At 71.1% G+C, this 456,921-nt stretch carries 386 protein-coding genes, 1 tRNA gene, 3 rRNA genes, 10 pseudogenes and 1 riboswitch (2 of these 401 running past the window's edge); of the genes and pseudogenes, 164 read left to right on the top strand and 236 right to left on the bottom strand.

Features of this window, described 5'->3' with window-relative positions:
* A protein-coding gene (locus tag ACSYGN_RS33300) for an aldo/keto reductase (protein ID WP_460402267.1) crosses the window boundary here: on the bottom strand, positions 1–576 show its 5' portion. The gene continues 396 nt to the left of window position 1, outside the view; only the first 576 of its 972 coding nucleotides appear in the window; it begins with the start codon at positions 574–576; its stop codon lies beyond the left edge, outside the window.
* Positions 577–709: 133 nt separating this feature from the next.
* On the bottom strand, positions 710–2,140 hold the full coding sequence (gene argH / locus ACSYGN_RS33295; RefSeq protein WP_460402265.1) for an argininosuccinate lyase: 1,431 nt from the start codon (positions 2,138–2,140) through the stop codon (positions 710–712).
* A gap of 254 nt (positions 2,141–2,394) precedes the next feature.
* On the opposite strand from argH, the gene ACSYGN_RS33290 reads away from it, so the two are divergent.
* The 3 genes from ACSYGN_RS33290 to ACSYGN_RS33280 all read left to right on the top strand — a co-directional run bounded on the left by ACSYGN_RS33290 (position 2,395) and on the right by ACSYGN_RS33280 (position 4,736).
* Positions 2,395–3,276, top strand: coding sequence for a hypothetical protein (locus ACSYGN_RS33290; RefSeq protein ID WP_460402263.1), 882 nt, complete (start codon positions 2,395–2,397; stop codon positions 3,274–3,276).
* Positions 3,277–3,401: 125 nt separating this feature from the next.
* The gene (locus tag ACSYGN_RS33285) at positions 3,402–3,989 is read left to right on the top strand and encodes a pyridoxamine 5'-phosphate oxidase family protein (protein WP_460402261.1); all 588 of its coding nucleotides are present in this window, start codon (positions 3,402–3,404) and stop codon (positions 3,987–3,989) included.
* Positions 3,990–3,992: 3 nt separating this feature from the next.
* Positions 3,993–4,736: a L,D-transpeptidase family protein gene (locus ACSYGN_RS33280; RefSeq protein WP_460402259.1), complete on the top strand. Its 744-nt coding sequence runs from the start codon at positions 3,993–3,995 to the stop codon at positions 4,734–4,736.
* 157 nt (positions 4,737–4,893) lie between these two features.
* Here ACSYGN_RS33280 and ACSYGN_RS33275 read toward each other — a convergent pair whose 3' ends face one another.
* Together ACSYGN_RS33275 and ACSYGN_RS33270 are read right to left on the bottom strand one after the other, a co-directional pair.
* Entirely contained in the window at positions 4,894–6,390 is a 1,497-nt protein-coding gene (locus ACSYGN_RS33275) for a sensor histidine kinase (protein WP_460402257.1), read from the bottom strand.
* A 38-nt stretch (positions 6,391–6,428) separates the two neighbouring features.
* Positions 6,429–7,169: a response regulator transcription factor gene (locus ACSYGN_RS33270; protein WP_460402255.1), complete on the bottom strand. Its 741-nt coding sequence runs from the start codon at positions 7,167–7,169 to the stop codon at positions 6,429–6,431.
* Between the two features lie 532 nt (positions 7,170–7,701).
* On the opposite strand from ACSYGN_RS33270, the gene ACSYGN_RS33265 reads away from it, so the two are divergent.
* From ACSYGN_RS33265 to ACSYGN_RS33245, 5 genes are all read left to right on the top strand, one after another.
* Positions 7,702–9,054 carry a ferredoxin reductase family protein gene (locus ACSYGN_RS33265; RefSeq protein WP_460402253.1) on the top strand — a complete coding sequence of 451 codons (1,353 nt, stop codon included), beginning with the start codon at positions 7,702–7,704 and terminating at the stop codon, positions 9,052–9,054.
* A 7-nt stretch (positions 9,055–9,061) separates the two neighbouring features.
* Complete coding sequence (locus tag ACSYGN_RS33260) at positions 9,062–9,568, top strand: FMN-binding protein (RefSeq protein ID WP_460402251.1); 507 nt, start codon at positions 9,062–9,064, stop codon at positions 9,566–9,568.
* A 98-nt stretch (positions 9,569–9,666) separates the two neighbouring features.
* Positions 9,667–11,049 (top strand): ferredoxin reductase family protein, encoded by a 1,383-nt coding sequence (locus ACSYGN_RS33255; RefSeq protein WP_460402249.1) that lies wholly within the window; start codon positions 9,667–9,669, stop codon positions 11,047–11,049.
* A gap of 25 nt (positions 11,050–11,074) precedes the next feature.
* Positions 11,075–12,190 carry an FMN-binding protein gene (locus tag ACSYGN_RS33250; RefSeq protein WP_460402247.1) on the top strand — a complete coding sequence of 372 codons (1,116 nt, stop codon included), beginning with the start codon at positions 11,075–11,077 and terminating at the stop codon, positions 12,188–12,190.
* Entirely contained in the window at positions 12,183–12,983 is an 801-nt protein-coding gene (locus ACSYGN_RS33245) for an FAD:protein FMN transferase (protein ID WP_460402245.1), read from the top strand. The genes ACSYGN_RS33250 and ACSYGN_RS33245 overlap by 8 nt, the downstream gene beginning before the upstream one ends.
* A gap of 341 nt (positions 12,984–13,324) precedes the next feature.
* Here the strand turns inward: ACSYGN_RS33245 and ACSYGN_RS33240 are convergent, their stop codons facing one another.
* From ACSYGN_RS33240 to argC, 5 genes are all read right to left on the bottom strand, one after another.
* Entirely contained in the window at positions 13,325–13,867 is a 543-nt protein-coding gene (locus tag ACSYGN_RS33240; RefSeq protein WP_460402243.1) for an arginine repressor, read from the bottom strand.
* Positions 13,868–13,874: 7 nt separating this feature from the next.
* On the bottom strand, positions 13,875–15,089 hold the full coding sequence (locus ACSYGN_RS33235; RefSeq protein WP_460402241.1) for an acetylornithine transaminase: 1,215 nt from the start codon (positions 15,087–15,089) through the stop codon (positions 13,875–13,877).
* Entirely contained in the window at positions 15,086–16,048 is a 963-nt protein-coding gene (gene argB / locus ACSYGN_RS33230; RefSeq protein WP_460402239.1) for an acetylglutamate kinase, read from the bottom strand. Before argB ends, ACSYGN_RS33235 begins: the two co-directional genes overlap by 4 nt.
* A 162-nt stretch (positions 16,049–16,210) precedes the next feature.
* Entirely contained in the window at positions 16,211–17,362 is a 1,152-nt protein-coding gene (gene argJ / locus ACSYGN_RS33225) for a bifunctional glutamate N-acetyltransferase/amino-acid acetyltransferase ArgJ (RefSeq protein WP_460402237.1), read from the bottom strand.
* 73 nt (positions 17,363–17,435) lie between these two features.
* Positions 17,436–18,464, bottom strand: a complete 1,029-nt coding sequence (argC, locus tag ACSYGN_RS33220) for an N-acetyl-gamma-glutamyl-phosphate reductase (RefSeq protein ID WP_460402235.1) — start codon at positions 18,462–18,464, stop codon at positions 17,436–17,438.
* Between the two features lie 187 nt (positions 18,465–18,651).
* Here argC and ACSYGN_RS33215 point away from each other — a divergent pair, with 187 nt between their 5' ends.
* Both ACSYGN_RS33215 and ACSYGN_RS33210 read left to right on the top strand, forming a co-directional pair.
* Positions 18,652–18,843 carry a hypothetical protein gene (locus ACSYGN_RS33215; RefSeq protein WP_460402233.1) on the top strand — a complete coding sequence of 64 codons (192 nt, stop codon included), beginning with the start codon at positions 18,652–18,654 and terminating at the stop codon, positions 18,841–18,843.
* 167 nt (positions 18,844–19,010) lie between these two features.
* Positions 19,011–19,418 (top strand): carboxymuconolactone decarboxylase family protein, encoded by a 408-nt coding sequence (locus ACSYGN_RS33210; RefSeq protein ID WP_460402231.1) that lies wholly within the window; start codon positions 19,011–19,013, stop codon positions 19,416–19,418.
* Positions 19,419–19,486: 68 nt separating this feature from the next.
* Here ACSYGN_RS33210 and ACSYGN_RS33205 read toward each other — a convergent pair whose 3' ends face one another.
* Positions 19,487–22,006 (bottom strand): alpha-L-arabinofuranosidase C-terminal domain-containing protein, encoded by a 2,520-nt coding sequence (locus ACSYGN_RS33205; RefSeq protein ID WP_460402229.1) that lies wholly within the window; start codon positions 22,004–22,006, stop codon positions 19,487–19,489.
* Between the two features lie 207 nt (positions 22,007–22,213).
* On the opposite strand from ACSYGN_RS33205, the gene ACSYGN_RS33200 reads away from it, so the two are divergent.
* Positions 22,214–22,522: a hypothetical protein gene (locus tag ACSYGN_RS33200; protein WP_460402227.1), complete on the top strand. Its 309-nt coding sequence runs from the start codon at positions 22,214–22,216 to the stop codon at positions 22,520–22,522.
* On the top strand, positions 22,519–22,992 hold the full coding sequence (locus tag ACSYGN_RS33195) for a DUF6314 family protein (RefSeq protein ID WP_460402225.1): 474 nt from the start codon (positions 22,519–22,521) through the stop codon (positions 22,990–22,992). Before ACSYGN_RS33200 ends, ACSYGN_RS33195 begins: the two co-directional genes overlap by 4 nt.
* A gap of 22 nt (positions 22,993–23,014) precedes the next feature.
* On the opposite strand, the gene ACSYGN_RS33190 is transcribed toward ACSYGN_RS33195, so the two are convergent.
* Together ACSYGN_RS33190 and ACSYGN_RS33185 are read right to left on the bottom strand one after the other, a co-directional pair.
* A complete protein-coding gene (locus ACSYGN_RS33190) occupies positions 23,015–23,608 on the bottom strand; it encodes a histidine phosphatase family protein (RefSeq protein WP_460402223.1) in 594 nt (197 codons plus the stop codon).
* 103 nt (positions 23,609–23,711) lie between these two features.
* On the bottom strand, positions 23,712–24,206 hold the full coding sequence (locus tag ACSYGN_RS33185; RefSeq protein WP_460402221.1) for a GNAT family N-acetyltransferase: 495 nt from the start codon (positions 24,204–24,206) through the stop codon (positions 23,712–23,714).
* 44 nt (positions 24,207–24,250) lie between these two features.
* On the opposite strand from ACSYGN_RS33185, the pseudogene ACSYGN_RS33180 reads away from it, so the two are divergent.
* From ACSYGN_RS33180 to ACSYGN_RS33165, 4 genes and pseudogenes are all read left to right on the top strand, one after another.
* Positions 24,251–24,391: pseudogene (locus ACSYGN_RS33180) on the top strand (EamA family transporter); the annotation flags it as partial.
* Positions 24,392–24,489: 98 nt separating this feature from the next.
* Positions 24,490–24,693 carry a DUF1918 domain-containing protein gene (locus ACSYGN_RS33175; protein ID WP_460402219.1) on the top strand — a complete coding sequence of 68 codons (204 nt, stop codon included), beginning with the start codon at positions 24,490–24,492 and terminating at the stop codon, positions 24,691–24,693.
* Between the two features lie 465 nt (positions 24,694–25,158).
* Entirely contained in the window at positions 25,159–26,019 is an 861-nt protein-coding gene (locus ACSYGN_RS33170) for a 3-hydroxybutyryl-CoA dehydrogenase (RefSeq protein ID WP_460402217.1), read from the top strand.
* Between the two features lie 200 nt (positions 26,020–26,219).
* Positions 26,220–26,477, top strand: coding sequence for a hypothetical protein (locus ACSYGN_RS33165; protein ID WP_460402215.1), 258 nt, complete (start codon positions 26,220–26,222; stop codon positions 26,475–26,477).
* Positions 26,478–26,517: 40 nt separating this feature from the next.
* Here ACSYGN_RS33165 and ACSYGN_RS33160 read toward each other — a convergent pair whose 3' ends face one another.
* The 10 genes from ACSYGN_RS33160 to infC form a co-directional block, all read right to left on the bottom strand.
* Positions 26,518–27,075: an NUDIX domain-containing protein gene (locus tag ACSYGN_RS33160; RefSeq protein ID WP_460402213.1), complete on the bottom strand. Its 558-nt coding sequence runs from the start codon at positions 27,073–27,075 to the stop codon at positions 26,518–26,520.
* A gap of 168 nt (positions 27,076–27,243) precedes the next feature.
* The gene (locus ACSYGN_RS33155; protein ID WP_460402211.1) at positions 27,244–28,584 is read right to left on the bottom strand and encodes a transcriptional regulator; all 1,341 of its coding nucleotides are present in this window, start codon (positions 28,582–28,584) and stop codon (positions 27,244–27,246) included.
* 257 nt (positions 28,585–28,841) lie between these two features.
* Positions 28,842–29,909, bottom strand: coding sequence for a PP2C family protein-serine/threonine phosphatase (locus ACSYGN_RS33150; RefSeq protein ID WP_460402209.1), 1,068 nt, complete (start codon positions 29,907–29,909; stop codon positions 28,842–28,844).
* 559 nt (positions 29,910–30,468) lie between these two features.
* Positions 30,469–32,985, bottom strand: coding sequence for a phenylalanine--tRNA ligase subunit beta (gene pheT, locus ACSYGN_RS33145; protein WP_460402207.1), 2,517 nt, complete (start codon positions 32,983–32,985; stop codon positions 30,469–30,471).
* Positions 32,985–34,130, bottom strand: coding sequence for a phenylalanine--tRNA ligase subunit alpha (gene pheS, locus ACSYGN_RS33140; RefSeq protein ID WP_460402205.1), 1,146 nt, complete (start codon positions 34,128–34,130; stop codon positions 32,985–32,987). Before pheS ends, pheT begins: the two co-directional genes overlap by 1 nt.
* A gap of 146 nt (positions 34,131–34,276) precedes the next feature.
* Entirely contained in the window at positions 34,277–35,452 is a 1,176-nt protein-coding gene (locus ACSYGN_RS33135; protein ID WP_460402203.1) for a sensor histidine kinase, read from the bottom strand.
* Between the two features lie 289 nt (positions 35,453–35,741).
* On the bottom strand, positions 35,742–36,602 hold the full coding sequence (locus ACSYGN_RS33130; protein ID WP_460402201.1) for a TrmH family RNA methyltransferase: 861 nt from the start codon (positions 36,600–36,602) through the stop codon (positions 35,742–35,744).
* 490 nt (positions 36,603–37,092) lie between these two features.
* The gene (rplT, locus tag ACSYGN_RS33125; protein WP_311699166.1) at positions 37,093–37,476 is read right to left on the bottom strand and encodes a 50S ribosomal protein L20; all 384 of its coding nucleotides are present in this window, start codon (positions 37,474–37,476) and stop codon (positions 37,093–37,095) included.
* A gap of 113 nt (positions 37,477–37,589) precedes the next feature.
* Positions 37,590–37,784, bottom strand: coding sequence for a 50S ribosomal protein L35 (gene rpmI / locus ACSYGN_RS33120; RefSeq protein ID WP_055470308.1), 195 nt, complete (start codon positions 37,782–37,784; stop codon positions 37,590–37,592).
* A 112-nt stretch (positions 37,785–37,896) separates the two neighbouring features.
* The gene (infC, locus tag ACSYGN_RS33115; protein WP_460403889.1) at positions 37,897–38,568 is read right to left on the bottom strand and encodes a translation initiation factor IF-3; all 672 of its coding nucleotides are present in this window, start codon (positions 38,566–38,568) and stop codon (positions 37,897–37,899) included.
* 434 nt (positions 38,569–39,002) lie between these two features.
* Between infC and ACSYGN_RS33110 the strand changes: the two genes are divergently transcribed.
* Positions 39,003–39,446: a DUF1844 domain-containing protein gene (locus ACSYGN_RS33110; protein WP_460402198.1), complete on the top strand. Its 444-nt coding sequence runs from the start codon at positions 39,003–39,005 to the stop codon at positions 39,444–39,446.
* 92 nt (positions 39,447–39,538) lie between these two features.
* Here the strand turns inward: ACSYGN_RS33110 and ACSYGN_RS33105 are convergent, their stop codons facing one another.
* Entirely contained in the window at positions 39,539–40,285 is a 747-nt protein-coding gene (locus ACSYGN_RS33105) for an SseB family protein (RefSeq protein WP_460402196.1), read from the bottom strand.
* A gap of 149 nt (positions 40,286–40,434) precedes the next feature.
* Here ACSYGN_RS33105 and ACSYGN_RS33100 point away from each other — a divergent pair, with 149 nt between their 5' ends.
* Positions 40,435–41,469: a serine hydrolase gene (locus tag ACSYGN_RS33100; RefSeq protein WP_460402194.1), complete on the top strand. Its 1,035-nt coding sequence runs from the start codon at positions 40,435–40,437 to the stop codon at positions 41,467–41,469.
* A 51-nt stretch (positions 41,470–41,520) separates the two neighbouring features.
* Here ACSYGN_RS33100 and mycP read toward each other — a convergent pair whose 3' ends face one another.
* Both mycP and ACSYGN_RS33090 read right to left on the bottom strand, forming a co-directional pair.
* On the bottom strand, positions 41,521–42,699 hold the full coding sequence (mycP, locus tag ACSYGN_RS33095) for a type VII secretion-associated serine protease mycosin (protein ID WP_460402192.1): 1,179 nt from the start codon (positions 42,697–42,699) through the stop codon (positions 41,521–41,523).
* Positions 42,696–43,697: a hypothetical protein gene (locus ACSYGN_RS33090; RefSeq protein ID WP_460402190.1), complete on the bottom strand. Its 1,002-nt coding sequence runs from the start codon at positions 43,695–43,697 to the stop codon at positions 42,696–42,698. The genes mycP and ACSYGN_RS33090 overlap by 4 nt, the downstream gene beginning before the upstream one ends.
* A 1,820-nt stretch (positions 43,698–45,517) precedes the next feature.
* Between ACSYGN_RS33090 and ACSYGN_RS33085 the strand changes: the two genes are divergently transcribed.
* Complete coding sequence (locus tag ACSYGN_RS33085) at positions 45,518–46,723, top strand: amino acid deaminase/aldolase (protein ID WP_460402188.1); 1,206 nt, start codon at positions 45,518–45,520, stop codon at positions 46,721–46,723.
* A gap of 156 nt (positions 46,724–46,879) precedes the next feature.
* On the opposite strand, the gene ACSYGN_RS33080 is transcribed toward ACSYGN_RS33085, so the two are convergent.
* The 3 genes from ACSYGN_RS33080 to ACSYGN_RS33070 form a co-directional block, all read right to left on the bottom strand.
* Entirely contained in the window at positions 46,880–47,686 is an 807-nt protein-coding gene (locus tag ACSYGN_RS33080; protein WP_460403887.1) for a 3-oxoacyl-ACP reductase, read from the bottom strand.
* Between the two features lie 38 nt (positions 47,687–47,724).
* Positions 47,725–49,089 (bottom strand): aldehyde dehydrogenase family protein, encoded by a 1,365-nt coding sequence (locus ACSYGN_RS33075; protein ID WP_460402186.1) that lies wholly within the window; start codon positions 49,087–49,089, stop codon positions 47,725–47,727.
* A 116-nt stretch (positions 49,090–49,205) separates the two neighbouring features.
* A complete protein-coding gene (locus tag ACSYGN_RS33070) occupies positions 49,206–50,570 on the bottom strand; it encodes a glutamine synthetase family protein (RefSeq protein WP_460402184.1) in 1,365 nt (454 codons plus the stop codon).
* A gap of 86 nt (positions 50,571–50,656) precedes the next feature.
* Here ACSYGN_RS33070 and ACSYGN_RS33065 point away from each other — a divergent pair, with 86 nt between their 5' ends.
* Together ACSYGN_RS33065 and ACSYGN_RS33060 are read left to right on the top strand one after the other, a co-directional pair.
* On the top strand, positions 50,657–51,403 hold the full coding sequence (locus tag ACSYGN_RS33065) for a FadR/GntR family transcriptional regulator (RefSeq protein WP_460402182.1): 747 nt from the start codon (positions 50,657–50,659) through the stop codon (positions 51,401–51,403).
* A 152-nt stretch (positions 51,404–51,555) separates the two neighbouring features.
* Positions 51,556–52,254: a gamma-glutamyl-gamma-aminobutyrate hydrolase family protein gene (locus ACSYGN_RS33060; RefSeq protein ID WP_460402180.1), complete on the top strand. Its 699-nt coding sequence runs from the start codon at positions 51,556–51,558 to the stop codon at positions 52,252–52,254.
* A gap of 413 nt (positions 52,255–52,667) precedes the next feature.
* Here ACSYGN_RS33060 and ACSYGN_RS33055 read toward each other — a convergent pair whose 3' ends face one another.
* Positions 52,668–53,597, bottom strand: coding sequence for a LysR family transcriptional regulator (locus tag ACSYGN_RS33055; RefSeq protein WP_460402178.1), 930 nt, complete (start codon positions 53,595–53,597; stop codon positions 52,668–52,670).
* 70 nt (positions 53,598–53,667) lie between these two features.
* On the opposite strand from ACSYGN_RS33055, the gene ACSYGN_RS33050 reads away from it, so the two are divergent.
* On the top strand, positions 53,668–54,831 hold the full coding sequence (locus ACSYGN_RS33050) for a TDT family transporter (RefSeq protein ID WP_460402176.1): 1,164 nt from the start codon (positions 53,668–53,670) through the stop codon (positions 54,829–54,831).
* Here ACSYGN_RS33050 and ACSYGN_RS33045 read toward each other — a convergent pair.
* From ACSYGN_RS33045 to ACSYGN_RS33035, 3 genes and pseudogenes are all read right to left on the bottom strand, one after another.
* A pseudogene (locus ACSYGN_RS33045) lies at positions 54,743–55,306 on the bottom strand (helical backbone metal receptor); the annotation flags it as partial. The gene ACSYGN_RS33050 and the pseudogene ACSYGN_RS33045 overlap by 89 nt on opposite strands.
* Positions 55,307–55,588: 282 nt before the next feature.
* A pseudogene (locus tag ACSYGN_RS33040) lies at positions 55,589–55,744 on the bottom strand (helical backbone metal receptor); the annotation flags it as partial.
* A 25-nt stretch (positions 55,745–55,769) separates the two neighbouring features.
* A complete protein-coding gene (locus tag ACSYGN_RS33035) occupies positions 55,770–56,339 on the bottom strand; it encodes a helix-turn-helix domain-containing protein (protein ID WP_460402174.1) in 570 nt (189 codons plus the stop codon).
* A gap of 625 nt (positions 56,340–56,964) precedes the next feature.
* Between ACSYGN_RS33035 and ACSYGN_RS33030 the strand changes: the two genes are divergently transcribed.
* A complete protein-coding gene (locus tag ACSYGN_RS33030; RefSeq protein ID WP_460403885.1) occupies positions 56,965–57,897 on the top strand; it encodes a 5'-3' exonuclease in 933 nt (310 codons plus the stop codon).
* Between the two features lie 322 nt (positions 57,898–58,219).
* On the top strand, positions 58,220–59,095 hold the full coding sequence (locus tag ACSYGN_RS33025) for a siderophore-interacting protein (protein WP_460402172.1): 876 nt from the start codon (positions 58,220–58,222) through the stop codon (positions 59,093–59,095).
* A gap of 96 nt (positions 59,096–59,191) precedes the next feature.
* On the opposite strand, the gene ACSYGN_RS33020 is transcribed toward ACSYGN_RS33025, so the two are convergent.
* The 3 genes from ACSYGN_RS33020 to ACSYGN_RS33010 all read right to left on the bottom strand — a co-directional run bounded on the left by ACSYGN_RS33020 (position 59,192) and on the right by ACSYGN_RS33010 (position 61,842).
* Positions 59,192–59,968: an ABC transporter permease gene (locus tag ACSYGN_RS33020; protein WP_460402170.1), complete on the bottom strand. Its 777-nt coding sequence runs from the start codon at positions 59,966–59,968 to the stop codon at positions 59,192–59,194.
* Positions 59,965–61,020, bottom strand: a complete 1,056-nt coding sequence (locus ACSYGN_RS33015; RefSeq protein ID WP_460402168.1) for an ATP-binding cassette domain-containing protein — start codon at positions 61,018–61,020, stop codon at positions 59,965–59,967. The genes ACSYGN_RS33020 and ACSYGN_RS33015 overlap by 4 nt, the downstream gene beginning before the upstream one ends.
* Before the next feature lie 207 nt (positions 61,021–61,227).
* Positions 61,228–61,842, bottom strand: a complete 615-nt coding sequence (locus ACSYGN_RS33010) for a PadR family transcriptional regulator (protein WP_460403883.1) — start codon at positions 61,840–61,842, stop codon at positions 61,228–61,230.
* Between the two features lie 261 nt (positions 61,843–62,103).
* Here ACSYGN_RS33010 and ACSYGN_RS33005 point away from each other — a divergent pair, with 261 nt between their 5' ends.
* Entirely contained in the window at positions 62,104–63,057 is a 954-nt protein-coding gene (locus tag ACSYGN_RS33005) for an RluA family pseudouridine synthase (protein WP_460402166.1), read from the top strand.
* Between the two features lie 71 nt (positions 63,058–63,128).
* On the opposite strand, the gene ACSYGN_RS33000 is transcribed toward ACSYGN_RS33005, so the two are convergent.
* The 16 genes from ACSYGN_RS33000 to ACSYGN_RS32925 form a co-directional block, all read right to left on the bottom strand.
* Positions 63,129–64,658 (bottom strand): cytochrome P450, encoded by a 1,530-nt coding sequence (locus tag ACSYGN_RS33000; protein ID WP_460402164.1) that lies wholly within the window; start codon positions 64,656–64,658, stop codon positions 63,129–63,131.
* A gap of 81 nt (positions 64,659–64,739) precedes the next feature.
* On the bottom strand, positions 64,740–65,360 hold the full coding sequence (locus tag ACSYGN_RS32995; protein ID WP_460402162.1) for a GTP-binding protein: 621 nt from the start codon (positions 65,358–65,360) through the stop codon (positions 64,740–64,742).
* 64 nt (positions 65,361–65,424) lie between these two features.
* Positions 65,425–65,826, bottom strand: coding sequence for a DUF742 domain-containing protein (locus ACSYGN_RS32990; RefSeq protein WP_460402160.1), 402 nt, complete (start codon positions 65,824–65,826; stop codon positions 65,425–65,427).
* On the bottom strand, positions 65,823–66,230 hold the full coding sequence (locus tag ACSYGN_RS32985) for a roadblock/LC7 domain-containing protein (RefSeq protein ID WP_460402158.1): 408 nt from the start codon (positions 66,228–66,230) through the stop codon (positions 65,823–65,825). The genes ACSYGN_RS32990 and ACSYGN_RS32985 overlap by 4 nt, the downstream gene beginning before the upstream one ends.
* A complete protein-coding gene (locus ACSYGN_RS32980) occupies positions 66,227–67,756 on the bottom strand; it encodes a sensor histidine kinase (RefSeq protein WP_460402156.1) in 1,530 nt (509 codons plus the stop codon). Before ACSYGN_RS32980 ends, ACSYGN_RS32985 begins: the two co-directional genes overlap by 4 nt.
* Positions 67,757–68,216: 460 nt before the next feature.
* A complete protein-coding gene (locus tag ACSYGN_RS32975; RefSeq protein ID WP_460402154.1) occupies positions 68,217–71,072 on the bottom strand; it encodes a DEAD/DEAH box helicase in 2,856 nt (951 codons plus the stop codon).
* A gap of 83 nt (positions 71,073–71,155) precedes the next feature.
* Complete coding sequence (gene tatC, locus ACSYGN_RS32970; RefSeq protein WP_460402152.1) at positions 71,156–72,106, bottom strand: twin-arginine translocase subunit TatC; 951 nt, start codon at positions 72,104–72,106, stop codon at positions 71,156–71,158.
* 47 nt (positions 72,107–72,153) lie between these two features.
* The gene (tatA, locus tag ACSYGN_RS32965) at positions 72,154–72,438 is read right to left on the bottom strand and encodes a Sec-independent protein translocase subunit TatA (RefSeq protein ID WP_460402150.1); all 285 of its coding nucleotides are present in this window, start codon (positions 72,436–72,438) and stop codon (positions 72,154–72,156) included.
* A 258-nt stretch (positions 72,439–72,696) separates the two neighbouring features.
* Complete coding sequence (locus ACSYGN_RS32960) at positions 72,697–72,891, bottom strand: hypothetical protein (RefSeq protein ID WP_460402148.1); 195 nt, start codon at positions 72,889–72,891, stop codon at positions 72,697–72,699.
* 31 nt (positions 72,892–72,922) lie between these two features.
* Positions 72,923–73,252, bottom strand: coding sequence for a hypothetical protein (locus ACSYGN_RS32955; protein ID WP_460402146.1), 330 nt, complete (start codon positions 73,250–73,252; stop codon positions 72,923–72,925).
* A complete protein-coding gene (locus tag ACSYGN_RS32950; protein ID WP_460402144.1) occupies positions 73,249–74,316 on the bottom strand; it encodes a helix-turn-helix transcriptional regulator in 1,068 nt (355 codons plus the stop codon). The genes ACSYGN_RS32955 and ACSYGN_RS32950 overlap by 4 nt, the downstream gene beginning before the upstream one ends.
* 22 nt (positions 74,317–74,338) lie before the next feature.
* Complete coding sequence (locus ACSYGN_RS32945; RefSeq protein WP_460402142.1) at positions 74,339–75,316, bottom strand: helix-turn-helix transcriptional regulator; 978 nt, start codon at positions 75,314–75,316, stop codon at positions 74,339–74,341.
* Positions 75,317–75,451: 135 nt separating this feature from the next.
* Positions 75,452–75,823: an FKBP-type peptidyl-prolyl cis-trans isomerase gene (locus tag ACSYGN_RS32940; RefSeq protein WP_460402140.1), complete on the bottom strand. Its 372-nt coding sequence runs from the start codon at positions 75,821–75,823 to the stop codon at positions 75,452–75,454.
* A gap of 61 nt (positions 75,824–75,884) precedes the next feature.
* Positions 75,885–76,883 (bottom strand): FKBP-type peptidyl-prolyl cis-trans isomerase, encoded by a 999-nt coding sequence (locus tag ACSYGN_RS32935; protein WP_460402138.1) that lies wholly within the window; start codon positions 76,881–76,883, stop codon positions 75,885–75,887.
* Between the two features lie 125 nt (positions 76,884–77,008).
* Positions 77,009–78,370, bottom strand: a complete 1,362-nt coding sequence (pafA, locus tag ACSYGN_RS32930) for a Pup--protein ligase (RefSeq protein ID WP_460402136.1) — start codon at positions 78,368–78,370, stop codon at positions 77,009–77,011.
* Between the two features lie 9 nt (positions 78,371–78,379).
* On the bottom strand, positions 78,380–79,639 hold the full coding sequence (locus ACSYGN_RS32925) for an MFS transporter (RefSeq protein ID WP_460402134.1): 1,260 nt from the start codon (positions 79,637–79,639) through the stop codon (positions 78,380–78,382).
* Between the two features lie 121 nt (positions 79,640–79,760).
* On the opposite strand from ACSYGN_RS32925, the gene ACSYGN_RS32920 reads away from it, so the two are divergent.
* Positions 79,761–80,780: a LacI family DNA-binding transcriptional regulator gene (locus ACSYGN_RS32920; protein ID WP_460402132.1), complete on the top strand. Its 1,020-nt coding sequence runs from the start codon at positions 79,761–79,763 to the stop codon at positions 80,778–80,780.
* A gap of 98 nt (positions 80,781–80,878) precedes the next feature.
* Here ACSYGN_RS32920 and prcA read toward each other — a convergent pair whose 3' ends face one another.
* From prcA to arc, 6 genes are all read right to left on the bottom strand, one after another.
* Positions 80,879–81,640 (bottom strand): proteasome subunit alpha, encoded by a 762-nt coding sequence (gene prcA, locus ACSYGN_RS32915; RefSeq protein WP_460402130.1) that lies wholly within the window; start codon positions 81,638–81,640, stop codon positions 80,879–80,881.
* 61 nt (positions 81,641–81,701) lie between these two features.
* Entirely contained in the window at positions 81,702–82,547 is an 846-nt protein-coding gene (gene prcB / locus ACSYGN_RS32910; RefSeq protein WP_460402128.1) for a proteasome subunit beta, read from the bottom strand.
* The gene (locus ACSYGN_RS32905; RefSeq protein ID WP_460402126.1) at positions 82,499–83,104 is read right to left on the bottom strand and encodes an endonuclease domain-containing protein; all 606 of its coding nucleotides are present in this window, start codon (positions 83,102–83,104) and stop codon (positions 82,499–82,501) included. Before ACSYGN_RS32905 ends, prcB begins: the two co-directional genes overlap by 49 nt.
* 50 nt (positions 83,105–83,154) lie before the next feature.
* Positions 83,155–83,373: a ubiquitin-like protein Pup gene (locus ACSYGN_RS32900; RefSeq protein ID WP_460402124.1), complete on the bottom strand. Its 219-nt coding sequence runs from the start codon at positions 83,371–83,373 to the stop codon at positions 83,155–83,157.
* Between the two features lie 190 nt (positions 83,374–83,563).
* Entirely contained in the window at positions 83,564–85,075 is a 1,512-nt protein-coding gene (dop, locus tag ACSYGN_RS32895; RefSeq protein WP_460402122.1) for a depupylase/deamidase Dop, read from the bottom strand.
* 233 nt (positions 85,076–85,308) lie between these two features.
* On the bottom strand, positions 85,309–87,075 hold the full coding sequence (gene arc, locus ACSYGN_RS32890) for a proteasome ATPase (protein WP_460402120.1): 1,767 nt from the start codon (positions 87,073–87,075) through the stop codon (positions 85,309–85,311).
* A 247-nt stretch (positions 87,076–87,322) separates the two neighbouring features.
* Between arc and ACSYGN_RS32885 the strand changes: the two genes are divergently transcribed.
* Positions 87,323–87,628 (top strand): ferredoxin, encoded by a 306-nt coding sequence (locus ACSYGN_RS32885; protein WP_460402118.1) that lies wholly within the window; start codon positions 87,323–87,325, stop codon positions 87,626–87,628.
* A 96-nt stretch (positions 87,629–87,724) separates the two neighbouring features.
* Here ACSYGN_RS32885 and ACSYGN_RS32880 read toward each other — a convergent pair whose 3' ends face one another.
* The 3 genes from ACSYGN_RS32880 to ACSYGN_RS32870 all read right to left on the bottom strand — a co-directional run bounded on the left by ACSYGN_RS32880 (position 87,725) and on the right by ACSYGN_RS32870 (position 91,138).
* Positions 87,725–88,300 (bottom strand): hypothetical protein, encoded by a 576-nt coding sequence (locus tag ACSYGN_RS32880; RefSeq protein WP_460402116.1) that lies wholly within the window; start codon positions 88,298–88,300, stop codon positions 87,725–87,727.
* Positions 88,301–88,579: 279 nt separating this feature from the next.
* Positions 88,580–89,482, bottom strand: coding sequence for a tRNA (adenine-N1)-methyltransferase (locus tag ACSYGN_RS32875; RefSeq protein WP_460402114.1), 903 nt, complete (start codon positions 89,480–89,482; stop codon positions 88,580–88,582).
* A gap of 63 nt (positions 89,483–89,545) precedes the next feature.
* Positions 89,546–91,138: a site-2 protease family protein gene (locus tag ACSYGN_RS32870; RefSeq protein WP_460402112.1), complete on the bottom strand. Its 1,593-nt coding sequence runs from the start codon at positions 91,136–91,138 to the stop codon at positions 89,546–89,548.
* Positions 91,139–91,538: 400 nt separating this feature from the next.
* On the opposite strand from ACSYGN_RS32870, the gene ACSYGN_RS32865 reads away from it, so the two are divergent.
* Positions 91,539–92,345: a RecB family exonuclease gene (locus tag ACSYGN_RS32865; RefSeq protein ID WP_460403881.1), complete on the top strand. Its 807-nt coding sequence runs from the start codon at positions 91,539–91,541 to the stop codon at positions 92,343–92,345.
* A 15-nt stretch (positions 92,346–92,360) separates the two neighbouring features.
* A complete protein-coding gene (locus tag ACSYGN_RS32860; protein ID WP_358866141.1) occupies positions 92,361–93,032 on the top strand; it encodes a response regulator transcription factor in 672 nt (223 codons plus the stop codon).
* A gap of 198 nt (positions 93,033–93,230) precedes the next feature.
* Here ACSYGN_RS32860 and ACSYGN_RS32855 read toward each other — a convergent pair whose 3' ends face one another.
* The 3 genes from ACSYGN_RS32855 to metH all read right to left on the bottom strand — a co-directional run bounded on the left by ACSYGN_RS32855 (position 93,231) and on the right by metH (position 100,019).
* Entirely contained in the window at positions 93,231–94,835 is a 1,605-nt protein-coding gene (locus tag ACSYGN_RS32855) for an ABC transporter substrate-binding protein (protein WP_460402109.1), read from the bottom strand.
* A 687-nt stretch (positions 94,836–95,522) separates the two neighbouring features.
* Positions 95,523–96,275, bottom strand: coding sequence for an HAD family hydrolase (locus tag ACSYGN_RS32850; protein WP_460402107.1), 753 nt, complete (start codon positions 96,273–96,275; stop codon positions 95,523–95,525).
* Between the two features lie 219 nt (positions 96,276–96,494).
* Positions 96,495–100,019, bottom strand: coding sequence for a methionine synthase (gene metH, locus ACSYGN_RS32845; protein ID WP_460402105.1), 3,525 nt, complete (start codon positions 100,017–100,019; stop codon positions 96,495–96,497).
* Positions 100,020–100,363: 344 nt separating this feature from the next.
* Here metH and ACSYGN_RS32840 point away from each other — a divergent pair, with 344 nt between their 5' ends.
* The 7 genes from ACSYGN_RS32840 (at position 100,364) to ACSYGN_RS32810 (ending at position 108,109) form a co-directional block, all read left to right on the top strand.
* Positions 100,364–101,128, top strand: coding sequence for an IclR family transcriptional regulator (locus ACSYGN_RS32840; RefSeq protein WP_460402103.1), 765 nt, complete (start codon positions 100,364–100,366; stop codon positions 101,126–101,128).
* Between the two features lie 19 nt (positions 101,129–101,147).
* Positions 101,148–101,306, top strand: a complete 159-nt coding sequence (locus ACSYGN_RS32835) for a hypothetical protein (RefSeq protein ID WP_460402101.1) — start codon at positions 101,148–101,150, stop codon at positions 101,304–101,306.
* Between the two features lie 608 nt (positions 101,307–101,914).
* The gene (locus ACSYGN_RS32830) at positions 101,915–102,709 is read left to right on the top strand and encodes an MIP/aquaporin family protein (RefSeq protein ID WP_460402099.1); all 795 of its coding nucleotides are present in this window, start codon (positions 101,915–101,917) and stop codon (positions 102,707–102,709) included.
* A gap of 84 nt (positions 102,710–102,793) precedes the next feature.
* Positions 102,794–104,353 carry a glycerol kinase GlpK gene (gene glpK, locus ACSYGN_RS32825; RefSeq protein ID WP_460402097.1) on the top strand — a complete coding sequence of 520 codons (1,560 nt, stop codon included), beginning with the start codon at positions 102,794–102,796 and terminating at the stop codon, positions 104,351–104,353.
* Positions 104,354–104,362: 9 nt separating this feature from the next.
* Positions 104,363–105,979 carry a glycerol-3-phosphate dehydrogenase/oxidase gene (locus tag ACSYGN_RS32820; RefSeq protein WP_460402095.1) on the top strand — a complete coding sequence of 539 codons (1,617 nt, stop codon included), beginning with the start codon at positions 104,363–104,365 and terminating at the stop codon, positions 105,977–105,979.
* 298 nt (positions 105,980–106,277) lie between these two features.
* Positions 106,278–106,949, top strand: a complete 672-nt coding sequence (locus ACSYGN_RS32815; protein WP_460402093.1) for a FadR/GntR family transcriptional regulator — start codon at positions 106,278–106,280, stop codon at positions 106,947–106,949.
* 173 nt (positions 106,950–107,122) lie between these two features.
* Positions 107,123–108,109, top strand: coding sequence for a PAC2 family protein (locus tag ACSYGN_RS32810; protein ID WP_460402091.1), 987 nt, complete (start codon positions 107,123–107,125; stop codon positions 108,107–108,109).
* Between the two features lie 102 nt (positions 108,110–108,211).
* Here the strand turns inward: ACSYGN_RS32810 and mshC are convergent, their stop codons facing one another.
* From mshC to ACSYGN_RS32790, 4 genes are all read right to left on the bottom strand, one after another.
* Positions 108,212–109,441, bottom strand: a complete 1,230-nt coding sequence (gene mshC, locus ACSYGN_RS32805) for a cysteine--1-D-myo-inosityl 2-amino-2-deoxy-alpha-D-glucopyranoside ligase (RefSeq protein WP_460402089.1) — start codon at positions 109,439–109,441, stop codon at positions 108,212–108,214.
* Between the two features lie 208 nt (positions 109,442–109,649).
* On the bottom strand, positions 109,650–110,480 hold the full coding sequence (locus tag ACSYGN_RS32800) for an SCO1664 family protein (protein WP_460402087.1): 831 nt from the start codon (positions 110,478–110,480) through the stop codon (positions 109,650–109,652).
* Positions 110,444–111,034 carry a DUF3090 domain-containing protein gene (locus ACSYGN_RS32795; protein ID WP_460402085.1) on the bottom strand — a complete coding sequence of 197 codons (591 nt, stop codon included), beginning with the start codon at positions 111,032–111,034 and terminating at the stop codon, positions 110,444–110,446. Before ACSYGN_RS32795 ends, ACSYGN_RS32800 begins: the two co-directional genes overlap by 37 nt.
* Positions 111,035–111,122: 88 nt before the next feature.
* Positions 111,123–111,809: a histidine phosphatase family protein gene (locus tag ACSYGN_RS32790; RefSeq protein ID WP_460402083.1), complete on the bottom strand. Its 687-nt coding sequence runs from the start codon at positions 111,807–111,809 to the stop codon at positions 111,123–111,125.
* Positions 111,810–111,898: 89 nt separating this feature from the next.
* Here ACSYGN_RS32790 and corA point away from each other — a divergent pair, with 89 nt between their 5' ends.
* Positions 111,899–112,894 carry a magnesium/cobalt transporter CorA gene (gene corA, locus ACSYGN_RS32785; RefSeq protein ID WP_460402081.1) on the top strand — a complete coding sequence of 332 codons (996 nt, stop codon included), beginning with the start codon at positions 111,899–111,901 and terminating at the stop codon, positions 112,892–112,894.
* Positions 112,895–112,933: 39 nt separating this feature from the next.
* Here corA and ACSYGN_RS32780 read toward each other — a convergent pair whose 3' ends face one another.
* Positions 112,934–113,722, bottom strand: a complete 789-nt coding sequence (locus ACSYGN_RS32780) for a ferritin-like domain-containing protein (RefSeq protein ID WP_460402079.1) — start codon at positions 113,720–113,722, stop codon at positions 112,934–112,936.
* Positions 113,723–114,023: 301 nt separating this feature from the next.
* Positions 114,024–115,079 carry an LLM class F420-dependent oxidoreductase gene (locus ACSYGN_RS32775; RefSeq protein WP_460402077.1) on the bottom strand — a complete coding sequence of 352 codons (1,056 nt, stop codon included), beginning with the start codon at positions 115,077–115,079 and terminating at the stop codon, positions 114,024–114,026.
* Positions 115,080–115,300: 221 nt separating this feature from the next.
* On the opposite strand from ACSYGN_RS32775, the gene ACSYGN_RS32770 reads away from it, so the two are divergent.
* Positions 115,301–116,284 carry an aldo/keto reductase gene (locus ACSYGN_RS32770; protein WP_460402075.1) on the top strand — a complete coding sequence of 328 codons (984 nt, stop codon included), beginning with the start codon at positions 115,301–115,303 and terminating at the stop codon, positions 116,282–116,284.
* Positions 116,281–118,911, top strand: a complete 2,631-nt coding sequence (locus ACSYGN_RS32765; RefSeq protein ID WP_460402073.1) for a helix-hairpin-helix domain-containing protein — start codon at positions 116,281–116,283, stop codon at positions 118,909–118,911. Before ACSYGN_RS32770 ends, ACSYGN_RS32765 begins: the two co-directional genes overlap by 4 nt.
* Positions 118,912–119,369: 458 nt before the next feature.
* Here ACSYGN_RS32765 and ACSYGN_RS32760 read toward each other — a convergent pair whose 3' ends face one another.
* Positions 119,370–120,071 carry a hypothetical protein gene (locus tag ACSYGN_RS32760; RefSeq protein WP_460402071.1) on the bottom strand — a complete coding sequence of 234 codons (702 nt, stop codon included), beginning with the start codon at positions 120,069–120,071 and terminating at the stop codon, positions 119,370–119,372.
* Positions 120,072–120,118: 47 nt separating this feature from the next.
* Between ACSYGN_RS32760 and ACSYGN_RS32755 the strand changes: the two genes are divergently transcribed.
* Positions 120,119–120,307: a DUF5703 family protein gene (locus tag ACSYGN_RS32755; RefSeq protein WP_007380901.1), complete on the top strand. Its 189-nt coding sequence runs from the start codon at positions 120,119–120,121 to the stop codon at positions 120,305–120,307.
* Positions 120,308–120,379: 72 nt separating this feature from the next.
* On the opposite strand, the gene ACSYGN_RS32750 is transcribed toward ACSYGN_RS32755, so the two are convergent.
* The 3 genes from ACSYGN_RS32750 to ACSYGN_RS32740 form a co-directional block, all read right to left on the bottom strand.
* Complete coding sequence (locus ACSYGN_RS32750; protein WP_460402069.1) at positions 120,380–121,270, bottom strand: chaplin; 891 nt, start codon at positions 121,268–121,270, stop codon at positions 120,380–120,382.
* Positions 121,271–121,460: 190 nt separating this feature from the next.
* On the bottom strand, positions 121,461–121,694 hold the full coding sequence (chpH, locus tag ACSYGN_RS32745) for a chaplin ChpH (RefSeq protein WP_460402067.1): 234 nt from the start codon (positions 121,692–121,694) through the stop codon (positions 121,461–121,463).
* Positions 121,695–121,867: 173 nt separating this feature from the next.
* The gene (locus ACSYGN_RS32740; protein WP_460402065.1) at positions 121,868–123,193 is read right to left on the bottom strand and encodes a M20/M25/M40 family metallo-hydrolase; all 1,326 of its coding nucleotides are present in this window, start codon (positions 123,191–123,193) and stop codon (positions 121,868–121,870) included.
* Positions 123,194–123,393: 200 nt separating this feature from the next.
* On the opposite strand from ACSYGN_RS32740, the gene ACSYGN_RS32735 reads away from it, so the two are divergent.
* Positions 123,394–123,478 (top strand) — tRNA-Leu (locus ACSYGN_RS32735).
* Positions 123,479–123,772: 294 nt separating this feature from the next.
* On the opposite strand, the gene ACSYGN_RS32730 is transcribed toward ACSYGN_RS32735, so the two are convergent.
* Together ACSYGN_RS32730 and ACSYGN_RS32725 are read right to left on the bottom strand one after the other, a co-directional pair.
* Positions 123,773–124,369: a hypothetical protein gene (locus ACSYGN_RS32730; RefSeq protein WP_460402063.1), complete on the bottom strand. Its 597-nt coding sequence runs from the start codon at positions 124,367–124,369 to the stop codon at positions 123,773–123,775.
* A 211-nt stretch (positions 124,370–124,580) separates the two neighbouring features.
* A complete protein-coding gene (locus tag ACSYGN_RS32725) occupies positions 124,581–128,786 on the bottom strand; it encodes a discoidin domain-containing protein (protein WP_460402061.1) in 4,206 nt (1,401 codons plus the stop codon).
* Positions 128,787–129,329: 543 nt separating this feature from the next.
* Between ACSYGN_RS32725 and ACSYGN_RS32720 the strand changes: the two genes are divergently transcribed.
* The 3 genes from ACSYGN_RS32720 (at position 129,330) to ACSYGN_RS32710 (ending at position 135,382) form a co-directional block, all read left to right on the top strand.
* Entirely contained in the window at positions 129,330–133,199 is a 3,870-nt protein-coding gene (locus ACSYGN_RS32720; protein ID WP_460402059.1) for a Pls/PosA family non-ribosomal peptide synthetase, read from the top strand.
* A 77-nt stretch (positions 133,200–133,276) separates the two neighbouring features.
* On the top strand, positions 133,277–134,695 hold the full coding sequence (locus ACSYGN_RS32715; RefSeq protein WP_460402057.1) for a M1 family metallopeptidase: 1,419 nt from the start codon (positions 133,277–133,279) through the stop codon (positions 134,693–134,695).
* A gap of 273 nt (positions 134,696–134,968) precedes the next feature.
* Complete coding sequence (locus tag ACSYGN_RS32710; RefSeq protein WP_460402055.1) at positions 134,969–135,382, top strand: YchJ family protein; 414 nt, start codon at positions 134,969–134,971, stop codon at positions 135,380–135,382.
* An 81-nt stretch (positions 135,383–135,463) separates the two neighbouring features.
* Here ACSYGN_RS32710 and ACSYGN_RS32705 read toward each other — a convergent pair whose 3' ends face one another.
* Positions 135,464–136,165, bottom strand: a complete 702-nt coding sequence (locus tag ACSYGN_RS32705) for a FadR/GntR family transcriptional regulator (RefSeq protein WP_460402053.1) — start codon at positions 136,163–136,165, stop codon at positions 135,464–135,466.
* Between the two features lie 130 nt (positions 136,166–136,295).
* Between ACSYGN_RS32705 and ACSYGN_RS32700 the strand changes: the two genes are divergently transcribed.
* Both ACSYGN_RS32700 and ACSYGN_RS32695 read left to right on the top strand, forming a co-directional pair.
* Positions 136,296–136,817, top strand: coding sequence for a gluconokinase (locus ACSYGN_RS32700; protein ID WP_460402051.1), 522 nt, complete (start codon positions 136,296–136,298; stop codon positions 136,815–136,817).
* Positions 136,818–136,900: 83 nt separating this feature from the next.
* The gene (locus ACSYGN_RS32695) at positions 136,901–138,298 is read left to right on the top strand and encodes a GntT/GntP/DsdX family permease (protein WP_460402049.1); all 1,398 of its coding nucleotides are present in this window, start codon (positions 136,901–136,903) and stop codon (positions 138,296–138,298) included.
* Between the two features lie 101 nt (positions 138,299–138,399).
* Here the strand turns inward: ACSYGN_RS32695 and ACSYGN_RS32690 are convergent, their stop codons facing one another.
* The 3 genes from ACSYGN_RS32690 to ACSYGN_RS32680 form a co-directional block, all read right to left on the bottom strand.
* Positions 138,400–139,044 (bottom strand): cytochrome b/b6 domain-containing protein, encoded by a 645-nt coding sequence (locus tag ACSYGN_RS32690; RefSeq protein WP_460402047.1) that lies wholly within the window; start codon positions 139,042–139,044, stop codon positions 138,400–138,402.
* Positions 139,028–139,717 carry a molybdopterin-dependent oxidoreductase gene (locus tag ACSYGN_RS32685; RefSeq protein ID WP_460403879.1) on the bottom strand — a complete coding sequence of 230 codons (690 nt, stop codon included), beginning with the start codon at positions 139,715–139,717 and terminating at the stop codon, positions 139,028–139,030. Before ACSYGN_RS32685 ends, ACSYGN_RS32690 begins: the two co-directional genes overlap by 17 nt.
* Before the next feature lie 533 nt (positions 139,718–140,250).
* The gene (locus ACSYGN_RS32680) at positions 140,251–141,297 is read right to left on the bottom strand and encodes a hypothetical protein (protein WP_460402045.1); all 1,047 of its coding nucleotides are present in this window, start codon (positions 141,295–141,297) and stop codon (positions 140,251–140,253) included.
* A 486-nt stretch (positions 141,298–141,783) separates the two neighbouring features.
* Between ACSYGN_RS32680 and ACSYGN_RS32675 the strand changes: the two genes are divergently transcribed.
* The 6 genes from ACSYGN_RS32675 (at position 141,784) to ACSYGN_RS32650 (ending at position 146,547) form a co-directional block, all read left to right on the top strand.
* On the top strand, positions 141,784–142,680 hold the full coding sequence (locus tag ACSYGN_RS32675; RefSeq protein ID WP_460402043.1) for a DMT family transporter: 897 nt from the start codon (positions 141,784–141,786) through the stop codon (positions 142,678–142,680).
* A gap of 266 nt (positions 142,681–142,946) precedes the next feature.
* Positions 142,947–143,462, top strand: a complete 516-nt coding sequence (locus tag ACSYGN_RS32670) for an NUDIX hydrolase (protein WP_460402042.1) — start codon at positions 142,947–142,949, stop codon at positions 143,460–143,462.
* A gap of 22 nt (positions 143,463–143,484) precedes the next feature.
* The gene (locus ACSYGN_RS32665; RefSeq protein WP_460402041.1) at positions 143,485–143,877 is read left to right on the top strand and encodes a YidH family protein; all 393 of its coding nucleotides are present in this window, start codon (positions 143,485–143,487) and stop codon (positions 143,875–143,877) included.
* The gene (locus ACSYGN_RS32660; protein ID WP_460402039.1) at positions 143,874–144,200 is read left to right on the top strand and encodes a DUF202 domain-containing protein; all 327 of its coding nucleotides are present in this window, start codon (positions 143,874–143,876) and stop codon (positions 144,198–144,200) included. The genes ACSYGN_RS32665 and ACSYGN_RS32660 overlap by 4 nt, the downstream gene beginning before the upstream one ends.
* A 103-nt stretch (positions 144,201–144,303) precedes the next feature.
* Positions 144,304–145,326: a phosphotransferase family protein gene (locus ACSYGN_RS32655; protein ID WP_460402037.1), complete on the top strand. Its 1,023-nt coding sequence runs from the start codon at positions 144,304–144,306 to the stop codon at positions 145,324–145,326.
* Positions 145,327–145,332: 6 nt separating this feature from the next.
* Positions 145,333–146,547, top strand: coding sequence for an acyl-CoA dehydrogenase family protein (locus ACSYGN_RS32650; RefSeq protein WP_460402035.1), 1,215 nt, complete (start codon positions 145,333–145,335; stop codon positions 146,545–146,547).
* A gap of 265 nt (positions 146,548–146,812) precedes the next feature.
* Here the strand turns inward: ACSYGN_RS32650 and ACSYGN_RS32645 are convergent, their stop codons facing one another.
* Positions 146,813–147,406: a TetR/AcrR family transcriptional regulator gene (locus ACSYGN_RS32645; protein WP_460403877.1), complete on the bottom strand. Its 594-nt coding sequence runs from the start codon at positions 147,404–147,406 to the stop codon at positions 146,813–146,815.
* 194 nt (positions 147,407–147,600) lie between these two features.
* Positions 147,601–148,374, bottom strand: a complete 774-nt coding sequence (locus ACSYGN_RS32640) for an SDR family oxidoreductase (RefSeq protein WP_460402033.1) — start codon at positions 148,372–148,374, stop codon at positions 147,601–147,603.
* Between the two features lie 176 nt (positions 148,375–148,550).
* Here ACSYGN_RS32640 and ACSYGN_RS32635 point away from each other — a divergent pair, with 176 nt between their 5' ends.
* Positions 148,551–149,810, top strand: a complete 1,260-nt coding sequence (locus ACSYGN_RS32635) for an exo-beta-N-acetylmuramidase NamZ family protein (protein WP_460402031.1) — start codon at positions 148,551–148,553, stop codon at positions 149,808–149,810.
* Positions 149,811–149,905: 95 nt separating this feature from the next.
* Here the strand turns inward: ACSYGN_RS32635 and ACSYGN_RS32630 are convergent, their stop codons facing one another.
* Positions 149,906–152,698 (bottom strand): penicillin acylase family protein, encoded by a 2,793-nt coding sequence (locus ACSYGN_RS32630; RefSeq protein ID WP_460402029.1) that lies wholly within the window; start codon positions 152,696–152,698, stop codon positions 149,906–149,908.
* A 247-nt stretch (positions 152,699–152,945) separates the two neighbouring features.
* Here ACSYGN_RS32630 and ACSYGN_RS32625 point away from each other — a divergent pair, with 247 nt between their 5' ends.
* Positions 152,946–153,548, top strand: coding sequence for a hypothetical protein (locus ACSYGN_RS32625; protein WP_460402027.1), 603 nt, complete (start codon positions 152,946–152,948; stop codon positions 153,546–153,548).
* 311 nt (positions 153,549–153,859) lie between these two features.
* Here ACSYGN_RS32625 and ACSYGN_RS32620 read toward each other — a convergent pair whose 3' ends face one another.
* Positions 153,860–154,168 carry a hypothetical protein gene (locus ACSYGN_RS32620; protein ID WP_460402025.1) on the bottom strand — a complete coding sequence of 103 codons (309 nt, stop codon included), beginning with the start codon at positions 154,166–154,168 and terminating at the stop codon, positions 153,860–153,862.
* A gap of 66 nt (positions 154,169–154,234) precedes the next feature.
* Between ACSYGN_RS32620 and ACSYGN_RS32615 the strand changes: the two genes are divergently transcribed.
* Complete coding sequence (locus tag ACSYGN_RS32615; RefSeq protein ID WP_460402023.1) at positions 154,235–155,008, top strand: glycosyltransferase family 2 protein; 774 nt, start codon at positions 154,235–154,237, stop codon at positions 155,006–155,008.
* A gap of 254 nt (positions 155,009–155,262) precedes the next feature.
* Here the strand turns inward: ACSYGN_RS32615 and soxR are convergent, their stop codons facing one another.
* Positions 155,263–155,745 carry a redox-sensitive transcriptional activator SoxR gene (soxR, locus tag ACSYGN_RS32610; protein ID WP_460402021.1) on the bottom strand — a complete coding sequence of 161 codons (483 nt, stop codon included), beginning with the start codon at positions 155,743–155,745 and terminating at the stop codon, positions 155,263–155,265.
* A complete protein-coding gene (locus ACSYGN_RS32605) occupies positions 155,640–156,488 on the bottom strand; it encodes a zinc ribbon domain-containing protein (RefSeq protein WP_460403875.1) in 849 nt (282 codons plus the stop codon). The genes soxR and ACSYGN_RS32605 overlap by 106 nt, the downstream gene beginning before the upstream one ends.
* A gap of 652 nt (positions 156,489–157,140) precedes the next feature.
* Here ACSYGN_RS32605 and ACSYGN_RS32600 point away from each other — a divergent pair.
* Positions 157,141–157,602, top strand: a complete 462-nt coding sequence (locus tag ACSYGN_RS32600; protein WP_460402019.1) for a MaoC family dehydratase — start codon at positions 157,141–157,143, stop codon at positions 157,600–157,602.
* A 47-nt stretch (positions 157,603–157,649) separates the two neighbouring features.
* Here the strand turns inward: ACSYGN_RS32600 and ACSYGN_RS32595 are convergent, their stop codons facing one another.
* The 3 genes from ACSYGN_RS32595 to ACSYGN_RS32585 all read right to left on the bottom strand — a co-directional run bounded on the left by ACSYGN_RS32595 (position 157,650) and on the right by ACSYGN_RS32585 (position 159,996).
* On the bottom strand, positions 157,650–158,297 hold the full coding sequence (locus ACSYGN_RS32595; protein WP_460402017.1) for a TetR/AcrR family transcriptional regulator: 648 nt from the start codon (positions 158,295–158,297) through the stop codon (positions 157,650–157,652).
* A gap of 151 nt (positions 158,298–158,448) precedes the next feature.
* Positions 158,449–158,736 carry a YiaA/YiaB family inner membrane protein gene (locus ACSYGN_RS32590; protein ID WP_460402015.1) on the bottom strand — a complete coding sequence of 96 codons (288 nt, stop codon included), beginning with the start codon at positions 158,734–158,736 and terminating at the stop codon, positions 158,449–158,451.
* A 105-nt stretch (positions 158,737–158,841) separates the two neighbouring features.
* Positions 158,842–159,996 carry an acyl-CoA dehydrogenase family protein gene (locus ACSYGN_RS32585; protein WP_460402013.1) on the bottom strand — a complete coding sequence of 385 codons (1,155 nt, stop codon included), beginning with the start codon at positions 159,994–159,996 and terminating at the stop codon, positions 158,842–158,844.
* Positions 159,997–160,063: 67 nt separating this feature from the next.
* Between ACSYGN_RS32585 and ACSYGN_RS32580 the strand changes: the two genes are divergently transcribed.
* A complete protein-coding gene (locus tag ACSYGN_RS32580; RefSeq protein WP_460402011.1) occupies positions 160,064–160,705 on the top strand; it encodes a TetR/AcrR family transcriptional regulator in 642 nt (213 codons plus the stop codon).
* A gap of 77 nt (positions 160,706–160,782) precedes the next feature.
* Here the strand turns inward: ACSYGN_RS32580 and ACSYGN_RS32575 are convergent, their stop codons facing one another.
* The 4 genes from ACSYGN_RS32575 to ACSYGN_RS32560 all read right to left on the bottom strand — a co-directional run bounded on the left by ACSYGN_RS32575 (position 160,783) and on the right by ACSYGN_RS32560 (position 166,220).
* Entirely contained in the window at positions 160,783–162,141 is a 1,359-nt protein-coding gene (locus ACSYGN_RS32575; RefSeq protein ID WP_460402009.1) for an ABC transporter ATP-binding protein, read from the bottom strand.
* Between the two features lie 195 nt (positions 162,142–162,336).
* The gene (locus ACSYGN_RS32570) at positions 162,337–164,613 is read right to left on the bottom strand and encodes a molybdopterin oxidoreductase family protein (protein WP_460402007.1); all 2,277 of its coding nucleotides are present in this window, start codon (positions 164,611–164,613) and stop codon (positions 162,337–162,339) included.
* Between the two features lie 279 nt (positions 164,614–164,892).
* Positions 164,893–165,534, bottom strand: a complete 642-nt coding sequence (locus ACSYGN_RS32565) for a TetR family transcriptional regulator (RefSeq protein WP_460402005.1) — start codon at positions 165,532–165,534, stop codon at positions 164,893–164,895.
* Between the two features lie 71 nt (positions 165,535–165,605).
* Positions 165,606–166,220, bottom strand: coding sequence for a hypothetical protein (locus tag ACSYGN_RS32560; protein WP_460402003.1), 615 nt, complete (start codon positions 166,218–166,220; stop codon positions 165,606–165,608).
* Between the two features lie 246 nt (positions 166,221–166,466).
* On the opposite strand from ACSYGN_RS32560, the gene hmgA reads away from it, so the two are divergent.
* The 4 genes from hmgA (at position 166,467) to ACSYGN_RS32540 (ending at position 171,212) form a co-directional block, all read left to right on the top strand.
* Positions 166,467–167,804 carry a homogentisate 1,2-dioxygenase gene (gene hmgA, locus ACSYGN_RS32555; protein WP_460402001.1) on the top strand — a complete coding sequence of 446 codons (1,338 nt, stop codon included), beginning with the start codon at positions 166,467–166,469 and terminating at the stop codon, positions 167,802–167,804.
* 28 nt (positions 167,805–167,832) lie between these two features.
* A complete protein-coding gene (locus tag ACSYGN_RS32550; RefSeq protein ID WP_460401999.1) occupies positions 167,833–168,582 on the top strand; it encodes a GntR family transcriptional regulator in 750 nt (249 codons plus the stop codon).
* Positions 168,583–168,628: 46 nt separating this feature from the next.
* A complete protein-coding gene (locus ACSYGN_RS32545) occupies positions 168,629–169,828 on the top strand; it encodes a type ISP restriction/modification enzyme (RefSeq protein WP_460401997.1) in 1,200 nt (399 codons plus the stop codon).
* Between the two features lie 187 nt (positions 169,829–170,015).
* A complete protein-coding gene (locus ACSYGN_RS32540) occupies positions 170,016–171,212 on the top strand; it encodes a CaiB/BaiF CoA transferase family protein (RefSeq protein WP_460401995.1) in 1,197 nt (398 codons plus the stop codon).
* A gap of 49 nt (positions 171,213–171,261) precedes the next feature.
* Here the strand turns inward: ACSYGN_RS32540 and ACSYGN_RS32535 are convergent, their stop codons facing one another.
* The 3 genes from ACSYGN_RS32535 to ACSYGN_RS32525 all read right to left on the bottom strand — a co-directional run bounded on the left by ACSYGN_RS32535 (position 171,262) and on the right by ACSYGN_RS32525 (position 173,007).
* Positions 171,262–171,531 carry a hypothetical protein gene (locus tag ACSYGN_RS32535; protein ID WP_460401993.1) on the bottom strand — a complete coding sequence of 90 codons (270 nt, stop codon included), beginning with the start codon at positions 171,529–171,531 and terminating at the stop codon, positions 171,262–171,264.
* A 115-nt stretch (positions 171,532–171,646) separates the two neighbouring features.
* A complete protein-coding gene (locus ACSYGN_RS32530) occupies positions 171,647–172,468 on the bottom strand; it encodes an anti-sigma factor (protein WP_460401991.1) in 822 nt (273 codons plus the stop codon).
* Positions 172,465–173,007: a sigma-70 family RNA polymerase sigma factor gene (locus tag ACSYGN_RS32525; RefSeq protein WP_460401989.1), complete on the bottom strand. Its 543-nt coding sequence runs from the start codon at positions 173,005–173,007 to the stop codon at positions 172,465–172,467. Before ACSYGN_RS32525 ends, ACSYGN_RS32530 begins: the two co-directional genes overlap by 4 nt.
* Positions 173,008–173,230: 223 nt before the next feature.
* Here ACSYGN_RS32525 and ACSYGN_RS32520 point away from each other — a divergent pair, with 223 nt between their 5' ends.
* The 4 genes from ACSYGN_RS32520 to ACSYGN_RS32505 all read left to right on the top strand — a co-directional run bounded on the left by ACSYGN_RS32520 (position 173,231) and on the right by ACSYGN_RS32505 (position 179,776).
* Positions 173,231–174,766, top strand: coding sequence for a DUF4331 domain-containing protein (locus ACSYGN_RS32520; RefSeq protein WP_460401987.1), 1,536 nt, complete (start codon positions 173,231–173,233; stop codon positions 174,764–174,766).
* Between the two features lie 184 nt (positions 174,767–174,950).
* The gene (locus tag ACSYGN_RS32515) at positions 174,951–176,435 is read left to right on the top strand and encodes a tetratricopeptide repeat protein (protein ID WP_460401985.1); all 1,485 of its coding nucleotides are present in this window, start codon (positions 174,951–174,953) and stop codon (positions 176,433–176,435) included.
* Positions 176,432–178,108 carry an urease accessory protein UreH domain-containing protein gene (locus tag ACSYGN_RS32510; RefSeq protein ID WP_460401983.1) on the top strand — a complete coding sequence of 559 codons (1,677 nt, stop codon included), beginning with the start codon at positions 176,432–176,434 and terminating at the stop codon, positions 178,106–178,108. The genes ACSYGN_RS32515 and ACSYGN_RS32510 overlap by 4 nt, the downstream gene beginning before the upstream one ends.
* Positions 178,109–178,153: 45 nt before the next feature.
* Positions 178,154–179,776 (top strand): serine/threonine-protein kinase, encoded by a 1,623-nt coding sequence (locus ACSYGN_RS32505; protein ID WP_460401981.1) that lies wholly within the window; start codon positions 178,154–178,156, stop codon positions 179,774–179,776.
* Between the two features lie 99 nt (positions 179,777–179,875).
* On the opposite strand, the gene ACSYGN_RS32500 is transcribed toward ACSYGN_RS32505, so the two are convergent.
* Positions 179,876–180,670 (bottom strand): SGNH/GDSL hydrolase family protein, encoded by a 795-nt coding sequence (locus tag ACSYGN_RS32500; RefSeq protein ID WP_460401979.1) that lies wholly within the window; start codon positions 180,668–180,670, stop codon positions 179,876–179,878.
* Positions 180,671–180,934: 264 nt separating this feature from the next.
* On the opposite strand from ACSYGN_RS32500, the gene ACSYGN_RS32495 reads away from it, so the two are divergent.
* The 5 genes from ACSYGN_RS32495 (at position 180,935) to ACSYGN_RS32475 (ending at position 188,306) form a co-directional block, all read left to right on the top strand.
* Positions 180,935–181,375 carry a hypothetical protein gene (locus ACSYGN_RS32495; RefSeq protein WP_460401977.1) on the top strand — a complete coding sequence of 147 codons (441 nt, stop codon included), beginning with the start codon at positions 180,935–180,937 and terminating at the stop codon, positions 181,373–181,375.
* Between the two features lie 366 nt (positions 181,376–181,741).
* The gene (locus ACSYGN_RS32490; protein WP_460401975.1) at positions 181,742–182,560 is read left to right on the top strand and encodes a glycosyltransferase family 2 protein; all 819 of its coding nucleotides are present in this window, start codon (positions 181,742–181,744) and stop codon (positions 182,558–182,560) included.
* Complete coding sequence (locus ACSYGN_RS32485) at positions 182,557–183,612, top strand: glycosyltransferase family 2 protein (RefSeq protein WP_460401973.1); 1,056 nt, start codon at positions 182,557–182,559, stop codon at positions 183,610–183,612. The genes ACSYGN_RS32490 and ACSYGN_RS32485 overlap by 4 nt, the downstream gene beginning before the upstream one ends.
* Positions 183,605–184,405, top strand: coding sequence for a polysaccharide deacetylase family protein (locus ACSYGN_RS32480; RefSeq protein WP_460401971.1), 801 nt, complete (start codon positions 183,605–183,607; stop codon positions 184,403–184,405). The genes ACSYGN_RS32485 and ACSYGN_RS32480 overlap by 8 nt, the downstream gene beginning before the upstream one ends.
* Entirely contained in the window at positions 184,398–188,306 is a 3,909-nt protein-coding gene (locus ACSYGN_RS32475) for a lipopolysaccharide biosynthesis protein (protein WP_460401969.1), read from the top strand. The genes ACSYGN_RS32480 and ACSYGN_RS32475 overlap by 8 nt, the downstream gene beginning before the upstream one ends.
* Positions 188,307–188,338: 32 nt before the next feature.
* On the opposite strand, the gene ACSYGN_RS32470 is transcribed toward ACSYGN_RS32475, so the two are convergent.
* Entirely contained in the window at positions 188,339–189,757 is a 1,419-nt protein-coding gene (locus ACSYGN_RS32470) for a xylan 1,4-beta-xylosidase (RefSeq protein ID WP_460401967.1), read from the bottom strand.
* Positions 189,758–189,920: 163 nt separating this feature from the next.
* Between ACSYGN_RS32470 and ACSYGN_RS32465 the strand changes: the two genes are divergently transcribed.
* Positions 189,921–191,015, top strand: coding sequence for a DUF5925 domain-containing protein (locus ACSYGN_RS32465; RefSeq protein WP_460401965.1), 1,095 nt, complete (start codon positions 189,921–189,923; stop codon positions 191,013–191,015).
* Positions 191,016–191,101: 86 nt separating this feature from the next.
* Positions 191,102–191,890: a DUF72 domain-containing protein gene (locus ACSYGN_RS32460; protein ID WP_460401963.1), complete on the top strand. Its 789-nt coding sequence runs from the start codon at positions 191,102–191,104 to the stop codon at positions 191,888–191,890.
* 44 nt (positions 191,891–191,934) lie between these two features.
* Here the strand turns inward: ACSYGN_RS32460 and ACSYGN_RS32455 are convergent, their stop codons facing one another.
* Complete coding sequence (locus ACSYGN_RS32455; RefSeq protein ID WP_460401961.1) at positions 191,935–192,303, bottom strand: GntR family transcriptional regulator; 369 nt, start codon at positions 192,301–192,303, stop codon at positions 191,935–191,937.
* A 71-nt stretch (positions 192,304–192,374) separates the two neighbouring features.
* Here ACSYGN_RS32455 and ACSYGN_RS32450 point away from each other — a divergent pair, with 71 nt between their 5' ends.
* Both ACSYGN_RS32450 and ACSYGN_RS32445 read left to right on the top strand, forming a co-directional pair.
* A complete protein-coding gene (locus tag ACSYGN_RS32450) occupies positions 192,375–193,304 on the top strand; it encodes a GNAT family N-acetyltransferase (protein WP_460401959.1) in 930 nt (309 codons plus the stop codon).
* Positions 193,285–193,788 carry a ribonuclease FAU-1 family protein gene (locus ACSYGN_RS32445; protein ID WP_460401957.1) on the top strand — a complete coding sequence of 168 codons (504 nt, stop codon included), beginning with the start codon at positions 193,285–193,287 and terminating at the stop codon, positions 193,786–193,788. The genes ACSYGN_RS32450 and ACSYGN_RS32445 overlap by 20 nt, the downstream gene beginning before the upstream one ends.
* 51 nt (positions 193,789–193,839) lie before the next feature.
* Here ACSYGN_RS32445 and ACSYGN_RS32440 read toward each other — a convergent pair whose 3' ends face one another.
* Positions 193,840–194,478, bottom strand: coding sequence for a class I SAM-dependent methyltransferase (locus ACSYGN_RS32440; protein ID WP_460401955.1), 639 nt, complete (start codon positions 194,476–194,478; stop codon positions 193,840–193,842).
* Positions 194,479–194,627: 149 nt separating this feature from the next.
* On the opposite strand from ACSYGN_RS32440, the gene ACSYGN_RS32435 reads away from it, so the two are divergent.
* Together ACSYGN_RS32435 and ACSYGN_RS32430 are read left to right on the top strand one after the other, a co-directional pair.
* Positions 194,628–194,762 (top strand): hypothetical protein, encoded by a 135-nt coding sequence (locus tag ACSYGN_RS32435; protein ID WP_460401953.1) that lies wholly within the window; start codon positions 194,628–194,630, stop codon positions 194,760–194,762.
* A gap of 262 nt (positions 194,763–195,024) precedes the next feature.
* Positions 195,025–195,918, top strand: a complete 894-nt coding sequence (locus ACSYGN_RS32430) for a lytic polysaccharide monooxygenase auxiliary activity family 9 protein (protein WP_460401951.1) — start codon at positions 195,025–195,027, stop codon at positions 195,916–195,918.
* A 58-nt stretch (positions 195,919–195,976) separates the two neighbouring features.
* Here ACSYGN_RS32430 and ACSYGN_RS32425 read toward each other — a convergent pair whose 3' ends face one another.
* From ACSYGN_RS32425 to ACSYGN_RS32395, 7 genes are all read right to left on the bottom strand, one after another.
* A complete protein-coding gene (locus ACSYGN_RS32425; protein WP_460401949.1) occupies positions 195,977–196,858 on the bottom strand; it encodes an esterase/lipase family protein in 882 nt (293 codons plus the stop codon).
* A 241-nt stretch (positions 196,859–197,099) separates the two neighbouring features.
* Positions 197,100–198,074, bottom strand: coding sequence for a DNA polymerase Y family protein (locus ACSYGN_RS32420; RefSeq protein WP_460401947.1), 975 nt, complete (start codon positions 198,072–198,074; stop codon positions 197,100–197,102).
* Positions 198,071–201,790, bottom strand: coding sequence for a DNA polymerase III subunit alpha (locus tag ACSYGN_RS32415; RefSeq protein WP_460401945.1), 3,720 nt, complete (start codon positions 201,788–201,790; stop codon positions 198,071–198,073). Before ACSYGN_RS32415 ends, ACSYGN_RS32420 begins: the two co-directional genes overlap by 4 nt.
* A 318-nt stretch (positions 201,791–202,108) precedes the next feature.
* The gene (gene adhE, locus ACSYGN_RS32410) at positions 202,109–204,709 is read right to left on the bottom strand and encodes a bifunctional acetaldehyde-CoA/alcohol dehydrogenase (protein ID WP_460401943.1); all 2,601 of its coding nucleotides are present in this window, start codon (positions 204,707–204,709) and stop codon (positions 202,109–202,111) included.
* Between the two features lie 474 nt (positions 204,710–205,183).
* Positions 205,184–206,122: a slipin family protein gene (locus ACSYGN_RS32405; RefSeq protein ID WP_460401941.1), complete on the bottom strand. Its 939-nt coding sequence runs from the start codon at positions 206,120–206,122 to the stop codon at positions 205,184–205,186.
* Between the two features lie 169 nt (positions 206,123–206,291).
* Entirely contained in the window at positions 206,292–207,191 is a 900-nt protein-coding gene (locus ACSYGN_RS32400) for a S1 family peptidase (RefSeq protein ID WP_460401939.1), read from the bottom strand.
* Between the two features lie 340 nt (positions 207,192–207,531).
* Positions 207,532–208,785 (bottom strand): DUF5685 family protein, encoded by a 1,254-nt coding sequence (locus tag ACSYGN_RS32395; RefSeq protein WP_460401937.1) that lies wholly within the window; start codon positions 208,783–208,785, stop codon positions 207,532–207,534.
* A gap of 312 nt (positions 208,786–209,097) precedes the next feature.
* Here ACSYGN_RS32395 and ACSYGN_RS32390 point away from each other — a divergent pair, with 312 nt between their 5' ends.
* Positions 209,098–209,541, top strand: a complete 444-nt coding sequence (locus ACSYGN_RS32390) for a cell division protein SepF (protein ID WP_460401935.1) — start codon at positions 209,098–209,100, stop codon at positions 209,539–209,541.
* A gap of 91 nt (positions 209,542–209,632) precedes the next feature.
* Here the strand turns inward: ACSYGN_RS32390 and ACSYGN_RS32385 are convergent, their stop codons facing one another.
* A complete protein-coding gene (locus tag ACSYGN_RS32385; protein WP_460401933.1) occupies positions 209,633–211,294 on the bottom strand; it encodes an MFS transporter in 1,662 nt (553 codons plus the stop codon).
* 259 nt (positions 211,295–211,553) lie between these two features.
* Between ACSYGN_RS32385 and ACSYGN_RS32380 the strand changes: the two genes are divergently transcribed.
* Positions 211,554–212,774, top strand: a complete 1,221-nt coding sequence (locus tag ACSYGN_RS32380) for a hypothetical protein (protein WP_460401931.1) — start codon at positions 211,554–211,556, stop codon at positions 212,772–212,774.
* A 238-nt stretch (positions 212,775–213,012) separates the two neighbouring features.
* Positions 213,013–214,092, top strand: a complete 1,080-nt coding sequence (locus tag ACSYGN_RS32375; protein ID WP_460401929.1) for a phosphatase PAP2 family protein — start codon at positions 213,013–213,015, stop codon at positions 214,090–214,092.
* A 177-nt stretch (positions 214,093–214,269) separates the two neighbouring features.
* Here the strand turns inward: ACSYGN_RS32375 and ACSYGN_RS32370 are convergent, their stop codons facing one another.
* The 3 genes from ACSYGN_RS32370 to ACSYGN_RS32360 all read right to left on the bottom strand — a co-directional run bounded on the left by ACSYGN_RS32370 (position 214,270) and on the right by ACSYGN_RS32360 (position 216,693).
* Positions 214,270–214,485 (bottom strand): I78 family peptidase inhibitor, encoded by a 216-nt coding sequence (locus ACSYGN_RS32370; RefSeq protein WP_460401927.1) that lies wholly within the window; start codon positions 214,483–214,485, stop codon positions 214,270–214,272.
* A gap of 347 nt (positions 214,486–214,832) precedes the next feature.
* Positions 214,833–216,131, bottom strand: coding sequence for an ABC transporter substrate-binding protein (locus ACSYGN_RS32365; RefSeq protein WP_460401925.1), 1,299 nt, complete (start codon positions 216,129–216,131; stop codon positions 214,833–214,835).
* Positions 216,100–216,693 (bottom strand): hypothetical protein, encoded by a 594-nt coding sequence (locus ACSYGN_RS32360; RefSeq protein WP_460401923.1) that lies wholly within the window; start codon positions 216,691–216,693, stop codon positions 216,100–216,102. Before ACSYGN_RS32360 ends, ACSYGN_RS32365 begins: the two co-directional genes overlap by 32 nt.
* A 167-nt stretch (positions 216,694–216,860) precedes the next feature.
* On the opposite strand from ACSYGN_RS32360, the gene ACSYGN_RS32355 reads away from it, so the two are divergent.
* From ACSYGN_RS32355 to ACSYGN_RS32340, 4 genes are read left to right on the top strand one after another with little or no spacing between them, the layout of a single operon-like run.
* Positions 216,861–217,379 (top strand): hypothetical protein, encoded by a 519-nt coding sequence (locus ACSYGN_RS32355; RefSeq protein WP_460401921.1) that lies wholly within the window; start codon positions 216,861–216,863, stop codon positions 217,377–217,379.
* Entirely contained in the window at positions 217,379–219,961 is a 2,583-nt protein-coding gene (locus tag ACSYGN_RS32350; protein WP_460401919.1) for an ABC transporter permease subunit, read from the top strand. The genes ACSYGN_RS32355 and ACSYGN_RS32350 overlap by 1 nt, the downstream gene beginning before the upstream one ends.
* Positions 219,958–220,125: a hypothetical protein gene (locus tag ACSYGN_RS32345; protein ID WP_460401917.1), complete on the top strand. Its 168-nt coding sequence runs from the start codon at positions 219,958–219,960 to the stop codon at positions 220,123–220,125. The genes ACSYGN_RS32350 and ACSYGN_RS32345 overlap by 4 nt, the downstream gene beginning before the upstream one ends.
* Positions 220,122–220,805, top strand: coding sequence for an ATP-binding cassette domain-containing protein (locus ACSYGN_RS32340; protein ID WP_460401915.1), 684 nt, complete (start codon positions 220,122–220,124; stop codon positions 220,803–220,805). Before ACSYGN_RS32345 ends, ACSYGN_RS32340 begins: the two co-directional genes overlap by 4 nt.
* A gap of 60 nt (positions 220,806–220,865) precedes the next feature.
* Here ACSYGN_RS32340 and ACSYGN_RS32335 read toward each other — a convergent pair whose 3' ends face one another.
* Positions 220,866–221,576: a transglycosylase family protein gene (locus ACSYGN_RS32335; protein WP_460401913.1), complete on the bottom strand. Its 711-nt coding sequence runs from the start codon at positions 221,574–221,576 to the stop codon at positions 220,866–220,868.
* A gap of 537 nt (positions 221,577–222,113) precedes the next feature.
* Between ACSYGN_RS32335 and ACSYGN_RS32330 the strand changes: the two genes are divergently transcribed.
* Both ACSYGN_RS32330 and ACSYGN_RS32325 read left to right on the top strand, forming a co-directional pair.
* Entirely contained in the window at positions 222,114–222,902 is a 789-nt protein-coding gene (locus ACSYGN_RS32330; protein ID WP_460401911.1) for a hypothetical protein, read from the top strand.
* Between the two features lie 316 nt (positions 222,903–223,218).
* Positions 223,219–223,668 (top strand): hypothetical protein, encoded by a 450-nt coding sequence (locus ACSYGN_RS32325; protein WP_460401909.1) that lies wholly within the window; start codon positions 223,219–223,221, stop codon positions 223,666–223,668.
* A gap of 134 nt (positions 223,669–223,802) precedes the next feature.
* Here ACSYGN_RS32325 and der read toward each other — a convergent pair whose 3' ends face one another.
* The 16 genes and pseudogenes from der to ACSYGN_RS32245 all read right to left on the bottom strand — a co-directional run bounded on the left by der (position 223,803) and on the right by ACSYGN_RS32245 (position 243,059).
* On the bottom strand, positions 223,803–225,278 hold the full coding sequence (gene der / locus ACSYGN_RS32320) for a ribosome biogenesis GTPase Der (protein WP_460401907.1): 1,476 nt from the start codon (positions 225,276–225,278) through the stop codon (positions 223,803–223,805).
* Positions 225,279–225,364: 86 nt separating this feature from the next.
* Positions 225,365–226,102 carry a lysophospholipid acyltransferase family protein gene (locus ACSYGN_RS32315; protein ID WP_460401905.1) on the bottom strand — a complete coding sequence of 246 codons (738 nt, stop codon included), beginning with the start codon at positions 226,100–226,102 and terminating at the stop codon, positions 225,365–225,367.
* Complete coding sequence (gene cmk, locus ACSYGN_RS32310; protein ID WP_460401903.1) at positions 226,060–226,746, bottom strand: (d)CMP kinase; 687 nt, start codon at positions 226,744–226,746, stop codon at positions 226,060–226,062. Before cmk ends, ACSYGN_RS32315 begins: the two co-directional genes overlap by 43 nt.
* Before the next feature lie 376 nt (positions 226,747–227,122).
* On the bottom strand, positions 227,123–228,208 hold the full coding sequence (locus ACSYGN_RS32305; RefSeq protein ID WP_460401901.1) for a prephenate dehydrogenase: 1,086 nt from the start codon (positions 228,206–228,208) through the stop codon (positions 227,123–227,125).
* Entirely contained in the window at positions 228,205–228,567 is a 363-nt protein-coding gene (aroH, locus tag ACSYGN_RS32300; RefSeq protein WP_460401899.1) for a chorismate mutase, read from the bottom strand. The genes ACSYGN_RS32305 and aroH overlap by 4 nt, the downstream gene beginning before the upstream one ends.
* Positions 228,568–229,196: 629 nt before the next feature.
* Positions 229,197–230,219, bottom strand: a pseudogene (locus ACSYGN_RS32295) (ADP-ribosylglycohydrolase family protein).
* The gene (locus ACSYGN_RS32290) at positions 230,216–230,956 is read right to left on the bottom strand and encodes an NUDIX hydrolase (protein ID WP_460401897.1); all 741 of its coding nucleotides are present in this window, start codon (positions 230,954–230,956) and stop codon (positions 230,216–230,218) included. The pseudogene ACSYGN_RS32295 and the gene ACSYGN_RS32290 overlap by 4 nt, the downstream one beginning before the upstream one ends.
* A 230-nt stretch (positions 230,957–231,186) precedes the next feature.
* Positions 231,187–232,269, bottom strand: coding sequence for a pseudouridine synthase (locus tag ACSYGN_RS32285; protein WP_460401895.1), 1,083 nt, complete (start codon positions 232,267–232,269; stop codon positions 231,187–231,189).
* Entirely contained in the window at positions 232,269–232,988 is a 720-nt protein-coding gene (scpB, locus tag ACSYGN_RS32280; RefSeq protein ID WP_460401893.1) for an SMC-Scp complex subunit ScpB, read from the bottom strand. Before scpB ends, ACSYGN_RS32285 begins: the two co-directional genes overlap by 1 nt.
* Positions 232,985–234,352 (bottom strand): segregation and condensation protein A, encoded by a 1,368-nt coding sequence (locus ACSYGN_RS32275; RefSeq protein WP_460401891.1) that lies wholly within the window; start codon positions 234,350–234,352, stop codon positions 232,985–232,987. Before ACSYGN_RS32275 ends, scpB begins: the two co-directional genes overlap by 4 nt.
* Positions 234,353–234,565: 213 nt before the next feature.
* Complete coding sequence (locus ACSYGN_RS32270; protein ID WP_460401889.1) at positions 234,566–235,144, bottom strand: hypothetical protein; 579 nt, start codon at positions 235,142–235,144, stop codon at positions 234,566–234,568.
* Entirely contained in the window at positions 235,129–236,121 is a 993-nt protein-coding gene (locus tag ACSYGN_RS32265) for a ParA family protein (protein WP_460403873.1), read from the bottom strand. The genes ACSYGN_RS32270 and ACSYGN_RS32265 overlap by 16 nt, the downstream gene beginning before the upstream one ends.
* A gap of 587 nt (positions 236,122–236,708) precedes the next feature.
* Positions 236,709–237,833 (bottom strand): alanine dehydrogenase, encoded by a 1,125-nt coding sequence (gene ald, locus ACSYGN_RS32260; protein ID WP_460401887.1) that lies wholly within the window; start codon positions 237,831–237,833, stop codon positions 236,709–236,711.
* Positions 237,834–237,967: 134 nt separating this feature from the next.
* On the bottom strand, positions 237,968–240,223 hold the full coding sequence (locus ACSYGN_RS32255) for an AAA family ATPase (protein WP_460401885.1): 2,256 nt from the start codon (positions 240,221–240,223) through the stop codon (positions 237,968–237,970).
* A gap of 418 nt (positions 240,224–240,641) precedes the next feature.
* Positions 240,642–241,268 (bottom strand): NUDIX domain-containing protein, encoded by a 627-nt coding sequence (locus ACSYGN_RS32250; protein ID WP_460401883.1) that lies wholly within the window; start codon positions 241,266–241,268, stop codon positions 240,642–240,644.
* An 81-nt stretch (positions 241,269–241,349) separates the two neighbouring features.
* Entirely contained in the window at positions 241,350–243,059 is a 1,710-nt protein-coding gene (locus tag ACSYGN_RS32245; protein ID WP_460401881.1) for a CTP synthase, read from the bottom strand.
* A gap of 507 nt (positions 243,060–243,566) precedes the next feature.
* Between ACSYGN_RS32245 and ACSYGN_RS32240 the strand changes: the two genes are divergently transcribed.
* Entirely contained in the window at positions 243,567–245,369 is a 1,803-nt protein-coding gene (locus tag ACSYGN_RS32240; RefSeq protein ID WP_460403871.1) for a glycoside hydrolase family 15 protein, read from the top strand.
* Positions 245,370–245,795: 426 nt separating this feature from the next.
* Entirely contained in the window at positions 245,796–247,457 is a 1,662-nt protein-coding gene (locus tag ACSYGN_RS32235) for a PucR family transcriptional regulator (RefSeq protein WP_460401879.1), read from the top strand.
* A gap of 203 nt (positions 247,458–247,660) precedes the next feature.
* Here ACSYGN_RS32235 and ACSYGN_RS32230 read toward each other — a convergent pair whose 3' ends face one another.
* From ACSYGN_RS32230 to ACSYGN_RS32215, 4 genes are all read right to left on the bottom strand, one after another.
* Positions 247,661–248,806: a glycosyltransferase family 4 protein gene (locus ACSYGN_RS32230; RefSeq protein ID WP_460401877.1), complete on the bottom strand. Its 1,146-nt coding sequence runs from the start codon at positions 248,804–248,806 to the stop codon at positions 247,661–247,663.
* Positions 248,807–249,347: 541 nt separating this feature from the next.
* Positions 249,348–250,136 (bottom strand): hypothetical protein, encoded by a 789-nt coding sequence (locus tag ACSYGN_RS32225; RefSeq protein ID WP_460401875.1) that lies wholly within the window; start codon positions 250,134–250,136, stop codon positions 249,348–249,350.
* 33 nt (positions 250,137–250,169) lie between these two features.
* The gene (locus ACSYGN_RS32220) at positions 250,170–251,489 is read right to left on the bottom strand and encodes an alpha-amylase family protein (RefSeq protein WP_460401873.1); all 1,320 of its coding nucleotides are present in this window, start codon (positions 251,487–251,489) and stop codon (positions 250,170–250,172) included.
* A 12-nt stretch (positions 251,490–251,501) separates the two neighbouring features.
* Positions 251,502–252,062: a MarR family winged helix-turn-helix transcriptional regulator gene (locus tag ACSYGN_RS32215; protein ID WP_460401871.1), complete on the bottom strand. Its 561-nt coding sequence runs from the start codon at positions 252,060–252,062 to the stop codon at positions 251,502–251,504.
* Positions 252,063–252,149: 87 nt separating this feature from the next.
* On the opposite strand from ACSYGN_RS32215, the gene ACSYGN_RS32210 reads away from it, so the two are divergent.
* A complete protein-coding gene (locus ACSYGN_RS32210; RefSeq protein WP_460401869.1) occupies positions 252,150–253,724 on the top strand; it encodes an FUSC family protein in 1,575 nt (524 codons plus the stop codon).
* A 213-nt stretch (positions 253,725–253,937) separates the two neighbouring features.
* On the opposite strand, the gene recN is transcribed toward ACSYGN_RS32210, so the two are convergent.
* From recN to ACSYGN_RS32190, 4 genes are all read right to left on the bottom strand, one after another.
* Entirely contained in the window at positions 253,938–255,680 is a 1,743-nt protein-coding gene (gene recN, locus ACSYGN_RS32205; RefSeq protein ID WP_460401867.1) for a DNA repair protein RecN, read from the bottom strand.
* Between the two features lie 205 nt (positions 255,681–255,885).
* A complete protein-coding gene (locus tag ACSYGN_RS32200; RefSeq protein ID WP_460401865.1) occupies positions 255,886–256,806 on the bottom strand; it encodes an NAD kinase in 921 nt (306 codons plus the stop codon).
* Positions 256,803–257,618: a TlyA family RNA methyltransferase gene (locus tag ACSYGN_RS32195; RefSeq protein ID WP_460401863.1), complete on the bottom strand. Its 816-nt coding sequence runs from the start codon at positions 257,616–257,618 to the stop codon at positions 256,803–256,805. The genes ACSYGN_RS32200 and ACSYGN_RS32195 overlap by 4 nt, the downstream gene beginning before the upstream one ends.
* Positions 257,619–257,709: 91 nt before the next feature.
* Complete coding sequence (locus ACSYGN_RS32190) at positions 257,710–258,000, bottom strand: hypothetical protein (protein ID WP_460401861.1); 291 nt, start codon at positions 257,998–258,000, stop codon at positions 257,710–257,712.
* Between the two features lie 42 nt (positions 258,001–258,042).
* Between ACSYGN_RS32190 and ACSYGN_RS32185 the strand changes: the two genes are divergently transcribed.
* Positions 258,043–258,390, top strand: a complete 348-nt coding sequence (locus ACSYGN_RS32185) for a sterol-binding protein (RefSeq protein ID WP_460401859.1) — start codon at positions 258,043–258,045, stop codon at positions 258,388–258,390.
* On the opposite strand, the gene ACSYGN_RS32180 is transcribed toward ACSYGN_RS32185, so the two are convergent.
* From ACSYGN_RS32180 to ACSYGN_RS32165, 4 genes are all read right to left on the bottom strand, one after another.
* Entirely contained in the window at positions 258,374–259,294 is a 921-nt protein-coding gene (locus ACSYGN_RS32180; RefSeq protein WP_460403869.1) for an ABC transporter ATP-binding protein, read from the bottom strand. The two genes, ACSYGN_RS32185 and ACSYGN_RS32180, sit on opposite strands and share 17 nt — an antisense overlap.
* A gap of 37 nt (positions 259,295–259,331) precedes the next feature.
* The gene (locus tag ACSYGN_RS32175; protein WP_460401857.1) at positions 259,332–260,444 is read right to left on the bottom strand and encodes a FecCD family ABC transporter permease; all 1,113 of its coding nucleotides are present in this window, start codon (positions 260,442–260,444) and stop codon (positions 259,332–259,334) included.
* Positions 260,441–261,484, bottom strand: a complete 1,044-nt coding sequence (locus tag ACSYGN_RS32170) for a FecCD family ABC transporter permease (protein ID WP_460401855.1) — start codon at positions 261,482–261,484, stop codon at positions 260,441–260,443. Before ACSYGN_RS32170 ends, ACSYGN_RS32175 begins: the two co-directional genes overlap by 4 nt.
* Before the next feature lie 332 nt (positions 261,485–261,816).
* Positions 261,817–262,854 carry an HAD hydrolase-like protein gene (locus tag ACSYGN_RS32165; RefSeq protein WP_460403867.1) on the bottom strand — a complete coding sequence of 346 codons (1,038 nt, stop codon included), beginning with the start codon at positions 262,852–262,854 and terminating at the stop codon, positions 261,817–261,819.
* 116 nt (positions 262,855–262,970) lie between these two features.
* On the opposite strand from ACSYGN_RS32165, the gene ACSYGN_RS32160 reads away from it, so the two are divergent.
* Positions 262,971–264,263: a DUF1015 family protein gene (locus ACSYGN_RS32160; protein WP_460401853.1), complete on the top strand. Its 1,293-nt coding sequence runs from the start codon at positions 262,971–262,973 to the stop codon at positions 264,261–264,263.
* A 79-nt stretch (positions 264,264–264,342) separates the two neighbouring features.
* Here the strand turns inward: ACSYGN_RS32160 and ACSYGN_RS32155 are convergent, their stop codons facing one another.
* Positions 264,343–265,221, bottom strand: coding sequence for a hypothetical protein (locus ACSYGN_RS32155; RefSeq protein WP_460403865.1), 879 nt, complete (start codon positions 265,219–265,221; stop codon positions 264,343–264,345).
* A 153-nt stretch (positions 265,222–265,374) separates the two neighbouring features.
* Between ACSYGN_RS32155 and ACSYGN_RS32150 the strand changes: the two genes are divergently transcribed.
* Entirely contained in the window at positions 265,375–266,538 is a 1,164-nt protein-coding gene (locus tag ACSYGN_RS32150) for a hypothetical protein (RefSeq protein ID WP_460403967.1), read from the top strand.
* A gap of 30 nt (positions 266,539–266,568) precedes the next feature.
* On the opposite strand, the gene rrf is transcribed toward ACSYGN_RS32150, so the two are convergent.
* From rrf to ACSYGN_RS32130, 4 genes and pseudogenes are all read right to left on the bottom strand, one after another.
* Positions 266,569–266,685 (bottom strand): 5S ribosomal RNA (gene rrf, locus ACSYGN_RS32145).
* 114 nt (positions 266,686–266,799) lie between these two features.
* Positions 266,800–269,919 (bottom strand): 23S ribosomal RNA (locus ACSYGN_RS32140).
* Between the two features lie 294 nt (positions 269,920–270,213).
* Positions 270,214–271,739: ribosomal RNA gene (locus tag ACSYGN_RS32135) — 16S ribosomal RNA — on the bottom strand.
* Together the 16S, 23S and 5S rRNA genes form the textbook arrangement of a ribosomal RNA operon.
* Before the next feature lie 506 nt (positions 271,740–272,245).
* Positions 272,246–272,641, bottom strand: a pseudogene (locus ACSYGN_RS32130) (DNA-3-methyladenine glycosylase); the annotation flags it as partial.
* Positions 272,642–272,709: 68 nt separating this feature from the next.
* On the opposite strand from ACSYGN_RS32130, the gene ACSYGN_RS32125 reads away from it, so the two are divergent.
* Positions 272,710–274,176 (top strand): recombinase family protein, encoded by a 1,467-nt coding sequence (locus ACSYGN_RS32125; RefSeq protein WP_460401851.1) that lies wholly within the window; start codon positions 272,710–272,712, stop codon positions 274,174–274,176.
* Positions 274,177–274,527: 351 nt separating this feature from the next.
* On the opposite strand, the pseudogene ACSYGN_RS32120 reads toward ACSYGN_RS32125, so the two are convergent.
* Positions 274,528–274,889, bottom strand: a pseudogene (locus tag ACSYGN_RS32120) (GNAT family N-acetyltransferase); the annotation flags it as partial.
* Between the two features lie 5 nt (positions 274,890–274,894).
* Here ACSYGN_RS32120 and ACSYGN_RS32115 point away from each other — a divergent pair.
* Positions 274,895–275,098: pseudogene (locus tag ACSYGN_RS32115) on the top strand (hypothetical protein); the annotation flags it as partial.
* A 144-nt stretch (positions 275,099–275,242) separates the two neighbouring features.
* On the opposite strand, the gene ACSYGN_RS32110 reads toward ACSYGN_RS32115, so the two are convergent.
* Complete coding sequence (locus tag ACSYGN_RS32110; RefSeq protein WP_460401849.1) at positions 275,243–275,854, bottom strand: DNA-3-methyladenine glycosylase; 612 nt, start codon at positions 275,852–275,854, stop codon at positions 275,243–275,245.
* Between the two features lie 14 nt (positions 275,855–275,868).
* Positions 275,869–276,126: pseudogene (locus tag ACSYGN_RS32105) on the bottom strand (DNA-3-methyladenine glycosylase); the annotation flags it as partial.
* Positions 276,127–276,263: 137 nt separating this feature from the next.
* On the opposite strand from ACSYGN_RS32105, the gene ACSYGN_RS32100 reads away from it, so the two are divergent.
* From ACSYGN_RS32100 to ACSYGN_RS32090, 3 genes are all read left to right on the top strand, one after another.
* Entirely contained in the window at positions 276,264–277,046 is a 783-nt protein-coding gene (locus ACSYGN_RS32100) for a sporulation protein (RefSeq protein WP_460401847.1), read from the top strand.
* Positions 277,047–277,112: 66 nt separating this feature from the next.
* Positions 277,113–277,652, top strand: a complete 540-nt coding sequence (locus ACSYGN_RS32095) for a YbhB/YbcL family Raf kinase inhibitor-like protein (protein WP_460401845.1) — start codon at positions 277,113–277,115, stop codon at positions 277,650–277,652.
* Between the two features lie 182 nt (positions 277,653–277,834).
* A complete protein-coding gene (locus tag ACSYGN_RS32090) occupies positions 277,835–278,344 on the top strand; it encodes an HNH endonuclease (RefSeq protein ID WP_460401843.1) in 510 nt (169 codons plus the stop codon).
* Positions 278,345–278,685: 341 nt separating this feature from the next.
* Here the strand turns inward: ACSYGN_RS32090 and ACSYGN_RS32085 are convergent, their stop codons facing one another.
* The 3 genes from ACSYGN_RS32085 to ACSYGN_RS32075 all read right to left on the bottom strand — a co-directional run bounded on the left by ACSYGN_RS32085 (position 278,686) and on the right by ACSYGN_RS32075 (position 281,102).
* Positions 278,686–279,615, bottom strand: coding sequence for an SPFH domain-containing protein (locus ACSYGN_RS32085; protein WP_460401841.1), 930 nt, complete (start codon positions 279,613–279,615; stop codon positions 278,686–278,688).
* Positions 279,616–279,823: 208 nt separating this feature from the next.
* Positions 279,824–280,255, bottom strand: a complete 432-nt coding sequence (locus ACSYGN_RS32080; protein ID WP_460401839.1) for an NfeD family protein — start codon at positions 280,253–280,255, stop codon at positions 279,824–279,826.
* Positions 280,256–280,304: 49 nt separating this feature from the next.
* The gene (locus ACSYGN_RS32075) at positions 280,305–281,102 is read right to left on the bottom strand and encodes an ABC transporter ATP-binding protein (RefSeq protein WP_460401837.1); all 798 of its coding nucleotides are present in this window, start codon (positions 281,100–281,102) and stop codon (positions 280,305–280,307) included.
* Positions 281,103–281,253: 151 nt separating this feature from the next.
* On the opposite strand from ACSYGN_RS32075, the gene ACSYGN_RS32070 reads away from it, so the two are divergent.
* Complete coding sequence (locus tag ACSYGN_RS32070) at positions 281,254–282,042, top strand: hypothetical protein (protein ID WP_460401835.1); 789 nt, start codon at positions 281,254–281,256, stop codon at positions 282,040–282,042.
* Between the two features lie 126 nt (positions 282,043–282,168).
* On the opposite strand, the gene ACSYGN_RS32065 is transcribed toward ACSYGN_RS32070, so the two are convergent.
* On the bottom strand, positions 282,169–282,408 hold the full coding sequence (locus ACSYGN_RS32065; RefSeq protein ID WP_460401833.1) for a chaplin: 240 nt from the start codon (positions 282,406–282,408) through the stop codon (positions 282,169–282,171).
* 358 nt (positions 282,409–282,766) lie between these two features.
* Here ACSYGN_RS32065 and ACSYGN_RS32060 point away from each other — a divergent pair.
* Positions 282,767–283,752 (top strand): annotated as a pseudogene (locus ACSYGN_RS32060) (IS5 family transposase).
* 93 nt (positions 283,753–283,845) lie between these two features.
* Here the strand turns inward: ACSYGN_RS32060 and ACSYGN_RS32055 are convergent.
* Entirely contained in the window at positions 283,846–284,487 is a 642-nt protein-coding gene (locus tag ACSYGN_RS32055; protein ID WP_460401831.1) for a response regulator, read from the bottom strand.
* On the bottom strand, positions 284,480–285,643 hold the full coding sequence (locus ACSYGN_RS32050) for a GAF domain-containing sensor histidine kinase (RefSeq protein ID WP_460401829.1): 1,164 nt from the start codon (positions 285,641–285,643) through the stop codon (positions 284,480–284,482). The genes ACSYGN_RS32055 and ACSYGN_RS32050 overlap by 8 nt, the downstream gene beginning before the upstream one ends.
* Before the next feature lie 493 nt (positions 285,644–286,136).
* On the opposite strand from ACSYGN_RS32050, the gene ACSYGN_RS32045 reads away from it, so the two are divergent.
* Positions 286,137–287,030, top strand: a complete 894-nt coding sequence (locus tag ACSYGN_RS32045) for a transglycosylase SLT domain-containing protein (protein ID WP_460401827.1) — start codon at positions 286,137–286,139, stop codon at positions 287,028–287,030.
* Positions 287,031–287,147: 117 nt separating this feature from the next.
* Here the strand turns inward: ACSYGN_RS32045 and ACSYGN_RS32040 are convergent, their stop codons facing one another.
* Positions 287,148–289,766: an FHA domain-containing protein gene (locus tag ACSYGN_RS32040; protein WP_460401825.1), complete on the bottom strand. Its 2,619-nt coding sequence runs from the start codon at positions 289,764–289,766 to the stop codon at positions 287,148–287,150.
* Between the two features lie 268 nt (positions 289,767–290,034).
* On the opposite strand from ACSYGN_RS32040, the gene ACSYGN_RS32035 reads away from it, so the two are divergent.
* Together ACSYGN_RS32035 and serB are read left to right on the top strand one after the other, a co-directional pair.
* Complete coding sequence (locus tag ACSYGN_RS32035) at positions 290,035–292,095, top strand: streptophobe family protein (protein WP_460401823.1); 2,061 nt, start codon at positions 290,035–290,037, stop codon at positions 292,093–292,095.
* A gap of 197 nt (positions 292,096–292,292) precedes the next feature.
* A complete protein-coding gene (gene serB, locus ACSYGN_RS32030; RefSeq protein ID WP_460401821.1) occupies positions 292,293–293,501 on the top strand; it encodes a phosphoserine phosphatase SerB in 1,209 nt (402 codons plus the stop codon).
* A 386-nt stretch (positions 293,502–293,887) separates the two neighbouring features.
* Here the strand turns inward: serB and ACSYGN_RS32025 are convergent, their stop codons facing one another.
* The 7 genes from ACSYGN_RS32025 to ACSYGN_RS31995 all read right to left on the bottom strand — a co-directional run bounded on the left by ACSYGN_RS32025 (position 293,888) and on the right by ACSYGN_RS31995 (position 297,866).
* Positions 293,888–294,406, bottom strand: a complete 519-nt coding sequence (locus tag ACSYGN_RS32025) for a SixA phosphatase family protein (protein ID WP_460401819.1) — start codon at positions 294,404–294,406, stop codon at positions 293,888–293,890.
* Positions 294,407–294,557: 151 nt separating this feature from the next.
* A complete protein-coding gene (locus tag ACSYGN_RS32020; RefSeq protein WP_460401817.1) occupies positions 294,558–294,767 on the bottom strand; it encodes a hypothetical protein in 210 nt (69 codons plus the stop codon).
* A gap of 177 nt (positions 294,768–294,944) precedes the next feature.
* Complete coding sequence (locus tag ACSYGN_RS32015; protein ID WP_460401815.1) at positions 294,945–295,061, bottom strand: SGM_5486 family transporter-associated protein; 117 nt, start codon at positions 295,059–295,061, stop codon at positions 294,945–294,947.
* Between the two features lie 112 nt (positions 295,062–295,173).
* Positions 295,174–295,566 (bottom strand): hypothetical protein, encoded by a 393-nt coding sequence (locus tag ACSYGN_RS32010; protein ID WP_460401813.1) that lies wholly within the window; start codon positions 295,564–295,566, stop codon positions 295,174–295,176.
* A 206-nt stretch (positions 295,567–295,772) separates the two neighbouring features.
* On the bottom strand, positions 295,773–296,540 hold the full coding sequence (gene fabI, locus ACSYGN_RS32005; protein WP_460401811.1) for an enoyl-ACP reductase FabI: 768 nt from the start codon (positions 296,538–296,540) through the stop codon (positions 295,773–295,775).
* Positions 296,541–296,545: 5 nt separating this feature from the next.
* Positions 296,546–297,250, bottom strand: a complete 705-nt coding sequence (gene fabG, locus ACSYGN_RS32000) for a 3-oxoacyl-[acyl-carrier-protein] reductase (protein ID WP_460401809.1) — start codon at positions 297,248–297,250, stop codon at positions 296,546–296,548.
* 169 nt (positions 297,251–297,419) lie between these two features.
* Positions 297,420–297,866 (bottom strand): ATP-binding protein, encoded by a 447-nt coding sequence (locus tag ACSYGN_RS31995; RefSeq protein ID WP_460401807.1) that lies wholly within the window; start codon positions 297,864–297,866, stop codon positions 297,420–297,422.
* A gap of 168 nt (positions 297,867–298,034) precedes the next feature.
* Here ACSYGN_RS31995 and ACSYGN_RS31990 point away from each other — a divergent pair, with 168 nt between their 5' ends.
* The 5 genes from ACSYGN_RS31990 to tyrS all read left to right on the top strand — a co-directional run bounded on the left by ACSYGN_RS31990 (position 298,035) and on the right by tyrS (position 303,413).
* Complete coding sequence (locus tag ACSYGN_RS31990) at positions 298,035–298,883, top strand: helix-turn-helix domain-containing protein (RefSeq protein ID WP_460401805.1); 849 nt, start codon at positions 298,035–298,037, stop codon at positions 298,881–298,883.
* Complete coding sequence (locus ACSYGN_RS31985; RefSeq protein WP_460401803.1) at positions 298,880–299,065, top strand: DUF397 domain-containing protein; 186 nt, start codon at positions 298,880–298,882, stop codon at positions 299,063–299,065. Before ACSYGN_RS31990 ends, ACSYGN_RS31985 begins: the two co-directional genes overlap by 4 nt.
* A 90-nt stretch (positions 299,066–299,155) precedes the next feature.
* Positions 299,156–300,679, top strand: a complete 1,524-nt coding sequence (locus tag ACSYGN_RS31980) for a TldD/PmbA family protein (protein ID WP_460401801.1) — start codon at positions 299,156–299,158, stop codon at positions 300,677–300,679.
* Positions 300,676–302,079, top strand: a complete 1,404-nt coding sequence (locus tag ACSYGN_RS31975) for a metallopeptidase TldD-related protein (RefSeq protein WP_460401799.1) — start codon at positions 300,676–300,678, stop codon at positions 302,077–302,079. The genes ACSYGN_RS31980 and ACSYGN_RS31975 overlap by 4 nt, the downstream gene beginning before the upstream one ends.
* A gap of 65 nt (positions 302,080–302,144) precedes the next feature.
* Positions 302,145–303,413 (top strand): tyrosine--tRNA ligase, encoded by a 1,269-nt coding sequence (gene tyrS / locus ACSYGN_RS31970; RefSeq protein WP_460401797.1) that lies wholly within the window; start codon positions 302,145–302,147, stop codon positions 303,411–303,413.
* Between the two features lie 326 nt (positions 303,414–303,739).
* Here tyrS and ACSYGN_RS31965 read toward each other — a convergent pair whose 3' ends face one another.
* Positions 303,740–304,021: a GlsB/YeaQ/YmgE family stress response membrane protein gene (locus ACSYGN_RS31965; RefSeq protein WP_460401793.1), complete on the bottom strand. Its 282-nt coding sequence runs from the start codon at positions 304,019–304,021 to the stop codon at positions 303,740–303,742.
* 261 nt (positions 304,022–304,282) lie between these two features.
* Here ACSYGN_RS31965 and ACSYGN_RS31960 point away from each other — a divergent pair, with 261 nt between their 5' ends.
* Both ACSYGN_RS31960 and ACSYGN_RS31955 read left to right on the top strand, forming a co-directional pair.
* Complete coding sequence (locus ACSYGN_RS31960) at positions 304,283–304,714, top strand: DUF3099 domain-containing protein (protein ID WP_460401791.1); 432 nt, start codon at positions 304,283–304,285, stop codon at positions 304,712–304,714.
* Between the two features lie 216 nt (positions 304,715–304,930).
* Complete coding sequence (locus tag ACSYGN_RS31955; protein ID WP_460401789.1) at positions 304,931–305,161, top strand: hypothetical protein; 231 nt, start codon at positions 304,931–304,933, stop codon at positions 305,159–305,161.
* A 216-nt stretch (positions 305,162–305,377) separates the two neighbouring features.
* Here the strand turns inward: ACSYGN_RS31955 and moaA are convergent, their stop codons facing one another.
* The 3 genes from moaA to ACSYGN_RS31940 form a co-directional block, all read right to left on the bottom strand.
* A complete protein-coding gene (gene moaA / locus ACSYGN_RS31950) occupies positions 305,378–306,367 on the bottom strand; it encodes a GTP 3',8-cyclase MoaA (protein WP_460401787.1) in 990 nt (329 codons plus the stop codon).
* Positions 306,368–306,606: 239 nt separating this feature from the next.
* Complete coding sequence (locus ACSYGN_RS31945; RefSeq protein ID WP_460401785.1) at positions 306,607–308,226, bottom strand: solute symporter family protein; 1,620 nt, start codon at positions 308,224–308,226, stop codon at positions 306,607–306,609.
* The gene (locus tag ACSYGN_RS31940) at positions 308,223–308,579 is read right to left on the bottom strand and encodes a DUF485 domain-containing protein (protein ID WP_460401783.1); all 357 of its coding nucleotides are present in this window, start codon (positions 308,577–308,579) and stop codon (positions 308,223–308,225) included. Before ACSYGN_RS31940 ends, ACSYGN_RS31945 begins: the two co-directional genes overlap by 4 nt.
* Before the next feature lie 345 nt (positions 308,580–308,924).
* Here ACSYGN_RS31940 and ACSYGN_RS31935 point away from each other — a divergent pair, with 345 nt between their 5' ends.
* Complete coding sequence (locus tag ACSYGN_RS31935) at positions 308,925–310,472, top strand: S8 family peptidase (protein WP_460401781.1); 1,548 nt, start codon at positions 308,925–308,927, stop codon at positions 310,470–310,472.
* Between the two features lie 123 nt (positions 310,473–310,595).
* On the opposite strand, the gene ACSYGN_RS31930 is transcribed toward ACSYGN_RS31935, so the two are convergent.
* Positions 310,596–311,255 (bottom strand): VIT1/CCC1 transporter family protein, encoded by a 660-nt coding sequence (locus ACSYGN_RS31930; RefSeq protein ID WP_460403863.1) that lies wholly within the window; start codon positions 311,253–311,255, stop codon positions 310,596–310,598.
* A gap of 314 nt (positions 311,256–311,569) precedes the next feature.
* Here ACSYGN_RS31930 and ACSYGN_RS31925 point away from each other — a divergent pair, with 314 nt between their 5' ends.
* From ACSYGN_RS31925 to ACSYGN_RS31905, 5 genes are all read left to right on the top strand, one after another.
* Positions 311,570–312,637, top strand: coding sequence for a DEDDh family exonuclease (locus tag ACSYGN_RS31925; protein WP_460401779.1), 1,068 nt, complete (start codon positions 311,570–311,572; stop codon positions 312,635–312,637).
* A gap of 113 nt (positions 312,638–312,750) precedes the next feature.
* A complete protein-coding gene (locus ACSYGN_RS31920; protein WP_460401777.1) occupies positions 312,751–312,984 on the top strand; it encodes a hypothetical protein in 234 nt (77 codons plus the stop codon).
* An 81-nt stretch (positions 312,985–313,065) separates the two neighbouring features.
* Positions 313,066–313,860, top strand: coding sequence for an SURF1 family cytochrome oxidase biogenesis protein (locus ACSYGN_RS31915; RefSeq protein ID WP_460401775.1), 795 nt, complete (start codon positions 313,066–313,068; stop codon positions 313,858–313,860).
* Between the two features lie 90 nt (positions 313,861–313,950).
* Positions 313,951–315,771 carry a glycoside hydrolase family 15 protein gene (locus ACSYGN_RS31910; protein ID WP_460401773.1) on the top strand — a complete coding sequence of 607 codons (1,821 nt, stop codon included), beginning with the start codon at positions 313,951–313,953 and terminating at the stop codon, positions 315,769–315,771.
* Positions 315,772–315,775: 4 nt separating this feature from the next.
* Complete coding sequence (locus ACSYGN_RS31905) at positions 315,776–316,531, top strand: SDR family oxidoreductase (RefSeq protein WP_460401771.1); 756 nt, start codon at positions 315,776–315,778, stop codon at positions 316,529–316,531.
* Between the two features lie 595 nt (positions 316,532–317,126).
* Here the strand turns inward: ACSYGN_RS31905 and amaP are convergent.
* The 5 genes from amaP to ACSYGN_RS31880 are packed head-to-tail and all read right to left on the bottom strand — an operon-like array spanning position 317,127 to position 319,435.
* Positions 317,127–317,705, bottom strand: a complete 579-nt coding sequence (amaP, locus tag ACSYGN_RS31900) for an alkaline shock response membrane anchor protein AmaP (RefSeq protein WP_460401769.1) — start codon at positions 317,703–317,705, stop codon at positions 317,127–317,129.
* Between the two features lie 5 nt (positions 317,706–317,710).
* Positions 317,711–318,352 (bottom strand): DUF6286 domain-containing protein, encoded by a 642-nt coding sequence (locus ACSYGN_RS31895; protein WP_460401767.1) that lies wholly within the window; start codon positions 318,350–318,352, stop codon positions 317,711–317,713.
* On the bottom strand, positions 318,349–318,732 hold the full coding sequence (locus ACSYGN_RS31890) for an Asp23/Gls24 family envelope stress response protein (protein WP_460401765.1): 384 nt from the start codon (positions 318,730–318,732) through the stop codon (positions 318,349–318,351). Before ACSYGN_RS31890 ends, ACSYGN_RS31895 begins: the two co-directional genes overlap by 4 nt.
* A complete protein-coding gene (locus ACSYGN_RS31885) occupies positions 318,729–318,914 on the bottom strand; it encodes a hypothetical protein (RefSeq protein ID WP_460401763.1) in 186 nt (61 codons plus the stop codon). Before ACSYGN_RS31885 ends, ACSYGN_RS31890 begins: the two co-directional genes overlap by 4 nt.
* Positions 318,915–318,940: 26 nt before the next feature.
* Positions 318,941–319,435, bottom strand: coding sequence for an Asp23/Gls24 family envelope stress response protein (locus tag ACSYGN_RS31880; protein ID WP_460401761.1), 495 nt, complete (start codon positions 319,433–319,435; stop codon positions 318,941–318,943).
* An 86-nt stretch (positions 319,436–319,521) separates the two neighbouring features.
* Here ACSYGN_RS31880 and ACSYGN_RS31875 point away from each other — a divergent pair, with 86 nt between their 5' ends.
* Positions 319,522–320,316, top strand: coding sequence for a nucleopolyhedrovirus P10 family protein (locus tag ACSYGN_RS31875; RefSeq protein ID WP_460401759.1), 795 nt, complete (start codon positions 319,522–319,524; stop codon positions 320,314–320,316).
* Positions 320,317–320,626: 310 nt separating this feature from the next.
* Here ACSYGN_RS31875 and ACSYGN_RS31870 read toward each other — a convergent pair whose 3' ends face one another.
* From ACSYGN_RS31870 to ACSYGN_RS31860, 3 genes are all read right to left on the bottom strand, one after another.
* Positions 320,627–321,430 (bottom strand): enoyl-CoA hydratase/isomerase family protein, encoded by an 804-nt coding sequence (locus ACSYGN_RS31870; protein ID WP_460401757.1) that lies wholly within the window; start codon positions 321,428–321,430, stop codon positions 320,627–320,629.
* A gap of 146 nt (positions 321,431–321,576) precedes the next feature.
* Positions 321,577–321,798 carry a helix-turn-helix domain-containing protein gene (locus ACSYGN_RS31865; protein WP_018518904.1) on the bottom strand — a complete coding sequence of 74 codons (222 nt, stop codon included), beginning with the start codon at positions 321,796–321,798 and terminating at the stop codon, positions 321,577–321,579.
* A 490-nt stretch (positions 321,799–322,288) separates the two neighbouring features.
* Positions 322,289–323,887, bottom strand: a complete 1,599-nt coding sequence (locus ACSYGN_RS31860; RefSeq protein ID WP_460401755.1) for an ABC-F family ATP-binding cassette domain-containing protein — start codon at positions 323,885–323,887, stop codon at positions 322,289–322,291.
* A gap of 278 nt (positions 323,888–324,165) precedes the next feature.
* Between ACSYGN_RS31860 and ACSYGN_RS31855 the strand changes: the two genes are divergently transcribed.
* On the top strand, positions 324,166–324,588 hold the full coding sequence (locus ACSYGN_RS31855) for a VOC family protein (RefSeq protein ID WP_460401753.1): 423 nt from the start codon (positions 324,166–324,168) through the stop codon (positions 324,586–324,588).
* Between the two features lie 46 nt (positions 324,589–324,634).
* Here the strand turns inward: ACSYGN_RS31855 and ACSYGN_RS31850 are convergent, their stop codons facing one another.
* From ACSYGN_RS31850 to ACSYGN_RS31840, 3 genes are all read right to left on the bottom strand, one after another.
* A complete protein-coding gene (locus tag ACSYGN_RS31850; RefSeq protein WP_460401751.1) occupies positions 324,635–326,077 on the bottom strand; it encodes a hypothetical protein in 1,443 nt (480 codons plus the stop codon).
* Between the two features lie 335 nt (positions 326,078–326,412).
* Positions 326,413–327,522: an alpha/beta hydrolase gene (locus ACSYGN_RS31845; RefSeq protein WP_460401749.1), complete on the bottom strand. Its 1,110-nt coding sequence runs from the start codon at positions 327,520–327,522 to the stop codon at positions 326,413–326,415.
* A gap of 115 nt (positions 327,523–327,637) precedes the next feature.
* Positions 327,638–328,348: a class II aldolase/adducin family protein gene (locus ACSYGN_RS31840; protein WP_460401747.1), complete on the bottom strand. Its 711-nt coding sequence runs from the start codon at positions 328,346–328,348 to the stop codon at positions 327,638–327,640.
* A gap of 220 nt (positions 328,349–328,568) precedes the next feature.
* Between ACSYGN_RS31840 and ACSYGN_RS31835 the strand changes: the two genes are divergently transcribed.
* From ACSYGN_RS31835 to cobI, 9 genes are all read left to right on the top strand, one after another.
* A complete protein-coding gene (locus tag ACSYGN_RS31835) occupies positions 328,569–329,909 on the top strand; it encodes an inorganic phosphate transporter (RefSeq protein ID WP_460401745.1) in 1,341 nt (446 codons plus the stop codon).
* 38 nt (positions 329,910–329,947) lie between these two features.
* Positions 329,948–330,175 (top strand): hypothetical protein, encoded by a 228-nt coding sequence (locus ACSYGN_RS31830; RefSeq protein ID WP_460401743.1) that lies wholly within the window; start codon positions 329,948–329,950, stop codon positions 330,173–330,175.
* A gap of 151 nt (positions 330,176–330,326) precedes the next feature.
* Positions 330,327–330,467, top strand: a riboswitch (cobalamin riboswitch).
* Positions 330,468–330,622: 155 nt separating this feature from the next.
* Entirely contained in the window at positions 330,623–331,666 is a 1,044-nt protein-coding gene (locus ACSYGN_RS31825; protein WP_460401741.1) for a cobalamin biosynthesis protein, read from the top strand.
* Complete coding sequence (locus ACSYGN_RS31820) at positions 331,663–333,195, top strand: cobyric acid synthase (protein ID WP_460401739.1); 1,533 nt, start codon at positions 331,663–331,665, stop codon at positions 333,193–333,195. The genes ACSYGN_RS31825 and ACSYGN_RS31820 overlap by 4 nt, the downstream gene beginning before the upstream one ends.
* Positions 333,192–336,848, top strand: a complete 3,657-nt coding sequence (cobN, locus tag ACSYGN_RS31815) for a cobaltochelatase subunit CobN (protein WP_460401737.1) — start codon at positions 333,192–333,194, stop codon at positions 336,846–336,848. Before ACSYGN_RS31820 ends, cobN begins: the two co-directional genes overlap by 4 nt.
* A complete protein-coding gene (locus tag ACSYGN_RS31810) occupies positions 336,845–338,872 on the top strand; it encodes a putative cobaltochelatase (RefSeq protein ID WP_460401735.1) in 2,028 nt (675 codons plus the stop codon). The genes cobN and ACSYGN_RS31810 overlap by 4 nt, the downstream gene beginning before the upstream one ends.
* On the top strand, positions 338,872–339,480 hold the full coding sequence (gene cobO / locus ACSYGN_RS31805) for a cob(I)yrinic acid a,c-diamide adenosyltransferase (RefSeq protein WP_460401733.1): 609 nt from the start codon (positions 338,872–338,874) through the stop codon (positions 339,478–339,480). Before ACSYGN_RS31810 ends, cobO begins: the two co-directional genes overlap by 1 nt.
* Entirely contained in the window at positions 339,474–340,907 is a 1,434-nt protein-coding gene (locus ACSYGN_RS31800) for a cobyrinate a,c-diamide synthase (RefSeq protein WP_460401731.1), read from the top strand. The genes cobO and ACSYGN_RS31800 overlap by 7 nt, the downstream gene beginning before the upstream one ends.
* The gene (gene cobI / locus ACSYGN_RS31795) at positions 340,904–341,635 is read left to right on the top strand and encodes a precorrin-2 C(20)-methyltransferase (protein WP_460401728.1); all 732 of its coding nucleotides are present in this window, start codon (positions 340,904–340,906) and stop codon (positions 341,633–341,635) included. The genes ACSYGN_RS31800 and cobI overlap by 4 nt, the downstream gene beginning before the upstream one ends.
* Positions 341,636–341,655: 20 nt before the next feature.
* Here cobI and ACSYGN_RS31790 read toward each other — a convergent pair whose 3' ends face one another.
* Complete coding sequence (locus ACSYGN_RS31790; RefSeq protein WP_460401726.1) at positions 341,656–342,423, bottom strand: ZIP family metal transporter; 768 nt, start codon at positions 342,421–342,423, stop codon at positions 341,656–341,658.
* Positions 342,424–342,646: 223 nt separating this feature from the next.
* Here ACSYGN_RS31790 and cobM point away from each other — a divergent pair, with 223 nt between their 5' ends.
* From cobM to cobC, 6 genes are read left to right on the top strand one after another with little or no spacing between them, the layout of a single operon-like run.
* Positions 342,647–343,465, top strand: a complete 819-nt coding sequence (gene cobM, locus ACSYGN_RS31785; RefSeq protein WP_460401724.1) for a precorrin-4 C(11)-methyltransferase — start codon at positions 342,647–342,649, stop codon at positions 343,463–343,465.
* Between the two features lie 14 nt (positions 343,466–343,479).
* A complete protein-coding gene (cbiE, locus tag ACSYGN_RS31780; protein ID WP_460403861.1) occupies positions 343,480–344,826 on the top strand; it encodes a precorrin-6y C5,15-methyltransferase (decarboxylating) subunit CbiE in 1,347 nt (448 codons plus the stop codon).
* Positions 344,823–346,505 (top strand): precorrin-3B C(17)-methyltransferase, encoded by a 1,683-nt coding sequence (gene cobJ / locus ACSYGN_RS31775; protein WP_460401722.1) that lies wholly within the window; start codon positions 344,823–344,825, stop codon positions 346,503–346,505. The genes cbiE and cobJ overlap by 4 nt, the downstream gene beginning before the upstream one ends.
* A gap of 23 nt (positions 346,506–346,528) precedes the next feature.
* Complete coding sequence (locus ACSYGN_RS31770; RefSeq protein ID WP_460401720.1) at positions 346,529–347,137, top strand: precorrin-8X methylmutase; 609 nt, start codon at positions 346,529–346,531, stop codon at positions 347,135–347,137.
* Positions 347,134–348,096, top strand: a complete 963-nt coding sequence (locus tag ACSYGN_RS31765; protein ID WP_460401718.1) for a sirohydrochlorin chelatase — start codon at positions 347,134–347,136, stop codon at positions 348,094–348,096. The genes ACSYGN_RS31770 and ACSYGN_RS31765 overlap by 4 nt, the downstream gene beginning before the upstream one ends.
* The gene (gene cobC / locus ACSYGN_RS31760) at positions 348,086–349,165 is read left to right on the top strand and encodes an Rv2231c family pyridoxal phosphate-dependent protein CobC (protein WP_460401716.1); all 1,080 of its coding nucleotides are present in this window, start codon (positions 348,086–348,088) and stop codon (positions 349,163–349,165) included. Before ACSYGN_RS31765 ends, cobC begins: the two co-directional genes overlap by 11 nt.
* A 143-nt stretch (positions 349,166–349,308) precedes the next feature.
* Here the strand turns inward: cobC and ACSYGN_RS31755 are convergent, their stop codons facing one another.
* From ACSYGN_RS31755 to ACSYGN_RS31735, 5 genes are all read right to left on the bottom strand, one after another.
* Positions 349,309–350,412, bottom strand: coding sequence for an amidohydrolase family protein (locus ACSYGN_RS31755; RefSeq protein WP_460401714.1), 1,104 nt, complete (start codon positions 350,410–350,412; stop codon positions 349,309–349,311).
* 403 nt (positions 350,413–350,815) lie between these two features.
* Positions 350,816–351,874: an aminotransferase class V-fold PLP-dependent enzyme gene (locus ACSYGN_RS31750; protein WP_460401712.1), complete on the bottom strand. Its 1,059-nt coding sequence runs from the start codon at positions 351,872–351,874 to the stop codon at positions 350,816–350,818.
* 139 nt (positions 351,875–352,013) lie between these two features.
* Positions 352,014–352,742: a DsbA family oxidoreductase gene (locus tag ACSYGN_RS31745; RefSeq protein ID WP_460401710.1), complete on the bottom strand. Its 729-nt coding sequence runs from the start codon at positions 352,740–352,742 to the stop codon at positions 352,014–352,016.
* 252 nt (positions 352,743–352,994) lie between these two features.
* Positions 352,995–353,603 carry a DUF1349 domain-containing protein gene (locus ACSYGN_RS31740; RefSeq protein ID WP_460401708.1) on the bottom strand — a complete coding sequence of 203 codons (609 nt, stop codon included), beginning with the start codon at positions 353,601–353,603 and terminating at the stop codon, positions 352,995–352,997.
* A 56-nt stretch (positions 353,604–353,659) separates the two neighbouring features.
* Positions 353,660–355,189, bottom strand: coding sequence for an aldehyde dehydrogenase (NADP(+)) (locus ACSYGN_RS31735; RefSeq protein WP_460401706.1), 1,530 nt, complete (start codon positions 355,187–355,189; stop codon positions 353,660–353,662).
* Positions 355,190–355,399: 210 nt separating this feature from the next.
* Here ACSYGN_RS31735 and ACSYGN_RS31730 point away from each other — a divergent pair, with 210 nt between their 5' ends.
* Positions 355,400–356,173, top strand: a complete 774-nt coding sequence (locus tag ACSYGN_RS31730; RefSeq protein WP_460401704.1) for an IclR family transcriptional regulator — start codon at positions 355,400–355,402, stop codon at positions 356,171–356,173.
* A gap of 112 nt (positions 356,174–356,285) precedes the next feature.
* Positions 356,286–357,740: a penicillin-binding transpeptidase domain-containing protein gene (locus ACSYGN_RS31725; RefSeq protein ID WP_460403859.1), complete on the top strand. Its 1,455-nt coding sequence runs from the start codon at positions 356,286–356,288 to the stop codon at positions 357,738–357,740.
* A gap of 109 nt (positions 357,741–357,849) precedes the next feature.
* Here ACSYGN_RS31725 and ACSYGN_RS31720 read toward each other — a convergent pair whose 3' ends face one another.
* On the bottom strand, positions 357,850–359,301 hold the full coding sequence (locus ACSYGN_RS31720; RefSeq protein ID WP_460401702.1) for an NCS2 family permease: 1,452 nt from the start codon (positions 359,299–359,301) through the stop codon (positions 357,850–357,852).
* Positions 359,302–359,733: 432 nt separating this feature from the next.
* On the opposite strand from ACSYGN_RS31720, the gene ACSYGN_RS31715 reads away from it, so the two are divergent.
* From ACSYGN_RS31715 to ACSYGN_RS31705, 3 genes are all read left to right on the top strand, one after another.
* Positions 359,734–360,303 carry a SigE family RNA polymerase sigma factor gene (locus ACSYGN_RS31715; protein ID WP_460401700.1) on the top strand — a complete coding sequence of 190 codons (570 nt, stop codon included), beginning with the start codon at positions 359,734–359,736 and terminating at the stop codon, positions 360,301–360,303.
* Positions 360,300–361,166 (top strand): hypothetical protein, encoded by an 867-nt coding sequence (locus tag ACSYGN_RS31710; RefSeq protein ID WP_460401698.1) that lies wholly within the window; start codon positions 360,300–360,302, stop codon positions 361,164–361,166. The genes ACSYGN_RS31715 and ACSYGN_RS31710 overlap by 4 nt, the downstream gene beginning before the upstream one ends.
* A gap of 95 nt (positions 361,167–361,261) precedes the next feature.
* Positions 361,262–362,092, top strand: coding sequence for a pectate lyase (locus tag ACSYGN_RS31705; RefSeq protein ID WP_460401696.1), 831 nt, complete (start codon positions 361,262–361,264; stop codon positions 362,090–362,092).
* 143 nt (positions 362,093–362,235) lie between these two features.
* Here ACSYGN_RS31705 and ACSYGN_RS31700 read toward each other — a convergent pair whose 3' ends face one another.
* From ACSYGN_RS31700 to ACSYGN_RS31665, 8 genes and pseudogenes are all read right to left on the bottom strand, one after another.
* Positions 362,236–363,390: a right-handed parallel beta-helix repeat-containing protein gene (locus ACSYGN_RS31700; protein ID WP_460401694.1), complete on the bottom strand. Its 1,155-nt coding sequence runs from the start codon at positions 363,388–363,390 to the stop codon at positions 362,236–362,238.
* A gap of 110 nt (positions 363,391–363,500) precedes the next feature.
* Entirely contained in the window at positions 363,501–364,298 is a 798-nt protein-coding gene (locus ACSYGN_RS31695) for an HAD family acid phosphatase (RefSeq protein ID WP_460401692.1), read from the bottom strand.
* 246 nt (positions 364,299–364,544) lie between these two features.
* On the bottom strand, positions 364,545–366,296 hold the full coding sequence (araD, locus tag ACSYGN_RS31690) for an L-arabinonate dehydratase (protein WP_460401690.1): 1,752 nt from the start codon (positions 366,294–366,296) through the stop codon (positions 364,545–364,547).
* Positions 366,293–367,204 (bottom strand): dihydrodipicolinate synthase family protein, encoded by a 912-nt coding sequence (locus tag ACSYGN_RS31685; protein WP_460401688.1) that lies wholly within the window; start codon positions 367,202–367,204, stop codon positions 366,293–366,295. The genes araD and ACSYGN_RS31685 overlap by 4 nt, the downstream gene beginning before the upstream one ends.
* Entirely contained in the window at positions 367,201–367,944 is a 744-nt protein-coding gene (locus tag ACSYGN_RS31680) for a GntR family transcriptional regulator (protein ID WP_460401686.1), read from the bottom strand. The genes ACSYGN_RS31685 and ACSYGN_RS31680 overlap by 4 nt, the downstream gene beginning before the upstream one ends.
* Positions 367,945–368,143: 199 nt before the next feature.
* Positions 368,144–368,752: a TIGR03086 family metal-binding protein gene (locus ACSYGN_RS31675; protein ID WP_460401684.1), complete on the bottom strand. Its 609-nt coding sequence runs from the start codon at positions 368,750–368,752 to the stop codon at positions 368,144–368,146.
* Between the two features lie 143 nt (positions 368,753–368,895).
* A pseudogene (locus ACSYGN_RS31670) lies at positions 368,896–370,060 on the bottom strand (hypothetical protein).
* On the bottom strand, positions 370,057–370,998 hold the full coding sequence (locus tag ACSYGN_RS31665) for a 5-dehydro-4-deoxyglucarate dehydratase (RefSeq protein WP_460401682.1): 942 nt from the start codon (positions 370,996–370,998) through the stop codon (positions 370,057–370,059). The pseudogene ACSYGN_RS31670 and the gene ACSYGN_RS31665 overlap by 4 nt, the downstream one beginning before the upstream one ends.
* A gap of 389 nt (positions 370,999–371,387) precedes the next feature.
* Between ACSYGN_RS31665 and ACSYGN_RS31660 the strand changes: the two genes are divergently transcribed.
* Together ACSYGN_RS31660 and ACSYGN_RS31655 are read left to right on the top strand one after the other, a co-directional pair.
* Positions 371,388–372,197 (top strand): NAD-dependent epimerase/dehydratase family protein, encoded by an 810-nt coding sequence (locus tag ACSYGN_RS31660; RefSeq protein ID WP_460401680.1) that lies wholly within the window; start codon positions 371,388–371,390, stop codon positions 372,195–372,197.
* Between the two features lie 215 nt (positions 372,198–372,412).
* Entirely contained in the window at positions 372,413–373,609 is a 1,197-nt protein-coding gene (locus ACSYGN_RS31655; RefSeq protein WP_460403857.1) for a TerD family protein, read from the top strand.
* A gap of 92 nt (positions 373,610–373,701) precedes the next feature.
* Here ACSYGN_RS31655 and ACSYGN_RS31650 read toward each other — a convergent pair whose 3' ends face one another.
* Positions 373,702–375,144, bottom strand: coding sequence for an alkaline phosphatase PhoX (locus tag ACSYGN_RS31650; protein ID WP_460401678.1), 1,443 nt, complete (start codon positions 375,142–375,144; stop codon positions 373,702–373,704).
* Between the two features lie 234 nt (positions 375,145–375,378).
* The gene (locus ACSYGN_RS31645) at positions 375,379–376,842 is read right to left on the bottom strand and encodes a hypothetical protein (protein WP_460401676.1); all 1,464 of its coding nucleotides are present in this window, start codon (positions 376,840–376,842) and stop codon (positions 375,379–375,381) included.
* A 622-nt stretch (positions 376,843–377,464) separates the two neighbouring features.
* Between ACSYGN_RS31645 and ACSYGN_RS31640 the strand changes: the two genes are divergently transcribed.
* Positions 377,465–379,291 (top strand): endonuclease/exonuclease/phosphatase family protein, encoded by a 1,827-nt coding sequence (locus tag ACSYGN_RS31640; protein ID WP_460401674.1) that lies wholly within the window; start codon positions 377,465–377,467, stop codon positions 379,289–379,291.
* Between the two features lie 52 nt (positions 379,292–379,343).
* On the opposite strand, the gene ACSYGN_RS31635 is transcribed toward ACSYGN_RS31640, so the two are convergent.
* Positions 379,344–379,994: a hypothetical protein gene (locus ACSYGN_RS31635; protein ID WP_460401672.1), complete on the bottom strand. Its 651-nt coding sequence runs from the start codon at positions 379,992–379,994 to the stop codon at positions 379,344–379,346.
* Positions 379,994–380,137, bottom strand: coding sequence for a hypothetical protein (locus tag ACSYGN_RS31630; RefSeq protein ID WP_460401670.1), 144 nt, complete (start codon positions 380,135–380,137; stop codon positions 379,994–379,996). The genes ACSYGN_RS31635 and ACSYGN_RS31630 overlap by 1 nt, the downstream gene beginning before the upstream one ends.
* 177 nt (positions 380,138–380,314) lie before the next feature.
* On the opposite strand from ACSYGN_RS31630, the gene dapA reads away from it, so the two are divergent.
* Positions 380,315–381,250, top strand: a complete 936-nt coding sequence (dapA, locus tag ACSYGN_RS31625) for a 4-hydroxy-tetrahydrodipicolinate synthase (RefSeq protein WP_460403855.1) — start codon at positions 380,315–380,317, stop codon at positions 381,248–381,250.
* A 22-nt stretch (positions 381,251–381,272) separates the two neighbouring features.
* Here the strand turns inward: dapA and dapD are convergent, their stop codons facing one another.
* The 3 genes from dapD to ACSYGN_RS31610 form a co-directional block, all read right to left on the bottom strand.
* The gene (gene dapD / locus ACSYGN_RS31620; protein WP_460401668.1) at positions 381,273–382,262 is read right to left on the bottom strand and encodes a 2,3,4,5-tetrahydropyridine-2,6-dicarboxylate N-succinyltransferase; all 990 of its coding nucleotides are present in this window, start codon (positions 382,260–382,262) and stop codon (positions 381,273–381,275) included.
* Positions 382,263–382,376: 114 nt separating this feature from the next.
* Complete coding sequence (locus ACSYGN_RS31615; RefSeq protein ID WP_460401666.1) at positions 382,377–382,697, bottom strand: DMT family transporter; 321 nt, start codon at positions 382,695–382,697, stop codon at positions 382,377–382,379.
* Positions 382,698–382,718: 21 nt separating this feature from the next.
* On the bottom strand, positions 382,719–383,732 hold the full coding sequence (locus ACSYGN_RS31610) for a sulfotransferase family protein (RefSeq protein WP_460401664.1): 1,014 nt from the start codon (positions 383,730–383,732) through the stop codon (positions 382,719–382,721).
* Between the two features lie 219 nt (positions 383,733–383,951).
* Here ACSYGN_RS31610 and ACSYGN_RS31605 point away from each other — a divergent pair, with 219 nt between their 5' ends.
* Positions 383,952–384,830: an AbfB domain-containing protein gene (locus tag ACSYGN_RS31605; RefSeq protein WP_460401662.1), complete on the top strand. Its 879-nt coding sequence runs from the start codon at positions 383,952–383,954 to the stop codon at positions 384,828–384,830.
* A 78-nt stretch (positions 384,831–384,908) separates the two neighbouring features.
* Here the strand turns inward: ACSYGN_RS31605 and ACSYGN_RS31600 are convergent, their stop codons facing one another.
* The 8 genes from ACSYGN_RS31600 to ACSYGN_RS31565 are packed head-to-tail and all read right to left on the bottom strand — an operon-like array spanning position 384,909 to position 391,500.
* Positions 384,909–385,238, bottom strand: a complete 330-nt coding sequence (locus ACSYGN_RS31600) for a metal-sulfur cluster assembly factor (protein ID WP_460401660.1) — start codon at positions 385,236–385,238, stop codon at positions 384,909–384,911.
* Positions 385,235–385,702: a Fe-S cluster assembly sulfur transfer protein SufU gene (gene sufU, locus ACSYGN_RS31595; RefSeq protein ID WP_460401658.1), complete on the bottom strand. Its 468-nt coding sequence runs from the start codon at positions 385,700–385,702 to the stop codon at positions 385,235–385,237. The genes ACSYGN_RS31600 and sufU overlap by 4 nt, the downstream gene beginning before the upstream one ends.
* A gap of 16 nt (positions 385,703–385,718) precedes the next feature.
* Positions 385,719–386,975 carry a cysteine desulfurase gene (locus ACSYGN_RS31590; protein ID WP_460401656.1) on the bottom strand — a complete coding sequence of 419 codons (1,257 nt, stop codon included), beginning with the start codon at positions 386,973–386,975 and terminating at the stop codon, positions 385,719–385,721.
* Positions 386,972–387,736 carry a Fe-S cluster assembly ATPase SufC gene (gene sufC, locus ACSYGN_RS31585; RefSeq protein WP_460401654.1) on the bottom strand — a complete coding sequence of 255 codons (765 nt, stop codon included), beginning with the start codon at positions 387,734–387,736 and terminating at the stop codon, positions 386,972–386,974. Before sufC ends, ACSYGN_RS31590 begins: the two co-directional genes overlap by 4 nt.
* A 7-nt stretch (positions 387,737–387,743) precedes the next feature.
* Positions 387,744–388,079, bottom strand: a complete 336-nt coding sequence (locus ACSYGN_RS31580; protein WP_460401652.1) for a non-heme iron oxygenase ferredoxin subunit — start codon at positions 388,077–388,079, stop codon at positions 387,744–387,746.
* On the bottom strand, positions 388,076–389,260 hold the full coding sequence (gene sufD / locus ACSYGN_RS31575; RefSeq protein WP_460401650.1) for a Fe-S cluster assembly protein SufD: 1,185 nt from the start codon (positions 389,258–389,260) through the stop codon (positions 388,076–388,078). Before sufD ends, ACSYGN_RS31580 begins: the two co-directional genes overlap by 4 nt.
* 54 nt (positions 389,261–389,314) lie before the next feature.
* Positions 389,315–390,736 carry a Fe-S cluster assembly protein SufB gene (gene sufB / locus ACSYGN_RS31570; RefSeq protein ID WP_460401648.1) on the bottom strand — a complete coding sequence of 474 codons (1,422 nt, stop codon included), beginning with the start codon at positions 390,734–390,736 and terminating at the stop codon, positions 389,315–389,317.
* Positions 390,733–391,500: a helix-turn-helix transcriptional regulator gene (locus ACSYGN_RS31565; RefSeq protein ID WP_460401646.1), complete on the bottom strand. Its 768-nt coding sequence runs from the start codon at positions 391,498–391,500 to the stop codon at positions 390,733–390,735. The genes sufB and ACSYGN_RS31565 overlap by 4 nt, the downstream gene beginning before the upstream one ends.
* A gap of 265 nt (positions 391,501–391,765) precedes the next feature.
* Here ACSYGN_RS31565 and ACSYGN_RS31560 point away from each other — a divergent pair, with 265 nt between their 5' ends.
* From ACSYGN_RS31560 to ACSYGN_RS31550, 3 genes are all read left to right on the top strand, one after another.
* Positions 391,766–392,674 (top strand): ABC transporter ATP-binding protein, encoded by a 909-nt coding sequence (locus tag ACSYGN_RS31560; protein WP_460403853.1) that lies wholly within the window; start codon positions 391,766–391,768, stop codon positions 392,672–392,674.
* Positions 392,675–393,088: 414 nt separating this feature from the next.
* Positions 393,089–393,859: an ABC transporter permease gene (locus ACSYGN_RS31555; RefSeq protein ID WP_460401644.1), complete on the top strand. Its 771-nt coding sequence runs from the start codon at positions 393,089–393,091 to the stop codon at positions 393,857–393,859.
* Positions 393,860–393,914: 55 nt separating this feature from the next.
* On the top strand, positions 393,915–394,916 hold the full coding sequence (locus ACSYGN_RS31550; RefSeq protein ID WP_460401642.1) for a COX15/CtaA family protein: 1,002 nt from the start codon (positions 393,915–393,917) through the stop codon (positions 394,914–394,916).
* Positions 394,917–395,118: 202 nt separating this feature from the next.
* Here ACSYGN_RS31550 and ACSYGN_RS31545 read toward each other — a convergent pair whose 3' ends face one another.
* The 3 genes from ACSYGN_RS31545 to ACSYGN_RS31535 all read right to left on the bottom strand — a co-directional run bounded on the left by ACSYGN_RS31545 (position 395,119) and on the right by ACSYGN_RS31535 (position 398,000).
* A complete protein-coding gene (locus tag ACSYGN_RS31545; protein ID WP_460401640.1) occupies positions 395,119–396,237 on the bottom strand; it encodes an amidohydrolase in 1,119 nt (372 codons plus the stop codon).
* A gap of 305 nt (positions 396,238–396,542) precedes the next feature.
* Positions 396,543–396,908 carry a hypothetical protein gene (locus ACSYGN_RS31540; RefSeq protein ID WP_460401638.1) on the bottom strand — a complete coding sequence of 122 codons (366 nt, stop codon included), beginning with the start codon at positions 396,906–396,908 and terminating at the stop codon, positions 396,543–396,545.
* Between the two features lie 141 nt (positions 396,909–397,049).
* Positions 397,050–398,000: a heme o synthase gene (locus tag ACSYGN_RS31535; RefSeq protein WP_460401636.1), complete on the bottom strand. Its 951-nt coding sequence runs from the start codon at positions 397,998–398,000 to the stop codon at positions 397,050–397,052.
* 396 nt (positions 398,001–398,396) lie between these two features.
* Between ACSYGN_RS31535 and tkt the strand changes: the two genes are divergently transcribed.
* The 5 genes from tkt to pgl are packed head-to-tail and all read left to right on the top strand — an operon-like array spanning position 398,397 to position 405,139.
* Entirely contained in the window at positions 398,397–400,484 is a 2,088-nt protein-coding gene (gene tkt / locus ACSYGN_RS31530; protein WP_460401634.1) for a transketolase, read from the top strand.
* A gap of 33 nt (positions 400,485–400,517) precedes the next feature.
* Positions 400,518–401,636 carry a transaldolase gene (tal, locus tag ACSYGN_RS31525; protein WP_460401632.1) on the top strand — a complete coding sequence of 373 codons (1,119 nt, stop codon included), beginning with the start codon at positions 400,518–400,520 and terminating at the stop codon, positions 401,634–401,636.
* A 4-nt stretch (positions 401,637–401,640) separates the two neighbouring features.
* Positions 401,641–403,179 carry a glucose-6-phosphate dehydrogenase gene (gene zwf / locus ACSYGN_RS31520; protein WP_460401630.1) on the top strand — a complete coding sequence of 513 codons (1,539 nt, stop codon included), beginning with the start codon at positions 401,641–401,643 and terminating at the stop codon, positions 403,177–403,179.
* A complete protein-coding gene (gene opcA / locus ACSYGN_RS31515; protein ID WP_460401628.1) occupies positions 403,176–404,360 on the top strand; it encodes a glucose-6-phosphate dehydrogenase assembly protein OpcA in 1,185 nt (394 codons plus the stop codon). Before zwf ends, opcA begins: the two co-directional genes overlap by 4 nt.
* Positions 404,357–405,139 (top strand): 6-phosphogluconolactonase, encoded by a 783-nt coding sequence (pgl, locus tag ACSYGN_RS31510; protein ID WP_460401626.1) that lies wholly within the window; start codon positions 404,357–404,359, stop codon positions 405,137–405,139. Before opcA ends, pgl begins: the two co-directional genes overlap by 4 nt.
* Positions 405,140–405,267: 128 nt before the next feature.
* Here the strand turns inward: pgl and ACSYGN_RS31505 are convergent, their stop codons facing one another.
* From ACSYGN_RS31505 to ACSYGN_RS31485, 5 genes are all read right to left on the bottom strand, one after another.
* A complete protein-coding gene (locus tag ACSYGN_RS31505; RefSeq protein WP_460401624.1) occupies positions 405,268–406,107 on the bottom strand; it encodes a carbohydrate ABC transporter permease in 840 nt (279 codons plus the stop codon).
* Complete coding sequence (locus ACSYGN_RS31500) at positions 406,104–407,465, bottom strand: ABC transporter permease (protein WP_460401622.1); 1,362 nt, start codon at positions 407,463–407,465, stop codon at positions 406,104–406,106. The genes ACSYGN_RS31505 and ACSYGN_RS31500 overlap by 4 nt, the downstream gene beginning before the upstream one ends.
* A gap of 6 nt (positions 407,466–407,471) precedes the next feature.
* Positions 407,472–408,800, bottom strand: a complete 1,329-nt coding sequence (locus ACSYGN_RS31495) for an ABC transporter substrate-binding protein (protein WP_460401620.1) — start codon at positions 408,798–408,800, stop codon at positions 407,472–407,474.
* A 75-nt stretch (positions 408,801–408,875) separates the two neighbouring features.
* Positions 408,876–410,507, bottom strand: coding sequence for a glycoside hydrolase family 13 protein (locus ACSYGN_RS31490; protein WP_460403851.1), 1,632 nt, complete (start codon positions 410,505–410,507; stop codon positions 408,876–408,878).
* A 217-nt stretch (positions 410,508–410,724) separates the two neighbouring features.
* On the bottom strand, positions 410,725–411,996 hold the full coding sequence (locus tag ACSYGN_RS31485) for an ABC transporter substrate-binding protein (protein ID WP_460401618.1): 1,272 nt from the start codon (positions 411,994–411,996) through the stop codon (positions 410,725–410,727).
* Between the two features lie 123 nt (positions 411,997–412,119).
* Here ACSYGN_RS31485 and ACSYGN_RS31480 point away from each other — a divergent pair, with 123 nt between their 5' ends.
* From ACSYGN_RS31480 to ACSYGN_RS31470, 3 genes are all read left to right on the top strand, one after another.
* Positions 412,120–412,635 carry a PadR family transcriptional regulator gene (locus ACSYGN_RS31480; RefSeq protein WP_460401616.1) on the top strand — a complete coding sequence of 172 codons (516 nt, stop codon included), beginning with the start codon at positions 412,120–412,122 and terminating at the stop codon, positions 412,633–412,635.
* The gene (locus ACSYGN_RS31475) at positions 412,632–413,381 is read left to right on the top strand and encodes an ABC transporter ATP-binding protein (protein ID WP_460401614.1); all 750 of its coding nucleotides are present in this window, start codon (positions 412,632–412,634) and stop codon (positions 413,379–413,381) included. Before ACSYGN_RS31480 ends, ACSYGN_RS31475 begins: the two co-directional genes overlap by 4 nt.
* A 121-nt stretch (positions 413,382–413,502) precedes the next feature.
* The gene (locus tag ACSYGN_RS31470; protein WP_460401612.1) at positions 413,503–415,797 is read left to right on the top strand and encodes an ABC transporter permease; all 2,295 of its coding nucleotides are present in this window, start codon (positions 413,503–413,505) and stop codon (positions 415,795–415,797) included.
* A gap of 266 nt (positions 415,798–416,063) precedes the next feature.
* Here ACSYGN_RS31470 and pgi read toward each other — a convergent pair whose 3' ends face one another.
* From pgi to uvrC, 11 genes are all read right to left on the bottom strand, one after another.
* Positions 416,064–417,716 (bottom strand): glucose-6-phosphate isomerase, encoded by a 1,653-nt coding sequence (gene pgi / locus ACSYGN_RS31465; protein ID WP_460401610.1) that lies wholly within the window; start codon positions 417,714–417,716, stop codon positions 416,064–416,066.
* Between the two features lie 452 nt (positions 417,717–418,168).
* Positions 418,169–418,504, bottom strand: coding sequence for an RNA polymerase-binding protein RbpA (locus ACSYGN_RS31460; RefSeq protein ID WP_003976875.1), 336 nt, complete (start codon positions 418,502–418,504; stop codon positions 418,169–418,171).
* Between the two features lie 210 nt (positions 418,505–418,714).
* Complete coding sequence (gene secG, locus ACSYGN_RS31455) at positions 418,715–418,945, bottom strand: preprotein translocase subunit SecG (protein ID WP_460403849.1); 231 nt, start codon at positions 418,943–418,945, stop codon at positions 418,715–418,717.
* A 113-nt stretch (positions 418,946–419,058) separates the two neighbouring features.
* Positions 419,059–419,835, bottom strand: a complete 777-nt coding sequence (gene tpiA / locus ACSYGN_RS31450; RefSeq protein ID WP_460401608.1) for a triose-phosphate isomerase — start codon at positions 419,833–419,835, stop codon at positions 419,059–419,061.
* Positions 419,836–419,840: 5 nt separating this feature from the next.
* Positions 419,841–421,052 (bottom strand): phosphoglycerate kinase, encoded by a 1,212-nt coding sequence (locus tag ACSYGN_RS31445; protein ID WP_460401606.1) that lies wholly within the window; start codon positions 421,050–421,052, stop codon positions 419,841–419,843.
* Positions 421,053–421,287: 235 nt separating this feature from the next.
* The gene (gap, locus tag ACSYGN_RS31440) at positions 421,288–422,295 is read right to left on the bottom strand and encodes a type I glyceraldehyde-3-phosphate dehydrogenase (RefSeq protein ID WP_460401604.1); all 1,008 of its coding nucleotides are present in this window, start codon (positions 422,293–422,295) and stop codon (positions 421,288–421,290) included.
* Positions 422,296–422,598: 303 nt separating this feature from the next.
* Positions 422,599–425,550 carry a M14 family metallopeptidase gene (locus ACSYGN_RS31435; protein ID WP_460401602.1) on the bottom strand — a complete coding sequence of 984 codons (2,952 nt, stop codon included), beginning with the start codon at positions 425,548–425,550 and terminating at the stop codon, positions 422,599–422,601.
* Between the two features lie 340 nt (positions 425,551–425,890).
* Positions 425,891–426,880, bottom strand: a complete 990-nt coding sequence (whiA, locus tag ACSYGN_RS31430; protein WP_460401600.1) for a DNA-binding protein WhiA — start codon at positions 426,878–426,880, stop codon at positions 425,891–425,893.
* A complete protein-coding gene (locus ACSYGN_RS31425) occupies positions 426,871–427,968 on the bottom strand; it encodes a gluconeogenesis factor YvcK family protein (RefSeq protein ID WP_460401598.1) in 1,098 nt (365 codons plus the stop codon). The genes whiA and ACSYGN_RS31425 overlap by 10 nt, the downstream gene beginning before the upstream one ends.
* The gene (rapZ, locus tag ACSYGN_RS31420) at positions 427,965–428,966 is read right to left on the bottom strand and encodes an RNase adapter RapZ (protein ID WP_460401596.1); all 1,002 of its coding nucleotides are present in this window, start codon (positions 428,964–428,966) and stop codon (positions 427,965–427,967) included. Before rapZ ends, ACSYGN_RS31425 begins: the two co-directional genes overlap by 4 nt.
* Positions 428,963–431,086: an excinuclease ABC subunit UvrC gene (gene uvrC / locus ACSYGN_RS31415; RefSeq protein WP_460401594.1), complete on the bottom strand. Its 2,124-nt coding sequence runs from the start codon at positions 431,084–431,086 to the stop codon at positions 428,963–428,965. The genes rapZ and uvrC overlap by 4 nt, the downstream gene beginning before the upstream one ends.
* 458 nt (positions 431,087–431,544) lie before the next feature.
* Here uvrC and ACSYGN_RS31410 point away from each other — a divergent pair, with 458 nt between their 5' ends.
* Entirely contained in the window at positions 431,545–432,495 is a 951-nt protein-coding gene (locus ACSYGN_RS31410; protein ID WP_460401592.1) for a hypothetical protein, read from the top strand.
* Between the two features lie 180 nt (positions 432,496–432,675).
* Here ACSYGN_RS31410 and ACSYGN_RS31405 read toward each other — a convergent pair whose 3' ends face one another.
* On the bottom strand, positions 432,676–433,098 hold the full coding sequence (locus tag ACSYGN_RS31405) for a Rieske (2Fe-2S) protein (RefSeq protein WP_460401590.1): 423 nt from the start codon (positions 433,096–433,098) through the stop codon (positions 432,676–432,678).
* A 256-nt stretch (positions 433,099–433,354) separates the two neighbouring features.
* Here ACSYGN_RS31405 and ACSYGN_RS31400 point away from each other — a divergent pair, with 256 nt between their 5' ends.
* Both ACSYGN_RS31400 and ACSYGN_RS31395 read left to right on the top strand, forming a co-directional pair.
* Positions 433,355–434,491, top strand: a complete 1,137-nt coding sequence (locus tag ACSYGN_RS31400) for a LacI family DNA-binding transcriptional regulator (protein ID WP_460401588.1) — start codon at positions 433,355–433,357, stop codon at positions 434,489–434,491.
* Positions 434,488–435,399, top strand: coding sequence for a carbohydrate kinase family protein (locus ACSYGN_RS31395; protein ID WP_460401586.1), 912 nt, complete (start codon positions 434,488–434,490; stop codon positions 435,397–435,399). Before ACSYGN_RS31400 ends, ACSYGN_RS31395 begins: the two co-directional genes overlap by 4 nt.
* A 97-nt stretch (positions 435,400–435,496) precedes the next feature.
* Here the strand turns inward: ACSYGN_RS31395 and uvrA are convergent, their stop codons facing one another.
* A complete protein-coding gene (gene uvrA, locus ACSYGN_RS31390; RefSeq protein WP_460401584.1) occupies positions 435,497–438,430 on the bottom strand; it encodes an excinuclease ABC subunit UvrA in 2,934 nt (977 codons plus the stop codon).
* Positions 438,431–438,653: 223 nt separating this feature from the next.
* Here uvrA and ACSYGN_RS31385 point away from each other — a divergent pair, with 223 nt between their 5' ends.
* Both ACSYGN_RS31385 and ACSYGN_RS31380 read left to right on the top strand, forming a co-directional pair.
* On the top strand, positions 438,654–439,340 hold the full coding sequence (locus ACSYGN_RS31385; protein ID WP_460401582.1) for a maleylpyruvate isomerase family mycothiol-dependent enzyme: 687 nt from the start codon (positions 438,654–438,656) through the stop codon (positions 439,338–439,340).
* Positions 439,341–439,350: 10 nt separating this feature from the next.
* Complete coding sequence (locus ACSYGN_RS31380) at positions 439,351–440,007, top strand: MBL fold metallo-hydrolase (RefSeq protein ID WP_460401580.1); 657 nt, start codon at positions 439,351–439,353, stop codon at positions 440,005–440,007.
* 242 nt (positions 440,008–440,249) lie between these two features.
* Here the strand turns inward: ACSYGN_RS31380 and aroQ are convergent, their stop codons facing one another.
* Complete coding sequence (gene aroQ / locus ACSYGN_RS31375; RefSeq protein ID WP_460401578.1) at positions 440,250–440,723, bottom strand: type II 3-dehydroquinate dehydratase; 474 nt, start codon at positions 440,721–440,723, stop codon at positions 440,250–440,252.
* Positions 440,724–440,953: 230 nt separating this feature from the next.
* Between aroQ and ACSYGN_RS31370 the strand changes: the two genes are divergently transcribed.
* On the top strand, positions 440,954–442,225 hold the full coding sequence (locus ACSYGN_RS31370; protein ID WP_460403847.1) for an MFS transporter: 1,272 nt from the start codon (positions 440,954–440,956) through the stop codon (positions 442,223–442,225).
* 102 nt (positions 442,226–442,327) lie between these two features.
* On the opposite strand, the gene ACSYGN_RS31365 is transcribed toward ACSYGN_RS31370, so the two are convergent.
* From ACSYGN_RS31365 to ACSYGN_RS31345, 5 genes are all read right to left on the bottom strand, one after another.
* Positions 442,328–443,338, bottom strand: a complete 1,011-nt coding sequence (locus ACSYGN_RS31365; protein WP_460401576.1) for a TerC family protein — start codon at positions 443,336–443,338, stop codon at positions 442,328–442,330.
* Positions 443,339–443,514: 176 nt separating this feature from the next.
* On the bottom strand, positions 443,515–445,530 hold the full coding sequence (locus tag ACSYGN_RS31360) for a TerD family protein (RefSeq protein ID WP_460401574.1): 2,016 nt from the start codon (positions 445,528–445,530) through the stop codon (positions 443,515–443,517).
* Between the two features lie 271 nt (positions 445,531–445,801).
* Complete coding sequence (locus ACSYGN_RS31355) at positions 445,802–446,380, bottom strand: TerD family protein (RefSeq protein WP_460401572.1); 579 nt, start codon at positions 446,378–446,380, stop codon at positions 445,802–445,804.
* A 160-nt stretch (positions 446,381–446,540) separates the two neighbouring features.
* Entirely contained in the window at positions 446,541–448,694 is a 2,154-nt protein-coding gene (gene uvrB / locus ACSYGN_RS31350) for an excinuclease ABC subunit UvrB (RefSeq protein WP_460401570.1), read from the bottom strand.
* A gap of 40 nt (positions 448,695–448,734) precedes the next feature.
* Complete coding sequence (locus ACSYGN_RS31345) at positions 448,735–449,610, bottom strand: MHYT domain-containing protein (protein ID WP_460401568.1); 876 nt, start codon at positions 449,608–449,610, stop codon at positions 448,735–448,737.
* Between the two features lie 300 nt (positions 449,611–449,910).
* Between ACSYGN_RS31345 and ACSYGN_RS31340 the strand changes: the two genes are divergently transcribed.
* The 3 genes from ACSYGN_RS31340 to fdhA all read left to right on the top strand — a co-directional run bounded on the left by ACSYGN_RS31340 (position 449,911) and on the right by fdhA (position 452,785).
* Positions 449,911–450,786 (top strand): glycerophosphodiester phosphodiesterase, encoded by an 876-nt coding sequence (locus tag ACSYGN_RS31340; RefSeq protein ID WP_460401566.1) that lies wholly within the window; start codon positions 449,911–449,913, stop codon positions 450,784–450,786.
* A gap of 48 nt (positions 450,787–450,834) precedes the next feature.
* Positions 450,835–451,401: a methylated-DNA--[protein]-cysteine S-methyltransferase gene (locus ACSYGN_RS31335; protein WP_460401564.1), complete on the top strand. Its 567-nt coding sequence runs from the start codon at positions 450,835–450,837 to the stop codon at positions 451,399–451,401.
* Between the two features lie 157 nt (positions 451,402–451,558).
* Complete coding sequence (gene fdhA, locus ACSYGN_RS31330) at positions 451,559–452,785, top strand: formaldehyde dehydrogenase, glutathione-independent (RefSeq protein ID WP_460401562.1); 1,227 nt, start codon at positions 451,559–451,561, stop codon at positions 452,783–452,785.
* 74 nt (positions 452,786–452,859) lie between these two features.
* Here the strand turns inward: fdhA and ACSYGN_RS31325 are convergent, their stop codons facing one another.
* Entirely contained in the window at positions 452,860–453,351 is a 492-nt protein-coding gene (locus tag ACSYGN_RS31325) for a VOC family protein (protein WP_460401560.1), read from the bottom strand.
* A 100-nt stretch (positions 453,352–453,451) separates the two neighbouring features.
* Between ACSYGN_RS31325 and ACSYGN_RS31320 the strand changes: the two genes are divergently transcribed.
* Both ACSYGN_RS31320 and ACSYGN_RS31315 read left to right on the top strand, forming a co-directional pair.
* Complete coding sequence (locus tag ACSYGN_RS31320; RefSeq protein ID WP_460401558.1) at positions 453,452–454,360, top strand: pseudouridine-5'-phosphate glycosidase; 909 nt, start codon at positions 453,452–453,454, stop codon at positions 454,358–454,360.
* Entirely contained in the window at positions 454,357–455,274 is a 918-nt protein-coding gene (locus ACSYGN_RS31315) for a carbohydrate kinase family protein (RefSeq protein ID WP_460401556.1), read from the top strand. The genes ACSYGN_RS31320 and ACSYGN_RS31315 overlap by 4 nt, the downstream gene beginning before the upstream one ends.
* Positions 455,275–455,383: 109 nt before the next feature.
* Here the strand turns inward: ACSYGN_RS31315 and ACSYGN_RS31310 are convergent, their stop codons facing one another.
* Positions 455,384–456,178, bottom strand: a complete 795-nt coding sequence (locus ACSYGN_RS31310) for a methyltransferase (protein ID WP_460401554.1) — start codon at positions 456,176–456,178, stop codon at positions 455,384–455,386.
* Between the two features lie 300 nt (positions 456,179–456,478).
* On the opposite strand from ACSYGN_RS31310, the gene ACSYGN_RS31305 reads away from it, so the two are divergent.
* Positions 456,479–456,921: the start of a magnesium and cobalt transport protein CorA gene (locus ACSYGN_RS31305; RefSeq protein ID WP_460401552.1), read on the top strand. It continues 685 nt past the right edge of the window; 443 of the gene's 1,128 nt are visible here — the first part of the coding sequence; its start codon is at positions 456,479–456,481; its stop codon lies off the right edge, out of view.

The raw sequence follows: 456,921 nt of genomic DNA, 5'->3' as shown, positions 1-456,921 counted from the left end.
GACGGTCAGCTCCAGGGCGCTGCGGATGGTGTCGGCCTGGGCGGGGCCGCTGGTGGAGAAGCCGACGGTGACGCCCTGTTCGGCGGCCTCCGCCAGCCTGGCGTGCAGCTCCTTGTCGGTGAGGGCGGGGCTGTCGGGGGTCAGGGAGTGGATCTGGTAGAGGTCGAGGCGGGCGCCGAGCAGGGCGTCGGTCTCGGCGCGCTGGCGCTCGTAGGTGGCGAGGCTGTGGTCCTTGACCTCGTGTGTCTCGGCGTCGGCGGACCAGCCCGCGGTGTAGGTGTAGCCCCACTTGCTTCCGATGACGACGTCGTCGGCCTCGGGGCGGGTGTGCAGCCAGTCGGCGAGGAACTCCTCGGAGCGGCCGTAGGAGCGGGCGACGTCGAAGTAGCGCACGCCCTGGGCATAGGCGGCGTCGAGGAGATCGTGGGTGCGCTCGCGCAGGGCGCCGACGCTGCGGTCGGGCGGCAGGTCCCGGTCCCGGCCGAGGTTGATGTAGCCGGGACGGCCGACGGCGGCGAGACCGAGGCCGATATGGCCGGTGGCGGTCGTCACTGAGGCCAGACGGACGAGGGGCATCACGGGGCTCCGTTCGTTCTGCTCCGGTACGGCTTCGCCACCAACGTAACCCGTGCTCAGGGCCCGACGGCCAGGGGCGGTGCCGTACGGATGCCGTCACCGCCCCGGTCGGCCGCTTCTCAGGCCGTACGCGTCACTTGCGGGCGCCGGCCCAGTCGTGCTGGGCGGCCACGTCCGCCTTGATCTCGGTGAGCTGGACGGCGACCGCGCTGGGCGCCGTACCACCGCGGGCGGAGCGGGAGGCGAGGGCACCGGGGACGTTCAGGACAGAGCGCACCTCGGGGGTGAGATGGACGCTGATCTTGGCGAACTGCTCGTCGGTGAGTTCGTCGAGCTCCTTCCCCTCGGCCTCGGCGGCCTTCACGCACTCGCCCGCGACCTCGTGCGCGACACGGAACGGCACGCCCTGCTTGACCAGCCACTCGGCGATGTCGGTGGCGAGGGAGAAACCGGCCGGGGCCAGTTGCTCCATGCGCTCGCGGTGCACGGTGAGCGTGGCGATCATGCCGGTGAAGGCGGGGAGCAGGACCTCCAGCTGGTCGCAGGAGTCGAAGACCGGCTCCTTGTCCTCCTGGAGGTCGCGGTTGTAGGCGAGCGGCAGGGCCTTCAGCGTGGCCATCAGACCGGTCAGATTGCCGATGAGGCGGCCGGACTTGCCGCGCGCCAGCTCGGCGATGTCCGGGTTCTTCTTCTGCGGCATGATCGACGAGCCGGTGGAGAACGCGTCGTGCAGGGTCACGAAGGAGAACTCCTTCGTGTTCCAGATGATGATCTCCTCGGCGATCCGTGAGAGGTCGACGCCGATCATCGCCGTGATGAAGGCGAACTCGGCGACGAAGTCGCGCGAGGCCGTGCCGTCGATGGAGTTGCCGACGCTGCCGCGCTCGAAGCCGAGGTCCGCGGCGACCGCCTCTGGGTCCAGGCCCAGGGAGGAACCGGCCAGGGCGCCGGAGCCGTACGGGGAGACCGCGGTCCGCTCGTCCCACTGGCGCAGCCGCTCGGCGTCCCGGGACAGGGCCTGGGCGTGGGCCAGCACATGGTGGGCGAAGAGCACCGGCTGGGCGTGCTGGAGGTGGGTGCGGCCCGGCATGGCGACGTCCGGGTGGGCCTCGGCGAGGCCGATCAGCGCGTCTTGGAGCTCGGCGATCAGACCGCCGACGATCCGGGCGTGGTCGCGCAGATACATCCGGAAGAGGGTGGCGATCTGGTCGTTGCGGGAACGGCCCGCGCGCAGCTTGCCGCCGAGGTCGGGGCCGAGGAGTTCCAGGACGCCGCGTTCGAGGGCGGTGTGCACGTCCTCGTCGGCGATGGTGCCGGTGAACGCGCCGGAGGCGACGTCGGCCTCCAGCCGGTCGAGCCCGCCGAGCATCCGGGTCAGCTCGTCCTCGGTGAGCAGTCCCGCCTTGTGCAGCACCCGGGCGTGGGCGCGCGAGCCGGCGATGTCGTAGGGCGCGAGACGCCAGTCGAAGTGGACGGACGCGGACAGCTTGGCCAGGGCCTCGGCGGGACCGTCGGCGAAACGGCCGCCCCAGAGCCGTACGTCACCACCGCTGTTGCTGCTCACCTGTGCCGCTCCTCACCCTGTCCGCACCTGTCCGGTGCCGCACTGCACTAAACCGGGATTGACCTGCATGAGTATGCAGAGGTCTGCATGATTCGTCAATTCGAGAGGCCCGTCGGGTGTCACCGGGCCGCCGTCTCGTCGTGCACACAACCAATCTGAAACGTCCTTGAACAACTGCAACCGCTTTCCCGTACTCCCCACCGAACCACGGCGCCGGTTCTGTCGATCACCCCTGACCCTAGTGAGGCTTCCGCATGTCCAGGGCACTTCCGAAGTACAACAAGCGTCGCGTCGTGATGATCGGCGGCGCCGCCGCCGTGGTGCTCTCCGGCGCGGTGATCGCCGGTTCCGCCCTCGCCGGGGAGTCGTCCAAGACCGGTGCCGCCGCCCGGAACGCCCGCACCCTGGCGGACCCCGGCACGATCACCTGCCCCGATGTGGCGTCGAAGCTGCCCGCGATCCCGGCCTCCGCGCAGGCCGAGGTCACCCGCAACCTCACCCTGCTCAACACCCAGATCCAGGAAGCCAACACCCGCCTGAAGAACACCGTCGGCCAAGGCGGACCCAACTTCGTCAACAACGCCATCCTCGGCCCCCTCAAGGACAAGCGGATCTCCACCATCGACCGCATCGCCATCTCCATCGGCCGCACCTCCACCAAGCCCACCGGCCTGGACTCCCTGGCCGCCTGCACGCTCAACTCCGGCGGCACCGCTGCCGGCAGCGGCAGCACGGGCACCAGCACGGCCACAGCCACGGCGACGCCCAGCGCGACGGCCACCCAGCAGGCGGGTAGCAACACGGGCAGCAACACCGGCAGCGGCTCGACCGCGGCGAGCGCCGTCGGCACCATCACCTGCCCCGACGTGGCGTCGAAGCTGCCCGCGATCCCGGCCTCCGCGCAGGCCGAGGTCACCCGCAACCTCACCCTGCTCAACACCCAGATCCAGGAAGCCAACACCCGCCTCAAGAACACCGTGGGCCAAGGCGGACCCAACTTCGTCAACAACGCCATCCTCGGCCCCCTCAAGGACAAGCGGATCTCCACCATCGACCGCATCGCCATCTCCATCGGCCGCACCTCCACCAAGCCCACCGGCCTGGACTCCCTGGCCGCCTGCACGCTCACCAAGTGACGTGACAGGCAGCCGCGGCCGCCCCGCTCGAGCGCCGGCCGGGGCGGCCGCGGTGGATGCCGTAGCCAGCGCTCGCCGCAAAAGCTCTTAGACAGCCGAACGAAAGCCGCCGATAATCCGGTGACATGGGAAAGACCTACGAACGCATCGAGGGCAGACTCCGTACGTTCATCGAGTCGCAGCCCCTCTTCTTCACCGCGACCGCCCCGCTGTCCGGCGACGGCACCGTCAACCTCTCCCCCAAGGGCCTGCGCGGCTCCTTCACCGTGCTGGACGAACACACCGTGGCCTACCTGGATTTCGCCGGGTCGAACGCCGAGACGATCGCCCATCTGCGGGAGAACGGGCGGATCACCCTGATGTGGTGCGCCTTCGAGGGCCCGCCGAACATCGTGCGCGTCCACGGCCGGGGCGAGCCGGTCTTCCGCGACGACCCGCGCTTCCCGGAGCTCCTCAGCCGCTTCCCCGGCATCGACCCCGCCCAGCACGGCCTGCGGGCCGTCATCGTCGTCATGGCCGAACTCGTCCGGGACACCTGCGGGTACGCGGTGCCCTTCATGACGTACGACGAGGACCGCGACCTGCACGGCAAGCGGTTCGCGCGCGAGGACGACGCCTCGCTCAGCGAGTACTTCACCAAGAAGGAGCACGTGGCGACGAGCCTGGACGGACTACCCGGGCTGCCGTTGCCGCTGCCTCCGTCTAGCTTCTGAAGCATGCAACCCGGTGCCCCACGTCCCGCTGCCCTTGCCGCCCTTGCCTCCCTGTCCCTGCTCACGCTCGCCGCGGCGCCCGCGGGCGGGTCACCGGGCGCACCGCGGGGCGGGCCGCCGCTTCCGCTGCCCGCCCTGCTCGCGGACACCGGCGGCGGCAGCCAGCTGATCACCGCCGAGGCGTCCGGGACGCGCGCCAGGACCGGCACCGTCACCTGGTGGGACCTGCGCGACGGCCGCTGGACGCGGGCCGGCTCCGCCGCGGCGCGGTTCGGGGCGAACGGCCTCGTCGAGGGCGACTCGCGCGCCCAGGGCACGAACACCACACCGACCGGGCTGTACGGCCTTCCGTTCGCCTTCGGCATCGAGGCGCCGCCGCCCGGCACCGCCCACCTCTACCGGCGGGTCCACCAGAACTCCTGGTGGTGCCAGGACAACGGCTCCCGCTCCTACAACCGCTGGAGGGAGCCCCGCCCCTCCGACTGCCGGGCCTCCGAGGCGGAGCACCTCGTCACCTATCCGGCGCAGTACGCGCACGCGCTGGTCATCGGCTTCAACTACGACCACCCGGTGCGCGGCCGGGGCGCGGGGATCTTCCTGCACGTCAACGGGCGCGGGGCGACGGCCGGTTGTGTGTCGGTGCCGAAGACGGCGATGCGCCGCATCCTGGCGTGGGCCGACCCGGCACGCGCCCCGCACATCGCCATCGGCACGAGGGGCGGGGCGACGGCGATCCTCCGGTACTGAGTGCTCCGCGGGAAGTGCCGCGATGGGCTGTCGGCCGTCGATCGTCTGCGGGTCCGTTGTGGCTGGTCGCGCAGTTCCCCGCGCCCCTGGGGAGTTGCCGAACCGCAGTCGACTTCGCCGGGGCCGCTCAGCGCCTACGAGGCGCCCACCAGCACCCCTAGGAGCTTGGCCCCGTGTCGGCCACCGGCAGCCGTACCGTGAACGTCGTCGAGCCCGGCTTGCTCTCCAGGCCCACGCTGCCGCCGTGGGCCTCCGTCACCGCCGCCACGATCGACAGGCCGAGGCCCGCGCCGCCGCCGGACGCCTCCGTGCGGCGGCGGTCGGCACGGGTGAAGCGCTCGAACACGCCGGGCTGCACGTCCTCCGGGACGCCGGGCCCGTCGTCGTGCACGGTGAGGGCGACGGTCCTGCCCTCGATCTCCAGAGCCGCCGTCACCGTGGTCCCGGCGGGCGTGTGCAGCCGGGCGTTGGCCAGCAGGTTGGCCAGCACCTGCTGGAGGCGGTGCGCGTCGCCGGTGACGGTCACCGGCTCCTCGGCCAGCTCCAGCGCCCAGCGGTGCCCGGGGCCCGCGGCGCGCGCGTCGGTCACCGCGTCCAGGACGAGCCGGGTGAGGTCGACGGGGAGGCGTTCCAGGGGGCGCCCGGCGTCGAGTCGGGCCAGCAGCAGCATCTCGTCGACCATCTCACCCATCCGGGCGGACTCGGCGGCGATGCGCTCCAGGGCCCGGTTCACCTTGGGCGGCACCTGGCCGGGGTGCAGCAGGGCGAGTTCGGCGTGGCCGCGCACCGAGGCGACAGGGGTGCGCAGCTCGTGGCTGGCGTCGGCGGCGAAGCGGCGCAGCCGTTCCTCGGAGGCGTGCCGTTTGGTCAGCGCGTCCTCGACATGCCCGAGCATCCGGTTGAAGGCGCCCGCCACCTGCCCCACCTCGGTGCGGGGGTCGGCCCCGGGGGCGCGGGAGGGCAGCGCGACCTCGCCGCTGGCCAGCGGAAGTTCGCTGACCCGGGTGGCGGTCGCCGCGACCCGCTGGAGCGGGCGCAGGGACAGCCGTACCCACAGGGCGCCCGCGACGCCGGTGATGGCGAGGGCGGCGCCGAAGACGATCGCGGCGACCAGCAGCAGGCGGTGCACGGCGGCCTCGACCGGTTCGAGGGGCAGACCGGTGATCAGGACGTCGCCGTCGCGGCCCTGGGTGGCCATGACTCGGTAGGAGTCCAGGCTGGAGAGTTCCACGCTGTGGCCCCGGCCGTCGGCGGGGACGGCGACGAGCTGTCTGCGGTCCCGCTCGGTGAGGGGCACGTTGCGCAGATACGCCGAGTCGCGTCCGGAGGGCACGACGGCCGCGTGGGTGACGGTGTCGCCGACCACCCGGGCGCCGAAGGTGCCCGTGCCCTGGCGGCGGGTGTCGCCGTGCTCGTCGCCGTCGTGGTCGTTGCGCGGCTGCTTGTGCTCCAGGCTGGCCGGGAGCCGGGTACCGACCTCGGTCAGCTGCTGGTCGAGCCGGCTGGTGAGGAACCCGCCGAGTTCCAGCACCGCGGCCCCGCCGACCGCGGCGCAGCTGATGGCGAGCAGCACGACGAGCCCGGCGATCAGTCTGGCCCGCAGGGTGCGCGGCCGGGGCAGCTTCGACGCCCCGCTCGCGACGGCCCCGGGCACCTTCCGTATGCGGCGTCCGACGGCCCGTGCCGCCGCCTTCACCGGCTCACCGGCTTGAGCACGTATCCCGCTCCGCGCACCGTGTGGATCATGGGTTCGCGGCCCGCGTCCACCTTCTTGCGCAGATAGGAGATGTACAGCTCCACGACATGGGCCTGGCCGCCGAAGTCGTAGGACCACACCCGGTCGAGGATCTGCGCCTTGCTGAGCACGCGCCGCGGGTTGCGCATCAGGAAGCGCAGGAGTTCGAACTCGGTGGGCGACAGCTCGATCAGCTCGCTGCCGCGGGTGACCTCGCGGGCCTCCTCGTCCATGACGAGGTCGCCCACGACCATCCGCGGGCCCTCCTCCTGCTGCCGTGCCATGCCGGCGCGGCGCAGCAGCCCGCGCAGCCGGGCGACGACCTCCTCCAGGCTGAAGGGTTTGGTGACGTAGTCGTCGCCGCCCGCGGTGATGCCGGCGATGCGGTCCTCCACGGCGTCGCGGGCCGTGAGGAAGAGCACGCACACATCGGGCTTCACGGAGTGCAGGGTGCGCAGCACGGCGAAGCCGTCGGTGTCGGGGAGCATCACGTCGAGGACGACGGCGTCGGGGAGCAGCTCGCGCGCCTCGGCGAGGGCGGCGGCGCCGTCGCCCGCCGTGCGGACCTCCCAGCCCTCGTAGCGCAGGGCGCCGGAGAGGACCTCGGCGAGGTCGGGGTCGTCGTCGACGACGAGGACGCGCAGGGCGGAGCCGTCGGGGCGGGTGAGGGCGGGTCTTCCGGAGCGGGTGGTGTTCATGGCCCTACCAGGATGCTCCCTCGCGCGCCGACGAAGCGTCTCGGAACGCTCTGAGTTCCCTCTGAGTCCTCTGGGGCCGGTCCGTCCGCGGGGGCCGGTCCGTCCGCGGGTGCGAGTCCGGCATGGGCGCCGGATCGGCGCGCGGCGTCCGGTGCGGTGGCTCGGGACGTGGCGGACGGCCGACGTACCGGGAGGTACCCGGGTGATCCGGCGACCCAGCGAAAGGTCGTGCAGGCGTCGCGTGCCCCCTGGAATGTCACTGGAATGTCACGACAGGCCTGGGGCCGGGCCCCGGCTCAGAGAAACCTCAGAAGCGGCGTCCGGTGCGGTGACTCGGGAGGCCGCGGACGACCGGCGTACCGAGACGTACCCGGGTGATCCGGCGACGCGACGAAAGGCCGTGCAGGCGTCGCGCGCCCCCTGGAATGTCACTGGAATGTCACGACAGGCCCGAGGCCCGACCCCGGCTCAGAGAAACCTCAGAAGTAGCGGCGCCACAGTTGCAGACCTGACCGAGGAAAGGACCCAGCCCATGACCGCCGTGTACGAGCGGAGGACGGCACCACCTGTGACAACCGGGCCCCGCAGCTCCCCCGCGGTCCCGCTGCTCGCCGTGCTGTGGGCGGGCGCGGCGGCCGTGGTCGGTATGTGGTGGGTGAACACCGATTCGGTGGTCGGGGCGGCCGGCTGGCTGACCGGGGCCGGGCGGATGGCCGGTCTGCTGACCGGATACGCCTGCGCGGTGCTGGTGGGTCTGATGGCCCGGGTGCCGCTGCTGGAACGGCGGATAGGCTCCGACCGGGTGGCGCGCTGGCACGCGATGGCGGGCCGCTACACGATCTGTCTGCTGGTCGCGCATGTCACGCTGATCCTCCTCGGGTACGCCGCCCAGGACCACGCCACCCTGTGGCACGAGACCGTGACGGTGGTCACCGACTATCCGGAGATGCTCAAGACCACGATCGGCACGATCATCCTGTTCGCGGTCGGCATCACGTCCATGCGGGCCGCGCGCCGCAAGCTCAGCTACGAGTTCTGGTACTACGTCCATCTCCTCACCTACGCCGCGGTCTTCCTGGCCTTCAGCCACCAGCTCGTCCTGGGCAACGACTTCAACGGCCACCCCGTCGCCACCGCCGCCTGGTACGCGCTGTACCTCGGCGTCGCCGCCCTGGTCCTGTGGTACCGGATCCTCACCCCGGTGCGGCTGAACCTGCGTCACCGGCTGCAGGTGGAGTCGGTCCACAAGGAGTCGCCGGGTGTGTACTCGGTCGTGATGCGGGGCCGGCATCTGGACGAGATGGGCGCGGAGTCCGGGCAGTTCTTCCGCTGGCGGTTCCTCAGCCAGGGCCTGGCCTGGACGTCGACGCCGTACTCGCTGTCCGCGCCGCCCCGCAAGGATCTGCTGCGCGTCACCGTCAAGGCGCTCGGCGACCACAGCGCCGCCGTGTCGCTGCTGCGGCCGGGCACCCGCGTGTGGGCGGAGGGCCCGTACGGCGCGATGACCGCCGACCGGCAGAGCTCGTACAAGTCGCTGCTGATCGCCGCCGGTGTCGGTATCTCCCCGATGCGGGCGCTGTTCGAGACGCTGCCGGGCGAGGTCACCCTGCTCTACCGGGCGCACAGCGCCGCGGACCTGGCGCTGGGCGCGGAGCTGGAGGCCGTCGCGCGCTGGCGCGGGGCGAAGGTGATGTACGCCCTGAACGACGGACGCGGCAAGCGCCCCGATCTGTCCGGCAGGTCGCTGCTGGCGACCTTCCCCGATCTGGCCGAGCACGACGTGTACATCTGCGGTCCGCACGCCTTCGCCCAGAACCTGTACGAGGCGCTGCACGCCGCGGGCGTGCCGGACCGCTGTATCCACCACGAGTCGTTCGAGCTGTGAGGCTGTTGTGCACGCGTTGAAGAAGAACCGCACCCTGCGCCGTGTCGTGCTGGCGAGCGCCGCCACCGTGTCCGGCATGGTGATGCTGCTGTCGCTGAAGCCGCACGCCAGTGAGGGCATAGCCGTCGGCTCCTCGTCGTCGTCCGCGCCGCAGAGCAGTTCGTCGGCGGCCCCCGACCCGTCCAACAGTTCGGGAAGCTCCAGCGGCAGCTCCAGCGGCAGCTCGTCGACCAGCGGCAGCAAGAAATACACCGGTGACACGGTGCAGACCCGCTGGGGCCCGGTCCAGGTCCGGATCACCGTGAAGAGCGGCAAGATCACCGACGTGACCGCGCTGTCCTACCCCTCGGACAACCCGCGCGACCAGGAGATCAACTCCTACGCCATCCCCCAGTTGCGCAGCGAGGCGCTCAGCGCGCAGAGCGCGAACATCGACAATGTGTCAGGGGCGACGTACACCAGCGACGGCTACAAGCAGTCCCTCCAGTCGGCACTGGACTCGGCGGGCCTGTGAGCAAGGGGAGTTGACAGCGGAAGGCGGCGCGGGGCGCTGAACGCTCGGCGGGCACGGCACGTATCTGTGGGCCAAGGGCCGAGTCCCACGGAGGAACCGTGACCACCACGCTCGCAGGCGGCCGTGCCGCCCGCCGCCAGACGATGCGCCGCATCCGCCCGCGCCGCTCCCCGGCCGTCCCGCTGCTGCTCGCCGTATGGGCGGGCGCGGCGGCCGTGCTGTGGCTGTGGTGGCACAACACCCCATCCATCGCGGACACCAGCGGGAAGATCCTCAACGCGGGCCGGATCACCGGTCTGCTGGCGGGCTATCTGATGGCGCTGGTCGTGCTCCAGATGGCCCGGGTGCCCGCGCTGGAGCGGCGGGTGGGCTCCGACCGGGTGGCCCGCTGGCACGCGATGAGCGGCCGCTACACGCTCAGCCTGATCGTCGCGCACGTCTTCCTCACCATGTGGGGCTATGCGCTCCAGGCGGGCAAGTCGCTCTCGGACATCGTCCAGCAGACGATCGACTCGATCAACCAGCTGCCGGACATGGGCAAGGCGGCCGTCGGCACCGGCCTGTTCGTCCTCATCGGGCTGACCTCGGTCGGTGTGGTGCGCCGCAGGATGCCGTACGACACCTGGTACCACGTGCATCTGATGACCTACGCGGCGGTGTTCCTGACGTTCTGGCACCAGATCACCACCGGTAACGACTTCGCCGTGGAACCCATGGCGAAGACCTTCTGGTACGGCCTGTACGGCGCCGTCACCCTGCTGGTGATCTGGTACCGCATCTTCACCCCGATCCGGCTGAACCTGCGTCACCGGATGCATGTCGAGGCGGTCATCGAGGAGACCCCCGGCATCGTGTCGGTGCTCATCGGGGGCCGCAAGCTGCACCGGATGGGCGCCGAGGCGGGGCAGTTCTTCCGCTGGCGGTTCCTCGCCCCGGGGATGCGCTTCAGCTCCCACCCGTACTCACTCTCGGCCGCGCCCCGCCCGGACATGCTGCGCATCACGGTCAAGGCGATCGGCGACCACAGCAGCCGGCTGCGCGAGCTGCGTCCCGGTACCCGGGTGTGGGCCGAGGGCCCCTACGGCGCGATGACCGCGTCCCGCCGCAGCCGCGGCAAGGTGCTGCTGGTCGCGGGCGGTGTCGGCATCACACCGATGCGGGCGCTGTTCGAGACGCTGCCCGGCTCCGCCGGTGACCTGACCCTGCTCTACCGGGCCAACAGCACCCAGGATCTGGCCCTGTGGGACGAGCTGGCGGCCATCGCCAAGGAGCGCGGGGCCCGGCTGATGTACGCGGTCAACAGCCCGGACGGTGAACGCCCGGACATCTCCGCGGAGAACCTCCAGCGCAAGATCCCCGAGATCGAGCGCCACGACGTCTTCATGTGCGGGCCGGCCGGTTTCGCGCAGTCGGTCTACGAAGCACTGCGCGGCGCGGGGGTTCCCGCCCGCCGCATCCATCACGAGTCGTTCGAGATGTGAGCGACGGGACAGGAGCCCAGGAACGATGAGGAAGAGCCACCCCATCCGGCGGGTCGTACTGGCCGGCGCCGCGACCGTCTCCGGCGTCGTGCTGCTGCTGTCGCTGAAGCCGGCGACGGACCCGGCGTCCGCCGCCGCGGCAGGCGGTGCGGCCTCCGCCTCGGCGGCGGGGCAGGAGTCGCCGCAGGGCGGCACCTCGGCCGGTACCGGCGCGTTCACCGGCGATGCGGCCCAGACCCAGTACGGCCCGGTACAGGTCCGCCTCACCGCGGCGAACGGGAAGATCACCAAGGCGGAGGCCGTCCAGGCCCCCAAGGGCGGGACCAGCGACCAGAAGACCGCGCTCTCGGTGCCCAAGCTCAACCAGGAGACGGTCACGGCACAGAGCGCGTCCATCGACTCCGTGTCCGGGGCGACGTACACCAGCGCGGGGTACAAGAAGTCTTTGCAGTCGGCGCTGGACAAGATGAAGAAGGCGAGCGCGTCTGCCGGTTCGTCCGCGGGTTCATCGGGGTCATCGGGGTCGGCTCAGGCCAGGACGGTGACCGGGCAGGTGGCGCAGACCGAGTACGGGCCGGTGCAGGTCCGGATCACGGTGGCGAACGGGAAGATCACCAAGGCGGAGGCGGTCCAGGCGCCCAAGGGCGGACTCAGCGACCAGAAGACCGCGCTGGCGGTGCCCAAGCTCAACCAGGAGGCGGTGGCGGCGGGAAGTGCGGCCATCGACTCGGTGTCAGGGGCCACGTACACCAGCGGGGGGTACAAGAAGTCGTTGCAGTCGGCGCTGGACCAGGTGAAGACCGGCGGGGGGTCTGGTTCTTCCGCTTCATCCGGCTCATCCGGCTCGTCCGGTGGGGCGGCGCAGACGGCGAAGACGGTCACCGGGCAGGTGGCGCAGACGCAGTACGGGCCGGTGCAGGTCCGGATCACCGTCGTCAACGGGAAGATCACCAAGGCCGAGGCGGTCCAGGCACCCAAGGGCGGACTCAGCGACCAGAAGACCGCGCTGTCGGTACCCAAGCTCAACCAGGAAGCGGTGGCGGCGGGCAGCGCTACCATCGACTCCGTGTCAGGCGCGACGTACACCAGCAGCGGTTACAAGCAGTCCCTCCAGTCGGCACTGGATCAGGCCGGTGGCTGACCCCGTGGCGGAATCGCAGGATGCGCCGGTCGCGCTGCGGCACGCCGAGGAGGTCATGGGCACGGTCTTCTCCTTCGACGTGCGCGGCGGAGAGCCCGGGGCCGTACGGGAAGCGCTGGCCGAGGCGGTGGCCGGGCTGCACCGGGTCAACGAGGTGTTCAGCACCTATCGCGACGGCAGTCAGATCTCCCGTCTCGCGCGCGGTGAGCTGACCCTGGAGGAGTGCGATCCCGAGGTCGCCGAGGTGTTCGAGCTGGCGGCGGAGGCGGAGCGGACGAGCGACGGCTGGTTCAGCACGCGCTACCGGGGCACCCCGGACCCGACCGGCATCGTGAAGGGCTGGGCCGCGGAGCGTGCGGCCCGGCTGATCGCCGCGGTGGGGGTGGCCGGGGTGAGTGTGAACGGCGGCGGCGATGTGCAGATGATCGGCGCGCCGGAGCCGCATCGGCCGTGGCGGGTGGGGATCTCCGATCCCCTGCGCCCGGGCGGTCTTGCGGCGGTGATCTCGGCGGCGGGGGTGGACGAGCTGGCGGTCGCCACGTCCGGTACGGCGGAGCGGGGTGCGCACATCGTGGATCCCCGGACGGGGAAATCCGCGGTGACGGATCTGGTGGCGGTGACCGTGGTGGGGCCGCGGCTGACGTTCGTCGACTGCTGGGCGACGGCTGCGTTCGCGATGGGGTCGCGGGAGGGGCTGACCTGGCTGGAGTCCCTGCCGGGGGTGGAGGCACTGCTGATCACCGCGGGCGACGAGGTGCGGTGTACGGGAGGTTTGGCGGCGCGGCTGGGGTGACCTGGTGCGGGTCGGGGGGCGGAGACGCTTACCGGCGCTGCCAGGGTGCCGCCTGCGCCCACCCGTGCCTCCCCCAAGCTCTTCGAGCAGGGGGGGACCCCCGCAGCGGCACGACTGCCCGCAGGCTGGGTCGGCACGACTGCCGCGCAGGCTGGGGCGGGCGGTGACTGCAGCTCCGCAGGGGCGCGGGGAACTGCGCGACCAGCCACGACGCCCCCGCAGCCGAAGAACCGGCACCAGCCACCCCAAGGGGCGCGGGGAACTGCGCGACCAGCCACGACGTGCCCGCACCCGGCGACGGACAGGGCAGGCGCACCCGGCAACGCGCAGCGAGCCGCAGGCTAATGGCCGTTCTGGGCCAGGCGGAGGAGGTGGTCCGCCAGAGCCTGCCCGCCCTCGGGGTCCCGCGAGATCAGCAGCAACGTATCGTCACCGGCGATCGTCCCCAGGATGTCCTGAAGCTCCGCCTGGTCGATCGACGAGGCGAGGAACTGGGCCGCACCGGGCGGCGTCCGCAGGACGACGAGGTTCGCGGAGGCCTCGGCGGAGATCAGCAGCTCCTGCGACAGCCGCCGCATCCGCTCCTCCTTCGCCGACTCCCCCAGCGGAGCGCGAGGCGTGCGGAACCCGCCCTCACTGGGCACCGCGTAGATCAGGTCACCGTCGTTGTCACGGATCTTCACGGCGTTCAGCTCGTCGAGGTCCCGGGACAGCGTCGCCTGCGTGACATGCAGCCCGTCGTCGGCGAGCAGCTTCGCCAGCTGGCTCTGCGAGCGCACCGGCTGCCGGTTGAGGATGTCCACGATCCGCCCGTGGCGGGCGGTACGGGTCTGCGGCACCGGCCCGCCGACTCCTGCGTGCCCCTGGTCCTGCGCCTGGCTCATCGTCGTCTCATCTCTCCGGATCATCCGTCCCGTCGGCCTCGTCGAGGATGCCTGGCAGCGCTGCGAGGAACGCGTCCACCTCCGCGTCCCCGATGTTCAGCGGCGGCATCAGCCGTACGACGTCGGGGGCGGGCGCGTTCACCAGGAACCCGGCCTCCTGGGCCGCCTGCTGCACCCGCGGTGCATACGGCCCGGTGAGCACGATACCTAGGAGCAGGCCCGCACCCCGGACATGACCGATCATAGGATGACCCAGCGACTCGACGCCCTCGCGGAGTTTTTCGCTCTGCCGCTTGACGTTGTCGAGCAGTCCCTCGCCCGCGATGGTGTCCAGCACCGCAAGTCCGGCGGCGCAGGCGACGGGGTTTCCGCCGAAGGTCGTCCCGTGCTGGCCGGGCTTCAGCAGCTCGGCGGCCCGGCCGAAGGCGACGGTCGCGCCGAGCGGCAGGCCGCCGCCAAGTCCCTTGGCCAGGGTGACGACATCGGGCAGTACACCGTCATGGGCCTGGTACTCGAACCAGTGCCCGGTGCGGCCGACGCCGGTCTGCACCTCGTCGAGCACGAGCAGCGCCCCGGTGGCGGCGGTGATGGCGCGGGCCGCCTTGAGATAGCCGGGCGGCGGGACGACGACACCGTTCTCGCCCTGGATCGGCTCGATGATCACAAGGGCGGTGTCCTCGGTCACGGCGGCGGCCAGCGCCTGCGCGTCGCCGTAGGGGACGTGAGTGACATCACCCGGCAGCGGGTGGAAGCCGTCCTGTTTTCCGGGCTGGCCGGTGAGCGCGAGGGCGCCCATCGTACGGCCGTGGAAGCCGCCCTCGGTGGCGACCATGTGCGGCCGCCCGGTCAGCCGGCCGATCTTGAAGGCGCCCTCGTTGGCCTCGGCGCCGGAGTTGCAGAAGAAGACCCTGCCGTCCCGGCCGAAGAGCTGGAGGAGCCGTTCGGCGAGGGCGACGGGCGGCTCGGCGACGTACAGGTTGGAGACATGGCCGAGGGATGAGATCTGCCGGGTCACCGCCTCGACGACGGCCGGGTGGCCGTGGCCGAGGGCGTTGACCGCGATACCGCCGACGAAATCGGTGTACTCCGTGCCGTCGGCGTCCCACAGCCGGGCGCCCGCGCCGCGCACCAGGGGCAGCCGGGGGGTGCCGTAGTTGTTCATCAGCGCGCCCTGCCACCGCTGGGTGAGCGCCGCGTTCCCGGACCCCGTCGTCCCGGTCATTCCGTATCCCCCTCGTTCTCGTCGGTCTCGTCGGTCTCGTCGGTCTCGTCGGGCACGACCATGGTGCCGATGCCCTCGTCGGTGAAGATCTCCAGCAGGATCGAGTGCTGCACCCGGCCGTCGATGACCCGGGCGGTCTGCACCCCGCCCCGGACGGCGTGCAGACAGCCCTCCATCTTCGGGACCATGCCGGAGGACAGGTCCGGCAGCAGTTTCTCCAGCTGGGCGGCGGTGAGGCGGCTGATCACCTCGTCGGAGTCCGGCCAGTCCTCGTAGAGGCCCTCCACGTCGGTGAGGACCATGAGGGTCTCGGCACCCAGCGCCGCAGCGAGTGCCGCAGCAGCCGTATCAGCATTGACGTTGTAGACATGTCCGTCGTCCTCGCTGCGTGCGATCGACGAGACGACCGGGATGCGGCCGTCGGCCAGCAGTGCCTCGATCGCGCCGGTGTCGATGGCGGTGATCTCGCCGACGCGGCCGATGTCGACCGGTTCGCCGTCGATCTCGGGCAGATGGCGGGTTGCGGAGATGGTGTGCGCGTCCTCACCGGTGAGGCCGACGGCGAGCGGGCCGTGCCGGTTGAGCAGCCCGACCAGTTCGCGCTGCACCTGCCCGGCCAGCACCATCCGTACGACGTCCATGGCGTCCTCGGTGGTGACCCTGAGGCCCGCCTTGAACTCGCTGACGATGCCGTGCCGGTCGAGGGCGGCGCTGATCTGGGGGCCGCCGCCGTGCACGACGACGGGCCTGAGCCCGGCGTGGTGCAGGAACACCACGTCCTGCGCGAACGCGGCCTTCAGCTCCTCGTCGACCATGGCGTTGCCGCCGAACTTGATGACGACGGTCTTCCCATTGTGCCGGACCAGCCAGGGCAGCGCCTCGATGAGGATCTGCGCCTTGGGGAGCGCGGTGTGCTTGCGGGTCGGGAACTTTCGCTCTTCTGAGTGATTGACCGTCATAGCCGACTTTCGGAAGAATTTCGGATCAGCCGCCGGGCGGGCGGTGTTGGCCTGCGGAGGCGATGTAAGACTCATCCCGGACTCGTCCGGGGCGAGCGGTCGCCGATGAAACAGGAACCCTCGTCGGCGACGGCGAGGACCCGCGACAACCAAGCGGGCACGTCAAGACGAGTACGCGCTGTTCTCGTGGACATATTCGGCCGTGAGGTCGTTGGTCCAGATCGTCGCAGACTCATTGCCTGCCGCGAGGTCCGCCAAGATGTGGACCTCGCGGTAGCGCATGTCGACCTTCTCTCGGTCCTCGCCCACGCCGCCGTTCTTGCACACCCAGACGCCGTTGATGGCGACGCCCAGCCGGTCGGGCTCGAAGGCGGCCTGTGTGGTGCCGATGGCGGACAGGACACGGCCCCAGTTGGGGTCCTCGCCGTGGACGGCGCACTTGAGGAGGTTGTTGCGGGCGATGGAGCGGCCCACCTCGACAGCGTCGTCCTCGGTCGCGGCGTTGATCACCTCGACCTTGATGTCCTTGCTGGCGCCCTCGGCGTCCCGGATGAGCTGCTGGCCGAGGTCGTCGCAGACGGCGCGCACGGCCTCCGCGAACTCGGCGTAGTCGGGGGTGATTTCGGAGGCGCCGGAGGCGAGCAGCAGCACGGTGTCGTTGGTGGACATGCAGCCGTCGGAGTCGACGCGGTCGAAGGTGGTGCGGGTGGCCTCGCGCAGCGCCCGGTCGAGTACGGCGCTGTCGGCGTCGGCGTCGGTGGTGAGGACGACGAGCATGGTGGCGAGGCCGGGGGCGAGCATGCCCGCGCCCTTGGCCATGCCGCCGACCGTCCAGCCGTCCCCGGTCACGACGCTCGTCTTGTGCACGGTGTCGGTGGTCTTGATGGCGATGGCGGCCTTCTCGCCTCCGTACTCGGAGAGTTGGGCGGCGGCGGTCTCGATTCCCGGCAGCAGCTTGTCCATCGGGAGCAGCACGCCGATGAGCCCGGTGGAGCAGACGGCGACCTCGCTGGCGCCCGTGCCGAGGACGTCGGCGGCCTTCTCGGCGGTGGCGTGGGCGTCCTGGAAGCCCTTGGGACCCGTACAGGCGTTGGCCCCGCCGGAGTTGAGGACGACCGCGGACAACTCACCGGTCTTGAGGACCTGTTCGGACCACAGCACGGGGGCGGCCTTGACTCGGTTGGAGGTGAAGACGCCCGCGGCGGCGCGGCGCGGCCCGGTGTTGACCACGAGGGCCAGGTCGGGGTTGCCGTTCTCCTTGATCCCGGCGGCGATACCCGCCGCCGTGAATCCCTTGGCTGCCGTGACGCTCACTGCTTCTCCTTGTTCGTCCGGGCCCCCGGCGCTCCGGCCGCCCATGTCTCGTACACCGCCGGTGCCGCGCCGCTCACGGCGCGAGCCCGACGGCGGACAGGCCGGTGGTCTCGTCGAGGCCCAGGGCGATGTTCATGCTCTGGACGGCACCGCCCGCAGTGCCCTTGGTCAGGTTGTCGATGGCGCTGATCGCGATGATGCGGTGCGTCGCGGCGTCCAGCGCGACCTGCACCTGAACTGCGTTGGAACCCTGGACGGACGCCGTGGCGGGCCACTGCCCCTCGGGGAGCAGATGCACGAACGGCTCGTCGGCGTACGCCTTCTCGTAGACGGCCCGGACGGCGTCCGCGGTCGTACCCGGCTGCGCCTTGGCGCTGCAGGTGGCGAGGATGCCGCGGGGCATCGGGGCGAGGGTCGGCGTGAAGGACACGGCGACGGGCCCGCCCGCGGCGGCACTGAGGTTCTGGATCATCTCGGGGGTGTGCCGGTGGCCGCCGCCGACGCCGTACGGCGACATGGACCCCATGACCTCGCTGCCGAGCAGATGCGGTTTGGGCGCCTTGCCCGCGCCGGAGGTGCCGGAGGCGGCGACGATCACCGCCTCCGGTTCGGCGAGGCCCGCCCGGTACGCCGGGAACAGGGCGAGGGAGACTGCGGTCGGGTAGCAACCGGGCACCGCGATGCGCTTGGACCCCTCCAGCGCGGCGCGGGCGCCCGGCAGTTCGGGAAGGCCGTAGGGCCAGGTACCGGCGTGCGGGGAGCCGTAGAAGCGCTCCCAGTCGGCCGGGTCCTTCAGCCGGAAGTCGGCGCCCATGTCGACGACGAGGACGTCGGGTCCGAGCTGTTCGGCGACGGCGGCAGACTGCCCGTGGGGCAGGGCGAGGAACACCACGTCGTGCCCGGCGAGCACCTCGGCGGTGGTCGCCTCCAGCTCCCGTCCGGCCAGCGGCAGCAGATGCGGCTGGAGCGCGCCGAGCCGCTGTCCGGCGTTGGAGTTCCCGGTGAGGGCGCCGATCTCGACGTCGGGGTGCGTCAGGAGCAGGCGCAGCAGTTCACCGCCCGCATACCCGCTCGCTCCGGCCACCGCCGCACGTACCACCATGGATCTCCTCCTCCTGGATGGCATGACTATACGTTTCGCTGCACGTTTATGCAATCGTGCGTGCAGCTCGCGGAGGCAGCACCCAGACCGGACGTGGTCCGTGAAGCTGCCTCTGACGAGAGACGAGAGACCTGTCGGCCTGAGACGATCAGCAGGATCGAACGGATGAACACAAAGGTGGGGGAACATGATCGTTCTGCTGCTCGGCGTCCTGGCGCTCGTTGTCGGCGGGTGCGTGTGTGTGGTGTGGGCGGAGCGCGGCGGGCCGCGCTGGGTCCGTGCCGTTGCGGCCGTGACACTCGCCGCAGGTGAGGCGGTGCGCCGCTCCGAGAGGAACAGGCGTCGGGGACGGGACAGGAGCACCGGTGACGACGGCTAGGAGCTGACAACCCGGACCAACGGCCGAGCACGAACCGCGGGTCCTGGAGCGCGCATGCGGGGTGGTGCGGGTTGACCTGGAGTGCACTCCAGCCTCTAGCGTCGGCAGAGATCCCCACCCTACGAACGGCTGCCGCGAATACGGCGGGCGGGAACGGACGGTTCGTGATGAGTGAGAGCACCACCCGTGAGGAGCGCTTCGCCCGGGGGCTGGAGGTGCTGAAGAGTGTCAGCGGTGAGGCGGGGCAGCGGGCCGTCGAGTCGCTGGCGGACATCAGCCCGGAGCTGGGGCACCAGATAGTGGCCTACGGCTTCGGGGAGATATACGCCCGGCCCGGGCTCGCGCCGCGCGACCGGCAATTGGTGACCCTGGGCATGCTGACCGCGCTGGGCGGCTGCGAGGCGCAGCTCGAGGTGCATGTCGGCGGGGCGCTGAGCGTGGGGCTCACGCCGGGGCAGATCGTCGAGGCGCTGCTCCAGTCGGCCGCGTACTGCGGTTTCCCCCGGGCTCTGAACGCGACCGCGGTGGCCCGGAAGGTGTTCGCCGAGCGCGGGCTGCTGCCGGTGGAGCAGTAGCCCGCGCCGTCGGACGGCGGGAGATCCGAGGACCGGCCGTCGGACGGCGGATCCTCGGATCGATCCGGCTACCTCTGCCTGATCCTCAGGAACGTGACGGAGTTCGCCGGGAACGTGTAGGTGAAGTGGTCGGCGACTCCTTCGAGGACGGAGGTGACGGGGGTGACGGACGTGGTGGTCTCGGTGTTGACCGCGTCCGGTGCCGCCGTCAGCGTCGTCACCCGGGCCCGGGAGGCCACGCGGGCACCGCCCAGGTCGACGGCGGTACGGGCTGCCGAGTCCTGGGCGTTGACGACCTTGACGACGAGGTCACCGGTCTTCGCGTCCCGGGTGACGACCTGCCGGAAGGGCTCGGCGGGACGGTCGTCGGTGAAGCTGCCCCACTGGGTGCCGTCGAGATAGAGGGTGGCCTGGCGGCCGCGCACCTTGACGTCGATGTCGTAGGTGCGGCCGGTCTCGATCGACCCGGCCTTGGAGACCAGCGTCGACTTGCCGCCGTCCACGGCCTGTTCGACGGCGGACTGGGTGTTGTTCCAGCCGCCCAGGTTCCACCAGTAGTAGTTGCCGGTGTCCTTGACACCGAACGCGATCAGGAAGCCTTCCTTCCCTGACTTCTTGGTCGCCTTCGCATGCAGGTCGTAGTTCTGCCAGGCGGTGTCGCCGGCGGAGACCATGGTGTTCTCGGCGGCGGTGTCGCTCTGGACGTACTGGCCGTCCTGGACGCTCCAGCTCCCGGTGCCGGTGTGCGTCCACTGTGCCGGGTCACCGGAGAAGTCGTCGGTGAGCAGCGAGGTTCCGTCGGCGGCGGTGACCTGTACGTCGTCGTAGGCGGCGCTGGTGTTCCAGGTGGACAGGCCGACGGCACCGGTGATCGGGCCGGTCACGGAGGGGGTGCCGGTGGCCGTGGAGGGGACGACACGGGTGCCGGTGTTGTTCATGAACAGCTTCTGGACCTCGTAGTTCGCCGAGCCCCACGAGGCGTGGTTGTTGAACCAGACCAGGTCGGGACGCCACTGCACATAGTCCTCGTTGGCGAACAGCGGTGCATAGGAGGCGAGTTGTACGACGTCCGCGTTGCGTTCCAGGCCCGTCATGTACGCCGCCTCGGCGAGGGCGTTCTTGAAGGTGTTGCCCTGGGAGGCGTACTCGCCGAGGAAGACCTTGGGGCCGGTGCGGTCGTAGCTGTCGTAGCGGTCGTTGTTCTGGAGGAACCAGCGGGTGCTGTTGTAGTAGTGCTCGTCGACCATGTCGACCTTGGCGTCCCGGTTGAGCTGCCAGGCGGTGTCGAACGTCGAACCGGTGTCGTCCGGGCCGGAGTTGGAGATCACCGTCACGTTGGGGTACTTCGCCTGGATGGCGGCGCGGAACTGCTCGAAGCGGGCGAAGAACTCCTTGGGCAGGTTCTCCTCGTTGCCGACCTCGATATGGGTGAGGTGGAAGGGCCTGGGGTGGCCCATCTCGGCGCGCTTGTGGCCCCAGGTGGAGGTGACCGGGCCGTTGGCGAACTCGATGAGGTCGAGGGTGTCCTGGATGTGCCGCTTGAGCAGGGCGTCGTCGTCGACCGCCTTGTTCTGGCCGCAGCCGGTCACCAGCGCCGGGACGACGGGCAGCGGCATGGCGCCGATGTCCTCGGCGAGGCGGAAGTACTCGTAGTAGCCGAGGCCGTAACTCTGGTTGTAGCCCCAGAAGTTGGAGTTGGTGGCCCGGGTCTCGACGGGGCCGATGGTGTCCTTCCACTGGTACGACCGCTTGCGCTGCCAGCCGGACGTCTCGCTGTAGTCCTGCATGGAGCCGGTGTTGACCAGGCAGCCGCCGGGGAAGCGCACGAAGCCGGGGTGCAGGGCGGCGATCTTCTCGGCGAGGTCCTTGTGCAGGCCGTTGGACTCGTGCCGGTAGGTGTCGCGCGGGAACAGGGACACCATGTCGAGCGCGGCCGGGGCCGAGGAGGCGACGGTCAGCCGACCCTTGGCGGAGGTGCGTGTCGCGGTGAACGACGCCTTGTACTTGGCCCATCCGCCGCGCACGGCCACCTGCCGTACGGCGGCGAGCGTGCCGTCGGTGTCCTGGAGGCTCACGGTGAGCGCGGCGCCGTCCGTGGCCCTCGCCCACACCGAGAAGTCGTACGTCTTGCCCTGCTCGACCGCGATCCCGGTGTTGTAACCGGTGTTGGTGACCGATGAATCCGCGCTCAGGGAGAGGTAGTTGCGGTTGCGGGCGTTCAGGCGGCCGGAGTCGTTCGTGACATCGGCGGTTCCGGTGACCGTCCAGGCGGTCAGCGGGGTGTACGCCTTGTTGTCGTCGGTGGAGTACTCGAAGGACCGGTTCTGCACCAGTTCGGCGTACAGACCGCCGTCGGCGGCGCGGTTGATGTCCTCGAAGAAGACGCCGTACATCGATCTGGAGATCTTCGCGCCTGTGGTGGTGGGGTCGACGGTGATCGAGTAGTCGGTCACGTCGGCGGCGGCGGTCGCCGTGACCGGTTCGGCGGCGTGAGCGGGGTTCAAGGGGGCCTGGACGACGGTCGCTGCCAGCAGGAAAGCGCTTGCTCCGAGGGCAGGTCGTAGGCGGGTGCGGGTGGTGCGTGGCATGGATACTCCGCGGCTCTGGATGATCGGTTTCGATGCCCGGGCGAGGTGATCGCGGGCTTCGCCGGGGTCGTACGGGATCGTTCCAGTCGTCCGTTCGAGATCTCGGACGACGATCAGCACTTCGAACAACGGCAAGATAGAGTTGAGACATGGCCGCGTCAATGGGACGGGCGTGAACCAGGCATCTGGGATGCGTAAGCTCGGCCCATGGATGCGCTGTTGCCGTACCTGGTCGTGTTCGGCTCGTGGGCCGTCGTCCTGCGTGCCCTCACCCTGCTGGCGCGCTGGATACGCCGGCGGGGCTCGGGCGGCGGAGGGGTGAGCGCCGCGCTGGCCGCGTACGAGGAGGCGTTCCGCGCCACCAGCCATCAGTCGCACTACGAGATCCAGGCTCAGGCCGACCGCAAGGTGCCCACCGGGTCACCCGACCGGCTGCGGCCCGGGCGGGGGCGGGAACGGGCCGGGCGGGAACGGCTCGGGCGGGGGCTGGAACGTCCCGGACAGGAGCGGGAATGAGCGGTGCGGCCCGCTACTGGCCCGTGGCGGACGTCCTGGCGCACCTGGCGGGGCGCTGGCACGTGGAGCGCTCCGTACGGGATCTGGCGAGCGACGACGAGGGGCGTTTCGAGGGGACCACGGTCTTCAGCGCCCTCCCAGGGGGCGGGCTGCTGCACGAGGAGTCCGGGAGTTTCACCTGGCAGGGCGTGACACGGCCCGCCGAGCGCACCCTGCGGTTCCTGCCGGGCACCGCGCTGGGCACGGCCGACGTCCGGTTCGCCGACGGGCGGCCCTTCCACGGCCTGGACCTGACCACGGGACGGTACGTCGCCGACCATCCCTGCGCCGCCGACCTCTACCGGGGCGAGTTCACCGTCCGGGACCGCGACCACTGGCGGACGGTGTGGCGGGTCGGCGGCCCCGCGAAGGACCTCGTCCTCACAACGGACTACACACGCGCCACGACGAGTCCTTGGACCCGGTTGTGACCGGCGAGCGCACCCGCGCCGCTCACATCCGCACGGTCCGGCCCGGCGCACCGTCGAGGTGCAGGAACCAGCGGCCCGCGAACCCGGCGACGGTCGTCGCCGCCAGGGGGCGCACATCGATGCTCCAGTACGTCGACGGCGGCGCCTTCAGCGCGTACACCAGCGCGGCACGGATCACGGAGGGCTCGGCGACGGCGACGATGCAACCGCCGTCCTCGATCGGCCGGGTGTCGAGCCAGCCGCCCACCCGGGAGATGAACGTCAGCAGCGACTCACCGCCGTGCGGTGTGGAGCGCGGATCGGCGAGCCAGGCGTCCACCATGGCCGGTTCACGGGCCATCGCCTCACCGAGAGTGAGCCCGCGCCAGCGGCCCATGTCGCAGTCGCGCAGCGCGAGTTGCACGAGCGGGGCGTAGCCGAGTGCGTCGCCGGTGGCACGGCTGCGCGGGGTCGGCGAGCAGTAGCGCAGTTCGGCGGCGGCGAGCGGCAGCAGATCCCGGGCGACACGCTGCACCTCGTCCCAGCCAGCCTGGTCGAGCGGCCGATCGTCGTCGAAGCGCTCGGCGAGCGGCGGCGAGCTGCGGGCGGCCGCGACGAACGTGACCCGAAGTGACATGCCGCGATGGTGAGCCGCGGCAGTGCACAGGTCAAGGGCCTCCGGTGTGAGGTCACCCAGGGTGCGCGGGATCTCACCGCACGGGCAGGCCATGACGGACAAGTCACTCGAAAAGGAGCGCCATCCAGCGCTCGGGGCGGGCGAGCGGCGCGAAGCCGAGCTTCTCGTAGACGCCGTGGGCGTCATCGGTGGCGAGCATGATGCGCCGCAGCCCGTCCGGACGCAGATATTCGCGTACGGCTCCGACGAGCGCCGTGCCGATGCCCTTGCCGCGCGCGGCCGGGTCGACGTACACGTCGCACAGCCAGGCGAAGGTGGTCCGGTCGGTCACCACCCGGGCATAGGCCAACTGGTCCCCCGAAACCAGCTCGTACACCCCGAAGTTGAGCGACCCTGCGATGGCCCGGTCCTGCTTCTCGCGGGGCCGGCCGATCGCCCAGTACGCGTCGGTGGACAGCCAGCGGTGGACGCGCTCGGCGTCGATGCGGGCGGGGTCGGCGGAGATCTCGTAGCCGTCGGCGAGGGCAGGTGCGGGGACGGCGGAGGCCGGGGTGTCCGGGGTGTCCCGGGTATCGGGGGTGCCGGGGGTGTTGTCCATGGCGGGATCCTCACCGCCCGGGCCCGGAGCTGTCGAGCGGTTTCCGCAGCAGTCGGTTGCAGTCGTCCCAGCCGCTGCTCACACTGGTGTGGTCGGTGCTGCTGCTGGGCGAGCACCTGACGGTGGCCGCCCCGCCGACGGCCGCGGCGATGCTCGTGCGCGTCGCGGTGACGCGGCGGGCGTGAGACCGAGTGGGCCCTCTGGCCCTCTTACGGCCGTGCCGAGCGCCGTAGACTCGGGGCCACGGACCGCTGCTCCCGCACTCGGTGAGGAGGCCGTTCAGATGCGTGCAACCGTGGGCGACCAGCTTGTGCAGCACGGCAGGGTGGTCGGCCAACACGACAAGGTCGCCGAGATCGTCGAAGTGATGGGCGAGTCGGGCACTCCCCCGTACCGCGTCCGGTTCGAGGACGGCCATGAGGCCGTGTGCTCCCCCGGCCCCGACTCCGAGATCCGCCACCACAAGGAACTGCGCCAACAGCACTGATCCACGCCTGACGTCCTAGTGCCGTGGCAGGCAACGTTCGCCCGTGAAGGAGCGGCGTCCGGTGCGTGCTCTCGGCGTGCCGGGTGCAAGCCCTCGTACTGGACGTACTTGGGCTTGTGTCCGGTGCGGCGAGAGTGCGTGCCGGGCGTCGCGACGGGGCGAACGTTGCCTGTCGCGGCACCAGGTTCAGCGCGACGTCGTCGCCGGCCGCCACCGACGGTGGCCGGCGTCGACGCATGTCCTGGTGCCTGTCGTCGCGTGTACCGCCGTGGCCCCGTCACGCCCGCTCGTGTCCTGCTCCCCTGCCCGGACACCCTTCACCCCGCCCGATCGATCATCGATACTACGGGGTAACCTGCTCGTCCGGAGCAGGGCGCCGCACCACGGAGCACCTGTTCCCGCCGTAGATCAGGCACGCGGGTGTGCCGCCCCGGAGGCGGTCCGCACGGAACCGAGAGGGACGATGTGACCGACATCGAGCGCGTCGGAGTCGTGGGCTGCGGCCAGATGGGGGCCGGCATCGCCGAGGTCGCCGCCCGCGCCGGCCTGGACGTCAAGGTCGCCGAGACCACCGGTGAGGCCCTGGAGATCGGCCGGACCAGGCTGCTGGGCTCGCTGGCCAAGGCCGCCGAGCGCGGCAAGATCACCGAGGAGGAGCAGGCGTCCACACAGGCGCGGCTGACGTTCACCACCGACCTCGGCGAGTTCGCCGACCGCGATCTGGTGATCGAGGCCGTCGTGGAGAACGAGCAGGTCAAGACCGAGATCTTCCAGGTGCTCGACCAGGTGGTGACCCGCACTGACGCCATCCTCGCCTCCAACACCTCCTCCATCCCGCTGGTGAAGCTGGCGGTCGCCACCTCACGGCCGGACCATGTCATCGGCATCCACTTCTTCAACCCGGCCCCGGTGCAGCAGCTCGTCGAGCTGATCCCGGCGCTCACCACCTCCGAGGCCACCACCGGGCGGGCCCAGATGTTCGCCGAGAAGCTGCTGGGCAAGCACGCCATCCGCGCCCAGGACCGCTCCGGCTTCGTGGTCAACGCGCTGCTGATCCCCTATCTGCTCTCCGCGATCCGGATGTTCGAGTCGGGCATCGCCAGCCGCGAGGACATCGACAACGGCATGGAACTCGGCTGCGCCCACCCGATGGGCCCGCTGAAGCTGTCCGACCTGATCGGGCTGGACACGGTCGCCTCGGTGGCAAGGAGCATGTACGACGAGTTCAAGGAGCCGCTCTACGCCGCTCCCCCGCTGCTCCAGCGGATGGTGGACGCCGGACGCCTCGGCCGCAAGACGGGCTCCGGCTTCTACACGTACGCCTGACCCCGCCGCCGTCCCCTGCCCCCTTTGCCGTCCGTCCGGGTCCGGCACCGCCACGCGGTGCCGGACCCGCGGTATTCACACTCCGTGTGCACGCTGGGCCCGCATATGCCCGGCGCACACCCTCCCCACGCGCCCACCAGGGGGGTTGACTCACCATGTGCATGCAAGGGATGTGAGACGACTACGGAAAGGAGCGGAATGTGACCGCCGATCCCGAGCATCCCGTCGTTCATGGAGAAGTCGCGGAGTTACGACGCCGCCTCGACGTGGCCTACGCCCGTGTCGAAGGCGGACTCGCACTGCTCAGCCACCGCACCGAGGCGACCGCCAAGGAGCTGGACGAGCTGAGCAGCAGGATCGTCACGCTGGAGCACTCGCGCTGGCCGCTGCCCTCGATCGCGGCCCTCACGGCGCTGGGCGCACTGGCCGTGACCGTCTGGCAGGCCCTCGGCCGTTAGGCCCTCTCGGCCTCGGGCGTGTCAGACAGGGCCCAGAAGTTCAGGTCCCGGTCCGGGGCACGGTGTCCTGGCCGAGCCTGAGGTGGTGCAGCAGCAGTAACGCCGCCGCCATGTTGGCGGCCGGGACCTCGCCGCGGGCGACCATGTCGGGGACGAGCTTGAGCGGGACCCACTCACGGCGGTCCGACTCGAAGTCGTCCACGGGGTGTCCGACGTAGTCGCCCTCGTCCGACCAGTAGATGTGGTGCCGCGCGTCGGTGAGACCGTTGGAAGGCTCCACGGTCATCAGATGCCGCAGGGTTCCCGGCCGCCAGCCGGTCTCCTCCTCCAGCTCCCGGGCGGCCGCGGCGGCGATGTCCTCGCCGTCCTCGACGACGCCCGCCGCGAGTTCCCAGCCCCAGCTGTCGGTGATGAAGCGATGGCGCCACAGCAGCAGGACCTCGTTGGCCTCGTTCACCACCGTGGCCACGGCGACCGGCCGCATCCGGATCAGGAAGTGGTCGAGATGTCGGCCGTCCGGCAGCTCGACATCGGCGAGATTGACGCTGAACCAGCGATTCGCGTACACGGTTTGCTCGTTCTTTTTCGTCCACTGCACGGTTCTGCCACCTTCCGACGGGTAAGTGGCAATATCGCAGCAGCGGCTGAGAGGCAGCAGGCGTGACGGCGGGCGCACGGCGGTCCGGGTGCGGCGCGCGGCAGGGCGCCCTGAGCGCCGTTCCGGCACCTCCTGGAACCCCGCGGCCGCCCCCGCCCTCCGCGGCCTCTACAGCGGTACGCGCAGCGCGCCGTCGATGAGCTCGGCGGCCTCCGAGGTGCCCGCGCCGCCGCTGCGCACCAGGTGGTCGCGCACCGCGCGGAGTCGGTCCCGCAGCCGCTGCGACTCCATCCCGCGGGCCGCCTCGGCCATCAGCACCGCGGTGGCCACGGCCTTGTCGGCGTTGCCCTGCCGCAGCTCGACGGTGCTGAGCATGGCCAGCCGGTGCACCCGCCCCCGGTCGTGGGCCGGGTTGTCCACGGCCGCGGCGGCGTGCTCCTCCGCGGCCGCCAGCTCGCCGAGGCTGAGCAGCGCCTCCGCCACCTGGACGTTGACCAGGCCCGGCTGGACATAGCCGGTCTCGTCGGGTTCGTGGCCGCGCATGATGCGTTCGGCGGCCTCCTCGGCACGCCGGATGCAGGACAGGGCGCTGGTGCCGTCGCCGAGGTGGGCGTACGCCTTGGCCTGCATGGCGTAGAGGTCGGAGGCAAGGGCTGGGGTGATGTGTCTGCCCGCGGCGCGCAGCGCGGCCTCGGCGAAGGCGACGGCCTGCCGGAACTCCCGCATGAACAGCGACTGGTTGACCAGCAGGGCGATCACATAGGCGCCGAGTCCCCGGTCCCCGCTGGCCTTTGCGAGTCTGAGCGCCTGGTGGAAGTAGCGCTGGGCGAGGCCGTGCGCGTCGGAGTCATAGGCACAGATCCCGGCGATGGCGACCAATCCGCCGGTGGCGCGGTGCAGTTGACGGCCCGTCGCATCGGTGTAGCCGCCGCGCAGCAGCGGGGCGGCCTCGGCGTTCAGGAAGCCGACGATCCGGCCGCGGGTCGCCACCCCGCCGGCCTTGCGGTACATCTGCTCGTAGTGGGTGCGGGCGGCGCGCAGCATGTCGAGGTCGGCGGGGGTGACGCGGTGGCGTCCGCCGCGGGAGACATCGACGTCCTCGGGCGGGTTCTCCCACTCCCACACCGGCATCACGGCGGGCGTGCCGGTGACGGCGGGGGCGCCGAGGATGTGCGGGCGCTGCTGTTCGTCGGAGCGCCACAGGGCGGTGGCCCGCTCGACGAAGCCGGACAGCGAGGTGCTGTGCGGGACGGCGGGTTCGCCGGGGACACCGAGGCCGATGTCGTCGAGGGTGACGGGCCGGTGCAGCCGCGTGGCAAGCACTTCGCAGATCAGGTCGGGCACCTGGCCGCGGGGCCGCTGTCCCTTCAGCCACCGTGCGACGGCGGTGTGTTCGTAGCGCAGCGCGAGCCCGCGCGCCCTTCCCGCCTGGTTGACGTGGGCGGCGAGTCCCGCGTGCGAGATACCCGCCTCGTCCAGGATCGCGTCCAGCAGAGTGTTGGGCTGCATCTGTGGCCCCCCGGTGACCTCGGTGCGTCAGAAGACTAGTGCGTCCGGGTTCACACGGGGTGTGAACGGAGTGCGCCAATCCGCAGGGTGTGCGCACTGTCGCGGAGAGTTTCCACCCGGTTGACTGAAACACCTCGAAAGAGAAGGCCGGGCCGCCGGCTCCCCCTCGTACAGTGCGGCGGCCCGTGCCCGCGCCGTCCGCCCGGCCGCCTGCCCGACCCGCGGCGGGCGGACGGCGCACCGCCGCGCCCCAGGGATCACGTGCCGCGATGTGCCCGGTGACCGGCGGGTTCACCGGTCGGCGGGAGCGGCAGTCCGGGGGTGCGGCTATGGTCCCGGTGCAGGACGAGCAGGGCGGCGTCGTCGGCGGGGCTGGTGCCGGTGTGGCGCAGCAGCCGGGTGAACACCGTGCGCAGGACGGACTGCGGGGAGAGCGGTCCGGTGCTCACGGCCGCGGTGAGGGCGGCGGGGAGCGGAAAGAACCGGCCATGAGCGTCCCGGGCGTCCTCGACACCGTCCGTGTGCAGGAACAGTGCCTCGCCGGGCAGCAGATGCGGGCACTTGACGGCGGTCAGGTCGGCGGGCAGCGGGAACAGGCCGAGCGGAGGCAGGGGTTCGGCCTCGGTGAGCGGTTCGACGCGGTGCTCCGCGAGCAGATACGGCCAGGGGTGACCGCAGTTGAGGGCGCGGGTCTCGCCGTCGCGGCGGATCTCCAGGAGCAGGACGGTGACGAAGTCCTCGACCCCGGCGGAGACTTCGGCCTGTGCTGCGCAGGTCGTCTCTCCGGCCGTCTCTGCGGTCGTCTCACCGGTCGCGGGGGCCTCGGCGCGGGCGCGTCCGCCGAGGTGGCGTTCCAGCGCGCGGTCCAACCTGCGCAGTACGCCGCCGAGTTCGGGCTCGTCGTGGGCGGCCTCGCGGAAGCTGCCGAGAACGGCGGCGACCGTGCCGAGAGCGGCGAGCCCGTGGCCCCGGACGTCGCCCATCACGACGCGCACCCCGTACTCGGTGCCGATCGCCTCGTAGAGATCGCCGCCGACGGACGCCCCGCGCTCGGCGGACAGCCGGGCGGTGGCGAAGCTCAGCCCGTCGATGCCGGCGGGCAGCGGCGGCAGCAGCGCGCTCTGCGCGGCACCCGCGACACGGTGGATCTGCCGCAGTTCACGCTGCATCCCGCGATGGGTGCGCACGATCAGGACGCTGCCTACGGCGAAGAAGACCGCGCTGGTGAGCAGGCGGGCGCAGAACAGATGCCGCTGGGAGAGCGGGCTGGTGAGCTTGTAGGTGAGCGCGGTCGCGGCCCACAGCGTGGGCAGTCCGAGCGTCACCGCACGGCACAGCGGACGGCGGTGGGCACCGCGGGACGACGCCGCACCGGACGCGGCCGTACCGGAAGCCGCCGTACCGGACAGGGCCCCACCGGGCGAGAACCTGCCGGACGAGGACCTGCCGGGCCACGACCTGCCTGACGAAGATCTGCCGGGCCACGACCTGCCTGACGAGGACCTGCCGGACGTCGACCGATCGCCCGGGGTCCCGCCGGACGTCGACCGATCGCCCGGGGTCCCGCCGGACGAGGTCATGGCAGACAACACCCTGACGGTGAGAGTTCTGCGGGTTCGGGCTCTGCGGGGATTCCCAGCCCTGATGCGGATCATGCCGTTGGCCCCCCATGTAGGCCCGGACAGCCGAGACGAGCCCCGAGAGGCCGGTCCGATTCTGTCGATCCAGACCACCCGAAGGAGGGGTGATCGGCGCTTCTCACCCGAAGGAGTGATTCGTCCCCGGTCACGCGCATTTATGCAGGTGAGAAGCGGAGAGGGCCGGTCCGGGCCGCCCGTGCGGAATACGGGGGCTCGGACCGGCCCTCTTCCGGGCCGGGCGGGATCACGCGCCGCGCAGCACCGCTCCCGTGCGCTCACCGGCGAGGGCGACCGCGGCATCGCGGGCCGCTGTCGCCTCATCGACCTTCAGAGTGCGGTCGGCGGCGCGGAAGCGCAGCGCGTAGGCCAGCGACTTCCTGCCGTCGCCGAGTTGCTCGGCGTTGACGTACACGTCGAACAGGCGGATGGACTCCAGGAGTTCACCGGCACCCTCGCGCAGCGCGGCCTCGACGTCCGCGTGCGGCACGGTGTCGTCGACGACCAGGGCGACGTCCTGGGTGGCCATCGGGAAGGAGGAGATCCCCGGCGCCTGGGGAACCCCGTCGCCGACCTGCTCCAGGGCGTCCAGGTCCAGCTCCATCGCGCAGGTGCGCGCGGGCAGGCCCAGGGCCTTCAGGACGCGCGGGTGCAGCTCGCCCGCGTGGCCCACGATCCGCTCGCCGTCGCCGGTGGCGACGGCCAGTTCGGCGCAGCGGCCGGGGTGCCAGGGCCCGTACTGGCCCTTGCGGACGACGAGTTCGGCCCCGGCCTCGCGGGCGACGGTGCGCGCCGCCTCGACGGCGTCGGCCCAGTCGCCCGGGCGGCCCTTGCCCCACCAGCCGGCCTGCTCGCGGGCGCCCGCGAGGACGACGGCGACATGGCGCGGCTGCTCGGGCAGCGCGGCGTTCAGCTCGGCGAGTTCCTCATCGGTGGGACGCCGGTCGACGGGCAGGTTCGCGGCGACCGTGCGCTCCTCGCGCGGCAGGAAGACCAGACCGGTCTCGAAGAGCGCGAGGTCGTGGGTGCCGCGGCCGTCGTTGCGGCGCAGCGCGCCGAGCAGGCCCGGCAGCAGCGTCGTACGCAGCGCGGGCTCCTCGTCGTTCAGCGGGTTGACCAGCTTGACGACGCGGCGGGCCGGGTCGTCGGCCGCCAGGCCGAGCTGGTCGAAGACCTGCTCGCCGAGGAACGGGTAGGTCGGCGCCTCGACATAGCCCGCTCCGGCGAGGGCGCGGCCGACGCGGCGGTGCAGCCGCTGGCGGTGGGTGAGTCCGCGGCCCGAGGGGGGCTTGGGCAGCGTGGCGGGCAGGTTCTCGTAGCCCTCCAGGCGGATGACCTCTTCGGCCAGGTCGTTGGGTTCGACGAGGTCGGGCCGCCAGGACGGCACGGTGACGGTCAGTTCGTCCTGCCCGTACACGTCGCAGCCGATCTCCTGGAGCCGCCGTACGACGGTCTCACGGCCGTAGACGACGCCCGCGACCTTGTCGGGGTGGTCGGCGGCGGCCTTGAGGGTGTGTGGCGCGGACGGCGTGACGATCTCGGTGACGCCCGCGTCGGCGGTGCCGCCCGCGAGGAGGACGAGCAGGTCGACGGTGCGCTGGGCGGCAGCGGAGGCGGCCTGCGGGTCGACGCCCCGCTCGAAGCGGCGGGACGCCTCGGAGGACAGCTTGTGGCGGCGAGCCGTGCGCGCGACGGACACGGCGTCGAAGTGCGCGGCCTCGACGACGACCTCGGTGGTCGCCGTCTCCGTGTCCTCGTGATCGGCGATCTCGGTGTCGGCGCCGCCCATCACCCCGGCGAGGCCGATGGGGCCCCGGTCGTCGGTGATGACAAGGTCCTCGGCGTGCAGCCCCCGCTCGGTGCCGTCGAGGGTGACGAGCTTCTCGCCCTCGGCCGCGCGGCGCACCCCGATGGTGCCCTGGACCAGGTTGCGGTCGTAGGCGTGCAGTGGCTGGCCGAGCTCCATCATCACGTAGTTGGTGATGTCGACGGCGAGCGAGATCGGACGCATGCCGACCTTCTGGAGGCGGCGCTGGAGCCAGATCGGGGAGCGTGCCTCGGGGTCGAGGCCGGTGACGGTGCGGGCGGTGAAGCGGTCGCAGCCGAGCGGCTCGGACACCTGGACGGGGTGGCCGAAGGCGTTCGGCACGGGTACGTCGATCAGCGCGGGGTCGCGCAGCGGCAGACCGTAGGCGATGGCGGTCTCGCGGGCGACGCCGCGGATGGACAGGCAGTCGCCGCGGTTGGCGGTGACGGCGATGTCGAGGACCTCGTCGACCAGTTCCAGCAGCTCGATCGCGTTCCTGCCGACCTCGGTCTCGGGCGGCAGCACGATGATGCCGTGCGTGCCGTCGTCGCCCATGCCCAGCTCGTCGGTGGAGCAGATCATGCCGTGGGAGGTCTTGCCGTAGGTCTTGCGCGCGGCGATCGCGAAGCCGCCGGGCAGCACCGCGCCGGGCAGTACGACGACGACCTTGTCGCCCGCGACGAAGTTGCGGGCGCCGCAGACGATCTCCTGGGGCTCACCGGTGCCGTTGGCCGTGCCGACGTCGACGGTGCAGAAGCGGATCGGCTTCTTGAAGCCCTCCAGTTCCTCGACGGTCAGCACCTGGCCCACCACCAGCGGGCCCTTGAGGTCGGCGCCGAGATGCTCGACGGTCTCGACCTCCAGGCCGGCCGAAATCAGCTTGGCCTGCACGTCACGCCCGGTCTGAGTCGCCGGCAGGTCGACGTACTCCCGCAGCCAGGAAAGCGGGACCCGCATCAGATCTCCATCCCGAACGGCCGGGTGAACCGGACGTCACCTTCGACCATGTCTCGCATGTCCTCGACGTTGTGGCGGAACATCAGCATCCGCTCGATGCCGAACCCGAAGGCGAAGCCGCTGTACTTCTCCGGGTCGACACCGCAGGCGGTCAGCACCCGCGGGTTGACCATGCCGCAGCCGCCGAGTTCGATCCAGCCCTCGGAGGAGCAGGTGCGGCAGGGCCGGTCGGGGTTGCCGACGGACTCGCCGCGGCAGACGTAGCACACCATGTCCATCTCGGCGGACGGCTCGGTGAACGGGAAGAAGTTGGGCCGCAGCCGGGTCTTCATGCCCTCGCCGAACAGCGACTGGACCATGTGGTCGAGGGTGCCCTTGAGGTCGGCCATGGTCAGGCCCTCGTCCACGGCGAGCAGTTCGACCTGGTGGAAGACCGGGGTGTGGGTGGCGTCCAGCTCGTCGGTGCGGTACACGCGGCCGGGACAGATGACGTAGACCGGCAGCTCGCGCTCCAGCAGGGAGCGGATCTGCACGGGCGAGGTGTGGGTGCGCAGCACGACACCGGAGCCGGAGTCGGCCGAGCCGGAGCCCGAGGCGCCGGCGGACGGGCCCTCGACGAAGAAGGTGTCCGCCTCCCCGCGCGCAGGGTGGTCGGGGCCGATGTTGAGGGCGTCGAAGTTGAACCACTCGGCCTCGACCTGCGGGCCCTCGGCGACCTCGTAGCCCATGGCCACGAAGACGTCCTCGATGCGCTCCGACAGAGTGGTCAGGGGGTGGCGGGCGCCGGCCGGTACGCGGTCGTACGGCAGGGTGACGTCCACCGACTCCTCGACCAGGACGCGGGCATCGCGCTCGGCCTCCAGCTCGGCCTGGCGGGCGGCGAGGCCCTTGTTGACGGCTCCGCGGGCCTGGCCGACGCGTTTGCCCGCGTCCGCCTTGGCATGCGGGGGCAGGGCGCCGATCTCGCGGTTGGCGAGGGCCAGCGGGGAGGTCCCGCCGGTATGGGCGACCTTGGCCTCCTGGAGCGCGTCGAGGGAGTCCGCGGCGGCGAAGGCGGCGAGCGCCTCGTCCCGCATGCGCTCGATCTCTTCCGGTTTCAACGCCTCGACCTCGACAGGGTCGTACGACTTATTCGGTGCCGACATCTCTTCCCGTGCTTCCGATTGGCTGGCTGAAGGTCCCCGTGACCGGCTCAAGGGTCTGTCGTCGGTCTGTCGTCCTCGGGAGACACAAAGGTGCCAAAGGCCGAGTCTAACGGGGTGGAGGTGAGCGAACGCGCCCGTGGGTCCGCTCAGGCCAGGTGGGCCGGGGTCGCCACGGGCAACGTAAATCGGAACTCTGCGCCCCCGCCGGGAGCGCGGCCGACCGTGATCACGCCGCCGTGGGCCTCGACGATACCCTTGACGATATAGAGCCCGAGGCCCGTGCCACCGCGTTTGCTGCCCCGCCAGAAGCGGGTGAAGACGCGGTTCATGGACTCCTCCGGGATGCCGGCGCCCTCGTCGCTCACCGTGACCGACGTGGCGGTGTTCTCGCCGTCCTCCCCTTCGCGGGGGGACTCGGCGGGCGTGACGTCAATGGTGACGGTTCCCTCGCCGTGACGCACCGCATTTTCCAGGAGGTTGCTCAGCACCTGGTCGATCTTGTCCGGGTCGGCCCACAGCGGCGGCAGCGGCTGCTCGATGCGCAGCAGGAAGCGGTCGGCGGGCTGGCCCGCGGCGACGTACGCCTGGATGTGCCGTCCGACGGCGGCGCCCATGTCGACGAGCTGGCGGCGCACCTCCAGCCGCCCGGAGTCTATGCGGGATATGTCCAGCAGCTCGGCGATGAGCCGGGTGACGCGGTTGGCATCGGCGTCGACGGTCTCCAGCATCAGCCGCTTCTGGTCGTCGGTGAACCGTTCCCACTTGGCAAGTAGCGTCGCCGTGAAGCCCTTGACGGAGGTCAGCGGGGAGCGCAGTTCATGGGCGACGGTGGCGATCAGTTCGGCGTGGCTGCGTTCGGTGCGGCGGCGGGCCTCGGTGTCGCGCAGCGAGACGACGACGCGGTGCACGGGTCCGGTGGGCCGGGTCCTGACGTAGCGGACGGACACCAGGACCTCGCGGCCGCCGGGCAGCAGCAGATTGCGCTCGGGCTGACGCACCCGGATGGCGAGGCCGCCGTAGGGGTCGGTGAGCTGCCACCAGCGGCGGCCCTCCAGGTCCTCGAGGGGCAGCGCCTTCTCCAGCCGCTGTCCGAGGGCTTCCTGGGCGGTCAGCGTGGTGATGCGTTCGGCGGCGGTGTTGAAGCAGATCACCCGCCCGTGCTCGTCGGCGACGACCAGCCCGTCGGGCAGGTCGTCGGGGCCGATGCCGAGCCCGACGGGGTCGGCGCCACGTCCGGCCGGATCGGCGCCGGACTGCCGGCCGGGCACCGCCGGGCGCGGCACGTCCCGTGCCCCCGACGCACTGCTCGTGCCCACACCCATCCCCGTACCCAGCCCTTCCTATGAGGGTCCCGGGCAGGTCACCCTACTAGGGCCTGTCGGCAAATTCCCGTCGTCCGCCCGAAGGGCGGGCCCTGCGGCGTCTGGTGCGTGCGATCGCAAGGCGCCGGAGCGCCCTCGCGGGGGTCCCCCTGCTCGAGCGAAGCCGAGAGCTTGGGGGAGGAGCCACGTGGGCGATTCGGCAACGCCGCCGGGGGTACCCCCTGCTCGCAGAGCTTGGGGGAGTGCGTGCCAGACGCCGCCGGGCAGACGGGAATTTGCCGACAGGCCCTTAGTTTCCGGTGACGGAGCGGCACCCTCCGGGGGCGCGCTGTGCACGGGCCGATGCGTAGAGACATACGGCGGCGGCCGTCGCGAGGTTCAGGCTCTCGGCCTTCCCGTGGATCGGGACGCGCACCACGGCGTCCGTGAGGGCGCGGGTCTCCTCCGGCAGGCCCCATGCCTCGTTGCCGAACACCCACGCGGTGGGGCCGCCCATGGTGCCCTTGTCGAGTTCCGCGTCGAGATCGCGGTCCCCGGCGCCGTCGGCGGCGAGGACCCGCACCCCGGCGTCCCGCAGCCCGGCCACGGCCCGCTCCACAGGCACGCCGACGGCGACGGGCAGATGGAACAGCGAGCCGACGGAGGCGCGGACGGCCTTGGGGTTGTAGAGGTCGACGGACGCGTCGGTGAGGATCACGGCGTCGGCGCCGGCGGCGTCCGCGCAGCGCAGCACGGTTCCCGCGTTGCCGGGGTCGCGGACATGGGCGAGGACGGCGACCAGCCGGGGCCGGGCCGCCAGCACCTCCTCGAAGGGGGTGTCGACGAACCGGCACACCCCGACGAGCCCCTGCGGGGTGACGGTGGTCGAGATGTCGGCGACAACCTCCTCGGGGGCGAGATGCACCCGGGCGTCCGCGGCACGCGCGGCGGCGACGATGTCGGCGTACCGCTCCATGGCCTCGGCGGTGGCGAACAGCTCGACGAGCACCGGCCGTCCACCGCTACGGTGCACAGCGGCCTCCCGCACGGCCTGCGGCCCCTCCGCGAGGAACAGCCGGTCCCTGCCCCGGAAGTTCCGCCTGGCAAGCCGCCGCGCGGCGGCAACCCGGCCGGACCGGGGAGAAATCGGCTCGGGGCTGACGGAGGGCATCTTCCTCACCTTCGGGAAATCTCAATAAACAGCACGTTCCAGGCTCCGGGACCGCACCTCGGCCTGGGCAGCGGAACGCACGGCACCTTCCAGCCTGCGCAACCGCAACCCCCCAGGGGCGCGGGGAACTGCGCGACCAGCCACAACGCACCCGCAGCCGCGCACAGACCCGCACCTCGCCCCGGGCGGCGACCCCACGGCACCTTCCAGCCCGCAGGACCACAACCCCCCAGGGGCGCGGGGAACTGCGCGACCAGCCACAACGCACCCGCAGCCGCGCACAGACCCGCACCTCGCCCCGGGCGGCGACCCCACGGCACCTTCCAGCCCGCAGGACCACAACCCCCCAGGGGCGCGGGGAACTGCGCGACCAGCCACAACGCACCCGCAGCCGCGCACAGACCCGCGCAGGCACAGGCGGCAACAACAGGACCCGCAAGCTCAAGCCTGCGGGTCCTAGAGGTCACGTCGGCCTAAAGCCAGCGCAGCGTCACGCGGCCTTGGGCGCGTTCACGTCCGCCGGAAGCGCCTTCTGGGCGACCTCGACAAGCGTGGCGAACGCACTCGCGTCGTTGACGGCGAGCTCCGCGAGGATCTTGCGGTCGACCTCGACGTTCGCGGCCTTGAGACCCTGGATGAAGCGGTTGTACGTGATGCCGTTGGCGCGGGCAGCGGCGTTGATGCGCTGGATCCACAGCTGGCGGAAGTCACCCTTGCGCTTCTTGCGGTCGTTGTAGTTGTAGACCAGCGAGTGGGTGACCTGCTCCTTGGCCTTGCGGTACAGACGCGAACGCTGACCGCGGTAGCCGGAGGCCTGCTCGAGGATCGCCCGGCGCTTCTTGTGGGCGTTGACTGCCCGCTTGACGCGTGCCACTTTTTACTCCTTGTAGCGGGGCCGCGGTGGGACTCACGCGGCCCGGAATCGAATGGGTCCCGGTCCAGACGTACGGCGCCAGGTGATCGGTGCGATCGGGCGGCGCCGCTCCGTCACTTGCCGAGAAGCTTCTTGATCTTCTTGGCGTCGGCCGGAGCCATCTCGGCGTTGCCGGTGAGGCGACGCGTCAGGCGGGACGACTTGTGCTCGAGCAGGTGGCGCTTGCCTGCGCGCTCACGGAGCACCTTGCCGGAACCGGTGACCTTGAAGCGCTTGCTGGCACCGCTGTGCGACTTGTTCTTCGGCATAGCGCCGTTCTCTCCTCGTCGGTGGCGCTCCGGTGCCCGGTCGCGAAAAACCGGGCACGGTGGAACGTCGCTCTTGTTTCGGTTACATCCTGAGGACTGATGTCCTCCGGGGTCACGCCTCAGCAGGAGCCTCGGCAGGGGCCTCGACGTCCACATCGCTGTCGGTGACGTCAGTGTCGGTCTCCGCGGCGTTCTGCGAGCGGCCCGGGTGGGCCTTCGCCTCGGCCTTGCGGGCCTCCTGCGCCTGGCGGGCCTCGGCCATCGCCTCGGTCTTCTTCTTGTGCGGACCGAGGACCATGATCATGTTGCGGCCGTCCTGCTTCGGGTTCGACTCCACGAAACCGAGGTCCTGGACGTCCTCCGCGAGCCGCTGCAGCAGCCGGTAGCCCAGCTCGGGCCGGGACTGCTCGCGACCACGGAACATGATCGTGATCTTGACCTTGTCGCCCTGCTTGAGGAACCGGACGACGTGACCCTTCTTGGTGTCATAGTCGTGCGGGTCGATCTTCGGCCGGAGCTTCATCTCCTTGATGACCGTGTGCGCCTGGTTCTTGCGCGCCTCACGGGCCTTCATGGCCGACTCGTACTTGAACTTCCCGTAGTCCATGAGCTTGCACACGGGCGGACGGGCGTTCGCCGCCACCTCGACGAGGTCGAGGTCGTACTCCTGGGCAAGCTCCAGTGCCTTCGCGAGCGGCACGATGCCGACCTGCTCGCCACTGGGACCGACAAGTCGCACCTCGGGAACGCGAATCCGGTCGTTGATGCGGGGCTCGGCGCTGATGGATCCTCCTCGGTTAGCACCACGCGGCGGCCTGGCCGACTGCCGCGTTCACGTCTGATTCAGACAGACCTAACCGCGCCGAAGCAGAAAAAATGCCCCGGACGATCACATGCGGGGCTCCAAGCACTACCGGAACACCGCCACAATGATCGCGGGGCGCACTATCGGACGGCTCCATCGTCCGTACGGAACGATGGTCGCCGCCTGACCGGATGACCCGCCGTCCCGGAGGGCGGTCGGGTGGGAGTTCGGAGCCTCCACTTGTGGGCCGAGCGCCGCACTTCTCATGGGCGTCCGGCCGGTCGTCACACAAGGTTAGCAGCAACCTCGCGTCAGGGCGAACGGGAGGTGTCCGGGCCCGTTCCCCGCCCGGCGGACCGGCCGGGGAAGCCCTCGGTGTGGGAGCCCGCGGGGCTGCGCCTAGGGTGTGGGGCATGAGTGACACCGCAGCTGAGACCACCCCCGCCGAGGAGCCCCTCGGCACCGCCGCCGACACCACCTCCGGCGGCCCGGCCGGCACCGTCCCGGGCAACCCGGTCGAGGACCCCGACTTCGATGCCCTGGCCCGTGACATCGCCGAGGTCCCCGCGGTCGAGGTGATCGTGACGGTCGCCGTCAATCTGATGAGCGCCGCCGCCGTGAAGCTCGGGCTGTCCGAGGAGGGCGAGAAGTACAAGGACCTGGACGAGGCCCGCAAGCTGGTGACAGCGCTCGCCGGTCTGCTGGACGCGAGCGCGACCGAGATCAGCTCCTTCCACGCGGCCCCGCTGCGCGACGGCCTCAAGTCCCTCCAACTGGCGTTCCGCGAGGCGTCGATCGTCGCGGACGAGCCGGGCAAGGGACCGGGCGAGAAGTACACGGGCGCGCTGTACGTCTGACGCGCTCTTCCCTCCGCCCGGTCACGTCTGCCCGGTCACGTCTGCCCGGTCACTTCTCATCCGCGTACGCATTCTCACTCGCGTACGAGTTCTCACTCGCGTACGAGTTCACGTACGAACAGGGGCTCGCCCGGGGGCGTGGTCGCACCGGCCGGAAGGACGGCCAGGTCGAGGCCGCGCACCAGGCGGGCCCGCAGCGTCTCGTCGGCGGCCATCCGGGCGGCGACCGCGCGGACGGCTTCGGCGGGTACGGCGGCGGGGTCGAGGACCAGCGCCAGGGTGCCGTCCGCCTCCCCCGGGCCGAGGTGTGCGCGCAGCACGTCGGGTACGGCGGCCACCGCGGCGCGCACGGCGCCGGTGACGGCCGGGTCGGCGAGCGGGTCCGCGGTCGTACGTCCCTCAGCGAGCGCGAGCAGTACGGGCCCGGTCAGTTCGAAGGGCACCGGCCCGGCCATGTCGAGGACCACCGTGTCGGCCTTCTCGTGCGCGGCGGCACGCAGCGCCTGGTGCAGGGGCACGGCGACGGGGCGGGCCTCGGGGTCCCAGCGGGCCAGCGAGTCCGTGGAGGTGAACGCGGGCAGCGCGGTACGGCCGCCGGCCTTCAGCGTCGGTACCGCCATCTCGCTGGTCTTCTCCCGGCGCAACCCCTTCTCGTCCTCCTCCACCTCCCCGAGCACGGCGACGACCGGCACGAGCAGCCGCGTGCCTTCGAGTGCCGCCAGGACGGGCTCCAGAGCGGTGCGGTCCTCGGCCCATGCCGCGAGGGCCGCGGCCAGTCGGGGCTCGGCGGAGCCGTCGTCGTCGGAGTAAGCGGGGTCGGGGATGTTCGTCTTCGCCACGGTCACCGACCCTATCCGGGCGCTCCCGCCGCATTCGTCCGGCCCCCGCAACACGGCGGTCACCGCACTCATGGCTTTCTCAGGCTTCCCTGACATACCTCTAACGTCCGTCTAACGGTGCGCACAGTCGGCGCGCCCAGCATCGCGGCATGTCTTCCAGAGCCCGAGCCCGTGGGCGCAGCCGCCGTGCCCGTCCGTCGTCCCGGCGCCGTCCTCTCCTCCTGCTCACGCTCGCCTCGGTGGCCGTGGTCGGCGTCACGGCGGCGGGAACGGTGTATGTCAAGGCGCAGGCGCACTCCGGCTCCGGCGTCGTAGCCTCGTCCACGGCGCCGTCCGCCTCGGCGTCGGGGAGCGTGGAGGCATCCGTGGAAGCAGTGTCCCGACCGGCCGTGGACTACGACGCGTTGCTGTCGGACGCGCTGGACGGAGTTGCGCTGACCGGTGACCAGAAGGTGTCGGCGGCCGTCCTCGACCTGGACTCCGGGCACAGCGCGGCGTACGGGGACGCCGCGTTCGACACGGCGAGCATCGTCAAGGTCGACATCCTGGCCACGGTGCTGCTCCAGGCACAGGACGCGGGGCGGCAGTTGACGGCGACCGAGAAGTCGTACGCCACCGCGATGATCGAGAACAGCGACAACGAATCGGCGTCGGCGCTGTGGCGGACCATCGGAAAGGCGGACGGGCTGGACGCGGCGAACAAGCGGTTCGGGCTCACGGACACCGAGGGCGGCGACGGCATGCTGTGGGGTCTGACGCAGACCACGGCGGCCGACCAACTGACGCTGCTCCAGCAGGTGTTCGGGGACGGTGACGACTCGAAGCTGAGTGCCGCCTCGCGGGCGTACATGGCGGGGCTGATGAAGACCATCGAGGTCGATCAGCAATGGGGGGTGTCGGCCGCAGCGGACGGTTCGGCGTGGGCGCTGAAGAACGGCTGGCTGGCGCGCAGCACGACGGGTCTGTGGGACGTCAACAGCATCGGCCGGGTGACGGCGGGCGACACCGACTATCTGGTGGCCGTCCTGTCCAAGGGGAGCACCACGCAGGCGAAGGGCATCTCGCTGGTCGAGGCGGCGGCGAAGGCGGCGGTGGGGGCGTTCACGGGGGACGGGGGGTCGGCGTCGGCATCGTCGTCGTTGGCGGCGGCGTCCGAGTCGGCCTCGGGGGCCGCGACGAATTGACGACGAATTGACGGCGAATTGACTGCGGTTTGAGGGCGGTTTGAGGGCGCTTCAGCGGCCCGCGGGCGCCGCCGCACCGCGCCGCCGCCCGCGCCACACCACCACCGCGCCGGCGAGGAGCACCGCACCGAGGCCGCCCGCGCCGAGGCCGGCCCAGCCGGCGGCGTCGTCACCGGCCGGTTCCGGGTCGGGTCCGGAGCCGAAGTACCGCCGACCGTAGTCGGCCGAGTGCAGGCCGGCCGGTTTGAGACGGACGGCGGCCTTGAGGGCGGCGGCGGGGTCGATGAAGCCGAAGCCCCGGGAGTCGTCCCGGCCGCCGACGGGGGCGTCGCGGGCGGTGTCCTCCAGGAGCTTCTTGATCTGGGCCGGGGACAGACCGGGGTGGGCGGCCTTGACGAGCGCCGCCGCGCCGGAGACGAAGGCGGAGGCGGCGCTGGTGCCCCAGCCCTCGTAATACTTGTGGTCGGGGTCGGCGATGACGATGTCGACGCCGGGCGCGCTGACCGCGGCGTACCAGCGGCGGGTGGAGAAGTCGGCGCGGGTGCCGTACCGGTCGACGGCGGTGGCGGCGATCACGCCGGGGTAGGCGGCGGGGTAGGAGACATGGTCGCCCTTCTTGCCGCCGTTGCCCGCGGAGGCGACCACCACGACGCCCTTCTCGAGGGCGTACTGGACGGCCTCGTCCTCCGAGGGTTCGGGGTGGGCGGAGGCGGAGTCGTCGCCGAGGGAGAGGTTGATGACGTCGGCGCCGTGGTCCGCGGCCCAGCGGATGCCGTCGGCGAGGGCGTTGCCACGGGTGCTGCGGGCGCGGGAGCGGGCGGAATCGCCGTCCTCCAGGATCACCCGGACGGGCAGGATCTTCGCCTCCGGCGCGATGCCCATGACGCCCTCGGAGTCGTCGGGCCCGTGTCCGTGCCCGGCGATGATCCCGGCCATGGCGGTGCCGTGCCGGGCCCAGGACCGGTCGCCCTCCCGGGCACCGAAGCCGATCATGTCCTTCGCCTGAAGGACATTGCCGTCGAGATCGGGATGGTCGGCCTCGACACCGGTGTCGAGAACGGCGACGGTGACGCCCTTGCCCTTGGTGGTCCGCCAGGCCTGCTCGGTGTGCATGGCGGACAGCCCCCACTGCTGGGCGCGGATGCCGTCGGCGTGCGCGGTGGCGACGGGGACAAGAGTCAGGGAGAGGGCGAGCCCGAGACTCACGGCGGCCCCGCGCAGACGGCTCATGACGGGTCCTCCGACGTCGCGGTCGCGGCCGCTGTCGGCGAACTCACGGTCTTGCGCAGCCCCCGCTCGATCCGGTCGGCCACGCCCTGGGCCTCGTTGTCCAGCCCCGCTTGTGCGGGGGCGGTGGTCGCGCCGGACTGCTGCTGGGCGGACGCGGCGGGTTCGGGTGCGTCGACTCCGCGGCCGTCGGCCCAGCCGGAGACGGAGAAGACGACGACGGGGGCGTCGGTGAGCACGGAGACCGTCCAGGAGGCCCGCTGGTGGTCGCCGAAGTCCTCGGCGGCGGTGCCCTTCGCGGCATAGGGGCGGGGCATGAGGTCGCTGCGGCGGCCGAGGCCCTCGCTCTTGAAGCGGGCGGCGAGGGAGGTCATGGCGGTGGCGTCGGCCTGGGTGAACATGAGGCCCACGGTGGTGACGAAGCTCTGGGTCGCGTCGGTGTAGGTGGCCCGCAGCAGCCGACGGCAGCCAGCGGGGGCGAGGGCCTTGTGCAGCAGGGGGTCGAAGGCGTCGGCGCAGGTGCTGTCGGGGGCGACGGCGATACGGGTCCAGGTGCGGTCGGCGCCGCCGGGTCCGGCGCCGGTGCCCTGGAGGGTGGGCGGGAACAGCCGGTCGACGGGGACGCTGTGCCAGAGTTCGGCGGCGGTGGCGAAGGTGTCCCGGCTCCGGGCGCCCTCGGAGTCTCCGGTGAGCCAACTCCCGGTCACCGCGCCGCCGATCAGCCCGATCCCGAGCACGACACAGGCAGCGGCAGCGACGGTACGACTCCGCATCCGCTCCCCGATCGGCCTGGGCCGCCCCTGCCCGTCGTACCCCTCGGGCAACCCGAACGACACGAACGGCCGCACGACATCGGGGGGCACGACGGGAGGCTGGGCGGCACTCCAGGACAGGGCGGGGTCGGGGGTGACGGCGGCCGGGGCGGGGGTGAAGCGGGGGGCGGGGGTCGCGGCTGCCGGGCTGCTGGCGGACGAGTCCCGTCCGGGGGCATGCGGCGGCACGGGCGGGAGCGGCGCGGTGCCGTTACCCGGCCGGGCCGCGGTTCCGGGGCCGCCGGGCGTCCCTGACGAGGCGGGAGGAACCTGGCCCGGCGCGGGGACACGAGGAGGCGCCGAAGCACCGCCCACCGATCCGGCACCCGACGAGGCCCGCCCCGGGGCATGCGGCGGAACAGGCGGGACCGGCACAGCACCATCACCCGGCCGGGCCGCGGATCCGGCGACCGGTCGGGCGGCCGGTCGGGCGGACGATCCACCACCGGGCGCCCCTGACGAAGCAGGAGGAACCCGCCCCGGGTCCGGAACACGCGGGGGCACCGAAGCACCGCCCACCGATCCGGCACCGGACGGGGTGCGGCCGGGGGAACTCGGCGGTGTCGACGGCGGCGCGCCCTCCGGACCGCTCCCAGGACGGGCGGCCGGGACGGAGTCGCCGGGCCTCCCCGCCGTGCGCCGGGGCGCATCGGGGCCGTTGGAGGTGTCGGCGCCCGGCCGGGGCTGGGCAGAAGCGGGCGAAGGGGCGGCGCTCGCCGGGGTGTTCGCTGTCGGGCCGGGTCTGTTGGGGGTACCGGGGTGGCTCGTCGGCCTCGGCGGTGCCGTGCCGGGGCGGTCTCCCGACGGGGATTCGCCCGTGTCCGGGCGGGGTTGGTCCGCCGGTGGCGTCGTCCCGGCGTCGGCGACGCGCATCTGGCGCAGGCGAGCGGTGATCTCCGGTGACAGGCCGGTGGACGGTTCGGTACGGCCGACCGGTGTCGTGGGCAGGTGGTCCTGGCGGGGCGGGGCGGTGGCGGGCGCGGTGGTGTTGTCGGCGCGCGCGTCGCGGCCCGCCGTCGGCGGTGTGTCCGGGAAGCGGGCCGAAGCCGGCGGTGGAGGCGGCGACGCGGGCCCGGTCACCTGGGGGGCGAAGGGCCGCAGCCCGGGAAACCTGGGCGGGAGGGCGGAGGCTCGCGAGGAGGGTCCCATAGGCGCCCCGTTCGCAGCAGCAGCGGCACGACCGGGGCCCGAGGCATAGCCGGGAGAACCCGCCGTGTCACCCGGGCCGGACACCACCGGGTCCGCGCCGGGGCGCGTGCCATCGGCCGTCGACGCGCTCGCACCTGAATCCGCCGAGCCCCCCTCGAGGGACCCGTTGTTCGCACGGTGGCGGGCGCGGGGGCCGTTCTGCGGGCGGGCGGTGTCCTCGGGAGCGCTCTCCGGTTCCGCCGTGGCGCCGCCCGGCACCCGCCGGACCCACGGGTCGAAGCGGCGGCCCAGCGGCGCACCGGCGCCCGGCTGATTCCCGCGCGCCGTCGCATCACCGGCCCGCGCGGGCGTCCCGTCACCGTTCCCAGCCGCACCGGCACCCGCCCGGCTCCCGCCGTTCGCCCCGTCGCCGACCCGCCCGGCGGCACCGCCACCGTTCACAGCCGTACCCGAACCCGCCCCGGACCGCTCGGCACTCGTACCCGCCCCGGAGTCCCCCGGCTCGTCCCCCGTCATCCCCCGCGGAGCGGACCCGTCACCCCGGGAGGGGGCGCGCTGCGCTTCCGTGCTCATGCACCCCCCGTTTCCTCGTGCGCGGGCCGTTCCTCGTACTCGATCGGGCCCCGTCGTCCATGGTTCAGGGGTCCCGGCCCGGTACAACCGTGTCGTCCCGGACAAACGCATACCCGTACGGACGGAACACCATCCCGGCCGCGGTCGTTCGACCGGCGCCGTTCCTCCGCACGTTCGCGTCACTCTACGGGCTGGCCCCGCTCGAACGGGAACCAGTCCGAAAGCCCGGGGCATCTGCCCGGAACGTCCCCCTACCCTGCGGTAATCCCGTCTGGCAGGCTTCGTTCATGACTGCGCGCGCCGCCGACCGGGCCCGTTACGACCGGGCCACCGCCCATCTGGACGCCCCTCTCGCGATCGTCGACCTGGACGCCTTCGACGCCAACGCGGACGATCTGGTCCGCCGCGCCGGAGGCAAGCCGATCCGAGTGGCCAGCAAGTCCGTACGCTGCCGGACCCTGTTGGAACGGGTCCTCGCGAAGGACGGCTTCGCGGGTGTGATGTCGTTCACGCTGGCCGAGTCCCTGTGGCTGGCACGCTCCGGTTTCGACGACATCCTGCTCGCCTACCCCTCGGCCGACCGCACCGGATTCGCGGAACTGGCCGGTGATCCGAAGCTGGCCGCCACCGTGACCGTCATGGTCGACGACCCCGCCCAGCTCGACCTCATCGACGCCTCCCGCGCGGGCGGCCGTGAGGTGGTGCGGGTCTGCCTCGAACTGGACACCTCGTTCAAACTGCTCGGCGGCCGGGTGCGGGTCGGTGCGCTGCGTTCCCCGCTGCACGCCCCCGCCCAGGTCGCCGACATGGCACGGGCCATCGCCCGGCGGCCCGGTTTCAGGCTGGTCGGGATCATGGCGTACGAGGGCCATATCGCGGGCGTCGGGGACGCCGTCTCCGGGCGGCCGCTGCGCTCGCGCGCCATCAGGCTGATGCAGGCCGCGGCCCGGCGTGAGCTGGCCGAGCGGCGCGCGGCGGCGGTCGCGGCCGTGCGGGCCGTCGTGCCGGAGCTGGAGTTCGTCAACGGCGGCGGCACGGGCAGCGTGCAGCACACGGCCGCCGAGGACGCCGTCACCGAGATAGCCGCGGGTTCGGGGCTGTACGTACCGCGGCTGTTCGACAACTACACGTCGTTCACGGGCCGTCCGGCCGCCTTGTTCGCCATGCCCGTGGTACGTCGCCCGGGTGTCGGCGTCGTCACGGTGCTCGGCGGCGGCTACCCGGCCTCCGGTGCCGCCGGGCCCGACCGGCTCCCGGTGCCGTACCTGCCGGAGGGGTTGCGCTACGACGCCCAGGAGGGGCCCGGCGAGGTGCAGACGCCGCTGCTGGGCGCGCCCGCCGACGATCTGCTGATCGGCGACAGGGTGTGGTTCCGGCACGCCAAGGCCGGTGAGCTGTGCGAGCGCTTCGACGGGCTCCATCTCGTCGCGGGCGACGGCGTGGTGACGGCCACCGTGCCCACGTACCGAGGCGAGGGCCATACGTTTCTCTGAGCACTCGGGTCTCCGAGCACTCGGGTCTGTGCGCACAGGGGCGGGTCTCGCCGGACACACCGGCGGGGCCCGCCCGCCGCTCTCAGCTCGACTCTCAGCTCGACGGGCCGGTGTCCGGTCCACGCCGTGCCGTCCCACCGCGGGTTCCCGCCCCGGCTACAGCGGTGTGACGTACGCCCCCGAGATCCCGCCGTCGACGAGGAAGTCGGTGGCGTTGACGAAGGAGGAGTCGTCGCTGGCCAGGAAGGCGACCGCGGCGGCGATCTCCTCGGCCCGGGCGAACCGTCCGGCCGGGATGTGCACCAGACGGCGGGCCGCCCGCTCGGGGTCCTTGGCGAACAGCTCCCGGAGAAGCGGGGTGTCGACCGGGCCCGGGCACAGCGCGTTGACGCGGATGCCCTCCCGGGCGAACTGCACGCCGAGTTCACGGGACATGGCCAGTACCCCGCCCTTGGACGCGGTGTACGAGATCTGCGAGGTCGCCGCGCCCATCCGGGCCACGAAGGACGCGGTGTTGATGATGGACCCCTTGCCCTGGCGCCGCATATAGAGGAGGGCGGCCTTGCAGCACAGGTAGACGGAGGTGAGGTTGACCTCCTGGACGCGTTTCCAGGCCTCCAGGCCGGTCTCCAGGATGGAGTCGTCGTCGGGCGGGGAAATACCGGCGTTGTTGAAGGCGACATCCACGCTGCCGTAGGTGTCGTGGGCCGCCTTGAACAGGGCCTCGACCTGCTCGGGGTCGGTGACGTCGGTCTTCACGAAGAGGCCGCCGGTCTCCTGTGCGGCCGCCTTGCCGCGCACCTCGTCGACGTCGGCGCACACGACGTGCGCGCCCTCGGCGGCGAGCCTGCGCGTGGTGGCGAGACCGATGCCGCTGCCCGCTCCGGTGACGACGGCGGTACGGCCCACCAGGCGTCGGCAGACCGGCACTTGGGCCGACGCAGTGACCGAAGCAGGGGCCAGGTCGGCGGCCGGGGCGGCGGGGTCGGGGGTCTGTGCGGTCACTGTGCGGGGCCCTCCGTGCTGATGAAGACGTTCTTGGTCTCGGTGAAGGCGGTCAGGGCGTCCGGTCCGAGCTCGCGCCCGATGCCGGACTGCTTGAAGCCCCCGAAGGGGGTCCAGTAGCGCACGCTGGAGTGGGAGTTGACCGACAGATTGCCTGCCCGGACGGCCTGCGAGACCCGCAGGGCACGACCCACGTCACGGGTCCAGATGGACCCGGAGAGGCCGTAGTCGGTGGCGTTGGCGAGCCGTACGGCGTCTGCCTCGTCGTCGAAGGGCAGGACGACGGCGACCGGTCCGAAGACCTCCTCGACGGCCACCCGGGAGCGCGGGTCGACGCCGGTGAGGACGGTGGGCGGGTACCAGAAGCCGGGTCCCTCGGGGGCCTTGCCGCGGATGCCCTCGGCGTCGTCGGGGACGTAGGAGCGTACGCGGGCGAGTTGGGCCGCGGAGATCAGCGGGCCCATCTGGGTGCGCTCATCGGCCGGGTCACCGACCAGCACCGACTCGACGGCGGGGGCGAGGAGTTCGAGGAAACGGTCGTACACACTGCGCTGGACGAGGATGCGGGTGCGGGCGCAGCAGTCCTGGCCGGAGTTGTCGAGGAAGGACAGCGGGGCGGCGGACGCGGCGGCTTCCAGGTCGGCGTCGGCGAAGACGATGTTGGGGCTCTTGCCACCGAGTTCGAGGGTGACACGCTTGAGGTGCGCGGCCCCCTTGGCGAGGACTTGCTTGCCCACCGCCGCCGACCCGGTGAAGACGATCTTCGCGACGCCGGGGTGCTCGACGAGGGCGTTGCCGGTGACGGGGCCGTGGCCGGGCAGGACCTGGAACAGATGCTCCGGAAGCCCCGCGGCGAGGGCGAGTTCGGCCAGGCGCAGGGCGGTGAGCGGGGTGGCCTCGGCGGGTTTGAGGAGGACGGCGTTGCCCGCGGCGAGCGCCGGGGCGGTGGCCCAGGCGGCGATCGGCATGGGGAAGTTCCAGGGGGCGATCACGCCCACCATACCGAGGGGTTCGAGGAGGGTGACGTCAAGGCCGCCGGGCACCGGGATCTGACGTCCCGTCAACCGTTCCACTCCCCCGGCCGAGTAGTCGAGCAGATCGCGGACGTTGCCCGCCTCCCAGCGGGCGTTGCCGATGGTGTGTCCGGCTTCCAGCACCTCCGACCGGGCGAGTTCCTCGCGGTGTTCGTCGACGACCACGGCGAACCGGCGCAGCGCTCCGGCCCGTTCGGCGGGTGCCAGCGACGCCCACACCTGCTGGGCCCGCGCGGCCCGTACGACGGCGGCGTCCACGTCGGCCGCGCTCGCCGCCGGGACGGTCGCGACGACCTCCTCGGTGGCGGGGTTCAGCACCTGGAGCACGGAATGGGGTTCGGGCTCAGGCTGGGGCTCGAGTTCGGGCCCGGGTTCGGGTTCGGGGGCGGTCCGACCTGGGGGTCGACCGATGTCACGGGACTGAGCGGACAAGGATGTGACCCTCACATGCGTTCGAAGGAGCGGCGCAGCTCCCAGTCGGTGATGGCGGCGTCGAAGGCGTCGAGTTCCACGCGGGCCATGTTGCGGTAGTGGGCGACGACCTCGTCGCCGAAGGCGGCCTTGGCGATCGGGCTGTTCTCCCAGAGCTCGGCGGCCTCGCGCAGAGTGGTGGGCACCTGGTCGTAGTCGGCGGTGTAGGCGTTGCCCGGGCAGGGTTCGGGCAGTTCCAGCCGCTGCTCGATGCCGTACAGCCCGGCCGCGACAAGCCCGGCGACGGCCAGGTGCGGGTTGACGTCGCCGCCGGGCAGCCGGTTCTCGAAGCGCAGGGAGCGGCCGTGACCGACGACGCGCAGGGCGCAGGTGCGGTTGTCTCGGCCCCAGGCGACGGCGGTCGGCGCGAACGAGCCGGGCTGGAACCGCTTGTAGGAGTTGATGTGCGGGGCGTAGAGCAGCACGAAGTCACGCAGCGCGGCGAGCTGCCCGGCGAGGAAGTGGCGCATGACGTCCGACATGCCGCCCTCGCCGTCGCCCGGCATCACACTGGTGCCGTCGGCGTCGGCGAGGGAGAGATGGATGTGGCAGGAGTTGCCCTCGCGCTCGTCGTACTTGGCCATGAAGGTGAGGGACACGCCCTCCTGCGCGGCGATCTCCTTGGCGCCGGTCTTGTAGACGGCGTGCTGGTCACAGGTGACGAGGGCCTCGTCGTAGCGGAAGACGATCTCGTGCTGCCCGGGGTTGCACTCGCCCTTGGCGGACTCGACGGTGAGTCCGGCGCCCGTCATCTCGTTGCGGATGCGGCGCAGCAGGGGCTCGATCCGGCCGGTGCCGAGGATGGAGTAGTCGACGTTGTACTGGTTGACCGGGGTCAGTCCCCGGTAACCGGCGTCCCACGCCTGCTCGTAGGTGTCCTTGAAGACGATGAACTCCAGCTCGGTGCCGACCTGCGCGCTCCAGCCGTGCGCGGCGAGCCGCTCCAGCTGGCGGCGCAGGATCTGGCGGGGCGCGGCGACGACCGGGCTGCCGTCGTCCCAGGCGAGGTCGGCGATGAGCAGCGCGGTGCCGGGGTGCCAGGGCACCCGGCGCAGGGTGGTCAGGTCGGGACGCATGGCGAGGTCGCCGTAGCCGCGGTCCCAGGAGGACATGGCGTAGCCGTCGACGGTGTTCATGTCGGCGTCCACGGCGAGCAGGTAGGTGCAGCCCTCGGTGCCGTGGTGGAGGACCTCGTCGAGGAAGAAGCGCGCGGCGAACCTTTTGCCCTGGAGTCTGCCCTGCATGTCGGGGAAGGCCAGGACGACGGTGTCGATCTCACCGCTGGCGACGAGGGCGTGCAGTTCCTCGACGCTCAGCGGGGGTGTGCGGTCAGCCACGGAATGGCCTCCTTCGGCTACTGCGGGTGAGCCGGGAGCCATAAGGTATGCGTCAGAACCATTGCTTGGGAAGGGGGCGCGGCGACATGTCGGGGGACACGGGTGACGTCGGGGGCGACCGGCTGGCGCCGGTGCTGCGGCCGGTGCGGGCGGGCAACGGCTTCGAGGAGGCGCTGGAGCAGATCCTCCAGGTCGTGCGGCTGGGTCTGGTGCCGGGCGGCGAACGGCTGCCGGCGGAACGGGAACTGGCGGAGCGGCTGGGGATCAGCCGGGTGACGCTGCGCGAGGTGCTGAAGGTGCTCCAGGACCAGGGTCTGGTCGAGTCGCGGCGCGGGCGCTACGGCGGCACGTTCGTGCTGTCGCGAACCGGTACGGGGGCGGGTTCGGGCGGTGCGGACGAGCTGCGGCGGCGGATCACCGAGGTGGACGTGGAGGACGTACTGCGCCTCCGGGAGGTGCTGGAGGTGGGCGCGGCGGACCTGTGCGCGACGTACGGGCTGAGAGACGAGCAGGCGGCCCTTCTGCGCGAGGCGCTGGCCCGCACCCAGGACGCCCCGCTCGCCGAGTACCGCCGCGTGGACACCCTGCTCCATCTCACCCTCGCCGAGCTGTGCGGCTCCCCGACGCTGACCGCGCAGTACGCGGCGGTACGGGCGACGGTGAACGAGCTGCTGGACTGCATCCCGCTCCTGGTCCGCAACCTGGAACATTCGCAGCGCCAGCACGCCGCCCTGGTGGAGGCGGTCCTGGACGGCGACGCGGACGGCGCCCGGGAGATGATGCGGGAACACTGTTCGGGCACGGCGGCCCTGCTGCGCGGCTTCCTGACGTAAACCGGCCGCCCGGCACGACGCACACGAGCGCAGACGGCGTCCGCCGTCGCCTCACAGACATCGGATCAGGCACGAACGCACGACGACACAGCGCACAGCGCACAACGCACAGCGGCACAGCGGCACAGTGCACGACAGGCAGGAACGAACGTATGACAGGCAAGCGGCCGCTCATCGGCGTCAGTACATATCTCGAGGCCGAGGCGCGCTGGGGCGTGTGGGAGCTGGAGGCGGCACTGCTCCCTGCCGGGTATCCGCGGCTGGTCCAGCGGGCGGGCGGCCTCGCCGCCCTGCTGCCGCCGGACGCGCCGGAGTACGCGGCGTCGGCGGTGGCGCGGCTCGACGGACTGGTGATCGCGGGCGGCCCGGACGTGGAGCCGGTGCACTACGGCGCCGAGCCCGAGGACCGCACCGGCCCGCCGGACCGTCCCCGGGACGCCTGGGAACTCGCGCTGATCGAGGCGGCACTGGCCGCCCGCCTCCCGCTGCTCGGGATCTGCCGGGGCATGCAGCTGCTGAACGTGGCCCTCGGCGGCACCCTCGTCCAGCACCTCGACGGGCACGCCGAGCTGCCCGGGGTGTTCGGCAGCCACCCGGTCAAACCGGTCCCGGGCACGCTGTACGGCGACATCGTCCCAGAGGAGGCGTCCGTACCGACGTTCCACCACCAGTGCGTGGACCGCCCCGGCAGGGGCCTGCTGGCGTCGGCCCACGCTGCGGACGGCACCGTGGAGGCGATCGAGCTCCCACCCGCCGACGGCTGGGTCCTGGGCGTCCAGTGGCACCCGGAGATGGCCGACGACCTGCGCGTGATGGGCGCGCTGGTCAGGGCGGCGAGCGGCGGCGCGTAGGCCTCCGGGGGGTGTGGGCCTCCGGGGGGCGTTGGTCCCCGGGCGGGGAGCCCGGCTTGTGTGCACGGCCTCGTGCAGATGCGACGGCGAAGCGCCGGAGCACCCTCACGGCGCGACCACATGACGCGAGCACTCGGGCGACACTGCCTACGCCCCCGGCGGGGTCCCGACGCCCGGCTGATACCCCCGGCCACGGGCAGGCACGACGGCGAAGCGCCGGAGCACCCTCACGGCACGGCCACATGACGCGAGCACTCGGGCGACACTGCCTACGCCCCCGGCGGGGTCCCGACGCCCGGCTGATACCCCCGGCCACGGGCAGGCACGACGGCGAAGCGCCGGAGCACCCTCACGGCACGGCCACATGACACGGGGCGCTCCGGCAACACAGCCTGCGGCAGGCCCGGCCGCCCCTACTCCCGCGTCAGCGACAGCAGTTCCCGTGCCGGTCCCACCGGGCGGTGGCCCGTCGGCCATACCGCCCGCAGGTCGCGGGAGAGGGCGGCGTCCGCCACCGGGATGCGGACCAGGCGGCGCAGGGACAGCTCATCGCCCACCGCGAGCTCGCTCAGGACCGTAGGGCCCGCGCCGCTCACCGCGGAGGACTTGACCGCCGTCGTGGAGGACAGCTCGATCAGGGGTGCGGCCAGGCCGCCGAGGGCCCTGTCGAGGACCTGGCGGGTGCCGGAGCCCGGTTCGCGCAGGATCAGCGGGGTCGCCGCCAGCTCCGCGGCCGGCACCGGGCGCCGTCGGCGCGCCCACGGGTGGGACGGTGCGGTCACCACGACGAGACGGTCGTGCGCGATGACCGCGGAGTCGAGGCCGCGCGGCACCCCCACGCCCTCCACGAAGCCGAGGTCCGCCTCCCCCGACAGCAGCCGCCGGGCGACCACTGCCGAGTTTCCCGCGAGCAGGGACACCGCGGTACCGGGCCGCTGTGCGCGCAGGGCGAGCAGCCAGCCCGGCAGCAGATACTCGGCGATCGTCATACTCGCCGCCACCCGCAGCCGCGAGTCCCGCCCGTCCCGCAGCGCCTGCACACCCGCGTCGAACGCCTCCGCGGCCTCGGTGATCCGCCGCGCCCAGTCCGCGACCAGCAGACCGGCGTCGGTGAGCCGGGAACCGCGCGGCGAGCGGTCCACCAGGGCCAGACCGAGGTCCCGTTCCATGGCGCGGACACGGCTGCTGGCCGCGGGCTGGGTGATACCCAGCTCCCGTGCCGCCGCGCCCAGACTGCCCAGCCGTGCCACCGCCAGCAGCAGCTCCAGCGCGCCCAGATCCGGCACGCGGTGCGCCAGGGGGCGGCCTGCCGATGGGAACCCGCCGGTGTACGTCTCGCCCATAAGTGCAGCTTATGACCTGATAGACACGGAGTCCCTGGTCGCTCGGCCCGTCCCGGGGGACGGTGGTCCCGTGGTCACCGCCGTCCCTCCCCCGTCCCCGTCCGCCCTCCGCGCCCCGGCCGTCCGTCATCTCGGGCCCAACTGGTACGCCGCTGTCATGGGCACCGCCATCGTCGCCACCGGCGGGGCCGGGCTGCCCTTCACGCTCCCGGGGCTGCGGACCGTGCTCACCGGCATCTGGGCACTGGACCTGGTGCTGCTCACCGTCCTGCTGACCGCCCGGACACTGCACTGGCGCCACCACCGTGACCAGGCCCGCGCCCATCTCCTCGACCCGGCCATGGCCCCGTTCTACGGCTGTCTGTCGATGGGCCTGGTGGCCGCCGGCGGCGCCACGCTCGTCGTCGGGCGGGACTGGATCGGCACCGACGCCGCCGTACTGCTGGACGCCGTGCTCTTCACCGCCGGTACGGCCGTGGGGCTGGTGGCCGCGGTCGCGGTGCCGTACCTCATGACCGTGCGCCACCGGATCACACCCGAGCAGGTCAGCCCCGTGTGGCTGTTGCCGCTGGTCGCGCCGATGGTGCCTGCGGCGCTCGGGCCGCTGCTGCTGCCGTATCTGCCGCCGGGGCAGCCGAGGGAGACGCTGCTGTACGCGTCGTTCTCGATGTTCGGGATGAGTCTGCTGGCGACGCTGGCCGTGCTGCCGGTGGTGTTCGGACGGCTGGTCACCGGCGGTCCGCTGCCCCTCGCGCTGACCCCGACGCTGTGCCTGGTGCTGGGCCCGTTCGGCCAGTCCGTCACGGCCGCCGGAAAGTTCGCGGACGCGGCGCCCGGGCTGTTGGCGGCACCGTACGCGCGGGGCTTCGCGGTGTTCGCCGTGCTCTACGGCGTCCCCGTGATGGGCTTCGCCGTGCTGTGGATCGCGCTCACCGCCGCTCATGTGGTGCGTGCCCGGCGCGCGGGGATGCGGTTCGCGATGACCTGGTGGGCCTTCACCTTCCCGGTGGGGACCTGTGTCACCGGCGCCGAGTCCCTGGCCCGGCACACCGGGCTCACCGCCTACGCCTGGCTCGCCACCCTGCTCTACGGCCTCCTGGTGGCCGCCTGGGCCGTCGCCGCCCTGCACACCGCGCGCGGTGTGCTCAGCGGAGCGCTGCTCGCAGGGCCGCGCCCAGCACCTTCGCTGCCTCGGCAAGCGACGGCCCGTACCACGTCAGGTGCCGTCCGCTGACCAGCGCGCACGGCAGTCCGGGGAACGCCTCCGGGCCGTCGGCCGGGCTGAAGCGGTAGGGCTCGTCCGGCAGGACGACCAGGTCGGGAGCCGCGGCGCACAGCTCGGCGAGGGGGACGCGCGGGTAGCGGGCGGGGTGCGCGGCGTAGGGGTGGGCGACGCCCAGGCGGGCCAGGACATCACCGGCGAACGTGTCGCGGCCCAGCACCATCCAGGGGCGCCGCCACACCGGCACGACAGCCGTCACCCGGGGTTCGAGCACCGCTGGGGCCGCCCAGGCCACCTCCGCCTCGTCGAGCCGGCGCGGGCGGCTCCGGGCACCGCACGCCGTCAGCAGCCGCGCCGGCTCGCTCAGCGCCCGCGGTACGTCCCGCACCTCGGTCAGCAGCACCCCGACGCCCGCGGCGCGCAGAGCGTCGAGGTCGGGGGCGCGGTTCTCCTCCTCGTTGGCGAGGACCAGGTCGGGGGCCAGGGCCTGTCGTCACATTCCCGTCGTCCGCCCGAAGGGCGGGCCCGGCGGCGTCACGGGGGTCCCCCCTGTTCGAGCGAAGCCGAGAACTTGGGGGCGCGTGCGATCGCAAGGCGCCGTAGCGCCCTCGCGGGGGTCCCCCCTGCTCGAGCGAAGCCGAGAGCTTGGGGGAGGAGCCACGTGGGCGGTTCGGCAACGCCGCCGGGGGCACCCCCTGCACACAGAGCTTGGGGGAGTGCGTGCCAGACGCCGCCGGGCAGGCGGGAATGTGACGACAGGCCCTAAGGCCAGGATCTCCGTGATCTTCGGGTTCTTGGTGCCGCCGATGCGCGGGACGGCGAGTCGCGCCGGGTGGGTGCACCAGTCGGTGGCGGCGACCAGGACCCCCGGGACGGTCTCGGCGACCGCCTCGGTGAGGGACGGGACGAGGGAGACGACACGCATCGGCACGTCAGCGGGTGGCCGGCGGTCAGCGCGCGCGGTCCTGGACCGCCTCGATGTGCTCCGCGACGGCGACCACGACGACCCGGGTGTCCGGGACCGTCGCCCGCCAGCGGTGCCGTACCCCGCCGGTCAGATACAGCGTGTCGCCACGGCCGAGCCGGTATGCGCGGCCTTCCGCCTCGATCTCCACGGCACCGTCCGCGACGTACATCAACTCGTCGTTGCGGTGCTGGAATTCGCGGCCGGCATCATGGTCGCCGGTGAACTCGGAGGCGTGCAGCTGATGGTGACCGCGCACCAGGGAACGCACCCGCCGCTCGAACAGCGGCTCGGTCCCGTCCGCCCGTACGACGTCCACGCTGCACGCCGGGTCGGCGGCCGCGAGGAGTTCGACCGCCGTGGTGCGCAGGGCGTCGGCGACCTTCTCCAGGCTGCTCCGGCTGGGGCGCGCCTTGTCGTTCTCGATCTGGCTCAGGAACGGGACCGACAGGCCGCTGCGCTCGGCCACGACGGCGAGGGTGAGCTCCAGAGCGCGTCGCCGCCTCCGGACGGCCGCGCCCACCCGCAGGGGCTGCTGTTCTTTGTGGTCGCCCATCGCTCCGGCTCCCTCCTTCGCTCGTCCGTCCGTTGTCGGTCCGTCGCCGGTCCGTCATTTCGGTCCGTCATCCGTGCGCCGTGCCCGGCGCGCAAGTCTCCTGATGAGTTCTCTGCACCCTACGCATGTTCGGCAAACCGTTTCATGCGCCCGTCACATCGCCGTCACGCGACGTGGCCGTGACCCTCACGGTTCGCGCCAGTCACCCGGCGCACCGCACCCGCCCGGGACCCACTTTGCCTCGTCGGCGAACCCGCTGCACAACGACGCCGTACGCCCCCTCGGGACGACCGGCGCTGCGGTGGATGCGCCCCCGCGCCGTCGACGCGCCCGAGGCCAGGGCCACCGGGGCCGACACCCGCGGGCCGTTCCTGCGCTGCCCTCACGTGCCGTGCTCAAGCGTGCCCGGGGTGTTCCCGCTCTGGTACGGCACCGTCGGTTCCACGCCGACCCGCTGTGCGCCCTCGGCGAGAGCATGACGCTCCGTGATTGGCTGGATCCTTTTCGTACCGATGACCAGGTTCTTGTCGGCAAGCTTCGTAACTGCTCATGACAGTACGCCTTGAGATCGGCCATGACCCAGCCGTCGGCTCTCACCGCCGGGTGGCTGTCGGTGCCGTGCGGCATGATGCGAGACGTGACCGGACGACTCATGCTTCTCGACACCGCCTCGCTCTACTTCCGTGCCTACTTCGGCGTCCCGGAGTCCGTGCAGGCCCCGGACGGCACCCCGGTGAACGCCGTGCGCGGGCTGCTGGAGTTCATCGACCGCCTGGTCAGGGACCACCGGCCGAGCGACCTGGTGGCGTGCATGGACGCCGACTGGCGCCCGCAGTGGCGGGTCGACCTCATCCCGTCGTACAAGGCGCACCGCGTCGCCGTCGAGCACACGGCGGGGCCGGACGAGGAGCAGGTGCCGGACACCCTGTCGCCGCAGGTCCCGGTGATCGAGGCGGTCCTCGACGCGATCGGCATCGCCCGGGTGGGCGTCGCCGGGTACGAGGCGGACGACGTGATCGGCGCCTTCACCGCGCACGCGAAGGGCCCGGTCGACATCGTCACCGGCGACCGCGATCTGTACCAGCTGGTCGACGACAGGCGCGGGGTGCGGGTGCTCTACCCGCTCAAGGGCGTCGGCACGCTCCAACTGACCGACGAGGCGGTGCTGCGCGAGAAGTACGGCGTCGACGGGCGGGGGTACGCGGACCTGGCGCTGCTGCGCGGCGACCCGAGCGACGGCCTGCCCGGCGTGCCCGGCATCGGCGAGAAGACGGCCGCCAAGCTGCTCACCGAGTTCGGCGACGTGCCCGGCATCATGGCCGCGCTCGACGACCCGAAGGCGAAACTCACCCCGTCCCAGCGGGGGCGTCTGCAGGAGGCCCGGCCGTACGTCGCGGTGGCCCCGAAGGTGGTACGGGTGGCGGACGACGTCCCGCTCCCCGACATCAGCACGGCTCTCCCCCGCACCCCGCGCGACCCGGCAGCCCTGGACGCCCTGTCGACCCGCTGGGGCCTGGGCAGCCCTCTGCGCCGCCTGCTGACGACACTGACGGCGTGACGCCTGCCGCGTGCGGCAGGGCCGGCTGCCGCGTGCGGCAGGGCCGGGCTCGGGGGCATGGGCCAGCCGGTACAAGCCCTGGGTCATCGGCCGACAGACCCGGGCGGGGTGCGGCACGCCAACCGCAGGCAGGCGGCGCACAGCAGCCCCCTCGTCCGCCCATCATCAGCCGCCCGCCACAGCAGGTGTCGGCCTTCACGCGAGGCACACCTCGGCTCGCCCGCAGCGCCCTCAGCGGAGCGCTCGGCGTTGCTCTTGTCGCGCACAAAGCGAGGGGTGCTAGCTTAGGTAAACCTAAGCAAGGGAACACTTGGGAGGCCTCATGGCAGTGCGCCCGGCGCGGAAGCCGCGCAAGCCCCATTCCGCGCAGGTCGTCCGGACCGAGCGGCTGTCCCCGCACATGCAGCGTGTGGTGCTCGGTGGTCCGGGGCTGACCGGATTCGCGGCGGACACCTGCACCGATCACTACGTCAAGCTGCTGTTCCCGACCGGTGGCGCCGTCTACCCGGAGCCCTTCGACCTGGAGCGGATCCGGGCCGAGTTCCCGCGCGAGCAGTGGCCGGTGACCCGGACGTACACGGTACGCGCCTGGGATCCGGAGCATCTGGAGCTGACGCTGGACTTCGTGATCCACGGTGACGAGGGTCTGGCGGGGCCCTGGGCGGTGCGGGCACGCCCCGGTGACACCGTGCGGTTCATGGGCCCGGGCGGCGCCTACGCCCCCGACCCGGACGCGGACTGGCATCTGCTGGCCGGTGACGAGAGCGCGCTGCCCGCGATCGCCCGTTCCCTGGAGGCGCTGCCCGCCGGTGCCACCGCCCGTGCCTTCGTCGAGGTCTCCGGGCCCGAGGAGGAGCAGAAGTTCGACTCCGACGTGGAGGTCGTCTGGCTGCACCGCGGCGACCGGCCGGTCGGCGAGGCGCTGGCGGCGGCCGTACGGGCACTGGAGTTCCCGGCGGGCCGGATGCACGCCTTCGTGCACGGCGAGGCCGGGTTCGTGAAGGATTTGCGGCGGCTGCTGAGAGTCGAACTGCAGGTGCCGCGCGAGGATCTGTCGATCTCCGGTTACTGGCGCCTCGGCCACGACGAGGACGGCTGGCAGGCGTCGAAGCGGGAGTGGAACGCGCGGATCGAAGCCGAGCAGGAGGGCGACGGGCAGGAGGGGGCTGGGCAGGAGGGCACGGCCACGGCCGCCTGAACCGTCCCTGAGCTGAACGCGAGCCGACCGGAAGCCGACCGGGAGCGGCGGGGCCCGTCACAGGGCACCGCCGCTCCGGCATGGTCACCCCCTCGCTCACACCGACCGCTGGTAGGACCGGAACGTCCGTATGGACAGCCACACCGCGGCCACCGCGAGCGCCAGCAGTCCCCCGGCCCGGCTGAACACATCGCCCCAGTCCGGGTGTCCGGAGAGCGCGGAGCGGCCCGCGACCATGGCCCAGTCGAGCGGGTTGAAGTCGGCGACGTGCCGGATCCAGGAGGGCATCTGCGCGGACGCCATGAAGGCGCTGGACAGGAAGGTCAGCGGCAGCAGCAGAAAGGTGTTGATGCCGATGATCGATTCCCGCTCGCGCACCAGCATCCCGAGCGTGTTGGACAGCGCTCCGAAGATCGTGCCGAGCAGCACGGCGGCGAGGACCAGGACCGCGACACCGGCCACGCCACCGGCGTAGTCCGCGCCGCCCAGCAGGCCGAGCAGCACGATGACGACCGACTGGAGTGCGGTGACCAGGCCGTTGTTGACGACATTGCCGTTCATCAGGGCCGCTCTGCTGACCGGGGTGGTCAGGAAGCGGTCGAGGGTGCCGCGCTGGATCTCCTCCAAGGTGCCCATGCCGGCCCACATGTTGGAGCTGAGCGCGCTCATCACGACCACGCCCGGCACCAGATAGTCGAGATAGGACGTGGTGCCGAAGCCGCCGAGCTCGACGACCTTCTTGAAGAGGCTGCCGAACAGGAACAGCCAGATCACCGGCTGGACCAGGGTGACGATCGCGTACGCGGGCTGGCGCGCGAACACCATGAGCTGACGTCGGGTCATGTACCAGGTCTGGGTGACGGCGGTGCTCATCGCGCACCTCCGGCGAGGGCGAGGACCCCGTCGGTGTCCGCGGCGCCGGTGCCGGCCTCGGAGTAACGGCGGCCCGCGTGGCGGAGGTAGACGTCGTCGAGAGAGGGCCGGGCGACGGTCGCGGAGGCGACACCGGCCCCGGCGCGCTCCAGCGCACCGAGCAGCGCGGGGACGGCGGCGGCGCCGTCGTCGGCTCGGGCGCTGATACGGCGTCCGTCGATCAGCACCTCGTGCACGCCCGGCAGTCCGGTGAGGGCGCCGCTCAGCAGCTCACGCCCGGCTTCTCCGACCGGCTCGCGCAGTTCCACATGGACCGCGTCGCCGCGCAGTTCGCCCTTGAGGGCGTCGGGCGTGCCCTCGACGACGACACGGCCGCGGTCGACGATCGCGATGCGCTCGGCGAGCCGGTCGGCCTCCTCCAGATAGTGGGTGGTAAGCAGAATGGTCAGGCCCTCCTCACCGGCCAGGCGGCCGATCTCGTCCCACATCGCGGTGCGGGCCTCCGGGTCGAGTCCGGTGGTCGGCTCGTCGAGGAACAGCACCTCGGGCCGGTGCACCAGGCCGAGGGCGACGTCCAGGCGCCGCCGCATACCGCCGGAGTAGCCCTTGACCTGGCGGCGCGCGGCGTCGGTGAGGGAGAAGCGGTCGAGCAGCTCGTCGACGCGGCGGTCGAGAACGGCGCCCCTCATGCCGTAGAGCCTGCCCTGGAGCTGGAGGTTCTCGCGGCCGGTGGCGACCGGGTCGGCGCCGGAGCCCTGGGCGACGACACCGATGGCGCGGCGCACCCGGTCGGGGTGGCGCAGTACGTCGTGCCCGGCGACGGTGGCGGTGCCCGAATCGGGGCGGGCAAGGGTGGTGAGGATCTTGACGGTGGTGGACTTCCCGGCACCGTTGGGGCCGAGGAGCCCGAAGACGGTGCCGGGTTCGACGGTGATGTCCATGTTGCTGAGGGCGGTGACATCACCGGGATAGGTCTTGACCAGCTGACGCGCCCGCACGGCGGGCGCGCGGGTGTCTCTGCCCGTGGCGTTCAGGGCGTTCGTGGCGTTCATGGGTTTCATGGCTGTGTCTCTCCGATGGTGCGGTCGAGTGGACCGATCCGTGCGAAGAGCGCCGGGCTATCCTGGGTGTGCCGCACCTCGATCGCCTGGCCGCGCCGCACGGCGTGGTCGGTCCGGGGTTCGGGACCCCGGCAGGGCTGCTGGAACAGCCCGGTCGGGGTCCTTCTTCTCGGTTTGCTCAGTTTTCTCGGTTCTCGGTCACCTGAATTCCGGTGGCAGTTCCCCTGTCTCGTGGAAGCGGCGCCATTCCTCGACGCCCGCCAGGGTGCCCTTTCTGATCTCCTCGATCAGTCCGCGGACCCACTCGGCCTGCGCCTCGACCATGTGCACCTGGTACTCGGTCTCGACGAGGAACAGCCGCGGCACGCGCTGGGACAGCTTCTCCAGCGCGCCGCGTCCGCTCGCCGCCGCCACCTCCAGATTCGACAGCCGTTCCTCGAGGAGTCGGGCCACCTCGTCGGGGTAGAGTGCGCCGATCAGCGACAGCGCGGTCTCGAAGATCGGGTACTCCTTGACCGGGACGGCCAGCAGGTCCGAGAGCCACTCGGCGGCCTCCAGGCGTCCCGACTCGGTGAGCCCGTAGACGGTGCGTTCGGGGCGGTTGCCCTGCCGTTCTATGTCGGTTATCTCGACGAAGCCGTGCTTCTCGAGGTTCTGCACGACCGTGTAGAGGGAGCCGTAGTTGATCTTCGTACTGGTGTCCTTGCCCTGACGGCGCAGGGTCTGGGCGATCTCGTAGGGATGCATCGGCTTCTGCCACAGGGTGACCATCACGGCCAGCGCCAGCGGATTGCTCAGCTTGCGGCGCTTCATCGACGCCATGACCTTCACCCCGTCCCCGGACCGTCCCCGAACTGTCGGCGACGGCCTGCGGCCTCGCTCCCGAATATCCGTAGCCGAACATATCGCGATCCACCGCACGCCGTCAATACACACGATGTATCGCGTTCCGGGCCGCCGTTGTCCGTTCCTGCAAGCCGCCGTTGTCCGTTCCTGCAAACCGCCATTGCCCCTTCCCGCAAGCCGCCGTTGGCCGTTCCCGCAAGATGTGCCCGAACGCCTACCCTTGCCGCGATGAGACGGAAGACGCGCACCCCGCCCTCACCGCTCCCGCAGCGCGACGGGATCGACGCGGTGCGGGTGCGGCTGCCCGCCGAGGGTCCGTGGGACACGGTGCGCGAGCATCTGGTCGAGCGGCTGTCGGGGGCGGGGCCCGGGGTCGTGGAGCGGATGCTGGACGCGGGGCTCATGGTGGGGGCCGACGGGCGGCCGGTGGCGCCCGACGCGGCGTTCGTGCCGGGGATGTACGTGTGGTTCCACCGCGAGCGGGCCGCGGAACCGCGGGTGCCGTTCGATATCGAGGTGGTCCACCGCGACGAGCACATCGTCGTCGCGGACAAGCCGCACTTCCTGGCGACCGTCCCGCGCGGCAGCCATGTCACCGAGACCGCGACGGCCCGGCTGCGGCGGGAGCTGGGCCTTCCGGCGCTCGGCGCTGCGCACCGGCTCGACCGGCTGACGGCGGGACTGGTGCTGTTCACCGTGCGGCCCGAGGAGCGCGGCGCCTACCAGACGCTGTTCCGGGACCGGCGGGTGCACAAGGAGTACGAGGCCGTCGCCCCCTACGACCCGGACCTCGCCCTGCCCCGCACGGTGCGCAGCAGGATCGTGAAGGAGCGCGGGGTGCTGGCCGCGCGCGAGGTCGAGGGCGAGCCCAACGCGGTGAGCCGCGTGGAACTCGCCGAGTACCGGGCGGACGGGCTCGCCCGGTACCGGCTGGTGCCCGGCACCGGGCAGACCCATCAGCTGAGGGTGCATATGAACGCCCTCGGCATACCGATCCTCGGCGACCCCCTCTACCCGGTGGTGACCGGCCCCGGACCGGCCGGCGACTTCCGCCGCCCGCTGCAACTGCTGGCGCGCGGGCTGGAGTTCACCGATCCGGTCACAGGGGTGGAGCACCGGTTCACCAGCGGGCGGTCCCTGCTGGCGTGGGAGCGGTACGAGGAGTGGGCCGCCGGGGGATGACCGCGGACATCACCGGAGCCCCCTCGGGACGCCCTCCCGTCAGCTGCCGATCAAGGGACGCTCAGGGCCGGTCAACGGCCGCGCCACCACGCCAGCAGGCGCCGCCAGGCACGCCGGTGAGGCGCGGGTCCCGGGACGGGCGGCACGGGTCCGGCGGCCACCGGCTGCGGCTCGGGCTGCGGTCGGGGCTCAGGCTGGGACTGGTGTTGCGGTTGGGGCTGCCGCTTGGGCTGCGGCCCTGCGGGGTCGGCCGTCGGCACGGGGGTGCCGATCTGCCAGCTGCCGCGCTGCGGCGGGATCGCGGCGAGGCCGGGTTTCGCCGTCACCTCCTGCTGCGGCCGGGGTTCGAACCGTACGGGGAGTTCCACCAGATGGCGTGAGGAGATGGCCTCGGTCCACCGCAACCCGGACTCGTCGCCGTCGAGTTCGACATCCGGCAGCCGCATGAGCAGCGCGTCGACCCCGGTGTCGGCGATGGCGCGGCCGATGTCCTGGCCGGGACACTCGTGGGGGCCGCCGCCGAACGCCAGATGGGAGCGGTTGCCCTGCATCCCGGCGGCCAGGTCGGGCCGGATGCGCGGGTCGACGTTGCCCGGCGCGATGCCGAACAGCAGCCCGTCGCCCCTGCGGATGCGCTGCCCGCCCAACTCCGTGTCCTGCTTGGCGAAGTAGGCGAACACGGTACTGAACGGCGGTTCGTCCCACAGGGTCTGCTCCACGGCCTCCGGCACCGTCATCTGGCCGCCGTTGAGCTGAGCGCGGAAGCGCGGGTCGGTGAGGACCATGCGCAGCACGTTGGAGATGAGGTTGACGGTGGCCTCGTAGGCCGCCATGAGGACGACCCAGAGGTGTTTGGTGACCTCGTCGTCGGTGAGCTGCGCCGGGTGTTCGACGAGCCGGCTCGCCAGGTCCTCCTCCGGCCGTGCGCGCCGCCGTTCGGTGAGCTTCCCTAGCGCCTCCATGACGTAGGCGTGGCTGGCGATGGCGGTGTCGGTGCCCTTGAGCATGTCGCGGGCGGCCTCCACCATGCGGTCGTTGTACTCCTCGGGCAGGCCGAGCAGTTCGCACATCACGGCCATCGGGAGGTGCTCGGCGAACTGGCCGACGAGATCGGCGCGGCCCTGCTCGCAGAAGGTGTTGACCAGGCGCTGGGTGTAGCGGTTGATGTGGCGGCGGACACCGCGGTGGTCGATGGTCGCCAGGGCGGCGGTGACCGCGCCGCGCAGCCGCAGATGCTCGTCGCCCTCGGCGTAGGAGCAGATGGGCTCCCAGGCGATGAACGGCATGAGCGGGTGGTCGGGCTTGACCCTGCCCTCCTTGAGCGGGGTCCAGATACGGCTGTCACGGCAGTACTGGGAGGGGGTGCGCACCATGTGCAGGTTCTCGGCGTGGCCGAGGACGACCCAGACGGGCACGTCGTCGTGGAGCAACGCAGGGGCCACGGGGCCGTGTTCGACTCGCAGGTGCTCGTAGACGCTTCCGAGGTCGTGCGCCTCGGGGCCGTAGAGGCGACGGGGTCCGCCGCCGTGCGCGGGGCAGCCGGGGGGCGGGCCGGGCCTGGAGGCGTCGGTACCGGCCGGGAATCGGGGTTCAGGCGTCACTGTGGTCGCTCCGGAGCAGAGGGGAACAGGTCGCTGCGGGTGGGGGGTTGGAGGGGTGGGGGGTGCGGGCGGATACGGGGATCAGGTGAGCGCGCCGGTCAGGGCGAGCGAGTGCAGGAAGCGCGTCAGGGTGATCAGGACGTCCCGGCTGGAGGCGCGCCGGCGCGCGTCGCACTCCACGATGGGGATCTCCTCGGCCAGATCGAGCGCCGCGCGCAGATCGGCGATGGGGTGACGGGGCGCGTCGGGGAAGGAGTTGACGGCGACGACGAAGGGCACGCCGCGTTCCTCCAAGCGCCCGATGACGTCGAAGCTGACCTCGAGACGGCGGGTGTCGACGAGGACGACGGCGCCGAGCGCGCCCTCGAACAGGCCGTTCCACAGGAACCAGAAGCGTTCCTGGCCGGGGGTGCCGAAGAGATAGAGGACCAGCCGGGCGGAGATGCTGATGCGGCCGAAGTCCATGGCCACGGTGGTGGCGGTCTTGGTGTCGGAGCCGTAGTCGTCGTCGACGCCGATACCGGCCTGGGTCATGGTCTCCTCGGTCGTCAGCGGTCTGATCTCGCTGACGGAGCCGACCATGGTGGTCTTGCCGACCCCGAAACCGCCCACGATCACGATCTTCACCGCGGCCTGTGCGGAGTGCGGGAGATGGTCCCCGGCGCGGGGGCCGGTACCGGGGACGGGCGAGGGGGCAGCCAAGGGGACGGAGCGCCAGCCGGGGCCGGGTCCGGAACGCGCGCCTGGGCCCGGGCCGTCGGAGCTTTCAGAGGCGTTGAAGTCCATGCATCACCGCTTCGAGGAGGGACCGGTCGGGAAGTGCCTGGCGGACGATCGGGGCGCGTGCCTGGACCAGTCCGGCCGTGAGCAACTCGGTGAGCAGCACGGTCACCACGCTGAACGGCAGGTCGAGATAGGCCGACAGTTCGGCCACGGACAGGGGGGCGGCGCACAGCCCGATCAGCGCCGACTGTTCGGGAGCGAGGGTCGGCGGCGGGTCGCCGGGGCCGGCCACGATCAAGGTGACCAGGTCGAGTGCGGCGCGTTCGCCCTCGGCGGCGCCGGTGAGCACATAGAGCCGTTCCGGGTTCTTCGCGTCGCCGTGCCCGGGGCCCGTCGGCGGCGGTTCCTGCTGAGGGTGGCGCCTTAGGCGTTGCGGAGGCGTCATACGGTCTGCCCGTCGCCACGCGGCGGACTGGTCAGATGGGCGCCGATCCGTACCACGAGGTCGCGCATGCGATTGCTCATCAGACCGGGCTCGGCGACCACGTCGGACAGTACGGCCAGGTAGGCGTTGGGGCCCGCGGCCATCAGATAGAAGTAGCCGCCGTCGATCTCGATGATGACCATGCGCATCCGGCCGTCGCTGGCGGGGATCTCGGTGGCGACGGCACCGGCCAGGCTCTGGAGTCCGGCGCAGGCGGCGGCCACCCGGTCGGCCGCGTCCGGGTCACCGCCGTGGCGGGCGATGCGCAGTCCGTCGGCGGAGAGCACCACGATCATCTCGATACCCGGTACGCCGTCGGCGAGATCCTTGAGCATCCAGTCGAAGTTGGCACGCTGCTGGATCACTTGGGGTCCCCCTCGTCGTCGGCCTCGCTGCGGGCCGGCTCGCTGGTGGTGGGCTGGCTGGGTGCGGCGGCGTCGGTGCCGCGTCTGAGTCCGCTCATGAACGCCTCGACCCACAGGCCGGGTTCGGGGCCCTGCGCCGCCGGCCTCGCGGACGGTCCCGCCGATGCCACGGGGGCGGCGGCCGGCGCGGGCGCGGGGCGTGCGGCGTGCTCGGCGGACCGGCTGCCCAGCGGTGTCCTGACCCGGCTACGACGCTGCGGGAGCCCCTTGTCGGTCCACTCGCTGACCTCGGGGACGTCGTCCTCCGGGGTGCCCGCGGCCGGGATGCGCGGGCTGGTGGGGCGGCGCTTCTTGGGCGGGCGCGCGGGGCCCGCCAGGGCGCCGAGCTCGGTCCGGGGCGCGGCGGTGACGCCGATGCCGTGGGCGAGGGCGGGTGCGGGATCGGCGGTGAGCATGGCGGCGGGCACGATCATCACGGCGCGCACCCCGCCGTAGGCGGAGGCCCGCAGCGAGACCTGCATGTCGTACGCCGCGCACAGCCGTCCGACGACGGCGAGGCCGAGGCGCGGGCTCTCGCCGAGGTCCTGCATGTCGAACCCGGTCCTGGCGCGTTCCAGCATGCCCTCGGCGCGGGCGCGGGCCTCCTCGCTGAGGCTGACGCCGGCGTCCTCGATCTCGATGGCGACGCCGGTCTGCACCTCTACGGCCGTGACGTGCACCTTGGTCTGCGGGGGCGAGTAGCGGGTGGCGTTGTCGAGGAGTTCGGCGGCTGCGTGGATGACGGGTTCGACGTGGATGCCCCTGATGTTGACCTGGGCGATGGAGTGCAGCTCGACCCGGCGGTAGTCGAGGATGCGGGACATGGCGCCGCGCAGCACGCTGTAGAGGGGGACGGGCAGCGGCCACTGGCGGCCGGGGCGTCCGCCGCCGAGCACGGAGATGGAGTCGGCGAGGCGGCCGATCAGCGCGGTGCCGTGGTCGATCCGCAGGAGGTCGTCGAAGACCTCGGGGTTGCGGCCGTGGTCCTCCTCCATCTCCCTGAGTTCCTTGGCCTGTTGGTGCACGATGGCCTGGACGCGGCGGGCGATGCTGACGAAGGAGCGCTGGGAGGAGTCGCGCAGCGCCTCCTCGGTGTCGACGATGTCGAGCACGGTGCGCAGCAGGGCGCGCTGGGAGTCGGGGAGCAGACGCCACTGGGGGTGGGCGTCGACGGTGTGGCGCATCACCTCCTGCGGGGACTCGCCGGCGCGCAGCCGCAGCAGGGCGGTCGGCATGATCTCGGCGGCGAGCCGGGCGACTTCGGTTTCATGGGCGGCGATGCGGTGTTCGAGCTGCGCTGTCTCCCGGGTGTGCCGGGCCCGCAGTCGATGCAGTTCACGGGTGCGGCGCACGGCCTGGGCGGCAGCGGCGAGCACGAAGAGGGTCGCGGTACCGCCGCACCAGGCGACGGCTGTTCCGGCCTGCGGCGCCAAGACGGCGGCGCTCCCGGTCACCGCGGCCGCCAGTGTCGCGGGCAGCAACAGCATGCGCGCATAAGGGAAGTGAGCGTTCACCTGGTAAGCCCTCTGGACGAATCGGCAGGGAATCGGGGGAGCTCGAAGATTCGGGAACAAGCGCACGAATTACGCCCAACTCGGTGCGCTGCGGGCGAGCATAGTCCGGCAGGATCATCGCCATGTCATATTCGGCAACCACCTGAACCGGACCACGGAACAGGAGTACCGTCTCCCCCATTTACACACTCAGACATCATTCGCACACAAGCCGTCACGGCGTACGGGCATGCGAAAAACCGTCACCGCGACGAGTGAACGGTGACGTCAGTTGGCGGTCATAGTGAATCGCCGGGTGGGCAACTTGCCTCAGGGGCGCGGGGCTGTATCGATATGCGGCTCCGCCGCGATGGGGGTACCTCCCTGTTCGAACGGAGTTGAGAACTTGGGGGAGCGACCAGCCACAGTCAACCCGCACCCACCAGACGACAGGTCACCCCACAGACGAGTAAGCCACCACGCCCCGCAGCAACTGATCAACCGCCTTACGCGCAACCCGAGCCACGCCAGAGCCCTCCGCAGGAGACGGCGCGGAGGAAATCTGCCCCAGCACATCGATCACCTGCTTGCACCACCGCACAAAGTCCCCCGCCGGCATCTCCGCCTCGCGCAGCACCTCGTCGAGCCCCTTGCCCTCAGCCCACATGTACGCGGCCCAGGCGAACCCGAGGTCCGGTTCGCGCTGTCCGACACCCTCGGACTGCTTGATACGGAACTCCTCCTCCAGCCCGTCGAGGCGTCCCCAGATGCGGACCATCTCGCCGAGCGCGGCCTTGGCCCGGCCGGAGGGCACCTTGGGCGCCATGGCGTCGTCGGCGACCCGGGACTCGTAGACCAGCGCGGAGACACAGGCGGCGAGTTCGGAGGGCGAGAGGCCCTCCCAGACGCCGGCGCGCAGGCATTCGCTGGCGAGCAGGTCGAGTTCGCCGTAGAGCCGCGCGAGGCGTCTGCCGTGCTCGGTGACGTCGTCGGCTCGCAGATAGTCGAGTTCGGTGAGGAGGGCGACGATACGGTCGAAGGTGCGGGCGATGGTGTTGGTGCGCCCCTCGATGCGCCGCTCCAGCTGGGAGGTGTCGCGCAGCAGCCGGTGGTGGCGCTCGGCCCAGCGGGCGTGGTCCTCACGGTCGTTGCAGCCGTGGCAGGGGTGGGCGCGGATCGCGGTGCGCAGCCGGGCGATCTCGCGGTCGTCGGCGGCCTGGGAGCGCCGTTTGCGCTGCCGCTCGGGCGGGATGTGCCCGGCCTTCGTGCGCAGTGCGGTGGCTAGGTCGCGGCGGGACTGCGGGGAGCGCGGGTTGAAGGACTGGGGGATGCGCATCCGCTCCAGCGGCTCGACGGGCACCGGGAAGTCGATGGACGCGAGGCGTTTGACCTGCCGTTCGGCGGTGAGGACGAGCGGGCGCGGGCCGTCGTGGTACTCGACGCCGCGGTGGCCGTTGGAGCGGCCCGCGGGCAGCCCGGGGTCCAGCACCAGGGCCAGCCCGGCGTACTTGCCGGTGGGCACGTGGATGACGTCGCCCGGTTTGAGCTTCTCCAAGGCGACGGCGGCCTCCGCACGGCGCTGGGCGACTCCCTGGCGGGCCAGTTCGGTCTCGCGGTCCTTGAGTTCGCGGCGCAGCGCGGCGTACTCGTCGAAGTCGCCGAGGTGGCAGGTCATGGACTCCTTGTAGCCGGCCAGGCCCTCCTCGTTGCGCTGCACCTGCCGGGAGATCCCGACGACCGACTTGTCGGCCTGGAACTGTGCGAAGGAGGTCTCCAGGAGTTCACGCGAGCGGTGCCGGCCGAACTGCTCGACCAGGTTGACCGCCATGTTGTACGACGGCTTGAAGCTGGAGCGCAGCGGATAGGTGCGGGTGCCGGCGAGTCCGGCGAGGTGCTCGGGGCTCATGCCGCGCTGCCACAGCACCACGGCATGGCCCTCGACGTCGATGCCGCGGCGGCCGGCCCGGCCGGTGAGCTGGGTGTACTCGCCGGGGGTGATGTCGGCGTGCTGCTCGCCGTTCCACTTGACGAGTTTCTCCAGCACCACGGAGCGGGCGGGCATGTTGATGCCGAGCGCGAGGGTCTCGGTGGCGAACACGGCCTTGACCAGGCCGCGTACGAAGAGTTCCTCGACGACCTCCTTGAACGTCGGCAGCATGCCCGCGTGGTGGGCGGCGATGCCGCGTTCGAGGCCCTCCAGCCATTCGTAGTAGCCGAGGACATGGAGGTCCTCGGCGGGGATGGACGCGGTGCGTTCCTCGACGAGGGTGCGGACCTGGGCGCGGGCGTCCTCGTCGTTCAGGCGCAGCCCGGCGTAGAGGCACTGCTGGACGGCGGCCTCGCAGGCGGCGCGGCTGAAGATGAAGGTGATGGCGGGCAGCAGGCCCGCCGCGTCGAGCCGTTCGATGACCTCGGGACGGCTGGGCGTCCACACGCGGGAGCGCTGTCTGCGCTCCCGCTCCCGGTCCGCCTCGCGCAGGCCGCGGCCGCGTCTGCGGTCCTGGTACGAGGGGCGGCTCGCCTCCATACGGGCCAGCCGGGTCAGGTCGGGGTTGACGGCCTTCTTGCTGCCCTCGCCCTCCTCGAACAGGTCGTACATCCGGCGCCCGGCCAGGACGTGCTGGAACAGCGGCACGGGCCGGTGCTCGGAGACGATGACCTGGGTGTCGCCGCGGACGGTGTCGAGCCAGTCGCCGAACTCCTCGGCGTTGGACACGGTCGCGGACAGGGAGACCAGGGTCACCGACTCGGGCAGGTGGATGATCACCTCTTCCCATACGGCGCCGCGGAAGCGGTCGGAGAGGTAGTGCACCTCGTCCATGACCACATAGCCCAGTCCGAGCAGGGTCCGGGAGCCCGCGTACAGCATGTTCCGCAGCACCTCGGTGGTCATCACGACCACCGGGGCGTCGGGGTTGACGCTGTTGTCGCCGGTGAGGAGACCGACCTCGGCGGTGCCGTAACGGCGGCACAGATCGGTGTACTTCTGGTTCGACAGCGCCTTGATGGGTGTCGTGTAGAAGCACTTCTTGCCCTGCCGCAGGGCGAGGTGGACGGCGAACTCGCCCACGATCGTCTTGCCCGAGCCGGTGGGTGCGGCGACCAGTACGCCCTTGCCCGCCTCAAGTGCCCGGCAGGCCTCGATCTGGAAGGGGTCGAGGCCGAAGTCGTACATCTCGCGGAAGGACGCGAGTGCGGTGGCCTGCTCGGCAGCGCGCGTGCGTGCTGCCGCATACCGCTCGGCCGGTGAGAGGTCCTCTGTCATCGTGCTTTCGAGCGTACCGGGCCCCACCGACAACAGGACGATCATTATCCGGAAGATGGGACGGACCACAGCACGAACGCGAGATGCCCGCGCCCCGGAGGGGACGCGGGCATCTGGTGCCGGGCTGATCAGGTGACGTCGTCGTAGCCGTTGACGCGGTCCGTGGACGTCTGCTCGGGCAGGGCGCGGCTCGCGGAGACGGTCTCGATCTCGCCGATGTCGTCGGGGGTGAGGTCCAGATCGGAGGCCTCGTCGTCGTCGGGGCCCGACAGGTCGCGGCGGCGCCTGCGCCGGTCGTTGAGCAGCGAGAAGCCGCCTGCGCCGAAGTACAGCACCCAGATCGGTCCGGCGAGCGCCAGCATGGACAGCGGGTCCGTGCTGGGCGTGGCGACGGCCGCGAAGACGGTGATGCCGAGGATCATGCCGCGCCACCAGCCGAGCATCCGCCGGCCGCTGAGCACTCCGGTGAGATTGAGCATGACCAGCAGCAGCGGCAGTTCGAAGGACAGCCCGAAGACGATCACCATGCGGGTGACGAGCTGGAGCAGGTCGTCGAGCGGCAGCAGGTTGTCGACGCCGTGCGGGGTGAAGCCCATCAGCACCTTCGCGGTGGTGGGCATCACCTTGTACGCGAAGAAGGCGCCGCCGAGGAACAGCGGGACGCCGGTGCCCACGAACGCGTAGGCGTACTTCTTCTCGTGGCGGTGCAGGCCGGGTGCGACGAACGCCCAGAGCTGGTAGAGCCAGACCGGTGAGGCGAACACGACGCCGGCCATCAGGGACACCTGGAGGGCCAGCGTGAAGGGGGCGAGGAGGCCGTTGATGGTGATCCGCGCGCAGGGCTGCGACTTGGACGTCGACTGGGCCAGTTCCTCGAAGCTCTTCGCGCAGCCGACCGAGTCGAGGATCGGCTGCGTCAGGAAGTTGATGATGTCGTTGTAGAAGAAGGCGGCGACGGTCGTCACGACGACGACGGCCAGCATGGCCTTCGCGAGCCGGTTGCGGAGCTCACGAAGGTGATCCGCGAGAGGCATCCGCCCCTCGGGATCCTTCTCCTGCTTGCGGGCAGACTTGAGCAACCCACGTCCTCATCTCGTGCGGCGGGCCGGGGGCGTCCGGCCCTGCGTCAGCGCTGGGTGGTGTCCGTCGGCTCGTTGACCGGGCGGGCGCTGTTCACGTCGCCGGGGGCCGCCTGGATGGTGCGCTGGGCGGGGGGCTGCTCGCCGGTGCCGGGCGCCGGGGCGGGCGTGGCACTGCTGCTCTCTTCCTTCATCGCCTTGGCCTCGCTCTTGAGGATGCGCGCGGACTTGCCGAGCGAGCGGGCCATGTCCGGAAGCTTCTTCGCGCCGAACAGCAGGATGATGACGACGAGGATGAGAATGATCTCGGGGGCTCCGAGCCTTCCGAACATAAGTCTTTACCTTCTCACCGAGGCGGCTGGGTGGGCCTGTCCGACCGGTCGGACATAGGTATGAACTGCCGTGTCAGCAGCGATCGTAACGCTCAGGGGTAAACGTGAGGCAATCCCTGTGCGTACGCCCGGTCAGCGATACGGGCCTCGATCTCCGCACCACGACCAGCAGCGTACCCGCCGGTCGGGCGGGGAGACAGAGCACGGCGGCCCATGACACGCCCCGCCTGGAACTCACAGGTCATGCACAGTGATCGGTCACAGCGAGTCCACAGTCCGCGCCGCGCTCACCGCGGCCCGCTCCAGGTCCTCGGCGGCACGGTTGATACGGCGCGCGGACTCGGACACCTGTCGGCCCAGGCGCCGTGCCTCCACGAACACCCGGACGGCCAGCACACCCAGGACGGCGAGACCCAGGAACCCCAGGGCCACCGCGAACATCGGCCAGAACATGCCCCGAGCCTAACGGCACCCGGGGCTGCGGCTAGACGGCCGAGTGCAGGCGCAGGGTCCTGACGCCGCCGCCGATGAGAAGTTCGACGATCCGCTCGCCCGCCGGCTTGCGCACCGCGGATCCGCACTCCGGGCAGGTGAAGGAGTAGAAGGTGGTGCGGCTGGTGGCTCCCACGGCCAGCAGCAGAGCGCTCGCGGCGAGTTCGAAGCGGCCCCGGCACTCCGGGCAGCCCGCCCTGAAGACGACCGGCGAGACGGCTCTCATCCCGGCGAACGCCGCCGCCACCGACAGGCCCCGCACCGCGGTCGCCCCGGGCACACCCGCCACACCTGCCACACCAGACGTCGCCGACTCGCTCAAAGTCCCCGCTCCTGTCTGTCGTACAGCCTGTCGTGGACCCCGTGGCCACCGCCACGGACACCCCCCGGCGTGCCGGACGCGCCGTCCGGCTCATACGCGGCGAGCGCCGCGCGGGCCGCGTCCCGGGCGCTGGCGGCCAGCTCCGGCGGGGACACGATCCGCCCGTCCCGGCCCAGCCGCAGCGCCAGACGCCTCAGCGACGCCGGGTCGGGGGTGCGAAGAGTGATACGCAGCCCGCCTTCGGGAAGCTCATCCGCGCTGTCGTGCGGGTAGTACTCGGCGACCCAGCGGCCGCCCGGACCGACCTCCACGACGACCTCCGGGTCCTCCGCCGCGGGCTGCACCAGCGCCTGCGACAGATCCCGCAGCTCGATCTCCGGCGGCGCCGACGCCTCGTCCAGCACCCGGATCTCCGCGACCCGGTCCAGCCGGAACGTACGCCGCGCCTCCGAGCGGTAGCACCACGCCTCCACATAGGTGTGCCCGACGCTCACCAGCCGGATCGGGTCGATCTCCCGCTCGGTGACCTCGTCACGGGCCGGGGAGTAGTAGCGGATCCACAGCCGACGGCGCTCGGAGATCGCCCGGTCCACATCGGCGAACACTCCGCCCTCCGACTCGAACGTCACCGACAGCCGGGAACTGGCCCCGGCCGCCTCCCCCGCCGCCGCCTCCACCTTGGCGGTGGCGCGCAACAGCGCCTGCCGGTCGCTCTCCCTGAGGCCCGGCAGCGTCGCCACCGCGCGCGCCGCCACCAGCAGGGCGGTCGCCTCGTCGGCGGCCATCCGCAGCGGCTCCGCCGCCTCCGCCTCCAGGGCGGACGGGTTGTGCCACCAGATGCGCTCACCGTCCGTGTCGATGTCGAGGAGATCACCGCCGCGGAAGCTGGTGCCGCACATGGGCAGCACATCGAGGTCGCCGACCAGCTCGTCCTCGGTGATCCCGAAGGCGCGCGCCACGTCCTCGATACGGGCCCCCGGCCGCTCCCGCAGATATGTCACCAACGACAGCATCCGCCGGGTCTGGTCGATGGCGTTCGCTGGCCTGACCGGTTTGCCTGCCACAGTCTCGTCCGCTCCCCCTGGCTCAGGCCCCGGCCACCGCGCGCAGCCGGTCCACCACGTCGTCCCGCAGCTCGGCGGGCTCCACAACAATCACATCCGGACCGAACTCCACCAGCCAGGCGTCCAGACCGTGCCCGTACGGAACATCCAACTCGTCCCAGCCGTCCCCCAGTTCCCGCACAGCGGTGGCTTTCGCCCGAAGGGGGTAACCGGCACCCTTGCGCATCCGGATCCGGGCGCTGCGGTCGGTGATCTCCCCCGCCCACCGCGCCACCGTCTCCCGGACCGTGACGACATCGGGCACCGGCGCCGTGAACCGGGAGGCACGCGAGCGCACCTTGCCGGCGATCCGCGACAGCCTGAACACCCGCTCCGCACCCCGGTCGCGGTCCCAGCCCGCCAGATACCAGTGGCCGCGCCAGCACTCCAGCGCCCACGGCTCCACATGCCGCGGCCCGGGCTCCGCCGCGTTCGCCTTGCGGTAGTCGAAGACCACGGAACGGCGGTCGCGGCAGGCCAGCATCAACGGCTCGAACGCCGCCTCGTGCACCGGGATCCGCGGCTCCAGCGCAACGTGCACCTCGTACGGGTCGACTTCCTCGGGAAGCCCCGCCGCGCGCAGCTTCTGCAACGCGCCGCTGGCCGCACCGGCCAGCCGGGCCTGCTGCCACACCTTCGCGGCAAGACCCAGCGCGGCGGCCTCCTCGGCGTCCAGGGCGATCGGCGGCAGCCGGTTGCTGTCACGGCGGGCGAGATAGCCGACGTCGCCGTCCAGGTTCTCGACCGTCTCGATGACCAGGCCCAGCTCGCGCAGATCGTCCTTGTCGCGTTCGAACATCCGGTTGAACGAGTCGTCGGACCCGGGACCGCCCCGCTCCGGTCCGAAAGCCTCCATGTAGGCCTCGATGGACTCGCGCAGCTCACGCTTGCTGAGCGGCCGCCTCGTCCCCAGCAGACACAGCGCCAGGTTCATCAGCCGCTCGGCCTTGGCAATGGCCATCGACGCCCTTCGCCTTCCCTATGGTGCTTACGACCGATGACCGTACCGCTCCCCCGCGCCCCGGCAAAAGCGGAGGGCCCGCACCCCGAAGGGCACGGACCCCCAACACCCGCTACGGGCCGGGCCGCGCGGCGGTCAGACGGCCACCAGGTCGACCACGAAGATCAGAGTCTCCCCCGGCTGGATCGCCGGCGTCGGGCTCTGGTTGCCGTAGGCGAGATGCGCCGGAATGGTCAGCTGGCGGCGCCCGCCGACCTTCATGCCCTGCACACCCTGGTCCCAGCCCTTGATGACACGGCCCGCACCCAGCGGGAAACGGAACGGCGTGCCCCGGTTCCAGCTGGCGTCGAACTCCTCACCCGTACTGAAGGCGACACCCACATAGTGCACGGTGACCGTCTGGCCCGCCTGGGCCACCGGCCCGTCACCCTCCCAGATGTCCTTGATCTCAAGGTCCGCCGGGGGCTCGCCACCGGGGAAGTCGATCTCGGGCTTCTCCATGTTCACGTCTTTCAGCTCCTGCTAGTCCACGGAAAGGCAACAGAGGACCAGTCTTACATCCCCCACCTCACATCGCCGCCAGGACATCGACCGAGAACACCATCGTCGAGTCCTTCTTGATCCCGCTGTTCGACGGCGGATTGTTCCCGTACCCCAGGCTCGGCGGCACCACGATCAGCACCCGGCTGCCCACCTTCTTTCCCGCCAGACCCTTCGCCCAGCCCTTCACGACCCGGTCCAACGAGAACGACGTCAGCGCCCCCCGCGCATACGACGAGTCGAACACCGTCCCCCCGTCCCACAGCACACCCTTGTACTGCACCAGCACCGTACTGGTCTCCTTCACCACCGGACCGTCACCCTCGATGATGTAGGTCGCCACCAGGTCCTTCGGCGCACCGGTCTTCGGGATGTCGATCGACGGCGCCGTGCCGTCCGTGTTCGTGCCCACCTTCGGCAGTTTCGCGTCGCTCTGCGCGACCACCTTGCCCTTCGCCGAACTCCGCGCGTTGAACGCCGCCTGCACATCCGCCACGAACACCAGCGTGTCCGTCCCCTTGATCCCCACCTGGGCATAGCCCGACGTCCCGTAAGCCCACGTGGGCGGCACCGAGAACAGCACCCGGCTGCCCACCTTCTTCCCCACCAGCGCATACCGCCAGCCGTCGATGATCGTGCCCTGCGCCAACTGGGTCAGATACGCGGTCTTACGGTCGTACGTGTTGTTGAACACCTTCGCCGTGTCCCACACCTGCCCCAGATAATTCACCTGCACATAGTCGTTCTCCGCGATCGAACGACCACCACCCGCGATCACCGTCTTCACCGCCAACTGCTTCGACGGCTCCCCCGGCCCCTTCGCCACCGTCGGCTTCTCATTGAACTTCACACCCGCCGTGATCGCCGGAAGCGGCCCCTCCACGATCTTCGGAGGCGGCGCGGCCGACGTCGCCGAAGCCGACGGCGACGCAGTCGCCTTGCTCGATCCGGACTTCCCGTCACCACACCCGGCGACAACAACCAGCCCAGCAGGAACAGCGGCAAGAAGAAGAGAGCGACGGCGCACGATCAGGCCTCGTAATCGATCGATCTTGTGAATGGGTGAGCGCAAACTCTACGACGTGAGAAGGGCGCCGTACCGAAAACGTACGACGCCCGCGTTGCGTTCCGGCGTCACCGCCGACGTACCCCTCACATACCGGCGATCAGCTTCTCCACCCGGTCGTCCACCGAACGGAACGGATCCTTGCACAGCACCGTCCGCTGCGCCTGATCGTTCAGCTTCAGATGCACCCAGTCCACCGTGAAGTCCCGGCGCTGCTCCTGCGCCCGCCGGATGAAATCACCCCTGAGGCGCGCCCGCGTCGTCTGCGGCGGAACCGACTTCCCCTCGAAAATCCTCAGATCGTTGCAGATCCGCGCCGCCTGACCCTTGCGCTCCATCAGGTAGTACAGACCACGACGCCGGTGGATGTCGTGATACGCGAGGTCTATCTGCGCCACCCGAGGATGCGACATCGTCATGTTGTGCTTCGCCCGGTACCGCTCGATGAGCTTGTACTTCATCACCCAGTCGATCTCGGTACCGATCCGGTCCAGGTCCTCCGTCTCGATCGCGTCCAGCGTCCGGCCCCACAACTCCAGGACCTGCTCCACCGTCCCCGTACGGATCCCCCGGCGCTCACAGAAGTCCACGGCCTTCTCGTAGTACTCCCGCTGCACCTCCAGCGCCGACGCCTCCCGGCCGCTGGCCAGCCGCACCTTACGACGGCCCGTGATGTCATGACTGACCTCCCGGATCGCCCGGATCGGGTTCTCCAGCGTCAGATCCCGCATCACCGTGCCCGCCTCGATCATGCGCAGCACCAGATCAGTCGCACCGACTTTCAGCAGCATCGTCGTCTCGGACATGTTCGAATCGCCCACGATGACATGCAGCCGGCGGTACCGCTCCGCATCCGCATGCGGCTCGTCACGCGTATTGATGATCGGCCTCGAACGCGTCGTCGCCGACGACACACCCTCCCAGATGTGCTCCGCCCGCTGACTCACGCAGTACACCGCACCACGCGGCGTCTGCAGCACCTTCCCCGCACCGCACAGCAACTGCCGCGTCACCAGGAACGGGATCAGGATGTCCGCAAGCCGGGAGAACTCCCCGTGCCGCGCCACCAGATAGTTCTCGTGGCAACCGTACGAGTTGCCCGCCGAGTCCGTGTTGTTCTTGAAAAGGTAGACGTCGCCCGCGATTCCCTCCTCGTGCAGGCGTCGCTCCGCGTCCACCAGAAGCCCCTCGAGAATACGCTCCCCGGCCTTGTCGTGCGTGACCAGTTCGGTCACATTGTCACATTCCGGTGTCGCGTATTCCGGATGTGACCCCACGTCCAGATACAGCCGGGCCCCGTTCCTCAGAAAGACATTGCTGCTCCGACCCCATGACACGACACGGCGGAAGAGGTACCGAGCCACCTCGTCAGGCGACAGCCGACGCTGTCCCCTGAACGTACACGTGACGCCGTACTCGTTCTCCAGCCCGAAAATGCGGCGGTCCATGACTGAACATTACGCCCGATCCCCCGACCTGAAACGGGGTTCGGCGGCACGATTTGGATCATTTTCCGGTGAACCCGCAACCACCCCACCCCCACCAGGAACACCCAGCAACCCCCCACCCGCCACCAGAACCAGCAGACCGGCCGCCCCCGCAGCACCCGGCACAGCGAACCCCCACACCGCACCACCCGCCTGAACCACCGGCCCCGCCACCCCCGTCCCCAACGACGCACCCACCGTGAACGTCGTCACCAACCACGAAAAAGCCTCCGTCACCGTCCCCACCGGAGCATGCCGGTCCACCAGCACGAACGCACACGCGATCGACGGCGCCAGAAACACCCCCGCCACCGCCGCCAGCCCCGACATCGCCACCGGACCCGGCATCAGCGTCAACGGCACATAACACACCGCCAGCAACCCCACCAGCACCCTCAGCCGCCGCTCCGGCGCACCCGACCAACGCCGCGCCCCGTACGCCGTACCACCCACCAGCGCACCCAGCCCCAGCGACGCCATCAGCCACCCGTACACCACATCGCCGCCATGACCGTCCGCATACGACACCGCCGCCACCGTGATCGCCCCCAACGCCACCCCCACACACAGGAACGCCCCCAGCAGCACCAGCAGACCCCGCGAACGCAACGCACCCAGCCAGTGCGCCTCACGCGGCGCCGAACGCCACGCCCGCGACGGCGGCGACACCACCACCGACAACGCGCCCAGCACCCCCAGCGCACTCAGCGCGATCAGCGCCACCCGCGCAGACCACAACGACGCACCCAGCGTCAGCAGCAACGGGCCCACCGTGAACAGGACCTCCTGCGCGACCGCATCCAGCGCATACGCCGTCTGCACATCCTCCTCACCGCCCAGCACCGACGGCCACAGCGCCCGCAGACCCCCCTCCAGCGGCGGCGCGAACAACCCCGCCACCGCCGTCGCCGCATACGCCACCGGCAGCGGACCCACACCCGAGAGAGCGAACACCGTCGTCGCCACGGCCGACACCAGCGCCGCGGGCAACTGGACCCTCGGCTGCCCGTACAGATCCACCAGCCGCCCCAGCACCGGCTGACCCACGGCATTCGACACCCCGTACACCGCGGCCAGCACCCCCGCCAGCCCGTACGAACCACCCTCCGCACGCACGAACAACACGATCGCGATCGCCGCCACCGCGTTCGGCAGCCGCCCCACCAACGTGCCCACCAGCAGCCGCACGGCATGCCTCGCCCTGAGGATCTCCAGGTAACCCGCGGCCATCATCCGCCCTTCCCATGCCCGGGCGACGCCCGAGGCGGACGCCGAAGTTTTACGTATAACCCACCATGCCATACGTAGCATGAACGCTACTCACCAGTCCAGACGAAAGAGCAGACCACCCGTGGCACGAGGAAACACGCGCCCGACCAGCCGCGACGTCGCCCGACTCGCAGGCGTCTCCCAGGCCGCCGTCTCCCTCGTCCTCGGCGACAAATGGCGCGGCCGCGTCTCCGAACCCACCGCCCAACGCGTCCGCGAAGCCGCCCACCAGATCGGCTACCGCCCCAACCTCGCCGCCCGCAACCTACGCCTCGGCCACACCCGCACCGTCCTCCTCGTCGTCCCCGCCCTCACCACCGAATTCTTCGCCGGCGTCTACACCGGCGCCGCCCGCATCGCCGCCGACCACGGCTTCGGCGTCGTCCTCTACCCCTCCCCCGAAGGCATCGGCCCCGCCCGCAACCCCTTCGCCTCCGCCACCGCCGCCCTCGACGGCGTCATCGCCTCCTCCATGGCCGCCGACGCCCTCACCGCCATCCGCGGCGACCAACTCCCCCTCGTCATGCTCGACAGCGACCCCACCGCCAGCCTCGGCACCGCCACCGTCAACCTCGACATCGCCGACGGCACCCGCCAGACCGCCGACCACCTCCTCACCCTCGGACACCGCCACTTCCTCCACCTCGCCGCCGACATCGCCTCCTGGACCTTCGACATCCGCGCCACAGAACTCGCCCAGCGCCTTGCCGCCGTCCCCGGCACCACCCTCCGCACCACCCGCGCCCCCATCACCATCGACGACGCCCGCACCGCCACCGAGACCGCCCTCGGCGCCGCCGAAACCCCCCGCCCCACCGCCGTCGTCTGTGACGACGACAAACTCGCCGCCGGCGCCTACAAAGCCGCCCGCCGCCTCGGCCTGCGCATCCCCGACGACCTCTCCATCACCGGCGTCGACGACCTCGGCCTCGCCACCGCCATCGACCCCGAACTCACCACCGTCCACCTCGACGCCGAACTCTTCGGCGAACACGGCATGCGCGCCCTCCTCGCCGTCCTGGACGGCCGCGAACCCGACGCCGGCGACATCCCCGTCCAACTCGTCGTCCGAGGCTCCACGGCGCCCCCACAGACCCCCTGAAGCCCCACCCGCCCCCACCACAGCCCCCTGCCGACAGACCTGCGCCCCGGCCGGAAACACCAGCCGGGGCACACAGGAACACGACGGACCGGCCGCCGCTACTTCCCGTCCGAGTCCTCCGCGCCGTCCTCGGAGTCCTCCGACCCCTCAGACGCCCCCGCGGCCGCCTCCAGCAACCGCGCAAGCTGCGGACCCACGATCCGCCTGAACTTCCGCTGCTGCGGACGCGTACGATCCAGCACCGCCACCTCAAGACGCTCCGCCGGAATCTCCCGCTGCGTCCCATTGGTGTCCCGCGACAACGCCTGGACCGCCAGCTTCAGAGCCTCCGCCAGCGACATCCCGTCCCGATGACGCTGATCCAGATAACTGCTGATCTGCTCAGCGTTACCGCCCACCGCGACCGAACCGTGCTCATCCACGATCGACCCGTCATGCGGCAACCGATAGATCTGATCCCCCTCCGGAGTCTCCCCCACCTCCGCCACGACCAGCTCCACCTCGTACGGCTTCTCCGCCGCCGAAGAGAAGATCGTGCCCAGGGTCTGCGCGTACACATTCGCCAGACCCCGCGCCGTCACATCGTCACGGTCATAGGTGTAACCCCGCAGGTCGGCATACCGCACACCACCGATCCGCAGATTCTCGTACTCGTTGTACTTACCGGCCGCCGCAAAACCGATCCGGTCATAGATCTCACTGAACTTGTGCAGCGCACGGGACGGATTCTCACCGACGAACACGATGCCGTCGGCAAACTGCAGCACAACCAGACTCCGACCACGGGCGATGCCCTTGCGGGCGTACTCCGCACGGTCCGCCATGGCCTGCTGGGGCGATACATAGAACGGCGTCGACACCGGTCAACCGTCCCTTTCTGTCGAAGTCACTGCAATCACCTTGAAAAGACCGGACGCCCCGCTACAGCAGCGCCGCCCGCGGACCGTCCGGCTGCTCCAGACGCCGCGCCAGCACCGCACGAGCGATCTGAGACGACTCGTCCTCGGTGAGCCGGCGGAAACCGTCGTCCGTGATCACGGTGACGATCGGATAGATCCGGCGCGCCACATCAGGACCACCCGTCGCCGAGTCGTCGTCCGCCGCGTCGTACAGAGCCTGCACCACCAACGTGGTCGCCTGCTCCTCCGACAGATCCTCACGGAACAGCTTCTTCATCGCACCACGCGCGAAGATCGAACCCGAACCCGTCGCCGCGAACCCGTGCTCCTCCGAACGGCCGCCCGTCACGTCGTACGAGAAGATCCGCCCCTTCCCACGGTCCACATCGAACCCGGCGAACAACGGCACCACCGCGAGCCCCTGCATCGCCATGCCCAGGTTCCCCCGGATCATCGTCGACAGCCGGTTCGCCTTGCCCTCCAGCGACAGCTGCGCGCCCTCGACCTTCTCGAAGTGCTCCAGCTCCAGTTGGAACAGCTTCACCATCTCCACGGCCAGACCCGCCGTACCGGCGATACCCACCGCCGAGTACTCGTCCGCCGGGAACACCTTCTCGATGTCCCGCTGCGCGATGACATTGCCCATCGTGGCCCGCCGGTCACCGGCGAGCACCACGCCCCCGGGGAACGTCACCGCCACGATCGTCGTCCCGTGCGGCGCCTCGACCACCCCCTGCGTCGGGGGCAGCTGACGCCTGCCGGGCAGCAGCTCCGGCTGATGGTCGGAGAGAAAGTCCATGAACGAGGACGACCCAGGCGTCAGGAAGGCAGCTGGTAGACGCCCGGTGCTACGAGTGTTGGCTTCCACACGTTTCCTTCCACATAAGCGGCAGCCCGCCTTATGGCGTCGGGCCGATCCTTGAACTGCCCCAGCGCGGCATTGCAGCTGAAGCACAGTACGCCACGGACCCTACCCGTCTCATGGCAGTGATCCACGTGAACGGCCGGAGCAGCCAAACATATGCAACACACGCCCCCTTGCGAGGCGATCAGCTCGTCGCGCTCGGCTTCGGTGATGCCGTACTGGCGCTTCAGATGCCCGGCACGCCCTTCCGCGGCCCGGCACGCCTTGCATCGGGTCGACAGGCCGTCGGAGGCGGTGGCATTGCGGTGCCATTCGCTGAGCGGCTTGATCTCACCGCACGACCGGCACTGCTTGTACCCGGCGGGGACGTCCACCTTCTCCCTGACCGTCTTGCCCTTGGCCTCCTGGCGGCGCCGGTAGTGCGCGGCGCTGTACACGGCCACGCACTCCCGGCAGCGGGGCTGGAGGCCGTCGCGCCGGTTCTTGTCCCGCACGAAGGCCTCCAGCGGGAGGTCCCGCCCACAACCAACGCAATGTTTGACGTTCGGCTCGCTCGCCACCCGCCACCCCCGCTACCTTCGATCCGAAGGCGATAGACCCGAAACGACCTTCACTCTCCGCCTTTTTGCACGAAGGAGCGCACGAAGTCCTCTGCGTTTTCCTCGAGTACATCGTCAATTTCGTCAAGAACCGAGTCCACGTCGTCGCTCAGCTTCTCGTGCCGTTCCTTGAGGTCGTCCGAGGCCTGTGCGTCCTGGGTCTGCTCCTCGGTCTCCTCGTTCGTGCGCGTGGCCTTCTGCTGTCCGCCGCCGGTGTCCTTGGTAGCCATACCGCTCACCCCGCTCTTTTTCGCCCGACATGGTCGGCAGGTCGGCTTTCCTGCCGATCGGTGGTGATCAGACCCTACAAGCCGGGTCTGACATAGGTCCCGCAGTTTCTCCAACGTACGAGGACCACCTCGATGATTCCCGGGCGGGAGGATTTCCACCCCGCCCGGTACGCCTGCACCGGGGGCCGGATCAGCCGCCGGAGAGCACCCTGACCAGGTCTTCCGCGGTGCGGCAGCGGTCCAGGAGTTCCTTGACGTGATTTCGCGTTCCGCGAAGCGGTTCGAGGGTTGGGACGCGCTGGAGGGAGTCGCGGCCCGGGAGGTCGAAGATCACCGAGTCCCAGGAGGCGGCCGCGACGTCGTCGGCGTACTGCTCCAGGCAGCGGCCGCGGAAGTAGGCGCGGGTGTCCTCGGGGGGCGCCGTCCTGGCCCGGTCGACCTCGGTCTCGTCCAGAAGGCGCTTGATGCGTCCGCGGGCCGCCAGACGGTTGTAGAGGCCCTTCTCGGCGCGGACGTCGGCGTACTGGAGGTCGACGAGGTGGAGACGGGCGGCGTCCCAGCCGAGGCCGTCGCGGCGGCGGTAGCCCTCCATGAGTTCGCGTTTGGCGACCCAGTCGAGTTCGCCGGCGAGGCTCATGGGGTCGTTCTCCAGCCGGTTGAGGGTGTCTTCCCAGCGGGTCAGGACGTCCTTGGTCTGCTCGTCGGCGTCGGAGCCGTGGCGTTCCTCGACGTATTTGCGCGCGAGTTCGTAGTACTCCATCTGGAGCTGGACGGCGGTGAGGGTGCGGCCGCTGCGGAGGGTGACGAGGCGCTTGAGGGTGGGATCGTGGGAGACCTGGTGGAGGGTGCGGACGGGCTGGTCGACGGCGAGGTCCACGGCGATGAAGCCGTCCTCGATCATGGAGAGGACGAGGGCGGTGGTGCCGAGTTTGAGGTAGGTGGAGATCTCGGAGAGGTTGGCGTCGCCGATGATCACGTGGAGGCGGCGGTATTTCTCGGCGTCGGCGTGGGGTTCGTCGCGGGTGTTGATGATGGGGCGTTTGAGGGTGGTCTCCAGGCCGACCTCGACCTCGAAGTAGTCGGCGCGCTGGCTGAGCTGGAAGCCGTGGTCGTGGCCGTCCTGGCCGATGCCGACGCGTCCGGCGCCGGTGACGACCTGGCGGGAGACGAAGAAGGGCGTGAGGTGGCGCACGATGTCGGAGAAGGCGGTCTCGCGCTTCATCAGGTAGTTCTCGTGCGTGCCGTAGGAGGCGCCCTTGTTGTCGGTGTTGTTCTTGTAGAGGTGGATGGGCTGGGCGCCGGGGAGCGCGGCGGCGCGTTCGGCGGCTTCGGCCATGATGCGTTCGCCGGCCTTGTCCCAGAGGACGGCGTCGCGGGGGTTGGTGACCTCGGGGGCGCTGTACTCGGGGTGGGCGTGGTCGACGTAGAGGCGTGCGCCGTTGGTGAGGATGACGTTGGCGAGGCCGATGTCCTCGTCGGTGAGCTGGCTGGAGTCGGCTGCCTCGCGGGCGAGGTCGAAGCCCCGGGCGTCCCGCAGGGGGTTCTCCTCCTCGAAGTCCCAGCGGGCTCGTCGGGCCCGGTGCATCGCCGCCGCGTAGGCGTTGACGATCTGGGATGAGGTGAGCATGGCATTGGCGTTGGGGTGGCCGGGTACGGAGATGCCGTACTCGGTCTCGATGCCCATTACTCGCCGTACGGTCATGCGGCCCTCCTTGCCCGGCGGCGCCCTCGGTCGTGGGCGGCGCTCTCGTCCCGCCGGTGCTCCGGTGCGTGTGCGGTGCCCGTCCCCGCACGGTGCGACTCGGCGGTACCGACGAGCCTAGAACGCCGCTGTCCCGGTGGGGAGATCATTTGCGTCATTGCCTTGCTCCAGCGTGCCCCAAAAAGCAGTCGGCTGCGGGCACCCGGTGGGGGCGCCCGCAGCCTCCCTTGCTTTTACAGGTACTGCCCGGTGTTGGCCACCGTGTCGATGGAGCGTCCGGTGTCGGAGCCCTGCTTTCCGGTGATGAGGGTGCGGATGTAGACGATCCGTTCGCCCTTCTTTCCGGAGATGCGGGCCCAGTCGTCGGGGTTGGTGGTGTTGGGGAGGTCTTCGTTCTCCTTGAACTCGTCCACGCAGGCCTGGAGGAGGTGGGAGACGCGGAGGCCCTTCTGGCTGTGTTCGAGGAAGTCCTTGATCGCCATTTTCTTGGCGCGGCCGACGATGTTCTCGATCATGGCGCCGGAGTTGAAGTCCTTGAAGTAGAGGACTTCCTTGTCTCCGTTGGCGTAGGTGACTTCCAGGAAGCGGTTTTCCTCGGATTCGGCGTACATGTGTTCCACGGCCGTCTGGATCATGCTCTGGACGGTGGTGGTCTTGCTGCCGCCGTGCTCGCCGATGTCGTCGGCGTGCAGCGGGAGGCGTTCGGTGAGGTACTTGCCGAAGATGTCCTTGGCGGCCTCGGCGTCGGGGCGCTCGATCTTGATCTTCACGTCGAGGCGGCCGGGGCGCAGGATGGCGGGGTCGATCATGTCCTCGCGGTTGGAGGCGCCGATGACAACCACGTTCTGGAGGCCTTCGACGCCGTCGATCTCGGCGAGGAGCTGGGGGACGATGGTGTTCTCGACGTCGGAGCTGACGCCGGAGCCGCGGGTGCGGAAGAGGGATTCCATCTCGTCGAAGAAGACGATGACGGGGGTGCCCTCGCTGGCCTTCTCGCGGGCTCGCTGGAAGACGAGGCGGATCTGGCGTTCGGTCTCGCCGACGTACTTGTTGAGGAGCTCGGGGCCCTTGATGTTGAGGAAGAAGCTCTTGCCGGCGGCCTGGCCGGTGACCTCGGCAACCTTTTTGGCCAGCGAGTTGGCGACGGCTTTGGCGATGAGGGTCTTGCCGCATCCGGGGGGTCCGTAGAGCAGGACGCCCTTGGGCGGGCGCAGTTCGTGCTCCTTGAACAGGTCGGGGTAGAGGTAGGGGAGCTCTACGGCGTCACGGATGGCTTCGATCTGGTTGCCGAGGCCGCCGATCTGGTCGTAGCCGATGTCGGGGACTTCTTCGAGGACGAGTTCCTCGACCTCGCTCTTGGGGACGATCTCGTAGACGTAGCCGGAGCGGGGTTCGAGCAGGAGGGCGTCGCCGGGGCGGATGGTGACGTCCAGCAGCGGCTCGGCGAGCCGTACCACCCGTTCCTCGTCGGTGTGCCCGATCACGAGGGCTCGTTCGCCGTCCTCGAGGATCTCCTTGAGGGTGACGATGTCGCCGACGCTCTCGTACTCCATGGCCTCGACCACGTTGAGGGCCTCGTTGAGCATGACTTCCTGGCCGCGCCTGAGGTCGTCGAGGTCGACGCTCGGGCTCACGTTGACGCGGAGTTTGCGTCCGCCGGTGAAGATGTCGGCGGTGCTGTCGTCGTTGGCCTGGAGGAAGACGCCGAAGCCGGCGGGCGGCTGGGCGAGCCGGTCGACTTCTTCCTTGAGGGCGACGATCTGGTCGCGTGCTTCGCGGAGTGTGTTGGCGAGTCGTTCGTTCTGGGCGGACACGCCGGCCAGGTTGGTCTGCAGCTCGACGATCCGCTCTTCGAGAATCCTCGTGTGTCGCGGAGAGTCGGCGAGCTTGCGTCGCAGGACGGCGATCTCCTGCTCAAGGTAGGCGATCTGCCCGGCAGGGTCGTCGGACCCTCGTCCCGGGCGGATGCCGCGGTTCATGTCGTCGTCGTGGGCTGCCACGGTCCTCACCTCCTCCAAATGGGAGCTGGACGCTTCCAGACCCTACCTGGGTGGGTGTCGATTGAAACCCCTAGATCACAAAGACTGTCGGGGAGTGTCCGATCTTCACCCTTGCGCTCTTCCTCACGCGAGGGGGATACCCACTCAACATGATTGGGAAGCGGGCTTAGGTAGTGTCGAAGTGTTCAACACCCGTCGGAGCTGGCCTGATTCCCGGTACGGCTCGGCGCAGGAAAGGGCAGGGAAATTGGGCGTGGAGCGGAATTCGGGGGCGGCCGGCGAGGCTCTGGAGGTGTGGATCGACCAGGATCTGTGCACCGGGGACGGGATCTGTGTGCAGTTCGCGCCGGAGGTGTTCGAGCTGGACATCGACGGTGTGGCGTATGTGAGGGGCGCCGGGGAGGAGCTGCTGCAGGCTCCTGGTGCGGCGGCGCCGGTGCCGTTGCCGCTGGTGGTGGATGTGGTGGACGCGGCCCGGGAGTGTCCGGGCGAGTGCATTCATGTGCGGCGGATTTCGGACAGGGCGGAGATGTTCGCCGCTGGCGTGGAGTGATCGTCCGCGTACCGGTCGTGATCGTTGTCTGTTTGCTCACACGAGGTTGGCTCGTGTGAGGGGTGCTCGCATGAGCCGGTCCGGGGGTCTCCGGGGTCACACGGTCTGGGCTCGGCTGGGTGTCGAGCGTATGAACGCGCCGTCCTTCCATTGCCACTTGGCGGGCGTCTTGAGGTCGGGGCAGCAACTGGGCACGTTGGAGGTGGAGTAGCCGAGGAGGGTGGCGGTGACGGCGCCGGAGCGGACGGCGAAGTCGGTGACGGTGATGCGGTCCTTGGGGTCGACGAGGGTGGCTACGACGCGGGTGGCGCCGGCGGTGGTGCGGGTGAGGACGTAGAGGGCGTCGGGCGGGGTGCCCATGGCGGAGTCGCAGTGGACGACGGCGGCGGTCTCGGGGTTGCCGTCGCCGTCGAGGTCGCCGGTGGCCTTCTTGGCGACGACGGTTTTGACGGGGCCGCAGTCGAGGGGCCAGTGGACTCCGGTGGTGCTGGGCGGAGCGGCGGTGGCGGCGGACTTGGGCGGGGTGCCGCTGTCTTTCTGGGCGGCGGTCGCGGGTCCTGGCTGGAGGACGGAGGAGAGAGCGACGACACCGGCGATCGCTGTGGCGGTCGCGACCCAGTGGATGGGCTGGGTGGTGGTGTGTGCGAGTTCCGGGACCGCGGATTGCTGCACGAGGAGTGTCTCCTGCGAGGGGTGTGCCCGTGGGGGCGGAGGGGGTGGCCAGCATCGTGCCACACGTCACAGGGCTGGGGAACAGCGGGTGGCGGCGTCGGGCGACTTGTTTTCGCGTTGTCGCGCATGTCACGGGGTGTGCGACTGCGGTGGTGCGGTGCGGGGGTGGTGCGAGGTTGGTGCCGGCGCCGGGTCAAGGGGATGGCCGGACGGCGGAGTTCCCTCGCGTGCTCGGGAACTCCGCCGGGCCGGACGTGCGTTGGGCGGGTGCGGGGTCGGTCAGCGGGCGGTGCCGCCGTCGGCGTTGGGGCCGGCGTAGTCCTCGCCGTAGGCGCCCTTGGCGGGGCGTCGGCGGCGCATGGGGGGTTCGACGCCGTCGGCGAGGCGGCGGGCGGTGAGCAGGAAGCCGGTGTGGCCGATCATGCGGTGGTCGGGGCGGACGGCGAGTCCTTCGATGTGCCAGTTGCGGATCATCGTCTCCCAGGCGGTGGGCTCGTTGAAGGAGCCGATCTCGCGGATGGATTCGACGGTCCGGGCGAGCTGGGTGGTGGTGGCGACGTAGCAGCAGAGGATGCCACCGGGGACGAGTGCCTTGGAGACGGCTTCGAGGCATTCCCAGGGGGCGAGCATGTCGAGGATGACCCGGTCGACGTCGGTGTCGCTGAGGTTGTCCTGGAGGTCGCCGACGGTGAGCTGCCACGCGGGGTGGGGGCCGCCGAAGTAGCGTTCCACGTTCTGCTGGGCGATCTCGGCGAAGTCGGCGCGGCGCTCGTAGCTGTGGAGCATGCCCTGGTCGCCGATGGCGCGCAGCAGGAAGCTGCTGAGCGAGCCGGAGCCGACGCCGGCTTCGACGACGCGGGCGCCGGTGAAGATGTCGGCGAAGGCGAGGATCTGTCCGGCGTCCTTGGGGTAGACGACGGCGGCCCCGCGGGGCATGGACAGGACGTAGTCGGGGAGCAGGGGGCGCAGCGCGAGGTAGGCGACGTTGCCGGTGGTGCGGACAACGCTGCCCTCGGGTTGGCCGATCAGTTCGTCGTGCGGGAAGGATCCCTTGTGGGTGTGGAAGTTCTTCCCGGCTTCGAGCGTGAACGTGTAGTGGCGGCCCTTGGGGTCGGTCAGCTGTACCTGGTCCCCGACCTTGAAGGGCCCGCGCCTGCGGGCGGCACCGGTCGGTTCGGACATGTGACCAGCCTACCGGCCTCGGTGGGGGCCGGGGACCATGTGGGGCGGTGGCGGGGTGGGGGTTCAGCTGGGGCGGGCCATGGCCTTGACGAAGGCGCGTTCGACGTCGGCTGCGGAGAGGACGCCGTAGATCTCGCCGGTTTCCTCGACGACGAGGTATTCGGTGGCGGGGTGGGCGCGGAGGGCTTCGAGGAGGTCTTCTCCGGCGAGTTCGGCGGAGACGCGCATGCCGTCGGTGAGGTCTTGTGCGAGTCCGCCGACGTCGACCCAGGGGCGGCGGTGCTGGGGTACGCCGACGATGGCGGCTTCGCGGACGAGGGAGAGGGGGTTGCCGTCGGTGTCGACGACGACGAGGGCGCGGGCGCCTGCGGCGTTGGCGCGGCGGAGGGCCTCGGAGAGGGGGGTGTCGGTCTGGACGGGCACGGCGCGTCGGGTGAGGGTGCGGGCGCGGAGTTCGGGGAGGTGTTCGCGCAGGCGGGCGACGCGGAGGCTGTTTCCTGCGCCGGTCCAGATGATGGCGGCGAGGATGGCGGCGAGGAGTGCGTCGGTGACGGTGTCCATGCCGACGTTGTCTTCCGCGGTGCTGCCGAGGGCGCCGGCCTGGGTGAGGAGGGGGAGGCCGATGAGGACGGCGACGGCGAGGGCGCGGCCGACCCAGGCGGCGGCGACGGTGCCGCTCATGGGGCGGCCGGTGATCTTCCAGACGACGGCGCGGAGCATGCGGCCGCCGTCGAGGGGGAGGCCGGGGAGGAGGTTGAAGGCGGCGACGATGAGGTTGGAGATCATGAGTCCGGCGAGGAGGACGCCGGGGACGGTGCCGGGTTCGACGGGTTGGAGGGCGAGGTAGAAGATTCCGGCGAGGACGAGGGAGAGGAGGGGGCCGACGAAGGCGAGGACGAATTCGCGGCCGGGGGTCTCGGCTTCTTTCTCGATCTCGGAGACGCCGCCGAAGAACTGGAGCTGGATGCGGCGGACGGGGAGGTTGTAGCGGAGGGCTGCGACGGTGTGGGCGAGTTCGTGGATGAGGACGGAGGCGTAGAAGGCGACGGCGAAGAAGAGGGAGACGAGGTAGCGGGCGGCGCCGAGTTCGGGCAGGACGCGGTCGAGCTGGCCGCCGAAGACCCAGGTGATGAGGGCGGCGACGAGGAACCAGCTGGGTGCGACGTAGACGGGGACGCCGAAGGGGCGGCCCATGAGGATGCCGCCGCCGGGTTCTTTGGGCCGGGGTGGGGGGGTGCTTCTGGCGATGCGGGGGTCGTTGGGGGTGTGCGGGGCGTCGGGGGTGTGGGCGTAGGGGTGGTCGGTGTGCTTGCCGGTGTGGGGTGCGGCGGGGGTGTGGGTGGGGGGTTCTTCGCCGGGGGCGGGGTGGGGGGTGGCGTCCGGTCGGGGGTCGGCGGGCTTCGGGGTCTCGGGGGTGCCGTCCGCCTCGTCGGGGGTGCCGTCCGCCTGGTCGGGGGTGTGCTCGTCGTCGGCCGGGCCGTCGTCGGCCGGGCTGTGGGCGGCCGGGGCGGCCGGGGTGGGCGGGGTGCCGGGCTCCGGGTCGCGGCGGGTGTCCGCCGGTTCCTGGGCGTTCGTCGCCTCCGGCTGTGCACCGGTGCCGGGCCGTTCCCCGTCGTTGCCGGGGCGCGGCTGCCCGCTCCCGCCGCTCACGTCCACGGTGTCCCCTCGATCGAAGCGTCTCCCGTACCTGCCGGCCGGAAGGGTCTGGGGTCGATGGTATGCGGCCGTCGGGGTGTGTTCCGCCCCGGCACCCCTTGTGTTCTCCGTTCTGTCGCGCGGGCTGCCCCATGGGTTGTCCGCGGGGGCGCGCGGTGGGGTGCGGTGGGGTGCGGCGCGGCTGGGTGACTGTCGGTGGCGGGCCGTATGGTCTGGGGTCATGGAGACGAGTACCGAGGGTGTGGACGAGGTGTGCGACGGCGGTGTCGTGCCTGGTGGGGCGGGGGACGGCGGGGCGGGGGACAGTGCGGCAGGGAGCGGCGCGGCAGGGGACGGCGGGGCGGGGGTGAAGGAGGCGGCGGCTCCGGCGTCCCTGTCGCCGTCGCGTGCGGGTGACTTCATGCGGTGTCCGCTGCTGTACCGGTTCCGGGTGATCGACCGGCTGCCGGAGCGGCCGAGCGAGGCGGCGACGCGGGGCACTTTGGTGCATGCGGTGCTTGAGCGGCTGTTCGATGCTCCGGCGGCGGAGCGTACGGCGCCGCGGGCGAGGTCGCTGGTGCCGGGCCAGTGGGAGCGGCTCAGGGAGTCCCGGCCGGAGCTGGTGGAGCTGTTCGCGGACGATCCGGGCGGTGAGCGGCTGGCGGGCTGGCTGGCGGAGGCGGAGCGGCTGGTGGAGCGGTGGTTCACGCTGGAGGATCCGACGCGTCTGGAGCCCGCGGAGCGGGAGCTGTTCGTGGAGGCGGAGCTGGAGTCGGGGCTGCGGCTGCGCGGGATCATCGACCGGGTGGATGTGGCGCCCACGGGTGAGGTGCGGATCGTCGACTACAAGACGGGGAAGGCGCCGCGGCCGGAGTATGCGGAGGGCGCGCTGTTCCAGATGAAGTTCTACGCGCTGGTGGTGTGGCGGCTGAAGCAGGTGGTGCCGCGGCGGCTGCAGCTGGTGTATCTGGGGAGCGGGGATGTGCTGACGTACGACCCGGTGCTCGGGGACCTTGAGCGGGTGGAGCGCAAGCTGCTGGCGCTGTGGGAGGCGATCCGGGTGGCGACGGAGACGGGTGAGTGGCGTCCGCGGCCGACGAAGCTGTGCGGCTGGTGCGATCACCAGGCGCACTGCCCGGAGTTCGGGGGCACTCCCCCGCCGTATCCGCTGCCGCTGCGGGCGGGCGCGTCGGGGGGTGTCCGGCAGGGCAGAATGGGGCCGGACTAGCGAAGGAGACTTACGGTGGCCATCCGCGTCCTACTGGTTGACGACCAGCCGCTGCTGCGTACCGGGTTCCGGATGATCCTGGAGGCGGAGCAGGACATCGCGGTCGTCGGCGAGGCCGGCGACGGTCTGCAGGCTCTCGATCAGGTGCGGGCGTTGCAGCCCGATGTGGTGCTGATGGACATCCGTATGCCGCGGATGGACGGGGTGGAGGCGACGCGGCAGATCACCGGGCCGGGCAGGGACGGTCCGGCGAAGGTGCTGGTGCTGACGACGTTCGATCTCGACGAGTATGTGGTGGAGGCGCTGCGGGCGGGGGCGAGCGGTTTTCTGCTGAAGGACGCCCCGGCGAACGAGCTGGTGCAGGCGATCCGGGTGGTGGCGGCGGGTGAGGCGATGCTGGCGCCGAGCATCACACGGCGGCTGCTGGACAAGTACGCGACGCATCTGCCGTCGGGTGAGGAGCCGGTGCCGGACACGCTGCACACGCTGACGGAGCGTGAGGTGGAGGTGCTGAAGCTGGTGGCGCGGGGGTTGTCGAACGCGGAGATCGCGGCGGATCTGTTCGTCAGTGAGACGACGGTGAAGACGCATGTGGGGCATGTGCTGACGAAGCTGGGTCTGCGGGACCGGGTGCAGGCGGCGGTGTACGCCTACGAGAGCGGTCTGGTGCGTCCCGGGGCGCAGTAGGCCCGTACGACGGACCGGGACGACGGCGGACGACAGGGCGGCGGACGGCAGCGAAGGTCGACGGACGTCGGCGGACGGCACGGCGAAGCAAGACGGTGAACGGCGAAGGGCGTTCCCGCCTCCTGGGAGGTGGGAACGCCCTTCGTCTGTGGCGTCAGTCGCTGTCGCCCGGGTCTGCCGTCTCGGATGCGGGGTGGGTCAGTTGGACACGCCGCGGCCGAGCTCCCACAGCTGGAGCGTCGAGGAGGAGTTGAGCGCGTAGGCGGTGCCGGTGATGTCGGTGCGGGCGGCGATGTACTGCTTGCCCTGCCACAGCGGCAGCACGGGGACGTCGTCGGCGACGATGTCCTGGATGCTGGTGAGGCTCTTGGCTGCGCTCAGCCGGTCGGCCTCGCGGCGGGACGCCGGGATCAGGCTGTTGCGGATCTCGGAGTTGGAGTAGGGCGAGCCGAGGAAGTTGTCCTTGTCGAGGAACGGCGCGATGTAGTTGTCGGCGTCGGGGAAGTCGGGGAACCAGCCCATGCCGTAGACGTCGTAGGCGCCCTTCTGCTCGGCGGGGCGGAACTGGGACCAGGCGGTGCCCTGGATGCTGACGTCGAACAGGCCGCTGTCGTTGAGCTGCTTTTGGAGGACCTCGAACTCCTGCTTGGTGGCGGAGCCGTAGTGGTCCGTCGTGTAGTGCAGGGTGAGCTTGACCGGGGTGGTGATGGCGGCCTTGGTCATGATGCTCTTCGCCTTGGTGACGCTGGGGTCGCCGTACTGGTTGAAGAACGAGTTGGAGTGGCCGGTGATGGTGGCCGGGACGAGCGAGTACAGCGGCTCGGCCTGGGAGCCGTAGACCTTGGAGACCAGTTCGCCGCGGTCGATGATCTGGGCCATGGCCTCGCGCACGGCCTTGGTCTTGACGGAGTCGGCGTTGGTGTTGAAGGCGAGGTAGCGGATCTCGAGGCCCGGCATCTCGACGAGGTCGACGTCGCCGTCGCTCTTGGCGCTGAGCTTGTTGATCTGCTCCGGCGACATGGTGCGGGTCATCACGTCGATGTCGCCCTTGTCGATCGCGGTGCCCATGGCGTCGGCGTCGGCGAAGGTACGCAGCTCGACCTTGTCGTTGTTGACCTTCAGCGTGCCCTTGTAGTTGGGGTTCTTCGCGAAGGTGGCGCTGGTGAGGTCGCCGTCCTTGATGCTGCTGGTCATCGTGTAGGGGCCGGAGCCGCTGACGTCGAAGCCGTCGCGGAGCTTGTCCTTGGCGTAGTCGCTGGGGTTGACGATGCCGGCGACCGGGGTGGACAGCTTGTAGGGGAAGGTGGCGTCGGCCGTCTTGAGGTGGAAGATGACCTCGCGGTCGCCCTGGGTCTCCACGGTGTCGATGGTGGAGAGGAGGGCGAAGACGCCGCTGTCCGCCTTGATGCGCATGGCGCGGTCGATGGAGAACTTCACGTCGGCGGCGGTGATGCTGTCGCCGTTGGCGAACTTCAGGCCGTCGCGGAGCTTGCAGGCGTAGCGCTCGTTGCCGCTGTCGGTGAAGCCGCAGCTCTGGGCGGCCTCGGGTACCGGCTCGCCGTCGCCCTTGGGCTGGATCATCAGGGTCTGCACGGTCTGGCGCAGGATGTTCCACGAGCCGACGTCGTAGGCGTACGCGGGATCGAGCGGCGCGGGCGCCTCTTTGGTGGCCGTGAACCGGTCCGTGGTGCCGACGGCGATCGGGTCGCCGCTGTTGCTCCCGCTGTCGGATCCGCCGCAGGCGGCGAGAACTGGAGCGAGGAGCCCGGCGACGGCCGGCAGCACCAAAGTCTTGCGGTTCATGCTCGAGTTTCTCCAGGACTGTACGGATCCGTGTAACCGGCATGCATGGGTGTCGCGGCGGATTCACGGGGGTAAGGGCGATGTTCTCGCGATGAGATTAGTCGGCGCTCGGACGCCGTTTCACAGTGCCCGGAGCCGGGCGCCCATCACACTGCGAAGCGGGCCGGGGACACATCGAGAGGGCAGCCGAGGAAGGTTTGGTGCACGCTTGCTCCAATCGGGACACAAGGGCACTCCGACGCCTCCCGAATCGGGGTGTACTGCACATCGCACGCCCCCTGTCGACCCCCCGGAATGTGAGGAACATCACATCATCAGGGGTCCGGACAGGTACCGGAATCCGGCCATCCGCTGTCGGACCCGGCCTGCTCCCGGGCGGCCGGGCGCGCTCGGCCCGGGAGCCGGTCTACCCAGGCCGTGCAGCTGTGAATCCCCCAGGGCCTTCTAGGGCCCGCCGTCACATTCCCGTCGTCCGCCCGAAGGGCGGGCCCGGCGGCGTCTGGTGCGTGCGATCGCAAGGCGCCGGAGCGCCCTCGCGGGGGTCCCCCCTGCTCGAGCGAAGCCGAGAGCTTGGGGGAGGAGTCACGTGGGCGGTTCGGCAACGCTGCCGGGGGCACCCCCTGCTCGCAGAGCTTGGGGGAGTGAGTGCCAGACGCCGCCGGGCAGAGGGGAATGTGACGGCGGGCCCTAGCGCCTGTGGTGGCCGAATCCCGGCATGAGGGCGTGCAGGAAGGCGAGGTCGACGTGTTCCAGGGAGGGCACGACGGTGCGTCCGGGCGCGGGGGCGATGGGGGCGACGGACGGTACGGCGATCACCTGGCAGCCCGCCGCCTCGGCGGCCGCGACTCCGGTGGCGGTGTCCTCCACGACGGCGCACCGGGCCGGATCGGCGCCGAGACCGGCCGCCGCGGCCAGATACGGGTCGGGGTGCGGCTTGGTGCGGGGCACCTCGTCGCCCGCGATGGTGAGCGCGAAGTGATGGGCGCCCAGGGAGAGCAGGACGCGGTCGATGACCCGCCGGTGCGAGGCGGAGACCAGGGCCGTCGGGACGTCGTGCTCGGCGAGTTCGGCCAGCAGCCGGGCGGCTCCGGGCATCAGCGGCACACCACGGCCGATCCGGTCCTCGAACCCGTCGTTGAGCAGCACGGTGATCTCGGGGATGCCGATGTCGGCGCCGGTGGCCTCGATGAGGAAGCCCGCGCTGCGGTCCATGGGCCCGCCGACCACGACTTCACGCCAGGACGGGTCGAGGGTGTGCCCGAGACCGGCGAACACCTCGGACTCGACCTCCCACCAGAATCCCTCGCTGTCGACCAGGGTGCCGTCCATGTCGAGGAGTACGCCCTGAAGGCCGGCCCCCGGGGCCTGCGAGGCCGTGGTGGCGCGGGCGGCGGCAGGGGTCTGGGGAAGGGTCTTGAGCGCGGGGACCGTACTGGTCATCCGGGCGCACCTCCTTGAGGGACGCGCAGGCCGGTTCCCACCGGGGAACCGGCCTGCTGTGGACCGACCAGTCTACGTCGAGCGCGGACGAGGTGCCTTGTGAGGTGCCGGAGGCCACATCCGACAGACCGCAACCGACAGACCTCATCCGACGGCCTTCACGGGCCTCCGAGGCCTCCGAGAGCGGTCGGATACGCTGCCGGATGCGCTGCCGGGGCCTCAGCGGGCGTTGAAGTACTTCGCCTCCGGGTGGTGGATGACGATGGCGTCGGTGGACTGCTCGGGGTGGAGCTGGAACTCCTCGGACAGCCGGACGCCGATGCGCTCGGGTTCGAGCAGGGCGGCGATCTTGGCGCGGTCCTCCAGGTCGGGGCAGGCGCCGTAGCCCAGCGAGAAGCGGGCGCCCCGGTACTTCAGGGCGAACATGTCCTCCATGGCGCCCGGGTCCTCGGCCGCGAAGCCGAGTTCGGAACGCACCCGCGCGTGCCAGTACTCGGCGAGGGCCTCGGCCAGCTGCACGGACAGCCCGTGCAGTTCGAGGTAGTCGCGGTAGGCGTTGCCCTCGAAGAGCCGGGCGGTCTCGGCGCCGATGCGGGAGCCGACGGTGACGACCTGGAGGCCGACGACGTCCGTCTCGCCGGACTCCTCGGGCCGGAAGAAGTCGGCGAGGCACAGCCGGCGGCCGCGGCGCTGGCGGGGGAAGGTGAAGCGGGTGCGTTCGTTGCCCTGCTCGTCGAGGACGATGAGGTCGTCGTCCTTGGACGCGCAGGGGAAGTAGCCGTACACGACGGCGGCTTCGAGGAGGTTGTCGGTCTGGAGGCGGTCGAGCAGCCCGCGCAGCCGGGGGCGGCCCTCGTTCTCGACGAGCTGGTCGTAGGTCGGGCCTTCGCCGGTGCGGGCCTGCTTGAGGCCCCACTGGCCCTTGAACAGGGCGCCCTCGTCGAGCCAGCCGGCGTAGTCCTTGAGCGGGATGCCCTTGACGATGCGGGTGCCCCAGAAGGGCGGGGTCGGCACCGGGTTGTCGGTGGCGACGTCGGAGCGGACGTGCCCCTCCTGCGGACGCTCCGTCACCTCGGTGGCGGCGGTGGCGCGGACGCGGCGCTGCCTCAGTTCGGGCAGCTGGGCGCCGGGCACACCGCGTTTGACGCCGATGAGGGCGTCCATGAGGTTCAGGCCCTCGAACGCGTCGCGGGCGTAGCGGACTTCGCCCTCGTACAGCTCGTGGAGGTCCTGTTCGACGTAGGCGCGGGTGAGAGCGGCGCCGCCGAGGATGACCGGGTAAGTGGCGGCGAGGCCGCGCTGGTTGAGCTCCTCCAGGTTCTCCTTCATGATCACCGTGGATTTGACGAGCAGCCCGGACATGCCGATGACGTCGGCCCGGTGCTCGTCGGCGGCTTCCAGGATCGCGGAGACCGGCTGTTTGATGCCGAGGTTGACGACGTTGTAGCCGTTGTTGGACAGGATGATGTCGACGAGGTTCTTGCCGATGTCGTGGACGTCGCCGCGGACGGTGGCGAGCACGATGGTGCCCTTGCCCGCTCCTTCGCCGTCGTCGGTCTTCTCCATGTGCGGTTCGAGGTGGGCGACGGCGGCCTTCATCACCTCGGCGGACTGGAGGACGAACGGCAGCTGCATCTGTCCGGAGCCGAAGAGTTCGCCGACGGTCTTCATGCCGTCGAGGAGGGTGTCGTTGACGATGTCGAGGGCCGCGCGCTCGGTCAGCGCCTCGTCGAGGTCGGCCTCTAGGCCGTTCTTCTCGCCGTCGATGATGCGCCGCTTGAGGCGGTCCTCCAGCGGGAGGGCGGCGAGTTCCTCGGCCTTGCCGGCCTTGAGGGACTTGGCGGTGGCGCCCTCGAAGAGCTGCATGAGCTTCTGGAGGGGGTCGTAGCCCTCGCTGCGGCGGTCGTGGATGAGGTCGAGGGCGGTGGTGACCTGCTCGTCGTCGAAGCGGGCGATGGGCAGGATCTTCGACGCGTGGACGATCGCGGAGTCCAGGCCCGCCTTGACGCATTCGTCGAGGAAGACGGAGTTGAGCAGGATGCGGGCGGCGGGGTTGAGGCCGAAGGAGATGTTCGACAGGCCGAGGGTGGTCTGGACGTCGGGGTGGCGGCGTTTGAGCTCGCGGATCGCCTCGATGGTGGCGAGGCCGTCCCTGCGGGACTCCTCCTGGCCGGTACAGATGGTGAAGGTGAGGGTGTCGACGAGGATGTCCTCCTCGCGGATGCCCCAGTTCCCGGTGAGGTCGGCGATGAGCCGTTCGGCGATCTCGACCTTCTTCTCGGGGGTGCGGGCCTGGCCGTCCTCGTCGATGGTGAGCGCGATCAGCGCGGCGCCGTGTTCCTGGGCGAGCCGGGTGACCTTCGCGAAGCGGGAGTCGGGGCCGTCGCCGTCCTCGTAGTTGACGGAGTTGATGACCGCGCGGCCGCCGAGCCGCTCCAGGCCGGCCTCGATGACGTCGACCTCGGTGGAGTCGAGGACGACGGGGAGGGTGGAGGCGGTGGCGAAGCGTCCGGCGAGTTCCCGCATGTCGGCCACGCCGTCGCGGCCTACGTAGTCCACGCACAGGTCGAGCATGTGCGCGCCCTCGCGGATCTGCTCGCGGGCCATCTCCACGCAGTCGTCCCAGCGGGCGTCCAGCATGGCCTCGCGGAACTTCTTGGAGCCGTTGGCGTTGGTGCGCTCTCCGATGGCCAGGTAGGAGGTGTCCTGGCGGAAGGGGACGGTCTGGTAGAGGGAGGCGGCGCCGGGTTCGGGGCGGGGGTCGCGTGCGACGGGGGCGGCGCCCTGCAGCCGCTCCACGAGACGGGCCAGGTGCTGGGGGGTGGTGCCGCAGCAGCCGCCGATGAGGCTGAGGCCGTAGTCGCGGACGAAGTTCTCCTGGGCGTCGGCCAGGCCCTCGGGGTCGAGGGGGAAGTGGGCGCCGTCCTTGGTGAGGACGGGCAGTCCCGCGTTGGGCATGCACAGCAGGGGGGTGCGGGAGTGCCGGGCGAGGTAGCGCAGGTGTTCGCTCATCTCGGCGGGGCCGGTCGAGCAGTTCAGGCCGATCATGTCGATGCCGAGCGGCTCCAGCGCGGTGAGCGCGGCGCCGATCTCGGAGCCGAGCAGCATGGTGCCGGTGGTCTCGAAGGCCATGGAGACCAGCAGGGGGACCTCGGTGCCGGTGGCGGCCATGGCGCGGCGGGCGCCGAGGATGGCCGCCTTGGTCTGCAGGAGGTCCTGGGTGGTCTCCACGATGAGGGCGTCCGCGCCGCCCGCGAGGAGGCCCTCGGCGTTGGCCTGGAAGCCGTCGCGCAGGGTGCCGTAGCCGATGTGGCCGAGGGTGGGCAGTTTGGTGCCGGGGCCCATGGAGCCGAGGACCCAGCGCTGGCGGCCGTCGCGGGCGCCGGTGGCGTCGGCCGCCTCACGGGCGATCCGGGCCCCCGCCTCCGACAGCTCGTTCACCCGGTCGGCGATGTCGTACTCGGCCATGGCGGAGTGGTTTGCGCCGAACGTGTTGGTCTCGACGCAGTCGACGCCGGCGGCGAAGTACTCCTCGTGGACGGAGCGGACGATGTCCGGGCGGGTGAGGTTGAGGATCTCGTTGCAGCCCTCGAGGTTCTGGAAGTCCTCCAGGGTGGGCTCCTGGGCCTGGAGCATGGTGCCCATGGCTCCGTCGGCCACCACCACGCGGGTGGCGAGGGCTTCTCGGAGTGCGGACACACGGGTCCGGCTGTCGGCGGCAGGGGTCGGCGGCACAGAGGCCATGAAGGGGCTCCCTCGGATGCGACGGCTGTCGGCTTTGCGTCTCCCCGGAAGGTGCCTGCGGGCTGCTTCCCGTGGGCTTCCCGAGGACGGCGCACGCCGCCAGCGTAGCCGGGACCGGGCCGGGGCGGGCGGCACGTCCACGGGACGGACGCCGAGGACGCACGGGGACGGCGCACGCGGATGGCGGAGGGACCCCCTGTGGGCGGCGTACTCCTGACGGGTGACATAACAGGTATGCGCCGACCGTTGGCGGGAGGTCGGCATGGACCGGTAGTGTTCGACATTGCCGAACAACGGCAGCGCTACCCACGTCTGTGACCGAATGGGACGGAGGCCAGCAGACGATGGCACGGAACATCCAGTCGCTCGAGAGGGCGGCCGCGATGCTGCGGCTGCTCGCAGGCGGCGAGCGCCGCCTGGGCCTGTCGGACATCGCCTCCTCGCTGGGCCTGGCCAAGGGCACGGCGCACGGCATCCTGCGCACCCTCCAGCAGGAGGGTTTCGTCGAACAGGACGAGGCCTCCGGGCGCTATCAGCTGGGCGCCGAGCTGCTGCGGCTGGGCACCACCTACCTCGATGTGCATGATCTGCGCGCACGGGCCCTGGTGTGGACGGACGACCTCGCCCGCTCCAGCGGGGAGAGCGTCTATCTGGGGGTGCTGCACCAGCACGGGGTACTGATCGTCCATCACGTGTTCCGCCCCGACGACAGCCGCCAGGTGCTGGAGATCGGGGCCATGCAGCCGCTGCACTCGACCGCCCTGGGCAAGGTCCTGGCGGCCTACGACCCGGTGGCACACAGCGAGGCCCAGGAGGCCGACCGCAAGTCCTTCACGGACCGCACGGTGTGCGATCTGGACGGCTTCGAGCACATCCTCGACATCACGCGCGCGCGGGGCTACGCGTCCGACGTGGAGGAGACCTGGGAGGGCGTCGCGTCGATCTCGGCGCCCATCCACGACCGGCGGCGGATGCCGGTGGGCGCCGTGGCCATCACGGGCGCAGTGGAGCGGGTGCAGCGGAACGGCGAGATGCGTCCGGAACTGATCGCGGCGGTGCGGGACTGCGCCCGCTCGGTGTCGCGGGACCTGGGCGCCGGGCGGTTCTGAGCGGACGGCGTCCCGCCGGGTGCCCGCCGGGCGGGTGCAGCCGGTCGAGTCACCGGAATCCGCAGGCCGGCGGCGGTGGCTCGGCAGCGACCGGGCGCTCGACTCGCCCCAGCAGGACACCCCGTGGACCGTCGGCCCGCCCCAGCAGGACACCTCGCGGACCGTCGGCTCGGCGTAGATCGCCTGGAGCCTCGTACCGGGACGCGTGACGCCTGATCCCCCGCACCACGACGCGGGACGCGACCTCTGGGCGCCCCGGAGGGACCAGGGGACGGATCTCAACGGATCCCAGCGGCCTTCGATGGGCGGCCCCGAGCGCCCCCGGACGGGGGGCCCGGACGCCCCTCGGACGCCCGTCCCGAGCACCCCCGGACGGCCTCAGGGACCTTCGGGCACGATTCGAACGCAACCTCAGCGGAAAGGGTCAGGCCGGGACGTCGGGCGGCGTTCCGGCCCGAGTCGTACCCTGACATTGCGGGCGTACCACCCGGCCGGTACGGAGGTGCCGGACCCCCCGCGCCACGGCCCCGACCAGCAAGATCCACGGGGCTAAATCGGGTCACAGGAAGGGGTAACGATCGGATTTTCGCCAACAGAACTCTTGACGCGCATGTAACGCCGGGACAAGACTCCCGTCCATCGGTCGGCATTGTCGAACACCTACCGGCAATACGCGCTACGGTGTGACAACGTCAAGGGCCGAACTTCGCTCTCACCCCCGAGGGCGCGAACCCCCGGAGGGACCCGGGGTTCGGCTTACCTGGACGAAGGACAAAGGAGTCGCGGGTGTCCAGCTCCGACATCTTCCTCGGCGAGACCATCGGTACCGCCGTACTCATCCTGCTAGGCGGCGGTGTCTGCGCCGCGGTCACACTGAAGGCCTCCAAGGCACGGAACTCCGGTTGGCTCGCCATCACCTTCGGGTGGGGTTTCGCCGTCCTCACGGCGGTCTATGTGTCGGCCCCCCTGTCCGGCGCCCATCTGAACCCGGCGGTGACGCTCGGGATCGCGATCAAGGACAAGGACTGGAGCAACGTCTTCACCTACTGGGGCGGGCAGCTGCTCGGCGCCATGATCGGCGCGGCCCTCGTCTGGATCGCGTACTACGGCCAGTTCCACGCGCACCTCACCGACAAGGACATCGTCGGCGGTCCCGGTGCGCAGGCCACGTCGTCCAAGGCCGTCGAGGCGGAGGAGAAGGGCGCGGGCCCGGTCCTGGGCGTCTTCTCCACCGGTCCGGAGATCCGCAACGTGGTGCAGAACATGGCCACGGAGATCATCGGCACCTTCGTCCTGGTCATCGCGGTCCTCACACAGGGCCTCAACGACTCCGGCAAGGGCCTGGGCACCCTGGGCGCCCTGGTCACCGCCCTTGTCGTCGTGTCCATCGGTCTGTCGCTGGGCGGTCCGACGGGCTACGCGATCAACCCGGCCCGTGACCTCGGGCCGCGCATCGTGCACGCCCTGCTGCCCCTGCCCAACAAGGGCGGCTCGGACTGGAGCTATGCCTGGATCCCGGTGGTCGGTCCGATGATCGGCGGCGCCCTCGCCGCAGGTCTCTACAACGTCGCATTCGCCTAAGAGCAGCCGAACACCGTTTCGCACATCTCGCAGCACGCGTCGTACGTATCGCCGCCCATATCCACCGAACCCCAGGAGCACACCATGACCGACGCCAACACCGCCGGCATCGCCTCCCACGGCCAGGGGCCGTTCATCGCGGCCATCGACCAGGGCACCACCTCGTCCCGCTGCATCGTCTTCGACCGCGACGGACGCATCGTCTCTGTCGACCAGAAGGAGCACGAGCAGATCTTCCCCAAGCCGGCCTGGGTCGAGCACAACGCCCTGGAGATCTGGGCCAACGTCCAGGAAGTCGTGGCCGCCGCCATCGAGAAGGCCGGCATCACCCGCGACGACATCAAGGCCATCGGCATCACCAACCAGCGCGAGACCACCGTGCTGTGGGACAAGAACACCGGTGAGCCCGTCCACAACGCCATCGTCTGGCAGGACACCCGCACCGACGCCCTGTGCCGGGAACTCGGCCGCAACGTCGGCCAGGACCGTTTCCGCCGGCAGACCGGTCTGCCGCTGGCGTCCTACTTCTCGGGTCCCAAGGCCCGCTGGCTGCTCGACAACGTCGAGGGGCTCCAGGAGCGCGCCGAGGCCGGTGACATCCTCTTCGGCACCATGGACAGCTGGGTCATCTGGAACCTGACCGGCGGTGCCGACGGCGGTCAGCACGTCACGGACGTCACCAACGCCTCCCGCACCCTCCTCATGAACCTCCACACCATGGCGTGGGACCCGCAGATCTGCGAGTCCATCGGCGTGCCGATGCAGATCCTCCCCGAGATCCGCTCCTCCGCCGAGGTGTACGGAGAGGTCAAGGGCGGCAAGCTGGGCGAGCTGCTCGGCGGCATCCCGGTCGCCTCCGCGCTCGGTGACCAGCAGGCGGCTCTGTTCGGCCAGACCTGCTTCGCCGAGGGCGAGACCAAATCCACGTACGGCACCGGCACCTTCATGGTGATGAACACCGGTAACAAGATCATCAACTCGTACGCGGGCCTGCTGACCACGGTCGGCTACAAGATCGGCGACCAGCCCACGGTGTACGCCCTGGAGGGCGCCATCGCCATCACCGGCGCGCTGGTGCAGTGGATGCGCGACCAGATGGGCCTCATCTCCAGCGCGCCCGAGATCGAGACGCTCGCGCTGTCCGTCGAGGACAACGGCGGCGCCTACTTCGTGCCGGCCTTCTCCGGTCTGTTCGCCCCGCACTGGCGCTCCGACGCCCGCGGTGTGATCGCCGGTCTGACCCGGTACGTCACCAAGGCGCACCTCGCCCGCGCGGTCCTGGAGGCCACCGCCTGGCAGACCCGCGAGATCGCCGACGCCATGGTCAAGGACTCGGGCGACGAGCTGGTGACCCTCAAGGTCGACGGCGGCATGACCTCCAACAACCTGCTGATGCAGACACTCTCCGACGTCCTGGACGCGCCGGTGGTGCGCCCGATGGTCGCGGAGACCACCTGCCTCGGCGCCGCCTACGCCGCCGGTCTCGCCGTCGGCTTCTGGACCAGCACCGACGACCTGAAGGCCAACTGGCGCAGGGCCGCCGAGTGGACCCCCCGGATGGATGCGGACACCCGCAACCGTGAGTACAAGCAATGGCTCAAGGCCGTCGATCGGACCATGGGCTGGCTCGAGGAAGAGGAGTAAGAACCCCACATGACCAGTCAGTCCACCCTGCAGTCCGTGCCTGCCCTCGGAACCCACCCGGCCTCGGGCTCGAACCCGAGCCGGGCCGAGACCCGGGAGCAGCTCTCCAAGGCGACGTACGACCTACTCGTGATCGGCGGCGGGATCCTGGGCATATCGACAGCCTGGCACGCCGCGCAGTCCGGCCTCAGGGTGGCCCTGGTCGACGCCGGCGACTTCGCCGGCGCCACCTCCTCCGCCTCCTCGAAGCTCCTCCACGGCGGTCTGCGCTATCTGCAGACCGGTGCGGTGAAGCTGGTGGCGGAGAACCACTTCGAGCGCCGTGCGGTCTCCCGCCAGGTGGCCCCGCACCTGGCGAACCCGCTCACCTTCTACCTCCCGGTGTACAAGGGCGGGCCGCACGGCGCGGCAAAGCTCGGAGCGGGCGTGTTCGCCTATTCCGCGCTGTCCGCGTTCGGTGACGGAGTCGGTCATCTGCTCAGCCCCTCCAAGGCCGCGCAGGACGTGCCGGAGCTGCGCACCGAGAACCTCAGGGCCGTGGCCGTGTACGGCGACGACCAGATGAACGACGCGCGCATGGCGCTGATGACGGTCCGCGCGGCCGTCGAGTCGGGCGCGGTCGTCCTCAACCACGCCGAGGTCACCGGCCTGCGCTTCACCAAGGGCCGGGTGACCGGGGCGGACCTCAAGGACCGGCTGTCCGGCGACGAGTTCAAGGCGGACGCCCGGCTCGTGCTGAACGCGACCGGCCCGTGGGTCGACCATCTGCGCCGTATGGAGGAGCCGAAGGCCGCGCCGTCGATCCGCCTGTCGAAGGGCGCGCACCTGGTCCTCAAGCGCACCTCCCCGTGGCGGGCGGCGCTCGCCACCCCGATCGACAAGTACCGCATCACGTTCGCCCTGCCCTGGGAGGACATGCTGCTGCTCGGCACCACCGACGAGGTCTACGAGGGTGACCCGGCGGATGTCGCGGTCAACGAGAAGGACATCGCCCAGATCCTCGACGAGGCCGCGTTCTCCATCCGCGACGCGCAGCTCGACCGCAGCCTGATGACCTACGCGTTCGCGGGCCTGAGGGTGCTGCCGGGCGGGCCCGGCGACACGGCGAAGGCCAAGCGGGAGACGGTGGTGACCGAGGGCACGGGCGGGATGCTCTCGGTCGCGGGCGGCAAGTGGACCACCTTCCGGCACATCGGCCGCACGGTGATGAAGAAGCTGGAGACGCTGCCCGGCCATCCGCTGGGCGAGGACTTCGAACCGATCTCCTCGCTGCCGAAGAAGCTGCCGCTGCCGGGTGTCGCCAACCCGCGCGCGGTCGCGCACCGGCTGCTGGTGGACCGCCCGGCGCCGGGCCCGCGGATGGCCGCGGACACGGCGCAGCACCTGGCCACCCACTACGGTTCGCTGGCCTTCGACATCGCCCGGCTGGCCAACGAGCGACCCGAGCTGGGCGAGCGGCTGCACCCCGACGCGCCGGAGATCTGGGCGCAGGTCGTCTGGGCGCGGGACAACGAGTGGGCGGAGACCGCGGACGACGTGCTGCGCCGCCGTACGACGCTCACGATCCGCGGTCTGGACACGGACGACGTCCGCTCCAAGGTCCAGGAGGTGCTGGACGGGAAGTGATCCCGGCCCCTGGTCGGCTCCCGGATGCCCGTGCCCCTGGTCGGCTCCCGGATGCCCGTGCCCCTGGTCGGCTCCCGGATGCCCGTGGGGCGCCCGGATGCCTGAGGGGCTGAGGTGAGCTGCTGAGGGGGTGGCCCCGCCGGTGATCCGGCGGGGCCGGCCCCCTTTCACGTGTCGTCGTTTCACGTGTCGCCGACTGCGTCCGACCCGCATAATGAACCCAGAGACATCGGATGTATCAGCGACACGCGAGCAGCACACACCGCATGCGGCACTCGCGGCACCTGGGGAGGCCGGCATGGCAGTCACCGACGAGGCGATCGAGAAGATCAAGGAAATGATCGTCAGCGGCGCGCTGCGCCCCGGGGACCGGCTCCCCAAGGAGAGCGAGCTGGCCGCAGAGCTGGGGCTGTCGCGCAACTCGCTGCGGGAAGCGGTGCGCGCGCTCTCCCTGATCCGGATCCTGGACGTGCGGCAGGGCGACGGCACCTACGTCACGAGCCTCGATCCGCAGTTGCTGCTGGAGGCGCTGAGCTTCGTCGTGGACTTCCACCGCGACGACACCGTCCTGGAGTTCCTGGCCGTGCGGCGCATCCTGGAGCCGGCGGCCACGGCGATGGCGGCGACGCGGATCGGCGAGGCTCAGCTGGACGCGCTGGCCGAGCAGTTGGAGCGCCTGGGCCCGGCCCCATCGGTGGAGGAACTGGTCGAAGGCGACCTGGAGTTCCACCGGGGCATCGTGCAGAGCTCGGGCAACTCGGTGCTGTGCTCGCTGCTCGACGGGCTGTCCGGGCCGACGACCCGGGCGCGGATCTGGCGGGGTCTGACGCAGGAGGACGCGGTCTCCGGCACCCTGCGCGAGCACCGGGCGATCCTGGCCGCGCTGCGCGAGGGGGACGCGGAGGCGGCGCGGGCCTGGGCGACCGTGCACATCGCGAGCGTGGAGCACTGGCTGCGCAGCAGTCTGTGAGACGGCTGTGGATCTCACCGGCCCCGCCGGGGCGGCTCGCCCGGCCGACGGGGTGTTCGACTGCGGCGAACGGGGCAGTGATCCGTTCACTCGCCCGTGCAAGGGCTGCGAGCGCCCTTGCCGGACGCCGTAAGGTTGGGGCGTACGTGAGGGCTTGTCGGAAGGAGGCGCGGGTGATCGAGCTCGAGGGGGTTCCCGAGCTGATCGACCCGGTCATGGTGGCCGCGTTCGAGGGCTGGAACGATGCCGGCGACGCCGCCTCCACCGCGGTCGCACATCTGGAGAACGAGTGGAAGGGCGAGGTGTTCGCGGCGCTGGACGCCGAGGACTACTACGACTTCCAGGTGAACCGGCCCACGGTGTGGATGGACGGCGGCGTCCGCAAGATCACGTGGCCGACGACCCGGCTCTCGGTGGTGCGGGTCGGCGGCGAGAAGCCGCGCGATCTGGTGCTGGTGCGGGGCATCGAACCGTCGATGCGGTGGCGCTCGTTCTGCAACGAGCTGCTCGGTTTCGCCCATGAGCTGGGTGTGGAGCTGGTGGTGATCCTGGGCGCCCTGCTCGGCGACACCCCGCACACCCGTCCGGTCCCGATCAGCGGGACCACGTCGGACACGGATCTGGCGCGCCGTATGGATCTGGAGGAGACCAAGTACGAGGGCCCCACGGGCATCGTGGGTGTGCTCCAGGAGGCGTGCACGCACGCGGGGGTCCCGGCGGTGTCGCTGTGGGCTGCCGTACCGCACTATGTGTCGCAGCCGCCCAACCCGAAGGCCACGCTGGCTCTGCTCAACCGGCTGGAGGACCTGCTCGACCTGCGGATCCCGCTGGGCGAGCTGCCGGAGGACGCGCGGGCCTGGCAGGTCGGGGTGGATCAGCTGGCGGCAGAGGACAGCGAGGTCGCCGAGTACGTCCAGACGCTGGAGGAGGCCCGCGACACCGCGGAGCTGCCGGAGGCGTCCGGTGAGGCGATCGCCCGCGAGTTCGAACGCTATCTGCGGCGCCGGGACGTCAGCCCTCCCGGGCACGGCACGTCCGAGGGCGGCGAGGGCGGCCCGTCCCCGTCCTCGTATCTGCGGGACAACCCGAGCGGCCGGACGCGCCCCCCGAAGCCACCGAAGCCGGGCGGCCCGGACGACGAGGAGTCGTCGGAGGACTGACCGGACGGACAGCCGGACGGTCGACCTGATGGACAGGGAGAGGGCGGCAGGCGGGTGAACCCGTCTGCCGCCCTCTCCCTGCTGCTCTGCAGGGCGACCGCTCTACAGGGCGACGCCGAGGAGGGCGTCGACGGCGCGGGACACGAGGCCGGGGGCGCCGGTGTCGGTGCCGCCCTGCTGCTCCTGGAGGGCGGCCCAGCGGTCCACGGCGGCGAGCGCGGCCGGGGCGTCCAGGTCGTCGGCGAGGGCCGCGCGCAGTTCCTCGACGAGGGCGTCCGCCGGGGGGCCGTCGGGCCGGGAGACGGCGGCGCGCCAGCGGCCGAGCCGGGAGACGGCCTCCTGGAGGACCTGGTCGGTCCATTCCCAGTCGGAGCGGTAGTGATGGGCCAGCAGGGTGAGCCGGACGGCGGCGGGGTCGACGCCGTCGTGGCGCAGCCGGGACACGAAGACGAGATTGCCCTTGGACTTGGACATCTTCTCGCCGTGCAGGGCGACCATGCCCGCGTGGACGTATGCCTTGGCCATGGGGAACTGCCCGGTGAGGACCTGGGCGTGCGAGGCGCCCATCTCGTGGTGCGGGAAGGCGAGGTCGGAGCCGCCGCCCTGCACGTCGAAGGTCATGCCGAGGTGGTCCAGGGCGATGGCGACGCACTCGATGTGCCAGCCGGGCCGGCCGGGGCCGAGCGAGCCGCCGTCCCAGCTGGGCTCGCCGTCGCGGGCGGCCATCCACAGCATCGGGTCGACGGGGTTCTTCTTGCCGGGGCGGTCGGGGTCGCCGCCGCGCTCGGCGGACAGCGCCCGCATGGCGGCGGCGTCCAGGCGGGACACCTTGCCGAAGTCGGGGTCGGACTCGACGGAGAAGTAGATGTCACCGTCGAGTTCGTAGGCGGCGCCGAGGTCACGCAGCCGCTCGACCAGGGGCACGATCCCGGGTATCGCCTCGACGGCGCCGATGTAGTGCCGCGGCGGCAGCATCCGCAGGGCGGTCATGTCCTCGCGGAAGAGCGCGGTCTCCTTCTCGGCGAGGGCGGTCCAGTCGAGGTTGTCGCGCTGGGCCCGCTCCAGGAGGGGGTCGTCGACGTCGGTGACGTTCTGGACGTAGTGGACCTGCCGCTTGGTGTCGAGCCACACGCGCTGGACGAGGTCGAACGCGTTGTAGGTCGCCGCGTGACCCATGTGGGTCGCGTCGTACGGGGTGATGCCGCAGACGTAGATACGGGCGACGGGACCGGGGTGCAGGGTGAGGTGCCCCCCGGTCGCGGTGTCGTGGATCCTCAGGTCGCGACCCTGACCAGGCAGGGCGGGGACCTCGGAAGCGGGCCAGGCATGCATGTCATGAGCCTAACCGGACTGAAGTTCCGTATACGAACCGGACCGGGCCCGCATGGCCGGGACCGCGCTCTTGCGCGGGACGCCGCGGTGTGCTCGCGATGTGCTGATCAACCCGGTCCGGGCCCGTCAGCCGCCTGGCCGGGCGCCACCGGTCCTGCGGCACCCGACCGGCGGAGGGCGGGTCGACTGCCCGGCGACTGGAGCCGGGTCAGACCGGGGGCCAGGGGATGGCGGGCCAGTCGCCGGAGGGTTCGGGGTGGTGGCCGGTGGTCAGGAGGGTGGTGGTGCGGGTGCGGGTGGCGGTTATTTCGGCTGGGGTGAGGTGGGGGGTCAGGCGGGTGGTCAACGGGCCGGTGTCGGTCAGGGACGCGGAGAGAGTCTGGAGGACCTGGACGGCTTCCGGGGTCAGGGGTTCGCCTGCCCAGCCCCACAGGAGGGTGCGGAGTTTGGGCTCCACGTTGAAGGTGACGCCGTGGTCGATGCCGTAGAGGTGGCCGCCGTCGGCGGGCAGGAGGTGGCCGCCCTTGCGGTCGGCGTTGTTGATCACGGCGTCCAGGACGGCGAGCCGGCGCAGCCGTTCGTCGTCGGCGTGCACGAGCAGCGCGGTCCTGCCCTCGCCGACCTCGGCGAACCCGATGGCCTTCCAGCCCGGCTCCGGTTCCTCGCCGTCCACCAGGGCGAGCAGTTCGCTGCCGGGCACGGCGTCGATCCACAGCTGGACCATGCCCTCGCCGTAGGGACCGTCGCGCAGCACGGTGGGCGGGACGAGGTCCCAGCCGGTCGCCCGGGAGACCTCGTAGGCGGCGACCTCGCGCCCGGCGAGCGTGCCATCGGGGAAGTCCCACAGCGGCCGCTCCCCGGCGACGGGTTTGTAGACGCAGGCCGCTTCCCGGCCTTCGCGCGCGACCGTGCAGTACAGGGCCGCGTTGGACGCGTCGCGGATGCGGCCGCGTACGGTCAGTTCACCGCGGACGAGCAGGTCGGTGAGGTCCGGGCCGTCGGTCACGCCCCGCGGCGGTATCCGTTCTGGCGCGGGCATACGTGTCCTTCCGGGTCGAGCGGGAGGCTGCACAGCGGGCAGGGCGGCCGTCCGGCGTTGACGACGTCCAGGGCGCGTTTGGCGAAGGCCCTGGCCTGGGGGCCGGTGAGCCGGACGCGCAGCATCGGGGGGCCGTTCTCCTCGTCCTGGAGCAGCCGCTCCTCGGCCTCGGCGAGGTCCTCCTCGGAGTCGGCGTCGAGTTCGACGAGGGCCTGCGCCTCGACGATCATGCGCTGTTCCTCGCCGTCCCAGGCGAGTGCCATGGTGCCGACGCGGAACTCCTCCTCGATGGGCACGTCCAGCGGAGCCGTGTCGGAGATCTCCGTGGGCGCCATCGCGGGTACGGCGGCGTTTCCGCCGCTGCGCCGTACGACCTCGTCGAGCAGTTCGTCCATGCGTTCGGCGAGCGCTGCGACCTGTGTCTTCTCCAGAACCACACTGGTCACCCGGGGGCCGGCGGTGGCCTGCAGGAAGAACGTACGGCGTCCGGGCAGTCCGACCGTGCCGACCACGAAACGGTCCGGCGGGTCGTAGAGGAACACCTGACGGGACACGTCCTGTCTCCATGGGGGTTCGAGTGTGCGTGACGTCCGTGCGCGGGCACGACGGGTGCGGACCGCTTCACCCTACTGCGAGCGACGATCACGCTGCGCCCGCATCGCCTCCGACTTGGGCGTCGTCACCGGGGGGCGTCTCGCGCGGCGCGAGGGAGGCGAGGTCGCCGGTGTCGCCGAGGCGCACGAGGAACGGGCGCAGCCGGGTGTAGCGGATCGCTGTGACGGAGCACGGTTCCACGGAGATCCGCTGGAACAGGTCGAGATGGAGTCCGAGCGCGTCCGCCACGAGAGACTTGATGATGTCGCCGTGCGAACACATGAGATACACCGCGTCCGGGCCGTGGTCGCGCTCCACGCGCGCATTCCATTCGCGTACGGCCTCGGCGGCGCGGGTCTGCATGGCCCGCATGGACTCCCCGCCGGGGAAGGCGGCCGCTGAGGGGTGCGCCTGCACCACCTGCATGAGCGGTTCGTCCTTGAGCTCGGCGAGCTTGCGGCCCGACCAGTCGCCGTAGTGGCACTCGCCGATCCGGTCGTCGGAGTGGGCACCCAGCCCGGGACGGGCGTCGAGGAGAGGGCGTACGGTCTCCTGGCAGCGTTGCAGGGGGCTGGTGACCACTTCGGAGAGAGGGATGCCGGCGAGCCGCGCGGGCAGTGCGGCGGCCTGGGCGGCGCCGCGCTCGTCGAGGGCGACGCCGGGTGTCCATCCGGCGAGCACTCCGTCGGTGTTGGCGGTGGAACGTCCGTGCCGGACGAGGATCAGCGTGGGCATGACGCCCAGGGTAGGCGTACGCCGCCGGCGGGCGGCGGTGTGCGGAGGACGGGAGGCGGCGGCATGGGGAAGACGGGAGAATGCGCACCGTGATCGTCGACTGTGGCATCTACCGTGACGGGCACCGCACGACCGGCCCGGACGACTTCTCCGACGCCCTGGACGAGGCGCGGGCCTCGGGCGGGTTCGTGTGGATCGGCCTCTACGAGCCGTCGGCACGGGAGTTCGCACACGTCACGGACGAGTTCGGGCTGCATCCACTGGCCGTCGAGGACGCCCTGAAGGCACACCAGCGGCCGAAGCTGGAGGTGTTCGAGGACTCGCTGTTCCTGGTGCTGAAGCCGGCGTCGTACGAGCCGGACAGCGACGTGGTGTCCACCGGCGAGGTGATGGTGTTCCTGGGCGACGGTTTCGTGGTGACGGTGCGGCACGGCGAGGGCGCGCCGCTGGGTGCCGTGCGGCGGCGGCTGGAGCAGGAGCCGGAGCTGCTGGCGAAGGGGCCGACGGCGGTGCTGTACGCGATCGCGGACGCCGTGGTGGACCACTATGTGGAGGTGGCGACGGAGCTCCAGACGGACCTGGACGAGCTGGAGTCGGAGGTGTTCTCCCCGGAGGGCGGCGTGGCGCGGCACACGGCGGCCAGGATCTACGCCTTCAAGCGGCAGATCCTGGAGTTCCGGCGGGCGACCGGGCCGCTGACGGTGCCGCTGACCCGGCTGGCGGGCAGCCCGGCGTTCGGTACGGGGGTGCCGTTCGTGCACGAGAAGTCGCGCCCGTTCTTCCGTGACGTGGCCGACCATCTCACGCGGGTGAACGAGTCGGTGGACAGCCTGGACCGGCTGGTGTCGGACATCCTGTCGGCGCATCTGGCGCAGATGAGTGTGCGGCAGAACGACGACATGCGGAAGATCTCGGCGTGGGCGGCGATGGCCGCGGTCCCCACGATGATCGCGGGGATCTACGGCATGAACTTCGACCACATGCCGGAGCTGCACTGGAGGGTGTCGTACCCGGCGGTGATCCTGGTGATGGCCGTGCTGGAGGTGCTGCTGTACCGGTTGTTCAAGAGGCGCGGCTGGATGTGACGGCCTGGGGTGACTGTGCGGGTACCGGTGGCGGGCGGGTCAGGCGAACTCGGGGGCCGGGGTGGCGGGGCCGCCGAGGGCGTCGCGCCGTTCCGGCATGGTGAGGGACACCATGCGGTGCCATCCGGCGAGCCGCTCCCAGGCGTACACGCCGTGGATGCCGGCGGCGAGCGCCAGCGACTTGCCTTTCGGCCAGCCGAGGATGCGGCCCATGTGGGCCATGACGGCGAGGCTGACGTCGCGGTAGATCCGGATCTCGGCGAGGGCGCACTTCCGCAGGGCGCGCTGGATGGCGCGGCCGTGTCCGGCGCGGGCGAGGCGCAGGAGTTCCTCGTGGCAGTAGGCGAGGTGGTTGTCCTCGTCGTTGGAGATCATTTTGACCGCGCGGCCGATGTCGGGGTGGTCGGCGAAGTGTCTGCGCAGCAGCCGCATCTGTTCGGAGGCGCGCTGTTCGGTGACGCGGCTGTGGGCGAGGTAGACGACGATGTCGTCGACGGTGAGCGGCTGGTCGGCCCTGAGCTTGTCGTGGGCGAGGCCGATGCCGTGCCGTTCCAGGAGCATCGTGTAGTCGGTGTCGGACGGGACGGGCACGGGTTCGAGGCCGCGCTTGTGGAGCAGGGCGTTGAAGATGCGCCCATGCTTGTCCTCGTCGGCGCCGTGCCGCGTGATCTTGGGCGCCAGGTCGCGTTCGTCCGGCGGGACGAGGGCGGCGATCCGGGCGTTCTCCCAGCCGCCCTGCGACTCGCCGCTGGCCGCGATGGAGCAGAAGAGCCGGTAGGACTCGTCGCTGCCGAGGATCTCCTGGAACAGACTCTTGGCCGAAAGCATGAAACACCTCTTCGCCGGTTCCACAGGTTCCGCAGGTTCTGCGGGTGCCGCCGTGCCGCCGCACTCCGTGAAGAACGAGTCAAATGCGGACAGAGGGGTGTCGCAACAGGTGCGCTCGGCGACTCCGCCGAAAGACGTACCGCGGGGGGTCGGGCGCGGGCCGTAACCGGGCGCGCCCGGGCGCGTTGTTCCCCGTGACGGCCGTGGCGGGGTAGACCCCCGAGCCCCCACCACGGCCGCGGAAACCCTCCGGCGGGCGCTGTCGCCCGAGCTACCGTCTTCTGCGGTCTTCTGCGGTGGGCTAGGCGAGTCCGGCGCGCTCCAGGGCCTCGGTGCCGGCACGGACGGCGGCGATCCGTTCGTCGCGGGTGAAGCCCGCCGGGGCGAGGGTGAGGGTGGTGACGCCCGCCGCCGCGTACGCCTTCATGCGGTCGGCGATGCGTTCGACGGAGCCGAGCAGGGTGGTCTGGTCGATGAGCTGCTGCGGTACGGCGGCCGCCGCGCCGTTCTTGTCGCCGGACAGGTACTTGTCCTGGATCTCGGTGGCCTCCTTCTCGTAGCCCATGCGCCGGGCGAGCTGGTTGTAGAAGTTCTGCTTGCGGCTGCCCATGCCGCCGACGTACAGGGCGGTGTAGGGGCGGAAGGTGTCGGCGAGCGCGGCGACGTCCTTGTCGTCGCCGAGGGCGAGCGGCACGGTGGGGCACACGTCGAAGCCGTCGAGGCCCAGGCCGGCCTTCTCGCGTCCGGCGCGCAGCGGGGTGATCGCGGTGTCCTCCAGGTGTTCGGCGGAGGGGAAGATCAGCAGGGCGCCGTCGGCGATCTCGCCGGTCTGCTCCAGGTTCTTCGGCCCGATGGCGGCGATGTAGAGGGGGATGTGCTCGCGCTGCGGGTGCACGGTCAGTTTGAGGGGTTTGCCGGGGCCGCCGGGCAGCGGCAGTGTCCAGTGCGCGCCCTCGTACGTCAGCCTTTCGCGTGTCATCGCCTTGCGCACGATCTCGACGTACTCGCGGGTGCGGGCGAGCGGTTTGTCGAACTTGACGCCGTACCAGCCCTCGGAGACCTGCGGCCCGGAGACGCCGAGGCCGAGGCGGAAGCGGCCGCCGGAGAGCGAGTCGAGGGTGGCGGCGGTCATCGCGGTCATCGCGGGCTGTCGGGCGGGGATCTGGAGGATGGCGGAGCCGACGTCGATACGGCTGGTGCGGGCCGCCACGAAGGACAGCACCGTGGGCGCGTCGGAGCCGTAGGCCTCCGCGGCCCAGCAGACGGCGTACCCGAGGCGGTCCGCCTCCTCGGCCACGGCGAGGTTGTCCTCGTCCATACCGGCGCCCCAGTAGCCGAGGTTGATCCCGAGCTGCATGACCGACTCCCCTTACTCGTCAGTAATGTCCCTGTGCGGCAGACCCTAGCGCGGCGCACCGACGGTGGGCAGAGGGTCCCCGTACGGTCGGGCCGTGCCGCCTCGCCCGCCGTCGGCCTCTGCCGTCCGGCCGCCCGGGCCGCTTCCGGCCGTTCCCCTGCGGAAATCGGTTGTCCACAGGCAACCCGTTCCGGCAGTTCTGGCCAGTAATCTCGGCGTTCATGGAGCAGAGGCATCTCGGCCGTACCGGCCTGCGTGTGTCCCGTATCGGGCTCGGCACCCTCACCTGGGGCCGGGGCACCGACGAGCACGACGCCGCGGACATGCTGAAGGCGTTCTGGGAGGCGGGCGGGACGCTCGTAGACACCGCGGACGTGTACGGCGACGGGGAGTCCGAGTATCTGCTGGGCCGGCTGCTCGACGGGCTGGTGCCGCGCCGTGACCTGGTCGTGTCGACCAAGGCGGGCAGCGTCCCGGACCCCGACCGCCGTTTCAACGGCTCGCGCGCGCATCTGCTCTCCGCGCTGGACGCCTCGCTCGCCCGGCTGGGCACGGACTACGTCGATGTGTGGCACGTGCACGCCTACGACCCCGACACACCGCTGGAGGAGACCCTCCAGGCCGTCGACCTGGCCGTCGGCAGCGGCCGGGCGCGCTACGCGGGGGTTTCCAACTTCTGCGGTTGGCAACTGGCGAAGGCGGCGACCTGGCAGCTGGCGGCGCCCGGGGTGCGGACCCGGCTGGCCAGCACCCAGATGGAGTACTCGCTGCTCCAGCGGGGCGTGGAGCGCGAGGTGCTGCCCGCGGCGCTCGACCTGGGCATCGGCCTGCTGCCGTCGTCGCCGCTGGGCCGGGGTGTGCTGACGGCCAAGTACCGGAACGCCGTGCCGCCGGACTCCCGTGGCGCCTCGGAGCATCTCGCGCCGTTCGTCGAGCCGTACCTCGACGACACCGCGAGCCATATCGTCGACGCCCTCCAGACAGCCGCCGACGGGCTCGCCGTCACCCCGCTCCAGGTGGCTCTCGCCTGGGTCCGCGACCGGCCCGGCGTGGCCGCCCCGATCATCGGCCCGCGCAACGCGCAGCAGCTCACGGCGGCGTTGTCAGTGGAGGCGCTTAGTCTTCCTGACGAGATCTGCCGGGCTCTCGACGATGTGTCGGCGCCCGTGCACCGCTATCCCGATCACGACTGGAGCACGCTGTGACCACGGAACCGGACACCACCCGAAACCCCGGACCGGAGGGCCCCGGCGGGGAGGGGGCGGGGGCTGCGGGGCCTTCGGCGGGTCCGGCGGGCACGGATGCGGGGGCCCGCGGCGGCGCCACGGCGAAGGGTACGGGTGCCGGGGGCGCGGGGGCGCCGGGGGCGGACGCGGGGGGCGATGCGGGCGGCGCGGGCGTCCGGGCGGGGGCGGTCGACGGGGGCGGGGACGACATGGGGGTGGGGGCTGTGGGGGAAGCGGACCACGGGGAAGGCGGGCGGCGTACGCCTGCGAGTGGGTACGGCGCGGACACCGACGGCCGGCGTGCACGCGAGCACGGGACGTCCAGGACCAGCGAGGGCGGCGCGGACCAGGCGGAGACGGGCGGATCCGAGCGGGACGCGGACGCCGACGGCACGGATGCGGACGGGATCGGGCGGAGTCCGCGTCCTGACGACCGGGGCGATCCCGAGGATGGGCCCGACGGGCCGGGCGGGCCTTCCGGTGAAGCCGAGCGTCGCGGTGACGGGGAAGAGGGCTCCGGGGGCAGGCAGTTGTCCGAGGCGGACGCCGAGTTGGCGGCGCAGCGGGTCGAGCGGGAGCGGATCGCTCGGCGGAAGGCGGAGAGGAACGGGCCCATCGAGAGCGGGGCCAAGCTGAGCGGCAAGGCGGCCGATCTGCTCGCGGCCGTGCGGGCCGTGGAGGGCGGTGCGAAACCGGCGGCGACCGTCTTCGCCGAGCCTGCGGCGCCGCGCCGTCCCGCCCCCGAACCGGTCCGGCGTCCGCAGCCCGCGCCCGCCCCGGCCGCGGTGCCCGGCGCGGGGACCGTCGACGCCGTAGGGCAGGTGCTCACCGAGGGCGGTGCCCCCGAGTCGCTGGCGGCGCAGGCGGCCACCAGCCTGGGCGACGGCGCGGACACGGTGCTGCGTGACGACCCCTGGCAGCTGCTGCGGGTCGCCGGGGTACGGCCCGAGCAGGCCGACGGCTTCGCGCGGGCCCTGCTGGGCACGGAGTGCGGTCCGGACGACGAGCGGCGGGTCCGGGCGGTCACCGGCTGGCTGCTGGAGCAGGCCGCCCTCGCCGGGCATACGGCGCTGGAGGCACCGGCGCTCACCGCCGCGCTGGCCAAGCTGGGTGTCCCGGACCCGGACGAGGCCCTGAACGGCGTGATCGGCGACGGCGAGGTGCTGGTCTTCCAGGACGCCCTGGACGAGCCCTCAGCCGCCCCGCAGTCCCGGCAGGCCCGGCAGGCCGCGGACACGGCCGGAGAGGGCGAGGAGAGCGCGGAGGGCACGGAGGACGCTGCGGAGCGTCCGGTGCGAGTGCTGGTCGGGCTGGAGCGGTACGCGCTCGCCGAGGAGAGCCTCGCCGACGGACTGGCCCGGCTGATCAACTCGGTGCCCAAGGAGGACGGTCCGGCCGAAGGCTGGGAGCGGGCCGCCGCCGGGGCCCGAGGTTCCGCCGGTGAGCTGATCCGTGCGGTGGCGGGCCACGGCCTGGTGCTGCACACCGGTGGCCCGGCGTCCGTCGTCGATCCGGCGGCGCTGGTCGTCGCGGCACGGGGGCTCGGACTGCGCGCCTGGGCCGCCGCCCACACGCCGGGCGGCCGGACGGACTTCGCGGCGGCCCCGGTGTCCCGCCCCGGCGCTCCGGAGGGGGCCGCCCAGGCGACGGCGCCCGTCACCACGGTGGCGGGGCTGCTGGCCGGTGCGGAGGGGCCTGGCCGGGACGCGGACGGCGCGCTGGACCTGGACCTCCTCGTCGTGCTCGACGCACCGCAGCTGGACGTCGAGACGGCGGCCCTGCTCGTCGAGTCGCTGCCGGACGGCGTGCGTCTGGTGGCGGCCGGTGATCCCGGGGTGCTGTGGTCGGCCGGTCCCGGGCGGGTGTTCGCGGATCTGCTGGCGGCGAAGGTCTGCCCGCTGGTCGCGTCCCGGGTGCCGGACACCGGCCCGCTGGGCGAACTGGTCTCCGGTATCGGTGCCGGCGAGCTCCAGCAGGTGGCGGCGCCCGGCAAGGAGGTCGTCATCGTGCCGGTGCGGAACGCGGGCGAGGCGGTGCACCGGACGGTGCAACTGGTCGCGGACTCCGTGCCGAGGGCCTTCGGCATCCCGGCCGGGGAGACGGTGGTCGTCACCCCGGGCCACGGCGGCGCGGCGGGCACGCGGGCGCTGAACGCGGCCGTGAAGGAGCGGCTCAACCCCGGCCCGGGGCGGTTCGGCGGCTTCGACCCGGGTGACCTGGTCGCCTACTCCCCCGCGCCGGGACGTACGGTACGGGGGCGCGTGGCGTCGGCGGACGCGGAGGGCCTGCACCTCGAAGTGCCGGGCGGGTCCGTCGTGGTGGCACGGGAGCGGGTGGAGCAGTCCGTACGGCACGGGTGGGCGCTGACCGCGCACCAGGCGGTGGGCACCCGGTGGCCGGCGGCGGTCGTGGTGCTGCCCGGCGATGCGGCACAGGCGCTCAGCAGACCATGGGTCTACACGGCGTTCAGCCGGGCGAGCCGCCATCTGTCCGTGGTGCACGGCGTGGAACAGGCACTCCCCCGTGCCGTCGCGGACATCCCGCACAAGCCCCGCACCACCCGCCTGCCGGTCCTGCTGAAGCAGCAGATCCCGACGGCCGACTGAGCGCAGGCGCCCCGGCGGCACACCCAGGGCGGGGCGCCCCACCAGCGGCAAACACCCCGCCGCCGGCGTCCGCTGCAACGTGCAGCTCCTTCGCCCACCGGCCTCCGAGCCCGCCGCCTGCGACAGGCCCCGCCCGCAGGATCGCCTCGGTCCCGGCGTCCTGCGCAGGCCGCTGCCGCCCCGGCGCGACGCCCACCGCGTGCGCGCCACCCCTCCGAACGGCGACGGCGGCCGCAGAGGCATGTCCTCGACGGCCGGCCGTTGCCAGGCACCATGTCCGCCGTGCGGCCCCGCCGCCGGTGCCCGGCCGGGTTACCGGAGCCGGACCAGCCGCCGCTGGCAGGTCGGGCCAAGTCCGCTGCGATTCGGCAGCGCTCTGAAGGGGCGCGGGGAACTGCGTGACCAGCCACGACGGTGCCGCAGACGACAGACGGCACACCGCGGCCCTTCCAGCGCGCTCAGCGCTCCGCGTCCAGGGGCTCCAGGTCCTCGTCCTCGTCGAGGTCCAGGTCGTCCTCAATCTCGTCGTCCAGGTCGTCGTCGAGATCGTCCGCCTCCTCGTCGAAGACCGCGCTCACGTCGAAGCGGCAGACCACCCGCTGCGGATCGACCTGCTCGAACGGCGCCTCCAGCCACTCGCCCGGCTCAGCCGGTTCGTCCGCCGCTGTCACCCACAGCGTGGAGTCGCCCTCCTCCAGCCCGAACTCCTTGTGCCGGGAGGCGATCTCGTCCGGCTCGTACTCACCGAACAGGACGCCCAGCGCCCCGTGCACGGTCCCGGCCGTGTCCTCGCCCACGCCGCCCACGTTCTCGGCCGCCTCGATCCGCCCGGCCTGCGCCAGCAGTCGCTGCTGATCGGCCACCACGTAGTCGCGGCGGATCAGCACGCTCAACGCGTTCGGCTCCTCGGGACCCGCGTACGGCGGCAAAGTGTCCTCCGCGCCGGGGATCTCGAAGGGCGTGACCTCGTCATGGCGTTCGTAGAGCAGTTCGTCGTACGTCTCGGCGGCCGCGGCCAGCTCGTTGAACGCCTCGTAGACGGCCGGGTCGTCCTCACCCGACCTGCGTTCGACCGCGGCCAGATGGCGGTCGAGCGCGGTCTTGACCGCCTCAGCGGCGGCGCGTACCTCGGCAGCGGTGGGCTGCGCAGCATCAGACATAGTGCAGACGCTATCCGTACAGGGCCCCAGCCCGCACAATAGATGCGATGCCGGAATACGAATTTGTCGACGTGTACGTACCGCGCGGGGTGTCCCGCAAGGACGCGACGCGTCTACTGACGGACCATGCCGAGTACGGACACTGGGAGTTGGACCGACTGAGCCTCATGCGCGACGGCAGCCGCAGGGTGCGTTTGCGCCGACGGATCATTCGTCAGGTACGCGCCACGTGGTGATGCGAGGCGACTGAACGGAACGGGCCCCTCCCCATGGGGCCCGTTCCGTTTTCGGCACTGTTTCCGCTCCGGTCACCGCGCGGCGCGGGCCCTGCGGTACAGAACGGCGCCCGCCAGCAGTGCTCCGGCGCCGGTCGGGAGCACGATGCCGAGCGGCATGTCGCTGCCGGTGTGGGCGAGCTGGCCGAGGGCGGTGTCGGACATCCCGGTGACGTCGGACCGGCCGCGTTCGCCGTTGCCACCGCTTCCACCGGTTCCGGTTCCGGTTCCGGTTCCGTTGTCGTGGGAGGCGCCGACCTGCGTACTGGAGTGGCCACCGGGACCGCCAGGCTGAGCGGGCTGACCGGGACCGCCGGGCTGACCAGGCTGCCCGGGATGCCCCGGCGTGCCAGGACCACCCGGCTGCCCCGGCGTCGTACCCCCACCGCCGCCTCCACCGCCGCCTCCACCGCCGCCTCCGCCACCCGGAGTCGTACCGCCGCCGCCCCCTCCCCCGGCACCACCGCTACCGCTACCGCTTCCGCCCCCGCTGTCCCCGCAGCCGTTGCCCGCCGCCGGGTTGCCGATGCCGATGATGTCCACGGTGTTGCCGCAGACGTTCACCGGCACATCGATCGGAGCCTGCACATGGTTGCCGGACGCCACCCCGGGCGAGTCACCGGCCCGCCCCTCGGCGGTGGAGCCGCCTCCGGAGTCTCCGTACCCGCCGGACGAGCCGCTGTCCCCGTTGCCGCACCGGTTGCCGGCCGCCGGGTTGAAAATCCCGCCGACGCTGATCGTGTTGCCGCAGACGTTCACCGGCACATGCACCGGAGCCTGCACGGTGTTGCCGGAGAGCACGCCCGGTGAGCGGTGGGTGGAGCCGCTCGCGATGGAGTCGGCGTGCGCATAGCCGCTCGCGGCGGCGAGGACGCCTGTCGCGGCGGCCACGGTCATCAGGCCCTTGCGGGTGCCTTGTCGCATTACTGAATCCCTGCCTCTGAATCCTATTCCTGTCACGGAATACCGAATACCCGTCCGCAAAGGCGGCGCGTAAGAGAGGTGCGTAAGAAAGGGAACGGCCCCGGAGCGCATGGCGCGCGCTCCGGGGCCGGAATACCCGGAAGATACCGACTACGCCGAATACGCGGACGCCGCCCTCAGCGGGTGGACGTCACTTGTTGACGCAGGCGTTGCCGAAGGCGGGGTTCAGCAGGCCGATCGCGGAGATCGTGTTGCCGCACACGTTCACCGGGATGTGCACGGGCACCTGGACCACGTTGCCGGAGGCGACACCCGGGGAGTGCACGGCGGCACCCTGAGCGCCCGAGTCGGCAACGGCGAGGCCCGCGCCCGCCAGCACCAGTCCACCGGTGGCGATTGCGGCGGCGACGACCTTCTTGATCATTGTTCCTCCTAGTTGGCAATGCGATCACCTATCGCGGATCGCATGAGCTGTAACGAGGAGGGAGTAATGGAGCTACTAGCTTATGGTCGCATTCACTCTTCTCAGTGCATTCCGTACACCCGGACGAATTTCCTGACCGCCCCGACAACCGACCGGCGGACTGCCTTTTCCGCTCACGCCGCGTCGATGAACCGGTCGAGCACCCGGACCCCGAACTTCAGCCCGTCCACCGGGACCCGCTCGTCCACCCCGTGGAACATCCCGGCGAAGTCCAGCTCCGGCGGCAGCTTCAGCGGGGCGAAGCCGAAGCCGCGGATACCGAGGTCGTCGAAGGACTTGGCGTCGGTGCCGGCGGAGAGCATGTAGGGGACCGCCTTGGCGGCCGGGTCCTCGGCGAGCAGCGCCGACTGCATGGCCTCGACGAGGGCGCCGTCGAAGGAGGTCTCGACGGCCTTGTCGGCGTGCACGTCCTCGCGGATCACCTTGGGGCCGAGGACGGCGTCGAGGTCGGCGAGGAACTCCTCCTCGTGGCCGGGCAGGAAGCGGCCGTCGACATGGGCGGTGGCCTCGCCGGGGATGACGTTCACCTTGTAGCCGGCGTTCAACTGCGTGGGGTTGGCGGTGTTGCTGAGGCTCGCGCCGATGAGCTTGGCGATGCCGCCGAGCCGGGCGAGGGTCGCCTCCATGTCCTCGGGGTCGAGTTCGGTACCGAGGGCGTCGCCGAGTTCGTCGAGGAAGGCGCGGGTGGTCTTGGTGACCCGGACCGGGAAGCGGTGCCGGCCGAGGCGGGCGACGGCCTCGGACAGCTCGGTGATCGCGTTGTCCCGGTGGATCATGGAGCCGTGCCCGGCGGTGCCCGCCACCTTCAGCCTCATCCAGTGCATGCCCTTCTCGGCCGTCTGGATCAGATAGAGCCGGCGCTGCTCGCTGACCGTGAAGGAGAACCCGCCGACCTCGCTGATCGCCTCGGTGACGCCCTCGAAGAGACCGGGATGCCGGTCGACGAGGTGGCGGGCGCCCCAGGTACCGCCGGCCTCCTCGTCGGCGAGGAAGGCGAGGACGATGTCGCGGGACGGCCTGCGCCCGGTGCGCAGCCGGTCCCGCACCACGGCGAGGGTCATGGCGTCCATGTCCTTCATGTCGACGGCGCCCCGCCCCCACACGCAGCCGTCGGCGACCTCGCCGGAGAACGGGCCGTGGGTCCAGTCCGCGGCGTTGGCGGGCACGACGTCGGTGTGGCCGTGGATGAGCAGGGCGGGCCGGGAGGGGTCCGTGCCCTCGATACGGGCCACGGTGGAGGCGCGGCCCGGGTGCGATTCGAAGATCTCGGGCTCCAGGCCGACCTCGGCGAGCTTCTCGGCGACGTACTCCGCCGCCTTGCGCTCGCCCGGCCCCGAGTGGTCGCCGTAGTTGCTGGTGTCGATGCGGATCAGCTCGCGGCAGAGGTCCACGACCTCGTCCTCGCCGGTGACGCCCCTGGTCGTGTCCGTGTCGCTCACGCTGCTTCCTCCCGCGCTGTCGCTGCTGGTCGTCTCTCCTCATCCTCCCTCCGCCGCCCAGCGCGCCCCAAGAACGGCTCCGGCCCGTCACACGCCGTTCACGAGCGGACCAGGCCGGGGACGGGGCGTGATCGGTCGCCCCGGAAGCCTGGTAATGTTTCCTTCGTCGCCGCGGGGAGCACTCGCGCGACACACACCCTGTCCGGGTGGCGGAATGGCAGACGCGCTAGCTTGAGGTGCTAGTGCCCTTTATCGGGCGTGGGGGTTCAAGTCCCCCCTCGGACACACTGCTTGTCGATACGAAGACAAGAACTGCGAGGGCCTCGACCTTACGGTCGCGGCCCTCGTTCTGTGTTCGGAGGCCGGCGTCGGCGCGGAGCGCAGCCGCTCGATCGTCGCGGCGCCACTCGTAGCGCCGCACCGCGTCAAGGCAGCGGAAAACACGAAAAGCCCCTCCGAGGTGGAGGGGCTTTCCTGCGAACCGTCCGGCGGAACCGAGTCGTCGGGTCGAGTCCCGGCGCCATGTCCAGTAATGGTTCACCGCCCGTGCCCTACTGCCGGCGCACCGGACACAGTCGCTCAGATGGTGGGGGTGTCATCGATGACCTGCTTGTGCGGCTCCATGACGAACTTCCAGCCGTCGCTGGGCTCCATGAACTGCGCTCGGCTGGGGTAGATGTCCATGGCACGGCGGTCGCGGATACCGCTCGCGCCCTTCCGCCCCCGAGTCGGCTCCTCGAACAGGTCGACCTTGACGTCTGCCACCTGGACGACTCCCTCGGTCCAGCGCTGGACGATCCCGGCGCCGAACGCCTCCCGTGCAGCGGTGTAGAGCTTCTCCAGAGACTGCTCGTCCCCGCCGGGCACGAAAAGAGCGAGATTCAAAAGGACTCCAGCGCTCTGGAGAACCTCGATCTCTTCCCCGGCCTCGTCGGGTACATAGATCCCAGGCTCGTCCTCGTTGTCCGGGAGAACGTGGATTTCCTCACCGAAGACCGTCTTCGCAATGAAAGCCCCTCCCTCGAACTTCATACCCGGCTTCGTAAGGAAAGCCGGAGCGTAGCAATCGAGAGAAAGGCCCTCCGTCTGCGCCGAGACGAAGATCTCGTCCCCGAGGCTCAATTCCGAAACCTGCTCGGCCGTAAGACGTCGAGCCGCAATCTTCTTGCTGTTCATGCCATTCCTCTGCTTTGTGTTACGTCCCCCGAATTCCTTGGAACTCTATCATGAACAGGCGTGCTGCCGTTGGGAGTTGGGTGCAGCCGAAGAAATCTCGCTCCGTCTTGGAGGCGAATTTCTCACGTTGCCGCCGACCTGTACTCAGCACGACGGCACGGGGCCTCGCTCCTTGGAGAGAGACCCCGTGCCGTTCGGTGCTTCTCGTGGTCTACTCGACGTTGATCTTGAACGTGCTGGTCGTGTTGCGGATGTCCTGGGCGTTGCCGCTCATCCGCAGGTTGCGGAAGGTGGCTTCACCGACGGCGGGGCCCTGGCCGGGTTCCGGGAGTTCGTTGGCCCAGATACCGAACCCGGACTTGGCGTCGAAGGCGTCCCCGCTCTTCTTGGAGTTGGTGATGGAGATGTCGGTGAAGATCGTGTCCTTCACCGGGAACTGCGGCTGACCGCCGACGTAGTTGGTCTGGAACATCACGCCTCCGTAGGTGGAGTCGTCGATGTCGACGTCGTTGACGCGGATGCCCTGGAAGACCTTGGAGGCGGAGAACGCCCAGACGGCCGGGAAGACCTGCGAGCCCCAGAAGTGGCCGCCGGTCCTTTCCAGAGAGACGTTCTCGATCGTCGTGGGCTCGGTCCCGAAGCCGTTCATCGGGTAGCCGAAGTCCAGCGAGGAGATCGTGATGCCGGAGTAGACCAGGGTGTCGGCGACACGGATGTTGCGGAAGGTGTTGTTGTAGCCGCCGTAGACGGCGATTCCGGCGGCCCGCCAGGTGAGGGTGGAGGTCAGGTTCTCGTAGAGGTTGTTCTTCTCGTCGGCCCCGCCCGCGTCGATCGCCGAGAAGAGGGCGAAGCTGTCGTCGCCCGTGGCCCGGGCGTCGTTGTTGACGACGTGGTTGTCCGTGGAGCCGTTCGTCATGTTGATGCCGTCGGCGAACATGTCCCGGATGCGGGAGTTCTGGATGGTCATGTTGTCGGTGTTGGCGCCCCAGTAGAGGCACACCATGTGCTCGACCCAGATGTTGTCGAGGGTGATGTCGGAGACGTTGGAGAAGTCGAACACCTTGCCCGGGCCGTCGATGCGGGACGTGTAGTTGCCGAAGTAGGCGAACCCTGCGAACGTCGAGCCCTTGGCGGTGGCATCGGCCCGGAAGCCGATGTCGGTGTTCTCCTGCGAGGAAGGCGCGTGGAACCGGGTGAACCACGGTCCGGCTCCGACGACCTTGACCGCCTTGCCGTAGACCTGGAACTTGCTGGAGGTCTCGTAGTCCCCGGCGGGCAGATAGACACCGGCGAGCTTGCCCGTCGTGTCCATGCGGACCTTGTCGAGCGCGTTCTGCACGTCCTGGTGTGAGAAGCCGGCCGGAACGGCGTATGCGGCCGGGTCGGGGTTGGCAGCCGCGGTCGCCTGTTCGGTGTTGATGAAGTCGATGGCGTAGGTGGAGGTGTTGGCCGCGTCCTTCTGGAGCCGGATCGTGGAACCGGCCGGAACGGTCTTGCCGAGCAGCAGGTTCGCCTCGTCGTAGATGTGGCGGGGCGCACCCGAGCCGGGCGAGTTGCCGGGCGCGGTCTCGTTGCCGTACAGCCAGGCGTACTTCGAGGTCAGATCGATCGCCTTGAGGAACTGACCGTCCACGTAGACGTTCAGTGTCGTGTCGGTGCCGTCGGGGACGGAGAAGCGGGTCACCAGGGTGTTGGTGGCCGCACGGGTGGTCCACTCGACGTACTGGCCGGTCGCGCTGAGGGTGACCGCCTTGCGGCCGCTGGCCTCGCCGGCGAGGTCGCCGATGGTCCGGTTCGGGCCGACGACCTTGGCTCCGCCGCCGACCGTGCCGTCCTCGGCCTCGTACATGTCGTACGGCATGTCCGCGCCGCGGCCGACGAACAGGGGCTGGGTGGTGGTGTTGTTGGCGCGTTTGACCGGCAGTTCGTTGGCGTCGTCGGCGATGACGGTCTTGACGGTGTACTTGCCGTTGACGGCCGTCCACGAACCCAGGCTGACGGGTACGGTCGTCTGACCGGCCGCGATGGCGCCGCTGTAGGAGCCGGTCAGGGTCTTGACGGTGGCGCCGCCCGAGTCCTGGATCGTCAGCGTCACACCGTGGGCGCCCGAGGCCGAGGCCGTCGTTCCCTGGTTCTTGATCGCGACGGTGAACTTGACGTCATCGGCGGCCGACGGGCTGGACGGGGTCCACGCGACCGGTGCGGCGACCAGGTCGGAGCTGGAGACCGGCTTGACGACAAGGGCGTCGGAGCGGGTGAAGACGTTGTTCGCCTCGTTCTGCTCGATGACCTTGTTCGACGGGTCCACCTCGGCGCCGAGCGCGTAACTGCCCGCGTCCCGGGTGCCGATGCTCGCGGTGACCGTCTTCGACTCGCCGGCCGCGAGGGCCGGGACGTCCGCCGTGGCGGCCTTCGTACCGCCGAGCGTGAAGTTCAGGTCGGTGGCCTTCGACGCCTTGGTGCCGCTGTTGGTGACGGTTGCCGAGAGGCTGACGGCGTCCGTCTCCACCGGGGCGGCGGGTGTGTTCGTGACGCCGGTGACCTTGAGGTCCGGGTTGGCGGCCGGGGTGCCGATCACCTGGAACTCGGCGACCTGCGCGCCCGGAGCGCCGGAGTTGGCGGTGAACTTGAGCTGGATGTCCGCGGCCGCGCCGGAGACCGGGATCGTCACGGTGTTGCCACTGGACGGGTTGAAGGTGTAGTCCTTCGCCGCCGCGAGGCTCGTGAAGGCCGTCGCGTCCTGGTCGCGGCCGAGCACCTGGATGTTCTGGGTGCGCGTGGACCAGACCGCGTCCGGGTTGAGCTTGACGACGACCTGGCTGAGGTCGGCGTTGGCGCCCAGCCTGGTGGTGAGGGTGGCCGGGTAGGCGCCGCTCGCGCTCTCCCAATAGGTGCTGGTCTGGCCGTCGTTGGCGTTGGCGGCGACGTAGGTGAAGGTGTAGGAGGAGGCCTCGATGGGCTTGCCCTGGGCGAGGTCGGAGCCGGAGCCGGAACCGGGCCGGGTGACGCTGTTGCTCGCCGCCGACACGTTCCCGGCGGCGTCCTTGGCCTTCACGTAGTAGGTGACCGTCGCCGCGGCCGACGGGGTGTCGGTGTACGTCGTGACGTCGCCCGCCACGGACCTGAGGAGCTGGTTGCCCGCGTACACGTCGTAGCCGGTGACCTTGACGTTGTCGGTCGACGCCTGCCAGGTGAGCTTCACGTCGTTGCCGGACTGTGTGTAGGCGAGGTTGCCGGGCGCCGTGGGCGCCTGGGTGTCGCCGTTCGCTCCGGTGCGGGTCACGCTGTTGCTGTCGGCGGAGACGTTGCCCGCGGCGTCCTTGGCACGGACGTAGTAGGTGATGTCGCTGCCGGTCGGCTGGGTGTCGGTGTAGGTGAGGACGTTACCGGCGACGCTCGCCCGCAGCTGGCCGTTGGCGTACACGTCGTAGCCGGTCACCCCGGTGTCGTCGGTGGCCGCGTTCCAGGTCAGCCTGATCTGGCCGGTGGCCGGCTCGGTGTAGCCCAGGTTCGTCGGGGCGCTGGGTGCCTGGGTGTCACCGGTGGCCGGTCCGTAGACCTCGAGCTCGGACAACTGTCCTGCGGGCCAGCCGGTGTTGGCGGTGAACAGCACACGCACCCAGCGCGTCGTGGTGGCGTCGAAGCTGACGGTCGCCGACTGGTCGTTGCCGCCGTCGAAGGGGTACGCCTGCGAGGCCGTCAGGTCGGTGAAGTTCTGGTTGTCGGTCGAGCCCTGGATCTTGAGCGTCTGACTGCGGCTCGGCCATCCACCAGGCAGCCGCAGGATCACCTGGTTCACCCTGACCGACGATCCGAGGTCGACCTTGAGCCACTGGGGGAAGGCGTTGTTCGTGCTCTCCCAGTAGGTGGCCCGGTTGCCGTCACCGGCGTTGGCCGCCGGGTAGACGTCGGCGTGCCCGCTCTCGGTGAAGGTCTTGCCCAGGGCGAGGTTGGAGGTCGTGGCGGCGGCCGTGAAGACCTGCATCTCACCGAGCTGGGCGGTGGAGGCGACCGAGTTCTTGCTGAAGTCGGCGCGCACGTACCGGGCGAGGGTCGCGGGGAAGGAGATCTTGACCGTGTTGCCGTTGCCGGGGCTGAAGACGTACTGGGCCGACGACTTGAGCGTGGCGAAGCTCTTGCCGTCGGCACTGCCCTGGAGGGCCAGCGTCTGCTTGCGGGTCTGCCAGTCGGCGGGCAGCCGCAGTACGACCTGGCGGACGCGTTCGGTCCGGCCGAGGTCGGTCTGCACCCACTGGGCGGACTTCTTTCCGGCCTGCCAGTAGGTGTCGGCGTCGCCGTCGGTGACGTCGGCGGCCGGGTGGGCGCGGAGGGCGCTGCCGGACCTGGCCCGGGCGTCCGCGGCGGCGTTGGGACCGCCGGCCGCGTGTGCGCCTACGACGGGCAGGCCTAACACCATGACGGTGGAGGCGAGCGCAGCGGTTGCTGCGCGCCGTGTCCAGGATCTCGGTGGCATAGGCGATGTCCAGGATCTCGGCGTCCAGGATCTCGGCTTGTGTCGAGTCATACGGGATCACTCCCTGTGGGGGCCTCGCCGCGCCGGAGGGGCGGCGAGTACGGCTCTCTCTTTCCTGGTCAAAGCGGTGGCGCGGTACGACACCCGCACCCACGCAGGTTCTTGCGCTTTTCCATCGAAATATTGCAAAGCAAAGTGAGTACGTCTACTGCCCTGACAACACATTTTTCAGCGGGTGCAGCCCCCGCCCCCGATGTGGGCCATCTCTCGTCGGATCCCCCGAGCCCCAGGTCAGAACGTCGCCGTAAGGTCACCGTGGGTGTCCGAACGGGTGCCCCGGGTGGCCGACACATGGGGTCGGACATAGCGTCGTACTAAAATTTCCGGCTTGTCACAGCGCCGGAGGCGACAACCCCAGGCAGACCTGCGGGCCCGCCGGCGCCCCGGAGCGCACAGGGCGCACCGGGAACGAGACGCGAGGACCCGATGGCAGCGATCCACGAGAGCAGTGCTCTCGGCCTGCTCGACGAAGAGATCCGCACGCAGTTCGGCAACGCCGCGCGCTTCTCCGCGGGGCCTGCCGCCTCCCCCCGCACGCTCGTCGACGTGTTCGACGCGACCGTTCGGTCGTATCCCGACGAGCTCGCCCTCGACGACGGCACGACGCGGCTCACCTACCGCGCCCTGGCCGCCGAGGTGGAGCGGCTGAGGCTGCGGCTCGCCGGGGCCGGGGTGGGGCTCGGTGACCGGGTGGGTGTGCGCGTGCCGTCCGGCACCACGGATCTGTACGTCGCGATCCTGGCCGTCCTCGCCGCCGGTGCCGCCTATGTGCCGGTCGACGCGGAGGACCCGGACGAACGGGCGGAGCTGGTGTTCGGGGAGGCGGGGGTGCGGGCCGTCGTCGGGGCCGGGCACGGCATCGACGCGTACGCCGGCGGGTCCGGGGCACCGTCCGGCCGCCCCGGAGTCGGGCACGACGCGTGGATCATCTTCACCTCCGGCTCCACCGGAAAGCCCAAGGGTGTCGCCGTCAGCCATCGCGGCGCCGCCGCGTTCGTGGACGCCGAGGCCGCGCTGTTCCTCACCGACGATCCGATCGGGCCCGGGGACCGGGTGATGGCGGGGCTGTCGGTCGCCTTCGACGCCTCCTGCGAGGAGATGTGGCTGGCCTGGCGCTATGGCGCCTGCCTCGTGCCCGTGCCGCGCAGCCGGGTGCGCAGCGGGGCGGATCTGGGGCCGTGGCTGGTCGAGCAGGAGATCACCGTCGTCTCCACGGTGCCGACGCTGGCGGCGCTGTGGGAGCCGGAAACCCTCGACGAGGTGCGGCTGCTGATCTTCGGCGGTGAGGCGTGCCCGCCGGAGCTGGCGCGGCGGCTGGTGACCGAGGGGCGCGAGGTGTGGAACACGTACGGGCCGACGGAGGCGACCGTCGTGGCCTGTGCGGCGCTGCTGACCGGTGAGGAGCCCGTGCGGATCGGGCTGCCGCTCAGCGGCTGGGAGCTGGCCGTGGTGGACGAGGCCGGGGAGCCGGTGCCGATGGGCGGCAGCGGTCAGCTGGTGATCGGCGGTGTGGGGCTCGCCCGGTATCTGGACGCCGAGAAGGACGCGGAGAAGTACGCGCCGCTGGAATCACTGGGCTGGGAGCGGGCGTACCGCAGCGGTGATCTGGTGAAGGCGGAGCCGGAGGGGCTGGTGTTCCTCGGGCGGTCCGACGAGCAGATCAAGCTGGGCGGGCGGCGGATCGAGCTGGGTGAGGTCGACGCGGCGCTCCAGGCGCTGGAGGGAGTGGCGGGCGCGGCGGCCGCGGTGCGGACGGCGCGCGGCGGCAACCAGCTGCTCGTCGGATACGTGGTCACGCAGGACGGCTGGGACCAGGCGGCGGCCGTGGAACGACTGCGGGCCGCGCTGCCCGCGGCGCTGGTGCCGCTGCTGGCGACGGTCGCGGATCTGCCGACCCGCACCTCGGGCAAGGTGGACCGGGCCGCGCTGCCGTGGCCACTGGAGTGGCTGGAGACGGGCGGTCCGGCCGAGCGGCTGTACGGCACGGAGGCGTGGCTGGCCGAGCAGTGGACCGAGGTGCTGGGCATCCCGGTGGGTTCGGCGTCGGACGACTTCTTCGCGATCGGCGGCGGAAGTCTGGCCGCCGCGCAGCTCACTTCGCGGCTGCGGACCCGGTATCCGGGCGCGGCGGTGCTGGACATCTACCAGCAGCCGGTGCTGCGCAAGCTGGCGCGGCGGCTGGAGGAGTCGGCGCACGATGACGGCGGGACCCGGACGGTGGCGCCGGTGCCGCGGCGTGCGCAGGCGGTGCAGTCGCTGCTTCTGCTGCCGCTGTTCACGCTGCTGGGGCTGCGCTGGACGGTGTTGCTGGCCGCCGCCGGTAATCTGCTGCCGGGCTACGGCTGGCTGCCGACCGCTCCGTGGTGGCTGCTGGCGCTGGGCGCGGTGGTGTTCTTCAGTCCGCCGGGGCGGCTGGCGCTCGGTGCGGGCGGCGCGCGGCTGCTGCTGCGCGGAGTGCGGCCGGGGCGGTATCCGCGCGGCGGCGGGGTGCATCTGCGGCTGTGGACGGCGGAGCGGCTGGCAGAGGTGAGCGGAGCTACGGCGCTGACCGGCGGCTGGCTGGAGCGGTATGCGCGGGCGCTGGGCGCGAAGGTGGGTCCGGGGGTGGATCTGCACTCGCTGCCGCCGGTGACCGGCATGCTCAAGCTGGGCCGGGGTGCGGCGGTGGAGTCGGAGGTGGATCTGTCGGGCTGGTGGCTGGACGGCGACCGGCTGGAGATCGGCCCGGTGAAGGTGGGCGCGCATGCCGTGGTCGGTACGCGCAGCATGCTGTTCCCGGGGGCCCGGGTGGGCAAGCGGGCCGAGGTGGCGCCGGGTTCGGCGGTGACGGGGCAGATCCCGACGGGGCAGCGCTGGGCGGGGGCGCCCGCGGTGAAGCTGGGCCGGGCGAAGCGGAACTGGCCCAAGGAGCGGCCGCAGCGGGGCAGGTACTGGCGGGTGATGTACGGGGTCACCAGCGGCGGTCTCGGTGCGCTGACCGTGCTGGCGGGTGTCGCCGCGCTGCTGGTGACCGGGCTGTTCGTGCGGCCGGGGTCCGGGCTCGGGGAGGCGCTGCGGGGTGCGGCGTACGCGCTGGTGCCCGCGACGCTGGCGTTCGGCGCGGTGTACGCGCTGCTGATCGTGGCCGGGGTGCGGCTGCTGAGTGTGGGGCTGCGGGAGGGTACGCATCCCACGCACAGCCGGGTCGGCTGGCAGGCGTGGACGGTCACGCAGCTGATGGACCGGGCCCGGGACACGCTGTTCCCGCTGTACGCCGGGCTGGTCACACCGGTGTGGCTGCGGCTGCTGGGGATGCGGGTCGGGCGGCGTGCGGAGGTGTCGACGGTGCTGGCGCTGCCGAGCCTGACGACGGTCGGCGACGGCGCGTTCCTGGCCGACGACACGCTGACGGCGCCGTACGAGCTGGGCGGCGGCTGGGTGCGGATCGGGCGCGCGGAGATCGGGCGGCGGGCATTTCTGGGCAACTCGGGGATGACGGCGCCGGGCCGGACCGTGCCGGACGGCGGTCTGGTGGGGGTGCTGTCGGCGACGCCGAAGAAGGCGAAGAAGGGCACGTCGTATCTGGGGCTGCCGCCGGTGAAGCTGCCGCGCAGCGCGGCCGGCGGTGATCAGAGCCGTACCTACGATCCGCCGGTGAAGCTGCTGTGGGCGCGGGGTCTGGTGGAGGCGTGCCGGATCGTGCCGGTGCTGTGTTCGGCGGCGCTGGCCGGGCTGACGGTGGCGGCGCTGTGCGCGCTGGGGGTGTGGGCGCCGCTGCTGTCGGGGCTGGTGCTGCTGGCGGCCGGGACGGCGGCGTGCGCGGTGTCGGTGGCGGCGAAGTGGCTGCTGGTGGGGCGGCACCGCAAGGGTGAGCATCCGCTGTGGAGCGGTTTCGTGTGGCGTGACGAGCTGGCGGACACGTTCGTCGAGGTGCTGGCGGTGCCGTGGCTGGCGGGTTCGGTGCCGGGGACTCCGGTGATGCCGGTGTGGCTGCGGGCGCTGGGCGCGCGGGTCGGCCGGGGTGTGTGGGTGGAGAGCTACTGGCTGCCGGAGACGGATCTGGTGACCCTGGGGGACGGCGTGACCGTGAACCGGGGTTGCGTCCTGCAGACTCACCTCTTCCACGACCGGATCTTGCGGACGGATACTGTGGTACTCCGCGAGGGCGCCACGCTGGGCCCTGGCGGGATCGTCCTTCCCGGCAGCACGGTCGGGGCCCGTACGACGCTGGGCCCCGCTTCGCTCGTCATGGCGGCCGAGTCCGTTCCCGACGACAGCCGCTGGCTGGGCAATCCGATCGAGGCATGGCGACGCTGAGGGTCGCGGAACACTCGGTACCGGAGGGCGGTGGAGCAGCAGGCAGGGAGAGCGCCGGGCAGGGAGCAGACGCAGCAGTGACCGTTCAGCAGTCGGCGGGGCCGGACCCGTACTTTCCGGCCAACGGCGATGCCCGCTACCGGGTGCACCGCTACGAGCTCGCGCTCGACTACCGTCCGGGGCCCAACCGGCTGTCGGGGACGGCCCGTATCAACGCCATCGCGGGGCGCTCGGCGCTGACCGAGTTCCAGCTCAACCTGGCCGACTTCCGGATCGGCCGGGTCCGGGTGGACGGCCGTCAGCCGCACTACACGCACCGTGGCGGCAGGCTGCGCATCAGGCCGCCCAAGCCGGTGCGGGCGGGGGCGGCGTTCACGGTGGAGGTGCACTGGTCGGGCAATCCGGTGCCGGTGAGCAGTCCGTGGGGCGGGCTCGGCTGGGAGGAACTGGAGGACGGGGCGCTGGTGGCGAGCCAGCCGGTGGGGGCGCCGTCCTGGTACCCGTGCAACGACCGGCCCGCGGACAAGGCGTCGTACCTGATCTCGGTGACGACGCCGTCGGCGTACGCGGTGGTGGCGGGCGGGCGCCTGCTGACCCGTACCACCCGGGCGTCCACGACGACCTGGGTGTACGAGCAGTCGGCGGCCACGTCGAGCTATCTGGTGGGCCTCGCGATCGGCAAGTACCAGACCGTCCTGCTCGGTGACCCGGGCCCCGGCGGTGTGCCGCAGCACGCCCATATCCCGGCGCATCTGCTGCCCCGTTTCTCGACGGACTTCGCGCGCCAGCCCGCGATGATGGAGCTGTTCCAGGAGCTCTTCGGCCCGTACCCGTTCGACGAGTACGCGGTCGTCGTCACCGACGAGGAACTCGATGTCCCGGTCGAGGCGCAGGGGTTGTCGCTGTTCGGCGCCAACCATGTGGACGGGGCGCGGGGCTGGGAGCGGCTGGTGGCGCACGAGCTGGCGCACCAGTGGTTCGGCAACAGCGTGTCGATCGCGGACTGGCGGCACATCTGGCTGAACGAGGGCTTCGCGAAGTACGCGGAGTGGCTGTGGTCGGAGCGCTCCGGCGGCCGCACCGCCCACCAGCACGCCTGCGCCGCCCACCGCACCCTCTCCGCCCTCCCCCAGGACCTCGCTCTGGCCGACCCGGGCCGCAGGTCCATGTTCGACGACCGTCTCTACGTCCGCGGCGGCCTCACCCTGCACGCGATCCGCTGCGCCCTCGGCGACGACGCCTTCTTCCGGATGCTCCAGGGCTGGACCCGCTGGCACCGGGGCGGCACGGTGACCACGGCGGCCTTCGCCGACCATGTCTCCCGCTACGCCGCGGAGCCCCTGGACGACCTGTTCGCGGCGTGGGTCCACGCCACCCGTCTGCCCCCGCTGCCGATGCCCGTGGGGCCGGCGGACGTGGCGGCGGCGGACGTGGCGGCGGGGGGCGTGAGGGCTGGGGACGTGGGGCCTGGGGACGTGGCGGCGGAGTCGGCCTGAACGACCCCGGCCGCGACGGAGGCTCGCCGACCCAAGGAGGCTCGCGGGCTGCGGAGGCTCGCCGACCCACGGAGGCTCGCGGGCTGCGGAGGCTCACCGCCCAAGGAGGCTCGCGGGCCGCGGAGGCTCACCGGCCCAAGGAGGCTCGCGGGCCGCGGAGGCTCACCGGCCCAAGGAGGCTCGCGGGCCGCGGAGGCTCACCGGCCCAAGGAGGCTCGCGGGCCGCGGAGGCTCACCGGCCGCGGCGTCCCTGCCGCCGCGGGTCACGGCACAATGGCCGCCATGAGCAAACGCGCCGCCGCCCACTGCCCCTGCGGGCTCGACCAGCCCTACGAGTCCTGCTGCGGGCGGTTCCATTCCGGGCAGGCGTCCGCGCCGACCGCCGAGGCACTGATGCGGTCCCGGTACTGCGCGTTCGTCAAGGGGGACGTGGCGTATCTGCTGCGGACCTGGCATCCGCGGACCCGGCCGGAGCGACTGGAGCTGGATCCCGGGATGCGCTGGACGGGGCTGGAGATCCTCGGTTCGAGCGGCGGGTCGGCCTTCCACTCCGCCGGGACCGTGACGTTCCGGGCGTCCTACCGGGGCGGGGCGCTCCAGGAGCGGAGCCGGTTCGAGCGGGTCGGCGGGGGCTGGGTGTACGTGGACGGGGAGTTCCCGGAGTCCCCGGAGTCCCCGGAGTCCTGACCCGGGGTGACCTTGGCCCGGGGTGACCTTTGACCTGAACCGGCGCTCCCTGCATCGGAGTTCCCGGCCTGCACCAGGAGGTCAGGGGGCCAGTACGTCAAGTTCCTGGAGGGCGCCGGCGGTGATCTCGCGGGTGAGCTGTTCGGCCCGGGCCGCGTCGCGTTCCCGTACCGCCTCGGCCAGCCGGACATGGAGGGTGACGGCGGCCGGGTCGGGGTCCTCGAACATCACCTCGTGGTGGGTGCGGCCCGACAGGACCTCGGCGACCACGTCCCCGAGGCGGGCGAACATCTCGTTGCCGGAGGCGTTGAGGATCACACGGTGGAAGGCGACGTCGTGGATCAGATAGCCCTCCAGGCGGTGGCCGCGTGAGTTAGCCACCATGCCCAGCGCGCACTCCGTGAGTTCGGCGCACTGCTCCGCCGTCGCGTTGCGGGCGGCCATCGCCGCGGCCACCGGCTCGACCGCCGAGCGCAGCACGGTGAGTGAGCGCAACTGCCGGGGGCGGTCCTTGCCCGCCAGACGCCAGCGGATGACCTGCGGGTCGTAGACGTTCCATTCCTCTGTCGGACGGACCGTCACACCCACTCTGCGGCGGGACTCGACCAAGTGCATCGACTCCAGGACGCGGACCGCCTCGCGCATCACCGACCGCGACACCTCGAAGTGCTGGGCGAGTTCGTCGGTGCGCAGCACGCTGCCTGGCGGATAGTCACCCGCTGTGATCGCGGGACCGAGGGCGTCCAGTACATGGCCGTGCAGACCCCGGCCCGGAGTGGTCATGCACTCAGGGTACGGGGTGGATCACCACCATAAAAAGTCTGACTTATTCATCACAGGCCCTTGAATTCGTCGGACCTAATCGGTTTCATCGTCGTCGACACCACGGGTCGGCGAAGACAGCGAGGCAGCCATGAACACCCCCCATGTCGTCGTGGTCATGGGCGTCGCGGGCACCGGGAAGACCACCGTCGGTCCCCTGCTCGCGGCCCGGCTCGGCGTTCCGTACGCCGAGGGCGACGACTTCCACCCGCAGGCCAACATCGACCGGATGACGGCCGGCGTCCCGCTCACCGACGACGACCGGCGCCCCTGGCTGGACGCCATCGGCGGCTGGGCGCACGGGCGGGCGGGACTCGGCGGGGTGGTGAGCTGCTCGGCGCTGAAACGGTCGTACCGCGACCGGCTGCGCGCCACGGCTCCCGGACTGGTCTTCGTGCACCTCACCGGCGACCGGCGGCTCATCGAGGACCGGATGGCCCACCGGCAGGGCCACTTCATGCCGACGGCGCTGCTCGACTCCCAGTTCGGCACGCTCCAGCCGCTCCAGGGGGACGAGGCGGGGATCTCGGTCGACGTCTCCGGCGCACCCGAGGAAATCACCGAGCGCGCGATGCGGGCTCTCGGCGAACTGCCCGGACCTCAAACCCCATAACACCTCTTTTCACCCCGTCCCACCTCATTCCATCCCAACCCCCCGCATCCACTCCCCTCCCCACTTCTCGCAAGGGAACCCCTGTGACCAGACTCAGCGTCGAGTTGCTGGCAGCAGACCCGGTCGAGCCCATCACCTCGGCCGGTCATGCCCAGTTGGGCATCGCCGTGCTGGCGGGCATCGCCGTCATCGTGCTGCTCATCACCCAGTTCAAGCTCCACGCCTTCCTCGCGCTGACCATCGGGTCGCTCGCGCTCGGCGCCTTCGCGGGGGCGCCGCTGGACAAGGTGATCACCGCGTTCACCACCGGCCTCGGCACCACGGTCGCGGGCGTCGGCGTGCTCATTGCCCTCGGCGCGATCCTCGGCAAGCTGCTCGCGGACTCCGGCGGCGCCGACGAGATCGTCGACACCATCATCGCGAAGGCGGGCGGCCGGGCCATGCCGTGGGTGATGGTGCTGATCGCGTCGGTGATCGGTCTGCCGCTTTTCTTCGAGGTCGGCATCGTGCTGCTGATCCCGGTCGTCCTGATGGTCGCCAAGCGCGGCAACTACTCTCTGATGCGCATCGGCATCCCGGCGCTCGCCGGACTGTCCGTGATGCACGGCCTGGTCCCGCCGCACCCCGGCCCGCTGGTCGCCATCGACGCGGTCAAGGCCGACCTCGGTGTCACCCTCGCCCTCGGGGTGCTCGTCGCCGTCCCCACCGTGATCATCGCCGGGCCGCTGTTCTCGAAGCTCGCCGCCCGCTGGGTGGACGCCCCGGTACCGGAACGGATGCTGCCGCCGCGCGCCTCCGACGAACTTGAGAACCGGCCCGGCTTCGGCGCCACGCTGGCCACCGTGCTGCTGCCGGTCGTCCTGATGCTGTCCAAGGCGCTGGTCGACCTCGTGATCGACAACCCCGCGAACACCACCCAGCGGGTCTTCGACGTCATCGGCTCCCCGCTGATCGCCCTGCTGGCGGCCGTGCTCGTCGGCATCTTCACCCTCGGCCGCCCGGCAGGGCTCGGCAAGGACCGAATAGCGCGGACCGTCGAGAAGGGCCTCGCGCCCATCGCGGGCATCCTGCTGATCGTCGGCGCGGGCGGTGGATTCAAGGAGACGCTGATCGAGTCCGGCGTCGGCCGGATGATCCTCGACATCTCCAAGGACTGGTCGATCCCGGCACTGCTGCTGGCCTGGCTGATCGCGGTGGCGATCCGGCTGGCCACCGGCTCGGCGACGGTGGCGACCGTCTCCGCCGCCGGTCTCGTGGCCCCGCTCGCCGCCGACATGTCGACCACCCACACGGCCCTGCTCGTCCTCGCCATCGGCGCGGGCTCCCTCTTCTTCAGCCATGTCAACGACGCCGGGTTCTGGCTGGTCAAGGAGTACTTCGGACTCAGCGTCGGCCAGAACCTGAAGACCTGGTCGGCGATGGAATGCGTGATCTCCGTGGTCGCCGGGGGGTTGGTGCTGCTGCTGTCCCTGGTGGTCTAGGACGCAGTGCTGGTGGATCAGACCCGTTCGCTACGGCGGTGACGGCGCGCACCTCGTGTGGGGTGGGCGCCGTCACCGCCGTGGTACGGCACGCCGAGGCGCTAAGGCCGCCACAACGGGTGCTCCCGCTTGGCCCACTCCCGGCTCACCCACCCCGTGCGCAGTCCGCGCCGTGCCTCCGGGTCGCCCAGGGCCATGCCGATGTGGCCTGCCAGGACGATGCCGATGGTCAGCGCGAGCCAGTCGTGCACAAAGGTCGCCGAGGTGCGCCACATCAGGGAGCTGAGATGGGTGAACCACATCAGCAGCCCGGTGCCGAGCATCACCAGGACGGCGCCGGAGATCCACGCGGCGTAGATCTTCTGCCCGGCGTTGAACTTGCCCGCCGGACGCGAGGAGTGCCGCTTGTCGCGCACCAGCGCGGCGTGCAGCCACACCTTGTCGTGCGGGCCGAAGCGGTTGAGGAAGCCCAGGTCGGCGCGGAAAGCCCGGGAGACGAGCCCCACCAGGACCGGCACCGGCAGGGCGAGCCCGGCGCACTCGTGGATCCGGACCACCAGTTCACGGCGGCCGACGGCCACGGCGAACTCGGGGATGTAGAGGATCGCCGCCGTCACCACGCACACGCCCATCAGCGCGGCCGTGGTGCGGTGCACCCACTTCTGGGGACGGCCGAAGCGGCGCACCCGGGTGCCCGGGGACGCCGAGGGGTCCGAGGGAGCCGGGGAGTCAGCTCGTAGGGTCATCGTCCCGCCCGTTCGAACGGCCCACCCAGGCGTCGACGTCGTAGCCGCGCTCTTCCCAGTAGCCGGGCCTCACCTTGTCGGTGACGGTGATGCCGGAGAGCCACTTGGCGGACTTGTAGAAGTACATGGGGGCGACATAGAGGCGGACGGGGCCGCCGTGGTTGTGGCCGATGTCCTTGTCCTGCATGCGCAGGGCGACCAGGACGTCGGAGCGGCGGGCCTGGTCGAGCGTGAGGCTCTCGCTGTAGGCGCCGTCGAAGCAGGTGAAGCGGACCGCCCTGGCGGAGGGGCGCACCCCCGCCGCGTCCAGCAGCCGCGACAGCCGCACCCCCTCGAAGGGTGTACCGGGGACCCGCCAGCCGGTGACGCACTGGACGTCCTTGACCAGCCTGGTCTGCGGCAGGGCGCGCAGGTCGGCCAGGGTGTAGGTCCCGGGGCGGTCGACCAGGCCGTCGACGGTGAGACGGTAGTCCGTGGCGTTCTCGTGGGGGACGGAGGCGGTGACGGAGTAGTAGCGGAAGCCGCCGCCGTTCGGGAGCAGGCCGGTGAGGCCCGTGGGATCCTTGCCGGACACCGCGCCGAGGACGGACTCCATTGCGCGTTGCAGCGTGGGCGCGGCAACCAGGCCGGCGGCGCCGAGACCGAGGGTGCCGAGCAGGACGCGGCGGCCTATGGGGCGGCCGGGTTCTTGGCCGGGCTCGGCTCTTGGTGCGCGTGATGCACCTGGTACGCCTGGTACGCCTGGTACGCCATCGGATACGGCGTCGCGTGCGGCGGCTGGCCCGGTGTCCGGTTCGGAGGACGGCGTCGGGGGCAGGACGCGCCGTTCCTCGGGCTGTTCGGGTGTCACCCTTTCATTCGAGCACTCCGGACCGCGGCGGGGCCAGGGATCCCGGAAGCCCGGCGGGATTCCGCGAGCACTTCTCACGGAGTTCTGACCGAGTCACGGAGTTCTGACGGAGGCGGCTAGGGCCTGTCGTTTGGATCGGGTCGCAGGATGCCGACGGTGCATGTCCGGTGCCGGGGAGCGGGGTCTGGTGCGTGCGGCTGCAAGGCGGAGGAGGGAGTCGACGCGACGGGGGTCCCCCCTGTTCGAGCGCAGCCGAGAACTCGGGGGAGTCGGCGACCGACGACAACGCCGCAGACGTGCGTGCCAGACCCCGCGTCTGCGGCATGATCCAAACGACAGGCCCTAGGGTTCGGCTGTCAGAAGACGGCGGCGCGCGCGGCGCGGAAGGCGGGGTAGGGATCGCGGTCCGGGTAGGACCACGGTTCCTGGGTGGCGTGCTCCCCGATGCGCTGGAAGAGGGTGGCCGCCTCGGCGGTCTGGCCCTCGCAGCAGGTGGCGTGGGCGAGGAAGTTGAGGTCGACGTGGCGGCGCGGATGGTCGTCGTTGTCCCACTCCAGCCACCAGTCGAAGGCGGCCTTCATGATCTGCCGGGCCCGTGAACCGGTCCAGTGCGCCGAGGCGGCCGGGTCGGCGGGCTCGAAGCCGGCGGCGGCCAGTACCCGGTAGCGCTCGGCGAGGGCGACGACCGGCAGCAGGGCCAGCGGTGAGTCGGCGGGGGCCGCGAGGGCGGCGCCGTCGGCGAAGTCGTACACCTCGTGGAGCGGGTCGGGGCCGTTGCCGGCGTGGCGCTCGGCGAGGCGGGCGATCATCAGATGGTGGGCGTGGTGGTGGTCGGCGTACCGGTCGTGCACCTCGGCGAAGGCGTGGAGCACGTCGTCGTCGGCGCCCAGGACGCGCTCCAGCATCAGCAGGCCGAGCCAGGGGGTGGGGTCGGCGGGCAGCAGCGCGGCGGCCTCGGCGCAGGCGGCACGGGCGGCGTCGGGAAGTTCCTCGCCGCGCAGGGCGCGCCGGACGAGGGCGAGGGCGAGCAGGACGGAGGCGTCGGGCGTGCCGGGTTCGGCGAGCTGCCATGAGCGGGCCCAGTCGGCGGCGCGGGGTTCCCGGGCGAGGACGGTGATGCGGTGGCCGCGCGAGTCCCAGTCGTCGCGGGTGCGGGCGAGCAGATTGCGGACGGCCTGCCAGCGCCCCTGGGCCGCGGCGGCACGGGCGGCGATGAGCTCGTCGTCACCGAGGGCGGCGTCGAAGGGCGAGTCACAGGGTGGGGCACAGGGTGGGTCGGCGGCGGGCGTGTCGGCTTTGCGCGGCGCGGCGTCGGGGGGTGCGGCCGGGGGCGCGGCCGCCGCTGTACGGCCATGGCCCGGCGGTCCCGCTGAAGGGGCTAACGGGGACGGGGTTGAGGGCACCGCGGACTTCCTCACGCGACGCGGGCTGGGGGTCTGTCCGGCGGTTCACGCCGCAGACCTGTGCCGGTGGCCACCGCCGGTCTCCTCCGACGGGATCTGCCGGACAGGCCCTCGTCGTAGGGTCGTGGTCAACTGATCACACACAGCAAATCCTCAGCAACACTTCACGTCAAGGTCCGGTCAGGAGTTAAACGCGTCAACTCTCGTGACGGATGCGGAACGGGAGACTCCATGAGCCTCCGCACCGCCCCCCCCGCATCCCCGCCCTGCACTCGACTGCAGGTCGCAAGTGTGGCCCAGGCCATAGCGCGGTACTGCCCGGCAGCGCACGATGGAATCCGGGTCGTGCCGCCGCCCAGGATTCGCCGGTCGGCGGCCCCGAGTCAACCGCCCCGTTCCGGGCACTTTCCGGGGCAGCCCAAGCACCGGAACGCTACAGTCGGCCACGACGACCCGTGGCCCGGCGGAACGATCGAGGTACGCAGCGTGTCGGTTCTGGTTCTGGTTCTCGCGGTGAGCGCGGCCTGTTGTCTGGGCTTCGGGTTCGTGCTCCAGCAGAACGCGGCCTCGCACGCGCCGCTCAGCGACTTCCTGTCCCCCCGGCTGCTGCTCGACCTGATGCGGGTGCCGCGCTGGCTCGGCGGTATCGGTCTGATGGTGGCCGGCATGGTGCTCGGCGCGATGGCGCTGGGCCGGGGCGAGGTCTCCCTGGTCGAGCCGCTGCTCGCCACCAATCTGCTGTTCGCCCTCGCGCTGTCGCGCAGGCAGACCAGGCAGGTGCTCGGCCATCAGGGCTGGGCTGGACTCGCACTGCTCGCGGGCGGTGTGACCGTGTTCATCGTGGCTGGTCAGCCGCGCGGCGGAAGCGCGGTCAGCAGCCCGCTGCGCCATTGGCTGATCATCGGCGTCATGCTCGGCATCGCGCTGCTCCTCACCACTTTCGCCAAACGTTTCCGGCTGAGCGTCGCCGACCCGGTGCTGCTGGCGGTGGCCGCCGGGCTGCTCTACGGCGTGCAGGACGCGCTGACCCGGGTCAGCGGGCAGCGGTTCACGGCGGGCGGCCTCGCCGAGCTGTTCACCGGCTGGCAGCTCTACGGTGTCCTCGCGCTCGGCGTCACCGGGCTGGTCCTGGTGCAGAGCGCGTTCGAGATGGCGCCGCTGCGCATGTCCCTGCCCGCGCTGACCGCCGCCCAGCCGCTGGCCGGGATCATCTGCGGGGTCGGCTTCCTCGGCGACCGGCTGCACACCGACACCGGGGCGCTGGCCTGGGAGGCGGCGGGCCTCGCGGCGATCGTCACCGGCATCGTCCTCCTCGGCCTGCACCCGGCGATGCCCCGCGGCACGGCGGAGCCGGAACCGGCACGGGACCTCCAGCCTCACTGAGCGCTCCGCTGGAAGTGCCGGGTTCGGCAGCGCCCTGAAGGGGCGCGGGGCTGTACCGATCTGCGGCTCGGCCGCAATGGGGGTACCTCCCTGCTCGAACGAAGTTGAGAGCTTGGGGGAGCGATCAGCCACGATGGTGCCGCAGGCGACAGACGGCACATCGAACCAGCGGACTTCGCCCGACCTACTGAGCTGTACGAGCCGAGCCGAGCCGAGCCGTACCGAGCCGAGCCCACCGCAGGTGTTTCGCCTGCTTGGATGGGCTCATGAGTGCTGCTGACGAGATCCTCGACATCGTCGACGAGAACGACCAGGTCACCGGGCAGTCGCCGCGCGGTGAGGTGTACGCGCGCGGGCTGCGTCACCGGTGTGCCTTCATTCTGGCGCGGGACTCCGAGGGGCGGATCTTCGTCCATCGCCGCACACCGACCAAGCTGGTCTTCCCGTCGTACTACGACATGTTCGTCGGCGGAGTCGTCGGCGCGGGCGAGTCCTACGACGACGCCGCCCTGCGCGAGGCGGAGGAGGAGCTGGGCGTGAGCGGGCTGCCGAGGCCCACGTTCCTGTTCAAGTTCCTCTACGAGGACGGGGCCGGGAACGGCTGGTGGTCGGCGGTGTACGAGGTGCGCTGCGATCTGCCGGTCAGCCCCCAGGTCGAGGAGGTCGCCTGGCACACCTTCCTGACACCGGACGAACTGGAGCGGCGGCTGCCGGAGTGGGAGTGGACGCCGGACGGGCGGGCGGCGTGGGAACGGCTGCAAGCACACCGGTCGGCCGGGTGAGCACCCGGGTAGGGTCCTGGGCGTGATCGAGTTCGTGAAGAACGCCCGGCTGTGGTTCGCACCCCAGGAGGTGCGAAAGGAGGGCACGACCCCGGACTACCGTTTCTCGCTCGCCAACGAGCGCACCTTCCTGGCCTGGCTGCGCACCGCGCTCGCGCTGATCGGCGGCGGCTTCGCGGTGGACCAGTTCCTGCCGGACCTGCCGCGCGCCTGGCGGGTGGGGCTGGCGCTCGCGCTGCTCGCGTCCGGGGTGCTGTGCTCACTGCGGGCCGTCGACCACTGGGTGCGCTGCGAGCGGGCGATGCGGCGCGGCGAGGATCTGCCGGTCTCGCGGTTCCCTGCGGTGCTGGGCGTGGTGGTCGCGGTGGTCGCCGTGGCGATGGTCGTCGTGGTGCTCGTCGGGTGGGGCGGATGAGCGGCGGGGCGGGGGGCGAGCGCGATCCCGGGCTCCAGCCGGAGCGGACACGGCTCGCGTGGCGTCGTACGACGCTGGCGGGCACGGTGGCCGGCGTGCTCGCCCTGCGGACGGCGCTGCACGCCGGGACGGACCTCGGGTTCGCGGTGGCCGCCCTGTGCTGTGTGCTCTGGCTGGTCTTCCTGCAGCTCGCGCACCGCCGTATCCGCGCCCTGTCCGCCACGGCCGGCCGCCCGCCCGCCGCGCTCGCACCCCGGCACGCCACCGCGGCGGTTCTGTGCACGGTGGCGATGGCGGCAGGGGCCGCCGTCCTCGTCCTCTGAGCCCTCTGAGTCCTCCGTCACGTTCGTGTCCCCCACTGGACGACATACCGACCGGTCGGCATCATGAGATGCGTCCTGCCACTCGTCCACAGGAGCGACGCCCATGAGCCCCGACCACCCGCCAGGTCTCGACCTCGACCGGCTGCACGGCCTGTTCGAGCGGGAGCGGCCCGGTCTGGTGCACGGTCCCCTCACCGGCCGGCTGATCGAGGGCGGACGGTCGAACCTGACGTACGCCGTCTCGGACGGCACCGCGCGCTGGGTCGTACGGCGGCCCCCGCTCGGCCATGTCCTGGCCACCGCCCACGACATGCGGCGCGAGCACCGGGTGATCAGCGCGCTGTACCCGACCGAGGTGCCGGTGCCGCGGCCGGTGCTGCTGTGCGAGGACGAGGAGGTGCTCGGGGCGCCCTTCTACGTGATGGAGTTCGTCGAGGGCACCCCGTACCGCACCGCGGACCAGCTGGACGCGCTGGGCCCGGAGCGCGCCCGGGCGGCGGTGCTGTCCCTGGTGGACACGCTCACCGGACTGCACGCGGTGGACCCCGGCGAGGTGGGCCTCACGGACTTCGGCCACCCCGAGGGGTTCCTGGACCGCCAGCTGCGCCGCTGGGGCAAGCAGCTCGACGCCTCCCGCAACCGCGACCTGGCCGGTATCGACGAGCTGCACGCGGCGCTCGGCCGTCGGCTGCCCGTCTCCCCCGCGCCCACGATCGTGCACGGCGACTACCGCCTCGACAACGTCCTGATCGGAGCCGACGACACCATCCAGGCCGTCCTCGACTGGGAGATGTCGACCCTCGGCGACCCGCTGACCGATCTGGGCCTGATGGTGATGTACAGCACACCGCTCGGCATGGCCGACCCCTTCGTCTTCACGACCGCCGAGGCCGCCGGGCATCCGTCCCCCGCCGAGCTGATCGAGCGGTACGCCGCCCGTTCGGGGCGGGACGTCACGGCCGTCTCCTGGTACACGGCGTTCGCTTGGTTCAAGCTCGCCGTGATCCTCGAGGGCATCCACTACCGCTACACACTGGGCCAGACCGTCGGGCAGGGCTTCGACCGCATCGGCGAGCTGGTCCCCGTCTTCATCGAGCACGGTCTGACCACCCTTCAGGAAGGCTGACTGGACATGGACTTCGCGTTCGACGCGCGCACCGAGGAACTGCGCGCCAAGCTGCTCGCCTTCATGGACGAGTATGTGTATCCCTCCGAGGCGGCCGTCGAGGAGCAGCGCGCACGGCTGGCCTCGCCGTGGGAGACCCCGGCCCTGGTGGAGGAGCTGAAGGCGGAGGCGCGCAGGCAGGGGCTGTGGAACCTGTTCCTGCCGGACGCCGAGTACGGCGCCGGGCTCACCAACCTCCAGTACGCCCCGCTGGCCGAGATCACCGGCCGCTCCCCGCAGCTCGCGCCGACCGTGACGAACTGCGCGGCGCCGGACACCGGGAACATGGAGGTGCTGGCGCAGTTCGGCAACGAGCAGCAGAAGAAGCAGTGGCTGGAGCCGCTGCTGGCGGGCGAGATCCGCTCCGGGTTCGCGATGACCGAGCCGGAAGTGGCCTCCTCGGACGCCACCAACATCACCACGCTGATCGAGCGGGACGGCGACGAGTACGTCATCACCGGGCGCAAGTGGTACATCTCGGGGGCGATGGACCCGAACTGCAAGATCCTCATCGTGATGGGCAAGACGGACCCGGACGGCGCGGACATCCGCCGTCAGCAGTCGATGGTGCTCGTCCCGTGCGACACGCCGGGTGTGACCATCACGCGCGCGATGAAGGTGTTCGGCTACGAGGACCACTACCACGGCGGCCACGCAGAGATCGTCTTCGACCACGCGCGCGTGCCGGTGTCCAACCTGATCGGCGAGGAGGGCAGCGGTTTCGCCATCGCGCAGGCCCGCCTCGGCCCCGGCCGTATCCACCACTGCATGCGGCTGATCGGCATGGCCGAGCGGGGCATCGAGCTGATGTGCCGCCGCGCGTTGAGCCGTCAGGCGTTCGGGAAGGCGCTGGCGCAGCAGGGCGTGGTGCACAACTGGATCGCGGACGCCCGGGTCACCGTGGAGCAGCTGCGGCTGCTGGTGCTGAAGACGGCCTGGCTGATGGACACCTCGGGCAACCGGGGCGCCCACACGGAGATCCAGGCCATCAAGATCGCCACGCCGCGGGCGGTGGTGGACATCCTCGACCGGGCGATCCAGTTGCACGGCGCGGGCGGGGTCAGCCAGGACTTCCTGGTGGCGGAGCTGTACGCGACGGCACGGACGCTGATGATCGCCGACGGTCCGGACGAGGTGCATCAGCGGTCGCTGGCGCGGCGGGAGATCAAGAAGTACCTGTGAGGGGTGCACGTGGGTGAGGGGCGGCCGCCGTGGCGGTCGCCCCTCACGCGCATGCATCGTGGCGGGGGGCGACGGGCCGGGGCGTGTCGCAACGCGGTATCGCCAGGGGCACGTGTCCGTCTCCGCACACCGTCCCGCCCTCAGGGGCGCGGGGCTGTTATCGATGTGCGGCTCCGCCGCGTGGGCACGACAAACCCCCACCGGCCCGCGGCCGACCACGAACCGGCGCCACCCCCGCATCCCGCCCGGCGCCCCGAGCGGAGCGCTACGGCCGCAGCGCCCGGAGCAGCAGATCCGCGAGGTGATCCGCGACCTCCTGCGCCCCCATCGACCCCTCCGGCCGGTACCAGGTCGACAGATGGTGCACGGAGCCGAAGTGGTAGTCCACCACCAGGTCGGCCGGGGTGGCCTTGGAGAAGACGCCGGTCTCCTGGCCCTCCTCGATCAGGGCGCGGAAGCGTTCGTGGTAGCGCCGGCGTTCGGCGCGGACCTGCTTGTTCTTCTCCGGGCTGAGGTGGTGCATCGAGCGGAAGAAGATCATCGCGTCGTCGAGGTTCTCGATGGTCGTGACGACGACGTCGGCCGCGGCGGCGCGCAGCCGTTTCTCGACCGGTTCGTCGGCGTCGGCGAAGGCGTCGAGGCGCTCCTGCTGGATGCGGAGCATACGGGAGTAGACCTCGTGGAGGAGGTCGTCCTTGGAGCCGAAGTAGTGGTACAGCGCACCCTTGGTGACACCGGCCGCCTCGACGATCTCCTGGACCGAGGTGCGGTCGTAGCCCTGCTCGGCGAAGAGCCGGGTGGCCGCCGCCAGCAGCCGCTGCGGGACGGGAGTACCGTCGCCGCCCGTCGTCCTGGGCACTGCCGCCACCTGCCTTTCCTCGCTGCCGGTGCCGCACCGGCCGTCGTGCGGGCCGTTTCTCGCGTCAGGGAACGCGGACCCGCCGTAGGATCTTCCCACTTTGCCGCCGGTCGGCGGGACGAGCGGCGGAGTGGGTGCCCGCGCGGGGGCGCACGGGGCACACGGGGCGCCGGGTGTCGGCTACCCGGAGGGCGTCAACGGGACTCCTCCCAAGTGCGCTGGATGTGGTTCATACCGGCCAGCCAGCGGTCGTTCTCGCCCGCCCTGGCGCGGTAGAAGGCGGCCACCTCGGGGTGCGGGAGGATCAGGAAGCGGTCCTCCTCGATGCCCTTGAACAGGGCTTCGGCCACGTCCTCCGGTTCGATGGCGGTGGGCTTGAGCACCAGGTCGCCTGCGCTGCCGGTGGCGTCGAGCATGTCGGTGCGCACGCCCTGCGGGCAGATCGCGTGGACCTTGAGTCCCCGGTGGCGGTACGTGAGCGACAGCCACTCGGCGAAGGCGAGCGCGCCGTGCTTGGTGACGCTGTAGGAGGGGGCCCCGATCATGGTGAGCAGTCCGGCCGCGGAGACGGTGGAGACGAAGCGGCCGGCGCCGCGCTCCAGCCAGCCGGGCAGCAGCGCTTGGGCGGCGCGGACATGGGCCATGACGTTGACGTCCCAGGACAGCGCCCAGGCCCGCTCGTCGAGCGGGCCGGCGATGTCGCCGTCGTCGAAGGCGACTCCGGCGTTGGCGCAGTAGACGTCGATGGTGCCGCCGAGCGCCTCGCGGGCCTCGGGGACGATCGCGGAGGCGTCGCCGGGTACGGCGGTCGCGCCGATCTCGGCGGCCACGGCCTTGGCGCGGTCGGCGTCGAGGTCGTTGACGACGACGCGGGCGCCCTCCGCGGCGAACCGGCGGGCCAGCGCGGCCCCGATACCGCCGCCCGCCCCGGTGACGACCACTCCCGCATCCTGCACGGCTTCCACCATCGGTCCCCTTCGACACGGCCGCGGTCCACTTCCTTCTGACCACAGACTAACCGGTCGGTATGTGGCAGTGGAAGGGGTGGCCGATGACGCGGCCGGATCGCCTCCTCCCGGCAGCCCGGCGACGCGCGCTAGCGTGCGTGGCCCAGGGGACGCGGCGAGGGTACGGAGGTCACCGGGTGAATCTGTCCAGACGAGGTCTGCTCCACGTCACCGGCACGGCCGCCATGGCCGCCGTCACCGCGTCGTCCTCCCCCGCGGCGGCAGTACCGGCGGCGGGCGGCGGGCACAGCACTCTGCGCACCGGCTTCGAGCGGCTGGCCGCCGACGGCTATGCGCTGCTGGCCGGGCAGCGGGTCGGCGTGGTCACCAATCCGACCGGGGTCACGCGGGACGTACGGCACATCGTCGACGTCATGCACGCCGACGAGCGGGTCCGCCTCACTGCCGTCTTCGGCCCCGAGCACGGCTTCCGGGGCACTGCGCAGGCGGGCGGCTCCGAGGGCCGCTACGACGACCCGGCGACCGGGCTGCCCGTCTACGACACCTATCTGAAGAGCGGTCAGCCCCTCGCCGACATCTTCACCGCCTCCGGCGTGGACACGGTCGTCTTCGACATCCAGGACGTGGGGGCGCGTTTCTACACGTACATCTGGACGCTCTACGACTGCATGGAGGCCGCCGCGCTCGCCGGGAAGCGGTTCGTGGTGCTGGACCGGCCGAACCCGGTCACCGGACGGGCCGCCCTCGGCCCGGTGCTGCACCGGGAGTTCGCCTCGTTCGTGGGACGGCAGCCCATCACGCAGGCGCACGGCATGACGGTCGCCGAACTGGCGCGGCTCTTCGACAAGGAGTTCCTGGCCGGACGGGTGGCACCGGAGACGGTGCCGATGACGGGGTGGCGGCGGGCGCGGTTCTACGACGCCTCCGGGCTCCCGTGGGTGCCGCCGAGCCCGAACATGCCGACGCCGGACACCGCGCTGGTGTACTCGGGGACCTGTCTGTTCGAGGGGACCAACCTGTCGGAGGGACGCGGCACAACACGGCCGTTCGAACTGCTCGGCGCGGACGGCATCGACGGACGCTGGGCCCGCGCCCTGGAGCCGCTCGGGCTGCCCGGGGTGCATTTCAGGGAGGCGTACTTCGCACCGGCGTTCTCCAAGTTCCAGGGCACGACCGTCGGCGGCGTACAACTCCATGTGCACGACCGGGAGGTGTACGACCCGGTGCGCACCGGTGTGGCACTGCTGGTCACCGCCCGACGCGTGTGGAGCGGCTTCGCCTGGCGGTCCGACCACTGGATCGACAAGCTCACCGGGTCGACGCTGGTGCGCACCATGATCGACGCGGGGGCGGACACCGACGGGGTCGTCGCGGCCTGGCAGGAGGAACTGGCGGTGTTCCGGACGGTCCGCGAGCGGTACCTCATGTACCGGTGAGGCCGCCATGCGGTTCACCTTGGGTGGCGGCGGGGCGCATGTCTCCGCCCCGCCGCCGGGGATGTCACCTGGCTCACCGATGGTTCATGGATGGGTCACCGGTGCGAGGTGTACTCCACGACCTGCTGGAAGGTCGGCCGGTTCTGCCAGCTGATCTTGCCGTGCTTGATGCCGCCCAGGGTGCGCTGGACGATCGCGTCGGCGCACCACTGGTCGCCCGCCGAGCACTGGTCGTCGCCGGGGTAGACCTGGGAGGCGGTCATACCGGCGGCGGTCTTGAGGGTGCTGATGAGGATGTCCCGGCAGGAGCTGAGGCTGCCGCCGCCGCAGTACGTCTGGGCCAGCGGTCCCTGCACGGAGTCGCCGAGCACCGCCCGGATGTCCTTGTCGACGTAGCTCCACCAGCCGTACTGGAAGGAACTGCCGGCGTGGGAGCCGGTCGGACCGTGTCCGGCCGACGGCGCCTCGTCGATCGGGAGGTTGTTCGTGAGCGCGGTATAGAGGTCGGAACCGAGGCCGGGCTGGAACTCGGCCTTCACCAGCAGCGGCCACCAGGCGTCGAGGATGCGGATCGCGTCGGCGTTGGCGTACGTCTTCGATCCGGCCGAGGTCTCGGTGCGCTTGCCGCCCGCGGTCAGCCAGGTCTGGAGCTTGGTGACGGCCGCCGCGGCCGTGGAGTCGGTGACAGTCGAGCTGTTGACCACTCTCAGCAGCTTCGGCAGCACGTCCTCGGCGCGCAGGTCCTCCAGGGAGGCGTCGGCCATGGCCTTCACCAGTGCCGAGCGGGTCACGCCGCCCGCCGCGACGAGCTTCTTCACCCGGTCCTCCAGCAGATTGCCGCGGTGCACCGAGCCGTCGCCCCAGGGGGCGGTGGTGTAGTCCTTGGCCTGCTTGTTGTTCCAGGAGATGTAGTAGTCCTGGTCGACGGAGTTGGGGTGCGCCGAAGCGGGCGTGTAGTCGGCGGTGTTGGTGGCCGGGTTCCAGTTCTGCCACTCGTAGGCGGCCTGGCCCCACACCGGGAACTCGGGGTCGACGCCGCTCGCGCGCACCGGGTTGTCGCCGCTGTTGTAGTACGCGGTGTGCTGGGAGTCGGCGTAGAACCAGTTGAACGTGTAGTTGATGTGCTGGGCGGCGGACCGGAAGTCCTGCGGTCCTTTGATGTAGTCCGGGTCGTTGAGCATCTGGAAGCCGATGATCGAGTCGGCCTCGTGCATGTAGGAGGAGCGCAGGGTGGTGTAGGCGACCTTCTTGCCGCCGACCGTGGCGCGGTACTCGACGGGGCCGTACTTGGTGCGCCACACCCGCATGGTGTACGAGCCGGCGGCGGTGGAGTCGGCGGTGGTCGGCTTCCAGGAGTTGGCCTGCTCGATCTTTTCCATGGCCGTACAGGTGCCGTGGTAGAGGTAGTGGTAGTCGTCCTGGCACAGCTCGACGGCGTAGGAGTCGATGATGTCCTGGCCGGAGGTCGTGGCGCTCCACGAGTAGTCCTGGCCGCGGCCGAGTTCGACGTACATGCTCAGGCCCGCGAAGGAGGCGCCGCGGGCGCTGATGCCGGGGCCCTGGATCTCCTGGAGCATGAGGAGTTGGGGGGCGAAGTACCCGGTCTGCGGTCCGAAGACGGCGACGGGGTGGCCGCTTGCGGTGTACTTGCCGCTCACCACGAGGGCGTTGGACATACCGCGCTTGGCGGAGGTGAGGGTGGTCGCGGCGGCGGTGGCCGAGGCGGCGGTCGCGCTGGTGCTCGCCCCGGTGCCGGTGCGGTCGTAGACCAGCGGTTCCTGGGTCACCGAACCCGCGTCGGGCAGCGCCTCGCCCTGGGGGCTCGCGGGCGCGGTGCCGTAGGGGAAGCTCTCGCCGTTGTGGACGGTGAGGACGGCCTCGGGATCGTTGCGCTCGCGGAACGACTCCCAGACCTTGGTGCCGTCCGCGACACCGTACTTGGCCTGCGCGGCGAGCAGGGATATCGCGTTGTTGACCTCGCCGCCCCCGCCGGAGCCGAACAGCGAACCGATCACCGAGGCCAGCGCGACCATGTCGGTGACCTTGAAATGGTCGATCGTGCCGGCGTTGGTGATGGAGTCCTTGTGCCCGGTCAGGACGTACTCGCCGGGGAAGTAGCGGCCGCTGTCGGAGGCGTCGATGTACGCGTTGACCCCGGCGAGATAGGCGTTGACGTCGGCCAGGGCCTGCTGGCCGCGGGCGCCGCCTGCGGCGACGGCGTTGTCGATCTGGGCCTGGAGGTCCGCCTCGGAGTAGGGCGCGTTGCGGTAGAACTCCTGCTCAAGGCCCTGGTTGCCGGCCGCGCCGCCCGCGAAGGTGGTGAGCTGGCCGCGCCCCACGTGCCGGAAGACGTCCATCAGCCACAGCCGGTCCTCGGCCGCCGCGTAGCCCGCGCCGTACTCGGTGCCGTAGCGGGTGGTGCCGGTGATGTGCGGCACACCCGTCTTCTTGTCGCGGACGATCGTCACGTCGGTGCGCCCGCCCGGCTTCTCCGTGGAGGCGACCTGGTCCGAGGCGACGCCGAAGGAGGAGTCGTTGAAGAAGGTGTTGATCTTCGCGTCGGTGAGGCCGGAGTAGCCGGTGGCGAGGTTGGCGTAGGGGCCGAGCTGGTCCTCGGCGTGGCCGGGCTGGGTGCCGAAGACCTGGTTGAGGAGGATCTGCGCCAGGGTGGCGTTGCCGTTCTCACCCGGCGGCAGGATGTCGGAACACTGCCCGCCGCAGTAGTCGTTGGAGGTGGCCGCCTCGGCCGCCGGGGCGGCGGTCGCCTGGGTGACCGGCACGAGCAGTCCGGCGATCAGTGCGCAAGCGGACACCGACTTCAGGAACCCCGAGAGTCTGCCGGGAGTTCTCAGTCTGTCAAGAGTGCTACGTGGGGTGCGCCGTGACATGGCGGCTCCTCCGTACGGGGATGGGGCGGGACGTTACCGCCGGTATCCCCGAGATGGAAGATGAACATGCGTCAAGTTTCAGAGTCGGTGCGGGACGGTCAACCCGGGCCGCCTTATGGACGGCATCGGAAATCGGATGGAGCCGATTGCGTTGTCGACACGTCTATCCGGCGACGTCGCACACAGGCCGTACGGCGACGCCGAAGTGACCGAGGTACAGGTGCAGGTGTGACGGAGGTGCAGGGCTATGGCCGGATTCCGGAGTCTGGCGAGACAGGTGCGAGATCCGCGGTGCGATCTGGCGCTGCGGAGGTACTCGCTGCGCAAATGCCTTGAGCGGTTCGCCCCTTATGGGCACAGGGCGACCTGGGATCATCTGTGCGGGCGGGCCGGGTTCGGCCCCGAGGACCGGTCCCCCGACCCGGTGCGGCTCGTGGCCGCACTGGAGGAGCTGGAGGAGGCGCGGGCGGTGTGGCTCGCCTACGAGGCGTCGTTCGCCCAGCGCCGTAAGAAGGAGAAGCACGACGGGCTGCGCCGCCCGGGCAGTGTGGACGACTGGCACCGGCTGACCTGGGGCGGGTTCGGGGTGGCGTGGTGCGACGATCCAGCGGTCCATCCCCGTGAACCGCTGGCGGAGGTGCTGCGGCGGCTGATCGCCGCGCTGGAGCGGGAGCCGGGGGTCGGGTGCCCGGTGTGCGGGGGGTCTCGGCTGGTGTGGAAGTACGAACTTGATCATGAACCGTCGTCGGGACCGGTGTGCTTCGAGTGCGGGATTCTTGTGCCGCGGCCGGTTCTTTCTGCGGAGGCGTTGGCCTTTGCCAGGCGGGAGCGGTTGCTCATGTCGGCGTGAGCGTAACCGGCGTGAGCCTTGTCAGCGGGGGTGGGGGCGCGTGGGTATGTGCGGCGCGTCGTGGTTGATCGCGCAGTTCCCCGCGCCCCTGGGTAAGTTGGCCTGCCGCCAGCTGGACCGGTGAGGCATGATCGGCGTGGCTCTACGCCCTTATGCCTGCGGGTGCGTTATGGCTTGTCGCGCCCACGCGGCGGAGCCGCCTATCGGTACAGCCCCGCGCCCCCTGGCTGACGACCCATGTGAAGGCGGTTGTAGATCGTCTTCGCGGCAAACACGGGCGCCGCACAGCGTGGTGCGCAATTTTCGCTGGGTCATCTGGCTCTCGAATGCGTCTTGAAGGGAGCGGTGACGCGGAGCGTCAGTTCGCGAAGCTGACGGCCGGTGGTAGCGATGTCGAAACCGGCCAGCGCGGCCGCGTCGGCGGTCGCGGAGTACGCCCCGGAGTCCAGCACGGTGCGCAGCCGCGCGGAGGTCACGTCCTCGACGTAGGAGTGGCCGGCGGCGAGCTGCCGGACCCGGTGAGCGTCCACGTCGTAGCCGATCACGCGCTGCCCCACCTCCGCTGCGCGTACGGCCAGCGGGAGCCCCACATAGCCCTGACCAGCGACGACTATCTGCATGTCAGCTCCTACTCGGTTGTGATGCTTGAATGGACCGTCGTTCCTGATCTGGCAAGGAGATCTGCTGTGCCCCTGGTGTCTGTCGTGATGCCTGTGTACAACTCGGCAACCACCCTCGGCGCAGCCGTCCGATCGGTGCTCACGCAGACCCACAGCGACCTGGAGCTGCTGGTCACCGACGACCGGTCCTCCGACGGCTCCATGGACATGCTGCGCGAGTTCGCCGAGCAGGACGAGCGCGTCCTGCCGGAGTCGGCGCCCGAGCAAGGCGGTGCGGGCCGGGCCCGCAACCTCGCGATCGAGCGGGCCCGCGGGGACTACATCGCCTTCCTCGACAGCGACGACATGTGGCTTCCGGAGAAGACAGAGAAACAGCTCGCCTTCGCCGCGGAAAGTGATGCTCCGCTGACGTTCACCTCGTACTTCAAGATGGATGCCGACTACGACGGCGAGAGCACCGGCTGGGTCCCGAACGGGCGGGTGGTCCGTGCGCGGGAGCACGTGGACTACCGCGCGATGCTGCGCCGGGACTACATCGGCGCCTTGACGGCCATGTACGACCGCAATGTCCTGGGCACGAGGTTGATGCCGGAGATGCGCAAGCGCCAGGACTACGCCCTCTGGCTGTCGATCATGCGGGACGGTGCTGACGCCCGGGGCCTGGCTGAGCCGCTTGCGGTGTACCGGGCCCACCAGGCGGGATCGTTGTCCTCCAACAAGCTGTCGCTGGTGCAATACAACTGGGCCCTGTACCGCGAGCACGAGCGTCTGTCGGTCCCGCGGGCGACACGGGCGCTGACCGGCGCTGTGTGGCAGTCGCTGCGCAACTCGCGCATTTAGCTCCGCGCACGAGCCCGGGGAGCCCGGTGCGCGACCATTACCGGAGGTGCCCGACCAGGCCCCGCCCCGTGGCCGTGCCGCGTGCTCGGGGGCTGGCCCCGGGGGCAGGACTCGGCGGGTCACCGGTGCCGTCGACCGGCTACGCGGCCTGCCATCGGCTGGATCGGTGAGCCGTGATCGCCATGGCTCTACGCCCTTACGTCTGCGGGTGCGTTGTGGCTGATCGCACCCACGCGGCGGAGCCGCATATCAATTCAGCCTCGCGCTCCTTGGGGGTTGTCCCTTCCCTCGACCAAGAGGCGGGAGCCGGCCTCGTGTTTGCCGAACTTGTCGTTCGGGTTCGAGAGAACGCACGTGTCCAGGGAGAGGCAGCCGCAGGCGATGCAGTCTGTAAGGTGGTTTCTCAGGCGGTTGAGCTGGTTGATGCGTTCGTCCAGTTCTGAGCGCCAGGCTTCGGAGAGGCGGGCCCAGTCCTCTCGGGTGGGGGTGCGTTCCTCGGGGAGCTGGGCGAGGGCCTCTCGGATGGTGGCCAGGGGGATGCCCACGCGTTGAGAAGCGCGAACGAAGGCGACACGGCGCAGGGTGTCACGGGTGTAGCGGCGCTGGTTGCCCGGGGTGCGACGGCTGGTGATCAGGCCCTTGGACTCGTAGAAGTGCAGGGCGGAGACGGCGGCGCCGCTGCGGGCCGCGAGCTGGCCGACCGTGAGCTCGTGGATCGTCTCGGGGATCTGGGGCACCCCTCGGAGCGTCTCTGATCGGCTTGGTTTTCCTGGGTGATCCCGGGTGTTCGGGACCGCTCGGAAAACGTGTGACTCGGCCATGGCCATCCTCGGATGGGAGTGGTGTGGGCGTGGCGGTGGAAGCCTGCCCCGAGTCTGGCCCCGTCCGGCTGGTGCCGGGTGGGGATGCCGATTGTGGTCGGTCCCTGCTGCCGTGACCACTGCTGGGTGCGGCGTTTCGGGTGCGTGGGGTTCCGCCCCGCCGGACGCTTTCCACCCGGCGGGGCGCCGGGTGGGGCGGGGACCCTGCGCCGCTTGGTGGGCACAGGGCTTTTCCTCGTGGGGCCGCTCTTGGTGCGGTCCCGTGTCTGGTGCTGGACCCGGCTTTGCCCGTCCAGGTCCTCAACGACCTTGCGGATCACAAAGGTTCCACTGGATCGGTCGAGGCAAGTGGTGTGCTGGAGGATCAGGCCGCGGGCGCCGATCCGCTGCCAGGCAGCGTTGTCCCGGCCGGTGCTGTACCTGCAGGCTTCGTTCGGGCAGGTGGCCCACGCCCAGCCCGCCCGCGCATCGTTCGGCGCTTTGTGGTGGCGGAAGGCGGTCAGGCAGCGGGGGCAGTACTTCGATGTCCCGCGTGGTGGCACGATCACCACCGCGATGCCGTGGGCGGCAGCGGTATGCCGGACGTGGGTGACGATCGCTCCGCGCACCGTCTGGGAGAGGCGCGTGTTGAGGGTGCGGCCCTTGCCGCGGGCTTCCATGTCGCGGAGGTCTTCGAGGTAGATGACGCTCGCCCCGACAGCGATCGCGTGATCGGTCATGAAGCGGGCAGCCGCCTTGGCCAGGGCCGCGTATGGGGATGGGGGCCTGCCGGTCCGGGTCCGGGGTGGGCCGTGGTTCAGCCGGCGCCGGGCGGGGTGTGCGGCAGCTAGAGGAACGCTCGCGGTGGCACGCGGTCCGCTTCCTGCGCGGCCAGCGACGACTCCTGGCGGTGCTGCCCGACACCCGCACACACAGGGCCTCGCGCCGCTCGCGGCTCCCGGCCATGTCCTTGGTCCCGTCAGCTACCAGAGCAACCACCGCCATTGAGTGAAAGCGGCGCTCGCGCCCCACCCACACCACCGGTACCTTCCCGCCCTTCACCCACAGGCGCAACGTGTCCGGATGAACCCCGACCCGACGCCGCTACCGCCAAACGCAGCAACTCCATGCCCCGGACGGTAGGCCCACCCCTCCCACCGAAACCTGTCAACTATGAAGAAACCAGCACGATGTAATGAATTACTACAGAAACCAAAATATAACGCCCCCAGCGTGATACCTACTCGTTGACAGGGCTGCACGGCGCGACCATGCTAAGCAGTTGCTTAGGGCGCTACGGGTGGCGTTCACGGTTACCGAAAGGCCGGGTACATGGCAGAGCCTAGGATCTTCACCTCCGTCGACGAGCTGAAGGCGGCGGTGGGCGAGCAGCTGGAGTACACCGACTGGCTGGAGATCGACCAGAAGCGGATCGATCTGTTCGCGGACGCGACCGGCGACCACCAGTGGATACATGTCGACCCCGGGAAGGCGGCGGCCGGACCGTTCGGGACGACGATCGCGCACGGTTATCTCACCCTGTCGCTGCTGCCGCTGTTCGGACCGCAGCTGATGCGGGTGGAGGGCGTCACCATGGGCGTCAACTACGGCTCCAACAAGGTCCGTTTCCCCGCGCCCGTGCCGGTGGGCTCGCGGGTCCGGTCCACCGCGACGATCACCGGCGTCGAGGAGGTGACGGGCGGCGTGCAGGTGACCGTGGCGTTCGTCGTGGAGCGCGAGGGCGGCGAGAAGCCGGTGTGCGTGGCGGAGTCCGTATCGCGCTACTACGTCTGAGACGCGCTGCTACGGCTCGGAGGGGCCGCTACGAGTCGGAGGGGCGGCTACGACTCGGAGGGCGTCGCGGGCTCCTTGGCCCCGACCATTCTGAGCACGAGGTCGGCATAGAGTGCGCCGACCTCGTCCGGGGTGCGCGGGCCCTGGATGTTGAACCAGCGGGCCACGTCGATGCAGAGGGAGAGGACCGCGAGGGTCGTGCCCTTCACGTCGATCACGTCGAACTCGCCGGCCGCGATCCCGTCCTCGATGATCCCGCGCACCTCGGCGTCGACCTGGCGGCGCAGCCCGACGATCTCGGCGCGGGCCTCGGGGCCGAGGGCGTCCAGTTCGTACTGCACGACCCGCGCGGTGGTGCGCCGCCCTGCGTGCCAGCGGACGAAGGAGCTCACCGCGTCGGCGAGCCGCTCGGCGGCGCTGCCCTCGCGGCGTGCCGCGGTGCGCAGGATGTCCAGCGCCTTGTCGTGGCCGATGCGGCTGATGCGGTGGAGCAGTTCCTCTTTGGTCTTGTAGTGGATGTAGAGCGCGGCCGGGCTCATCCCGGCGCGGCCCGCGATGTCCCGGGTGGTGGTCGCGTGGTAGCCGCGCTCGGCGAAGGCCTCCACCGCGGCCACCAGCAGGCGCCGGGCCGCTTCCGGGGTGACCTCGCCCCACGGCTCCAGGTCGCCGCCGGTTCTCTCCTCGGCCGTAGTCATCGCTCGCTCGCCCCTCTCGGTCCAGGAGTTCCCACCATACCGCCGAAGGTGAGCGGGCGCTTAGAGTCCCCGTTCAGAGGGTTAGAATGGGTGGTTTCAGAGCTGCTCCACGGGCCGCGGCCCCTCTCAGCCCCTCCAGCCCCTCCATGGGCTACAGCTTCTCGAAGGGGTCGTGCTCGGCGAGCAGCTTCTCCAGCCGGGCCTGGTCGACGCGGCTGACGATCTGGCCCGCCTCCTGCCGGTCGCGGATGACCTTGGCGAGGGTGAAGCAGGAGGTCACCAGGTACAGGACGGCGATCGCCAGGAACGCCCGCACCCAGGCGTCGGCGTTCAGCCGGTAGATGCCGACGGCGGTCGCGGTCATGGCGACCGCGAAGGACGCGACGGCCTGGCCGTAGAAGGCGGCCGTGCTCTGCTGCTTGACGGAGGTGTCGGTCATGGCACCAGCATCGGCGGACGTGGCCCGCGCCACATCCGTGCGGATACTCAGACCGGTACTCAGGCGGCGGGCAGCCGTCAGGCGGGGGCGGTCGGTCCGGTGCCGTCAGAAAGCCGAGACCCCGGTCAGGGCGCGGCCGATGAGGAGCTTCTGGATCTGGCTGGTGCCCTCATAGAGGGTCATCACCCGGGCGTCGCGCAGGAGTTTGCCCGCCGGGTACTCGTCGATGTAGCCGTAGCCGCCGAACACCTGGAGGGCGTTGCTCGCGGCACGGACGGCCGCCTCGGAGGCGAAGAGCTTGGCCTTGGAGGACTCCACGGCGAACGGCAGGCCACGGTCGATCAGTGAGGCGACCCGCCAGGTCAGCAGCCTGGCCGCGTCCACGTCGACGGCTATGTCGCTGATCAGCTCCTGCACCAGCTGGTGGTGGGCGATGGGCCTGCCGAACTGCTCGCGCTCGCCCGCGTATCCGACGGCCGCGTCGAGCGCCGCCTGCGCTATGCCGACACAGCCCGCGGCCACCGACATCCGCCCCTTGGCGAGTGCCGACATGGCGACCGAGAAGCCCTTGCCCTCCTCGCCGAGCAGCGCGGAGGCGGGCACCCGCACATCCTGGAGGACCAGTTCGGCGGTGGCCTGGCCACGTAGGCCGAGCTTGCCGTGGATGGCGCGGCGGGTGAGTCCGGGGCTGGTGGCGGGCACCAGGAAGGCGGAGACGCCGCGGTGGCCGGGGGCGTCGGTGGAGCGGGCGAAGAGCAGCACGACATCGGCCCAGGTGCCGTTGGTGATGAACATCTTGGTGCCGTTGATGACGTAGTCCCCGCCGTCGCGCACCGCCCGGGTGGTCAGATTTCCGGCGTCGGAGCCGGTGCCCGGCTCGGTGAGGCCGAAGCAGCCGACGTATTCGCCGGAGGTCAGCCCGGGCAGCCAGCGGCGCTTCTGCTCCTCGCTCCCCCACCCGGCGACGGTCTTGGCGACCAGGCCGAGGGAGACGGACACGATGCCGCGCACCGAGGAGTCGCCGCGCCCCAGTTCCTCCGTGACCAGGCAGTACGCGAGATGGTCGCCGCCGCTGCCGCCGTAGTCCTCGTCGATGGTCAGCCCGAGGAAGCCGACCGCGCCGAGTTTCTTCACGATCGACCGGTCGACACTCTCGGCGCGGTCCCATGCGGCGGCGTGCGGGGCGATCTCGCGCGCCACGAAGTCCCGGGCCAGGCGCTGTACGGCGCGCTGCTCCTCGCCGAGTTCCCAGTCGGCCACGGCGCCGCCTCCGTCCGCGTTTTAATTAGCACTGCTAGTTTCTGTTGCCCGCCCTACTATGTGCGCCATGGCACGCCCGCGCAAGCCCCTGCTGAGCACCGACCGCATCGTCGAGACGGCCCGGGAGCTGGTGGACGCGGAGGGCCTGGCGGCGGTCTCCACCCGACGGCTGGCCGCCGAGTTGGGGGTGAGCGGGCCCTCGCTCTACAACCACTTCGCCACCAAGGACGAGATCCTGGAGGCGGTCGCCGACTCGGTCAGCGCTCAGGTCGACCTGTCGATGTTCGAGGGCGGCTCGGACTGGCGGACCGGGCTGCACGCCTGGGCGGTCTCCTACCGGGCCGCCCTGCGCGACCATCCGAACATCGTTCCGGTCCTGGCCCGCGGCCCCGGGCGCCGCCCCGCCGCGCTGCGCCTCGCCGACGCCGTCTACGGCGCGATGGTCCGGGCCGGCTGGCCGCCCGCCCACGCCACCTCCATCGGCGCGCTGATGCGGTACTTCATCATGGGCTCGGCGCTGGGCTCGTTCGCCGGGGGCTTCGTCGACGACGCGAGCGCCTACGACCCCGCCGACTATCCGCACCTCGGGCAGGCCCATCTCCTCTCCGAGCAGCAGGAGAAAATCGACGAACGGGCCTTCGACACGGGGCTGACCGCGCTGCTGGACGGGCTGTCGCAGCAGTACGAGCAGGTCGCGCGGCGCGGATAGCACGGCGCGGGTAGTACGGCACGGGCAGCAGGGCACGGTTAGCGGAGTCCGCCCCGTGGAACCGGGTCCTCCCGCCGTCACTCGTCCAGTTCGGGAAGCCGGTTCGGGGACGGGCAGATGCGGTCGCCGTACTGGTCGAAGACGAAGAGGTGCGCGACGTCGACGAGCAGCGGGATGTGCATGCCCTGCCGGAGCCGGATGTCGGGGGTGGTGCGCACCACCAGGTCACCGGCCGGGCTCCCCTCCGACGTCACCGTTGCCGTCCCGGTCGTGTCCGTGCCGTCGGTGTCCGGCCGGTCGAGGACCATCACGGGACCGGCGCGCAAAGCGCCCGTACGCTCCCGGAGGCGCTCCAGCACGCCCGGTGTCTCGCGGCGCCGCCGCCGCGGCGGGCGCGGTCCCGGACGCGGGGCCTCCAACTCCGGTACGACGGCCGGGTGGGAGCCGGTGCTGAGATGGACGAGGACCTCGTGGCCCTGGAACTCGACCTGCTCGACGAGGCCGGTGAGCAGCACCTCCCCCGGGCGCGCCGCTGCGGGCTTGGCGATGCGGACCGCCTCGGAGCGCAGGCCGACGATCACCTCGCGGCCCTGCTGGACACGGAGCAACTGGTGGTCCAGGGAGAGCGGTTCGGGCAGCCGGAGGAACTGCTTGCCGAGGCTGATGGTCATCGCCCCGTCGAGCGGGGCGCGCACCAGGCCGCGCAGCAGGTTGATGCGCGGGGTGCCGACGAAGGCGGCGACGAAGACGTTGCGGGGCAGTGCGTAGACGGCGCGCGGGGTGTCGACCTGCTGGAGCAGCCCGCCGCGCAGCACGGCGACCCGGTCGCCGAGCGACATCGCCTCGGACTGGTCGTGGGTGACGTACACCGTGGTGACGCCCAGGTCCCGGGTGAGCCGGGAGATCTCGGCGCGCAGATGGTTGCGGAGTTTGGCGTCGAGGTTGGACAGCGGTTCGTCCATCAGGAAGGCCGAGGGGTGGCGGGCGATCGCGCGGCCCATCGCGACGCGCTGGCGTTCGCCGCCGGAGAGCTGGCCGGGCAGGCGTTCGAGGAGATCGTCGATGCCCAGCATGCGGGCGGTGGCGTCGACACGGCCGCGGTGGTCGCCGCCGGGGTTTCCGATGCGCAGCGGGAAGCCGATGTTGTCGCGGGTCGTCATGTTCGGGTAGAGGGCGAAGTTCTGGAACACCATGGCGATGTCCCGCCCGGACGGGGGCAGATCGTTGGCGTACTCCCCGTCGAGCAGCAGCCGTCCCTCGGTGATCTCCTCCAGCCCGGCGATCATCCTGAGCACGGTGGACTTGCCGCAGCCGGAGGGACCGAGCAGGACCAGGAACTCCCCGGGCGCGATGTCCAGGGACAGCCGGTCCACGACGTGGGGGCCGCCTCGGGTGTAGGTCTTGCTGACGTCGTACAGGGAGATGGCGCGTGTCATGACGGGTGCCCCCGGGGGCTCACTGGCGCTGGTGCTCCAAGGTCGGATGTCCCGCCGGGATCCAACGGGACCGGTGGTCACGGAAGTTAACGGAATGTATGCGTGTGGGGGAAGGGATGTGACAGGATCCGACGCTCCGCTCCGCTTCAGGCGGAAACGGACGTTCACGTTCATGTTGTCGGGGGTGCCCCGTCGTCACCGTGCCGTGGCGAGTGAGGTGACTTCGACCGGTACGCCGTTGAGGACCGCGTTGCCCGACAGGGGGTCGAGGAGGCTGCCGTCGAGGAGCTGGTTGACATTGACGCCGGGGGTGCGGGAGGCGTGGGTGAGGCGGGTGCCGGGGCGGTCGTGGCCCCAGCCGTGCGGCAGGCTCACCACTCCGGGCCGGACGCCGTCGGTGATCTCGGCGGGCGCGACCACCTCTCCCCCGGCGCCCTTCACCCGTACGTCCGTGCCGTCGCGCACACCGAGCCGCTCGGCGTCCTCGGGGTGGATGTGCAGGGTGCAGCGGTTGGAACCGCCGGTGAGGACGGGCACGTTGTGCATCCAGCTGTTGTTGGAGCGCAGATGGCGGCGGCCGACGAGGACGAGCCCGGCGGGGCGGTGGAGCAGGGCCTGGCGCAGGCGCGGAAGGTCCGCGGCGATGGGTTCGGGAAGCAGCTCGATCCTGCCGCTGCGGGTTTTCAGGGGCTGGGGCAGGCGCGGGGCCAGCGGGCCGAGGTCGATGCCGTGCGGGTGGGCGAGCAGCTTCTGAAGGGTCAGCCCGTCGGGCCGTGCGCCGAAGCCGTCGCCGTAGGGGCCGAGGCGCAGCATCATGTCGAGCCGCCGTTCGGGGCCGGTCTCGCCGGTGAGCTGGGCGGTCAGGTCACGGGGGTCGCGGCCGTGGACGGGTGAGTGCGGCTCGCGGACGGCCTTGCCGAGGGTCTGGTCGACGACCATGGCGTCCACGGCGGCGGGGTCGGCGCCGTCCATGCCGGTCACCGCCAGGACGAGGCGGGCCAGGATCTCCGACTCGGCCATCCTGCCGGGTTCCGGGGAGATGGCCGGGCGGGTGTAGCGGACCTGGTTGCGTACGGCGAGGGTGTTGAGGGCGAAGTCGTGGTGCGGGCTCTGTGAGGGCGGCGGCGGGGGCAGGACGACATCGGCGTGGCGGGAGGTCTCGTTGAGGTACGGGTCGACGCTCACCATGAAGTCGAGGGAGTCCAGGGCCTTGTCGAGGCGGGCGCCGTCGGGCACGGAGAGCACCGGGTTGGCGGCGATCGCGATGAGGGCGCGGACCTGTGCGCCCTCGGCGGTCGCCGTGTCGATCTCCTCGGCGAGCACGGAGATCGGCAACTCGCCCTTGGCCTCGGGGTGTTGCCGGACCCGGGAGTGCCAGCGGCCGAGCTGGAAGCCGTGGCCGGGGCCCGCGGGGCGGGGGGTGCGGTCGGTGGCCGCCTGCGGGAAGAGGGCGCCGCCGGGGCGGTCGAGGTTGCCGGTGAGGATGTTGAGGACGTCCACCAGCCAGCTCGCGAGCGTGCCGTGCGGGACGGTGCAGCTGCCGATGCGGGCGTAGACGGCGGCGGTGGGGGCGGCGGCCAGTTCACGGGCCAGGGTGCGGATGGTGGCGGCGTCCACGTCGCAGGCCGGGGCCACCGCTTCCGGGGTGAAGTCCCGCAGGGCGTCCTCGAGTTCGGGCAGGTCCTGGACATGGGGGGCGAGCCGGCCGAGATCGGTGAGGTGCTCGGCGAACAGGGTGTTCGCCATCGCCGCGAGCAGCAGCGCGTCGGCGCCGGGGCGGATCGCGATGTGCCGGTCGGCGAGGCGGGCGGTACGGGTGCGGCGCGGGTCCACGACGGTGAGTCGGCCGCCGCGCGCCTTGATCGCCTTGAGCTTGCCCGGGAAGTCGGGGGCGGTGCAGAGACTGCCGTTGGATTCCAGGGGGTTGGCGCCGATGAGGAGCAGGTGGTCGGTGTGGTCCAGGTCGGGCACGGGGATGGCGTTCGCATCGCCGAACAGCAGGCCGCTGGAGACGTGTTTGGGCATCTGGTCGACCGTGGACGCGGTGAACACGCTGCGGGTGCGGAGGGCTGCCAGCAGGACGGGTGGGTAGAGGGCGCCGGCCATGGTGTGGACGTTGGGGTTGCCCAGGACGACGGCGATGGCGTCGGCGCCGTGCGCTGCCGCTATGGGGCGGATTCCTGCGGCTACGGCTTCGAAGGCCTCTTCCCAAGTGGCCTCGCGCAACTCGCCGTCCTTGCGGAGGAGGGGGTTGCGCAGGCGGTCGGGGTCGGTGTCGAGGGTGGGGAAGGCGGCGCCCTTCGGGCAGATGAAGCCGTGGCTGAAGACGTCGTTCTTGTCGCCGCGAGCTGTGGCTACTTTGGCGGGGGCGCCTGCCTCGTCTTGAGCCGTGATGGTCAGGACCAGGCCGCAGGTTGCTTCGCAAAGCGGGCAGATCCGCAGGGCGGTGCGGGTGCTGGTCGTGCTGGACATGGGTCCTCCCCCAGGGTGGCGGCCACTTTGGCACTCTGCGGGGCGACGATACCGACCGGTTGGGATGGTGGGGAGGGTGCCACCTGAAGTACTTCGGCGGGTGCGGCGCCGTCGTGGCTTGTCGCTCCCCCAAGCTCTCAGCTTCGTTCGAGCAGGGAGGTACCCCCATCGCGGCGGAGCCGCATATCGGCACAGCCCCGCGCCCCCAAACAGGTCGGCGAGCTGCGCGTCAGTTGTAAGGCTCGCCGGGGTTTCCGCGTACCCCTACATGCGCGTGGTTCAGTCCAGAACTCGGGCCAAGTACGCCCGTAGGATCTCCCGGGTCTCTTGGATGATCTTCGGGTCTCCTTCCGGGGAGACGCGGAAGGAGAGGTGGACCAAGGTGTCGGCTGTTTCCACTGCTACCAGGAACATGCGGCGGAGGTCTTCGTCGGGGGTGCGGTTCAGGTAGGCGGCCAAGAGGTCGCCCAGGCGGTCGGCTACTCGGGTGTTGGGTTCCGTGGAGCGGTCGCCGACCGGGATCTGGTTGCCGAAGTCGACCAGGGAGAAGCCGGGCGCGGTGCGTTTCATGGCCAGGTACTCGTCCAGCACGGCGTCCATCGCCGCGCGCCAGTCGCCCTTGCCCGCCCCCTTCAGCCGCTCCGTGACGCGTTCCGTGTAGCGCTCCAGATTGCGCTGGGCGAGCGCGTCGGCCATCGCGCGTTTGTTGCCGAAGAAGCGGTAGACCGAGCCGATGGGCACACCGGCGCGCGCGGCGACGGTGCGGGTGCTGAGGGCCTCGTAGCCGACCTCGTCGAGGAGGTCGGCGCAGGCGTCGAGGATCCGGGTGAGCCGTTCCGCACTGCGCTTCTGTACGGGCGCGCGCCGCAGCGGGGCAGTCGGGGGCAGGGGCTTCACGATGCCGTTCCCACGAGTGTGCATGTCGGTCAAGTTACCCGTGACGGCCGCGCATGTGGGGGCGTCGGCGCTCGTCAGGGCGGTTGTGATGCGCGTCATGCCACCGCGGCCACCCTGCGCACCGGCTGCCGTACGCGCCGTACCGGTGCCGCCGCCGTGAGACCCGCCGTACCGCCCGAGCCGGTGGCCGCGTTCCCCGGCGTCGGCTGCTGGGTCGCGGACTCCGTGATGTCGGCGGTGCTCTGCACCGGCTTGCCGTGCACCGCCCACACGGTGCCGTCGTCGGCGTAGAGGCGCGCGGTGAGATGATGCGTGCCGCGCGGGACGATGCCCGCTGCCAGCCGATGGCGGGCGGTGCGCAGGCGGGCGACGACGGCACCGTCCAGGTAGAGATAGGCGAGGCCGCGGCCCCGAACCGCCCGGGGGCGGGTGCCGGCGGGCGAGAAGCGGAAGTGGCGGACGGTCAGCCGTACGTCCCAGCTGTTGCCGATGTCCGGGGCGACCTCGATCTCGACCTCCGGCGCGTTGTCCTTGCCCACTTGACGGTAGTGCCGCCCCTGTTCGTCAGTGCGGTCGAGGAGCTTGCCCACCGGGGAGGGCGAGGCTCCGTTCATTCTCCCGTGCACCTCGCCGGAACCGCAGCCCGCCGATCCGGCCAGCACCAGGACACAGACCGCGAGCACGACGAGAGGTCCGTGCGTCCACGACATGTCCGCGAGCCTAGTGACACCGGCCGGGCGGCCAAATCCCCCTGGAGTCTTGGTCCGGTCCTCCTGGAAGAGGAGGTCGCGGCGGGTGTCGTAGTCCTGGTGGGGGGCTCGTCGGGGGCGGGGGGCGTCCCGTCGTGCTCCGTAGTGCCTCTTGCGGCTCCGTACACCCCAATCCTATGGTGATGCATAGGAATGAGGGATGGGGATCGGACGTCAGGACGTACGTACGGCTGCGAAGGAGCGAGCATGAGCGGGGACGCAAGGAAGACCGCCGAGGGGCTGGCCTATCTGTCCGGTTTCGGCAATGAGCACAGCTCCGAGGCGGTGCCCCGAGCGCTCCCCGATGGGCGCAACTCGCCCCAGCGCGCGCCCCTCGGGCTGTACGCGGAGCAGCTCAGCGGTACGGCGTTCACCGAGCCGCGGGCGCACAACCGGCGCTCGTGGCTGTACCGGATCCGCCCCTCGGCCGCCCACCCGGCGTTCACCCGCACCGGCAACGGCACGCTGCGCACGGCGCCGTTCACCGAGTCGGTGCCCGACCCCAACCGGCTGCGTTGGAACCCCCTGCCGGAACCGGCGCCGGGGACGGACTTCCTGGGCGGCCTGTGGACGCTCGGCGGCAACGGTGACGCCGCCCAGCGCACCGGTGTCGCCGTGCACCTGTATCACGCGAACGCGGACATGGACCGGGTCTTCAGCGACGCCGACGGCGAGCTGCTGATCGTCCCGGAGCGCGGCGGGCTGCTGCTGTGCACCGAGTTCGGGCTGCTGCACGCCGGTCCGGGCGAGGTGGCGCTGATCCCGCGCGGGGTGCGGTTCCGGGTGGAGCTGCCGGACGACGGCGACGGCGCCGCCGCCCGGGGATACGTCTGCGAGAACTACGGCGCCCCCTTCCGGCTGCCCGACCTCGGCCCCATCGGCGCCAACGGCCTCGCCGCCGCCCGTGACTTCCGGGCGCCGATCGCAGCGTACGAGGATGTCGAGGGGCCGGTGGAGGTGGTCACCAAGTTCTGCGGCAACCTCTGGACGGCGATGTACGGCCACTCGCCGCTCGACGTGGTCGCCTGGCACGGCAATCTCGTGCCGTACGTCTACGACCTGCGCCGTTTCAACGTCATCGGCTCGATCTCGTACGACCACCCGGACCCGTCGATCTTCACGGTGCTGACGTCGCCGTCCGACACACCGGGGCTCGCGGGGGTCGACTTCGTCGTGTTCGCGCCGCGCTGGCTGGTCGGCGAGGACACCTTCCGGCCGCCGTACTTCCACCGGAACGTGATGAGCGAGTACATGGGGCTCGTCGAGGGCGCCTACGACGCGAAGACGGCCGGTGAGGGCGGCTTCGTGCCGGGCGGCGGCTCGCTGCACAACATGATGTCGTCGCACGGCCCGGACCGGGAGACGTTCGAGCGGGCGAGCGCCGCCGAGCTGCGGCCGCAGAAGGTCGACGACGGTCTGGCGTTCATGTTCGAGACCCGCTGGCCGCTGACCGTCACCGCACAGGCGGCGGGCGCGGAACACCTCCAGCGGGACTACGACGCGGTGTGGAGGGGCCTTGAGCGGCACTTCAGGCCCTTGCACTGAGGAACGACCGCCCGGTACGGATGGGCCCGTGACCTCCTTCGCCCCCGATTCGATCGTCCTGAACCGCAAGCTGCCGCTCTGGTACCAGGTGTCACAGTCCCTGCGCGCCTCCATACTCGGCCGCTCCGTCCAGGACCCGCTGCGCCTGCCCACCGAGGAGCAGTTGGCGGGGCACTACGGCGTGAGCGTGCTGACCATGCGGCAGGCGCTGAAGGAGCTGGAGGAGGAGGGGCTGATCAGCAGGCACCGGCGGCGCGGGACGTTCATCGAGCCGGGCTCGCGGGCGGCCGCGCCGGTACGGCTGCTGGGGTCGGTCGACGCGATCGTGGCGCAGCAGTCCGGCATGACCACCGAACTGCTGGAGCGAGGCAGCGTGCCGCCGCCCGGTGAACTCGCCGAGCACTTCCCGGACCTGGCCGAGGTGGTGACGTACCACCGGCTGCGCTGCGACGAGAAGTCCGGCGAGCCGACCAACCACGCCCGCAACTGGGTCCGTCCGGAGCTGGCGGCCCGTATCGACCTCGACGACCTGCTGCGCTGGCCGATGACGAAGGTGCTGCGCGATGTCGTCGGCGTCGCGATCAGCCGTATCACCGACACCGTGCAGGCGCGCCTGGCCGACCCGGAGACGGCGCGGCTGCTGCGGGTCCCGCTGCTCAGCCCGATCCTGCACTACACCGGGATCACCTACGACGCCGCAGGACGTGTGCTGGACGTGGCGGTCATCCACTACCGCGGCGACCGTTTCTCCTTCTCGGTCACGCTGGAGACGACCTGACCCGCGGCCGACGCCGTCCGGACCGCTGTCGGCGGCAGGCCGTACGATGCCCAGCGTGACGCACGACGACGCTCCGCTGCTCGCGGACCTCATGCCGTGGTCCGTCGCACCGCCGCGGCTCGGCCGGGGGTGGCCGGCGGCCCCCGACGCGGCGTCCCTGAAGGCCCGCTGGGACGCCCTCCTCAAGGCCGAGGGCCCCGACCGCGAGGCCCTGTTCGAGCCGACGCGCTCCCGCACCCCGCACTCGGCGGTCGCCCAGTTGCCGGGACAGCCCAGCGGCACCGAGAAACTGATCCGGGCCACCGGTCCCTGCCCCGAGCCGGTACGCGTGCTGCTCGCGCCCTTCGACGAGCAGTGGCTGATTCCCGATCACCGGCTGATCGACACCGCCCGGCCGGAGCTGTGGCGGGTGGCGGACGAGCGGCAGGTGTTCGTCGTGGAGACCGGGGCGGGTGCAGGGGCTGGGGCGGGTACGGGTGCAGGGGCGGGGGCGCAGACCGAGATGCCGCTGCTCGCGACCTCGCTGCTGCCGATGCTGCGCGCCGGGCGCGTACGCCCCCTGTACCGCCGCCCCGGCGGCGCGGAGCCGAATCTGGCACCGGGCCTCCTGACCCACCTCGGCAGCCGCCTCGGCACCGAGCCCGACGCGGTCGACGTGCTGGCCTGGATCCTGATCGCCGTGCGCCCCGACCTCACCGTGCCGCTCACCGCGGACCCCGAGCGCTGGGCGCGCGGCGTCGAGGCGGGCCGCCGGATCCTGTGGCTGCTGCGCCGCGACGGCGAACGCCCGCGACTCCCCGGCGGCCGCCGCCCCTACGTCCGCGCCCCGCTCCCACGGCTCCCCCGCACCCTGGGCTACGACCCCGAGGAGGAGACCCTGTACCTGGACGAGGGCCGCATCTCCCCGGTCCCGGCGGCGGCCTGGAACTTCGAGCTGAACGGCTCACGGATCCTGGACCACTGGTTCACCTCCCGCACGGCGGACCCCACCCCGGACACCCTGTCGACGATCCGCCCGACGACCTGGCCCCAGCCCTGGACCTCAGAACTCCTGGAACTGATCACAATCCTGGCCCTGCTGTCCGATATCCCGATCCTGACGACGGAACCCCCGGACCCGACCCCGATGACAGCCACCGCCCTCCACCACGCAGCGGTCCTCCCGCCCCCACCCCCGACCCGCAAACCCGCCACAGTCCTGAACCACCACGAGGAAGGCCCAGAAGGCCAGTTCACCCTCCTGTAGGAGACTTCGGGGGCTTCAAGCCAAGGGCCAGCATCCCCACCCAAGGGGCGCGGGGCTGTACCAATATGCGGCTCCGCCGCGATGGGGGTACCTCCCTGCTCGAACGAAGTTGAGAGCTTGGGGGAGCGACCAGCCCCCACAGCGCCGCACCCACCCCAACAACCCCACCCCAAGGGATGATCCGCCCATGGATAGCCTCCCCCTGCCCTTGGAGGGCATCACCGTAGTCACCGCAGAACAAGCGGTAGCCGCCCCCTTCGCCACAAGGCAACTCGCAGATCTGGGCGCCCGAGTGATCAAACTCGAAAGAGTGGACGGCGGCGACTTCGCAAGAACCTATGACACCGCAGCGGGCGGCATGGCCTCGCACTTCGTCTGGTGCAACCGCGGCAAGGAGTCCCTCGCGGTGGACCTCAAGGACCCCCGCGGCCTGGCGATCGCGCGGCAACTGATCGCCGGCGCGGACGTGTTCGTACAGAACCTGGCCCAGGGAGCCGCCGCCCGCCTGGGCCTCGACGCGGCCACCCTCTGCGCGGCGCACCCGCGGCTGATCGCCGTGGACATCTCGGGGTACGGCCCGATGGGACCGTACGCAAAGAAGCGGGCCTACGACATGCTGGTGCAGTGCGAGGCGGGCCTGGTGTCGGTGACCGGGACGCCGAAGGAGCCGGTCAAGGCGGGGATCCCGGCGGCGGACATCGCGGCGGCCATGTACGCGTTCTCCGGTGTGCTCGCGGCGCTGGTACGGCGTGCGGCAACCGGGCGGGGCGGGCCGGTGGAGGTGTCGATGCTGGATTCGCTCACCGAGTGGATGGGGCATCCCCTGCACCATGCGATGCACGGTGGGACGTCCCCGGCGCGCACGGGGCTCGCGCACGCGGTCATCGCACCGTACGACGCGTACCCCACGGCCGACGGCGCGAAGGTGCTGCTGTCGGTGCAGAACGACCGTGAGTGGCGCCGGCTCGCCGAACAGGTTCTGGGAAGGCCGGAGTTGGCAACGGACCCGGAGTTCGCGACGAATGCCGCGCGGGTCGCGAACCGGGAGCGTACGGACGCGCTGGTGGCGCGGGCGCTGGGCGCGCTGGACGCGGACGAGGCGGTGGCGCGGCTGGAGACGGCGGAGCTCGCGTGCGCACGGCTGAGGGACGTACGGGAGGTGGCGGCGCACCCTCAGCTGGCGGCCCGGGAGCGGTGGCGGGAGGTGGATACGCCGGTGGGGCCGCTGAGGGCGTTGCTGCCCCCGATCACATTGCCGGGCGGGGACGAGGCACGGATGGGTGATGTGCCCGCGCTCGGCCGGCACACCGGGGCGCTGCTGCGAGCCGTGGGGATGACGGACGACGAGATCGCAGCGTTGCGCCGGGACGGTGTGGTGGCCTGAGCGCGGGCCTCAGGGTTCGACTGCGGGCGGCCGTGCGGCTGCCGGAGGCTCAGTTGCCGCCGAACAGCGTACGGCGCAGCCGGCGCAGCGGTGCGAACAGCGAGACGCGGCGCACGCGCACGTTCCTGTCGCTGCGGGCGTGCGTGGTGTCACGCGTGGTCAGCTCAAGCATCAGGGACGTGGCCTCGGCCGTCTCGCGCTGTGGCACGGCGGGTCCGGCCAGCACTGACAGATGACGGTCGAGGCGCGAACTGGTCGCACTGCTACCGCAGGTGATCGCAGGGACCCTGGCCCTGCTGCGCATTGTTATCTGATCCATGTCACTCCCCACCCGTACGAGTCCACCCGGCCCGGGCAGGTTAACCCTATCGTCCCGTTGGGGCACTCGTGTATCTCGGCCACATGATTCACCTACCCAGTAAGGGGATTGACCATTACTCTCCGAATCCAACCGATTTCAAGGCGAGTTGGACAATTGGTTGTGTGGTGGGCTGTGCCGATCCCCCGTCGGGTTCCACGGTGACGGCGAGTGACGTGGCCGATCTTACGAGACCTGATGCAATCAGGGGCGTGTCGGAGCTGAACAGGCCGAGGGAGCGCGGCTGTGCGCCGGGGCGCATCAGCCAGAGCTGGCGCACTCGTCCGCTGGGCGGTGCGCCGTATCCGCTGAGGGTGACGACGGCGTCTCCCTGTGACGCGGAGGCGATCACCCCGATGGTGTGGCCCTGGGCGTCGCGTCCGGTGGCGGCGCGCGCGTCGGAGGCGGCGAGCACCCGGGCGATGTCGCGCGACCGGTCCCGCTCGGCGTCGAGCTGGTCCCGGGTGTGGCCGGCCTGTACGGCGAAGAGCGCGGCGACCACCAGCGCGGCGGCGGCCGTGGCGGTCGCGAAGGGCACGAAGACCGGGATACGGCGGCGCTCCGGAATACGCGGCGGCGGCTGGGCGCCCCAGACGTGCGGCGGCAGCTGGGTGGTGCGGGTGCCGCGGGCCGGGTCGGGCCGGGCGGGTTCCTGCGCGGTGATGCGGACCGCGGCGAGCACCCTCTCGCGCATCGCCGGGGGCGCGGGCACGGCGGCGGACCAGGCGAGCCTGGCCGCGTCCTCGGACAGGGCGCGCACCTCGGCGGCGCAGCGGTCGCAGTTCGCGAGATGTCGTTCGAAGCGCACGCGTTCGGCCGGTTCCAGGGCGTCGAGGGCGTAGGGGGCGGCCAGCGAGTGCGGATCCTCGCGGCGGATCAGTCGGCCGAGCAGGCTCATACGGCGCCTCCCAGGCATTCGCGCATCCGCGTGAGTCCGTCGCGCATCCGCGTCTTGACCGTGCCGAGCGGCAGGGAGAGCCGTTCGGCCACTTCACGGTACGTATAGCCGTCGTAGTAGGCGAGGGTCACGGACTGGCGCTGGAGGGCGGTGAGCCGGTCGAGACAGCGGCGCACCCACTCGCGTTCCAGACCCGCCTCGACCTCCTCGGTGACCTGGTCGAAGGCGGGGTGGTGGGCTCGGCGGGCCTCGCGTTGCTCGCGTTCGCCGGCCGCGCGGGCGCTGCGCACCCGGTCCACCGCCCGGCGGTGGGCGAGGGTGAGGACCCAGGACAGCGCACTGCCCCGGGCCGGGTCGAACTTCGGTGCGGAGCGCCAGAGTTCGAGGAGGACCTCCTGGGCGACCTCCTCGGACTGGGCGGCGTCGCGCACCACCCGCCGTACGAGACCGAACACCGGCCCGGACACCAGTCCGTAGAGTTCCTCGAACGCCTTCTGGTCACCCCCCGCCACGAGGACGAGCAGGTCGTCGGCCTCCACTCGGTTCCCCTCTCCAGGCCCGCATGGGCCCCGTCCTGTCACACCAGGCATTCGCACCGAACGCACCTCCGGACGGAGTTACGGACCAGCGTGCCGAAAACGCGGGTCCGGCGGGCAGGAAAGAATTTTTTCGAGTCGACCAATCCGCCGCGGCGGTCCGCTCCGTATACCCGTCCGTCAGACGCAAGTCGGCACTGAGAACGGACAGCAGGGACGGGACGGCATGACAACTGACTCCAGGAGCGGCGCGACGCGGCGTGGCCTCGTGACCCTCATCTGCGGTGCGCTGGCCGCCGGGGGGCTCGCGGCCGCCGGCGTCGCCACGCTGGAACCGGGGGCGGCCTCCGCCTCCAGCCACCGGGAGGCCCCGCTGATCTCGGGGACCCCGCAGTACGACAACACCGATGTGTACGCGTTCGTCAGCCCGGACAAGCCGGACACGACGACGATCATCGCCGACTGGATCCCCTTCGAGGAGCCGGCCGGCGGTCCGAACTTCTACACGTTCGCGGACGACGCCCAGTACGACATCCACATCGACAACAACGGTGACGCGCAGGGCGAACTGCTGTTCCGCTACACGTTCAAGACGCACGTCAAGAACAAGAACACCTTCCTCTACAACACGGGCGCGGTCACCAGCCTCGCCGACCCCGACCTCAACGTCACACAGACGTACGACATCGACCTGATCAAGCTGCACAACCAGAAGGTCGTGTACAAGACGAAGCTCGCCGACAACGTGCCGGTCGCGCCGTCGAACGTGGGCAAGGCGTCGATGCCGGACTACGGCACACTGCGCGACCAGGCCGTCCACAAGCTGGCGGGCGGCTCGACGACGTTCGCCGGCCAGGCCGACGACCCGTTCTTCCTGGACCTGCGGGTCTTCGACCTGCTCTACGGCGGGAACCTCTCGGAGGTCGGCCGGGACACCCTCAAGGGTTACAACGTCAACTCCATCGCCCTCCAGGTGCCCACCGACATGATCCGCGAGTCCAAGAAGCAGCCGGTCGTGGGCATCTGGTCGACGACCCAGCGCCGTAACGCCAAGGGCTACTACGAGCAGGTGTCGCGGCTGGGCAACCCGCTGGTCAACGAGGTCGTCAACCCGCAGAAGGACAAGGACAGGTTCAACGCGTCCTCGCCCTGGTACGACGCGCAGTTCCTCAAGAACGTCACCAACCCGGAGCTGCCGAAGCTCATCGAGTCGATCTACAAGATCAAGGCGCCCTCAGAGCCGCGCAACGACCTGGTCGATGTGTTCCTCAAGGGTGTGAAGGGCCTCAACCAGCCGCCGCGCGTACGAGCGGCGGAGGAGCTGCGGCTCAACACCTCGATCAAGCCCACCGCCAAGCCGAAGCGGCTCGGTGTCCTCGACGGCGACAACGCGGGCTTCCCGAACGGCCGCCGGCTCACCGACGACGTGGTCGACGAGGCGCTCCAGGTGATGGAAGGCGAGCTGGTCGGTGCCAAGAACGACCTCGGTGACGCGGTGAATTACAACGACAAGAACTTCGGGAAGTCCTTCCCGTACCTGGCCCAGCCGGAGTCCGGTTCGCGCGGCCCGCTCGCCAAGGGCACGAGCGGCAACGCCGATGTGCGCAGCCAGCTGGGCGACGCGCTCCAGCCGGCCGGTTCGTCCTCCGGTTCCTCGAACACGACGCTCATCGCCGCCTCGGCGGCCTCGGGAGCGGCGGGCATCCTGCTGATCGGCACGGGCGTCGCCTGGTGGCGCCGCCGTATGAGCCGTCCGTACTGACCCCGGCCCACCCCACCGACAGGCGCGGCCCGCTCAGCAACCCCCCACGCTGCGGGCCGCGCCGCCGGTGCCGGGACCGGCACCGGCACCGATGCACCACACCCAGATGCACCACACCGATGCACCGCACCGATGCACCGCACCGATGGACAGCACAGCGGAACGACCAGGCGAGGAGAGGGCGATGTCCCTGCGCGGTAACGACAGCGAGCCAGAGGGACGCGAGCCGTCCGAGGAGCGGGCGCTGAGCGGCGCCGCCGACGGCACCGCCGCCACCGGCGCCCCCGGCCCGCATCCCGACGAGCGGGTGGCTGCCGTGCGACGGTTCGCGGATGTCGGGCGGCGCTGGCGGGCCGGGCAACTCGTCGGCTGTGCGGTGTTGTTGGCCGTCGCGATGACCGGGGGTGCCATCGCGGTCGGGGCCGGGGAGGGGGGCGGTGGGGGGACCGCTGCCGTAGCCGTGTCCGAGGCCGTCCCGCCGGGGCAGCTCGCCGGTGGGGATCTGGACGCCGGTATCGCCTCGTTGCAGGCGCATCTGCGCGGGCAGCCCCGGGACCATGCCGGCTGGGCCACGCTGGGGCTCGCCTATGTCGAGCAGGCACGGACCAAGGGCGACCCCTCGCGCTACCCGCAGGCCGAACAGGCACTGAAGCGTTCCCTGCGGCTGGCGCCCGGCGACGACCAGGCCCTCGCGGGGCTCGCCGCGCTCGCCGCCGCCCGCCACGGCTTCAAGGGCGCGCTCACCTACGCCGACCGCGCCCTGAAGCGGAACCCCTACAGCGAACGCGCCCTGTGCTCCCGTATCGACGCCCTCGTCGAACTCGGCCGCTACGGCGACGCGTCGAAGGCCGCCGACCTCGCCGACTCCCGCCGCCCCGGCATCCCCGTCTTCACCCGCTACGCCTACGTCCACGAACTTCGCGGCGATGTGAGGACGGCCCGACGGGTGCTGGAGCAGGCGCTGGCCACCGCGACCTCGCGCGGCGACATCGCGTACGTCGCCTCTCAGCTCGGCCAACTCGCCTGGAACCAGGGCGAGTACAAGACAGCTCTCGGTCACTACGCCCGTGCCCTCGCCGCCGACGAGAACTACCTCCCCGCTCTGGAGGGCCGCGCCCGCACCCAGTTCGCGAGCGGCGACCGGACCGGGGCCGTCAAGAACATGGAACTGGTGGTCTCCCGCTACCCGTTGCCCGGACCGCTCGTGGAACTCGGCGAGCTGTACGAGGACCGCGGCAGCGCCGGTGACCGGGGCAGGGCAGGCGACCAGTACGCCCTCGTCGACGCCTGGATCGCCCTCGCCCGTGCCAACGGCGTGAACGCCGACCTCGACACCGCGCTCGCCGCCGCCGACCACGGCGACAGGGCCGCCGCCCTGCGTGCCGCCCGCGCCGAGTGGGCCCGCCGTCACACCGTGCACACCGCGGACGCCCTCGCCTGGGCCCTGCACGTCAACGGTCGTGACACCGAGGCCCTGCCCTATGCCCGCCGGGCCACCGCGACCGGTTACCACAACGCCGCTTTCCTCTACCACCGCGGCACGATCGAGCTGGCCACCGGCCACCGGGCCGACGGCCGCGCCTCCCTCACAGCGGCCCTCCGTCTCAGCCCCGGCTTCTCACCGCTGGGCGCGCGAGCCGCCCGTACGGCACTGGAGGCGGCCAAGTGACGCCCCGGAACCGGCTGTTCACGGCCGCGGCACTGCTCGCCGCCGTCGTCGCGCTGCTCCTCGTCCCGGCCTCCGCCGCGAGCGCGCACCCGCTCGGCAACTTCACCGTCAACCGCTACGACGGTCTGGTCACCGCCCCCGGCACCCTGCGCGTCGACCATGTCGAGGACCTCGCCGAGATCCCCGCGACCCAGGCCAAGCCGGACATCACGCGGCTCGGGCTGACCGCCTGGGCCCGGCAGCGGTGCATGACGGCCGCCCGTAGCAGCACGGCCACCGCCGACGGACACCGTGTCGCCCTCACCGTCTCCCGCAGCCACGCCGCCCTGCGGCCCGGGCAGGCCGGACTCGACACCCTCCGTGTGGTGTGCCGCCTCACCGCGCCGCTGCCCGAGGGCTCAGCCGGGTCCGTCACGGCCCTCCGCTTCCACAGCGCCGGTGTCACCTCGGGCCCCGGCTGGCGGGAGATCACCGCGCGCGGCGACCGTACGACCCTCACCGCGTCCGATGTGCCGAAGACCTCCGTGTCGCACGAACTCACCACCTATCCGAAGGAGTTGCTCTCCTCCCCCGCCGACACCGTCAGCGCCGCCCTGACGGTGCGGCCCGGCGGCCCCGCCCTCGCCGACCACGGTGACGACCACGCCGACGCGCCCGCGGCCGCCGTGCTGCCGCGCGGCGCCGACCGCTGGACCCGCGCCCTCGACGGACTGGTCGCCCGCCAACACCTCACCCCGGGGTTCGCCGCCCTCGCCCTGCTGATCGCGATCGGCCTGGGCGCGATGCACGCGCTCGCGCCGGGCCACGGCAAGACCCTGATGGCGGCGACCGCCGCGGCGCGCGGCGGCCGGGCCGGACTGCGTGACGTGCTGCCGCTCGCCGCGTCGGTCACGGTCACCCACACCCTCGGCGTGATCGCCCTCGGCCTCCTGGTCACCGCCGGTTCCGCCGCGGCTCCCTCGGTGATCGGCTGGCTGGGCGTGGCGAGCGGCGTGCTGGTGACGTTCGCGGGCGCGAGCCTCGTACGCCGCGCACTGCGCAACGGGGCGCACCCGGCGCCACCCGCGCACGACCACGGGCAGCCCGACCACGCCCATCCCGGCCACGGGCAGCAGGACCCCGAGCACACGCACGCCCACGATCACGACCACGACCACGGTCGTGGCCACGGCCACAGCCACCAGCACACCGGCGCCCACGACCACGCACACGCCCCCGGTCACCCCCACGACCACGCGCACCCGCGCCCCCACACCCACGCCCACCCCCACACCAGCAGCACCATCGAGCACACCCACAACGGCGTCACCCACACCCACTCCACCGCCCCCACCCTCCGCGGCACCCTCCTGCTCGGGTTCGCCGGGGGGCTGGTGCCCAGTCCCTCCGCGGTCGTCGTGCTGGTCGGCGCGGCGGCGCTGGGGCAGGCGTGGTTCGGGCTGCTGCTGGTCGTGGCGTACGGCGCGGGGCTCGCCCTGACGCTGACCGCTGCCGGGTTCGCCGTGGTCAGGCTGGGCAGCGGTATGAGCCGGGTCCTGAAGCGGCGCCCCCGCTGGACGGCCAACCCGCTTGCTTCCCTGGTGCGCCGTACCGCCCCGCTGGGCTCCGCCGTCGTGGTGGTGGCACTCGGGGCCGGTTTGGTGCTCAGGGGTGCGGCATCCGCATTGGGCTGAGCTACGTTGGGGATAAATCATGGCGAGACGTCATGGGGGTCGCCGGTGTCCGAGGCTCCGGGCAGTGAACGAGTGATCGCGGGCCGCTACCGCCTTCTGTCCCCGCTGGGCCAGGGCGGCATGGGGACGGTGTGGCGGGCCCGGGACGAGGTGCTGCACCGCGAGGTCGCCGTCAAGGAGGTCCGCGCGCCCGCCGGGCTGCCACGGTCGGACGTGGAGCGGCTCTACGCCCGGCTGGAGCGGGAGGCGTGGGCGGCGGCCAGGGTCGCCAACCGCAATGTGGTGACGGTGTACGACGTGGCCACCGAGGACGGCCGCCCCTGGATCGTGATGGAGCTGGTGCGCGGGCTCTCGCTCGCCGACACGCTGGACGCCGAGGGCCCCATGCCGCCCCAGCAGGCCGCGCACATCGGCGCCGAGGTGCTGGCCGCGTTGCGCGCCGCGCACGACGCCGGGGTGCTGCACCGCGATGTGAAACCGGCCAACGTACTGCTCGCGAACGACGGCCGGGTCGTGCTCACCGACTTCGGCATCGCCACCGTCGAGGGCAGCTCCGCGCTCACCATGACCGGAGAGGTGATCGGCTCGCCCGAGTTCCTCGCCCCGGAGCGTGCGCTGGGCCGCACGCCGGGGCCGGAGTCCGACCTGTGGTCACTGGGTGTGCTGCTGTACGCGGCGGTCGAGGGCAATTCGCCGTTCCGCCACGACACCCCGCTGAGCACGCTGCGCGCCATCGTCGACGACGAGTTGCCGCCGCCTCGCCGGGCGGGGCCGCTCGCCCCGGTGATCGAGGGGCTGCTGCGCAAGGATCCCGCGCTGCGGCTGTCGGCGGCGCAGGCCGAGCAGGATCTGCGGATGGTGGCGGCGGGCGCCTCGCCGACCGCGCCGACGGCCCGGGTGCCGATGACGCCGTACCCGCCGACGAGACCGTACGAGCCGACGACGGCCACCCCGCAGCAGCCGGTGCACGCCGCACCGGGCGGCCCGGCCGGGCCCATGGCTCCGACGCCACGCCAGGACGCGGACGACGGCCGTCCGGACCACGGCCGCCGGGCGGGGATCGTCGTGGTCGCGGGCCTGATCGCGGTCGCCCTGGCGCTGGCCGGGCTGACGTACGCGCTGCTGCACGACGGAAGCGGGAGTGGCGGGAACGGCACAGCGGGCTCCCGCAGCCCCGGGGTGACATCGGCGCCGCCGAGCGACGCCCCCACCACGCAGCGGTCGGCGAGCCCGAACGAGAGCGCGTCCGCGAGCACCGGCGCGTCGAGTTCCGCGCCGGAGCAGTCGGTGCAGGTCGCGGTGACCGGCTCGAACACGGACTACTCGGGGGCGTGTCCGCCGCCGAACGCGCAGGCGCCCGCCTTCACGGCGACGTTCACGGTGGGGCGGCTGCCGGCGGAGGTGTCGTACCGCTGGGTGTCGAAGAACGGCGATGTCGCGGACACGGGGTGGAAGACGCTGTCGTTCCCGGCGGGGGGCGGGAAGACCAGGCAGGACACGGTGATCGTGACGACGTACTCCACGAGCGGCGGGACCTATCACAACGCGCTGAGCGTGGAGGTGCGCTCCCCGGTGCACACGACCTCGAACTCGGTGCCGTTCTCGGTGACCTGTGCGACGGAGACCCCGACGGGCGGGGCCTCCGGTTCCGCTTCTGTCTCTCCCTGAGGGACTTTCCGTGACGGACTCTCCGCGACGGACTCTCCGTGACGAAAAGTCCCTGAGAGGCTCTCCCCGACGGATCAGAACCTGTCTGCGGGACGGGTCCTAGGCCGCGCTGGTGAGGACGGGAAGATAACCACCCGATTGGCCTGCGGCCGTCGGGTGGTACGAGTCGCCGATGTTGAGCCAGTCGAGACTGTGCAGCCACGAGCTGCCGGAGCAGATCTCATGGCCGGTGAAGGTGGAGCGGACGTCGCCGAAGGTGAAGCCGTGGTTGGCGGCGGCCTTGGCGATGGCGGTGTCGACGTAGTCGGCCGCGTTGTTGATCGCCGAGCGCTTGGTCTCGGAGAGGCCGATGCAGGTCGTGCCGAGCTTGTAGAAGCGCGGATAGCCGAGCACGACGACGTGAGCGGACGGGGCCTTGGCGCTGATCGCTGAGTAGACGGTGTCGAGCTTGCCGGGCAGGGTCGAGTCGACGTACGCCTTCGCGGTGTTGATCCGGGAGAGGCAGGTGCTGTCGGAGTTCAGCACGCAGGTCGTCATGACGTCGGCGAAGCCGGCGTCATTGCCTCCGATGGAGATGGAGACGAGGCTCGTCGAGCTGCTGAGCGTGCCGAGCTGGCCCGCCAGGACGTCGTCGGTGGTGGCTCCCGAGCAGGCGAGGAAGCTGAACGACGACGGTGCGTGGGCGCTGTTCCACAGGTAGGGGTAGGCGTTCGTGCTTCGGTCGCAGCTGCCGCTGGAGCTGATGTAGCTGCCCGCGCCGACTCCCGAGGAGTAGGAGTCGCCGAGGGCCACATACCCACCGGTCGCCGCGTTTGCCGAGGTGGCCCCGGTGAGGGCGAGGCCGATGGCGAGGAGGATCGTACCGAGATATGCGGTAATTCGGGAACGTCTCATGGAACCTCCCTTTAGCAGGATCTCTGCTGCAACTGTGGTAGCAGCTACGCGTGTTGACTGGAAGTGTTCATGCCAAGAACTTTTGGGGCGTAAAGGGGAACACGAGGCGCACACAAGCGGCGCGAGCGCGCACTCCGGCGCGGGCACGGTGACAGAACGTCAACCGGCGGCATCCCGCGAGCCACGGAGGTCTCCTTGACTGCTCCCGCGGACCTGCGCGACATTGAAGCCCGGCATCCGGCGCTTCAGGGGGCAAAATCGCCCATGCGGACCAAAGGCATCAGGACAGCTTCACCCGACCGCACCGAGCGGCCGCGGCCAGGGCCGGGGAGAGACCTCGCACCGCTGCTCGCGGGGGCCGCCACGGGTGTCGCCGGGGTCGGCGCGGTGCTCGCGCTCACCGGCGACGAGTCGCCGCTGCGCGGGCCGTTCACCCTGTTCTTCCTGCTCGCGGCGCCGACGGCGGCCGTGGCGACACTGCTGCGAGGGCTGGATCCGTTCGGCCGCGCACTCGCCTCGCTCGCCGCCGGGGTAGGGGTGGACATGCTGACCGCCCAGGGCATGCTCGCCGTCCACCGGTGGTCGGTGCGCGGCGGTGTCGTGGCGGTGACCGTGTTCAGCTCGGTCGTGTTCGCCGCGGTGTTCCTCGGCCGGATGAGGAAAGTCCGTTCGCGCGGCGGAACAACGTCTGCCAAAGTTATGTAACGTACAAACCAACAAAAACGTGAGGCCTCATTCCAGGTCTTGCCATACGGGTTCAATCGTCAATACCGTCATACATCTCACCCGCACCGGTCCGTCACGATTCGGCTCCAGGGGAGGGCTCAGGGCCAGGGCGAACCGGCGTGGGGCGCGGTAGGGGGGTGCCGTGCTCGGTGACCGCACTTGTGCCGAGTCGTGCCGCGAGACCGGTTGCCGTTCGTCATGGGCGGCCGGCCAGCTATGCCAGCTCGCCCGGCATGCACGGAGTGTCGTTCCGTCATGCCATGGGTGAGAACCCCCCTTTCGAACCGGACACACAGCCGGGCCGCCCAGGGGCGGGCGGTCCGCCGGACGAGAGGGACCAGACTCATGAGCTCAGTTCTGCGCCCGCCGACATCGGGGCAGGATCCGTGGGCGGTGACGTACCGTCCTGTCTCCTCTCACCTGGCCATCGCGCCACCGGTGAGTGTGGTGATCCCCGCCATGAACGAGGCGGAGAATCTCCCGTACGTCTTCAAGACGCTTCCGGACTGGATCCACGAGGTCGTCCTCGTGGACGGCCGGTCCACCGATGACACCGTCCAGGTCGCCCGCGATCTGTGGCCGGACGTCAAAGTCGTCCGGCAGCAGGGCAAGGGCAAGGGCGACGCGCTGATCACCGGGTTCGAGGCCGCCTCCGGCGACATCATCGTGATGGTCGACGCGGACGGCTCCGCCGACGGCAACGAGATCCTGTCGTATGTGTCCGCGCTGCTGTCCGGCGCCGACTTCGCCAAGGGGTCCCGGTTCGCCAACGGCGGCGGCACCGACGACATGACGTTCATCCGCAAGCTCGGCAACTGGGCGCTGTGCACGGCCGTCAACCGCAAGTTCGGCGCCCGCTACACCGATCTGTGCTACGGCTACAACGCGTTCTGGCGGCACTGCCTGGACAAGATCGACCTCGACTGCACCGGTTTCGAGGTGGAGACCCTGATGAACATCCGGGTCGTCAAGGCGGGGCTGAAGGTGCAGGAGATACCCAGCCACGAGTATCTGCGCATCCACGGCACCAGCAATCTGCGCGCGGTGCGGGACGGGCTGCGAGTGCTGAAGGTCATCCTCAGAGAGCGCTCCAACCGGCGGGACCTGCGGCGCCAGGAGCACCGCTCCCCGCTGCTCGAATCGGTGCGGGGGCAGGTGTCTTGAGCGGTCCCGACATCTCCGTCGTGATCTGCGTCTACACCGAGGACCGCTGGGAGGACATCCTCGCGGCGGTCGACTCGGTGCGGTCGCAGTCACGGGCCGCGCTGGAGACGCTCCTGGTCGTCGACCACAACCGGGCCCTGCTGGACCGGCTGGCCGGGGAGTTCAAGGAGAGAGCCGGGGTCCGGATGCTCGCCAACGCGGGCCCCCGCGGGCTGTCCGCCGGCCGCAACACCGGCGTCGCGGCCTCGTACGGCGAGGTCATCGCGTTCCTGGACGACGACGCCGTCGCCGAACGCGACTGGCTGCGCCGCTTCGCCGAGGCCTACGCCGATCCGCGGGTGATGGCCGTCGGCGGCCGGACGATGCCCGTCTGGGCGTCGCGGCGGCGGCCCCACTGGTTCCCCGAGGAGTTCGACTGGGTGGTCGGCTGCACCTACAAGGGCCTGCCGCCAGGCCGGGTACAGGTGCGCAACGTCCTCGGCGGCAACGCCTCGTTCCGCCGTACGGCGTTCGACGCCGCGGGCGGCTTCGCCACCGGCATCGGACGCGACGGCGACCGGCGGCCACTGGGCTGCGAGGAGACGGAACTGTGCATCCGCCTCACCCGCGCCCGGCCCGACGCCGTCCTCCTCATCGACGACCGCGCGGTGATCCACCACCGGGTGCCCGAGGCCCGCGAGCACTTCCGCTACTTCCGCACCCGCACCTACGCCGAGGGCCTGTCGAAGGCACTGGTCGCCCGGAGCGTCGGCACCGCCAAGGGCCTGGAGTCCGAACGCCGCTACACCACCCGCGTCCTCCCTGCCGGAGTGGCCCGCGGCCTGCGCGACGCCGCCCTGGCCCGCCCGGGCGGCGCGGGCCGGGCCGCCGCGATCGTCGCCGGGGTGCTCTCGGCGGCGGGCGGCTATGCGATCGGCACGCTACGGGCCCGGCGCGGCGGTACGGCGTTTTCGGTGTTCTCCGTGCCGGAGATCGAGCTCGGCCCGGGGCACGAGACGAAACCCGGGTTCCGGGACGGTGTTGCCCGGGGCGAGGGGGCGTCCCATGGGTGAGAGACCGGTGCCCGTGCTGATGTATCACTCCGTCGCCGTCGCGCCGGGCGACGCCACCCGTGGGCTGTCCGTCGCGCCGGAGGCCTTCGCTGAGCATCTGGCGGTGCTGGGGGATCTGGGGTTCACGCCGGTCAACGCCGCCGCGCTCGCCGCGAGCTGGCGGTCCGGCAGGGCGCTGCCGGAGCGGCCGGTGCTGATCACCTTCGACGACGGGTACGAGGGTGTGCACCGGCACGCCCTGCCCGCGCTCGTCAAGCACGGCTTCCCGGCCACCCTGTTCGTCTCCACCGGCTGGCTGCGCGGCGCCCACGACATGGGCGGCGGCCTCGACACCATGCTGGACTGGGACCAGGTGCGCGAACTCGCGGCCGCCGGAGTGGAGATCGGCGGCCACAGCCACACCCATCCGCAGCTCGACCAGCTCGACGACGGCACCCTGCGCGACGAGCTCGTGCGCAGTACCCGTATCGTCGCCGACGAACTGGGCCGCGCACCGGTCTCCTTCGCCTATCCCTACGGCTACTCCAGCCGCCGGGTGCGGCAGGCCGTGCGGGAGGCGGGGTATGCGCAGGCGCTCGCCGTCGGCAACCGTCAGGCCCGCCGCGCGCAGGGGCCGTACGCCCTGCAACGGCTCACGGTGCGCCGCACCACCACCGTCCAGGAGTTCGAGCGGCTGGTGGAGGGCCGCTCGATCGCCCGGGACTTCGCCCGGGACCACGCCCTCACCAAGGGGTACGCCCTGGTCCGCAGAGCACGACAGATCCGCCGGAAGGCCATCGGTTCCCGTGTCTGACACGACGACCAGCACCGAGAGCAATACCGACAGCAACACCGACAGCACCATCGGCACCGGCACCGGCACGACGACGGGTGCGAGCGGCACCGCGCCGGGCGACGGCAGGGCGGCCGGGTCCGGGCGGCGGCTGCGGCTGCCCGGACAGGGACAGGCACCCGGCGGCGGGAACCAGCTCTTCCGCAACGCCTACGCGCTGATGCTCAACACCGGCATCTCCGCCGTCCTCGGCCTCGGCTACTGGCTGATCGCCGCCCGCTACTACACCGACACGGCCGTCGGCCAGGGGTCGGCCGCGATCGCCGCGATGAAGCTCCTCGCCGGGCTCACCGCGGTGACGCTCACCGGCGCCCTGGCCCGCTTCATCCCGGTCGCCGGACCCGGCACCGGGCGCCTCGTCTTCCGTACCTACGCGGGCAGTTCGGTCGTGGTGGCCGTCGCGGCCGGGGCGTTCCTGCTGACGCTGAACGCGTGGGGGCCGTCGTACCGCTTCCTGCACGGGCCGGTGAACGGGCTCGGCTTCGTGGTCGCCGTGGTCGCCTGGAACGTCCTCACCCTCCAGGACGGTGTGCTGACCGGGCTGCGCAGCGCACCCTGGGTGCCGGTCGGCAACACGGTGTTCTCCACCGTGAAGCTGGCGCTGCTGATCGGTCTGGCCGCCGCGATCCCCGCCACCGGGGTCTTCGTGTCCTGGGTCGCGGCCATCGCCACCTCGGCGGTCCCGCTCGGCCTGCTGGTGTTCCGGCGTCTGATACCCCGGCACATCGAGGCGACCCGGGACCACGCGAGACCGCCGTCGCTCAAGGAGATCGGCACCTTCCTCGCCGGTGACTACACCGGCTCGCTGTTCTCGCTCGCCGTGGTCTATCTGGTCCCGGTGATCGTGGCCTCGCAGGTCAGCTCCGAGGACAACGCGTACTTCTACATCACCACCACCATCGGCGGCACCATCAATCTGCTCGCCATCAACATGGGCGCCTCCCTGACCGTCGAGGGCTCGCACGATCCGGCGCGGCTCGCCGCCAACACCCGGGCCGCGCTGCGGCGGATGGCCCGCATCATGCTGCCGGTGTGCGGGGCCCTGTTCCTCGGCGCCCCCTTCATCCTGCACGTCTTCGGCGACGGGTACGCGCACGCGGCGACCCCGCTGCTGCGCTGGTTCGCGGTGGGCGCGCTGCTCAGGGTCGTCATGGAGACGTACTTCGCGGTGCTGCGCGCACAGAGCCGTACGGCGGGGCTCGCCTGGCTCCAGGGCCTGCTGTGCCTCCTGGTGCTGAGCCTGACACTGCTTTTGCTCCCCCGCATGGGGCTGACCGGCGCGGGCGTCGCGGAGATCTCCAGCCTCGCGGTGATCGTGACCATCGCCGCGCCCAGGCTCTACCGGACCGTCAGAGCCGGGCCGCCCGCCGAGATCCCCGAGACCACCGCGCCCGACGGCGACCTCGCCGACCTGGGGGCGCCGCCCGAGCTGCCCAGGCATGCCGACGACGCCGTGCCGCGCCGCCGCAGGCCCGCTTGGGCCCTGGACAGCGACACCCTCGCGCTCGGGCTCGGCATCCATGTCGACTTCGACCACCAGGAACGCCGCCCCGACGTGCGCCCGGGGCCGGGCACTCCGCCCGCCGGTACACCGGTCGTCGTCGAACGCGATCAGGACACCTGGGCACTGGGGCGGGGGGTTTCGGGGATCGGGCTGCCGGTGGAGGAGCGGCAGCCGTCGGCGTCGCCGTCCCCTTGGCCACCCGCTGGGCCGACCGAACGCAAACCGACCGTACGCGAACCGACCGTACCGGTACCGGCCGTGACGGAAGCCGCCGCCCCCGAGGACCCCCCGCCACCCCCGTCCGAACCACCCGCACCCGACCGCCCCGCGCGCCCCACCCGCGCCGGTGTGGTCCTGGGCGCGCTGCTGGTCGCCGCGCTCCTTCTCTACTGGGTGCCCGCGCTGCGCCTCGGCGAGGCCGATCTGGACCGGATGGGCGGGCTCGGCCTGGTCTCCGTGCTGCCGCTGCCCACGCTGGCCGGGGCGGCGCTGCTGGTTGTGGTGTTCGCGGCCCTGCTGGGGCGGCGCCACGAGCACCGGGCGCTGCTGCTGGTGACGCTGCTGGCGACCGTGGTGTCGCTGCACGCGCTGCCCGCGGTGATCGAGACCGAGCCGCGGTTCGCGACCGCCTGGCAGCACCTGGGCTTCATCGACTACATCGACCGCACCGGCTCGGCCGTGCCCGACCTGGACGCCCGCTGGAGCTGGCCGGGCTTCTTCGCGGCGGCCGCGTTCATCGGCAGGGCGTGCGGGATCACGGACTTCACCGAGGTCATCCGCTGGTGGCCGCTGACGATCGAACTGCTGTATCTGGCCCCGATGTTCCTGCTCACCCGCTCGCTGCGGGCGAGCTGGCGGGCCCGCTGGACCGGGATCTGGATCTTCGTGCTGAGCGGCTGGGTCGGCCAGGACTACTTCTCCCCGCAGGGCTTCACCTTCCTTCTGTATCTGGTGTTCGTGGCGGTGCTGCTCGTCTGGTTCCGGGCCCCGCGTGTGCTGTGGACGCGGCTGCGGCCCGGTGAGATGGAGGTCGAGCCGGCCGACCGGCGGCAGCGGACGGCGCTGCTGATGGTCCTGGTCTGCCTGTTCGCTGCGACCGTCCCGGCGCACCAGCTCACCCCGTTCGTGATGCTGGGCGTCCTGACCGTGCTGGTGCTGACGGGCCGCTGCGAACTGCGCGGTCTGCCGCTGCTGTTCGGGGTGCTGGCCGCGGCCTGGCTGGGTTTCATGGCCGAGCCGTACTGGTCGGGGCACTTCGACGACCTGTTCGGCGGGGTCGGCGGCGTCGGCAGCAATGTGCAGACGTCCGTCTCCGGCCGGATCCAGGGCGGCGACGCCACGCACAAGCTGGTCCTCTACACCAGGGTGCTGCTCGCGGGCGGCGTCATGGCGTTCGGCTGCCTGGGCTGGTGGCGGCGGCGCAGAAACCGTTACCGCGAACGGTCGCTGCTGGTCCTGACGTTCGTCCCGTTCCTGGGCTTCGGTATGCAGTCCTACGGCGGCGAGATGGCGCTGCGCGTCTTCATGTTCGCCGTGCCCGGCGCGGCCCTGCTGGCCGGGCTCGCCCTGTTCCCGCGCAGCGGTGTCACACCCGAGGAGCGCGAGAGGGACCGGCACGGTCTGGGACGGCTGGCCCCGCTGGCCGCGCTGCTGGCGGGCCTGCTGCTGATGGGCGGCTTCCTGGTGGCCCGCTGGGGCAACGAGACCTTCGAGCGGATCCGGCCCGGCGAGGTCGCCGCCATGGACTGGGTGTACGCCCATGACAAGCCGACCGTACGGCTGCTGTGGCTGAGCAACGACACCGTCAACGACGTGACTCCGGCGATGCCGTGGGGCGCGCGGGACATGGAGCGCGTCGACTATGTGCCGACGCTCGCCCCGGCCGACCCGGTGCTGGTGTCGGGCCTGGTCAAGGCGCTCAAGGACGCGGGCCCGAACTCGTATCTCATGGTCGACGAGAGCCAGGCGACGTATCTGCACATGGACGCGGGCTACCCGGCCGGCTGGGGGACGCGGCTGGTGCGGAACCTGGACGGGCGGCCGGAACTGCGCAAGGTCCTCGCCAACGACGACGTCACCGTGTACGCGATGAGCGAGCGGCCCGCGGGGGCGGTGCCGAAGCCGGATCCGGGTCCGATCGGGCCGCGGGTGACCTGGACCCCGTGGTCGGTGGTCGGCGGGCTCGCCGCGGTCGCGCTGCTGGTGCTGCTGACGGCGCGGGAGGCGGCACGGGTCGCGATGCGGCCGAGCGTACGGCGGCTGCGACTGCTCCAGAGCAGCTTCTGGTTCTCGCTGCCGCTGCTGGCGGTGCTGTTCGCCTCACTGGTGCAGCGGTTCCTGACGATGGGGCGGGGGTGAGGGGGCTTCGGTGAGCGCGTGCCCGGGGTGGCTCAGCGCGCCAGCCACTTCACCTCGTACGCCCCCATGTCGAACCGCTTGCCGTCGATCCGCGCGCTGATCGTGCGGTCGAGGACGTTGACGACGAGGACCGTCCGGTCGCTCGCCAGGACCCGCACATTGGGCACATCGTCAGCGGCGACGGACACGGTGCGGTAGCGCGTGCCGGGCGGGAACTCCTTGCCGAAGCGGGTGACCAGGCCGAGCATCGGCAGGGCCGTGCCGCCGCCCGCGCCGTAGGTGGGGGTCCAGAGGCAACCGGGGCAGCCGCTGCCCTTCTCGTCCTCGGGGTTCCAGTAGAAGCCGGAGCCCGCGCCGCCCTTGACCATGGCGATCATCCCGGTGGCCTGGACGGCGACGCGGTGGGCCTCGGTCCAGCCGGCGCGTTCGTCCTTGCCGTCGGCGGGCTCGACGTAATACTCGGCCCACCACAGCGGAAGGTCGTCGGTCTGCCGCCGTACCCACTCACCGACGGCGGTGAGCTTGTCGGTGGCGGCGAACTCGTCGGGCAGCATCTCGTCGTCGCGGGTGTAGCTGGAGCCGTCCACGACGACGAAGTCCGCGCCCGTCCTGTGCTCGTTCCAGTAGCCGAAGGCGTCGAGGACCCGCTGGTCCATGGCGCCCCAGGGGCCCTTGACGTCGGCGGAGGCGTTCTGGTCGCGCGGGTCGACACTGTCCATGTCGAGATACGGCCCGCCGACCATGATGTTCCGGTTCACTTTCTTCAGCGCCGCGTAGACGAGGTTGTACATGCGGGTGTAGCCCTCGTAGTCCCAGCGGGCCCGGGCGTCGTTCCAGAACCCCTTGAACTCGTTCCACACGATGAAGTGGGTGACATCGGGGTAGCGCCGGGCGACCGTCACGGCGAGCGCGGCGAAGTCCGCGTAGTGGTCCGGGGTCGGCGCGGTCTCCAGGGCGGCCTGGCTCCAGTCGGTGTTGTCGACGCCGGACTTGCCGCCCTTCATCCAGTCCGGTGAGCAGCACAGTGTGATGACGGGCGTGCCGCCCGAGGCGCGCATGAAGTCGACACGGCGGTCGAGTGCGCCGAAGTCGTAACGCCCTTTCACCGGCTCGGGGTTGTCGGCGCCCCAGCCCATGATGTGCTGGTTCTGCGGCACGCTCCCGGCCTTCGACAGCAGGCCCTCGACCCGCCGGCCGGCGGCGTCGCTGCCCTCGTCGGCGCTGTACTGGGTGTGGGTGAACCCCCAGCCGACGTACGGCTCGTCCTGGTGCGGCGGGGTGGCGGGCGTGCCGTGCACCTTGTCGCCGTCACGTGTGGTGCCGGCCGTGCTTCCGCCGCCGGGCAGGGTGTGGACCAGCGTCACCACCAGGGCCAGCGCGGCCACGCCCACCCCGAGCAGGGCGGTCAGCCGCCACCACCGGGCCCCCGTGTTCCACCCATGACGTCCCATCGGGGGCAACAGTAACCGCGGGGGTGGCGGCTGGGCCATGCATCCGGAGGCGGACAGATGGATTCGAAAGGCGCGGAGGGGATGTTCCGGGAGGATCGGACTCTTCGTGTCCTGGTGCGGAAACCGGGTGCACGGGGGCTCCGGGTGCCGGATCATGGACGGCATGTCTGCGAACCCTTACGACGCCCTGCCGTTCCGGCTCAACGTCGACGACAGCGACTCCCCGTCCGATGTCGTCGACGCGCTGTTTCTCGGCCGGTTCGCGACGGGCGAGCAGCCGTACTCCCACGCGGCGAACATCGACCGGGTGCGCTCCGGTGTCAATCTGCTGCCGTCCGGCGCCCGGGTGCTGCGGGTGGCCAGGGACGACGACCGCAGCGCCACCCTCGCGGAGGGGGACGGCTGGACCGTTCTGGTGTCCCGCTGGAACCGGGGTGCCGACATCACCGTCACAGCGACCACCGCCGAACTGGCCAAGCAGATCCTCGACCAGGCCACCGACGGCGCGGCCGACGAACCGGAACCGCAGCCGGAGAACGTGACGATGGGGTTCTGGTACGTCTCCCCGCGGCGCGGCCCGCACCGTACGACCCGGCAGATCTCGGCGGGCACCTGGGAGGAGGTCCGCCCCAACTACACGGCGCCGGTGGCGGACGCGATGGACCACCTGATGAAGACGACTCCCGAGGACATCGCCGGACGGCTGCTGCTCCTGCACGGCCCGCCCGGCACCGGCAAGACCTCGGCGCTGCGCACGCTGGCCCGTTCCTGGCGGGACTGGTGCCAGGTGGACTGTGTGCTGGACCCGGAGCGGCTGTTCTCCGACGTCGGCTATCTGATGGACATCGCGATCGGTGAGGAGGACGGGGCGGGCAAGGGCCGCTGGCGGCTGCTCCTGCTGGAGGACTGCGACGAGCTGATCCGCGGCGAGGCCAAGCACACGGCGGGGCAGGCGCTGTCCCGGCTGCTGAACCTGACCGACGGGCTGCTCGGCCAGGGCCGCAATGTGCTGGTCGGTGTCACCACCAACGAGGATCTGGAGCGGCTGCACCCCGCCGTGGTGCGGCCCGGCCGCTGTCTGGCCCGTATCGAGGTCGGACGGCTGACCCGGGCGGAGTCGGTCGGCTGGCTCGGCGCCGAGGAGGGCGTCGGGCGCGACGGGTCGACCCTGGCCGAGCTGTACGCGCTGCGCCGGGGCACCTCGCCGACGTCGGTGCCGGAGCCGCGGGGCGGGTCGGACGAGGGGCTGTATCTGTAGGGCGCGGGCCGCCGGAGGACAGAGAGGAGGGGCGACCGGAGCGTATCCGTGCGCCCCGGCCGTCCCTCCGGTGCTTTGATGGGGGTATGACCCTGTTCGTCGGGACGTCGGGGTGGCAGTACCGGGACTGGCGGGGCGTGCTGTACCCGGACGGGTGTCCGCAGCGGCTGTGGCTGGAGGAGTACGCGGCGCACTTCGCCACGGTGGAGCTGAACAACGCGTTCTACCGGCTGCCGACGCGGGAGAACTTCGCCGCGTGGCGGGAGCGGGTGCCGGGTGACTTCGTGGTCGCGGTCAAGGCGAGCCGGTACCTCACCCACATCAAGCGGCTGAAGGACCCCGCGGAACCGGTGCACCGGATGATGAGCCACGCCGCCGGTCTCGGCGACCGGCTCGGCCCGGTCCTCCTCCAGCTACCGCCCACCCTGCGCGCCGACCCCGGGCTCCTCGACGCCTGCCTGGCGTGCTTCCCCGGCGGCACCCGGGTCGCGGTGGAGCCACGGCACGCCTCCTGGTGGACGTCCGAGGTGCGGGCGGTGCTGGAGGCCCGGAGTGCGGCGCTGTGCTGGGCGGATGTGCTCGCCCGCCCGGTGACTCCGCTGTGGTGCACCGCCGACTGGGGGTACGTCCGCTTCCACGAGGGGCGCGCCCAGCCCTGGCCACGCTACGGGCGGCGGTCCCTGGAGACCTGGGTCGACCGCATCGCCACGTCCTGGAGGGCGGGGGCCGAGGTGTTCACCTACTTCAACAACGACCCGGGCGGGGCGGCGGTGGCGGACGCGGTGCACTTCGCGGAGACGGCCCGACGGGCGGGGCTGACGGTGACACGGGCGCCGGACGAGGTCCTGGGGCAGCGTGCGGGCACCGGGTCGTAGGGCATGTGCGCCGGGACCGCCGTGCTACGGGGCGCAGTGAGGCGCTACCCGCCGTACACCGCCCGCAGGGCCTCCCGGGCGGCGGCGAGGGCCGACCGTTCGTCCAGTCCGAGCCGCCTGGCCCGCTCGGCGTACACCTGCGCGGCCGCCGCGAGCTCCCGTTCCGCGGCCTGCCCGGCGGCGGCCACGAAGGTGCCGTTGCGTCCGCGGGTCTCGATCACCCCGTCGGTCTCCAGTGCGCGGTAGGCCTTGGCGACCGTGTTCGGGGCGAGGCCCAGCGACTCGGCGAGGCCCCGCACCGTGGGCAGCCGGTGGCCCACGGGCAGCGCCCCGGACCGCGCCTGCTCGGAGATCTGCGCGCGCACCTGCTCGAACGGCGGGGCGCTGTCATCGATGTGGATCTTCAGGCTCACGGGGTGCATTGTCCCGCACCGGCCGGAAAATAAGAGGCGTTCGCCGTCCGCCCGACGTAGCGTGCGCGTCCATGACGGTGATCGTGCGTGCGCTGCGCCCGGAGCCACGGTCCGACCTGGAGGGTTTCGCCCGGGTCCGGGACCGTGCGCTGCCGTACTTCCTGGTCACCCCCGAGTCGCTCGCCTACGACCTCACCCATCCGCATCCCGATGCCCGCTTCATGCTGCTGGTGGCCGAGGAGGACGGTGAGATCACCGGTACGGCCCAGGTCGGACTGGCACAGGGCGTCGGGGAGCCGGACCAGGGGTTCATGAACGTGTATGTCGACCCCGGGCGCACCCGGCACGGCGCGGGGTCGCTGCTGGTGCGGGTGGCCGAGGAGCATCTGGCGGCCCACGGGGCGCGGCGGTCGTACGCCTGGGTGCAGGACGCGCCGGTGGGCCGCGCCTTCGCCGAGGGGCACGGCTACCGTCCGAGCCGCTCCGCGCACTTCCTGCGCCTCGACCTCGCGCAGGGCGCGCTGCCTCCGCTCCAGGACCTGCCGCCAGGGGTCGAACTGCGTTCCGGCGCCGACTTCGCGGACGATCCGTACCCGCTGTTCGAGCTGGACACGGAGACGGTGGCGGACGAGCCGAGCGATCTCGGCGGCGAGCAGTCCGACTACGCGAGCTGGCTGACCTGGACCTGGCGGCATCCGCTGGTGAGCCAGGAACTGACCTCCGTCGTCCTGGTCGACGGCCGCCCCGCGGCGTTCAGCGCGGCCCGCACCGACGGCGGCACCCGCTACAGCACCCTCATGACCGGCACCGCCCGCGCCTTCCGGGGCCGGGGGCTGGCCAAGCTCGCCAAGAACGACTCCCTGCACCGCGCCCGCGCCGCGGGCTTCGCCGAGGCGTTCACCGGCAACGACACCGGCAACGGCCCGATGCTCGCGATCAACGAGTGGTTCGGGTACGAGATCTGCGCGACGGAGGTGCGGTATGTCCGCGAACTCGGCTGAACCAGGACGTCTGCTGGACGTCGCCCTGGTCAAGGGCGGCCGTACGAAGATCCGTTACGAGGCGGTGCTCCTCTCCGACGACGGCACCCGCGTCACGGTGCGCGCACCGTGGGCGGGTGACGTGGCCCGTGATTTCGGGTTCGTGCGCTTCGAGCAGGGCGATGTCTTCACTGAGCACTACTGGCGGGACCGCTGGTACTCCGTGAAGGAGGTCCGGGACGCGGCGGGCGTGCTCAAGGGCTGGTACTGCGACATCACCCGGCCCGCCGTGCTGACCGGCACGGAGCTGGTCGTCGAGGATCTCGATCTGGACCTGTGGCGGTCGGCGGACGGCAGGGACGTACGGCGGCTGGACGAGGACGAGTTCGCGGCGAGCGGCCTGGCGGAGCGCGACCCGGGGGCCGCGGCGAGGGCCGTGGCCGCGCTGGACGAGCTGGAACGGCTGGCTGTGGAGGGCGGCTTCGATGCTCTCCTCACCCCCTGAGCGGCCGACGGGCCGACCGGGCCCCGCCCGGCCCGGCAGCTCCTGGCGGCCTCACACCGTCGCCACCACCGCGTACCGCTCGTCCGTCACCTCCCGGCCCCACAGCAGCGGCTCCTCCGACAGCCGTTCCAGACGCAGTTCCCCGGCGAGCGGCTCCAGGAGGCCGGTGAGCAGGTCGGCGGGTATGCCGACGGGGCTGACCGTCCCCCAGACGCCCTCGATGAGGACGAGCCGTCCGCCGGGGCGCAGCAGGGCCCGCCAGCGGCGCAGGACGCGGTCGGGTGCGGGCAGGGTCCACAGCACATGCCGGACGAGGACCACGTCGTAGCGCTGCTCCCCCACCGGCGGCGCCGCCGCGTCACCGACCAGGAACGCCGCGTCGCGTCCGGCCAGCTTGGCGCGGGCCCGCTCCACCATGGCCGGTGAGCGGTCCACGCCGGTGACCCTGTGACCCTGTTCGGCGGCGAGGAGCGACAGGCTGCCGGTGCCGCAGCCGAGGTCGAGCAGATCGGCGGGACGGACGGGCAGCCAGCCGCGCAGCCGCCGGGCCCAGGCGGCGCGCACCTCGGGGTCGCGCAGCCCGTGGTCCGGCTCGTCGTCGAAACCGGCCGCCTCGGCGTTCCAGTCGATCTCCGCCGTCCCTGTTCCCATGACCCCCGGAGGAACCGTATTGTCTTGGTTCATCGTCATAGCTCCCGAAGAGTGACACCTGCCACTGACACTCGAATCGTGACAGCCACCACTGACAGACCGCCCCCGATGAGGAACTCTCCCCAAAAGGGTCTGCCTCCGTGACACCACACACCACGGAATCCGGCAGACGCGCGAAGGAGGCAGCCATGCGCCGCATCACCGTGCAGAAGCCCCTGAAGAGGACCGACCCCCGCCGTACCGGCGACGACCCCGAGGACCGCCCGGCCGGGCGCCCCGAGGTGCGAAAGGACATCGCACGCACCTGGTGGCCGGACGGCTGAACGGGCCCGGTCCGGCCGGTTCCCGGCCCGCCCGGGCCCACTGTCTGATGCCAGGCTCAGCACTCCCTTAACGGGACCATAAGGATCTCCTCCCGACGCCTTCGGCAGGCGATTTCACGGTTTCTTGGGGCTAGGTTCGGATCACCCCCCACGGGGATCCGCCGCAGGGATCCACCGCGGCGGATCCCTCCCCCACGGGATCCGCCGCAGGGGTGGCCCCATCTGACCCACCCCGCCCAAGGACCGTTCGAGGAGCTTCGGCATGCCTGCTCGGCGTCTCGAGACCGCCGCCGCGATCGGCGTAGTCGCTCTCGCCCCCCTCGCCCTGACCCTGCTCGCCGCCACGCCCGCGCACCCGCACGGCACCATGGGCGACCCCGTCAGCCGGGTCGCCCAGTGTTATGCGGAGGGCCCGGAGAATCCCGGCTCGGCGGCGTGCAGGGCGGCGGTCGCGGCGGGCGGCACCCAGGCGCTCTACGACTGGAACGGCATCCGGATCGGCGACGCGAGCGGGCGGCACCAGGAACTGATCCCGGACGGCAAGCTGTGCAGCGCGGACGACGAGGAGTTCGCGGGGCTCGACCTGGCCCGTACGGACTGGCCCGCGACCAGCGTGAACAGCGGCTCGTACACCTTCAAGTACCGGGTGACGGCGCCGCACAAGGGCACCTTCAAGGTGTACATCACCAAGTCCGGCTACGACCCGTCGAAGCCGCTCTCCTGGGCCGACCTGGATCTCGGACATCCCGTCGCGACGGCCATCGACCCGGTCGCCTCCAGCGGTTTCTACACCTTCCCCGGCACGCTCCCGGAGCGCTCCGGCAAGCAGGTGCTGTACGCGATCTGGCAGCGGTCGGACAGCCCGGAGGCGTTCTACTCCTGCTCGGACGTCACCTTCGGCGGGAGCGGCGCCGGCTCCCCCACCGGGGATCCGACCACCCCCGCGGCTGCGGCACCGGCAGCCTCGGCGGACCCCACGGACGCCAACCGGCCGCAGGCGGACGGCGTCGTGATCGGCCTCGCGGACACCGGCGGCGACGCCACCACCCCGTACTACGCGATCGGGGGTGCGGCCGCGCTGGCACTGGGCTCCGCCGCCCTGTTCGCCTCGGTACGGCGGCGGGGTACCGCGGGCGGCGGGCGGCGCGGCCGCTGACACGGGGGGCGCCGGGGCCTGAGCGGCGGCTCAGGCCGGTCAGGCCCCGGCGGGCCGGTCAGCTGAACACGGATGCGCAGGTGGTGGCGGTGGCGTGCGCCGGGTCAAGGGCGTTGGCCACCTCGTGGTAGGCGATACGGTCGAACAGGCCGATCGTCACATGCTCGGAGAGGTCGAGCGGACAGAGGTCCTGGAGCAGGACGTTCTTCACGTCCGACCCGCTGAGGTACTGGGTGCGCCAGGGGGTGACCACCTCGTCGTACTTGGTGGCGATGACCGTGTAGTGCACTCCTGGGACGGTGTCACCGCCCGCGTTGAGCTTGGTGAGGAAGGCGGAGCCGGTGATCTGGTCGGCGAGGCCGGGGGTGGTGGCCTTGAGCAGGTCCTCGGCGCCGGGGAAGTACGGCAGGAGGTTGGTGAGTCCGTCGAGGTCGGTGCCGTGGTTGTCCGGGGCGACGCCGACGAGGGCGTTCACCTTGGCGGCGCCGCCCAGGAACTTGAGGTAGTAGCGGGGCATCATGCCGCCCTGCGAGTGGCCCACGATGTCGGTCTTGGCGGCGCCGGTCGCAGCGAGCACCTTGTCGACGAACGTCTGGAGCTGTCCGGCCGACGTGTCGATGGGGCCGAGGCCGTAGAAGAGCGGGACTCCGGACAACTGGCCGTAGTCCAGGGAGAAGACGCAGTAGCCGCGGTCCTCCAGATAGGGGGCGAGGGACAGCCAGTTGTCGACGGCGTTCCCGAAGGTGCCATGGACGAGGACGACGGGACGAGGGTGCGCGGCGGACGGCTTGCAGGAGTAGTCGTTCCAGCCACTGCTCGGAGCGGTGGAGGCGGTGGAGGTCGCGGTGGAGGCGGTGGCGGTGGCTGCGGGGACGGTCGCGACCGCGGCGGTCAGCAGCAGTGCGGCCAGGGGTCTGACCAGGCGCTTCCAGGGCAGCATCGGGTGATCTCCTTGCGGATCGAGGAGGTGCGTTGGCAGGACGCCCTGTGATCCGGATCACGAGGATGATGCTGTTCTCTCGGCCAAGTTACGGACGAGTAGTCCAACTGTGAAGTTACGGGCCAGTAAAAACTTCCAGTGCTAGCCGGTGATGAGTTGCGATGAGGAGTAGTGGGGGTGGCAAAGGGGGCTTATGCGGGCACAGTTGACGATGCGTCGACTCGCTCCTGGCCGGGGCGCCTCACGCCGCCAGGGTTCCCGGCAGCAGTGCCCGCGGCCCGAACTTCGCCCGCACCCGGTCCGCGACCTCCTCGATACGGCGGATCTTCTCGTCGGCCGGGTCGAACGTGAGCTGGTAGGAGGCCAGTTCGGCGGGACCGAGACCTTCGGCGCGCAGGGCGAGGGCGCGGACCCGGGCCCGCTGGAGACCGAGCGCCTCGTACAGGCCGTATGCCGTCCTGGTCAGCGCGGCGGAGTGCGCGGTCGGTTCGGCGAGGCTGCGGCTGCGGGTCGTCGAGGAGCGGTCGGCGTAGCGGACGGTGAGGGTCAGGGTGCGGCAGACCTTGTCGAGGGCTCGGAGCCGGGCGCCCAGCTCGCCGGCTGCCGACAGCAGTGCTCTGCGGTGCCGGTCGGGGGACAACTCGTCGCGGTCGAAGGGTCGTTCGGTGGCGAGAGACCGGGATATGGCGTTGGGTACGACCCGGCCTCGGTCGACGCCTCTGGCCTTCTCCTGCAGTTCGCGGCCCGCCCTCGCACCGACCAGGCGCTGCAGCGTGGCCAGGGGGGCGGCGGCGACCCTGCCGAGGGTGTCCAGGCCGTACTCGCACAGGGTGCGGGCGGTGGCCGTACCGACGCCGGGGAGCGCGACGACGGGCCGGTCGGCGAGGAACTCCGCGATGGCGTCCGGGTCTTCGGGCACCGCGCAGGTCATCCCGGGCCGGGCGTCGCGCAGTGCCATACGGGCCAGCATCGGGCCGGGTCCGGCGCCGATGACGCAGTCGACGCCGTGCAGCGCGAGGGCACGGACCCGGATCACCGAGGCGAGCTCGACCGCGTCACGGCCGAAGTAGCGTTCGGCGCCGCGCAGATCGGCCAGCGCCCGGTCGGGGGGCAGCGCCTGGACGACGGGGGTGAAGTCCTCCAGCAGCCCGAGCAGCCCCGGCAGGGCCGTCCCGTCCGGCTCGGGCAGCTGGAAACGTACGCAGAGGATGGTCATCCCGCACTCCCCGGACTCTGATGCCACAACTTCCTTCCGCCCGCCGGGCCTTCGCCCGCGGGACGCAGATCGGCCCAGGGGTGCATCTCGTACCCCGTGGGCATACGGATCGTCCGGCCCGGCTCCGGCCCCGGCTCCGGCTCGTTCTCAGCCGCCGGTCCCGCCCGGCCTGCCTCCTCCGTTCGCCCTGCCGGCTCCGCCGGTGCGGCGAGGCGGGCGGCGACCTCGTCCAGCCCGCCCTCGGCGCGCAGTTCGACGAGTTCGGCGAGGTTCCAGGCGGCCGAGCCGACCACGCTGAGGCTGCGCGGACCGCGCCGCTGCACCACTCCGCGCACCAGCAGCAGCCAGGAGTGGAAGACGGTGTGGGCGCAGGCGTCGTGGGAGTCCTCGAAGAAGGCCAGATCGACCAGGCCGGTGCCGTCGTCCAAGGTGGTGAAGACGACCCGCTTGCCGGACCGGATCGGCGGGGTCTGGGTGGCCGCCTTGGCACCCGCGACCAGCACCGTCTCCCCGTGCCGCGCCTCACGCAGCCGGCGCGCCGGGACGACGCCGAGTTCGTCGAGGAAGGCCCGGTGGTCGTCCATCAGATGGCGCGAGGCGTCCATCGACAGCACACCCAGCTCGGCGCTGAGCCGTTCCTCCGCCGTGAGGTCGGGCAGCCCGGCCGGGGCGGTCCTGCGACCCCCGGCGAGCGGGAGCTGACCGCCGCCCGCGCCCCGGGCTCCCCGGTGCAGTTCGGTCAGATGGAGTTGCAGATCACGCCGGTTGGCACCGAAGGCGTCCAGCGCGCCGACCTGGGCGAGCCGCTGGGCCAGCGGGCGGCTGGGGCGGGCCCGTTCCCAGAAGTCGAGGAGCGAGGCGTACGGCTGCCCGTCCGCGATGCGCGCCGCCTCGGCCTCGCTGATGCCGTGGACGTCGGACAGGGCGAGCCGCAGCCCCCACACCGCCGGCGCGCCCGGTTTCCCCGGCGACCCCGACGGCGACCCCGACCTCGCCACAGACGGCAGCTCAGACGGCGCCCCCGACGGCAACCCCGGCCTCGCCACAGACGGCGACCCCGACAGTGATTCAGACACCAGTTCGATGCGATGGGCGACCGCCGACCGGTTCACATCCAGCGGCAGGATCGGCACCCCGTGCCGCCGCGCGTCCGCCAGCAGCAGCCGCTTCGGATACATCCCCGGGTCATGGGTGAGCAGCCCGGCATAGAAGGCGGCGGGGTGATGCGCCTTCAGCCACGCCGACTGATACGTCGGCACGGCGAACGCGACGGCGTGCGCCTTGCAGAAGCCGTACGAGCCGAACGCCTCGACGATCTCCCAGGTCCGCCGAATCGTTTCTGCGTCATAGCCGTTCTCCGCCGCGCGCTGTGCGAACCAGACCTTGATGCGCCCCTGGGACTCCGGGTCCGACAGCCCGCGCCGCACCCGGTCCGCCTCACCCCGCCCGCAGCGGGTCATGACGGCGACGATGTCGATGATCTGCTCGTGGAAGACGACCACCCCGTAGGTGCCCCGCAGCGGTTCCTCCAGATCGGGGTGCGGGTAGCGGACCGGCGCCCGTCCGTGCCGTGCCTCGATGAACGGCCGCACCATGTCGGCGGCGACCGGGCCCGGCCGGAACAGCGAGATGTCCACCACCAGATCGTGGAAGGTCTCCGGCTGGAGCCGTCCGACCAGATCGCGCTGGCCCGGCGACTCGATCTGGAAGCAGCCCAGTGTCTCGGCGGACTTGATCAGCCGGTACGTCGCCGGGTCGCCCGGCGCCACCGCGTCCAGGTCGACCCGGGTGCCTGTGGCGCGCGCCACCTCGGCGACCGCGTGCGCCATCGCCGACTGCATCCGCACCCCGAGCACATCGAGCTTGAGCAGTCCGAGGTCCTCCACGTCGTCCTTGTCGAACTGCGACATCGGGAAGCCCTCCCCGCTGGACGGCACGACCGGCGTACGGGACAGCAGGGTGGCGTCGGACAGCAGGACACCGCAGGGGTGCATGGCGATCCCGCGCGGCAGCGCGTCGAGGGCCTCGGTCAGCTCCCACAGCCTGCCGTACCGTTCCTTCTCCCGCTCGGACTCCCCCGCCAGCGCCCGGAGCTCGGGCAGTTCCGCGAGCGCGGCACGGGCGTCGCGGGCGCGGATGTGCGGGAAGGACTTGGCGATGCGGTCGATGTCGGCGGGGTCCATGGACAGCGCCGCGCCGACGTCGCGGATCGCGTGGCGCACCCGGTACGTCTCCGGCATCGAGACCGTCGCCACCCGCTCGGTGCCGAACCGGCCGATGATCGCGCGGTAGACCTCCAGCCGGCGGGCCGACTCCACGTCGATGTCGATGTCGGGCAGCACGACCCGCTCCTTCGACAGGAAGCGCTCCATCAGCAGCCCGTGCTCGATCGGGTCCGCGTGGGCGATGCCGAGGAGATGGTTGACCAGCGAGCCCGCGCCGGAGCCGCGCGCGGCGACCCGGATGCCCATGTCCCGCACGTCGTCCACGATCCCGGCGACCGTGAGGAAGTAGGAGGCGAAGCCGTGGTGGGCGATGATGTCCAGCTCGTGGTGCATCCGCTCCCAGTAGGCGTGCCGCCCGGCGTAACCGCGGCGCACCATGCCCGCCGCCGCCCGTGAGGCCAGCGTGCGCTGCGCGGTGCGTCGCCCGGCGCCGACGAGGCGGGCCTCGGGGAAGTGGACGGTGCCGATGCCGAGGTCGTCCTCGGGGTCGACCAGGCACTCGGCGGCCGTCGCCCGGGTCTGTTCCAGCAGCCGGTGCGCGGTGTCGCGCCGGAAACCGGCGGCCTCGACGATCCGCTCCGCCGCCGCCAGCATGGCGCCCGTGTCCTTGAGCCATGCCTCGCCCGGGTCGAGTTCCCCGGCGGGGTCGATCGGGACCAGCCGGCGCGCGGCGTCCAGGACGTCGGCGACCGGGCCCTGGCCGGGGTCGGCGTAGCGGACGGCGTTGCTGAGCACCGGGCGGACACGCTGCTCGGCGGCGAAGCCCACGGTGCGGGCGGCCAGCCTCAGGGAGCCGGGCCCGGTGCCCTCGCGGCCGTGCCAGACCGCCTCCAGGCGCAGGGCGTCGCGGTAGATCTCGCGCCAGGGGACGAGGAGCCGGGCCGCGCGGTCCGGGCGTCCGGCGGCGAGCGCGCGGCCCACGTCGGAGGCGGGCCCGAGCAGGACGGTGAGGCCGTCGGCGTGGTTGGCGGACCAGGGCAGCAGCGGGGTGCCCGAGGACATGGGTCCCGGCGGTGCGGCCGGGAACGGGGGTCCTGACCACGCTCCCCCGGTCGGGGGTCCGGCCGGTCCGTTCCCGTCCGGGGTGCCCGGCGGCCCGGCGGCCGGGAATCCGGCGGCGTGGGCGGCGCTGACCAGGCGGCACAGGTCGGCCCAGCCCGCCGCGCCGTCCCGGGCGAGGAAGGTGACGCGGGGCGCGGACTCGTCGACGAAGGCGCCGCCGCGCACCGGGGTACGGCGTCGCCCGCCGCGCAGGGACCCGGCATCGGGCTCGGGCCCGGCCACCGCGAGGTTTGCTCCGAACAGCGGCCGTACCCCGGCTCCGGCGCACGCCTTGGCGAAGCGGACGGTGCCCGCGAGGGTGTCGCGGTCGGTGAGGGCGAGGGCGTCCATGCCCCGTTCGGCGGCACGCTCGGCCAGCCGCTCCGGGTGCGAGGCGCCGTAGCGCAGTGAGTATCCGGAGACGGTGTGCAGATGCGTGAAACCCGGCACACGCACCTCCCGCGCTCATGAGCCCCTACCGGCTCTCGAACATCAGTTCCCTACTCTCCTTTTCCCACCATACCCTCATTCTCGAACACATGTACTACGACGCAGGGGGGACCGTCGTGGCGTGTCCCACCTGCGTGAACGCGGCCCGCCGGGGTCGGCCCCACCTGCCCTGAACGCGATCCGCCGGGGCCCGGCCGGGGCACGCGAAAAAGCCCCGGTGAAAAAGCCCCGGGGCACGCAAAAAGCCGGTGCCCGGCCTCCGAAGAGGTCGGGCACCGGCCTGAGAGCGGGACGTCGGCCCTGCTCAGTCGGTCAGCGTCAGCTGCCGGCGCCGTAGTAGGCGATCCGCATGATCTCCTGCATGTCCTCCAGCATCGGCATCCGCGGGTTGGCGGGCGCGCACTGGTCGGCGTAGGCGTTCATGGCCTGCTGCGGCATGGCCTCGATGAAGGCCTTCTCGTCGACACCCTGTGCCTTGAAGGAGGCCGGGATGCCGCACCGCTCACGCAGTTCCTCGATCGCCCGGGCGTAGGACTCCACGCCCTCCTCCGGGGTGGAGGCCGGCAGACCCAGCATCTTGGCGAGGTCCTGGTAGCGCTCGGGCGCCCGGTAGACCTCGGCCTTCGGCCACGGGGTGGCCTTGTGGGTGACCTTGCCGTTGTGACGGATCACGTGCGGCAGAAGCAGCGCGTTGGTGCGGCCGTGGGCGACGTGGAAGGTGTTGCCCAGGGTGTGCGCCATCGCGTGGACCATACCGAGGAAGGAGTTCGCGAAGGCCATACCCGCGATGGTGGACGCGTTGTGCATCCGCTCACGGGCCTTGGGGGCCTTGGCGCCCAGCTTCACGCAGTCTTCCAGGTTCTCGAAGATCAGCTTGATCGCCTGGAGGCACTGGCCGTCGGTGTAGTCGCTCGCGTAGACCGACACATACGCCTCGGTGGCGTGGGTCAGGGCGTCGAAGCCGGAGTCGGCGGTCACGACCGGCGGGAGGTTCATCGACAGGGACGGGTCGATGATCGCCACGTGCGGGGTGAGCGCGTAGTCCGCGAGCGGGTACTTCTGGGCGGCCGCGGGGTCGGAGATGACCGCGAAGGGGGTGACCTCCGAGCCGGTGCCCGAGGTGGTCGGGATGGCGACGAGCTGCGCCTTCTCGCCCAGCTGCGGGAACTTGTAGGCGCGCTTGCGGATGTCGAAGAACTTCTCCTTCGTGTCCGCGAACGCGATCTCCGGCTTCTCGTACATCAGCCACATGACCTTCGCCGCGTCCATCGGCGAACCACCGCCGAGGGCGATGATGGTGTCGGGCTTGAACTCCCGCATCGCCTCCGCACCGCGCAGGACGGTGGAGAGCTCCGGGTTGGGCTCGACATCGGTGATGTACTGCAGGATGACCGGCTCGGAACGCGAGTTCAGGATCTCGGTGACCTTGCGGACGAAGCCGATCTGCTCCATCGTGCGGTCGGTGACAACGGTGACCCGGTGGACGTCGGGCATCGCCTTCAGGTAACGCAGGGAGCCCTTCTCGAAGTAGATCTTCGGCGGGACCTTGTACCACTGCATGTTGTTGTTGCGCCGTCCGATCCGCTTGATGTTGAGGAGGTTGACCGCCGTAACATTGTTGGATACAGAGTTGTGGCCGTAGGAGCCGCAACCAAGGGTCAGCGAAGGCAGGAAGGCGTTGTAGACGTCACCGATGCCGCCGAGGCTCGAGGGAGCGTTGACGATCACACGGATCGCCTTGACGCGCTTGCCGAACTCCTCGGCCAGTTCCTCGCTCTCGGTGTGGATCGCAGCGGAGTGACCGAGACCGTCGAACTCGACCATCTGGGTCGCCAGCAGCAGACCGTGGTCGGTGTCGGTGGCCTTCAGGCACGCCAGCACCGGGGACAGCTTCTCCCGGGTCAGCGGCTCGTTGGGGCCGACCTCCGAGCACTCCGCGACCAGGATCGCGGTGTCGGCGGGCACGGTGAACCCGGCCTGCTCGGCGATCCAGACGGGGGACTTGCCGACGACCGTGGCGTTCAGCTTGGCCTCGCCGCAGTTCTTGCTGTTCGCGGTGACACCGAAGATGAAGTCTTCGAGCTTCTTCTTCTGCGCGGCGGTGACGACGTAGGCGCCGAGGCGCTTCATCTCGGCGATGCCGGCCGAGTAGACCGACTTGTCGAGGATGATCGCCTGCTCGGAGGCGCAGATCATGCCCTGGTCGAAGGCCTTCGACAGGACGATGTCGTGGATGGCGCGGCGAAGGTCCGCGTCCGCGGCGACATAGGCGGGGACGTTACCCGCGCCGACACCGAGGGCGGGCTTCCCGCAGGAGTACGCGGCACGCACCATCGCGTTGCCACCGGTGGCGAGAATCGTGGAGACACCGTCGTGCTTCATCAGCGCTTGGGTGGCATCCATCGAGGGCTCTTCGATCCACTGCACACAACCCTCGGGCGCACCGGCCGCAATGGCCGCGTCCCGCACGATGCGAGCGGTCTCAGCCGAACACGACTGGGCGTTCGGGTGGAAGGCGAAGATGATCGGGTTGCGGGTCTTCAGGGCGATGAGCGCCTTGAAGATCGTGGTGGAAGTGGGGTTGGTGACCGGAGTCATCGCGCAGACCACACCGACCGGCTCGGCAATCTCAGTAATACCGGTCAATTCGTCACGGTTGATCACGCCCACGGTGCGCAGATTGCGCATCGAGTGGGTGACGTGCTCGCATGCGAAGATGTTCTTGACGGCCTTGTCTTCGAACAGCCCTCGGCCGGTCTCTTCGACCGCCAGCCGGGCCAGCTCTCCGTGCGCACTGAGCGCCGCAAGGGACGCCTTCTTGACGATGTGGTCGACCTGCTCCTGGTCGTACGACTCGAACTGCAGGAGCGCCTTCTTGGCGTTCTCCACCAGCTCGTTCACCTGGTCCACGACCTGCATGGCCAGCCTCCTTCGTCGCGGGCTTCGCTGACATCTCTATTCGACCTGATGAGCGATCGATCATCGATGCGAGAAAGACCCCACTTGAGGGAAGAAGGTCCCGGCACTCCGCGCAAAAGGTCCCAGCCCCTCACCCCGGGGCGGGACTCCCAAATCTGCAGGTCAGACGATCTTTGCCTGCGTTCCGGAAACCCGAATAAGCCCGCGCCTGCCAGGCGCGGGCGTGGACAGGCCGGGCACATTACGCCCTTGACCTGCCGCGCCGGTCGTCTCTGGCCTTCGCGTTCGACATACATTCGCACCGCATCGGCTGCGATGCAACGGCGAATGCCCCTGATCCGGAATTTCTTTTTCGCCAATCCGCCCCGCGGGGCCGCAACAGCCGCAAGTGGCCTGGTCAGGGCATGCGGCGAGGCGTGTCTGCGAGAACCATCCGGCCTCGAAGACACGCCTCCACGGGATCCAGGGGACGTCTCAGCCCTGTCCGGAACTCGCTTCTTCGCCGTCCTTCTCAGGCTGGGGCAGGGCATACGGTGCGTGCTCCTGCGCCGGCTCGACGGGCAGCGGAGCGGACGGCTGCACCGCCGGCGGCACGGGCTGCGGCACCGGAGCGGCGGCCTGCGGCGGCGCCTGGGGCTGGGGCTGGGGCTGGGGCTGAGCCGCCCGCTCCAGGAAGCGCAGCAGCTCCACCGGGAACGGCAGCACCAGCGTGGAGTTCTTCTCGGCGGAGACCGCCACAATGGTCTGGAGCAGCCGCAGCTGAAGCGCGGCCGGGGTCTCGGACATCTGCTTCGCGGCCTCGGCGAGCTTCTTCGACGCCTGGAGTTCCGCGTCCGCGTTGATGACCCGGGCCCGCCGCTCCCGGTCGGCCTCGGCCTGGCGGGCCATGGACCGCTTCATGGTCTCGGGCAGCGACACGTCCTTGATCTCGACGCGGTCGATGGTGACGCCCCACTCCACGGCCGGGCTGTCGATCATCAGTTCCAGGCCCTGGTTCAGCTTCTCCCGGTTGGAGAGCAGATCGTCCAGATCGCTCTTGCCGATGATGGAGCGCAGCGATGTCTGTGCCATCTGCGAGACCGCGAACCGGTAGTCCTGGACCCGCACGATCGCCTCGGCCGGCGCGGTCACCCGGAAGTAGACGACCGCGTCCACCCGAACCGTGACGTTGTCCCGGGTGATGCCCTCCTGGGCCGGGATCGGCAGCGTCACGATCTGCATATTGACCTTCTGGAGCCGGTCCACGAAGGGAACGATCATGGTGAAGCCGGGCCCGCGCACCTGGGAGCGCAGTTGCCCGAGCCGGAAGACCACACCCCGTTCGTACTGCTTGACGACCCGGGCCGCCGCTCCCATGTAGACCGCTCCGGCGGTCACGAGGACCGCTCCCGACGCCACCAGCGCCTCGATCATCTCGGCCCCCAGGGTCCGCAGTGTGCTTGATCGGGAGGATACGCCGTACACCTCTTCTTGCGGCGCCACGTGCGTGTCTTCCCGTGCTTCGACGGTAACTCCCGTGCCCCGGGCAGCGGGAGGCCCCCGCGCGCCGGATGCGCGCGGGGGCCCGGAAGAGCGGTGTGCGTCAGCCGACGCTCACGCCGTAGTAGCTCAGCGCCTCGGTGACCGGCTGGAAGAAGGTCGTGCCGCCGGAGGTGCAGTCGCCGCTGCCGCCGGAGGTCAGACCGTAGGCCACCGTGCCCCCGTACAGCGGGCCGCCGCTGTCGCCGCCCTCGGCGCAGACCGTGGTCTGGATCATGCCGTAGACGATGTCACCGCTGCCGTAGTTGACGGTGGCGTTGAGCGCGGTGACACGGCCGCTGTGGGTGCCGGTGGTGGAGCCGCGGCGGTAGACCGTGGTGCCCACGCTCGGGGTGGCCGCACTGGTGATCGACTGGCTGCCGACCGCGCTGGGGTGGGCGATCGACGAGTTGGTGTACCGCACCAACGCGAAGTCGTTCGTCGGGAAGCTGTAGCTGACGTTCGTGCCCAGCACCGTGGTGTGACCCGAGTTGCTGTACCAGGTGGAGGCGACCTCGCCGCAGTGTCCCGCGGTCAGGAAGTAGTACGTGCTCCCGCTGTGCACATTGAAGCCGAGCGAGCAGCGGTAGGCGCCGCCGTAGATCGCGTCACCGCCGGTGATCAGCTTCCGGAAGGTGCCGGGGGTGTGCTTGATGGTCAGGGCGCCGGACTCGGTGCCCGCCTGCTGCCTGATCTTCGCGATCTCCGTCTGGGAGACCGTGCTGTCGACGGTGACGACGACACGGTTGCTCTTGCTGTCCACCGCCCAGGCCGTCCCGGGGACGTCGGCCTTGAGGACGGAGTCGCTCACCTTGGTGAGCTGGGTGGTGCTGAAGGTCGGGTTGTCACTCGCGTTCGCGGTGGGGGCGGCGAACGCGGCCGCGGCCATGAATCCGGAGACCAGGGCGACAAGCCCGGTCCGTCTCATGAGACCGCTCCGGGGGGTGGTGCGCTTGATCCTCACTTTTCGTTCCCTCCCAAGGGAATTCGGGGGCCCGCGTGGGGTCGGGGCCCGTGAGGCGCAGCCAGCGGCATGATTGTCCGGGATCCGGACAAGCCGTGCCCCTGACAAGCGCTGAGGGGGAGTATTCGGCCGCACGACCAACGTCCGCAAGGGTGCCTTTCGGCCGTGCGGCATTCAAACGGCGGAAAGACTACGCGCGTTGATCGTTCATACGGTCGCAGCGCGCCCGGGTACCGCCGGTTGGGCGAACACTGCCACCCTGGGCGCCGACCACGCCGACCACGCCGACCACGCCGTACTCCCCCGGCCGGGGCAGCGAGCCCCAGGGCCTCACGCTCCGTCAGCAGTCGCAGCAGGAAAAGCAATCGCAGCAGTCACAGTCGCAGTCACAGTCGCAGCAGTTGCACACATCGCAGCACGAGCCGTCACAGTTGCCGCACCAGCCTTCGCGCCGCCTGCGGGACCAGGGCCCCTCGAACTCGTCGGCGCAGCACACCTTGCAGGTGCAGCACAGCCCGAGCGCCGCCGCGCACCCGGCCCAGAAGCCCCGCCCGTCCGGACGCGGCGGCTCACCGCCGAAGGGGTTGCCGTGCGGGTCGCCGTACGGGTTGCCCGGCATCGGGGACTGCGGGCCCTGCGGGGCGTACGGTCCCTGCGGCGGGCCAAAGGCGGCCTGCGGGGCGCCATGCCCGGTGTGTCCGCAGGACTCGGTGCCGAACGCCCGGTCGACGGAGCGGCGCAGTTCATGCACGAGCAGCAGATGGGCGAGACGGCCGTCGGCGAACTCGGCCTCGCGCAGCGCGAGCCGTATGCCGTGCAGCGCGTCGTCGGCGAGCCGGCGGGCCTCGGCGCGGGAGGTGCCGGTGGCGGTGAGCGGGTTCCAGGCACCGGATCCGGCGTCGGCGGCCTGGTCCTCGACGGCGTCCAGGAGATGGGCGAGCCGTCCGAAGAGCCGCCCGGCCTCGGCGAGGGGTGCGGCGTTGGCGGGGCGTCCGGCGAGACGGGCGGTGTGCGCGAAGGCTGCGGCGGTGGCCGTCTCGGTCGGCTCGGTGACGGTGAGAACCGGGGTGCCGGGTCCGGCGAGGGTCTCGATGCCGAGCTGCCGGTCGACGGCGTCCACCAGGACGGCGGTGTCGAAGCCGACGTCGGCGCCGGTGCGGGCGCCCGCGCCGCCCCAGTTCGCGGCGACCCTGCGGGCGGCGGCCGCCACCGGCCTGCACGCCAGCAGCCCGTCGCCGTCGGCGACATGGTCGCGCAGCTTGGCGGAGGCGAGCACCAGGGAGACGGCGGCGGCGAGCCGGGCGCCCTCGCCCCGGGCGACGGAGGCGCCGCGCATCCCGCGCAGCGGACAGGGTCCCGCGGTACGCCGCCAGTCGCCGCCCTTGGCGCCCGCGGCCCCCGACGCCGGTGCGCCGCGGTCGGCCTGAGCCTCCGTCAGCACCGATATGAGCAGCCCGTCATAGTTGGTGACGATCCGCGCGAACTGTCCGTGATCTCCGCGCAATGCGAGGCACAGCCCGCACAAGTGCGCCATCCACTCGGCCTTGAGGCTCTCCCCGAGCCGGTGGGTGCAGGGCCTGACGATTCCGAACACGACGTTCCCCCCGTGCTGTGTACGACGTTGAGCGGCGGGAATCGTACCCATGAATTCATCTGTCCCACCGGGCGGTCCGTTCACCCGGACGCGACGCCCGTCACCCATACGCCAGGAAGAATCATATTTCACTCACAGTCAGCAAGCATGCACGGCAAGTCCCTTGGGAGACGCGGACTCTCGACGGATCCGCTGTGCACCAGTACCGTCACAAACCCCCCGCGCGGCGTCTATTCACATGGCACGCCGTCCGCATCATGGAGACCATAGGGATGCGGAAAGCACGAAAGACCACTGTGAGAGGAGGCGTCCATGGGATCGGTACGCAAGGCGAGTGCTTGGCTCGGCCTCGTTGACGACAACGACAACGACGACGAGCGCTACTACGACGACGACTACTCCGAGGGGGCCGATACCGGGGACGCCTGGGTCACCGACCCTCGTGTCAAGGTGGCCTCGGACACGGCCGAGGAGACGGGCCGCCGGATCGGCACGGTCACTCCGGACAGCTTCCGGGACGCGCGTGCCATCGGCGAGCTCTTCCGGGACGGTGTCCCGGTCATCGTCAACCTCACGGCCATGGACGCCGGCGACGCCAAGCGTGTCGTCGACTTCGCGGCGGGGCTGACCTTCGGGCTGCGCGGCACGATCGAGCGGGTCGCGACCCGGGTCTTCCTGCTGACGCCCGCGAACACCGAGATCATCAGTGCCGACCCGTCCGCGCGGCGCGCGGACGGCTTCTTCAACCAGAGCTGAGGCAGGACCGCACACCGGTCCTGCCCCGGCTCGGGGTCCACCGGTCGGCGGTCCGCAAGGGGGATCACGGGGTTCATACGGTTCCTGCGGTTCATGCCGACAGCCGCGACCTCTCGGGTTCCCGGGGCGAGGGCAGCGTTCTCACTTGGGCCTCGTTCTCATACTGATCGAGTTCCGCACGCTGCTCAAGTTCCGCACGCTGCTCGAGTTCCTCACACTGCATCACCCGGGGCAGCCGCAGCGCCATCGCCGCCCCTATCAGCAACAGCGCAGCACTCACCAGCAGCGTCACATGCAGCCCGTGGACGAAGGAGTCCCGGGCGGCACGGCGCAGCGCGGCTCCCGGGCCGCCCCCGAGCTGCCCGGCCACCTCGTACGCCTCGCCCAGCGAGTGCTCCGCCGCCGTCGCAGCGGCGGACGGGACACCGGGCACGGCCGAGAGACCGGGCGCGTAGGCGGCGTTCATCACGCTGCCCAGCAGGGCGATGCCGATACCGGCGCCCAGCTGGTAGGAGGTCTCGCCGATCGCCGCGGCTCCGCCCGCCTGTTCGGGGGGCGCCTCGCTGAGCATCGACTCGTACGCGCCGAACAGCGTCGTCTCCAGCCCGAAGCCGAGCAGCACGAAGCCGAGGAACAGGAGTCCGACGTTGTCGGCGCCGCCCATCGCGGTCAGCGTGATCACGGCGGCCGCGGTGAGGGTGAAGCCGAAGCTGACCATGAGGCGGGGACCGAAGCGGCGCAGCAGCCGGGCCCCGGCGAGACCCGCCGCCATCGCCGCGACAGTGAGCGGCAGCAGTCTGAGGCCGGTCTGGAGCGGGGAGAGCCCGAGCACGAGCTGGAGATACTGCGCGGCGATCAGTTCCAGCCCGACCAGCGCCAGCATGGCGAGCACGATGCAGCCGACGGAGGTGCTGAAGGCGGGGCGTGCGAACATCCGCAGATCCACCAGCGGGTAGGGGCGGCGCCCCTGACGCCGTACGAACACCGCGAGGAGCAGGCCGCCCAGCAGCAGCGGAATGAGCGTGAACAGGCTGGTCGGGCCCTCGCCGCCGCCGAGCCGCTTCACCCCGAGGACCACGCCGAACAGCCCGGCGGCCGCCATCAGCGCGCCGGTGACGTCCCAGGGGCCGTCGCCCTCGCCGGTCGACTCGGGCAGCAGCAGCCGTCCGGCCGGCACGCTCACCAGCATCAGGGGGATGTTCACCAGGAACACCGAGCCCCACCAGAAGTGCTCCAGGAGAAAGCCGCCGAGCAGCGGTCCGACGGCCGCGCCCACCGCGGCGACCGCGCTCCACACACCGATCGCCACCGCGCGTTCACGCCGGTCGGGGAAGACCTGGCGGAGGATCGAGAGCGTCGCGGGCATGATCATCGCGCCGCCGACGCCGAGCAGTGCCCGCGCGCCGATCAGCACCTCGGCGTCATGGGCGAAGGCGGCCACGGCGGAGGCGACGCCGAACAGGCAGTAGCCCAGCAGAAGGATTCTGCGGCGGCCCACCCGGTCGCCCAGTGTGCCGAAGAGGATCAGCAGCGAGGCGCAGACCAGCGGATAGACGTCGACGATCCAGAGCAGTTCGATCGCGCCGGGCTTCAGGTCCTCGGTGACGGCGGGCACCGCCACATGCAGCACGGTCGCGTCGAGGGCGACCAGCAGCAGGCTGACGCACAGGACGACGAGGACGACCCAGCGGTTGGCACCGGTCCCGGCCGCCCGACGGCGCGGCGCAGCCGCGGCCGTGGTCGTCCCGGACATGTGCGTACCTCCAAGCTGAACACTCGTGTTCGGCGGTCTCGCGGGGCGGGGATTCCCCACGACTCGGCAGGAGGGAGCGGTGACCTCCGGCCCGCGCAGCGAACGGCGAGTGACACGTCAGCGTACGCGAGTCGACCGCCGTGCCAAGGTGGCGGACGTCTCAACCCTGGCAAGAAGGTGTGTGGTGTACCCCACTCCGACCCCCCTTGACCACGCCCCGGTGACCGGTCCGGTTCCCGGCGGCGCCGATAATCGGTCGGTGACCGAACTCGCGACACGTGAGACGACGGCCCGCCCGGGGCCGCTGCGCCGGGCCGCCCCCGCGCTCCTCGGGTACGCGTCGGTGCGCGCCCTCGGACTGCTGGTGCTGGCCGTGTGGAGCGCGGCGCGCGGCAAGAGCGCCCACACCCTGCTGACGGCGCGCTGGGACGCCCTGTGGTACGCCCGGGTCGCGGGCGGGGGTTACGGCTACGAGGTGCGGCTGCCGAACGGCGATGTCCACTCCGATCTGGCGTTCTTCCCGCTGCTGCCCTGGCTGGAGCGGCTGGTGCACTCGGTGGCCGGGCTGTCGTACGGCGATGCCGGGCTGGCGGTGGCGCTGTGCGCGTCGCTCGCCGCGGCCTGGGGGATCTTCGCGGTCGCCGATCGTCTCCACGGGCCCCGGGTGGGGGTGTGCACCGTGCTGCTGTGGGCGGCGCTGCCGGTGGGGATCGTGCAGTCGATGGCCTACAGCGAGTCGCTGTTCACAGCGCTCGCCGCCTGGTCGCTGTACGCGGTGCTGACCGAACAGTGGGCGGTGGCCGGGGTGCTGGCGCTGCTGACGGGGCTGACCCGGCCGGTCGGGCTGGCCGTGGTCGCCGCGGTGTGGACCGGCGGGCTTACCTCGTTCGGGCGACACGGGAACGCGCGGGTCGCGAACGGGGCGCGTGACGCATCGCACGCCCCCTTCAGCCCCTTAGAGCCGGCCGAGAGGGGCGCACCGGTGGCGTCGCGCGCCCTCGGGATGCTCCTCGCACCTCTCGGTATCGTCGGATATGTCCTGTGGGTCGGCCGCCACACCGGCAAGGGCCCGCTCGGCTATCTCGACGTCCAGGCGGGCTGGCGCAACGGCTTCGACGGGGGCCTCGCCTTCGCCCGGTTCGTCGCCGACAAGTTCACGTCGCTCCCGGGCGCCCTCGCCGGCGCCGGGCTGATCGCCGGGGTCGGACTGGTGATCTGGCTGTACGTCGTCTGTGTACGGCAGGGTCAGCCGCTGCCGTTGCTGGTCCACACGGGTGTCGTCATCGCGCTGGCGCTGGGCGCGTCGAGCTACTTCGGCTCGAAACCGCGGCTGCTGCTGCCCGCGTTCCCGCTGCTGCTGCCGCTCGCCCTGGCCCTCGCCCGGGCACGCACCTCCAGATCGGCGCTGGTGGTGGGCGGTGTCGCGGTGGCGGCGGCGGTGTACGGGGCGTTCTGGCTGAACGGCTCCGGACCGCCGTGAGGGGCGCGCCACGCCGATGAGCGGCCGGGAAATTCCACCCCAGCATTCGGTTAACCGAATTCATACGTGTCATAAATCGGGCACCCGAACAGATCAAAGGAATTGACGGCTCACAGGCTTGGCGATTGCTCAATCGGCGGAATTAAACGTCTCCTTGAGGGCAAACCCACATCACATCGTCATCACAAAGCCGGGGATTCGTCAGGGAACTGAGCGCACCGGCTGTAACGTCGATAGAGTGCGTACCGAACGAAACCTCACCCGTCTGGACCGGGTGTTCGCGAGGCTGGACCGTGAGCCGGAACGACCGGTGATCGCGGACATGCCGAAGATGAGCCGGCACCGTGTCGTGCTCTTCTCGGCCACCCTGGCGTTCTATCTGTTCATCGTGTGGGCCGTGGTCACCACCTCATGGCTCGTCCGGCTGGACTGGCAGGTCATGTTCTTCCGGCCGTACCAGCAGTGGCCGCAGATCCATGCCTTCCTCGACTACTACGTGGTGCTCGGCCAGCGCGGCCCCACCGCGGTGATGGTCGCGGCCTGGCTGGGCTGGCGCTCCTGGCGGCAGCACACCCTGCGCCCGCTGCTGACGCTGGGCACCTCGCTGCTGCTGCTGAACATCACGGTCGGCGCCGCCAAGCTCGGCATGGGCCGCCTCGGACCGCACTACGCCATCACCATCGGCTCGAACGAGATGGGCCTGGGCGGCGATATATTTCCCAGCGGCCACACCGCCAACGCGGTGGTGACCTGGGGAATACTGGCGTATCTGGCCTCCACCCCGGCCGCCCGCCGCTGGCTGTCCGCGGTGTCCGCGGTGACCTCGCTGGGCGTCGGCCTCACCACCGTCTACCTCGGTACGCACTGGCTGAGCGATGTGGTGCTCGGCTGGGCCGCGGGTCTGCTGATCCTGCTGGCGCTGCCCTGGTTCGAGCCGCTGGTCGCCCGCACCGAGACCGGCATCTTCCTGCTGCGCGACCGCTGGCGTGCCCGCCGTCCGCTGCCCTTCCCGGCACCGGTCCCGGTCGGCCCGACGGTGCTGCACACGCCGCTGGGCTCCGTCCAGGACGACACCCCGGTCCGGGAGCCCGTCGGCTCCAGCGCCCGCGTGACCCGGACCCCGGCCCATCTGGCCGCCGGCCCGCATCTGGCCGCAGGGCCTCATCTGGCCCGGTCGGAGCGCTCCCCGGTCACCCCGGCCGGCAGCAGGCGCCCGCCGCACGCCGACCGTGTCCCGCACACCGACCGTGTCCCGCACGGGGAGCGGGTGACGCGCGGCAACGCCACCGCCGCGGCCCGGCCCGTCACGGGCGGCTGACCCCGTCCCGCGGGACGGCCTGCGGGACGGCCTGCGGGGACGGTACGCACCCACAGCCCCGCGGCCGAAGGCCCCGGTCCTGGTCAGGACCGGGGCCTTCGCCGTTCCGGCCGGATGCCCGCCGGGACGCCTCACCGACCGGCGACGACGCCAACGGCGCCCGCGGTGTCCGGCGATTCAGCCCTTCCAGGCGCGCCGCACCCGGCCGCCGTCCACCTCGAAGTTCAGCCGCCCGATCCGGTACTCCATGGTGATGATCGCCCCCGGCGGCAGTGACCGCACCGACGACCATCCGCGCTCCCGCGCGAGCCGCTCGGCCTCGGGGGCGTCGAGACCGACGTACGCCGCCGGGTCGTCCTGGGGTTCGGGGGGCGGAGTGGGAATGGATGCCATAGCGCAACGTTAGGCCCAGTCCTGCCGAGGTGTCACACTTCTGTCACAAGATCACTACGCTCGAATCGTTCGAACTCCATCAACGGATGAGAGGTTTCGTACGTCTTGTGCGGCCATTCGAACGAAATTCCCGTGTGTCGGCGAGGCTCATCGGATAAGGCCACGGAAAGCACCCGGCTGTGGCGCACGGCACGGCCCCCGTAGGCCATTCCCGGCCGAATCCCGGAGGGGCAGCCGGGCCTGACATCGTATGAGGAAATTCACGGCTCCGACACAGAACCCCCGCGCGGTCCGACCCCTCACAAGCCCGCGGGTCCGGTGCCCCACAGCCCCACGGGCAGGCCGGGTCACGGCTTGTAGCCCAGCTGCGGCACATCGAAGCAGGTGCGGTTCATGTCGCCCTGCGAGACCCACCCCTTGCCGTCCTGCCAGCGCGCCACGGACAGACAGGTCCTGCGGGTCCGCGGCGGCTGCGGCAGCGGCTGGAAGGAGACCGGCAGCAGCAGCCCGCCCGCGGTGAGATGACGGGCACGGGCCATGTACGCGTCGACGCACGTGCGCGTGATGCCGGTCGCGGCACAGGACTTCGCGGCGTCCGTGAACCACTCGGCCGCCGCCCAGCCCTCCAGCTGCCACTGCGAGTGGGCGGCGAGCGATCCGGTGGCGTCCCTGAACTCCCGTACCGCGGGCTGCGAGACGTCCTCGTAGTTGCGGCTGGACCCGGTCGCCCACAGGGTGTTGCGGCAGTGCGGGGAGTCCTTGTAGTCCTCGGGGACGGTGGAGGTCCAGTTCTGCACATTGGTCACCTTGGCGAGAACCCGCACCCCGAGCTGGTCCATCGCCCTGCACAGCTGCGCGTTGCCGTGCGTGTCGATGGCGTCGAAGACGAGGTCGGCGTGCTGGTGCTTCAAGTCGGCCGCCACGGCACGGAAGTTCGGCAGCGCGAAGTCGACCTGCTCGCCGATCACCCGGTAGCCCTCGGCGCGCAGCCCGCGCTCCACGAACCGGGCGTAGGAGGCCGAGGCCTCCTGGTTGTACGACACCACGGCGGCGGTGCGCGCGCCGTGCTCGCGCTTGAAGTACCGGTAGACCTCGGTCCCGCCGTACAGCGTGCCGTCCCAGCCGGGCGTGCCGTCGCGGGGCGCCGAGCTGCCGTAGATGCCGTAGAGGTGGGGCCAGGTGTCGTAGGCGGCGCCGATGGGCTGGCCGCCGATGTCGGGCACGCCCGCCCGGGAGACCTGGGGGGCGCCCGCGTAGTCCAGCGAGGTGGTGGCGACCAGGGCGACGACCTTGTCCTCGTCGACGAGCTGGTGCACACAGGTGTTGTTGCCGATGCCGCTGCCGCCGTCGTCGCACAGCCGCACCTGCACCGGGCGCCCGTCGATGCCCCCACGGGCGTTCAGACGGTCGAACCAGGCCTTGGCGCCGTCGCGGGGGCCGGTGAACGTGTTGCCGCCGACCGGGCTGGTGGTGCTGGTGATGATGCCGACGGGGATCGGTGCGGCGGCACCGGTCGCGGGCGCGGGCGTGGCGGTGCCCTGCCCGAAGTCCCGCTCGGGAAGGCGGCTGCCGCAGGCCGTGCCCGCGAGGAGCAGCAGCACCGCGGCAGCGGTCTCAGCAGCCCGGCAGCGCCGTCGCCGAGGCATTGCCGCTCAGCTGGACCAGCGCACACAGCGTCTTGACGGACACCTTCCAGGTGCCGCCCTGGAGGACGGACGAGCCGGAGGCGCCCGGCAGGGCGGTGGCGCCGTTGAGGATCAGGTTGTATGTCACGGTCGCCCCGGTCGGGCTGGTGAACACGACCTTCGTGACCTGGGCCTTCACCTCGCGGCCGCGCTGGTCGCTGCCGAACGCCTGGAGGACGGGGGCCATCGCGCTGCCGTTCTCGAGGACCGCGAGCTTCTGCTGAGTGGACGAGGCCGGGTCGAAGAACGTCGCCCAGTTCGTCTTGATCTCCTTCGTGGCGGCCGCCGGATCGGCGGGCGCCGTGGCGGCCGGGCCGGCCGGCGTGCTCGTGGTCGTCCGGACGGTGGTGGTGGGGGTCGCGCTGCCACCGCCACCGCCGCCGCCTCCGCAGGCCGCCAGGGCCGGGCCGAGCACCAGAAGCGCCGCTGCCGTCAGCGCCGTACCCCGCCCCGCCGCCCGTGGGCCGCGTCCCCTCCGTGTGTTCCCCGCGTTCCCCCGCCTGAGGTCGCTCCCGAGAACCATCTGGCTCACCACCGGGTGTCGTTCCGGGCCACACACGCCCGGTTCTTTCAGGGTCGGCTCGAAGCAGGCATAGTGCAAGCCATCGGCGGGCTCCGGATCCGGCCTCGGATCCGGGCTCCGGGTCCGGCCTCGAATCCGGCCGGACACGCGACGTGTGGGAGCCAGACATGCGGACAGCCCGACTGCGCGGTGCGCACCCCGTCCTGCGGTCCGGCCGCTCCGGCTGGTTCGGCTGGGCTGGCTGGGTGGCGCTGGCCGCGGGGGCCGTGCTGTGCGTCGTCGGCTGGTACGGCGTCTCCGGCGAGCGGTTCGCGGCACGGCAGTTGCCGTACATCGCGTCCGGTACGGTACCCGGCGCCGCACTGATCGTCGCCGGGGCGGTGCTGCTCGCGCACAGCAGGGACACGGTGTCCGCCGCGCGTCTGGAGGAGCTGTACGGCCTTCTGGCGGCCGCCGGGTCGGCCGTTCAAGAGGAGGACGAGGAGCAGCGGCCCTCGGCGGGGCCGGTCGCGGTCAGTGGAGAGACACTGATGGTGCCCGGCGGCACGCTCTACCACCGCGCGGACTGCCCGTTGGTCGCGGGGAAGGCGGACGCGCTGCCGGTGGACGGCCGGCTGCTCGCCGGCGGCGAGCTCGGCCCGTGCCCCGTCTGCGAGCCCGACTCCCCCGACTCCGGGGACGGCTGATGTCCTCCCTCACCTACGACCTCACCCTCGCCGGCCTCTCCGTCGGCGCCGCCGCCGCGCTCACCGGGATCGGCCTGGTCGTGACGTACCGGGCCACCGGAGTCCTCAACTTCGCGCACGGCGCGATGGCGATGGTGTGCGCGTACGCGCTGCGGCAGTGCGTGGTCGGGTGGGGCTGGCCGCTGTGGCCGTCGGCGGCGGTGACGCTGCTGGTGCTGGCCCCCGCGATCGGTGTGGTCCTGGAGCGGGTGGTCTTCCGCCCCCTGGCGGTGCCGGGCGGTGATCCGGCGCGGACGCTGGTGGCGTCGATCGGTGTGTTCGTGCTGCTGGTGGGCGCCGCCGCGCTGCTGTGGGGGCAGGGCGCCCGGGACGACGCGCCGGTCCTGGTGTCCGCGGACCCCTGGGGGCAGCTGGCGGTGGTGTTGGTGCTCGCCGCCGGGGTCGGCGCGGTGACCCGGTGGACCCGGTTCGGCCGGGAGCTGCGGGCGGTCGTCGACGACCGGGGGCTGGCCGTGCTCGGCGGTGTCGACGCCAACCGGGTCGCGGCGGCGGGCTGGGCGTTCGGCGCGTTCACGGCGGGGCTGACAGGGGTGCTGCTGGCACCGTATGTACGGCTGGACCCGTACGGGCTGCCGCTACTGGTGATGGAGGTCGTCGCGGTCGCGGTGGCCGCGCGGATGCGGAGCCTGCCCGTCGCCGTCGGCGTGGCGCTCGCGATCGGCGTGGCGCAGAGCCAGCTGACCCGGTTTCACCCGGCCTCCGCCTGGGGCGAACAGTTGCTTCTGGCGGTGGGAGCGAACCTTTTCGCGGTCGCGCTCCTGGTCGCGGCGCTCGCCCTGCCGGGCATCGGCGCGCGCGACACGCCGCCGCGCATGCTCACCGCGCGCGTGCGGACCCCTCCCGCCGCCTGGCTCGTCGCCGCCGTGCTGTTCCTGCTCCCCCTCGGTTTCGCGGGCTCCGACCTGCACACCTCCGTCCAGGTGCCCGCGCTGGGCGTGATCCTGCTGTCCCTGGTCGTCGTCACCGGCCGCGGCGGCCAGATCTCCCTCGGCCAGGCGGCGTACGCGGGGCTGGGCGCGCTGTTCACCGCACTCCTCGCGGCGGGCCGCTTCCCGGGTCTGCCCCGGCTGCCGGAACTGGCCGCGCTGGCGGTCGCGGTCGCGCTGGTGGCCCCGCTCGGGCTGCTCACCGGCCGGCCCGCGATCCGCCGCCACGGGCTGGCACTGGCCCTCGTGACCTTCGCGGTCGGCATGGGGGTGAGCCGGTTCGTGTTCGCGCAGCCGTACGCCACCGGGGACCTCGCGGTGAGCCGACCGGCGGGGTTCGGCGGGGACCGGGCGTACTACGTGCTGGAGCTGGTGCTCCTCGCGGCAGCACTGCTCGCCGCCCATGCGCTGCGCACCGGGCGCACCGGGCGGGCGCTGGCCGCCATGCGCGACCACGAGCCGGGCGCCGCCGCGGCGGGCGTCCGGGTGCCCTCGCTCAAACTCCTCGCCTTCGTCTCGGGCGCCGCCCTGGCCGCGCTCGGCGGGGCGCTGCTCGCCATGGGGCTGCGCGCCTTCGATCCCGACACCTACGACCCGGTGCGCGGCCTTCTGTGGTTCGCGGCGGTCGTCGTCCTGGGCGCCGACAGTCCACTGGGCGCGATGGCAGCGGCGGCGCTGCTGGTGGGGCTGGACGCGGGGACGCGGGGCGGGGTGGCGGCGGTGGTGGTCGGGGTGCTCGCGCTGCTCGTGGGGCGGGTGCGGGTGCCCGGGGCGTGGGCGTCCGTGGTGTCCGTGGTGTCCGGGTTCTCCGGGGTGCCGCCCCCTACCCCGCCGGGGGCTGCGCTCCCGGGCTCCGGCCCGCGCGGGCTCGGTGCGGTACGCAGGCGGCGGCCGGGGGCCGCGCTGCTCACGGTACGGGGGCTGCGGGCCCGGTACGGGGGCTTCGTCGCGCTCGACGGAGTGGACCTGGACGTCCGGGCCGGGCAGATCACGGCCGTGGTCGGTCCCAACGGCGCCGGGAAGAGCACGCTGTTCCACTGCCTCGCCGGGACACTGCGCCCCGCGCACGGCGAGGTACGGCTCGCGGGCCGGGACATCAGCCGCCTGCCCGCGCACGCCCGCACCCGCCTGGGCATCGCACGGACCTTCCAGCAGCTGGCCGTCTTCCCGTCGATGACGGTGGCCGAGAACGTACGGGTGGGCGCCGAGCAGGGCAGCGCCGACGACCCCGGCGCGACGGAACAGGCCCTGCGCCTCTTCGCCCTGGACGGCCCCCTGCGGCACCTCCCGGCGGACGGCCTCCCCACCGGCACCCTGCGCAGGGTGGAACTGGCCCGCGCCGTGGCGTCCGCCCCGCGTGTCCTCCTCCTGGACGAGCCCGCCGCAGGCCTGGACACCGCCGAAGTGGCCGCCCTGACCCGCGTCCTGACGGCCCTCGCAGCCGACGGCACGGCTCTGCTGGTGGTGGAACACGACGTGGACCTGGTGGCGGACCTGGCCGACGTCGTCCACGTGATGAACGCGGGCCGGATCGTCGCCTCGGGCCCCCCGGACCGCGTCCTGGACCTCCTGGACCCGGTGGAGGGCACACCATGACGACGTCCGCGCGTCACGCACGCGTACCGGCACCGGCACCGGCCGTGGCACGCGGCCCCGGGGCTGCCGCCGCCCACCGCATGCCCGTACCGCGACCGGACGAGCGCGCCGCGGCGGCCTGCCCCCGGGCGCTCGCCGACGGCCCTCCGGAGCGTGCCGTATGACCCGCACCATCTCGCTGCGTCACGCCCGGGTGCGCTACGGGCCGTTGGAGGCCCTGCACGGGGTCACCGTCGTGGCGCCGGAGCCTGGGGTCACCGTGCTGCTGGGGCGTAACGGGGCCGGGCGGACCAGCGTGCTCAGGGCGCTGGCCGGGAGTGTGCCGCTCGTCGGGGGTGCCGTGGTGTGGGGCGGGGTCGACATCACACGGGTGCCGGCGTTCGAGCGGGCGCGCCGCGGGGTGTGTCTCGTGCCGGAGCGGCAGGCCGTGTTCGGGTCGCTCAGTGTGCGGGAGAATCTCCGGCTCGCCGGGCACGGACGCGGCATCCGGCCCGCTCTGGACGCCTATCCACAGCTCGGGGAGCTGCTCGACCGGCGGGCGGGGACCCTCTCCGGCGGGGAGCAGCGAATGCTCGCCGTCTCGCGCGCGCTGCTGGCACACGCGCGTGTGGTGCTCGTCGACGAGCCCGCCCAGGGCATGTCCCCGGCGGTCGCCGCGCGGACGTACGACCTGCTCGCCGGGCTCGACGCCTGTGTCGTCCTCGCCGAGCAGCGGCTGCCTCCGGTGCTGCGGGTGCCGGGCAGGAGCCGGCTCGTGCTCGTCTACGAACTGCGGCGCGGGGTCGTCGTGTTCGGCGGGGAGGCGGGTGAGGCAGGGTGCCCGGGCGCGCTGCGCGGCGGATGAGCAGGCCCCGCCCGGTCTCGGACCGGACGGGGACCCGTGTCCCGGGCAGGGGGGAGCCGCTCAGAGTTCGAGCTGCTGCCCGGGCACGATCAGGTCGGGATCACCGCCGATGACGGCCTTGTTGGCGGCGTACAGCCGCTGCCAGGTGGTCCCGTGCCGGGCGGCGATGGCGCTCAGGGTGTCGCCCTTGCGGACCGTGTAGTCGCCGGTGGCACGGCTCGGCGCACGGTTCGGCGAACGATCCGACGAGCGATTCGACGACTGGCCGGACGCATGGCTCGACGAACGGCTCGTCGTGCTTGGTTGCTTCGAGGCCGGCGCGTGCTTCCGCGTGCTCTTGTGGGTGGGATTCTTCCCGGTCGACTTCGTCGTCGCCGAGGCGTTCTCGGGGGCCCCGCCACTCGCTCCGGCCCGGGCCGAGCAGACCGGCCACGCGCCCCAGCCCTGGGCGCGCTGGACCTTGGTGGCGACGGCGATCTGCTGCTCCCTGGACGCCTGGTCGGCCCGCTGGGCGTACGCGGTGCCGCCGTACGCCCGCCAGGTGGAGGCGGAGAACTGGAGTCCGCCGTAGTAGCCGTTGCCGGTGTTGATGTGCCAGTTGCCGCCGCTCTCGCACTGGGCGATGCGGTCCCACACCCCGCTGTCCGCCGCTGCGGCGTTGCCGGTCGCGGCCAGCAGCCCGAGCGGAGCGAGCAGGGCCGCTCCGGCGAGGACCGCCGTGGTGCGCGTCTTGCGTGCGGTGCTGCGGGTGGTATCGGCACATTCGGACATGTAATTCCCTCTCCACGGACCCGGGTTCCCCCCAAGCCGGGCGCGTTCCCGCCGCGCATGGACGCGGGGTGACGCGCTCGGCCCCGTCCGCCGGACCCGTGCCGTGAGTGGTGCCTGGCGCGGTGGGCGGACGTACCCGAGCGGTGCTCGATGCACTCGGCGGAGGAATCTAGGGAGCCGGGCCGCCCGATATCAACCAACTCCTTGTCATTCCAGGCCAGTTAGCTGTTACCGCAAGTAACGGCTTTTTTCGGCCACCCACTTCATTCGTTCATTTCGTACTTTGTCGACCATCACCCGGACGGCGCTGTGACCCGTCTCACCGAGTCAAGATCCTTACACCGCCGACGAGTTGACATGGAGTGAGGAATTCCGCGGCACCCGTCACCCTCCGCGTCGGATGCTGCGATTCCGTTCGGCCGAGGGCGTGACTCCCGCCACAGGTCGCCCGTTGTCATCGTCATGAGCCCGGAACCCTCCGGGGCTCACGGGCCGGGAGCCACCCGGTCCCCACGCACGCATCCCGAGGGAGCCACCGTGCCGCGCATGCTCGACGTCAGCGACGCCGTACGCGCCGAGATCGGCGACGAAGAAGCCGACCGGCTGCTCGCCGGGGAGAACGCCCCGGGCAGATACGACTGCACGTCCTGCCGTACCCCGGGCGACTCCGATCAGGAGTACACCAGCACCGTCCTGTTCATCGGGGACGAGACCGCCGTCCTCGCCTTCGCCCATGCCGGCTGTCTGCCCTCGCAGGTCGTCCAGGTCACCGAGGAGCAGTTGCAGGGCGCGGTCCGCTCCATCGGCGACGGCGTCTCCCCCGGCGCCGTACCGCAGCAGCAGGCCGCGCCCGAGCAGGCCGTGCTGGGAGTGACCAGCGGACTCGTCCTGATCGCCGGGGAGTTGCACCCCGCGCTGGTCGTCGAGCCGACCGCGCCCATCGTGCGCCCCGGCTCCACCGCCGCCGGTGACGACTTCCTGCCGCTGCTGATCGAGCAGGGGTTCATGCCGATGTCCGAGATCGCCGAGGTCCCGCCGGTGCTGCACGGCTGGTCGGTGCTGCTCGCCATGGGCCAGCTGCACGCGGTGCTCCAGCCGGGCGCCGACGGCGGCTCCCCGGTGGCCTGGTGGCAGGCGCACCAGCCGTTGCAGGTCACCGAGGGCTGGCGGGCCGCCGCCAACAAACACCAGCAGGTGCTGCTGTTCGCGGCCCCGGTCGGCTCGATCGGCCGCCAGCCCCGCGAGGACCTGATGAGGGACGCCCTGGACCGGGCGGCCTCGGTCGGGAAGCTGGTGGGGGCGGCCCTGCCCCTCGCCGGTACGTGACCGCCCCGCGAGGGAGCGCACGGCACCTGACCGCCTGGCCAGGGAGCGCACGGCCCCGCGTCCGCAAGGCCGTGTCCGACCATTCGCGTCGGATCAGCGCGCGGCGTCGGGTGCTGGGGGCCCCTCCCACGCCTTTCGGGCAGTGGGGGAGCATCGCAAGGCGGAGGATCGCCCGCGTACTGGACGTACTCGGGTGATCCGACAATGCGGCGAGGTGCCGTGCCAGACGTCGCGCGCCCGGCGGGAATTGTCGGACACGGCCCAGGGGCCGCTTCGCGGACCGCATCCCCTGGGCGCCGGGGTCGTTTGGACATACGTGCACCTCTACGACGTCCCCCGCCGCCAGTCCTTCCAGCCGGTCAGGTCCGTTCGCTCCGGCCAGGACCCCTCGGGCGGCCCATCGGCCACGCCGATCTACGACGCGCTCTACGCCGAGTACGTCAAGTCCTACCGCACCCTGCCGGGCGACCGCAGCGGCGAGGAGGATCTGGGCTTCGTCGCCTTCGGGCTCCCCGCGCTCGGGGGCGGCGGACAGAACCCGGTGCCGTACGGCCAGGGTTCGTACCGCGCCTACAGCGCCGGGGCGGCCGTCGCCCGGCACCGCGGCGGCGGGCGCCCCGGGCAGGCCCAGACACCGGCGGAGGCGCAGTCCCCGGCGCCCTCCCAGCCCCAGTGGCAGCGGGTCGGCACGCTTCCGCCTCAGCACGGCACCGGCACGTACCACGTGCCCGCCGCTCTGCCGCCAGCCCGGCGCAGCGGACTCTGATCCGGCGTACGGCGTACCGGCGCACGGCGTGCGTACGGCGTAGACGCAGCAGGGGCGGCCCCCGTCTCCCGACCGGGACCGCCCCTTCCGTACGCCCGTGTCCGCTGCACCCGTACCAGCAGCGGCCGTAGCGGTTACTTCTTCGTGCCGCGCTTCTCCCGCACCCGCACCGAGATGTGGATCGGGGTGCCCTCGAAGCCGAACTGCTCGCGCAGCCGGCGTTCGATGAAGCGCCGGTAACCCGCCTCGATGAAGCCGGAGGCGAACAGCACGAAGCGCGGCGGCTTGGTGCCGGCCTGGGTGCCGAAGAGAATGCGGGGCTGCTTGCCGCCGCGGACCGGGTGCGGATGGGCCGCGACCAGTTCACCGAGGAAGGCGTTGAGGCGGCCGGTCGGCACCCGGGTCTCCCAGCCCGCCAGCGCCGCCTCGATCGCCGGGACCAGCTTCTCCATGTGCCGTCCGGTGTGCGCGGAGACATTGACGCGCGGGGCCCAGGCGACCTGGCCCAGCTCGGTCTCGATCTCGCGCTCCAGGTAGTAGCGGCGCTCCTCGTCGAGGGTGTCCCACTTGTTGTAGGCGAGGACCAGGGCGCGGCCCGCCTCGACGGCCATGGTGACGATCCGCTGGTCCTGCACCGAGATGGAGTCGGCGGCGTCGATGAGCACGACGGCCACCTCGGCCTTCTCGACCGCGGCCGCGGTGCGCAGCGAGGCGTAGTAGTCGGCGCCCTGCTGGAGGTGGACCCGCTTGCGGATACCGGCGGTGTCGACGAACTTCCAGGTCTTGCCGCCGAGTTCGATCATCTCGTCGACCGGGTCCCGGGTGGTGCCCGCGATCTCGTTGACGACGACGCGCTCCTCGCCCGCCACCTTGTTCAGCAGGGACGACTTGCCCACATTGGGGCGGCCGATGAGAGCGATGCGGCGCGGTCCGCCGACGGCGGTGCCGAAGGTCTGCGCGGGCGCCTCGGGCAGCGCCTCCAGGACGGAGTCCAGCATGTCGCCGGTGCCGCGGCCGTGCAGTGCCGAGACGGGGTGGGGCTCGCCGAGGCCGAGGGACCAGAGGTAGGCCGCGTCGGCCTCGCCGCTCGGGCCGTCGACCTTGTTGGCGCAGAGCACGACGGGCTTTCCGGCCTTGCGCAGCAGCCGTACGACAGCCTCGTCGGTGTCGGTCGCGCCGACCTTGGCGTCGACGACGAACACCACGGCGTCGGAGGCCTCGATGGCGTACTCGGCCTGGGCGGCCACGGAGGCGTCGATGCCGAGGACGTCCTGCTCCCAGCCGCCGGTGTCGACGACCTTGAAGCGGCGGCCCGCCCACTCGGCCTCGTAGGTCACCCGGTCGCGGGTGACACCGGGCTTGTCCTCGACGACGGCCTCGCGGCGGCCGATGATCCGGTTGACGAGTGTCGACTTGCCGACGTTCGGGCGGCCGATGACGGCGAGCACCGGCAGCGGGCCGTGGCCCGCGGCCTCGATGGCGCCCTCGACGTCCTCGACGTCGAAGCCCTCTTCCGCGGCGAGCTCCATGAACTCCGCGTACTCGGCGTCGCCAAGCGCTCCGTGGTCGTGCTCGTCGAGCGAGCCCTCGGAGCCGATGTGGTCGTTCATGAAGTAGGTACCTCGTCGTTCATTCGTGGTGATCGGTGGCGCGCGCCCGCCGGGGTGGGCCGGGCGAGGCCACTACTCAGTGTCGGCTACCGACCGGTGATGTGCCTTGCGTTTTCCAGGTGCGCGGTCAGGTGCTTCTGGATGCGCTCGGTCGCCTCGTCCAGCGCCTTGCGGGTGCGGCGGCCGCTGCCGTCGCCCGCCTCGAAGGGGTCGCCGAAGACGACGTCGACGCGGGAGCGCAGCGGCGGCAGCCCCTTTATCAACCGTCCGCGCCGCACAGCATTCCCCCGCCCGTCCCGCCCAGCCGTCCCCAGCACCGCGACCGGCACTATCGGCGCGCCGCTGCGGACCGCGAAGTAGGCGAGTCCGGCGCGCAGGGAGGCGAAGTCGCCCTCGCCGCGGGTGCCCTCCGGGAAGATGCCGAGCACTCCGCCGTTCTGCAGGACGCCGAGCGCCCGGGTGATCGCGTTCCGGTCGGTGCTCGTGCGGTCCACCTTCACCTGGCCGATGCCGGTCAGGAAGGGGTCGAGGGGCCCGATGAACGCTTCCTTCTTGATCAGGAAGTGCGTCGGGCGGGGTGCGACACCCATGACCATCGGGCCGTCGATGTTGTGGGAGTGGTTGACGGCGAAGATCACCGGACCGCTCGCGGGCACCTTCCAGGCGCCGAGCACCCTCGGCCGCCAGAACCCGTACATCAGGCCGACGCCTATCCGCCGCCCGACCTCGGCCCCGCGCTCCGACGGCACGCCGGCGGCGTCCTCGCGCGATGGAACTCCGGTCACTTCGCTGCCCGCTTCCCCTCGACCAGGGTGACGACGCACTCGATGACCTGCGGCAGGGTCAGCTCGGTGGTGTCCACCTCGACCGCGTCGTCCGCCTTGGCGAGCGGCGAGGTCGTACGGCTGGAGTCGGCCGCGTCGCGTGCGACCAGCGCCGCCTGGGTGGTCCGTACGTCGGAGCCCTTCAGCTCACCGCTGCGGCGGGCGGCGCGGGCCTCCGGGGAGGCGGTGAGGAAGATCTTGAGGTCGGCGTCGGGCAGCACGGTCGTACCGATGTCGCGGCCCTCGACCACGATGCCGTGCTCCGCGGTGGCGGCCAGGGTGCGCTGGAGCTCGGTGATCCGGGTGCGCACCTCGGGCACCGCGCTGACCGCGCTGACCTTGGAGGTGACCTCCTGGGTGCGGATCGGGCCCGCCACGTCCAGGCCGTCGACGCTGATCGTCGGCCCGGCCGGGTCGGTCCCGGAGACGATCTCCGGCTTCCCGGCGGCATCGGCGATCGCGGACGGGTCGTCGGTGTCTATCCCGTTGTTCACCATCCACCAGGTGATCGCCCGGTACTGGGCGCCGGTGTCCAGGTAGCTCAGACCCAGCTGCGCGGCAACGGCCTTGGACGTGCTCGACTTACCCGTGCCGGAGGGACCGTCGATGGCGACGATCACGGGCTGGGCGGCGCCGTTTTCCACGGGGGGACACCTTCCTGGTGCTGGGTGGTGGGAGCGTGCGGGGCCGCGGTGGTGCCCTGCACAAGGTTACTGGCTTCACGGACCGGCCCGGCACGAGGGCCTGTCCGGCGGATCAAGTCGGAGGAAACCGACGGGACCCATCGGCCCAGGTGAGCGGGGGTTGGTGCGTGCAGCTGCAAGGCGGAGGAGGGAGTCGACGCGACGGGGGTCCCCTGTTCGAGCGCAGCCGAGAACTCGGGGGAGTCGGCGACCGACGACAACGCCGCAGATGCGCGTGCCCAACCCGCGTCTCCGGCATGATCCGCCGGACAGGCCCTGAGCGGCCTGCGGCCCCCTCGGCCCGCCCCCTCGGCCCCGCCCCAGCCCGTACTGCGGCCTACTGCCGGATCGACCAGCCCCGCTCCCGCAGGGCCGCCGCCAGCACCGGCGCCGCCTTCGGCTCCACCGTCAGCTGCACCAGACCGGTCTGCTGCGCCGTGGCGTGCTCGATGCGCACGTCCTCGATGTTGACCCCGGCCCGCTCCGCGTCGGCGAAGATACGGGCGAGCTGGCCGGGCTGGTCGTCGATCAGCACCGCGACCACCTCGTACGTCCGCGCCGCGGACCCGTGCTTGCCCGGCACCCTGACCTGTCCGGCGTTCCCGCGCCGCAGCACGTCCTCGATGCCCCCGGCGCCCGCGCGCCGCTTGGCCTCGTCGGAGGACTGGAGGGCACGCAGCGCCTCCACGGTCTCCGCGAGGTCGGCGGCAACGTCGCTGAGCAGATCGGCGACCGGGGCGGGGTTGGCGGACAGAATGTCGATCCACATCGCGGGGTCGGAGGCGGCGATCCTTGTCACGTCCCGGATGCCCTGCCCGCACAGCCGTACGGCGGCCTCCTCGGCGTTCTCCAGGCGCGCGGCGACCATGCTGGAGATCAGGTGGGGCATGTGCGACACCAGCGCCACCGCGCGGTCGTGGGCGTCGGCGTCCATCACCACGGGCACGGCGCGGCAGTACGAGACCAGCTCCAGGGCGAGGTTCAGCACCTCGGTGTCGGTGTCACGGGTCGGGGTGAGCACCCAGGGGCGGCCCTCGAAGAGATCGCCGTTCGCCGCCAGCGGGCCGGACTTCTCACGGCCCGACATGGGATGGCTGCCGATGTACGACGACAGGTCGAGGCCCAGCGCCTCCAGCTCGCGGCGCGGCCCGCCCTTGACGCTGGCCACGTCGAGATAGGCGCGCGCCGCGCCGCGCCGCATCGCGTCGGCGAGGACGGCGGCCACATGAGCGGGCGGCGCGGCGACGACGGCGAGGTCGACGGGCTCCTCGGGCATCTCGTCCGTCCCCGCGCCCAGCGCGGCGGCCGTACGGGCCTGCTCGGGATCGTTGTCGGCGAGATGCACGGTGACGCCCCGCTGGACCAGGGCGAGCCCTGCGGAGGTGCCGATGAGGCCGGTGCCGATGACAAGTGCGGTTCTCACTGGGCGATGTCCTTGCGCAGGGCGGCCGCGGCGCCGAGGTAGACATGGGCGATGTCGGCGCGGGGCCGGTCGGACTCGATGTGCGCCAGGATCCGTACGACCCGGGGCATGGCGCCCTCGATGTCGAGCTCCTGGGCGCAGATCAGGGGGACGTCGACGATGCCGAGCTTGCGGGCGGCGGCCGCCGGGAAGTCGCTGTGCAGGTCGGGGGTGGCCGTGAACCAGACGCTGATCAGGTCGTCGGCGGTGAGCCCGTTGCGCTCCAGCACCTCGGTGAGCAGGGCCCCGACCTGCTCGTCCATGTGCCCGGCCTCGTCCCGCTCCAACTGCACGGCCCCCCGGACCGCTCGTACCGCCACGACACCGCTCCTCGCTGACATACGTGTGCACCGCGGACGTTCCGCCCCACCGGCTCACACTCCGGTTGTGCACCCCTCAGCCTAGCCAGCCCCTGCCCTGCGGCCCCAGCACGCCCGGCGGGTGAGACGACCGCCGCCGTTCACCGGTCCCGGCACCTGTGATCGGGGGCCGGGTGATCAGGGGCCGAGGCGGAAGCGACGGCACCCCGGCGACCGGGCATACTCCTGGCTGATCGCAGGCGGCGGGAAGCGGCGACGCCGTCGGCTGCCCGGTACGCCCAGCTGTCCTGCGGTGCCCGGTAGACCGGCGAGGCGCGGGCGGGCTGCCGCAGCGGGCGGGCGACACGCGTCGCTGCGGTGACGCAACGGACGAATGGCGCACCGCTGAAGGCCGAGCCCGGCAGCTTCCATTGCGGCCCGCACCACTCGCGCCGGGCCACTCGTCCGTCACCGCTCGGACCCACTCGGCCCGCGTCACTGGCGGCCCGGCCCAGGCCCGTCGGCGCCTCGCCCGCCGAGCCGGGTCGCCGGGGCAGCCGCGGCAGCCGGCCGGCCGGTCAGCGGCCCGCGGGCCCGGCGCCCGGCGCTACCGAGACAGCCGACGGTGACCCCGCTCCCGGCGGGACGCCTCACGCGTCCCAGAGTGCCCCCAAGGTCATCAGGTCGCCCCGGTGTTCGATGCGGTCCACCCAGGCCGGAGGCCAGGCGTCGTCGCCGTGGTGGGCGCCGGCGAAGGCGCCGGTCAGGCAGGCTATCGAGTCCGAGTCGCCCGAGGTGCAGGCGGCGCGGCGGAGGGCGGTGACCGGGTCGCCGACGAAGAGGAGGAAGCACAGCAGGCCCGTCGCCAGGGCCTCCTCCGCTATCCAGCCCGCGCCGGTGGCCAGGCAGGGGTCGGTCTCGGGTGAGGGGTCCTTCAGGGCGGCGCGGAGGCGGTCGAGGACGGTCAGGCACTCGTCCCAGCCGCGGGCGATGAACACCTCGGGAGACGGGTCCTGCGCGCGGGTCCACAGGTCGCCGAGCCAGGTGTGGTGGTAGCGGTTGCGGTTGTCGAGGGCGTACGAGCGCAGCAGCCCGACCAGCCCCGCGGGCTCCGCGCCCTGTGCGAGCAGCCGTACGGCGTGCGCGGTGAGGTCCGAGGCGGCCAGCGCCGTCGGGTGACCATGGGTCACCGCCGCCTGCAACTGGGCGGCGCCCGCGCGCTGTTCGGCGCTCAGGCCGGGCACGAGGCCGATAGGGGCGACGCGCATGTTGGCGCCACAGCCCTTGGAGTGGATCTGACTGGCGTCCTGCCAGGCCCGGTTCTCGTCCTTCAGCAGCGCGCAGGCGCGCAGACAGGTGTTCCCGGGCGCCCGGTTGTTGTCCGGCGACTGGTACCAGTCCACGAACTCCTCGCGCAGCGGCCGCTCCAGCCGCTTCGGGGCGAGCACACCGCGGCCCATCGCGGTACGCAGTGCGCGTGCCACCGCCAGGGTCATCTGGGTGTCGTCGGAGACGAACGCGCGCTGCGGCAGCTCCATCTCCCGCTACGGACCGCACTTGGCGAGGATCGACGGCACGTCGTTGAACTCGGTCGGGAATCCGAGCGCGTCCCCGAGGGCGAGGCCCAGCAGGGACCCGGTGGCGGCGCGCTTTCTGACACTGGTCGTGGTCATGCGGGGCTTCCTTCCCTCGGCGGGTGGAGCGGGTGCGGTCGCAGCAGGGGCGGGTGGAGCGCGGTGGCGGTGCCCGCGCGATAGAGCGCGGCCGGTTTGCCACGGCCGCCGGTGAGGCGCGCCGCGCCGGGGACCGGCTCGACGAAGCCGGGCGTGGCGAGCACCTTGCGGCGGAAGTTGGGGCGGTCGAGCGCGGTGCCCCACACGGTCTCGTAGACCTGCTGGAGCTCGCCGAGCGTGAACTCGGGCGGGCAGAAGCCGGTGGCGAGGCAGCTGTACTCCAGTTTGGCGCCGATCCGGTCGTGGGCGTCGGCGAGGATCCGGTCGTGGTCGAAGGCGAGCGGCCCGGCGGAGCCGTACGGCTGCCAGCGGGCCTGCGCCGCGTCACCGCCGCCGCGCGGCTCGGGAGCGTCGGGCAGCAGGGCGGTGAACGCGACGGACACCACCCGCATCCTCGGATCACGGCCGGGTTCGCTGTAGGTCCGCAGCTGTTCGAGACGGAGGCCGGAGACGTACGACAGGCCGGTCTCCTCGGCGAGTTCGCGCCGGGCGGCCGTCTCGGCGGACTCGTCGGGCAGCAGGAAACCGCCGGGCAGCGCCCAGTGCCCGGCGTACGGTTCCTGCCCCCGCTCGACGAGCAGGACGTGCAGCGCGCCCGCGCGCAGGGTGAGCACGGCGAGATCGACGGTGACGGCGAAGGGCTCGTAGGCGTACTTGTCGTAGCCGTCCACGTCCATGGTGGTCCGGTCCCCTCCGTCAGCGTCACGTTCCCCGGCTTTATGGTCATCATGACCAATAGTCGCTACGACTATAAATCCAGCCGGTACTGCCCGGCAAGCCCCCAGCCGCCCCCCAGCCGCCCCCCAGCCGCCCCTCAGCCGTCTCCCCCCGCACACAGCGGCGGCCGGTACCGGAGAACCCGGTACCGGCCGCCACGCGTCCGCTCACGCCCGCCAGAAGGGCGTGTCTACAGATCGACCTCGTTCATCAGCATCCCGACCTCCGTGTTGGAGAGCCGGCGCAGCCAGCCCGACTTCTGGTCGCCCAGGGTGATCGGGCCGAAGGCCGTGCGCACCAGCTTGTCGACCGGGAAGCCCGCCTCCGCGAGCATCCGGCGCACGATGTGCTTGCGGCCCTCGTGCAGGGTCACCTCGACCAGGTAGTTCTTGCCGGTCTGCTCGACGACCCGGAAGTGGTCCGCGCGCGCGTACCCGTCCTCCAGCTGGATGCCGTCCTTGAGCTTCTTGCCCAGGTCGCGCGGGATCGGGCCGACGATGTGCGCGAGGTAGGTCTTGCGCACGCCGTACTTGGGGTGGGTCAGCCGGTGGGCCAGCTCGCCGTGGTTGGTGAGCAGGATGACGCCCTCGGTCTCGGTGTCCAGCCGCCCGACGTGGAAGAGCCGGGTCTCGCGGTTGGTGACGTAGTCGCCGAGGCACTGGCGGCCCTCGGGGTCTTCCATCGTGGACACCACACCGGCCGGCTTGTTGAGCGAGAAGAACTGGTACGACTGCGTCGCCACCGTCAGTCCGTCGACCTTGACCTCGTCGCGCTCGGGGTCGACCCGGCGGCCCTGCTCGGTGACGATCTCGCCGTTGATCTCGACCCTGGCCTGCTCGATCAGCTCCTCGCAGGCACGCCGGGAGCCGTAGCCCGCGCGCGCGAGGACCTTCTGGAGCCGCTCGCCCTCCTGCTCGGCGCCCGGGAAGGTCTTCGGCAGCTTCACGTCCTTGCGGCCCGCGTACCGCTCGCGGTTGCGCTCCTCGGCCCGAGCGTCGTACTCGCGCGAGCTGCCCGGCGCCGTACGGCCGCGCCCGCCGGCGGCACCCGCGCCGCCCGCGGGCTGCTTCGGGCCGCCCTTGGCACCGCCGCGCGCCGCACCGCCGCGCCCGGACTTGGGGCCTTCCTGGGTGGCGCCGGGGCCCACGTCGTAGCGGCGCTCCTCGGGGCGGGGCTTGCGGGGACGGCCCTGCCCCTGCCGGTCGTCCCTGTTGTTGCCGGCACCGCGGTAGTTGCCGCGCCCACCGCTCTTGCCGCTGCCGCTGCTTCGCATCAAAATTCCGTCGTCGTAGTGGTCGTAGTCGTCGTACTGGTCGAGCTGGTCGGACCGGACCTCGTGGTCGGACCGGTCCTCGTGGTCGCCGGACCGTCGTCGTCCGCGTCCGGGTCGAACGACGGCACGCCCTCCTGGGTCTCGGCCTCGATCGCCTCCGCCTCCGGCAGGAACGGCGCGAGCTCCGGGAGTTCGTCCAGACCGCGCAGGCCCATCCGCTCCAGGAAGTAGTTCGTCGTCCTGTACAGGATCGCACCTGTTTCGGGTTCCGTGCCCGCCTCCTCGATCAGCCCGCGCTGGAGGAGGGTGCGCATCACACCGTCGCAGTTGACCCCTCGTACGGCCGAGACACGGCTGCGGCTCACCGGCTGGCGGTACGCCACGACGGCGAGCGTCTCCAGCGCGGCCTGGGTGAGCCGGGCGTGCTGGCCGTCGAGCACGAAGCCCTCGACGGCCGGGGCGTACTCGGCGCGCGAGTAGAAGCGCCAGCCGCCGGCGACCAGCCGCAGCTCGAAGCCGCGGCCCTGGGCCGTGTACTCGTCCGCCAGCTCCCGCAGCGCTTCCCCGATCCGCCGCTTGGGCCGCTGGAGTATTTTCGCCAGGTGCTCCTCGGTCGCGGGCTCGTCCACGACCATCAGGACGGCCTCCAGGGCAGGCTTGAGGTCGAGGCCGGCGACATCGCGCTGTCCGGCCGGTGCGTCGGTGGTCTCCCCGCTCATGCCGTCTCCTCCTGACTCCCCTGCTGCTTCCCGGACCGTTCCTCAGGCCCCTTGGGCTCCTCGGGCGGCCGGTCGAACTCGCCCGTCACGGTGGGCGTCTCGTCCCCGTCCCCGCCCGTCCAGCGCACGGTCAGCTCGCCGAGGGCAATCTCCTGGTCGAGGGCGACCGCCTTCTCCCGGTACAGCTCCAGCAGCGCCAGGAAGCGGGCGACGACGGTGAGGGTGTCGTCGGTGTCCTCGACCAGTGTCCGGAAGCTCACCTCGCCCAGCTCCCTGACCCGCGCCACGACGATCGCGGCCTGCTCCTGCACGCTGACCAGCGGTGCGTGGATGTGGTCGACGTAGACCTGGGGTCTGGGTCTGGGCTGCATCGCCTTGACGGCGAGCTGGGCGAAACGGTCCGGACCGATGCTGATGACGACCTCGGGCAGCAGCTCGGCGTGGTGCGGTTCCAGTCCCACGGTACGGGGGTACCGGCGGGCCTCCTCGTCCAGGCGCCGGTTGAAGATCTCGGCGATCTGCTTGTAGGCGCGGTACTGGAGGAGCCGGGCGAAGAGCAGGTCCCGGGCCTCCAGCAGCGCCAGATCGGCCTCGTCCTCGACCTCGGCGGCGGGCAGCAGCCGGGCCGCCTTCAGATCGAGCAGGGTGGCGGCGACCACCAGGAACTCGGTGGTCTCGTCGAGATCCCAGTCCGCGCCCATGGCCCGGATGTACGCCATGAACTCGTCGGTCACCTTCGACAGGGCGACCTCGGTGACGTCCAGTTTGTGCCTGGAGATCAGCTGGAGGAGCAGATCGAACGGCCCCTCGAAGTTCGCGAGCCGCACCTTGAAGACACCGTCACCGTCCGGCACGGCGTTGCCATCCGGCGCGGTGTCGCCACCCGGCGCAGCGCCACCGTCCGGTTCACCGGCAGAACCGGCACCGGACGCACCGCCGTCCGCTGCGGATCCCACGGCGGAAGATCCCCCCGGCGACTCCGCCCGACTCCCGGCACCCGCCTCGGCCTCCACCGCCGCCGGCGGCCCGGCCACGACGACCCGGGCCTCGGCGCGTTCCACCGCCCCAGGACGCGCCGCCCCCTCGGGCTCACGCGGCTCCACAACGACCCCGGCCTCCGGCTGCGACCCGGCACCATCCGCCTCGGGTTCCGGGGAGTCCTCCAGGCCGCCACCCCCGGCACCCGCCCCCGCCCCCACGGGCGCCTGGTGCATCAGGGGGGACACCGGCTCGCGGGTCTCGGTCGGTGTCGTCGCGGGGTCAGGGGACGGTGCGGGACGAGGCGTGGCCGGGGCCGCTCCCGGGCCCCGGCCCAAAGCGCGTCTGCGGCCGGGGGGCGGGGTGGGGGTGTCGTTCGAGGTCATGGCCCCCGCAGGCTACCGCTAGTGCCTCGGCAGGCAACGTTTGCCCGTGAAGGAGCGGCGTCCGGTGCGTGCTCTCGGCGTGCCGGCCGGAGGCCCTCGTACTGGACGTACTTGGGTCTTCGGCCGGTGCGGCGAGCGGGGGTCCCCCCTGCTCGAAGAGCTTGGGGGAGCGTGCCGGGCGTCGCGACGGGGCGAACGTTGCCTGTCGCGGCACTACCGTCCGCGCAGTCGGCGTACGAGGATGCTGGCGTCCCCGCGGCTCTCCAGGTCGGCGAGGACGACGGCGACCGCCTCGCGGACGATACGGCCGCGGTCGACGGCCAGCCCGTGCTCACCGCGCAGCACCAGGCGTGCGTGCTCGAGGTCCATGAGTTCCTCGGCGGAGACATACACGGTGATCTTCTCGTCGTGCCGCTCACGGCCGCTGGGCCGCCGGGCGGCGGCCCTCCCCCGCTTGCGGGGCTGCTCGGCGGCAGCCGCGGCCGCCGCGGCGTCCGGCGGTGCCGGGCGGCGCCCGGTGCGCTCCGCGGCGCGGCTGCGCGACTCGGCGGTGTCGGCCCCTTCGGACTCCGCCGCCACATGCTCGGCGCCCTCGCCGTCGCCGCCCTGCACGGGTACGGCCTGCGGCGCGTCCGGCGCCTCGGCGGGCGCGGAGGCGTCGCTCTCCCCCGCCGGGCCCGGCACCCGGGCCTCGCCGTTGACCGGGCGCCGGGGAGCGGACGGCTGGAGCGCCATTCCCCCTGTCGTACGGAACAGTTCGTCGGCCCCCGGCAGACTCACTCGGCGTGACACCGGGCGAGCACCTCCCTGGCGAGCTGGCGATAGGCGGCGGCGCCGACGGAGTTGGAGGCGTACGTGGTGATCGGCTCGCCGGCGACGGTGGTCTCCGGGAAGCGGACCGTGCGCCCGATGACCGTGTGGTAGACGTGGTCGTCGAACGCCTCGACGACACGTGCGAGCACCTCACGGCTGTGCACGGTGCGCGAGTCGTACATGGTGGCGAGGATCCCGTCGAGCTCCAGCTCCGGGTTGAGCCGCTCCTGGACCTTCTCGATGGTCTCGGTGAGCAGCGCGACACCGCGCAGCGCGAAGAACTCGCACTCGAGGGGGACTATCACCTTGTGCGCGGCCGTCAGCGCGTTGACGGTCAGCAGGCCGAGCGAGGGCTGGCAGTCGATCACGATGTAGTCGTAGTCGTCCATCAGCGGCTTGAGGGCCCGCTGCAGCGTGGACTCGCGCGCGACCTCGGAGACCAGCTGGACCTCGGCGGCCGACAGGTCGATGTTGCTGGGCAGCAGGTCCATGTTGGGGACCGCTGTCTTCAGCAGGACCTCGTCCGCCGACATGCCCCGCTCCATGAGCAGGTTGTAGACGGTGAGGTCGAGCTCCATCGGGTTGACACCGAGACCCACCGACAGCGCGCCCTGAGGGTCGAAGTCCACGAGCAGCACACGGCGTCCGTACTCCGCGAGCGCGGCACCCAGGTTGATGGTCGACGTGGTCTTGCCCACGCCGCCCTTCTGGTTGCACATCGCGATGATCTTCGCGGGTCCGTGGTCCGTGAGCGGGCCCGGGATCGGGAAGTACGGCAGCGGGCGTCCGGTCGGTCCGATGCGCTCACGGCGCTGGCGGGCCGCGTCGGGCGCGAGCGTGGCCGCGTACTCCGGGTCGGGCTCGTACTCGGCGTCGGGGTCGTAGAAGTGCCCGTCGGGCAGTTCGTCGTAGTCGGCGAAGTGGTCGCGGGGCGCGCCACTCCCGTCGCCGGCCATGGCGTTCACGTGATGACCATCCATGCTCTGTGCTGTCCGGGTCGCCTGAACGAGACTCTGGTGGGCCGCGAAGGTACGCACCGCGACGGAGCCGACAGCCTCGAACCCCGCGGGGCCCTGGGCCCGTACCGGCGTTCCTGGTTGACCACCCCCGGGAGAAAATGTCGACTCATTCACAAGTCGTCTTACCTCCTTGGTGACCAGGAAACTTCTAGACAGGTCAGCGTGACACCATGCCGACGGTTGGCGACTCTATGGCGTGTCGGGCATCCGCAGCAACACAATCCGCCGGACCCGGCCCGATGTGTCGGCATTGAAACATCCCTCTGTCAAGGGCGTACGACCGTCGCACGGCAGGTTTCGCCGGTGCGTGATTCGACCGAAGAGCCGTGTTCGAGGCGAGTTGACCGAGTGCGGCAAAGTGACCATACACACATCCGGCCGGACCTTGTCGGGCAAGATCCGGCCGGTTGAGCGCGGTTGACGAGTCGTGTTGACGAATCGCCTTGACCGCAAGGTGACTTGAAATCGATCCTGCGAGCGGCCCGCGAAGGGCCGTTCCCGGTACGGCCGTCAGCCGAGCGCCGTCAGCCGAGCAGGGTCTCCAGCTCGATGTGCTCCAGGCCGTGCGCCTCGGCGACCTCGCGGTAGACCACCTTGCCGTCATGGGTGTTGAGACCCTTGGCCAGCGCGGGGTCGCGGCGCAGCGCCTCCACCCAGCCGTTGTCCGCGAGTTCGACGATGTACGGCAGCGTGGCGTTGGTCAGCGCGTGGGTGGAGGTGTGGGGCACCGCGCCGGGCATGTTGGCGACGCAGTAGAAGACCGAGTCGTGGACCTGGAAGGTCGGCTCGGCGTGGGTGGTCGGGCGGGAGTCCTCGAAGCAGCCGCCCTGGTCGATCGCGATGTCGACAAGGACACTTCCCGGCTTCATCCGGGAGACCAGCTCGTTGGTGACCAGCTTGGGGGCCTTGGCGCCCGGGATGAGCACGGCGCCGATGACGAGGTCGGCCTCCAGGCAGGCCTTCTCCAGCTCGTAGGTGTTGGAGACGACGGTCTGGATCCTCGTGCCGAAGATCCGGTCGGCCTCCTTGAGCTTGTTCAGGTCCCGGTCGAGCAGGGTCACATGGAAGCCCATGCCGACGGCGATCTGCGCGGCGTTCCAGCCGGAGACGCCGCCGCCGATGACGACGGCCCGCCCGGCCCGCACGCCCGGGACACCGCCGGGGAGCACACCCCGGCCGCCCGCCGGACGCATCAGGTGGTAGGCGCCGACCTGCGGGGCCAGCCGGCCCGCGACCTCGGACATCGGGGCGAGCAGCGGCAGCGCCCGGCTCGGCAGCTCGACGGTCTCGTACGCGATCGCCGTGGTGCCGGACTCCACCAGGGCGTCGGTGCACTCCCGGGAGGCGGCCAGGTGCAGATACGTGAAGAGGGTCTGGTCCTTGCGGAGGCGGTGGTACTCCTCGGCGATGGGCTCCTTGACCTTCAGCAGCAGGTCGGCGGTGGCCCACACCTCGTCGGCCGTCTCCAGGATCCCGGCGCCGGCGGCCACGTACTCGTCGTCCGTGATCGACGAACCGACGCCGGCGGCGCGCTCGATGACGACCTGGTGGCCGTGGCGCACCAGCTCGTGCACGCCGGCGGGGGTGATGGCCACGCGGAACTCGTTGTTCTTGACCTCGCGGGGGATGCCGACCTTCACGTCGATCACGGTCCTTGGCTCAGAGGGTTTGGGGTGTTGCACCGCATACCGGGCAAGGGTGAGCACACCGGGATGCACCGCAGGAGAAGGTGCGGCGGAGCCAGTCTAATGAAGGCGTTCTCCGTGTCTAGCCTTTCTTTGCATCAATCTTTAGGGGATGTACTACGGATTTCGCAGGTGTTAGCAGCGTGTTCCGGCCGCGAGCCGGTCTTCCGGTCCTCCTGGGCCTCCTGGGCCTTCAGGTCCCGCCGGTCCGCCTGGTCCTGCCGACCCGCCTCGTTCCCCGGGCGCTTCTGGCGCCTCTGGCTCTTCGGACTCTCCTGGCCCTCGTGGTGCTCGTCGCTCCCGTGGTTCTCATCCCTCCCGTGGTTCTCGTCGCTCTCGTGGTCCTCCTGGAGCTCCGGGAACTCCTCACCCAGCATGCGCTCGGCCGCCTGGCGGTGCAGCCGTGCCGCGGCGGGGTCGCCGAGGCGCTCCAGGGTGTCCGCGAGCCGCAGCTGGAGCGCGGCCTGGAGCCGGACGTCGTCGGCACGCCGGGCCCATTCGGCCGCCTCCTGGCAGGTGCGCAGCGACTCCTCGGGGCGCCCCGCGTACTCCTGCACCCGGGCCAGCTCGCTCAGCGCCCGCGCCTGTGCCGCGAGATCGCAGTCCTTGCGGTACCCGGCGACGGCGGCCCGCCAGTTGCGCTGCGCCTCGCCGTAGCGGCCCGCGTAGGTGTGGGCGGCGGCGATCCTGCCGTAGAGCCGGGCGGCCTCGGCGCGCTCGTCCCGGGCGAGCCGCTGGGCGAGGGCGCGGCCGAACCAGTCCGCGGCCCGGTCGTTGTCCCCGAGTTCCAGATGGGCGCCGCCCACGGATTCCATCGCGCGGCCGGTCGCATACGGATCCTTCGCCTCACGTCCGGCGTCCAGCGCCGCGCGATAGCGCAGCAGCGCCTGTGCCGTACGGCCGGTGCGGGCGTCCAGGTCGGCGAGGTTCAGCAGGGCGGCGGCCTTCTCGCGGGGCAGGCCGCGGCGCTCGGCGACGTCCAGCACCAGCTGGTGGATGCCGTACAGGTCGGGAGCGGCGGCCTGGGTGCCGAAGTGGGCGACCATGGCCCGCACCAGCTGGGACATCAGCCGCCTGGCGAGGGTGTCGACCTCCCCGTCGGCGACGGCGAGCCGGGCCGCGGCCAGCAGGGCGGGCCTGCGCAGGGTGAGCCAGTCGGCGGCGGCCCGGGGGGTGGGGAAGCGCAGCGAGCGCGGCATGCCGAGCAGCTTGGCGCGGGCGTGCGGGCTGTCGGTCTCGGTGATCGCGCGGCAGGACTGGAGCAGCCGGACATTGCGCTCCAGCATCCGGGCGCGGGCGAGCTGGAGCTCGCCGGGCCGGTCGTGGGCCGCCGCGAGCCGCTTCAGGGAGGGCAGCAGGCAGCCGGGGACCTCGTACTGCGGCAGCGGCGAGTGAACGGCGTGCAGCAGGCCGAGGGCGGTGAACTCGTCGAGGGTGGTGCGGGCGGTGCCGACGGAGCAGCCCGCGAGGGCGGAGGCGGTGTGCGGGTCGACGAGGCCGGAGGGGGCGAGGGAGAGCAGCCGCAGCATCCGGGCGGCGGGGGCGGGCAGGGTGTCGTGGACGAGCCTCAGGACCCGGCCGAAGGGCGCGCCGCCAGGTTCCTCGTCGAGGTCGGCGTGCAGCCGTTTGGCGAGGTCGGCGACGGCCGCCTTGGGGCGGGCCGCGAGCCAGCCGCCGGCCAGTACCAGGGCGGTGGGCTGCGCCTGGCACTGCTCGACGAGGCCCTCGGCGGTGCGCGGGTCGACGGTGATGCGCACCGAGCCGATGCGCCGGGACAGCAGTTCCAGAGCCGACTTGGTGTCCAGGCCGCCCAGGGTGCAGGGGCGGACGTCCGGGATGCCGGTCAGCGGACCCGCGGCGACCGCGACGACCAGGCAGCCGGCGTTGTCGGGGAGCAGCGCGTCGACGTGGTCGGCGCCGGGCGCGTCGTCCAGCAGGAGCAGCATCCGGCGCTCGGCGAGGGCGTCGCGCAGGGTCCCGGTGAGCTCGTCCTCGTCGGCTCCGGCGGGCGCGGTCAGCTCCAGGGCGGTGAGCAGGTCGCGGGCGGCGCGCTCGACGGGGACGGGGGTGCCGTCGGGTTCGCCCAGCCGGGCGCGCAGCACACCGTCCGGGTAGTCACCGGCGATCTGCCGCACCAGTTCCTCGGCGAGGGCGGTACGTCCTGAGCCGGGGCGGCCCGCGATGAGGAGCACGCGGGCGCGGGGCGCCTTGCGGCCGGCCAGGGTGTCCAGGCCCGCGCGCGCGATGTCGGCGCGCAGGTCCTTCAACTCCCTTGTACGGCCCAGGAAATCACTCTCCGGCACAGGGGGTTCCGGCCGCCGCGCGCCGACTGTGTCCACCGCCTGATCCGTCACGGGCCACGCTCCCGTCCCACCGCGCGCACGGGAGGGGGCCGGTCATCCGGTCCGGGGGGTGCGCGCCTGCTGCTCGGCTCGCTCGCCGCACCTGCGGCTCACTCGCGTCGAGCCTAGTTCACGCTCTGCAACACCCTGCGCGCAGCGCGACAGCCACGCGCCCCACATCCCCCGATCGGATCATCCGATGGTCACACCACCGCCGCAGCCCGTACCGGAAGGGTTTTTCGCCCCCGCCGCCCCTTCCCGTCCCGACCCGGGGGCTCCGCCCCCGCACCCCCGCTCCTCAAACGCCGGAGGGGCTGAATTTCAGCCCGTCCGGCGTTTGAGGACGAGGCCCGAAGGGCCGACAAGCGGGGGTATGGGGGCGCAGCCCCCAGGGACGGGAACGGAAGGGGCGGCGGGGGCGAACCCACCTTCAGGCTGCGAAGGGCCGCGCCGGCCACGGTGCGTCCGCCGGCCGCAGGGCGTCGAGACCGTCTCCGGCCCGCGCGGCGACCAGCGAGAGAACACCGACGACCAGGCAGTTGTTGTGCAGCTCGCCCGCAAGGACACCGCGCACCAGCTCGTCCACCGGCACCCGCGCGTACTCCAGGTCGATCTCCTCATGCTCGGGCTCGAAGCGCTCGCCGTCCGCCGAGGACAGATCGCGGGCCAGGAAGATCCGTACCGACTCGTCGCAGCCGCCGGGGGTGGTGTAGACGTCGGTCAGCACCCGCCAGTCCTCGGCCTTGACGTGTGCCTCCTCGTACAGCTCACGCTGCGCGGCGGCCAGCGGGTTCTCGCCGGGCACGTCCAGCAGCCCCGCGGGCACCTCCCAGAGCTTGTGGCGCACGGGGTGCCGGTACTGGCGGATCAGCAGGACCCGGTCCTCCTCGTCGAGGGCGAGGACGCCCACGGAGCCGGGGTGCACCTGGTAGTCGCGGCGTACGACGGACCCGTCGGGCATGACGACCTCGTCCGTGCGGACGGAGGTCTTGTTACCCGTGAAGGGGGTCTCCATCGCCCGGATCTCCCACTCCTCGGGAGTGTCCTTGATCGTCATACCCTGTCCTTCCACGTGCAGAAACAAGCCGGGGTGCGCACCTTTGAAGGTATGCACCCCGGCAACCGTACTACCGGTGTGTCACTCGGAATTCTTCTCCTCGCCCGCCACCGGACGCCCGTCACCCGCCGCCCGCTGCCGCTCCACGGCCGCCTTGACCAGGCCCGCGAACAGCGGATGCGGACGGGTCGGCCGCGAGCGCAGCTCGGGGTGGGCCTGGGTGGCGACCAGATAGGGATGGACGTCGCGCGGGTACTCGACGTACTCGACGAGCTTGCCGTCCGGCGAGGTGCCCGAGAAGACGATGCCGGCCTTCTTCTCCAGCTCCGCGCGGTAGGCGTTGTTCACCTCGTAGCGGTGGCGGTGCCGTTCCTCGACGTACTCCTTGCCGTCGTGGACCTCGCGCACCAGGGACCCCTCGGCCAGCTTGGCCGGGTACATGCCCAGCCGCATGGTGCCGCCCATGTCGCCCTCCCCGGCCACGATGTCGAGCTGCTCGGCCATGGTGGAGATCACCGGGTGGGAGGTGCCCGAGTCGAACTCGGTGGAGTTGGCGTCGGTGATCCCGGCCAGGTTGCGCGCGGCCTCGATCACGATGCACTGGAGGCCGAGGCACAGGCCGAGCAGCGGGATCCGGTTCTCGCGGGCGTAGCGGATGGCGCCGACCTTGCCGAGCACACCGCGGTCGCCGAAGCCGCCGGGGACACAGATGCCGTCGACGTCGGAGAGCTGCGCCTCGGCGCCCGCCGGGGTCTTGCAGTCGTCCGAGGTGACCCACTTGATCCGCACCCGGGCCCGGTGGGCGAAGCCGCCCGCGCGCAGCGCCTCGGTGACCGACAGATACGCGTCGGGCAGGTCGATGTACTTGCCGACCAGGGCGAGGGTGATGTCATGGTCGGGCTTGTGGACCCGGTCGAGCAGGTCGTCCCAGGTCGTCCAGTCCACGTCACGGAAGGGCAGGTCCAGCTTGCGGACCACATAGGCGTCCAGGCCCTCGCGGTGGACGGTCTTCGGGATGTCGTAGATCGAGCGGGCGTCGGGACACGCGACGACGGCGGCCTCGTCGACGTCGCACATCAGCGAGATCTTGCGCTTGATCGCGGTCGGCACCTCGCGGTCGCAGCGCAGCACGATGGCGTCCGGCTGGATGCCGATGTTGCGCAGGGCGGCGACGGAGTGCTGGGTGGGCTTGGTCTTCAGCTCGCCCGAGGGGCCGATGTAGGGCAGGAGCGAGATGTGCACCACGAACACGTTGTCCCGGCCGACCTCGTGCCGCAGCTGGCGGACGGTCTCCAGGAACGGCAGCGACTCGATGTCGCCGACGGTGCCGCCGACCTCGGTGATGACCACGTCCACCTCGTCCGTGGCCATCCGGCGGATGCGATGCTTGATTTCGTTGGTGATGTGCGGGATGACCTGCACCGTGTCACCCAGGTACTCGCCCCGTCGCTCCTTGGCGATGACGGTCGAATAAACCTGGCCTGTGGTGACGTTGGCGGAGCCGTCCAAGTCGCGGTCAAGGAAGCGCTCGTAGTGTCCGATGTCCAGATCGGTCTCCGCGCCGTCGTTGGTGACGAACACCTCACCGTGCTGGAAGGGGTTCATCGTGCCCGGGTCCACGTTCAGATACGGATCGAGCTTCTGCATCACGACCCTGAGGCCGCGCGCCTTGAGCAGCATGCCGAGGCTGGAGGCCGTCAGGCCCTTGCCGAGAGAGGAGGCGACACCCCCGGTGACGAAGATGTGCTTGGTCGTCGTGGCTGCGCTGTTTCGAAATGCAGGGGGCGGCATGGCCAAAGCGGGGCTCCCGTGGTCGCGGTCTGGGGTGCGGTTACAGCAGCCGGGCCGAAATATTTCGGGGGTGCCGTCGCTGCGGTTCGGGGGTTTTACGCCCACCGGTCCACGGGCCACCAGACTATCAGCGCCGGACGCCACCGGCTTCCGGCCACGCTCCGCGCACACACCGACACGGACACACACCGTGTCCGCCTTCTTCACCCGCTGCTCACCCGTTCGGCCCACGCAGGTTGTCCGGAGCGGCACGCGCACCGTCTACGTGCGTCGTATCCTGCTCGGACATTCGCTGCCGAGCCCGTCCGGATAACGCGGCACCACCCCCCGTCCGTAATGACCGGAACAAAGAGAGCTCGTCAGTTCGTTGAGCGATAATTGTCGTTTTGCACCCGAGCTGGGCGACTGCTTTGCCTCATCGCTCGACGAGGTATTACAACGATCCTTTGACCGCACTAACGCACCCCGGTTATTCGGGGCGACGTGGCCGTTCGACTGGAGATGCACGTGGCCGGGCGCATCGAAGACTACGCACTCATCGGAGACATGCAGACTGCCGCGCTGGTCTGCCGGGACGGCACAGTGGACTGGCTGTGCCTTCCCCGCTTCGACTCGCACGCCATCTTCGCCGGTCTGCTGGGCACCGAGGACCACGGCTTCTGGCGCCTCGGCCCCGCACATCCGGCGGGTGCCGAGCCGCCCACGGCGACCCGCCGCGGCTACCGGGGCGACTCCCTGATCCTGGAGTCCGAGTGGGACACCCCGCGCGGCACGGTCCGGGTGACCGACTTCATGCCCCCGCGTGACGGCGCCCCCCAGCTGATCCGTATCGTGGAGGGCATCTCGGGCCGCGTCCCGATGCGCTCCGCGCTGCGCATGCGGTTCTCCTACGGCCGTATCGTCCCGTGGGTGCACCGGCAGAACGGCCGTACGGTCGCGATGGCGGGCCCCGACTCCGTCTGGTTCGACACGGGCACCGAGACCTACGGCAAGGCCCTGACGACCTACGCGGACTTCACCGTCGCACCGGGCGACCGGATCGCGTTCACGGTGTCCTGGCAGCCCTCCCACAAGGAGCCGCCGCCGCTGCCGGAGCCGGAGCAGTCCCTGGAGAACACCGAGGAGTTCTGGCGCGACTGGGTCGCCCAGTGCACCTACCACGGCCCCTACCGCGAGCCCGTGGTGCGCTCCCTGATCACCCTGAAGGCCCTCACCTACGCCCCGACCGGCGGCATCGTCGCCGCGCCCACCACCTCCCTCCCGGAGGACATCGGCGGCGTGCGCAACTGGGACTACCGCTACACCTGGCTGCGCGACGCGGCGATCACCCTGTCCTCGCTGCTGCGCACCGGCTACCGCGAAGAGGCCCGCGCCTGGCGCGAGTGGCTGCTGCGGTCCGTCGCCGGCGACCCCGAGAACCTCCAGATCATGTACGGCATCGCCGGTGAGCGGGAGCTGGGCGAGGCCGAGCTGGACTGGCTGCCCGGCTACGAGAACTCCTCCCCGGTCCGGGTCGGCAACGGCGCAGCGCACCAGCTCCAGCTGGACGTGTACGGCGAGGTCACCGAGGCCCTGCACCTGGCCCACATGACCGGCCTGGCCCGCAACGACTACGCCTCGCTGCTCCAGCTGAAGCTCATCCGCTACCTGGAGAAGCACTGGGACGAGCCCGACGAGGGCATCTGGGAGGTGCGCGGCCCGCGCCGCCACTTCGTGCACTCCAAGGTGATGGCCTGGGTCGCGGTCGACCGCACGATCAAGCTGATCGAGTCGGGCGACGCGCACGGCCCGCTGGAGCAGTGGCGCGAGCTGCGCGACGACATCCACCGGGACGTGTGCGAGAAGGGTTACGACAAGGAGCGCAACACCTTCACGCAGTCCTACGGCTCCCTGGAGCTGGACGCCTCTCTGCTGCTGATCCCGCAGATGGGCTTCCTGCCGCCGGACGACAAGCGGGTCATCGGCACCATCGAGGCCATCCAGCGCGAGCTGTCCACCTCGGACGGCTTCATCCTGCGCTACCCGACCCAGGGCGGCGACGAGGGCGTCGACGGCCTCTCCGGCGACGAGGGCGCCTTCCTCGCGTGTTCGTTCTGGATGGCGGACGACCTCGCGATGATCGGCCGGGTCGACGAGGCACGCCGGCTGTTCGAGAAGCTGCTGGCGCTCCGCAACGACCTGGGGCTGCTGGCCGAGGAGTGGGACCCGCGTCTGAAGCGCCAGGTGGGCAATTTCCCGCAGGCTTTCAGCCATGTTCCGCTGATCGACACAGCGCTGCGGCTGACCGCCTCGGGCGCGTACGGGGGCTGACCGCCTCCGGCGCGTACGGGGGCTGACCGCCTCCGGCGCGTACGGGGGCTGACCGCCTCCGGCGCGTACGGGGGCTGACCGCCTCGGGCGCGTACGGACGGGGGCTGACCGCCTCGGGCGCGTACGGGGGCTGACCGCCTCCGGCGCGTACGGGGGCTGAGCGGCCTGTGCTTCCGGGCGTCGGCGCTGACGGTTCCGGGCGTCGGCGCTGACGGTCGGTGGTCACGTGCGGGCTCGTCGTGGCTGGTCGCGCAGTTCCCCGCGCCCCTTGGAGGGGGTGACCGTCTGCGTGTGCCTGCGGGTGCGTGGGGGTTGGTCGCGCCCACGCGGCGGAGCCGCCTGTCGATGCAGCCCGCGCCCCTGCCTACGTTTCCCCCGTCGTACCGGGGATGTCCATCCGGGCAGGTGCGAGGATAGCGTCCGTGCATGGACAGCGGATCGGGTGCCTCGGGCACTGACGGCGGCGCGCGGGGCGGCGGGACGGGGATCACCGTACGGCGGGCGCTGGAACTGCCCGGGCTGCGCGGCGGGCTCCCGGAGATCCTGGCGGGGGCCGACCGGCTTGGGCGCTCCGTGCGCTGGGTGCACGCGGGCGAGGTCCCGAACATCGCCTCCCTGCTCAAGGGCGGCGAGCTGCTGCTGACCACCGGGTACGGCCTGGGGACGCGTCCGGCCGAGCAGCGGGCGTTCGTCCGTACCCTCGCCGAGCGCAATATCGCGGCCCTGGTGATCGAGCTGGGCCCGCGTTTCACCCGGCTGCCCGCGGCCCTGGTGGAGACGGCGCGGGCGACGGGTCTTCCGCTGGTCCAGCTGCACCGTGAGGTGCCGTTCGTGGCGGTCACGGAGGAGATCCACACCGAGATCGTCAACGGCCACTACGCGCTGCTCCAGCGGGCGGAGGAGGTGCACCGGCGCTGCACCGAGGCCCTGCTCGGCGGGGGCGGGGTGCCGCAGGTGCTGGGCATCCTGGCGGACTTCGGCGGCAACCCGGTGTTCCTGGAGACACCCGTCGGCCGCCTTCTGTACGCCGCCGGGTCCGGGCCGGAGGGTGCGGATCCGCTCCAGGTGTGGGAGGGGCTGCGCGGCCCGCACAAGGACGCGCCGCCGCCCGCGGGCTCGGTGCTGGTGGATGTGCCGGGCGGGGGCGCGGGCGCCGGTTCGGTGCGGGCACGTCTCGTGCTGCTGCCGGTGTGTGCTCCGCTGGCTCCGGTGCACCGGATGGCCGCCGAGCGGGCGGCGGGGATCCTGGCCGTGGTGCTGATGCAGGCGCGCCAGGAGGAGGAGCTGGCGGCCCGCGGCAGGGGCGACTTCCTCACCGACCTCGCCGAGGGCCGTGTCACGGCGGAGGACGCCCCGGCGCAGGCCCGCGTGCTGGGTTTCAAGCCGGGCGACGGCACGCCTCTGCTGCCGGTCGTCATGCATCTCGGCGACCCGCTCTCGCCGGGCGGCGGCTGGGCGGTGCTGGCGCGGGCGGTGGCGGAGGAGCTGGCGTCGGTGGGCGTCCCGGTGCTGCTGGGGGTGCGGCCGGTGGAGGGGCGGGTGCCGCTGCTGGTGGGGCTGCGGTCGGAGCCGGACCGGGCGGCGGTCGCGGACCGGGTCGCGGCGGCGCTGCGGGCGGGCGTGGAGCGTGCCGGGATGCGGCGGCCGGGGACTCCCGCACCGGTCGTGGTGGTCGGCGTCGCGGGCGGCTGGACGGCGGCGTCGGCGGGGCTGCGGCACGCGGCGGAGACGGCGACCGCGGCGCAGGGGCTGCCGGAGCGGCCCTGGTACGACGCCCGGCGCCTCGACATCGACCTGCTGCTGTGGCGGCTGCGCGACCACCCGGACCTGGCGGCCTTCGTGGACCGGGCGATCGGCCCGCTCCACGACCACGACCGGCGCGGCAGGCCCCCGCTCCTGCCCACCCTGGAGACCTATCTGGCCCACGCGGGCCGCAAGGCGGAGACGGCGCGTGAGCTCCATCTCAACCGCCAGACCCTTTACAACCGCCTGGCCCGGATCACCGACCTCCTGGGCACCGACCTGGACGACCCGCAGACAGTTCTGGCCCTGAGTCTGGCCCTGAGGGCGCGCAGGCATGTCCCTTAGGGCGTGTTTCGAAAGTCCCGCCTGCCCTGCGACGCCTGGCACGCACGCTCGCTGTGTTGTCGGGATCGCCCACGTACCCCAGTACGAGGGCGACCCTCCGCCTTGCGATCGCACGCACCAGACGCCGCAGGGCCCGCCCTTCGGGCGGTCGGCGCTACTTTCGAAACACGCCCTAGGGCCTGTGGGGCCTCCGGGCAGCGCCGTCAGGGCAGCAGGCGGGGCAGGGTCAACTCGTCGTAGACGCTGAGGACTTGGGCCACCGTCTCGTCCTCGGTCGGCCAGTCGGCGGTCTGCCGGGTGCCCTTGTCGCGGAGCAGTTCGCGGCGTCCGGGGTCGCCCAGCAGGCGTACGACGGCGTCGGCGAGCGCTCGCGCGTTGCCGTACGGGACGAGTTCGGCCGCGTCGCCCACCAGGTCGGGGATGCCCCCGACGGCGGTGGCGACGAGCGGGACGCGGGCGTGCAGGGCCTCCTGGGCGAGCGGGGAGCGGGGCTCCCAGCGGCTCGGCAGCACCGCCAGGTCCGCGGCGGCCAGCAGGTCGGCCGGGTCGTCGCGGTGCCCGATGAGTCGGACGGGCAGTTCCTCGTCCTCGATCTGCCGCTGGAGAACCGGCCGCAGCGGCCCCTCCCCGGCCACGACGAGCAGCGGCACGGGGTCGAGGCGGCACCAGGCGCGTGAGGCGTCCAGCAGGACGTCATGGCCCCGGTGCGGTTCGAGAGGGCCGACCGAGATGAGCAACGGCCGTTCGGTGGCGCCGAGTTCGGCGCGCAGCTTGGGGCCGGAACCGTCGGGGTCGGCGGCATCGGCGGGGCGGGCGGTCCGTCGGCTGCCCGGCAGGGCCACGGCGGCGAGGCGGGCGTCGCGTGCGCCGCGCCTGCGGGCCCGGTCCACCAGGTCGGAGGTGGAACCCAGCACCACTGTGGCCGACTTGACGACCTGTCGCTCCAGCAGCCGCAGCAGATGCGCCCGTGCCCCTTCCGCGTGCGTGCGGTGGTGCCAGGTGACGACGAGCGGGGTGTGCCTGCCGCCGAGGGCGAGGGCGGCGCGGAAGGAGGCGTGCAGCCCGTGCGCGTGGACCAGGTCGGCTTCCTTGCAGGCGTCCCGCAGCACCGTCAGGGCCGTGGGGTCGCTGCTGCGCGGCACGTGCACATGCTCGGCGCCGACGCCCGTGAAGCCGTAGGCCTGTTCGGTCTCGGCAGGGGCGGCGATCTTGACCCGCACGCCCCGTGCCACGAGCCCGGACGCCAGGGACCGCACATGTGCGCAGCTTCCGGCGTTGCCTCCGCCCAGCACCTGCACGGTGCGCAGCGGCGCGGCGCCGGGCAACGGGTGGCTGCTCACGTGGCTCACGTGGCCGGGGCTCCTGGTTCGGTTCGGCTGTCGGTTCGGCTGTCGGTTCGGCTTCAGGCGGTGACAGGACGACACACCGACCGTATCGCTCGGCGTCGGTGCCGCTCGCTCCGCATGTGTACTGCGTGCTACGTCAAGGATGCCAGCACGCACGGGTGTTCCGGGAACTCCGAACGGCTGAGAACCCGTACGAATGCGAACATCGAGCCGGAGGACTCACTCGTACGAGTGACTGTCCGTGACGCCTAGGGCCTGTCGTCAAGTTCCCGTCGTCCGCCCGAAGGGCGGGCCCGGCGGCGTCTGGTGCGTGCGATCGCAAGGCGCCGGAGCGCCCTCGCGGGGTCCCCCCTGCTCGAGCGAAGCCGAGAGCTTGGGGGAGGAGCCACGTGGGCGCTCCGGCAACGCCGCCGGGGGCACCCCTGCTCGCAGAGCTTGGGGGAGTGCGTGCCAGGCGTCGCCGGGCAGGCGGGAACTTGACGACAGGCCCTAAGGGCCCGTTGCACGCCCCATGGAGCCCGCGCGCCGACCCCCGTGACAAACCTCACGGCAGCCACGGCGAAAGGCCGCTGGGGAACCCGGACGGCTTGGCCGCCGCCGTCACTTGATCGCCCCACACCGCTGCCGCCACAACCGCCACGGCATGGGCCAGCAGCCCCGCACGCCCGCTGCTCGCGACGATGGACACGCCGAGAAGTGCGCCCAGGGCGTGCGCCCCGGTGTCGCCGAGCATCGTGCGCTCCCCCAGATCGCCGGGCAGCACGGCGGCAGCGGCCCCCGCCGCCACCGCGGCCGGCTCCGCCCCGGGCCCGCCCCGCAGCAGCCCCGGCACCCCGAGCGCCAGCACCGCACCGGCCGCCCTGCCCGGCCGTACGTCCACGAGGTTGACGAAGTGCGCGGCCCCCGCGACGACGACACCGGCGAGCACCCGGTCGAGGGGCCGCTCCTTCACCAGCGCCCCGGCCACCAGCGCGGCACCGGAGATCCCCGCCAACTTCACCATGCCGCTGCTGACTTGACCGTCCCGCAGCGCCGCCAGATGGGCTCGGAAGCCCCGGCGAGGGTCACCGGCCCCGGCGAAGTCGTCGTACGCCCCGCAGGCTCCGGCGGCGAGTACGGCGAACCCGGCGCCCGGGTGGACCCGCGCCGCACCCACGGCGGCCACGAAGGCCGAGGCAGCCCCCGCGCTCAACTCGACGGTCCTGCCCTCGTAGTTCGTCCGCGCCCACCGCTCACGCCCACCGGGCGCCCGGTCGCGCACGACCGCCGTCGCCGCGCGGGTCAGTGCGGTGGCTGCGAGGAAGGCGGCACCCCGGCGCGGTCGCGTGATCATGGCGCAACTGTAGGAGAGGGCGGCGGAAGAGCGTCAACGGGGGGAAATTCCCGGCGCCGTGGCCACGCACCAGCCCAGCGGAGGCAGGGACACGGTCCCGGAACCGGCGTCGACGGCGCCCTCCCCCGCGGCGTGCGCCCAGGGCGCCGCCGGGACCGAACCCGTCACGGGAGACGTACCGAAGTTGAGCCCGACGGCGACGGCGGCGCCGGTGGCGGGGTCGGTGAGCGTGTAGGTGATCAGGGCGTTGCCGAGGCTGTGGACACTGGTCGCGGCCCGCACCAGCCAGGCGTTTCGCCGACGGATGCCCACGAGCGTCTGGTGGAGCCGTTCGACGGTCAGTCCGTCGGGCCCGAGGTCCTCCGGACCGGCCGGGAACGCGGGGCGCACAGCGTCGTCCCCGCCCGCCCGGTCCTCCTTGACGCCCCGCCAGGCGCGTTCGTCGCCCGCGTACACGGACGGGATCCCGCCGACGGTGAACAGCACCGTGAGGGCGTGCGCCAGGTGCCGGGGCTCGCGCAAACGGCTGGCGATGCGGGTGACGTCGTGGTTGCCGACGAAGGTCTGCGGCGCGAAGGTGCCGAGCAGACCGTTGTGGCGCTTGAGCGCCCAGGCCAGTTCGTGCGGGTTGGTGTCGTTGAGCGAGCTCCAGATGGCCTTCCACAACTCGTACTGCGTCACGGAGTCCAGCCCGCCCTCGGTGACGTACGCGGCGTAGTCGCCGTGGATCACCTCGCCGCTGAACCACGCCTGCGGATACCGGGCGCGGACCCGGTCGGTGACGGTGCGCCAGAACTCCCGCGGGACGGCGTACGCGGCGTCCAGCCGCCAGCCGGAGACACCGCGCTCCAGCCAGTGGCCGAGGACGGCGGTGACGTGGTCGGCGACGGCGGGGTGGGCGTGGTTGAGGGCGACCAGCCGGCGGTGTCCCTCGAAGGTGCGGAAGTCGTCGCCCTCGGGGACGAACCAGTCCGCGTACGGCGACGCGGCGCCGCGTCGGACGACATCGGCGAACGGTCCGAAGGACCGGCCCACATGGTTGAAGACACCATCCAGCAGCACCCGCACCCCGCGGGCGGACGCGCGCTCGACGAGTTCGGTCAGGTCGTCCTCGGTGCCGAGGCGGGGGTCGATCCGGAAGTGGTCGACGGTGTCGTAGCCGTGCGTCTCGGCCGCGAAGACCGGGCCGAGGGCCAGGCCGTTGCAGCCGAGCCGGACCAGGTGGTCCAGCCAGTCGGCCAGGACCGGCAGACGGTGCCGCGGAGGTTCGCCCGGGGGCAGGGCCTCCCGCTCGGCACCAAGGAAGCCCAGCGGATAGACGTGCCACCAGATGGCGTGGTCGGACCAGGTCACGGAAAGCCTCCGTCAACGGGTTCGGGGCGGTCGGACGGAGTGGCCCGAGCGGTCGAAGTGGCCGGAGCGGCCCGAGCGGTCGGAGCTGTCGGAGCGACCCACGCGGTCGGCCGGTGAGTCGGCGAGGCGGTTCATCAGACGGGCCGCCAGCAGCAGCACCTGCTCCTCGGTCTCGGTCAGGTCGTCGAGGGCACCGTCGAGCCAGGCGTCGCGCTGCGCCATGTCGTGGGCGAGGGCCTTCCGGCCCTCCTCCGTCAGCTCCAGCACCCGCTGGCGTCCGTCGTGGCTGTCCCGGGTGCGGCTGACCAGGCCGTCCCGCTCCAGTTCGGCGAAGACCCGAGTCAGGGACTGCGGCTGCTGGTGGTCGGCGGCGGCCAGGGCACCGGCGGACATGGGCCCGTTGCGCCGTAGATGCGCCAGCACGCTGCTCTTGTTGATGCTGAGCCCGTCCGCCGGGCGCTCGGCGCTCATCCGTCGGGCGAGCCGGAGGACGCCCTGCCGGATCTCGGCGGCCGTACGGTCGTCCCGCCGCCCGGTGCCGACGTCCTCGTGCTGTGGCCACTGCTCTTCCATATTGTTAAGATATCACTCACTAAATCAAGGCGGATTACCGAGCAGATCACCTTAATAGCGTATCCACATGGACGGCGATCCTACGACATGCTTACTTTCCCTGCCTCGGCGCGGCGAGCCCTGCGCTTCCGTCCGACCGCCTGGCTGCACCTGCGGACGGCGACGGTGAGCATGGGCACCGTGCTGGGCACGTACGGCTGTGCGCTGCTGGTCGAGCGTCTGGCCGGCCTGCGGGTCGACAGTGTCATCGGGGCCGTCGTGGTCGCCTCGGCGCTCGGCCGGGCCCAGCGGGCGTTCGACCGCACCGACCGGCTCCTGGTCTGCGTCGTCCTGCCCTGTGCCGCGGCCGCGGGCAGCGAGCTGAGCACGCTGATCCAGCGTCACTCGACCACGGGGGACGCGGTATTCGTGCTGGGCGTGGCCGGGGCGATCTGGATCCGCCGGTTCGGGATGCGCGCCGCACGCGCCGGGACACTGATCGTCCTGCCGCTGATCGCCGTGCTCGTGACACCCCCCGGCGTCCCGTCCGCCGACGGCCACGCGGGCACCGGCTGGGCGGCGCTCACCGCGCTCGTCGCGGTCGTCTGGGGAACCGTCCTGAGCTGGGCCGCCCACACCACCGGGTTCGTTCCCGCGCCTCCGCCGGCCTGGGTGGTCAAGGCACCGGCCCGCAGCCGCCCGGGCATGGCACCCAGCACCCGGATGGCCGCGCAGACGGCGGTCGCCCTGACGGCGGCGTTCGTGACCGGCCGGAACGTCTGGCCGGACCACTGGGCCTGGGTGGTGCTCACCGCGTTCCTCGTCGGCAGCGGCGCGCGCAGCCGCGGGGACGTCCTGGTGAAGGGCGCCTGGCGAACGGCGGGCGCCGCGGTCGGGACGCTGGTGGCCGGCGCCCTCTCCGGGTCCGTCGGGCCGCACTCGGACAGCGCCGTGGTCGTGATGTTCGGTGTCCTCGCCGTGGCGACCTGGCTGCGGGAGCTGAGTTACGCCTACTGGGCCGCCTGTGTCACCGCGGTGCTGTCGCTGCTCTACGACTGGTTCGGGCAGAGCCCGGGAGACCTGCTGGACACCCGCCTGGCGGGCATCGCCGTCGGTGCCGTCATCGGTCTCGCGGCGTCCTGGCTCGTCCTGCCGGTCCGTACGGCGGCCGTGGCACGCGCCCGCACCGCCGCCGCACTGGCCGAACTGGGCGAGTTGCTCGGGGCGGACTGGCGCGACGAGCACGCGATACGCCGGGCAGGGGCGCGCTTCACCCACGCCTTGGACCAACTGACCATCGCGACGGCACCGCTACGAGTCCTGGCCGCCGTGCCGGTGCCCCACGGAAGGAACAACGAGGCCCTACAAGCCTGCACAGCCCTACGGGCCTGCACCACCCCGGCAGCCACCCTGACCACCGCCGTCCTCTCCTCCCCGGCCGCCCTCTCCACCGACCCGACGGTGACCCACCACCGCACCCGAACCGCGGCCCGAACCGCTTCGATCCGCCGAGCCATAGCCAGACGCCCCCAGCCCCCGACCACCCAGGCCCACCCCCTGCAGCCCCCCACCACCCCCACAACCACCACCGGGACGGCCCTGACAGCAATAACCCAGCTGGACACCCAACTGACGACCCTGTCCGCCCTCTTCCCCCCGCTTCTCAATCGCCGGAGGGGCTAATTCCAGCCCGTCCGGCGTTCGATGACGAGGCCCGAAGGGCCGATATGGGGGGTCTGGGGGCACAGCCCCCAGGGACGGGAACGGGAAGGGGCGGCGGGGACGAAAACACCCGGGCGAGGACCCAGGCCTCACGCACCAGAACGTCACCCCGGACCGGGTAACCGTACCGACCCCAGTCACCACTCCTTCGCCCGGCGCGCAGCCAACGCGCCGTCACGCATCCGCACGAGCCGTGGCCAGAAGCTCCTCCGCATGGGCACGGGCCGTCTCCGAATCCTCCTGCCCCGCCAGCATCCGGGAGAGTTCGCGGACGCGCTCCTCGCCCTCCAGGACCTTCACCCCGGAGCGGGTGACCGTGCCGTCGTCGGTCTTCTCGACCAGAAGCTGCCGGTCGGCGAAGGCGGCGACCTGGGGCAGATGGGTGACGACGACGACCTGCGCGCTCTTCGCGAGCCGCGCCAGGCGCCTGCCGATCTCGACGGCCGCCTTGCCGCCGACACCTGCGTCGACCTCGTCGAAGAGATACGTCGGCACCGGGTCCGTCCCGGCGAACACCACCTCGACGGCGAGCATCACGCGCGACAGCTCACCGCCGGACGCGCCCTTGGCGATCGGCCGCGGCGGGGCGCCCGGGTGCGGGGCGAGCAGCAGCTCGACCTCGTCGGTGCCCGAGGGACCGTAGGCCACCGCACGGCCGCCGACCTCGACGCCCTCGGGGTCCTCGGTCTGCCGGATGTCGAAGGACACGCGCGCGTGCGGCATGGCGAGGGAGGCAAGCTCCGCGGTCACGGCGGCGGCGAAGCGCGAGGCGGCCTCCGTACGCGCGTCGGTCAACGCCTGGGCGAGACCGCCCAATTCGGTGCGCAGCGCATCCCGTTCCGCCGTCAGCTCACCGATCCGCTCGTCGTCACCGTCGAGTTCGGTGAGCCGCAGGGCGGACCGCTCGGCCCAGGCGAGCACCGCGTCGATGTTCTCGCCGTACTTGCGGGTGAGCGCGGTCAGCGCGGCGCGCCGTTCCTCGACGGCCGCGAGCCGCAGCGGGTCGGCGTCCAGGTCGTCGGCGTAGCCCGCGAGGTCCCCGGCCACGTCGCCGAGCAGGATCCCGATCTCCCCGATCCGGTCGGCGAGGGAGGACAGCGCCGGGTCGTGGGAGCGGACGGTCTCCAGGGCCCGGTGCGCGCCCACGACGAGGGTGGTTGCGTCGATGCTCTCGGGGTCCTCGGGGTTGCCCACGAGCGCGGTGTGCGCGGCCGACGCCGCGGACGACAGCGCCTCGGCGTGCCCGAGCCGCTCCGCCTCCTCGGCCAGCTCCACGTCCTCACCGGCGCGCGGCTCGACGCCGGCGATCTCGTCGAGGCCGTAGCGGAGCATGTCGGCCTCCTGCGCCCGCTCCCGCGCGCGCGTGGTGATCTCCTCCAGCTCGGTGGAGACCGTCCGCAGCCGCCGGTACGCCTCGGTGTACTTGGCGAGCGGTACGACGACCGCGTCGCCCGCGTACCGGTCGAGTGCCTGCCGCTGGCGGGCCAGCTTCAGCAGCCCCTGCTGGTCGGTCTGGCCGTGCACGGCGACCAGTTCGTCGGCGAGGTCGGCGAGCACGCCGACGGGCACGCTGCGCCCGCCCAGATGCGCCCGCGACCGTCCCTCGGCGGAAACGGTACGGCTGATGAGCAGCGCCCCGTCGTCGAGCTCGGCGCCCGCCTCCTCGGCCCGTACGACGGCGGAGGCGCCCTCGGGCACGGCGATCCGTCCCTCGACGACCGCCTTCCCGGCGCCGATCCGCACCAGCGCCGGGTCCGCGCGCCCGCCGAGCAGCAGCCCCAGGCTGGTGACCACCATGGTCTTGCCCGCGCCCGTCTCACCCGTCACAGCGGTGAATCCGGGCGACAGCTCGACGACGGCGTCGTCGATGACTCCGAGCGACCGTATCCGCATCTCTTCCAGCACGCCCCCGACCATACGAGGTTTTCCGCGTGCTCTGCGACGCCACCCCACCCGACCGTGGGAGGCGAGCGTCGTTACCTACGGACGGATCACTCGTTGGCCGGGCCGGGTCGGGCGCTGTCCGAACACGCTCCGGACTCCCTTCGTGTCCGGGCCCGGTACAGGCCCGGTCCGGGCCCGGTACAGGCCGGGTCCAGGCCGGGTGCAGGTCCTGTCCGCCCTAGGCCTGTCGGCCCTCGTGGGGTGCCCCCCGCCACCCCGAGACCGGCAGGGCGAACTTCGCCACCAGCCGGTCCGTGAAGGAGGAGTGGTGCAGCCGCGCCAGCCGCACCGGCACGGCGCCGCGCCGTACCTCCACCCGTGCCCCCGGCGGCAGTTCGACGGTCCGGCGCCCGTCGCACCACAGCACCCCGGGCGGGATGTGCGGCAGCACCTCCACCGCGAGGACCGAGTCCGGCGAGGTCACCAGCGGCTTGGCGAACAGCGCGTGGGCGCTGATCGGCACCATCAGCAGCGCTTCGACCTCCGGCCACACCACCGGCCCGCCCGCCGAGAAGGCGTACGCGGTGGAGCCGGTCGGTGTGGACAGCACGATGCCGTCGCAGCCGAAGCCGGTCACCGGGCGGCCGTCGATCTCCAGCACGACCTCCAGCAGCTTCTCGGCACCCGCCTTCTGCACCGCCGCCTCGTTGAGCGCCCAGTCGGTGTGCACGATGTCGCCGTTGCGGTGCACGACGACATCGACGGTCATCCGCTCCTCGACCTCGTACGCCTTGGCCACCACCCGGTCGACGACCTTGTCGAGGTCGTCCCGCTCGGCCTCGGCGAGGAACCCGACCCGCCCGAGGTTGACGCCGAGCATCGGCACCCCGGAGGCACGGGCGAACTCGGCGCCGCGCAGCAGCGTGCCGTCACCGCCGAGGACGATGAGCAGCTCGCACCCGTCCAGGCACTGCGGGGTGGCCTCCTTGACGAGCTGGACCTCGTCCGGCAGCGGCAGATCGGCGGCCTCGTACTCCAGGACGCGTACGGCGATGCCGGATCTCAGCAGTCCCTTCACGACGAGTTCGGCGCTGCGGATCGCCGCAGGCCGGCCGGTGTGGGTGAGCAGGAAAACGGTGCGAACTCGGTTCTGTGTCAACGCGGCCCCTCCGCAACTGCGCGGTCGACGTCGGCCGGGTCCAGTTTGGAGGCCCCGGCCCGCAGCCACAGAAAGTACTCGACGTTCCCCGAGGGCCCGGGCAGGGGGCTGGCAGTCACGCCCCGCACCCCCAGCCCGAGTTCCCACGCCTTCGCGGCCACCGCCCGCACGGTCTCGGCGCGCAGCTCGGGACTGCGCACCACTCCCCCGCTGCCCAGCCGTTCCTTGCCCACCTCGAACTGCGGCTTCACCATCATCACCAGATCGGCGTCCGGCTTCACGCACCGCGCAAGGGCGGGCAGTACCAGGCCGAGCGGGATGAAGGACAGATCCCCCACGACTAGATCCACTGGCTCCCCATCGATCGCTTCGAGCGTCAACTCGCGTACGTTCGTACGGTCCTTGACGGTCACGCGTTCATCGCTCTGCAGAGACCAGGCGAGTTGTCCGTATCCGACGTCGACGGCGACGACGTGCGCGGCGCCCGCACGCAGCAGCACATCCGTGAAGCCACCGGTCGACGCACCGGCGTCCAGCGCCCTGCGCCCCTCGACGACGAGCCCCTGCGGCACGAACGCCTGCAGCGCGCCGGCGAGCTTGTGGCCGCCGCGGGAGACGTAGTCGGGATCGCCGGCGTCCTCCTGGACGACGATCGCGGCGGCCGTCTCGACCTGGGTGGCGGGCTTGGTCGCGACGGTCCTGCCGACGGTGACCCGCCCCGCGGCGATCAGCTGGCTGGCGTGCTCGCGCGAGCGCGCGAGCTTCCGGCGGACCAGCTCCGCGTCCAGACGGCGGCGTGCGACTCCTGCCACGTTCGGTTCAGCTCCTGTTCCCGTACGGCGATGAGGGTGAAGTGGGGTGTGATGGGTGTGGTGAAGAGGGATGTCAGAGGTGTCAGGGGTGTCAGGGGTGGGGTGCGGGCGAGGGACGGTTCGGGGCGGGCGCCGGAGGTCCCGGGCGGGTGTCCAGCGCGGTGAGCGCGTCGCGCAGTCCCCGGTGGACATCCTCGTACACCTCGACATGCCCGTCGGTGGTGAGGTGGTCGGCGTCGGCCAGCCGCTCCATCCGGGCGTCGACCTCGGCGTTCCCGGTAGGGGTGCGGGGCACGCCCAGCGGGACGGGACCGGCGGGCGCGTCTTCGGGTCCGACCGCCGTTTCCTGCGGTTCCTCGGTCTGCGGCGGTGTGTCGTCCATGCCCAGACGCTACCGCGAACCGCTGAGGTAACGTCGGTCGCGATGGCCACGATCGAGGAGTGCCGCGACGCACTCGAGAAGTTTTCCGACAACATGCGGGGCGCCCAGGGCGACGCCCGCGACGCCGCCGCGCTCGACCGCTCGGTGAGCTGCTACATCACCGACCTGGACGTCTGTTTCGTCGGGCGGATGACCGACGGCCGGATCGTGGTCGACGAGACCCTTCCGGGCGCCCCGCCGAGGAAGGCCCAGATCCGGCTCACCATGGCCGGCGACGACCTGCTGGCCCTGGTCGACGGCGAGCTGAACTTCGCCAAGGCCTGGGGCGGGGGCCGGGTGAAGCTGGAGGCGGGGCTGATGGACCTGTTCCGGCTCAGGAAGCTTCTGTAGCGGCGGCGGCCTGCGCCTCACTGCGGGGCGCAGGGGCCTTCGCGGCCGTACGGGCCGAACCGGCTGTACGGGCCGAACCGGCTGTACGGGCCGAACCGGCCGCCGTACGGGCCTTGCGCGCGGCCGGGACCACCAGCGGGGTGCCCGTCTCCGGGTCCTCGATGACCTGGCAGCGCAGCCCGAACACCGCCTCCACCAGCTCGGCCGTGACGATGTCGTGCGGGGCGCCCTCGGCGACGACCTCGCCGCCGCGCAGGGCGATGAGGTGGGTGGCGTAGCGGGCGGCGTGGTTGAGGTCGTGCAGCACGGCCACGAGGGTCCGCCCGTGCTCCTCGTGGAGTTCGGCGCACAGGTCGAGGACGTCGATCTGGTGCTGGATGTCGAGGTAGGTCGTCGGCTCGTCGAGCAGCAGCAGCGGGGTCTGCTGGGCGAGTGCCATCGCGATCCACACGCGTTGCCGCTGCCCGCCGGACAGCTCGTCCACGTACCGGTCGGCAAGCCGCGCCACCCCTGTACGCTCCATGGACTCCTGGACGACCCGCTCGTCCTCCGCCGACCACTGGCGCAGGATGCCCTGGTGCGGGTAGCGGCCGCGGCCGACCAGGTCGCCGACGGTGATGCCGTCCGGCGCGATCGACGACTGGGGCAGCAGCCCGAGGGTCCGGGCGACCTTCTTGGCGGGCAGCGACTGGATGACCTGCCCGTCGAGCAGCACCCGGCCCTGGCTGGGCCTGAGCATCCGCGACAGGGCGCGCAGGAGCGTCGACTTGCCGCATGCGTTCGGGCCGACGATCACCGTGAAGGAGTGGTCGGGGATCCGCACCGACAGCCGCTCGGCGATGACGCGCTGGTCGTAGGCGAGGGTGACGTCCTCGGCGGACAGGCGGTTCACAGTGCTCCTCAGGGGGTCGTGCGACGGGGGCGGTACCGGTCGGCGGCGCTCATATCCGCCCCGCCCTGCGCTCGGTCACCAGCAGCCACAGCAGATAGAGCCCGCCGAGGACACCGGTGACCACGCCGACCGGCAGCTGGTCGGCGCCGAACAGCCGCTGCGAGGCCCAGTCGGAGGCGACGAGCAGGGTGGCGCCCATGCAGAGGGAGGGCACCAGGTTGGGCCCGGGCGACCGGGTCAGCCGCCGGGCGAGCTGCGGCGCCGTCAGGGCCACGAAGCCGACGGGACCGCAGGCGGCGGTGGCGGCGGCGGTCAGCAGGACGGCCGCGCCGAGCAGCAGCAGCCGTACGCGCTCGACGCTGACACCCAGCGCGTACGACATGTCGTCGCCCATCTCCATCATCCTGAGGCCCCGGGCGTTGGCCAGCACGAGCGGGACGAGGACGGCGCACAGGGCGAGCAGCGGCCACACCTGGGTCCAGTCGCGGCCGCCCAGCGAACCGGTCATCCACACGATGGCGCGGGCCGCGTCCACGAAGTCGGCCTTGGTGATCAGATAGCCGTTGACGGCGGTGACGACGGCCGACACCCCGATGCCGACGAGGACGAGCCGGTAGCCGTGCACCCCTTGCTTCCAGGCGAGCAGATAGACGGCGAGCCCGGTCAGCAGTCCCCCGGCCAGCGCCCCGAGGGTGACGGCGGTGGCACTGCCGGAGAACAGCACGATCATCGTGAGCGCACCGGCCGTGGCGCCCTGCGAGAGGCCGAGTACGTCGGGGCTGCCCAGCGGATTGCGGGTGACCGACTGGAACAGCGCCCCGGCGAGACCTAGCGCCGCGCCGACCAGCAGGCCGACGAGGACGCGGGGCAGCCGCAGCTCACGGACGATGAACTCCTGGCCGGGGTTGCCGTCGCCCAGCAGGGTCCTGAGCACATCGCCGGCAGAGATCGGGAAGTCGCCGGTACCGATCAGGAGGACGGCGGCGGCGAGGGCGGCGAGCAGCAGCAGGGCCACAACCGCGAGCGCGCGCGGGTCGAGGCGGAAGGACAGCCCGCCGCGGGTGTGCAGGGCGCGGGCGCCCCGACCGCGGGGGCCGCGGGGGCCGCGGGGGGAGCGTTCGGGTTCGGGTTCGGTGTGGCTCTGTACGTCGGCGGTGGTCATAGCTGGGTCGTCCTCCGGCGCCGTACGAGCAGGATGAAGAACGGGCCGCCGATGATCGCGGTGACGACACCGACCTGGAGTTCGGCGGGGCGTGCGACCATCCGCCCGACGACATCGGCGCCGAGCAGCAGCACGGGCGACAGGACCGCCGCGTAGGGCAGGATCCAGCGCTGGTCGGGTCCGGTGAAGGAGCGCACGACGTGCGGGACCATCAGCCCGACGAACACGATCGGCCCGCACGCCGCGGTCGCCGCCCCGGCCAGCACGGTGGCGGCCAGCATGGCCAGCGCCCGGGTGCGGTTCAGATGGGCGCCGAGGGCGCGGGCGGTGTCGTCGCCCAGGGCCATGGCGTTGAGCGGGCGGGCGAGCAGCAGGGCGAGGACGGTGCCGACGGCCAGGAACGGCAGCACCTGCTCGACGGTCGTGCCGGTGGCCGAGGCCAGCGAGCCCACGGTCCAGAAGCGCATCCGGCCGAGCGCGGCGTCGTCGGTGATCATCACGGCTTGGAGGTAGCCGTAGAGGGCCGCGCTGATCGCCGTACCGGCCAGCGCGAGGCGCACCGGGGTGGCGCCCCGGTTGCCGCCGAGGAACCACACCAGCGCGCCGACGGCGACCGCCCCGAGGAACGCGAACCAGACATAGCCGCTGAGGCTGGTCACGCCGAGGTAGGTGATCGCCGTGACGACGGCCGCCGAGGCACCCGCGTTGATGCCGAGCAGCCCCGGGTCGGCCAGCGGATTACGGGTCAGGGCCTGGAGAACGGCCCCGGCGAGACCGAGCGCTGCGCCGGCGAGCAGCCCGAGGAAGGTGCGGGACAACCGCTCGCCGACCACCACGTCGCCGTACGTCCCCGTGTCGTGGAACAGGCCGTGCCAGACCTGCGCCAGGGACAGTTCCTTCGCGCCGATCGCGATGCTCGCCAGGGCGACGAGCACCAGGATCCCGGCGGACACCAGCAGCCCGAGGGCCCTGACCGTCCGTCGGCTCGGGGGCGCGGGGGCGGCGTCCGCGCGCTGTTCGGGAAGACCGTCGACCAACACGGAGTTAGGTTAGCCTACCCTCGCCCGCCGTATGCGGATGACCGAACCCCGGACGCCCGATCCACGGACGCCCGTTCCCGCCGACCGGCCGGGGGCAGCAATCGGCGGGAACGGGCGTCCGGCGGTCGGCGGTCGGCGTCCGGCCGTCGGCGTCCGGCGGTCGGCGTCCGGCGGTCGGCGTCCCGCGGTCGGCGTCCCGCGGTCGGCGTCCCGCGGTCGGCGTCCCGCGGTCAGCGTCCCGCGGTCAGCGTCCCGCGGTCAGCGTCCCGCGGTCAGCGTCCCGCGGTCAGCGTCCCGCGGTCGGCGGTCGGCGGTCGGCGGTCGGGCGAGGCTCAGAGCCCCAGCCGCGCCAGCGCCTTCGAACCGTCCAGCTCGCAGGAGCCCTCACCGGCCGCCGTCCAGGCCGCCGCGCACAGCGCCCGCAGCCCGTCCAGCGCCTCGCCGTCACCCTCCAGCTCCAGCCGACCGCCGGACCCGGTGACAGCCGTAGCCGTCCAGCCGCCGCAGCGGAAGCCCTCTCCGGCCGCCGTGACCTCCGGCTGGGAGGTGAGCAGCCCGCGCAGATCGGCGTCCACATACGTCGGCCGGTGCTGCGGCGGGGCCGCGAGCAGCTGGGCGCCGTCGGTGACACCGGTGAGGACGAGCAGCGAGTCGACCTCGCCGTTGAACGCGCCCTCGATGTCCGTGTCCAGCCGGTCCCCGACGACCAGCGGCCGACGGGCGCCGGTGCGCAGAATCGTCTCCCGGTGCATCGGGGGCAGCGGCTTGCCCGCCACCTGCGGCTCGGCACCGGTGGCGATCCGCACCACCTGCACCGCGGCACCGTTGCCCGGGGCGATACCGCGCCCGCTGGGGATCGTCAGATCGGTGTTGGACGCGAACCACGGCACCCCGCGCGCGATCGCATAGCTCGCCTCGGCGAAGCGGCCCCACTGGAGCTCGGGCCCGCCGTACCCCTGCACCACGGCCACCGGGTCGTCGTCGGCGGACTCAACCGGCTCCAGCCCGCGCTCCCGCAGCGCCACCCGCAGACCCTCACCGCCGACCACCAGCACCCGCGCCCCCGCCGGCACCTGCTCGCTGATCAGCCGGGCGACCGCCTGCGCGGAGGTGATGACGTCCGCCGCCGCGGCCGGTATGCCCAGCTCGGTCAGATGCGCGGCCACCGCGTCCGGCGTGCGCAGCGCGTTGTTGGTGACGTACGCGAGATGCATACCGCCCTCGCGCGCCTCCGCCAGCGACTCGACCGCGTGCACGATCGCCTCGCCCCCCGCGTACACCACCCCGTCCAGGTCGAGCAGCGCCGTGTCGTACGCCTCGCCCAGGGCCCGGCCACTGCCGTCGGGTCCCGTTCTGAGGGACCGGTTCAAGCCCTGACTCATTGCACATCGCTCCTCACCGATACACGTTCCCCGGTCCTCTTGCACCGGTTCCCCCCGATCATCCCCCATGCCCCCCATGCCACCGGCACACGTACGATGCCGGGATGAATACAGCAGGTCACTCGGAAGCAACGGAGCGCCGGGGCCTGGAACTCACGCCGTTCCGAGGTCTTCGCTATGCCCCCGGCCGGGTCGGCAGCCTGGCCGCCGTGACATCCCCGCCCTACGACGTCGTCGTACGACCCGACGGCCTGCACCATCTCCAGGACGCGGACCCGCACAACATCGTCCGTCTGATTCTCCCCGAGGCCGCCACCCCTGCCGCCCGCAACGCCCAGGCCTCCGACACCCTGCGGCGCTGGCTGGCCGAGGGCGTCCTGACGGCCGACCCCGAACCGGTCCTGTACATCTACGAGCAGCGCGACGGCGGCGGCCTGCTCCAGCGCGGCATCATCGGTGCCCTGCGCCTCTCGGAACCGTCGGAGGGCGTCGTCCTGCCCCACGAGGACGTCATGCCGCACATCGTCGCGGACCGGGCCGACCTGATGCGCGCCACCGCGGCGAACCTCGAACCCCTGCTCCTCACGTACCGCGGCAACGGCGCCGCGGACGCCACCACCGCCCTGGTGGAACGTATCGCCGAGCGCCCGCCGTTGCTGTCGACGACCACGGAGGACGGCTACTCCCACCGTCTCTGGGCAGTCACCGACCCCGCGGAGACCGCGACCGTCCAGGCGGATCTCGCCCAGCACCAGGCCCTGATCGCCGACGGCCACCACCGCTGGGCGACGTACCGGCAGCTACGCGCGGAGCACCCCTCCCCCAGCCCCTGGGACTACGGCCTGGTCCTGCTGGTCGACACCGCGCGTTATCCGCTGCGCGTCCGCGCCATCCACCGGCTGCTGCACCGTCTGCCGGTCGCGGACGCGCTCGCCGCACTCCAGGGCGTGTGCCGGGTGCGTCGTCTGGAGGTGACGCCGGCCGATGCCTTGAAGGCCCTCGGCGACGCGGCCTGCGCGGGCAACGCGTATCTCCTCGCGGGCGACGGTGCCTTCCATCTCGTCGACCGCCCCGACCCCGGCCTGCTGGCCCGCACGGTCCCGGCCGACCGCCCGGCCGCCTGGCGCACCCTCGACGCCACGGTGCTGCACGCCGCGCTCCTGGCCCACGTCTGGCACGTTCCGGAGGACTCCCCCGAACACATCGCCTACATCCACGACACCGCCGCGACGGTCAGGAAGGCCGAACGCGACGGCGGTACGGCGGTGCTGATGCACCCGGTCCACGAGGACGTCGTACGCCATCTGGCCCGACAGGGCGTCACCATGCCCCGCAAGTCGACGTCGTTCGGGCCGAAGCCGGCCTCGGGGCTGGTGCTGCGGGGGCTGGAGATCTGAGGAGGGCGAAGGGGAACGAGGAAGGGGGGAAGGGAGCCCGAACAGGCTCCCTTCCCCCCTTCCTTCACACCGGGCGAGGTCAGTCCTCGTCGGAATCCTCGTCGGAATCCTCGACCGAGTCCTCATCGGAGTCCTCGTCGGTGACGTCCTTCGCGTCGTCCTCATCGGCCGTTTCGGCGACGGGAGTCACGGCATCGTCGTCGGACGTGGCCTCGACCTCGGCCTCGGCCTCGGCCGCCTTGTCGTCGTCGGCGTCAGCGCTGTCGCTGACCTCGTCGTCGCCGAGGGCGTCGACGAACTCCACGCCGTCGAGTTCCGCCAGCCGGTCGGAGGCGTCGGTGCTGCCGTCGCGGTCGGCCTCGACGGCCTTCGCGAACCAGTCCCGCGCCTCGCCCTCCCGGCCCCCGGCCAGCAGCGCGTCCGCGTAGGCGTACCGCAGCCGGGCGGTCCACGGCTGTACGGAGTTGGAGGCCAGCTCGGAGCTCTGGAGCGTCACGATCGCCGCGTCGAGCTGCCCCATGTCACGCCGGGCACCGGCCGCCACGAGCCGCATCTCGACCTGCCCCGCCTTGTCGAGCTTCTGCACCTCGGCCGCACCGGCCATCTCCAGCGCCTTCTCGGGACGCCCGAGCCCACGCTCGCAGTCCGCCATCAGCGGCCACAGCTCCAGGTTGCCGGTCATCCGCCGCGCGGCCCGGAACTCCGCGAGGGCCTCGCTGTACTTCTGGTTCGCGTACGCCGCGAAGCCCGCCGCTTCTCGTACGGCGGCGACGCGCGAGGCGAGGCGCAGGGCGACCTTGGAGTAGGCGTAGGCGCGCTCGGGCTCCTCGTCGATGAGCCGGGCGACCATCACCAGGTTCTTGGCGACATCCTCGGCGAGCGTCTTCGGGAGGCTCTGGAGCTCCTGGCGTACGTCCTTGTCGATCTCCTCGCCGGTGACGTCCTCGGGGATCGGCAGCCGCTTGATCGGCTCGCGGTCACGGTCCCGGTCACGGTCGCGCTCGTCACGGAAGCGGCCGCCGCCTCGCCGGTCGTCGCGCCGGTCGTCGCGTCGATCGTCACGTCCGCGGAACCCGCCGGGTCGCCCGCCGCGGTCGTCGCGACGGGGCCCATGGCCACCACGGTCGTCCCGGCCCCGGAAGCCGCCGCGGTCACCGCGGTCACCGCGGGTGTCATCACGGCGGTCGTCACGGCGGGGGTAGCCACCGCGCTCGTCGTCGCGACGGGGGTACGAGGGACGGTCGTCGCGGCGGTCATCGCGCCGGTCGTCCCGACGCCCGTACCCGCCACCGCGGTTGTCGTCACGGCGCGGGTAGCCGCCCCGCTCGTCGTCACGACGGGGGTACGAAGGCCGGTCCTCGCTGCGACGGTAGGGGGGACGGTCACCGCGGTCATCACGGCGGGGTCCACGGTCACGGTCGTCACGGCGCTCATCGCGGCGGGGGTAGCCACCGCGCTCGCCCTCGCGCCGGTCGTCACGACGGGGGTGGCCGCCCCGCTCGTCGTCACGACGGGGGTACGAGGGACGGTCGTCACCACGGCGGTAGGGGGGACGGTCACCGCGGTCGTCACGGCGGGGTCCACGGTCACGGTCATCACGCTGAAAGGCCGGACGCGGGCCACGGTCACCGTCACGACGATCGTCCCGACGCCCGTACCCGCCACCGCGGTTGTCGTCACGACGCGGATATCCACCGCGCTCGTCGTCACGACGGGGGTACGAGGGACGGTCGTCGCCGCGACGGTAGGGGGGACGGTCACCGCGGTCGTCACGGCGGGGTCCACGGTCACGGTCATCACGCTGAAAGGCCGGACGCGGGCCACGGTCACCGTCACGACGATCGTCCCGACGCCCGTACCCGCCACCGCGGTTGTCGTCACGACGCGGATAGCCGCCCCGCTCGTCACCACGACGGTCGTCACGGCGATCGTCACCACGGCGATCGTCACCACGGCGGTCATCGCGCCGGTCGTCCCGACGCCCGTACCCGCCACCGCGGTTGTCGTCACGACGCGGGTAACCAGCACGGTCGTTGTCACGACGCCCGTAGCCACCACGGTCGCCACGGTCCCCGCGATCGCCGCGGTAGCCGCCACGATCGCCGCGGTCGCCGCGGTCCCCACCGTCCCGTCGCCGCTGGTCGCGTTCCGGTCGATCGTCGGGAGAGTTGGTGGACATGGTGACTCCTGTCTTCGGTGCCGCAAGCAATTCTCGCGCAGCCGGTCACCCGGTGCGCGCTCCGGAAAAACAAAAAGGACCCCTGGTCCCAGCTGAACGCTGGTGACCAGGGGTCCTCCAAAGATTGTTCGGCGGTGTCCTACTCTCCCACAGGGTCCCCCCTGCAGTACCATCGGCGCTGTGAGGCTTAGCTTCCGGGTTCGAAATGTAACCGGGCGTTTCCCTCACGCTATGACCACCGAAACCCTAATGGTTTCGAGCGAACAAGCACACTTTTCAATTGTCTGTTCTGGCTGTTCAACTCAAAGCCGGCAACCGTTCGTTGCCTCAGAACTGACACAGTGGACGCGAGCCTCTATGGACAAGCCCTCGGCCTATTAGTACCGGTCACCTCCACCAGTTACCTGGCTTCCAGATCCGGCCTATCAACCCAGTCGTCTACTGGGAGCCTTACCCCATCAAGTGGGTGGGAGTCCTCATCTCGAAGCAGGCTTCCCGCTTAGATGCTTTCAGCGGTTATCCCTCCCGAACGTAGCCAACCAGCCATGCCCTTGGCAGAACAACTGGCACACCAGAGGTTCGTCCGTCCCGGTCCTCTCGTACTAGGGACAGCCCTTCTCAAGACTCCTGCGCGCGCAGCGGATAGGGACCGAACTGTCTCACGACGTTCTAAACCCAGCTCGCGTACCGCTTTAATGGGCGAACAGCCCAACCCTTGGGACCGACTCCAGCCCCAGGATGCGACGAGCCGACATCGAGGTGCCAAACCATCCCGTCGATATGGACTCTTGGGGAAGATCAGCCTGTTATCCCCGGGGTACCTTTTATCCGTTGAGCGACGGCGCTTCCACAAGCCACCGCCGGATCACTAGTCCCGACTTTCGTCCCTGCTCGACCCGTCGGTCTCACAGTCAAGCTCCCTTGTGCACTTACACTCAACACCTGATTGCCAACCAGGCTGAGGGAACCTTTGGGCGCCTCCGTTACTCTTTAGGAGGCAACCGCCCCAGTTAAACTACCCATCAGACACTGTCCCTGATCCGGATCACGGACCCAGGTTAGACATCCAGCACGACCAGACTGGTATTTCAACGACGACTCCACCACCACTGGCGTGGCAGTTTCACAGTCTCCCAGCTATCCTACACAAGCCGAACCGAACACCAATATCAAACTGTAGTAAAGGTCCCGGGGTCTTTCCGTCCTGCTGCGCGAAACGAGCATCTTTACTCGTAGTGCAATTTCACCGGGCCTATGGTTGAGACAGTCGAGAAGTCGTTACGCCATTCGTGCAGGTCGGAACTTACCCGACAAGGAATTTCGCTACCTTAGGATGGTTATAGTTACCACCGCCGTTTACTGGCGCTTAAGTTCTCAGCTTCGCCCCACCGAAATGGAGCTAACCGGTCCCCTTAACGTTCCAGCACCGGGCAGGCGTCAGTCCGTATACATCGCCTTACGGCTTCGCACGGACCTGTGTTTTTAGTAAACAGTCGCTTCTCGCTGGTCTCTGCGGCCACCCCCAGCTCAGGGAGAAAATCCCCTCACCAGGCGTGGCCCCCCTTCTCCCGAAGTTACGGGGGCATTTTGCCGAGTTCCTTAACCATAGTTCACCCGAACGCCTCGGTATTCTCTACCAGACCACCTGAGTCGGTTTAGGGTACGGGCCGCCATGAAACTCGCTAGAGGCTTTTCTCGACAGCATAGGATCATCCACTTCACCACAATCGGCTCGGCATCAGGTCTCAGACACATGAGCGGCGGATTTACCTACCACTCGTCCTACACCCTTACCCCGGGACAACCACCGCCCGGGATGGACTACCTTCCTGCGTCACCCCATCGCTCACCTACTACCAGCTCGGATCACCGGCTCCACCACTTTCCCCAACGGTAAACCGAAAGGGAACGGCTTCACGGGCTTAGCATCACCGGATTCGATGCTTTTCGCGTCACAGCGGGTACCGGAATATCAACCGGTTATCCATCGACTACGCCTGTCGGCCTCGCCTTAGGTCCCGACTTACCCTGGGCAGATCAGCTTGACCCAGGAACCCTTGGTCAATCGGCGCACACGTTTCTCACGTGTGAATCGCTACTCATGCCTGCATTCTCGCTCGTCAACCGTCCACAACTCGCTTCCGCGGCTGCTTCACCCGGCAGACGACGCTCCCCTACCCATCACAGTCTCCGTTGGGAGTATGTACTGCAATGACACGACTTCGGCGGTACGCTTGAGCCCCGCTACATTGTCGGCGCGGAATCACTAGACCAGTGAGCTATTACGCACTCTTTCAAGGGTGGCTGCTTCTAAGCCAACCTCCTGGTTGTCTCTGCGACTCCACATCCTTTCCCACTTAGCGTACGCTTAGGGGCCTTAGTCGATGCTCTGGGCTGTTTCCCTCTCGACCATGGAGCTTATCCCCCACAGTCTCACTGCCGTGCTCTCACTTACCGGCATTCGGAGTTTGGCTAAGGTCAGTAACCCGGTAGGGCCCATCGCCTATCCAGTGCTCTACCTCCGGCAAGAAACACACGACGCTGCACCTAAATGCATTTCGGGGAGAACCAGCTATCACGGAGTTTGATTGGCCTTTCACCCCTAACCACAGGTCATCCCCCAGGTTTTCAACCCTGGTGGGTTCGGTCCTCCACGAAGTCTTACCTCCGCTTCAACCTGCCCATGGCTAGATCACTCCGCTTCGGGTCTTGAGCATGCTACTGAACGCCCTGTTCGGACTCGCTTTCGCTACGGCTACCCCACCCGGGTTAACCTCGCAACACACCGCAAACTCGCAGGCTCATTCTTCAAAAGGCACGCAGTCACGAGAGTGTGCAAGCACACTCCGACGCTCCCACGGCTTGTAGGCACACGGTTTCAGGTACTATTTCACTCCCCTCCCGGGGTACTTTTCACCATTCCCTCACGGTACTATCCGCTATCGGTCACCAGGGAATATTTAGGCTTAGCGGGTGGTCCCGCCAGATTCACACGGGATTTCTCGGGCCCCGTGCTACTTGGGTGTCTCTCAAACGAGCCGCTGACGTTTCAGCTACGGGGGTCTTACCCTCTACGCCGGACCTTTCGCATGTCCTTCGCCTACATCAACGGTTTCTGACTCGTCCTGCTGCCGGCAGGCAGCAGAAGAGAGATCCCACAACCCCGCATGCGCAACCCCTGCCGGGTCTCACACGCATACGGTTTGGCCTCATCCGGTTTCGCTCGCCACTACTCCCGGAATCACGGTTGTTTTCTCTTCCTGAGGGTACTGAGATGTTTCACTTCCCCTCGTTCCCTCCACACTGCCTATGTGTTCAGCAGCGGGTGACAGCCCATGACGACTGCCGGGTTTCCCCATTCGGAAACCCCCGGATCAAAGCCTGGTTGACGACTCCCCGGGGACTATCGTGGCCTCCCACGTCCTTCATCGGTTCCTGGTGCCAAGGCATCCACCGTGCGCCCTTAAAAACTTGGCCACAGATGCTCGCGTCCACTGTGCAGTTCTCAAACAACGACCAGCCACCCATCACCCCGCACCGAAGCACGAGTTCACTGGGGCCGGCATCGAGGGAGTTCATTCCCTCAGACACCCAACAGCGTGCCCGACACCCCCGCCCTCTCATCGTTCCGTTCCACGCCGAAGCAGTACTGGGAAGACACTGAGGTCCAGGTGTGCCGAGTAGTCAACGTTCCACCCATGAGCTGACCACCGCCGGACATTCGCCGGCGTAGTGGCTCTGGCTGCCTTGCGGCAGCTAGATGCTCCTTAGAAAGGAGGTGATCCAGCCGCACCTTCCGGTACGGCTACCTTGTTACGACTTCGTCCCAATCGCCAGTCCCACCTTCGACAGCTCCCTCCCACAAGGGGTTGGGCCACCGGCTTCGGGTGTTACCGACTTTCGTGACGTGACGGGCGGTGTGTACAAGGCCCGGGAACGTATTCACCGCAGCAATGCTGATCTGCGATTACTAGCAACTCCGACTTCATGGGGTCGAGTTGCAGACCCCAATCCGAACTGAGACAGGCTTTTTGAGATTCGCTCAGCCTCACGGCATCGCAGCTCATTGTACCTGCCATTGTAGCACGTGTGCAGCCCAAGACATAAGGGGCATGATGACTTGACGTCGTCCCCACCTTCCTCCGAGTTGACCCCGGCAGTCTCCTGTGAGTCCCCATCACCCCGAAGGGCATGCTGGCAACACAGAACAAGGGTTGCGCTCGTTGCGGGACTTAACCCAACATCTCACGACACGAGCTGACGACAGCCATGCACCACCTGTACACCGACCACAAGGGGGACCCTGTCTCCAGGGTTTTCCGGCGTATGTCAAGCCTTGGTAAGGTTCTTCGCGTTGCGTCGAATTAAGCCACATGCTCCGCTGCTTGTGCGGGCCCCCGTCAATTCCTTTGAGTTTTAGCCTTGCGGCCGTACTCCCCAGGCGGGGAACTTAATGCGTTAGCTGCGGCACCGACGACGTGGAATGTCGCCAACACCTAGTTCCCACCGTTTACGGCGTGGACTACCAGGGTATCTAATCCTGTTCGCTCCCCACGCTTTCGCTCCTCAGCGTCAGTAATGGCCCAGAGATCCGCCTTCGCCACCGGTGTTCCTCCTGATATCTGCGCATTTCACCGCTACACCAGGAATTCCGATCTCCCCTACCACACTCTAGCCTGCCCGTATCGACTGCAGACCCGGGGTTGAGCCCCGGGCTTTCACAACCGACGCGACAAGCCGCCTACGAGCTCTTTACGCCCAATAATTCCGGACAACGCTTGCGCCCTACGTATTACCGCGGCTGCTGGCACGTAGTTAGCCGGCGCTTCTTCTGCAGGTACCGTCACTTTCGCTTCTTCCCTGCTGAAAGAGGTTTACAACCCGAAGGCCGTCATCCCTCACGCGGCGTCGCTGCATCAGGCTTTCGCCCATTGTGCAATATTCCCCACTGCTGCCTCCCGTAGGAGTCTGGGCCGTGTCTCAGTCCCAGTGTGGCCGGTCGCCCTCTCAGGCCGGCTACCCGTCGTCGCCTTGGTGAGCCACTACCTCACCAACAAGCTGATAGGCCGCGGGCTCATCCTGCACCGCCGGAGCTTTCCACCCGCCGAGATGCCTCGGCAGGTCGTATCCGGTATTAGACCCCGTTTCCAGGGCTTGTCCCAGAGTGCAGGGCAGATTGCCCACGTGTTACTCACCCGTTCGCCACTAATCCCCACCGAAGTGGTTCATCGTTCGACTTGCATGTGTTAAGCACGCCGCCAGCGTTCGTCCTGAGCCAGGATCAAACTCTCCGTGAATGCTTTTCACGGGAGCGGTACGAGAGGAGGAATAGTCCCCTCGTACACAGCGTCCTCGCTGTATTTTTCTTCAAAGGAACCACGTCCCGACCGGAGATCCGGCCGGAGACGGGGTATCAACATATCTGGCGTTGACTTTTGGCACGCTGTTGAGTTCTCAAGGAACGGACGCTTCCTTTGTACTCACCCTCTCGGGCTTTCCTCCGGGCTTCCCTTCGGTGTTTCCGACTCTATCAGATCCTTTCGGCGTCCGATTCCCCGTCGGAGGGGGTTGTCTGGGGCTTCGGCTTTCGCTCTTCGGCCTTTCGACATTCACTACGTTAGACCATTCCTTCGCGGACTCATAATCGAGTTCCGAAGGCAACCGAATTCAGGCGTGCGGACACGCCGAATAGGAACCCGCTGAGGGGTGGCCGTAGGTAGTGGTTTGGCCGCTTCCGGCTGCAGGCAGATGCCGTACCCGGTTCAAGCGGCTCGATCCACATTACGCACCTCCATGGGGTGCGTCAACTTGAGCGCCGCCGGGGTACGTGGGCCCGGTAGGGACTGACCGTCGGGTCGCCGGCGACCCAGTACCGCCAGGGGTGGACGCCTCCGTCACCGGCCACTCCGGTGCGGGGGCCGATGCGTACCTGGTCGGAGGCGATCGGGGTGCCGACCAGTATCCGTAGCGGGGTGTCGCCGGTGGCGCAGGCGTCGGTGCCGTTCAGGGCACGGTCGACCCCCAGGGCGGTGGCCAGGCGGGCGGGGCCTTTGGCCAGTTCCTTGTCGTTTTGGGCCGAGAGTCGACGTTTGCGGGCCAGTTCTGCGCCCTCGACCACCTCTCCAGCGCGCAGCAGCACCGCGCTCACCCGACCCACGGGACCGCAAACCAGGTTCATGCAGAACCACATGCCGTAAGTAACGCAGTGAACATGTACGTCGTTGCATCATCGGCAAGGCGACGACAAGCAGGCAGGAGTGGCAGACAGTGCGAGCAATCATCTACGCCAGGCTCAGCCCAACCCCGAGGGGCGAGGAGTCCAAGGGTGGGAACCTCACGCAACAGGTCGAACTGAGCCAGGCACTGTGCGACCGGAACGGCTGGACGGTTCTAGAGGTCATCACAGAGAAGGACTCTTCGGCGTCGAAGTTCCGCGTCGTTGAGGGCCGCAAGGTGTCGGCTCGCGGTGAAGGCTGGAGGCGCGTGGTCGACCTGGTTCGGACGGGTACGGCTGATGTCGTCGTAGCCAGGCACTACGACCGCCTCTACCGGACGACACGAGACCTGGTCGAGCTGGTGGACCTGGCCGAGGAGACCGGCGTTCATCTGGCCGCCGCACAAGCGCAGGGCGTCCTGGACTTGGCGACCCCTTCGGGTCGTCTCGCTGCTCGCATCGGCGCTGCGGTAGCCGAGAACGAGACCGAGATGCGAGTAGAGCGTCAGGTGCTCGGTCATCAGCGCCGCAGGGAGTCGGGGAGGCCCTTCTGGAGCACTCGCCCCTTCGGCTTCGAGCGCGACGGCACGCATCGCGACGAGGAGGCGGAAGCCCTGCGGGGGGCATACCGGGATGTCCTGGCCGGTATCTCCCTGTGGTCCATCGCGAAGGACTGGAACGCTCGCGAGCTGCTCTCGCCACACGGCAAAGAGTGGCGTAGCTCGAACCTCCGGGGCGTCCTCTTGAAGCCGAGGAATGCGGGCATCCAGACGTACTCCCAGTGGGTCGAGAAGCCCGATGGGCGATGCGTACGGGTGACCGAGGAGACTGGCACAGGCAACTGGGAGCCGATCGTCTCCGAGGGCATGTTCCGGGCCCTGGTGCGCTACCTGAGCGACCCTGAGCGCAACACGGGCGGCGGAGGGAAGCGCAAGGCTCTGTTGTCCGGCGTGGTCCGCTGCTCGAAGTGTCAGGCCGTCGTTACGCAGGCATGGAGCCGGAAGGACGCGGCAGGCGAGCGGTACCGTATCTACACCTGTTCGGGTGGCCGATGCATCACATGCCCAGCAGACCCGCTTGACTCCTACGTGGTCCGGCAGGTCATCTCCCGAGCCGAGGAGTGGAACCAGGCTCCGGCCACGGATGCCGCAGACGAGGAGCGCGAAGCCCAGCTACTGGCCGAGGAGCTGGCCACAGGCGAGAGGCGTACCGCCCTGGCGGAGATGTTCGCCGTGGGGGACATCGACGCATCAACCATGCGCACAGGCATCGGCAGGTGCGATGCCGACCTGGCGAAGGTCCGGACCGAGCTGGCAGACCTGGCAGCGAAGCGGGTGCGGGTAGATCTGGGGGACGTCGAGTACCTGTGGGAGGAGCTGGACTATGAAGACCCCGACCGGATCGACTACGTGCGGACGGTCGTCATGCAGGTCTGCGAACTCGTCGAGCTGATGCCGAGAGGCCGAGGAGTCCGAGGGTTCAAGTCGGACCACTGCCGGATCACCTTCCGGATCCCGTGAGCGACGCATGGCGGCCGCCCGGGCCGGACTGCGCATCGAGTCCCGCCTGGACCGCGGCGACTACCCCACCGGCATCGCGATCAGCAAGGACTTCGCCGCCCTGCCCCTGGTCAAGCACGATGTCCACGGCCGAGTGGACCGAAGAAGCCATCCAGCGGATCACCACAAAAAGGCACCACCCTCAAACAGCGCGTTCGACAGCTCACGGGTGACAACCGCACTCTCGACGAGCGACTCACGGCAGCCCGATCCAACCTCCGCTTACAAGACCGGCGTATCGCCGACCTTGAAGCACAGATCGCCGACTCGACGAAGCGCTGACTCACCGCGGTCGAATTCGGACACCGGTCCTCACCGGACTTGTCCATGAGGACCGCCGTCACCGACGCGAACGCTGAGCTGGGCACCCAACTCCCGGAAGCCGAGCGCTTGCGCTACACGCTTGGACGGGTGTGGCCGTGCTCGCCACTGCGGAAGCAGCCCGGCTTCCAGCGCACGAGCCACCGCCGCAGATGCCACCGTCCGCGCCGCCCCCGGCCCCGGCAGTCCGGCGCGACCAGGACGCTGAGGTGGGCCACCGACTGCGGCCAGCCGCGATAGCCGGCTGCGGCAACCACGTCGTCACCGTCACGCACGACGCATGCGGGAGAGATGATGTCCTCCAATCCGCTTTCCCCAGCGTCCTCTTCACCACCACGGGCCAGCAGCGCGGCCAGTCGGACTTCACTGGAAGCCCCAAGCCCTGGTGGAATAAGCGGACGGACGCTCGTTCGCATGGGTCGACGACGAGATCACCGACGCTGACCGCGACTGGGTATCCATGCACCATCACGGCCACGCACTCCTCCATCAAGTCGACTCCTCCCGAGGACTCGACGACGCGGACTTCACCGCTCTCGATGCATGGCTACGAGCCAGGTGAATCGCCCGTGATCCACAGAATTTGACAATTGCTCGACAGTCACCCGACCGGCCAGGAACGCGCCACGCACACGAGCGATCACGCGTCTTCGGGCCAACTCCGCGCCGCCGGCAGCGGCGAGCCGCGAGCGAGGCGCACTGCGGCTCAGGCTCCGCCGGACGGATTGGCTCTGGGGCTCAGTCGGTACGCCGAGACTGTTGGATCACCGGCGAGGTAGAAGCGGTGCTGCCAGTCGTGGGCTTTGCTCACGCCTACCCGAGGGCCAACCCGGATGAGCGCAGCGGGTACCGGCTTGCCCTCGGTCAGTGTGACCGAGGCGTCCGCCAGCAGGTCTGTGCCGTTGTGCTCTGCCATGATGCCGAGCGCCTGGCAGAAGTTCCCCGGACCCCGCGCGAGACGTGGACTCTCGACCTTGCCCCCTCGCCGCTTGCGTGCCAGGTCTTCCCCTTCGATGACCCTGCCTGCCCGGATGAGGACTGCTGAAGCGATGCCGTCTGCCCCGGTGACGATGTTGGCGCACCAGTGGAGACCGTGAGACCGGTAGACGTACAGGTGTCCTGCGGGTCCGAACATGACGGCGTTTCGGGGTGTCCTGCCTCGGTAGGCGTGGGAGGCGGGGTCGGCCGCACCGGAGTACGCCTCGGTCTCCGTGATGGTGATGCTCACGGTTCCCTCGGGGGTCTCGTGGGTGAGGATGGCGCCGAGCAGCTTGGGGGCAACTTCTTCAGCGGAGTGAGCAAGATCCACTACGTTCATGCTGATCACCTTGACATGCCGTAGGTGAAGTAGACGTAGACGTGCCCGGGCGGACCGAACATCACGTCGTTGCGGGCGGTGCGGCCGCGGTAGGCGTGGGAGCCGGGGTCGCTCGGGCCGTCGTAGGCCTCGACCTCCGTCAGGCGCATCGTGATCGGCCCGTCGGGCGTTGTACGGACGAGGTACCGGCCGAGGAGGTCCGGGGCGACCTCCAGTACAGGGCGATCGAAGAACTCTCTGGGGAGGGGGATGCGGTCCGGGGGCGCGATCATGGCGTCCGAGGGTAGTCCAGGCTCGTCCGTGCCAAGGGCTGGTCAAGAATGGGTCCGGTTGCCAGCGTGTGGCACGGAACCGGTCGCGGCCGGTTGGCGTTTGTAGGGATCAGGGATCCATTCGTAAAGGGAGAGTCATGCCGTTCAAGAAGCTGCTCGCGAGTATGGGGGCCGGCGGGGGCTCGGTCGAGACCGTGCTGACCGAGGTCAACGTCGTTCCGGGCGGTGTCGTCCAGGGCGAGGTGCGGATCCAGGGCGGTTCCGTAGCGCAGGACATCCAGGGGCTCTCGGTGGGTCTGCAGGCCCGGGTCGAGGTGGAGAGCGGGGAAGAGGAGTACAAGCAGGACATCGAGTTCACGAAGGTGCAGCTGGGCGGAGCCTTCCAGCTCCAGCCGGGTGCCGTGCACACGGTGCCGTTCGGCCTTGAGGTCCCCTGGGAGACGCCGATCACGATGATCGACGGCCAGGCGCTGCGCGGGATGAACATCGGGGTGTCCACGGAGCTGGCGATCGCGCGCGCGGTGGACTCCCACGACCTGGACCCGGTCAATGTGCATCCGCTGCCCGCGCAGAAGGCGATCCTGGACGCCTTCATCCAACTGGGCTTCCGTTTCAAGACCGCGGACATGGAGCGCGGCCACATCCGCAACACGCGGCAGCGGCTGCCGTTCTACCAGGAGATCGAGTTCTACCCGCCGTCCCAGTACCGGGGGCTGAACCAGGTCGAGCTGACGTTCGTCACCGACGAGAACGCCATGGACGTCATCCTGGAGATGGACAAGAAGCCGGGTCTGTTCAGCGAGGGCAGCGACACCTTCCGCTCGTTCCAGGTCGGTCTGCACGACTTCCACGGGACCGATTGGGCGGCTTATCTCAACCAGTGGATCTCCGAGGTCGGCAGCAAGCGCAACTGGTTCTAGGCTCGGTCCTGCTGAGAACAAGAGCCAACCAGAGCCACTGAACGGACCGATCCAGGAGGTACCGAGGTGACCGAGCTCAAGCGGCGGCCGCTGCCCCACGACTTCCACCCGCCCGTCCCGTCGTTCACGGTGACGAGCCAGGACGTCGAGGAGGGGGCGACGCTCAAGGGCGCGCAGGTGCACGCGGAGGGCAACACCTCGCCGCAGCTGCGGTGGGCGGGCTTCCCTGCGGAGACCAAGAGCTTCGCCGTGACGTGCTACGACCCCGACGCCCCGACGGGCAGCGGGTTCTGGCACTGGGTCGTGTTCGACATCCCCGCCGATGTGACGGAGCTGCCGGCGGGCGCGGGCAGCGGCTCGTTCGAGGGGCTGCCCGCGAGCGCCGTGCAGGTGCGCAACGACTACGGCACCAAGGACTTCGGCGGTGCCGCGCCGCCGCCCGGTGACGGACCGCACCGGTACGTCTTCACGGTGTACGCGGTCGACCAGGAGAAGCTCGGCCCCGACGCGGACGTCTCGCCCGCCGTCGTCGGCTTCAATCTGCGGTTCCACGCGATCGCGCGCGCCCAGCTCATCGGTGAGTACGAGAACACCGGGGCGAACTGAACGGAGCGCGCTCACGCGCGGGCTGAACCGATCCGAGCGTTCATGGAACGTTTGCCCGCCTCTGGTCATGGAATTGATCAGGGGCGGGCATTTTTTATTGCGTTGTCCATCTCGGCGTGCCCGTCCAGAGTTGATCCAAGCCCGCCGGGGAGGTGGGCGGGTGCGCACGGGAGGTGGGCTGGATGCGGGACACGCTGGTGCTGAACGCTAGCTTTGAGCCGCTGTCTACGGTGACGTTGAACCGAGCTGTCGTTCTGGTGCTCCAGGACAAGGCCGTCGTCGAGCAGGCCCACCCCGAACTGCGTATGCGGGGCGCCGATGTGGATATACCCGCGCCACGGGTGATCAGGCTGTGCCGGTATGTACGGGTGCCGTTTCGAAGACAAGCCCCGTGGTCACGGCGGGGGGTGCTGGTCCGGGACCGGCATCGGTGCGCGTACTGCGGGAAGCGGGCGACGACCGTGGACCATGTGGTGCCGCGGGCGCAGGGCGGGCGTGACACCTGGCTGAATACAGTGGCGTCGTGTGCGGAGGACAATCACCGGAAGGCGGACCGGACGCCTGAGCAGGCGGCGATGCCGTTGCTTCGTCAGCCGTTCGAGCCTTCTCCTGCGGATGCGATGCTGTTGTCTTTGGGTGGGGACGGGGACCTGCGGTCGCTGCCGGAGTGGTTGGTTCAGCCTGCGGCGTGAGGGGCTTGCCGGTTGGCGTTCTTGCCCACGGGGCGGGTTCTATGTCTGCGGGTGCGTTCTTCTTTGTCTGCGGGTGCGTCGTGGTTGATCGCGCCCACGCGGCGGAGCCGCATATCGATACAGCCCCGCGCCCCTGAGGTTGGTTGCTCAGCCCGTGCCTGGAGGGCTGGCCTTGTGAAGCCCGCACCCAGTGAAGCGCACGCCGGCGGAGCACGCGTCAGCGAAGCGCGTCAGTGAAGCGGACGTCAGTTAAGCACGCGTCGGTGGACGCACGCGTCGGAGGGGCTCGCCTTCCAAAAAGGAAGACGAGCCCCTCCGACGTGTGTCCGTGTGTCCGTGCGTCAGTCGATCGACGGCTTCTCTCGGCGGTCGGTGCCGTTGGTGGTGCCGCCTGACAGGGGGCCGAAGTTGCCCATGGCGCCGGAGAGGCCCTTCAGGGCGTCGCCGATCTCGCTGGGGACGATCCAGAGCTTGTTGGCGTCGCCCTCGGCGATCTTCGGGAGCATCTGGAGGTACTGGTAGGAGAGGAGCTTCTGGTCCGGGTCGCCGGCGTGGATCGCCTCGAAGACCGTACGGACCGCCTGGGCCTCGCCCTCGGCGCGCAGGGCGGCGGCCTTGGCCTCACCCTCGGCGCGCAGGATCTGGGACTGCTTCTCGCCCTCGGCGGTGAGGATGGCCGCCTGGCGGGTGCCTTCCGCGGTGAGGATCGCGGCGCGCTTGTCACGGTCGGCACGCATCTGCTTCTCCATCGAGTCCTGGATGGAGGTGGGCGGTTCGATGGCCTTGAGCTCGACCCGGTTGACGCGGATGCCCCACTTGCCGGTGGCCTCGTCGAGGACGCCGCGCAGCGCCGCGTTGATCTCCTCGCGGGAGGTGAGGGTGCGTTCCAGGTCCATGCCGCCGATGATGTTGCGCAGGGTGGTGACGGTGAGCTGCTCGATGGCCTGGATGTAGCTGGCGACCTCGTAGGTGGCGGCCCGCGCGTCGGTCACCTGGTAGTAGATGACGGTGTCGATGTTGACGACCAGGTTGTCCTGGGTGATCACCGGCTGCGGTGGGAAGGGGACGACCTGCTCACGGAGGTCGATGCGGTTGCGGATGGTGTCTATGAACGGGACCACGATGTTGAGGCCCGCGTTGAGTGTCCGCGTATAACGGCCGAAGCGCTCCACGATGGCCGCGCTGGCCTGTGGGATGACCTGGATCGTCTTGATCAGGGCGATGAAGACCAACACCACCAGAATGACCAGGACGATGATGACCGGTGCCATCGCGTTCCCCGTACCCTTCTCCGCCTCGGCGCTCTCGGAAGACCTTGAAGATCGTCTGCTCGCAGAAGATCTTGCTGATCGAGTCTGGCAGACCGTCGTCCGCCTCGTTGGATGTTCGGTTCAGTTGGATGGGCGTACTTGGCGTACTTCGGACAAGTTCACGGTGTGCGTGGAGTGCAAGGTCGAGCGGGCACGTTCACGGGCGCGTTCATAGGACGATCGCCGTGGCGCCTTCGATGTCCACGACGTCGACCTCCTGTCCCGCCTCATAGATCCGGTCGGTGTCGAGGGAACGCGCGGACCAGACCTCGCCCGCGAGCTTGATACGGCCGCCCGATCCGTCGACGCGCTCCAGGACGACGGCCTGTCTGCCCTTCAACGCGTCGATTCCGGTGGCGAGTCCGGGGCCCTGTGTGCGGTGCCGGGCCGCGATGGGCCGTACGACGGCGATGAGCGCCACGGAGACGATGACGAAGGTGAGAACCTGCACGACGATGCCGAATCCGAGTCCGGCGGTGACCGCGGCGGCCACGGCCCCTACCGCGAACATGCCGAATTCAGGCATTGCGGTCACGACGAGCGGGATACCCAGCGCTACCGCGCCGACGAGCCACCACACCCACGTCTCGATGTCGTTCACAAGGTCATGGTAGGACCGCGATCGGGCCGCGGACAGGGTGCAACGGGGTTCAGGACAACGGAAGTCCGTGCGCGGTCCAGCGGTCGCCGACCTGCTCGACGACGAGGGGCAGTCCGAAGCAGAGCGAGAGGTTGCGGGAGGTGAGTTCGAGCTCGATGGGGCCTGCGGTGAGGACCTTGCCCTGGCGGATCATCAGGACGTGGGTGAAGCCGGGGGCGATCTCCTCGACATGGTGGGTCACCATGATCATCGAGGGGGCGATGGGGTCGCGGGCGAGGCGGCCGAGGCGGCGTACGAGGTCCTCGCGGCCACCGAGGTCGAGGCCGGCGGCGGGTTCGTCGAGCAGGAGCAGTTCGGGGTCGGTCATCAGGGCGCGGGCGATGAGGGTGCGCTTGCGTTCTCCCTCGGAGAGGGTGCCGAACCTGCGGTCCAGGTATTCGGTCATGCCGAGGCGGTCGAGGAAGGCACGGGCCCGCACTTCGTCGATCTCGTCGTAGTCCTCCTGCCAGTGCGCCGTCATGCCGTACGCGGCGGTCAGCACGGTCTCGAGGACGGTCTGGCTCTTGGGGAGCTTCTCGGCCATGGCGACTCCCGCGATGCCGATGCGGGGGCGCAGTTCGAAGACGTCGGTGCCGGGCCTGCCGAGGGTCTCGCCAAGGATGGAGACGGTGCCCGTGCTGGGGTAGAGGTAGCTGGACGCGACATTCAGCAGGGTGGTCTTGCCGGCGCCGTTGGGGCCGAGGATGACCCAGCGCTCGCCTTCCTTCACCGACCAGGAGACCTGGTCCACCAGAGCCCGGCCCTCGCGGACCACGGATACGTCCTGAAGCTCCAGAACATCGCTCATGAGCGCGTTGTCTCCCCTTGCAGTGTGGCCGGTCTCGGCTCGTCGCGTTCGCCTGTGGCTCGGTCCGCCGCGCCTGTGGCGCAGTCCCCGATGAAATCTACGCCACCGGTCCCAGGGTCCGGTCCATCGGTCCGGTCCTTAGGGTGGGGGCATGCTCTCTGAACCGCGCTCCGGTCGCCTCGCCGCTTGGGGAAATGCGCTTTTGGCCGGACTTGCCTCTCCGGACGACGCCGTACACGCCGTCGTCGGCGAGGACGCCGTGCACCGGGTGACCGGGCTGCCCGGCGAACCGTCGCCGGTCGGACTCTCGCTGGCGCTGGGGCGGCTGCGGGCGCTGGGGGTGAGCGGGCTGCGGGTCGCCCTGCCCGCACCGGGGCATCCGCTGGGGCTCAGCGGGCCGCCGGAGTTCAACGCGCTGGCGCTGGAGGCCGGGGAGGCTGTGGTCTGCCACGGGGCCGCGCTGGGGCTGGTGCCGGAGGTCCACGAGGCCGGGCCCGAGGGCGATGTGCACGCCGAGGTGGTGTGGCAGGTGCTGCCGGTACGGGAGGCCCCTCCCGCGGACGTGCCGTCGCTCGGTGAGGCGGAACGGGAGCTGGCGGAGGCGCTGCGGGATGCCACGGCGCTGCTGTCACAGCTGGACGTGGCCGCGTCGGGCCCGGCGGCGGAGGCGGCGATCGACGCGTACCGGGCGCGGGCCGAGCGGGGCCGCGAGGTGCTGGCACCGGGCTATCCCCCGCGTGCGGTACGGGTCCTGGAGCTGGCGCAGCGCGTCGGGCTGCTGGTCTCCCTGGCCGAGGAGAACGGCCACGGCGGCGCGGTGAGCGCGTCGGAGATGGGAGCACGCGCCCTGGCACTCCGCCCCGTGGAACGCACGGCCCGCCGCGCCCAGGTGGCCGCGTACAACGCGTACGTCGAGGAACAGGAACGCGGCAACCGGTAGCCCCGGGTCAGCTGCAGGGCCCAACACCGGTCGGTCCAGGGCTCGGTGTGCAGCAGACGAAGAGAATGCGCGCCAAAAGCCCCGCGGGTCGCCGTTGACCCGCGGGTGTCTGTGGGGTGGCCCGGGTCAGTTGTTCACGGCGGTGTTGCCGAAGGCCGGGTTCAGGATGCCGATCGCCCTCGTGCTGTTGCCGACGGTGTTGACGGGCAGGTGGTGCGGGAGCTGGGTGATGTGGCCCGAGCCTGCACCCGGGGACTTCACGGCCGCGGCGTCGGCACCCGCGTCGGCGACAGCGACACCGGCGGACGCGCCGGCGGCGATACCGGCGACGGTGAGGGCCAGGGCGGCCTTCTTGGCGATGTTCATGGAAAACGTCCTCCTGCAAGTGCTGTCGACCCGGCCGTGGGCCGTGAGCTGATCAACGCGGGAGGCGTGCGGTCCGGCACGGTGAGCATCGGTCAACTGCCCGTTCGGATGATTCGGGTGACCATCCGACCGGACCGTGGGCCACAGCTCAGAGCCCCGAACAAAATGGGAGTCCGATCAGCTCGCGGCGTCTGGTGCGTGCGATCGCAAGGCGCCGGAAGGTCCTCGATGGGGGTCCCCCCTGCTCGAGCGAAGCCGAGAGCTTGGGGGAGGAGCTACTAGGTCCTGTCTGGAGTCCGGATCACGAGTTCGGTAGATCGCCTGCGTCATGGGGTCCCTCCTTGATAGGCCATCGGCCATGGCGCGAGGCGATCTCACCGACGAGCAGTGGGCCCTGATCGAGCCCCACCTTCCGATCGCCGCAGTCGGGCCCATCCCCGACCTGCGGAAACACTTCAACGCGGTGATGTGGCGGTTCCGCACGGGCAGTCCCTGGCGCGACCTGCCCAGCGAGTTCGGGCCCTGGCAGAGCGCGTACGACCGCTTCCGGATCTGGGCGACGCAGGGCGTCTTCCAGCACCTGATGGAGGCGGTGATCGCCGAGGCCGCTGACCGGGGTCAGGCGGACCTGGGCCTGGTCAGCGTGGACTCGGCGACAGCACGGGCGCACCACCACGCCGCCGGGATGGCACTGGAACCCGAGCAGTTGGCGGCCCTGGAAGCGGCCGCCGAGTCCGAAAAGGGGGCGCCGTGGAGGGACAACAGCCGCAGGACGGACAGTGCGAGGACGACGCGGGCGCTGAGCGGCGACGGGCCCGCCGACGGCACCGGGCCCGTCTGAAGGCCGCACAACTGGGGCGTTCCCGGGGAGGGCTGACCAGCAAGATTCACCTGGCGGCCGACCGGCGCTGCCGTCCGCTGGCGTTTGTGCTCACCCCCGGACAGGCCGGCGACAGCCCGCAGTTCGTCCCGGTCCTGGAGCGGGTGAAGGTGCGCGGGCCGGTCGGGCGTCCCCGGACCCGACCGGACGCAGTGGCCGCGGACAAGGCTTACTCCAGCCGCCGTAACCGCCGCTACCTGCGGCGTCGTGGAATCCGGGCGGTGATCCCGGAGAAGGTGGACCAGGCCGCCAACCGGAAGAAGCGCGGTTCGAAGGGCGGTCGCCCGGTCAGCCACGACGCGGCCTTGTACACCGAGCGCAACACCGTGGAGCGGTGCATCAACCGGCTGCGGAACTGGCGAGGCATCGCGTTCCGCTTCGACAAGACCCCGGAGAGCTACGAGGCCGGACTGCATCTGTGCGGTGCGATGCTCTGGCTCCGCAGCATCGCACCGCAGTCGTGATCCGAACTCCAGACAGGACCTAGGGCCTTTCGGTAACGCGGCGAGCGTGCGTGCCAGGCGTCGCGAGCCGGGGGCCCATTTTGTTCGGGGCTCTCAGTCGGCGGCCCCGTGCCGTACCGCCCACAGCGCGGCCTGGGTGCGGTCGGCGAGGTCGAGTTTCATCAGGATGTTCGAGACATGCGTCTTGACGGTCTTCTCGGAGAGCACCAGCGTGCGGGCGATCTCGCGGTTGGAGCGGCCGTCCGCTATCAGCCCGAGCACCTCGCGCTCCCGTTCCGTGAGCGACCCGGCCCTGCCCTGCCCCGGCCCGCCCTCGTCCTGGGACAGCAGCGCACCGGCGACCTCCGGCTGGAGCAGCACGTGCCCGGCGTGCACGGAGCGGATGGCGGCCGCGAGCGCGTCGGGGTCCACGTCCTTGTAGACGTACCCGGCGGCGCCCGCCCGCAGCGCCGGGACCACCGTGCGCTGCTCGGTGAAGCTGGTGACGACCAGCACGCGCGCGGGGTGGTCGAGTTCGCGGAGTCTGCGCAGCGCCTCGATGCCGTCGGTGCCCGGCATTCTGATGTCCATGAGGATGACGTCGGGCCGCAGTTCTCCGGCGCGTTCGACCCCTTCGGCGCCGTCGGCGGCCTCGCCGACGACCTCGATGTCGTCCTGCACCTCCAGGAAGGTGCGCAGTCCCCGGCGTACGACCTGGTGGTCGTCGACGAGCAGCACCCTGATCGCGTCAGCCACCGGGTACCTCCAGTTCGATCGTGGTGCCCTTGCCGGGCGCCGATGTCACGGTCAGCGTGCCGCCGGCCCCGCTCGCCCGGTCCCGCATGGAGACCAGCCCGAGGTGGCGTCCGGCGGTGCGGATCGCCTGGGGGTCGAAGCCGCTGCCGTCGTCCGTGACGCGCAGTACGGCGCCGTTGCCGCGGCGGTCCACAGTGACATCGACGTGCGCCGCGCCGGAGTGCCGCAGGGCGTTGTGCAGCGCCTCCTGGGCGACACGCAGCACGGCCTCCTCCTGCGCGGCGGGCAGCGCGCGGAAGCCGCTCGCGGCGAACCTCACGCGCGCGGTGTGGGCGCGGTCGAGCACCTGGACCTGGGTGCGCAGGGTGGCGACGAGGCCGTCCTCGTCGAGGGCGGCGGGACGCAGCTCGACGACGGCGGCGCGCAGTTCGTCGGCGGCCTCGGCGGCGAGGGCGGCGACCTGGTGGAGCTCGTCCTTGGCGCGCGCCGGGTCGCGGTCGACGAGGGCGGCGGCCGCCTGGGCGGTCAGGCGCAGGGAGAACAGCTTCTGGCTGACCGCGTCGTGCAGCTCGTGGGCGAGACGGGAACGCTCCTCGGCGATGGTGAGTTCGCGGCTGCGTTCGTAGAGGCCGGCGTTGGTGAGGGCGATCGCGGCGTGCTGGGCGAGGAGGGCGAGGAGTTCCTCGTCCTCCTCGGTGAAGCCACAGCCGTCCCGGGGCGCCGGGCACCCGGTGCCCTCGGGTCGCCGTTTGTTCGCGAGGAACAGCGCCCCGATGACCTCGTCGCCGTCGCGGATGGGCAGGCCGAGGAAGTCGGACATCTCGGGGTGGGCGTCGGGCCAGCCCTCGAAGCGGGGGTCCTCGCGGATGTTGGCGAGGCGTTCGGGTCGGGCGTCCTTCAGCATCGCGGCGAGGATGCCGTGCTGGCGCGGGAGCGGGCCGATGGCCTTCCACTCCGCGTCGCTGACGCCGTCGACGACGAACTGGGCGAAGCCGCCGTGGTCGTCGGGGACGCCGAGGGCGGCGTATTGCGCGTCGAGCAGTTCACGGGCCGAGGCCACGATCGTCTTGAGCACGTCGCGCACCTCCAGGTGCCTGCTCATGGCCAGCAGCGCGGCGCTCACCGCGGCCAGGCCGGACCGGGGGCCTTGACTCATGCCTTCACAGTAGACGCGGTGTTCCGCTGGAAGTGCCGCGATGTGTCGTCTGTCGCCTGCGGCGCCGTCGTGGCTGGTCGCGCAGTTCCCCGCGCCCCTTCAGGGCGCTCCCTTCCGCCATCGGAACCAGTCGCCGTCCGCCATAGGCGGCGTTCCCGCTCACTCACGGCGTTGCTCCGGCAACTCCCTGTGAGACATCTGCGTAGCCTCTGTGAGTCGGCGCACGGGACGCACATCACGTACGAAGGGACATAGGAGATAGACGGGCCACAGATGAACGGGACAGATGGTCTAGCTTGCCCTGTTTTGTCGATACGCGATCCACTACCCGGGATCGTACGTCACACCTTTGCCCGCATGTTTAGCGGCCGCTAAGAATGGCTCTCGTCGCTCAGCGCCGCGGTCTCCCCGCGACACAGCTACGCGAGTGGACCCCGTGTCCTCCCGCATGACGCCGAGCGACCTCCCCGCTATCCGAAGAGGTCACTTCGTCATGCCCGAGTACACCCGCTTTCGCCTTCACCGCCGTGCGCTGACCCGTCACCACAAGATCGCGATCGCTGGTGTCGCCGCCCTCGGCACCGCCGCTCTGGCCTTCTCGGCCATCCCCAGCAGCGCCGAGACGACTGTGGCCGACGCCCCCGCCCAGCCGTCCGTGACGTACCGCAGCGAGCCCGTCAAGGACGTACGGGCCCAGGTCACCGACCAGCTCGCAGGCGCCAGTGTGAAGAACCAGGACATCGCGGCGCGCAGGCAGGCCGCCGCCGACCGCGTGGCGAAGAAGGCGGCCGCCGAGAAGGCAGCCGCAGATCGCAAGGCCGCTCACCGCAAGGCCACCGCGAACCGCAAGGCCGCTCATCGCAAGGCCACCGCCCACCGCAAGGCTGCCGCCCACCGCGACGCCGCCGCCCACGACACCGCGGCCCAGCGCAGCCGGGCCGCGAAGAGGGCCGCCGCCCATCGCGCCGCGGTCGCCCACCGGGCCGCCGCGGCGCACCGGGCGAAGAAGGCAGCGAGCCGGTCCGCGAAGCGCGCCCCGCTGAGGCGGACCGCCTCCGCGCGGTACGGCAACAACCTCAACGGCTGGATCAGGCACGCCCTGTCGATCATGCACGCCAAGGGCATCCCGGGCAGCTACAGCGGCCTGCACCGCAACATCATGCGGGAGTCCTCCGGCAACCCGAACGCGATCAACAACTGGGACATCAACGCCGTCAACGGCATCCCGTCCAAGGGCCTGTTGCAGGTCATCCCGCCGACCTTCAAGGCGTACCACGTCTCGGGCACGTCCTGGAACATCTACGACCCGGTCGCCAACATCACCGCCGCCGCCAACTACGCGGCCGACCGCTACGGCTCGATCGACAACGTCAACAGCGCGTACTGAGCCCCGCCCCACATACACGGGCTCCACGGCCCCCAGCGGGCCCCTTGAACGCCGAAGGGCGGCACCCTCCTGACGGGTGCCGCCCTTCGGTCTGTACGGGCAGGGGTACAGGCGCCGTTACTTGCGCATGACCTCCGGCTCATGGCGCCGCAGGAAGCGGGCCACGAAGAAGCCGCAGACCACGGCGAGGGCGAGCAGCGCGGCCATGTCCAGGCCCCAGGCACCGACGGTGTGCTGCCACAGCGGGTCCGTGTTCGACGGGTTGTCCTGGTCGGGGAAGATCTTGTTGAAGTCGAGCGTGGCCCCGGCCGCGGCGACGGCCCAGCGCGACGGGAACAGGTACGACACCTGGTTGACCCCGATCGCGCCGTTCAGGATGAGCAGACAGCCGGTGAAGGGGAGTTGGGCGACAGCGAACATCACCAGCAGCGGCATGGTCTTCTCCGCCGTCTTCACCAGTGCGGAGATGACAAGGCCGAACATCATGGACGCGAAGCCCAGCATCATGATCGGCAGCGACAGTTCGACGAGGACCGCGCCGCCGAGGACCAGCCCCTTCGCCGGGAGTTCACGCGAGGCGAAGCCGATCACGCCGATCAGCGCACCCTGAAGCATGGTGACCGCGCCGAGCACGATCACCTTGGACATCAGGTAGGCGGAGCGGGACAGCCCGGTGGCGCGCTCCCGTTCGTAGATGACACGTTCTTTGATCAGCTCGCGGACGGAGTTGGCGGCTCCGGCGAAACAGGCGCCGACGGCGAGGATCAGCAGCACGGTGGTGGCCGTGCCGTTGGGGACGATCTTGCCGGTCTGCGCGCTCACCCCGTTGGGCAGCAGCGTCTTGTCAGGGTCGATGAGCAGACTCACCGCGCCGAGCACGGCCGGCAGGAGAACCGAGAGCGCCAGGAAGCCCTTGTCGGACGCGATCACCGACACATAGCGCCGGATCAGGGTCCACAGCTGTGAGCCCCAGCCCTGCGGCTTGGGCGGCTTGATGGCCTGCGGCGGGGGCATGGTCACAGACTGCGGGGCGACGGCGTCGATGTCCGCGGCGTACATCTGGTAGTGCTGCGAGCCCTTCCAGCGGCCCGCCCAGTCGTAGTCGCGGTAGTTCTCGAAGGCGGAGAAGACATCGGCCCAGGTGTCGTAGCCGAAGAAGTTGAGTGCCTCCTCGGGCGGGCCGAAGTAGGCGACGCTGCCGCCGGGCGCCATCACCAGGAGCTTGTCGCAGGTCGCCAGTTCGGCCACCGAGTGGGTGACGACGAGGACCGTGCGGCCGTCGTCGGCGAGGCCGCGCAGCAGCTGCATGACATCGCGGTCCATGCCCGGGTCGAGGCCCGAGGTGGGCTCGTCCAGGAAGATCAGGGACGGCTTGGTGAGCAGTTCCAGGGCCACCGAGACACGCTTGCGCTGGCCGCCGGAGAGGGAGGTGACCTTCTTCTCCTTGTGGATGTCCAGCTTCAGTTCGCGCAGCACCTCGTCGATGCGGGCCTCGCGCTCGTCGGCCGTAGTGTCGGCCGGGAAGCGCAGCTTCGCCGCGTACTTGAGGGCCTTCTTGACCGTCAGTTCCTTGTGCAGGATGTCGTCCTGCGGGACCAGTCCGATGCGCTGGCGCAGTTCGGCGAACTGCTTGTACAGGTTCCGGTTGTCGTAGAGGACTTCGCCCTGGTCGGCGGGCCGGTAGCCGGTGAGCGCCTTCAGCAGCGTGGACTTGCCGGAGCCGGACGGGCCGATGACCGCGATCAGCGACTTCTCCGGGACGCCGAAGGAGACGTCCTTGAGGATCTGCTTGCCGCCGTCGACGGTGACCGTCAGATGGCGGCCGGAGAAGGACACCTCACCGGTGTCGACGAACTCCTCCAGCCGGTCGCCGATGATCCGGAACGTCGAGTGGCCGACGCCCACGATGTCGGTCGGGCCGAGCTGTATCGAGCCGCCCTTGGGGATGTGCTGGCCGTTGACATAGGTGCCGTTGTGCGAGCCCAGGTCGCGGATCTCGAAGCGGCCGTCGGGCGTCGAGTGGAACTCGGCGTGGTGGCGCGAGACCTGGAGGTCGGAGACGACCAGCTCGTTCTCCAGCGCGCGGCCGATGCGCATGACGCGGCCGAGCGAGAACTGGTGGAAGGTGGTCGGGCTGCGGTCGCCGTAGACCGGCGGCGCCCCCGCGGCGCCGCCGGGCACCTTGCTGACGGGCCCGCCCGCAGCGGGTCCGCCCGCGACGGGTCCCTGCTGCTGCGGGATCGGCGGCGCCGACTGCTGCGGCGGCGGCCAGCCGGCCTGCGGCTGCTGGACCTGGGGTTGCGGACCCTGGGCCTGCTGGGCCTGCGGCTGCGGGGCGGCCTGCTGGGGAGCCTGCTGCCAGCCGGGGGCCGCGCCCTGTGCCGCGAACGGCTGTGCCTGCGGCTGCTGTTGCGGCTGCGCCTGCGGAGTGGCCACCGGGGCCGCGGTGCCGGAGAAGCCGACGCGCGGTCCGTCCGTGCCGTTGCCGAGGTGCACCGCGGTGCCCGGAGCGAGCTCCGTGCGCTGGATCCGCCGGCCCTGCACGTACGTGCCGTTCGTGCTCCCGTGGTCCTCGATCACCCAACCGCGGCCGTCGAAACTGACCGTGGCATGCCGCCAGGACACCCTGGCGTCCTCGAAGACTATGTCCCCCTGCGGATCACGTCCCAGGGTGTATGGCCTGGACGGATCGAGCGTCCAGGTCCGTCCGTTTGATTCCAGTACGAGTTCCGGCACTCCATGCCCCACTGAGTTGTCCCCCGATTTACCCCCGTCACAGGGAGTGTAGGGATGTCGAACATCGTGGGGAACTATTCCAGGCTCCGGCCCCTGACCGAAACCCTGCCCTTGCGCCGGGCCCCGCGCGGGGTCTGTGATGCGCGGGACCGAGTGCTTCGGCCGTTTCCGTTGACGGGGTTGAAACCGGCCCGGAGAGTGGTAATCCCCCGCGAGGGGGACAACTGCGGCCGTCGCGTCGGCCGCACCGCGGATCGGGGGGTCTGCCATGAACTCAGGCTCGGCCAGGGGTGCCAGGGCCGCGCGGCGTACGGCCGGCCACGGCGGCGGCGCGGGGCTGCCGTGGACGGAGATCCTGCTGGCCTCGGTCGTCTCGGTCAGTTGGGCGCTGATAGGCATGGCGGGCGTGGCCGCGCTCGGTCTGCATCTGCTGGAGGCCGATTCAGCGGGTTCGCTCGGCCCGATGACCGCTGCTGTGGTGGCGCTCGGGGCGGGTGGTTCGGTCAAACCCTCCGGTGACGTCTCGGCGTTCGGTCTGACGGGCGCGGAGGCGCACACCGCCATCGAGATCACGCCACTCGGGGTGAGCCTGGTGGGCGCGCTGCTGATGTCCTGGTTCTTCCTGCGTTCCCTGCGCGCGGCGGGGGTTGTGGTCGCGCCCGCCGAACTCCTGGCGCGTGTCGGCACGGTGGTGGTGCTGTTCACGGCGATGCTGGGCGGGCTCGCCTGGGCCGGGCACGACGTCATCACCATCGACGGGGCGAAGCTGGGCCTCGACAAGCTGCCCGGCGGCTCCGGTTCGGGGTCGGGCGGGCTGAAGATCCCCGGTCTGGGCGACGTCGGGAACATCGGGGGGCTGCTCCCCGACAACATCGGCAAGCTCGTCGACGCGAAGGCGGCGGTCGGTTTCACCGTCGAGACGGCACCGACACTGCTCGGCGGCATCGGCTGGTCGCTGGGCATCCTGCTCATCGCTCTGCTGGCCTCCCGCCGCACCCCGCTGCCCGCGGGCTGGGATGCTGTGCACCGGGTGGTACGTCCGGCGGTGTCGGCGCTGGTCGCGGTGCTGCTGCTCGCCGCGGCGGCGGGTCTCGCGGCGGCGGCGTACGCGGCGATCGGCGACGCCCACCCGAAGCGCATCACCGGTGCTGCGCTGCTCGGGGCACCGAACGGGACCTGGCTCGGCATCCCGGTCGGCCTGTTCGTGCCCTGGGACGGCAAGGCGACGGGCGTCCTCACCAAGTTCCTCCCCGACCCGCTGGACAAGCTCCTGAGCGTGCACTCCGACCAGCCCGTGACACTGGGGCGCCTGGCCGACCTGGACAGCCGGGTGTGGCTGCTGGGGGTCGCGGCGGCGGCGATGATGCTGCTGGCGGGGGTGCTGACGGCGGTACGGACGCCGGTGGGGGCGGGGGGCGGTACGACTGCGGGGGCGGGCGCCGGTTCGAGGGCGGATGGCGGTTCGAGGGCGGGTGGCGGTTCGAGGGCGGGTGCCGACTCGGGGGCAGGTGCTGCGGGTGTACGGAGCCCGGGGGCGCTCAGGTTCGCGGGGCGGTGCGCGTTGCGGCTGGGGGTGGTGACGGCCCTCGCGCTGCCGCTGCTCGCCTGGCTCACGAACGTCTCGGTGACCGCCTCGCTGTCGGTACTGGGCTTCGACGCGTTCGGCGCGGGCATCGAGCTGCACGGTCAGCCGGGCATGGCGCTGCTGCTCGGCGCCGTGTGGGGCGCGGGTGCGGGGGCGGCCGGTGCGCTGCTGGCGTGGGCGACGGGGGCGGCGGGGCGCCGGGCTGCTCCGCTGGCACTGGGTGACGTGGGAGGGGCGCGAGGTCACGCCGGGGGTGCGGGGTATGTGCGGGAGGCGGGCGAGGACCTTCCACAGCCCCCGCCGCACTCGCCCTGTACGGGACACCAGGCACCGTCGGCGCCGACGGGACCCTCCGGCCCTCCGTCCCGTCCGTCCCGTCCGACCTACGGCGGTGAGCCGCGCCGCCAGGACGAAAGCGGACCCTACACGCCGGGCACCCCGTACCGCCCGCCGAACCCGGACACCAACCCGTACCTCCGCCTGCCGCCGGACGGCGTACGACGGCAACCGCCCGCCAAGGACACCCCCGGGCCCGAGAACCAGGCACCCCCCGCCGACGTCAACGGGGCCCCCACGATGATCGGCCCGTTCCCGGAACCGCCCCGCCCGCGACGCCGCCCGCCGAACGACCGGTCGCGATCACCGCGCGGCCCGGACGACGGCCCGCCACCTCCCCCTCCCCCTCCTCCCCCGCCCCCACCACCGCCGACCACACCGCCCCGAAGGCCGAAAGGGCGGCAATGACCTCGGAGGTGGCGTTCGGGTCGCTGTTCGGGTGGGTCGGCCGGGTGGCCGACCGGAGAAGCATGTGGTGTCACGGGGGTGTAGCGTCGTCGTCGTGCTGTCAAGGGGCCGCCACCTGCGTTTAACCCACTGTTCCCTGTCCGCCAGACGGACCAGAGGCGCGAAAGGCACTCCGTGCCGCATACAGTGAGAACACCATGAGCGCTTCGCAGACCTCCGATTTCCCTACGATCCTTGTCAAGATTTTCGGCAAGGACAAACCGGGCATCACGGCCGGACTCTTCGACACCCTGGCCGCCTACTACGTCGACGTCATCGACATCGAGCAGGTCGTCACACGCGGCCGTATGGTGCTGTGCGCGCTCGTGACCCCGCCTCCGGCCGGGCTGGAGGGCGATCTGCGGGCCACCGTGCACAGCTGGGCCGAGTCGGTGAAGATGCAGGCGGAAATCATCTCCGGCACGGGCGACAACCGTCCCCGCGGTCTCGGCCGTTCGCTGGTGACGGTGCTCGGCAACCCGCTCACCGCGGAGCAGACGGCCGCGATCGCCGCGCGGATCACCAAGGCCGGCGGCAACATCGACCGTATCTTCCGGCTCGCCAAGTACCCCGTGACGGCTGTGGAGTTCGCGGTGTCGGGCGTGGAGACCGAGCCGCTGCGCACCGCGCTGGCGACGGAGGCCGGTGCGCTCGGGGTGGACATCGCGGTCGTCGCGGCCGGGCTGCACCGCAGGGCGCAGCGGCTGGTCGTCATGGACGTGGACTCCACGCTGATCCAGGACGAGGTCATCGAACTGTTCGCGGCGCACGCGGGCTGCGAGGACAAGGTCGCCGAGGTGACGGCGGCGGCAATGCGCGGTGAGCTGGACTTCGAGCAGTCGCTGCACGCGCGCGTGGCCCTGCTGGCGGGGCTGGACGCCTCGGTGGTGGAGAAGGTGCGCGAGGAGGTCCGGCTGACCCCGGGCGCCCGCACGCTGATCCGTACGCTGAAGCGGCTCGGTTTCCAAGTCGGTGTGGTCTCGGGCGGGTTCACCCAGGTCACCGATGACCTCAAGGAGCGGCTGGGGCTGGACTTCGCCCAGGCGAACACGCTGGAGATCGTCGACGGAAGGCTGACCGGCAAGGTCACCGGCGAGATCGTGGACCGCGCGGGCAAGGCCCGCCTGCTGCGCCGCTTCGCCGCCGAGGCGGGCGTCCCCCTGTCACAGACCGTGGCCATCGGCGACGGCGCCAACGACCTGGACATGCTCAACGCGGCCGGGCTCGGCGTAGCCTTCAACGCCAAGCCGGTGGTCCGAGAAGCAGCCCACACCGCCGTAAACGTCCCCTTCCTGGACACAGTCCTCTACCTCCTGGGCATCACCCGAGAAGAGGTAGAGGCGGCCGACGCCAACGACGACGACTGACGGTCTGCGACCCGTGAGCGCCGGGTTGCGCGACCTCCTCCGCCCCGGGTGCGTTGTGGCTGGTCGCGCCCACGCGGCGGAGCCGCATATCGATACAGCCCCGCGCCCCTAGGGGGTTGCTGCCGGCGTCGGCTGACTGGCTTGCCCAGCCCCAGCCCCAGCCGCGGGCAGTCGTGCCGCTGGGGCGGCACGGGTGGGCGCGGCGGCACCCCGCCCACGCCGGGCTGCGCAACTCCGGCACCCACCCCCACCCCGGCCCGCCGAACACCAAGGCCTGCCTGCTTTGCCGTCCGCTGACAAGCAACCGAGCCCGCTCCCCAGAGCGGAAAGGCCCGGCGCAAGCCGAAAAACCCGGCGCCGGGCCCACTCACCTGCACAACTGGACGTCAGTCCGAAGGCGCCCAGTAATCGACCAACGTCCCCGCCCCCGGCTCCACACTTTTCCAGGACCCGTCGACCGACAGCACCGCAAAGGCCGCCGCAGGGAACCCACGCCGGTTCATCCGTTCGAGCGCATCACCCTCAGAAGCACCAGAGGTGATGTCGGCCAAGCCGTGAATCCCCGGGTTGTGCCCGATCATGATCACGTTCTGCACATCGTCCGGAAGCTCGTTGAGCACGGCGATCAGCTCACCGGGCGAGGCCTCGTAGAGCCGCTCCTCATAGATGGTTTTAGGCCGGTGCGGGAGTTCGTGGACCGCCAGCTTCCAGGTCTCGCGGGTCCGGGTCGCGGTGGAGCAGAGGGCCAGATCGAAGGGGATGCCACTGTCGGCCAGCTTGCGTCCGGCGACGGCGGCGTCCATACGGCCCCGCTCTGCGAGAGGGCGCTCATGGTCGGTCATCTCTGGCCAGTCGGCTTTCGCATGCCGGAAGAGAACAATCCTGCGGGGTTCTGCGACGCTCATGGAATCCAGCTTCGCATGAAACAGGCCACGGGGCGCAGGTAGTTGACATGCGGCTTCGACAGGAACCGGCCACATGACCGCACGTCCCGGGCCCGACGGCCCGTCCTGGCCTCCGGTGGCCGATCAGCTGCGGACGATCAGCGGCGAACGATCAACCGTGGGTGATCAGCTGCTGAGCGCGCTCGAGGAGGTGGCTGACGGTGGGGTCGCCGACCGCGGCGTGGGCGTCCGCCGGGTTGAGTATCAGCAGGAGCAGGGTGATGAAGGCGAGGGTGGGCAGGGCGAGCGCCCACCACGGCAACCGGATGTCGACGCCGCCCGTGGTCGCCGGGTGGTGCCGGGTCTGGGTGCGGGCGGACATGGCTGCCTCCGTCGGTCCGAGCGGTCCGTGGTCCGCGCCTCGCGGCCACACCTCGAAATTACGGCTCCCGCGGCCCCCGCCCCATCCGGTGACCCACCTACTTGACCCTGACCCTCACCCCCTAGGGGATAGGGGGTTAACCCCACCCCCCACCCTGAGAGCGGCCGGACACGGGCCTCACGGCGCCGCGATGGTCGCGACGATGGCGATGATCACGAAGATGGCGAGGAACGAGCCGAAGATGATCAGCATCTTCTTCTGGCCGTCCTTGGGATGCGGATCGAGCACTGGCATACCGCCCAGTCTCGCACCCCACCGCCACGCCCCCTCCGCCGGGGCGCGAACCCAGTCACAGGCCCGGCCAACCCGATCGCCCCGGCCAACTCGGCCAACCCGGTCACCCCGGTCACCCCACAGTCCGGTCCGGCACCCGCTCGTGGCTGACCCAGGCCGAGCGGACCTCCTTCCAGCAGCGGCCGGTGAGCCGTACGGTCAGGGCGGGCCAGGCGTCCACGGGGACGCTGTCGGTGTCCAGGTCCCACCAGCGGTCGCACTCGACGTGCAGGCTGACGCGGTCGGTGTCGACGTAGGGGTTGTGGCACTCGGCGACGACATGGGAGCCGCGGACGACGGTCCGGCACTCGGCGCCGAACAGATCCGGGACAGGCTTGCCGGCCTTCCCGGCCCTCCCGATGCTCCCGGCGACCGCCACGCGCGCGTGGGGGGCAGCTTCGTACGGCAGGGCCATGACGACGACAACGGCGACAGTCGCTGAGGCGAGACTTCGGAACAGGCGCACAGGGGACCTCCTCGGCGGTGCTGGGGAGGAACTGCGGGGTGGGCGCATCTGGTGGACACGCGCTGGGTGCGGTCTTCAGAATGCCTGGTCACGGCCCCGTTCCGCTCGGCCGACAGGGCCGGACGGGTGAGGGCCCGCGCCCCCACAGGGGACACGGGCCCTCGAACGCACCCGGCTCGCTCAGGAGCCTCGGCGGTACGGCGTGATCAGGCGCCGACGGCGTGCAGACCGCCGTCCACGTGGACGATCTCGCCCGTGGTCTTCGGGAACCAGTCGCTGAGCAGCGCGACCACACCGCGGGCCGCCGGGTCGGGGTCGTCGAGCTTCCACTCCAGCGGGGAGCGGGTGTCCCAGACGGAGGCCAGCTCGCCGAAGCCCGGGATGGACTTGGCTGCCATGGAGCCGATCGGACCGGCGGAGACCAGGTTGCAGCGGACGTTCTGCTTGCCCAGTTCCCGGGCGACGTAGCGGCTGGTGGCCTCCAGGGCGGCCTTGGTGGGGCCCATCCAGTCGTACTGCGGCCAGGCGATGGTGGCGTCGAAGGTGAGGCCCACGACCGAGCCGCCGTTCTGCATCAGGGGCAGGCAGGCCATGGTCAGCGACTTCAGGGAGAAGGCCGAGACGTGCATGGCGGTGGAGACCGACTCGAACGGCGTGTTGAGGAAGTTGCCGCCGAGGGCGTCCTGAGGGGCGAAGCCGATGGAGTGCACGACGCCGTCGAGACCGCCGAGCTCCTCACCGACGAGGTCGGCGAGCCGGCTGAGGTGCTCGGCGTTGGTGACGTCGAGCTCGATGACCTTGGCAGGCTTGGGGAGCTTGCGGGCGATCCGCTCCGTCAGCGACGGGCGCGGGAACGCGGTCAGGACGACCTCGGCACCCTGTTCCTGGGCCAGCTTGGCGACGTGGAAAGCGATGGACGACTCCATCAGCACACCGGTGACCAGGACGCGCTTGCCTTCGAGGATTCCGCTCATGGTGTTCAGTGACCCATTCCCAGTCCGCCGTCAACGGGAATGACGGCTCCAGTGATGTATGAGGCGTCGTCCGACGCGAGGAACCGCACCGCTGCGGCAATCTCCTCCGGCTGCGCGTAACGACCGAGCGGCACCTGGGACACGATGTTGGAGCGCTGCTCGTCGCTGAGCGCCTTGGTCATGTCGGTGTCGACGAAGCCGGGGGCGACGACGTTGAACGTGATGTTGCGCGAGCCCAGCTCACGGGCGAGGGACCGGGCGAAGCCCACCAGGGCCGCCTTGGAGGCGGCGTAGTTCGCCTGCCCCGCCGAACCGAGCAGCCCGACCACCGAGGAGATGAGGACGACCCGGCCCTTCTTGGCGCGCAGCATGCCACGGTTGGCGCGCTTGACCACACGGAAGGTGCCGGTGAGGTTCGTGTCGATGACCGAGGTGAAGTCCTCCTCGGACATCCGCATCAGGAGCTGGTCCTTCGTGACACCGGCGTTGGCCACCAGGACCTCGACAGCACCCTGCTGGGCCTCGACCTCCCTGTAGGCCTGGTCCACCTGCTCGGGATCGGTGATGTCGCACCTGACGGCGAAGAAACCGGCCGGCGGCTCACCGGAACGGTATGTGATCGCGACTTTGTCACCGGCGTCGGCGAACGCACGGGCGATGGCGAGGCCGATGCCCCGGTTTCCTCCGGTGACGAGAACCGAGCGGCTCAACGGATCACCCTTTCCATAGCGGTCTCTGCACACCCGCCCGAAGAGCTGAAGACAGGCGGCTTCTCCAAAAATCTATCGGTCGCATCGCGAGAACGGGCATTCGGGCACCGACAGTGGCTCGCGGGACTCACTGTGGGGTTTCTACAGTCGCGTCCCGTAAACCAAGAGATCAGCCGGCCTCGGTCACGCACTCCGCCCACACGGTCTTACCCGGCCCCGTCCGCCCGGTGACGCCCCAGCGCGCGGCCACGGCCGCCACCAGGAGCAGCCCCCGCCCGCCGTCCGCACCCGCGGGGTCCGACCCCGGTCGCCGCAGCTCCGGCTGTCCGGGGTGGGTGTCGGACACCTCCACCCGTACGACCCCGGCGGCACGGTCGTAGGACAGCCGCAGCTCGAAGTCACGGCCCGGGACCCTCCCGTGCAGGACGGCGTTCGCACCCAGCTCGGCCACGACCAGGCTGACGGCATCGGAGGCCGGGCTCCCGTACGGCATCCCCCAGGCGTCGAGCCGGTGCGCGGCCAGCCTGCGGGCGAGTCGCGCTCCGCGCCGGGTCGCGGAGAAACGTTGCACGAACACACTTACGGTGACGGCCTCTTCGGCACGTGATGCTGGCATGTGCCAAGCGTTCCGGCGTCTTTGGCCCCGCCAACAGGAACGACACCGATACAACGGCGCTTGTACCAGTACGTCCTCCGGACTGGGTGGGCAACGGCCCGTGACGCCGAACGGGTTGCGCCGGTTAACCCGAATTGACGACACCGTGATGACGGGAGGCCTGCGGCGATGACAGCGGACCAAGACACCGGCAACACCAACTGCGACCCTCAACTCTCGGAGAGTCTCCAGACTTTCGGGGCGGTACTCAAGGCACTCCGGGAGGCATCCGGCCTCACACAGGAGGAATTCGCGCCACGCGTGCGGTATTCAGCCGCGTACGTCGCCAAGATCGAGCAAGGCAAGAGGTTCCCGCCGAGCGACCTGCCGCAGCGGGCGGAGGAGCCGTTGGGACCGCTTGCGTTCAAGGTCCTCGGCGCGGCGAGGAGGACCTTGACTCGGCGGACGGGGCTGGCTTCGTGGTTCCTGCCATGGGCAGGCATCGAGGAGGAGGCAATCTCGCTCTACGCATACGAATGCCGTGCCGTTCCGGGTCTCCTCCAGCCCGAGGGCTACATTCGCGCGATCTTCGACCGGCAGATCCCTCCTTTGTCGGACGAACAGTTCGAACGGCAGGTGAGTGCCCGTCTGGAACGACAGCGGCTGATGAGCGAACGCTCGAACACGTCGTTCTCCTTCCTCATCGAGCAGGCCGTTCTTGAACGTCAGCTCGGAGGTGCGGCTGTAGCTGGAGAGGTCGTCAACAGCCTCCTGGAGCATGGCAGCCGACGGAACGTCGAGATTCTCGTGATGCCCCTCCGCCAAGAGGATCACTCCGGCGTCGACGGTCAGATGTACCTCGCAGAGCGCGACGACCACCAGTGGGTCGGCTACGTCGAAGGGCATGACAGCAGCACCCTGGTCACCGATCCCAAAGTGGTGAGTTCCATGCTCCAGCGCTATGGGAAAATGCGATCGCAGGCCCTGAGTCACATGGCCACCGTGGATCTGCTGAGGGAGATGCAGAGAGCGCTATGAGCACTGAACTGACCTGGTTCAAGAGCAGCTACAGCGGCAGCGGCGGCGGCAACTGCGTAGAGGTCGCCATACGCCCGGAAGCCGTCCACATCCGCGACTCCAAGGACAAGCGCATCCACCCGCTCACCCTCACGCCGGAGGCCTGGGCGGCGTTCACGGGGTTCGCGGCCGACGGCAGCTGATCCCGGCGGGCGGTGTTTTCCCGTATGCGGTTCGCTTGCGACATGCTTCTATGCAGCACCGCGTCGTCGCAGTGAAGGGAAACCCCGCCCGTGCCCCATGACATCGATCAGTCGTTCCTGGCACTCCCGCTGCGCCCGCTGGCCGACGCCGCGCTCGCACGCGCGCGGGCGCTCGGTGCAGAGCACGCCGATTTCCGGTTCGAGCGGGTGCGCAGCGCCTCGTTGCGGCTGCGGGACGGCAAGCCCGCCGGGTCGTCCGACACCACCGACCTCGGGTACGCGGTGCGCGTCGTGCACGGCGGGACCTGGGGGTTCGCGTCCGGCGTGGATCTGACGCTGGACGCCGCCGCCAAGGTGGCCTCGCAGGCCGTGGCCATGGCCAAGCTGTCGGCGCAGGTGATCGCCGCCGCCGGGTCGGACGAGCGCGTGGAGCTGGCCGACGAGCCGGTGCACGCCGAGAAGGCGTGGGTGTCGTCGTACGAGATCGATCCCTTCACCGTGCCCGACTCGGAGAAGTCCGCGCTGCTGGGTGAGTGGAGCGCGCAGTTGCTGGGCGCCGCCGGAGTCGATCACGTCGACGCCTCGCTGCTCACCGTGCACGAGAACAAGTTCTACGCCGATACCGCCGGCACCGTCACCACACAGCAGCGCGTCCGCCTGCATCCGCAGCTCACGGCGGTGTCCGTCGACGAGTCCAGCGGTGAGTTCGACTCCATGCGCACCCTCGCGCCGCCGGTCGGGCGGGGCTGGGAGTATCTGACGGGCACCGGCTGGGACTGGGAGACGGAGCTGGAGCAGATCCCGGAGCTGCTGGCCGAGAAGATGCGCGCGCCGAGCGTCCGGGCGGGGCTGTACGACCTCGTCGTCGACCCGTCGAACCTGTGGCTGACCATCCACGAGTCCATCGGCCACGCCACCGAACTCGACCGCGCCCTCGGCTACGAGGCCGCCTACGCCGGTACGTCCTTCGCCACGTTCGACCAACTCGGCAAGCTGAGGTACGGCTCCGAGCCGATGAACGTCACCGGCGACCGCACCGCCGAACACGGCCTGGCCACCGTCGGCTACGACGACGAGGGCGTCGAGGCGCAGTCCTGGGACCTGGTCAAGGACGGCACCCTGGTCGGCTACCAACTGGACCGCAGGATCGCGAAACTCACCGGCCTCGGCCGCTCCAACGGCTGCGCCTACGCCGACTCCCCCGGCCATGTCCCCGTACAGCGCATGGCGAATGTGTCGCTGCAGCCGGATCCGGCGGGGCTGTCGACGGAGGACCTCATCGGGGGTGTCGACCGCGGGATCTATGTGGTCGGGGACCGGTCGTGGTCCATCGACATGCAGCGCTACAACTTCCAGTTCACCGGGCAGCGGTTCTACCGGATCGAGAACGGGCGGCTCACCGGGCAGTTGAGGGACGTCGCCTATCAGGCGACCACCACCGACTTCTGGGGGTCCATGGCCGCCGTCGGCGGGCCTCAGACGTATGTCTTGGGCGGCGCGTTCAACTGCGGCAAGGCTCAGCCGGGGCAGGTCGCCGCCGTGTCGCACGGGTGCCCCTCCGCTCTGTTCAAGGGCGTCAACATCCTCAACACCACGCAGGAGGCCGGTCGATGAGCGCCCCCACCAGCAAGGCGACGGCGCCGCACGAGATCGTCGAGCGCGCCCTGGAGCTGTCCCGGGCGGACGGCTGTGTCGTCATCGCCGACGAGTACTCGACCGCCAATCTGCGCTGGGCGGGCAACGCGCTGACCACCAACGGAGTCACGCGCGGGCGCTCGCTCACCGTCATCGCCACCGTCGACGGCAAGGAGGGCACCGCCTCGGGTGTGGTGACCCGGGCCGCGGTGACCGCCGACGAGCTGGAGCCGCTCGTGCGGGCCGCCGAGGCCGCCGCGCGCGGTGCCGGGCCCGCCGAGGACGCCCAGCCGCTGGTGACGGGCGTACCGCAGTCCCCGGACTTCACGGACGCGCCCGCCGAGACCTCGTCCGCGGTGTTCGCCGACTTCGCCCCCGCGCTCGGGGAGTCGTTCGCCCGCGCGCGTGCGGGCGGCCGTGAGCTGTACGGCTTCGCCAACCATGAGCTGGTGTCCACCTATGTGGGTACCTCCACCGGGCTACGGCTTCGGCATGACCAGCCCAACGGGACGCTGGAGCTGAACGCCAAGTCTCCGGACCGTACGCGCTCGGCGTGGGCCGGGCGGTCGACCCGGGACTTCAAGGACGTCGACCCCGCCGCGCTCGACGCCGAACTCGCCGTACGGCTGGGATGGGCCGAGCGGCGTGTCGCGCTGCCCGCGGGACGGTACGAGACGCTGCTGCCGCCGACCGCCGTGGCCGATCTGCTGATCTACCAGCTCTGGTCGGCGTCCGGCCGGGACGCGGTCGAGGGGCGGACGGTGTTCTCCAAGCCCGGCGGCGGCACCCGCGTCGGCGAGCGCCTCACCGAGCTGCCGCTGTCCCTGCGCAGCGACCCGCACGAACCCGGTCTGGAGAGCGCTCCGTTCGTCGTGGCGCACTCCTCCGGCGGCGACCAGTCCGTGTTCGACAACGGGCTGCCGGTCCAGTCCACCGAGTGGATCTCGGGCGGTGCGCTCACGCACCTCACCACCACCCGGCACACCGCCGCCCTCACCGGGCTGCCGGTGGCCCCCGGCACCGGGAATCTCATCCTGGACGGCGGCAGCGAGCGTTCGCTGGACGACATGGTGCGCGACACCGAGCGCGGACTGCTGCTGACCTGCCTCTGGTACATCCGCGAGGTGGACCCGGCGACTCTGCTGCTCACCGGGCTGACCCGGGACGGCGTCTACCTCGTCGAGAACGGCGAGGTGACCGGCGAGGTCAACAACTTCCGGTTCAACGAGTCGCCGGTGGACCTGCTGGGGCGGGCCGCCGAGGCCGGGCGCACGGAGAAGACGCTGCCGAGGGAATGGAGCGACTGGTTCACCAGGGCCGCCATGCCCGCGCTGCGGGTGCCGGATTTCAATATGAGCTCTGTCAGCCAGGGCGTATAACCTCGTAGCGGGGTACGGGCCGCTCCCGTGCCGGACACGAGACCGATCTAGGAGATACGAGAACCGTGACGGACATCGTCGACGAGCTGAAGTGGCGGGGGCTGTTCGCCCTGTCCACCGACGAGGACGCTTTGCGCAAGGCGCTCGCGGACGGTCCCGTCACGCTGTATTGCGGTTTCGACCCGACGGCGCCGTCGCTGCACGTGGGGCATCTGGTGCAGGTGCTCACCGTGCGCCGGCTCCAGCAGGCCGGTCACCGGCCGCTGGCGCTGGTCGGCGGGGCCACGGGTCTGATCGGCGACCCGCGTCCCACGGCGGAGCGCACTCTCAACGACCCCGAGACGGTCGCCGCGTGGGTCGGCAGGCTGCGCGCCCAGATCGAGCCGTTCCTGTCCTTCGAGGGCGACAACGCGGCCGTCATGGTCAACAACCTCGACTGGACCGAGGGCCTGTCGGCCATCGAGTTCCTGCGGGACATCGGCAAGCACTTCCGCGTCAACAAGATGCTGACCAAGGACTCCGTGTCCCGCCGTCTGGAGTCCGACCAGGGCATCAGCTACACCGAGTTCAGCTACCAGATCCTCCAGGGCATGGACTTCCTCCAGCTCTTCCGCCGCTACGGCTGCACGCTCCAGCAGGGCGGCAGCGACCAGTGGGGCAACCTCACGGCGGGTCTGGACCTGATCCACAAGCTGGAGCCGCACGCCGAGGTGCACGCGCTGGCGACACCGCTGATGACCAAGGCGGACGGCACCAAGTTCGGCAAGACCGAGGGCGGCGCCGTCTGGCTCGACCCCGAGATGACGACGCCGTACGCGTTCTACCAGTTCTGGCTGAACGTGGACGACCGGGACATCTCCCGCTACATGCGCATCCTCTCCTTCCGCTCCCGCGAGGAGCTGGAGGAGCTGGAGCGGCAGACCGAGGAGCGGCCCCAGGCCCGTGCCGCGCAGCGCGCCCTCGCCGAGGAACTGACGACGCTGGTGCACGGCGCCGACCAGACGGCCGCCGTGATCGCCGCGTCCCGGGCGCTGTTCGGCCAGGGCGAGCTGGGTGAGCTCGACGAGCGGACGCTGGCGGCGGCCCTGTCCGAGCTGCCGCACGTGAAGGTCGCCGAGCCCGGCCTGGTGGTCGACCTGTTCGCCGAGGTCGGCCTGGTCGCCAGCAAGTCGGCCGCGCGGCGCACGGTCAAGGAGGGCGGTGCCTACGTGAACAACGCCAAGGTGACCACCGAGGACGCGGTGCCCACCAAGGAGGACCTGCTGCACGGCCGCTGGCTGGTGCTGCGCCGCGGCAAGAAGAACCTGGCGGCGGTCGAGGTCACCGGGGCCTGAGCGCTCCGCTGGAAGTGCCGCGCTGTGTCGTCTGTCGTCTGCGGCACCGTCGTGGCTGGTCGCTCCCCCAAGCTCTCAACTTCGTTCGAGCAGGGAGGTACCCCCATCGCGGCGGAGCCGCATGTCGGCACAGCCCCGCGCCCCTTCAGGGCGCTGCCGAACCGCAGCGGACTTCGCCCGACCGCTTATGTCCTACGGAGTACGCAGTACGGAGGAGGGCGGCTCCCCCTGACCGGGGAGCCGCCCTCCTCCGCGTCCGTTCCGGCGCCCGCACAGCGCCGTCCCGGGGTCTGCGCATCTCAGGTGTCCCGGGTGTCTCGGGCGTCTCAGGCGGGCTGCTGCTTTCTGCTGCCCCACAGGGCCATGTACAGCATGTCGCCGATGGCCACGATCACGATCGCGGCGATCAACTGGAACAGATGCCGGGTCCAGTCGATGCCCCGGGTCGCCTCCACGCCGAAGGCGCGGGCGAGGGCGTTGCCGACGGTCGCGCCGAGCATGCCGAAGATGGTGGTCAGCCAGAGGGGGCTGTGCTGTTTGCCCGGGATGATCGCCTTGGCGATCAGGCCCAGCACAAAGCCCACGATGATCGCCCACAACCAGCCCATGGCCGCCTCCTCGTCCAGTCCGACGCGAGCATCACATCGAGTCTCGGCCGGGGGCCCGTACAGCGCATCCCGGCTACGGCCGACCGGGCTACCACCCCTACGGCGCACAGCGCAGCGTGGTCACCCAGGCGGCGGTCGCCCCCGGTCTCGAAGGCGGCGGAGGCCCGGCGTACCGTGGAAACGTCCGGGACCGGCGCCCCCGCCGGGGACGGAGCGGGTACGGGCCGGGGCGAGTCCGATGCGGGCGGATGGTGGAATCAGATGCGGAAGCAACAAGGCGGCAGCGTCCAGGTGTTCCGGATCACCGGCGCCCGGACGGGACTCGCGGAGGACGTACGCGGCCGGCAACGGCGGTACGTCATCTCGATGTCGATCCGCACGCTCTCGGTGATCCTCGCGGTGACTCTGTGGAACGTCGAACGGCCCGTCGCCATCGTCGCGCTGGTGCTCGGCGCGGTGCTGCCCTATATCGCCGTCGTGGTCGCCAACGCGGGGCGCGAGCGGCCGCCGTCGCTTCCGTCGACCTTCGTCACCACTCCCGTGCGGCCGATGATCGCCTCGTCGCGGGACGAGGAGCGGCGCTCCGGGGGATACGGGGAGGGGTACGCGGACGCATACGCGGAATCCCGCCCGGAAGACCGTGCGGGCGCTCACCCGAAGGAGACGCGCGCTGAACGGCCCGACCGGCCGTGACCTTGTCCGATGCGCCACGGCCGGGCTCCGGTGCGGCACCGAGGGCGAGAAAAGCTGCCATCAATCATGCAGTTCCGGTGCCGGGCGCGGGGTGACCCATGACATACTGCGTACGCGCTCCGCATCCCCCGTCGGAGCGACGGACCGACGCCGGGCAGCTCCCCCCGTGGCTGCTCGGCGTCGCCCTGTTTACGGGCCTTTCTGCGAGACGAACCTGTGCCTTCCCCAGCAACTGACGAGACCCCCATCTGCTCCGCCAAGGGCTGCCGCACCGACGCCGTGTGGGTGCTCGCGTGGAACAACCCGAAGATCCACACACCGGAGCGGCGCAAGACCTGGCTCGCCTGCGAGGAGCACCGCGAGCATCTGTCCTCGTTCCTGGGGATGCGCGGCTTCCTGAAGGACGTCGTCCCGCTGGCGGACTGGCGGGCGGCGGAGGAACCGTAGGCCGTACTTGGCGGGCCTAAGCAGGCCGGGCGAAGTCCGCTCCGGTTCGGCAGCGCCCTGAAGGGGCGCGGGGCTGTACCGATCTGCGGCTCCGCCGCGATGGGGGTACCTCCCTGCTCGAACGAAGTTGAGAGCTTGGGGGAACGACCAGCCACGACGATGCCGCAGACGACAAACGGCACCTCGCGGCACATCGCGGCACTTCCAGCGGAGTGCTCAGCCCCCGATCGCCGACATCCCGCGGTCCGGCTGGTGGAACGACGGGGTGTCCAGGCCGGAACCGGCCTTCTTGCCCCACATCGCCAGCCGCCAGATGCGGGCGATCTCCTCGTCGGGCGCGCCCGAGCGCAGGGCGCCGCGCAGGTCGGTCTCCTCGGTGGCGAACAGGCAGGTGCGTATCTGACCGTCGGCCGTCAGCCGGGTGCGGTCGCAGGCCGCGCAGAACGGGCGGGTGACGGAGGCGATCACACCGACGCGATACGGGCCGCCGTCCACCAGCCAGCGCTCCGCCGGGGCCGAGCCGCGCTTCTCCTCGCCCTCGGGGGTCAGCTCGAAGCGGGTGCGCAGGGAGGTGAGGATGTGCTCGGCCGTGACCATGCCCTCGCGCTTCCAGCCGTGCTGCGGGTCGAGCGGCATCTGCTCGATGAAACGCATCTCGTAGTCGTGCTCGACGGCCCAGGCCAGCAGGTCGGGGGCCTCGTCGTCGTTCAGCCCGGGCATGAGCACCGCGTTGACCTTGACCGGGGCCAGGTCCGCCTCGCGGGCCGCGGCGAGGCCGTCCAGGACGTCCTGGTGGCGGTCGCGGCGGGTGAGCGCCTTGAAGACGTCCGGGCGCAGGGTGTCCAGCGAGACGTTGACCCGGTCCAGGCCCGCCTTCTTCAGGGCGTTGGCCGTGCGCTTGAGGCCGATGCCGTTCGTCGTGAGGGACATCTTGGGGCGCGGCTCCAGCGCCGCGACGCGCTCCACGATGCCGGGCAGTCCGGGGCGCAGCAGCGGCTCGCCGCCGGTGAAGCGGACGTCACGGATGCCCAGAGTGGTGACCGCTATGCCGATCAGGCGGACGATCTCGTCGTCCGTGAGGAGATCGGTCTTGGCGAGCCACTGCATACCCTCCTCGGGCATGCAGTACGTGCACCGCAGATTGCAGCGGTCGGTGAGCGAGACCCTCAGGTCGGTGGCCACTCGGCCGTAGGTGTCGATGAGCACGTGGCCCTCCTTCCTGGCAGCTTCCTGGCACCCATACGTGCCGCGGCAACGGATATGTACAGCCGCGGTTCGTATTTTCCGTCACCTGTGAGCCTACGTGACACCGCTGACAACGCCCACGCCCCGGGTCCCATCGGGTACAGGGACCGAACGGCCGCGCCGCGGGACCTTCCGGGTCCCGCGGCGCGGCCTGACGCGTGTATCGCCGCTCTACGGCGCTCCGTGCCGCCGTACGGCGCTCAGTGCGCTCCGGTGCCGGTCAGCGACCGTACCTCCAGTTCCGCGTACTTGGCGGCGTCCGGCTGCTCCTTCGAGAGCAGGGTGCCGATGACGCCGAACAGGAAGCCGACCGGGATCGAGATGATGCCGGGATTCTCCAGCGGGAACCAGTGGAAATCCACGTCCGGGAACATCGATGTGGGTTTGCCCGACACGACCGGGGAGAACAGCACCAGGCCGACCGCGGTGACCAGGCCGCCGTAGATCGACCACAGGGCGCCGCCGGTGGTGAACCGCTTCCAGAACAGGCTGTAGAGGATCGTCGGCAGGTTGGCGGAGGCCGCGACCGCGAAGGCGAGGGCGACCAGGCCCGCCACGTTCAGGTCGCGGGCCATGGCGCCCAGGAGGATGGAGACCGCGCCGATGCCGACCGTGGCCCAGCGTGCCGCCCTGACCTCCTCCTTCTCGGTGGCCGTGCCCCTCTTGATGACGTTGGCGTAGATGTCGTGCGCGAAGGAGGACGACGAGGCCAGGGTGAGGCCGGCGACGACGGCGAGGATGGTGGCGAAGGCGACGGCCGAGATGGTCGCCAGCAGGATCGCGCCCCAGTTGGAGTCGACGCCGCCCAGATGGAGGGCGAGCAGGGGTGCGGCCGTGTTGCCCGCCTTGTTGGAGGCGATGATCTCGTCCGGTTTGATCAGCGCGGAGGCGCCGAAGCCGAGGGCGAGGGTCATCAGGTAGAAGGCGCCGATCAGGCCGATCGCCCAGATCACGGACTTCCGGGCGGCCTTGGCGGTGGGCACGGTGTAGAAGCGGATCAGGATGTGCGGCAGGCCCGCGGTGCCGAGCACCAGGGCGATGCCGAGCGAGATGAAGTCGAGCTTGGTGGTGCCGGTGGCGCCGTACTTCAGACCGGGCTCCAGGAACGCCGTGCCCTTTCCGCTGTTGTCAGCGGCCTTGCCGAGCAGGTCCGAGATGTTGAAGTGGAACTTCAGCATCACCATGAACGTCAGCAGCAGCGCGCCGGCCATGAGCAGGACGGCTTTGACCATCTGCACCCAGGTGGTGCCCTTCATGCCGCCGATGGTGACGTACACGATCATCAGGACGCCGACGAGCGCGACGATGCCGATCTTGCCCGCGTCGGTGGTGATGCCGAGCAGCAGCGAGACGAGGACGCCCGCACCGGCCATCTGCGCGAGCAGATAGAAGATCGACACGACGATGGTGGAGGTGCCGGCGGCGGTGCGCACCGGGCGCTGGCGCATCCGGTAGGCCAGGACGTCGCCCATGGTGTAGCGGCCGGAGTTGCGCAGCGGTTCCGCGACCAGGAGCAGGGCGACCAGCCACGCGACCAGGAAGCCGATGGAGTAGAGGAAGCCGTCGTAGCCGAACAGGGCGATGGCACCCGCGATGCCGAGGAAGGAGGCCGCGGACATGTAGTCGCCGGAGACGGCGAGACCGTTCTGGAAGGCCGTGAACTGGCGGCCGCCCGCGTAGAAGTCGGCGGCGTCCTTGGTCTGGCGGCCCGCCCACACGGTTATGACGAGGGTCGCGACGACGAACACCGAGAACAGACTGATGATCAGCGGCCGGTGCTCACTGGCCGCCCCGGCGGCGAAGGTGATGGTGTCGCTCATGCGTCGCCCTCCATACGGGACTTGATCGCCTCGGCCTTCGGGTCGAGCTTCGCGGCGGCGTGCCGCGCGTACCAGTACGCGATCAGGAACGTGGTCAGGAACTGGGCGATGCCCAGCACCAGGGCGACGTTGATGTTGCCGATGAGCTTGGTGCCCATGAAGCCGTCCGCGTAGTTGGACAGCAGGACGTACAGCAGGTACCAGGTGATGAAGCCGACGGTCAGCGGGAAGGCGAACGAGCGGTAGGACTGGCGCAGTTCGGCGAATTCCGGGCTGTCCTGGACCGCGGCGAACTCCTCGCTCGTGGGGAGCCGGTCCTCCGTCTTCGAGGGGGGTGGTGTCTCAGTGGCCACGGAGTCTCCTCGCTTTGCGGGCATGCGGTAACTGATCTCGGGGTCACATGGCTCACGGCTCGGGGAGAGAGCGCGGCAGGTTCCCTCGCGTGAGTCCGGGCGGGCGCCGCGGCATCCCGGCGGCTCCCTGCCCAACGTCACGGCGCGGCACGGGGGGCGGTTCAACGCATTCGCACGGTTCTTCGGGGACTGCTTATTGCTGCTGTTGGGGAACTGGTCATTGTGAACTGCTCATTGCTGCCCGGTGCGTGCGGAAGATAGCTTCACCCTGCACCACCCGTCATGTACCTGCCCGAGCGCGACCGTGTCTCGGGCGGTTTCTTTTTCGGATGATGTGGAGATCCCATGGCTCATCTGCTCGCTCGGCTGCGCTCCAGACGCCGGCTCGGGCTCGCCGTACCGGTCGTGCTGTCGCTGACCGCCACGCTCGGCTTCCTCCCCTCCGCGGCCTCGGCCGCACCCGGTACAGTCCCCGCCGCGCAGGCCGCGGACGCGCCGAACCTCGCCTATGTCGTCAACACCAGGGCCGATCACCGCACGATCGCGTCGGTCGAGCAGGCCGTCGCCGCCAACGGCGGCACGGTCGTCGTGGCTTACGAGCAGATAGGCGTGATCGTCGTCCACTCCGCGAACCCGGACTTCGGCGCGCGGATGCGGGCGGTGCGCGGGGTGCAGTCGGCGGGCGCCACCCGGACCGCGCCGGTGGCCGCCTCGGGGACGACGGACGAGGGAGCGGTGCAGTACCTCTCGAAGGCGCAGGCGGCGAAGGCCGAGCACGCCTCCGAGGCCGCCGGTGAGAGCGAGCCCCTGGAGGCCGACCAGTGGGACCTGCGGGCGATCGGTGCCGACAAGGCCGCCGCGATCGACCCGGGCAGCAGGAAGGTGACCGTCGCGGTGATCGACACCGGCGTCGACGACACCCACCCCGACATCGCCCCCAACTTCTCCGCCTCACAGTCCGCCAACTGCGTGAGCGGCAAGGCCGACACGACGTACGGCGCCTGGCGGCCGGTGGACGCCGAGCACTACCACGGCACGCATGTCGCCGGTGAGATCGCCGCCGCCCGCAACGGCATCGGCGTGGCCGGTGTGGCACCCGGGGTGAAGGTCGCGGGCATCACCGTCGCCCAGCCGGACTCCACGCAGTTGTTCTACCCGGAGAGCGTGGTGTGCGCCTTCGTGTTCGCGGCGGACCACGGTGTGGAGATCACCAACAACAGCTATTATGTCGATCCCTGGCTGTACAACTGCATGGACGACCCCGATCAACGTGCCATCGTCGACGCGGTCAACAGGGCGCAGCTGTACGCACAGCGCAAGGGCACGCTCAATGTGGCCGCCGCGGGCAACTCCAACGACGACCTCGACTCGCAGGCGCTCGTCGACGACTCCAGCCCCGACGACTCGACCGCGGTGACCCGCACGGTGGATCCGCACCGGTGCTTCGACGTGCCCACCCAGTTGCCTGGCGTGGTCACCGTCAGCGCGACGGGCGTCAACGGCGCCAAGTCGTACTACTCCAGCTACGGCGAGGGTGTCATCGATGTCGCGGCCCCTGGCGGCGACAAGTACCAGATCCCCGACACGCCGTCGAAGAACGGCCGCATCCTGTCGACGCTGCCGAACGACCAGTACGGCTTCCTCCAGGGCACCTCGATGGCCACCCCGCATGTCGCCGCCGTGGCCGCGCTGCTGAAGTCCAGCCACCCGAAGGCCGGTCCGGCCAGGCTCCAGGCGCTGCTCAAGGCCCAGGCCGACAACCCGGGCTGCCCGAGCGCCCCGTACGACGGGAACGGCGACGGAGTCGTGGACGCGACGTGCGTCGGCGACACGCACGTCAACGGCTTCTACGGGTACGGAGTCGTCGACGCGCTGGACGCCGTGACGAAGTAGCCGGTGGTTGACCGGCCCGGTCCACATTGACTCACCAGCCGGGCCGATCAACCCCCACATATTGATTCAATCAACATTCCCATCAATATTGATCCGTACTGCATAGCGGCCTTCGGTGCGATGTCAGACCCCCACCGCTCCCAGCAGCGACCCCGCCGCGTAGGTCACGCCCATCGCCAGGGCGCCGCCCAGGGCGTTGCGGACGATCGCCGGGCGGGGTGCCGCCGCGCCCAGACGGGCGCTGATCCAGCCGGTGAGGACCAGGGCCGCCAGGACCGAGAGCACGGTCACCGGTACCCGCCAGCCCGGCGGCGGGAGCACGATGGCCAGCAGGGGCAGCAGCGCGCCGACCGTGAACGCCAGGAAGCTCGCCCATGCCGCATGCCACGGGTTGGTCAGCTCGTCCGGGTCGATACCGAGCTCCACGCGCGCGTGGGCGCGCAGCGCGTCGCGTTCCGTGAGCTGGTCGGCCGCCTCACGGGCCACCTGCGGGGACAGGCCCCGTTCCTCCAGCAGCCCGACGAGTTCCGCCAGTTCGGCCTCGGGCTGCTCGCGCAGTTCCCGCTTCTCCATGGCCAGCGCGGCCTTCTCCGAGTCGCGCTGGGTGGAGACGGACACGTATTCGCCCGCCGCCATCGACATCGACCCGGCGAGCAGCCCGGCCAGGCCCGCCGTCAGCAGGGCCGAGCGCTCGCCGGTGGCACCGGCCACGCCGACGACCAGTCCCGCGGTGGACACGATGCCGTCGTTGGCGCCCAGGACCGCGGCCCGCAGCCAGTTCAGCCGCGCGCCGAGGGCGCCGCCGTGGGCCTCGCCCTCGTGGGCGGACCCCGCCGGGGCTTGCGAATCCTTGGACTCATCCGGGGCTTGCGAATCCTTCGGGTCCGGTGATTCGGCCGGGTCCGTTGATTCCGTCACACCGTGCAGGTTCCCATCCCGCGCGTCACCAGCCCCGTACCGACTCCCCAGGGCCCCCGCACCAGGGGCGGACACGCGAGAGAGAAGTCCGATTTGCGCCATCTCGCTCCCGAACCGCCGGGCGGCGCGCGGCTCCTGAGGGAACGGGCTGTCAGTCCCGGCCCGTATCCTCAGTGACCATGCTCGAAGACCGTGCGCCCGAAGCGTCCTCCCCCACCGAGTGGCCGACCGCGTATCCCCAGGGATATGCGGTCGTTGACGTGGAGACCACCGGCCTGGCCCGGGACGACCGGATAGTCTCCGCGGCCGTCTACCGGCTGGACACGCGCGGCGAGGTCGAGGACCACTGGTACACGACGGTGAACCCGGAGCGCGATCCCGGCCCGGTGTGGATCCACGGTCTGACGAGCGAGGCGCTTCAGGGAGCACCCCTCTTCCAGGACATCGCGGAGGAGTTCGCGTCCCGGCTGGAGGGCCGGGTGCTCGTCGCGCACAACGCGGTCTTCGACTGGCAGATGATCGCCCGGGAGTACGCGCGCGCGAAGCGCGAGGCACCGGTGCGTCAGCGGCTGTGCACCATCGCGCTGTCGAAGGAGCTGGGCCTGCCGCTGCCCAACCACAAACTGGAGTCCCTGGCCGCGCACTTCGGCGTCGTACAGCAGCGCGCGCACCACGCGCTGGACGACGCGCGCGTGCTGGCGGAGGCGTTCCGGCCCAGTCTGCACGCCGCGGCGGCGGGCAACGTACGGCTGCCGCTGCACGAGTGCCTGCCGCTGTCGGAGTGGTCGGACCGGCCCGCGCCGCTGATCGGCCACCAGGGTGGCGGCCAGGGCGGCTCCTACGGCTACCGGCAGACGAGTTGGCGTCCCTCGCGCAGGCGCCCCGCCTGCCCGCACCCCAACCCCGGGCGCTACGAAGAGGGCAAACCACTCAAGCAGGGCATGCGGATCGCGTTCTCCGGGGACACGACGGTCGAGCGCGAACTGCTGGAGGACCGGGCCGTCGAGGCGGGGCTGCATGTCGCGACCAGTCTGTCCCGGCTGACCAGTCTCCTGGTCACCAACGACCCCGACTCGGGCACCTCGAAGGTGGTGAAGGCCCGGCAGTACGGGACTCCGGTGGTGGACGAGGCCGCGTTCGGGCAACTGCTCCGGGATGTCGAGCCCGCGGCGGGAAGAGCCCGGGGTACGGCGCAGGGCGCAAAGGCGGGCGCCGTGCCCGAGCAGGCGGCGTTCGACGACGTGTGAGGCGAGGCCCCGTACGCGCGCGCGGAACGGTGACCCGTACGGACGGGTGATTGGCGCGCGACTCGCCCGCCGCCCGCTCGCCCGTGCCGCCGCCACGGCTCACCCTGTGGCGCATGGCGAGATGCGAAGTGTGCGGAAACGACTACGGCATGAGCTTCGAGGTGCACGCCCAGGGCGCGGTCCATGTCTTCGACTGCTTCTCCTGCGCGATCCACCGCATGGCCCCCATCTGCGAGCACTGCCGGGTCCAGATCATCGGCCAGGGCGTCGAGGTGGACGGCCACTGGTACTGCGGCGGGCACTGCGCCCGCGCGGAGGGGAAGGCGGGGATCATCGACCGGGTGTGAGCCCGTGGACCGCGCACCGGGTGCGAGCCCGCCGTGGGACCCTCCCGCGGCGGGCCGTAGGGCGCGGAGTACGGTCGTGGGGTGTACCGCTTTCTGTTGACCCGCCAGTGGGTGATCCTCACCGTCGTCGCGATCCTTCTCGTCCCGACGATGATCAGGCTGGGCATCTGGCAGATGCACCGGTACGAGATGCGCAGCGACCGCAACCGGACGGTCTCCGAGGCGCTGGCCGCCAAGCCGGTCCCCGTGGAGCGGCTGACCTCCCCCGGGCACGCCGTGGCCCGCGCCGACAAGTACCGCAGGGTCACCGCGACGGGCACCTTCGACACCGCCCATGAGGTCGTCGTCCGGCGCCGGGTCAACTCCGACGGCCAGGTCGGTTTCCACGTCCTCACCCCGTTCGTGCTGGCGGACGGCAAGGTGCTGCTGGTCAACCGCGGCTGGATCCCGGCGGACAGCGGCGCGCAGACCACGTTCCCCAGGGTTCCCGCGCCGCCGTCGGGCCCTACCACGGTCACCGGGCGGCTGATGGCGGACGAGACGACCGCGGCAAGCGGCATCAAGGACCTCAAGGGCCTGCCCGACCGGCAGATCATGCTCATCGACAGCGCACAGCAGGCGAAGCGGCTGGGCGCCGAGGTGCTCGGCGGGTATGTCGCGCAGACCGCGCCGGAGCCCAAGGGCGACACCCCGGAGCAACTGTCCGATCCCGGCAAGGAGGACGCCCCGCTGAACTACGCCTACATGATCCAGTGGTGGCTGTTCGCGGCGGGTGTCCCGGTGGGCTGGTGGATCCTGGTACGGCGGGAGCGCCGCGACCGCGAGGAGGCGGCGGCGAAGGAGACCGCGCAGGAGACGGAACCGGCGGCGGTGTGAGCCGCCCGCAGAGGCCGGGCGCCGGGGCCGCGTCACTCTCCCGGCCCCGGCCCTGATTGCCCGGGTGGGCCGCAGGGAACCCGGAATCCCGTGCAACCGCGCATCGAGGACTACGCGATCATCGGCGACGAGCAGACCGCCGCCCTGGTCGGTATGGACGGCTCCGTCGACTGGCTGTGTCTGCCCCGTTTCGACTCGCCCGCCTGTTTCGCCCGGCTGCTCGGCGACGAGGACAACGGGCACTGGCGCATCGCTCCCCTGTCCACGCCCGAGGGAACGGCCAGGCGGGCGGGCAAGGACGCGGCCCGGTGCGCGCGGCGGGCGTACCGGGCCGGCACCCTCGTCCTGGACACCGAGTGGGACACCCCGGAGGGGTCCGTACGGGTCACCGATCTGATGCCGCAGCGCGAGCGGGCGCCCGATCTCGTGCGGATCGTCGAGGGCCTCAGCGGCAGCGTCACCGTGCGCAGCACCCTGCGGCTGCGTTTCGACCACGGCTCGATCGTGCCCTGGATGCGCCGTTCCGACGGCCACCGGGTGGCGGTCGCGGGCCCGGACTCGGTGTGGCTGCGCAGCGAGCCCTCGGTGCGAACGTGGGGCGAGCACTACAGCACCCACTCGGAGTTCACCGTCGCGGAGGGCGAGAAGGTCGCGTTCGTGCTGACCTGGCACCCCTCGCACGAGCCGCGCCCGCCGCGGGTCGACCCGTACGAGGCACTCGACAGCAGCGTCGCGGACTGGCGGACCTGGTCGGCACGATGCCGCTACGACGGACCGCACAAGGACGTCGTACTGCGCTCCCTGATCACCCTCAAGGCGCTCACCTACGCGCCCACCGGCGGCATCGTGGCCGCCGCCACCACCTCGCTGCCCGAGGAGCTCGGCGGGGTGCGCAACTGGGACTACCGCTACTGCTGGCTTCGCGACTCCACCCTCACCCTGGGCGCGCTCCTGACGGCCGGTTACCACGAGGAGGCCGAGGCCTGGCGCGACTGGCTGCTGCGCGCGGTCGCGGGCGACCCGGCGGACCTCCAGATCATGTACGGCCTCGCGGGCGAGCGCCGACTGCCGGAGACCGAGCTGCCGTGGCTGCCCGGCTTCGCCGGTTCGGCACCGGTGCGAGTCGGCAACGACGCGGTCAAACAGCTCCAGCTCGACGTCTACGGCGAGGTCATGGACTCGCTGTGGCTGACCCTCGCCTCGGGGCTGCCCGTCAAGCCGCACATGTGGTCGCTGCAGCTCGCCCTCATGAACTTCCTGCGCCTGGTGTGGCGGCAGCCCGACGAGGGACTGTGGGAGGTGCGCGGCGGGCGGCGCCACTTCGTGCACTCCAAGGTGATGGTGTGGGTCGCCGCCGACCGCGCCGTCAGGGTCCTCAATGACAGCCCCACACTGCGCGGCGACATCGGCCGCTGGCGCGCGCTGCGCGACGAGGTGCACCGCGAGGTGTGCGAGAAGGGCTACGACGCCGAGCGGAACACCTTCACGCAGTACTACGGCTCCCGCGAACTGGACGCCGCGACGCTGCTGATCCCCAGGGTGGGCTTCCTGCCGCCGGACGACCCGCGGGTCGTCGGCACCGTGGACGCGGTCCGCGCCGAACTCGGCCACCACGGCTTCCTGCGCCGCTACAGCGTCGACGAGACGACCGTCGACGGGCTCCCCGGCGGCGAGGGGACCTTCCTGGTCTGCTCGTTCTGGCTCGCCGACGCACTGCACATGACGGGCCGGACCGAGGAGGCGCGGGAGCTGTTCGAACGGCTGGTGGGGCTGGTCAACGACGTGGGGCTGCTGTCGGAGGAATACGACCCGGTGGCCGGGCGGCAGCTCGGCAACTTCCCGCAGGCGTTCAGCCACATCGGGCTGGTCAACACCGCCCTCGCCCTGCACGGGTGCGGGACGGCAGGATAGGACCATGGATCTTGGACTGAAGGACCGGGTGTACGTCGTCACCGGGGCCACCCGCGGTCTCGGCAACGCCGCCGCGCGTGAGCTGGTCGCGGACGGGGCGAAGGTGGTGATCACCGGGCGGGACGAGAAGGCCGTCGCCGACGCGGCCGCAGAGCTGGGCCCGGACGCGGTTGGGGTGGCCGTGGACAACGCCGATCCGGAGGGGCCCGGGCGGCTCGTCGCGACGGCCCGGGAGCGCTTCGGGCGGTTCGACGGCATCCTCGTCAGCGTCGGCGGGCCGCCGCCGGGGTTCGTCGCCGACAACACGGACGAGCAGTGGCGCGCCGGCTTCGAGTCGGTGTTCCTCGGCGCGGTACGGCTGGCGCGCACGGCGGCGGCCGAGCTGGAGGCGGGCGGTGTCATCGGCTTCGTGCTGTCCGCGTCCGTGCACGAGCCGATCGCGGGACTGACCGTGTCCAATGGACTGCGGCCCGGTCTTGCCGGGTTCGCCAAGTCGATCGCCGACGAACTGGGACCGCGCGGCATCCGCGTCGTGGGTCTCCTCCCGGCCCGCATCGACACGGACCGCGTCCGCGAGCTGGACGGCCTGTCCGCGGACCCGGTGGCCACCCGCACCGCCCACGAGTCCCGCATCCCGCTGCGCCGCTACGGCACCCCGCAGGAGTTCGGCCGGGCGGCAGCATTCCTCCTGTCCCCGGCGGCGTCCTACCTGACGGGCATCATGCTTCCGGTGGACGGCGGCGCGCTGCACGGGTTCTGAGGGGCGGAGGCCGCGGCGACCGGCGTGAGGGGCTGCGCCCGGCGGGTTCGACTCCGCTCCGCGCACAGACGCCACGACAGCGTCGCTGATCGCGGACGGCGTGATGGGCCGCCGCCGCCCGGTAGGGTTCGACCTCGATCATGCCGCTCGACGGCAGCCGCCGTCGGCAGGCACAGCCACCGGGACCGCCGGCACCGCCGGTCCTGGCGGCTGTGCCTACGTGACGCGCGACGCCCGGCGGGCAGCCGACCACTCGTCAGGGGTGCTCGCTGCGAGCCTGATCACGAACGGTGTGGTCGGCAAACCGCCCACTGGCAGAGGCGGGTCGGCAGAGGCGGGCCTCCGGCCTGGGTTCGGCAGCAGCGGAAACAGGCGCAGCCGAACGGGCTCTCGCCGGGCGCCGCTGGGTTGCTTCCGTCCGGTGGGCGGGTGCGCACGGCGACCACATGGCCGACCGGTCGCCGCAGACACCGGCACACCGCAACCCCTCAAGGGGCGCGGGGAACTGCGCGCTCAGCCACGAGGCACCCGCAGCCGAACGGGTTCAGGGGCGCGGCCCCGCAGTGGTGGCAGCCGCCCGCCGCCGGGCGATGCGTCAGCTGACCCTCTCCGCCCGGTGGCGGACGCCGCGCAGGCGGACCTCGGTCGGGAGGGCGGCCAGGGCTGCCGAGTTCTTCGCGTGGGTCAGGGCCTCGGCCGTCAGGGTGGACAGGGCCGAGCCGGGGTCCACATGGGGTTCGACCTGGAGGCTGACGCGGACCTCGGGCGCGGTGCTCCGGCCGTGGAGGTGGACCTGGGCATGGGCCACGCCCTCCAGGGTGCTCGCCTCGGCCGCCAGGACGCTCTCCAGCGCCCGCCCGCGCAGCAGCGCGCCCTCGCCGTCGCCGGTGTCGACCAGGATCTCGGCCAGGCGGCGCCGTCGTAGCACAGCGGTCAGCCACCACAGGGTGAACAGGAGGGCGAGGGCGAGCGAGGCGATGACGGTCGGCCACCACCAGGACGAGTTCACCCAGCGGGTCCGTTCGGAGTCGCTGAGCAGGACGTCGTGGGGGCTGTCGTGGATCCACCACGACGGCACGGGCGCGCCCAGACCCACGCCCAGGACATCGGCGCCGACGGCCAGGAGACCGAGGCCCACCAGGCCGATCAGCACCCGGTTCACGGTCCTCAGCACCGTACTCACCCCTTCCGGCCGGGACGGACGACATGGAGGGTCAGGGCGGGCGGCCGGACCAGGCCCAGGCCGCTGATCGCCGCCGTGAGCGTCGTGTCCAGGTCACCGCGGACGTCCTCCAGCGGACGGAAGTGGGCGACCGCCCGGACATCCGCCCGGCCTCGGTGCATCTTGACCCGCACCGACTGGACGCCCGAGACCTCCATGGCCCGGTCGCGCAGCACCAGCGCCGCCGCGGCGCGCTGCAGCCCGGCCCGGACGTCGGGGTGGGTGCGGCGCATCGGCAGGATGTCGCGCAGTCCCGGTGTCACGGCGAGGACGACCAGCCACAGGCCGAGCACGGCGGCCACCCCGGCGCCGACCAGCACCCAGGTGTCGTCGAGAGGCCTCTCTGCGAGCTGGCGGGCGAGATCGCGGCGCCAGACCAGCGGGGCGGGCTTGTGGGCGCGCACGGCGGCGACGTCGTAGAGCAGGACCCCGGCGAGGAGGGCGAGCAGCAGCGCGACGATGCCCGCCGGGACGCGGCGGGCGGACCAGAAGCGGTGGTCGTGAGCGGACGTCGCGGTGGGCGCCTCGTCCTCGGCCGGCGGTTTGTCGAGGACCGGGAGGCGCTGTGTGGTGCCCTCGGAGCCCTGGGGCTCGCTCATCGCGTCCTCCCCTGTGCCACGCCGTGTTCCGGTACCAGATGCAGCCGCTCCACCTGGACGGCGACCTCCGCCACCTCCATGCCCACCAAGGCGCCTACCCGCTGGGCCACGTGCCGACGCACCGCCGCGCTGCGGGCGCCGATGTCGCACGGGTACTCGAGCTCCAGATGGAGTCGGACCCGGGCGGTGTCCTGGTGCACCACGACTTCGGCGTGCGGCGGGCCGGCCTCCGGGGGCAGCGGGCCCAGCACCTCACGGGCCGCCTGCGCGGCGACCTTCACGACAACGCGGTCGGCGATCCGTGTGGCGCCGCGGTCGCCGGGCGGGATCAGCGGCGAGCGTCTGCGGGGCCGCGCCGCCCCGCCGGTCGTGACGGTCACCGCCGCCGGTCGTCGCGGCTGCGGAAGAGGTCACCGAGGTCGAGGCCGCCCTCCAGGAACCGGCCCACCACGAAGCCGACGGCGCCGAGGGCGGCCACCAGCAGAAAGGCGGCGAACCCGCCGAAGTACCCGGCGAAACCGAGCGCCATCCCGGCGATCATGCCGACCACGGCCAAGCTCATGCTGCGCTCCTCACCTCACGGACGGTTCACTGGATCCGGGGCTCCTGCTCCTCTTCTTCTTCCTCCGGAAGCTTCACATCACTCACCGCGATGTTGACTTCCACGACCTCCAGCCCCGTCATGCGCTCGACGGCGGAGACCACGTTCTCCCGCACGGCCCGCGCCACGTCCGAGATGGACACGCCGTAGTCGACGACGATCTCCAGATCGAGCGCCGTCTGCACCTCCCCGACCTCGGCCTTCACACCCCGGGCGACGGACTTGGAGGCGCCCGGCACCCGCTCCCGTACGGCCCCGAAGGTGCGGGACAGACCGCTGCCCATGGTGTGCACACCGACCACGTCCCGGGCGGCCATCCCCGCGATCTTCTCCACCACACCGTCGGCGATGGTGGTGCGCCCCCGGCTCGCCGGGTCCCCGCCACCCCGTCGTGTCACCGGCTTGCGCATCGACGGGGTCTCCGCCACGTCCCTCCCAGCCTCTGGATTCGCCGTCCGGCTCCGCTCCGTCATCTCGCTCATCGCCGTACGTCCCTTCCGGTCGTCGTCCTTCGACCACCGTAAGTGCGCAGGCGCGCTCGCGCGCAGGAATGCGGCAGGCTGGAGCAATGACGACGGAGCGGTGGGCGCGGACGGTCCGGGGGCAGCTCGGGCTCGGCAGACTGCTGGCGCTGGGCGGCCCGCGCGACGGCGCGTGGATCACGGAGGACGCGGCGCGGGACGCGCTCCGGCGCGCTGCGGCGGACGTGGTGGGGGTACGGCTGGACGCGCTGCGCATCACCCTGGCCGACCCGGAGGACACCCACGATCCGGTCGTACCGGCACCGCCGAGCGCCCTGCCGCCGGGTCCGCTGCGGGTGACGGCGGACTTCGCGGCGATCGCCGTGACCGCCGCGGGCGCCATGGGCGGGCAGCCGCTGCCGGTGGTGGCGGCCCGGCTGCGGGCGGCCCTCGCGGGTGCGTCGGAGTGGGTGGGACTGGCGGTGGCGGAGGTGGATCTGCGGGTGACCGATCTGCTGGACGAGGAGACGCCCCGCGACGACACACCGGGGAGCGGCATGTCGGAGGCGGACACTTCGGCCGTACGGGTGAGGCAGGCGCCGGAGGCCGACTCGACCGATCCCGACGAGGTGCGGGCGGCCGAGGCGGCCCTCTCCGTGCCGGGCGTGGCACGACTGACGAACGCACTCGGCGGCCTCGGCGGCCACCCGGTGCACATCGAGCGGCACCCGGCCGACGCGAACGCCCTGCCACGCCGCCATGCACGCGTGGAGATCACGGTGACCACGGACGCCCGGGCCGTGGAGGTGGCCCGGGCGGTCCGCTCGGCGGTGGGCGGGGCACTCCACGACGCGCCGACGGTGGCGGTGCTGGTGACGGGGGTCGAGGAACCAGAGATCTGAGGCGGGTCTACAGCAGATCCAAGACGTGCGGCGAGCGGCTACCGAACACTTGCCCAGTGCTCCATCCTTCAGGGTGGAGGTGTAGGGCATCCTCGCCCTGGCGGCCCCGAGGGGCGCAGAGTCATGCCATGATCGCCTTGTCCGGCAACGTAGTTGTCGGACCTACCGCCGGACGGGCGGAAAGTCAGGCCTGTGGAGGTCTGGTAAGACCGGTCCTCACCGACCGGCACGGACCCGTGAAGCAGGAACCCAGGGTGGTACCGCGAAGCGGTACGGACCGGGATCTCCAGTCCTCGGGCTGGAGAGGACGTCAATCGCCCAGTCCCGCCAGGTCGCGGAGGCGGCGGGCCTGGGCTGCTCGTTCGGCGGCCCGCTGGTCGTCGTAGGAGCGGGTCTGGGCGCCGCGCAGCAGGGCCTTCGTCTCGATCACCGCGTCTCGGGGCGCGGCGAGCAGGGCGGCTGCCAGCTCGCGTACGGTGTCGTCGAGCTGGTCGGCGGGCACGGCGATGTTGGCGAGGCCGGTGGTCACGGCTTCCTCGGCGCCGATGAAACGGCCGGTCGCGCAGATCTCCAGCGCGCGGGCGTAGCCGACGAGGCCGACCAGCGGATGCGTACCGGTGAGGTCCGGCACCAGGCCGAGGGCGGTCTCGCGCATGGCGAACTGCACGTCGCCGGCGACGACCCGCAGATCGCAGGCGAGGGCGAGCTGGAAACCCGCCCCGATGGCATGCCCCTGTACGGCGGCGACGGACACGAGGTCATTGCGCCGCCACCAGGTGAACGCCTCCTGGAACCCGGCGATGGCCGCGTCCAGCGCGGCGTCGTCACGGCGTGCCAAGTCGATGAACGTCGGCTCGCCGTCGATCCCCTCGGGGGTGAACATGCGCCGGTCCAGCCCCGCGGAGAAGGACTTGCCCTCGCCGCGCAGCACAACCACCCGCACCGAGCCCGACAGCAATTGTCCGGCCTCCGCGAGCGCCCGCCACATGGCAGGTGTCTGCGCGTTGCGCTTGGCAGGATCGGCCAGCGTCACCGTGGCGAGCGCGTCGTCGACGGTGAGCCGTACGCCGTCCTTGTCGAGCAGGGGAGCGAGGTCCTTCGCGGGCGAAGCCATGGAGCGCCTCCGGTGGGTGCGGTCGTCCGGGGTGCCGCGCCGCAACGGCGGACATCCCTATGTGACTGCACAGTAACCACCCGGCCGATCGGACGAACGACCGGGTGGCCACCATCGAAGCCATGGAGCCGTAGAGCCGCCGAGGCTCAGGCCGTTGCGGCCTTCTTGCCCCGGGTCGCCCCGCCACGCCCACGCAGCGTGACGCCCGACTCGCTGAGCATCCGGTGTACGAAGCCATACGAGCGGCCGGTTTCCTCGGCCAGTGCCCGGATGCTCGCACCGGAGTCGTACTTCTTCTTCAGGTCTGCCGCGAGCTTGTCGCGCGCGGCGCCGGTCACCCGGCTGCCCTTCTTCAGAGTCTCGGCCACCCGTGCCTCCTCATGGGAAGTGCGCTCTGGTCCCCTCATGATCACCCCTCTGGGCCTTCATGGCCACCCATTCGGCAAGGTCCGTGAGACAAGGTTGTGACGACAGGAGCGCGTCCCCACATCCGGAATTGCCCATTCCGCACCGCGCCGTCCGCATCCTCGAACCGGATCTTCCGTGAAATGGCAGGTCAGAGACACGCCACCATCCCCATATTGTCGACAAAGCGATAGACCGCAGATTGGATGCAGAACACAATCGGGTACGAGGAGATCTCACACAGATGATGGATCACCGCTGGGTCGAATGATCCATACGCGGGCGATCGCACGTTCGAGCAAACGGCCCTGACGTTGCGGAACGTCAGGGCCGTGCGACATCGGGTGAGAAAAGCGGGGGTGAGAACAGCGGAACGCCCCGGCCGAGCCGGACCCCTTGGGGTCGGGCCATTCGGGCCGGGACGGTCGGGTCGGGCGGTCGGGCTGGGGCGCGTCAGGCGAGGGCGACCAGGTCGGCGTAGTCCGAGCCCCACAGGTCCTCGACGCCGTCGGGCAGCAGGATGATCCGCTCCGGCTGGAGCGCCTCTACGGCGCCCTCGTCGTGGGTGACGAGGACGACCGCGCCCTTGTAGGTACGCAGCGCGCCGAGGATCTCCTCGCGGCTGGCCGGGTCGAGGTTGTTGGTGGGCTCGTCGAGCAGGAGGACGTTCGCCGAGGAGACGACCAGGGTCGCGAGGGCGAGACGGGTCTTCTCGCCGCCGGAGAGGACCCCGGCGGGCTTGTCGACGTCGTCGCCGGAGAACAGGAACGAGCCGAGCACCTTGCGGACCTCGACGAGGTCCATGTCGGGGGCGGCCGAGCGCATGTTCTCCAGGACCGTGCGGTCGGGGTCCAGGGTCTCGTGCTCCTGCGCGTAGTAGCCGAGCTTGAGGCCGTGGCCGGGGACGACCATGCCGGTGTCGGGCTGCTCGACGGCGGCGAGCAGCCGCAGCAGGGTCGTCTTGCCCGCGCCGTTGAGCCCGAGGATGACGACCCGTGAGCCCTTGTCGATGGCCAGGTCGACGTCGGTGAAGATCTCCAGGGAGCCGTACGACTTCGACAGGCCCTCCGCCATCAGCGGGGTCCTGCCGCAGGACGCCGGTTCCGGGAAGCGGAGCTTGGCGACCTTGTCGGACTGGCGGACGGCCTCCAGGCCCGCGAGCAGCTTGTCGGCGCGGCGGGCCATGTTCTGCGCGGCGACCGTCTTGGTGGCCTTGGCGCGCATCTTGTCGGCCTGCGAATGGAGCGCGGCGGCCTTCTTCTCGGCGTTCTGCCGCTCCCGCTTGCGGCGCTTCTCGTCGGCCTCGCGCTGCTGCTGGTACAGCTTCCAGCCCATGTTGTAGACGTCGATGGTGGCGCGGTTGGCGTCCAGGTAGAACACCTTGTTGACAACCGTGTCGACCAGGTCGACGTCGTGCGAGATGACGATGAAGCCGCCGCGGTAGGTCTTCAGATAGTCGCGCAGCCAGACGATCGAGTCGGCGTCGAGGTGGTTGGTGGGCTCGTCGAGCAGCAGGGTGTCCGCGTCGGAGAACAGGATGCGGGCCAGCTCGATACGGCGGCGCTGACCGCCGGAGAGCGTGTGCAGGGGCTGGCCGAGCACCCGGTCGGGCAGGTTGAGCGCGGCGGCGATGGTGGCGGCCTCGGCCTCGGCGGAGTAACCGCCCTTGGTGAGGAACTCCGTCTCCTGGCGCTCGTACTGCTTCATCGCCTTCTCGCGGGTGGCGCCCTTGCCGTTGGCGATGCGCTGCTCGTTCTCGCGCATCTTGCGGATGAGGACGTCGAGGCCGCGGGCGGACAGGACACGGTCGCGGGCGAGGACGTCGAGGTCGCCGGTGCGCGGGTCCTGGGGCAGATAGCCGACCTCGCCGGAGCGGGTGACGGTGCCCGCGGCGGGGATGCCCTGGCCGGCCAGGACCTTGGTGAGGGTGGTCTTGCCGGCGCCGTTGCGGCCGACCAGGCCGATGCGGTCGCCCTTGGCGACACGGAAGGTGGCGGACTCGATGAGGATGCGGGCACCGGCGCGCAGCTCGATACCGGAGGCGGAGATCACGGACAGACTCCAGAGCGGGGTCGGAGGGCGGGGTGGGCGGCTGAGGACGTTCCCGCCGTCTAATGCGCGAGGAGAATGGCCATGAGGCAAGTCTAACGGGGCGGCGCAACCGCATTTCCGGGGCCTTGGGGCCGCTGTCCGGGCAGGGCGTTGTCAGTGGTGGCTGCCATGCTGGACGGCAGGTGGAGGTCCGTCCGGGAGTGATCCAGGAGTGATCTGGCGGTCGGGCAGCCATCCGGAAAGTGATGCGTCAGTCATTCAGCGGAGGAGTGATCGGCATGGCAGGCACCGGCGGCGGGCGGCCCAGCGTCTTTCCCACGCTGCTCTACACGGACGCGAAGGCGGCGGTCGAACAGCTCACACAGGCCCTGGGCTTCGAGCAGCTCTCGTTCTACGAGGGCGAGGACGGCACGGTCCTGCACGCGGAGCTGACGCAGGGCAACGGGGCGGTGATGGTCGGCTCCAAGGGGCGCGGCGGTGTGTTCGACACGGCGATGAAGAACGCGGGCACCACCGGGGTGTACATCGTGGTGGACGACGTCGACGCGCACCACCGGCACGCCGTGGAGCACGGCGCGGAGATCCTGCTGCCCCCGACGGACCAGGACTACGGCGGGCGGGACTACATGGCCCGGGACCTCGAGGGCAACATCTGGAGCTTCGGCACGTACGCACCCGAGATACCCGGGACGGCCGGGTGACCCGCGCGGCACCGGCCGGCCGCGTGGGCGTGGGCGGGGAGCCGGGTCAGCTCCCGCCGGTGTGGACCTGGAAGGCGGCCCGGCGCACGGCCTTGGCGAGGGCAGGGTCGGGATGCGCGGCAGCGAGCGCTACGAGGACCTGCACGGTGCGCGGATGGCCGACCGCGCGGACCTCGTCGAGCAACTGAGGCACGGTGGGCTGGACCGCCGACTCCAGATGGCGCACCAGCATCGGGGCCTCGCCGTGGTCGGTGACGGCGGCGGCGGTGTCGACCCACAGCCAGGTGGCCTCGTCCCGGGTGAGCACCTCGTGGGCGTCCTCGGGGTCGACGCCGTCGTGCTCCGCGAGCCACAGCAGGGCGTACGGGCGCAGCGCCGGATCGTCGACGACGGCGCGTACGTCGGGTTCGGCGGGGGCTCCCACGACTCGCAGCGCCTCGAAGGCGAGGCCGCGCAGCAGGGCGTCCTCGCCGCGGGCGGCGCCGAGCAGTTCGGTGACGGCGCTGCCGACGGGGCGGGCGGCGAGCCAGGCGCGGTACTCGGCGCGGGCCGCGTTGGGGCGCAGCTGGGCGCAGCCGCGCAGCATGCCGTCGGCGGCCTGCTCGATGTTGCCGGCCGGGCTCTGCGCGGCGACGCAGATCTGCTCCAGCTTGACCCAGACCGCCCAGCTGCCGAGCGGGGTGAGGGTGGCCTGTCCGTCGCCGTAGGTGAGGGCGCCGACGGAGGCGAGGGCGCGCAGGGCCCAGTCGAGCAGCGGCGCGAGCGGGGCGGCGTCGGCGGGGTCGGGTTCGGCACCGGGCAGTACGGGGGCGGTGGCGACGAGCGTGGGAGCGAAGGGGGTGGGAGCGGGGCCGTAGGCGACCTCGCAGCGTTCGGTGCGCAGTTCGGTGACACGCTGCTGGAGGAGGTCGAGGAGCTGGTCCTGGGGTACGGGGCCGGCGGACAGCTGGAGAAAGGAGAGCACCTGGGGCATGGCCGAGACGACGTCGGCGACGGCGGAGTGGTCGTGGTGCCCGGGCTCCGGGTCGGCGAGGGACCAGGCGTCGAACAGGGCGACCCAGCCGCGCAGTACGGCGCTGTCGTCACGGTCCCAGGCGCGCAGCCGCCAGCCGGGGCGGGCGCTGTCGCCGTGCACCTCGACAAGTCCGGCGAGACGGGCGTTGTCCCACTCGGCGCGGACCTGAGCGATCGTCAGTCCCAGTGCATCGGCCGCGCGTTCGGCGGTGGCGTCGGAGAGAGTGGCCTTGCCGTCGGAGCGTGCGCCGCGCCGGCCGGGACCGAGTTCGGTGTCCGCCCAACGGGCGACACGGGCCGCCCCGGCCAGGCCGGAGCGCGCCATTCTGGCCAGTTCCGCGGGTGCCGGTGTGCCCTCCGGGGGGCGCGGGGCGGGGCGTCGTGGACGCCGCTGGTTCACAGCTGTGGGGGTGGCGGCCAGGGGTCGCTGGCGGACGAGTCGAAGCCTGGAGTCGCGCGGGATACGGGACGTCACGTGTGCAGTCTTCCGGTTGACGGTCCGAAAACCCAAACGGAATGCCACGGCGTGCTGAGGGGCGGTCCGACAGCTGGGTTTCCGCCCGGGTGAGGGGGTGTGAACGGGCCAGTGGTACGCATCGAAACGGAATGGCGGAAACCGGTTGCCGGTACGAGGGTTTCGCCCCCGCCGCCCCTTCCCGTCCCGTCACGGGGGCTCCGCCCCCGTCCCCCCGCTCCTCAAACGCCGGAGAGGCTGAATCAGCCCGTCCGGCGTTTGAGGACAAGGGGGGTCTGGGGGCGCAGCCCCCAGGGACGGGAACGGGAAGGGGCGGCGGGGGCGAGAACCCGGGCTCACATCAACGGAGTGAGGAAGCGGCGCAGGGACTCCTCGTAGGCGGCGGGGTCGGCGTTCCACATGGCGTTGTGCGGCGCGTCCGGGACGGGCTGGAGGGCGATCAGGTCGGGCCGGGCGGCAGCCAGTCGGCGGGAGGGCTCCCAGGGCGCGACCTTGTCACCAGGCCCATGGAAGATCAGCGTCGGCACCGTGAGGCGGGCGGGGGCCGCGGCAGGCAGACCCGTGCGCCCCTGCGCGGCTCGCACCGCCAGCGGCAGCAGAGGGGCCGGAGTGTGCCGGGCGGCGGCAAGCGCACGCAGGGTGGTCTCCCAGCTGAGCACCGGCGAGTCGAGCACCAGCCCGCGGATCCGGTCGCGCACGGCGGACCGGTCGGCGGCGCGCAGCGCCATGGTGGCGCCGGTCGACCAGCCGAGCAGGACGACGCTCTTCGCCCCGTACCGCACGGCGTAACGGATCGCCGCGTCCAGGTCGCGCCACTCGGTCTCGCCGAGGTGGCTGAGACCGTCGGTGGGGCGGGGTGCGCCGGGGTCGCCGCGGTAGGCGAGGGCGAGCACGGGGACGTGGCGGCGGTTCAGGAACCCCATGACGTTCATGGCGTGCTCACGGGTGGTGCCGAGCCCGTGCACGGCGATCACCCAGATGTCCCGCACGCCGGGCACGAACCAGGCGGGCAGCTCGCCGAGTTCGCCGGGGATGTCGACGTCGGTGTGTTCGAGGCCGAGGGCGGCGCCGGGGTCGCCGACGTGGATGTTGGGGGTGAACCAGACCTTGTCGCCCGGCGCGAGCGTGCCGTGCGTGACGCGTTCCAGTCGCCGTACGACGTTGTCGGCGTCGTGCGGTGCCGATTCCAGGACGCCTCCGACGACGGCGTGGGCGCCGTTGCCGGCCAGCCCGTAGGTGCCGGGGCGCAGCGAGGCCAGGTCCCGGGTGAGGGTGATGTGGCCCGCGGCGGTGCCGTGCACGGTGAGCCGGGGTTCGGTGGGCAGGGGCCGGCCGGGGACCGCCTTGAGCGCGGCATCGCTGGCGAGCCGTCCTATGGCGATCCCGGCCGCACCGGCCGCCAGAGCCGCGGTGGCGGCAGCGGCCGCCGCTGTGACAGTGCGCACCCGTCCAGTGTCGTGGCGGATCCGGCACCGGGCCAGTGGGAGGCCGGGATGGGGTGACGGACGGATCCGGGGCCTCTGGCAGCTCTGACAGGCATGCCGGAGGCGGGCCGGCACGTCACGGCCGTCGTTGGCCGTAGCTCCGCAGCTTGTCGCCGACCTCCGCCACCTGCTCCTCCGTCAGCAGGGCCGGGCTCCGGCCCGGGACCGAGGAGGCCGTCAGCCAGAGGCGGCACATCCACTCCAGCTGGGCGGTGCGGTCGTAGGCCTGGGCGAGGGTGGTGCCGTAGGTGATGGTGCCGTGGTTGCGCAGGAGGCAGCCGGTGCGGCCGGTGAGGGCGCGGAGCATGTTGTCGGCCAGTTCCGCCGTGCCGTAGGTCGCGTACGGGGCGACCCGGACGGGGCCGCCGAGGGCCGCGGTCATGTAGTGGATCAGGGGGAGCTCGTCGACGAGCGTCGAGACCGCCGTCGCGTGCACCGCGTGGGTGTGCACCACCGCGCCGGCGTCAGTGCTGCCGTAGACCGCCAGATGCATCGGCAGTTCGCTGGTGGGAACCAGCGTGCCCAGCACCTGCCGGCCGGTGAGGTCGGTGGCGGTGATATCGGACGGTTTCAGCCGGTCGTAGGGCACCCCCGAGGGCGTGACCAGTACGATGTCTCCGACCCGTACGGAGACATTGCCCGAGGTGCCCACGACGAGGCCGTCGGACACCGTGCGGCGGGCCGTCGCGAGCAGGTCCTCCCAGGCTCGCGCCAGTGCCCGGTCCGCATCGTCCGCCTCGTCCGTCACGCCCTGTGGGTTCCGGCGGTCGTTCCTGTGATCAGCCATGACGTGATCCTGCCCGGGTGAGAAAAGTCTCTTCAACAGGGTCCGAGTGGCTGGTTTCGTCCGCTCCCGGCCCTTGGTCAAGCGGCGTCTGGGCCGTCGATCCGTAACAGGGGAACGGCCCGCACCTTTGGACACCAGGAAGCCCGCCTCAGTTCACCTTCCGTTCACCCAGGTTACATACGTTCGCCCAACCAATGACTTCGAGCGATTGCCTGGGTAAATGGAAAACTTCTCGCTGATTCTCGCGATTGTGGTGGCGACCGCACTTGCGTTCGATTTCACGAACGGTTTCCACGACACCGCCAACGCGATGGCCACCACCATCTCGACCGGTGCACTCAAGCCCAAGGTCGCGGTCGGCATGTCCGCCGTGCTGAACCTTGCAGGCGCCTTCCTCTCCGTGGAGGTCGCCAACACGATCTCCAAGGGCCTCGTCGACGAGACAGGCATCCGTCCCGAGGTCATCTTCGCCGCCCTGACCGGCGCGATCCTCTGGAACCTGGTGACCTGGCTGGTGGGGCTGCCCTCCAGCTCCTCGCACGCCCTGATGGGCGGCCTGATCGGCGCCACCATCGCCTCCGCCGGTACCGGCGCGGTGCACGGCGACATCCTTGTCACCAAGGTGCTGCTCCCGGCCGTCGCCGCCCCGCTGGTCGCGGGCATCGCAGCGATGGTCGCGACCCGGCTGTCGTACACCGTCTCCGGCAAGGCGGACGACAAGGCCTCGGCCAAGGGCTACCGCGCGGGCCAGATCGCCTCGGCGGGCCTGGTGTCCCTCGCCCACGGCACGAACGACGCCCAGAAGACGATGGGCATCATCACCCTCGCCCTGGTCTCCGGCGGCGTCGTGGCACCCGACTCCGACCCTCCCACCTGGGTGATCCTCTCGGCCGGCACGGCCATCGCGCTCGGCACCTACCTCGGCGGCTGGCGCATCATCCGCACCATGGGCAAGGGCCTCACCGACCTCCAGCCGCGGCAGGGCTTCGCCGCCCAGACCAGCGCGGCCACGGCCATCCTCGCCTCCTCCCACCTGGGCTTCTCGCTCTCCACCACGCATGTCGTCTCCGGCTCGGTGATGGGCGCGGGCCTCGGCCGCAAGGGCGGCGTGGTCCGCTGGTCCACCGCCACGCAGATGATGATCGCCTGGGTGCTGACGCTCCCGGCCGCCGCCGTGGTCGGCGCGGGCGCCGAGTCCGTCATGGACCTCGGTGACTGGGGCACGGCCGTCGTCGCCGCCTTCCTGATCGCCGCCAGCGTGGCGATCTATCGGGTCTCCCGCCGTCAGGTGATCGACCACACCAACGTCAACGACCACGAGGCCCCGGCGGAGGTGCTGACCCCCACGGCCCCCGCGGCGTCCACGCCTCAGGGCGCCCCCGAGGCCCAGCCCGTCGCGCCGGTGCTGCCCGCCGTCACCCCGCTCCCGGCGGTCGCGGTGACCGAGGACCTCACGGCCACGATCCCCGCCCCGGCTCCCTCCCCGGCCCCGGCCGTGCTGCCCACCATCGCCTCGGCGCCCATCGCAGACCAGACGGCCCCGCCGGCCGCCGCCGTCTGAGCCCCGCCCCCCGAACTCTCGGTCAAGAAGGAATCACCATGAAGATCGACTGGGCGGCCCTCGGCTCCGTCTTCGGCGTCAGCCTCGTGGTCACCGTGGCCCTCGTCGGCCTGTTCACCCTCGGTGTCGCGGGCCTGTCGCGCCGCGAACGCGCCACGGCCGAAGGCGGTTCGGCCGCCCTCGCCACCACCGCGGCATACCTCTGCTTCGCCGCCTGCGCCGCCGCGGTGGCGTACGGCATCAATCTGATCATGGCCAAGGGCTGACACAGGCCCGCCGGCGACGGTGTGGGGTGCGGGACGGAACGACCGTCCCGCACCCCACACGCGTGTGCCCGAGCAGCCCCGGGGACACCCGAAAACCCCGGATGTGGGGCTCCCCACACTCTTCCGTCCCTGGTCAGCGGCAGGTTGACGGCCCTTCGGGCCCCGTGGTGGACTTCCGGGGCCATGTACGGCGGCAAGGAGAGGAAGCCGGTGCGAGTCCGGCGCGGTCCCGCCACTGTCACCGGGGTAGCAATCCCCGGGAGCCAGGAACTCTCACCGCCGGTCTCGTCGAACCAGGGCGTGGACACCCTGAGTGAGGACATATCGCCATGCTCGGCTGCCGTTCGAGGTCACGTCACAGGTCTCCCGGGTCCGTCGGGTCCGGGACCTCAGTCGGATCCGTCAGGTCCCATAAGTCGCTGACCCGCCGCTCGGCCGGCTGAGCCGGTGGGTGCCGATCGCGTCTTCGCGTACGGCGCCACCGCCGGCCTCCTCGGTGATCTGCTCCTCGGCGATCCGCGCCGCGGGCATCCGGTCGCCGTGTTCGGGCTGGCCTCGGCCGCCGTGGAACAGGTGCTGTGGCACGACCACCGGGCATGGGGCGCGCTGCACACCGCCGTGTGCGCCGGTGGCGCCGTGGCGCTCGGGGCCGTGGCCGCACGCGCCGTACGCCCCTCCCCCGCCGCCTCCCTCGCCCTGACCGCCGCCGCCACCTGGGCGGTCGTCGGCGGAACGTCGCTGGTGCGCGAGGCCAGAGCCGTCGGAGCGGCGCTGGAGGCCGGGGACATCGAGGCCGCGCGGGAACGGCTGCCGCATCTGTGCGGCCGCGACCCGCAGGCACTCGACGCCGACGGGATCGCCCGCGCGGTGGTGGAGTCGGTCGCCGAGAACACCTCCGACGCCGTCGTCGGCGCGCTGGTGTGGGGGGCCGTCGGCGGGGTGCCGGGGCTGCTCGGGTTCCGCGCCGTCAACACCCTCGACGCCATGGTGGGCCACAAGTCGCCGCGCCTCAGACGCTTCGGCTGGGCCTCCGCACGCCTCGACGACATCGCCGGCTGGCCGGGGGCACGCCTCACCGCCGTACTCGCCGCGCTCGCCGGGGACGATCCGCGCGGCGCCGTGGCCGCCTGGCGCACCGACGCCGGACGGCATCCCAGCCCCAACGCCGGTCCTGTGGAGGCGTCGTTCGCGGGCGCCCTCGGGGTGCGGCTCGGCGGCACGCTCTCCTACGGCGGCCGGGTCGAGCACCGGCCCGTCCTCAACGGCGGCCGGGGACGCGCGGTGCGGGTCTCCGACATCGAGCGGGCCGTACGGCTGTCCCGGCGCGTCGGCGCGCTGGCGCTCGGCGTCGCGGTCGTGGGGCGGGCCGTCGTCGGGCGGGCCATCGCGGCACGGACGGTCGCCGGACGGACCGTCACTGGAGGGGCCGTCGCCGGGCGGGTGCTCACCGGGGGGTTCACCGCTCGTAGCAGGAGGGGAAAGGGATCATGAGCGGAGGGCTTCTGGTCGCCGGTACCACCTCCGACGCCGGCAAGAGCGTCGTGACGGCGGGCATCTGCCGCTGGCTGGTGCGGCAGGGCGTCAAGGTCGCGCCGTTCAAGGCGCAGAACATGTCCCTGAACTCGTTCGTCACCCGCGAGGGCGCCGAGATCGGCCGGGCGCAGGCCATGCAGGCCCAGGCCTGCCGTGTCGAGCCGACCGCGCTGATGAACCCCGTGCTGCTCAAGCCGGGCGGCGAGCAGAGCAGCCAGGTCGTGCTGCTGGGCAGACCGGTGGGCGAGCTGAGCGCACGCCGCTACCACGGCGGGCGGCAGCAGAAGTTGCTGGGCACGGTGCTGGACTGCCTGACGGAGCTGCGGGGTTCGTACGACGCGGTGATCTGCGAGGGTGCCGGGAGTCCCGCGGAGATCAATCTGCGGCGGACCGACATCGTCAACATGGGGATCGCCCGGAACGCCCGGCTGCCGGTGCTCGTCGTCGGCGACATCGACCGCGGCGGCGTCTTCGCCTCCTTCTTCGGCACGGTCGCTCTGCTGTCCCGTGAGGACCAGGCGCTGGTGAGCGGGTTCCTGGTGAACAAGTTCCGCGGCGACGTGTCGCTGCTGGAGCCCGGCCTCGACATGCTGCACGGGCTGACCGGTCGGCGGACGTACGGCGTGCTGCCGTTCCGGCACGGGCTCGGCATCGACGAGGAGGACGGGCTCCGCGTTTCTCTGCGGGGCACGGTGCGCGAGTCGGCGGTCGCCCCGCCGGTCGGCGACGAGGTGCTGCGGGTCGCGGTGTGCGCGGTGCCGCTGATGTCCAACTTCACGGACGTGGACGCGCTGGCCGCCGAACCGGGCGTCGTCGTACGGTTCGTGGACCGGCCGGAGGAACTGGCCGACGCCGACCTCGTGGTGATCCCCGGCACTCGGGGAACCGTGCGTGCCCTGGCGTGGCTGCGGGAGCGCGGGCTCGCGCGTGCCATCGCAGAGCGGGTCCGGGAGGGCCGTCCGGTGCTCGGGGTGTGCGGCGGATATCAGATCCTCGGCGAGTCCATCGAGGACGACGTGGAGAGCCGGTCGGGCCGGGTCGACGGGCTCGGTGTGCTGCCGGTGCGGGTGCGGTTCGCCCGAGAGAAGACCCTCACCCGCCCGGTGGGCCGGGCCCTCGGCGAGCGGGTCGAGGGGTACGAGATCCATCACGGTGTCGCCGAGGTCCTCGGCGGGGACGGCTTCCTCCACGACAACGAGGGCGGCGCCCTGGACGGCTGCCGGGTCGGCGCGACCTGGGGCACGCACTGGCACGGCTCACTGGAGTCGGACGGCTTCCGGCGGGCGTTCCTGCGCGAGGTGGCGGCAGCTGCGGGCCGCCGTTTCGTGCCCGCCGACGGCACGTCGTTCGCCGCGCTGCGTGAGGAACAGCTCGACCGGCTCGGCGATCTGATCGAACAGCACACGGACACGGACGCGTTGTGGCGGCTCATCGAGTCCGGCGCACCGCAAGGACTGCCTTTCATTCCCCCGGGAGCGCCCGCATGAGCACAGTGTTGTTGTTGTCGACCGCCGACACCGATCTGCTGGCGGCGCGTGCCTCCGGCGCCTCCTATCTGATCGGCAACCCGACCCGCATGGACGTCGCCGCGGAACTGCCGCGGCTGATCGAGGGCGCGGACCTCGCGGTCGTACGGCTGCTCGGCGGCAAGCGGGCCTGGGAGGACGGGCTCGCCGCGCTCAAGGCCGCGGGGATCCCGACCGTGCTGCTGGGCGGCGAGACGGTGCCGGACGCCGAGCTGATGGCGGAGTCGTCGGTGCCCGCGGGCGTGGTGGCGGAGGCGCTGCGCTATCTCGTCGAGGGCGGCCCCGCCAACCTCACCGAGCTGGCCCGGTTCCTGTCCGACACGGTCCTGCTGACCGGCGAGGGATTCGAGGAGCCGCGGCGGATGCCCGAGTACGGCGTCCACGGGACCCCCGCCGAGGCGGCGGACCGTCCGACGGTCGGCGTCCTCTTCTACCGGGCGCACGAACTGAGCGGCAACACCGGCTTCGTGGACACGCTGTGCGAGGCGATCGAGGCACGGGGTGCGGGCGCCCTTGCGGTGTACTGCGGTTCGCTGCGGGGCGCGGACGCCGGGCTGTACGAGCTGCTGGGGCGGGCCGATGTGCTGGTCGCCACCGTCCTCGCGGCGGGCGGCACGCATGCCTCCCCCGCCTCCGCGGGCGGGGACGAGGAGGCGTGGGACGTGGGGGCGCTCGCCGATCTCGACATCCCGGTGCTCCAGGGGCTGTGTCTGACCTCCTCGCGCGCCGTCTGGGAGGAGTCGGCCGCCGCCCTCTCCCCCATGGACGCGGCGATGCAGGTCGCCATCCCCGAGTTCGACGGGCGGCTCGTCACCGTGCCGTTCTCCTTCAAGGAGCAGGGCCCCGACGACGTTCCGGTCTACGTCGCCGACCCCGAGCGGGCCGCACGCGTCGCCGGAATCGCCGTACGGCACGCGCGGTTGAAGCACAAGCCGAACGCCGACAAGAAGCTCGCGCTCGTCTTCACCGCCTACCCCACCAAGCACTCCCGCGTCGGCAACGCCGTCGGCCTCGACACCCCGGCATCGGCGGTACGGGTCCTTGACGCGTTGCGCGACGCGGGCTACTCACTCACCGAATACCCCGACAACGGCGACGAGTTGATCCATCGCCTCATCGAGGCCGGCGGGCACGACGTGGAATGGCTGACCGAGGAGCAACTGGCCGCCGCGCCCGCCCGGGTGCCGCTGGCCGACTACCGCGCGTGGTTCGACGAGCTGGACCCCGAGCTGCGCGACGCCATGCTCGCGGCATGGGGCGAGCCACCGGGCTCGCTGTATGTCGACGGCGACGACATCGTGCTCGCCTCGCTCCGGTTCGGGAACGTCGTCGTGATGATCCAGCCGCCGCGCGGCTTCGGCGAGAACCCCATCGCGATCTACCACGACCCGGACATGCCGCCGTCCCACCACTACATGGCGGCGTACCGCTGGCTGGAGAACTCCTTCCGGGCCGACGCGATCGTCCACATGGGCAAGCACGGCACCATGGAGTGGCTGCCGGGCAAGGGCCTCGGCCTGTCCCGCGGCTGCGCACCCGACGCCGTGCTCGGTGAACTCCCCCTGATCTACCCCTTCATCGTCAACGACCCCGGCGAGGGCACCCAGGCCAAGCGGCGCGGCCACGCCACCGTCGTCGACCACCTGGTGCCGCCGATGGCACGCGCCGACACCTACGGCGACCTCGCCAAGCTGGAGCAACTGCTCGACGAGTACGCCCTGGTCTCCGACCTGGACCCGACGAAGGCACCCGCGGTGCGCGCCCAGATCTGGACCCTGGTCAAGGCTGCCGAGCTGCACCATGACCTGCATGTCGACGAGCAGCCGGACGACACCGCGTTCGACGAGTTCGTGATGCACATCGACGGCTATCTGTGCGAGATCAAGGACGTGCAGATCCGGGACGGACTGCACATCCTCGGCGGCGGCCCGGTCGGCGAGCCGCGCGTCAACCTGGTGCTGGCGGTGCTGCGGGCCTCCCAGGTATGGGGCGGACGGGCGAACGCACTGCCGGGGCTACGGGCGTCGATCGCGGCCCATTTCGGGCTGGTGGAGGAGGAGTTGCTGGCCGAGCCGGGCGCGCCGGTGAAGGTGCCGGTGGAGCTGACGGAACTGGTCGAGGGCCCGTCACGCACGGCGTCCGACGCGATCGATCTGCTGGAGCAGCTGTGCCGGCGGATCGCCGAGGGCATGGAGGCGCGGGGGTGGGCGGCGTCGGAGAGCGGCGCGCTGGTGCGTGACGTGCTGGGCGGCACCGAACTCCCCGACGCGGTCGCCGTGCTGGAGTTCGCCTGCACGGAGGTCGTGCCCCGGCTGGCCCGGACGACGGACGAGATCGGGCACATCCTGCATGCGCTGAACGGCGGTTACGTCCCGGCCGGTCCGTCGGGCTCGCCGACGCGCGGGCTCGTCAACGTCCTGCCGACCGGCCGCAACTTCTACTCCGTCGACCCCAAGGCCATTCCATCCCGGCTGAGTTGGGAGGTCGGGCAGTCGCTGGCGGACTCGCTGGTGCAGCGCTATCTGACCGACACCGGTGACTACCCCCGATCGGTCGGCCTCACGGTGTGGGGCACGTCCGCGATGCGCACCCAGGGCGACGACATCGCCGAGATCCTGGCGCTGCTGGGGTGCCGTCCGGTATGGGACGACGCGTCTCGCCGGGTGACCGGGTTCGAGATCGTGCCGCCGGCCGAGCTGGGGCGGCCTCGCATCGATGTCACCGTGCGCATCTCCGGGTTCTTCCGGGACGCGTTCCCGCATGTCGTCGGCCTGATCGACGACGCGGTGCGGGCCGTGGCCGAGCTGGAGGAGCCCGTTGAATCCAACTACGTGCGCGCGCATGTGGAGGAGGACACCGCCGGGCACGGTGACCGGCGGCGGGCCACGGCCCGTGTGTTCGGCTCCAAGCCGGGGGCGTACGGCGCCGGGCTGCTGCCGCTGATCGACGCGCGGAACTGGCGCTCGGACGCGGACCTCGCCGAGGTGTACGCGGTCTGGGGCGGTTACGCCTACGGGCGCGGGCTCGACGGGCGCGCGGCACGCGGCGATATGGAGACGGCGTTCCGGCGGATCGCGGTGGCGGCGAAGAACATCGATACAAGGGAACACGACCTTGCCGACGCGGACGACTACTTCCAGTACCACGGCGGCATGGTCGCCATGGTGCGGCATCTGACGGGGGCCAACCCCGAGGCGTATGTGGGCGATTCGGCGAGTCCGGATCAGGTGAAGACACGAACGCTGGGCGAGGAGACCCACCGGGTTTTCCGGGCACGAGTGGTCAACCCGCGCTGGATGGCGGCGATGCGCCGGCACGGCTACAAGGGTGCTTTCGAGATGGCGGCCACCGTGGACTACCTCTTCGGCTACGACGCCACAGCCGGGGTCGTCGACGACTGGATGTACGAGAAGCTGGCGGCCGAGTACGTGTTCTCGCCGGAGAACCAGGAGTTCATGCGGCAGTCCAACCCCTGGGCACTGCGCGGCGTCACGGAACGGCTGCTGGAGGCCGCCGACCGGGGGCTGTGGGCGGAGCCGGACGCGGAGACGCTCGAGCGGCTGCGTGCCACCTATCTGGAGCTGGAAGGCGATTTGGAGGGCGAGGACCAGTGACCACCCCGTTTCCGTTCACTGCCGTCGTGGGGCAGGACGACCTGCGGCTCGCGCTGCTGCTGAACGCGGTGAGCCCGAAGGTCGGCGGAGTGCTGGTGCGCGGTGAGAAAGGCACCGCCAAGTCCACGGCGGTGCGCGCTCTTTCGGCGCTGCTGCCCGCGGTGGACGTGGTCGCCGGGTGCCGGTTCTCCTGTGATCCCGGCTCCCCCGACCCGGCGTGCCCGGACGGGCCGCACGAGCCGCACGAGCCGCACGAGCCGCCGGGTGCGTTCGAGTCCCGGCCTGCCCGGATGGTCGAGCTGCCCGTCGGGGCCTCCGAGGACCGGCTGGTGGGTGCCCTCGACATCGAGCGGGCGCTGGCCGAGGGCGTGAAGGCGTTCGAGCCGGGGCTGCTGGCCGACGCGCATCGCGGGATCCTGTACGTCGACGAGGTCAATCTCCTTCATGACCATCTTGTCGACCTGCTGCTGGACGCCGCCGCCATGGGCGCCTCGTACGTCGAGCGCGAGGGTGTCTCCGTACGGCATGCCGCCCGGTTTCTGCTCGTCGGCACCATGAACCCCGAAGAGGGTGAGCTACGGCCTCAGTTGCTCGACCGGTTCGGGCTCACCGTGGAGGTCGCGGCGTCCCGGGAGCCGGAGCAGCGGGTGGAGGTTGTACGGCGCCGGCTCGCCTACGACGACGACCCGGCCGGCTTCGCCGCCCGCTGGGCCGACGAGGAGGCCGCCGTACGGCAACGGATTGTCGCCGCACGCGAGTTGCTGCCGTCCGTGCGGCTGGGCGACGGCGTGCTGCGGCAGATCGCCGCGACCTGTGCCGCCTTCGAGGTGGACGGGATGCGGGCCGACATCGTGATGGCGCGCACGGCGACCGCGCTGGCCGCCTGGGCCGGGCGCACCGACGTGCTCCCAGAGGACGTACGGCAGGCAGCGCTGCTGGCGCTGCCGCACCGGCGGCGGCGCAATCCCTTCGATGCGCCCGGGCTCGACGAGGACAAGCTCGACGAGACCCTGGAGCAGTTCGGGGACTCGTCGGAGGGCGAGGATCCCGACCCGGACGGGCCCGGTGGGGGTGGCGGGCAGCCGTCGCCGGAGGCCGGGCCGCAGGGCGGGGATTCGGGTGCCCAGTCCGAGTCCTCTGAGGGCGACGAGGCTCAGGTGCCGGGTGCGGGTGCCGGTGAGCAAGCCCCCGTACGGGCCGCTGAGCCCTTTCGGACCAAGGTGCTGAGCGTGCCCGGGATCGGTGCGGGGGCCGCCGGGCGGCGGTCGCGGGCGCGGACCGAGCACGGGCGGACGACCGGGGCGCGGCGTCCGCAGGGGAAGCTGTCCAAGCTGCACCTCGCCGCCACGGTGCTGGCTGCCGCGCCGTATCAGCGGGCGCGGGGGCGTTCCGGGCCGGGGCTGGTGGTGCGCCGGGACGATCTGCGGCAGGCGCTGAGGGAGGGTCGCGAGGGGAATCTCGTTCTTTTCGTCGTGGACGCCTCCGGGTCGATGGCCGCGCGGCAGCGGATGAGTGCGGTGAAGGGTGCGGTGCTGTCGCTGCTGCTCGACGCCTATCAGCGGCGGGACAAGGTGGGTCTGGTGACCTTCCGGGGGCGGGACGCGCAGGTCGCGCTGCCGCCGACCTCGTCCGTGGATGCTGCGGCGGCCCGGCTCGAGTCGCTGCCCACGGGTGGGCGGACGCCGCTGGCCGCCGGGCTGCTGAAGGCGCACGAGGTGCTGCGCGTCGAGCGGCTGCGGGATCCGGCGCGGCGGGCGCTCGTCGTGGTGGTCACCGACGGGCGTGCCACCGGCGGGCCGGATCCGGTGGCGCTGGCGGGGCGTGCGGCGCGGTTGTTCGCGGCCGAGGGGGTCGCGTCGGTGGTCGTGGACTGCGAGTCCGGGCCGGTGCGGCTCGGGCTGGCCGGGGGGCTCGCCGGTGAGCTGGGCGGTGCGGCGGTGACGTTGGACGAACTGCGCGCCGACCGAATCGCCGGGCTGGTCAAGGACGTTCAGGGTCAGGGGACTTCGAGGAGGGCCGCGTAATGCCGCAGGGGCAGCCGAGTGTGGTGCCGGACGATGGCCTGACGACCCGTCAGCGTCGTAACCGGCCGTTGGTGGTCGTGCACACCGGGATCGGGAAGGGCAAGTCGACCGCCGCCTTCGGGCTGGCGCTGCGCGCCTGGAACCAGGGGTGGCCGATCGGGGTGTTCCAGTTCGTCAAGTCGGCCAAGTGGAGGGTCGGCGAGGAGAACGCGCTGCGGGTGCTCGGAGCCTCCGGTGAGGGCGGCAGCGTCGCCTGGCACAAGATGGGCGAGGGCTGGTCGTGGGTCCAGCGGGGGCTCCAGGGCGACAACTCCACCAACGAGGAGAAGGCCCGGGAGGGGTGGGAGCAGGTCAAGCGGGATCTGGCTGCTGAGACGTACCGGCTGTATGTGCTGGACGAGTTCGCCTATCCGATGCACTGGGGGTGGGTGGACACGGAGGAGGTCGTCGAGGTGCTGCGGAAGCGGCCGGGGACCCAGCATGTGGTGATCACTGGGCGGAACGCGCCCGAGCAGCTTGTGGAGTTCGCCGATCTCGTCACCGACATGTCCAAGGTCAAGCACCCCATGGACACGGGGCAGAAGGGGCAGAGGGGCATCGAGTGGTGAGCTCCACCGCCGTGCCCCGGCTGGTCGTCGCCGCGCCGTCCTCCGGGAGCGGCAAGACGACCGTCGCCACCGGGCTGATGGCCGCGTTCGCCGCGCGGGGGCTTGCCGTGTCTCCGCACAAGGTCGGGCCCGACTACATCGATCCCGGGTACCACTCGCTCGCCACCGGGCGAGTGGGGCGGAATCTCGACGCGTATCTGTGTGGGGCCGAGCTGGTCGCTCCGCTGTTTCTGCATGGGGCCGCGGGGTGCGATGTCGCTGTCGTCGAGGGCGTGATGGGGCTGTACGACGGGGCTGTGGGTGAGGGGGAGCTTGCCTCCACGGCTCATGTCGCCAAGTTGCTGCGGGCGCCTGTTGTGCTGGTCGTCGATGCGTCGGCGCAGGCTCGGTCCGTTGCCGCGCTGGTGCATGGGTTTGTGTCCTGGGATCCGGAGGTGTGGGTCGCTGGGGTGATTCTCAACAAGGTGGGGTCCGCTCGGCATGAGGCTGTGCTGCGGGAGGCGATGGACTCCGTCGGGGTGCCTGTGTTCGGGGTGCTTCGTCGGGCCGCTGTTGTGGATACGCCTTCTCGGCATCTCGGGCTGGTGCCGGTTGCCGAGCGGCGGGTAGCGGCAGTCTCGGCGGTGGCGGCGATGGGGGCGCTGGTTACCGAGGGGTGTGATGTCTCCGGGCTGCTGGCCTTGGCCCGGAGTGCGGGGGCCGTGGGGGGTGTGGCTTGGGACGCCGGTGCGGCTTTGGGTTTTTCGCCCCCGCCGCCCCTTCCCGTTCCCGACCCCGGGGGCCTTGCCCCCGGGCCCCCGCGTCCTCAAACGCCGGACGGGCTGAATGCAGTCATCGCCGTTGCTGGTGGGGCGGCGTTCACCTTCTCCTATGCCGAGCATGCCGAGTTGCTTGCCGCCGCCGGAGCCGAGGTCGTCGTGTTCGATCCGCTTCGGGACGAGGAGTTGCCCGAGGGGACTCGGGGGGTCGTCATCGGGGGTGGGTTTCCCGAGGTCTACGGCTCCGAGTTGTCCGGTAACGAGCGGCTCCGTAAGGCCGTCGCCGAGTTCGCCCTGAGTGGGGGACCCGTCGCCGCCGAGTGTGCGGGGCTGCTCTATCTGTGCCGGGAGCTCGACGGGCTGCCCATGTGCGGGGTGCTCGACGCCACCGCACGGATGGGCGAGCGGCTCACGCTCGGGTATCGGGATGCCGTCGCCGTGAGTGACAGTCCGCTCGCCGTCGCCGGGACCCGGATGCGGGGACACGAGTTCCATCGGACCGTCGTCGAGCCCGGGGCCGGGGCGGCGCCCGCCTGGGGGATGCGTGCCCCTCAGCGGCGGGTCGAAGGCTTCGTACAGCAGGGCGTGCACGCGAGTTATCTGCACACGCACTGGGCGTCCGAGCCCGGTGTGGCCCGTCGGTTCGTGGAGAGGTGCCGGACGTCATGAGCAGCAGGCTGATCGGGGTCGGGGTCGGACCCGGCGACCCGGAGCTGGTGACCGTCAAGGGCGTCAACGCGCTGCGCGCCGCCGATGTCGTCGTCGTCCCCGTCATGGACACCGGGGAGCGCGGGCGTGCCGAGGCCACCGTGCTGCACTACGTTCCCGCGGAGAAGGTCGTACGGGTCGTCTTCGCGCTCAACGAGCGGACCGACCGTCGGCGGCGGGAGGCCGCCTGGGACGAGGCCGGGCGGCGGGTCGCCGAGTTGCTGGCCGGGGGTTCCGTCGTCGCCTTCGCCACCATCGGTGATCCCAATGTGTACTCGACCTTCACCTATCTCGCGCAGACCGTCGCCGCGTCGGTGCCCGGCCTCGTCGTCGAGACCGTGCCGGGGATCACCGCCATGCAGGATCTAGCCGCGCGCTCCGGTGCTGTCCTCACCGAAGGGACCGAGCCGCTGGTCCTCGTTCCCGTGACCGCGGGGGCCGGGGTGCTCAAGGACGCCCTCCAGGGGCCCGGCACGGTCGTCGCGTACAAGTTCGGGCGGCAGGCACGCGAGGTCGCGCAGGCGCTGCGGGACAGCGGGCGGCTCGACGACGCCGTATGGGGGTCCGCGCTCGGGCTGCCCGAGGAGGCCATCCGGCCGGCCGCCGAACTCGACAGCGGGCCGCTGCCGTATCTGTCCACTCTCATCGCGCCCGCCCCGCGCGACGGCGGCCGCGGCGGCAAGCTGTGACCGCGTTCCCCGTCCGCGGCTCAGGCCGCCAGGCCCACCACGAGCCAGATGAACGCCGCCCCCGCGACCGTGCACAGCAGGGTCGAGTGGGCGGGGTGCTCGTGGTGCGCCTCGGGGAGGATCTCGGCCGCCGCCAGATAGAGGAGTACTCCGCCGAACAGGCCGAGATAGCCGCCGAGCACCGGTTCCGGGATGCTCAGGAACGCCGTGGACGCCGCCCCCACCACCGGGGCCACCGCGTCGGCCACCAGCATGGTGACGGCCTTGCGGCGGTCGTTCCCGTACAGGCTGGTGAGCGTGTACGTGTTGAAGCCGTCCGCGAAATCGTGCGACACGACGGCCAGCGCGACCGCGAGGCCCATGCCGCCGCCCACCTGGAAGGCCGCGCCGAGCGCCACGCCGTCCATGGCGCTGTGGCCGACCATCGCCGCGGCTGCCGTCAGGCCGACCTCGGGTGCCCGGTGGTTGTGCTCGTCGGCCCCGTGGGCGGAGATGGGGGTCCCCCCTGCTCGAGCGGAGTCGAGAGCTTGGGGGCGCGCCGCCAGCAGGCGCTCGACCAGATGGGCCAGCAGGAATCCGGCCACGAACAGGAGAAGGGCCGCCGGTACGCCGTAGATCTCCTTGCCGGCCGCCCGGAGTGCCTCCGGCAGCAGGTCGAGACCGACCACGCCCAGCATCAGTCCGCCGGCCAGGCCCAGCACCAGGTGGCGGCGGTCGGTCACACGCTGCGCGGTCCAGCCGCCCGCCAGCGTCATGAGAAACGCGCCCAGCGCGACGAAGACGGCCATGTGCCCTTGCTTATCCGATCAACCCGCCTTCGCGCACATCCGGGGGCGGTGAGCGCGGTGCGCCGTCACTTTGTGTGGTTGCTCGGCGGCTCCTAGTGATGCCTGGTCGGTTTTCAGTGGTCCGAGAAGGTTCGAGACAGCTCCAGATAGTTCTAAACAATTCAAGACAGTTCGAGATAGTTCGAGATAGTTCGAGACGGTTCATGAAAGAGGGACGAATCCCATGGCCGAAGCCTCCACCGGCAAGGTGACCTTCGTCGGTGCCGGCCCCGGTGCCGCCGATCTGCTGACGTTCCGTGCCGCGCGCGCCATCGCCGAGGCCGACGTGGTGATCTGGGCGGCGAGCCTGGTGCAGGCGGAGGTCCTGCAGCACGCCCGCGCTGACGCGGAGGTGCTGGACTCGGCGGTCATGTCGCTGGAGGACGTCGTCGCCGTCTACCGGCGTGCCCGCGCCGAGGGGCTGCGGGTGGCCAGGATCCACTCCGGTGACCCGGCGCTGTGGGGCGGCACGCAGGAGCAGTTCGACCGGTGCGCGGAGCTGGGTCTGGAGACCGAGATCGTGCCGGGCGTGTCGGCGTTCTCGGCCGTCGCCGCGCTGGCCGGGCGTGAGCTGACCGTCCCGGAGGTGGCGCAGTCCGTGATCCTCACCCGGCTCGGCGGCGGCAAGACGCCGATGCCGCCCGGTGAGGAGGTCCGCGAGTTCGCGCGGCACGGCACGACCATGGCGGTCTTCCTGTCGGCGGCCCGCAGCGGCCAGCTGGTGCGGGAGCTGCTGGAGGGCGGTTATCCGGCCGACACGCCGGTCGTCGTGGCGTACCAGGCGACCTGGCCCGAGGAGCTGATCGTGCGGTGCACGGTGGGCAGCCTGGAGGAGACGGTCAAGGAGCACAAGCTCTGGAAGCACACGCTGTTCCTGATCGGCCCTGCTCTCGACGCGCACGGCACGCGCTCGCATCTCTACCACCCCGGTCATTTCCACGGGCATCGCAAGGCCGACCCGGAGGCCCGTAAGGCCCTGCGTTCCCGGGGTGCGAGCACATGATCACAGTGGTGGGTATGGGCGCGGGCACGGCCACGGGTACGGCCACGGGTACGGGCACGGCCACGGGTACGGCCACGGGTACGGGCGCTGGGGCGCCGGGCGTCGACGGCGTCCTCGCGGGGGCGGATCTCGTGGTCGGCGGGCGGCGGCATCTCGACTCCGTACGGCTGCCCGAGGGTGCCGAGCGGGTCGTGCTCGGGCCGCTGGCACCCGCCCTGGACACCGTCGCGCAGTATGCGGCGAAGGGGGCACGGGTGGTCGTCCTGGCCTCCGGGGATCCCGGGTTCTTCGGGATCGTGCGGGTGCTGGCCGAGCGGTTCGGGCCGGGTGCGCTGGATGTACGGCCGGGGGTGTCGTCGGTGGCGGCGGCTTTTGCGCGGCTGGGGCTGACCTGGGACGACGCGGTGGTCGTCAGCGCGCACGGGCGTGAGCTGCGAACGGCCGTGCATGTGTGCCGTGCGTATCCCAAGGTGGCCGTGCTGACCGGGCCCGGTGCCGGGCCCGCGGAGCTGGGCGCGGCCGTCGGGGAGGGGCGGGTGCTGGTGGTGGCGAGCGCGCTCGGGGATCCGGAGCGCGAGCGCGTGGAGCGGGTGACGCCGGCCGAGGCCGCCGCCCGGGAGTGGGGTACGGCGGTGAGTGTCGTCCTGTGCCTCGACGAGTCCCGGGCGCCGCGCACCGTCCGTACGGTCGCCGGTCCGTCCGCCGGACAAGCCCGCTGGGCGCTGGACGAGTCGGAGTTCGTGCACCGCGACTCGATGATCACCAAGTTCGAGGTACGGGCGCTGGCCCTGGCCCGGCTCGGGCCGCGGCTCGGCGATCTGGTCTGGGACATCGGCGCGGGGTCGGGTTCGGTGGCCGTGGAGTGCGCGCGGCTCGGCGCCGCCGTCACCGCCGTCGAGAAGACCCCGGACGGTGTCGGGCGAATCCGCGCCAACGCGGCGGCACACGGCGTGGACGTGCGCGTGGTGCAGGGGACGGCGCCGGACGTGCTGGCCGGGCTCGACGGCGACGACGATCCCGACGCTGTGTTCGTCGGCGGTGGCGGGGCCGAACTGGCCGCCGTGGTGGCCGCGTGCGCGCGGCGGGCGCGGCGGACCGTGGTGGTCGCGATGGCCGCGCTCGATCGGGTACCGGCCGCCCGCGCGGCGCTCACCGCGGCCGGGTTCTCCTGCGACGGTGTGCTGCTCCAGTCGTCGCGGCTCGCGCCGCTGCCGGGTGACGTGACCCGGCTCGCGGCCGGCAATCCGGTCTTCCTGCTGTGGGGCGACAGGCGGCTCCCGGCACACATCGTGAACGACGTAGGAATCGCAGGAACCACAGGAATCGAACGAATCGAAGGAATCGAAGGAGTTGCCCAGTGATCGGCCTGATGTCCGCCACCGTGGCGGGGGCTACGGCGCGGGACCGGCTGGCGGCCGCGTGGCCGGACCGCACCCGGGTGTACGAGGGTCCCGTCGGGGACGCGGTGCGGCGGGCGTTCGCGGAGTGCGATCAGCTCGTGTGCTTTCTCGCCACGGGCGCGGTCGTACGGCTGCTCGCGCCGCTGCTGGACGGCAAGACGGCCGACCCGGGTGTGGTGTGCGTCGACGAGGGCGGGCGGTTCGCCGTGTCGCTGGTCGGCGGTCACGCGGGCGGCGCCAATGAACTCGCGTGCGAGGTAGGCGCGTTGCTGGGTGCCGAGCCCGTCGTGACGACCGCGACCGACGCGGTCGGCATCGCGGGGCTCGACACGCTCGGGCTGCCCGTCGAGGGCGATGTCGCGGCGGTGTCGCGGGCGCTGCTGGACGGCGAACCTGTCGTCCTGGACGCCGAGTCGGTGTGGCCGCTGCCGCCGCTGCCTACCGCCCCGGAGGGGGCCTACGCCGTCCGGGTCACCGACCGTGCGGTCGAACCCGGGCCCGGTGAGGTCGTGTTGAGGCCGCCGACGCTGGTCGTCGGGGTCGGCGCGTCCAAGGGGGCGCCCGAGGCGGAGGTGCTGGAGCTGATCGGGGTGGCGCTGCGGGAGGCCGGTCTTTCGGTGCGGTCGGTCGCCGAACTGGCCACCGTGGACGTCAAGTCGGAGGAGCCCGGTCTCGTCGGCGCGGCGCGGCGGCTGGGGGTGCCGCTGGTGACGTACCCCGCAGGACGGCTCGCGGAGATCGACGTCCCCCATCCCTCCGACGCGCCCCTCGCCGCCGTGGGCACCGCATCGGTCGCCGAGGCCGCCGCGCTCGCGGGCGGCGGCGAACTCCTCGTGCCCAAGCGGAAGTCGGCGGGTACGCCCGCCATGGCGACCTGCGCCGTCGTACGGCGTCCGGGGCGCGGGCGGCTCGCGGTGGTCGGGCTAGGACCCGGCGCCCGGGACCTGCTCACCCCACGGGCGGCGGCCGAACTGCGGCGCGCCTCGGTGCTCGTGGGACTCGACCAGTACGTCGACCAGATCCGCGATCTGCTGCGGCCCGGTACCCGGGTGCTGGAGTCCGGGCTCGGTGCGGAGGAGGAACGGGCCCGCACCGCCGTCGCGGAGGCCCGCAAGGGGCATGCCGTCGCGCTGATCGGCAGCGGCGACGCGGGCGTCTACGCCATGGCGTCCCCGGCGCTCGCGGAGGCGACGGACGACATCGACGTGGTCGGTGTGCCCGGCGTGACGGCCGCGCTGGCCGCCGGGGCGGTCCTGGGCGCGCCGCTGGGCCACGACCATGTGTCGATCAGCCTCTCCGACCTGCACACTCCGTGGGAGGTCATCGAGCGGCGGGTGCGGGCGGCGGCCGAGGCCGACCTCGTCGTGACGTTCTACAACCCGCGCAGCCGAGGCCGGGACTGGCAACTGCCGAAGGCCCTCGCGATCCTCGCGGAGCACCGGGAGCCGACGACGCCCGTGGGTGTCGTACGCAACGCCTCGCGGCCCGACGAGTCCAGCAGGCTGGTCACGCTCGCCGCACTCGACCCGGCGGTGGTGGACATGATGACGGTCGTGACCGTCGGCAACACGGCGACCCGTGAGATCGCGGGCCGCATGGTGACACCGCGCGGCTACCGCTGGCAGGAGGAACCCCGGTGAGCCGATCGAGCCAAGTAAGCCAAGTGAGCCAGGCGAGAGGCCCGGCGGACCGCGTCGTCCACCCGATCGAGCAGGAGTCCTTCCGGCGGCTGCGCGCCCGGCTCGACACCTCGCATCTGCCGCCGCTGACGCGGGCCGTCACGGAGCGGGTCATCCATTCCGCCGCCGACCTCGACTACGCGGCCGATCTCGTCATGGACGAAGCCGAGTTGGCCGCCGCGCACCGCGCGCTGCACTCCGGGGCGCCGGTCGTCGTGGACGTCGAGATGGTCGCGGCCGGCATCACACGCCGCGCCACCGTGTGCCGGCTGAAGGACGCCAAGTCCGGTGCCGGGCTCACCCGTTCGGCCCATGCCATGCGGCTCGCGCATGAGCAGGTCGGTCCCGGCGCGCTGTGGGTGATCGGCTGCGCGCCGACCGCCCTGGAGGAGTTGCTGACCCTGGACGCCTCCCCCGCGCTGGTCATCGGGCTGCCCGTCGGGTTCGTCGGCGCCGCCGAGTCCAAGGCCGCGCTGCGGGAGAGCGGACTGCCCGCCGTGAGCAACGTGTCCGAGAAGGGCGGTTCCGCGGTCGCTGCGGCCGCGCTCAACGCCCTGCTGTACCACCCCACTTCCACCGAGGAGCCATCGTGACCACCCCGCCGCCCGCCCTGCTCGTCGCCGGCCACGGCACCCGGGACGAGGCCGGAGCCGAGGCGTTCCGTGACTTCGTACGGAAGTTGGGCCGCCGCAACCCCGAACTGCCCGTCGCGGGCGGCTTCATCGAGCTGTCCCCACCGCCCCTGGGCGACGCCGTCGCCGAACTGGTGGAGCGCGGGGTGAGCCGGTTCGCCGCCGTACCGCTGATGCTCGTGTCCGCCGGGCACGCCAAGGGGGACATCCCCGCGGCCCTCGCCCGCGAGAAGGAACGGCACCCGGGCATCTCGTACAGCTACGGCCGTCCGCTCGGGCCGCATCCGTCGCTGCTCGCGGTGCTGGAACGGCGGGTGGACGAGGCGTTGGGGCGGATACCCGGGGCAGCCGGTGCCGGTGACACCGCAGTGGAGCGCGGGGAGGTGACCGTGCTGCTGGTCGGGCGGGGGTCGACCGATCCCGACGCCAACGCCGAGGTGCACAAGGCGGCCCGGCTGCTGTGGGAGGGGCGTGGGTACGCGGGCGTGGAGACCGCGTTCGTCTCCCTCGCCGCACCGGATGTGCCGTCGGGCCTCGACCGGTGTGCGCGGCTGGGCGCGCGACGGATCGTCGTCCTGCCGTACTTCCTGTTCACCGGCATCCTCCCGGAACGGGTGCGGCAGCAGGCTGAGGAGTGGGGCGCGGCGCACCCTGAGGTGGAAGTGCGGGCGGCCGAGGTGATCGGGCCCGAGCCGGAGCTGCTCGTTCTCGTCATGGAGCGGTACGAGGAGGCCGTGCGCGGTGATCTGCGGATGAACTGCGACTCGTGTGTGTACCGGATCGCGCTGCCGGGGTTCGAGGACAAGGTGGGGGCGGCTCAGCAGCCGCATTTCCATCCGGACGAAGACGAAGACGGGGACGGGCACGGTGGCCATGGGCATCATCACCATGGGGGGCGTGCTCATTCCCATGCGCATTGAGGATGCCTGGGGCGGGGGGTCGCACGATCTGCGGCATCACGGGGACGTCGAGGTCCGGGACGACGGGGCCGTGCTCATCGACCTCGCCGTCAACGTGCGCGCCGGAACCCCGCCCGACTGGCTGCGGGAGCGGATCGCCTCGTCGCTGGGCGAGCTCGCCGCCTATCCCGACGGGCGGTCCGCTCGGGCCGCGGTGGCCGCGCGGCACGGGGTGCCCGTGGAACGGGTGCTGCTCACCTCCGGTGCCGCCGAGGCGTTCGTGCTGCTGGCGCGTGCCCTGAAGGTGCGGCACGCGGTCGTCGTGCACCCCCAGTTCACGGAGCCGGAGGCGGCGCTGCGGGATGCGGGGCACGGTGTGGAGCGGGTGCTGCTGCGGGAGGAGGACGGGTTCCGGCTCGATCCCGGCGCGGTGCCCGAGGACGCGGATCTGGTGGTGATCGGCAACCCCACCAACCCCACATCGGTGCTGCACCCCGCCGACTCGATCGTCCGGCTCGCCCGGCCGGAGCGGACGCTGGTGGTCGACGAGGCGTTCATGGACGCGGTGCCCGGGGAGCGGGAGGCGCTGACAGGGCGGGTCGATGTGCCCGGGCTCGTGGTGCTTCGGAGCCTGACGAAGACGTGGGGGCTGGCCGGGCTGCGGGTGGGTTATGTCCTCGCGGCTCCGTCGGTCGTCCGTGAGTTGGCGCTCGCCCAGCCGTTGTGGCCGGTGTCCACGCCGGCGCTGGTCGCGGCGGAGGCGTGTGTCGGGGAGCGGGCACTGGCCGAGGCCGCGGACGCGGCGGTACGGCTGGCCGCCGATCGGGCGCATCTTGTCGCCGGGCTGGAGGGGTTCGCGGGCACGGGCGTGCGGGTGGTCATGCCTGCGGCGGGGCCGTTCGTGCTGGTTCGGATGGCTCGGGCCGGTGCTGTGCGGCGGGAGCTGCGGGGGCTGGGGTATGCGGTGCGGCGGGGGGACACGTTTCCCGGGCTCGGGGAGGAGTGGGTTCGGGTGGCTGTGCGGGACCGGGGGACGGTGAACGGGTTTCTTACGGCGCTGGGGCGTGCGCTGGCTCTGGGCGCGGGGTGACTCCAGCGGACTGGGGCTCTGCCCCAGACCCCGGCAGGGGGCTCCGCCCCCTGCACCCCCCTTGCCCACCCTCCCACCCGTCTCGGTTGGTCGAACAGGCACCGCCCGGGCCGGGCGGCTCGGCTCGGCTCGGCTCGGCTCGTTTACATCATCACCGTGCCGCGCAGAATCACCCTTCTCGGCGCCGCCAACACCCTCACGTCCCTCCTCGGATCCTCCCCGTACACCACCAAATCCGCCGGGGCCCCCTCCGTCAGGCCCTCTCTGCCCAGCCACCGCCTCGCGGCCCAAGTCGTCGCAGACAGGGCCGCCACCGGCGGGAGGCCCGCCTTCGTCAGTTCCGCCACCTCGCCCGCCACCAGGCCGTGCGCCAGATGGCCTCCGGCATCCGTGCCGACGTAGACCGGGATACCGGCGTCGTAGGCGTCCCGGACCATGTCGTAGCGACGCTCGTGCAGGCGGCGCATATGGGCGGACCAGCGCGGGAACTTGCTCTCGCCGCCCGCGGCGAGCTGCGGGAAGGTCGCGATGTTGACGAGGGTGGGGACGATGGCGACGCCGCGCTCCGCGAACAACGGGATCAGGTCCTGCGTCAGCCCTGTCGCGTGCTCGATGCAGTCAATGCCCCCCTCCACCAGGTCCCGCAGGGACTCCTCAGCGAAGCAGTGGGCCGTGACACGGGCGCCCAGCCGGTGGGCCTCCGCGATCGCCTCGCCCACCGCCTCGCGCGGCCAGCAGGCGGTGAGGTCACCCGCATCGCGGTCGATCCAGTCACCGACGAGCTTGACCCAGCCGTCGCCGCGGCGGGCCTCCTGGGCGACGTAGGCGGTGAGGTCGGCGGGCTCGATCTCCCAGGCGTAGCCGCGCATGTAGCGGCGGGTGCGGGCGATGTGGCGGCCCGCTCTGATGATCTTCGGCAGATCGTCACGGTCGTCGACCCAGCGCGTGTCGGAGGGCGAACCCGCGTCACGGATCAGCAGGGTGCCCGCCTCGCGGTCCGTCAGCGCCTGCTTCTCCGCCACGTCGTCCGCGACCGGGCCCTCGGGACCGAGGCCCACATGACAGTGCGCGTCGACCAGCCCGGGCAGCGCCCAGCCTTCGACGGTACGGACGTCACGGGCGCCGGCGGGGCGGTCGTAGGTGACCCGGCCGTCGATCACCCACAGCTCGTCGCGGACATCGGAGCCATCGGGCCCGGCCAGCACCCGACCCCTGACATGCAGCACTGCTCCATCGCTCTGCCTCATGAACGGCACCCTAGTAGGGCCTGTCCGGCGGATCAGGTCGGAGAAAACCGACAGCACCCATCGGCCAAGGTGAGCGGGGGCTGGTGCGTGCAACTGCAAGGCGGAGGAGGGAGTCGACGCGATGGGGGTCCCCCCTGTTCGAGCGCAGCCGAGAACTCGGGGGAGTCGGCGACCGACGACAACGCCGCAGATGCGCGCACCAGCCCCCGCGTCTCCGGCATGATCCGCCGGACAGGCCCTCGGCTCCGCGCCGCCTTCGGCGGGGGGGCAGGGGTGCCATGCTCGGCCGATGACCACCGGTGCGGGACAGGCACCGAGACACCGGACCGGGCGGTCCGGCCCTCTCGGACCGCCCGGCGGTCGTACGTCGGCCGTAGCGCGGTGACGGCCGAGCCGCGGTGTCTCAGTCGGCGACGTCGGCGAGGACGTCGAGCAGGCGGTCCACGTCCGCGGCGGTGTTGTAGAGGTGGAAGGTGGCGCGGAGATTGCCCGCGCGGGCGGACACCTCCACGCCCGCCCGGCTCAACTCGCCCTGGCGGCGGCCGAGTCCGGGTACGGAGACGATGGGTGAGCCGGGGGCGGGCAGCGCCTGGTGGCCGAGGGTGGTGAGGCCGGTGCGGTAGCGGTCGGCGAGGGCGAGGTCGTGGGCGCGTACGACGTCGGTGCCGAGTTCTTCGAGGAGTTCGAGGGAGCGGCGCGCCCCGGCGTAGCTGAACAGGGCGGGGCTCTCGTCGAACCGCCGCGCGGAGTGGGCGAGTTCCTCGACGGGGCCGTAGGTGGAGTCCCAGGGGCGCTCGCCCGCGACCCACCCGGCGAACAGCGGGGTGAGGCCGCCGAAGTCCTCGGGGACGACCAGGAAGGCCACGCCGCGCGGGCAGATCAGCCACTTGAAGGCGACGGAGGCGACATAGTCGTGCTCCGCCGCGTCGAAGTCGAGCCACCCTGCCGCCTGCGACATGTCGACGTAGGTGCGCGCCCCGTGCTCGCGCGCCGCCGTGCGGAGCGCGGCGAGGTCGGCGATGCGGCCGTCCGCGGACTGGGCGGCGCTGACCGCGACGAGCGCGGTGCCGGGGCGTACGGACTCGGCGAGCCGTTCCAGCGGTACGGTGCGGACCTTGAGGTCGCCGCGGACATGGAAGGGGTTGACGACGGAGCTGAAGTCGCCCTCTGCGGTGAGGACTTCGGCACCGGCGGGCAGCGAGGCGGCGATCAGCCCGCTGTAGACGGCCACGGAGGCACCGGCCGCCACCCGGGTTGCGGGGATGCGCATCAGCCGGGCGAAGGCGGCACGGGACGCCTCTACGTCGGCGAACATGTCGGTCGGCTGCCCGGCCGCCGCCGCGGTGACGGCGGTGTGCAGCGCGTACACGGTACGGGCGGGCAGCAGTCCGGTGCTGGCGGTGTTCAGGTAGGTGTTCCGCGGGGCGAATTCGGCACGCACAAGCCTGTCGAAGGTCTCCATGCCCTCCACTCTGCGGCCGGACCACGGCACAGTCCATTGCCGATTTGTGCGTGGTTCCCAGAAGAAACGCTTATGGATCGGCCCTGACCTGCGGTTTCCTATGCGGCAGGGCGCCCGCCGCGCGCCTCGGTTCTGCGCCTCAGTTCTGCGGCACCGCGCACCCGTCCGGGCCGCACACCTCCGCGTCGGCCGTGTCGGTGCCGGTGCCGGTGACGGGCTTCAGCGGGGAGTGGGCGTTCCAGGCCTGGGTGAGGGCCTGGGTGAAGAGGTCGGCGGGCTGGGCGCCGGAGACGCCGTAGGCGCGGTCGAGGACGAAGAAGGGGACCCCGGTCGCGCCGAGCTGGGCGGCCTCGCGCTCGTCGGCGCGGACGTCGTCGGCGTAGGCGGACGGGTCGGCGAGCACCGCTCGGGCGGCGTCCGCGTCGAGGCCGGCGGAGACCGCGAGCTCGATCAGGCGCTCGTCGCCGTCGAAGACCGACCGCTCCTCGGCGAAGTTCGCCCGGTAGAGGATCTGGATCAGCTCGTCCTGGCGGCCGTGCGCCTTGGCGAAGTGCAGCAGGCGGTGCATGTCGAAGGTATTGCCGTGGTCGCGGCCCCGGGTGCGGTACTCCAGGCCCTCGGCGGCGGCCTGCCTGCCGAGATTCTCCTCACCGGCCTGGGCCTGCGCCTCGCTCATGCCGTACTTCCGGGTCAGCATCGTGAGCACCGGCTGGATGTCGCCCTTGGCGCGGTCCGGGTCCAGCTCGAAGGAGCGGTGCACCACCTCGACCTGGTCACGGTGCGGGAAGGCCGCCAGCGCCTTCTCGAAGCGGGCCTTGCCCACGTAGCACCACGGGCAGGCGATGTCGCTCCAGATCTCGACGCGCATGTCTCGGCTCACTCCAGCTCTCGTAAGAGCCCCGAACAAAATGGGCGCCCGGCTCGCGACGCCTGGCACGCACGCTCGCCGCGTTACCGGAAGGCCCTAGTAGCTCCGCTACGAGGACCTTCCGGCGCCTTGCGATCGCACGCACCAGACGCCGCGAGCTGATCGGACTCCCATTTTGTTCGGGACTCTAAGGAAGCGGAGACACCCTCCGCCGAGTGGGTGAACGTTCAAGCAGGCGGGTTCATTCCCCGGTCAGCTCCCGTCCCGCAGGTCGCTCGGCCAGCTGGGCCGGTACTCGACGTGGTCGTACGTCACCACGCACCCCTCCCCCAGCGGCGCCTGGGCCATGAAGCCCACCAGGGCCGCTCCCGTCTCCTTCTCCCCGCCCAGCGTGAACAGCCGGACGAAGGTCCAGCGCACCCCGTCCCGGGAGGCGTGGAAGGCGAAGGCGCGCCCGGTTCTGCTCACCCGCAACCACACCGAACTCCCCTCCATGGTGAAGGAATTGGCGTCGTCGGAGTGGCCAAGGGTGACCACCGTGCAGACGGTCGGCACGTCCGGCGAGTACTCCAGGCACAGTTTGGCCCAGGCACGGTCGCCGACATGGACGTAGAGGACCCCGGCGTCGAAGGAGGCGTTGAAGCCGACGGTGACCCGGGCTATCAGCTGGAAGTCGCCCTCGGGCGAGCCCAGCAGGCGCGGTGCGTCGCTGGCGGGTTCCTCGGCCTCGCCGGTGGGCGGCACGAAGCGGTCCTGCCGGGGGCCGGCCCAGCCGGTGAGGACGCCGTCCTCGTAGGACCAGTGGCCGTCGGGGCCGTATGTGCGCAGCGGGAACGGGAGTTCGGGGAGTTCCAGGTCCATGGCCGCAGTCTGTCACCGTTCCGGAGAGCCGGTCACCGCGCCCTCCACCAAGCCGGTCACCGCTCCAGCACCCCGTTGAACCGCCGCGGCAGCCCCAGCGGGTTGTCGTCCCGCAACTCCGCGGGCAGCAGCGCCTCCGGTACCCCCTGGTAGGCGACCGGCCGCAGCCAGCGCTCGATCGCCGTGCCGCCGACCGAGGTGGACGTGGAGGTGGTCGCCGGGTAGGGGCCGCCGTGGTGCTGGGCGGGGGCCACAGCGACACCGGTCGGCCAGCCGTCGACGAGGACGCGGCCCGCGAGCGGGGTCAGTTCGGCGAGGATCTCTGCGCCGCGCCCCTCGCCCGCCGCCTCCTCCGCCGACAGATGGACGGTCGCCGTGAGATTGCCGGGCAGCCGCCCGAGCACGGACCGTGCCTCGGCGTCGTCCTCGTAGCGGGCGACGACGGTGACCGGACCGAAGCACTCCTCCAGCAGCAGGTCGTACGCCCCCTCGGCGGCGAGGCTCGCCGCCGGGACCGTGAGGAAGCCCGCGCTGACCGTGTGCTCGCCGCCCGCGCCCGGTGTGACCGGGGTCTCCACCCCGGACAGCGCGGCGCGCTGGGCGACGCCCGCGAGGAAGTTGTCGCGCATCCGGTGGTCGAGGAGGACCCCGGCCTCGGTGGCGCTGACCGCGTCGGTGAGGGACTTCACCAGCCGGTCGCCAAAGGCTCCGGCGGGCGCGAGCACCAGGCCGGGCTTCACACAGAACTGGCCGACCCCGAGGGTCATGGAGCCCGCGAGACCGGCGCCGATGGCCTCGGCACGCTCGGCGGCGGCGGCCTCGGTGACCAGCACCGGGTTGAGGGAGCCCAGTTCGCCGTGGAAGGGGATCGGTACGGGGCGGGCGGCCGCCGCGTCGAACAGGGCGCGCCCGCCGCGCACCGAGCCGGTGAAGCCCGCGGCGGCGATCAGCGGGTGCCGGACCAGTTCCAGGCCGGCCTCGAAGCCGTGCACCAGACCGAGCACGCCGTCCGGGATGCCGTGCTCGGCGGCGGCCCGGCGCAGCACCTTGGCGACCAGCTCCGACAGGGCCGGATGGTCGGGGTGGGCCTTGACGACCACGGGGTCGCCGGCGGCCAGCGCGCTCGCGGTGTCGCCGCCCGCGACGGAGAAGGCGAAGGGGAAGTTGGAGGCCGAGTAGACGGCGACGACGCCGAGCGGCACCTTGTAGCGGCGCAGGTCCGGGATCGGCGGGGCGGCGGTGTCGTCGGGGTGGTTGATCACGACGTCGAGGAAGGCGCCCTCCTCGACGATGCCAGCGAAGGCACGCAACTGGTAGCAGGTGCGGGCGAGTTCACCGGTCAGCCGGACCGGGCCGAGCGCGGTCTCCGCGTCGGCGGCCTCCACGAGCCGGTCCCCGGCGTCCTCCAGCCGGCTTGCGGCGGTGCGCAGGAAGCCGGCGCGGACGGTGCGGTCGGTGAGGGAGCCGCGCGCGTCGTGGGCGGCGCGCACGACGGTGTCCACTTCCTCCGCGGTGGCCTCGACGGCGACCTGTTCCCGCGGCTTCCCGGTACGCGGATCCACACTCCAGACTGGTGCTGCTGCCACCGCGGGTCCCTCCACTGTGCGCTGCCTGCCTTACCGCCGGATGCGGGCCGGTTCTCCGGGTGGATCCGGGTGGTTCCGGGTGGATCCAGACGGAGCGGATCCGGGTGGATCCACCGGAGTGTTCGATATGCTGAACACCGTCTCTGATGATGAATACGCTGTCGGAGACTATATCTGCAGCTTCTCGTCGAACGAAGGGGTTCACAGGCGATGTCGGCAGGCGAGACGGGCGGCGGGGCGCAGGTCAAGTCGGCGGTGCGGACGGTCGAACTGCTCGAGTACTTCGCCGGCCGGCCCGGAATGCATTCGCTCGCCGCGGTCCAGGAGGCGGTGGGATATCCCAAGTCCAGCCTCTACATGCTGCTGCGCACGCTGGTGGAGCTCGGCTGGGTGGAGACGGACGCGACGGGCACCCGGTACGGCATCGGGGTGCGGGCCCTGCTGGTGGGCACCTCCTACATCGACGGTGACGAGGTGGTCGCGGCGGCCCGGCCGACGCTGGACCGGCTGTCCGACGACACCACGGAGACCATCCATCTGGCGCGGCTGGACGGCACCAACGTGGTCTACCTCGCCACCCGGCAGTCGCAGCACTATCTGCGCCCCTTCACCCGGGTCGGCCGCAGGCTGCCCGCCCACTCGACCTCGCTCGGCAAGGCGCTGCTGGCCACCCACACCGACGAGCAGGTCCGCAAGCTGCTGCCGGAGACCCTGCCCGCGCTCACCGAGCACACCGTCACCGACCGGGAGCGGCTCATCGAGGAACTGCACCAGGTGCGGGAGCAGGGCTTCGCCGTCGACCGGGAGGAGAACACGCTGGGGCTGCGCTGCTTCGGCGTGGCGATCCCGTACCGCACGCCCGCGCGCGACGCGATCAGCTGCTCGGTGCCGGTGGCCCGGCTCACCCCCGCCCATGAGCAGCTCATCAAGGACGCCCTGTTCGACGCCCGCGACCGGCTGACGCTGGCCACCCGGAGGCTGTGAGCCGCGTAAGACGCGCCACCCTTCCATGAACACCGGATGAGAAACCCGGGCGGAAGGGAACGTTCCGATCGGACTGATCGTCCACCAGTGCGGGATGAACAAGACGACCGGCATGAACAAGACGATCAGGCGTGCCTCCGTCTTCGTGCTGCTGCTCGTGCTCGCGCTGCTGGTCAGGGCGACATGGGTGCAGTTCTACGACGGCACGGCCCTCGCCGACGACAAGGACAACCGGCGCACCGCGATCGCGACGTACGCGGCGGCGCTCGGGAACATCATCGTGGCCGGCGAGTCGGTCACCGGCTCGGCACGCACCTCGGGCGGCGACCTGGCGTACAAGCGGACGTACACGCAGGGGAAGCTGTACGCGGCGGTCACGGGCTTCGCCTCGCAGGCTTATCAGCCGACCCAGTTGGAGGGCATCTACAAGGACCTGCTCAACGGCACCGACAACCGCCTCAAGACGATCATGGACACGGTCACCGACAAGAGGGCCGACCCGGGCAATGTGGTGACGACCATCGACCCGGCGGTGCAGAAGGCGGCGTACAAGGCGCTCGGCGGCAACAAGGGCGGGGCCATCGCCATCGACCCGACGACCGGGAAGATCCTGGCGATGGTGTCGACGCCGTCCTACGACCCGTCGGCCCTGACCGACGCCAACACCGCGGGGTCGGCCTGGAAAAAGCTCACCGCCGACAAGGACAAGCCGCTGACCAACCGCGCGCTGCGCCAGCCGCTGCCGCCGGGCTCGACGTTCAAGCTGGTCGTCGCGGCGGCCGCCCTGGAGGACGGGCTGTACGCCAACGTGGACACGCGCACCGACAGCCCCGACCCGTACACCCTGCCCGGCACCACCCGGCCCCTGGCGAACGAGAACACGGCCGCGCCCTGCAAGAACGCGCCGATACGGGTCGCCCTGCGCTACTCCTGCAACAACGTCTTCGGCAAGATGGCCGTCGACCTGGGCCAGGACAAGGTGCGGGCGATGGCGGAGAAGTTCGGGTTCAACGACGACACGCTGGATGTGCCGGTGCGGGCGTACGCCAGCGTGTACCCGAAGGGCATGGACAAGGCGCAGACCGCACTGTCGGGCATCGGCCAGTTCGACGTCACGGCGACCCCGCTCCAGATGGCGATGGTGTCCGCGGTGATGGCGAACGGCGGTGAGCTGGCGATGCCGCACATGGTCTCCCAGATCACCGACAGCGGCGGCGATGTGCTGAAGAACTACGACAACGGCACGAGTGCCGAGCGCATCGTGAGTTCGTCCACGGCGTCCCAGCTGCGGTCGGCGATGGAGACGGTCGTGAAGGACGGCACGGGTACCAACGCGCTGATCGACGGGGTGACCGTGGGCGGCAAGACGGGCACCGCCCAGCACGGCGAGAACAACAGCAAGACGCCGTACGCCTGGTTCACGTCCTACGGCACCTCGGACTCGACCGGCAAGAAGGTAGCCGTGGCCGTGGTGGTCGAGCAGTCGGACGCGGCCCGCTCCGAGGTGAGCGGCAACGGTCTGGCCGCGCCGGTGGCCCGGGCGATGATGAAGGCGGCGCTCAAGTAGCCGCGCGGGGAGGGCGGTCGGGCCGGAAGCCGATGTCCACCGCCGCCCTCCCCGACGCGTCAAGTCATGTCACGTCACGTCACGTCAGTTCACTTTCCTTCACGCGGGCTCACTTCACGCCCAGGATCTGCTCCACCGGGTCGATCGCGAAGTACACCAGGAACAGCGCCGACACGGTCCACAGCAGCCAGTTGACCTCCTTGGCCTTGCCGAGCACCGTCTTGATGACGACGTACGAGACGAATCCCGCACCGATGCCGTCGGTGATCGAGTAGGTGAACGGCATCGCGGCGATGGTGAGGAACGCCGGGACGGCGATCTCGTATCTGTCCCAGTCGATGTGCTTGACGTGCGTCATCATCAGGAAGCCCACCGCGATCAGCGCGGGCGCCGCGGCCTGGAGCGGGACGATGGTCAGCAGCGGGGTCAGGAACAGCGCGAGGCCGAACAGCCCGCCGGTGACGAGGTTGGCGAAGCCGGTGCGGGCGCCCTCGCCGACCCCGGCCGCGGACTCGATGTAGGCGGTGTTGGAGGAGGCCGAGCCGATGCCGCCGGCGACGGCGGCGGCACCGTCGATGAACAGCACCCGGCCGATGCCGGGCACCTGGCCCCGCTCGTCGAGCAGCCCTGCCTCGGCGCTGATGCCGACGATGGTGCCCATGGCGTCGAAGAAGTCCGACAGGATCAGGGTGAACACGAGCAGTGCCGCGGTGAGCACCCCGGCCCTGCCGAAGCCACCGAACAGGCTGAAGTGACCGAGCAGCCCGAAGTCGGGCGCGGCAACGACCTTGTCGGGGACCTTGGGCGTGGTCAAGCCCCAGCTCTTGATGTCGGCGACGGAGTCGATGACGATGGCGACGACCGTCATGGTCACGATGCTGATGAGGATCGCGCCCTTCACCTTGCGGGCGATGAGCGCGATGGTGAGCAGCACACCGAGGCAGAACACCAGCACGGGCCAGCCGGTGAGCCGGCCGACGGTGCCGAGCTGCACCGGCACGGTGGTGCCGGCGACGTCGGGGATGCGGCTGACGAAGCCGGCGTCCACGAAGCCGATGAACGCGATGAACAGGCCGATACCGACGCCGATGGCCTGCTTGAGCTGCTGCGGGATGGCGTTCATGATCGCCTCGCGCAGTCCGGTGACGACGAGGAGACAGATCAGCGCGCCTTCGAGGACGACGAGGCCCATCGCGTCGTCCCAGCTCATCAGCGGGGCGATCTGGAAGGCGACGACGGCGTTGAGACCGAGTCCGGCGGCGATGGCGAGCGGGAGATTGCCGCCGACACCCATGGTGATCGTCATCACACAGGCCACCAGGGCGGTGGCGGTGACGAGTTGGCCGGGGTCGAGGGAGTGCCCGAACTTGTCCTTGGCGCTGCCGAGGATGATCGGGTTGAGCACGAGGATGTAGGCCATGGTGAAGAACGTGGCGAGACCGCCGCGTATCTCACGGCCGAAGCCGGAGCCCCGTTCGGAGATCCTGAAGTACCGGTCGACACCGTTCATCACCGGGGGCGCGACCTTCGACCGCTCGGCCGCCTTCTGCTGCTCGGACATGCTCCACCCTTCTCGCCTGATCACCGGTGTGCGGATGCTGGCTGGATTGTTCCCTCGTGATGGCCGTTTCAGGTTTCCCACGCTTTACGGAACGTGTTATGAAACATCGTTACGGAATCCGTTCGATCCCCCACACGGTGTCCGAACCCCCGTACGACCAGGGGCCGGAGCGCTGCTACGCTCCGGATCCCGGCGGCGGACCTCTCCGGTCCTCCGCATGTCATTCACATGACACACACAGCCATATGACACACAGCCACACAACACGACCACACAACACAGCACATGACACAGCACATGACACAGCAATGACGCACCGCACATGACACACAAGGCCGCCGAAGACGGCGACGCAAGACCTGGCACAGACAAGAGACAGCACGGCCGATGACGGCACCGCCGGACATGACACACCGACAGAAGAGGTCACCCGTGGGCACAGTCGTCGACGACGCCGCCTCGGTGGAGTTCCACGCCTTCTTCGAACAGCACTACGCCGAACTCGCCCGCTTCGCCCACCTCATGACCGGTGAGGCGGACACCGCGGACGATCTGGCCGCGGACGCGTTCCTCGCCCTGTGGAACCGCTGGGACCGGGTGCGCGCGGCCGACCATCCGGTGGCCTATGCGCGCGGCGTGGTCGCCAACCTCGCCCGCACCCGCATCCGCAGCGCGGTGCGCGAGCGCCGCAGGATCGCGCTGTTCTGGTCGCACCGCGAGGAGAAGACCGAGAATCCCGACGTTGCGGGCGTGGTGGACGTGCAGGAGGCACTGCGCCGACTGCCGTTCCGCAAACGGGCGTGCGTGGTGCTGCGGCACGCGTTCGACCTGTCGGAGAAGGACACCGCTCTCGCCCTGGGCGTCTCGGTGGGTACCGTGAAGAGCCAGACGTCCAAGGGCATGGCCGAGCTCCAGCGGCTGCTCGGTGCCCGGGGCATGCCGCTCAAGGTCCATGCGACGATGGCGGCGCGTGGTGGCGACAGTGAAGGAAAGAACCGATGACGCAGCAGGACGTGCATGACGAACTGCGCGCCCGGCTGCACGAGGCGGCCGGGTCGTACGAACCCGACCGCGCGCGCATCCTGGCGCGGATCGAACGCGGCATGGCCGCGCCGCAGCAGGCCCGCAACGACCACCGGGCGACCCGCCCCCGCCTGCTGGGCTGGGTACGGGTGGCCAGTGCGACGGCGGCGGTGGCCGGCGTCCTCGCGGTCGGCGGCTACGCGGTGGCCTCGGCGGTGAAGAGCGACTCGTCCCCGCAGCGCCAGGTCGCGGTCTCCCCCACCCCCACCGGCCCCTCACCCGACGCGACGATGCGCCCGCCGGTCCACTCGGCGGCCCCCCAGCCGAGCACTCCGCGGCACAGCGGCAAGCCCAGCACATCGGCCTCGGCGACCCCCAAGTCGGCGGCCTCCTCAACGCCGGACAGCGCCAAGGTGACCGCGAAGGGCGAGGCGGACGGCCCCCTGTGGTCGGACGGCTCGGTGGACCCGCACAGCAACGAGTTCTGGGCGCAGAGCAATGTGACGCTCAAGACGTCGGAGAAACTCACCGCGCTGACCGTGCAGTTGAAGATCGCCCAGACCGGCGGGGTGTCCTCGACGGGCGCCTGGCGGTCGCTTCCGGAGGCGGACTTCACCCAGACGGTGAGCGAGCAGGACGGCTTCCTCGTCTACACCTGGGTGCTCAAGGAGGGCCGTACGGCCGCCGCGGGCGAGTGGGTGTTCGCGGGGCAGTACGACCATGAGCGCGGCGGACGGGACGCCAAGGACGACCGGTACACGATCACCGGCACGGCGGGCGGCGAACAGTACGCGGTGACCGGGGACTTCGCGTCCCACACCAGCGGTTCCGGGGACTCGTAGCCGCTGGAAAAAAAATTCTCGGGAACACGGCAACCCTTTCCCGGCGGGCGGCGACCAGGAAGCACAAGGTTCCGCTATCACGCAAGGAATTGGGCATGACTGCACCAGCTGAACAGCGCGTAAGTCACCGCCGCCGGGTCACCAAGCGGCGGGCGCTGATCGCCGGGTCCGCCGCCCTCGGCATCACCGGCGCCGCGATCATCACCTCGACCATGATGTCGTCCGCCGGCGCGGCGACGGCCTGGCCGACCGCCACCGACAGCAAGCCTGTCACCAAGACGATCCCGGTGTCCGGCACCTACGACGGCAAGCTGGTCAAGTTCTACGGCTCCGGCGCCCTCGGCACCTCCAGCCAGAACGAGAACCAGGGCCCGATCTTCGAACTGGCCGACGGCGCCACGCTGAAGAACGTCATCATCGGCACCCCCGCCGCCGACGGCGTGCACTGCCTGGGCAGCTGCACGCTCCAGAACGTGTGGTGGCTGGACGTCGGCGAGGACGCCGCCAGCTTCAAGGGCAAGTCCGCCTCCGCCGTCTACACGGTCTACGGCGGCGGCGCGAAGAACGCCTCCGACAAGGTCCTCCAGTTCAACGGCGCGGGGAAGCTCGTCGTGTCGAAGTTCCAGGTGGAGAACTTCGGCAAGCTCGTCCGCTCCTGCGGCAACTGCAAGACGCAGTACAAGCGCACGATCGTCATCAACGACGTGGACATCACCTCGCCGGGCAAGGCGATCGTGGGCGTGAACTCCAACTACGGGGACACGGCGTCGCTGCGCAAGGTCCGCATCCACGGCGACACCAAGAAGAAGATCAAGACCTGTGTGCGATACAAGGGCAACAACACCGGCAAGGAGCCGTCGGAGCTGGGCACCGGCGCCGACGGCACGTCCTGCCTGTTCTCCTCGTCGGACATCTCCTACGAGTAGGGGCGAGCTGAACTGACACAAGGCCCCCCGCCGGCTGCACCCGGCGGGGGCCTTCTGCGGTTCCTGCAAGGTCGGTTCGCAGGCCGGTCCACGGGCCGCCCCATGGACCGGCCGATGAGCCGGTCCACGGGGCGGCCCGTCGGTCAGTCCATGGTGGCGCCGATGGTCGTCGAGCCCGTCGTCAGGAACGTGGTGGTGGGCAGCGAGCCGTCCGAGGCGCGGGAGCCGTACGCGGTCGTCGCGTCCGTCGACTTGAAGGACGGGGTGGACACGCCGCTGTCCCAGTTGTTGGCCGCGGACACGGTGTTCGAACTCAGCTTGACCAGGCCGCCCTTGTTGCCCACCGCGAGATTGCGGGCGAGCCGTGCCTTGCCGGTCTGGAAATAGAAGCCGGTCTGGGTGTTGGCGTACGCGGTGTTGCGGTTCAGCACGATGGCGCCGGTGTTGGAGTTCTCGGTGAAGCCGTTGAGGGTGTTGTCCCACGCGGCGTTGTCGTTGACGACATGCGCGACGGCGACACCTCCGCCACCGAGCTTGAACCCGTTGCCGTTGCCCTCGAACGCCGAATCGTTCCAGCGGTTCTTGCCGTTGCCGAAGGCCCAGGAGTGCTCGATGGTGACCGGCGAGGAGAACTGCCAGAGGTCGAGCCCGTCATCCGAATTGTTGTAGAGACGGGCCCCGGTGACCTTGTTGCCGGTGCCGGAGCCGAACTTGATGGCAATGCCGTCGGCGTTCTGGCCGTGCCCGGAGGCGTCGTAGTTGCCGTAACTGTCCAGGTTCTGGACGAGGTTGTCCACCGTCTTGTCGCCGCGCAGGGTGAACCCGGAGTCGCCGTTGTTCGCGGTGACGAGGTTCTTGAAGACGCCGCCGGTGGACGAGGTGACGACGAAGCCCTGCGCCGGGGAGTTCTGGAAGGTGAGGTTCTGGACGGTCCAGTAGCTGCCGTAGATCCCGGTGAGCCATGACCCGGAGGACAGCTTCGAGCCGTCGATCTTCACCTTCTCCGTGCCGTACGCCTTGAGTGTGATCCGGCTGGAACTGGTGCCGCTGGCGGTCGACTTGAGGGTGGTCGTCGGGTAGTAGGTGCCGCCGCGGACCTGGATGACGGTGCCGGCCGAGGCGTTCGTCACCGCCGACTGGAGCTGGGCGGTGGTGGACACGGTGACGGTGGTCGAGGCGGCCTGCGCACCGCCGTTCGACAGGCCGAGGTACACCCCGCCGCCTCCGGCGGCCACGGCGACCGCCGCCGCGATGGAGAGGGTGCGCGTCCTGCGGTGGCGTCCGGTGCTCTGGGGCACGGTCGTTCCTTTCCTGGGGGATGGGGGGCGCTTTCCAGTCGCCGCCATGCCCCAGGAGGTTGCCGCGCCCCGGGCGACGGACGGGGAACACCCGCCCGCCGCCCGCCGCATCAGCTGACGAAGTACGTCGGGTTCGGCAGCTTGTACGTGCGGTCGGCGTAGCCGCCGTCCAGGTCGGAGTACTGGTCGCCGAAGTTGGCGACGATGTCGTACCCGAGGTCCTCCTCGATGTGCTTGCGGGTGCCGGACTTGTACTGCACCGTCGTGCAGGTCCAGGTGCCGGGCGTGGCGCAGGAGCTGAGGTAGGACGGCGGGGCGGCCTTGTCCTTGAGGAACATGTGCGCGGCGTCGAGGTTGACGTCGGCACCGATCTTCTTCAGGTTCTCGACCGCGGCGGAGCGCTGCGCCTCGCTCAGACCCGAGTTGTAGAACACCTCGACGCCCTTGGCCTCGGCGTAGTTCACCAGCTCCGGGCTGCCGAACACGGCCGGGCGGTCTGCCTTGTTGACGTAGTCGGCCCAGGTGGTCGAGTTGTACGTGTAGTTGTAGCGGCGCTCGTAGTCGAGGCTGAGCAGCAGCGTGTCGTCGATGTCGAAGACGACGGCGGCCTTCTTGCCGCGGTGGTGGGCCTTGCGGGCCGCCTGGTCGATGTACTTCTTCGCCGAGGCGTCTATGCGCGCCAGGTCCTTGGCGTACGCGCTGTCCGTGGACGCCTGGTAGACGCCGTTCGCGTCGAGGGTGGTGCCGTAGTAAGTGTCGATGTCCTTCACCAGCTGGCCGATGTTGTACGGCTCGTGCGTGGAGTTGGCGGTCGACTGGTGGGCGGTGGCGGCGCCCGCGCCGTAGAGGGCGCCTCCGGCGACGGTGCAGGCCGCGACGACGGCGACGGCTCTGAGGGACTTCCGCATGAAAGCTCCGATTGTGATCGGTGGGTGTTGCACCAGGTCACGGACTGTCTACGCGCATCACACGCATTCCGCGAGGCCCTTTACCCGATCGATACCGGATTCTGTGCCGGATCCAGCGGATTCGGCGGAATTCCCCCCGCTGTTCACCGGATGGACCGTCAGTTCATGGTGGCGCCGATGGTGGTGGAGCCGGTGGTCAGGAAGGTGGTCGCGGGCAGCGAGCCGTCCGACTGAGCCGGGGGTGGATCAGCCCGCGTAGGGGTCCTGCGACGTGCCGGGGCGGGAAAGGAACTCGAAGTCGCAGCCCGTGTCCGCCTGGGAGATCTGGTCGAGGTAGAGCGCGCCGTAGCCGCGCCGGTAGGGGGCGGGCGGCGGTGTCCACTGCGCCCGGCGGCGCGCCAGTTCCTCGTCCGGCACCTCCAGCCGGAGGACGCGCGCGTCGACGTCGAGGGTGACGAGATCGCCGGTGCGCACCAGCGCGAGCGGCCCTCCGACGTACGACTCGGGCGCCACGTGCAGCACACAGGCGCCGTAACTGGTGCCGCTCATCCGGGCGTCGGAGATCCGCACCATGTCCCGCACGCCCTGCTTGAGCAGATGGCCGGGGATCGGCAGCATGCCGTACTCGGGCATCCCGGGGCCGCCCTTGGGGCCCGCGTTGCGCAGCACGAGGACGCTGTCGGCGGTGATGCCGAGGGTGGGGTCGTCGATGGTCCGCTGCATGGTGCGGTAGTCGTCGAAGACGACCGCGGGGCCGGTGTGGCGCAGCAGATGGGGCTCGGCGGCGATGTGCTTGATGACGGCGCCGTCCGGGCAGAGGTTGCCGCGCAGCACGGCGACCCCGCCCTCGGCGGCGACCGGGTTGTCGCGGGGGCGGATGACGTCGTCGTCGTGCACGCGCGCGCCCGCGAGCTGCTCGCGCAGGGTGTCGTACGACACGGTGGGCCGGTCCAGATGGAGCAGGTCCGGGACCCGGGAGAGGAAGCCGGGCAGACCGCCGGCGAAGTGGAAGTCCTCCATCAGGTATCTGCTGCCGCCCGGACGGACGTCGGCGAGGACAGGGACCGTGCGCGCGATGCGGTCGAAGTCGTCCAGGGTGAGGCGCACGCCCGCGCGGCCCGCCATGGCGATCAGATGGATGACGGCGTTGGTGGAGCCGCCGAGGCCGAGGACGGTGGTCACGGCGTCCTCGAAGGCCTCGCGGGTGAGGATCGTAGTGAGGCTGCGCCCCTTGTGGACCTGTTCAACGATCCTCATGCCCGACGACGCGGCCATCCTGTCGTGTCCCGAGTCCACCGCCGGAATGCTCGACGCGCCCGGCACGGTCACACCCAGCACCTCGGCCACCGCCGTCAGCGTGGAGGCGGTGCCCATGGTCATGCAGTGGCCCGGGGAGCGCGCCAGGCCGCTCTCCAGCTCGGCCATCTCGCAGTCGCCGATCAGCCCGGCGCGCTTGTCGTCCCAGTACTTCCACATGTCGGTGCCCGAGCCCAGCACCTCGCTGCGCCAGCGGCCCGGCAGCATCGGCCCCGCGGGCACGAACACGGCCGGCAGGTCGACCGAGGCGGCGCCCATCAGCAGCGCCGGCGTGGACTTGTCGCAGCCGCCCATCAGGACGACGCCGTCGACCGGATAGGACCGCAGCAGTTCCTCGGTCTCCATGGCGAGGAGGTTGCGGTAGAGCATGGGGGTGGGCTTCTGGAAGGTCTCGCTGAGCGTGGCGACGGGGAACTCCAGCGGGAAGCCGCCCGCCTGCCACACACCCCGCTTGACGGCCTGGGCACGTTCTCTTAGGTGCACATGACAGGGATTGATGTCGGACCAGGTGTTCAGGATCGCGATGACCGGCTTGCCCAGGTGCTCCTCGGGCAGATAGCCGAGCTGGCGGGTGCGCGCGCGATGGCTGAAGGACCGCAGCCCGTCCGTGCCGTACCACTGATGGCTGCGCAGCTCCTCGGGGCGCTTGTGATGGCTGCCCTGCTCCTCGGGCCGCTTCACAGCGACCACCCCGCGGCGATCGCGGCGACCTCCGCGCGCACCGGCCCTGACAGCTCGCTGCTCGGCGGGCGTACGTCTCTGCGGCACAGGCCGAGCGAGGCGAGGGCCTCCTTGACGACCGTGACGTTGTCGGCGGAGCCGTTCGCCGCGCGCAGCTCCTCGAAGCGGCGGATCTGCTCCCAGACCTTCATGGCGGCCGGATAGTCGCCGGACCGAAGCGCTTCGATCATGTTCAGCGAGACGGCCGGGGCGACATTCACCAGCCCCGAGGTGAAGCCGGTGGCACCCGCCGAGAAGTACGAGGGGGCGTAGGGCTCGGCGAGCCCGGCCACCCAGACGAATCGCTCCAGCCCCGCGTCCCGGGCGAACCCGGCGAAGCGCGCGGCGTCCGGGACCGCGTACTTGACGCCGATCACGTTCGGGCAGGCGTCGGCGAGTTCGGCGAGCCGGGCGCCGGGCAGCCGGTCGGTGCGGATGTACGGGACGACGCCCAGTTCGGGGACGGCCTCGGCGACGGCACGGTGGTAGTCGACCCAGCCCTGCCGGGAGACATAGGGGTGGACGGGCTGGTGGACCATGACCATGCCGATCCCGAGGTCACGGGCGTGCCGCGCGGAGGCCACGGCGGTGGACACGTCGTGGCCGACCCCGGCGAGGAGCACGGCCCGGTCACCGACCTCGTCGGCGGTCGCCTCGGTCACCAGGCGCCGCTCCTCGGGCGTGAGGGTGTAGAACTCGCCGGTGTTGCCGTTGGGCGTGAGGGTGGTGATCCCGCCGTCCACCAGACGGCGCAGCAGCAGCCGGTGCGCCGCCTGGTCGACGGTGCCGTCGGCGGCGAACGGGGTCACCGGGATCGCCACCACACCGGCCAGGGCCGCCCGGAGGGTCTCCATCGCCACGCTGCTCATTCCCGTCCCCGTCCTTCCGGTGTCTGGGTCCCTGACGGTGTGCGGTTCGCCGGCAGTGCGCGGTTCGCCGATGGTGTGCCGGCCCCCGGCGGCACACCGTCCTCCCCCGCCTGGGGGAAGGCCCGCCGTACGAACGACGCGATGTGCGCGTGCAGCGCGCCCGCCGCGCCCTCCGCGTCGCCGTCCAGGGCGAGCCGCAGGATCTCCCGGTGCTCGTCGGCCTCCTGCTCCCAGGAGGGGTCGGCGGCCCAGGCGACGGCGGAGACCAGGGCGGCCTGGTCGCGGACCTCGTCGAGCATCCGGCCCAGCAGCGGGTTGCCGCAGGGCAGATAGAGCGCCCGGTGGAACTCCCGGTTCGCCAGGGAGCGTTCGGCGGTGTCGGCGGCCCGGTCGGCGCGGGTGAGCGCGCCCTCGGCGGCGTCCAGGGAGGCGCCCCGCCGCACGGTCCGGCGCAGCGCCTCGGGTTCCAGTAGCAGCCGTACGTCGTAGACCTCGCGCGCCATGTCCGCGTCCACCATGCGCACCGTGACGCCCTTGTACTGGCTCATCACGACGAGACCGGTCCCGGCCAGGGTCTTGAGCGCCTCGCGCACCGGGGTCTTCGACACCCCGAACTGCGCGGCCAGCTCGGTCTCGACGAGCGCCTGACCGGGCGTCAGCTGCCCGGTGAGGATGCGGTGTTTGATCGCGTCCAGCACGAACTGCGTACGGGACGGGATCGGCATGGGCACAGAGGTCATGCGCGCCTCTCGGATCTTGCGGCGGGGATCTCAGGTGGTGCGGTGTGTCGCGTCCTGGCTTCTCGTGTACGGCGGGTCTCGTGTGTGGCGGGTCTCGTGTATCGCGTCTCATATATGACGTACGAAGTACGACGTATGAGCGATGAAGGTAGAAGCGGCTCCGCGTCCCGTCAATGCTTCTGACACAAGGAGGCCGGATTCACGGCCGCCAGCCGGGGTCCCGCCCGCTCAGGCCGACCGCCCGGTCCAGCAGCGGCGCGTCGGACGGGACGGGCACGACCGGGCCGAAAATACTGCCGCGGGTGGGCTCGTCGACCGCCGCGAGCAGGAAGCCGTACGACACCTCCAGGACGGCCGGATCGGGCTCGTAGGCCTGGCCGGTGGCACGGGCCAGGTCCCAGCCGTGGATCACCAGCTCGTCGGCCGCCACCGCGGCGGCGACCGCGCCCGGCAGGTCGATCCCTCCCGCGCGGGTCATACCGGTCCAGGCGGCCGGGTCGCGCCAGGCCTCGGCGAGTTCGTCTAGCACCTTGGGCAGCTCCGTCCGCCAGCCGGGGCCGATCTCCGAGGCGGTGGCGTCGGGGGCGCTGTCGGTCAGGGCGCCGAGATCCTTGCGTGCGGCGTCACGGAAGGCGGCGGAGAGCCCCTTGAGATGGCCGAGCATGTTGTGCACGGCGCAGCCGGGACACGGGGTGGTGCCCGTCAGCCGCTCGTCATCGACGGCAGCGGCGAGACGGGCGATGACGGCGGCCTGCGGGCCGAGGTCGAAGGCGGGGGTGGGGTCGGTGGTGGTGGTCGTGTCGGACATGCGTGGCTCCTCCGTCGGGTCCGTCGGGCTCCAGCGGTACCGAGGGTGGACTCCGCGGGCGCCGCGAAATCATCGGCGACCGGCTCCTGCCGCCCAGCCGACGCGACTCGCACCGCCCCGGCCCTCCGACCCAGCGGCACCCCTCAGCAGCCCCGCAGCCCCTCCCGCACCGCCTCCAGGTCCCCGTCCGACGCCAGCCCTGCGTGATAGAGGCGCAGTTCCGTCGCGCCCAGCGCGCGTGCGCGTGCCGCGTCCGCCGCCAGGGTGCCGGGGCGGCCGCCCATGCCGGAGACGACGGTGAGGTTGGCAGCCAGGACGGTGTCCTCACGCGCGTGCCCGGCGAACGGCGTCAGCAGGCCGGCCCCGCCGGCGCAGGGCACCACCACGCCGTCCGCGACGGACAGGATGTGCCCGGGGTCCACGCCCGCGTCGGCGCCGCAGTGCCAGGACTCCGGGTCGGCGTGCAGCAGGATCCGGAAGCCGTCGGGGGCTGCCGCACGGACCGCCCGTACGGCGGCCTCCTGGAGGGTGCGGGCGGTGTCGTCGCGCCAAGCGCGCGTGGCCGTCGCCCGTGCCTCGCCGAGCAGCTTGCCGACCCCCGGCCCAGCCGCCGTCGGAGGGCGCGCCGCACCACACCGGCTCCAGGGCGTCGCGTACGGCGGCGGCCAGTGCGTCGGGGTCCAGGCCCTGGTCGTCGTAGCCCGTACGGCAGGCGGCACAGAAGCAGAGCGACATCAGGTACTGCCCGGCGTCGCCGAGTCCGACCCCGGCGGTCTTGTCGCGGGCGTGCAGATGGGCCAGGCCGTACCAGCCGAGGGACTCCAGTTCGGTGCCGCGCGCTCCGGGGCGTACGGCGGCCTCGGCGGCCAGGTCGACGAGGTACGCGCGCGTGGCGGGCTGCGCGGTGCAGGGCGCCCACGGATAGCGGTCGCCGTAGGCGTTGACGACGGAGGTGTCCGGGTGCTCGGCGCCCAGGCGGGAGTTGTGGGCGACGACGACCCAGCTGTGTACGTCGAGACCGGCGTCCGCCAGGGCCGCGGCGGCCTCGCCGTAGGCGTCGCCGGGTGCCCAGTCCCCCGCCGGGTACGGGCGTAATGCGCGGTCGGCCCAGTGGGCGCCCGGCGGGTAGAGGACGGCGGCGTGCTCGGCGGTGACGACTCGCCGGTGGGGGTGGCGGGGGGTCAGCGCGCGTGTGGAGTGGTAGGCGGCGGCGAGCGTCACCTGCGACACGCCGAGCGCTGCGGTCCGTGCGGGGGCGTGCGGGTCGCCGACGACGTCCCAGGGGTAGAGGAACGCGGACGCCTTCACGCGGTCTCCGCCAGCAGGGCGTAGCCGCGTTCGATCAGCAGGGCGAGCTGTTTGACGTGTTCCTCGGACGGCTCGTGCAGCGGGGGCCGCACCTCGCCGACGTCCAGGCCGCGCAGCCGTACGCCCGCCTTGACGAGGGACACGGCGTACCCGCGGCCCTGGGAGCGCAGTTCGACGAACGGCCGGTAGAAGCCGTCGAGCAGACGGTGCGTGGTGGCGAGGTCGTCGCCCTGCAGAGCCCGGTGGAAGGCGAGGGCGATCTCGGGGGCGAAGCAGAACACGGCGGACGAGTAGAGGGTGACGCCGATGCCGCGATAGGCGAGCTGGGTCTGCTCGGCGGTGGGAAGGCCGTTGAAGTAGAGGAAGTCACCGGGGGCCTCGGTGCGGACGGCGCTGACGATGCGCTGCATGAGGTCGAGGTCGCCCAGGCCGTCCTTGAATCCGATGATCCCGTCGGTGCGGGCGAGTTCGACCACGGTCTGCGGGGTGAGCACGGCGTTGTCGCGCTGGTAGACGATCAGCGGCAGGGCGGTCGAGGCAGCGAGTTCGCGGTAGTGCCGCAGCAGTCCCTGCTGGCCCGGGATCACCAGGTACGGCGGCATCGCCAGCAGCCCGTCGGCGCCGGCCTCCTCGGCGAGCGCGGCGTAGCGGACGGCGAGGGCGGTGCCGTAGCCGGTGCCCGTGAGGACGGGGACGCGCCCCTCGGTGGCCTCGACGGCCGTGCGGACGCAGTCCTGGAACTCCTCCGGGGTGAGCGCGTGGAACTCGCCAGTGCCGCAGCAGGCGAACACGGCGGCGGCCCCGGCCTCCACCCCGCGGCGGACATGGGCGCGGCAGGCGTCGAGGTCCAGGGCGCCACCGGGGCCGTAGGCGGTGACAGGGAAGAACAGCGGGCCACTGGGGACACGGAGTCGGGCGGCGAGCGGGGCTGACGTCACGGGCTCTCCCTGTCGTGCACGCTTGTGATCGACGTCCATGGTTCTGAACAGACTCACGCTAAATGCCGCCATTGGGGCCGGTCAAGGAGGCAAACCGCGGCACAGGAGCGGTTTCCACCGTCCCCTTCACCGGTGTGGCGGCACGTACGGCGGCGCCCTTGACGCACCGCACCACCCCTCTTAGCGTGTCCGCGCGTTTCCATGCATGTGAATGCCGACCATGGGATGCAGCCGCTCTTTCCACGGTTCGCCGTCCGTCCATGGTTCACGGACCCGACGCAAGCCGGAGCGGGACCGAGCAAAGCCGTAGCAATCCGCCACAGCCGCAGCCCGCAACACCCGTAGCAATCCGCCGCAGCCGCAGCACACCGACGCAAGGAGACCCGACGATGCCCGCCTCCCGCACCGTCCTGCTCACCGGAGCCGCCGGTGGCCTCGGCACCCGGATGCGGGACCTGCTGCCCGCCCACGGACACACCCTGCGCCTGTTCGACATGCGCCCGATCGAGGGCGAGGCGGAGGCGATCACCGCGGACCTCGCCGACCGGGCCGCCGTGCGCGAGGCCGTGCGCGGCGTCGACGCGATCGTCCATCTGGCCGGCATCTCCCTGGAGGCCCCCTTCGAGAAGATCCTCAAGGCCAACATCGAGGGCACCTACCACCTGTACGAGGCCGCGCGCGAGGAGGGTGTCCCGCGGATCGTCTTCGCCTCCTCCAACCACGCCGTCGGCTACACCCCGCGCCCCCGGGGCGACGACCCGCTGATCCCGGTCGACACGCCCCGCCGCCCGGACACCTTCTACGGCCTGTCCAAGTCCTTCGGCGAGGATCTCGCCCAGCTCTACTGGGACCGGCACGGCCTGGAGACCGTCTCCGTGCGCATCGGCTCCTGCTTCGCCGAGCCGACCAGTGTGCGCATGCTGTCGGTCTGGATGAGCCCCGCCGACGCCGCCCGGCTCTTCCACGCGGCGCTCACCGCCGAGCGGGTCGGACACACCGTCGTCTACGGCTCCTCCGCCAACACCCGGCTGTGGTGGGACCTGTCGAGCGCGCGGGCACTCGGCTACGAGCCGGAGGACGACTCGGAGCCGTACGCCGCGAAACTGATCGCGGATCAGGGCGAGCTGGATCCCGACAACGTCGCGCACGCTTGTCTCGGCGGGCACTTCGTCGACGACCCACCGATCTGGCCGTACTGACGGCTGCCGGGAGCCGCCCGTGGAGCCGCCCGGGGACGAGCGGTTTCTCGCCCCCGCCGCCCCTTCCCGTCCCGTCCCGTCACGGGGGCTCCGCCCCCGTCCCCCCGCTCCTCAAACGCCGGAGGGGCTGATTTTGAGCCAGACGGCAGTCCGGTGAACGTGGAAGATTAAGGGAACGGTAAAGCGGGTCCGGTCGTTCTCCGGACATGACCGCTATGACCCCTGGCTCGAACATCCCGCTCCCTGCCTCCCGTGTGACGGTGGACGTGGCGGCACCGGTGCGGCTCGATGTGTCGGGCCTGCTGCTCACAGCCGACGGCAAAGTGCGCTCCGACGACGACTTCATCTTCTACAACCAGCCGTCCGGCCCGGGAGTGACCTACCGGGCCGGCGGCGGTGCGTCGCCCGACGCGATCACCGTCGACACGGCCGCCCTGCCGCCGGGCATCGAGAAGGTGGTCGTCACGGCCAGCCCGGACGCGGCGGGCCAGACCTTCCAGGGCATCGAGCCGACGGCCACGATCCGCGAGGCCGACGGCAGCGGTGTGCTGGCCACGTTCACCCCGCCGCAGCTCGGCTCGGAGACGGCCCTGGTGGTCGTGGAGATCTATCTGCGCGGCGGTCAGTGGAAGGCCCGCGCGGTGGGTCAGGGGTATGCGAACGGGCTCGCGGGGATCGCGACGGACTTCGGCGTGACGGTGGAGGAACCGGCGGCGGCAGCGGCGCCCGCCCCCGCTCAGCCCGTCCCGCCGCAGCCCGCCGCTCCGCCGGTGGGCGCCGTGGGTACTCCCGCGATGCCGCCCGCACCGCCTGCGCCGCCCGCACCGGGCGCCGGGAAGATCAACCTCGACAAGGGCCGGGTCAGCCTCCAGAAGAACCAGACGGTGTCCCTGGTCAAGGCCGGCCGTCCGCTGCTCTCCCAGGTCCGGATGGGCCTCGGCTGGGAGCCCGCGTTCCGCGGCAAGGACATCGACCTGGACGCGTCGGTCGTCGCCTACGGCCCGCAGCGCAACCACATCGACAGCTGCTACTTCGGCAAGCTGACCATCCTGCACGGCGCGATCCGGCACTCCGGCGACAACCTCACCGGCGAGGGCGGGGGCGACGACGAGGCGATCACGGTCGACCTCGGCAGACTCCCGCAGGAGGTCACCGGTCTGATCTTCACCGTGAACTCCTTCTCCGGCCAGAAGTTCACCGACGTCGCCAAGGCGTACTGCCGTCTGGTCGACGCCGCCACCGACCAGGAACTGGTCCGCTTCGACCTCACCAACGCCGAACCGCAGACCGGCGTGATGATGGCCAAGCTCGTCCGGCAGTTCTCCGGCGAGTGGGACATGACGGCGATGGGCGAGTTCGTCAAGGCACGCACGGTGCGCGGCATGGTGAAGCCGGGGGCGCAGGCGCTGTAGCGGGGCGTACGGCGGGCGGTACGGCACACGGGGCGCCCCTGGACGAGGGCGCCCCGTGTGTACGGCTGAACAGCTGAACAGCTGAACGGCGTCTACCGGCGGTGGCGCTTCCAGGGTCCGGTGATCGCCACCATGATCCCCGGCTCCTGGATGTTGGCGTAGAGCGTCCGGCCGTCGGGCGAGAAGGTGACGCCGGTGAACTCGCTGTACTCCGGCTCCTCGGCGCTGCCGATGTTCAGGTCGTTGCGGGCGATCGGGTAGGTACGGCCGCTGTCGGTGGCGCCGAACAGATGCTGGATCCCCTCGCCGTCCTCGGCGATGACGAGGCCGCCGTACGGGGAGACGGTGATGTTGTCGGGGCCGTCGAAGGCGCCGTCGGCGGACGGGTCGGGGTTCACGCCCAGCAGCACCTTCAGGGTGAGGGTGCGGCGCCCCGGTTCGTAGAACCAGACGGCGCCGTCGTGCTGGACCGGGCTCTCGGAGCGGGCGTAGGACGAGACGATGTAGGCACCGCCGTCGCCCCACCACATGCCCTCCAGCTTGCGGGCGCGGGTGACCTGGCCGTCGGTGAACTGCTTGCGGACGGGGGTGGTGCGGGCGTCGCGGTCGGGCACGGTCACCCAGTCCACGCCGTAGACCGTGCCGGTCTTCGTGGCGCGGGAGAGGTCGTCGACGAACCGGCCGCCGGAGTCGAAGCACTTGAACGCCTGAAGCACACCGGCGTCGTCGGCGAGGGTGCGCAGCCTGCCGCGGCCGTGCCGGAAGCCCTCCGGCGGAGTCCAGCGGTAGAGCAGGCCGTTGGGGCCGGAGGCGTCCTCGGTGAGGTAGAGGTGCCCGCGCCCGGGGTCGACCACGACGGCCTCGTGGGCGTAACGGCCCAGCGCCTTGAGGGGCCCCGGGTCGCGGTTGGCACGGCGGTCCTCGGGGTCGACCTCGAAGACATAGCCGTGGTCCTTGGTCATACCGTTCTGGCCGGCCTTGTCCTCGGTCTCCTCGCAGGTGAGCCAGGTGTCCCAAGGAGTGTGGCCGCCCGCGCAGTTGGTGGAGGTACCGGCGATCCCCACCCACTCGGCGACATGGTCGCGGCGCACCTCGACGACCGTGCAGCCGCCGGACGCGGCGGGGTCGTAGACGAGCCCCTCGGTGAGCGGGACGGGGTACGTCCAGTTGGCGCGCGGGCCCTTCAGCTCGTGGTTGTTGACGAGGAGGGTCGCGCCGCGCGGGCCGTCGAAGGTGGCGGTGCCGTCGTGGTTGGACGGGGTGAACTCGCCCGACTCCAGCTTGGTCCGCCCGCTGTACGTGATGATCCGGTACGAGAACCCGGCGGGCAGCGCGAGGACGCCGTGGGGGTCGGGGACGAGCGGCCCGTAGCCGACCCCGCCGTGCCCGGCGGCCGTCTCCTCCCCCACGGCGTCGGTCTCCGTGGACGCAAGGGCGTGGGGAGCGGTGGCGAGAGCGCCGACGCTGCCCGCCAGCGCGATCCCGGCTCCCGTGATCGCGGATTGTCTGGCGAAGTCCCTGCGGGTGAGCGACATGCTGTCTCCTGTGACGGTCGACGTGCCGTGCCGGACGGAGGGTGGCGCACACGGTGCGCGCGCCAGGCTGCCGCCTCCCGCTGAACAGGGCCTGAACTCGGGACGACTTCGCAGGTCTTTCTTCCATGACTGCGTCTGGCCGGAACCACGGGAGTCAAAAGGCCGGTGCGGTCGACGGTCGGCGTGCTGTGCGGGCCACGCGGCGCCGACAACCGCAGACCAGCGACACAACCGTCAGTTCCAGCGCTGCGACCGGGCCTTGAACGCCGCCTTGCGGGCTTCCTTCGCGATCTTCTTGTCGGGGTGGAGGCGGCCCATCGCGTCCAGTACGTCCGCGGTGGCCGGGTGGTCGACGCGCCAGGCCACCGTGAAGAAGCCGGTGTGCTGGGCGGCGAGGCCCTCCACGAGGGCCTGGAGCTCCTCCGAGTTGCCCTCGGCGTCCAGTTGCGCGGCGAGGGTGTCGATGGTCAGCCAGAACACCATCTCCTGGGACGGCGCGGGCACATCGGGCAGCCCGTGCTCGCTCAGCCACACCCGGGCGAGACCGCCGAGTTCGGCGTCGTCGAGCACGTCCCGCAGGGCGGGTTCCGCGCCGGTGCCGACCAGCGAGAGCGCCTGCTGACAGCGCAATCTGCGCAGCGGCGCACCGGCGTCGGCACCCCGGGCCGCGATGAGCAACTCCCGTGCGGCGGCGAGGGGTTCGCGGCGGTCCAGCCACAGCTCGGTCTCGGCCTGCGCGGCCCGCGGCCCGAACACGGACGTCCTGTCGAGCAGCGCGTCGGCGCCCTTGTCCGCGAGGTCGCCCACGGCCGGCGCGTCGAACCCGGCCGCCAGCAGCCGCGTCCGCAGCCCGTAGCGGCCGAGCGCGGTCAGAGCGACCATGCCGTAGCGGGACACATCGGTGTCGTCGACGGAGGCCTCGGCCTGCTCCCGCCCGGTGCTCCCGTCGGTGTCCCCTTCCGCGTCCGCATCCACGTCCACCAGCAGCGCCTCGTCCAGCGGCTGGTACTCCACGAGCCCCACCGGCTCCAGCAGCCGGAACTGGTCGTCGAGCCGCATCATCGCGTCGGAGACCTGCTCCAGCATGTCGTCGCTCGGTTCCGCCATGTCGCTCGGCAGGATCACGCTGGCGGCCAGCGCGGGCAGCGGGACGGGACCGCCGGGGCCCTCCTCGTCGGCCGTGAGGAGATACAGGTTGCCGAGGACGTCGTCGAGGAACTCGGCCTCGGCGTCCGGGTCCCAGTCGACCGGCGGGAGTTCGGCGTCGCCGCCCTGTGCGACGGCCTCGGCCAGACCGTCCAGGTCGGGTACGGAGGCATCGGCGAGCACGGTGTCCAGGACGCCCAGCCACACCCTGAGCACGTCGTGCGGGGTGCCCCCGGTGAGCAGCGCGAGGTCCGCACCCGGCGCGACGGTCCCGGCCTCCTCGTCCACGATGTCGACGAGCCCGCAGTCCACGGCGAGCCCCCACGCCTCGTCGGCGAGGGCCTCGGCGTCGTCGCCGGTCAGCCCGAGTGCCTCGGCGGCCGCCGGGAGCTGCTCCTCTACGAGGTCGCCGCCCGCTTCGACACGGGTCTCCGGCCCGGCCCAGCGGGCGAGACGGGCGGCCCGGGAGAGCAAGGGCGTGGACAGCGCGTCGCGCGCCAGCTCCGCTTCGCTGTGCAGCCGCACCGGCGGCATGGGGGAGCTGTCTGACATCGGCGGTTTCTCCTCGGGCGCCTGGACGGCCGTACGGCCACACGCACACCGTACGACCACCTGTATCGCGTACGACGGCCCGGAAACGGGGGCCTCCACCGGCCCTGGGGCCTGTCGTCAGATTCCCGTCGTCCGCCCGAAGGGCGGGCCCGGCGGCGTCTGGTGCGCGCGATCGCAAGGCGCCGGAGCGCCCTCGTGGCGGAGCCACGTGGGCGTTTCGGCAACGCCGCGAGCGTGCGTGCCAGACGCCGCCGGGCAGACGGGAATCTGACGACAGGCCCTAAAGGGGCGGGGGTCGCGGGCCCGGACTGCGTCGTACGGCTCTGCCGGTTCAGCCTAGACGGGTTTTCGTCCATGCCGCCCGGTTCATTTCCCCGACGGACCCCGTACACGGCCGAAACCTTGACAACTGGCGTGATCAGGCAGGAGATTGACGCGCGTAGAAGTCGGGGGGACAACTGTTCACCGGAGTTCCGGGGCCTTGCGCTGCCCGGGCTCCGGCGTTCCGGAACCATGGACGCCCGCCCCTCCGGCGTCTACGCGTGTCACCCGCACCACCGTGCCACGCGCTCCAGCTCCACCGTCGTCCCGGCGCCCATGCACGCCCTCGGAGGGATCACCGTTGTCGAGCAAGTCTTCCGCGCGTCTCGCCGCGCTCACCGTCGCCGCCGTCTGCAGCGCGGCGTCCACCGTCGCCCTCACCTCCCCCGCGCACGCGGACTCCGTGCGCATCCATGACATCCAGGGCACCACGCGGATATCCCCGTACGCAGGCCAGAAGGTCGCGGACGTGCCCGGCATCGTGACGGGGGTGCGCACCTACGGCTCGTCCAGAGGCTTCTGGGTCCAAGACCCGACCCCGGACGACAACCCGGCCACCAGCGAGGGCGTGTTCGTCTTCACCAGTTCCGCCCCGAAGGTCGCGGTCGGCGACTCCGTGACGGTCACCGGCACGGTCTCGGAGTACGTGCCGGGCGGCGCCTCGTCGGGCAACCAGTCGGTGACCGAGCTGACCAAGCCGACCATCACCGTGCTGTCCAGCGGCAACGCGGTCCCGGCGCCGGTCGTCGTGGACGAGGACTCGGTGCCGGAGGAGTACACCCCGGCAGGTGACGCCGCGGCGAGCGGCTCGGTCAACGCCCTGCCGCTGGCGCCGTCCGATTACGCCCTGGACTACTACGAGTCCCTGGAGGGCATGAACGTCCAGGTCAGCGACACCCGTGTGGTCACCGCCACCGACCCGTACAGCGAGCTGTGGGTCACGGTGAAGCCGTGGGAGCACCAGAGCCGCCGCGGCGGCTCGGTCTACGGCTCCTACGACTCCCAGAACACCGGCCGTCTCCAGATCCAGTCGCTGGGCTCCACGGCCGACTTCCCGAAGGCGAACGTAGGCGACACCCTCACCGGCGACACCACCGGCCCGATGGACTACAACCAGTACGGCGGCTACACGCTGGTCGCGAACCAGATCGGCACCCTGGAGAGCGCGGGTCTCCAGCGGGAGACGACCCACAAGCAGTCGCGCGGCGAGCTGGCGGTGGCGACGTACAACGTCGAGAACCTCGACCCGTCCGACACCACCTTCGCGGCGCACGCCTCCGCGATCGTGAACAACCTCCGCTCGCCCGACATCGTGTCCCTGGAGGAGATCCAGGACAACAACGGCGCCACGGACGACGGTACGGTCGACGCGAGCCAGACGGTCACCAAGCTGATCGACGCGATCGTGGCGGCGGGCGGCCCGCACTACGAGTGGCGTTCGATCGCCCCGGTCAACGACCAGGACGGAGGCGAGCCCGGCGGCAACATCCGCCAGGTCTTCCTGTTCAACCCGGAGCGGGTGTCGTTCACGGACCGCGCGGGAGGCGACTCCACGACGGCGGTCGGGGTCACCCGGGAGCGCGGCAAGGCGGCCCTGACCGTCTCCCCCGGCCGTATCGCCCCGGCGGACAGTGCCTGGAAGTCCAGCCGCAAGCCGCTCGTCGGCGAGTTCGTCTTCCGCGGCCGCACGGTCTTCGTGATCGCCAACCACCTCAACTCCAAGGGTGGCGACCAGGGTCTGACCTCGCAGTACCAGCCCCCGACGCGCAGTTCCGAGACCCAGCGGCACGCCCAGGCGACCCTGGTGAACGCCTTCGTGAAGAGCGTCCTCGACGTCCAGAAGAACGCGGACGTCATCGCGCTCGGCGACATGAACGACTTCGAGTTCTCCGACACCACCAAGATCCTCGAGGGTGACGGCGAACTGTGGTCGGCGATCAAGTCGCTGCCGAGGAGCGAGCGTTACACCTACGACTACCAGGGGAACCAGCAGGTCCTGGACCAGATTCTGATCAGCCCCGCGATCCGCCGGGGCTGCGACTTCGCGTACGACTCCGTGCACATCAACTCGGAGTTCAACGACCAGATCAGCGACCACGACCCGCAGATCCTGCGCTTCCACCCGTGACACCCGGGGGCGTGTGGACGGGCCGGCTCTCCGGTCGGCCCGTCCACACGCCCTACTGGCTGAGCCGCCCCAACTGGCTCTGGAACCAGTCCAGCCGGGCTTGGAGGAACGCGGCCTCCGCGACGAGCTCGGTCACTCCGAGCCCCTCTCCGGGGGCCGATTCCTCCGCCTGCCCGCCGACGACCCGCACCCCATTCCCCGCGAGCCGGGCGAACGAGGCGAGCGAGACGGAGGAGCGTCCGCGCAGGCACCCCGCACAGACGGGCCCGAGCGCCCGCCAGCCGGGCCGCCCCCACCCGGCATCGGCGAGAGCAGCGGCGGCCCGCCCGCAGGAACACGCCCCGACGGTCACCGTACGCACCCGCTGACGGGCGTACCGGAACCCGCGCTCGAAACGGATGTAGGCGCCGAGCACGGACACCTCCAGCAGCACCGCCGCACGGTGCTCAGCGGTGCAGAGCAGCCCCTCGGCCACGGCACGGTCGTGCACACAGTGGAACCCGCAGTCGCACCACCGCGAGGGCGCCCGGTGCCGCCGCCCGTACACACAGGCCGCGTCCGCGACCACCCTGTACGGCAGCGCGCCGCCGAGCGACACCCCGGTGAACCCGGCCCGGCCACCGTCCTGGAACAGCAGGGGAAAGGCCACCTTGTACCCGGTGGGCGGCTCGACCGGCCGCTCGGAGGGCAGCCGGCGCCACATCAGCGGACCGAGACCTCTTCGCCGGCCTCTGCCTCGACTTCCACGACCTCGTCGCCCGCGTCGACGACCTCGACTTCATCGGCCTCGTCGGCAACGGGCCGCTCCTCGGCCACCCCGGTCGCCAGTGCCTTCCCGAGCTTCATGACGCCTCCCAAGCCGTGCATCCGGTGACGGTTCTGACCATGGTGACCCATGAACGCCCGTTTTGGACATAGGGCCTGCCAGCCCGGCGAAGACGCTCACATTAGCGATGCTTACCTGAACACCGCAGAAGATTTAAGTGGAACTACGGCGAGAGTCCGCCGAGACTGCATCCCATGATGACGACGACGTCCCCGCCCACCCCCGCTCCCCCCTTCGGCCGCGTCCTCTGCGCGATGATCACCCCGTTCTCGGAGTCGGGCGCCCTGGACCTCGACGGCGCACAGCGCCTCGCGGACCGGCTGATCACCGGAGGTTGCGACGGACTGGTGCTGAACGGCACGACCGGAGAATCGCCGACCACGACGGACGAGGAGAAGTCGGCGCTGATCAGCGCGGTGAGAGAGGCGATCGGCGGCCGGGCGGTCCTGCTGTCGGGCGTGGGCACGGCCGACACCCGCCACACCGCCGAGCTCACACGCCGGGCGGAGAAGGCGGGCGCGGACGGCGCCCTGGTGGTCACGCCGTACTACAGCAGGCCCCCGCAGGACGCGCTCGAAGCCCATTTCCGCGAGGTCGCCGACGCCTCGGCCCTCCCCGTCATGCTGTACGACATCCCGGGCCGCACGGGCACCCGTATCGAGCCGGAGACGATGATCCGGCTGGCCGCTCACCCCGGGATCGTGGCGGTCAAGGACTGCTCCTACGACCTCCTCGGCGTCCAGAAGGTCATGGCGCGCACGGATCTGGCCTACTACGCGGGCTGCGACGACCAGGTGCTCGCGCTGTACGCGCTGGGCGCCGCGGGCTGTGTCAGCACCGTGGCGAACGTCGTCCCGGACCGGCTGCGCGCGCTGATCGACACGTTCGACGCGGGCGACACCTCCGGCGCGGCCCGCCACCAGCGCCGGCTGACCCACCTGATCGACCTCATGACGGCGTCCGGTCTGCCCGGCACGGTCACGGCGAAAGCCCTGCTCAACGCCCTCGGCCTGCCCGCGGGCCCGGTCCGGCCGCCCCTGCGCCCCGCCGACCGGAGCGCGACCGACGGGTTGATGGAGGCGTACGCGTCCGTCACGGCCCTCACAGACCTCACGGAGGTCACAGCCGGGTAGGCCGGGGCCCGCCCGTGGGCGGTCAGTTGTGGCTGTGCAGGATCTCGTTCAGGCCGCCCCAGACCGCGTTGTTCGGGCGGGCCTCCACCGTGCCGCTGACCGAGTTGCGGCGGAAGAGGATGTTCGAGGCGCCGGAGAGTTCGCGGGCCTTGACGATCTGGCCGTCGGGCAGGGTGACCCGGGTGCCCGCGGTGACGTAGAGGCCCGCCTCGACCACGCACTCGTCGCCCAGGGCGATGCCGACGCCCGCCTCGGCGCCGATCAGGCAGCGCTCACCGATGGAGATGATGACGTTGCCGCCGCCGGACAGGGTGCCCATCGTGGACGCGCCGCCGCCGATGTCCGAGCCGTTGCCGACCACGACGCCCGACGAGATACGGCCCTCGACCATGGACGTGCCGAGCGTTCCGGCGTTGAAGTTGACGAAGCCCTCGTGCATGACCGTGGTGCCCTCGGACAGGTGGGCGCCCAGCCGGACCCGGTCGGCGTCGGCGATGCGCACGCCCTTGGGGGCGACGTAGTCCGTCATGCGCGGGAACTTGTCGATCGACGTCACCTGGAGGTGCAGGCCCTCCGCGCGGGCGTTCAGGCGGACCTTCTCGATGTCGTCCACGGCGACCGGGCCGAGCGAGGTCCAGGCCACGTTGGCGAGGAAGCCGAACGTGCCGTCCAGGTTCTGCCCGTGCGGCTTCACCAGGCGGTGGGAGAGGAGGTGGAGGCGCAGATAGACGTCGTGCGCGTCGACCGGCTTCTCGTCCAGGGACGAGATGACCGTCCGTACCGCGATCACCTCGACGTCACGGCGGGTGTCCGGGCCGATCGCCTTCGCGGCGCCCTCGCCCAGCAGTTCCACGGCACGCTCCGCGGTCAGCGACTCGGTGCCGGACGGTCCGGGCTCGGCGACGAGCTCCGGCGCCGGGAACCAGGTGTCGAGAACGGTGCCGTCGGCGGCGATCGTGGCGAGGCCGGCGGCCACGGCGCCGGTGGTGCGGGGAGCAGTCGTGTCGGTCATGAGGTGAAACCTAACGTGCGAGGTGCCGGGCTTGCGAACTGTGTCTCACCCGTCGGTCCGGGCCCGGCGGCCCGCGGGCGGACGCGCTTTCCGGGTTGCCGCGGCGCCTCGGCGTCAGCGGGCGCCGCCCAGGTTGATGACCACCACCCCGACGATGATCAGCGCCATTCCGGTGATCTTCATCGGGCCCAGGCCCTCTCCGAACAGGACGAGACCGAGCACCGCGATGGCCGCCGTGCCGATCCCGGACCAGATGGCGTACGCCGTTCCCACCGGCACCGACTTCAGGGTCTGCGCCAGCAGGGCGAACGACACGATGTAGCCCAGCACCGTGAACAGGGACGGCCAGAGTCTGGAGAGGCCGGCGCTGTACTTCAGCGTGGTCGTCGCCGCCACCTCGGCGGCGATGGCCGCGACCAGGAACACGTATCCCATGGGCGCGAACCTACACAACGCTCACACCATGACGCCGGGGGACGTGCTGGCCGCCGCCACCGGACCTGTTTCGCGCAGCCGGGTCATGCGGTCGAGTGTGCGCCGCTTGACGCGGGCCGCGCGGCGCAGGGCCGACACCTTGCGGTAGTGCACCAGTTCGGCCGGGTCGGGGCGGACGGCGCCGCTGAGCCCGTAGCCGTGCCGGGTGAGGCGCTCGCCCAGCACTGCCTCGCACAGCCGGATCTGATCGGGCGTCAGCCGGGTGCTCCAGCTGCCCGCCCGTGAGACGTCCAGCGCGCCATGGGTGCGGCTGTGCCAGGTCTTGCGGGCGGGTACGGCCGCCTCCGCGAGCCGGTGCGGCTCGGTCATCCCGGGATCGAACTCCTCGCCCAGAAAGGCGCAGAGCGCCTTCAGGCGCGGTTCCGGATCGGCCAGCAGGTCCTCGTAGCGCACCTCGTGCCAGCTGTCCGGGCCCAGGGCACGCGCATGACCGTGTGTCACGTCCATCACCTGCGCCCAGGTGGCGACGGCCTCGTGGAAGCCGCTGTGCCACCAGGGCATCCCCAGCAGCGAGGCGGCGCAGTCACGGCCGTCGCGCACCAGATGCACGAACTGCGCGTCCGGGAACAGCCGCAGGATCTCCTCGACGTGCAGGGCGTACGCGGGCCGTTTGTCGCCCCAGCGCACCTTGCCGTGCCGCCGCGCATACGACTCCAGGGCGATCCCGAGCGCGGAGCCGAGCGTGGGCGGACCCTCGACGATCCGCTCGGCCACGCCCTCCGGGTCCACGCCCAGTTCGTGGAAGCGGGTCTCCTTGCGGCCGCTGATCCAGCGGGCGAGCCCGGCCCGGTTGTCCGGCTCGCACAGATCACCGAAGCTGAGCCGCTGCTCGTAGGCGGGCAGCACGAAGCGGGTCTCCGGGGGCAGCGCGATCCTCGGATGGGCGTGCAGCATCAGCTGGAGCAGGGTGGTGCCGGAGCGGGGGCAGCCGACCACGAAGACGGGACGTACGGGGGTGAGTGCACAGGTAGCCACCCCTGCCACGCTGCCCCGGCCGGATGAGCCGGGACTGGGAAGGCTCTGAGAAGCGGATGTGAAGTCCCGTACGCCACTCGCGCCCCGGAAATCTCGTAGAAACCGCTCACTGAAACAGGTCCCACGGACACGCACGGTCCACTAGTGTTTCACCGCTCAATCACCCATCCCCCACCACCACCGGCCGTCGCCCTGTGCGCCGCTGGAGGAAATTCACGCATGCCTTCTCGCATTCCTGAGCCGCCGCCTCCCTGGGAGAACGGCTGGCCCCCCGACACCTCACGGGCTCCCGGGACCCGGCGGCTGTGGCTGGCCGGTGCGCTGGCCCTGACCACCGTCGTCGCCTGTGTCACGGCGATCGCCCTCGACGACGGGCACCCCGCCACGGCGTCGGCCTCGGCGCTCTCCCCCTCGGCCTCCGTGGCGGACGGTCCCGGGCTGCTCTCCTTCCCCTCCTCGCCCGCGGCGACCGGCAGCCGTCACAACCGGACCAGGCCCGACTCCGGGACACCGGCCAAGGGCGACACCGGGTCGGAGAAGACTGGCGGCAGCACGACGTCGCCCTCGCCGTCCGCTTCGTCGTCCAAGGCCGGCGGGCACAAGTCCGGCGGGGGCGCAGGCACTTCGGGCGGCGGATCCGGGTCCGGCTCCGGATCCGGTTCCGGCAGCACCTCTGCCGCTCTCTGGGAGTCGGTCCGCTCGGTGAACTACCCCGACCGCTACTGGCACATCAGCGGCGGCCTGGTGAAGCTCGACCCCGTCGGCTCCACCGACGCCCGCCGCGCCGCCACCTTCAAGCTCGTCAAGGGCCTTGCCGACAGCACCTGTTACTCATTTGCCACGGCTGACGGCAGCTATCTGCGGCACCGCAATTTCGTGCTGCGCTCCGAGCGCGACGACGGCTCGGCCCTGTTCGAGAAGGACGCCACCTTCTGCCCGCGCGCATCCGCGTACTCCGGCGCGGTCATGCTGGAGTCGGTCAACTACCCGGGCCGCTATCTGCGCCACAAGAACTTCCAGCTCAAGCTCGACCCCTACCAGGGCAGCGACCTGTACCGGGCCGACTCGGCGTTCCGGCTGACGGACGGGCTGGCCTGAGCACGGAAGCCGGAAGCACATGCCGAAAAAGCGGCGAGGCCCCACCGGGCCTCGCCGCTTTTCCGTGTCAGCAGAAGATCAGACGTTGAACCCCAGCGCCCGCAGCTGCTCGCGGCCGTCGTCCGTGATCTTGTCGGGGCCCCACGGCGGCATCCAGACCCAGTTGATGCGCAGCTCGCTGACAAGGCCGTCGGTGGCGGACTGGGCCTGGTCCTCGATGACGTCGGTCAGCGGACAGGCCGCCGAGGTCAGGGTCATGTCGACGGTCGCGATGTTGGCGTCGTCGATGTGGACGCCGTAGATCAGGCCCAGGTTGACGACGTCGATGCCCAGTTCGGGGTCGACGACGTCCATCAGTGCCTCGTAGAGCTCCTCCTCCGAGGCGCGCTTGGTCTGGGTGTCACTCATGCCGTCTTCCTTTCGGCGTCGGCGCCGCCCAGCGCCTGGGCCGTCGCGTCCTTCCACGCCATCCAGCTCAGGAGGGCGCACTTGACCCGTGCCGGGTACTTGGAGACCCCGGCGAACGCGACCGCGTCCTCCAGGACCTCCTCCATGGCGTCGTCGGGCTCGATCCGGCCCTTGGACTGCATCAGCTCCAGGAAGGTCTCCTGGATCTTCTGCGCGTCGGCCAGTTCCCTGCCGACCAGCAGTTCGTTCAGCACGGACGCCGAGGCCTGGCTGATGGAACAGCCCTGGCCCTCGTAGGAGACGTCCTCGATCGTCGTGCCGTCGTACTTCACACGAAGGGTGATCTCGTCGCCGCACGTCGGGTTCACATGGTGCACCTCGGCGTCGCCATCCCTCAGACCACGCCCGTGCGGGTTCTTGTAGTGGTCCAGGATGACTTCCTGGTACATCGAGTCCAGCTTCACGGTCTCAGCACGCCCTTCAGCCGAAGAAGTTCCGTACGTGCTCCAGCCCCTCGACCAGCGCGTCGATCTCGGCAGGCGTGGAGTACAGATAGAACGACGCCCTGGTGGTCGCCGGAATTCCGTACCGCAGGCAGACGGGGCGGGCGCAGTGGTGGCCGACCCGGACCGCGATGCCCTGCTCGTCGAGGACCTGGCCCACGTCGTGCGGGTGGATGTCGCCGAGGGTGAAGGAGATCGCCGCGCCGCGGTCCTCCGCGGTGGCCGGGCCGATGATCTTCAGATCGGGCAGCTCGGTCAGCCGCCGCACCGCGTACTCGGTGAGGGCGTGCTCATGGGCGAGGATCCGGTCCATGCCGATCGTGTTCAGATAGTCGATCGCCGCGCCGAGGCCGACGGCCTGGGCGATCGGCGGGGTGCCGGCCTCGAACTTGTGCGGGGCGGGGGCGTACGTCGACGAGTGCATCGAGACGGTCTCGATCATCTCGCCGCCGCCGAGGAACGGAGGCAGGTCCTCCAGCAGCTCCTGGCGGCCCCACAGGACGCCGATGCCGGTCGGGCCGCACATCTTGTGGCCGGTGAAGGCCACGAAGTCGGCCTGGAGCGCCTGTACGTCCAGCGGCATGTGCGGCGCGGCCTGGGAGGCGTCGATGCAGACGAGGGCGCCGACCTGCTGGGCGCGGCGCACTATCGCGTCTACCGGGTTGACCGTGCCGAGGATGTTGGACACCAGGACGAAAGAGACGATCTTCGTCTTCTCCGTGATGATCTCCTCGATGTTCGACAGGTCGAGGCGGCCGTCGTCGGTGAGGCCGAACCACTTCAGCTTCGCACCGGTGCGCTGGGCGAGCAGCTGCCACGGCACGATGTTGGAGTGGTGCTCCATCTCCGTGATCACGATCTCGGTGTCGGCGTCCACCCGGTAGGGCTCGTCGGCCCAGCCGAGCATGTTGGCCACGAGGTTGAGCGACTCGGAGGCGTTCTTGGTGAAGATCACCTCGTCGCGGCTGGGCGCGTTGATGAACGCGGCGACCTTGTCCCGCGCGCCCTCGTACATCGCCGTGGCCTCCTCGGCGAGCACATGCACACCGCGATGGACGTTGGCGTTGTGGCGCTCGTAGTACTCGCTGAGGGCGTCCAGCACCTGGGTCGGCTTCTGCGAGGTCGCCGCGTTGTCCAGGTACACGAGCTTCCGGCCGTCGTGGACCAGCCGGTCCAGGACGGGGAAGTCCTTGCGGATCGCCTCGGTGTCGAGGAGGCCCGGCAGTTGTGTCACGCGGATGCGCCACCCTTCGTGTATGCCTCGTAGCCCTCGTCCTCCAGCTTGTCGGCGAGTTCGGCGCCGCCGGACTCGACGATGCGGCCGCCGGAGAAGACATGGACGTAGTCAGGCTTGATATAGCGCAGGATGCGCGTGTAGTGCGTGATCAGCAGGGTGCCGACCTCGCCGGTCTCACGGACGCGGTTGACGCCCTCGGAGACGATGCGCAGGGCGTCGACGTCGAGGCCGGAGTCGGTCTCGTCGAGGATCGCGACCCTCGGCTTGAGCAGTTCGAGCTGGAGGATCTCGTGGCGCTTCTTCTCACCGCCGGAGAAGCCCTCGTTGACATTGCGCTCGGCGAAGGCGGGGTCCATGTTGAGGCGCTCCATGGCCTCCTTGACCTCCTTCACCCACAGGCGCAGCTTGGGGGTCTCGCCGCGCACGGCGGTGGCGGAGGTGCGCAGGAAGTTGGAGACGGACACCCCGGGGACCTCGACGGGGTACTGCATCGCGAGGAACAGACCGGCGCGGGCGCGCTCGTCGACGGACATCGCCAGGACGTCCTCGCCGTCGAGCAGCACGGTCCCGCTGGCGACCGTGTACTTGGGGTGACCGGCCAGGGAGTAGGCGAGGGTCGACTTGCCGGAGCCGTTGGGGCCCATGATGGCGTGCGTCTCCCCCTGCTTCACGGTGAGGTCGACGCCCTTGAGGATCTCCTTCGTGGCGTTGTCGGCCTCGACGGTGACGTGCAGGTCTCGGATTTCAAGCGTGGCCATGGATGCCTCAGGACTCCTGGGAGAGGGAGACGAGCACGTCGTCCCCTTGGATCTTGACGGGGTATACGGGGACGGGGCGGGTCGCGGGCAGGCCGGACGGTTTGCCGGAGCGGAGATCGAAAGTCGAGCCGTGCAGCCAGCACTCGATCTGGCAGTCCTCCACCTCGCCCTCGGAGAGCGAGACGTTCGCGTGCGAGCAGATGTCGTAGATCGCGAACACCTCTCCCTCGGTCCTGACGAGCGAGATGGGCGTGCCGTCGAGTTCGACCCTCCTCGGGGTGTCCTCGTCCAGCTCGCTGAGGGCGCAGACCCGGACGAACCGGGTGTCGTCGACGGTGGTCATCCGACCGATGCCTCCAGCTCCTCCTCGATCTTGGCGATGAGGCGCTGTTCGATGTCCTCGACGCCGATCTGCTGGACGAGTCCCGCGAAGAAGCCGCGGACCACCAGGCGGCGGGCCTCGTGCTCCGGGATGCCCCGGGCCATCAGATAGAAGAGCTGTTCGTCGTCGAAGCGGCCGGTCGCGGAGGCGTGTCCGGCGCCGACGATCTCACCGGTCTCGATCTCCAGGTTGGGCACGGAGTCGACCCGGGCACCGTCGGTGAGGACGAGGTTCCGGTTCATCTCGTAGGTGTCGGTGCCCTCGGCGGCGGCCTCGATGAGGACGTCGCCGATCCATACGGCGTGCGCGTCGTCGCCCTGGAGCGCGCCCTTGTAGGCGACGTTCGACGTGCAGTGCGGCATGTTGTGGGTGACCAGCAGGCGGTGCTCCTGGTGCTGGCCGGCGTCGGTGAAGTACAGGCCGTAGAGCTGGGCCTCGCCGCCGGTGCCGGCGTAGGCGACGCGCGGGTGCAGCCGGACCAGGTCGCCGCCGAAGGTGACCACGAAGGACTTGAAGCTCGCGTCCCGGCCGATGCTCGCGTTGTGCTGGCCGACGTGCACGGCCTCGTCGTCCCAGTCCTGGACGGAGACGACGGTCAGCTTGGCGCCGTCGCCGAGCACATATTCGACGTTGGCGGCGAGCACCGCGTCACCGGTGTGGTCGATGACGACGACGGCCTCGGCGAAGGCGCCCAGCTCGATCACCTGGTGGCCGTAGGCGACCCCGCCCTCGCCGTGCACGGCGATACGGATCGGCTCGGTGAGCACCGTCTCCTTGGGGACGGTGATCACGCCGGCCCGTTCGAAGGCCGAGTACGCCTGGGCGGCGACGCGGTCCACGGGGGTGCCGGTCCTGCCGAGCCGCGGGTCGTCGCGGCCGACGGTCTCGACGGCGACGCCCTCGGGGGCCTCGACGGCGATCTTCACTCCCCCGCCGGTGGCGACGGCGGTGCCGTCGTGCAGCCCGCGCAGGCGCTCCAGCGGGGTGAACCGCCATTCCTCCTCGCGGCCGTGCGGGACCGGGAAGTCCGTCACGTCGAAGGAGGGCGGCGCGCTCATGCGCGTGGCGACGGTCGACTCCGCGGCGACCGCGATCGAACCGGCGGTGGTGGAGCCCACCGGGATGTTAGGGGCCTCAGCCATGGCTGTCGTCGTACTCGCTTTCTGCGTAAGTGGCTCGATGGGGGCTGCCGGGCGTCAGCCGACCGCGCCTTCCATCTGGAGCTCGATCAGCCGGTTGAGTTCCAGCGCGTACTCCATGGGCAGTTCCTTGGCGATCGGCTCGACGAAGCCGCGCACGATCATCGCCATCGCCTCGAACTCGGACAGACCGCGGCTCATCAGATAGAACAGCTGGTCCTCGGAGACCTTGGAGACGGTGGCCTCGTGGCCCATGGACACGTCGTCCTCGCGGACGTCGACGTAGGGGTAGGTGTCGGAGCGGGAGATCGTGTCGACCAGCAGCGCGTCGCACAGCACGTTCGACTTGGAGCCGTGGGCGCCCTCGCCGATCTCGACCAGACCGCGGTAGGAGGTGCGGCCGCCGCCCCGGGCCACCGACTTGGAGACGATGTTGGACGAGGTGTTCGGCGCCATGTGGACCATCTTGGAGCCGGCGTCCTGGTGCTGGCCCTCGCCCGCGAAGGCGATGGAGAGGGTCTCGCCCTTGGCGTGCTCGCCCATCAGATAGACGGCGGGGTACTTCATCGTCACCTTGGAGCCGATGTTGCCGTCGATCCACTCCATGGTGGCGCCCTCGTAGGCGACGGCGCGCTTGGTGACCAGGTTGTAGACGTTGTTCGACCAGTTCTGGATGGTCGTGTAGCGGCAGCGGCCGTTCTTCTTGACGATGATCTCGACGACCGCGCTGTGCAGGGAGTCGCTCTTGTAGATCGGCGCCGTACACCCCTCGACGTAGTGCACATAGGCGCCCTCGTCGACGATGATCAGGGTCCGCTCGAACTGGCCCATGTTCTCCGTGTTGATACGGAAGTACGCCTGGAGCGGGATCTCCACATGGACGCCCGGCGGGACGTAGACGAAGGAGCCGCCCGACCACACGGCGGTGTTCAGCGACGCGAACTTGTTGTCACCGGCGGGGATGACGGTGCCGAAGTACTCCTTGAAGAGCTCCGGGTGCTCCTTCAGCGCGGTGTCGGTGTCCAGGAAGATGACGCCCTGCTGCTCCAGGTCCTCGCGGATCTGGTGGTAGACGACCTCCGACTCGTACTGCGCGGCGACACCGGCGACCAGGCGCTGCTTCTCCGCCTCCGGGATGCCGAGCCGGTCGTAGGTGTTCTTGATGTCCTCGGGAAGTTCCTCCCAGGACTCCGCCTGCTTCTCCGTGGAGCGCACGAAGTACTTGATGTTGTCGAAGTCGATGCCCGACAGGTCGGACCCCCAGTTCGGCAGGGGCTTCTTCGCGAAGAGCTTGAGGCCCTTGAGGCGCAGCTTGGTCATCCACTCCGGCTCGGACTTCTTCGCCGAGATGTCGCGGACGACGTCCTCGTTCAGGCCGCGCTTCGCCGCGGCACCGGCCTCGTCGGAGTCGGCCCAGCCGTATTCGTACGTGCCCAGGCCCTCGAGTTCGGGGTGAGCAGTCTCCGTGGGGAGTGTCATGCGGGGTTCCTCCCGGCCGTGCTGGCAGATGCGTTGTGGGTGTGGTGGGCCTGCGTGATCTTCGCGGCGTCCGGGATGAACGTCGTGCAGACGCCGTCGCCGTGCGCGATGGTGGCCAGCCGCTGGACGTGGGTGCCGAGCAACTGGGAGAAGAACTCCGTCTCGGCCTCGCACAGCTGCGGGAACTTCTCCGCGACATGGGCCACCGGGCAGTGGTGCTGGCAGAGCTGCTCGCCCTGCTGCGGCAGTGGCGCGCTGCGCGCCGTGGCCGCGTACCCGTCCGCGCTCAGAGCCCTGGCGAGGGCCTCGGCGCGCTCTTCGGGGTCCACCCCGTCCAGTGCGCGGCGGTAGGCGGCGGCCTGCTCGGCGATCCTCGCGCGGGCGAAGGCCACCACGGCCTCGTCCCCGCCGAACCGCTCACTGATCCAGCGCAGGGCGTCCGCGGCAAGCACGTCGTACGACTGGTCGAAGGCGTCCCGGCCGCAGTCGGTCAGGGCGAACACCTTGGCGGGGCGGCCGCGGGTGCGCGCCCCGTACACCCGCTGCTCGCGGGCCTCCACCACATCGTCGGCGACCAGTGCGTCGAGGTGCCGGCGGACGGCGGCCTGGGTGAGACCGAGGCGCCCGGCCAGCTCGGCGACGGTGGACGGGCCGTGGTCCAGGATGGACCGCGCGACCCGGTTGCGTGTGGAACGCTCACCGGTCGCGAGCTCCTCCTGAGGGGCCCCCATGGGGGTCTCCCGAGCCTCACCGACGTTTTTCACAACGCCATTGTTGCGTAATTCCTCAGAGCTGGGCAACCCGCGTCCGGAACGCCGAATCGTGCCCTGCGTCACTTAGGCACGCCTAACTAGCCCATGGTCTGACCTGCGGGAACGATCTTTGATCGATCATTGTCACGGCAGCCCGCACGGCGCACGCACGCGGGGTGCGCCACCCGCGCACCGGCCCCGATCGGAGGAGTTCACCCACCCGGCCGACCGGGACACCCGGCGCGTCCCTAGACTCTGGGCCATGCGAAGTGAGCCGGTGCTCCAGGTCCAGGCCCTGGTGAAGCGGTACGGCACGAAGACCGCGGTGGACGGCCTCGACCTGGTGGCCCGGACGGGCGTGACCGCCGTGCTCGGTCCCAACGGCGCGGGCAAGACGACGACGGTCGAGACCTGCGAGGGCTACCGGAGGCCGGACTCCGGCACGGTGCGCGTCCTGGGCCTCGACCCGGTGCGGGACTCCCTCGCGCTGCGGCCCAGGATCGGGGTGATGCTCCAGTCCGGCGGCGTCTACCCGTCCTCCCGCGCCGAGGAGATGCTGCGCCATGTGGCCAAGCTGCACGCCCGTCCGCTGGACGTGGACGCGCTGATCGAACGGCTCGGGCTGGGCAGCTGCGGCCGCACCCCCTACCGGCGGCTGTCCGGCGGCCAGCAGCAGCGGCTGGCGCTGGCGATGGCCGTGGTCGGCCGCCCCGAGCTGGTGTTCCTCGACGAGCCGACCGCCGGCCTCGACCCCCAGGCCCGCCGGGCCACCTGGGACCTGGTGCGGGACCTGCGCGACGACGGCGTCTCGGTCGTCCTCACCACCCATTACATGGACGAGGCCGAGCAGCTCGCGGACGACGTCGCCATCATCGACGCCGGCAAGGTCATCGCCCACGACTCACCCGAGGAGCTGTGCCGCGGCGGCGCCGAGAACACCCTGCGCTTCACCGGCCGCCCCGGCCTCGACGTGGCCTCCCTGCTCAAGGCCCTGCCGCCGGACTGCGCGGCGGACGAGCTGACACCGGGCGCCTACCGGGTGGTCGGCAAGGTCGACCCGCAACTGCTCGCGACCGTCACCTCGTGGTGCGCGCAGCACGGGGTGATGCCGGAGAGGATCTCGGTCGAACGGCACACCCTCGAAGACGTGTTCCTGGAGCTCACGGGTAAGGAGCTGCGCTCATGATTGCGGCCGACCCGACCCCCGGCCGGGGGTCCGGGGGTTGTCCCCCGGGAAGACACAGCCTGGAACTCACGGGTAAGGAGCTGCGCTCATGATTCCGGCCGACCCGACCCCCGGCCGGGGGTCCGGGGGTTGTCCCCCGGGAAGACACAGCCTGGAACTCACGGGTAAGGAGCTGCGCTCATGATTGCGGCCGACCCGACCCCCGGCCGGGGGTCCGGGAGTTGTCCCCCGGGAAGACACAGCCCGGAACTCACGGGTAAGGAGCTGCGCTCATGATTCCGGCCGACCCGACCCCCGGCCGGGGGTCCGGGGGTTGTCCCCCGGGAAGACACAGCCTGGAACTCACGGGTAAGGAGCTGCGCTCATGATTGCGGCCGACCGGTCCCTCGCTCCGACCTGGAAGGAGCTGCGCTCATGACCACCACGGGCACCTACCGCCCCGAACCGGGCGCGGCCCCGCTCCCGCGCATGATCGCGGCGCAGTCGGCACTCGAGACGAAGATGCTGCTGCGCAACGGGGAGCAGCTGCTGCTGACGGTCGTGATCCCGACGCTGCTGCTGGTGCTCTTCAGCTCCGTGGACATCGTCGACACGGGTGCGGGCAAGTCGGTCGACTTCCTCGCCCCGGGCATCCTCGCGCTCGCGGTGATGTCGACGGCGTTCACCGGCCAGGCCATCGCGACGGGCTTCGAGCGCCGCTACGGCGTCCTGAAGCGCCTGGCGGCCTCACCGCTGCCGCGCTGGGGGCTGATGACGGCCAAGTCGGCGTCGGTACTGGTCACCGAGCTCCTCCAGGTGATCCTGCTGACGGCCATCGCCCTGGCCCTCGGCTGGTCCCCGCACGGCAACCCGGCGGCGGTACTGCTGCTGATGATCCTCGGCACGGCCGCGTTCTCCGGCCTCGGCCTGCTGATGGCGGGCACCCTGAAGGCGGAGGCGACACTGGCCGCGGCGAACCTGGTCTTCCTGCTGCTGCTGGTGGGCGGCGGAGTGATCGTCCCGCTGGACAAGTTCCCGCAGGGCGCGCAGGACGTACTCGCCCTGCTCCCGGTCTCGGCCCTCTCGGACGGCCTGCGTGACGTGCTCCAGCACGGGGCGGGCACACCCTGGGCCGACCTGGGCATCCTCGCGGTATGGGCAGTGCTCGGCCTGGCGGCGGCGGGCCGCTTCTTCCGCTGGGAGTGACGGGGAATCCGTTGTTTCCGACCCTCGTGAAAGCGTGCACAAGCCGGGTCCTACGATGGTGCGCGTGCCCAAGCTGACCCGCACCGACGCCGACGCCGCTGTGCGCAATCCGCTCTCGTACATCGCCGAGCGCTGGACGCCCGACCCCCGCACGGTCCGGCGGGCGGCGTTCGCCGCGCTCGCCATGGCGGTGATCATCGTGGTCACCGGAGGCGCCGTCCGCCTCACCGGCTCGGGCCTCGGCTGCACCACCTGGCCCAAGTGCACCGACGACTCGCTGGCCACCACCAGCGCGCGGGGCTATCACGGCGCGATCGAGTTCGGCAACCGCATGCTGACGTACGTGCTGTGCGCGGCGGTCGGCTGGGCGATCGTCGCCGCTCGCGCGCAGAAGCCGTGGCGGCGCAGCCTGACCCGGCTGGGGTGGGCGCAGTTCTGGGTGGTCATGGGCAACGCGGTGCTGGGCGGCATCGTGGTCCTGGTCGGTCTGAACCCGTACACGGTGGCGGCGCACTTCCTCCTCTCCACGGCGCTGATCACGGTCGCCACGGTGATGTGGCAGCGCACCCTGGAGAGCGACGAGGCACCGCGTCCGCTGGTCGGCCCGGCAGTGCGGCAGTTGGTGTGGTTCCTGGTGGCGGCCTCGGTGCTGCTGATCGTGGTCGGCACGGTGGTGACGGGTGCGGGGCCGCACGCGGGTGACTCCAGCAAGGTCGAGCGGATCCCGATCGACTGGGAGACGGTCTCGAAGTTGCACGCCGTGCTGGCCTGGATCGTGGTGACGCTGACCTTCGCGCTGTGGTTCATCCTGAAGGCGGTGGACGCGCCGAAGGGCCCGATGGACCGCACGCGAGAACTGTTCGTGATCCTGCTGCTCCAGGGCGCCATCGGCTACATCCAGTACTTCACGAAGCTCCCCGAGGCTCTGGTGGCCCTCCACATGTTCGGCTCCTGCCTGATGTGGATCGGCGTCCTGAGAGTCCTCCTCTCTCTACGCGAGCGCCCGGCCTTGCAGGCCACGGCCACCGCAGCAACGCCGGCGACGACCACGGCCTGAGGCAGAGTTCCGCCCCCGCCGCCCCTTCCCTTCCCTTCCCTTCCCGGGGGCTCCGCCCCCGTCCCCCCGCTCCTCAAACGCCGGAGAGGCTGGATATAGCCCGTCCGGCGTTTGAGGACAAAGGGGGTCTGGGGGCGCAGCCCCCAGGGACGGGAACGGGAAGGGGCGGCGGGGGCGAAAAAACCCGGCCCCGGCCCCCGCCTCACTCCACCCCGTACACCCGCCGCGCATTCCCCGCAGCCACCAGCGAAGCGACCCGCTCCGCATCCCCGGAGGACCACGCCCCCTCGGCGACCCACCCACCCAGCACTCGCCCGAGCGCCTCCCGGAACAACCGCGCCCCCACCACATGCAGCTCGGGCAGAGCATGCGCCCCGCTCGAAAAGAGGATCTTCCCGAACGGCGCCAGCTCAAGAATCTCGGCAAGAACGGTCGCCGCCCGCACCCCCGTACGCACCAGCGCGGCACCGGCGTCGGTGTAGACGTGCGGGAACACCCCCGCGAGATGGGCGGCGTGCCGGTGATGGGGGTATCCGTGCAGCAGCACGAGGTCGGTACCGAGCCCCGCGGTCGCCCGCACAAAGCCGGTGAGCAACTCGGCGTCGGCGCCACCATGGCCACCCACGCCACCCGCACCGCCCCCACCGAGCCCCGCGTGCAATTGCAACGGCCGCCCCGAGCCCACCGCAGTCCACAGCAGATGCCGCAACAGCACCGGATCACGCAGCGGATCACCCACCCGGCGCCCGGCAAGCCACCGCCCCGCGGCATCCCGCACCTCCCCCGCCCCCGGCACCTCGGGCGCGAGCGCGAGCCCGTGCCGCAGCCCCGCGACGGAGGTGAAGGCGACGGCACCGGCGGCAGCCCCCCACACCGACTCGGCGAGGTTGGCGAGGAAGGACGCGACGGTGCCGGAGGTGTCGGCGACCTGCTCGGCGAGCAGTTCGAGGCGCACGATCTCATGGGCCGCGGCGTCACCCGCGCGGGCGAGTTCGGCGGGCCCGGTGAGATCGCCGGGCAGCCCGGTGTCGACCAGGAAGGTGGTGATGCCGCTGCCCCGCAGCAGCCGGCGTCCCGCTTCGAGGACGCCCAGCTCACGGCGCCGGGCCAGATAGCGGGCGGGCGGGCAGTGCGGCTCCATGCCGAGCAGGGGCGGGCACCAGCGCCGTACGGCGAAGCCCGTCTGGGTGTCGAAGAGGGTGGTGCCCGGGGCGGGCGGGCCCTCGGTGCGGGCCAGCTGGGCCTCGAAGGTGCCGAGGCCCAGCTCCGTTCTGAGGACGCCGTGGCAGTACTGGTCCACCAGGTACGGCGTATCGATCATCCGGACTCCCGCGACGGGACGCTGGCGCTGCCTTGCCCGGTCTAACGGGCGAGCGGGGTCTCAGGTCGCGGGGCGGGGGGAGTTCGAGCGCCGATCAAAGGTTCGCAGGGCGGCCGATCGGCCCTTTCACCAGGCCGTCATTTCGAACATCCGCCTGGCCGACGTTTCAGACGTTCCTCCAGGCAGCCGTCCCGGACGTCCCAGGCGTCCGCCAGGCTGTCACTTCCGACGTCCTCCAGGCCGACGCTTCAGACGTTCCTCCAGGCAGCCGTCCGAGGCATTCACCAGGCCGCCGTCTCAGCCGTTCAGGCCTTCGCCGACCCGCCCAGCTGGATCCCTGCCATGCGCTTCCACTCGTACGGTCCCGTCCGCACCTTGGCGGCCAGCGCGCCGTCGAAGTTGTCATGGAGGGTGATCCCGGCCTTCTCGACCGCCTTGAGGGCGATCTCCCGGCTGGGGGCCACCAGGTCGCCCCAGCCGCCGTCCGCGCCGACGAGCACGATCCGGGCGCCGCGCTGCCCGATGTACGCGACCTGGCCCTCGGCCCCGCCGTGCGCCCGGGAGAACGCGCCGATCCACTTGCTGAGCCGGGCGATCCTGCGGTCCGCCCACGCGCCGGCCTTGCGCGCCCGGGCGCCGTCCGCTGTCGTCTGTGTCGTGTCGTCTGCCATGGACAGGATGCTACTCACGGGTAGTCAAACAGGCGAGGGCAAGGCCCTGTGACGTGCACCTGTGCACAAGCCGTACACCTCACCTGCGCACGAGCCGTACACCGGGCTCACGAGCCGCATGCCTGCTCGTGAGCCGCAGGGTCACCGCAGGAACGGGTCCACCGCCACCGCCACGAACAGCAGCGACACATAGGTGATCGACCAGTGGAACAGCCGCATCTCCTTCAGCCTGCCGCCCGTCACCTCGGCCCTGGCGCGGTTCTGGAGCGCGTGCGCCTCCCACAGCCACCAGGCGCCCGCCGTCACGGCGACCACGCTGTAGAACCAGCCGGTGTAGCCGAGGGGCGTCAGCAGCAGCGACACCGCCACCATCACCCAGCTGTAGATCACGATCTGCCGGGCCACCACCTTGTTGGAGGCGACGACGGGCAGCATCGGCACGCCCACGCGCGCGTAGTCGTCCTTGACCTTCATGGACAGCGGCCAGTAGTGCGGCGGCGTCCAGAAGAACATGACGAGGAAGAGGACCACCGGCGCCCACGACATGGAGTTCGTGACGGAGGACCAGCCGATCAGCACCGGCATGCATCCGGCGATACCGCCCCACACGATGTTCTGCGAGGTACGGCGTTTGAGGATCATCGTGTAGACGACGACATAGAAGAGGAGCGCCCCGAGCGCCAGCCATGCGGACAGCCAGTTGACGGTGAAGCCGAACAGCAGCGTCGAGACGACGCCGAGGCCGATCCCGAAGGCGAGGCACTCGCGCGGGCTGATCATCCCGGTGACCAGCGGGCGCTGCGAGGTGCGGTCCATCAGGGCGTCGATGTCGCGGTCGATGTACATGTTGAGCGCGTTGGCGCCGCCCGCCGAGAGGTAGCCGCCGAGGCAGGTCAGCAGCACCAGCCTCAGATCGGGCACACCGCGCTGCGCGAGGAACATCACCGGCACGGTGGTGATCAGCAGCAGCTCGATGATCCGTGGCTTGGTCAGCGCCACGAACGCCGTGACACGGGCCCCCCACGGCCGGTGAGTCGGGATCTCGCTCGCGAGCATCCCCGCTGGACGGGATTCGACGGCCGTCACGCACACCCCTGACAGAGACTCCCAGCAAGCCCCCCGTGTGAAGTCCCGGTAAAGAGGCTCGCGCGTACCACGCCACTGTAGACGTTGCCCATACCCCGACTTTCGCGGGGGTCAGGGTCGTGTTGGCCCAACGCCCGGACCAGGGGTCCCGGCTCGATTGAGCACTCCGATCACCGGTTGCGTACTCACTTGCGGGCCGCCCCAATCACTTGCCGACCCAGCTCAGACCCACCGGGAGGCGGATCTCCGGCAGTCCCGGCAGTCTGGACTCGACCGGAGAAAACGCATGTACATACGGGGGTAGGCTCGACATCGGCCGGCGTGCGCCCAGTGCGCCGGCAGGCCGGGGGGCGACCGCCCGAAGCACCGGCGCCGACCACTGGAGAGGAGCCCTGACCCAGGGTGAGCACCAAGCCGACCACCACAGACCTCGAGTGGACCGAACTGGACCAGCGGGCAGTCGACACCGCCCGCGTCCTGGCCGCCGACGCCGTACAGAAGGTTGGCAACGGCCATCCGGGTACGGCGATGAGCCTGGCTCCCGCCGCGTACACCCTCTTCCAGAAGGTGATGCGGCACGATCCCGCGGACGCCGGCTGGTTCGCGCGGGACCGCTTCGTGCTGTCCGCCGGTCACTCGTCCCTGACTCTCTACACCCAGCTCTACCTGGCCGGTTTCGGCCTGGAGCTGGACGATCTGAAGGCGTTCCGCACCTGGGGTTCCAAGACCCCCGGTCACCCGGAGTACGGCCACACCACGGGTGTGGAGACGACCACCGGCCCGCTCGGCCAGGGTGTCGCCAACGCGGTGGGCATGGCCATGGCCGCGCGCTACGAGCGCGGGCTGTTCGACCCTGAGACGCCGCAGGGCGAGTCTCCCTTCGACCACCACATCTTCGTCATCGCGGGTGACGGCTGCCTCCAGGAGGGCATCTCCTCCGAGGCGTCCTCGCTGGCCGGTCACCAGAAGCTGGGCAATCTGGTCCTGCTGTGGGACGACAACCACATCTCGATCGAGGGCGACACCGAGACGGCCGTGTCCGAGGACACCGTCAAGCGGTACGAGGCGTACGGCTGGCATGTCCAGCGCGTCGCCCCGAAGCCGGACGGCGATCTCGACCCGCACGCCCTCTACAACGCGATCCAGGCGGCCAAGCAGGTCACCGACCGGCCGTCGTTCATCGCGATGCGCTCGATCATCGCCTGGCCCGCCCCGAACGCGCAGAACACCGAGGCCGCGCACGGCTCGGCGCTGGGCGACGAGGAGATCGCGGCCACCAAGCGGGTGCTGGGCTTCGACCCGGAGCAGACCTTCGAGGTCTCCGACGAGGTCATCAAGCACACCCGCCAGGCGCTGGAGCGCGGCCGTGAGGCCAAGGCCGGGTGGGAGAAGTCCTACCAGCTGTGGCGGGAGAACAACCCCGAGCGGGCCGCCGAGTTCGACCGCTTCGCCGCGGGTGAGCTGCCGGCCGGCTGGGAGGAGAAGGTCCCGGTCTTCGAGACCGGCAAGTCCGTCGCCACGCGCGCCGCGTCCGGCAAGGTGCTCCAGGCGCTCGGCGCGGTGGTTCCCGAGCTGTGGGGCGGCTCCGCCGACCTGGCCGGCTCGAACAACACCACGATCGACAAGACGTCGTCGTTCCTGCCCGAGGGCAACCCGCTGCCGGAGGCCGACCCCTACGGCCGCACGATCCACTTCGGCATCCGCGAGCACGCCATGGCCGCGGAGATGAACGGCATCGCCCTGCACGGCAACACCCGTGTCTACGGCGGCACCTTCCTCGTCTTCTCCGACTACATGCGCAACGCGGTGCGGCTGTCCGCGCTGATGCACCTGCCGGTGACGTACGTGTGGACGCACGACTCCATCGGCCTGGGTGAGGACGGCCCCACCCACCAGCCGGTCGAGCACCTGGCCTCGCTGCGCGCGATCCCGGGCCTGAACGTGGTGCGCCCCGCGGACGCCAACGAGACGGCGATCGCCTGGCGCGAGATCCTGCGCCGGTACACCAAGGAGTTCGGCAAGGGCGCCCCGCACGGTCTCGCGCTCACCCGCCAGGGCGTGCCGACCTACGAGCCCAACGACGACGCCGCGCGCGGCGGTTACGTCCTGTTCGAGGCCGAGGGCGGCAAGCCGGAGGCGGTGCTGATCGCGACCGGTTCCGAGGTGCACGTCGCCGTCGCGGCGCGCGAGCTCCTGCAGGCCGACGGCGTCCCCACGCGCGTGGTGTCGATGCCGTCCGTGGAGTGGTTCGAGGAGCAGGACCAGGGGTACCGGGACAGCGTCCTGCCGCCGTCCGTCAAGGCGCGGGTGGCGGTGGAGGCCGGTATCGGGCTCACCTGGCACAAGTACACCGGGGACGCGGGCCGTGTCGTTTCCCTGGAGCACTTCGGTGCTTCCGCCGACGGCAATGTCCTTTTCCAGGAGTACGGCTTCACTGCCGAGAACGTGGCTGCCGCGGCTCGGGAATCCATCGCGGCCGTTCAGCGCTGACGCTCACACACGATAAGTAGGAGATGTAATTCCATGACGGACGCACTCAAGCGCCTTTCCGACGAAGGCGTCGCGATCTGGCTGGACGACCTGTCGCGCAAGCGGATCACCTCCGGCAACCTCGCCGAGCTGATCGACCAGCAGCACGTCGTGGGCGTCACCACCAACCCGACGATCTTCCAGAAGGCGATCTCCTCGGGTGACGGCTACGAGCAGCAGCTCACCGACCTCGCCGCCCGCAAGGTCACCGTGGACGAGGCCGTACGCATGATCACGACGGCGGACGTCCGCGACGCCGCCGACATCCTGCGCCCGGTGTACGACACGAGCGGCGGCCAGGACGGCCGGGTCTCCATCGAGGTCGACCCGCGCCTCGCCCACAACACGAAGGCGACGGTCGCCGAGGCCAAGCAGCTCGCCTGGCTGGTGGACCGCCCCAACACGCTCATCAAGATCCCGGCCACCAAGGCGGGCCTCCCGGCGATCACCGAGGTCATCGGCCTCGGCATCAGCGTCAACGTCACGCTGATCTTCTCGCTGGAGCGCTACCGCGAGGTCATGGACGCCTACCAGGCCGGTCTGGAGAAGGCCAAGGAGCGCGGCCTCGACCTGTCGCTGATCCACTCCGTGGCGTCCTTCTTCGTGTCCCGCGTGGACTCCGAGATCGACAAGCGGCTGGAGGCCCTGGGCACCCCCGAGGCCAAGGCGCTGCGCGGCAAGGCCGCCGTCGCCAACGCGCGTCTCGCCTACCAGGCGTACGAGGAGGTCTTCGGCACCGAGCGCTGGCTGGCCCTGGAGAAGGCGGGCGCCAACAAGCAGCGTCCGCTGTGGGCCTCGACCGGCGTCAAGGACCCGGCGTACAAGGACACCCTGTACGTCGTCGACCTGGTCGCGCCGAACACCGTCAACACCATGCCGGAGGCCACCCTGCTGGCCACCGAGGACCACGGTGTGATCGCCGGCGACGCGGTCACCGGGACCTACGAGCAGGCCCGCGCCGAGCTCGACGCGGTGGGCGCGCTCGGGATCTCGTACGACGATGTCGTGCAGGTTCTCGAGGACGAGGGCGTCGAGAAGTTCGAGGCCTCCTGGAACGACCTGCTCAAGTCGACCGAGGCGGAGCTGGAGCGCCTCGCCCCCTCGGAGGTCTGAGACCTTGACCCTTACGTCCGGTAACGGGGCGAATCCGCTCCGTGATCCCGTGGACCGACGGCTCCCGCGTATCGCGGGGCCGTCGGGCCTGGTCATCTTCGGCGTCACCGGCGACCTCTCCCGCAAGAAGCTGATGCCCGCCGTGTACGACCTCGCCAACCGGGGTCTCCTGCCGCCGGGCTTCTCTCTGGTGGGCTTCGCGCGCCGTGAGTGGGCGAACGAGGACTTCGTCCAGGTGGTGCACGACGCCGTCAAGGAGCACTCCCGCACCCCCTTCCGCGAGGAGGTCTGGCAGCAGCTCAACCAGGGCATGCGTTTCGTCCAGGGCACCTTCGACGACGACGACGCGTTCGAGCGGCTGCGCTCCACCATCGACGAGCTGGACAAGGCGCAGGGCACCAGCGGCAACTTCGCCTTCTATCTGTCCGTGCCACCGCGTTCCTTCCCCGTGGTCATCCAGCAGCTGAAGAAGCACGGGCTGGCCGACCAGAGCAACGGCTCCTGGCGGCGCGCCGTCATCGAGAAGCCGTTCGGGCACGACCTGGCGTCGGCCGAGGCGCTCAACGCGGTCGTGCACGAGGTCTTCTCCCCCGACCAGGTGTTCCGCATCGACCACTACCTGGGCAAGGAGACGGTCCAGAACATCCTGGCGCTGCGCTTCGCCAACCAGATGTTCGAGCCGATCTGGAACCGGTCCTTCGTGGACCATGTGCAGATCACCATGGCCGAGGACATCGGCATCGGGGGCCGTGCCGGCTACTACGACGGCATCGGCTCGGCCCGTGACGTCATCCAGAACCATCTGCTCCAGCTGATGGCGCTGACCGCGATGGAGGAGCCCGCCTCCTTCGGCGCGGACGCGCTGGCCGCGGAGAAGACCAAGGTGCTGGGCGCCGTGCGGCTGCCCAAGGACCTGGGCCGCGACACCGTGCGCGGGCAGTACTCGGCCGGCTGGCAGGGCGGCGCGAAGGCGGTCGGATATCTGGAGGAGGAGGGCATCGACCCTCAGTCCAAGACCGACACCTACGCGGCCATCAAGGTCGGCATCGACAACCGCCGCTGGGCGGGGGTCCCCTTCTATCTGCGCACCGGCAAGCGGCTCGGCCGCCGGGTCACCGAGATCGCGGTGGTCTTCCAGCGTGCGCCGCACTCCCCCTTCGACACGACGGCCACCGAGGAACTCGGGTCGAACGCGGTCGTCATCCGCGTCCAGCCCGACGAGGGCGTGACCGTCCGCTTCGGCTCGAAGGTGCCGGGCACCTCGATGGAGATCCGGGACGTGTCCATGGACTTCGCCTACGGCGAGTCGTTCACGGAGTCCAGCCCGGAGGCGTACGAGCGGCTGATCCTGGACGTGCTGCTCGGCGACTCCAACCTCTTCCCGCGCACGGAGGAGGTCGAGCTGTCCTGGAAGATCCTCGACCCGATCGAGCAGTACTGGGACACACACGGCTCGCCCGCTCAGTACCGGTCCGGCACCTGGGGTCCCGTCGAGGCGGACGACATGCTCGAACGAGACGGACGGAGCTGGCGCCGGCCATGAAGATAGACCTCACGGACACCACGGCCAGCAAGATCAACAAGGCGCTGGTGCAGGGCCGCCGCGCCATCGGCACACCGGCCGTCGGCATGGTGCTCACGCTGGTCATCGTGACGGACGAGGAGAACGCCTACGACGCCCTGAAGGCCGCGAACGACGCCTCGCGCGAGCATCCCTCGCGCACCCTCGTGGTCATCAAGCGTGTCTCCCGCTCGCCCCGCGACCGCACCCACTCCCGTATCGACGCCGAGGTGCGGGTGGGCGCGGACGCGGGCACCGGCGAGACGGTGGTGCTGCGGCTGCACGGCGAGGTCGCCGACCACGCCGACTCCGTGGTGCTGCCGCTGCTGCTGCCGGACGCGCCGGTCGTGGTGTGGTGGCCGGTGAACGCCCCGCTGGACCCGGCCAAGGACCCGCTGGGCGCGCTCGCCCAGCGCCGGGTCACCGACACCTACGCCGCCGAGCAGCCGGTACGGGAGCTGGGCGCCCGCGCCGACACCTACACCCCCGGCGACACCGACCTGTCCTGGACCCGGATCACGCCCTGGCGCTCGATGCTGGCCGCGGCCCTGGACCAGGTGGTCTGTGAGGTCGAGGGCGTCGAGGTGGAGGGCGAGGAGTTCAATCCGAGCTGCGAGCTGCTGGCCATGTGGCTCGGTCTGCGGCTCGACGTGCCCGTCCGGCGTTCACTGTCGGCCGGTCCCGGTCTGACGGCGGTGCGGATGGACACCACCTGCGGTCCGATCATCCTCGACCGGCCCGACGGAGCCCTCGCGACGCTGTCCATCATGGGCCAGCCCGACCGTGCGGTGGCGCTCAAGCGCCGTGACACGGCCGAGCTGATCGCGGAGGAGCTGCGGCGCCTCGACCCGGACGACACCTATGCGTCGGCCCTGCGGTTCGGGGTGGACCGGCTGAGCCCGGCGGGCAGGCGCGTCCCGGCGCAGGACCCGACCGGGCCCGAGTCCGCGCCGGACCCTGAGGCCTGGGCCGCGGCCTGGGCGGACGGCCCGGGCGGGACGGAGACGGCGGACACGTCTGACGCATCGGAGACGTCGGACGCCAAAGGAGCGGGTGCCTCCGGCACCGTCCTCGGCACCCCGGCCCCCGAGGCGGCTGCGGAAGGTTCCGCACCGCGGACGGCGGCGCAGACGTCGGTGAACGAGACGGGAGCGGCGCAGTGAGTACCCCGCAGCTCGTCGTGCACCGCGACAAGGAGCTGATGGCGCAGGCCGCGGCGGCCCGCCTCATCACCCGGATCGTCGACGCGCAGGCGTCCCAGGGCCATGCGTCGGTCGTCCTCACCGGCGGCCGCAACGGCAACGGCCTGCTGGCCGCGCTGGCCGCCGCACCGGCCCGGGACGCCGTCGACTGGGGGCGCCTGGACCTGTGGTGGGGCGACGAACGGTTCCTGCCCGAGGGGGACCCCGAGCGCAACGTCACCCAGGCGCGCGAGGTGCTGCTGGACGCCGTACCGCTGGACCCGAAGCGCGTGCACGCCATGCCCGCGACGGATGGCCCGTACGGCACGGACCCGGAGGCGGCGGCCGAGGGGTACGCCGAGGAACTGGCCCGTGCGGCCGGTCCCGAGAACCACGGTGCGGTCCCGGTGTTCGATGTCCTGATGCTGGGCGTCGGCCCGGACACCCATGTGGCGTCGCTGTTCCCGGAGCTGCCCGCGGTGCGCGAGACCGAGCGCACGGTGGTCGGTGTGCACGGCGCCCCCAAGCCCCCGCCGACCCGGATCACCCTGACCCTCCCGGCGATCCGCGCGGCCCGCGAGGTGTGGCTGCTCGCGGCCGGCGAGGACAAGGCCGAGGCGGTGGCCATCGCCCTGTCCGGCGCGGGCGAGATCCAGGCCCCGGCGGCAGGCGCCCGGGGCCGCACCAGAACCCTCTGGCTGCTGGACGCGGCGGCAGCCTCCCAGCTCCCCCGCGCGCTGTACCCACCGGCGTCGGCGTGAACAATCGTGTCCTGGAACGCCGGGCGGGCTGATCACTCAGCCCGCCCGGCGTTCGAGGGAGTGGCGCCGTAGCGCTCGAACCGGTGGGGTCGCAGGTCGCGACCCGGTGGGGTCGCAGGGCGGACCCCCTACTTCACCGACCCCGCCATGACCCCCTGCACAAAGTGCCGCTGGAAGGCGAAGAACACCGCCACCGGCACGATCAGCGACAGGAAGGCCCCGGGCGCCAGCACATCGATGTTGCTGCCGAACTGCCTGATCTGCGACTGCAGTTCCACGGTCAGCGGCTGCGAGGAACTGTCCGCGAACAGCAGCGCCACCAGCATGTCGTTCCACACCCAGAGGAACTGGAAGATGGCGAGGCTGGCGATGGCGGGCCGTCCCACGGGCAGCACGAGCCGCGTGAAGATGCGCCACTCGCTCCCGCCGTCCATCCGTGCCGCCTCCAGCATCTCCTTCGGCATCTCGGCGAAGTAGTTGCGCAGCAGGAAGACCGCGAAAGGCAGCCCGTACGCGACGTGGAACAGCACGACACCGGGGATCGTGCCGAACAGCCCGAGCCGGCCGAAGAGTTTGGCGACCGGCAGCAGCCCGATCTGCACGGGCACCACCAGCAGGGCCACCACCAACAGGAAGACCGGCTCGCGCGCCGGGAAGTCCAGCCAGGCGAAGGCGTATCCGGCGAGCGCCGCGATGACGACGACGAGCACGGTGGCCGGCACGGAGATCAGCACGGTGTTCCAGAACGCCTGTGTGATCCCCGCGTTCTTCAGCAGCGCCGAGTAGTTGTCGAAGGACAGCTGCCCGGGACTGGCCAGCGCCGTCCACCAGCCGCCCTTGGCGGTGTCCTGGGTGGAGCGCAGCGACGACAGGAACAGCCCTGCCAGCGGCGTGAACCAGACCAGGCCGACGACCACGAGGAAGGCCTGTACCAGCCCGTTGCCCAGAGCGCGTCTGACGGCGTTCATCCTTGGCTCCTTCGGAAACGGCGGACGTTGAAGGCCATCGCGGGGATCACCAGGAGCAGGAGCAGCACGCCGAGGGCGCTGCCGAGCCCCTGGTTGTTCCCGCCGCCGAACGACACCAGCCACATCTGTGTGGCCAGCACGGTGGCGTCGGCCTGCACAGGCCCGGGCGCGATGATGTAGACGAGGTCGAAGACCTTCATCACATTGATCACCAGGGTCACGAACACCACGGTCAGCACGGGTGCCAGCAGCGGCACGGTGATCCGCCGGAAGATCTGCCACTCGTTGGCCCCGTCCATCCGGGCCGCCTCCAGGGCGTCCCGCGGCAGGGTCGACAGTCCGGCGCCGATCAGCACCATCGAGAAGCCGGTCCAGATCCACAGGTACGCCCCGATGATCGACGGGGTGACCAGCATCGGCCCGAGCCAGGAGATGCCCTGGTACGGCGGCGCGAAGTTCGACGCCGGGAGCTCGACCGTGTACGCCCCGGCGTCCAGTCCCGCGAAACGGAAGGAGCCGTCGGACGCGGTCGTCGTCCGCGCGACGGTGTGCCCGTCGCGGACCGCCTCGACCTTCATCTCCGGCAGCCCGCTCTCCCGCCGGTCGACCTTCCCCTGCCGTCCTCCCCCGCCGGGCGCGAAGTCCAGGTAGACCACGCCGCGCAGTTCACCGGCGGCGGCCTTGCGTCCGGCCGCCGGGTACGCGGCCCCGGCGCCCGCGGGCAGGTCCTCGGGCAGCACGCCGACGAGTCCGAGGGCCACCGAGTCGCCCGGCGACACGCTCGTGCTGGTGCGGTACGAGCCGTCGGCGGCCTTGGTCAGGCCCTGGCCGTCGCGGGCCCGCGCGGTCGGGTACGACGACATGCCGCTGAAGGCGTCGTGGACAAAGACCACGGCGGCGTTGAGCACGCCCTTGTCCGGGTCCTCGTCGTAGGCGAGCCGGAAGATGATGCCTGCGGCGAGGAAGGACACGGCCATCGGCATGAACAGCAGCAGCTTGAACGCCGTGGCCCAGCGGACCTTCTCCACCAGGACGGCCAGGATCAGGCCGAGGCCGGTCAGCAGCGCCGGGGCGACGACCACCCAGATGACGGTGTTGCGGACGGCCTTGAGCGTCGTCGGGTCACGGAAGATCTCCGTGTAGTTGTCGCCGCCCACGAAGCGGTTGCCGGACGCGTCGAAGAAGCTGCGGCCGATCGAGAACAGCACCGGGTAGACGACGAGGGCGCCGAGCAGGAGCAGCGCGGGCAGGACGAACAGCACGGCGATCAGCCGCCCGCGCCGTCTCAGGCGCCGCGCGCGGGCGGCACCCGAGACGGGCGAGGGGCTCGCCTCTTTCACGAGCGTGGTGGCTGTCACGTCAGGTCAGCCCTTGTACGCCTTGGCCGCAGCGTCCTCAAGCGTCGCCGCGGTCGCCTTCGGGTCGGACGGGTCGCGCAGGAAGTCCTGCAGTGCCTTCCACTCGCCCGCGCCCTTGGTGCCGCCGAAGGCCGCCGGCGCCTGGTCGGACATGTCGAAGCGGACCGAGTCGCCCGCCACGATGAGGGAACGGGCGGTGGCGCGGGTGACGTCGTCGCCGTAGGAGGAGAGGTCGAGCTTCTTGTTCGGGGACAGGAAGCCGCCCGCCTTCGCCCACACGGCCGCGGCCTCGGGGGTCGCCAGGTACTCCAGGAGCTTCATGCCCGCCTTGGCGTTCTTGCCGTCCTTGAGGACGACCGCCGCGTCGCCGCCGCTGACCACGGGTGCGGTGCCGCCGTCGACCGCGGGGAACGGGAAGAAGTTCGCGTCCTTCCCGATGCTCTTGCCGAACTGGTCGTGGGCGACCCCGGCGACGAAGTCGCCCTCGTAGACCATGCCGGCCTCGGGCTTGGGTCCGAAGACCTTCTCGACCGAGCCGGGGAAGTCGGTGTTGAGGGCCTCCTTCTGGCCCCCCGCGATCAGCTGCTTGTCCTTGAAGAGCCTGCCGAGTGTGGTGAGCGCCTTGACCACGCTCTCGTCGGTCCACTTCAGCTTGTGCGCGGCGAGTGCGTCGTACTTCTCGGGTCCGGCCTGGGAGAGGTAGATGTTCTCGAACCAGTCGGTGAGCGTCCAGCCGTCCTGTCCTGCGACCGAGAAGGCGGAAAGGCCCGAGTCGGAGACGGTGTGCCCGGCCTTCAGCATGTCCTCGTACGTCGTCGGCGGCTTGACGCCGGCCTGGGTGAGGGCGTCGGGGCTGTACCAGACGGTCGATTTGTGGGCGGCCTTGAAGTACAGGCCGTAGAGGGTGCCGTCGACGCTGCCGTACGTCTTCCACACGTTCGCGTAGCCGGCGTCCACGGACTTCAGGGTGGCCGGGGACAGCGGCTTGAGCCATCCCTGCTTCGCGAACTGCTGGAGCACGCCGACCTGCGGGACCATCACGACGTCGGGGGCGTTGCCGCCCTCGATCTTGCTGCCGACGACGGTGGAGACGTTGTCGCCCGTGGAGACGAACTGCGTCTTGGCGCCGGTCTTCTCGGCGAAGGCGTCCAGCACCTTCTGGAAGTTCTTCTGCTCACTGCCGGACCAGACACCGGCCACGGTGACCGTCTGGCCGCTGAGCGCCTTGCTGCCGCCGCCGGCGGAGACCGGGTCCCCGCTGCCGCAGGCGGTCGCCCCGAGTGCGAGGGCAAGGGCGGTGCAGCTCGTGAGCAAGGTGGTACGTCGTCGCATCATCGTTGATGTCCCTTCGGACGGGGAGGTGACGGGGGAACAGGAATGGGGATGGGGGACGGTGGAACTGAGGGGGGGTCAGCGGTCGGTGCCGTCGCTGATCCACCAGGCGGCCGTGGAGCCGGGGAGCACTCCGGGCGGGCAGGTGCCGCTGGAGAGCAGGGGCGGGCCGGAGACCGGGGCGGGTGTGGGGGCGGTGGCGAAGTTGACGGCGCAGACGAGGTCGTCGCCGCGGACGAAGGCGAGGACACCGGGTGGGGTGTCCAGCCAGCACAGCGTGCCGTCTCCCAACTGATCCAGGGCGGAACGCAGTTGGATGCCTTCGCGGTAGAGGTGCCAGAAGGAGCGGGTGTCGGCGAGGGCGCGGTCGGTGGCGTGCTCGGCGAACCACTCCGGTTGCGGCAGCCACGGCTTGACGCCCTCGGCGCCGGAGGTGAAGCCGAACGGGGAGGCCGTGCCCGACCACGGCAGCGGCACGCGGCAGCCGTCGCGGATGCGGGCGCGGCTGCCGGTGCGGCGGAAGATCGGGTCGGTGAGCACGTCGTCGGGCAGGTCGACGACCTCGGGCAGGCCCAGTTCCTCGCCCTGGTAGATGTACGCGGCCCCGGGCAGCGCCAGCATCAGCAGCGCGGCGGCACGCGCGCGGGCGGCGCCGAGACCGCTGCCGCCGGTGGTGGGCTCGCCGTAGCGGGTGACGGTACGGACCTGGTCGTGGTTGCTCAGGACCCAGGTGACCGTCGAGCCCGTACCGGCGATGTCCTGTATGGCCTCGGAGATGACCTTGCGGAAGGCGTCGGCGCTCCAGGGGGCGCCGAGCAGATGGAAGAAGAACGCCTGGTGGAGTTCGTCGGGCCGGACGTAGCGTGCGTGCTCACGGGCGGTCGGTACGGAGACCTCGCCGACCAGCAGGCGCTCGCGGCCGTCCTGTGCCGTGTACTCCTCGCACATCGCGCGCCAGTGCCGCCACACGTCGTGCACCTCGGGCTGGTTCCAGGCGAGCGGGTTGACCGAGTCGCGGGTGCGGGCGTCGGCCTCGGGGTCCGGGGAGTCGGGCAGCGCGGGGTGTTTGAAGAGGCCGGCGGCCACGTCGATACGGAAGCCGTCGACGCCGCGGTCGAGCCAGAAGCGGAGCACTTGGTCGAAGTGGGCGGCGACCTCGGGGGTGCGCCAGTTCCAGTCGGGCTGCTCGGGCGTGAACATGTGCAGGTACCACTGGCCGGGGCGGCCGTCCGCCGCGGTGACGCGGGTCCAGGCCGGTCCGCCGAACATGGAGTGCCAGTTGTTGGGCGGCTCGGAGCCGTCGGGGCCGCGGCCGTCGGCGAAGTGGAAGCGGGCCCGGGCGGCGCTGCCGGGAGCGGCGGCGAGGGCTTCGCGGAACCACGGGTGCTGGTGGGAGCAGTGGTTGGGGACGATGTCGAGAAGGACCCTGATGCCGAGCCGCCGGGCGGCCGCCATCAGCAGGTCGAACTCGGCGAGGTCGCCGAAGAGCGGGTCGACGTCGCAGTAGTCGGCCACGTCGTAGCCGTGGTCGAGCTGCGGCGAGGGATAGAAGGGGCTCAGCCAGATCCCGTCGACGCCGAGCTTCTTGAGGTACGGCAGTCCGGCCCGGACTCCGGCGAGATCACCGATGCCGTCTCCGGTGCTGTCCAGGAAGCTGCGGACGTACACCTGGTAGATCAGTGCGTCGCGCCACCAGCGGTGGGTGTGTATGTGCTTGGGACTCACCCCGTCGAACCTGTCTGTGCGTGCTTACGGTTATGCATGCATGTTAGGTAGGCGGCACATAACGGTGTCAATCAAGGGCGATAAATTACCAGCGAGTTGGTCCGTTATATCCAGACATTTCCGCGCACTCCAGACCGAAGCGAGACACTCGCGTTACCTAACATGTAACTACGAAGCCCCGGCGGGACCAGCGAGGAGAGGACTAGCGGTGAGAGACCGACGCGAGCTCGCGCGCCAGCCGCCGTACCGCCGACTCGGCCGTTTCGTGCCCGGTCAGCACGTCGTGCATGACGGCCTGCACGGCCAGGCTGACCTGGTCGTAGCGCGGGCTCTTGGGACGCGGGGCGGCCGCGAGGACGCTCGCCCGCAGGGTCGGCAGATACGGGAACTCCCGCACCAGATCGGGGTCGTCGTAGAGCGCGGCGCGTACGGGCGGCAGCGCGCCGCGCGTGAGCACCTGACGCTGCACCGGCTCGCTGGTGAGGTACGCGATCAGCCGCGCGGCCGAATCGGGGTGCCGCGCGAGCGTGTTGACCGCCAGGTTGGAGCCGCCCAGGACGCTGGTGCCCGGCCCGTCCGGGCCCGGCAGCGGTACGGCGCCGACCTTGCCGGCGACCGCGGATCCCCGGGCGGAGGCGGCGACGTACGCGTAGGGCCAGTTGCGCAGGAACAGCAGGTGGCCGTCCTGGAACGCCTGCTTGGACTCCTCCTCCTTGTACGTCAGCGCCGCCTGGGGTATCCAACCCTCGCGCACGCCCCGGACGAGGAACCCGATGCCCTCACGGGCCGCGGCCGAGTTCACGGTGACGCGCTCGCCCTCGTCGCCGAGGATCGTGCCGCCCGCCGAGTACACCGCCTCCGCCGCGTTGACGGTGAGGCCCTCGTAGGGCAGGAACTGGCCCGCGTAGCCGTCGAGTCCGTACTTCGGGGCGATGGTCCTCGCGTCCCGCTCCAGCTCGGCCCAGGTGCGCGGCGGCCGCACACCCTCCTTGGCAAGGATGTCCTTGCGGTAGAGGAGCAGACCGGCGTTGGTCACGTACGGCACCGCGTAGAGCCGGCCGTCGTAGGTCGCCGTGCCGACGACCGGCGGCAGGAAGCTCTTCAGCGGGAAGCGGTCGCGCGGCAGCGGCCGGATCCAGCCCGCCGCGGCGAACTCGGAGGTCCAGGCGACGTCGATGTTGAGGACGTCGAAGCGGCCCCCGTCCCCGCCCCGCAGATCGGTGGTCATCTGCGCATGGGTCTCGTCGGCGGAGTCCGGGAGCTCGACGAGGGTCACCTTCTCGCCGGGGTGGGTGCGGTTCCAGCCTTCCAGCAGCGGACCGAGATAGCCGGTGAGGTCGCCCGCGGTCGCCAGGGTGAGCGGGCCCCGGCCGTGCGCGGTCGCCTCATCGGCGCGGGCGCCCGAGGCGACGTAGCCGGTCATGACCACGGCGAAGACGAGAAGGCCCCTACCGGCGGCGCGCATCCACCGCATAGGTTCCTCCCTGTACACCGGCACCGGGCACCCTCGCCCGGAGTCAGGGCCATGTATACCCGTTAGGTATGGGCGATACTAGGGCCTGGAGCACATTCCGAGGATGCGAGGAGGACAGCACGAGTGCGCCTGGCTCTCCTGGCTCTCCTCTCGCGCGGCCCGGCCCACGGCTACGAGCTCAAGCAGGACCTTGAGCAACTGCTGGGCTCGGCGTACCCTCAGCCCAACGTCGGCCAGATCTACGTCACCCTCGGCCGCCTCGAGAAGTCAGGACTGATCGAGGGCGAGGAGGTCGAGCAGTCCAGCCGGCCCAACAAGAAGATCTACCACCTCACCGACGCCGGGCGGGAGGCGCTGCGCGCCTGGTTCGAGGAGACGGCGGACGAGCCCCGGGTGCGTGACGAGTTCTTCATGAAGCTTGCCCTCGCCCCCCAGACCGGTCTCGCCGACCAGATCGCCCTCATCAACAGGCAGCGGCGCCAGTACCTCAACACCATGCGCAACCTGTCGAAACTGGCCGCCGCCGAAGACCGCGACAACCGGATCGCCCACCTGCTGATCGAGGGCGCGATGCTGCATCTGCAGGCCGACCTCGACTGGCTGGAGCGGTGCCAGGAGGAACTGGAGGAGCCGGAGTGAGCGACAGCCCCGCTCCTCTGCTGCGGGCCGAGGGCCTCGTCAAGACCCACTACGGCGAGGGCGCGCCCGCGCACGCCGTGCGCGGCGTCGACCTGCGCGTGGCGCGGGGCGAGTTCGTGGCCGTCACCGGCCCGTCCGGCGCCGGGAAGTCGACGCTGCTGCACCTTCTGGGCGGGCTGCAGCGGCCCGACCGCGGCAGCATCTGGCTGGACGGCGAGTGCACCGACTCCTACACCGAGGCGCGCTGGGCCGTACAGCGCAGGAAGCGCATCGGCATCGTCTTCCAGTTCTTCAACCTGGTGTCCAACCTGCCGGTCGCGGACAACGTCGAACTGCCCGCGCTGCTCGCCGGCCTGCCGCCCCGGCAGGCGCGGTCGAAACGGCAGGAACTGCTGGCCGAACTGGGCCTCGAAGGCAAGGAACGCAGCATGCCGGGCGAGTTGTCCGGCGGCGAGCAGCAGCGGGTCGCGCTGGCCCGGGCCCTGGTGAACCATCCGCCGCTGCTGCTCGCCGACGAGCCCGCCGGCAGCCTCGACAGCAAGGGCACCCGCGAGGTGATGCGGCTGCTGTCCCGCTTCCACCAGCGGGGCCAGAGCATCGTGCTGGTCACCCATGACGCCCGGCTCGCGAGCGCCGCCGACCGGGTGATCAGCTTCTTCGACGGCCGGATCGCCGACGACGCGGAGTTGGACGGCACGCCGTCGCGGAGCCCGGGAACCTCGGGTGTGCTGGAGCTGAAGGACTGACCGCGGTGGACGACCGAGTACCGACGGCCCGCCGCACGGGGCGACCGACAGCCCGCCGCACGGGGTGGCCGACACATGCGCCCTCTTGCCGTACGCCACGCGAACCGAGGGGCTGAGCCCGGTGCGAGCGACCCTGCGCTGGGCGCACTCCGATCTGCGCACACACCGCGGCGAGGCGCTGTTCATCGTGCTGGCCACCGTCGGCGTCGTCGCCTCGCTGCTGCTGGCCGCGGCCCTGTTCGGTTATGCGACCAACCCCTGGCAGCGGGTCTTCACCCAGGCACACGGCGCCCATGCCTGGATCCACACCGCCCCCTCGGCCGACGCCCGCCGGCTCACGGCGCTCGACGGCGTCGAGGCCGTCGCCGGCCCCTACCCCACCGAGTCCACCTCGGTCGTCTCGCGGGGCACCCGCGCCTCCGTCGAACTACGCGGCACCCCCCACCTGCCCTCCGTCGGCCGCCCGCTGCTCACCTCCGGCCGCTGGCTGGACCCCGCCCGCCCCGACGGTGTGGTCCTGGAGAGCCGCCTCGCCCGGGCACTGCTGGCCGAACCCGGCGACACCCTGACGCTGCCCGGCACCGCCCGGACCCTGACCGTCCTGGGCGTCGCCGAGAGCGCCGAACCCCGCTACAGCCCCGGGGAACAGCCGGGGCTCGTCTGGGCGCTGCCGTCCGCCGTGCGCAACCCCGGCGGCCAGGTGACCGGGCTGCGTCTGGCCGACCCCGGCGACACGGACTACGCCGTCCAGCGTGCCGTCACCGTGCTGGGGGCCGACGCGGTCGACGAGGTCTCCACCTGGCGCCAGGCCCGGTCCGAGGCGCAGGGCGACAACCGGCTGCTGGGCCAAGTGCTCGGCCTGTTCGGCCTGGGCTCGCTGGTCGCCGCCGGGTTCGCCGTGCACGGGGCGATCGGCACCCGCATCCGCGGGCATCTGCGGGACATCTCGGTGCTGAAGGCGATCGGCTTCACACCCGGCCAGGTCGTCCGGATCTTCCTGCTCCAGCATGTCGCCTACGCGCTGCTGGGCGGGGTGGCCGCAGCGGCCCTCATCCAGGGCCTGGGCCGCCGGATCCCGGGGCGGCTCGGCGACGCCGTCGGCGTGTGGCAGGGGCTGCCGGACCACACCGTGGCGCTGTTCGCGGTACCGGTGGGGGCGGTGCTGTTCATCGCCGCGACCACCGGGCTCGCGGCCTGGCGGGCGGGGCGGGTGCCTCCGGCGCCGGTACCGGTGCTGGTGCCGCGGCCCGCGGCACCGGCCGGCGGGCGTCTGCCGGGCCTGGCCCGCACGGCCCTCGGTCTGCGGCTGCCGCCCGCGCTGGTCCTGGGCTGGCACCGGGCGTTCACCCGTCCCGCACGGTCGCTGGCCACGGTCGCCCGCCTGGCGCTTCCCTTGCTGCTGATCGTGGTGGCGATGAGCGCGTGGACCACCATCGACCGCTTCCACAGCAGTCCCGAGCAGGTGGGCCTCCCGGCCGCCCTCACCGCCCGCCCGGACGGCGGTCTCGGGGACACGGCCGCCCGCTCCCTGCTGGCGGGCAGCCCGCAGGTCGCCGCGGCCTACCCGGGTGTCGAGGTGGCGGCCCTGGTTCCGGGCCAGACGGCCACGATCGCCCTGCGCGGTCTGGGCACGCGGCAGGACCCGTACCCCTATGCCCTGGCCGACGGGCGCGCCCCGCGGGGTCCCGACGAGGCCGTGGCCGGCCAGGGGCTGCTCGACCTGCTGCATGTACGCGTCGGCGACTGGGTGCGGATGACGGTGGGCGACCAGCCGCAGATCCTGCACATCGTGGGCCGCAGCATCGAGCCGGAGAACGCCGGCCGGGTCATCTCCGCCTCGCTCGACACCCTCCGCGACAACGACCCACGGCTGCGTTCCACCCTCTACCAGCTCCGGCTGCGCCCGGGCGCCGATCCGCACGAGGTCGCCGACGAGCTGTCCGCGGCCGCCCACGGGCACCTCGAGGTACATCCGGCGACCAATCCGGCGGACGGGCTGTCGCCGATGCGAGGAGTCGTTGCCGGGCTGATCGCCGTCCTCGCGCTCATCTGGCTGATCGATCTGCTGACCGCGATCGGCGGCACCGTCCGCGAGGGCGAGCGGGACCTGCTCGCGCTGAAGGCGATCGGCCTGTCCCCGCGGCAGATCACCGCGATCACCGTCACGGCCACCGTCTGCACCGCGCTGGCCGCGGTCGCCGTCGGCGCGGCGCTCGGGATCCCGCTCGCCCACTGGCTGATCGACGCCCAGGGCCGGTCCAGCGGTATCGGCGCGGGCCTGGCCCAGAGCCCGTCCCCACTCCTGCTGCTGTCGTTCGGCACCGCCGCGGTACTGGGCGCCGCCGCCCTCGCCGCCCTGCCCGCGTCCCGCGCGGCACGACGCCGCCTGGCGGACACGCTGAGCGCGGTGGCCTGAGCCGGTTACTTCATCGCGCCGGTCGTCGTACGGGGAGGCAGGCGGCGCGGAGCCGCCCGCCTCCTGGTGCCGAGGCCGCTAAGCAGATCGAGTACGGTTCGGCAGCGCCCCGGAAGGGGCGCGGGGCTGTTTCGATATGCGGCTTCGCCGCGATGGGGGTACCTCCCTGCTCGAACGAAGTTGAGAGCTTGGGGGAGCGACCGGCCACGACGGTGCCGCAGACGACAGACAACACATCGCGGCATTTTCAGCGGAGCGCTCGGCGCCTAGCGGCCGCGCAGCTCGCGGTACTTGGCGACCAGGGCCTTCGTGGACTCGTCGAGGCCGGGGACCTCCGCGCCCTCCGTGAGGGCCGGCTCGACCCGCTTGGCGAGCACCTTGCCGAGTTCGACGCCCCACTGGTCGAAGGAGTCGATGTTCCACACGGCGCCCTGGACGAACACCTTGTGCTCGTAGAGCGCGACGAGCTGGCCGAGCACCGACGGGGTCAGCTCGGCGGCCAGGATGGTGGTCGTCGGGTGGTTGCCGCGGAACGTCTTGTGCGGCACCAGTTCCTCGGCGACGCCCTCGGCCCGCACCTCGTCCGGCGTCTTGCCGAAGGCGAGCGCCTGGGTCTGGGCGAAGAAGTTGGCCATCAGCAGGTCGTGCTGGGCGGCGAGCTGCTCGCTCATCTCGTCGACCGGGTTGGCGAAGCCGATGAAGTCCGCCGGGATCAGCTTGGTGCCCTGGTGGATGAGCTGGTAGTAGGCGTGCTGCCCGTTGGTGCCGGGCGTGCCCCACACGATCGGGCCGGTCTGCCAGTCGACCTCGCGCCCGTCACGGCCGACGTACTTGCCGTTGGACTCCATGTCCAGCTGCTGCAGGTAGGCGGTGAACTTGGACAGGTAGTGCGAGTACGGCAGCACCGCGTGCGCTTGGGCGCCGTGGAAGTTGTTGTACCAGATGCCCAACAGGCCCAGCAGCAGCGGGACGTTGGCCTCGGCGGGCGCGGTGCGGAAGTGCTCGTCGACGATCCGGAAGCCGTCGAGCATCTCCCGGAACCGGTCCGGGCCGATCGCGATCATCAGTGCGAGGCCGATCGCGGAGTCGTAGGAGTAGCGGCCGCCGACCCAGTCCCAGAACTCGAACATGTTGGCCGTGTCGATACCGAAGTCCGCGACCTTGCCCGCGTTGGTCGACAGCGCCACGAAGTGCTTGGCGACGGCGTCCTGACCGGCGTTCAGCTCGCTCAGCAGCCAGGTGCGCGCCGAGGTGGCGTTGGTGATGGTCTCGATGGTGGTGAAGGTCTTGGACGCGATGATGAACAGCGTCTCCGCCGCGTCCAGGTCCCGGGTCGCCTCGTGCAGGTCGGCGCCGTCGACGTTGGACACGAAGCGGACCGTGAGGTCGCGGTCGGTGAAGCGGCGCAGCACCTCGTAGGCCATCGCGGGACCGAGGTCGGAGCCGCCGATGCCGACGTTGACGATGTTCCTGATGCGCTTGCCGGTGTGGCCGGTCCAGGCGCCGGAGCGGACGCGGTCGGCGAAGCCGGCCATCCGGTCGAGCACGTCGTGCACCGCCGGGACGACGTTCTCCCCGTCGACCTCGACCACCGCTCCGCGGGCGGCGCGCAGCGCGGTGTGCAGCACGGCACGGCCCTCGGTGGTGTTGATCTTGTCACCGCGGAACATGGCGTCGCGCAGCTCGAACACGCCGGTGGCGGCGGCGAGGTCGCGCAGCAGCCGCAGCGTCTCGTCGGTGACGAGCTGCTTGGAGTAGTCGATGTGCAGGTCACCGACCTGGAGGGTGTATCCCGCGCCGCGGCCGGGATCGGCGGCGAACAGCTCGCGCAGCTGCACCTCGCCGAGCTCCTCACGGTGCTTGGCGAGCGCGGTCCACTCGGGCGTCTGATTGAGCCTGGTGCGGCCGTCTGCGTTCATTTCGGACTTCAGCCTTCTTTCCTGCTTATGCCTGCTGCGTGCCGTGCCCCGCCACACGTACCAACCTAATTGATCTGCACGGGGCACGCGTCCACGTCACGCTGTCCCCGGGGGCAACAACAGGTACGTCCAGAAGGCGCGGCGGTGTCACCGAGGTGCCGGGTGAAGAGGAGACCCGCCCTTGAGCGGGGTCTGCGGGTCCGTGGAGGCGTCGGCGCACAGGAGCGGGACAGGGAGAGCAGGGGTGCGCCGGCGGGCGGTCACAGCGGCGATGAGCGCTGCGCCGATCAGGGTCCAACGGCCCAACGCCGCGGGCAGGGCATGCCGAGGGCCGTACACAGGGCGCGCCGAGGTCTGTCGCGGCGCACGGCCGGCCACGGCGGCCGCCCGATCGCGGCCGTCGTACAGACGGCGGCGGCCAGGCACCCGTGGGTGCCCGGCCGTCCCGGTCTCTAGATCTCGCCCCGCAGTTTGGCGAGCGCCTCGGCGAGGATCGCCTCGCCGTCCGCGTCGCTGCGCCGCTCCCGGACGTACGCGAGGTGCGTCTTGTAGGGCTCGGTGCGCGGCGGGTCCGGCGGGTTGTCCCGGTCCTGGCCGGCCGGGAAGCCGCAGCGGGGGCAGTCCCAGGTCTCGGGGACCTGGGCGTCGCTGGCGAAGCTCGGCTGCGTCTCATGCCCGTTGGAACACCAGAAGGAGATGCGCAGACGGGGCGCGGACTCGCCGCGCTCGGCCTCGCCCATCGGCCCCGCCCCGACCCGGCTACCTCGGATCGCGTTGCCACTTGCCACGGTCGTAACTCCCTGCGTGATGGTGCCGCGAAGCGAGTCGGCGTGTCGCTTCGTTGCGAGCGCCTCAGTCTACGTAAGGCCCAACGCGCGTCCAGTGCCCGGAGTTACAGCCCGCGCACCAAGACGCAAGCCCCATGATAGGCCGCGCTCAGGAGCACGTACCGAACATGGGGCCTTACGTGGGGAATATGCGTAGCTGTGAGAAGCTGATCAGCTGTTCGTCTTCATCAGGATGCCGAGGACGATGATGGAGGCGAACCACAGCAGACCGATCACGAGGGTGATGCGGTCGAGGTTGCGCTCGGCGACCGAGGAGCCGCCGACGGAGGACTGCATGCCGCCGCCGAACATGTCGGAGAGGCCGCCGCCCTTCCCCTTGTGCATCAGCACCAGCAGCATCAGCAGCAGGCTGAAGATGATCAGGGCGATCGAGAACCCCAAAACCACGGCTGGACCAACTTCCTCGGATTCGGATGGACGACGGGGGCACGGCCACCAGGCCATGCCCCCGCAAGGGTACGACGGATCGTCGCTACCGCCTACTCACGCCAGGACTACTGGTCGCGGAAGCGCACGATCTTGACGAACTCGTCCGCGTCCAGCGACGCGCCGCCGACCAGGGCGCCGTCGATGTCGGCCTGGGACATGATCTCGGCGACGTTCCCGGACTTCACGGAGCCGCCGTACTGGATGCGGACCTTGTCGGCCAGCTCCTGCGTGTACAGCTCGGCGATCTTGGCGCGGATCGCGGCACAGACCTCCTGCGCGTCGTCGGCGCCGCAGACCTTGCCGGTGCCGATGGCCCAGACGGGCTCATAGGCGATCACGACGGTCTCGGCCTGCTCGGCCGGGAGGTCCTTCAGACCGCCCTCGACCTGGGCGAGGGTGTGGGGGACGTGGTTGCCCGCCTCGCGGACCTCCAGTTCCTCGCCGACGCACAGGATCGGGGTCAGACCGTGCTTGTAGGCGGCCTTGACCTTGGCGTTCACCAGCTCGTCGGTCTCGGCGTGGTACTGGCGCCGCTCGGAGTGCCCGATCACCACGAAGGTGCACTTGAGCTTGGCCAGCATCGTGCCGGAGATCTCACCGGTGTAGGCACCGGAGTCGTGCTGCGAGATGTCCTGGGCGCCGTACTTGATGTTCAGCTTGTCGCCGTCGACCAGCGTCTGCACGGAGCGCAGGTCGGTGAAGGGCGGAAGGACGGCGACCTCTACGGCCTCGTAGTCCTTCTCGGTGAGGGCGAAGGCGAGCTTCTGGACGTGCGCGATGGCCTCGAGGTGGTTGAGGTTCATCTTCCAGTTGCCCGCCATGATCGGCGTGCGCGTGCTCATCTGGGTCAGTCCTCCAGTGCGGCGAGGCCGGGGAGCGTCTTGCCCTCGAGGTACTCGAGGGAGGCGCCGCCACCGGTAGAGATGTGGCCGAATGCGGTCTCGTCGAAGCCCAGCAGGCGCACGGCGGCGGCGGAGTCGCCACCACCGACCACCGTGAAGGCCGGGGAGTCGATGAGCGCCTGGGCGATGGCCTTGGTGCCCTCGGCGAAGTCGGGGTGCTCGAAGACGCCCATCGGGCCGTTCCAGAAGACGGTGGCCGCGTCGGCAAGCTTCGAGGCGTACAGCTCACGGGAGGCCGGACCGCTGTCCAGGCCCTCCTTGTCGGCCGGGATCGCGTCCGCGGAGACGGCCTCGGGGTTGGCCGGGGCCTTGGTCTTCAGGTCCGGGAACCCGTCCGCGACCAGGACGTCGATCGGCAGGACCAGCTCGACGCCGGTCTTCTCGGCGCGCTCGATGTACTCCTTGACGGCCGGGATCTGGTCCTCCTGGAGGAGGGAGCGGCCGACCTCGTGGCCCTGGGCCTTGAGGAAGGTGTACGCCATGCCGCCGCCGATGAGGAGGCGGTCCGCCTTGCCGAGCAGCTGGTCGATGACGGCGAGCTTGTCGGAGACCTTGGCGCCGCCGAGGGCGACCACGTAGGGGCGCTTGACGTCCTCGGTGAGCTGCTTCAGGACGCCGACCTCGCCCGCGATGAGGTAGCCGGCGTAGTGCGGCAGCCGGGCCGGGAGGTCGAACACCGAGGCGTGCTTGCGGTGCACGGCGCCGAAGCCGTCACCGACGTAGACGTCGGCCAGGGTGGCGAGCTGGTCGGCGAAGGCGCCGCGCTCGGCCTCGTCCTTCGCGGTCTCACCGGCGTTGAAGCGGAGGTTCTCGACGACGGCCACGGAGCCGTTCGCCAGGCCCGCGACCACGGCCTGGGCCGATTCGCCGACCGTGTCGGTGGCGAACGCGACCTCGGCGCCGAGGAGTTCGCCGAGCCGCGTGGCGGCGGGGGCGAGCGAGTAGGCCGGGTCCGGCGCGCCCTTGGGGCGGCCGAGGTGCGAGGCGACGACGACCCGGGCGCCCGCCTCGGCGAGGGCCTTCACAGTGGGCAGCACGGCGCGGATACGGCCGTCGTCGGTGATGGTGGTGCCGTCCAGCGGCACATTGAGGTCGGCGCGGACGAAGACCCGCTTGCCGTCGACGCCTTCGGCGAGAAGTTCGTCGATCGTCTTCATGGGAGGACTCCTAGAGAGGGGCTGGGAAGGCTCTGCTGGCCGAGAGGGCTGCCTGTGGTGTGAGGCTCGTACCTGGCGTGCGGCCTCCGCGAGGGCCGTTCGGGCCCTTCCGCGCGGCTATCGGGGCTGTCCGGCGCCGCGCTCGGAACGGGCACGCGGGGCACGCGAGACAGGGCCCGGGCAGCAGTTTCGCTGCCCGAGCCCTGCTCTCACATCGAGGTGCCCGATCTGGTGATCAGAGCTGGTTGCCGACGAAGACCGTCAGGTCGACGAGGCGGTTGGAGTAGCCCCACTCGTTGTCGTACCAGCCGAGGATCTTCACGTTCTTGCCGTCCTGGACCATGGTCAGGGAGGCGTCGAAGGTGCAGGACGCGGGAGCGCTGACGATGTCGGAGGAGACGATCGGGTCCTCGGTGTAGTCGAGGATGCCCTTCAGCTCGCCCTCGGCGGCCTTCTGGAAGGCGGCGTTGATCTCTTCCTTGGTGACCTCGCGGCCGAGCTCCAGCACCAGGTCGGTGGCCGAGCCGGTCGGGACCGGGACGCGCATGGCCATGCCGTCCAGCTTGCCCTTGAGCTGCGGGAGCACCAGGGCGGTGGCCTTGGCGGCACCGGTGGTGGTCGGGATGATGTTCTCGGCGGCGGCACGGGCGCGGCGCAGGTCCTTGTGCGGGAAGTCAAGGATGCGCTGGTCGTTCGTGTACGCGTGCACCGTGGTCATCAGACCGCGGACGATGCCGAAGTTCTCGTCGAGGACCTTGGCCATCGGCGCCACACAGTTGGTGGTGCAGGACGCGTTGGAGATGACGTGGTGGTTCGCCGCGTCGTACTTGTCCTGGTTGACGCCCATCACGATGGTGATGTCCTCGTCCTTGGCCGGAGCCGAGATGAGGACCTTCTTCGCACCACCGGCGATGTGCTTGGCGGCGTCGGCACCCTTGGTGAAGATGCCGGTCGACTCGATGACGATGTCGACGCCGAGCTCGCCCCACGGGATGTCGGCGGGGTCACGCTCGGAGAGGACCTTGATGGTGTGACCACCGACGGTGATCGTGTCCTCGGTGTGGGAGACCTCCTGCTTGAGGCGACCCAGAATGGTGTCGTACTTCAGCAGGTGCGCAGTGGTCGCGGTGTCACCCAGGTCGTTGACAGCCACGATCTCGATGTCTGCACCCTGCTCCAGGAGCGCGCGGAAGTAGTTACGCCCGATGCGGCCGAAGCCGTTGATGCCTACGCGGATCGTCACGAACCGATCTCCTCGTTGGTGCGTCGGCGATACCTGCCGACGAGCTGTATTTGGGATGTCCCCGACCAACCCCGACCCTACCTCCATGCAGCCCCGGGGGTGACATTCAGAGGGCCCGCACACGGCCCGGGAGACCGTACTCACCAGTAGGGGTACGGACCGCCCGGGCCGTTCGGCCCAATCACTCCTTCGAGTGGTGCCGAATCACCCCATGGGACTACTCGACGTCATGCTGTGCTGACCGAAGCGGATCATGCGGTGAGGCTCGGTGATGCGCGGTGCGCGTTCCGGCCCGGTCGGGGGTCATCCGTCCAGCGCTGTGAGCGCCTTGCCGATCAGTACCGCGCGGTCGGCGGCGGAGGTGACCTGTTCCAGGCCGAAGCCCAGCAGCACGGTCCGGTCGGTGGTGACCGCTCCGTACGTCCTGAACAGGGCCCCGGTACGCGCCCAGCCCTTCAGGACGGCCGGGCTGCCCGACGGCGGTCCCGAGACGCTCCACGCGCCCAGCGAGGTCTCGAAACCCTCGCTCTGGACCGCCGTGCCGCCGACGACCAGGGAGGCGTCGTCGACGAGGACGCCGTGGCCGCCGGTGCCGGGGTCGGTGATGTAGGCGATCGACACCTCGATCTGCTTCCCGGCGTAGCCGCTCAGGTCGTAGCGGACCTGTTCCCAGCCGTTCGACGAGCCGGTGAGGCTGTGCCAGGTGCCGCTGCTGCCCCTGGCGGTGCAGCCGCTCGCGGCGAGGGTCAGATAGTGCTTGATCCACGGGTGCTCGGCGGCCAGGAACCCGGCCTCGCACTCGGCCGGCACGGCGTCGCTGGTCCTCCCGCTCGCCTCCGGCAGCGTGGTCCAGTCGTCGGCGCCGACGGTGTGGACCTCGACCACGGCGTGGTCGTAGCCCGGCTCGGTGTCCCACAGCAGCCGGGCGCGCAGGGCGGGTTGGTCGGCGGCGCTCACACCGGTCAGGTCGACGGTGCGGGTGAGGCGCTTGTAGGCGTCGTCGGTGTGGACCGCGGCGGCCATGAAGGAGCCCGCGTAGGGCCCGTACGGGTTGACGGTCCCGCTGAACTGGCCCGCGCCCGCGCCGGCGAACTGCGGGTGGTCGGCGGCGGGCAGCTCGTCGGAGGTGACGGAGTACGTGCCCGCCCGGTCGAGCGGGTTGCCCGGCGCGTCGCCGAGGGCTCCGGCGAAGCCGTCGAGCTTGCCGGAACCGGTGAATCCGGTGGCTCCGGGGGTCGACGTACGCGAGTAGGCGCCCAGGTAGTACTGGCTGAAGTCGTCGGACAGGGTGCCGTCGCCGAGGTCGACCGAGCCGCCGGCCCGCTCGCCCGCCTCGATCAGCCTGCCGCCCTCGTTGAGGTAGGCACGCAGCTGGAGCTGGGTGGCGTTGGCCGGGCCGCCGGCACCGGAATAGTGGACGACGGTGCCGAAGTGGCCGAGGACGCCGAGCGCGTCGGGGGCTCCCTGGGTGGCGACGTCCCAGACGATCGCCTTGCGCCCGTTCGCCTTCAGCGCGTCCACATACGCCTGGGCCTGCGTGGCGGCCGCGCCCTCCTCGGCGACGACGAGGACGTCGGCCTTGGGCCGCTCGGCCACGGTGTAGGTGAAGTGCTCACCGGCGACCTTCTTGCCGCCCTTCGTCTCGCCGGTGAACCAGACCTCGACCTTGTCGCCCGGCTCGCCGCCTCGGACCTTCGCCCGGTACTCGTCGAAGTAGAGGCTGTCGGTGCCGCCGTAGGTCTCGCCGCCCTTCCAGGGGCGCAGCGCCCGGTCCCGGATGCGGCCGCCGTTGACGCGGTACTTGAGCTCCTTGTCGCGCAGCGACTTCCGTACGACGACGGAGACCTCCTGGTCCGCGCCGCGCGCGTACGACACCGGGAACGCGGCCGGGGTGAAGTCGGCGGCGCTCAGGCCGACCGAGGACACCGGCCGGTCGGGGTGTGCGGCGGTCTCAGCGACGGACAGCGCGAAGGGGACGTTCTTCGCGAACTCCTGCTGGATCAGCTTCTCGTCGTCGGGGAAGTTGAAGACCGACTGGCAGTCGGAGGCGTTCCAGGCGTCGTTCGGGTCGAGGGCCGAGGCGGTCTGACAGGTCGACATCTCGGGGGTGAACATCGCCATGCCGTTGACGTTGGCGGCGTGGCCGTCCGCTTCGCCGTTGGTGGTGTAGAGCTCCGAGGAGACCTGGGAGCGGTAGCCGGGGATCGCCGGGTTGTCCGGGGTGCCGGCGAGCGCCTTGTAGAGCACGTCGTCGGGGGTCGGGGTGGCGACCTGCCAGCCGACGCCGTAGAGGAGGAGTTCGGCGGCGGAGTGATAGTTGATGCCGTAGGTGAAGCCGACGCGTTTCTCGAAGGTGTCGAGCGCCTCGGTCTCGGGCTCGGAGTCCGGGGCGGCGCCGCGGTAGGTCTGGCTGGTGGGGTTCGGGGACGAACCCTCGTCGTCGTAGCCCCACTTGTAGGCGAAGTTGCGGTTGAGGTCGACGCCGTCACCGGTGGAGATGACACCGTCTCCGTTGACGTCCCGCAGGTTCTTGCGCCACAGACGGGTCCCGGAGTCCTTGAAGGTGTAGTCGTAGCCGTCGGGGTTGGCGGAGAGCACGAACCACAGTTCCGTGCTGTCGACGATCTTCTTGATCCGCTTGTCGGTCTTGTAGTTGTCCAGGTAGTAGTGCATCAACCGGCGAGTCATCTCCGGGGTGATCCACTCACGCGCGTGCTGGTTGGACACGTACAGCACGGAGGGCTTGGAGCCGTCCTTGGACCGCTTCGCGTTCCTGGTCAGTTTGAGCGCGAGGATGTCCTGGCCGTCGATCGTCTTCCCGATGGACTCGACCTTGGTGAGATCCGGGTGCTGCTGCCCGGTCCTGAGGATCTCCTCCTCCAGCCCGCCCGCGCCGCTGTACGGGCGGAACACGCCCTCGGCGGCCTTCGCGACGCGCGCCTCGGCGCGGGCCGAGAGCGTGTGCTCGGTGAGCTCGACGCCCTGCTTCTCCAGCTTCTTGGCCTGCTTGTCGGTGAGATAGACCTCGACACGGGTCCTCCCGCTGCCGGTTGCCCGGTCCCCGAGTTCATGGCCGTCCTGACCGGCCTTCAGCAGCAGCGGTAACTGCTGCCGGGTGACATCGGCGCGGAAGACCTTGACCGCGTCGGGGTCGGCGGACGGGCCGGCGCTCCGCGCCTGCGCGACGGGCGCGAGGCTCACCGACCCGATCAGCAGTGCGCCGACGGCAAGGACCGATCTCGCTCTGAGTCTCATGGACCCCCCTGGGTGTGGTTCGCCACGGCGGCGAACAGGTTGCCAGGCTCATGTCAGTCCATGATCGAGTCAAGGGTGCATCAAAAGCCACGAAACGCCGGGGTGGTCACCCGTCCGGAGGGGCTGATTTCAGCCCCTCCGGCGTTTGAGGAGCGGGGGTACGGGGGCGGAGCCCCCGTGACGGGACGGGAAGGGGCAGCGGGGGCGAAACCCCCACGGCTGTGCAGCCGCCCTGCCCGCCCCAGCCGGCTCGACCGATCGGACCGGCCCGGCCTGCCCGTCGGCTCGGTCCGCCGGGCCGGTCCGGCGAATCCAGTCGGCCCGGCCGGTCAGGCGGCTGTCAGCCGACGAGGTTGTCCGCCATCTCCTCCGTGAGGCTGGACTCGGTGCCCGGAATACCGAGGTCGGTGGCGCGCTTGTCGGCCATCGCCAGCAGACGGCGGATACGACCGGCCACGGCGTCCTTGGTGAGCGGCGGGTCGGCGAGGGCGCCCAGCTCCTCCAGGGAGGCCTGCTTGTGCTCCATGCGCAGCCGGCCCGCCGCGGCGAGGTGCTCGGGGACCTCGTCAGCGAGGATCTCCAGCGCGCGCTGCACCCGCGCACCGGCAGCCACCGCGGCACGAGCGGAACGGCGCAGGTTGGCGTCGTCGAAGTTGGCGAGCCGGTTCGCCGTGGCCCGCACCTCGCGGCGCATCCGGCGCTCCTCCCAGGCCAGCACCGACTCGTGCGCACCGAGCCGGGTCAGCAGCGCCCCGATCGCGTCGCCGTCCCGGACGACGACCCGGTCGACCCCGCGGACCTCACGGGCCTTGGCGGCGATCGACAGCCGGCGGGCGGCGCCGACCAGGGCGAGCGCGGCCTCGGGGCCCGGGCAGGTGACCTCCAGCGACGAGGAACGGCCGGGCTCGGTGAGCGAGCCGTGCGACAGGAAGGCCCCGCGCCAGGCGGCCTCGGCGTCACAGGTGGCCCCCGAGACCACCTGCGGGGGCAGCCCCCGGATCGGCCGGCCCCGGCCGTCCACCAGGCCGGTCTGGCGGGCCAGCTGGTCGCCGCCCGCGACCACGCGCACGACGTAGCGCGAGCCGCGGCGCAGCCCGCCCGGCGCCATCACGATCAGCTCGGATGTGTGGCCGAAGATCTCCAGGACGTCCCGCTTGAGCCGGCGGGCCGCCATCGCGGTGTCCAGCTCCGCCTCGATCACGATGCGCCCGCTCACCAGGTGGAGGCCGCCGGCGAACCGCAGTACGGCAGATACCTCCGCCTTCCTGCAGCAGGTCCGGGTGACGGGGAGCCGGGAGATCTCGTCCTTCACCGCTGCCGTCATCGCCATGGGCCGATCCTTCCATGCATCCGAAAAATACGGTCGTACGCGGCAGCCAACAGCTCCGGGTCATGCCTCGGGGTTCCGTCGGTCCGGGCCACCGGAGCCAGCTCGACCGCGGCTCCGAGCCGCTCGGCGGCCTCGGTGAGCGAGTCGCGGTCGGGCACGGCAGCCTCGTCGGCCAGCACCACGTCCAGGGCGAGTTTAGGGGCGTGTCGCCCCAAAACCTCCAAATGACGCTGCGGGGAGAAGCCCTCGGTTTCCCCGGGCTGCGGAGCGAGGTTCAGGGAGAGTACCCGGCGGGCCTTGGTCTGGGTGAGGGCATCGAGCAACTCGGGCACGAGCAGGTGCGGGATGACCGAGGAGAACCAGGAGCCTGGGCCGAGGATCACCCAGTCCGCGTCCAGTACGGCGGCCACGGCCTCGGGCACGGCGGGCGGGTCGGCGGGCACCAGATGCACGGACTGCACCTCACCCCGTGTGAGCGCCACGGTCGCCTGGCCTCGCACGGTGTCGACATCGTCGGGCCGGTCCGGATCATGCCCCCTGACCAGGGCCTGGAGTTCCAGGGGCACGGCGGACATGGGCAGCACACGGCCGTGGGCGCCCAGCAGCTTGCCGACCAGGTCGAGGGCCTGCACATGGTCCCCGAGCTGCTCCCACAGGGCGACTATCAGCAGATTGCCGACGGCGTGCCCGTTGATCTCGCCCTGGGAATGGAAGCGGTGCTGGATCACCCGGGCCCAGGTCTGGCCCCACTCGTCGTCGCCGCACAGCGCGGCGAGCGCCTTGCGCAGATCGCCGGGCGGCAGTACGCCCAGTTCGTCGCGCAGACGACCGCTGGAGCCGCCGTCGTCGGCGACGGTGACCACGGCAGTGAGATCACCGGTGATACGGCGCAGCGCGGCGAGCGAGGCGGACAGCCCCATGCCGCCGCCGAGGGCGACCACCTTGGGCTGGGCACCGCGTCGGCGCGGCCGGGCGCCGCGGGACTCGGCGAGACGGACGGGGCGGGACTCGGCGGCCCTGTTGCCCTCCGCGCGCCCCTGCGGCACGACCCGGCGAAGCCGGCCGAACCGCGAAGTGCGTTCCGTCATTCCCGTCCCATGTCCCGGTGGACGACCACCGTCTCCACACCCTCGGCGGCCAGTCGCGCGGCGAGCTTCTCCGACGTGGCGACGGAGCGGTGCTTGCCACCGGTGCAGCCGATGGCGATCGTCACGTACCGCTTGCCCTCGCGCCGGTATCCGGCCGCGACCAGCCTCAGCAGCTCGGCGTAGCGGTCGAGGAACTCCTTGGCGCCGGGCTGGTTGAAGACGTAGGAGGCGACCTCCTCGTTGAGGCCGGTGAAGGGGCGCAGCTCGGGGACCCAGTGCGGGTTGGGCAGGAAGCGCATGTCCGCGACGAGGTCGGCGTCGACGGGGAGGCCGTACTTGAAGCCGAAGGACATCACGGTGGCCCGCAGCTCGGGCTCCTCCTCGCCGGCGAACTGGGCGTCCATCTTGGCGCGCAGTTCGTGCACGTTGAGGCTGGAGGTGTCGATCACCAGGTCGGCGTCACCGCGCAGTTCGCGCAGCAGCTCGCGCTCGGCGGCGATGCCGTCGACGATACGGCCGTCGCCCTGGAGGGGGTGCGGGCGGCGCACCGACTCGAAGCGGCGCACCAGGGCGTCGTCGGAGGACTCCAGGAAGACGATGCGCCGGGTGACCTGGCGGTGGTCGAGGTCGGCGAGGGACTCGCGCAGATTGTCGAAGAAACGGCGGCCGCGCACATCGACGACGACCGCGATCCGCGCGACATTGCCCTGGGAGCGGGCGCCCAGTTCCACCATGGTGGGGATGAGGGCGGGCGGGAGATTGTCGACCACGAACCAGCCGAGGTCCTCCAGGCACTTGGCGGCCGTCGACCGGCCCGCCCCGGACATGCCGGAGATGATCACCAGCTCGGGGATGGCCGCGTCCGGGACCCCGGTCGTCGTGACGTCCGTACTCACCTGTGCTCCGTTTTCCTGGACCACCTGCTGCGGCTGATCCGCGCCCGCTTCCCCGTGGGCCCGATCTCGCTCCGGTGTGGGCTGCTTGTCGTGCTCGGTCATCTCTCCTGCCCCCGTAGTCCGTCCGGGGCGCCCGCGGGTACGGGTTCCCCGGGAGGGCCCGCCGTCGTCACGGGCGCCTCCTCCTCAATGATCTCTCCGGTGGCTGTGTTCACAGCCGGTGCGGCCGGTGCCGCCTGAGCGAGCGCCACGGCGATCGTCTCGGCCGTCTTGCGGCCTATGCCGGGCACCTCGCAGATCTGGTCGATCGTGGCGGCCCGCAGCTTCTTCAGCGAGCCGAAGTGCTTGAGCAGCGCCTGCCTGCGGGTCTCGCCGAGACCGGGCACCTCGTCCAGGGGGCCGGAGCGGAACCGTTTGGCACGCCTGGTGCGCTGGTAGGTGATCGCGAAGCGGTGGGCCTCGTCGCGGACGCGCTGGAGCAGATACAGGCCCTCGCTGGTGCGGGGCAGGACCACCGGGTCATCCTCGCCGGGCAGCCAGACCTCCTCCAGGCGCTTGGCGAGGCCGCAGACGGCGATGTCGTCGATGCCGAGTTCGTCCAGCGCGCGCTGCGCCGCCGCGACCTGCGGCCTGCCGCCGTCGACCACGACGAGCTGGGGCGGGTAGGCGAACTTACGGGGGCGGCCGTCGTCGTCCTTCAGCCCGCCGCCGGGCGTGTCGCCATTGCCGTTGCCGTTGCCATCGGTGAGCGCGCCCGTCGTCGCGTCCTCGAAACTCCCGGGCGTGTCGTCGGAGCCGTCGGTCGTCCACTCGCCGGTCTTCTCCTTCTCGGCGAGATAGCGCCGGAAGCGGCGGGTGATCACCTCATGCATGGACCGGACGTCGTCCTGTCCGGCGAAGCCCTTGATCTGGAAGCGGCGGTACTCGCTCTTGCGCTGGAGCCCGTCCTCGAAGACGACCATGGACGCCACGACGTCGTCGCCCTGCAGGTGCGAGATGTCGTAGCACTCGATGCGCAGCGGAGCGCTGTCCAGGCCGAGGCCGTCGGCGATCTCCTCCAGGGCGCGCGAGCGTGTCGTGAGGTCGGAGGCGCGCTTGGTCTTGTGCAGGACGAGCGCCTGCTTGGCGTTGCGCTCGACGGTCTCCATCAGGGCCCGCTTGTCGCCCCGCTGCGGGACACGCAGCGAGACGTTCGACCCGCGGCGGCCGGTGAGCCACTCCTGGACGGGCTCCAGCGGCTCGGGCAGCGCCGGGACGAGAACCTCCTTGGGCACGGCGTCCCCGGTCTCCTCGCCGTAGAGCTGCTGGAGGGCGTGCTCGACCAGGTCGCCGGTGGTGACGGCCTCCACCTTGTCGGTCACCCAGCCGCGCTGGCCGCGCACCCGCCCGCCGCGCACATGGAAGATCTGGACGGCCGCCTCCAGCTCGTCCTCGGCCACGGCGACGAGGTCGGCGTCGGTCGCGTCGGCGAGCACGACCGCGTTCTTCTCCATGGCCTTCTTCAGGGCCTCGATGTCATCGCGCAGCCGGGCCGCCCGCTCGTACTCCATCACGTCCGCCGCACGGGTCATCCGGCTCTCCAGACGGCGCAGATACGTCCCGGTGCGGCCGGCCATGAAGTCGCAGAACTCCTCGGCGAGCCGCCGGTGCTCCTCGGGGTCGACCCGGCCGACGCAGGGCGCGGAGCACTTGTCGATGTAGCCGAGCAGGCAGGGCCGGCCGGTGCGGGCGGCGTTCTTGAACACCCCGGCCGAGCAGGTGCGCACGGGGAAGACGCGCAGCAGCAGGTCGACGGTGTCGCGGATCGCCCACGCGTGCCCGTACGGCCCGAAGTAGCGCACGCCCTTGCGCTTGTGACCGCGCATCACCTGTACACGCGGGAACTCCTCGTTCATCGTCACCGCGAGATAGGGGTAGCTCTTGTCGTCGCGGTACTTGACGTTGAACCTGGGGTCGAACTCCTTGATCCAGGTGTACTCCAGCTGGAGCGCCTCGACCTCCGTGGACACGACCGTCCACTCCACGGACGCGGCGGTGGTCACCATCGTCCGGGTGCGCGGGTGGAGGCCGGACAGGTCCTGGAAGTAGTTCGCCAGGCGCTGGCGCAGGCTCTTCGCCTTCCCGACGTAGATCACCCGGCGGTGCTCGTCTCGGAACCGGTACACCCCGGGGGAGTCCGGGATCTCACCCGGCCTGGGGCGGTAGCTGGAGGGGTCGGCCATGTCTCACACCCTACTGGCGCAGGGTGACACTCCGGTGGGGCTGTGGACAACGGTTGCCGGAGCGTCGCAATGGGGGGTGGGCGGCGCGGGCTGGGGCGGCGCGGGGACGGTCAGGCGCGGGACGGGGACGGGGACGGGGACGGCGTAAGCGTGAGGCAGGGACGGCGCAGGCGTGGTGCAGGGACGGCACAAGCGTGGGGCGGCTCGCGACCCGTCGGCGGATCGGGCCGGACCGGCGGGAGCGAGCGGGCCGGACAGGCTCTGGCCCGGAAGCGTCTTCCGGCCGGTTCCAGGGTGTTGTCGGGGCTTGGTCAAGACGCTTCAATGCGGGGGAACTCGGGGCCGTCGCCGACGGCGTACGGATGTGCCGGTGAGCCGCGAACCCGCCGGCGCCGCGGCCCAGGACCCGCGTGGGCGGTCTGACCAGCCGTCGCGACCTTCACAGAGAGGCCCCTGCCATGCGGTACGCCACACCACAGCACGCGGACATCGCCTCCGCGGACCTGGACTCGGCCCTGCGGGGTGGCCCTTTCCATGTCGCCCTGCGCGCCGCGATCGCCGCGCGCGGGCTGCCGCTCCAGCGTGTGCAGCACCATCTGTCGCGCTACGGCGTGACGGTCGGCGTCACCAGTCTGAGCTATTGGCAGCAGGGCGCCCGGCGCCCGCAGCGCCCCGAGTCGCTACGGGCGGTACGGGCCCTGGAGGAGATCCTCCGGCTGCCGGAGGAGTCGCTGATCCGGCTGCTCGCCGAGGCCGACGGGCGCACCACGGCACAGCGTCCCGCGGGCCGCTCATACCGCGCCCTGATGGAGGCGTCGGACGTGCTGGAGCGGCTGCTGGACGAGCTGGGCTCGTCCTCCGACGGCGGTCTGCACATGCTCGGTCTGCATGAGCGGATACAGATCGGCGCAGGTCGCGAGCTGGCCTCACGCGAGTCGCACCACATCGTCCGCGCCCACCAGGACGGCGTGGACCGTTTCGTGGCCGTCCACCACGGTGACCCGGGCTGCTCCCCGGCTCACATGACCGTGCACGCCTTGGAGAACTGCCGCACGGGACGCGTCCGCCGGCACGACGAGACCGGTGTGCTGGTGGCCGAGCTGCTCTTCGACACACGACTGCGGTCCGGAGATACGTTCCTCTTCCGCTGCGGCGTCGAGGACGGCACCGCCGGTGTCTCGTACGAGTGTGCACGCGGGTTCGGCATGTCCGGAGGCCAGTACGCACTCCAGGTCCGCTTCGATGCGGGAGCCCTGCCCGTGCGCTGCCACCGTTTCACCCAGCACTCCCCCGCTGCCCCCCGCACCGGCCTCCAGGACCTCCCCCTGACCATCAGCCACTGCTCGGCCCACCTCGTGGAACCCCGGGTACGCGCGGGCATCGTGGGGATGGGCTGGGACTGGGGCTGACGGGACCGGCCGCAGGGCCTGGGACCGCCACCGGGCGGCGGGCACACGACCAGAGACCACCACCGGGCGCCGGGCACACGACCAGAGACCACCACCGGGCGCCGGGCACACGACCAGAGACCACCACCGGGCGGCGGGCGCACGGCCAGGGACCACCGCCGGGCGACGGGTGCTGTCGTGTCAGGCGCCGGGGCCTGCGACAATCTTGCCGTTCTTCGTCTCGACGGACAGTTCGGTCAGCGGCGCGATGGCCGGTGCGCGCAGCACCTTGCCGGTGCGGGCGTCGAACTCGCTGCCGTGGCAGGGGCAGACCAGCGTCGTCCCCTTGAGCTTGTTGATGGCGCAGCCCGCGTGCGTGCAGATCGAGCTGTATGCCTTGAGGGTCCCGTCGGAGGCCCGGCTGACCACCACGTTCTGATCCAGGTACAGCTGTGCGCTCCCCTTGGCGACCTCGCTCGCCGCGCCGAGTTCGACGGGCGCGGTCGGCCCGGACGCCGGGGTGCCGCCGCCGGAGGAGCAGGCGGCGGCGCCGAGTCCCGCCACGGGGATGACGGCCACGGCGCGCAGAACGGTACGGCGGGTCGCGGAGGGTCGGCCGGGCATGAGGGTTCTCCACTGGTCGGGATCGGGCAGGCACCGGCCGCTCGCCGGGCGGCCCGGCGCGAGAGCGGTGCACGCCGACCATAGCGGTTGGGGGTCCGGCGGCGTCACACCGGGTCGTGGGCGCGCCAGTGGGCGCGTAAACGATTGCGTAAACGCTTGCGCAAGCGTTTACGCGCAGCCCGGAATGGGATACGTTGCCCGCCGAAGGCCACCTGCGCCGCAGACGGGCCACCTGCACCACGGAAGGGACACCGCAATGCCCACGATGGCCGACGTCGCACGCACCGCCGGTGTCTCCGTGGCGACCGTCTCCCACGTGCTCAACGGCACGCGCCCGGTGCTGCCCCACACCCGCCAGGCCGTGCTGGACGCCGTCGACGCCCTCGGCTACACACCCAACACGCTGGCGCGCTCCCTGGTGACCTCACGCACCCGCTCGATCGGCCTTGCGGTGTCGGCGATCAGCAACCCGTACTTCACGGAGATCCTCCAGGGTGTCGAGGCGAGCGCCCTGGAGCACGGCTACAGCCTGCTCATCGCCGATCCGCACGACGACCCGGAGCACGAGCGCAAGGTCGTCCAGCTGCTGCACGAGCGGCGGGTGGACGGCGTGATCGTCGCACCGTCGGCCAGACCCGACGCGCTGGTCGCGTATCTGTCCCGGCACGGCGTACCGGCGGTGTTCCTCGACCGCGTGCTCGCCACGGCGGCAGACAACAACGTGCTCCCCACGGCGGCGGGCGGTGAGCAGCGGTCGGACGGACCGCCCTTCGACCAGGTCTGCGCCGAGAACACCGAGTCGACGGCCCGGCTCGTCGCCCATCTCGCCGACCTCGGCCACCGCCGGATCGGCCTGGTGGCGGGCCTGCCCGGGCTCAGCACCACCGGTGAGCGCATCGACGGCTACCGCTACGGCCTCGCGCTGGCCGGGCTCGCCCACGACGAGCGGCTCGTGGTGCACGGCGACTCCGAGTCGGCCGGTGCCGAGCGGGCGACGGCGGCGCTGCTGGACCTCGCTGCACCGCCGACCGCGCTGGTCACCGCCAACAACGCCATGACCATCGGAACCCTGCGCACACTGCGCGAGCGTGGCCTGTCGGTCCCCGGCGACATCGCGCTGTGCTGCTTCGACGACTTTGCCTGGGCGGATCTCTTCACGCCCCGGCTCACCGCGATCGCCCAGCCCAGCAAGGAACTCGGCGCGCAGGCGGTCAAGGTGCTGCTGGACCGCCTCGCCGTCCCGGACCGGCCCGCCCGGACGGTGCGGCTGCCGTGCGCGTTCGTCCACCGCAGCTCGTGCGGCTGCCCGGACGGGCCCGGACGCCCTCCCGCAGGACTCCCGGACCGCGCCTCCGCACACACCGAAACACCCGGGAAAGGAACCGTCTCGTGATCGTCGTCGCCGGTGAGGCCCTGATCGACCTGGTACCGCAGGGCACTGGCGCCCTCGCGGGGCTCACGCCTGCCCGCGGCGGCGGCCCGTACAACACGGCCGTGGCCCTCGGCCGCCTCGGCTCCGCCACCGCGTTCTGCTCCCGCACGTCGTACGACGCCTTCGGCGAGGCCCTCCTCGACGGGCTGCGGCAGGCCGGTGTGGACGTCTCGGGCGTGCAGCGCGGTCCGGAGCCGACCACGCTCGCGGTCGCGACGATCGACGGGAACGGTTCCGCCGCGTACTCCTTCTATGTCGAAGGGACCGCCGACCGGCTGTTCACCGCACCCGCCGGTCTGCCGGACGGGGTCCGCGCGGTCTCCTTCGGCACCTGCTCGCTGGTCCTGGAGCCGGGTGCCGGCGCCTACGAGGACCTGATGCGGACGGCCTCGGCCCAGGGCGTGTTCACGGCGCTCGACCCGAACATCCGCACCGGGCTGATCCCGGAGGCGGACGCCTACCGGGCACGCTTCAGGAGCTGGCTGCCGTCGGTGACGCTGCTGAAGCTCTCCGAGGAGGACGCCGGATGGCTGGGCGGCTCACCGCGCGAGTGGCTCGCGGCCGGTCCGTCGGCCGTCGTGATCACCCGGGGCGGGGACGGGCTGACCGCGTTCACCCGGGACGGCGCGGAGCACTCCGTGCCGGGCGAGAAGGTCGACGTCGTGGACACCATCGGGGCCGGTGACACGGTGAACGCAGCCCTGCTGCACGGGTTGGCCGCACAGGACGCGCTGTCTCCCGCGGCGCTCGCCGGGTTGGGCGCCGACGGCTGGACGCGTCTGCTGCGGTTCGCGGCCCGCGCGGCGGCGGTCACCTGCTCCCGGGCGGGCGCCGAACCGCCGTACGCGTCCGAGCTGGGCGAGGTGTAGCGGCGGCAACTCCCGGCGGGGCACCGCGCGGTGCCCCGCCGGGAGTTGCCGCGGGGCACCGGGGACGTCGCGGAACACGCGGCCGCCCCGGCGGGGCTCAGGCCTTACGCGCCCGCACCGCCTTCTTCGCGGGAGCGGTCCGCTTCCTGGCCGTGCCCGGCTTCGCCGACGGAACGGCGTCGCTGATCTTCTCCGGCGCCAGGATCTCGCGCAGGAACTTGCCTGTGTGGCTGGCGGGTACCCCGGCGACCTCCTCGGGCGTGCCCTCGGCGACGACGAGGCCGCCGCCCGCGCCGCCCTCCGGGCCCATGTCGACGACCCAGTCGGCGGTCTTGACCACATCGAGGTTGTGCTCGATGACGATGACCGTGTTGCCCTTGTCGACCAGGCCGGACAGGACCGTCAGCAGCTTGCTGATGTCCTCGAAGTGCAGACCTGTCGTCGGCTCGTCCAGCACATAGACCGTGCGCCCGGTGGAGCGGCGCTGGAGCTCGCTGGCGAGCTTGACGCGCTGTGCCTCACCACCGGACAGAGTGGTCGCGGACTGGCCGAGACGGACGTACCCGAGGCCGACGTCGTGGAGGGTCCTGAGGTGGCGGGCGATCGCGGGGACGGCCTCGAAGAAGCCGAGCGCCTCCTCGATCGGCATGTTCAGCACCTCGGCGATGGACTTGCCCTTGTAGTGGACCTCCAGGGTCTCCCGGTTGTACCGGGCGCCGTGGCAGACCTCGCACGGGACGTAGACGTCCGGGAGGAAGTTCATCTCGATCTTGATGGTGCCGTCGCCCGCGCAGTTCTCGCAGCGGCCGCCCTTGACATTGAAGGAGAAGCGGCCGGGCAGATAGCCGCGCACCTTCGCCTCGGTGGTCTCCGCGAACAGCTTGCGGATGTGATCGAACACGCCGGTGTACGTCGCCGGGTTGGAACGCGGGGTGCGGCCGATGGGCGACTGGTCGACATGCACGACCTTGTCGACCAGATCGTCGCCGTCCACACGGGTATGACGTCCCGGGACGCTCCTCGCGCCGTTCAGCTCGCGGGCCAGGTGGGTGTAGAGGATGTCGTTGACCAGGGTCGACTTGCCGGATCCCGACACGCCCGTGACGGCCGTGAACAGGCCGAGCGGGAAGGACACGTCGATGTCCTGGAGGTTGTTCTCACGGGCGCCGTGCACCGTGAGCCGCCGGGAGGGGTCCTGCGGACGCCGCAGGTCCGGCAGCGGGATCGACTTGACGCCCGAGAGGTACTGGCCGGTCTGCGACTCGGCGTTGGCGAGCAGTTCCGCGAGCGAGCCGCTGTGCACGACCTTGCCGCCGTGCTCGCCCGCGCCGGGGCCGATGTCGACGATCCAGTCGGCGACCTTGATGGTGTCCTCGTCGTGCTCCACGACGATGAGCGTGTTGCCCATGTCGCGCAGCCGGACCAGGGTCTCGATCAGCCGGTGGTTGTCGCGCTGGTGCAGTCCGATGGACGGCTCGTCGAGGACGTAGAGGACACCGACGAGGCCGGAGCCGATCTGGGTGGCCAGCCGGATGCGCTGCGCCTCGCCGCCGGAGAGCGTACCGGCGGCCCGGTTGAGCGACAGATAGTCCAGGCCGACGTCGACCAGGAACCGCAGCCTTTCGTTGACCTCCTTGAGTACCCGCTCGGCGATCTTCTTGTCGCGGGCGCCGAGCTTGAGCTGGCCCAGGAACTCCGCGCAGTCACTGATCGACATCGCGGAGATCTCGGCGATGGACCTGTCCATGATGGTGACCGCGAGGACGACCGGCTTCAGCCGGGTGCCCTCGCAGGTGGGGCAGGGCACCTCGCGCATATAACCCTCGAAGCGCTCACGGCTGGCGTCGCTCTCCGCCTCGCTGTGCCGCCGCTTGACGAACGGGACGGCGCCCTCGAAGGGGGTGGTGTAGACGCGCTCACGGCCGTACCTGTTGCGGTAGCGGACCTCGATCTGGGTCTTGTGCCCGTACAGCAGCGCCTTCTTCGCGCGCTGCGGAAGGCCCGCGAAGGGGATGTCGGTGCGGAATCCCAGCGCGTCCGCGAGGGCGCCGATGAGCCGGCCGAAATAGTCCTTGGTGTGTCCGTGCGACCAGGGGTGCAGGGCGCCCTCGTCGAGCGTCTTGTCCTCGTCCGGGACGATCAGCTCGGGGTCGACCTCCATCCGGGTCCCGATGCCGGTGCACTCGGGGCAGGCGCCGAAGGGCGAGTTGAAGGAGAAGGACCGGGGCTCCATCTCCTCGAAGGACAGATCGTCGTACGGGCAGTACAGATGCTCCGAGTACATGCGCTCGCGCTCCGGGTCGTCCCCGGGGAGGTCGACGAAGTCGAGCACGACCATGCCTCCGGACAGCCCGAGGGCGGTCTCGACGGAGTCGGTGAGGCGGCGCTTGGCGCCGTCCTTGACGGTGAGGCGGTCGACGACCACCTCGATGGTGTGCTTCTCCTGCTTCTTCAGCGTCGGCGGGCTGGAGAGCTGGATGGTCTCGCCGTCGACGCGCGCGCGGCTGTAGCCCTTGGTCTGGAGGTCGGCGAAGAGGTCGACGAACTCCCCCTTGCGCTCGCGCACCAGCGGCGAGAGGACCTGGAAACGGCTCCCCTCCGGCAGTTCGAGCACCCTGTCGACGATGGCCTGCGGCGACTGGCGCGAGATCGGGCGCCCGCACTCGGGGCAGTGCGGCTTGCCGATGCGAGCGAAGAGCAGGCGCAGATAGTCGTAGACCTCGGTGATGGTGCCGACCGTGGAGCGCGGGTTGCGCGAGGTCGACTTCTGGTCGATGGAGACCGCCGGCGACAGACCCTCGATGAAGTCGACGTCCGGCTTGTCCATCTGGCCGAGGAACTGCCGGGCGTACGAGGAGAGCGACTCCACGTACCTCCGCTGGCCCTCGGCGAAGATCGTGTCGAAGGCCAGCGAGGACTTGCCCGACCCCGACAGGCCCGTGAAGACGATGAGCGAGTCGCGTGGCAGGTCGAGCGAGACATTCCTGAGGTTGTGCTCGCGCGCGCCACGGATGATGAGACGGTCGGCCACGCCGGTCCGCACCTTTCTTGGGAGAAGTGACAGGGGCCCAGCCCCCGGCTTTCTCAGACTAGGGGGAGCCACTGACAACGCCGGTCGGATTCCCGGGTTGCTCAACAATCCCCGGCCCTCCAGCATGCCCGACGCCACCCACGACCATATAGCACGTACATTCGATTTGCGGGCGGGGTTCGCCACCTTCACCCGAAGGAGTGGCGGGGCTAGGGTCGGCGGCATGATGGATCACGCGCGTGACCTGGTGTCTGTACAAGACGCGACCGACCGGCTGCGCACCGCCGCCGCCAAAATGGACAACGCGTCCGTCGCCGAGCCGTCACTCCTGCCCGGCTGGACCCGCGGCCATGTCCTCGCCCACCTCTCCCGCAACGCCGACGCCCTCGTGAACGTCTTCCAGGGGCGCCCGATGTACGACTCCGCCGCGGCCCGGGACGCCGACATCGAGCGCGACGCGCCGCGCCCCCTCGACGTGCACCTCACCGACCTGCGCGACAGTGCCGCCCGCTTCCAGGCGGCTGCGGCCGTGCCCGCCGACTGGTCGCGCACTGTGGAGCTGCGCAACGGCGTCACCGACTCCGCGGCCCGGCTGCCCTTCCGGCGCTGGGCGGAGGTCGAGCTGCACCATGTGGACCTCGGCATCGGGTACGAGCTCGAGGACCTGCCCGTGGAGTTCACGGAGCGCGAGATCGGCCTCCTGTCCGAGCGCTTCACGGGCCATGCCGCCATCCCGCCGACCCTGATCACGGACGGCACGCGCGCCTGGCGCACCGGACGGGAGGCGAACGAGCCGGAGGTGACCGTCACCGGCGGTCCGGCGAACCTGCTCGGCTGGCTGTCGGGCCGCCGAGACGGCTCGGCACTGACCGTCTCCGGAGGACCGCTCCCCGGGCTCCCGCCGCTATAGGCTGACGGCCATGACGTACAGCGGAGAGGTGACGGTCGGCGGCCCTGCCGACGTGCACGAGCTGAAGGACCTGATGATCACGAAGATCGCGGTCGGCCCGATGGACAACAACTCCTATCTGCTGCGCTGCCGGGCCACCGACGAGCAACTGCTGATCGACGCGGCCAACGACGCCGATACCCTGCTCGGCATGATCGGCGACGACGGTGTCGCGTCCGTCGTCACCACGCACCGGCACGGCGACCACTGGCAGGCACTGGCCGCGGTCGTGGCGGCCACGGGCGCGCGTACCTACGCGGGCCGGGACGACGCCGAGGGCATCCCCGTACCGACCGACGTCCTCGTCGACGACGGCGACACCGTCCGCGTGGGACGCGTGACACTCACCGCGCGCCATCTGGTGGGGCACACACCGGGCTCCGTCGCGCTGGTCTACGACGATCCCCACGGGCACCCGCACGTGTTCACCGGCGACTGTCTCTTCCCGGGCGGCGTGGGCAACACCCGCAAAGATCCGGAGGCGTTCGCCAGCCTGATCCACGACGTGGAGACGAAGATCTTCGGCGTGCTGCCGGACGAGACCTGGGTCTACCCCGGCCACGGCAACGACACCACGCTCGGCGCGGAACGGCCTCACCTGCCGGAGTGGCACGCGCGCGGGTGGTGAACACACGCCCTGGGGGCGCGCGGCACATCGGCGCGCGCCCCGTGTGAACGGTTCGCCCGTTCCGGCGCCGCGCGCACGCTCCCGGCGCCCCTGGGCCCGCAGTCCACTGGAGTCAGCCCCGCACGGGATGACGGCTCCCGTACGGCAGGGGCCGCCGGTCTCCCGATCCCCGCCCTCGACCGGCGGCCCAGGCGGGGCGCTCAGGTACACCCGCCCCGGCCGTCGGACTCAGCCTCCGCGTCCTATGCCTCCGCTTGCGCAGCCCCGGCCAGCGCCGCCACCCGCGCCACACCGAAGGCGTATCCCTGCACCCCGCACCCCGCGATGACACCGTCGGCGCGCAGCGAGACGTACGAGTGGTGCCGGAACGACTCACGCCGGTGGATGTTGGAGATGTGAACCTCGATCACCGGCATGCCGTCGCAGGTGTTGAGCGCGTCCAGGATCGCGACAGAGGTGTGCGAGTAGGCACCGGGGTTGATGACGATCCCGCAGTACCGCAACCGTGCCTCGTGGATCCAGTCGACCAGCTCGCCCTCATGGTTGGACTGCCGGAAGTCGACCGTGCCGCCGTGCGCCGCGGCCGTCTTGGCGCACAGTGCCTCCACGTCGGCGAGCGTTTCGGAGCCGTAGATCTCCGGCTGGCGCTGGCCCAGCAGGTTCAGATTGGGCCCGTTGAGGATCATGATCGGGGCGTTGGCCAGGGTGCGGGGCACGGTTCCTCCGGTCCGTTCGGGGCAGTCGCGGCCGGTCCTCGGCGACCACCGCTGGGACCCGGTCTATCACGGTGGCCCCGCTCCCCGGGGGCCGCGGCCGCACGCCGGTCCCCTGCTGCACGCACCGTCACTTCCCTGCCAGGATTTCACCCCGGCGGCCCCCGTAACCCCTTGTCGTCATGGGTGGTTGACGCGGCATGGAGCACGTACGCACCGCACAGCCACCGTCCATGCCGCGGCTGGCGGCCGCCTCGCTCGCCGGGACCGCGATCGAGTTCTACGACTTCTTCGCGTACGGGACCGCGGCGGCGCTGGTCCTCGGCCCCCTCTTCTTCCCGGAGTTCTCCCCGGTTGCGGGGACACTGGCCGCCTTCGGGACGTTCGGCGTGGGGTTCGTGGCCCGGCCGCTGGGCTCGGTGCTGTTCGGACATCTCGGTGACCGGCGCGGGCGGCAGCCGGTGCTGGTGGGCTCACTGCTGCTGACCGGGGCGGCGACCGTCGCGGTCGGCTGTGTGCCGGCCTACGGTTCGATCGGACCGGCCGCTCCCCTGCTGCTGCTCGTCCTGCGCTTCCTCCAAGGGCTGGGTCTCGGCGGGGAGTGGGGCGGTGCGGTACTGCTGACCGCCGAGCACGCGCCCGCCGGGCGGCGCGGGCTGTGGTCGAGCTTCCCGCAGATCGGCCCGGCGGTCGGCTTCGTGCTCGCCAACGGCGTGACGCTGGCTCTGTCGGCGACGCTGTCCGCCGGGGAGTTCGCCCGGTGGGGCTGGCGCGTGCCGTTCTGGGCGGCCGGGGTACTGGCCCTGGCCGGGCTGTGGCTGCGCTCGTCCCTCGCGGAGAGCCCTCGTTTCCTGGAGATCGAGGACCATGCGCGCGTGCCCGTCGCCGAGGTCGCACGCGACCACTGGCGGCTCGTCCTGCTGACGGCCGGTGCGCTCGCCGCCGGGTACGCCGTGTTCTACGCCGTGACCACCTGGTCCCTCGCCTATGCGACGGAACGGCTCGGGGTCAGCCGCACCGTGATGCTCGCCTGCATCATGGCCGCCGTGGTGGTGAAGGGGTCGCTCACTCCGGTGTTCGCGGTGCTCGGCGACCGCTGGGGGCGGCGGCCGCTGTGTCTGGTGGGCTGTGCGGCCACGGCCCTGTGGATGTTTCCGATGGTCGCGCTCCTGGCGACCGGCGAGCCGCTGCTGATGTTCCTCGGCATCCTGGGTGCGCTGGTCTCCTTCGTCATCATGTTCTCGGTGATCGCCGCCTACCTCCCGGAGCTGTACGAGCCCCGGGTGCGCTGTACGGGCGCGGCCGTCGGCTACAACCTGGGCGGCGTCCTCGGCGGGGCGCTCACCCCCATCGCGGCCACAGCGCTGGCCGAGCACGGCGGGCGTGTTCCCTGGGGGGTCGGCGCATATCTGACGGGGGTCGCCCTGCTCAGCCTGAGCTGCTTCGCCCGGCTTCCGGAGACCCGCCCGCTGGTGGCACCGGCGGTGGAACCCGTCTCCGGGTGAGCCCCTTTCGGGCGGGTCCGGCCTCCACGGGCCGTCGGGCGCCATGCCCGGCGATTCACCACGCACCACACCCCAGGACAGTTGTCCCTGCACCGACTGGGATCAGAGCCGGACTCTGTCCTTCGGAACGCCTTCGCCGGCCTTCCGCGCCTGTTCCGTCTCCGCGGTCTGCGCCAGTTTCCGGGAGGCCCGGAGGCTGGTGATCGTGGTGACGGCCAGGACCGCGCAGATCACCCCGAGCGAGACCGGGATGCTGATCTCCGGGACATGCACCCCGGACTCATGGAGCGCGTGAAGCACGAGCTTGACGCCGATGAAGCCGAGGATGACCGACAGGCCGTAGGAGAGATGGACCAGCTTCCTCAGCAGGCCGCCTATGAGGAAGTACAGCTGCCGCAGCCCCATGAGGGCGAAGGCGTTGGCGGTGAAGACGATGTACGGGTCCTGGGTGAGCCCGAAGATCGCGGGGATCGAGTCGAGGGCGAACAGGACGTCCGTCGTGCCGATCGCAAGCATCACGACCAGCATCGGCGTCATCACACGCTTGCCGTTGTCGCGGATCCACAGCTTGGTGCCGTGATAGCGGTCGGCGACGCCGAAGCGGCGCTCGGCGGCCTTGAGCACCTTGTTCTCCTCGAACTCCTCGTCCTCCTCATCGGCCCGGGCGTCCTGGATCAGCTTCCAGGCGGTCCAGACGAGGAAGGCACCGAAGAGGTAGAAGACCCACGAGAAGCTCGCAAGGATCGCGGCGCCCGCGGCGATGAAGACGGCCCGCAGCACCAAGGCTATGAGGACGCCGAAGAGCAGGACGCGCTGCTGGTACCGCGAGGGCACCGCGAACTTCGCCATGATCAGCACGAAGACGAAGAGGTTGTCGACGCTCAGCGACTTCTCGGTGATGAATCCGGCGAAGAACTCACCGGCGGGCTGTCCGCCCCCGAGCAGGAGCAGCACGACCCCGAAGAGGCCGGCGAGGGCGACCCAGACGACGGTCCAGATGCCTGCTTCCTTGATCGACACGTCGTGCGGTTTGCGGCCGATCAGGAAATCGACCGCGATGAGGGCGGCCAGGCCTCCGATGGTCAGGACCCACAGGGTCAGGGATACATCCATTGCGCCTCCGGCACAAAGCGGCAGTCGGTCAGCGTGTCGCTGCCGGAGGTCACGCACTCCCCTCCGTACCGAAAACAGTACCCAATCACCAAGAAAAGGTAAAGAGATCGGTAAAGAAAATACCAAATCAGCAGGTTGGAGCACTTTACTTGTGCTTGGTCAACTCCTGTCGGCCGTCACTGGTTCCATTCGCGCCGAGCTGTCACGACCTGGGTGAGCACCTGCTCCAGCACCCGGCTGCCGGACGGGACGAGCGGCGGCTCGTACGTCCAGGCATGGCCCACCCACGGGTCGGCGAGGTGGTCGTCGGGGACCGGGGTCAGCCGCAGCAGTGATCGCCACAGCGGGTCGAGCAGCGGCCCGTACCCGGCGGCGTCCTGGCGGTCCGCGACCATCAGCAGACGGACGCCCGCGGACGGGCCCTCGTCGGCGAGATAGCGCAGCCGGGTCACCGACCGGTCGTCGAAACCGTGCGGGAAGTCGTTGACGACCAGCAACTGCTCGGCGGTGTCGAGGTCGGGCGGCAGCGCATCGGCCGCTCCGCCGCGCACCGCCATCTGCACCAGGTCCACCCGCTCGGTGAGCCGGGTCAGCATGTCCGCCACTCCGGTGGCACCTGCCGCGGGCTGTCCGGCGAGCACGCCGGTGCGCACCAGCGGTCCGAGCGCCCGTGCTCCCGCACCGGCCGGGTCTATGACATGCACGCCGAACTCGCCGGGCGGATACACGGCGAGCAGCCGGGCGGCGAGCGTGACCGCCGTCTCCATCGCCAGCTCGCGCACGGCCGTGGAGTCCACGAGAACGCCGTCGGCCGACGGTACGGGCCCGCTGTCGATCCACAGACCGCGTTCCAGCGGCAGCCTCATCAGCATCGGGATGCGCAGGTCCGCGCTCTCGGGCAGCCGCAGGTCACCGAGGCGCAGCGCCATCGGGATCTCCATCGGCACCCGGTAGCCGTGCCAGACCGGGTTGTCCCAGCCGGCGTAGGCCGGCGGCAGCGCGGGTTCGACGACCTCGGACTCCGCGGTGAGCTGGGCGAGGTCGCGGTCGAGGGCCGCCTTGGCCTGCTCGACCAGCCGGGCGTGCTTGCCGCGGACCACCTGCCGGGCGGCCTCGCCGGATCCGTCCAGCCGACTGCGCGGGTCGGACAGGACCTGGTCGAGCTCCTTCTCCATCCGGGAGTCGGCGAAGCCGACGGCGCTGCGGTAGGCGGCCGTGGTGCGGGCGAGGTCCTCGAACATCCCCCAGACCTGGTTGTAGAGCCGCTCCTCCATGGACCAGCCGGTGGCGTCCCCGGCGACCGGCTGCGCGGGGCGGCCGGGCTCTGCCGGGGGCGCGGTCGGCGGGGGCGGCGGCGGGGCGGCATCGTGACGGCCGGGGTGGGTGTAGTCGATCCGGCCGTCCGAGGGCGCCGACTGCCCGGTGGCGGGGCTCACCTGCGGGTCGCCCCGGCCGGTGACCGGAGTTCCGGTTCCCTGCGGATCGTCCGCCGGGTAGGGCGACACCGGTTGGGGCGGTACCGGGCCGGGTGTGCCCTGGGCGGCGGTGGCACCCTGGTCCTGGCCGGTGACCGGCGCGGTCGCCTGCCGGGAACGCTCGCTGCCGGGTGAGCGCGGCGGGGGCGGTGCGACCGAACGGGCCAGGCCCTGGGCCACGGCCTCGTCGATGGCACCCGCGAGCTGCCGCGCCTGGGGCAGTCCCTGGTCGGTGAGGAGCGCGGGCAGTCCGCCCGCGTAGCCCTGGCCGACGGCGCGCACCTTCCAGGCGCCCTGCCTGCGGTACAGCTCCACCGCGACGACGGCGGACTCGCTGTCCAGCCCGATGATCGTGTAACCGGCGATGCCGGTGCCGTCGAGGCCGGTGACCGCGACGAAGGGAGCGGCGACGGAGCCGAACCGGCCCGGGCCACCCGCCGCGGTGGGCAGGGCGAGCAGCACATTGACGCGGTGGACGGCCTCCGGCATCGCGGCCAGGTCGACCGCGAGCCGGTGGTCGGCGGCGGCCTGCCGGGAGACCTCGAGTCCGGGCAGGACCGGGGCGCCGGGGTGGGCAACCCATTCGACGCCGCGCACCTTGCCGTTCTCGTCGCTGAGCGTGGCCGCGGCCACCACGGGCTCGCCGGCCGAGATCCGGATCTCCAGGTGCGCCTGGGAGAGCGGGTGGTTCTGCCCCCGCACCAGCTCGGCGGTCATCGCCTCTCGTCCCCCTCTGTCGTTGTCGTCTCGCTGTGCCCGGCCGACCCGCACCGTGCTACCGGCCCGTACCGGGCTAGTGCCGCGACAGGCAACGTTTGCCCGTGAAGGAGCGGCGTCCGGTGCGTGCTCTCGGCGTGCCGGCCGGAGGCCCTCGTACTGGACGTACTCGGGTCTTCGGCCGGTGCGGCGAGCGGGGGTCCCCCCTGCTCGAAGAGCTTGGGGGAGCGTGCCGGGCGTCGCGACGGGGCGAACGTTGCCTGTCGCGGCACTAGAGCAGCGGCAGGATCGTCGGCATCAGGTCCTGGAAGGTACGGCCGTTGGCCGGGGAGCCGAGGGCGGTCATGGTCCAGCTGCTGCCGGTGCGGTGCACCTTGGCCATGATCTGCGCCGTGTAGGCGCCGCCGCCGTCCAGGGTGTAGCGGGCGAGTTCCTGGCCATTGGTCTCGTCCACGAGGCGGCAGAACGCGTTCTGCACCTCCTGGAAGGTCTGGCCCGTGAAGGAGTTCACGGTGAAGACGATCTGGTCGATGTGGACCGGCACACGCGCGAGATCGACGAGGATGGCCTCGTCGTCGCCACCCTGGCCCGCGCCGCCGACCAGGTTGTCGCCGGTGTGCCGCACGGAGCCGTCGTCGCTCACCAGGTGGCGGAAGAACACCACGTCGACCGGCTGCTTGTCCGCGAACAGCACCGCGGACGCGTCGAGGTCGATCTCACGCGTGCGCGAACCGAACAGGCCGCGGCGCGGTGCCGCCTTCCAGCCGAGACCCATACGGACCGCGCTCAGGCTCCCCCCGCCCTGCTTCTCCAGACTGATGGCCTGGCCCTTGGTCATGTTGACGGTCACGACTGCTTCCCCTCTCGAACTGTCCCCTGTTACCGCGGAAAATCCACGGTTGACCAGCACTTTACGCAGCGGCGCCCGACCGTGCCGAACTCCGAGCGCCGTTTGTGTCGTTGTTGAGACACACGGCCCCTGAACGGAGGTCGGCGCGGATGTGCGGACCTCAGGCGAGGCCCGCCTCCCTCATCTGCCGCAACTCCTTCTTCATCTCGGAGACCTCGTCGCGCAGTCGGGCCGCGATCTCGAACTGGAGATCCGCGGCGGCGGCGCGCATGCGCTCCGTCATCTCCTCGATCTGCTCGGCGAGCTCTGCCACGGGCCGGTCGGTGGGCACTGTTTCCTTGCTTCGGGCCTTGCTCTTGGCGGGCTTGGCCGCCCTGCCGCCCTTGACTGCGTGCTCGGCGAGCGACGGGACCGGGGACTTGGCACCCTTGCCGTCCTTGGACTTTCGGTAGCCGGAGCCGAGCAGTTGCTCCGTGTCGACCTCCTCACGGGCGATCCGCGCGACGATGTCGTTGATCTTCTTGCGGAGCGGCTGGGGGTCGATGCCGTTCGCCTTGTTGTACGCGACCTGCTTCTCCCGGCGGCGGTTGGTCTCGTCGATGGCCTTCTCCATCGCCGGGGTGATCTTGTCGGCGTACATATGGACCTGGCCGGAGACATTGCGCGCGGCACGGCCGATGGTCTGGATGAGCGAGGTGCCCGAGCGGAGGAAGCCCTCCTTGTCCGCGTCGAGGATGGCCACCAGGGACACCTCGGGCAGGTCGAGTCCCTCACGCAGGAGGTTGATGCCGACCAGGACGTCGAACTCGCCACTGCGCAGTTCGCGCAGCAGTTCGACACGGCGCAGGGTGTCGACGTCGCTGTGCAGATAGCGCACCTGGATGCCCAGTTCCAGGAAGTAGTCGGTGAGGTCCTCGGCCATCTTCTTGGTGAGAGTGGTGACCAGGACCCGCTCGTCCTTCTCGGTACGGGTGCGGATCTCGTGCACCAGGTCGTCGATCTGGCCCTCGGTGGGCTTGACCACGACCTCCGGGTCGACCAGACCGGTCGGACGGATGATCTGCTCGACGACACCGCCCGCGCGGGAGAGCTCGTACGTGCCGGGGGTCGCCGACAGATACACCGTCTGGCCGATGCGCTCCTGGAACTCCTCCCACTTCAGGGGGCGGTTGTCGAGCGCGGACGGCAGCCGGAAGCCGTGTTCGACGAGGGTGCGCTTGCGCGAGGCGTCGCCCTCGTACATGGCGCCGATCTGCGGGACGGTTACGTGCGACTCGTCGATGACGAGCAGAAAGTCGTCCGGGAAGTAGTCGAGCAGGGTGTTCGGCGGGGAGCCGGGCAACCGGCCGTCGAAATGCATCGAGTAGTTCTCGACGCCGGAGCAGGTGCCGATCTGGCGGAGCATCTCGATGTCGTAGGTGGTGCGCATACGCAGCCGCTGGGCTTCCAGGAGCTTGCCCTGCTTCTCCAGATCGGCCAGGCGCTCACCCAGTTCCTTCTCGATGTCGTTGACGGCCCGCTCCATCCGCTCGGGGCCGGCGACGTAGTGGGAGGCCGGGAAGACGTAGAGCTGCTGGTCGTCGCTGATGATCTCGCCGGTGATCGGGTGGAGGGTGGAGAGCGCCTCGATCTCGTCACCGAACATCTCGATGCGGACGGCAAGTTCCTCGTAGACCGGGAAGATCTCGATCGTGTCGCCCCGCACCCGGAAGGTGCCGCGGCTGAAGGCCAGGTCGTTGCGGGTGTACTGGATGTCCACGAAGCGCCGCAGCAGCTCGTCGCGGTCGATCTCGTCGCCGATACGGAGGGGGACCATGCGGTCCACGTACTCCTGCGGGGTACCGAGGCCGTAGATGCAGGAGACCGAGGCGACCACGACGACGTCGCGGCGGGTCAGCAGCGAATTGGTGGCGGAGTGACGCAGCCGCTCGACCTCCTCGTTGATCGAGGAGTCCTTCTCGATGTAGGTGTCCGACTGCGGGACATACGCCTCGGGCTGGTAGTAGTCGTAGTACGAGACGAAGTACTCGACGGCGTTGTTCGGCAAGAGCTCGCGGAACTCGTTGGCCAGCTGGGCGGCCAGGGTCTTGTTCGGCGCCATCACCAGCGTGGGGCGCTGGAGCTTCTCGATCATCCACGCGGTGGTGGCGGACTTGCCGGTGCCGGTCGCGCCGAGCAGGACGACGTCCTTCTCACCGGCCCCGATGTGCGTGGCCAGCTCGGCGATGGCCGTCGGCTGGTCGCCACTGGGCTGGTAGGGGCTGACGACCTCGAAGGGCGCCATAGTGCGTTCGATGTGAGAAACGGGCCGCATGGAATCCACCGTACGACCCGCCACTGACAACGCGGCCGGATCATCTGTTCTGCGGGGTGCGGGTGCGGCGGTGACGCACGGTCCGGCGGTCCGGCCGGGGTGCGGAGCGCGCGGCGGCACGCGGGAGGACGCGGCGGGCCGGGACTCCAGGCCGTTGCGCGGCCGGGCCCGGGTCGGACCTGCCCATGACCATCACCGGATCGAACAGGACGACGACGCCGGCCAGGCAGAGGAAGACCAGCGGGCCGATCATCAGGGGGGCGAGCAGGGCGACCGGCGAGTCGCCCGCGGTGGCCGGGGCGGTTGTGTGGAGGTGGAGGCGGACGCTGAGGGCGGCCATGCCCGTGTAGTGCATGCCGGTGACCGCCAGGCCCATGACGAGGCTGGCGCCGACGCTCCACAGGAATCCCCGCGCCTGTCCGGCGGCCCACAGGGCGGCCGTGGCCGCGGCCACGGCGATGACGACGGACGCGGCCACGGTGAGCGTGTTGTACTCCAGTTTCCCGTCGAGGCGCATCCCGGCCATGCCCAGGTAGTGCATCGAGGCGATACCGAGGCCGGTGACGGCACCGCCGGTGAACAGCGCCGCTCCGCGCGCGCCCCGGTGGCCGACGATGAAGATGCCGATGCCGACCATGACGACGGCGACGCCCAGACCGGCCAGCATGGTGGGCGTGTCGTAGTGGATCGGTGTCTGTCTGATCCTGAAGCCCATCATGGCGATGAAGTGCATGGTCCATATGCCCGAGCCGATCGCCGCCGAGCCGAGGGCGAGCCAGCCCGCGCGCCAGGAGCGGGAGAGGAGCATCGCCCTGGTGGTGCAGCGCAGGCCGAGCGCGCCGCCGAGGCAGGCCATGATGTAGGCCGTGAGCGGTGTGACCAGGCCGTAGCTGAATCCGTCGACGGTGCCCTGCATGCGCGGTGCCCTTCCGCCCTCCGACGCCAAGGTGACGCCCCGGCTCTCCTGAAGTGCTCCCCGTTCCCAGGCCCGCCCGCGGTCGAGGCTGACGCAGAGAGTATGACCTCCACCGGGACGATCGAACGATTTTCCGGAAAAGAAACACGGGCTCGCCCCAGTTGTACGGCACCGTTGCGCGGATGCGGACGGCTCCACTCCATCTGCACCGTTCCTGCGCACGACGAAGACGCTCCGCTGTCACTCGGGGCCTGTGCGTGATCAACTTGTTCGGCACGGACCCCGACGCGAGGAGCAGGCATGCACGCGCGCGCACTTGCCGCCACGACCACCGCGCTCGTTGGGGTCTTCGCCCTTCTGCTGCCTGCGTCCCGGGCGCGGGCCGGTGACGCGGACGAGGGGCCGTGGATCATCGCCCACCGGGGCGCCTCGGCGTACGCGCCGGAGAACACCCTGGCCTCGGTCGACGCCGCGGCCCGCCTCGGCTTCTCCTGGGTCGAGAACGATGTGCAGCGCACCAGTGACGGTCGCCTCGTCGTCATCCACGACGACAGCCTGGCGCGCACCACGAACGCCGAGGAGGTCTTCCCCGGCCGGGCGCCGTGGAAGGTGAAGGACTTCACCGCGGCCGAGATCGCCCGCCTGGACGCGGGCAGCTGGTTCTCGCCCGCATACGCGGGCACGCGCGTGCCGACGCTCACGCAGTACATGCGGCGAATCGAGCACAACCACCAGAAGCTGCTCCTGGAGATCAAGAACCCCGAGCTGTACCCGGGCATCGAGCAGCAGACGCTGAAGCTGCTCGGCAACGAGGGCTGGCTGGATCCGCGGGATCTCGACGACCGGCTGATCGTGCAGAGCTTCAGCGCGGACAGCCTACGGATCGTGCACGACCTGAGACCGGCCGTGACGACCGGTCTGCTCGGCAGCCCGCCGGTACGGGAACTGTCCGGTTACGCGCGATTCGCCGACCTGATCAACCCTTCCCAGGCATCCCTGTCGCCCGGCTACGTCTCCGCCGTACACGCTGTCGCGGGCCCGCACGGCAGGCCGCTGGCGGTGTGCGCGTGGACGGTCGACGACGCCGACACCGCCCGCAAGGCCATCCGCGACGGTGTGGACGGCCTCATCTCGAACCGGCCGGACGTGGTGCGGGCGGCGCTCAGCACGGGCTGAGCGCCGGCTCGCGAGGCGTTGTCAGTGGCGGGCCGTACGGTGGGGCGCATGGACAGCGAAGGGCAGAGCCAGGGACAGACCGAGCAGCAGGTGGTATGGGCCGTCGTCGGCACGGACATCGGACCGCTACTGCTGGCCGCGACACGCGAGGGCCTGGTCAATGTCGTCTTCCACGCCACGGACGCGGTGCGGGACAAGGCGCTGGAACGGCTCGCGGCCCGGCTCGGCGCCGAGCCCGTGGAGGCGCCCGGCTCACCGCTGCTGACGGAGGCGATACACCAGTTCGAGGCGTACTTCGCGGGCGGACGGCACGTCTTCGAGCTGCCCCTGGACTGGTCGCTGATCTCCGGCTTCAACCGCCAGGTGCTGCGCGAACTGGCCTCCGGCGTGCCGTACGGCACCGTCGTCGGGTACGGCGATCTGGCCCGGCGTGTCGGGCAGCCGCAGGCGGCGCAGGCCGTCGGCGTGGCGATGGGCTCCAACCCACTGCCGGTCGTCGTCCCCTGCCACCGGGTCGTCGAGAGCGGCGGCGGCATCGGGGGCTTCGGCGGCGGCCTGGAGACCAAACGCAGGCTGCTCGCCCTGGAGGGCGTTCTGCCCCAACCACTGTTCTGATAGATGCGCATCTTCCGCCCGGCTGAACTAGCGTTGTTTATGTTTCCAACCTTCCCTGCACAGGGGCCGGCCGGACCGCGCAGGCGGTAGGAGACTCCGTCCTGTACACGGCCGCCGGCATCCCGAGAGCGAGAAGCCGAAGGGACGGCGATCAAGGATGAGCGGAAACAAGGCAGTCGCGTACCTCAAGCCGGGCACGGTGGAGGTCAGGACCATCGACTACCCGACGCTCGAACTTCAGGACGGGCCTGGGGTCGCAACCGCGAACATCGGCCGCAAGTGCCGGCACGGTGTGATCCTCAAGATACTCGCCAGCAACATCTGTGGAAGCGACCAGCACATGGTGCGCGGCCGGACGACCGCGCCCGAGGGGCTGGTCCTCGGTCACGAGATCACCGGAGAGGTCGTCGAACGGGGTCCGGACGTCGAGTTCATCGACGTCGGCGACATCGTCTCCGTACCGTTCAACATCGCCTGCGGGCGATGCCGCAACTGCAAGGAGCGCAAGACCGGAATCTGTCTGAACGTCAACCCGGCCCGCCCGGGCGCGGCGTACGGCTACGTCGACATGGGCGGCTGGGTCGGTGGCCAGGCCGAGTACGTCATGGTCCCGTACGCGGACTTCAATCTGCTGAAGTTCCCGGACCGGGACGAGGCGCGCGAGAAGCTGCTCGACCTGACCATGCTGTCCGACATCTTCCCGACGGGCTTCCACGGCGCGTACACCGCGGGCGCGGGCGTCGGCTCAACCGTGTACGTCGCGGGGGCCGGTCCCGTAGGGCTCGCGGCGGCCGCGGCGGCGCAGCTGCTGGGTGCCGCCGTCGTCATCGTCGGCGACCTCAACGCCGAGCGGCTCGCCCAGGCGCGGAGCTTCGGCTGCGAGACCGTCGACGTCTCGCGCGGCACTGTGGAGGACCAGATCGAGCAGATCCTCGGGGAGCCCGAGGTGGACGCCGCGGTCGACGCGGTCGGCTTCGAGGCCCGGGCGCACGGGCCCGACGCCGGGGAGGCGCCCGCGACGGTCCTGAACTCGCTGATGGGCCTCACGCGCGCGGGTGGCGCGCTCGGCATCCCGGGCCTCTACGTCACCGCCGACCCCGGCGGCGTCGACGAGGATGCGCGCACCGGAACGCTGAAGGTGCGGCTCGGCCTCGGCTGGGCCAAGAGCCACAAGTTCACCACCGGACAGTGCCCGGTGATGCAGTATCACCGCGGCCTGATGAAGGCGATCCTGCACGGCCGTGTGCACATCGCCAAGGCGGTCGGCGCGACCGTCATCAGTCTGGACGACGCACCGCGCGGCTACCACGAGTTCGACGAGGGCGCCAGCCGCAAGTACATACTCAATCCGCACGGCGTGCTGGACGGCCTGCAGCCGGTCTGACCCGCCCGGTGGGGGTGCTCACGCGTGCGTGAGCACCCCCACCCTGTGCCTGGCGTGGTGGGCGGGTGGGTGAGTCAGTCGTAGTGCCGCGCCTCGAAGACGTTCCCGTCCGGGTCGCGGAAGTAGAAGCTGCGCCGGGCCGCGCCACGGGCGCCGTAGGAGTCGTGGGAGAGGCCGGACACGGGGACGGCGTGTTCCTCCAGGCGGGCGCGGAGCGCGTCGAAGGCGCCCCGCGGGAGGGCGAGGCAGACGTGGTTGACCGGGTGGCCCGCGCTGTCCGAGGCCCCCGGGACCATCGTCATGTACGCCGCGCCGGAGCGCGGCATGAGGTCGAGGATGGTCTCCTCGTTGACACGCACCGAGGGGAAGGACGTCTCCCCCGCGGCGAACTCGGCGAGCCGCAGCGGCTCGAGTCCCACCGTCTTCGCGTAGAAGTCGGCCGCGGAGGCCGGATCGCGGACCCAGAGGACTACATGGTCGAGACGTGCTGCGCTGTCTGTGTTCTCGGTGTTCTCTGGGTTCTCTGCGTTCGCTGCGTTCGCTGCGTTCTTTGCGTTGTCGGTCATGCGCTCCAGGCTGGTGGCGTCCCCCACAGCTCGCAAGGGGTTTGATCGGACGCGCCGCCCGCCAGGGATGAAGGTGGACCGGAAGACAGGAGGCGGGCTCGTGACCCTGGTGATGTCCCAAGAGGTGCGGGAGGCGCTGGACGCGCGCCGACCCGTGGTGGCTCTGGAGTCGACGATCATCGCGCATGGGCTGCCCCGTCCGCGCAATCTTCAGGTGGCGCTGGAACTGGAGGACGTCGTACGGCAGGAGGGCGCCGTACCGGCGACGATCGCCGTACTCGACGGGCGGCCGCACGTCGGACTGGACAAGGAGCAGTTGGAGCGGGTCGCCAACGAGGACGGGATCCGCAAGCTGGGCCACCGCGATCTGCCGCTCGCCATGGCCTCCGGGGCGAGCGGCGCGACCACCGTGTCGGCGACCGCCTTGCTGGCTTCCCTGGCGGGCGTACGGGTGTTCGCGACGGGAGGGCTCGGCGGAGTGCACCGCGAGTGGACGGTCACGCAGGACGAGTCCGCCGACCTAGGGCTGCTGGCGCGGGCCCGGATCACCGTGGTGTGCGCCGGCGTGAAGTCGATCCTGGACGTGCCGGCGACGCTCCAGCGGCTGGAGACACTGGGCGTGGCGGTAGCCGGGTACGGGACGGACCGCTTCCCCGGCTTCTATCTGTCCGACTCCGGGCATCCGGTGGACTGGCGGCTGGAGACCCCCGAGCAGGTCGCCCAGGTCATGCGGGCGCAGGACGCGCTCGGCGGACCGGAGTCGGCGCTGATCGTCGCCAATCCGGTGCCGGCGGCGGAGCAGTTGGATCCGGGGCTGCACGCGCGCGTGCTCGCCGACGCGCTGCACGCGTGCGAGGCGGAGGGGATCACCGGTCAGGCGGTCACGCCGTTCCTGCTGGACTATCTGGTGCGGCACACCGACGGCGCCTCCCTGGCGGCGAATCTGGCGGCGGTGCGCGGCAATGTGCGGCTGGCGGGGCGGATCGCGGCGGCCTGGACCCGGGAATGACCACCGGGCGGCGGGACGGCGGGCTGCTGGTCGTCGGGGACGTCGTCACGGATGTCGTCGCCCGGCACCGGGGGCCACTGGCACCGGGCACCGACACGGCGACCGCAGTGCGGACGCTGCCGGGCGGCGCGGGCGCCAATGTGGCCTGCTGGGCGGCGTGTGCGGGGTGCCCGGACGTACGGCTGCTGGGGCGGGTCGGCACGGAGGCGGCGGCATGGCACGAACGGGAGCTGACCGCCACTGGGGTGCACCCACACCTGGTGGTCGACCCGTCGGCGGCGACCGGGACGGTGATCTGCCTGGTCGACACAGGTGCCGCGGCGGAGCGGACATTCCTCACGGACAGCGGGGCGTCGCTGCGGCTCGAACCGGCCGATTGGTCGGACGGGCTGCTCGACGGCGTCGCGCGGCTGCATCTGTCGGGTTATCTGCTGTTCGCCGAATCGAGCCGGGCGCTGGCGGAGGTGGCGCTGAAGGCGGCACACGCGCGCGGGATCCCGGTGAGCCTGGATCCCGCGTCGACGGGCTTCCTGGCCGAACTGGGGACGGACGCCTTCCTGGCCTTCGCGGCGGGCCTCGACCTCCTGCTGCCGAGCCGGGACGAGGCCTGTCTGCTGACGGGACTGCCGGACGGGGCGGCCGCGGCGGCCGAGCTGAGCCGGCACGTCCCGCTGGTGGTCGCCAAGCAGGGTGCGGAGGGGGCACTGGTGGCGCGGTCCGGCGAGGTCGCCGCCCGTGTCCCCGCCCCGCCCGCGGTTCCGCGGGACACCACGGGTGCCGGGGACGCCTTCACCGGGGCGTTCCTGGCGGCGCTGCTCGCGGGCGCGGCCCCCGAGGCGGCGGCGGCCGAGGGGTGCCGGGCGGGGGCACGGGCGGTGGAGCAGGTGGGGGGCAGGCCACCGGTACGGTACTGAGCGATCCGCGGCGCGGCGACCGGTCCTTTCGGCCCACGGCTTCGTGCGGTCCACGGCTCCTTCCGGACCAGGTCCCTCACAGCCGCGCAGCGCGCCCGAGGCGTCCTGGCTACACCTTGCGTCCCCACGCGGAGATCATGGGTGCCGTCGCCAGGTCCATGCCGCCGGACCCGATGTTCTCCAGGTGCCGGTCGATGTCGTCGTCCGTGGCCAGGCCCGCGGCGACGAGCCGGTCGCGGATCTGGCGGACCGTGGCCGCCTCAAGAGCTTCGCACGCGGTCGAGGCGACCGGGAAGTACGCATCGGCCTCCACGCGCCGCAGACCGGCCTCACGCAGCAACTGCGGGAGTCTGCGGCCGTAGGACAGGTCGGCGCCGCGGTCCGCGAGCAACTGCCGGAACCCCGTGCGCAGCCGGTTGGCGAGCTGCTCCGCCGGGCCGCGCTCGTCGGGGCAGGCAAGGGGCTGGAGCGCGGGGTCGGCGTCCTCGACCAGGATCCGCCCGCCGGGGCGCAGGGCCTTGACCATGGACGCGAGCGCCCGCTCCCGGTCCGGCACATGGACCAGGACGAGCCGGGCGTGCACCAGGTCGAAGCCCTGGCCGGGCGGCTCCTGCGCTGCCACGTCGTGCGTGCGCACCTCGACCGGCTGACGGTTCACGGTGGTGAGCAGCGATGTGTCGATGTCGGTGGCGACGACCTTGCCGGTCGGCCCGACCTTCTTGGCCAGCCAGGACACCACGGAGGTACCGCCCGCACCGACCTCCCAGCAGCGCCAACCGGGTCCGACACCGAGGTCTTCGAGATGACGGAAGGTGGTGGGGTCGAAGAGGGTGGCCAAGGCGGCGAAGCGCTGGGCCGCCCCGGTCTGCCGGTTGTCGAGGAGATACCCGTCGGTTCGCGTCATGCGGCGATCATCCCAGTTGCCCGGCTTGTGCGAAGCTGACGCTCCGGTCCGGCGGCAGGCCGTCGCACCAACACCCCGCGATGACCATCCTCTCGCCGGTCTGCTTGTCCGATCGCTTGTCCACCTGGCCGCCCACCTGCTCGTACGTCCCATCGGTCCACAGGCAGGCACTAAGCGGAACTCGCTGTTCCCACAGGCTTCGCCGTCCGCTGCGTCCAGCTGGCAGACTGATCGGCCGAAGCAGTCCCGCTTCACCGAGGCACGCAAGCACACGGATCCATGGCAGGCAGGGGGATGCAGATGTCCATGACAGGGAATCTGCGGAAGGTCACAGGGCTCGGCGGGGTCGGCGGCCTGCGCAGAGTGGCGCGGCTGACCCGGCGGCGGCCCCGGGTCGACCTGAGCCATCCCGCCCGGTCCCCGCTGGGCTCCTCCGTCGTGAACTGCGTGATGTACCAGGCCGGGGTCCGCGTCCCCGTCGGCGGCGATCTCGCCGACGCGGTGAACCATGTGCGCAGGACCCGCGACGGGTTCGTCTGGCTCGGGCTGCACGAGCCGACGGACGCGGAGTTCGCGGATGTCGCCGAGCTGTTCGATCTGCATCCGCTGGCGGTGGAGGACGCCGTCGAGGCGCATCAGCGGCCCAAGCTGGAGCGATACGGCGACACGCTGTTCGCGGTGTTCAAGACGGTCTGCTATGTGGAGCACGAGGAGCTGACCGCGACGAGCGAGGTGGTGGACAC

Source organism: Streptomyces sp. YIM S03343 (assembly GCF_054729195.1).
The sequence above is the reverse complement of the archived record's forward strand: the minus strand, read 5'-3'. Positions and strand labels throughout refer to the sequence as shown.

What these genes read in the sequence shown, in the direction of transcription:
- ACSYGN_RS33290 (WP_460402263.1), top strand. Translation starts at nt 2,395, where the DNA reads ATGTCCAGGGCACTTCCGAAGTACAACAAGCGTCGCGTCGTGATGATC.
- ACSYGN_RS33285 (WP_460402261.1), top strand. Translation starts at nt 3,402, where the DNA reads ATGGGAAAGACCTACGAACGCATCGAGGGCAGACTCCGTACGTTCATC.
- ACSYGN_RS33280 (WP_460402259.1), top strand. Translation starts at nt 3,993, where the DNA reads ATGCAACCCGGTGCCCCACGTCCCGCTGCCCTTGCCGCCCTTGCCTCC.
- ACSYGN_RS33270 (WP_460402255.1), bottom strand. Translation starts at nt 7,169, where the DNA reads ATGAACACCACCCGCTCCGGAAGACCCGCCCTCACCCGCCCCGACGGC.
- ACSYGN_RS33265 (WP_460402253.1), top strand. Translation starts at nt 7,702, where the DNA reads ATGACCGCCGTGTACGAGCGGAGGACGGCACCACCTGTGACAACCGGG.
- ACSYGN_RS33250 (WP_460402247.1), top strand. Translation starts at nt 11,075, where the DNA reads ATGAGGAAGAGCCACCCCATCCGGCGGGTCGTACTGGCCGGCGCCGCG.
- ACSYGN_RS33240 (WP_460402243.1), bottom strand. Translation starts at nt 13,867, where the DNA reads ATGAGCCAGGCGCAGGACCAGGGGCACGCAGGAGTCGGCGGGCCGGTG.
- ACSYGN_RS33235 (WP_460402241.1), bottom strand. Translation starts at nt 15,089, where the DNA reads ATGACCGGGACGACGGGGTCCGGGAACGCGGCGCTCACCCAGCGGTGG.
- argB (WP_460402239.1), bottom strand. Translation starts at nt 16,048, where the DNA reads ATGACGGTCAATCACTCAGAAGAGCGAAAGTTCCCGACCCGCAAGCAC.
- argC (WP_460402235.1), bottom strand. Translation starts at nt 18,464, where the DNA reads ATGGTGGTACGTGCGGCGGTGGCCGGAGCGAGCGGGTATGCGGGCGGT.
- ACSYGN_RS33215 (WP_460402233.1), top strand. Translation starts at nt 18,652, where the DNA reads ATGATCGTTCTGCTGCTCGGCGTCCTGGCGCTCGTTGTCGGCGGGTGC.
- ACSYGN_RS33210 (WP_460402231.1), top strand. Translation starts at nt 19,011, where the DNA reads ATGAGTGAGAGCACCACCCGTGAGGAGCGCTTCGCCCGGGGGCTGGAG.
- ACSYGN_RS33205 (WP_460402229.1), bottom strand. Translation starts at nt 22,006, where the DNA reads ATGCCACGCACCACCCGCACCCGCCTACGACCTGCCCTCGGAGCAAGC.
- ACSYGN_RS33200 (WP_460402227.1), top strand. Translation starts at nt 22,214, where the DNA reads ATGGATGCGCTGTTGCCGTACCTGGTCGTGTTCGGCTCGTGGGCCGTC.
- ACSYGN_RS33195 (WP_460402225.1), top strand. Translation starts at nt 22,519, where the DNA reads ATGAGCGGTGCGGCCCGCTACTGGCCCGTGGCGGACGTCCTGGCGCAC.
- ACSYGN_RS33190 (WP_460402223.1), bottom strand. Translation starts at nt 23,608, where the DNA reads ATGTCACTTCGGGTCACGTTCGTCGCGGCCGCCCGCAGCTCGCCGCCG.
- ACSYGN_RS33185 (WP_460402221.1), bottom strand. Translation starts at nt 24,206, where the DNA reads ATGGACAACACCCCCGGCACCCCCGATACCCGGGACACCCCGGACACC.
- ACSYGN_RS33175 (WP_460402219.1), top strand. Translation starts at nt 24,490, where the DNA reads ATGCGTGCAACCGTGGGCGACCAGCTTGTGCAGCACGGCAGGGTGGTC.
- ACSYGN_RS33155 (WP_460402211.1), bottom strand. Translation starts at nt 28,584, where the DNA reads ATGCAGCCCAACACTCTGCTGGACGCGATCCTGGACGAGGCGGGTATC.
- pheT (WP_460402207.1), bottom strand. Translation starts at nt 32,985, where the DNA reads ATGCGGGTCCCGCTTTCCTGGCTGCGGGAGTACGTCGACCTGCCGGCG.
- pheS (WP_460402205.1), bottom strand. Translation starts at nt 34,130, where the DNA reads ATGTCGGCACCGAATAAGTCGTACGACCCTGTCGAGGTCGAGGCGTTG.
- ACSYGN_RS33135 (WP_460402203.1), bottom strand. Translation starts at nt 35,452, where the DNA reads ATGGGTGTGGGCACGAGCAGTGCGTCGGGGGCACGGGACGTGCCGCGC.
- ACSYGN_RS33130 (WP_460402201.1), bottom strand. Translation starts at nt 36,602, where the DNA reads ATGCCCTCCGTCAGCCCCGAGCCGATTTCTCCCCGGTCCGGCCGGGTT.
- rpmI (WP_055470308.1), bottom strand. Translation starts at nt 37,784, where the DNA reads ATGCCGAAGAACAAGTCGCACAGCGGTGCCAGCAAGCGCTTCAAGGTC.
- ACSYGN_RS33110 (WP_460402198.1), top strand. Translation starts at nt 39,003, where the DNA reads ATGAGTGACACCGCAGCTGAGACCACCCCCGCCGAGGAGCCCCTCGGC.
- ACSYGN_RS33100 (WP_460402194.1), top strand. Translation starts at nt 40,435, where the DNA reads ATGTCTTCCAGAGCCCGAGCCCGTGGGCGCAGCCGCCGTGCCCGTCCG.
- mycP (WP_460402192.1), bottom strand. Translation starts at nt 42,699, where the DNA reads ATGAGCCGTCTGCGCGGGGCCGCCGTGAGTCTCGGGCTCGCCCTCTCC.
- ACSYGN_RS33085 (WP_460402188.1), top strand. Translation starts at nt 45,518, where the DNA reads ATGACTGCGCGCGCCGCCGACCGGGCCCGTTACGACCGGGCCACCGCC.
- ACSYGN_RS33065 (WP_460402182.1), top strand. Translation starts at nt 50,657, where the DNA reads ATGTCGGGGGACACGGGTGACGTCGGGGGCGACCGGCTGGCGCCGGTG.
- ACSYGN_RS33060 (WP_460402180.1), top strand. Translation starts at nt 51,556, where the DNA reads ATGACAGGCAAGCGGCCGCTCATCGGCGTCAGTACATATCTCGAGGCC.
- ACSYGN_RS33055 (WP_460402178.1), bottom strand. Translation starts at nt 53,597, where the DNA reads ATGGGCGAGACGTACACCGGCGGGTTCCCATCGGCAGGCCGCCCCCTG.
- ACSYGN_RS33035 (WP_460402174.1), bottom strand. Translation starts at nt 56,339, where the DNA reads ATGGGCGACCACAAAGAACAGCAGCCCCTGCGGGTGGGCGCGGCCGTC.
- ACSYGN_RS33030 (WP_460403885.1), top strand. Translation starts at nt 56,965, where the DNA reads ATGATGCGAGACGTGACCGGACGACTCATGCTTCTCGACACCGCCTCG.
- ACSYGN_RS33025 (WP_460402172.1), top strand. Translation starts at nt 58,220, where the DNA reads ATGGCAGTGCGCCCGGCGCGGAAGCCGCGCAAGCCCCATTCCGCGCAG.
- ACSYGN_RS33020 (WP_460402170.1), bottom strand. Translation starts at nt 59,968, where the DNA reads ATGAGCACCGCCGTCACCCAGACCTGGTACATGACCCGACGTCAGCTC.
- ACSYGN_RS33015 (WP_460402168.1), bottom strand. Translation starts at nt 61,020, where the DNA reads ATGAACGCCACGAACGCCCTGAACGCCACGGGCAGAGACACCCGCGCG.
- ACSYGN_RS33010 (WP_460403883.1), bottom strand. Translation starts at nt 61,842, where the DNA reads ATGAAGCGCCGCAAGCTGAGCAATCCGCTGGCGCTGGCCGTGATGGTC.
- ACSYGN_RS33005 (WP_460402166.1), top strand. Translation starts at nt 62,104, where the DNA reads ATGAGACGGAAGACGCGCACCCCGCCCTCACCGCTCCCGCAGCGCGAC.
- ACSYGN_RS32990 (WP_460402160.1), bottom strand. Translation starts at nt 65,826, where the DNA reads ATGACGCCTCCGCAACGCCTAAGGCGCCACCCTCAGCAGGAACCGCCG.
- ACSYGN_RS32980 (WP_460402156.1), bottom strand. Translation starts at nt 67,756, where the DNA reads ATGCTGTTGCTGCCCGCGACACTGGCGGCCGCGGTGACCGGGAGCGCC.
- ACSYGN_RS32975 (WP_460402154.1), bottom strand. Translation starts at nt 71,072, where the DNA reads ATGATCGTCCTGTTGTCGGTGGGGCCCGGTACGCTCGAAAGCACGATG.
- tatA (WP_460402150.1), bottom strand. Translation starts at nt 72,438, where the DNA reads ATGTTCGGAAGGCTCGGAGCCCCCGAGATCATTCTCATCCTCGTCGTC.
- ACSYGN_RS32960 (WP_460402148.1), bottom strand. Translation starts at nt 72,891, where the DNA reads ATGTTCTGGCCGATGTTCGCGGTGGCCCTGGGGTTCCTGGGTCTCGCC.
- ACSYGN_RS32945 (WP_460402142.1), bottom strand. Translation starts at nt 75,316, where the DNA reads ATGGCCATTGCCAAGGCCGAGCGGCTGATGAACCTGGCGCTGTGTCTG.
- pafA (WP_460402136.1), bottom strand. Translation starts at nt 78,370, where the DNA reads ATGGACCGCCGCATTTTCGGGCTGGAGAACGAGTACGGCGTCACGTGT.
- ACSYGN_RS32925 (WP_460402134.1), bottom strand. Translation starts at nt 79,639, where the DNA reads ATGGCCGCGGGTTACCTGGAGATCCTCAGGGCGAGGCATGCCGTGCGG.
- ACSYGN_RS32900 (WP_460402124.1), bottom strand. Translation starts at nt 83,373, where the DNA reads ATGGCTACCAAGGACACCGGCGGCGGACAGCAGAAGGCCACGCGCACG.
- dop (WP_460402122.1), bottom strand. Translation starts at nt 85,075, where the DNA reads ATGACCGTACGGCGAGTAATGGGCATCGAGACCGAGTACGGCATCTCC.
- ACSYGN_RS32875 (WP_460402114.1), bottom strand. Translation starts at nt 89,482, where the DNA reads ATGTCCGAACCGACCGGTGCCGCCCGCAGGCGCGGGCCCTTCAAGGTC.
- ACSYGN_RS32865 (WP_460403881.1), top strand. Translation starts at nt 91,539, where the DNA reads ATGCGGTGTCCGCTGCTGTACCGGTTCCGGGTGATCGACCGGCTGCCG.
- ACSYGN_RS32855 (WP_460402109.1), bottom strand. Translation starts at nt 94,835, where the DNA reads ATGAACCGCAAGACTTTGGTGCTGCCGGCCGTCGCCGGGCTCCTCGCT.
- ACSYGN_RS32850 (WP_460402107.1), bottom strand. Translation starts at nt 96,275, where the DNA reads ATGACCAGTACGGTCCCCGCGCTCAAGACCCTTCCCCAGACCCCTGCC.
- metH (WP_460402105.1), bottom strand. Translation starts at nt 100,019, where the DNA reads ATGGCCTCTGTGCCGCCGACCCCTGCCGCCGACAGCCGGACCCGTGTG.
- ACSYGN_RS32840 (WP_460402103.1), top strand. Translation starts at nt 100,364, where the DNA reads ATGGCACGGAACATCCAGTCGCTCGAGAGGGCGGCCGCGATGCTGCGG.
- glpK (WP_460402097.1), top strand. Translation starts at nt 102,794, where the DNA reads ATGACCGACGCCAACACCGCCGGCATCGCCTCCCACGGCCAGGGGCCG.
- ACSYGN_RS32820 (WP_460402095.1), top strand. Translation starts at nt 104,363, where the DNA reads ATGACCAGTCAGTCCACCCTGCAGTCCGTGCCTGCCCTCGGAACCCAC.
- ACSYGN_RS32815 (WP_460402093.1), top strand. Translation starts at nt 106,278, where the DNA reads ATGGCAGTCACCGACGAGGCGATCGAGAAGATCAAGGAAATGATCGTC.
- mshC (WP_460402089.1), bottom strand. Translation starts at nt 109,441, where the DNA reads ATGCATGCCTGGCCCGCTTCCGAGGTCCCCGCCCTGCCTGGTCAGGGT.
- ACSYGN_RS32800 (WP_460402087.1), bottom strand. Translation starts at nt 110,480, where the DNA reads ATGCCCGCGCCAGAACGGATACCGCCGCGGGGCGTGACCGACGGCCCG.
- ACSYGN_RS32790 (WP_460402083.1), bottom strand. Translation starts at nt 111,809, where the DNA reads ATGCCCACGCTGATCCTCGTCCGGCACGGACGTTCCACCGCCAACACC.
- ACSYGN_RS32780 (WP_460402079.1), bottom strand. Translation starts at nt 113,722, where the DNA reads ATGCTTTCGGCCAAGAGTCTGTTCCAGGAGATCCTCGGCAGCGACGAG.
- ACSYGN_RS32775 (WP_460402077.1), bottom strand. Translation starts at nt 115,079, where the DNA reads ATGCAGCTCGGGATCAACCTCGGCTACTGGGGCGCCGGTATGGACGAG.
- ACSYGN_RS32770 (WP_460402075.1), top strand. Translation starts at nt 115,301, where the DNA reads ATGGAGCAGAGGCATCTCGGCCGTACCGGCCTGCGTGTGTCCCGTATC.
- ACSYGN_RS32760 (WP_460402071.1), bottom strand. Translation starts at nt 120,071, where the DNA reads ATGTCTGATGCTGCGCAGCCCACCGCTGCCGAGGTACGCGCCGCCGCT.
- ACSYGN_RS32755 (WP_007380901.1), top strand. Translation starts at nt 120,119, where the DNA reads ATGCCGGAATACGAATTTGTCGACGTGTACGTACCGCGCGGGGTGTCC.
- ACSYGN_RS32750 (WP_460402069.1), bottom strand. Translation starts at nt 121,270, where the DNA reads ATGCGACAAGGCACCCGCAAGGGCCTGATGACCGTGGCCGCCGCGACA.
- chpH (WP_460402067.1), bottom strand. Translation starts at nt 121,694, where the DNA reads ATGATCAAGAAGGTCGTCGCCGCCGCAATCGCCACCGGTGGACTGGTG.
- ACSYGN_RS32730 (WP_460402063.1), bottom strand. Translation starts at nt 124,369, where the DNA reads ATGAACAGCAAGAAGATTGCGGCTCGACGTCTTACGGCCGAGCAGGTT.
- ACSYGN_RS32725 (WP_460402061.1), bottom strand. Translation starts at nt 128,786, where the DNA reads ATGGTGTTAGGCCTGCCCGTCGTAGGCGCACACGCGGCCGGCGGTCCC.
- ACSYGN_RS32720 (WP_460402059.1), top strand. Translation starts at nt 129,330, where the DNA reads ATGGCAGCGATCCACGAGAGCAGTGCTCTCGGCCTGCTCGACGAAGAG.
- ACSYGN_RS32710 (WP_460402055.1), top strand. Translation starts at nt 134,969, where the DNA reads ATGGCCGCCATGAGCAAACGCGCCGCCGCCCACTGCCCCTGCGGGCTC.
- ACSYGN_RS32705 (WP_460402053.1), bottom strand. Translation starts at nt 136,165, where the DNA reads ATGACCACTCCGGGCCGGGGTCTGCACGGCCATGTACTGGACGCCCTC.
- ACSYGN_RS32700 (WP_460402051.1), top strand. Translation starts at nt 136,296, where the DNA reads ATGAACACCCCCCATGTCGTCGTGGTCATGGGCGTCGCGGGCACCGGG.
- ACSYGN_RS32690 (WP_460402047.1), bottom strand. Translation starts at nt 139,044, where the DNA reads ATGACCCTACGAGCTGACTCCCCGGCTCCCTCGGACCCCTCGGCGTCC.
- ACSYGN_RS32670 (WP_460402042.1), top strand. Translation starts at nt 142,947, where the DNA reads ATGAGTGCTGCTGACGAGATCCTCGACATCGTCGACGAGAACGACCAG.
- ACSYGN_RS32660 (WP_460402039.1), top strand. Translation starts at nt 143,874, where the DNA reads ATGAGCGGCGGGGCGGGGGGCGAGCGCGATCCCGGGCTCCAGCCGGAG.
- ACSYGN_RS32655 (WP_460402037.1), top strand. Translation starts at nt 144,304, where the DNA reads ATGAGCCCCGACCACCCGCCAGGTCTCGACCTCGACCGGCTGCACGGC.
- ACSYGN_RS32650 (WP_460402035.1), top strand. Translation starts at nt 145,333, where the DNA reads ATGGACTTCGCGTTCGACGCGCGCACCGAGGAACTGCGCGCCAAGCTG.
- ACSYGN_RS32640 (WP_460402033.1), bottom strand. Translation starts at nt 148,374, where the DNA reads ATGGTGGAAGCCGTGCAGGATGCGGGAGTGGTCGTCACCGGGGCGGGC.
- ACSYGN_RS32630 (WP_460402029.1), bottom strand. Translation starts at nt 152,698, where the DNA reads ATGTCACGGCGCACCCCACGTAGCACTCTTGACAGACTGAGAACTCCC.
- ACSYGN_RS32625 (WP_460402027.1), top strand. Translation starts at nt 152,946, where the DNA reads ATGGCCGGATTCCGGAGTCTGGCGAGACAGGTGCGAGATCCGCGGTGC.
- ACSYGN_RS32620 (WP_460402025.1), bottom strand. Translation starts at nt 154,168, where the DNA reads ATGCAGATAGTCGTCGCTGGTCAGGGCTATGTGGGGCTCCCGCTGGCC.
- ACSYGN_RS32605 (WP_460403875.1), bottom strand. Translation starts at nt 156,488, where the DNA reads ATGGAAGCCCGCGGCAAGGGCCGCACCCTCAACACGCGCCTCTCCCAG.
- ACSYGN_RS32600 (WP_460402019.1), top strand. Translation starts at nt 157,141, where the DNA reads ATGGCAGAGCCTAGGATCTTCACCTCCGTCGACGAGCTGAAGGCGGCG.
- ACSYGN_RS32595 (WP_460402017.1), bottom strand. Translation starts at nt 158,297, where the DNA reads ATGACTACGGCCGAGGAGAGAACCGGCGGCGACCTGGAGCCGTGGGGC.
- ACSYGN_RS32590 (WP_460402015.1), bottom strand. Translation starts at nt 158,736, where the DNA reads ATGACCGACACCTCCGTCAAGCAGCAGAGCACGGCCGCCTTCTACGGC.
- ACSYGN_RS32580 (WP_460402011.1), top strand. Translation starts at nt 160,064, where the DNA reads ATGGCACGCCCGCGCAAGCCCCTGCTGAGCACCGACCGCATCGTCGAG.
- ACSYGN_RS32575 (WP_460402009.1), bottom strand. Translation starts at nt 162,141, where the DNA reads ATGACACGCGCCATCTCCCTGTACGACGTCAGCAAGACCTACACCCGA.
- ACSYGN_RS32570 (WP_460402007.1), bottom strand. Translation starts at nt 164,613, where the DNA reads ATGTCCAGCACGACCAGCACCCGCACCGCCCTGCGGATCTGCCCGCTT.
- ACSYGN_RS32565 (WP_460402005.1), bottom strand. Translation starts at nt 165,534, where the DNA reads ATGCACACTCGTGGGAACGGCATCGTGAAGCCCCTGCCCCCGACTGCC.
- ACSYGN_RS32560 (WP_460402003.1), bottom strand. Translation starts at nt 166,220, where the DNA reads ATGTCGTGGACGCACGGACCTCTCGTCGTGCTCGCGGTCTGTGTCCTG.
- hmgA (WP_460402001.1), top strand. Translation starts at nt 166,467, where the DNA reads ATGAGCGGGGACGCAAGGAAGACCGCCGAGGGGCTGGCCTATCTGTCC.
- ACSYGN_RS32545 (WP_460401997.1), top strand. Translation starts at nt 168,629, where the DNA reads ATGCCCAGCGTGACGCACGACGACGCTCCGCTGCTCGCGGACCTCATG.
- ACSYGN_RS32540 (WP_460401995.1), top strand. Translation starts at nt 170,016, where the DNA reads ATGGATAGCCTCCCCCTGCCCTTGGAGGGCATCACCGTAGTCACCGCA.
- ACSYGN_RS32535 (WP_460401993.1), bottom strand. Translation starts at nt 171,531, where the DNA reads ATGGATCAGATAACAATGCGCAGCAGGGCCAGGGTCCCTGCGATCACC.
- ACSYGN_RS32530 (WP_460401991.1), bottom strand. Translation starts at nt 172,468, where the DNA reads ATGAGCCTGCTCGGCCGACTGATCCGCCGCGAGGATCCGCACTCGCTG.
- ACSYGN_RS32520 (WP_460401987.1), top strand. Translation starts at nt 173,231, where the DNA reads ATGACAACTGACTCCAGGAGCGGCGCGACGCGGCGTGGCCTCGTGACC.
- ACSYGN_RS32515 (WP_460401985.1), top strand. Translation starts at nt 174,951, where the DNA reads ATGTCCCTGCGCGGTAACGACAGCGAGCCAGAGGGACGCGAGCCGTCC.
- ACSYGN_RS32500 (WP_460401979.1), bottom strand. Translation starts at nt 180,670, where the DNA reads ATGAGACGTTCCCGAATTACCGCATATCTCGGTACGATCCTCCTCGCC.
- ACSYGN_RS32495 (WP_460401977.1), top strand. Translation starts at nt 180,935, where the DNA reads ATGCGGACCAAAGGCATCAGGACAGCTTCACCCGACCGCACCGAGCGG.
- ACSYGN_RS32490 (WP_460401975.1), top strand. Translation starts at nt 181,742, where the DNA reads ATGAGCTCAGTTCTGCGCCCGCCGACATCGGGGCAGGATCCGTGGGCG.
- ACSYGN_RS32480 (WP_460401971.1), top strand. Translation starts at nt 183,605, where the DNA reads ATGGGTGAGAGACCGGTGCCCGTGCTGATGTATCACTCCGTCGCCGTC.
- ACSYGN_RS32470 (WP_460401967.1), bottom strand. Translation starts at nt 189,757, where the DNA reads ATGGGACGTCATGGGTGGAACACGGGGGCCCGGTGGTGGCGGCTGACC.
- ACSYGN_RS32465 (WP_460401965.1), top strand. Translation starts at nt 189,921, where the DNA reads ATGTCTGCGAACCCTTACGACGCCCTGCCGTTCCGGCTCAACGTCGAC.
- ACSYGN_RS32460 (WP_460401963.1), top strand. Translation starts at nt 191,102, where the DNA reads ATGACCCTGTTCGTCGGGACGTCGGGGTGGCAGTACCGGGACTGGCGG.
- ACSYGN_RS32450 (WP_460401959.1), top strand. Translation starts at nt 192,375, where the DNA reads ATGACGGTGATCGTGCGTGCGCTGCGCCCGGAGCCACGGTCCGACCTG.
- ACSYGN_RS32445 (WP_460401957.1), top strand. Translation starts at nt 193,285, where the DNA reads ATGTCCGCGAACTCGGCTGAACCAGGACGTCTGCTGGACGTCGCCCTG.
- ACSYGN_RS32440 (WP_460401955.1), bottom strand. Translation starts at nt 194,478, where the DNA reads ATGACGATGAACCAAGACAATACGGTTCCTCCGGGGGTCATGGGAACA.
- ACSYGN_RS32435 (WP_460401953.1), top strand. Translation starts at nt 194,628, where the DNA reads ATGCGCCGCATCACCGTGCAGAAGCCCCTGAAGAGGACCGACCCCCGC.
- ACSYGN_RS32430 (WP_460401951.1), top strand. Translation starts at nt 195,025, where the DNA reads ATGCCTGCTCGGCGTCTCGAGACCGCCGCCGCGATCGGCGTAGTCGCT.
- ACSYGN_RS32425 (WP_460401949.1), bottom strand. Translation starts at nt 196,858, where the DNA reads ATGCTGCCCTGGAAGCGCCTGGTCAGACCCCTGGCCGCACTGCTGCTG.
- ACSYGN_RS32420 (WP_460401947.1), bottom strand. Translation starts at nt 198,074, where the DNA reads ATGACCATCCTCTGCGTACGTTTCCAGCTGCCCGAGCCGGACGGGACG.
- adhE (WP_460401943.1), bottom strand. Translation starts at nt 204,709, where the DNA reads ATGCAGGTCGTGGACCAGGTGAACGAGCTGGTGGAGAACGCCAAGAAG.
- ACSYGN_RS32405 (WP_460401941.1), bottom strand. Translation starts at nt 206,122, where the DNA reads ATGATCGAGGCGCTGGTGGCGTCGGGAGCGGTCCTCGTGACCGCCGGA.
- ACSYGN_RS32390 (WP_460401935.1), top strand. Translation starts at nt 209,098, where the DNA reads ATGGGATCGGTACGCAAGGCGAGTGCTTGGCTCGGCCTCGTTGACGAC.
- ACSYGN_RS32385 (WP_460401933.1), bottom strand. Translation starts at nt 211,294, where the DNA reads ATGTCCGGGACGACCACGGCCGCGGCTGCGCCGCGCCGTCGGGCGGCC.
- ACSYGN_RS32370 (WP_460401927.1), bottom strand. Translation starts at nt 214,485, where the DNA reads ATGGCATCCATTCCCACTCCGCCCCCCGAACCCCAGGACGACCCGGCG.
- ACSYGN_RS32365 (WP_460401925.1), bottom strand. Translation starts at nt 216,131, where the DNA reads ATGCCTCGGCGACGGCGCTGCCGGGCTGCTGAGACCGCTGCCGCGGTG.
- ACSYGN_RS32360 (WP_460401923.1), bottom strand. Translation starts at nt 216,693, where the DNA reads ATGGTTCTCGGGAGCGACCTCAGGCGGGGGAACGCGGGGAACACACGG.
- ACSYGN_RS32355 (WP_460401921.1), top strand. Translation starts at nt 216,861, where the DNA reads ATGCGGACAGCCCGACTGCGCGGTGCGCACCCCGTCCTGCGGTCCGGC.
- ACSYGN_RS32350 (WP_460401919.1), top strand. Translation starts at nt 217,379, where the DNA reads ATGTCCTCCCTCACCTACGACCTCACCCTCGCCGGCCTCTCCGTCGGC.
- ACSYGN_RS32345 (WP_460401917.1), top strand. Translation starts at nt 219,958, where the DNA reads ATGACGACGTCCGCGCGTCACGCACGCGTACCGGCACCGGCACCGGCC.
- ACSYGN_RS32340 (WP_460401915.1), top strand. Translation starts at nt 220,122, where the DNA reads ATGACCCGCACCATCTCGCTGCGTCACGCCCGGGTGCGCTACGGGCCG.
- ACSYGN_RS32335 (WP_460401913.1), bottom strand. Translation starts at nt 221,576, where the DNA reads ATGTCCGAATGTGCCGATACCACCCGCAGCACCGCACGCAAGACGCGC.
- der (WP_460401907.1), bottom strand. Translation starts at nt 225,278, where the DNA reads ATGAACGACCACATCGGCTCCGAGGGCTCGCTCGACGAGCACGACCAC.
- ACSYGN_RS32290 (WP_460401897.1), bottom strand. Translation starts at nt 230,956, where the DNA reads ATGGACGTGGACGGCTACGACAAGTACGCCTACGAGCCCTTCGCCGTC.
- ACSYGN_RS32285 (WP_460401895.1), bottom strand. Translation starts at nt 232,269, where the DNA reads ATGCGAAGCAGCGGCAGCGGCAAGAGCGGTGGGCGCGGCAACTACCGC.
- scpB (WP_460401893.1), bottom strand. Translation starts at nt 232,988, where the DNA reads ATGAGCGGGGAGACCACCGACGCACCGGCCGGACAGCGCGATGTCGCC.
- ACSYGN_RS32275 (WP_460401891.1), bottom strand. Translation starts at nt 234,352, where the DNA reads ATGACCTCGAACGACACCCCCACCCCGCCCCCCGGCCGCAGACGCGCT.
- ACSYGN_RS32265 (WP_460403873.1), bottom strand. Translation starts at nt 236,121, where the DNA reads ATGGCCGGCGACGGGAGTGGCGCGCCCCGCGACCACTTCGCCGACTAC.
- ACSYGN_RS32250 (WP_460401883.1), bottom strand. Translation starts at nt 241,268, where the DNA reads ATGACGATCAAGGACACTCCCGAGGAGTGGGAGATCCGGGCGATGGAG.
- ACSYGN_RS32245 (WP_460401881.1), bottom strand. Translation starts at nt 243,059, where the DNA reads ATGCCGCCCCCTGCATTTCGAAACAGCGCAGCCACGACGACCAAGCAC.
- ACSYGN_RS32235 (WP_460401879.1), top strand. Translation starts at nt 245,796, where the DNA reads ATGGACAGCGGATCGGGTGCCTCGGGCACTGACGGCGGCGCGCGGGGC.
- ACSYGN_RS32225 (WP_460401875.1), bottom strand. Translation starts at nt 250,136, where the DNA reads ATGATCACGCGACCGCGCCGGGGTGCCGCCTTCCTCGCAGCCACCGCA.
- ACSYGN_RS32215 (WP_460401871.1), bottom strand. Translation starts at nt 252,062, where the DNA reads ATGGAAGAGCAGTGGCCACAGCACGAGGACGTCGGCACCGGGCGGCGG.
- ACSYGN_RS32210 (WP_460401869.1), top strand. Translation starts at nt 252,150, where the DNA reads ATGCTTACTTTCCCTGCCTCGGCGCGGCGAGCCCTGCGCTTCCGTCCG.
- recN (WP_460401867.1), bottom strand. Translation starts at nt 255,680, where the DNA reads ATGGTCGGGGGCGTGCTGGAAGAGATGCGGATACGGTCGCTCGGAGTC.
- ACSYGN_RS32190 (WP_460401861.1), bottom strand. Translation starts at nt 258,000, where the DNA reads ATGGACGACACACCGCCGCAGACCGAGGAACCGCAGGAAACGGCGGTC.
- ACSYGN_RS32185 (WP_460401859.1), top strand. Translation starts at nt 258,043, where the DNA reads ATGGCCACGATCGAGGAGTGCCGCGACGCACTCGAGAAGTTTTCCGAC.
- ACSYGN_RS32175 (WP_460401857.1), bottom strand. Translation starts at nt 260,444, where the DNA reads ATGACCACCGCCGACGTACAGAGCCACACCGAACCCGAACCCGAACGC.
- ACSYGN_RS32160 (WP_460401853.1), top strand. Translation starts at nt 262,971, where the DNA reads ATGAATACAGCAGGTCACTCGGAAGCAACGGAGCGCCGGGGCCTGGAA.
- ACSYGN_RS32150 (WP_460403967.1), top strand. Translation starts at nt 265,375, where the DNA reads ATGGCCACCACGGTCGTCCCGGCCCCGGAAGCCGCCGCGGTCACCGCG.
- ACSYGN_RS32110 (WP_460401849.1), bottom strand. Translation starts at nt 275,854, where the DNA reads ATGAACGTAGTGGATCTTGCTCACTCCGCTGAAGAAGTTGCCCCCAAG.
- ACSYGN_RS32100 (WP_460401847.1), top strand. Translation starts at nt 276,264, where the DNA reads ATGCCGTTCAAGAAGCTGCTCGCGAGTATGGGGGCCGGCGGGGGCTCG.
- ACSYGN_RS32090 (WP_460401843.1), top strand. Translation starts at nt 277,835, where the DNA reads ATGCGGGACACGCTGGTGCTGAACGCTAGCTTTGAGCCGCTGTCTACG.
- ACSYGN_RS32085 (WP_460401841.1), bottom strand. Translation starts at nt 279,615, where the DNA reads ATGGCACCGGTCATCATCGTCCTGGTCATTCTGGTGGTGTTGGTCTTC.
- ACSYGN_RS32075 (WP_460401837.1), bottom strand. Translation starts at nt 281,102, where the DNA reads ATGAGCGATGTTCTGGAGCTTCAGGACGTATCCGTGGTCCGCGAGGGC.
- ACSYGN_RS32070 (WP_460401835.1), top strand. Translation starts at nt 281,254, where the DNA reads ATGCTCTCTGAACCGCGCTCCGGTCGCCTCGCCGCTTGGGGAAATGCG.
- ACSYGN_RS32065 (WP_460401833.1), bottom strand. Translation starts at nt 282,408, where the DNA reads ATGAACATCGCCAAGAAGGCCGCCCTGGCCCTCACCGTCGCCGGTATC.
- ACSYGN_RS32050 (WP_460401829.1), bottom strand. Translation starts at nt 285,643, where the DNA reads ATGAGTCAAGGCCCCCGGTCCGGCCTGGCCGCGGTGAGCGCCGCGCTG.
- ACSYGN_RS32045 (WP_460401827.1), top strand. Translation starts at nt 286,137, where the DNA reads ATGCCCGAGTACACCCGCTTTCGCCTTCACCGCCGTGCGCTGACCCGT.
- ACSYGN_RS32035 (WP_460401823.1), top strand. Translation starts at nt 290,035, where the DNA reads ATGAACTCAGGCTCGGCCAGGGGTGCCAGGGCCGCGCGGCGTACGGCC.
- serB (WP_460401821.1), top strand. Translation starts at nt 292,293, where the DNA reads ATGAGCGCTTCGCAGACCTCCGATTTCCCTACGATCCTTGTCAAGATT.
- ACSYGN_RS32025 (WP_460401819.1), bottom strand. Translation starts at nt 294,406, where the DNA reads ATGAGCGTCGCAGAACCCCGCAGGATTGTTCTCTTCCGGCATGCGAAA.
- ACSYGN_RS32020 (WP_460401817.1), bottom strand. Translation starts at nt 294,767, where the DNA reads ATGTCCGCCCGCACCCAGACCCGGCACCACCCGGCGACCACGGGCGGC.
- ACSYGN_RS32015 (WP_460401815.1), bottom strand. Translation starts at nt 295,061, where the DNA reads ATGCCAGTGCTCGATCCGCATCCCAAGGACGGCCAGAAGAAGATGCTG.
- fabI (WP_460401811.1), bottom strand. Translation starts at nt 296,540, where the DNA reads ATGAGCGGAATCCTCGAAGGCAAGCGCGTCCTGGTCACCGGTGTGCTG.
- ACSYGN_RS31995 (WP_460401807.1), bottom strand. Translation starts at nt 297,866, where the DNA reads ATGCCAGCATCACGTGCCGAAGAGGCCGTCACCGTAAGTGTGTTCGTG.
- ACSYGN_RS31990 (WP_460401805.1), top strand. Translation starts at nt 298,035, where the DNA reads ATGACAGCGGACCAAGACACCGGCAACACCAACTGCGACCCTCAACTC.
- ACSYGN_RS31985 (WP_460401803.1), top strand. Translation starts at nt 298,880, where the DNA reads ATGAGCACTGAACTGACCTGGTTCAAGAGCAGCTACAGCGGCAGCGGC.
- ACSYGN_RS31975 (WP_460401799.1), top strand. Translation starts at nt 300,676, where the DNA reads ATGAGCGCCCCCACCAGCAAGGCGACGGCGCCGCACGAGATCGTCGAG.
- ACSYGN_RS31965 (WP_460401793.1), bottom strand. Translation starts at nt 304,021, where the DNA reads ATGGGCTGGTTGTGGGCGATCATCGTGGGCTTTGTGCTGGGCCTGATC.
- ACSYGN_RS31960 (WP_460401791.1), top strand. Translation starts at nt 304,283, where the DNA reads ATGCGGAAGCAACAAGGCGGCAGCGTCCAGGTGTTCCGGATCACCGGC.
- ACSYGN_RS31945 (WP_460401785.1), bottom strand. Translation starts at nt 308,226, where the DNA reads ATGAGCGACACCATCACCTTCGCCGCCGGGGCGGCCAGTGAGCACCGG.
- ACSYGN_RS31935 (WP_460401781.1), top strand. Translation starts at nt 308,925, where the DNA reads ATGGCTCATCTGCTCGCTCGGCTGCGCTCCAGACGCCGGCTCGGGCTC.
- ACSYGN_RS31925 (WP_460401779.1), top strand. Translation starts at nt 311,570, where the DNA reads ATGCTCGAAGACCGTGCGCCCGAAGCGTCCTCCCCCACCGAGTGGCCG.
- ACSYGN_RS31920 (WP_460401777.1), top strand. Translation starts at nt 312,751, where the DNA reads ATGGCGAGATGCGAAGTGTGCGGAAACGACTACGGCATGAGCTTCGAG.
- ACSYGN_RS31905 (WP_460401771.1), top strand. Translation starts at nt 315,776, where the DNA reads ATGGATCTTGGACTGAAGGACCGGGTGTACGTCGTCACCGGGGCCACC.
- ACSYGN_RS31895 (WP_460401767.1), bottom strand. Translation starts at nt 318,352, where the DNA reads ATGAGCGAGCCCCAGGGCTCCGAGGGCACCACACAGCGCCTCCCGGTC.
- ACSYGN_RS31885 (WP_460401763.1), bottom strand. Translation starts at nt 318,914, where the DNA reads ATGAGCTTGGCCGTGGTCGGCATGATCGCCGGGATGGCGCTCGGTTTC.
- ACSYGN_RS31880 (WP_460401761.1), bottom strand. Translation starts at nt 319,435, where the DNA reads ATGAGCGAGATGACGGAGCGGAGCCGGACGGCGAATCCAGAGGCTGGG.
- ACSYGN_RS31875 (WP_460401759.1), top strand. Translation starts at nt 319,522, where the DNA reads ATGACGACGGAGCGGTGGGCGCGGACGGTCCGGGGGCAGCTCGGGCTC.
- ACSYGN_RS31870 (WP_460401757.1), bottom strand. Translation starts at nt 321,430, where the DNA reads ATGGCTTCGCCCGCGAAGGACCTCGCTCCCCTGCTCGACAAGGACGGC.
- ACSYGN_RS31855 (WP_460401753.1), top strand. Translation starts at nt 324,166, where the DNA reads ATGGCAGGCACCGGCGGCGGGCGGCCCAGCGTCTTTCCCACGCTGCTC.
- ACSYGN_RS31840 (WP_460401747.1), bottom strand. Translation starts at nt 328,348, where the DNA reads ATGGCTGATCACAGGAACGACCGCCGGAACCCACAGGGCGTGACGGAC.
- ACSYGN_RS31835 (WP_460401745.1), top strand. Translation starts at nt 328,569, where the DNA reads ATGGAAAACTTCTCGCTGATTCTCGCGATTGTGGTGGCGACCGCACTT.
- ACSYGN_RS31830 (WP_460401743.1), top strand. Translation starts at nt 329,948, where the DNA reads ATGAAGATCGACTGGGCGGCCCTCGGCTCCGTCTTCGGCGTCAGCCTC.
- ACSYGN_RS31820 (WP_460401739.1), top strand. Translation starts at nt 331,663, where the DNA reads ATGAGCGGAGGGCTTCTGGTCGCCGGTACCACCTCCGACGCCGGCAAG.
- cobN (WP_460401737.1), top strand. Translation starts at nt 333,192, where the DNA reads ATGAGCACAGTGTTGTTGTTGTCGACCGCCGACACCGATCTGCTGGCG.
- cobO (WP_460401733.1), top strand. Translation starts at nt 338,872, where the DNA reads ATGCCGCAGGGGCAGCCGAGTGTGGTGCCGGACGATGGCCTGACGACC.
- cobI (WP_460401728.1), top strand. Translation starts at nt 340,904, where the DNA reads ATGAGCAGCAGGCTGATCGGGGTCGGGGTCGGACCCGGCGACCCGGAG.
- ACSYGN_RS31790 (WP_460401726.1), bottom strand. Translation starts at nt 342,423, where the DNA reads ATGGCCGTCTTCGTCGCGCTGGGCGCGTTTCTCATGACGCTGGCGGGC.
- cobM (WP_460401724.1), top strand. Translation starts at nt 342,647, where the DNA reads ATGGCCGAAGCCTCCACCGGCAAGGTGACCTTCGTCGGTGCCGGCCCC.
- cbiE (WP_460403861.1), top strand. Translation starts at nt 343,480, where the DNA reads ATGGGCGCGGGCACGGCCACGGGTACGGCCACGGGTACGGGCACGGCC.
- cobC (WP_460401716.1), top strand. Translation starts at nt 348,086, where the DNA reads ATGCGCATTGAGGATGCCTGGGGCGGGGGGTCGCACGATCTGCGGCAT.
- ACSYGN_RS31755 (WP_460401714.1), bottom strand. Translation starts at nt 350,412, where the DNA reads ATGAGGCAGAGCGATGGAGCAGTGCTGCATGTCAGGGGTCGGGTGCTG.
- ACSYGN_RS31750 (WP_460401712.1), bottom strand. Translation starts at nt 351,874, where the DNA reads ATGGAGACCTTCGACAGGCTTGTGCGTGCCGAATTCGCCCCGCGGAAC.
- ACSYGN_RS31745 (WP_460401710.1), bottom strand. Translation starts at nt 352,742, where the DNA reads ATGCGCGTCGAGATCTGGAGCGACATCGCCTGCCCGTGGTGCTACGTG.
- ACSYGN_RS31740 (WP_460401708.1), bottom strand. Translation starts at nt 353,603, where the DNA reads ATGGACCTGGAACTCCCCGAACTCCCGTTCCCGCTGCGCACATACGGC.
- ACSYGN_RS31730 (WP_460401704.1), top strand. Translation starts at nt 355,400, where the DNA reads ATGTCGGCAGGCGAGACGGGCGGCGGGGCGCAGGTCAAGTCGGCGGTG.
- ACSYGN_RS31725 (WP_460403859.1), top strand. Translation starts at nt 356,286, where the DNA reads ATGAACAAGACGATCAGGCGTGCCTCCGTCTTCGTGCTGCTGCTCGTG.
- ACSYGN_RS31720 (WP_460401702.1), bottom strand. Translation starts at nt 359,301, where the DNA reads ATGTCCGAGCAGCAGAAGGCGGCCGAGCGGTCGAAGGTCGCGCCCCCG.
- ACSYGN_RS31710 (WP_460401698.1), top strand. Translation starts at nt 360,300, where the DNA reads ATGACGCAGCAGGACGTGCATGACGAACTGCGCGCCCGGCTGCACGAG.
- ACSYGN_RS31705 (WP_460401696.1), top strand. Translation starts at nt 361,262, where the DNA reads ATGACTGCACCAGCTGAACAGCGCGTAAGTCACCGCCGCCGGGTCACC.
- ACSYGN_RS31695 (WP_460401692.1), bottom strand. Translation starts at nt 364,298, where the DNA reads ATGCGGAAGTCCCTCAGAGCCGTCGCCGTCGTCGCGGCCTGCACCGTC.
- ACSYGN_RS31685 (WP_460401688.1), bottom strand. Translation starts at nt 367,204, where the DNA reads ATGAGCAGCGTGGCGATGGAGACCCTCCGGGCGGCCCTGGCCGGTGTG.
- ACSYGN_RS31680 (WP_460401686.1), bottom strand. Translation starts at nt 367,944, where the DNA reads ATGACCTCTGTGCCCATGCCGATCCCGTCCCGTACGCAGTTCGTGCTG.
- ACSYGN_RS31675 (WP_460401684.1), bottom strand. Translation starts at nt 368,752, where the DNA reads ATGTCCGACACGACCACCACCACCGACCCCACCCCCGCCTTCGACCTC.
- ACSYGN_RS31660 (WP_460401680.1), top strand. Translation starts at nt 371,388, where the DNA reads ATGCCCGCCTCCCGCACCGTCCTGCTCACCGGAGCCGCCGGTGGCCTC.
- ACSYGN_RS31655 (WP_460403857.1), top strand. Translation starts at nt 372,413, where the DNA reads ATGACCCCTGGCTCGAACATCCCGCTCCCTGCCTCCCGTGTGACGGTG.
- ACSYGN_RS31650 (WP_460401678.1), bottom strand. Translation starts at nt 375,144, where the DNA reads ATGTCGCTCACCCGCAGGGACTTCGCCAGACAATCCGCGATCACGGGA.
- ACSYGN_RS31645 (WP_460401676.1), bottom strand. Translation starts at nt 376,842, where the DNA reads ATGTCAGACAGCTCCCCCATGCCGCCGGTGCGGCTGCACAGCGAAGCG.
- ACSYGN_RS31635 (WP_460401672.1), bottom strand. Translation starts at nt 379,994, where the DNA reads ATGTGGCGCCGGCTGCCCTCCGAGCGGCCGGTCGAGCCGCCCACCGGG.
- ACSYGN_RS31630 (WP_460401670.1), bottom strand. Translation starts at nt 380,137, where the DNA reads ATGAAGCTCGGGAAGGCACTGGCGACCGGGGTGGCCGAGGAGCGGCCC.
- dapA (WP_460403855.1), top strand. Translation starts at nt 380,315, where the DNA reads ATGACGACGACGTCCCCGCCCACCCCCGCTCCCCCCTTCGGCCGCGTC.
- dapD (WP_460401668.1), bottom strand. Translation starts at nt 382,262, where the DNA reads ATGACCGACACGACTGCTCCCCGCACCACCGGCGCCGTGGCCGCCGGC.
- ACSYGN_RS31615 (WP_460401666.1), bottom strand. Translation starts at nt 382,697, where the DNA reads ATGGGATACGTGTTCCTGGTCGCGGCCATCGCCGCCGAGGTGGCGGCG.
- ACSYGN_RS31605 (WP_460401662.1), top strand. Translation starts at nt 383,952, where the DNA reads ATGCCTTCTCGCATTCCTGAGCCGCCGCCTCCCTGGGAGAACGGCTGG.
- ACSYGN_RS31600 (WP_460401660.1), bottom strand. Translation starts at nt 385,238, where the DNA reads ATGAGTGACACCCAGACCAAGCGCGCCTCGGAGGAGGAGCTCTACGAG.
- sufC (WP_460401654.1), bottom strand. Translation starts at nt 387,736, where the DNA reads ATGGCCACGCTTGAAATCCGAGACCTGCACGTCACCGTCGAGGCCGAC.
- ACSYGN_RS31580 (WP_460401652.1), bottom strand. Translation starts at nt 388,079, where the DNA reads ATGACCACCGTCGACGACACCCGGTTCGTCCGGGTCTGCGCCCTCAGC.
- sufD (WP_460401650.1), bottom strand. Translation starts at nt 389,260, where the DNA reads ATGGCTGAGGCCCCTAACATCCCGGTGGGCTCCACCACCGCCGGTTCG.
- sufB (WP_460401648.1), bottom strand. Translation starts at nt 390,736, where the DNA reads ATGACACTCCCCACGGAGACTGCTCACCCCGAACTCGAGGGCCTGGGC.
- ACSYGN_RS31555 (WP_460401644.1), top strand. Translation starts at nt 393,089, where the DNA reads ATGACCACCACGGGCACCTACCGCCCCGAACCGGGCGCGGCCCCGCTC.
- ACSYGN_RS31550 (WP_460401642.1), top strand. Translation starts at nt 393,915, where the DNA reads ATGGTGCGCGTGCCCAAGCTGACCCGCACCGACGCCGACGCCGCTGTG.
- ACSYGN_RS31545 (WP_460401640.1), bottom strand. Translation starts at nt 396,237, where the DNA reads ATGATCGATACGCCGTACCTGGTGGACCAGTACTGCCACGGCGTCCTC.
- ACSYGN_RS31540 (WP_460401638.1), bottom strand. Translation starts at nt 396,908, where the DNA reads ATGGCAGACGACACGACACAGACGACAGCGGACGGCGCCCGGGCGCGC.
- tal (WP_460401632.1), top strand. Translation starts at nt 400,518, where the DNA reads ATGACGGACGCACTCAAGCGCCTTTCCGACGAAGGCGTCGCGATCTGG.
- opcA (WP_460401628.1), top strand. Translation starts at nt 403,176, where the DNA reads ATGAAGATAGACCTCACGGACACCACGGCCAGCAAGATCAACAAGGCG.
- ACSYGN_RS31505 (WP_460401624.1), bottom strand. Translation starts at nt 406,107, where the DNA reads ATGAACGCCGTCAGACGCGCTCTGGGCAACGGGCTGGTACAGGCCTTC.
- ACSYGN_RS31495 (WP_460401620.1), bottom strand. Translation starts at nt 408,800, where the DNA reads ATGATGCGACGACGTACCACCTTGCTCACGAGCTGCACCGCCCTTGCC.
- ACSYGN_RS31485 (WP_460401618.1), bottom strand. Translation starts at nt 411,996, where the DNA reads ATGCGGTGGATGCGCGCCGCCGGTAGGGGCCTTCTCGTCTTCGCCGTG.
- pgi (WP_460401610.1), bottom strand. Translation starts at nt 417,716, where the DNA reads ATGAACGCAGACGGCCGCACCAGGCTCAATCAGACGCCCGAGTGGACC.
- tpiA (WP_460401608.1), bottom strand. Translation starts at nt 419,835, where the DNA reads ATGAGCACGCGCACGCCGATCATGGCGGGCAACTGGAAGATGAACCTC.
- ACSYGN_RS31445 (WP_460401606.1), bottom strand. Translation starts at nt 421,052, where the DNA reads ATGAAGACGATCGACGAACTTCTCGCCGAAGGCGTCGACGGCAAGCGG.
- ACSYGN_RS31435 (WP_460401602.1), bottom strand. Translation starts at nt 425,550, where the DNA reads ATGAGACTCAGAGCGAGATCGGTCCTTGCCGTCGGCGCACTGCTGATC.
- whiA (WP_460401600.1), bottom strand. Translation starts at nt 426,880, where the DNA reads ATGGCGATGACGGCAGCGGTGAAGGACGAGATCTCCCGGCTCCCCGTC.
- ACSYGN_RS31425 (WP_460401598.1), bottom strand. Translation starts at nt 427,968, where the DNA reads ATGACGGAACGCACTTCGCGGTTCGGCCGGCTTCGCCGGGTCGTGCCG.
- rapZ (WP_460401596.1), bottom strand. Translation starts at nt 428,966, where the DNA reads ATGACCGAGCACGACAAGCAGCCCACACCGGAGCGAGATCGGGCCCAC.
- uvrC (WP_460401594.1), bottom strand. Translation starts at nt 431,086, where the DNA reads ATGGCCGACCCCTCCAGCTACCGCCCCAGGCCGGGTGAGATCCCGGAC.
- ACSYGN_RS31410 (WP_460401592.1), top strand. Translation starts at nt 431,545, where the DNA reads ATGCGGTACGCCACACCACAGCACGCGGACATCGCCTCCGCGGACCTG.
- ACSYGN_RS31405 (WP_460401590.1), bottom strand. Translation starts at nt 433,098, where the DNA reads ATGCCCGGCCGACCCTCCGCGACCCGCCGTACCGTTCTGCGCGCCGTG.
- ACSYGN_RS31400 (WP_460401588.1), top strand. Translation starts at nt 433,355, where the DNA reads ATGCCCACGATGGCCGACGTCGCACGCACCGCCGGTGTCTCCGTGGCG.
- ACSYGN_RS31385 (WP_460401582.1), top strand. Translation starts at nt 438,654, where the DNA reads ATGATGGATCACGCGCGTGACCTGGTGTCTGTACAAGACGCGACCGAC.
- ACSYGN_RS31380 (WP_460401580.1), top strand. Translation starts at nt 439,351, where the DNA reads ATGACGTACAGCGGAGAGGTGACGGTCGGCGGCCCTGCCGACGTGCAC.
- ACSYGN_RS31370 (WP_460403847.1), top strand. Translation starts at nt 440,954, where the DNA reads ATGCCGCGGCTGGCGGCCGCCTCGCTCGCCGGGACCGCGATCGAGTTC.
- ACSYGN_RS31365 (WP_460401576.1), bottom strand. Translation starts at nt 443,338, where the DNA reads ATGGATGTATCCCTGACCCTGTGGGTCCTGACCATCGGAGGCCTGGCC.
- ACSYGN_RS31360 (WP_460401574.1), bottom strand. Translation starts at nt 445,530, where the DNA reads ATGACCGCCGAGCTGGTGCGGGGGCAGAACCACCCGCTCTCCCAGGCG.
- uvrB (WP_460401570.1), bottom strand. Translation starts at nt 448,694, where the DNA reads ATGCGGCCCGTTTCTCACATCGAACGCACTATGGCGCCCTTCGAGGTC.
- ACSYGN_RS31345 (WP_460401568.1), bottom strand. Translation starts at nt 449,610, where the DNA reads ATGCAGGGCACCGTCGACGGATTCAGCTACGGCCTGGTCACACCGCTC.
- ACSYGN_RS31340 (WP_460401566.1), top strand. Translation starts at nt 449,911, where the DNA reads ATGCACGCGCGCGCACTTGCCGCCACGACCACCGCGCTCGTTGGGGTC.
- ACSYGN_RS31335 (WP_460401564.1), top strand. Translation starts at nt 450,835, where the DNA reads ATGGACAGCGAAGGGCAGAGCCAGGGACAGACCGAGCAGCAGGTGGTA.
- fdhA (WP_460401562.1), top strand. Translation starts at nt 451,559, where the DNA reads ATGAGCGGAAACAAGGCAGTCGCGTACCTCAAGCCGGGCACGGTGGAG.
- ACSYGN_RS31325 (WP_460401560.1), bottom strand. Translation starts at nt 453,351, where the DNA reads ATGACCGACAACGCAAAGAACGCAGCGAACGCAGCGAACGCAGAGAAC.
- ACSYGN_RS31315 (WP_460401556.1), top strand. Translation starts at nt 454,357, where the DNA reads ATGACCACCGGGCGGCGGGACGGCGGGCTGCTGGTCGTCGGGGACGTC.
- ACSYGN_RS31310 (WP_460401554.1), bottom strand. Translation starts at nt 456,178, where the DNA reads ATGACGCGAACCGACGGGTATCTCCTCGACAACCGGCAGACCGGGGCG.